Genomic DNA, 412683 nt, shown 5'->3' on the forward strand with positions numbered 1-412683 from the left:
CAGGTCCAGCCAGGCGAAGCGCTTGTTGACGGGAGCGGCGACAAGGTCCTGCGGATGCAAGGTGGCGAGCGTTGGAATGCCGGTGCCGCCAAAGGTGAGCTCCCGCCATTCGCCGCGCAGTTGATGGATCGTTTCGCCGCCGAAGAAGAAGCGGGCGGTGAAGTTGCCGAGCAGAAGCAACTGCTTGGGTTCGGCCAGCGCGATCTGACGCTCGATGAACGGCCGGCAGATATCCGCCTCGCGAGCGCTCGGAACGCGGTTTCCCGGTGGCCGCCAGGGCACGGCATTGGCAAGAAGCACGTCCTCGCGCGAGAGGCCGATGCCGGACAGCATCCGTTCGAGCATCTCGCCGTGCCGCCCCGCAAAAGGGCGGCCGTCGCGGTCGTCATCCGCATAGGGCATCGGACCGATGATCATGACACCCGAAGCAGCACTGCCTTCGGCAAAGACGAGGTTGCGGGCGCTGTTCCTGAGGTTGCAGCCGGCAAAGGCCTCCATGGCCGTGCGTAGCTCTCCCAGCGATCGCGCGGCATCGGCAACGAACTGCGCCTCCTTGATGGCCTGCTCGTCCGGTATCGCAACCACCGGAGGGGATGCCGGAGGCGCGGGGCGACGCTCGCGCGAGGGGGCGGCAAGGGGAGCAGGCTGCTGCGGTTCGACTGCGGTCGCGCTGGTTTGCGGCACGGCGCGGCTTTGCGCGCGCCTGATTCTCATCGCCTCGAATTCAGCGAGCCGATCGACCGGTTCGTCTTCGAGGAGCCACTCGACACCCGCCTCCGCATGGAAGGCGAGAAGGGCAGCGAGTTCGGAGCGGGAGAGGTCGTTGGCCGAGATCATGGGGCGAATGTAACAGATCGGTGGGCGTGGTCCACTGCACGTTCCTCAAATCTGTGGTGGCAGGGACTGCCTTCAGGCCGCTGCTGTCCAGGCCGCGATGTCGTCGCGCTCGCCGATAAGCGCCAGGCCATGGGCGATCGACAGGAGCTCGCCGCCGCTCTCGATGCGCTCTTTGCCGAAGCGGTTCTCGAAGAGACGGCGAATCGCCGGCACGAAGGATGTCCCGCCGGTCAGAAACACCTTGTCGATCCCGTCCGGTGTTGTCGCAGAGGTTGAAAGGACCTCGTCAAGCGCTTCCTCGATGCGGGCAAGGTCAGGCGCAATCCAGGCTTCGAACTCTTCCCGGTGAACGGTACGGCGTGCGCGCTCGCCCAGCGGCGCAAAGGCGAATTCGGTCTCCTCAGCCTGCGAGAGCCGCATCTTGGTGGCCGAGACCGCCTGATAGAGTGGATAGCCTTCGTCATGCTCGATGAGCTCCACGAAGGACTCGAGCTTTTCCGGCTCCAGGCTTGCGCGCACCAGTTTTTTCAATTCGGTGAAATCTCTCAAGGTCTTGAAGATAGAAAGCTGATTCCAGCGGCCGAAATTCGCGTAGTAGCTCGACGGCACCTCAAGCAGCTTGTCGAAGCTCTTGAACAGACTCCCCTTTCCGATGAGCGGCGAGACGATGTTGTCGATAATCCGGAAGTCGAAATGGTCTCCCGCGATGCCGACGCCGGAATGTCCGATCGGCGTTGCCGTCAGTCGACCGGCCTGGCTCTCGAATCGGATGATCGAGTAGTCGGTGGTGCCGCCGCCGAAGTCGGCGACGAGCACCGTCGCGTCGCGATCGAGGTTGCGCGCGAAATAGAAGGCGGCCGCGACCGGTTCGTACACGTAATGGACTTCGGGAAAACCCATGCGGGTAAGCGCGCGATTATAGCGTTCGAGGGCCAGTTTCTCGTTCGGATTGGCGCCCGCAAACTGCACGGGACGGCCGATCACGACACGCCTGAAGGTGGACTCCCAGTTACTGCCGGCATAGTCTTTGAGCCGCGTCAGGAAACGCTGCATCAGGTCCTCGAACTCGTAGCGCTTGCCGAAGATAAGCGTGCCCTGGAAGAGCGCGCTCGCGGCAAAGGTTTTGATCGACTGAAGGAAGCGGCATTCGCCCGGATTGTCGATGAATTCGCGGATTGCCACCTGTCCTGCTTCGACTTTCAAGGGCGAGGGACCGGCATCCTTCAGGAAAGAGAGCGCCGTGCGCGTCGTGTCCGATCTCCCGATCGGGCTTTCCACGACGATGGAGCGCGTCGAGGCGCCGTCGGCCTGCGCCAGTACCGAATTGGTCGTGCCGAAGTCGAGGCCTAGGGCGAATGCCATGATCGTCTCCGTCTTGTCGGTGATGCGGCTTGCGGGGTGGGGCGGGCCTCCTCGCATGCGAGCGCTGCAAAAGCAAGCTGCCCATCGGCCGGATCCGCCCAGATGCATTTACGTTTACGTTCAAGTAACATAGTAATCTCATGAACTCATGCGCAAATGCAGAGACAGTCTGTCGCATCCCGGCTCGACAAGGTTTACGGCATTTGTCATGACGGGATGATTTGGCCGGGAACGGAGCCGGCAGAAGACCGGCAGAACTGGAGAGTGTAATGACCGAGCAACAAGAACTCCCCGAACGCGAGAGCATGGAATTCGACGTCGTGATCGTCGGGGCGGGACCGGCGGGGCTTGCGGCGGCGATCCGGCTGAAGCAGGTCAATCCGGAACTCTCGGTCGTGGTTCTGGAGAAGGGCGCCGAAGTGGGCGCGCATATCCTCTCCGGCGCCGTGGTCGACCCGATCGGCATCGACCGGCTCTTGCCCGGCTGGCGCGACGAACCGGACCACCCGTTCAAAACGGAAGTCACCGACGACCAGTTCCTCTTTCTCGGCCCCGCCGGTTCGGTCCGCCTTCCCAATTTCCTGATGCCGCCGCTGATGAACAATCACGGCAACTATGTCGTTTCCCTCGGCAATGTCTGTCGCTGGCTCGCCACCCAGGCGGAAGCGCTCGGCGTCGAAATCTATCCGGGCTTTGCCGCGACCGAGGTCCTCTACAATGACGAGGGCGCGGTGATCGGCGTTGCCACCGGCGACATGGGCATCGAGCGCAACGGCGAGCCGGGGCCGAACTTCGCCCGCGGCATGGAGCTGCTCGGAAAGTACACCCTCATCGGCGAGGGCGTGCGCGGCTCGCTCGCCAAGCAGCTGATCGCCAGATACAAGCTCGACGAGGGGCGCGACGTGCCGAAATTCGGCATCGGCCTGAAGGAACTCTGGGAGGTGAAGCCGGAAAATCATAGGCCCGGCCTCGTGCAGCATTCCTTCGGCTGGCCGCTCGGCATGAAGACCGGCGGCGGATCCTTCCTCTATCACCTCGAGGACAATCTGGTCGCCGTCGGTTTCGTCGTCCATCTCAACTACAAGAACCCATATCTCTATCCGTTCGAGGAGTTCCAGCGCTTCAAGACGCATCCGGCGATCCGCGGCACCTTCGAGGGTGGCAAGCGGCTCTCCTACGGCGCACGCGCCATTACCGAGGGCGGCTACCAGTCGGTGCCGAAGCTTTCCTTCCCCGGCGGGGCTCTGATCGGCTGCTCGGCCGGTTTCGTCAACGTGCCGCGCATCAAGGGCAGCCACAATGCGGTGCTGTCGGGCATTCTCGCGGCGGAGAAACTCGCCGAGGCGATCGCCCACGGCCGCGCCAATGACGAGCCGATCGAGATCGAGCGCGGCTGGCGCGAGAGCGCCATCGGCCAGGACCTGAAACGGGTCCGCAACGTCAAGCCGCTCTGGTCGAAGTTCGGCACCGCTGTCGGCGTGGCGCTCGGCGGTCTGGACATGTGGACCAACCAGCTCTTCGGCTTCTCCTTCTTCGGCACGCTGAAGCACGGCAAGACCGATGCGCAATCGCTCGAGCCGGCCGCCAAACACGAGAAGATCGACTATCCGAAGCCGGATGGCGTGCTGACCTTCGACCGGCTCTCCTCGGTGTTCCTGTCGAACACCAATCACGAGGAGGACCAGCCGGTGCATCTTCAGGTGAAGGATTGGGATCTGCAGAAACGCTCGGAATACGAGGTCTATGCCGGCCCGTCGTCGCGCTACTGTCCGGCCGGCGTCTATGAATGGGTGGAGAAGGACGGCGAGCCCACCTTCGTCATCAACGCCCAGAACTGCGTCCACTGCAAGACCTGCGACATCAAGGACCCGAACCAGAACATCAACTGGGTGCCGCCACAAGGGGGCGAAGGGCCGGTCTATCCGAACATGTGAATGTTCGGAGAGGCGGGCCCGCACGGACTCCCGTGATGAGAAGGGTGGCGAAGGGCCGGTCTATCCGAACATGTGAACGTTCGGAGAGGCAGGTCGAACGCGCCCTGTCCGAATACGCAATTGCACTTCCCGAAAGGCCGGCGATCGTTCGCCGGCCTTTTCGCATATCCTTATAAGTCGTCCAGCTTCCGACGTGGATGATGGGGGTCGCCGGCAAATGAATTTAAAAAAGGGGGTTAAACCCATCAATTATTTGTGTAGTTTGACAAACGGCAGGAATGTCAGCCGCTGACGCAAATGGGAAAGTGTTCGCCGGAAAGACACGATAGCAATGTGGGCGGTACCGGTCCGAACAGGTATCGGTTGACCCGCGAGCTGTCGCGCCCCGGCATCGGATCGGGGCGGGTGCTTGTTCCGTTCACTGTCAGCAGCTGCGGTGAGGCTGGCAGTCCGCCATAGAGACACCGCCAAAACAGAGGGAGCCGAAATGAAAAAACTTCTTGCAACGACATGCCTGGCCGCCGGTCTTTTGGGACTCGGCAGCGCGGCATCGGCGGCGGAATGCGGCGATGTGACGATTGCCAACATGAACTGGCAGAGCGCCGAAGTCCTGGCGAGTGTGGACAAGTTCATTCTGACCGAAGGCTACGGCTGCAGTGCGGAGCTCGTCGTCGGCGACACGGTGCCGACCATCACGTCGATGATCGAGAAGGGCGAGCCGGATATCGCGCCGGAGGGCTGGGTCGACCTGCTGCCGGACGTGGTGAACCGCGGCCTCGAAGAAGGCAAGCTCGTAGGCGCCGCAGTCGCGCTTTCGGATGGCGCCGTACAGGGCTGGTGGGTTCCGAAGTACATCGTCGATGCCAACCCGGACATCAAGACGATCGACGACGTCCTGAAGCATAAGGAACTCTTCCCCGATCCCGAGGATCCGAACAAGGGCGCGATTTTCAACGGTCCTCAAGGGTGGGGCGGCACGGTCGTGACGACGCAGCTTTACAAGGCCTATGGCGCCGAGGCGGCGGGCTTCACGCTGGTCGATACCGGCTCGGCGGCCGGCCTCGACGGCTCGATTGCCAAGGCCTATGAGCGCAAGCAGGGTTGGGTCGGCTACTACTGGGCCCCGACAGCGCTGCTCGGCAAGTACGAGATGGTCAAGCTCGAGCATGGCGTCCCCAACGACATGGCCGAATGGAAGCGCTGCAATACGGTTGCGGATTGCCCGGATCCGAAGAAGAACGATTGGCCGAAGGACAAGGTCCAGACACTGGTAACCAAGGAATTCGCCGACCGCGCCGGCCCGGCCATGGAGTATCTCAACACCCGCGCCTGGACGAACGACACGGTCAACAAGCTCATGGCCTGGATGACCGACAATCAGGCGAGCGGCGAGGAAGGCGCGAAGCACTTCCTCGAGGAAAACCCGGACCTCTGGACCAAGTGGGTCTCGTCCGAAGTCGCCGAAAAGATCAAGGCTGCCCTCTGATCAACTCGCCTCGAATGAACGGCGCGCGTAAAAGCGCGCCGTTTTTTGTTTTCTGCTGCGTAGTTTTCGAAGGAAGGCGCAAGATTTCGTTCACCGCATGTCGGTTTGAGAATAAGATTGCGCGGCTTCATCGTTTACACCGCGCGTTAGCGTTAAGAGGCAGGCGGCAAAGCAATAACAACCATAAGCCGCCCAAAAGAGTGCGAAGGGGAATCGACACATGGAATGGCTGACCAAATTTCCGCACATGGACGACGATCGGCTTCGGCAGTTGAAGAAGATAATCGACGAAGGGTTCCGTAGCTTCACACGCGCCTATGGCGACGCGATCGAATCGTTCTTCGATCCGCTCCAGTTCTTCCTGATCCACGCCGAACGTTTCATGACACGAACGCCCTGGCCGATCATTCTCATCCTGATTGCCGTGATCGCCTGGTTTGCCAGCCGCAACTGGAAGATCGTTGCCGGCGCCGTCGGTACCCTGCTCCTCATCGGCTATCTCGACATGTGGGACGACACGATGAAGACGATCTCGATGATCTTCGTCTGTACGGTCCTGTCGATAGCGATCGGCATACCGATGGGCATCATCATGTCGCGTTCCGATCGTTTCCAGAACATCGTCAATCCGGTGCTCGACGTGATGCAGACGATGCCAAGCTTCGTCTATCTCATTCCCGTCGTGATGCTTCTCGGCATCGGCAAGGTTCCGGGGCTTATAGCCGTCGTCATCTACGCGATCCCGCCGATGATCCGCCTCACCAATCTCGGAATCCGGCTGGTCGACAAGGATGTGCTGGAGGCGGCGGACGCCTTCGGCTCGTCGAACTGGCAGAAGCTGAAGAACGTGCAGATGCCGCTGGCGCTGCCGACGATCATGGCGGGGATCAACCAGACCATCATGATGGCGCTCGCGATGGTCGTCATCGCCTCGATGATCGGCGTTCAGGGCCTGGGTCAGCCGGTCTTGAAGGCGATCGCCAACCAGTATTTCACGCTCGGCATCTTCAACGGCCTCGCCATCGTCGGAATCGCCATCATCTTCGACCGGGTGAGCCAGGCCTACGGGCGCCGGCTCCAGCGCCACCGCGAAATCATTCACGGATAGAGGCACCAAAGAACTTCCCCTCCCCAATCCCTCCCACTTGTGGCACTTGTGGGGAGGGGTTGGGGAGGGGCCTTGCAGACGGCCCACATCGCCACCGGATCAGAATCCGGCGAGCACCAGCTTGCCGCGCGTGCGGCCGGTTTCAATCATCTGATGCGCCTTCCTGAGCGTTGCCGCGTCGATGGGGCCGAGCGTCTCCGTTAAGGTCGTGCGGATCTTGCCGCCATCCACCAGTTCCGCGACCCTGTTCAAGAGGTTGTGCTGCTCGATCATGTCCGGGGTCCCGAACAGCGGACGCGCAAACATCATTTCCCAGTGGATCGAGACGGATTTGCGCTTGAACGGCATGACATCGAGGACCGCCAGGTCGTCGATCAGCGCAAAGCGCCCCTGCGGCGCGATCAGCTTGACGATCTCGTCGACATGCTTGTCGGTGTTGGTCGTTGAAAACACGAAGGCCGGCGCGCCGAGGGCGAGCTGCTCTACCTCGGCCGCAAGCGGGCGGCTGTGGTCGAGCACATGATGGGCACCGAGCTTGAAGGCCCACTCGCGGGTTTCGGCGCGTGAAGCGGTGGCGATGACGGTGACATTGGTCAGAGCGCGCAGCAACTGAATGGCGATCGAGCCGACGCCGCCGGCGCCCCCGATGATCAGCACCGCGTTCGCTGCTCCCGGTACGGGATCATTGACCCTGAGCCGATCGAAAATCGACTCCCAGGCGGTGATCGCCGTAAGCGGCAAGGCGCTGGCGGCCGCGAAATCGAGCGAATGCGGTTTCCGCCCGACGATCCGCTCGTCGACGAGGTGAAACTCCGCATTCGTCCCGGGCCGGCTGATGGCGCCTGCGTAGAACACTTCGTCGCCGGGTTTGAAGAGCGTAACCTTCGGGCCGACCGCCTTGACGACGCCGGCGGCATCCCATCCGAGAACCTTCAGCTGCTCCGGCTCCGGCTGAACGCCGGCGCGCACCTTGGTGTCGACCGGATTGACGGAAACCGCCTTGACTTCCACCAGGAGATCGCGCTCCCCCGGCGTCGGCACAGGCAGGTCCACGTCCATCAGCGCGGTCTCGTTGGCGATGGGTTGCGGTGTCTTGTAGGCGACGGCACGCATGGAATGCTCCTTTTTAAATTGAACAGGAGCTACATGGCCCCTATGCTCAATGCACACAAGAATGCACAAATTTGGCCTATAGTGTCGAAAAGGATACCGTATGTCCCGGCCGCGCGCGAAGCTGACGAACACATTTCCGGGCTGCCCGGTCGAGTCGACCTTGAGTTTCATCGACGGCAAATGGAAGGGCGTCATTCTCTATCACCTGATGAGCGAAGGCGTCCTGCGCTTCAACGAACTGCGCAGGAGGCTGCCGAGCGTGACGCCGCGTATGCTGACCAGGCAGTTGCGTGAGCTGGAGGAGGCGGCGCTTCTGTCGCGTACGGTCTTTCCGGTCGTTCCGCCGCGTGTCGACTACGCCTTGACGCCGAGGGGAGAAAGCCTGAAGCCGGTGATCATGGCCCTGAAAGCCTGGGGCGACGAGAATGTCCTCTGCGACGGCGATCGCATGACACTGAAGCCGCTCGAATCCCGCTCGGGGCCTGAACTCAAGCGCGCGTGATCGCTTCGTTGAAACTTCCGTACGCCGAAGCGACCGGCGATAAGGCCGCCCGCACTTTTCGTCCGCATAGCTCTGGAAACCCCCGCTGCCGCTCTTATCTGAGAAGCTGAACGCACTCGCATGACGGAGGCAGCAGCCCTTGAAAGTCAAAGCCATCTTCAATCGAGATGGGGGAACTTTCCGCACGACGGACATGGATGCCTACAGCAGGAAGGTCGAGGAGGACTTTCGGGCGGCCGGCCACGAGATCGAGATCGCCGTGGTCGCAGCGGATGAGATGCGGGACGCGTTGGAGACCGCTTGCGGACGGGACGATCTCGACGCGATCGTCGCCGGCGGCGGCGACGGCACGATTTCTGCGGCAGCAGGCGTGGCCTGGAAAACCGGCATGCCGCTGGGCATCGTCCCCGCCGGGACGATGAATCTCGTCGCGCGCTCCCTGAAGCTGCCGCTCGATATCTGGAAGGTCCCGGAGGTGCTGGCCAATGGCCGAATCATCGATGCCGATATAGGCAGCGCTGACGGCCGCGCATTCGTGCATCAGTTCTCGATGGGGCTCCACGCCCGCATGGTGCGTTATCGTCAGTCCTATCGTTTCGCGTCGCGAGTCGGAAAGATCAGCGCCAGCGTACGCGCCGCCATCGGCGTAATCTTCAACCCGCCGGATTTCGAGATCGAATTCGACGCGGACGGGCACCGCGAGCGCCGGCATGTTTCGGCGATTTCCGTTTCAAACAACCATTTCGGCCACGACACGCTGATGTATGCGGAAGACCTGACGAGCGGCCACCTTGGCTTCTACACGGCGCCGCCGCTAAGCCCTGCGGGCGTGGCGAAGCTCTCCTTCGACATCCTGCGCGGAAAATTCAGGAGCAGCACGCTGATCACCGAGATGAGCGCTCTGACGGTCGACCTGCACTTTCCGAAGGTGGATCGGAAGATCAACTGCGTCATCGACGGCGAGCTTATCCCGATCAGAAGCGGCAAGGTCGCATTGCGCGTTCACCCCGGTGAATTGAAGCTGCTGGTCGGCTCGCAGGAGAGCAATTTCGGGAACCCCGTGTAGCGGCTTCCCGCGCGTCTATTCCGCGACCCAGATATAGCTGAAGCTGTAGCGGTCCTCGCCGGTCCCGTAGAGATAGGGCAGCGCGAGGTGGCGCGGTGCCGCGGCCGCGTCCGGAATGCCAAGTGCGGAGAGAGCGTTCCGCAACAGGTCGGGAACGGGTGCTTCCGGCTGTGCGTCGTCATGCCAGACCGCGAGAAGGGGCCTTTTCGACATATCGACCGGAAGCGCATTCGAGGGGCTTGGCATCGTGACCTGTGCTCCGCTGAACTGCATTCGGAGATTTCCCGCGATCTGCTTGTCATTGGCGAGGATAAGCGCCGGCTGGCCTTCTGCCTGTGCCACCGCTTCGGCCAATGCGGCGTAGGGTATGTTCAGCCTCGAATAGTCACCAAACCACGGCCGCACGACCGCTCGCGCCGACACGAGCACGAGTGCGCCCAGCACGATGACTAAGACCAGCAGAAAGAAGCGCCTGAGGCTGTCTGTAAGGTCGATATTCGCCGCCTCGAACTTCAGGCAGAGATAAAGCGGAATGAGAACGAGGAAGAGGACCAGCCATTTTTCGCGCACATGCGTGGCGGCCACGCCGAGTACGACCAGCAGGACCGCGATCAGACAAAGGGCGAGCATCCGCCCGATGATCCTGCTCCACTGGCTTTCCGCCTGCCAGATCGCGCGGAACTTGCCGCGGAAGACCAGGCCGAATACGAGCAGCGGCACCAGGCTGCCGCCGATGACGGCGGAGCCGAGCGAGTAGACGCCGTAAAAGGCCTGAAGCAGAAATCCCTCCGCCTCGCGCTCTCTCATCTCGTTCAAGGTCCCACCCGAGGCGAAACCGAAATTCTGCAGCATCCAGTAGGCGTGGGGCAGAACGATGAGCGTTGCTACCGCAATCGCCGGCAGAATGCGCCAGTCGAGTATCCGCGCCCGCAGCTCCCGTTCCGGCAAAACGGCGACGATCGCCGCGACCGGCACGAGGACGAAGTTGTACTTCGCCATCAGGCCGATACCCACCGCAACGCCGGTGAGAATATAGGAGAAAAGGCTGGGCCGCTTCAGCGTCTTCAGGAAGCTGTAGAGAAACAGCGAGACGGCGAAGAGTGCTGCGACCGTGTGGGAAAGATCGCGCTGTGCGAGTAGGAAGATCGGGGGCAGCGTAAGAACGCCGAGCATTGCGATCGGGGGCAGACGGCGGTCGGTCAGTACCAGCCGTGCCGCAAGGCCGTAGAACAGACAGCAGAGAAATAGGAGCCCGTTCTTGAGGATGGTCATCGTCGCCAGCGAGGTCCCGATCACCTCTGCCAGTCCATATTGCAGCCAATTGTAGAAGGGCGGCTGCGGTCCGTATCCGAGGGCGAGGAACTGAGACAGAAATGCCTGTTCCGCCTCGTCGATTTCCAGCGAGCTCGAGACGGAGACCCGCAGGATGATGCACAGCAGGAAATAGCCGGCAACCGCCAGGACGACCGCTCCAGGGCGTCGATTGACCGCTTCAAGCACGCGGCTGCTCCCGCTCGAAAGTCTGGCGCACGATGTAACTCGTCATTTCATCGTCGCGGAAATAGGCGCGCGCCATCATCTCCGAGAGAATGCCGGTGGTGATCAGCTGGACCGAAGAGAGGAACAGCATCACGCCGACGATCAGCATCGGACGGGTGCCGATGTCGTTGCCGAAGATGAACTTGTCTATCGCTAGATAGAGAAGGATCAGCACACTGAGACCGCCGGCAGCCAGGCCGATGGAGCCGAAAAAGTGCCCGGGCCGCGCCTTGTAGCGCATGAAGAACAAGACCGCGAGCAGATCGAGAATAACGCGGAACGTGCGCGAGATCCCGTACTTCGAGCTGCCGTAATGCCGCGCGTGATGGGTCACCGGCATCTCGCCGATCCGACTGCTCGGCACGACACCCGCCACCCAGGCCGGAATGAAGCGGTGCATTTCCCCCATCAGCTTCACCTGCTTGATGATGGAACCGCGGTAGATCTTCAGGCTGCAGCCATAGTCGTGCAATCTCACGCCCGTGATCTTGCCGATCAGAACGTTGGCGCACCAGGACGGGATCTTCCTCAGAATCAGTGCATCGCGTCGGTTTTGCCGCCAGCCGACAAGGAGGTCGAGCCCGCGCTCTTCTATCGCCGCGACCATGTTGGGAATGTCCGCCGGATCGTTCTGAAGGTCGCCGTCGAGCGTGGCGATCAGCCGGCCGGACGCCGCGTCGATCCCCGCCTGCATTGCGGCCGTCTGGCCGAAATTCTTCTGGAGTTCGATGATCTTCAGTTGCAGGTCGGGGTGTGAAAGCTCCTTGCGCGCGTTCGGCAGGGTTCGGTCCGTGCTGCCGTCGTCGACGAGGATGAGTTCCCATGACTTCAGGAACCCGGCCATTGCCGCCCGGATGCGCGTGACGAGCGGTCCGACGCTCTCCTCCTCGTTGAACACCGGCACGACTATGGAGAGCTCGACACCCTCCAGGACTTCGGTCATCGGCTTCACGGGTTCTTCGATGCGATTCAAGAGGGCAGTCTCCGGTGGGCTGGCAGGTTTTCTTGCATACTTCTGAGGTTATAACCAATGTCGAATCGCATTGCTGATACAGGAAAACGGTCTCGATGAATACGAACTGGGAGCGCAGCCGGCGGTCGTGGCTCGCGCGCAACCGTCTGGCACTGATTTCCGCTGCGGCAATCGCGGCTTATGCCGTCTTCGTGGAGTGGGTCTGGGGCTGGCCGGTATTGCTGCGGCAATGGGCCGAAATCGGCGTCGTGCCGGTGCTCTCGGCGCTAGCGCTTCTCGTCGCCACCTATCTCATCCGTTGCTATCGGATCCACGACTACTTCCCGGGCGAAACCAGGGGCCGGTTTCTGTCTCTCTTCCGTGTGACCCAGGTTCACAATCTGCTCAACATCATGCTGCCGTTCAGAGCGGGCGAAACGAGCTTTCCCTTGCTCATGCGCAGCGAATTCGGTGTGCCGCTGGTGCGTGGTACCGCGGCGCTCTTCGTCATGCGGCTTCTGGACCTGCACGCCCTGCTGACCGTCGCTGCGGTGGGTCTGGTGGTGGGGCGGGGCCCAGGGGCGATCGGCTGGGTTCTCTGGCTTATCGCTTTTCTGTCGCCTCTTGCCTTCTTTCTCATGAAGGAGAAAGCTCTCACCACGGTGCGCCGTTTCGCGCCGGCGAAGGTCGGTCCGCATCTGGACGAGGTGGAGGCGGGCCTGCCAATCGGCATTCCCGCTTTCCTGCGGGCCTGGGCGATGACGATGCTGAACTGGGCGGTAAAGGTCGTCGTTCTCGCCTGGGTGCTCGCGATCATGGGGGTCGCTCCGCTCGCCGCCTCCTTCGGCGGGGCGCTCGGCGGCGAATTGTCTTCCGTCCTGCCGGTGCACGCGCCGGCGGGTGTGGGAACCTACGCAGCGGCGATCGTCGCCGGTGCGGTTTCCTTCGGAGCGTCGGCGGATCACGCGACGCTCGAGACGCTCGGCCGCGCCAGTGTCAATGCCCACCTCATGGTAATCGTGTCGGCGGTGGTCGGCACGCTGCTGTCGCTCCTCCTGCGGCCGAAAGCGTGAAACGCTTCTGAGCGACAGGATGCGGGCTCTACTGGAACGAAGTCTCGTAGAAGCTTCTGAGCTTGCGTGAATGGAGCTTCTCGGAAGGCATCGCCGCCAGCTTCTGCAGGGCCAGGATACCGATTTTCAGGTGCTGGCTCACCTGGGTTCGGTAAAAGGCGCTCGCCATGCCGGGCAGCTTCAGTTCGCCGTGCAACGGCTTGTCGGACACGCAGAGCAGCGTCCCGTAGGGGACGCGGAAGCGGAACCCGTTGGCGGCGATGGTAGCCGATTCCATGTCGAGCGCGATGGCCCGGGCCTGCGAGAGTCGTTTGACCGGTCCGCGCTGGTCGCGCAGTTCCCAGTTGCGGTTGTCGATCGTCGCGACCGTGCCCGTGCGCATGATCTGTTTGAGGTCGTAGCCCTTGTAGCCCGTCACTTCGGCGACGGCGTCCTGCAGGGCAACCTGCACCTCGGCCAGTGCCGGTAAGGGAATCCAGACCGGCAGATCGTCATCGAGCACGTGATCCTCGCGCATGTAGGCATGCGCCAGCACGTAATCACCGAGCCGCTGGCTGTTGCGCAGGCCCGCGCAATGGCCGAGCATCAGCCAGACATGCGGCCTCAACACGGCGATATGGTCGGTGATCGTCTTGGCATTGGATGGGCCGACGCCGATATTGACGAGAGTGATGCCGCCGTGCCCCTTCTTCTTCAGATGATAGGCGGGCATCTGCGGCAGGCGGGCGAGCGAATAATCGGCATCCGGCCGGTCGGCACCCGCGGGGGTGGTGATGTTGCCGGGTTCGATGAAGGCGGTGTAACCGTTGCCGCCCTCCGCCATCTGCTGGCGCGCCCAGGCGCAGAACTCGTCGACATAGAATTGATAGTTCGTGAAAAGCACGAAGTTCTGGAAGTGCCTGGCGCTGGTCGCGGTATAGTGGCTGAGGCGCGCGAGCGAATAGTCGATGCGCTGCGCCGTGAAGGGCGCGAGCGGCGACGGCTCTCCCGGACCCGGCTCGTAGGAGCCGTTGGCGATCTCGTCGTCGGTGGTCGTAAGATCCGGCGCGTCGAAAAGGTCGCGCAGCGGAATGTCGATGCCGTCGGCCGCAGACGCTTCGACATGCGCCCCTTCGCCAAAGGCGAAATGGAGGGGGATCGGTGTCGAGGATTCCGACACCGTGACGGCGACGCCGTGGTTGCGCATGAGATGGCCGAGCTGTTCTTTCAAATAGTGCCGGAACAGTTTGGGCCGGGTGATGGTCGTCGTGTAGACGCCGGGCGCGCTGACATAGCCGAAGGAAAGCCTCGAATCGACATGTCCGAAGCTGCTCGTCTCGATGCTGACCTGCGGATAGCAGGCGCGGAAACGAGTGAGGGGCCTGCCGCTTTTCCCGAGACCTTCGAAGGCTTCGCAGAGGAAGCGGGTGTTGCGTTCGTAGAGCGCTTCCAGACAATCGACGGCCTGGGTCGCATCGTCGAAGAGCTGCGGCTCGAAGGGTTCAGGGGTGGCGACGGAGAGGACGGAGTGTGAAGAGATTCGCTTGTTCATGTCGCATTATATGCAGCCCCTTTCGACAAGCAAACGACAAGAGTGCTGTTTTTTGTTCTACAGCGCCGCACGTTGTACGTCAGCGAGGCCCTACGAGAATGATCGCGCTGCCGGCGAGCGCCACGGCGGCGCCCGTCATGTCCCAGTGATCCGGCCGGACGCCTTCGGCAAGCCAGAGCCAAGAGAGCGACGCGACGATGTAGACGCCGCCATAGGCGGCATAGGTGCGGCCCGCCGCTGCCGCGTCCACCATCGTCAGCAGCCAGGCGAAAAGCGCAAGCGAAGCCATGCCGGGAATGAGCCACAGGGTGGATTTGCCAAGTCTCAGCCAGGACCAGAAGGCAAAGCATCCGGCGATTTCGGCAAGAGCTGCGGCAAAGTAGATCGCGTATGCGGGCATGGCTTACAGGTCCTCCCGATCAGGAGAGGAGCGCACTTTCAACCGATATGCAAGGACCGAAGGCGGCGTCTCGAAATCAGCTCATCGCCTGGCGCTGGAGGGTGACGAAAAGAACGAAGCCGGCACCGTTCTTGCCGATGCCGTAGCCGGCGGCTTTGCTGTAAGCGACCGCTCCGATGGGAGCGATCAGCAGGCCCGCGAGTATCAGGAGCCTGAGCGAGAGAATGGCAGAGGAGACGAGCGCGGCCATTCCACAGCTTCCTTCAGAGTTTGGCTTGGCAGTATTGCGCCGTGTGAGCGGTGCAATCCGTGAGCGAACCGATATAGGTGTTCTGGCGGCGGCGTTCCGTGTCGGCGCCGACTGCGGCGGCAAGCGTCATCGCGAAGACGACCATGAGCAGGCTGATAATGGTGAGGCGGCGAGCGAGAATGTCCATGGTTCCGTCCGTTGAAGCGAGACACGTTCAAATCGATTGATTGTCTTTTCGCACAACCAAACTGAACTCTGGCTGAGACGTCCGTTCATCTGGCGTTCATCTAAGCAGCGCCGGAGATGTGCAGCGGTTTAGGGAGAACGATCATGCACTTAAACGAATGCGCGTCGGACTGCGGCCTTGCCGTTGAGCCGTCGTGTTCCTAAGTCTGTCCTTCCGACAAATCAGGAGAGACGCGATGACCGCTCCGATCGAGCTTTATTACTGGCCCACGCCGAACGGCTGGAAGATCACCATAATGCTGGAGGAGCTCGGCGTTCCCTACGTCGTCAAGTACATAAATATCGGCCGGGGCGATCAGTTCCAGCCGGACTTCCTGAAGATCTCGCCGAACAACCGGATGCCGGCGATCGTCGATCCGGACGGTCCGGGCGGCGAGCCCATCTGCGTATTCGAATCAGGAGCGATTCTGCAATATCTCGGTCGCAAATACGGCAAGTTCTATCCGTCCGACGAGCGCGCCCGCGTCGAGGTAGAGGAGTGGCTCTTCTGGCAGGTGGGCGGCCTCGGCCCGATGGCGGGGCAGGCACATCATTTCCGCCAATATGCCCCGGAAAGAATCGCCTACGGCATCGACCGCTATACCAATGAAGTGAACCGCCTCTACGGCGTGATGAACAAGAGGCTCGCCGACCGGCCGTTCCTCGCCGGCGACTACTCGATCGCAGACATGGCCGCGATCGGTTGGGTGATTCCGCACGAGAACCAGGGCCAGGACCTCAACGAATTCCCTAACCTGAAGCGCTGGTTCAACGCCGTACTTGCGCGCCCCGCGGTGAAGAAGGCCATCGAAGTGGGCAAGGAAGAGCGGGCCCGCCAGAAAAGCCTCGCCGAGGACGAAGAGGCGCAGAAGGTCCTATTCGGCCAGCGCGCCCGCTAATGCGGGGGCGCGGGAGGGGCGAACAATGCCCCTCCATAGGCGTATCTGGTGCAGCGCCGCCCGTGTTCTTGCTGCGGAGGCTTAAAGACGCGTCCAGGTTTGCGATTTGCAAAGCACCTTCAGCACGCAGCCCCGCATCTTCAGCAGATTGCCGTCCACCGATCCCGTGCCGCTATAGGTCTTGTCGCTTTCGGGATCGGTGACCACGCCGCTATAGCTGCCGCCGGTTCCGGACAGCGAACCGACGCGCTTGCCCGCGTGCTTGCCCGTCTTCAGCGTGACGCAGAAGGCTGTGCCGCAAGCCGCGATTTCCGCGGTGGAGCCGCTCGCCGTCTTCCACTTGCCGAGGATCGGTTCGGCAGCGTGGACCGGGGCGGCTGCGGTAAAGCCAAGCGCTGCTGCGACGAGCAATGTGCGAATCATGCAATTTCCTCCGAAGTCGGCAGGCTCTTCGGTCCTGCCGCGTGCTTGTTCCCTGTGGAGCGCGAACTCTTGCTTCCGCACGGGCTATCGGGCGGATGAAGATCACTCCGGCACAGACAGTATATTACGCGTACGTAAAGGTAAATATCCGGGCGTTACCATGCCTTCCAAGGGGCTTCTTGCGCGCGCGGCGGCACCGTCCTTGAAAGAGCAGTTGTTCTCATGGTTAGCGTTCGGTTGAAATCCGAACGTGAAATTTTCGTAAAATTCGAGGCGAATGCGTGCCTTTGCAGGGCCTGCGATGCTTAACGAAAACCCAAGTTTACCAAGCATTTGCACTTTGTTTGCGTCAAATTAAGCATGGATTTTAAGCGGCCATTGAAGGCCGTCAGGCATATTCACATCCATAAGACGAGCGGCGAAACAAGCCGCCGACCAACCGGAAAGCGACGCTGCAGAAGACGGCGCGATTTCCCGGAAAGCCCGCCAAGAGGCTCGATGAAACAGGGACCAGGAATACCAGCTGAAGCCGGGCTCGCCCCTACGGGCGGGCCGCTTCGCTCAAACGAAGAAAAGACAGGGACAAGAAAAATGGCACTCTTTAACATTGAGATCGTTTCGGATGACGCCATCGGCGGCGGCAACCGCGCCGACGTTCTGTGCGAGATGGGCCTCGCCTATGCGACGGGCCGCGGCAGGCCCGTGGATCTGGTAGCCGCGCACAAGTGGCTGAACATCGCCGCGATCAGGGGCTCGGACCGTGCGGCCGACCTGCGAGCCGACCTCGCGGCCACGATGAGCAAGGCGGATCTCGCCGCCGCGCTGCGCGCAGCACGCGAATGGATGACGATGCACTGATGCGTGGCGGTTGCCGCCGGTTCAGGTGGCAGCCAAACTCCTGATCACCTCCGGAAGCGCGGCCGCAAGAAGATCGAGTTCGGTTTCGGGCGCAGTGCTGATGCGGATACAGCGGTTGAGCGGCGCGACCCCGGGCATGCGGATGAAAATGCCATGATCGCTCATCAGCCGATCGACGATCGCCCGCGCATAGGCCGCATCCTTTCCACAGTCGACAGCCACGAAATTCGTGGCTGAGGGAAGAGGGACGAGGCCGTTGTCGGCAGCGATCCGGCCGATCCTCTCCCGTGAATTCGCGATCTTGCGCGTGACTTCCTTCAAGTATTCCTTGTCGGCCAGTGCGGCAATCGCTGCCGACACGCTGATTCGGCTCATTCCGAAATGATTGCGGATCTTGTCGAAGGCCTGAGCCGTCCCGGGCGTCGACAGTGCGTAACCGACGCGGGCCCCGGCCAGTCCATAGGCCTTCGAAAAGGTGCGCGTGCGTATGACGTTCGGCCTGTCGATCAGGCTCTCGATCGAAGGAATTGCCTCCCGCGGCGCCGTTTCACAATAGGCTTCGTCCAGCACGAGGAGTGTCGTTTCCGGCAGAGCGTCCGCAAAGGCGATCACGCGTTCGGCGGGCCACCAGCTGCCCATCGGATTATCGGGATTGGCGAGATAGACGAGCGCCGCATTCTCGCGCTTCGCGGCGGCGAGCAATCCATCGATATCCTCCCGATCGCCGGCATAGGGGACCGTGACCAGCCGTCCGCCATGTCCTGCGACATGATAGTTGAAGGTCGGATAGCCTCCGAGTGAGGTCACGACCGGCATGCCCGGTTCCACGACGAGGCGCACGATCTGCCCGAGCAGGCCGTCGACTCCCTCTCCGATCGCGATATTGGCGGCTGGGACACGAAGATGGCCGGCGAGCGCCTGCTTCAGATCGTGATTCTCGGGATCGGAATATTTCCAGGTCTCATCGGCCGCCTGACGAATGGCCAGCAACACGGATGGTGCCGGGCCGAACCCGCTCTCATTGGCGCCGATGCGCGCCGCGACCTCGCGGCCGTGCTGACGCTCGAGCGCCTCAGGGCCAACGAAGGGGACGGTGGCCGGCAGGGATTGGACGAGTGGCGTGAAGCGTGAGAATGCGGACATGTTGGTAAAACGTACTCCGTTCGGAAATGCCGGCGGAACTTATCGCATAAGAAGGCGAAGCGGAATCGATGCGATGAAGAATCGGCAGAAGAACAGCCGCCTCGAAGGGACTTCTCCCAACTCTTACTCCCAGGCAACACGATTTCACCATATCCCGATCGGGTGGTGACCGCGCCGAAGCGGATGAAAATGGGATGATTTCCCGAAATTCGACAAAAAAATCTTGCATTGGAAACGCGGTGACACTAGTCAGGCGCTAACGGAGAGGTGGCCGAGTGGTCGAAGGCGCTCCCCTGCTAAGGGAGTATACCGGAAACGGTATCGAGGGTTCGAATCCCTTCTTCTCCGCCATTCAGTCCTTGAGTGGGCACTAAGTCTACGTCACTTCCCGCCGTAAGCGTATGTAGCAGCCGGGACTTCGGTCCCATGATGCGAGCCTCGCCTTCGCCAACCTCGAAGCGTGTTCTGTCTCCTTCAAACAGGCCAACCGTTTAGTTCGGCCCGATGCGCGCTCCTACGCGCAGCATTGCCGTTATCCAGCGGCCTCCCTGATGGTCCCGACGATCCATTCATTCAGGCTCTTGCCCGCGGCTGCGGCAGCAATGACTGCTGCGGCATGTTCGTCAGGGGTGAGGCGGACATTGAACTTGCCAGAGAACTTCCGGCGAGGCTCAATACCCTTTTCCCGGCACATTTCGAGATAGACGGCCAGCGACTTGCGGCCTTCCTCAATCAGATCGTGGACGCTCTCGGCATAGAAGTCGGCCCCGCCATTCAGGGCGACAAACTCGCCGCGCAGCATCTGAATCTCGGGATCGAAAGCGATGACCGCCTTCTCGCCATTGATTTCAACGACATTGTTCATGGCTTTACTCCGTGTTCGTCCAGCCATTTACGGATGCTGGCAACCGCACCTTTATCCGTATCCGGTGAAGGATGCGGGCGATGAAAGACGCGCACCTCGCCGAACAGGAACACGCCTGTCCGCGAACCTTGCCGCTCGCTGACCTCCGCCCCGAGGGCTACAAACAGCGCCTCTATGTCGGCCCAGCGGATCGAGCCGTTGACCGGGCGGGCGAAGATCAGTTCCAGCGTGGCTCTGTGACGCTTTTTCTGGAATGTCCAGTACCATTTTCTGGTACCGTTTTCAAGTTCGACTTCGACCCTGTCGTCGGGCGATCCGGTATCAGGGCGAGCAGTTCATCAAGCAGGTCGTCGAGGTCGTACCCGGCCGGCCTGCCGGGGAGAGGGCGGATTATAGGGCTATAGAGCGAACCTGGTGATCATCACCATCGGTCGCGGCCAGTTTCCCTTCGGGGCAAATCTCCGTTGTCGAAAGCGATCGACGATGGCCCCGGCGTCGGGGATGCGACATGCAGCGCGTAACCGCACTCACCGTCATGGCCAATCAGCTCATTTTTAAACACCGGGTAAAGAGTGGAGCCGGCGCAGCCATTCCGACTGCGCTCGTGAGTGCTTCTCGATTCGCGAATCCCTGTGCGCTGATTCTTCCGAGAATCGGCCGGGAAGCGGCCCGACTTCGATGCGCGGGCCCGGGATCGACGCGTCGATGGCTCTCGAAAAGATAGGACTTGGGCAGGGGCTTCGCCCGGTTTCGACCCCCTTTCCGGCCATTTTTTGCCCCTTTCCGACACAGATCACAGCCCGACATCGTGCGCTAACCCCTCGTCGCTAAAGGATTTTCTTAACGCTCTGTTAATTTCCTCGGGCCGTCTGGGGCGATTTTGTGTCGTTTCAGCAACAGGGATCAGGGAAGGGCAGGGCAAAGGAGTCGATCTGGTAAGTTGGTCGTTGCGCGCCCCACCCGGTTTTGTATTTTCAACTCCGGAAGCAAGGGCGGTTGATCGTCCGACTTCTTGAACATTGGGGATGGGGCAGGGAACGCTGTCCTTCAGCAAAAAACCCAGACCCGTTTTAAACTTTTGACTGGAGGTCAGAAATGAACATCAAGAGCCTTCTTCTCGGCTCCGCTGCTGCTCTCGCAGCAGTCTCCGGCGCCCAGGCTGCCGACGCGATCGTCGCTGCCGAGCCGGAGCCCATGGAATACGTTCGCGTCTGCGACGCTTTCGGCACGGGCTACTTCTACATTCCCGGCACGGAAACCTGCCTCAAGATCAGCGGCTTCATCCGCGTTCAGGGCGAATTCGGCCGCGACGAAGTTAACGATCGTCAGGGTTGGGGCGATGCAGGTACGTCGGACTGGGACATGTTCTCCCGCGCTTACATCGCGTTCGACGCGAAGAGCGACACCGAATACGGCACGCTCACCGGCTTCTTCGCCGCTGAATTCAACGCCGACAACGACACCGACGAAGGCGACAGCCTGATCGACGTCGACGAAGCCTACATCCAGCTCGGCGGCTTCAAGGCCGGCTTCTTCTACAGCTGGTGGGATAAGGGTCTGAACGGCGAAACCGACTCGCTCGGCAACTTCACTGAGTTCAACTCGCTCGCCTACATCTATGATGGCGGCACCTTCCAGGCCGGTATCTCGGTCGACGAACTCGAAGGTGCGAGCACCAAGCCGAACGGCGTTGGTATCACCGGTATCGTCTCCGCTACGCTCGGCGGCGTTGCTTTCGACTTGCTCGGCAGCTACGACACCGAATGGGAAGAAGGCGCTGTCCGCGGCTTGCTCTCCGCAGACCTCGGTCCGGGCACCTTCCAGATCGCCGGCATCTGGGCGTCCAACCCGAACGCTTACTGGGAAGACTCCGAATGGACCGTTGCTGCGTCTTACCGCTTCAACGCTACCGACAAGTTCCACATCACTCCGGCTGCTCAGTACTGGGGTAGCCTGCAAGACTCGAACACCAGCTTCGGCAACGACGATCAGTGGCGCGTTGGTATCACGACCGACTACGACATCACGGAAGGTCTCGCTACCCGCTTCACGATCAACTACACCGATGCGGACAACGACGAGGACTACGTCAGCGGCTTCCTCCGCCTGCAGCGTGACTTCTAATCTGACCTGACCTCGGTCAGTGGAAGGAAAGCCCGGCTCACAGCCGGGCTTTCTCTTTTAGGGAATAGCCTTGTGAGTGCCGCGCTACTGCGGCGCGTTCCGCGAGTTACTTGAGGTGCCGTTCCAGGACGGGCACGCACATATCGAGGTCGTGGGAGGCGAGATGGGCGTAGCGCATCGTCATCTCGAGCGTCTGGTGGCCAAGCCACATCTGAACCCGTCTAAGGTCGATCCCGCCTCTGACCAGGCGTGAGGCGCAGGTATGCCGCAGGATGTGCGGAACGACGTCTTCTTCGTCACCGAGGCGCGCATCCACCTTTGCAGCGTTCCAGACGGCGCGATACTTCTGCTGATCAATTCTCGAAAAGGGCCCCGGGGCTCTGTCGGCACATTTCTTCAGGGCGTCCTTTGCCCTCAAGGTGAGCGGGACCGTACGGCTGCGGCCCGATTTGGTGACCCAGAATGTCGCCCGGCCCTCATGGATGTCGTTCCATTTGAGAGCGATGGCCTCGCCCAGGCGCGCACCCGTATCCACCAGGAATATCGAGAGATAAAGGTATAGTTCAGACCGGCTCGCGATCTCCCGGAAGAGCAGTTCCTCCTCGTCTGCCTCCAGAAAGCGCAGGCGCCCCGCCTTCTCCTTCTGGCGCTTGAACTCCGGTAGATTGTGTACATCCCCCATCTTGTACGCTTTCCGCAGCAGCTTTCGCAGCGCCGCCATCTTCCGGTTGATGGTCGCGTTGCTGTTGCCGCGCTTTCGCAGCGCACCGATGAGGCCGTCGAGCATCTCCTGCGAGAAGACGGAGAAACGCTTGCCGAGCAGAATCTCGTCCAGCTCTCCGACGAAGGCCTTCACATTGTATTTGTGCTTGCCTTCGTCCCACAGGATGTCGGCATAGCGCTGAAGCAATTCGGCGAGCGTGGCTTCCTTCACCACCCCCATGGGACCTTGCCGGCCGAAGCTATAATTGACCTCGTATCCGGACCCCATTCCAGGGAATCCAAGGTCACTCGCTCGTTTTTCAGCGTCCGACGTCACGTTTGCCGTTTCCTCCCCATTCTCCGTGAACGAGCCAAGAAACCACTGACCATCAAGTCAGTGCTTATAGTCAAACAATCTCAACGCCTTGGCGGCGCACATTCGTTGCAGAACAGCAACAGCCCGCAACTCAATGTTGGGTTGCGGGCTTTTTTTGAACCTGACTAGGTCAGATTAGAAGTCCCGCTGCAGGCGGAGGAAGCCGCTGACAGCGTCGGGCTTGTTGCTTGCATCCGTGTAGTTGATGGCAAAGCGCGAGGCGAGACCATCGGTGATCTTGTAGTCGGCAGTGACACCGACGCGCCACTGTTCTTCGCTCGAGTCGAAGCCACCGGCACCGTTGTTCAGAGCGTCCCAGTATTGTGCGCCGGGGGTGATTGCGAGTTTTTCGGAAGCGTTGAAGCGGTACGACGCAGCAACGGCCCACTCGGAATCTTCCCAATAGGCATTCGGGTCGGATGCCCATACGCCCGCAAGCTGGAAGGTGCCCGGACCGGCGTCTGCAGACAGCAGTGCGCGAACCGCGCCCTCTTCAGCCTCGGTGTCGAAGCCGCCGAGCAGATCGAAGCTTACACCGCCGAGCGAAGCCGAAACGATACCTTCAACACCGATGCCGTTGGCCTTGGTGGTCGTTGCCTCGAGTTCATCGACTGCGATGCCAGCCTGGAAGGTGCCGCCGTCATACAGATAGGCGAGTGAGTTGAACTCGGTGTTTTCACCGATCGAGTCGGTTTCGCCGTTCAGGCCCTTATCCCACCAGCTGTAGAAGAAGCCGGCCTTCAAGCCGCCGAGCTGGATGTAGGCTTCGTCGACGTCGATCAGGCTGTCGCCTTCGTCGGAATCGTTGTCGGCGTTGAATTCAGCGGCGAAGAAGCCGGTGAGCGTGCCGTATTCGGTGTCGCTCTTCGCGTCGAACGAGAGGTAGGCGCGGGAGAACATGTCCCAATCCGACGTGGACTGCTTCGGGTTCTTCCAGCGGTCGTTAGCTTCGTCACGGCCGAATTCACCCTGAACACGGACGAAGCCGCCGATCTTGAGGCAGGTTTCCGTGCCGGGGATGTAGAAGTAGCCCGTGCCGAAAGCGTCGCAGACGCGGACATATTCCATGGGCTCCGGCTCGGCAGCGACGATCGCGTCGGCAGCCTGGGCGCCGGAGACTGCTGCGAGAGCAGCAGCGGAGCCGAGAAGAAGGCTCTTGATGTTCATTTCTGACCTCCAGTCAGTCGTGGGAAATAAATCCTATGAGTGGGCGGTCAGGCGAGGACAGCACCGCCGCCGTTTTTCCTTCAATTTGGGAGAAAGGTGAGGGGAGGCGCGTCGCGTCTGCGGCGCGGGAAGAGTTCTTTCAGCCCAAGGACTTGGCCTGGCTGGATTCCTGTGACAAGCACAGGGATGAGGGACCGGGGAATCACAACTTTCGCTTGTGGATGTGCAAGGGAATGGTCAACCTGTGACGCAATGAAAGGTTACGTCTACATTCTCGCGTCGAAGCGAAGCGGGACGCTGTATACGGGCGTGGGCCCGCGACCCTCCGCGCCGCCTCGCTATCTTCACGGTTTATGAAGCGCGCCAAGGAACCGCACCCTCTCCGCCCTCATCTCTGTGCTTCACAGAGATCCAGCAGCGCCGCGTCTGCGGCGCGGAGGAGCCTTTCCAGCCCAAGGACTTGGTCTGGCTGGATTCCTGTGACAAGCACAGGAATGAGGGAAAGGGATGTGCGGCTCCTACAACTTCGCTTGCGAATATGCGAGAGAATGGTCAACCTGTCACGCAATGAAGGTTACGTCTGCATTCTCGCATCGAAGTGACGCGGGACGCTGTACACGGGCGTGACCCGCGAGCTTCCGCGCCGCCTCGCCATCTTCACGGTTTATGAAGCGCCGAGGGGCCGCACTCTCTCTACCTTTCATCCCTGTAACAGGCACAGCAATGAAGCGGTCAAACAAGCCGCAGCGGAGGGCCCCGAAACTCAACAGGCCTTGGTTTGTCTGCGCGCAGTGGCGTCAGCTATAGGGTGAATAGCACTGGCGCCGTGGACCGTTGTAGGGCTGGAATGTATTGTCCCAGGCTCTATACGAGCGATAGCGCGAGTAGCACCATTCCACATGTGCATTGCCGCCGCCGTAATACCTCGGCGCCGCATATCTCGGCTGGCTCAACACGCCACCGACGATCGCGCCGGCGGCCAGGCCGCCAAAGAAAGCTCCGAGATCATCATCGTCGTCGCGGTAGTAGCGGCGATGATGGTAGCGATTGCTGTAATGGCGGTTTCCGCGATAACCGCGCCAGTTGCCCATCCGCCGGCAGTCCCGGTCGCGGCAGCGGCCCTTGCGCGCTTCCCCGCGCTCGTACGGAAACTGCGCCAACTGCACGTCGGCAGCCTGCGTCTTCGGTGCCGGAACGATCGGAAATGCCTCTGCGGGCGGAACGCTGCTGATGGCCGTGGCCAGCGACAGGGCAACAATTGCTAAGGTCTTCATTGGCCTCACCATTTCCTCTCAGGAGAAAGTAATCCCTTCAAAGGGAAAATGGCCGAAATCGTATTTTGTGCCGGACGCCGCCGAAGGATCACGATGATGTGATCCTCTCTCGGCAGAGCTACCGAGGGGACCGGCAGTCGGGCGCGACCGTCCGGTTTGCCCCCCCGCAGCTCCGGCTCAAGGCAAACGGCGTCCCAACCTCAAATCCGCAACGATGTCCGTATCCTGTCCCAGCCGCGATTTATAAACCTGGTAGTTCTCCATCACCCGCTGGACATAGTTGCGCGTCTCCTCGAAGGGGATGCGCTCGATCCAGTCCACGACCTCGTCGATGGGCTTTCCGCGTGGATCGCCATAGCGGGCGAGCCACTCAGGAACACGACGCGGGCCGGCATTATAGGCGATGAAGGTGAGGATGTAGGAACCGCCGAAGCTGTCGATCTGTTCGCCGAGGTAATGGGCACCAAGCGTCGCATTATAGCCGGCGTCGCTCGTCAGGCGGTCCTTCGAATAGGCGAGGCCATAGCGGCTGGCGACGGCCTTGGCCGTGCCGGGAAGGAGTTGCAGGAGCCCCCGGGCATTCGCCACCGAAACAGCGGCCGGATTGAAAGCGCTTTCCTGCCGGGCGATGGCATAGGCGAGCGCCTTGCCTGCCCCGTCGATATCGGCGCTCGGCGGAATGACCCCGATCGGAAAGGCAAGGGCAGCCACCTCGATGCCGCGCCCGAAGGCGATCTTGCCGATCTGCAGCGAGAGTTGGTGATTGCCCGCCTTCTCGGCCCGCTCCGCCAGGATCGCAAGTTCGCCGGGGCTGGTCAGTTCCTCGGCAAGCGCCCGATAAAGACTGTCGGCGCGCCAGCCATGGCCGGCAGCTTCGAGGCGGCCGATCGCCGCAACGGCTTCGCGCCCTTCCAGCCGGATGCGGTCTTGCTCCGTCGGCGAGGGATAGCTCATATCGAGTTTCGCCTGGCCGAGGCGTGCGGCGGCGAGTTGCCCGTAGAAGGTGGCCGGGTAGCGCGCCGCATTGGTGAAATACGCGCGCGCGTCGCCGGGGCCGCCCGCTTCGGCGGCGCGCCCCAGCCAATACCAGGCGCGCGAGGCGGAGATCGGCCGGCTCGATGCCTCGAGGATCCTGCGAAAGTGACGCGCCGCCGTCTCGGGTTCCTCGAGGCCGCGAAGCGCATACCAGCCCGCGTGGAATTCCGCGTCGACGCGGTCCGTGGCGCGCCTTGCCGCATGGTTGGCGGCGATGCGATAGGCGCCGCGGAAGTCGCCGGCGTCGAGCAAGCCGCGGCTGACGATACGTTGCTCGACCCACCATTCTCCGGGATTGACGAGGGCGCCGTCGTCCTTCGGCATCTGGTCGAGAAGCCGGGCCGCCTCGGCGTATTTCTGCTGCTTGCGTAAATGCTCGATGCGGATGAAGAGGTAGGAAGGCCTGCTGCGCCAGGAAGCGTCCACCGCTTCGATGAGCGAGGCAGCGTTGCTGCCGCCGCGGGTCACTGCGGCCCAGGCGCGGAACAGCGATTGCGCCTTGCCGAGATCGCTGAACCGCTCGGCCTGGTCTATGCGGGCGCGGTAGAGAAGCATTTCCATCCGCTGCCTGTGATCTTCCGCCGTCAAAAGATCGGAAAACTCGGAAAGGATCTTCGTTTCAGTGTCCTTGTCCAGGGCTTCGCTCAGCCAGAATGCGCGCAGGTGCGTGGCGGCCGCCGAGCTCTGCCCCAGCGCTGCAAGTGCGCGTGCAAGGATGATCGCCCCTTCAGCCGTCTCGGGCCGGGTGGTGCCGAAGGCGGCGACCACATCGGCGGCGGGAGCGTTCTCGCGGTAAAGCGCCCGTTCCGAATGCGAGCGCAGCGACTTCAGGCCCGGCCAGCCCTGGAGTTCCCGCTGCGCCTCGGCAATATCATAGGAGGGGATGCCCCTCTGTCCGGACACCGCGATCGCCCAGGCCAGGATGTGGCGGTCGAGCGTTCCTGCCGGCATGCGGTCGCGAACGGCGATCGCCTTTTCCGGCTGCCGATCGGAGAGGGCATCGAGACCGCTTTTCAGATTGGCGCCGAGGATAGACGAGGGTTCGCCGGTTGCGATGCTGCCGATCTTGCCGGCAGCATCCGGCTTGCTCGTCGGTACAGGAATCCGGCCCTCGGCTGCGTCGGCCGAAAAAGCCAGCATCCCCGCACCGATCATGGCGGCGACCGGCAGGAAAATTGTTCGCCGCATCACGAGCCCCGTGGTCCCCCATCCCTCGACTTCATTGCCGCTCCATTACAGCCGATCGATCGGCGAAAACCCAGCCATATCTGTCGGACTGCTGACCGGCCGGCGCATGCGTGATCCCCGAAACCCGGCGGCCCATTGCGGTCCCGCCCACGGGCGGCGTTTGCGCGGAAACGAAAGCGAAATGCATCCTCTCAGCGCTTGCCGCAGACACGTCACATGATTATGGTGCGGCAGTTTTTTAACCGTCGATTGCGGCCAAAGCGTGAGCGTATTCTACGCCCTCGGTCGTCAGGAGTTGTGCATGTTCAAGGGTTCCATTCCCGCACTCGTAACGCCGTTCACCGCCGCCGGCTCGGTTGATGCGGATAGTTTCGTCGCGCATGTGGAGTGGCAGATAAAAGAGGGCAGCCACGGCCTCGTGCCGGTGGGCACCACGGGTGAATCTCCGACGCTTTCCCACGACGAGCATAAGAAGGTCGTGGAACTGTGCGTAGAGGCGTCGGCGCGGCGCGTACCGGTCATCGCCGGTGCCGGGTCCAATAACACGATCGAAGCGATCGAGCTTGCGCAGCATGCGGAAAAGGCCGGTGCGGACGCGATCCTCGTCGTCACGCCCTATTATAACAAGCCGACGCAGAAGGGCCTTTTCGCCCACTACGCGGCGATCGCCGAAAGCGTGAAGCTGCCGATCGTGATCTATAACATTCCCGGCCGTTCCGTCGTGGACATGAGCGTCGAGACCATGGCGGCGCTGGCGAAGGCCCATCCCACGATCATCGGCGTGAAGGATGCGACCGGAAAGATCGAGAGGGTCTCCGAGCAGCGCATGGGCTGCGGCAAGGCTTTCGTGCAGCTTTCGGGAGAGGATGCGACCGCCCTCGGCTTCAATGCGCATGGCGGCGTCGGCTGCATCTCCGTCACCGCCAATGTCGCTCCGCGCCTGTGCGCCGAATTCCAGGAGGCAACCCTTGCCGGCAACTATGCCAAGGCCTTGGAGTTTCAGGACAAATTGATGCCGCTGCACAAGGCCATCTTCCTTGAGCCGGGCGTCTGCGGCGCCAAATATGCGTTGAACCGTCTCGGGCGGATGAGCTTTACTGTCCGCTCGCCATTGCTGTCGGCGCTTGAGCCGGCCACGGCGTCGGCTATCGACGCGGCGCTCAAGCATGCAGGGCTGATGAACTGATGGCACCGAAAGGCAGCGAACGCACGGTCAAGAAGGTTGTCGCGGAAAATCGCAAGGCCCGCTTCAACTACGAGATCGTCGACACCTACGAGGCCGGTCTGGTCCTGACCGGCACGGAGGTCAAGTCGTTGCGCGAGGGAAAGGCCAATATCGCGGAATCATACGCTACCGACGAAGGCGGCGAGATCTGGCTCATCAACTCCTACCTGCCCGAATATCTGCAGGCCAACCGCTTCAATCACGAGACGCGCCGCCGCCGCAAATTGCTCCTGTCGAAGAGGGAAGTGAACCGTCTGCAGGGTGCGGTCAACCGCGAGGGAATGTCGCTGATACCACTCCGGATATACTTCAATGAGCGAGGCAGGGCGAAGCTGGAACTGGCGCTCGGCAAGGGCAAGAAGCTGCACGACAAGCGAGAGACCTCCAAGGAACGCGATTGGAACCGGCAGAAGAACAGGCTCCTCAAGGAGCGCGGCTGAGCCCCGTCGATCTCTGGGTATTTGCTCTTCATCCGGCAGACGAGATCACAATGATCTCAGGTCGGGTCGACCTGAACCATGAAGGTCATCGATTCCAATGAGTTGGAACGGGATGCGGGCGGAAACCGTGTCTGCGGCGCGGAAAAGCCATTTTCAGCCAAGGCTTGGTCCGGCCGGGTCCCTGTGACAAGCACAGGGACGAGGAAAAATCCCGACAGGCTTTAAAGCTCGACGTCGTCGGCGACCGGCTCGACAGGGCGCTGAACGCGTTCGGACGGTTCGCGGCCGATCTCTCCTCTGAGCGTCGCGAGATCGATGAAGTGGTCGGCCTGACGGCGCAGGTCGTCGGCAATCATCGGCGGCTGCGTCGACATGGTCGAGACCACGGAAACCTTTCGGCCCTTGCGCTGCAACGCTTCGACCAGGGTCGTGAAATCACCGTCTCCGGAGAAGATCACCAGATGGTCGACCGATTCGGACTGCTCCATGGCGTCGATCGCCAGCTCGATGTCCATATTCCCTTTGATCTTGCGGCGTCCGAGGGAATCGGTGAACTCCTTGGCGGGCTTTGTCACGACCTTATAGCCGTTATAGTCCAGCCAATCGATCAGCGGGCGGATCGACGAATATTCCTGGTCCTCGATGAGTGCGGTGTAGTAGTAGGCCCTGAGCAGGTAGCCGCGCTTCTGGAAGGCCTTGAGCAGCTTCCGGTAATCGATGTCGAAGCCGAGGCTCTTCGACGCCGCGTAGAGGTTGGCGCCATCGATGAAAAGAGCGATTTTCTCGCGAGGATCGAACATCGTTACTTCCTTTTTCCGTACCCTGCACAGTGACCGGACCAACCCCGCGGAGCGTCACGCTTACAATTGGCGGATTAAATTAAAGCTCACTTATCTGCAAATAATGTGGTCATGCCAACGCATTATTCCAACTAGGGCGCGGCGCCTATAGCTAGTTTTAGCAGTTGCTGCAGTTCGTCCACATTTTCAATCTATAATTGTTGCTGGATACGTATTCGAAATTATCACGAAATACAGGCGATGTCTGTGACCCTATGGGAGCGTTCCACAGACGCGGCATTTTATCATGCTCCGGGCAATGACGTGAGCCGGATGCAGGAAAAACTTGAACTTATGCCGTTTTGATTGTATCGGACGCCTAATTCCAGAAATCGGAGCTGATGGAGCCGCATGTCAGCGGACGTTCCGGTTTCGCGTCGTTAAACCTGCCGCGGCAATGCCGCCGCATCTCTTGAGTCGTAAAGGACAGGCCATGGCCCGCGTCACCGTCGAAGACTGCATCGACAAGGTCGAAAACCGTTTCGAACTCGTCCTTCTTGCCAGCCACCGCGCACGCCTGGTTTCCCAGGGTGCCCCGATTACGGTCGACCGCGACAACGACAAGAATCCGGTCGTTGCACTGCGCGAGATCGCCGATGAAACCCTGTCGCCCGGCGACCTGAAGGAGGACCTGATCCACTCGCTGCAGAAGCATGTGGAAGTGGACGAGCCGGAACCCGATCCGGCATCGCTCGCCCAGACGGAAGCAGCGCCTGCCTTCGCTGAGGCCGCCGAAGAGGAAGACCAGCCGGAAGCGCTGACCTTCGACCGCATGTCCGAAGAAGAACTGCTGGCCGGCATCGAAGGCCTCGTTCCTCCGGAAAAGAGCGACGACTACTGAGATTCGTTCCGGAACAACGTTCCGACGTGTTATCGAAGCAGTGCGCCACTCATATGATTGGCGCACTTTTTTATTTGCCTGATTTCACGGAGCCGCTAGCGGATGATGCGCCAATACGAGCTCGTTGAGCGCGTGCAAAAATACAAGCCCGACGTCAACGAGGCGCTGCTGAACAAGGCCTATGTCTACGCCATGCAGAAGCACGGGCAGCAGAAGCGGGCAAGCGGCGATCCTTACATCTCCCATCCCCTGGAAGTGGCGGCGATCCTGACCGAGATGCATCTGGACGAATCCACGATCGCCGTCGCGCTGCTGCACGACACGATCGAGGATACGACCGCGACGCGGCAGGAGATCGACGATCTCTTCGGCGAGGATATCGGCGCCTTGGTCGAAGGCCTCACCAAGATCAAGAAGCTCGACCTCGTGACCAAGAAGGCCAAGCAGGCGGAAAATCTTCGGAAGCTGCTGCTCGCCATTTCGGACGACGTTCGCGTGCTCCTGGTCAAACTTGCCGATCGCCTCCACAATATGCGCACCCTCGACCACATGTCGGCCGAAAAGCGCGCGCGCATCTCCGAGGAGACGATGGACATCTATGCGCCCCTGGCAGGGCGCATGGGCATGCAGGACATGCGCGAGGAGCTGGAGAACCTGTCCTTCAGACACATCAATCCGGAGGCTTACGAGACCGTTACCAGGCGCCTCCAGGAGCTCTCCGAGCGCAATGAGGGGCTGATCAAGAAGATCGAGGAGGAACTGAGCGAGCTCCTTCAGGCCGAGGGGCTTACGGAATCACAGGTGAGGGGGCGCCAGAAGAAGCCCTATTCGGTTTTCCGCAAGATGCAGTCGAAATCGCTCTCCTTCGAGCAGCTCTCGGATGTCTGGGGCTTCCGCATCATCGTCAACGACATTCCGTCCTGCTATCGCGCGCTCGGTATCGTGCACACCCGCTGGCGTGTCGTGCCGGGACGCTTCAAGGACTACATCTCGACCCCGAAACAGAACGACTATCAATCGATTCACACGACGATCATCGGCCCGTCGCGCCAGCGCATCGAACTGCAGATACGCACGAAGCGCATGCATGAGATCGCCGAATACGGTATCGCGGCCCACGCACTCTACAAGGATCGCGACACTGTTTCCGGCGACCTGACGCGCACTCCGACATCGAATGCCTATTCCTGGCTGCGCCGCACGATCGAATCGCTCGCCGAGGGCGACAATCCGGAGGAGTTTCTCGAGCACACCAAGCTCGAGCTCTTCCAGGATCAGGTCTTCTGCTTCACACCGAAGGGGCAACTGATAGCGCTGCCGCGCGGCGCCACCCCGATCGACTTTGCCTATGCCGTGCATACGAATATCGGCGACACCTGCGTCGGGGCCAAGATCAACGGTCGCATCATGCCGCTGGTGACGCGGCTCAACAACGGTGACGAGGTGGAGATCATCCGCTCGGGTATTCAGGTGCCGCCGCCGGCCTGGGAAGAGATCGTCGTCACGGGCAAGGCGCGGGCCGCCATCCGCCGCGCGACGCGCGCCGCCATCCGCAAGCAATATGCCGGCCTCGGCTATCGCATCCTCGAACGCACCTTCGAACGGGCGGGCAAGACCTTTTCGCGCGAGGCTTTGAAGCCGGTGCTGCACCGGCTCGGACAGAAGGACGTCGAGGACGCCATCGCCGCGGTCGGGCGCGGCGAACTCTCCTCGCTCGACGTTCTGCGCGCGGTGTTTCCCGATCATCAGGACGAGCGCGTGACCGTGAAGCCCAGCGCCGACGACGGCTGGTTCAACATGCGCAGCGCCGCGGGCATGATCTTCAAGCTGCCGGAGCGGTCGAAGGAAATGGCCGCCGCCGAGCAGGCGGAGGGGCCGGAAGCCCTGCCGATCCGTGGCCTCTCCGGCAATGCCGAGGTCCATTTCAGTCCTGCCGGCGCCGTTCCCGGCGATCGCATCGTCGGCATCATGGACAAGGATAAAGGCATCACCATCTATCCGATCCAGTCGCCGATCCTGCAGAAGTTCGATGAAGAGCCCGAGCGCTGGATCGACGTTCGTTGGGATCTCGACGAGGCGAACAACAGCCGTTTCATGGCGAGGATTGCGGTCAGCGCCCTGAACGAGCCCGGCACGCTGGCAGAGGTCGCACAGGCCATCGCGACCACCGACGTCAATATCCGTTCGCTTTCCATGGGGCGCGTCGCTGCGGACTTCAGCGAATTGCAGTTCGATCTCGAGGTCTGGGACCTGCGTCAGCTTAACCATCTGATGGCGCAGCTCAAGGAGCTGCCGAGCATATCCATGGTCAAGCGCCTCTTCGAGTAGCCGGTTTCCGTGCAATCTGCCTCAGAAATAAGCATCTCGTAACAATGATGAGCCGCGCCATGCATTCATTGCATGGCTGCCGACGCTTCGCGGGACTGGTGGTGGTTCGGCTGGTGAACTATCTTTCGCATCGGGAGGTGAACGAAAGGGGTTTGCCATGTTCAAGCAGTTGAAGAAAATCACCCGTGCCCTGCACATTCCGAGCATCGAAGAGCGCGAGACCGCCTATCTGAATGGCTCCGTCGACCGGATCGACCTGGAATACCGTCAGCGTCAGATCGACCGCGGCCTTTTCCGGAAGGGCTTCTGATCGCGAATGCGGCGCGCCCGAAAGGCGCGCCACGGCTGCTGCGCCCGGCGGTAGCCTAAGCTATGCGTTTTACGAATGGCTCTCTTGCCTTATCTCTCAGTCTGACGCCTTACGACGCTGCGTGTCCTGCGGCTGTAGCGCTTTGATCTGCCGCACGCCTCAGTCTTCAAGGATTGAAGGAAACATGCAGCAGCTTGCACACGGCGTGTGCGGCGCCTATCTTGCGCCCATCGTAAGGCGGGCGGTCCGTCTTGCGCCGGCGGCGGTTTCGAATGCGATCATGACGGCATAATGTTATTCAGGCGCAGAAAACCGGTCACACTATCCGAGAGGCTTCGCGCTTTCTTCTGGCCGCGCAAGGGGCTGACGCGCGCTCCGCGCTACATTGCCCTTCGAATTCTCCGGCTGAACTCGTCTCCGCACTCGATCGCCGTCGGGGTGGCGGCGGGTGCTGCGTCGTCATTGACGCCGTTCTTCGGCCTGCATATCGTTCTCGCCGTCCTTCTGGCGTCGGCGTTTTCCGGGAATCTCATCGCAGCCGCGATCACGACGCTGCTCGCCAATCCCATCACGATACCGGTCATCCTGACGGCTTCCTACGAGGTCGGCACGATGCTCACGCAGCCGCAAGCCGCTCAGGTGATCGGCGGCCAAGAGATCATGCGGATGATCGAACATCTCGATTTTGCAAGCCTGTGGGGCCCGGTCTTCAAGCCGATGCTCATTGGCTCGCTCCCTCTTTCAGTGGCGGGCGCCTTGATATTCTACCCGTTTGCCTTTCAGACGGCCCGCCTCTTCCAGAAGCGGCGCCGGCAGGCCCGCGCGCACAAATTTGGACATCCGACATGATCATCGGCATCGGCAGCGATCTGATCGATATCAGGCGCATCGAAAACTCGCTCCAACGCTTCGGCGAGCGTTTCGTCAATCGGTGCTTCACCGATATCGAGATCGCCAAATCCGAGGGCCGCAAAAATCGTGCGGCCTCCTATGCCAAGCGTTTCGCCGCAAAGGAGGCCTGTTCCAAGGCACTGGGCACCGGCCTGGCTCAAGGCGTGTTCTGGAAAGATATGGGCGTCGTGAACCTGCCTGGCGGGAAGCCGACGATGCAGCTGACCGGTGGCGCGGCCGCGCGCCTTCAGGAATTGCTGCCGGTCGGCCACCGCGCCGCAATCCATCTGACCATCACCGACGACTTCCCGCTTGCTCAAGCTTTCGTGATTATCGAGGCGCTCCCGGTTGCCCCCGCCGAGGGAACGGTTTAGAGCACTTGCCGAAGACCGGCCCGCGGTCGCTTGAAGCACGGCATTCCCGCGACATATAGCATCGAGTTGCGGGGCGACGTGCGCTTGAGTTCGGGCGCAGACGAACGTTGAAGCGTTAGGCCCGGTGCCCCCGGGCAGGATGACAAGGAAGACTGAGCGTGGCAGAAAAGACAGAAGCGAAGCAGAGCGGTCTCTGGGAGAACGTCAAGGTCATCATCCAGGCGCTGCTCCTCGCCGTGGTCATCCGCACCGTCTTCTTTCAGCCCTTTACGATCCCTTCCGGCTCGATGATGCCGACGCTCCTTGTCGGCGACTATATCTTCGTCAACAAGTTCGCCTACGGCTATTCGAAATACTCGCTGCCCTTTTCGCCGGATCTTTTCAGCGGAAGGATCTTTGCGAGCGAACCGGAGCGGGGCGACATCGTGGTCTTCCGGTTCCCGCCCAATCCCGATATCGACTATATCAAGCGCCTCGTAGGCCTGCCGGGCGACCGCATCCAGGTCAGGAACAGCATTCTCTACGTCAACGACAATCCGGTCGAACGGGTGCCGGACGGCACGTTCCGCGCTGACGATCAGTACGACACGGGCGGCGACGTTCCTGTCTATCGCGAGACGATGGACAACGGCATGACTTACGACACGCTCGACCAGTTCCCCGATTCGCGCGGCGACAACACCCGTGAATTCATCGTCCCCGCAGGTCATTATTTCATGATGGGCGACAACCGGGACAACTCCGCCGACAGCCGTTTCGACGTCGGCTTCGTGCCGGCTGAAAACCTTGTCGGCCGGGCCAGCCTGATCTTCTTCTCGCTCGGCAACGACACCTCGTTCCGGCAGATATGGAAATGGCCGGCGAACCTGCGTTACGATCGTTTATTCAAGGTCGTCCACTGATGAAGGGCCGCTCGTTGAACGGGGAGGACCGGGCGCGGCTCGAGGCCGCGATCGGTTACCGGTTCGCCGAGAAGGAACGTCTCGACCGGGCGCTGACGCATTCGAGCGCTCGCAGCGGCCGCGCGATCAACTATCAGCGGCTCGAATTCCTGGGTGACCGGGTGCTTGGGCTCTGCGTCGCGGAACTCCTGTTCCAGACCTTCACCGATGCCAACGAAGGCGAGCTCTCGGTGCGTCTGAACCAGCTCGTCAGCGCGGAGAGCTGCGCGAAGGTGGCGGATGAGCTCTCGCTGCACGAATTCATCCGCACCGGCTCGGATGTGAAGAAAATCACGGGCAAGCACATGATGAATGTGCGCGCCGATGTGGTAGAGTCGCTGATCGCCGCGATCTATCTTGATGGCGGCCTCGACGCGGCGCGACGTTTCGTGCTCGAGCATTGGACGCATCGAGCCGCAAGCGCAGACGGCGCCAGGCGGGACGCCAAGACGGAACTGCAGGAATGGGCGCATGCCAGATTTGGCGTCGCACCGAAATACAGGACGGACGATCGTTCCGGGCCTGATCACGATCCGCGCTTTACCGTGACGGTGGAGGTCGACGGGATCGCGCCGGAGACGGGGGTCGATCGTTCCAAGCGCGGGGCCGAGCAGGTCGCCGCGATGAAATTGCTGGAACGCGAAGGTGTGTGGCAGAAGCGCTCTGCCGGAAATTGACGGATATCATGACGGATACTCAAAAGGATACGGCCGCCGGCGCAGTGCCGACGCGCTCGGGCTTCGTGGCGCTGATCGGGGCGACGAATGCCGGCAAGTCGACATTGGTCAATCGCCTTGTCGGCGCGAAAGTGTCGATCGTCAGCCACAAGGTGCAGACGACGCGGGCCATCATCCGCGGCATTGCGATCCACGGCAGCGCGCAGATCGTCTTCATGGACACGCCCGGCATCTTCAAGCCGCGGCGTCGGCTCGACCGCGCCATGGTCACCACGGCCTGGGGCGGAGCCAAGGACGCCGATCTGATCATGCTGCTGATCGACAGCGAGCGCGGGATCAAGGGTGACGCGGAGGCGATCCTCGAGGGCCTGAAGGAGGTACATCAGCCGAAGGTTCTCGTCCTCAACAAGGTCGATCAGGTTCGCCGCGAGGATTTGCTGAAGCTTGCGGCCGCTGCGAACGAAGTGGTCGCATTCGAGCGCACCTTCATGATCTCCGCGCTGACGGGTTCCGGCTGCGAAGACGTTATGGATTATCTCGCCGAGACGCTGCCGGAAGGTCCATGGTACTATCCCGAGGATCAGATCTCCGATCTGCCGATGCGCCAGCTGGCGGCCGAGATCACCCGCGAGAAGCTCTTCCTTCGTCTGCATCAGGAGCTTCCCTATGCATCTCACGTGGAAACGGAGAAATGGGAGGAACGCAAGGACGGTTCCGTGCGCATCGAACAGGTGATCTACGTGGAACGGGACAGCCAGAAGAAGATCGCCTTGGGCAAAGGCGGCGCGGCGATCAAAGCGATCTCGACCGCCGCGCGCAAGGAAATCTCCGAAATTCTCGAGCAGCCGGTGCACCTCTTCCTGTTCGTCAAGGTGCGCGAGAACTGGGGCGACGATCCGGAACGCTTCCGCGAAATGGGGCTCGACTTTCCGAAATAGCGGGAAGGACGTCAGACGCTCTTCAACGTCATGCGGCGTTCGAGCTCCGCAGCCGATTTACCAGTCTTCCTGGAATGCCTTGGCGACGGATGACTGATGCGGAACCGTGATCATGCGCATCCAACGGCCGAGCATGCGGCGAGAGCAGCAAAGGCGGCGATAGTCCGCGAGAATCCATATGACGACATATGTTGTTGCGCGATTCGGCTACTGTCGATTGGCCTGGTCGGTCGCTGCGCCGGGGCGCTTTCCGAGAAGGGGAGCGATTGTTTCCGCCCTGTTGGTCCAGACGTAGCCGGAGAAGCGCTCGGGAACGAAAGCGAGATCATCGGTGCCGTCGATGCCGGAGGTGAAATCGCCTCCGCTGTAAGGGCCAAGCAGGATGATTTCGCTGCCGGCGGCCTGCATGCGGGCCGCGAACCGGTCGGGCCAGCCCCACAGAAAACTTGCATAATTACTCGGCACGATGATCAGCGTATCGCGACAGGCGTCCGGTACGATGCCGGTCCAGCCATAGGCGGCATAGCGGCCAAGGCAGGCGATCGTGGATTGTCGATCATAGCCTCTGAGCCCCGGAACCAGCCGGAGCGTTTCCTGCGTCGGAGCGGTGCCGCCATAGACGCCGAACACCTGTTTGCGCCACTCCGGGTGGAACCGGAGGAGAACCGCGAGGGTCGCTCCTTCCTCCCGCCGCTCGCTCTTGAAATTGATAAGGAAGCGGCCCTCGGGCAAGGCCTTGAAAACCTCCGTCAGCGTCGGCATCTGGCCAGCCCCCTGGCCGCGGAAGGGGAAGGACTTGCCGCCGTCGGCCGTATAGCCGTAGCCGATGTCCAGTGTCTTCAGCTCGGACATCGGAGTGTCCTGGGTGACGCCGCTCCCATTCGTCCGGCAGTCGAGCGTCCAGTCGTGAAACACGGCAAACTGGCGATCCGGTGTCAGGTGGACGTCGAGTTCGACGACGTCCGCGCCGCTCTCCATCGCCGCGCGCATCGAGGCAATCGTGTTTTCGAGATAGCTGTGGCGCGGCTTTTCGATGCGCTCGGCGGTACAGGTGTCGTTGTCGAGACCTTCCGAGGAAAAAACCTGGTGGATGCCGCGATGAGCGAGGATCTTTGCATTGCCGGAGGGAGGCGGCGCCAGAAGCGACGTGTTGAGAAGCCAGACGATGGCGACGACGATGAGCGCAACCACGGCGATCTTCTTCATCGTGTATCCTCCTCTCGCGACGGGCTTGCCGCGACAATGTGGCGTGACGATGTTACCGGTTGGTGTACGCGTGTTACAAGGACCGGCACCACTGTGTTACCGGGTCCGTGACCGGTCGGCCACCACTAAGCGCAGGTAGGCGCCCGGAAGCGGCCCCGTAACATCCGAGGAGAGCTCGTTTCCAGTGCTTTCGAATTTGCTAAGCAAACAAATCTTTGAGGGGCCACAAAAAAGCCCCATTGAATAACCGCCGAACACAGCTAAGTTAATGGAAGTTCTGATGGATAGGAGCCCGATGGGCTGGCCTGACGAATTCCCGCAGCTGGTCCTTGCCTTGTTTCGCGAGGACTCGCCGGAAACCGTGAGGTCGCGCTCGAGCCGGTTTCTCGCCGCTTCCGGATGTGGCCGCCCGCTTCCAAGCTGCCGCATGTCTGCCCTGAAGCCGACCAGCCGCTCACCCGCTCCCCCTGTGAAGGAACCGATGGTTCGTTTAGGTCTGAGCTGAGGTAGGATATGAATGCGGGTTTGTTGAATCTACTTCGCCGGCTTGTCGAGAAAGGCAAGCTGACGGTCGTTTTCTCGTCGGGTGAAAAGGTGGTTCTGGGCGATGGTACGGGCAAGCCGGCGGCCATCCGTTTCGCTGATGCCGGAGCGGAAAAAGCCGTTCTTCACGATCCAGGTCTGAAATTCGGCGAAATGTACATGGACGGTCGCGTTCTCGTGGAGGAGGGCGATATTTTCGACGTGCTGGCCATCGTCAAGAGCAATGATCTCGACAAGGCGGCAACCTTCACCAATTCGATCGTCGCGCTGGGACACATCTTTCGCCAGCAGATGAAGAGCCGGCTGCCGGTAAACCGCAATCGCTACAACGTCGCCCACCATTACGATCTGGACGGCAAGCTCTTCAATCTCTTCCTCGACGAGGACTGGCAATATTCCTGTGCCTATTTCCATCCGCCGGGCATCTCGCTCGACGAGGCGCAACGCGCCAAGAAGCGGCACATAGCGGCAAAGCTGCTGCTAGAGCCCGGCCAGAAGGTACTGGAAGTGGGTTCCGGCTGGGGCGGCATGGCGATGTACCTCGCCGAGTCGTCGGGGGTCGAAGTCACGGGCATCACGCTCAGCGAAGAGCAGTTGAAGGTCTCGCGCGAGCGCGCCGCAAGGCGCGGGCTTTCGGACCGGGTGCGTTTCGAGCTGCAGGACTATCGCACCATGCAGGGAAGGCAATTCGACCGCATCGTCTCCGTCGGCATGTTCGAACATGTCGGCATCGGCAATTACGGCAATTTCTTCCGCAAGATGAAAGAACTGCTGAAGCCGGACGGCGTGATGCTGCTGCATTCGATCGGTCAGATCTACAAACCCTGGGCGACCAACCCGTGGATCGAGAAGTATATCTTCCCCGGCGGCTACATTCCCGCCCTGTCGGAGGTATTGCCACGGGTCGAGAGCAACCGCCTGCTCGTCAAGGACATCGAGATTCTGCCGCTGCATTACGCCTGGACGCTCAGGGCCTGGCGCGAGCGTTTCCTGGCGCAGCGGGAGGAGGCGGTCAGGCTTTATGACGAGCGCTTTTTCCGTATGTGGGAGTTCTATCTCGCCGCCTCGGAAACGGCCTTCCTCTACGACAAGCATTTTGTCTTCCAGCTCCAGCTCTCGCCGTCACTCGCGACGGTGCCGGTGTCGCGCGACTACATCGCCATCAAGGAGCGCGAATTGCTGGAATTTGAAAAGACCCGCGAACGGCTGGAACTCGTCGCGGTCTGAGGGGGCGGGCGAAAGCCTCCTCATCCGCCCCCACGACGGCACCGTCTCCTGATCTTCTGTGGAGTTCGCCCGGGCGGCCATCGGCCTTCACTTGGCCTTGATGGTCTGCGCCAGTATGGTCCGGCCGAAACAGGAAACGGAACGAGAGAATGGTCACGACCGCAAAGCCCATCGCCGCCATCATTGCCAGCGAAATCAAGGCAACCGCCGCCCAGGTCACAGCGGCAGTCGAATTGCTGGACGGCGGAGCGACGGTGCCTTTCATCGCGCGCTATCGCAAGGAAGTCACCGGCGGTCTCGACGACACGCAACTGCGCGTCCTGTCGGAGCGGCTTACCTATCTGCGCGAGCTTGAAGCGCGGCGGGTGTCGATTGTCGATTCGATCCGCGGCCAGGGCAAGATGACCGACGAGCTCGAAGGCAAGATCGCCGGCGCGGTTACCAAGGCGGAACTCGAAGACATTTACCTGCCCTATAAGCCGAAGCGCCGCACCAAGGCGGAAATCGCACGCGAACGTGGGCTGGGTGCACTGGCCGAAGCAATTCTTTCCGATCGCTCGATCGCGCCGGCCGAACGCGCGGCCGCCTTCCTCACCGCCGATGTGCCGGACGTCAAGACCGCACTCGATGGCGCCCGCGATATCATCGCCGAGGCCATGACTGAGAACGCCGACCTTCTCGGGCGGTTGCGGAACTATATGCGGGAGGCAGCCTTCCTGCGCGCTCGGGTCGTGGACGGCAAGCAGGAGTCCGGCGCCAAATTCTCGGACTATTTCGACCACTCCGAGCGCTGGGCGACGGTGGCCGGGCACCGCGCATTGGCGATGCTGCGCGGTTGGAACGAAGAGGTCCTCTCGGTCGATATCGTGGTCGATCAGGAGGCCGCGTCTTCGCAAAGGCCGACCGAGCGGATGATCGCGGCGGCCTACAATGTCGGCGATCGGTTGCCCGGCGACAGATGGCTGCTGGAGGTCATCGGCTGGACATGGCGCGTCAAGCTTTCGCTGTCGCTGTCGCTGGACCTGATGCGCGAGCTGCGCGAGCGGGCCGAAGAAGAGGCAATCCGCGTCTTCGCACGCAATCTCAAGGACCTGCTGCTCGCCGCACCCGCGGGCTCGCGCGCGACCATGGGCCTCGATCCCGGGATCCGCACCGGCGTCAAGGTCGCGGTGGTCGACGGCACAGGCAAGCTGCTCGACACCGCCACGGTCTATCCCTTTCCGCCGAAGAACGACATTCGCGGGGCCCAGGCAGAGCTTGCGGCGCTCGTGCGCAAGCATAAGGTGGAACTGATTGCGATCGGCAACGGCACCGGTAGCCGTGAGACGGAGAAACTCGTCGCAGACATGCTCGCTGCCATGCCGGCGCCGAAGCCTACCAAGGTGATCGTGTCCGAAGCGGGTGCATCGGTCTATTCCGCTTCGGAGACGGCGGCTGCCGAGTTTCCGGGCCTCGACGTTTCCCTGCGGGGCGCCGTTTCGATCGCCCGCAGGCTGCAGGATCCGCTGGCTGAGCTCGTCAAGATCGAACCGAAATCGATCGGCGTCGGCCAGTACCAGCACGACGTCGATCAGTCGAAGCTCAGCCGCTCGCTCGACGCCGTTGTCGAGGATGCGGTAAACGCCGTCGGGGTCGATCTCAACACCGCCTCGGCGCCCCTCCTGGCGCGTGTCTCCGGACTGGGCAAGTCCTCGGCCGAGGCAATTGTCGCGCACCGCGATGCGATGGGGGCCTTCGCCAGCCGCCAGGAACTTTTGAAAGTGCCGCGTCTCGGCGCCCGCACCTTCGAGCAGTGCGCCGGCTTTCTGCGGATACCAAACGGTTCCGAGCCGCTCGACGCGTCTGCGGTGCATCCGGAGGCCTATGGCGTTGCCAAGAAGATCGTTGCAGCCTGCGGGCGGGACGTGCGCTCGCTGATGGCAGACAGCGCCGAGCTGAAAAAACTCGATCCGCGCGTTTTCGTCGACGAGCGCTTCGGCCTGCCGACGGTCAAGGACATCCTGGCCGAACTCGAGAAACCGGGTCGCGATCCGCGCCCGAGCTTCAAGACGGCCACCTTCGCGGAAGGCGTGGACGACATCAAGGATCTGAAAGTCGGGATGCGGCTCGAGGGCACGGTGACCAACGTCGCAGCGTTCGGCGCCTTCGTCGATATCGGCGTGCACCAGGACGGCCTCGTCCACGTTTCGCAATTGGCCGACCGCTTCGTCAAGGATCCGCATGAGGTCGTCAAGGCGGGTGACGTCGTGCAGGTCCGCGTCACGGAGGTCGACGTCGCGCGCAAGCGCATCGGGCTCTCCATGCGCAGGGAAGGTAGTAGCGCCGACACGCCTCGTGAGGCGAGGGGGGCGCCACCGAAGGGCGGGAACCGGGGCGGGACGGCTCGGTCGCAAACACCGCAGGAGCCGGCGCAGGGCGCGTTCGGTGCGGCGCTGATGGCGGCGATGAAGAAAAAATGAGAGCGTTCGATGGAACGGCCCGCATGGAAGGATCGTTACCCGAGCATCGATGCTCGTGTGATGGCTCAGGTTGCGTTCGATAATTTAGCCAACTGAGATGTAACCCGCCTCCGTCACACTTTTCAGATGGCGACATTGCTCCGTCTCGTGAAGGTGTCGACCATCGAATGCCGGTATACGGCGGAACAGGTCAGCGGAAATCCTCTTCCGCCGGGGCTTCCCGGCTAAAGGAGGTGCGTCATGGTACGCAATGTGGTCCGCGGCCTTTCTCTTGCCGTCCTTCTGACGGCCGCAGTGACAGCCTACCCCCATGCGGCAGACTCACAGGCCGTTGTGAATTGCGCTGAGCGTTCGCAGGTCATCGAGCTGCTGGCTCGACAATATCAAGAAAAGCAGGCCGCGTTCGGGCAGATCAATCCGCAAGCGGTCATGGAACTCTATGCGGCCGACGGCGGCAGTTGGACTTTGATCGTGACCGATGTTTCCGGCCGCAGCTGCGTCTTCCTTGCCGGAAAAAGCTGGGAACAGGTCATCCAGGTCGGCCCGAAGGCCTGACCGCCAGCCTCCTGCGCGAGACGCGCAGAGGGAAGCCCGTGCAGCTTCCCTCTGCTGACGATTGAATGCGACGGTGCGGTGCCGGTCAGTCCGGCCGGCCGATGCTCGCATAGCGGAAGCCGTGCCTTGCGACCTCGTCCTTGCGATAGATGTTGCGCAGATCGACGAGCAGGGGTGTCTTCATGGCGGATTTCAAACGGTCGAAATCCAGCGCCCGGAATTCGTTCCATTCCGTGATAATCACCAGAGCGTCCGCCTCGGCCGCCGCTTCATAGGGATCGCTCGCGCAGTCCAGGCCCTCTATCAGCTTGCGCGCGTTTTCCATTCCTTCCGGGTCGTAGCCGGTGACGCGGGCGCCTGCGTCCTGCAACGCCTGAACGACCGCGATCGCAGGGCTGTCGCGCATGTCGTCGGTATTCGGCTTGAAGGTCAGGCCGAGGACTGCAATCTTGGAGCCGCGGATATCGCCGCCGGCCGCCGCGATCACCTTGCGTCCCATCGCCCGCTTGCGGTTGTCGTTGACGGCGACCGTGGTTTCGACGAGCCGCACGGGGGTGTCGTGGTCCTGCGCGGTTTTAACCAGCGCCAATGTGTCCTTGGGGAAGCAGGAGCCGCCATATCCCGGCCCGGCATGCAGGAACTTCGACCCGATGCGGCCGTCCAGCCCGATGCCGCGGGCGACGTCCTGCACATTGGCACCGACTTTCTCGCAGAGATCGGCAATCTCGTTGATGAAGGTAATCTTCATCGCCAGGAAGGCGTTGCCGGCATATTTGATCAGTTCCGACGTGCGGCGTGTCGTGAATACGAGCGGCGACTGATTGAGATAGAGCGGCCGATAGACCTCCGTCATTACCTCTCGCGCGCGACCGTCACTGCCGTCGACCCCGATCACGATCCTGTCGGGCCGTTTGAAATCCTCGATCGCGGCGCCTTCCCGCAGGAATTCCGGGTTGGAGACGACGGTGACGTCAGCCGCAGGGTTGGTTTCGCGGATGATGCGCTCGACCTCGTCTCCGGTACCGACCGGAACCGTGGACTTGGTCACCACGACGGTAAAGCCCTGAAGGTTGGCAGCGATTTCGCGTGCAGCTGCGTAAACATAGGAAAGATCCGCATGTCCGTCACCGCGCCGCGACGGCGTTCCGACGGCAATGAAAACGACGTCGCTGGCGGCCACGGCGGTCTTGAGATCATCGGTGAAGTTCAGGCGCCCGGACGCGACGTTGCTGGCGACGAGATGGTCCAGCCCGGGTTCGAATATGGGAATCTGACCCTTCTTCAGCGCCGAGATCTTGCCTTCGTCCTTGTCGACGCAGACGACGTCATGGCCGAAATCCGCAAAGCAAACACCGGAAACAAGGCCGACATAGCCGGCACCGATCATCGTGATTTTCATCCGCTTTTCCTTTGATTGTTCTTGAGAACGCTGATCAATTAAGTTTTATCTAATAAAAGGATGTCATCGAGAAAAAAGTAAAGAAAAACCAATTTGCAATTGCGTGCGGAAGCATGCGCTTCGCACAAATGTCGTTTGTTTTACCATCAGACGGTCGTGGGTGCACGGCGATAATTCTGTTCATACCACTCGACGAAGCGCGCAACGCCTTCCTCGACCGAAACGGATGGCTTGAATCCGGTCAGGGCTTCGAGCAGGTCCGGCGAAGCGAAGGTGCGCGGTACGTCGCCCTGCTGCATCGGCAGCATGTTGCGGACCGCCGGACGCCCCACAGCCTTCTCGACCGTTTCGACGAAGGTCATCAATTCTACCGGCTGGCCACCGCCGGTATTGACGACGCGAAACGGCGCATGGCGCGAAAGCGTATCCGTGGCCTTTTCCGGTGCCACCCGGTTCTCCTCCGAAGGCGCAATATGCGACAGCCGGACGATGCTTTCGACGAGATCGTCGATATAGGTGAAGTCCCGGCTCATCCGGCCCTCGCCATAAATGTCGATCGGCCGGCCGTTGTCTATGGCGTCGACGAATTTGAAGAGCGCCATGTCCGGCCGCCCCCAGGGGCCGTAAACGGTGAAGAAGCGGAAGGCGGTGGTCGGCACCTTGTAGAGATGCGCATAGCTGTGCGCCATCAACTCCATCGACTTCTTCGTCGCGGCATAGAGCGTCATGGGTTCGTCGGCCCGGTCCGCTTCGGCAAACGGGATCTTCTCGTTGGCGCCGTAGATCGAAGAGGTGGAGGCGAGCATCAGGTGCTTCGGTGCGATCGCCTTGGCGAGCTCGAGCATGTTCCACGACCCGACGAGATTTGCGTCCACATAGGCTTTCGGGTTTTCGAGGCTGTAGCGGACGCCTGCCTGGGCGGCGAGGTGGATGATGACTTCCGGCTCGGCAAGCTCCGCCGCCCGGTCCAGTGCGGCCCTGTCCTCGAGCATGGCCGTCACCGCCTTGAAGCCGTTGGAGCGCTGAAGGATCGCGTGTCGGCGCTCTTTCAGCGTCACGTCGTAATAGGGCGTCATGCCGTCGAATCCGACGACGAAATGCCCCTCGTCGATCAGTCGTTTTGCAACATGAAAACCGATGAATCCTGCAGTGCCGGTGATGAGGTAACGCATGACGATTTCCCCCAGTTTGCCCCACTCCACAGTTCATACGCAGAAAGCCGGCCGATGAAAAGTCAATTCCGTCACTCGCGGGGCTCGTCGAGCTCACGTTGGAGGGCTGTCAGAACGGACATTGCGTGGCCGGCATACTGACTGATCCAACGATCGTGAATGGCACGAATGGGCAAGGCGTTCAGGTGGTTCCACCGCTCGCGGCCCTCGCGCCTGGCGAGAACGAGATCGGCCTCCTCCAGAACCTTCAGGTGCTGCATCACCGTGCAGCGATCCAGGTTCGGGAAGAGCTCGCAGAGCATGCCCGTCGTTTGCGGTTTCTCCTTCAGCGCGTCGAGCATCCGTCGCCGCAGGCCGTTCGCCAGCGCTTTGAAAACCGCATCGTCTTTCGAATCGTTTGACATGTTATGTTTTTATAACATATTATCCACCGATACAATCGTGAGGAGGACGTCATGGCATTCGAATTTCGTGTGAATGGACGTATTGCCCGTCCCGTTGAGCAGGTCTTCGACGCGGTGGTAAACCCGGATCAGCTCAGCCGCTATTTCGTAACGCTCGGCGGCATCAGCGGACCGCTGGTTGCCGGTACCACCGTGACGTGGTGGGGCGAGGTTCCCATCAGGGTCGAGGCTGTGGAGCCTAACGAGCGGATCGTCTTTTGCTGGGATGCCATGACCGGTGAGGGCGAGTCTCCCTACCAGACGCGGGTTGAAATGCGCTTTCAGTCGCTCGACGACGGCGCCACCATGGTGACGATCGCCGAGAGCGGCTGGCGGGAAAACGAACAGGGGCAGAAGAGCTCCTATCTCAATTGCGAGGGCTGGTCGCAGATGCTCGCCTGCATGAAGGCCTGGGTCGAATACGGCATCAATTTGCGGGAGGGCTATTATGTGAGCGAACTCTCCGGCAAGCCGGCACTCGAACCGCAACTGTAGGAGGGGGCGATGTCCACCGAAATCAAGGGCGGTATCAACATCGCCATGAAAGTTCCGAGCCATCAATACGAAGCGGTGATCGCCTTCTACCGCGACGTCGTCGGTCTCGCGCCTTTCGACGAAAAGGCACCGGCGAAAGGCTTCGTTCTCGGCCCCAATCGTTTGTGGATAGACGAAGCGCCGCATTACAGCCAGGCGGAAATATGGCTGGAACTCTTTACCGAAGATCACGAGGCAGCCCTCGATCATCTCGCAGCGCACAAGGTCGTGCGCTGCGACCAGGTCGAGGAACTGGGCGAGGGCTTCCGCGGCGGATGGATCATGAACCCCGCCAATATCGTGCACCTCGTGCGCGAGCCGGATGCCTGGTAAGCGAGTGAGAGCATTTCAACGTGTTTCATGGAAACACTGAAATGCTCTAAGCGTTTGATCCAACGCGCTTCCGGGCGGAGAACCGTTTACTCACTTTTCCTGGAAGTGCTCTAGAAGGAAAGCGACCCGCTGCCGTCGGCGGCGGTCGACATCGGTGCATCCATCCGCTGGCTCATCGGCGGTTCCGCCTGGAGCACGACGACGCGCGAGCCTTCCGGCACGCGGCTGTAAAGGTCGATGATATCCGGGTTGAACAGGCGGATGCAGCCGCTCGAGACCGCCTTGCCGATCGACCAGGCCTCCGTGGTGCCGTGGATGCGGAACAGCGTGTCGCGGTTTCCCTGGTAGAGATAGAGCGCGCGCGGTCCGAGCGGATTGCGCAGGCCAGGGTCCATGCCTCCCGCGAGCGGTCCGTAGCGCTCGGGTTCGCGCGCGACCATGTCGGATGTCGGCGTCCAGCGCGGCCATTCCGCCTTGCGGCCGACGCGCGCCTCGCCCTCGAATTCCAGCCCGGCCTTGCCGACGCCGATGCCGTAACGAAGCGCCATGCCTCCGCCCTGCACGAGATAGAGAAAGCGGTTTTCCGTGTCGATCACGACAGTACCCGGCGGCTCATGCGTGACGTAAGGCACCTGTTGCCGCAGAAAACGCGGTTCGACCTTGCTGATGTCGGTGGCCGGAAGCGGAAACGTCTCATCCGGCTTCGCCCCATACATTGCCACGAAATAGGGATCCGCCCCTTTCGGCCGGACCGGCTGGTTGCTGCTCACGCAACCCGCCAACGCGGCGGAGAGGGCCAAAGCGGCGCAAAGCTGCATCAGACGGCTGGCGCGATTCCCGGACACACACATAGTCGAATTGTTCCTGCTGACTGTCATTCTTGAGGAGGCACGTCTAAGGCCTCGCAACCCGCATTGAAAGGCGTCGCAATGCGGCAAAAACGGCAATAGATTTGCGGCGCACGGCAAGTGTAGCGGAAAGGCTACAGTTTGTTTCCGCCGCACCGGACAAGGGTCGAAACCGGGCGCGTTTCTTCGCTTGCTCCGGTTTCCGCGGCGGGTGTATGCCTTTTTCATGCAATGGAGCGATGAAGCCATAATTCTCGGCATCCGGCGGCATGGCGAGAGCTCTGTCATCGCGGAGGTGATGACGCCCGGGCACGGGCGGCATCTCGGGCTCGTGCGCTCGGGCCGCTCGCGTGCGATGCAGCCGGTGCTGCAGCCGGGCAATTCCGTGGAGGTGAGCTGGCGGGCGAGGCTGGACGAGCATCTCGGCGAATTCCGCGTCGAGCCGCTGCAATTGCGCGCGGCGAGGCTGATCGAGACGGCGACTTCCGTCTACGGAATTCAGGCGATCGGCGCACTCTTGCGGCTCCTGCCGGAGCGCGACCCGCATCCCCATCTCTACGAGGCGCTCGCCGTCATCGTCGATCACCTCCAGGACCCGGCAGATGCCGGCGAATTGTTCGTGCGCTTCGAACTCGCGGTGCTGAACGATCTCGGCTTCGGCCTGGATCTTTCTCAATGTGGGGCGACGGGTGCGCAAAGCGACCTTGTCTTCGTATCGCCGAAATCGGGCCGCGCGATCTGCCGCGAAGCGGGTGCCCCTTACGCCGACCGCATGCTCGCCCTCCCGGACTTCCTATCGGGAGGAAGCAGAGCTGCCGATCACGAAAGCCTTGCCGCCGCCTTCCGCCTTACCGCCTATTTCCTCAACCGCCATGTTTACGAGCCGCGGGGCGTCGACGCCGCGTCGGCGCGGGACGGGTTCGTCCATGCGACGCTGAAGGCGCTGAAGGCCGCATCGTCGGAGGCTTAAGCGTTTTTGACAAGCTGACCGCGGTGGCGACGGGTGGCGGATGCCTTTTTCTCCCATCCCAGTGACGGGCACAGGGATGGGAGGTCGCAGAGCGTGTGGCGCTCCGAACGCTTCAGCCGATCTTGCCGCCACCCTGCTTGGTGACGGCGACGACGGCCGGGCGCACCGGCATGTCGTCGCGGAAATCCGGCCAGCGCGTCGCCGGCTTCTCGTAGGTTGCGAGACCGGCATCGCCCGGATGCTGAACCGCGAGGAAGAAGGTGTCGCTCGTAGGGTTGAAGCTCGGGCCGCACATTTCCGCACCGACCGGCACCCGGAAGAACAGCTTCGAGGTACCGCGGCCTTCGCCTTCCGTCTCCACGGCCCAGACACCGTCCGTGCGCCCCGTGACCTTTTCGTTGTTGCCGTCGGTCGAGACCCAGAGACGGCCATCGGCATCGATGGCGCAATTGTCCGGCATGCCGAACCAGCCGTTCCTGGTTGTGGCGGTGGAGAAGGAGGCACCGACCTCGGCGACGCTCGGATCGCCGCACTTCAGGAGGACGTCCCAGCGGGATTTCGTCGAGGCGAAATCGCCGTCGGTTTCCGAAATTTCGACGATGTGGCCGAAGGCATTCTTGGCGCGCGGATTGGCGGCGTCGATCTCGTCCTCCTTGCGCTTGGTATTGTTGGTCAGCATCACATAGACCTTGCCGGTCTTCGGATTGGGCTGAACGTCCTCCGGCCGGTCCATTTTGGTCGCGCCGAGCGCATCGGCGGCAAAACGGGTGTCGATCAGCACGTCGGCCTGGGAGGCGAAGCCGTTCTCGGCCGTCAGCGGCCCTTCGCCGTGGACGAGAGGCATCCAGGTCACCGTGCCGTCCTCGTCGAACTTCGCCACGTAGAGCGTGCCTTCGTCGAAGAGATCCATGTTCGCGGCGCGGTCGTCAGGGTTGTAAGTGCCCTTCGTCACGAACTTGTAGACATAATCGTAGCGTTCGTCGTCGCCGCTGTAGAGGACGACGCGGCCATCCCTGTTGACGATCGACTCGCAGCCCTCGTGCTTGAAGCGTCCGATCGCGGTGCGCTTCTTCGGGACGGAGGTGGGGTCCAGCGGATCGACTTCGACCACCCAGCCGAAGCGGTTGGCCTCGTTCGGCTCCTTGGATACGTCGAAGCGGTCGTAGAATTTCGACCATTCATACTGCCCGCCCGGCGCGCCGACACGCTTCATCTGCTTGAATTCCGGATGATCCTCGGCGAACTCGCCGCCGAAATAGCCGTTGAAGTTTTCCTCGGCCATCATGTAGGTGCCCCAGGCGGTGACGCCGCCGGCGCAATTGTTGATGGTGCCGAAGACCTTCCTACCGGTCGGATCCGACGGGGTCTTGACCCGCTCGTGGCCGGCAACAGGGCCGGAAAGCTGCATCTCGGTCGTGGCCGTGATGCGGCGGTTGTACTTGCCGTCGAGGACCGGCTGCCATTTCCCGTCGACCTTGCGGATTTCGATGACGGTGCCGCCATGGGCGGCCATTTCGATATCGACGAGGTCCTTGGTGTACTCGCCGAGCACGACCTTGTCCTCCTCCTTGCCGTCCTCCGTCACCTTTTCGACGCGGGCGAAGTTCGGGAACATGATCTCGGCATTGGTGTATTCGTGGTTGACGACCAGCAGGCCGTGGTCCGGATTGCCTTCGAGCGGAATGAAGCCGACATAGTCGTTGTTGTAGCCGAACTGCCGGCTCTGGGCTTCGGCTGTCTGGTTCAGCGGGTCGAATTCCGGGCTGTCGGCAAAGACCTTGTCGCCCCAGCGCAGCAGGATGTCGGCGTCGTAACCCTCGGCTACATGATGGGTCTCGTCGACACCGGCTTCGATCTCCTTGAAGGCGAATCGCGACGCTTCGCCGTTTGCCCGTGCTTCGTCAGCCGTCAGCAGGGCGAGGGGGCTGACCGTCGTGGATATGGCAGCCACGGCCAGAGAGCCGCCGATGAACGACCGGCGCGAGAAGCGGCGATTGATGATGTCGCCCATGGTCGGGTTGGTGGAACAGTTATGACCGACGTCTTCCAGTTCTTCCCTGCGCTCCGTCAGCGTCTTGAATTCGGTTTCTTCGGCAAGGCCGAGATATTTGTCCATGGCAATTCTCCCCATTGAGACGGTAGACGCGCCCGATCTCCCGGGCGTCCCGGTCTCGCTTTACCAGCGAGTTCATGACAGCTCTGCGACAATTGGATGAAGAGATTGCTGCAGAGGGTCGCGATGCCGCGACGCCGGCTTCGGAAGAGCATGCTGGCCGGTCGCTGGGAAAGTTGGAGATACCTGTCGGTGCCGGCGTTTCCGCGCCTCGGGCGCAACTTCTTGTGATGCGCCTCGCGTGAGGGGTGGCCATCTCGGAGCCTTGATGCCGCAGCCGACATGGAGCACATGTCCGTTCGCCCTTCCAGGAGCAACGGTTGGGAAGCCGCGGCGAATGCGGCTCCCCGTCTGTCCGCCTTTCGTCTACCAGCGATACTTCAGAGAGGCCGTGATGTTGCGGCCCTGGCCGAGATAGCAATAGCCGCTGTTGCAAACCGTGTCGCGCCGGTCGGCGATGTTGCGGACGGCGACGTTGCCGGTCAGGCCGTCGAACTCTTTGTCGAGCGCCCCGAAATCGTAGGTAAGGGAGGCATCCACATAGACGTTCGCCTTGTTCTTGCTGGTGTTTTCGATTTCGGCATAGTTTTCGCCGGTGAAGCGAAGTCCGGCGCCGACCGTCAGGCCGCTGGCGAACGTATCCTCCTGAAAGGTGTAGTCCGCCCACAGGCTGGCGGTATGCCGCGGCGTGACGGCAGGTGCATTGCCGACATTCTCGCCGGCGGTGACTTCGGAATTGTTATAGGTATAGGCTGCGATCAGATCGAGACCATCGGCGACATGCGCCCGCGCCTCCAGCTCGAGACCCTTGTTCGTGACCTCGCCAAGCGATTCATAGATGCCATTCAGGGGATCGACGGCGATCGGCTTGTTTTTCTCGACGAGATGATAAAGCGCTGCGGAGAGAAGAATGTCCGTGCCCGGCGGCTGATATTTCACGCCAAGCTCGAACTGTTCGCCCTCGGTCGGCTGCAGGATGCTGCCGCTTCGCGATTTCTCGGTCACGGGATCGAAGGAGGTCGCGTAATTGGCGAAAGGCGCAAGACCATTGTCGAAGAGATAGACGGTGCCGAGCTGAACGGAGAAGCCGTGCTTGTCGAGGCTCTCGGATGCCGTCGTTGCCGAGGGAACGTCGGTCGAATCCCTGTCCTGCTGCACCCACGTCTGCCGCCCGCCCAGCGTGAAGCGCCATTTGTCCAGTTCGATCTGGTCGAGGACATAGACCCCCAATTGGCGCATCCGGCTGTCGCTGAGGCTGCTATAGGCAGGCGTCGGACCGGAAACACCCCAGGTCGGGTTTTCGATGTCGAAATCGTAGGCCGGATCGGAACTGCCCGCACCGAAGCCAAAGGCGGATTTTACATTGCTGTAGTCTAGGCCGAGCATCGCGGTATGCAAAGCCGGGCCCGTATCGAACTTGTATTCAAGTTGGTTGTCGACCTGGAAGACGTCGAGCTCGTCGCCGAGCGAGTAGGGCGTGCGATGGCCAACCGTGCCCGTCCAATCCGTGATGCCGAGATAGCGCCCCCACAATTTCAGGTGGGAATAGCGCAGCTTCTGGCGGAAGGTAAGACCATTGTCGAATTCGTGTTCGAACCGGTAGCCGATCTGCTGCTGGCGGACTTTCTGGAAGTCGTAATCGGGGTCGCTGCCGCGCAGGTCGTGAATCCTACCGTCGGGGCCGATGACCGCGCCGACATCGACATCGGTCTCATCGGCCTGCGCTAGGCCGTAGATCGTGAAGGAGGTTGCCTCATCCGGCTTCCAGGTAAGAGCCGGCTGGATGAGGTAGCGGTCGTCGGCAATGTCGAAATTGGTCTCGCCTCGGCGCGCCAGACCAACGACGCGGTAGAGCAGGCCATCGTCGTTCTCGCTCAGCGGTCCGCCGAAGTCAAACATGCCCTGGATGCGATTCTCAGTGCCGTAGAGGACGCCGACTTCCCGGATCGTCTCTTCCGTCGGCATTTTCGAGGTCTTGTTTACGATGCCGCCGGGCGAGCCCGCGCCGTAAAGCACGGAGATCGGGCCCTTGATGACCTCGACCTGCTCCAGTGAATAGGGCTCGTTACGAAGCATGGCATAGCTGAGATAGGGCTGGCGCAGTCCGTCGCGATAGTCACCCGTCGTGGTGATGTCGTTGCCGCGGATGGTGATCTGCTCGAAACGCGGATCGAAACCGTATGAGCCGGTCACGACGCCGGCGGAATAGCGCACCGCCTCGATGATATCCTGCACGGCGCGCTTGTCGAGTTCCTCGCGGCTGATGAGAGAGACGGAGCGCGGCGTCTCGACCAGGGTCGTCGGGATCTTGGTCGCGCCGTCGACGACGATCGCATCCAGCTGCGTCGCGCCGCTTTGGGCCGCGCCGGGGACGGCCTCCTGCGCCGCCGCATTTCCGTTCACGGCCAGCACTGCGGCCAATGCGGTGGCGGTGCGCCAGACATGAGGCTTGTATCTTTTCAAGGTATTGAAGGCATTATCTGAATTCGGCTTCATTCGGTGTTCCACCCCCGCAGCTTTCGACAGTGATGGCGTACCCTATACAGCAGGATTCGCCGGCGTCAAGAATACATGACTAATTTAGTCACCTTTTTAGATTCGCCTGGAGATTGTGCGCTCGGCCCGGGTTTTGGATGCAATGGCGGTAGAAATTTTGCGGCATCGGGGCGGGCAATCCGTCCGCGTCTCAGCGAGCTTCGCCGCTCTTGCCAGGCTTCGATTCACATAATATGTCAATTTCAGTCAACTTTATCGGCATCGCCCTGCCGTCGGCCGTCCGGAGAGATCATGCCCCATTCATCATCCGAACTTGCCGCATCGCCCGTGGCGATCGCCGGTGCCACATTCGCCGATCTGACCTTGGGCGATGTCGACCAGCCGTACCGGATTTTTCTCTATCGTCCGGCGAGGCCGGCGCCGCCGGAGGGCTGGCCGGTTCTCTATCTCACGGACGGCAACGCCTGCTTCGCGACGGCCGTCGACGCTCAGAAGGTGCAGATGTCCTATCCGAGCGGGACGAACATCTGTGACGGCGTGATCGTGGCGATCGGCTACCCCTCCGACGAGGCTTACGATCCTGTGCGGCGTTCCTGGGACCTGAGCCCGCCGCCCGGTCGGACCTATCCGCCCTTCTTCCCGGATACGCCGGATGTCCGGACCGGGGGAGGGGCCGATTTTCTCTCGGCGATCGAAGACGAGTTGAAGTCCTGGGTCGAAAAGCAGGTACCGATCGACCGGTCTCGCCAGTCGCTTTTCGGCCATTCCTTCGGCGGTCTGTTCGTGCTCCACGCACTGTTTACCAGACCCCGGGCCTTCCGGCGCTGGATCGCGGCGAGCCCGGCGATCTTCTGGGAGGATGCGGCCATTCTCGTGACGGAACGGGCATTTCTGGAACGCGCAGACGTGCCGCCGGGCCTGGAGCTTCATCTTTCGGCCGGGCAATATGAGAGCGAGCGGTGCATCGCCCCCTTTCACAAGGGCAGGCCCGACGAGGGGCAGCGCCTCGCCCGAGCCCTGGAAACGCGAATCGTGGAATATGCTCGCGCCATGGCGGAACGTTGGGAAGCGTTGCCGGCACTCGCAGGCGTCGGCCGTTTCGAGGAATACGCCGGCGAAAACCACATGTCCGTTCTTCCCGTTGCGGTGAACCGGGCCGTGCAGATCGCCTTCCGCCAGGAAATGTAGCCGGTTCCGGCTTTCGGCGGGATCGGCCTTCATGATGTCTGCTTCGGCCGATAGCGACGGCTTTGGCTCGCTTCGGCCGACAGCGCGGCAAGGCAGCGGGTATGCGCTTCGCGCAGCAGGCCACAGACGAGCGCGCACGAAACGCCCGCCTCCCGGGCTATGGTCTTTTGCGGGACGTCCGCGAAATAATGGTCCTCGTAGAATTTTCGCGTGCGCGTCGGCATTGCCTCGACCACACAGCAGAATGCCCTGTAGGCTTCGGCTTCCCGCAGGCGTTCTTCCGGACTGCCGTAGGCGGTTGCGTTGCCGCCGACGTCCTCTTCCAGAAACAGGCCTCTCTCATAGCGCAGCCGCCGCATATGGTCAGTCGCCAGATTGCGTACCATCCGTATCACGTAAGAGATCGGCGCCGCTATGTCATGGTTGAGCGGCTTGGAGACGAGCTGCAGCAGGACGTCCTGGACGACGTCCTCAGCGATGACGGGGCAGCCGGTGATCCTGCGGGCGATGGAGAGGAGCTTGGGATAGGCCTCAAGAGCCGATTGGAGCTGTTCGTTGCACGTCGACTGCGGGTTGCTGTCGGCAATCATGTCGGGTCCCCGTTGAAATCATGGCTGTATTTCAATCTCCCCTTGTTTTTTCACGATAATTATAAAACATGATTCTTTTAGTCAAGATATTGATGAAGATGCAGAGCCTCACCGCTGTCGGTCAACATCTTTCGACCGGCCGCCTCATCGACGTTCTCTTCTGAGACGGTCGCCCGCGTGGTGATGGTGCCAGAGGGGCCTCTCGACCGGATTTTCGGTTGCGACGGCCCACAGGTGACCATAGTCCCGACCCGCATGGAATCGACATCCGCCGCCAGCCTCATTGGGACGGTTGCATGAATTCGAGATCGAACCTCCGGATTCGATCGTCACACGTCTGGGATCGTCGAGAAGACCACGACCGCTGCACTTCAAGACCGCCTCCTTGGCCACCCACCGGGCGAGAAAGGCAGTCGGTTGCTCCCCCGGAGGCAGCTGCCGGAGATCTGCCTCTTCCTCCTCGGAAAGAATGAGGGGCATGAGATCCCGCATCGCCGCCTCGCCATGTCCTTCGGCGCGTTCGATATCGATACCCACGCGACCGTTGAGACACACCGCGAGTGCGACGGTCCCCGTCGTGTGGGAAAGATTGAAATCGATCCCGGGATGGCCGGGCAGATAGGGCCGGCCCTCGGGCGACAGTGCAATGGCGAGAGCTTCTGGCGCGCAACCGATGACTTCGGCGAGGATATTTCGGCAAAGGACGCGACCTGCAACGAACAAGCGGGCCGCTTCGCTCGAGCGAAAAGCGGCCGCACGCTGCCTCTCTGCGAGGCTGAGTACGTTGTCGGGAGCGGGGCACCCGGTGCGCAAATGCAGGCAATGCAGTTCCACCCGCCCCTTCGCGCCTTCCAAGAGGGCCGCGGACACCTATTCGGCGGCCTGGCCCAGATGCGCCGGCAGCCTCGCCGGCCCGCCCTCGCTTTCCCACCGCACGACGGGGTCGATCTGCGTGAGATCGAAATGCTGCCGTCCGACCAGCGCATTGGCGATGACGGCGCTGCGCCAGGCGGCGAGGCTGAGCTGCGGTTCGGCGATCCCGTGGCTGTGGCGCCCGGCATTGAGCACGAAGATGCGGTTTTCCCGCGGACCGTCCCATGCGAGCGAGAAATCGCTCTCCAGCACCGGCTCGCCGAGCGAGTTGAACGCAATGCGATCTTCCAGCGAATGCAGGAATTCGGGAAGCACGAAGCGATAACCAGTGGCGAGCACCACCATGTCGACGGCCAGCGTCTCGATGTTCCCGTCGAAGCCGTTGCGCATGGTCAGGGAAATTCCGGAACCCTCCTGCTCGGCCGCGACGACGTCGCGGAAGGGGCGCAGTGAAATGCCGTGATCGACGCCCTGACCGGCCTCGAACTGCCGTTCATAGAGCCGGCGATAGAGCTTTTTCAGCGTCGAGGCGGAAACACCGTCGCTGGCGAGCACCTGCCGGCGCGTGTGGATGAGCCGCAACTCCTCCCGAAGGACATGGAAACGTTCCATGTAGCTCGGCGTGAAAAGCTCGTTGGTGAAGGGTGTGGCATCGAGCGGCTCGAAGTTCGGGCGGCGGCTGATCCAGTGCACCGCCGAAACATCGTTGCGCTCCATGAGTGCATCGACGATCTCCGCGCCGCTCTGACCTCCGCCGACGACGGCGATCCGCCCGGCCTTCACCTCGGTGAGCCGCGAGACGGCCTCGCTGCTGTGGAAGGTCATCGACTTCGGCAAAGCCTCGGCCCATGCCGGCCGGGACGGCAGCTTGCCGACACCGACGGCAAGGTTTTTCGCATGCACGGTCTCGTTGTCGGTGGCGATGGCGAAGCGGTCGCCGTCGAGATGCACGTCGCGCAGGCTGGTGCCGAAGCGGAGAGAAGAGAGGCCGCGCGCCACCCAGCCGAGATAGTCGGCGAATTCCTTGCGCGGCACCGCTTCATATTCCGCATTGATGAACTGATAGAAGCGCTTGTGCGCCACAAGATAGGCGAGGAAGCTCCAGGGGCTCGTCGGATTGGTGGCGGTCACCAGGTCCTTCAGGATGGAGGTCTGCATTTCCGCTCCCGGCAGCATCATGCCGGGATGCCAGGCGAAGGCGGCGCGCCGCTCGAAGAAGCGCACCGAAAGCTCGGGTATCGAATCGAGCTGAGCGGCAAGGCTGAGGTTGAACGGTCCGATACCGGCCCCGGCGAGGTCGAGCACATGGGAAGTCATGATGGAACTCCAGAATGAGGCATTAGAGGACGGAAGCCGAGAACGCCTGGTCCAGCCGACGGGCGAAACGCTGGTGGAACGGCGTCTTGCCGATGATCGTGAGATGGTTTGTGCCGGTGACGATCTCCGACGCGGTGGCGTTCGGCGAATAGCGGCGCCAGTCGATGACGTTGAGCGCGCGTGTGAGGGAGTCTTCCGCGGCAAAGGCATGAATGCGGAAATCGGACGGGGCGAGGCGGTAGTTGCGGAAGATCATCGCATTGTCGATGAGGATCCAGAACGTGTGCTCCTCCGAGCCGATATCCGGCCCATCTGTCGGCAGGGTGACGTTGTTCTTGACGATATGGGAGAGGAACTGTTCGTAGACCTCCGCATCCATGGCGGCAAAGAGGCGCTTCCAGTCCTCGCGCATCGGTGTTGTCATGAGCCATTGCTTCACGGCGGCATTGGTCCGCTCGCGAACATTCTCGGCGAAGCGCGGCATGACGCCGAGGGTGAACTCCTCGTCCATGTCGCACACGTCGACCATGCCGATCATGCGGAGATCGATGTCGGTGCCGAGCTGGCGCGCCGCCTCATAGGCCAGCAGGCCGCCCCAGGACCAGCCGAGAAAGGCGCAGGGCCGGCCCTGCGCCTGCCGGCGCACCGCCTCCGCATACCGCGCCGTGATGTCCTCGACACGGGTGCTCAGCGTTTTCGTCTCGGTTAGCGAGTAGCAGATGAAGCCGGTCGCCGGCTGGTCCGGGCCGAGATAGTCCACCAGCCGCATATATTCGCGGGTACTGACGAGAAGGCCGGGGAAGCAATAGAGCACCGGCTTTTCGCCGTTGCGGCGGAGATAGACGACATCGACACCCGCCTCATCGCGTCCGCCTTCGACGGCGAGTGCAAGGTCGCGGATGGTCGGGTGGTTGAACATGTCGGCAATCGACAGCGGCCATTCGGGATGGCGCATCTTCAAGCGCGAGACGATGCGCACCGCCGCCAGGGATTGCCCGCCGATGTCGAAGAAGTTCTCGGTCACGCCGATCTCGCCGATATCGAGAACATCCTGCCAGACCTCGCGGATCGCCGTCTCCTTGTCGGTTGCCGGCGAAACAAGCGCCCGTTCGATGCGCGGAGCGGGGAGGGCGGCGCGGTCCAGCTTGCTGTTCGGGCCCATGGGAAGGGCGTCGATGAGCATAATGGTCTGCGGCACCATATAGTCGGGCAGGGCGGCGACGGCCACGCGCCGCAGGTCGGTGGCGCTGAGCGCCTCGCCCTCACACGGCACCACATAGGCCACGAGGAAGCTGCGCCCGCCTTCACTGTGCAGCAGCACCACGGCCTCGGCGACGCGCCGGTCGGAGCGCAGCACGGCTTCGATCTCGCCCGGCTCTATGCGGAAACCGCGCAGCTTGATCTGATGATCGACGCGGCCGGCGAATTCGACGATGCCGTCCTCCCGCCAGCGGCCGAGGTCGCCGGACTTGTAGAGCCGTCCCGTCCCGGAGAACGGATCGGGGATGAAGCGGTCCGCCGTAAGCTCCGGCTGGCCGAGATAGCCGCGCGCGATGCCGCTGCCGCCGATATAGATCTCGCCAATGACGCCGACCGGCACGGGCGCGAGATCGGGGTCGAGCACATAGATGCGTCGGTCGCCGACGCCGCGGCCGATCGGCGCAACGGCGCCCTCGAAGCGCGTGCCGGCGGGAATCTTCCAGATCATCGGCGTCATGATCGTCTCGGTCGGACCGTAGCCGTTGATCAGCAGTTTTGCCTGGAGGTTTTCCGTGATCATGTCGAACACGGCCTGCGACAGCGCCTCGCCGCCGAAGGAATAGAGCCGCAGGCGCGGAATGTCGTTCTCCCCGGCATATTCGGCAAGGCCGCGCACATAGCTGGTCGGCAGGCTGGCATTATTGACGCCATGCCTGACCATCATGGCGAAGGCGTCTTCCGGCGTTGCCAGCCTATCGGGGGCGAGCACCACGCCGCCCCCGGCCATCAGGGGGACCATCCAGCGTTCATGGCCGCCATCGGAGGTGAAGGGCAGCACGGGATACTCGCAAGACTCCTCGCTCATTTCGTATATTCGGAGCGTGGCCTTGCAATGATGCGCCAGCGGCCCGTGTTCGACGGCAACGCCCTTCGGCACGCCGGTCGAGCCCGAGGTGTAGATCACATAGGCAAGCTGGTCCGGCGCAATGACCGTGGCCGGCGCGGTCTCGGCCTCGCCGGAAAGGTCGGTCGCGTCGAGATTGAGCATCGGCGTGCCGATGTCGCCCGGCAGGTTGGCGATATGCCGCGTGCGGGAAATGACGAGCGACAGGCCGGGCGCGGTGAGGATATGCCGGTTGCGCGCTTCGGGGTGATCCGGCTCGACCGGGGTGAAGGCGCCGCCCGATTTCAGCACGGCGAGAATGGCGACGATCGCATCGATCGACTTTTCGAGCGCCACGGCGACCCGCCTTTCCGGACCGATGCCTAGGGCGATCAGGCGATGGGCCAGCCGGTTGGCGGCGGTCTCGAGCTCGCCATGGGTGACCGAACGCTCGCCCTGAGCTACGGCGAAGGCATGCGGCCGGCGCCGGGCTTCGGCCGAAATGACCTCGTGGATGGGCGTGCCGTCATCGGGCGCGGGCGTATCCGGATAGGGTGCGGAAAGCCGGTCCAGCTCTTCGCGTGAAACGAAGGGGATGCATTTGATCGGCTCGTCCGGATGGCTGGCGAGCCGCGCCAGGGCAATCGCCAGATCATCGGCAAAACGGGCGACCGGCTTGCGATCGAGTTTCTGCGGATCGAAGCCGAAGCTGACGCCCAGCGTCTCGTCGGAAAGACGGCGGACGGTCACCACCAGCTCCGCATCCCGGCGGGCCGGCGGTTCGGCAATGGTGCGCACGCCGTCCATCCCGGCGAAGCGGAAGGGCGGGCGCACGTCGAGAAGCGTCCTGGCGAGGCTGGTCGTGTCGAAGGCTTCGTCACGGCGCAGCAGCGCGTCGGCCAGCGCTTCGAAGGGCACGGACCGTGCGGCGGCGGTCAAGATCTCCGTTTCGAAGGCGGCACGGGCATCCGCGAGCGTCATGTCGCCGCCAAGCGCGGCCGTCAGGATCAGCACATCCTCGCTGCGGGCGGCGACGGCGGGTGCGGAAGGCCGGGTGACGAGGCCGATGCGCTGCGCGCCGTAACCGGAATGCCGGCGGAGGGCGATCCCGAGGGCGCCGAGAACGCGGCGTGTCGTTTCGTCGATCGACTGTTCTCGGGAGACGGGCAGTACCAGTAGGTGTTCGGCCCAGGTCTCCTCAAGGCGATCCTGCCCCGTCGCGGCCTGCGGAGCCAATACGGCAACGCTGTCCTGCGCCGTCAGCCGTTGGAACCAGAAATCGACCAGAGCCTGCGCCGGAACGCGCGACGCACCGTTTCTGGCCATCCAGCCCGCAACGGCTCCGCCGTCCGTAGCCGCGGGGGCCTCCCCACCGAGAAAGCGAAGGAAATCTGTCGCGAGAAGGTCGAGCGTCGCCGTATCGGCCAGCACGGCATGCAGCGAAAACACCGCGCCGACGGCCAGACCGTTCTCCGTGGCAAGGATGAAGCGTGCCGGATTGCCGCCCGCAAGATCGACCGGGCGGTTCCTTTCCGCCGCGGCGGCCTCGGACAGCACCCTGTCGGGATCGCCCGCGCCAGCCACTTCCAGCACGGCGACGGCCTCGCCGCTCGTCCGCACCTGCTGCACCGCGCCGCCGGCGCGCGCTTCGAAACGCGTGGTGACCAGGGGGTGGCGTCGCGACAGGAGGGCCAGTGCCTCGCGCGCCGTCGCAAGGGCGACCGGCGGGAAGGTAACGCCGAGAATTTGCCGCCCGTAGACGGCTTCGTTGCCCGTCTCCGACAAGAGCCAGATTCGCGATTGCGCCGGCGAAAGCGAACATTTCGCTACGGGAGCGAAGTCGTTTGCCGCCTTGGCGTTCCGATCATGAATTGTCATTTCTTCGCCGTTCTCTCGATGGAATCGAAATGTATTATGTGGCGCGAATATAGGTATAGTATCGGCTTCGTGATTTTCGCGATCGTGAAGCTCTTTTGCCCTATATGCGCGCTTTTAGCGCGCCGATCGACTGTCGTCCGGCCAGCCGTTACATCGACGCCAACCAATGACGAATGAGCCGCGCGCGAATTCAGAAAAAAAGCTGAAAATAATCTGAATTCGACGTGGCCTCATTCGTCATTGTCGAACCATCGGCCGCGCGTGGACCGCTGGCCGGCCCCGCGTTTCGAAAGTGGAGAAGACCATGAATGCCTATGTCGCCGTCAGCGAAACGATGGGGGAGAAGCCCGATGGCCTTGAGTTGCCGGCGACGGGAGCGCTCAGTCACACGCTTGCTTACGGACAGCCGCTTCGTGTCCTGCCGAGCGAGGCTCCTGGCGGCTTTCGCGTCGAGCACGAGGGAGAAGAGGTGGCGTCGGGCTCGCTCTCCAGCCCGTCCGCCCGCCTGCTGGCCTTCCAGGCTTTGCCGGTCTCGCAGGTTGCTGCCGCCGATATCGTCGGCGCCGTTCTGGAATCGGTCCTCGCCTGCAATCCGGCGTTGAGCGCCGTTGAGGTGGAGTTTGCCGATGGCAGTTTCGTGCAGGACCTCCTTCGCACCGGCGCGCTCGAACGCCATGGCGAGCGGCTGCTCGCGCGGCCGGAAACCTTCTTCCAACTGGCAAGGCCGTGGCTCGGAGGCGTTCCCGCCGCCTATCCCGAAGCTGTGACGCTGACGAACGGCGCGCTTCATCCGCAGCGCCCGCCGAAACCCGCGGGCCGCGTCTATAGCCGCTTCATTCCCTGGTTGAACACTGACCTCGCCTTCCATGTCGCCGATGTCGAGGCGGATCTGCCGCATTTCCATCGCTGGATGAACGATTCCCGCGTGGCGGCGATTTGGGAGGACAATGGCGAACTCTCTTACCATCGAGATTTCATCGCCGGCCGCCTTGCCGATCCGCGCACGCTGCCCTTGGTCGGAACCTTCGGCGGCGTGCCCTTCGGCTACTTCGAACTCTACTGGGCCAAGGAGGACCGGATTGGCCCGCATTACGAGGCCGATGGTTATGATCGCGGCTGGCATGTGGCGATCGGCGAGGACGATTTCCGTGGCAAGGCGTTCGTCAGCGCCTGGCTGCCCTCGCTGATGCATTACATGTTCCTCGCCGATGCGCGCACCCGCCGCATCGTCGGCGAGCCGATCCACCACCACCGCCAGCAGATCCGCAATCTGGACCGTTCCGGCTTCGCCAAAGTCAAGCACGTCCAGTTCCCTCATAAGAAGGCGCTTCTCGTCATGCTGCTGCGCGAGCGCTTTTTCATGGATCGGCTGCTTTTTCCCGATCTCACTGGCCTCGGCGGGCCGGACGGCCTGCCCGCCCTCGGATCGCTCGCCCGAGACGCCGCGTGATGAAAACCGCCGTGGACTTGAACGATCCGCGCCTCGTGCGGCTCGTTCTGGCGGTCGCGCTGCCGGCGGTGGCAGGCCTTGCCGCCAATGCCGGGCATCATGCGGTGAACGCGCTCTTCCTCGGCGCCCTCGGGCCGGAAGTGCTTGGAGGCGTCGGCCTCGTCATGCCGCTTTTTCTCCTGGTGGGCGCCACCGGCCAAGGGCTCGGCATCGGCCTCGCGACGCTTTTGGCGCGCCGACTCGGCGCCGGCGACCGCACGGGGGCAGCGGCCGTCGCGGTGACGGCGCTTGCGGCGACGATGCCCCTCGGCATCACCCTCTCCGTACCGATTTATCTCGGCTTACCGGCGTTTGCCGGCGCGCTCGGGCCAAGCGAGGCTCTGCTCGCGCCAGCCCTCGCTTACGGCCGTATGCTCGCACTCGGACTGACGCTCGGGCTGTTGCAGGTGGTCTGCGACTTCATCGCGATTGCCGAAGGCAATTCGCGCTTTTCCATGATCGTGCTGATCGCAAGCTTCGCACTCAACGTCGTGCTCGACCCGATCTTCATCTTCGCCTTCGATCTTGGCGCCGCCGGCGCGGCTCTCGCCACGCTGCTTTCCGCAACGGCGGCGCTGGCCTGCTATGCCGTCTATTTCCTGCGCAGATGGGGCAAAGTCGATCTTCTCGGCGGTAAAATCCGCTGGTCCCTGCTGGGGCCGATCGGGAAAATCGGCGTGCCCGCCGCCGCGACGACGCTCGCCACCGGCGTCGCCCTCCTCGTCCTGATGCGAGAGTCGGCGGTCCATGGCGGCGATACCGGCGTTGCGGCGACCGCCATCGCCGTGCGGATGATGACGCTCGGGCAGCTTCCCGTGCTCGGCTTCTGCCTTGGCGCGCAGAGCGTCGTGAGCCATGCCTTCGGCGCGGGCGATGCCGCGCGGCTGAAGAGCGTCATACGCTTCATGCTGGCCCTGACGATCCCGGCGACATTTCTCTATGCGGCGCTGCTGTTCTTTGCGGCTGAACCGGTCGCGCGGCTCTTTACCGGCGACCCCGCGGTTGTCGCCGAGGCCGCAACTTGGTTGCGCGCGCTCTTCCCGGTCTTTCCGCTGGCCGCGTTCCAGTCCGTGCTGCTCGTGCTGCTGCAATCGCGGGGGAGAGCCGGGCTTTCGGCCCTCGTCGGGCTCGCGCCGCAAGGCTACCTGCTCATTCCGCTCCTTATTATCCTGCCGCTATGGGCCGGCTTCGCCGGCGTTGCTGTCGCGCCTGCGGCGGCAGCCGTCCTGGCCGCCGTGCTCGGCCTTTTTGTCGCCCGGCACGAATGGTCCGCCATACCCCGAGCGATGGCCCCGCGTCTCGCCGATCCATCTATCGGCCCTTCCTGACATAAGAGGAAACACCATGAACGAGCCCCTGAAAGTCGACGCCTATCGCAATGCCGAGGCGCTGCTGCCGCAACGCGACGATCCGTTCGATGCCGCCGTGCCGCCGATCTACCAGACATCGCTCTTCCTCTTCGACAGCTACGAGGAACTGGAGGACGTCTTTGCCGGCCGCTCGAAGAAGCCGATCTATTCGCGCGGCGACAATCCGACCGTGCGCCTGCTGGAGCGCCGCATCGCGGATATGGAGGGCGCGGAGGATGCCCGCGCCTTTTCCAGCGGCATGGCGGCGATCGCCGCCGCGGTGCTCGCCTTCGTCGGCCCGGGCGACCGCATCGTTACTGTGCGGCACGTCTATAGCGATGCCTTCCGCTTCTTCGAGAAGGTGCTGAAGCGCTTCGGAATCCTCGTCGACTATGTCGACGGCACCGATACGGAGGCGATGGTCGCCGCGCTGGCCGGCGCCCGCCTCGCATATCTGGAAAACCCGACCTCCATGGTCTTCGAACTGCAGGATCTGAAGGCGATCGGCGAGGCCGCCCGCCGTCACGGCGTCGTGACCATCGTCGACAATTCCTGGGCGACGCCGCTCTACCAGAACCCGCTCGATTTCGGAATTGATCTCGTCATTCACGCGGCGTCAAAGTATCTCGGCGGGCAAAGCGATACGGTTGCCGGCCTCGTCGCCGGCTCGAAGGCGCATATCGACCGGATCAATGGCGAGATCTATCCCTATACCGGCGCGAAACTCGCACCCTTCGAAGCCTGGCTGGTACTGCGCAATCTCGAAACCCTGCCGTTCCGCATGCGCCATCACCACGAGGCTGGCCTTGCCGTGGCTTCCTGGCTCCAGGCGCATGAGGATCTGACCGGCGTCTTGCATCCGGCTTTCTACGACCATCCCGGAAAGGCCGCCTTCCGCGGCTTCGGCGGCCTGTTCTCCTTCACGGTCTCGGACGGCATAGACGTGGCGGCCTTCGTCAATGCGCTGCGCCTGGTGCGCATCGGGGTGAGCTGGGGCGGGCCGGAAAGCCTCGTCGTGCCGGCCAAGGCTGCGCTCAGCATCTCGCCGGAAACCAATGTGTTCGCCCGCTTCGGCGTTAGCGATCGCACGATCCGCCTGAATGTCGGGTTGCATTCTGCGGAAAGAGTCATCGCCGATCTGGATCAAGCCTTGCGGGCGGCGAAACGCTAGACCGGGCGATATGCTTCCGCACCATGCCCGGAGCGGTGCAGCCCCGCCACTCCGCTCCCCGACATTACTCCAATTTCCAGAGACACCATGCCCCTCTCGAACGAAACGCTGATCTCGCTTGCCGGCGAATACGGTACGCCGCTCTGGGTCTACGACGCCTCGGCCCTCCGCCGCCGCATCGCGCAGCTCTCCGCCTTCGATGTCGTGCGCTATGCGCAAAAAGCCTGTTCGAACATTCATGTCCTTGACGAGATGCGCAAGGCCGGTGTGCGGGTCGACGCCGTCTCGCTCGGGGAAATCGAGCGGGCGAAGCGGGCCGGCTTTGCCGTCGGCAATATCTCGGGCACGGCGGACGTCGTTTTCACTGCCGATCTGCTCGACCGCGCTACCCTCGAGCGCGTCGTCGCCGATGGGATAGAGGTCAATGCCGGCTCCATCGACATGCTGCGGCAACTCGGTGAACGCTCGCCGGGCCATCGCGTCTGGCTGCGCCTCAATCCGGGTTTCGGGCACGGCCACAGCAACAAGACCAATACCGGTGGAGAAAGCAGCAAGCACGGGATCTGGTTCGAGCAGTTGCAGGATGCCATGGCGCTTGTGCGCCGCCATGCGCTGACGCTCGTCGGCCTTCACATGCACATCGGCTCGGGTGTCGATTACGGTCACCTGCAACGGGTTTGCGGGGCAATGGTGGACCTCTGCCGCAATCTGGGCGCCGATATCGAAGCCGTCTCCGCCGGCGGCGGCCTCTCCGTACCTTACCGGGAGGAGGAAGAGGAGATCGAGCCCGCCCACTATTTTTCGCTCTGGAATACGGCGCGGCTGGAGATCGAGGCGCAAGTCGGACACGCCGTCAGGCTCGAAATCGAGCCCGGCCGCTACCTTGTTGCCGACTCCGGCGTGCTCGTCTCGGAGGTCCGCGCCGTCAAGACCATGGGGCGGAACCGCTTCGTGCTCGTCGATGCCGGTTTCAGCGAACTAGCCCGGCCCGCCATGTATGGCAGCTACCACCGCATTTCCGCCATTCCGGAGCGGACTCAAATGCTGCCGTCGATCATCGCCGGCCCCCTTTGCGAATCCGGCGACGTCTTCACCCAGACCGAAACCGGGACGGTGCTGCCCCGCGACCTCCCCGAAGTCGAGGTCGGCGATCATCTGGTTTTCCATGGCGCCGGCGCCTATGGCGCGACGATGTCGTCGAACTACAACAGCCGGCTTTATGCACCGGAGGTGCTCGTCGAAGAGTCCAGGCACACCTTGATCCGCCGCCGCCAGACGTTGGACGAACTGCTGACGCTCGAAACCGGTTTGCCGTGACGCGCACTTCAACGAGCGTCATCCCGCCATGTCGGGAAATCCCTTGAGGGGGGAACGGAGCTCGTCGGCATAAATCCGCGGATATCTGCCGCAGGATATTTTCGGCGCCCGTTTCGCGCTAACGTTGTCCGAATCGATCCTGATCGTGGTGATGCCGGGGGAACTGATGCTCGAGGCCATAGCTCTTCTAGCCTTCGTGATGGCGCTCGCTGCTTTCCTCGGCGGCCGCCGGACGGCCGAGCGCCTTGACCGTGAAATCGAGAGCCTGAAGGCGGAACTCGCGCGGCTCGGGAGAGAGTCGACGGAACAGGGCTCCCCGGATATCGAATCCGTGAGGACTGAGGCTGACGTTGCGAAGGCTGCCGAGCCCGAGGCGATGGCCGACGGTCCATGGGCGCGGGCGCGGCAGGACGCTCACACCGTTGCTGACGAAACCAGGGGTGCTGCCGAAAGCCTCGACGAGGAGGCCGCGCCACCGGCGGTACCCTCGGCTGCGGCAGCGCGGACCGAGAGCCTGGAGAGCCGGATCGGCGGGAGGTGGCCGGTCTGGGTCGGGGGGCTCGCCTTGGCGCTCGGCGGCTATTTCCTCGTGCAGTATTCGATCGATGCCGGCTTGCTGAGCCCCACGGTCCGCTTGACCCTCGCCGCTCTCTTCGGGGTCGCGCTCGGAGCAACAGGCGAGGTGATCCGCCGGCGCGCCGTGCCTGCTGTCGCGGACCGCTTCCGCAACGCGATGATACCGGGCGTTCTGACCGCTGCCGGCGCCGTCACCCTGTTTGGCGTCGTCTATGCCGCCTATGGCATCTACGGCTTCATCGGCACTGCAGCCGCTTTCATTCTGCTGGCGGTGATTTCGCTTGCGACGGTGGGGCTGTCGCTGCTGCACGGTCAGGCATTTGCCGGCCTCGGTCTTCTCGCATCGCTTCTGACGCCCCTGTTCGTCTCCAGCGGAGAGCCGCGCCCCTGGGTGTTGTTCGGCTTCCTCGCGGCCGCATGGCTCGCCACGCTTGCCGCGTCGCGTCTGCGCCGCTGGTCGGTCGTTCCGACGCTTGCCAATGCCGGCCTCGGCCTCTGGGGCCTTGCCTATGTAGCGCTCGCGACGCCTTTCGAGGCGCCTCCGGTTACCTTCGCGCTCCTGGTGATGATCGCCGGTGTCGCACTGATCTGGCCGGGCCTCGGCGACCGGGACGCGGAGCCGAGCGGAGCGCCGGCGGCGGGCGCCTGGGAGCGGCTCTTCAAGCCGCCCCGACTTGCCATCTCCATCTCGGCGGCGATCGTCGCAGCCGTTCTCGCGCTGCTGTTCATCAGCCCGACCGTCGACGCCCAGCGTTTCCCGGTGACCGAATTCGTGGTCGTCGTCGCGGCGCTTGCCGCTGCAGGCTCCTTGCGTCCAAACGCGGTCTATGGGGCACTGCTCGCCGCCTTCGGTGCCATCGCAGGCACCTGGAGCTTGACTGCGCTCAGTGGTGTTCTGTCCTATCTCGATCCGTCTTTGGCCGATTTGCCGCCCGAGATCGTCGTCCCTGGCCGCACGGCCATGCTGAGCGCCATGATACTTTCGGCGCTCTTCGTCCTCTTCGGCGCCCTCGTGCTTGCCCGGCGCCCGGCGGGGAATCGGCCATTCGTCGTTCTTTGGGCAGGTCTCGCCGCGGCAGTGCCAAATGCGCTTCTGGCCATGTCGTTCCTGATGACGGGCAATTTCACCTTCGACCTGCCGCATGGCCTCGCCGCCTTCGCCGGCGGGCTGTTCCTTCTCGCGCTGGTCGAATGGCTCGATCGCCGCGGCACAGAGGCGGGGGAAGCCGACGTTCCCGGCGGTCTGCTGGCGCTCGGCTCCTTCGGTCTTCTCGTCATCGGGCTTCACGCCTGGACCGACGGCCTGGTGACGACACTGGCGATCGCCTTCCTCGGGGCCGCATACAGCTTCGCGACGCGTCTTCGCTCCTGGCCGGTTCTTCCCTGGGTGACGGTCGCCGGCGCGGTCGTCGTTCTCGCGCGGATCGCCTGGGAGCCGACGATCGTCGGGCCGGGCAGCCTCGGAACGGTGCCGGTCTTCAATGCGCTGCTCCCGGGCTACGGCATCCCGGCGCTGTTGCTCGTCGCCTCCGCCTATTTCCTGAGGACCTTGCCGGATGTGCGGGTGCGCAACCTGCTGCAGGCGCTGGCGAGCCTTTTCGTGCTTCTGACGGTCGCGATCCTCGTTCGCCACGCGATGAACCGCGGCGTGCTCGACAGTTCCGTCCCGACACTCGGTGAGCAGGCGATCTACACGCTTCTCGCGATCGGCGCCTCCGGGATATTCATGACCCTCGACGGGAGGTCGCCGAGTCCGGTGTTCCGCTATGGCGGCATGGCGCTCGGGGTCCTGTCGATGCTTTCCGTGCTTGCCGCCCACCTCGTCGGCCTGAACCCGTATTTCAGCGGCGAACTGCTTGGAAGCGTTCCCTTCTTCGATCTGCTCCTCATCGGGTATCTGCTCCCCGCCATCGGCTATGCGGGGCTTGCCCGGTATGCGCGGGGCCGTCGCCCGCTGCCCTATGTGGCGGCGCTCGCCGTCAGTGGCGCCGTTCTCGCCTTCGCCTGGGCGAGCCTCAGTGTGCGCCGTTTCTGGCAAGGGCAGAACGTCGCCGATTGGAAGGGCTTCCTGCAGGGTGAGACCTACACCTATTCGGTGGTCTGGCTGGTTCTCGGCGTGCTGCTTCTCGTGGTCGGCTCGCGCATGAATGCCAAGAGCATCCGTATCGCCTCGGCGGTGCTGGTCTTCATCGCCGTGCTCAAGGTATTCCTGGTCGACATGTCCAATCTCGAAGGCTTTCTGCGGGCGCTGTCCTTCATCGGCCTGGGGGCGGTACTGATCGGTATCGGGCTCTTCTACCAGAAGATATTGTCGAGCAGCGCTGGCAACGGAGCTCACCGCGCATGAGCCGACTTCCTGCACTCGCGGCCGCCTTCGCACCCCATGACCGGCTCGCCGGCGAACTCCTCCCGCATGCCTTCGCCGCGGACGATGGTTCCCATGACGCCTCGCATCTCATCCGAGTCTGGAAAAACGCTCTCCGCATCCAGTCGGAGGAGGGTGGCAACACCCGCCTGCTGGCCGCCGCCGTGCTGCTGCACGACTGCGTGTCGGTCGAGAAAAATTCCCCACAGCGTGCAGCGGCTTCTCGGCTGGCGGCCGAAAAGGCGTCCGAAATCCTCGAGAGGCTCGGCTGGAGTGCGGCCGATATCACATCCGTCGCCCACGCCGTTCTGACACACAGCTTTTCGGCCAATCTGCCGCCGGAAACGCTGGAGGCGCAGATTCTGCAGGATGCCGATCGGCTCGATGCCATCGGCATGGTCGGCGCTGCCCGCTGCTTTTACATCGCCGGGCGCATGAACAGCGCGCTTTATGATCCCCTCGATCCCCTGGCCGAAGCCCGCCCGCTCGACGACAAGGCTTTCGCGATCGACCATTTCGAGGCGAAGCTCTTCCGCCTGGCGAAGAATTTTCAGACCGCAGCGGGGCGGCGGCTGGCTGTCGAGCGGCAGGAGCGGCTTCGGCGTGCTTGCCATGATGCTGGATGAAATCTAAAAGCTTCAATGGGTTGGCACGTCCCGGTGAATCAGATTGGCAACGGCCTGACTCGATATCTGAATTCGGAAAATTGACATGCAAGTAACCGGCCTGAACATCCATCCCCTGAAGAGCGGTCGCGCAGTGCCGCAAACGGCCGTTACCGTCAATCTCGATGGGCTCGCCGGCGACCGGCGCTTCATGCTGGTCGCGCCCGACGGACATTTCATCACGCAGCGCGAGCTGCAGGCGCTTGCGCAGGTCGAGGCGGAGCATGTCGCCGGCGGTGTGCGCCTGCGGATGAACGGCAAGGAGCTTTCCGTTCGCTTCGACCCGAATGACCGCCTCGATGTCCGGGTCTGGTCGAGCGACGTCAATGCGGCGGTCGCCGGGGGTGCTGCAAACGACATGCTGTCCGGCTGGTTCGGGCGCCCCGTTAAGCTCGTCCGCATGGACGATGAGGCCGAGCGCTTCGTCGGCGCCGAATGGGCGGGAGCGGCGGCCCCCGTCGCATTTGCCGACGGCTTCCCGGTTCTGGTTACGACAACGGGCTCGCTCGCCGACCTCAACCGCACCCTGATGGAAAAGGGGCAGGAGCCGGTCGGCATGGAGCGCTTCCGCACCAATATCGTCATCGATTGCGACGAGGCCTGGGCCGAGGACTTCTGGGAGAGCCTGGAGATTGCCGGGATTACCTTCGATCTCGTAAAGCCCTGCGCCCGGTGCATCATGACGACGCAGGATCAGACGACCGGCGAACGCGTCGGCGGCAACCCGATCCAGGGTCTTTCGATAAAGCGCATGTCTGCGGACCGGCGCGTGCCCGGCGTGCTCTTCGGCTGGAACGCCGTGCCGCGGGGGGAGGGCCTTATCAGGCTCGGCGACGCGGTCGAGGTCCTCCGCCGTCGCGAGGAGCGCTGGCCGATGAAGGTGCGCTGAGCCGGCTTAAAACGCGGCCGTGCGAAAACGTGCGAGCGGCCGGCGGATCAATTCCTGTGATGCCACCCTCAATATAATTGGTTTCCCCCGGGCTCGTCGCCGCCATAGCATGGCCCCTCATCATCAGGAGCTTGCCCATGTCTGCCATTTCTCCCGCAGTCACCCGTCCGGCGGAGCGCAGCGGCCTGCCGTGGCTCATCATCGTCGCCGGCTCCATCATCGCGATGCTGACCTTCGGTCCGCGCTCCGCCATGGGGTTCTTCCAGCTGCCGATGCTTGCCGAGAAGGGTTGGGACCGGACGACCTTCGGCCTGGCAATGGCGTTTCAAAATCTCTGTTGGGGCCTTGGCCAACCGTTCTTCGGCGCGATCGCCGACAAGTTCGGCACCTGGCGCGTGCTCGCGCTCTCCGGCCTCGTCTATGCAGCGGGACTGATCCTGATGGCCTTCGCGGATGCGCCGATCTGGCTGCATATCGGCGGCGGCGTCCTGGTCGGTCTGGGCGTTGCGTCGGGTTCCTTCGGCATCGTGCTTTCCGCCTTTGCCCGCAACGTCGCGCCCGAGCAGCGCTCGCTCGCCTTCGGCATAGGCACCGCAGCCGGCTCGGCCGGCATGTTCCTCTTCGCGCCGCTGAGCCAAGGTCTCATCTCCGCCTATGGCTGGTCCGACAGCCTCGTCTATCTCGGCCTCATGATGCTGCTCGTTCCGCTCTTTGCGATTCCGCTGCGCGGCAATGCCTCTTCCGGGCGCCAGCCGGAGGCATTGTTCAAGCAGACAGTCGTGGAAGCGCTCAAGGAAGCGCTCGGGCACAAGAGCTATCTTCTGCTCGTCTCGGGTTTCTTCGTCTGCGGTTATCAGGTCGCTTTCATCACCGCACATTTTCCGGCCTATATCGGCGATATCGGAATCGACGCCCGCTATGCGGTAATCGCGCTGGCATTGATCGGCTTCTTCAACATCATCGGCTCTTTCTCGGCCGGCATCATCGGCCAGCGTTATTCGAAACCTTATTTCCTGGCGCTGATCTATCTGGCCCGTTCAGTCGTCGTCTCGGCCTTCCTGCTGCTGCCGCAAACGCCGACATCGGTCATCGTCTTCGCGGTCGCCATGGGCCTCCTGTGGCTCTCGACGGTGCCGCCGACCAACGGGCTGGTGGCGATCATGTTCGGCACGCGGCATCTCGGCCTGCTCGGCGGCATCGTGTTCCTGTCGCACCAGATCGGTTCATTCCTCGGCGTATGGATGGGCGGCTATCTCTACGACCAGTTCGGATCCTACGATCCGGTCTGGTGGGTGGGCGTTGCGCTCGGAGTGTTCGCGGCCATCGTGCACTGGCCGATCGAGGAGCGTGCCGTCGCCCGCCCGGCAATGGCCTGATCGCCAAAATGTTGCGATGCGCCCGTGCGATATGCGGGCGTATCGTTTCCACCCTGCGCGCTTGAAATCTGTCACAAAACTTTCTAAATCAGTTCCGGCGGCTCAGCCGCTTTTGTTTTGATCTAATTATGCTCATTTTGAGCATAATTAGAGATTGCCGGAAACGGCGAGAGAGGAGAGCCCGATGACCACTCTTGACCTTCGCAAGGAAGCGGCGCCCGCTCCGGCCTTTGCAAGCGCTGCGGCACGCTTCGGCGTCATCGAAAAGCCGGATCTCGCCTTCACCCCGGCTATCGCGCGCGAGACCGAGCACCTTTACGAAAAGGTCAAGGACTTCATTCCTGCGTTCGAGTGGGCGGCATATGCGCCTTACGTTCATGCGATCAACCGGCTGAAGAAGGAACGCAACGCGGTCATCCTGGCCCACAATTACCAGACGCCGGACATCTTTCACTGCGTGGCGGACATCGTCGGCGATTCGCTCCAGCTTGCGCGCGACGCTACCAAGGTCGACGCGGAGATCATTATCCAGTGCGGCGTGCACTTCATGGCCGAGACGTCGAAGCTGCTCAATCCGGAAAAAACCGTGCTCATTCCGGATGCGAGAGCAGGTTGCTCGCTTTCGGACTCGATCACCGGAGCGGATGTGCGGCTCCTCAGGGAACGCTATCCGGGCGTGCCGGTCGTCACCTATGTCAACACCTCGGCCGACGTAAAGGCGGAAACCGACATCTGCTGCACCTCCTCCAACGTGCTGGCAGTAGTCGAAAGCCTCGAGTCCGACACCGTGCTCTGCATCCCGGACGAGTATCTGGCGATGAACGTGGCGCGCCAGACGAATAAGAAGATCCTGACCTGGAAAGGTCATTGCGAGGTGCACGAGCGCTTCACGGCAGCCGAACTGCTGGCTTACAAGGAAGCCAATCCCGGCATCGAGATCGTCGGCCATCCGGAATGCCACCCCGATGTCATCGCCGTCTGCGATTTCTCCGGTTCCACCTCGGGCATGATCAATTACGTCAAGGACAAGCGGCCGCAACGGGTGCTGCTGGTGACGGAATGCTCGATGGCCTCGAATATCCAGGCGGAGGTCAGGGGCGTCGATTTCGTCAAGCCGTGCAACCTGTGTCCGCACATGAAGCGCATCACGCTGCCGAAGATCCTCGACAGCTTGCTCGACATGACGGAAGAGGTTCTGGTCGATCCGGCGATCGCCGACCGCGCGCGGCTGGCGGTCGAGCGCATGGTGAACCTCAAGCAGTGATCAATGCCGGGGCAAACCCGGCGCAGGCCCGTGGAGGAGTTATCGAGCCATGCTGACCGACCATTTCCGCCCGCAGTCCTTCAACGGAATCGATGACATCGTCATCGTCGGCGGCGGCCTTGCCGGGCTTTTCTGCGCGCTGAAACTGGCGCCGCGTCCCGTTACGATCCTTGCCGCCGCACCGATCGGCTACGGCGCCTCCTCGGCCTGGGCGCAAGGCGGCATCGCCGCCGCGATGAGCAGGGGCGATACATTCGAGAAGCATGTCGCCGACACGGTTGCGGCCGGTGCCGGTATCGTCGACGAGAAGATGACGCGCATGATGGTCGCAGAGGGCCCGGCCCGCATCCACGATCTGCTCGAATTCGGGGTGCCCTTCGACCGCGACCTCGAGGGAAAGCTCCTGCTTTCGCGGGAAGCCGCGCATTCCGAGCGGCGCATCGTCCGCGTCAAGGGCGACATGGCCGGCAAGTCGATCATGGAGGCGCTCATTGCCGCGGTGCGCAATACCCCGTCGATCCGGGTGATCGAGGGCTATGTGGTCGAGGAACTGGTGCGCGAGGGCCGGTTCATCTCCGGTGTGATCGCGCGGCCGGATGCCGGCCAGTCGAAGAGCCGCGTTTCCTTCCCGGCGCGCGCCGTCGTTCTTTGCTCGGGCGGTGTCGGCCATCTCTATGCGGTCACCACCAATCCATGGGAAGCATGCGGCCAGGGCGTCGGCATGGCGGCGCGGGCGGGCGCCATCATTGCCGATCCCGAGTTCGTCCAGTTTCATCCGACCGCGATAGACATCGGCAAGGACCCGGCGCCGCTTGCGACCGAGGCGTTGCGCGGAGATGGCGCCAGCCTTGTGAACTCGCAAGGCCGCCGTTTCATGCTCGACATCCATCCCGATGGAGAGCTCGCGCCGCGCGATATCGTTTCGCGCGGGGTCTTTGCGGAAGTCCAGGCCGGACGCCGCGCCTTCCTCGATTGCACAAAGGCCGTCGGCAGGCATTTTCCTGAGATGTTCCCGACCGTCTACGCCTCATGCATGGCAGCGGGCATCGATCCGGTCAGACAGCCGATCCCCGTCACGCCTGCCGTGCACTACCACATGGGCGGCGTGCTCACGGACGGGGAGGGGCGTACCTCCATCGACGGCCTCTGGGCGGCGGGCGAAGTGACATCGACCGGCGTTCACGGCGCGAACCGTCTTGCCTCGAATTCGCTGCTGGAGGCGGTCGTCTTCGCGGCGCGGATCGCGGAAAATATCAAGGGCAGCTTGCCGGCCCCGAAGCTGACTGCCTGGGGCGACAATGCCGGCGAGAACGACGATCCCGTGACGGTCGAGGACAGCCCGCCTTTCAAGGTGCTGCGGCAATTGATGAGCGATTGCGTCGGGGTCGTGCGTACGCGCGAAAGCCTGACCCGGGCGATCCGGGGGATTGCGGAACTCGAGAGGGCGAACAAGCGCCTGCGCTTCGCCAATATCGTCACCACGGCCAAGCTCATCGCGATCGCCGCCCTGCAACGGACGGAAAGCCGCGGCGGTCATTTTCGGGCCGATTGCCCGGACGAGCGGCCGGAATGGCGGCGCCGGACCTATCTGACGCTTGCCCAGGCGGAGCGTCTGGCCGCGGACGTGGCCGAGAGCGAGCCGGCATGAGGGCGGCAAACGCAAACTTAGAAGCTACTCCAACCGCAGGAACGACATAATGACCGCCCTTCGCCCGGAACTGCCCGCTCTCATGGTCGAGGAGCAGGTGAAAGCGGCCCTTCTGGAAGATCTCGGCCGGGCCGGTGACATCACCACCCTCTCGACGATCGGGCCGGAGCGGACAGCCGCCGCGAATATGAGCGTGCGCGAAGCGGGCGTGGTTGCCGGGCTGGAACTGGCGCGAACCGCCTTCCGCCTGGTCGACCCGTCGATCTGCTTCGAGGCGCTCGCTGCGGACGGCGACCGGGTGGCGCCAGGTACGACGATTGCGCGAATTTCCGGCAGTGCCCGAGGCCTCCTTTCGGCCGAGCGGGTGGCGCTCAACTTTCTCATGCATCTCTCGGGGGTCGCGACCTACACGGCGACGTTCGCCGACGAGATCGCCCATACGGGCGCCAAGGTCTGCTGCACGCGCAAGACGATCCCCGGCCTTCGCGCTCTCGAAAAATATGCCGTTCGCCTCGGCGGCGGCTCCAATCATCGCTACGGCCTCGACGACGCGGTGCTGATCAAGGATAACCACATCGCCGTTTCCGGCGGTGTTGCCGGCGCCGTCCGCGCCGCGCGGGCCTATTGCGGCCATCTCGTCAAGGTCGAGGTCGAAGTCGACGGCCTCGCCCAGTTGCGCGAGGCGCTGACCGCCTCGCCGGACGTGGTCCTGCTCGACAATATGGGGCCGGAACTGCTCCGCGAGGCCGTCGCGATCAACGCGGCACATTGGGAACTGTCCGCCGCTTCCTATGCCGGTGACCTGCGCCGCACCAGGCTGGAGGCGTCGGGAAACGTTAAGATCGAAACCATTCGGGCAATCGCCGAAACGGGCGTCGACTACATCTCGACATCGAAGATCACGATGGCCGCACCGACGCTCGACATCGGTCTGGACGTGTCGATTTAGCTCAATTCGCCGGATCACTGCAACTCAGCCGCGTTTTTGCGGAACGACCCCGGCAGCCGCGCGTTGTCTTCTATCGACCCGCGAGTGAGAGGGAGAACTCCGATGATGAGAACGATGATCGCGATCGCCTGTGCGGCAGGCATGGCGGGTGCCGCTTCGGCACAACAATCCTCGCAAACGGCGACGGCCGAGTTCGTGGGCAAGGACGGCACCGACATCGGGCGGGCCACTTTGACGGCAGGTGGCAAGGGCGTGCTGATCGAGATGGAGATAAGCGGCCTGCCGAAGGATACCTGGGTCGCTTTTCACGCTCACGAAATGGGACGCTGCGACCCCAAGGACGGGTTCGAGTCGGCGGGAAAGCATTTTGCCGGCGAGGATGAAAATTCCGAGCACGGCTTCCTCGCTTCCAATGGCCCGCATGCCGGCGACATGCCCAACCAGTATGTCGGCGCCGATGGCATCCTGCGCGCCCAGGTCTTCAACAGCTTCGTGTCTCTCGACGACAAGGCCACCGCCCTTCGCGGCCGGGCCCTGGTGATCCACATGCATTCGGACGACAACCGCAGCCAGCCCTCCGGCGATGCCGGCGACCGGCTGGCCTGCGCGGTGGTAAAATAGTGCATCTCGCCCGGTGCGCCGCGGGTTTGGCAAAACACAAACGCGGTGTAAGGATCAGCGGCCGCCGACCTTGAGGCCGGGCGCGGGCCGCTCGTCGAGGATTTGGCGGCGGAAGCGGAAGAGTGCGGCCGGACGGCCACCGGTGGATGCCAGGGTCTCCCCCGTCGGCTCGACGAGCTCCGCTCCTTCGACCAGCCGGCGGAAGTTCTGCTTGTGGAGATGGCGGCCTGAAATCGCCTCGACGGTTGCCTGCAGATCGGTAAGGGTGAATGCCGGCGGCATCAGCTCGAAGACCACCGGCCGGTATTTGAGCTTGCCGCGCAGTCTCGCGACAGCGGTCGCGACGATCCGGCGATGGTCGTGGCGCATAGCCAGCCCTGCCGCCGGATTTTCCGGATCGCGGCAATGGCCGTCGATCACGGCCTCGCGCACCAGACCCGCCTCATAGAGCAATTCGTAGCGCTCCAGCACGCGCTCTTCGTCCCAGGGAAAATCGTCAAGGCCGAAGGCGAGGCGTACTCGTGAACGACGCTGCGCCGAGGCCGGCTTTTCGTCGCCGGACTCCCAGCGAACAAGCGCCGGCAGGATGGTCTGGTCGAGTATCGCGGGACGTCCGAGACGCCAGTCTTCCCAGGGCAGATAGCCGTACCAGTCGCGCCAATGAGCGCCCGCTTCGGCCAGCCTCTCGTTGTTCTCCGCGTCCGTGCGCGTCAGCGCCAGGTAGCCGACGGACACCATGTGCTTGCCTTCCTCGCCGGGCAGACGCTGGCGCCCGCGGTCGCCGAAGGTGTAGAGCTGCTCGATATAGCCGAGCCTGAGCGCCGTACGCTTCTCGACGCGCGCCCGCAGGCTTGCCTCGAAAGTGCGGTGGCGGGCCGGATCGAAGGGGCCGAAGGGCAGGCTGTCGCGAGCGTCCCCGTCCGCCTCGCTGACGGCGAGGATGCGCGGGCTGCGGCTGACGACCGCGACGATCACGGCATTGAGCCCGATCTCGACCGTGACCGGCTGCGCTTCACCCGGCATGTTGCACGTCTTGCAGGGGCAGGATGAACGGAGCATTGCCGTCCGCATCCGCGCCGCGGCCGATGGCTTGCACAGCGGCGACGAGCGCGCCTTTGCGGGACAACGCCCGGTCGCCGATTTCCACGAGGCGCGCATTCGGCGTCGCATAGGGCGAGGCAAGCCGGAGGCGCTTCGCGAGCGCGTGGTCGTCCTGGTCCGGTTCGACGGCGAGTGCGGCGATCAGCGCGGCCGCAGGCGAGCGGGAGACGCCCATCCAGCAATGTATGAGCATCGGCCGCGTCCGGTCCCATTTGCGGGCGAAATCGATGATTCGATGAACGTGTTCTTCCTGCGGCGCAATCAGGTCGCCCGTTCCGGCGAAGCTGATGTCGTTGACGCCGATCGTCAGATGCTTCGCATGGTCGATGACGGCTGGGCGATGAAAATTCTGACCCTTCGCAAGGAGGCTCAGCATTTCGCGGCAGCCGTGCCGGACGGCCATTTCCGCGATACGCTGAAGCGGCGAGACGACGATTGCCGTCATGGTCACGCCTCCTGTCTCGCCTTGGCGCGTTCGGACTCCAGCGCATTGAAGCGCGTGGCGAAGAGCCGCTGCGCCTCGACCGCGGGCAGAGGGTCGATCAGCAACGTCTCGCGGGTGATGCCGCGCGGCTGACCGAAGAACTTTCGGGCCTCCTCTGCGGAAAAGCCGGCAAGTTCCGTCGCTTCGAAATAGGCCGCGATACGGTCGGCCTTCTTGATCCGCTCCTTGAGTTCCCGGGGCGTATGTGCCGGAAGCCCGAAGCGCAGGTGGACCGCATTCTCCAGGCGCTTCTCCACGGTCTTGTAGCCGCCGCCGACGACGGCCTTGAACGGCGAGATCATGTCGCCGATGACGTATTCCGGCGCGTCGTGAAGCAGGGCCATCAGGCAATCCTGGGCATCGCAGCGATTGGTGCGGCGGAAAATCTCCTCGACAACGAGACTGTGCTGGGCAACGGAGAAGGCGTGGTCGCCGGAAGTCTGCCCGTTCCAACGCGCCACGCGGGCGAGTCCGTGGGCGATGTCGGAAAGCTCGACGTCGAGCGGTGAGGGGTCGAGAAGATCGAGCCGCCGCCCGGAAAGCATACGCTGCCACGCACGCACACTCATCATGCGCTCGCCTCGCCTGCCTCGCTCGGAAAGACGAGCCCCGTCCAGGCGGGGAGCGTGAGGGTAAGGCGCACATCGCCTGCAAGAATGGCCTCACCCTTGGCGATCGCTTCGCCTGCCTTGTCGACCCTGACGATCGCCAGGCCGTCCCGATCCAGTACGGTGCCGAGTGAACCGATCGGCCGTCCGTTGACGGAAATGTTGGTTCCGCTCGGCGGCAGCGTCGCCTCGCCGGCGACGATGACGAGGCGGCGTCGCGCAGTGCCTCGGTGCTGCATGCGCGAAACGACTTCCTGCCCGACATAGCAGCCCTTGCGGAAGGAAAGGCCGCCGTTCATGTCCATGAGAACATCATGCGGAAAGGCATCTTGCAGGTCGTAGTCGCGGCCGGCAACGGCGACGCCCACCGTGATTCTGAGCCGGTCCAGATCGGCGACGCCCGCTTCCGCTGCAGGCATGTCGCGATAGAGGCGGAAAGCGGAAATGCCCGCCTTCTCGAACCGATGATCGCGATAGCTCTCGGCCGGCGCATCTTCTCCGAACACGACCGTGACCGGTGCCGGCGAATTGAGCGACAGCTCCACTGCCGATCGCAACTTGTACATCGTCAGGCGCTTGACGAGCGCTTCGGCTTGATCCTCCGTCGTCTCCAGACGCAACGCTTCGCCGTCGCGGGAGATCAGGAAATCGAAAAGGATCTTGCCCTGCGGCGTCAGCAGCGCGCCAGGCCTGACCTCGTCCGGGGTCAATGAGGCGATATCCGTCGTGATCAGCGTCTGAAGAAGGGTCTCCGCGTCCTTTCCGGAGACACGAATGATTGCGCGGCCGTCGAGGCAAACCATGGGCATATGTCGAGTCCTATTCTCTATTCCGAAGAGGTAGGATGTCTGCCGGGGAAGGGCAAGCATGCCGAGCGGGAACCGCCAGCATTTCCGTCTCTCCGGCACGAGACGCGCTCAATCGCCCGCGACGAAGAACTTCCACTTTCCATCCGGCGTGATGCCGACGCGGTAGAAATTGTAGGTGCCGAACTCTTCCATCCCGGCGAAATCGCCGGCGGTCACCAGTCGGAAGAGGTCGACCTTTTCCGGGGCGGTCAGCGACGAGAGCGGCTTCTCGGCGAAATAGGGCCAGACATAGGCCTCCTCGGGAGTACCCTTGTCCGCAAGCACGAAGCCCGTCGACATGACGTCGAGGAGGATGGCCAGAATTTCGATGCCGTCCTGGTCGCCGGAAAGACTTTTGAGTGCGGCAATCGGGTCGTCTTCCCCGGCGATGGCGGTAACCTGGGTCTGGGTGGGGCCCTTGCCGAGCAGCGGGCGCAACCGCTCGATGTCACCCGAAGCCGCGGCCTCGACGATCAGTTCACGCATGCGTGCGACCGGCACCGGGATCTTCGAAACATCCGTCAGGACCTCTACAGGCTCCACAACGTCAGGCGCGGCGATCTCATCGTCCTTCGACTCGACGGCCGTCCTGTCGACGAGAGGGTCTGGCATCGGAATTTCGAGGGGGGCCCGTTCTTCCGGCGCGGACTCTTCGGCCTCGTCGCCTGGGGCTGCGTTCTGTTCGCCGGCAATGGGGGCAGGGGCGCCCTGAAACTCGCTGAGCGCGAACGCGGGCGCAGGGGGCATCGTCGCACTCGCCAGCAGCAACACGACAAGACCAACCGGGAGGGCCCGGTTTGCAGGGTTCCGGTTCATCGGGCAGTCCTGATGTTACTGAATCGTCCGCTCTGGCGAGAATTCTCCGGCGAGCATGCGCTCGCGAAGCGAGTTAAGCATTGCCTCGGCACCTTCTTCGCCATGAAGCCGAACGGTTTCGCGCATGGCCAGCGCAATCGCCGCATCGGCGATGATTTCGGGCTCGATGCCGTCGGCCATGCCATCCGCCCAAGCCTCGTTCTGGTGCTCGAGCGCCGCCTGCATCTTCTCGTGGACGATCATGTCGTCGATGTCTGTCAGGCTTGGTTCCATCATTCGTTCCATGCGGCTTCCATTACGTGCACTGGCTAACCTAACGCCTATCCGCTGAACCGCAACTGAACGGGCAGACAGGCCGGCTACTTCTTATCACTCTCTTAACAAACTTAGCAGCCTTTTCCCGAAACGACACGGGGTCAGGGAAAAAGAGGTTAATATCTTCCTAATTTCCAAAGCGGGCGACGATTTCCGAAACGAGTGTTGCACCTTCGGCACGGTAGCGTTCTTCCGCGAGCGTCGCGGGCTCCGTACACCTGGTATAGACCGAGGCGAAGGTCCGATAGCCCCGGTTGAAAGCGGCGGTTATGCGCTCGCGCCGTTTCGGCTCTCCGGCCGCCTCCTTGTCGATCAGTTCCTGCGTGGAGCGGCGCCAGCCGTCCTCGGGCTGGTCGAGACAGAGATTGCGCAGATAATGCACCGAGCCGAGAATTTCGGCGAGGCGGATCAGCCGCCGGTCGTAAGGGGTCGGCTTTTCCTCCTGCGCCGGGGAGGGAGCGGCCGTCTGCTGGGCAGGCTGCTTTTCCTGAGCCGCCACGCCGGCGGCGGTGGCGAGGAGAATGCCTGTAAGCAACAGTCTGAACGGGAGCCGTTTATCGGTCATGCGCCCCTCAAATCCGAACCGACGCCGGTCGCCGACTCAGGAATACGCCTTGGCCCGCCGGCAGCCAGCTTTTTCACGCAGTCGCGCACGCTTTCCGGAATGGGCAAGGTGAAAATCTCCTCCGGTGTGAACCAGCCAACGCCGGCGGCATCATCGCAGGCGATCGCGACCAAATCAGGATCGGCTTGGACGGTGAAGACCGAGAGCAGGAAGTGACGCTCCTGCCGGCCTATACCGGGCAGGTCATAGATTTCGAAGAGCACGGGATCGCGGGCGCTGATGCCCGTTTCCTCGGCGAGTTCGCGCAATGCCGTCTGCGCAGGCGTCTCCCCGGGCTCCGCCCTGCCGCCGGGAAACGCGTACATGTCGGCTGACGGCGGATTGGCCCGCCGGACAAGAAGATAGCGGCCGTTCCGTTCGAGAATGGCGGAGGAGGCGCGCTCGGGTTGCTTCGTTATCATGGAATCGAAAATCACCTTGGTCGTTGACCCATACTACGTGAAGTGCCACATCGATGTCATGTGCGGACGTTTTGCGCTTACGGCCACGCCGGAGGAATTGCTGGAACTGTTTGGCCTGCTTGAAGCGGAGGGCTTTCCTGCGCGCTTCAACATCGCGCCGACGCAGCCGATAGTCGTTATCGTGGCCTCCGATCGGCCGGAACCGGGCAGCAACCTGCCGGAACGCAAGGCTGTGCTCGTCCGTTGGGGTTTCACGCCAGGCTGGGTCAAGGACCCGCGCAAGTTTCCTCTGCTCATCAACGCTCGGGCCGAAACCGCGACCGGCAAGGCCGCCTTCCGCGCCGCAATGCGCCATCGCCGCGTGCTGGTGCCGGCGTCCGGTTTCTACGAATGGCGCCGCCCCGTCAAGGGCAGCCGGGAGGCCTCGCAAGCCTTTTGGGTCCGGCCGAAAAAGGGCGGGATCGTGGCCTTTGCCGGGCTCATGGAGACGTGGTCTTCCGCCGACGGTTCGGAGGTCGACACCGCGGCGATCCTCACGACCGATGCGAACGGCGCCGTCAGTCACATCCATGACCGCATGCCGGTCGTGATCCAGCCCGAAGACTTTTCCCGTTGGCTCGATTGCAAGAGCCAGGAACCTCGCGAGGTGGCCGACCTCATGGTGCCGGCGGCGGAGGATTATTTCGAAGCAATCCCCGTGTCGGACAAGGTCAACAAGGTCGCCAACACCGGCCCTGAGCTTCAGGACGAGGTCACGCCCATAGCGCAGATCCCGAAGAGGGGGCGCTCTGACGATCGGGATGATGGCGGGCAGATGTCGTTGTTTTGAGCCAAGGACCGCCCCTCATCCGGCCTGCCGGCCACCTTCTCCCCGGCAAGCGGGGCGAAGGGGACGCGCGGCGCTGCTCCCAGATCGGAACTAAGCCGAACGCTTCGCGATCTTCTTGTCAGCCGGTTTAGCCCTGACTTGCAGCGCGGCTGCGAGGACGGCCTTCAGGCCAAGTGGGCGGTATTTCGTCAGCAGATCGGATGGCGGCGGGTTGCGTTCGGCAATTTTGGCGGCCTTCATTGCATGTCTTCCTTGGTGTTTTCCCTATCGGGAGCATTAGCCCTCGTGAATTTTCAACGAAAACCATGTCCCTGTTGTTCCTCGGGAAACAGGACCTGAAGCAGTGCCGGGCTGCATTGGCGAATCTCCTCCCCCTCTGACGATTTCCAGATAAGCCAAATCGTGACAAATCCATGGCTGTCATTTGCGGAATGACGACTTTCGCTTGCACGTGGCTCGCCTCTTGACCGGCGCCGGGTGACGCGCGATAAGGGTCGCCATGAAAACGGTTATCTGCATTATTTGCCGGAAGATTATTCGCTAGCGAACCGCTGGCCTGGCCGTTTTCGTCTCCAAAAATCCAAGATGACAAACGCGCGGGGCCACCCGGCGATTATATTGCGACGGCAGCATGCAGACTTGGAGATCTGGGATGGGCGGAATGCCGATTTTGAAACTGTACAACACGCTGACGCGGGAAAAGGCCGAATTCCGGCCGATCGATCCTCAGAACGTCCGCATGTATGTCTGCGGCCCGACGGTCTACGACTATGCCCATATCGGCAATGCACGGCCGATCATCGTATTCGACGTCCTGTTCCGGCTGCTTCGTCACGTCTACGGCGCGGATCACGTCATTTATGCTCGCAACATCACCGATGTGGACGACAAGATCAACGCGCGGGCATTGCGCGACTATCCCGGGCTGCCGCTGAACGAGGCGATCCGGCACGTGACCGAGAAGACCGAGACACAGTTCCTGGAAGATGCCGCGGTGCTCGGCTGCATCGAGCCCACCGTGCAACCGCGCGCGACCGAAAACATCGCCGGGATGATCGAAATCATCGAAAAGCTGATCGCCAAGGGCCATGCCTACGAGGCCGAGGGAGAGGTGCTCTTCGATACACGGTCGATGGACGATTACGGCCAGCTTTCCAAGCGCAATCTCGACGAGCAGCAGGCCGGTGCCCGCGTCGCCGTCGAGGCGCACAAGAAAAACCCGGGCGATTTCGTGCTTTGGAAGCTCTCCGCCGAGCACGAGCCCGGCTGGGACAGCCCCTGGGGCCGCGGGCGGCCCGGCTGGCACATCGAATGCTCGGCTATGAGCGGGCGCTATCTCGGCGACGTGTTCGACATCCACGGCGGCGGCATCGACCTGATCTTCCCGCATCACGAAAACGAGCTCGCCCAGTCCCGTTGTGCCCACGGCACCGAGATGATGGCGAATGTCTGGATGCACAACGGCTTCCTGCAGGTCGAAGGCCGCAAGATGTCGAAATCCGAGGGCAATTTCATCACTATCTACGAGCTTCTTCACACGGAAAAATTCGGCGGCCGCAAATGGCCCGGCGAGGTCCTTCGGCTGGCAATGCTGATGACCCATTACCGCGAACCGATCGACTTCTCGATCAAGCGGCTGGAGGAGGCCGAGCATCTGCTGTCGAAATGGCCGGTCTACGGCGACGCTGCAGGCGAGGCGGACCCGGCCGTCGTCACCGCCCTGGCCGACGACCTCAACACCGTGGCGGCCGTTCAGGCGCTGCATGCATTGGCGCAAAAGGCTTCCGCCGATTCGCGCCATCTCGGGGCCTTCGCCGCGAGCGCGGCGCTTCTCGGGGTGGTGCCGAAGGAGGTCGAACTCGACGAGGCCGTCGTTCACGAGATCGATGGCCGTGTACGTGAGCGTCTGGAGCTTCTGAAGGCCAAGAACTACGCGCAGGCCGACGGCATCCGCGCCGATCTCCTGGCGAGGGGCATCCAGCTCAAGGACGGCAAGGATCCCGAAACCGGCGAAAGAGTGACCACCTGGGAGGTGAAGCGGTCTCAGGTCTAGTTTCAGGATGATGGCGCTGCCGGCACGCCGGAGGAAAGAGGAGGGCGAGATGGCTGACGAGATCCATATGGGCGGATGCCAGTGTGGCGCGGTCCGCTTCCGCGTCGAGGGAAAACTCGGCGATGCTTCCGTCTGCCATTGCCGCATGTGCCAGAAGGCGAGCGGCAATTTCTACCTGCCGCTCGTTTCCGTACGCGGCGCGAAGCTCGTATGGACCCGCGGCGAGCGCAAGCGCTTCCGGTCTTCGAATGTGGTTTGGCGCGGCTTCTGCGGCGACTGCGGAACACCGCTGACCTACGAGGCGCCGGACGGCATGGCGCTCGCGATCGCTGCATTCGACAGGCCGGAAGGCATCGTGCCGACCATCCAATGGGGCGTCGAAGGAAAACTGCCCTATGTCGATCATGTATCCGAGCTGCCCGGCGAAGAGACCATGGCCGACGCCGAGGCTGTCTCCTTTCTTGCCGACCTCGTTTCCTATCAGCACCCCGACCACGACACCGAAACCTGGCCACCGGAGGAAAAAGGATGAGCAATACCGTCAGGACTGGAGGCTGCCAGTGCGGGGCCGTTCGCTTCCGCATCCACGGAGAGCTCGGGCGCCCCTCGATCTGCCATTGCCGCATGTGCCAGAAACAGTTCGGCTCTTTCTTCTCCGCCTTGGTGACGGCGCCGAAGGACGGGGTCGAGTGGATCCGCGACGAGCCGAGCTATTTCCAGTCATCGGTCAATATCGATCGTGGCTTCTGCCCGAAATGCGGTACGCCGATGACCTATCGGCATCCTGGCGGCCTCGAAATCGCCATAGGCGCCTTCGACGACCGCTCCGATCTCGCGCCGAAAATTCAGGTCAATTACCAGTCCCGGCTTCCCTGGGTCGAATCGATCTTCGAGCAGCCGGTTCACGACGATGCCGACTATTATGGGCGGCAGGAGCAGATCATCTCGTTTCAGCATCCGGACCATGAGACGGAGCAGTGGCCTCCGGGCGGAGTCTGGGCACGATGATCGGACGCATCTTCACCGGCGGCTGCCAGTGCGGCGCGGTGCGCTACCGCGCCGAGGGCACGCTGGACGATCCGCATATCTGTCATTGCCGCATGTGCCAGAAGGCGGCGGGCAACTACTTTCTGCCGCTCGCCAATATCGCGCGCGAAGATTTCCGCATCGTGCGCGGCCAGCCCGCCTGGTATCGTTCGTCCGATCTCGTGCGCCGCGGCTTTTGCCGCGATTGCGGGACGCCGCTCTTCTATGACATGCCGCATGCGAGCTTCCTGAACATCGCGCTCGGTTCGCTCGACGATCCGGATGACGTCCAGCCGGTCTACCAGTCCGGCGTCGAGTCGCGGATGTTCTGGTTTTCGCATCTGCCGCAGCTTCCCGAAACAGAGACCGACGACGGCAGCGAAGCGGCCGCCGAGCGCCATCTCATAGTCCTGGAATCCAACCGCCAGCACCCCGATTACGACACGGTGCACTGGCCGCCCGAGGAAGATCTATCGTGAGTTCGCCATTGCGTACCCTCTATCCCGAAATCGAACCCTATGCATCCGGGCACCTCGATGTGGGCGACGGCCATTCGATCTATTGGGAACGGGCGGGCACGCCCGGCGGCAAGCCGGCGGTCTTCCTCCACGGCGGCCCGGGCGGTACGATTTCGCCGAACCACCGCCGGCTCTTCGATCCGTCGCTCTACGATGTGATGCTGTTCGACCAGCGCGGCTGCGGCAGGTCGACGCCGCATGCAGAGATCGAGGCCAACACGACCTGGCACCTCGTGGCCGATATCGAACGGCTGCGGGAATTTTGCGGGGTTGGCAAGTGGCTCGTCTTTGGCGGCTCCTGGGGCTCGACGCTGGCCTTGGCCTATGCCGAGACCTATCCTGAGCGGGTAAGCGAGCTCGTCGTCAGGGGCATTTACACCCTGACCAAGGCCGAGCTCGACTGGTACTATCAGTTCGGCGTCTCGGAAATGTTCCCCGACAAGTGGGAACGCTTCATCGCGCCGATCCCGCCGGAAGAACGCCACGAGATGATGCGGGCCTATCACCGCCGCCTGACAAGCGAGGACCGCGCGACGCGGCTTGCCGCGGCCAAGGCCTGGAGCATCTGGGAGGGGGAGACCATCACGCTTCTGCCGGAGCCGGACACCAGCACGCCCTTCGAGGAGGACGAATACGCTCACGCGTTCGCCCGCATCGAAAACCATTTCTTCGTCAATGCCGGCTGGCTGGAAGACGGGCAATTGCTGCGCGATGCCCATAAGCTCCACGGAATTCCGGGCGTGATCGTGCATGGTCGCTACGACATGCCATGCCCGGCAAAATATGCCTGGCAGCTGCACAAGGCCTGGCCGCATGCCGAATTCCACCTCATCGAGGGGGCGGGACATGCCTATTCGGAGCCGGGCATTCTCGACCGGCTCATCCGGGCGACCGATAAATTTGCCGGCAAGGCCGAATAGAGCGGGTGCGAAGAACCCGCAATCGATCAGTGATTTGTACGTTGGAACCGAGACATGACCAGGGAACGCATCTATCTCTTCGACACGACGCTTCGGGACGGGCAGCAGACGCCGGGCATCGACTTTTCCGTCGAGGATAAGATCGCGATTGCGACGCTGCTCGATCAATTCGGCATGGACTATGTCGAGGGCGGATATCCCGGCGCCAACCCCACGGACACGGAGTTTTTCAAGTGCCGGCGTACCGACAAGGCCTCCTTCGTCGCCTTCGGCATGACCAAGCGCGCCGGCGTCTCCGCTTCCAACGACCCGGGACTGAGCGCGCTGCTGAGCGCCAAGAGCGATGCGATCTGTCTTGTCGCCAAGAGCTGGGATTATCATGTCGAGGTGGCGCTCGGCTGCACGAACGAGGAAAATCTCGACAATATCCGCGCATCCGTGAAGGCGGTCGTCGAGTCCGGGCGCGAGGCGATGGTCGATTGCGAGCATTTCTTCGACGGCTACAAAGCGAATCCCGCCTATGCGCTCGCCTGCACGAAAACGGCTTTCGAGGCGGGCGCGCGCTGGGTCGTCCTGTGCGACACCAATGGCGGCACGCAGCCGGGCGAGATCCGCGAGATCGTCTCGGCCGTGATTGCGGCGGGAGTGCCCGGTGCAAATCTCGGCATCCATGCGCATAACGATACGGGGCAGGCGGTGGCCAACTCGCTGGCTGCGGTCGAAGCCGGCGTTCGTCAGATCCAGGGCACGCTCAACGGCATCGGGGAACGCTGCGGCAACGCCAATCTCGTGACGCTGATTGCGACGCTTGCCCTGAAGGAAACCTATTCGAACCGCTTCGAGACGGCAGTCGATGCCGAGAGGCTCCAGGAGCTGACCAAGCTCGCCCATGCCTTCGACGAGTTGCTCAACCGCTCTCCCGATCCCCAGGCCCCCTATGTCGGCGCTTCGGCTTTTGCCACCAAGGCCGGCATTCACGCCTCCGCCTTGCTCAAGGACCCGAGGACCTACGAGCATGTCGCACCGGAAAGCGTCGGCAACCTGCGCAAGGTCATGGTCTCCGATCAGGGAGGCAAGGCCAATTTCATCAACGCCCTCAAGCGGCGCGGCATCACGGTCTCCAAGGACGATCCGCGGCTCGACAAGCTGATCTCGATCGTCAAGGAACGCGAGGCGACGGGCTATGCCTATGAAGGTGCGGATGCGAGCTTCACGCTGCTCGCGAGCCGTATTCTCGGCACCGTGCCCGACTTCTTCCGGGTGGAGAGCTTCCGCGTCATGGTCGAGCGCCGCTTCGACGCGAACGGCAAGCTGAAGACGGTATCGGAGGCCGTGGTCAGGGTGATCGTCGACGGCGAAACGATGATGTCGGTCGCCGAGGGGCATGGTCCGGTCAACGCGCTCGACCTCGCGCTTCGCAAGGATCTCGGCAAGTACCAGTCCGAGATCGCCGATCTGGAACTTGCCGATTACAAGGTGCGCATCCTCAACGGCGGCACCGAGGCCGTCACCCGCGTTCTGATCGAATCGACGGATCGCTCAGGGGCGCGCTGGTGGACGGTCGGCGTGTCCGACAACATCATCGACGCCTCATTTCAGGCATTGATGGACAGTATCGTCTACAAGCTGCTCAAAAACCGCGATCAGGTCGGATCGATCGCGGCCGAGTAGTTGGATCACGATGATTTCGGGTTGCGCGGGATATCCGCTTCCGTCGCATCAACGCCGTTCATCCATCGGTTCACGGAAATGAATTGGTGCATCACCGTCGGTTGGAGTAGGACGCAGGAGGACTGACGGCAATTGCTCCCGAGAGGGTTGGCCGTCGATTGCGACCGGAGCGCTTCCCGCTCGGCTCCGGTGGAATTTCAGGATCAAAATCATGGCCGAGCCGAACGCGAATTTGCCCGCAGAGAATGTCGATTCCCCGAAAGGTTTCGCCTTCGCGCTGGCAGCCTACCTGTTGTGGGGTTTCCTGCCTTTCTTCATGAAGGCGGTGTCGCATATCCCTGCGGCGGAAGTGGTGGCGCATCGTATCGTCTGGTCGGTACCGCTCGCAGGCCTCGTGCTCGTGTGGCTCGGCCGCACGCAGGACGTGAAGGTAGCGCTGCGCTCTCCACGCGTGCTGATGATGGCCACGATCACGGCCGCTCTCATCACGGTCAACTGGGGCATCTATGTCTGGGCGATCGGGGCGGGGCGGGCCATCGAGACGGCGCTCGGCTACTATATCAACCCTCTGTTCTCCATCTTCCTCGGTGCGCTGCTGCTGAAGGAGAGGCCGAATCCGGCGCAGATGGTGGCGATCGGCCTCGCCGCGCTCGCCGTTGGCGTGCTTGCCTTCGACGCGGGCGGTCTTCCCTGGGTTTCGATCGGGCTGTGCTTTTCCTGGGGTTTCTATGCGTTCTTCCGGAAGACGCTGCCGGTCGGGCCGAACCAGGGCTTCTTCCTCGAGGTCTTGCTGCTCAGCATCCCGGCCGCAGGCTACGTCATCTGGCTCGAGGCGACGGGGCAGGGCCACTTCCTCGGCGACGCCAACATGACGGATGTCCTGCTGCTCCTCGCCTGCGGGATCGTCACCGCCGTGCCGCTGATGATCTATGCCAATGGCGCGAAGCTGCTCCGGCTTTCGACGATCGGGATCATGCAATATATCGCTCCGACGATGATCTTCCTGATCGCGGTCTTCGTTTTCCACGAACCCTTTGGAACGGCAAAACTCGTCGCTTTCGTCCTGATCTGGGCCGCGCTCTTCATCTATTCGGGAGCGATGCTTGCGGAGAGCAGGGCGCGGCGGGCGGCTCAACCGACGCCGGCCGAATAATCGGCAGAGTCAGATCACGATGACTTCAGGTCGGATCGACCTGAAGTCATGAACGTGATCGATTCTAAGAAGAGCGGGGATGCGGGCGGAAAACCGCACACACTTCTCCTCGTCCCGATCTGGATCAGAGCCTGGCGATGATCTCGGCTTCGCCTTCGCGCCCGTTGGCGCGGACCGAGGCAAGGATGCCGGGGATGATGTCTTCCGCACGGTCGATCACCAGCGGCTGCACGAGATGCGCGGTGTGAACGAATCCCTGGCCGCGCATGTGGTCGATCAGCTGCAGCATCGGATCCCAGAAGCCGTTGACATTGCCGAAGACCATCGGCTTCCTGTGGCGGCCGAGCTGCGCCCAGGTCATGATTTCGACGATCTCCTCGAGCGTGCCGATCCCGCCCGGAAGGGCGACGAAGGCGTCGGCGCGCTCGAACATCTTGTGCTTGCGCTCATGCATGTCGGTGGTAACGATCAATTCGTTCAGCTGGCCTAGCGAGTGACGCGTCGCTTCCTTGTCCATCAGGAATTCGGGAATGATGCCGGTCACGTGTCCGCCGGATGAGAGCACGCCGCTCGCCACGGCGCCCATGATCCCGCGCGTGCCGCCGCCATAGACGAGGCGCAGGCCATGATCGGCGATCGATCTGCCGAGGGTGCGGCCGGCCTGCATGTGGGCTTCGTCACGCCCGGGCTGAGAACCGCAATAAACGCAAACGGATAGAATCGGCGTGGTTTCCTCGTTCATGGTCCCACCAGAAATTGCAGTGCAGCACGGGTCAAGGAAAATGGACGAAAAATCTCCGGCTGTCGAGCGCCGGAATCATAGTGAGCGCTTGTATAGAACTATAAGAAACGTTAGCAATTTCAGTAATACATTGAAGAATTCGGACAGTGTGCTGCGGTTGCGCTATAATGCACCGGGCGTCGCAGCGCCGGCCGATGGGGCATGCGGGGAGCATCAAGGCGCTCCGCCCTGTGGAGAGTGGCATGATTAAGAATAAGGCCAGCTGGGTGGCGCTTGGCGTCCTGGCAATCGCGACCGCATTGATGATCTTTGTGGTTCAGCCGAATCTGCGTGAAAGCGACAAGGGGGCGGTGGCCCAATCGGGCGCAGGCGAGCAGCCCGGCCAAACGGCGGCGGCGACGAAGACCGATCCGTCCGCCCCGCAAGGCAACGCAGCACAACAAGCGACAGCGGCCTCCGGCAGCAATGCGGCCGCATCCGACCCGGTGGCGAACTGGACGGTTCCGGGATTTGACGTTCTGCGCGTCGAACCGGACGGCTCGACGGTCGTCGCGGGCAGAGCCCAGCCCGGCACGAAGCTCGAGATCCTGAGCGGCGACACGGTCGTCGGTACCGCCAATGTCGGCGCGGGCGGCGATTTTGCCGCCGTCTTCGACAAGCCGCTCTCGGCAGGCGACCACCAGCTGACGCTCAGAAGCGTCGGCTCAGGCGGACACAGCAAGACGTCGGAGGAGGTTGCAACTGTTTCGGTACCGAAGGATTCGAGTGGGCAGCTGCTGGCGATGGTATCCAAGGCGGGCAAGGCGAGCCGGCTGATCACGACGCCGGAAGCCGGGCCGAAGCCGATGCAGGCAGCCGCCGATCCGGGCACGGTACCGGCCGGCGAGCCCGGCGGCGCTTCCGCTTCTCCCGCCGCACCGGCAACCATTCCCGGGCTGCAGGTGACTGCGGTCGAGATCGAAGGCGGCATGATGTATGTCGCAGGCAACGCCAAGCCCGCTGCCCTTGTCCGCATTTACGCTGACGACGAGCTGCTGGGTGAGGTGAAAGCCGATGACAAGGGACATTTCGTCGTCGACGGTTCGATCGAGCTCTCGGTCGGCAGCCATATCATCCGCGCCGATATGATGAACGAAGATGCAAGCAAGGTGGCGATGCGCGCCTCCGTTCCCTTCGACAGGCCGGCGGGCGCGCAGGTTGCCGCCATCGCCGGTTCGACGCTTGCAGCACCCACGACGGGTCTCGACCGTTTGAAGGCGGAAGCGGGCAAGGCGCTTACCCTTTTGAAAGCGCTTTTTGCCGACGGGAAGCAGCCCTCCGTGGAGCAGCTCGCCGCAGCCCGCTCGGCAACCGAATTCGCCCTCCAGTCGCTGGCCGAATTCAAGCCGGCCGACGGCTCCGATGCCGATCTGGCGGCAGCCGCCGCTGAAGCGTCCAAGGCGGCGACAACGGCGCTGGACGCGCTCAAGGCTGCGCCGCAGGACCCGTCAAGCGTCGCAGCGGCGGTGGAGAAGGTCGATGGCGCTCTTGGGAACGCATTGACGCGCCAGAATGTCGGCACCTCGGTGGCATCCGCCGAACCCTTGGCGGTGCAGGCGAGCGATGCCTCGAAGCAGCCGGAGCCTTCGGCAGCGGGCGAGACAAATGCAACCGTGGTCGAACAGGCGGCGGCGCCGGCTTCAGATGCGGCGAAGGAACAGCCGGCCACCATCGAGCAGGCACCGCTCAAGGAAAGCAAGACGTCGGTGATCATCCGCCGCGGCGATACGCTGTGGCAGATCTCGCGCCGCGTCTACGGTGCCGGTCTGCGCTACACCACGATCTATCTCGCCAACCGCGAACAGATCGAGAATCCGGATCTGATCCGACCGGGCCAGGTTTTCGGGGTTCCGGACGAGATGCTGTCGGAGGAAGAATCGCGGGAAATCCACCGCAAGCATATGCGACACTAGATCACGATGCTTTTGAGGTCGGTTCGACCTGAAAGCACTAACGTGATCGTTCCCAAGAGCGGGATGCGGGCGGAAAACCGCACATAGTTTTCCTCATCCCGCTCTAAGTTTGTCTTTTGCCGGCACTTCCATTGCGTTGGCGGGGAGGTGGACCTATCTGTCAGGAAAAGCGGCGTCCTCCAAAAAGGCGCCGCTTTTCATTGAAGCTGGTGCGGGATGAAGGCGCGCGACGTAGCGGTTCGCCCGCATGTCTTCGTCAATCAAATCATGAAGCGGACTGAGACGTGCCCCAGAAGAAGACGGTTTCCGCCGACAGTGCCAATCCCATCGAAACCATAGCGAATCTGTGGCCATACATGTGGCCGGCGGACCGGATCGATCTGAAGCTGAGGGTCGTCTGGGCGACGGTGATCCTGGTGATCGCCAAGATGGTGCTCATCCTTGTCCCCTATTTCTTCAAATGGGCGACCGATGCGCTCAACAACAAGCCCGACGCGCTCGGTTTCCTGCCTCAGTTCCTGACCGGCGCCGTCATGCTGGTACTCGCCTATAATCTCGCGCGTTTGCTGCAGGCGGGCCTGAACCAGCTGCGCGACGCGCTTTTCGCCAGTGTCGGCCAGCATGCCGTCAGGCAGCTTGCCTACAAGACCTTCGTTCACATGCACCAGCTCTCGCTGCGCTTCCATCTCGAGCGGCGCACGGGCGGGCTTTCGCGCATCATCGAGCGGGGCACCAAGGGCATCGAGACGATCGTCCGCTTCACGATCCTCAACAGCGTGCCGACACTCATCGAGTTTCTGCTGACGGCGGTGATCTTCTGGTGGGGCTACGGCTTCACCTATCTCCTGGTGACCGCTGTCACGGTATGGCTCTACATCTGGTTCACGGTGCGTGCGAGCGACTGGCGCATCGCCATTCGACGCTCGATGAACGACAGCGACACCGATGCGAACACCAAGGCGATCGATTCGCTCCTGAATTTCGAGACCGTGAAATATTTCGGCAACGAGGAGATGGAGGCGAAGCGGTTCGACAAGTCTATGGAGCGTTACGAGCGGGCCGCGACGCAGGTCTGGACGTCGCTCGGCTGGCTGAACTTCGGCCAGGCGCTGATTTTCGGTGCCGGCACGGCGGTGATGATGACGATATCGGCGCTCGCCGTACAGCGCGGCGAACAGACCATCGGCGACTTCGTCTTCATCAACGCGATGCTGATCCAGCTCGCGATCCCGCTGAACTTCATCGGTTTCGTCTATCGCGAAATCCGCCAGGGCCTGACCGATATCGAGCACATGTTCGATCTGCTCGACGTTCGGGCGGAGGTCGTCGACCGGCCGAACGCGAAGGAGCTCGAGATCGAAAGAGGCGCAATCGCCTTCAGGAACGTCCAATTCGCCTATGATCCGGCACGGCCGATCCTGAAAGGGATCAGCTTCGATGTGCCCGCCGGAAAGACGGTCGCAGTCGTCGGCCCCTCAGGAGCCGGCAAGTCGACATTGTCGCGGCTGCTCTACCGCTTTTACGATGTCCAAGAAGGCTCGATCACCATCGACGGTCAGGACGTGCGTGACGTCACCCAGAAGAGCCTGCGCTCCGTGATCGGAATGGTGCCGCAGGACACTGTGCTTTTCAACGATACGATCGCCTACAATATTCGTTACGGCCGGGTGACTGCGAGCGATGCGGAGGTCGAGGCAGCCGCCGAGGCGGCGCAGATCGCCGATTTCATCCGTGACCTGCCGGAAGGCTTCCGCGCCATGGTGGGCGAGCGCGGCCTGAAGCTTTCGGGCGGCGAGAAGCAGCGCGTCGCGATTGCGCGAACCATCCTGAAGGCGCCGCCGATTCTGATCCTCGACGAGGCGACGTCGGCGCTGGACACGAAGACGGAACAGGAAATCCAGGCTGCGCTCGATATCGTGTCGCGCAATCGCACCACGCTCGTCATCGCCCATCGCCTGTCGACGGTCATCAACGCCGACGAGATCATCGTCCTGAAGGACGGCGTCATTGCCGAACGCGGCACCCATGGCGAACTGATCGACCGCGGCGGTCTTTATGCTTCCATGTGGAGCCGCCAGCGCGAGGCAACGCAGGCCGAAGAACAGTTGAAACGCGTGCGTGAGAGCGACGATCTCGGCATCGTCGACCGCGGAATGCCGGCGCTCTGATCGCAATGATGTTACCGCGAGTCCTCTATCTCCCGGCCTCGACATTGCCGGGCTGTCTGATTCGCGCTAGTTCACGTCGCAAAGCAAATATGGAGAGTAGAGTTCATGAGTTTGATCGACACAGTGCGCAACACGCTCGTACCGGTCCACAGGGAAGGCTACCGCTTCATTGCGATTTTCTTTGTCGTGTCGCTGGCGCTCGGCTTCCTCTGGGAGCCGCTGATGTGGATCGGCTTCGTTCTGACCGCCTGGTGCGCCTATTTCTTCCGCGATCCGGAGCGCATGACGCCGATCGACGACGATCTCGTCATCAGCCCGGCGGACGGCACCGTATCGTCGGTCGCCACCGTGACGCCGCCTGAGGAACTGGGCCTCGGATCGGAGCCGATGCTGCGCATTTCGGTCTTCATGAACGTCTTCAATTGCCACGTGAACCGCGCGCCGATGAGCGGCACGGTACGACGGATCGCCTACCGTGCCGGCAAGTTCGTGAATGCCGAGCTGGACAAGGCAAGTCAGGAAAACGAGCGCAACGGCCTCGTCATCGAAACGAAACACGGCCAGATCGGCGTGGTCCAGATCGCCGGTCTCGTGGCCCGCCGCATCCTCTGCTGGACGCGGGAGAGCGCGTCGCTCGAGGCGGGCGAGCGTTTCGGCCTCATCCGCTTCGGCTCGCGTCTCGACGTGTTCCTGCCTGCCGGTGCGGAACCGCGCGTGACGGTCGGTCAGACGGCCACCGGCGGCGAGACGGTGCTCGCCGAATTCGGGTCGGCGAAGGGCCCGGTCATCAGCCGGCGCGCGTGAGGACAGGTCATGGAAGAGCCCCGCCACGAACAATCCGCAGGAAGCCCTGAACAGTCCGCCGCTGAGCACGTGGACGCCACCGGCACCCACGACAAGGCCCGCGGGCCCCGGTTGCGGGAGATTCCGCTACGGCTGATGGTCCCGAACATGATCACGGTCCTGGCGATCTGCGCCGGCCTCTCGGGCGTCCGGCTGGCATTCGAGAATCGGTTCGAACTCGCAGTTGCGATGGTTCTCCTTGCCGCTTTCCTCGACGGCATCGACGGGCGCATCGCGCGTCTTCTAAAGGCGACCTCGAGTTTCGGGGTCCAGATGGACTCGCTTGCCGACATCATCAATTTCGGGGTCGCGCCCGCGCTCGTCCTCTACGTGTTTCTCCTCGATCAGGCGCGTTCCCTCGGCTGGATTGCGGCGCTGATCTACGCCATTGCCGTCGGTCTGAGGCTGGCGCGCTTCAACGTGATGGCGGAGCGCCAGGTCAAGGCGTCCTGGCAGTCGGAATATTTCGTCGGCGTTCCGGCGCCGGCCGGTGCGATGCTGGTTTTGCTGCCCGTCTATCTTGGCCTGCTCGGTCTTGCGCCGGAAAGGACGTTTGCGCTGATCGCGTCGGTCTATACCGTCCTGATCGCCTTCCTTATGGTCAGCCGTCTTCCTGTCTGGTCCGGCAAGTCGGAGAACCGCGTCCGCCGGGATCTGGTCCTTCCCGTCATCCTGGTCGTCGTCTTCTACGTGGCGACGCTGATGACCTATACGTGGGAGACGATGGTGGTGACTGCGGTGGCCTATCTGGTGAGCCTGCCCTTCGGTGCCCGATCCTGGCAGCGCAAATATGGCGACTGGCCGGGTGGCCACGGGAACGACGGTTTGCCGGGGGACAGCGAATAGCTGACGGGTTACCGCGAGCGAGGATGCCCGCCGGGGGCGGAGCATCAGTCGCCAATCACCTTCGCGCCGCTTGCGGGGAGAAGGTGGCCGGCAGGCCGGATGCGGGGAAGCGCCGCCGGCCTATTCCGGCATGCGGTAGTCGACGATCTTCTTTTCCCGAACGATGAAGAGCTTTCCCGTCTCGGTCTGCTCGGGGCCGAGCAGCGGCAACAGCGCCTGAGCCACCTCGGAGGGATGCGGTAGGGTCTCGGGATCTTCGCCGGGCACGGCCTGCGCCCGCATGGCGGTGCGCGTGGCGCCCGGATCGACGCTGAGGATGCGCAGCGGCAGGCGCTGCGTCTCGTAGGCCCAGGTGCGTGCCAGCGCCTCGACCGCAGCCTTGGAGGCGGAGTAGGGCCCCCAGAAGGGCTTGCACTTGTGCGCCGCGCTCGAGGAGAGGATGAGGGCGCGGCCGGCATCCGAACGGACGAGCAACGGTTCGAGCGAACGGATCAGGCGCCAGGTCGCGGTGACATTGATGGCCATCACCTTTTCGAAGACCTTGGCTTCCACATGGCCGATCGGCGAGATCGTGCCGAGGACGCCCGCATTGGCAACCATGATGTCGAGCTTGCCCCAGCGCTCGTTTATGGCACCGCCGAGCTTGTCGATGGCGGCCATGTCCGACAGATCGAAGGGGACGAGCGTTGCCGAACCGCCGAAAGCCTTGATCGCGTCGTCCAGTTCTTCGAGGCCGCCGAGGGTGCGGGCGCAGGCGACGACGTGGGCGCCGGCCCTGGCGAGTTCAAGAGCAGTGAAATAGCCGATCCCGCGCGATGCGCCGGTGACGACGGCGATCCGGTCTTTCAGATTGGGCGTCATGTTGTTGTTCGTTATCCGTTGCTTGCGAGAACCGAGAGTTTGCGAACGTTGCTCGCTGCCCCCTGGTCGAGAAGGCGGGTCGGGTAGTCTCCGGTGAAATAGTGATCGGTGAACTGCGGCGCCTGTGGGTTGCGCGTCTCGCCGCCGACGGCACGATAAAGCCCGTCGATGGAGAGGAATTCGAGCGAATCGGCGCCGATGAAGCGACACATGGAGGCGAGGTCGGCATGCTGGTTGGCGAGCAGCTTGTCACGGTCCGGCGTATCGATGCCGTAGAAATCCGGGTGGAAGATCATCGGGCTTGCGACGCGCACATGCACCTCGCGCGCGCCTGCGTCACGCATCATCTGGACGATCTTGACCGAAGTGGTGCCACGGACGATGGAATCGTCGACGAGCACGACGCGCTTGCCGGCGATCATCGCCCGGTTCGCAGAATGCTTGAGCTTGACGCCGAAGGCGCGGATCTGCTGCGTCGGCTCGATGAAGGTCCGCCCGACATAGTGATTGCGGATGATGCCGAGTTCGAAGGGGATACCGCTTTCCTGCGCGTAGCCGATTGCAGCCGGAGTACCGCCATCCGGAACGGGCACCACGACATCCGCCTCGACGGGGGCTTCGATGGCGAGGTTCTTGCCCATGTTCTTGCGGGCGACATAAACGTTGCGGCCGCCGACGACTGAATCCGGCCGGGCGAAATAGACGTATTCGAAAAGGCAAAGGCGTTCCGGCAGCGGATTCTGCGGCTTGCGGGCATCGATGGTGATCGACCCGTCCGCCTGAATCTCGCAGATGACGATTTCGCCGTTCTCGATATCGCGAACGAACTTGGCGCCGATGATATCCAGCGCGCAGGTCTCCGAGCAGAAGATCGGCTTGCCGTCGAGTTCGCCCATGACGAGCGGGCGAATGCCGTTCGGGTCGCGGGCGGCGATGAGCTTGGTGCGCGTCAGAGCCAGCATCGAATAGCCGCCTTCGACCTGGGCGATCGCGTCGGCGAAGCGGTCGCTGGAGGAGACGTGTTTCGACCGCGCGATCAGGTGCAGCACCACTTCGGTGTCGGATGTCGACTGACAGATGGCACCGTCTGCAATGATCTGGCGCCGGAGCGTCAGCCCGTTCGTAAAGTTGCCGTTGTGCGCGATTGCGATTCCGCCTTCCTGCAGCTCGGCAAACAGCGGCTGGACGTTGCGCAGGACCGTCTCACCGGTGGTGGAGTAGCGTACATGGCCGATCGACATCGAACCGGGCAGCTTCGCGAGCGTCGTGGGATCGGTATAATGGTCGCCGACGAGACCCATGCGGCGCTCCGAATAGAACTGCCGCCCGTCGAAGGTGACGATGCCGGCGGCTTCCTGCCCGCGATGCTGGAGCGCATGCAGGCCGAGCGCCGTCAGCGCGGCGGCGTCCGGATGCCCGAGAATGCCGAAAACGCCGCACTCCTCATGAAGGGTGTCGCCGTCGAGTTCGTCATGAATTTCGCTGGATCTGAGATCGGTCATCGCAATTCGCCTTTGCTACGTGCCGGTGCGCATATCGTGATCGGGCCGCCAGTCTTCAAGCGATCTTACCCGAAAACACTGACAAGCGTCATTCCAAATGGATAAAGCCCGCACAGCGGGCTTTGTCGCAAACTTTCCTGTCGATCTCAGCCGTTCGTCGCCGGCGCTTCCTCGCCGGGCGCCTGTTCCGTCTGAGCCGGCGGCGTCTCGCTTTCGCCTTCGCCGGTCGTATCCTTTCCGCGCAAGCGGTCGAGAATGGTGGCGTCGGCCTCTTCCGGCAGCAGCGCTACCAACTGATTGCCGAGATTGTCGAGCAGCGGCTTCGACTTCGCGTGGGTCACCCAGACAGGCTGCTGCTGCGGCGCCACCAGCCAGTTGAAGAACAGCATGGCGACGACGACGAGCAGAATGCCGCGAGCGGCTCCGAACAGGAAGCCGAGCGTGCGGTCGAGCGCGCCGATGCGGCTGTCGATGATGAAATCGGCCACCCGCATCGTGATGAAGGAGATGATGATCAGTGCGATCAGGAAGATTACGGCCGCCGAGCCGATCATCGCGACCGTTCCGCTGGTCGTGTACTGGCTGGCGTAGGGCAGAAGATGCGGATAGAGGAAATAGGCCGCGGCGGCTGCGCCGACCCAGCTCGCCACCGACAGAACCTCGCGCGAGAAGCCGCGAACCATCGCGAGGATGGCCGAAAACAGCGCGACGCCGAGAACGATACCGTCGAGAATTGTGATGGGCATGTTGTCCTTACTCCGACTTCACCGCCAATCGCCAGGCGGCACATCCTGTTGATGCTCCAGGGCGCGGCTATTCCGTCAGTCCTCGTCATTCGTCTGCTGCAGGGCACGCCGCGATCCCGCGATACGCGCCACCAGATCCGGCAGGCTTTCCATCTCGCTCCAGCGGCCGTTGCCGTTCTTCGGCAACTCGGTCGATGCAGATGGCAGGACGGCCTGGGAGAAACCGAGCTTCTCGGCTTCCTTGAGACGTTGGGCGGTATGCGCAACCGGCCGGACTGCACCCGACAAGCTGACTTCGCCGAAATAGACGCAATCGGCCGGCAGGGCAAGCCCGGCAAGCGACGAAACCAGTGCGGAAGCCACAGCGAGATCGGCCGCCGGTTCGGAAATGCGATAGCCGCCCGCGACATTGAGGTAGACGTCGTGCTGGCCGAGGCGAATGGCGCAATGGGCTTCCAGCACGGCGAGGATCATCGAAAGGCGGGCCGAATCCCAGCCGACCACCGCGCGGCGCGGCGTTCCGAGCGATGTCGGCGCGACCAGCGCCTGTACCTCGACAAGCACGGGCCGCGTGCCCTCCATGCCGGCGAAGACCGCGGCACCCGGCGATTTCGCGTTGCGTTCGCCGAGAAACAGCTCCGACGGGTTGGCGACCTCGCGCAGGCCCTTGTCCGACATTTCGAAAACGCCGATCTCGTCGGTCGGTCCGAAGCGGTTCTTCACCGTCCTGAGGATGCGGTAATGATGGCCGCGGTCGCCCTCGAAATAAAGGACGGCATCGACCATGTGCTCGACGACGCGCGGGCCGGCGATCTGGCCCTCCTTCGTCACGTGGCCGACCAGCACGACCGCCGTGCCCGTCTGCTTGGCGAAGCGGATCATCGCCTGCACGCCGGTGCGGACCTGCGTCACCGTGCCCGGTGCGGAGTCGACGATATCGCTCCAAAGCGTCTGGATCGAATCGATGATGACGAGGTCCGGGCGCTTGCCCTCGGAAAGCGTCGCGAGGATATCTTCGACATTCGTCTCGGCCGCAAGAAGCACGTCGCTGTCGGCGGCGCCAAGCCGCTGAGCACGCAGGCGGACCTGGGCGATCGCTTCTTCGCCCGAGACATAGATCACCCGATGCTTCCGGCGGGCAAGTGCCGCGGCCGCCTGCATCAGTACGGTCGACTTGCCGATACCCGGATCTCCGCCGACGAGCAGTGCGGATCCGCGAACGAAGCCGCCGCCGGTCACGCGATCGAGTTCCGAAATGCCGGTGTGGATGCGCGGCGCGTCTTCGATCTCTCCGGACAGCGTGGTAAGTGCGACGGGACGCCCCTTCTTCGGCGTGCGCATGGGACCGCCGCCGATCCCCCCCGTCGGGTCATCCTCGATGATCGTGTTCCACTCGCCGCAACCGTCGCACTTGCCCACCCAACGGGAATGGACAGTGCCGCAATTCTGGCAGACGAACTGGGTGCGGGCTTTCGCCATGGATGTCGGCTTTCGGATGTTTGCGGGCGGATGGCGGAATTGCCGCCGCCCGAGAATCACTCTTGGCGGTCACATAATGCCGCGAATTCCTGATTGAAAGGACGATATTCCTTTGCGCCTTGTTCAAGCGCCTCCGACATAGGTCCGATGATACCGGCGGCCGAGACTCGTCAGCAGCTCGTAGCCGATGGTGCCGCCGGCGCGCGCGACGTCATCGATGGCGACATTGCGCCCGAAGACCTCGATGTAATCGCCGGCACGCACGGCCGTTTCCGGCAGGTCAGTGACGTCGAACAGGCTCAGATCCATAGTCACCCGCCCGACATGCGGCACCTTCATACCATGCAGGAAACCGAAGGCGCCCGAGGGCATCGCCTGTCTGAGGGTGACGCCGCCGCCCGAAACCGAACGGTGGTAGCCGTCGGCATAACCGATCGCGACCGTCGCAATGCGGCTGTCGCGGCCGAAGCGGACCGAGGCGCCGTAGCTTGCCGTTTCGCCGGATGGAACCGTCCTGACCTGCACGATGCGCGCTTCGGCGGTGACGACCGCTTTCATCGGATTGACGGCGCCGTCGATCGCTTCGCCGCCATAGACCGCGATACCGGGCCGGGTGAGATCGAAGTGGTAGTCCGCGCCGAGGAACACGCCGCCGGAATTTGCGAGGCTTGCCGGCACGCCCTTGAAGGCGGCCGTAACCTCGCGGAAACGCTGAAGCTGATAGCCGTTCATCGGGTGTCCAGGATCGTCTGCGCAGGCCAGATGGCTCATGACGAGGACCGGCGAGAAACTCGCAGGCCGCGCAGGGTCGTGGGCGAGGGCAACGGCCTCCTCAGGCGACAGGCCGAGCCGGTTCATGCCCGTGTCGACGTGGAGAACGCAGGGGTGGTCGCCCCGTTCGGAAAGCGCTGCCATGAAGACCGCCAGCTGCTCCTCCGAGTTGATGATCGGCACGAGATCGTTCTCGAAGAAGAGTTCCTCGTTGCCCGGCCACATTCCCGCGAGAATGTAGATTCGCCCATCCGGAACAAGCGGGCGAAGCTCGGCCCCTTCTTCGACACTGGCCACGAAGAAATCGCGCGCGCCGGCGGCATAGAGAGCCGGTGCGGCATGCACGACGCCGAGGCCGTAGGCATCGGCCTTCAGAACGGCGGCGGTGCGGGCTTTTCCGGACCGCTGGTTCATCGCCCGCCAATTGTCGGCAAGCGCGGTGAGGTCGACGGTGAGCCTGCTGGAGGCGGAAAGAAACTCGGGGCTTTGCATACTGGAACTCTGCGTGGGCGATACCCGCAGCAATACATCCAAGTGCCCCGTGCCGCAAACGGCCGACGCAATGCTCCGGCCGAAAGCACTTTTATGCAAGACGAGCCTTTTCTCGCCCGATAAGATCGGCCGATGGAAACGATCTCACAGGAAAAGGCCATCGAGGCCATGCCGCTCGAGGGAGCCGAGAGGACTCGTTTCTGGCGCGACCCGCGCTTCAAGGGCATGGAGTGCCTCAGCGCGACCTTCATCACACACGAATTTGCCCCCCACGCGCACGACACCTTCAGCATAGGTGCGATCGAAGCGGGTTCCCAGATCAGCACGATCAAGGGGGAACGATCGCAGACGGGCCCGGGAGATCTCTATCTCATCAATCCGGATGAAATCCACGACGGGCATCCGGGTCATGAAGGCTACCGCTATCGGATGATCTATCCATCCACGGACCTGCTGGTGGAGATTCTCGAGGATGTGACCGGCCGCTCCTTCAAGGGAACGCCGTCCTTCTCGCGGCTGCTTCTCACCGATAGAGAGCTTGCGATCGGCTTTCATCGTGCGCACCGCGCATTGGAAGGCAAGGTCGGTACGCTCGAAGCGGACGAAAGCATGTTCGGGTTCCTGGCCCGGCTCTTCGAGCGCCACGGCAACGCTATCATCGTCCCTCTGCAGACGCGCGAGAGTTCAGCCGTGCACCGGGCACGCGACTATCTTGTTGAAAATTACACGCACGATATCGGGCTGGAGGAACTTGCGAAGCTGGCGGGGCTCAGCCGCGCCCATCTGATCCGCGCCTTCCGAAAGGAATTTCACATCACCCCGCATGCTTTTCTCACCGACAAGCGGGTGCGGGAAGCCAAGGCCCTTCTGCGCAAGGGCTGGTCTGCGGCGGACACCGCCTATCACTGCGGCTTTGCCGATCAGGCGCATTTCAGCCGCCATTTCAAGGCTCGAACCGGCGTCACGCCGGGCACCTATCGCTCAGGCTGATCACTTTCGTTCAAGACGGGTGTCTTCTGCCGGGCTACCTGCTGGCGCTCTTCCAGGAAAAGCGCGTAACGGTTTTCCTCCGGGAGTGCGCAATTTCAGAAGATTGGTGTTGCAGGTACGGGAGATCCCTGGCGTGAAAAAGGTGCGGGCAGTCGAGGAATTCTGGGGAGGTTTCAGGGCGATGGCACCGCTTATCGTGGCGGTGATGCCGATCGGGCTCGTCTTCGGGGCCGTCGCCGCAACCAAGGGCCTGTCGACCCTCGAAGTCGTGATGATGAGCGCGCTGGTCTTCGCCGGCGGTTCACAATTCGTCGCGCTCGACATCTGGACTCATCCGGCCTCCTGGGCGGCCCTCGGATTTTCGGCTCTGCTCGTCAATATCCGCCATCTTCTGATGAGCGCATCGATCGGGACGAAGATGCCGGCCTTCTCGGGGCCGGCGAGATATGCCGCGATGCTTCTCCTTGCCGACGAGATATGGGCCATGGCCGAGGTCCGAGCCGGTGAGTCGCGCCTCACGCCCGCCTGGTATGCGGGCCTCGCGGTCCCGTTCTACCTGGTCTGGGTGCTTGCCGGCCTTGCCGGCTCGCTCGCCGGCGCGTTCCTCGGAGACCCGAAAGCGCTCGGTCTCGATTTTGCGTTTCCCGCGGTCTTCATCGTCCTGGTCATGGGTTTCTGGAAGGGACGAGAGACCGGCGCGGTTCTCGCTGCGAGCGCTGCGGCCGCGGTCCTCGCGCACCAACTTCTCCCCGGAGTCTGGTATATCGCAGCCGGCGCGGGGGCGGGCGTCATTGCGGCGCTCTTCACCGGGGAACGTCAGGAAGCCCGCGCATGACGCTCGATCCGCACACGCTTCTTGCGATCGTCGCGATGGCCGTGGCGACCGTGCTGACCCGGATCGGCGGTCTCGTCCTCATCCGTTTCGTCACGATAGGTCAGAAGCAGAAGCGGGCGCTGGAGGCGATTCCACCGGCCGTATTGATGGCCGTCATCGCGCCGACGGCGCTGGTCACCGGGCCGGCCGAAACGCTCGCAACCCTCGCGACAGCGCTTGTCGCCACGAGGCTTCCGCTGCTGGCCGCCGTGGCGGCCGGCGTGATCGCCGTGGCGGTTGCGAGGGTGTTCGTGGGGTAGAGAGCCCGTTTTCCGTCCGGAAGTGCGTTGGACCAGAGACTTAGAGCATTTCAGTGTTTCGATGAAACATTGTAATGCTCTCAGTCCGCCCCTCAGTGCTCGTACTGCGTAAACGACGGATCGGCGAGATCCGAGAAGCGCGTGAATTCCGACTGGAAGGCGAGCTTTACGGTGCCGGTCGGTCCGTGGCGCTGCTTGGCGATGATCACGTCGGCCGTGCCCTTCACCTTCTCCATCTGCATCTTCCACTCTTCGTATTTCGGATCGAACTCGTCGCGCGGTTCCATGTTCTTCACGTAATATTCCTCGCGGAACACGAAGAGAACCACGTCGGCGTCCTGTTCGATCGAGCCCGATTCACGCAGGTCGGAGAGCTGCGGCCGCTTGTCCTCGCGGCTTTCCACCGCGCGCGAAAGCTGCGACAACGCGATGATCGGCACGTTGAGTTCCTTGCCGAGCGCCTTGAGGCCGGTGGTTATCTCGGTGATTTCCTGTACGCGATTTTCGCCCGACTTCTTCGAACCGGTCATGAGCTGGATGTAGTCGACCACGAGTACGTCCAGGCCGCGCTGCCGCTTCAATCGGCGCGCACGCGCGGCAAGCTGGGCGATCGAGATACCGCCGGTCTGGTCGATATAAAGCGGCACTTTCTGCATCATCTGCGAGCAGGCGACCAGCTTCTCGAAATCCGCTTCCGAAATGTCACCGCGGCGGATCTTCGAGGAGGAGACTTCGGTCTGCTCGGAGATGATACGGGTAGCGAGCTGTTCGGACGACATTTCGAGCGAATAGAAGCCGACCACGCCGCCGTTCTTGGCCTTGAAGGAGCCGTCGGGCTGTACCTCCGGCTCGTAGGCGGCGGCGATGTTGTATGCGATGTTCGTCGCGAGGGAGGTCTTGCCCATGCCCGGACGGCCGGCGAGGATGATCAGGTCCGAACGCTGCAGTCCGCCCATCTTCCCGTCGAGGGAATGGATGCCGGTGGAAATGCCGGAGAGGTGACCGTCCCGCTCGAACGCCTGTCCGGCCATGTCGATCGCGAGCGCCACCGCGTCGTTGAACGATTGGAAGCCGCCGTCGTAGCGCCCGGTCTCGGCGAGTTCGAACAGGCGCCGTTCGGCATCCTCGATCTGGCTCTGCGGCGGCATGTCGAGCGGTGCGTCATAGGCGATGTTCACCATGTCTTCACCGATGGTGATCAGCGACCGGCGGAGCGCCAGGTCGTAGATCGCGCGGCCGTAGTCCTCCGCATTGATGATGGACACGGCTTCGGCGGCGAGGCGCGCGAGATATTGCGCAACCGTCAGGTCGCCGACCTTCTCGTCGGCCTTGAGAAAGGTCTTGACCGTCACCGGGTTGGCAGTCTTGCCCATGCGGATGATTTCGCCGGCGATCTCGAAGATCCTGCGATGCAACGGCTCATACAGGTGTACGGGTTTGAGGAAGTCCGACACCCGGTAGAAGGCGTCGTTATTGACGAGAATGGCGCCGAGCAGGGCCTGTTCCGCTTCCAGATTGTTCGGCGCCTCGCGATAATGCTGTTCCGCCTGATCCTTGGCCAAAGGGGCGAGCTTTCGCGCTGCGTCGTTCATCGTTTTCCGTTTCCGCTTATGATCCCGTGAGGCACCCGGTTTGCTGACTGTTGCCCGCCGCGTCTAGTGCAGGCACGCAACAGTGGCGTGCCATACAACCCCGCCTGTCGCCTTTGCCCGTTGTTCGACTGATCCACAGGGAGGCAAGGGAGAAGTTGTAAAAAACTACATTCTCACGCGACACTGGTTGACGCAGCGGCCATGGGTAAAAACTACCTGATTCGGGTCCCCGCGTCCTCGATGGGCATCTTGAAAAATGCCCATGGCCGGATTAAATAGTGTCCAGATAGTTAGCATGCTAGTAATATGGAAAAGATACTAAATGCCGAATCCAAGCGACAATCGTGAACTGTTCGACGCACTTGCGACCGTCAATCGCAAACTGCGGTCGGTGTTCGACGCGCGGGTGAAGGAGCGCGGCCTGACGCTGCCGCGTGCCCGGATGCTGTTCGCGCTCGCCAGGAAAGAAGGTCTCAACCAGCGCGAGTTGGCCGAAGAGCTCGATATCGAGACGCCGACGATCGTTCGCCTTCTCGACGGCATGGAAAAGCAGGGATTCATCGAGCGCCGGGTCGAGCTTTCCGATCGGCGTGCGAAGCAGATCCATATGACGGACATTGGCCGCTCCGTGGCGGATGAGATTCAGAAGCTCGCGAGCGACATCCGCGAGGAGGTCCTGGGCGGGCTGCAGCCACAGGAAATCGCCGTCGCGCTGAAGGTCGTTTGCAAGATCGCGACGAACATCCAGTCGATCGGGCGGAGTGGCGACCGATGAATGCCGTTGCCGCTCCCGACTCGATGCGCATCGGTAGATCGGCTCTCTATATCGCCGGCTCCGCTCTCCTCTTTCTGACGCAGGGCCTCGGCCTGAATCTCGCGTCGGCCAATCTTGCGCAGGTCCAGGGGTCGCTTTCGGCCACGTCGGTGGAGGCTGCCTGGCTTGCGGCTGCCTACATGGCGCCCAATGTCAGCCTTTCGGCCGCTCTCGTGAAGATCCGCGCCCAATATGGTCTTCGCCGCTTCGCTGAGATCGGCATAGTCGGCTTCGTCATCGCTTCACTGATGAACGTCTTCGTCTCGGACCTTCATTCGGCGGTCGTCGTCCGCTTCATCAGCGGCATTGCGGCCGCGCCGATGTCGAGCCTCGGCTTTCTCTATATGCTGGAAGCCTTTCCGCCGGCGCGCAAGCTGACGGTGGGCCTCGCACTCGCCCTGACATGCACGACCTTGGCCGCTCCGATCACGCGGCTGATCTCGCCGCGGCTCATCGAGATCGGACAATGGCACGGGCTGTACACGCTTGAGATGGCGCTCGCGCTGATCGCGCTGCCGGTCATCTATCTGCTGCCGCTGACGCCGGTGCCTCATGCCAAAGTCATCCAGCGTACCGACATCCTCAGCTACCTGCTGCTCGCCGTCGGCTTCGGCTGCGTTGCCGTCGTCCTCGCGATGGGGAGGCTCTATTGGTGGTTCGAGGCACCGTGGCTCGGCATGCTGCTCGCCTTGTCGGTCGTTACCCTCACGGCCGTCGTCCTGATCGAGCTCAATCGCGAGCAGCCCTTGATCGACATACGCTGGTTGGCCTCGCGCGAGATCGTGCATTTTGCTGCCGTATTGTTGATCTTCCGCCTCGTCGCCTCGGAGCAGTCGGCGATCGCCACCAACTTCTACCAATTGCTCGGCCTGCAGTATGACCAGCTCGCGACACTTTACTGGATCATTCTGGCCGCATCGCTCGGGGGCGGTCTGCTCTGTGCGGCGCTGATGAAGCCGGGGCACGCGGACGTCATCCACGTGTTCGCCCTCGGCATGCTCGCCGGCGGCGCCTATATGGACAGCCATGCGACGAGCCTTACGCGTCCGGAACAAATGTATGTGAGCCAGGCGCTGGTCGCCGCCGGCACGGCCCTTTTCCTGCCGCCGGCCATGGCCCGCGGTTTCACGGCGGCACTCGCGAAAGGCCCGAGCTACATCCTGAGCTTCATCGTCGTCTTTCTGTTCACGCAGAGCATCGGCGGCCTGATGGGCTCGGCCGCCTTCGGAACCTTCGTGACACTGCGGGAGAAGTTCCACGCCAACATTCTGGCCGAGCAGATCGTTCTGACCAATCCTCTGGTCGCGCAGCGCATCGGGCAGTTGTCGGGCGCCTACGCCAAGGCAATCGGCGACAGGGCGTTGCTGAACGGGGAGGGCGTTGCCCTGCTCGGGCAGACGATCACCCGCGAGGCCAACATCCTCGCCTACAACGATGCCTTCCTGCTGGCGGCGATCATAGCGCTTTTCGCGCTCGCGGTGCTGCTCATCCAAATCGCTGTCAAACGGCTTGCCGGGCGCGATCCCGACATCGTACCGGCGGCCATATCTTGAACAATGAAGTCGTTATCATGCTGAAAAACTTCCGCTCTCCTACCACGCTCATCGTGCTTCTTGCCGGCCTCGCCGGTCTTTCACTCGTCCTCTACGCCTGGCGTCTGCCGCCCTTCGCGAGCTCCGTCGAAACCACGGAGAACGCCTATGTCCGCGGCTATGTCACGACCATCAGCCCGCAACTTTCCGGCTACGTCGCGGAGGTGCCGGTGCGCGACTACGAGGAGGTGAGGGCTGGTCAGCTCCTCGTCAGGATCGATGACCGGATTTACGTCCAGAAGCTTGCGCAGGCAAAAGCGACGCTTGCGACACAACGGTCGGCACTGGCGAACTCGTTCGAACAGGAGCTATCGGCAAAGGCCGGAATCGCCGCCAGCGAGGCCCAGCTCGACGGGGCCAAAGCGGCTCTGGCAACGACGAGAGCAACCTGGGACCGCATTCGTCCGCTCGCCGATAAAGGTGTCGCGACGCGGAGCGACGCCGACCAGGCCCGGGCTGCGTTCGAGCAGGCGGACGCGGGCGTCAAACAGGCGATCGCAAATCTCGAGGTTTCGCGCCAGTCGCTTGCGACGACGCTCGGCGCACGCGCCGGCCTCGAGGGTTCGGTAGCCGGCGCCGAGGCGGCTGTGGAACTCGCCGAGATCGATCTCGACAACACCAGGATCGTTGCGCCGCGTGCCGGCAGGCTGGGCGAGATCGGTGCCCGTGTCGGGCAATATGTCACCGCCGGCACACAGCTGCTCTCGGTCGTGCCGCACGACGTCTGGATCGTCGCCAACTTCAAGGAGACGCAGCTTGACGGAATGCGGGTTGGTCAGCCCGTCACCATTTCGGTAGACGCCCTGAACCGGCAGGTGCTGAGAGGCCACATCGAGCGCTTCTCTCCCGCTGCCGGATCGGAATTCAGCATCATCCGGCCCGATAACGCCACCGGCAATTTTACCAAGGTGGCGCAACGTCTCGGCGTGCGCATCGCCGTCGATCCCGAACAGCCGATGGCCGACCGCCTTGCTCCCGGGCTTTCGGTGGTGGTGAGGGTCGACAAGGCGGCCGAACCTCAGGCGGCGATCGCGTCCGCCGGGTAGGGCAATTCCAGGTTCCGCAAGGAATCGCCCGCAAACAAAAAGCCCGGATCCGATCGGATCCGGGCTTCTTTCCTTGAGGTCCGCTCGGGACTTATTCTTCTTCGGACTCGATCTCGGCTTCCGGGTTGAAGAAATCTTCCGGCTTCAGGGCGTCTTCGTCCACGCCGTAGATGGCATCGGCCGAGGTCAGGCTTTCGCCCTTGGCCTGGCGCTCGGCTTCTTCGGCCGAACGGGCGACGTTGATTTCGATCGCCACGTCGACTTCCCCGTGCAGGTGCAGCGTGACCTTGTGCAGGCCGATAGCCTTGATTGGCTGGTTGAGGTCGACCTGGTTCCGGTTGATGTTGAAGCCTTCGGCAGCCAGCGTCTCGACGATGTCGCGGGCGGCAACCGAGCCGTAAAGCTGGCCGGTCTCGCCAGCGGAACGGACGATGATGAAGGACTTGCCGTCAAGCGAATCGGCAACCTTCTGGGCTTCCGACTTACGCTCGAGGTTACGGGCTTCGAGCGTCGAGCGCTCGGATTCGAAACGGGCCTTGTTGGCGGCATTGGCGCGGAGCGCCTTGCCGAGCGGCAGCAGGTAGTTGCGCGCGAAGCCGTCGCGAACCTTTACGGTTTCGCCCATCTGGCCGAGCTTGGCGATGCGTTCGAGGAGAATGACTTCCATTTTGATTTCCTTTCAGTTTGTTCGTTTCGTTGGTCAGTTTTTTCCCGTGGGCGTGAGTGCGATGGCGCGGCGCGTATCGATCAAGCCGGACAGGAGGAAGAAGAAAGCCGGAATCGTAAAGACGAACACCGACAGGTATGCGATCCACAGCACGGGAAGCCGCCAGGACTTGCCGCGCGTGCGAAAATGAAAAGAGGCGAAGCCCGACAGCAGGAAGCCGGCGCCGAAGGTACCGCAGACGAGCGCACCGATCACAGCCGGCGCCCCGCCGAAGAAGGTGAGGGCCAGGCCGCCGAGAAAAACGAAGATGGCGTTGCGGTGCATCCTGAGCGAAGAGGGAACGTCCTCCCGCGGCCGAAGCGCCTTGCCGGACAGCTGCACGATGCGGGTCGCGAGATAGTAGGCGGCGAACAGCATCAATACCCAGATGGCACCCTGCACCAGCGGCAGCGCCAGCGTGAATATCGACTTGAGCTGAGCGATCGCCGCGGCATCCGGATTGTAGAGCGGTTCCTGCGCCTTTATCGCCTCGACCACCATATCGACCATGATGTCGGAGACGCTCGCGTCGTATCCGACGATATAGCCGACGATGATCATGCCGACCGTCACCAGTCCGGCAAGATGCACGAGGATGTCGGAGAGCGGATACCAGGCGAGTGAACCCTCGGGACCGCCGAGTTCGGAAGCCGGGCGCGCAAGATTGGAGAGGTGGCTGAGCCAGCCGGCCGGGACGAGCGTCACGACGACGATCAGCAGTGCGAAATAGGGTGACACGAGTGCCACTGCTGCCCCGCCCGCGACCACGATGGCAGCGATGGCGGCGGCGTTTCCCCAACCGAGACCCGCAATCAGGATCGGCAGCGCGGAGGCGGCGTAGAGAACGATCGCAAGAGACGACTGCGTATTCGCGCCCATCGACAAGAGGGCGGCGGTAATGCCGGCGAGAACGCCGGTCAGCAGCGATGTCCTGTTCCAGTTCTTCACGTTCGCTGTCCTGCTTGAGATGCAGTTAGGGGCGGCCGTCCGGCCATTGCCCCAACATGGGATTTGCGCGCCGTTCCGGCGCGTTTCCGATCCGCGCCCACCGCGGAAGGGAGGGATCGAGGCACACTTGAAAGCGCGCCTCGATCGAAGCTGGTTTCCGTTGAGTCAACCGATCAACGGAGCGCCGGCCGCCTTACGATACGATGTAGGGCAGCAGGCCGAGGAAGCGGGCGCGCTTGATCGCCTGGGCGAGTTCGCGCTGCTTCTTCTGGGAAACGGCCGTGATGCGCGACGGCACGATCTTGCCGCGCTCGGAAATGTAGCGCTGCAGGAGACGGACGTCCTTGTAGTCGATCCGAGGAGCGTTTGCGCCCGAGAAGGGGCAGGTCTTGCGGCGACGGTGGAACGGACGGCGTACCGGAGCGGAAGAAACTTCAGCCATTGTCTTTATCTCCTAAAGCTTCTTGTTAAGCGCGGTCTTCGCGCGGGCGGCGCGGACGGTCATCGCGGTCGCCACGGTCCGGACGCGGACCACGGTCGCCAAACCCGCCACGGTCCGGGCGGTCGCCGTCGCGGCGCGGACGATCGTCGCGGTCGCGCTTCTGCATCATCGCGGACGGGCCTTCCTCGTGCTTGCTGACGGCGATCGTCATGTAGCGCAGGATGTCTTCGTTGATGCGCATCTGACGCTCGACTTCGTGCACGGCCGGTGCCGGGGCATCGATGTCCATGAGGACGTAGTGAGCCTTGCGGTTCTTCTTGATGCGGTAGGTGAGGGACTTCAGGCCCCAGTTCTCGACCCGACCGACCTTGCCGCCGTTCGATTCGATGACACCCTTGTACTGCTCGACCAGGGCGTCGACCTGCTGCGGCGTGATGTCCTGCCGAGCGAGGAATACGTGTTCATAAAGAGCCATTGTGGCTTGCCTTTCTTGCGTTAATCAGCCCGGACCTCGGCGGCTAAGCCTCAACGACTGTTCTTAGAGGCCACTAAGAGCCGGCAAGAAAGTGTTGTATCGAGACGGTCGAGAGCGGAGACACGGGAGGCCGGAATGCCTTACATTCCTCGCGGTTTCCGAATGGAAACCGGCCCTCCGTTCAGCCACCAGCCAGAAGACCGGGCGTTTCGAACAGCGCGCTTATACGGGTTTTCACCCGAAATGCAAGCGCTCTCGTCGGATTGGCCTCCCGGCTGCACTCATCCGGAACAAAAGCGCCCTTGCGCTGTTGAGTGGGCTCCCACCCATCCGGGAGAAGAAAATGGCCCCCTTCGATCCGAAGATGCAGGAATGCATCGAGAATTGTCTTGCCTGCTATCGCGTCTGCCTTTCGACGGCGATGACGCATTGCCTGGAGACCGGCGGCGAGCATACCGAGCCGCCGCACTTCCGGTTGATGATGGCCTGCGCGGAAATTTGCAGGGACGCGGCGCATTTCATGCTGCTGGGTACGCCGCACCACAAGCACTTGTGCGGCGAATGTGCCGAGATCTGTGCGGAGTGCGCGGACGACTGCGAGCGCATCGGCGACATGGGCGATTGCGTCGACGCCTGCAGGCGCTGTGCCGAGAGCTGCCGCCAGATGGCGGCATGAAGCCGCCGCTCCGGCGGGAGAGTGTTTCAGATCGGCGCCGGATAGAGCCGGTGCAGCCGCCGGATGCCGTTCATCACGTCCTGGGAGAGAGTGACGTCGGCGGCGCCGAGGTCATTCTTCAGTTGCTCCATGGACGTGGCGCCGATGATGGCCGAGGCCATGAAGGGGCGCGTGAGACAGAAGGCGATCGCCATTTGAGCGGGGTCAAGACCGTGTTCGCGGGCGAGTGCGGCATAGGCGGCGACGGCGGGCTCCTGATGCGGCGTGTAGCGGCCGCCGAGGTCGCCGTTGATCGACAGGCGCGATCCGGCCGGCCTGGCCCCGTCCAGATATTTTCCGCTCAACAGCCCGGCCGCCAGCGGCGAATAGGCGAGCAGGCCGATATCTTCGTGGTGCGACACTTCCGCCAGGTCGAGATCGTAGCTGCGGTAGAGCAGACTGTACTCGTTCTGGATCGTTGCGACGCGCGGGAAGCCGTATCTGTTGGCGAGGTCGATCATCTTCATCGCGCCCCAGGCCGTATCGTTCGAAAGGCCGACCGCGCGGATTTTGCCCGCTTTGACGAGTTCGCCGAGTTTGTCCAGAATGGCCTTGAGATCAGCTGCAACCTCCTCCTTGTTCTGGTGGGAAGGGTCATAGGACCAGGCGTTTCGGAAGTGGTAATGACCGCGGTTGGGCCAGTGCAATTGATAAAGGTCGATATAGTCGGTTCTGAGCCGCGCGAGGCTCGCATCGACCGCTTCGCCGATCCCTTGCGGGGTGACCGGGCCGCCATTGCGGATGTAGGCACGGCCGGAGCCGGCGACCTTGGTTGCAACCACCACGTCGTCACGGCGGCCGCGTGCGGCCAGCCAATCGCCGATGATGCGCTCGGTGTTGCCGTAGGTCTCCGCTGAAAGCGGTGTGGTCGGATAGAGTTCGGCCGTATCGATGAAGTTGACGCCATGATCGAAGGCATAGTCGAGCTGTTCATGGGCCTCGGCCGGCGTGTTCTGCGAGCCCCACGTCATCGTTCCGAGACAGATGGACGAAACCTTGATGCCGGTGCGGCCGAGTTTGTTGTAGCGCATGACGTTCCTTGTGGGGCGGGTTAGCGCCCATGGGAGGAAGGCGCTCCGCCTTGGAAATGACGGTTGGCCGCAGCCCGGGAAGTTCCGGAACGGCGCGGCGGCAAAGCGGGGCAAACTTAAGCCTTGATTGGCGAAGATCAAGGGCAAAAGACCGTAACCAGCCGGCGAAGCGCGGCTTCCGCGCTTGACTTGCGGTTCAGGAATGTGAATGGAGAGGAAAATGCGGGGCGGCGCCAAAGGTCCGGGCGGTTCATCTGCACCCGCCCGCGCAATTGAAACGGTCACGGTTACTGGCTTGCTCCGAACCAGCCGCGACCCATGGAAGGGGCACTCTTGATGAGCACCGCATTCACGTTCCCCGGTCAGGGTAGCCAGGCCGTCGGCATGGGCAAGGATCTGGCCGAGGCCTTTCCGGAGGCTGCCGCCGTCTTCGCCGAGATCGACGAGGCGCTCGGCGAAAAGCTTTCCGACATCATGTGGAACGGGCCTGAGGACACGCTGACGCTGACGTCGAATGCGCAACCGGCGCTGATGGCGGTGTCCATGGCGGTCATCCGCGTGCTCGAGGCCAAGGGCGTCGATCTCAAGCGCAAGGTTTCCTTCGTTGCGGGCCACTCGCTCGGGGAGTATTCGGCGCTCTGTGCCGCCGGTACTTTCTCGCTCGCCGACACGGCGCGTCTTCTGCGCATTCGCGGCGATGCCATGCAGGCGGCCGTGCCCGTCGGCAAGGGCGCGATGGCGGCGATCATCGGTCTGGAGCATGACGATGTCGAAGCGATCTGCCGCGACGCCGCATCGCTCGGCTCGTGCCAGATCGCCAACGACAACGGCGGCGGCCAGCTGGTGATCTCGGGCGAGAAGCCGGCTGTGGAGAAGGCCGCGGCTCTCGCATCGCAGAAGGATGCCAAGCGCGCGCTGATGCTGCCCGTGTCCGCCCCCTTCCATTCCGCGTTGATGACACCGGCCGCCGAAGCCATGCGCAAGGCGCTCGCAACGGTCGAGAAGCGCGATCCCGTGGTGCCGGTCGTCGCGAACGTGCTTGCCGCGCCGGTAAGCGACGCGGGCGACATCGCACGACTGCTTGTCGAGCAGGTGACCGGGCAGGTGCGCTGGCGCGAGACGGTCGAGTGGTTTGCGGCCCATGACGTGACGACGCTTTACGAGATCGGCTCGGGCAAGGTCCTGACGGGACTTGCCCGGAGGATCGACAAGACCGTCACCGGCATCGCCGTCAATTCCCCCGCCGATATCGAAGCGGCGCTTGCCGTCCTCTTGGCCTGAGCGCCCTACTATAAGGAGAAATCCATGTTCGATCTTTCAGGCCGCAAGGCTCTCGTTACCGGCGCTTCCGGTGGTATCGGCGAGGAAATCGCCCGCATGCTGCATGCTCAGGGCGCCGTCGTCGGACTGCATGGTACCCGCGTCGAGAAGCTCGAAGCTCTTGCCAACACCCTCGGCGAACGGGTTCAGATATTCCCGGCAAATCTCTCCGACCGCGCGGAAGTCAAGGCGCTCGGTGAAAAGGCGGAGGCCGATCTCGGCGGCGTGGACATCCTCGTCAACAATGCCGGCATTACCAAGGACGGGCTCTTCGTCCGCATGAGCGACGAAGACTGGGACAACGTCATCGAAGTCAATCTCACGGCCGTCTTCCGGCTGACGCGGGAGCTCACGCATCCGATGATGCGCCGTCGCTTCGGCCGCATCGTGAACATAACTTCGGTGGTCGGCGTCACCGGCAATCCGGGGCAGGCGAATTACTGTGCCTCGAAGGCCGGCATGATCGGCTTCTCCAAGTCGCTTGCACAGGAAATCGCCACCCGCAACGTCACGGTCAACTGCGTCGCGCCGGGCTTCATCGAAAGCGCGATGACCGGCAAGCTGAACGACAAGCAAAAGGAAGGGATCATGTCTGCGATCCCGATGCGGCGGATGGGAAGCGGAGCCGAGGTCGCCTCCGCCGTCGCCTATCTCGCTTCGAACGAAGCGGGATACGTCACCGGTCAGACGATCCACGTCAACGGCGGCATGGCGATGATCTGACGAGGCGATGGAGTGTGCGGTACCTTGGTCTTCGGCCTGTGCCGCGAGCTCCGATCAGCCTCTTCGTTTGTTTGTGCCAAATGCCTGAAAATCAATGTTGACCAAGGGAATATCGGGCATTTTCGCACTTTGCGGCAGGCATAAACCGTGTTAATCGGGCCATGACTGCGCGCAGTCGACCGTTCCGGCCAGGTGTCCGGCAGCTCTTGTTGCCCTAGGTTTCCGCGGTTTCGGTTGGATGGATTGCCCGTTGGACCAACTTGGTCTATCAGGCGTGATAGAGTGCCGGTGCCGGTAACAGCGCCGTAGAGAAACATAAGGTCGAGGAACTCCGACATGAGCGATATCGCAGAACGCGTGAAGAAAATTGTTATTGATCATCTTGGCGTCGACGCCGAAAAGGTCAGCGAAGGCGCAAGCTTTATCGATGACCTCGGCGCGGACTCGCTCGACACCGTCGAACTGGTCATGGCATTCGAAGAAGAATTCGGTGTCGAAATCCCGGACGACGCTGCAGATTCGATCCTCACCGTCGGCGACGCCGTCAAGTTCATCGAGAAAGCCCAGGCCTGACCTTCTGGCTTGAGTCATTGGCGGGCCGCACTCGCGGCCCGTTCAGCCCTGGGGCAGTGGGCTGGCCTGCATTCACTGCGGGTTGCGATCGGTAAAGCGTCCCGCCTTTCCCTCTGGTCGTCACTACTGCATGTCTCCTGATTGGAGTCCGTCCAGGGACAAGAACATGCAAGGAACCATAAGGTCAAAGCGACCTTTGCGCGTCTTCACGACGCTGTAACGAGATTTGCAATGCATGCGCGGGTCGCGATCGTCGCGTGGTCCGGTCCGGCGGTTGAATTGAACAGTCAGGGTGGGTCACGGGTATGAGACGTGTCGTTATCACCGGTACCGGCATGGTATCTCCTCTGGGTTGCGGAACCGAAGTCAGCTGGGCGCGTCTTCTGGCCGGCGACAATGCAGCCCGCAAGGTCACCGAGTTCGAGGTCGAGGACCTTCCCGCCAAGATTGCCTGCCGCATTCCCTTCGGCGATGGCAGCAACGGTACGTTCAATGCCGACGACTGGATGGAGCCCAAGGAACAGCGCAAGGTCGATCCTTTCATCGTCTATGCGATGGCCGCTGCCGATATGGCGCTGGCGGATGCCGGCTGGAAACCCGAAAGCGACGAAGACCAGATTTCGACCGGCGTCCTGATCGGCTCCGGCATCGGCGGGCTGGAAGGTATCGTCGATGCGGGTTACACCCTGCGCGACAAGGGTCCGCGGCGTATTTCCCCGTTCTTCATTCCCGGCCGGCTGATCAATCTCGCAGCCGGTCAGGTTTCCATCCGCCACAAGCTGCGCGGTCCCAACCATTCCGTCGTGACGGCCTGCTCGACCGGCGCGCATGCGATCGGCGACGCCAGCCGGCTGATCGCGCTTGGGGATGCGGACGTGATGGTTGCCGGTGGTACGGAATCTCCGATTTGTCGGATATCGCTCGCAGGCTTCGCCGCCTGCAAGGCGCTCTCGACCCAGCACAACGACAATCCTGAAAAGGCCTCGCGGCCCTATGACGCCGATCGTGACGGCTTCGTCATGGGCGAAGGTGCGGGCGTCGTCGTTCTGGAAGAACTGGAGCACGCAAAGGCGCGCGGTGCCAAGATCTACGCCGAAGTGATCGGATACGGTCTGTCCGGCGACGCCTTCCACATCACCGCTCCGTCCGAAGACGGCGAAGGCGCTTACCGCTGCATGCAGATGGCGTTGAAGCGCGCGGGCGTCACGGCTGCTGACATCGACTATATCAACGCCCACGGAACATCGACGATGGCCGACACGATCGAGCTCGGCGCGGTCGAGCGGCTGGTCGGAGAAAGCGCTTCGAGGATCTCCATGTCCTCGACGAAATCGGCCATCGGGCATCTGCTCGGAGCGGCCGGCGCGGTCGAGGCCATCTTCTCGGCGCTCGCAATTCGCGACAATATCGCCCCGCCGACGCTCAATCTCGACAACCCATCCGTCGAGACGAAGATCGATCTGGTGCCGCATGTCGCGCGCAAGCGCGAGATCAATGTGGCCCTGTCGAACTCGTTCGGTTTCGGCGGCACCAACGCGTCGCTGATTCTGCGCCGTTACACCGGCCATTGATCCCTCGAGCGGGCGTCTTGCGAAACGGGTTGCCAAGGTAAGCGGAATTCGGGCAGATCTTCCGATCTGCATCGACCCGCGATCCCGCTTTTTGCCGCAATGCTCGCTACAAGCTGTCGCTGGAGTGGCGACGACTCGGGGCCGCCGCCAAGGGCTATGTTCGCGCAAGCCACATCTGGTAAATGTAGGATATTCATCGCAGGGCAGGCCGCTCTTTCACCGGAGCCGCAGAGGCCGCCGTAACATTCACTGGTCGCCGGTCTAATCCGAAATTCGCACCGGCGGCGGTTTGAAAAGGTTGCGAATTTCGGAATCGGGATAATCGTGAGCGACTCAAACGATAACAGCGCGGTGCAATTCGGCCGCAATGAAACCGGGAGCAACGGGCCGATCATTCCGAAGTCGGCCAACGAAGCGCTGCGTCCCGAAAGAGTTCCCCATCCGCCGAAGCGTTCACGCAAGGCGCGCAGCCAAGTCGTCATCTTTCTCAACTTCGTCATGACTGTGGTCGTCTTCGTGGCACTCGCGGCCGCCGGGGCCGTCTATTATGCCATGCACGAATACGAGAAGCCGGGTCCCTTGGAGGCGAACAAGAACTTCATCGTTCGCAGCGGCGCGGGCATCAGCGAGATTGCCAGCAACCTGGAGCGCAACGAGATCATTACCGACAGCCGCGTATTCCGGTTCGTTTCGGAAGCCTATCTGAGCAATGACACGCTCAAGGCCGGCGAATACGAAATCAAGGCGCATGCATCGATGCAGGAGATCATGGAGCTTCTGAAATCCGGCAAGTCGATCCTCTACTCCGTCTCGCTGCCCGAGGGTTTGACCGTGAAGCAGATGTTCCACAGGCTTGCCGACGATCCGGTTCTTGTCGGCGATCTGCCGGCGGAGCTGCCGCCCGAAGGCTCCCTGAAGCCGGACACCTACAAGTTCACCCGCGGAACCGACCGTAACGAGATCATCAAGCAGATGACCGCTGCCCAGGAGGCGCTGGTGCAGCAGATCTGGGAGAAGCGGGATCCGGATCTTCCCGTGTCGACCATAGAGGAATTCGTAACTCTTGCGTCGATCGTGGAGAAGGAGACCGGCCGCGCGGACGAGCGACCGCGGGTCGCGTCCGTGTTCATCAATCGCCTGGAAAAGGGCATGAGGCTGCAGTCGGATCCAACCATCATCTACGGCATCTTCGGGGGCGAAGGCAAACCCGCCGACCGGGCGATCCTGAGGTCCGACCTCGACAAGCAGACGCCGTACAACACCTATCTCATCAAAGGTCTGCCGCCGACGCCGATCGCAAATCCGGGCCGGGCGGCGCTCGAAGCCGTCGCCAATCCGTCGCGCACACCCGAACTCTACTTCGTCGCCGACGGCACCGGTGGACACGTCTTTGCGGAGACGCTCGACGAGCACAATGCCAATGTGCGGCGCTGGCGGAAGATCGAGGCGGAGAGGGCAGCGGAGGCGGCGAAGGCCATCGAGGCGGCACAGGATGCCGTCACGCAGACCGGAACCCAGCAATAATACAGGTCGCCAAAACCGCGCAGCGGTTTGGGATAACGACAATGCACGAAAGCAAAACCTGAGGCGCGCCGCATGAATTAAATGCGGCGCGCCTCAGCCTCATGTGGACGGGCTCGCCGCCGCGCGGATATTCCTTGCGGAGTTCGGCGCTGTCGCCATAGTGCTTCCCTCAACGACAATGTCGTGCCTCCCTCGGAGGTACAGAAATCGTTGTCACTTTAACGAATCACTGCCAACGGAGGAAACGATGCCGCTCCAATCGATGACCGGCTTTGCCAGGAAAGAGGGGAGCACCGGACGGTATCGCTGGGCCTGGGAACTCCGTTCGGTCAACGGCAAAGGTCTCGACATGCGGCTTCGCCTGCCGCCGGGACTGGAACGTATCGAACCCGACTGCCGACGTCTCGCCTCGCAGTACTTCTCGCGAGGGAACCTGCAGGTCGGCCTTTCACTGAGCGGTACGGAAGTTTCGGCCGAGGCAGTTCTCAACGAGGAGGCGCTCGCCGCCGTCCTGAAGCTTCGCGAACGATTGGGCGATGTCGTCGATCCGGCGCCGCTCAAACTCGATACGCTGCTTTCCATTCGCGGCATTGTCGACTTCCGCGAGCCGGAGGAGAGCGAGAACGAGCGCGCGGAACGCGACGCGGAGATACTCGCCGGCCTGGAAGGCGCGCTCGCCGATCTGCGGACGATGCGGGAAGACGAGGGCAAGGCGCTCGGGCAGGTGCTGCTCGCCCAGGTGGAGCGCATCGAGAAGCTGACCGCGGTAGTCGAAAACGATCCGTCCCGCAGCCCGCAGGCGATCGCCGACAGGCTGGTGCAGCAGGTTTCGGTGATCATGGCCAACGCGTCCGGCATCGACCGCGAAAGGCTGCATGCGGAGGTCGCGCTGCTTGCGACGAAGGCCGATCTTCGGGAGGAACTCGATCGGCTGAGTTCCCATATCGGCGCTGCCCGCGACCTCCTGACAAAGGGCGGGCCGGTCGGACGCAAGCTCGATTTCCTTGCACAGGAATTTAACCGAGAATCGAATACCATCTGTTCGAAATCGAATGCCGCTGCCGTGTCTGCTGCCGGTATCGAATTGAAGGTCGTGATCGACCAGTTCCGCGAACAGGTTCAGAATCTGGAGTAGGATATGAAACCGGCGACCGTTTCGCCCATCAAGATCGCTCGTCGCGGGCTGATGCTCGTGATTTCCTCGCCCTCAGGTGCGGGGAAGTCTACGATCGCCCGCAACCTGCTCGAAGCCGATCCGGACTTGAGCATTTCAGTGAGCGTGACGACGCGTTCGCGGCGGCCGAGCGAGATCGAGGGGCGGCACTATTTTTTCAAGTCGATCCGAGAGTTCGAGGCACTGAGGGCAACGGACTCGCTGCTCGAATGGGCCGAAGTGCACGGCAATTACTACGGCACGCCGCGTGACGCCGTCGAGAAGGCGATGGGCGAAGGGCGGGACATGCTTTTCGACATCGACTGGCAGGGCGCCCAGCAGCTGCAGGAAAAAATGGCGGGCGACGTGGTATCGATCTTCATCCTGCCGCCGTCCATGGCGGAGCTGCAGTCGCGGCTCCATCGGCGCGCCGAGGATAGTGAAGAGGTCATCGCGACGCGGCTCGCTAATTCGCGCGCCGAAATCGAGCACTGGCGCGAATACGACTATATCGTGGTCAACGACGATCTCGACCGGGCCTTCTCCGCCGTCAGGGCGATCGTCGAAGCCGAGCGCCTTCGCCGCGACCGGCGCCCCGGCCTCTTCGAATTCGTCAACGGACTGCTGACGGAAAATCCACTCTGAACGCGCCGCTTATCCCTTCGCCCGCCTTGCGGGAAGAGGGGGCCGGCAGGCGTATGAGGGGGAAGACAACCGGCGGCTGCGGGCTCGTTCCTGCGCTGTCGCAAGCGTCCGACTCTACAGACAATTGGCCAGTCGGCAAAATTCTTCCACAGTCAGGGTTTCCGCGCGGCGTTGCGGATCGATGCCCGCCTTTGCAAGCAGCGCCTCGCCACCGAGGGGTTTCAGGCTCTGGCGGAGCATCTTGCGCCGTTGGCCGAAGGCTGCCTGGGTGACCTTCTCCAGGACCGCGGGCGAGCAGGGGATCGGAGCTTCGACAGGCTCGAGATGGACGACCGTCGACGTCACTTTGGGCGGCGGTGTGAAGGCCTGCGGCGGCACGTCGAATGCCAGACGCGGCTTTGTACGCCAGCCGCAGAGGACGCCGAGCCTGCCGTAGTGATCGTCATCGGCGCCGGCGACGATCCTGAGGCCGACCTCGCGCTGGAACATCAGCGTCAGGGATTGCCAGAAGGGCGGCCAGTGCCCTGGCAGCAGCCAATTGACGAGAAGCTGTGTGCCGACGTTGTAGGGTAGATTGGCGATGATGCGCACCGGGCCGTCGGCAAGCGATTCGAAGTCCACCTTCAATGCGTCGCCCTCGATGATGTCGAGCCGCCCCGGATAATGGGCGCCGATCTCGGCGAGTGCCGGCAGGCAGCGCGAATCGCGCTCGATCGCAACGACCTTCTTGGCCCCCAGAGCGAGGATCGCCCGTGTAAGGCCGCCGGGACCCGGACCGACTTCGATCACCGTCACGTCCTCCAGCGGACCGGCGGTGCGCGCGATCTTCTGGGTAAGGTTGAGATCGAGGAGGAAATTCTGGCCGAGCGCCTTCTTCGCGTCGAGACCGTGGCGCTGGATGACGTCGCGTAGCGGCGGCAGACCGTCGAGAGCCGCCATCAGCGCTTCGTCCTGCCGGCGTTGCGGGCAAGTTCTTCTGCAAGCCGCAGTGCCGCAAGAAGGCTTTCCTCGCGCGCGATCCCTTTCCCGGCCAGACTGAAAGCGGTTCCGTGATCCGGAGAGGTTCTGATGAAGGGCAGGCCCAGCGTGACATTGACGCTGTCGTCGAAACCGAGCGCCTTGGCCGGGATCAATGCCTGATCGTGATACATGCAGATGGCGACGTCGTAGCTTTCTCTCGCGCGATCGTGAAACATGGTGTCCGCCGGCAAGGGGCCGACGACGTCCAGCCCCTCGGCGCGCAGCCGATCGATAACGGGGCGGATGACGGCATCGTCCTCGCGGCCGAGCGCGCCGCCTTCGCCCGCATGCGGATTGAGACCGGCAATCGCCAGGCGCGGCGCCGGCAGGCCGAAACGGCTCCTGAGGTCGGCCGCGGTGATCGTGCAGGTCTCGTAAATCAACTCCGGCGTCAGCGCGGCTGGAACGTCCTTGAGCGGGATATGGATCGTGACCGGGACCGCGCGCAGCTTCGGCCCGGCGAGCATCATCACCGGCAGGGCGGCAACGCCCGTTGCGCGCGCGGCGAGATCCGCGAGATATTCGGTGTGGCCCGGGAAGCGGAACCCCGCCTCGTAGAGCACTGCCTTGGCAATCGGATTGGTGGCGATGGCGGACGCCTCTCCCGCCAGCACGAGCCGGACGGCGGTGTCGATCGCATCGGTTACGGCGGAAGCATTCGCCGCATCGGGATTACCGGGAACCACGGGGGCAGGGGAGCGGATCGGCCAAACGGGGAGCGCCTGCCGGAAAGCGGCGACGGCCCCGAGACAATCGGTCTCGCATATCGGCACGGTCAGACCCAGGAGCTTGGCACGGGCGGCGAGTACCGCCGGATCGCCCACATAGAGAAACGGCGGTGTCGTCCGATCGGCCCGCTTCGCCCATACGGAGAGGCTGATGTCCGGGCCGATGCCGGCCGGATCGCCCATGGTGAGGGCGACCGGCCCGATGCTCGTCTCGCTCATACCGGCTCGTTACTTGTTGACGATCTGCGCCTTCGAGCGCAGTTCTTCAAGATATTTGGCGCTGTTCGGGTCTTCCCCCTCGGCCTTCTTCTTGCCGAGATCCTCGGCGCGGAAGACGATCTCGGCGGCGGCGTCGTCGTTGACCTGCCGCTTCTTGCAGATTGCCAGATATTCGACGCCTTTCTCGGTAACGCGCGTACCCGTCGTCATGCCGTCGCCGGCCTTTTCGACGAGCGGCTTCCAATCCTCGGGCAGCTGCTGTGCCAGAATCCGGCCGAGGCTGCGGATCGAAACGTCGCGGTAGTTCGCCGCGAAGGCCTTTGAGGTGTCGCAACCTGGAAACTGCGAGCGCGAGGCATTGGCTTCAGCCTGCCGCTTTGCCGTGATGGCGCCGCGCTTCGATTCGGGAATGACGAAGATGACCTGCTGCAGGAAATATTCCGTCGTGACCGGCTTGTTGCCGCCGCCCTGCATCATGCGCTTGACGAGGTCGCCGCCGGAAAGGCGGCTGGCGCTGCCGTAGCGGAAGTTGACGACACGCGGCCAGCTCATCTGGACTGCGATATACTGCTTGAAATGATCGATGCCGACGCCGGCCTGGTCAAGGATCTTGCCGAGCTGCTCCGGCGAAAGCTTGTTGCCGGCGGCGAAACGCGCGAAGGCGGCATCGACCTCCTCCGTGCTGACGGACTGCTGAACGCGCGCGATCTCGGCGCGCTTCAGTACCTCGTCGACGAGCTGCTGCTTGGCTTCGGCCGCGCCGCCGCTTTGCCTCTGAAGCCGAAGGAAAGCGACCCGCTTGGCTACGTCGCCTGAGGTGATCACGGTGCCGTTGACGACCGCCTCCACGGTACTCGCCGCCATTGCCGTGGTAGCCGTACCCGCTGCGACACTCAGCGCACCCGCCAGTGCAACCGCCGAAAGCAACCTCACGATCGCGTTTTTCCCGCCCATCATCATTCCCCTGTTCGTTCTGCCTCCCGTTGCCGGCGGCTTCAGTTGCCACACTGCCTTGCTACGGCGAGCTCTACGCGCCCCGCAAGTCGCGCGGCGTCATAGGTGTCAATGCGAGGGAAATGCATAATACATGCGGCCAAACAATGACAAGACCGCATGATCGATTCACGCCGGAGCCGACGCCGGAAGGACGCTTCAACTTATGAAACCGTCCTTTCCGAAGGTCGATTCCGATCGGGCCGATGCGGCGAGGGCGGAACATGGCCACTTCAGAGCACTTCCCAGGAAAAACGTGGAACGGTTTCCGTCCGGAAGTGCGCCGTTTCAAACGCTCTAGAAGTAGTCCAGTTCGTCGAACTTGGTGTCGCCGACATAGACGTCACCGAGCGTGCGGAAGCTGATGCGGGCGCCGATCGACCAATCGTTCGCAAGCGAACTGTCGGTGTCCCGCTCCTGCTTGTAGACGATCGAGAACAGCGTGTCCTGGTCGTCATAGGTGATGCCGAGGCCGTTGCGGGAGACGACGCCCGCGTCGATGTCGTAGGTCACCGCGCCGAAAACCGACCAATATTCGTGGAACCGGTAGGCGGCAGCGGTCTGGATTTCGTCCTGATCGAACGGTGAGCCATAGGTCGGCTGGGCTTCGATCCGCGTATAGGTGAGAGCGGCCTGCCAGTTCAGTCCGAGATAGCCGACCGTTGCATCGGCCCGGCGCAGCGAGAAGTCGCTTTCGTCCAGCCGTCCGGAGAGGCTCGCCATCAGACCCGACGGGGCATCGATACCCAACATGGCGACATAGTCGGAACTGTCGGTTTCGAGGCCCGAATCCGCCCCGACCTTGACGAGATCGTCCGTCGCGAAGGAATTGAGGCCGCCAAGGTGAAACGACTGGCCGGCTATGGCGCGCAGGCCGAAGCCGCTGTCGAAGCTTCCAGTATAGCGCAGACCGATATTCGCGCGCGTACCGCCCTCGATGCGATCGTAACCGGAGAATTTGTCGCGATCGAAGAGGTTGGTCGCGTCGAAGACGAAACTCTGCGCGTCTTCGTTCGGCAGTCCGCCCGCATATTGCTCGTCCGGACGCGCATACAGCTGCCCGATTGGCTCGAGAACGTGGGTGCTCGTCTCTCCAGCGAAGAGGATCGGATAGCGTGCCTCGAGACCGGCGGTCAACATTCTACGGGTCTCGGCATCGCTGCTGCTGAAGTTGCCGGTGTAACCGACCGGGTCATCCACATTCATGCCGAGGGCATCGCCGCGTGCCGCGAGCAGCGGTGTCAGCACAAGTCCGCCGGGCGCAATGAAGGTTCGCTTCCATTCGAGTTCGCCGGTGAGCCTGTGCGAGGTACCCTCGAGGCCGCGGAAGCGCTCGACCCCCAGCACGTTTATCCTGTCGAGCCGGTTGCGCTTGATGTTGGTAAGGTTGAAATCGGCGTTGAGTTCGCCGCCCAGGATCGGCTCCGGTGCAGTGTAGGAATAGTCGAGGACCTGCGCGATCGGCTGCTTGTTTTCGTCGAGGCTGTTTGGGTCGGCATCCTGAATGTCGAAATAGAAGGCCCGCAGGTCGAAATAATTGCGTTTTCCAAGGCCCGTGAGATAGGCCTGGTTCACATAGGTCGTGCCGTCGAAGGTCGACAGATCGTAGGTCTTGGCGAAGTTGTTGTCCGACTGGACGAGGACGTTCCAGCCGAAGCTCCAGCGCGGATTGATCTCGAATTTGCCCCGCGAAGCGATCATGCCGCGATTGGTTTCCAGCGCGTCCACGGTTCCCGGTGTGAATTGCTCCCTGTCCAGCTGGCTGATGCCGGCGACGTTCAGCGTATGCAGGCCGTTGTGGAACTGCTGCCGGAACTCACCTTCAAGGAGAAAACCCTGGCGGGTCAGCCCGGTGCCGGTGATCGTCGCGTCCATGTAGGGCGAGATCGCCCAGTAGTACGGCACTCCTACGCCGGCGCCGAGCTTTTGCGTGTAGCGGAACTGCGGGAACAGGAAGCCACTCTTGCGCTTGACCGTATGGTCCGGGATTTCCATCACCGGAATGTAGGCGATCGGCTTGCCGAAGAGCTCGAAATAGGCGTGCTCGAGCCGAATGGTACGGGTGCGTCCGTTCTGAATGATTCGCTGGGCCTTGATGTGCCACAGAGAGCGATGTTCCGGCTTGGTGTTGCACGGCGTGCATGCGGTGTAGACAGCCTTGTTGAGGATGAATTCCTCGCCATTGCGTCTTTCGCCGGTTTCCGCCGCCAGGCGCGTCAGATCCGTCGTTTCGATCCTGAGGGCCTGGACGAAGCCGTTGCCGAAGTCGTCGGTGACGTCCATTCTGTCGGCATAAACGATGTTGCCGCCCGGCTCGATGAGCTGGATGTCGCCGGTCGCGAGGATGCGGCCGGATTTCTGGTCGTAATCGACCTGCCGGGCCACCATCTTGTAGCCGCCGTATTCGATCTGCACATTGCCGCGTACGGTCACCTTTTCCGTGTCGCGATTGTAGACGAGCTCATTGGCGGTCAGCAGCAGCTTGGCGTCGGCAGGAATATTCGGCTGCAGTTCGTCGATTCGCGTCCCTGCATCCTGCGCCTTGGCTGGCGCATTCATTCCGATGGCAAGCATATGCAGCGCCACGCCTGCAAGCAGGGCAGCGTTGGTAAGCTTCATGCGTTTGCGGTTGCCTGCCGCCACTAGCCATCCTCCTGATGCAGTAGAATCGTCGAGCCCAGCGCCATTGCTACAACAACCGGCAGCCAGGCTGCAACGAACGGAGGCACAATGCCGCTGCTCCCGAATGCTTTGACAAGCACGGTGACGACATAAAGCACGAAGCCCGACAGGATTCCACCGAGAATCACCGATCGAGATTGGTTGAACCGGCTAAATTTTAACGAGACGCAGGCGGCGATCAGCGTCATGGCGACGAGCAGCAGCGGCAGCGACATGAGAGAGTGAAATTGCGTTTCCAGGCCGTTGGTGGAAAAGCCGAAGGACCGTGCCACTTCGATTTTCCGCGGAAGGTCAAAAAACTGAATAGAATCAGCCTTCGCCAGACGTTCCTGGACGAAATCCGGCTTCAGGTTGGTGCGAAGCTGTGCCGTTTCCATACGACGCGGCAGGCGCCCGACCTCCGTCTCGACGACGCCGTTAAGAAGCCAGTAACCATCTTCGAGTTTCGCCGACTTCGCATCCTGCCGGAGCGTGATTGAGCCCTGTGGATCGAAGTGGATAACGGTCACGTTGATCAGCTCGGTGCCGCCGTTCTGGACGGAGCGTGCGCCGATGATCGTGTCGGTGCCGTCGTAGATCTGCCGGAGCCAGGGAATCGAGTTCGCGGCGGCTGAACGGGTGGAGCCCCACTCCGCCTCCAGCGCTTCCGCCTTCTTGGTTCCCCAGGCGGCAAGCGGGTTGATCACGACCACGGCAAGCACGCCGAAGAGCAGGGCGCCGACGACGAACGGACGCAGGAATTGCCAGACCGAAATGCCCGCCGCCCGGGTTACGACGAGTTCATAGCGCCGGTTAAGGGAGATCAACGCCGCCATCGCCGCAAAAAGCGCGACGAAGGGCACCGTTTGCTGCAGAATCGTCGGAATGCGGAACGCGGTCATCAGCAGCGCGCCCGACACCGTGTAATGTGGCAGGTTCGACATGCGGCTGGTCAGTTCGCTGAAGTCGATGATGAAGATCAGCGCGAAAATGCCGACGAGGAACCAAAACGTGGTGCGTGCATAACGTTTGAAGAAATAACGTCCGAGCGTGTTGAAAATCATGAGGGCTGCTCCCCGTCGGCGCCCGCCGGCCGCACGAGCCGTAGCCTGACCATGAGGTCCGTGAGCTTTTCCTGCCAGGTCATGGGGATGTCGAGGCGCCGGTTGCTGGCAAGCTGCTGTATGGCAAGCGCTCCCGTCACCAGCGGGATCAAATACATGAGCGGCACGAACCATACCGAATCTTCGGCGCTGTTGGCCGCGTAGAACGTCATCCACCGGATGACCAGAGCCGCTCCAAGAGCGCTGACCATCGGGTGCACGCGTGCTTCGCGATGCGACCGGGCATCGCTGCTGACGACCAGTGCAATGAGGCCGAAGAGCAGCGGAAAGGTCCATTCGGTGAAGCGCCGGTGCAGCTCCGCCGCAAAGGCGCGCGGAGCTCTCTTGTAGGCTTCGTCGTCGGGATCGGGGTCAAGCAGATAGAAGAGATCGCGGTCCTTGGCGCGGATATTGGCCTCTCCCGCCATCCTGGTCAGGTCGGTCAGATCGAAGGCGTAGGAGTCGAACTTGATGATGGAAACGTCGCCGTCCGGCAGTTTGCGGTGGACCTCTCCGTCCTTCATCACCAGCGCGGAGCGTTCCTCGTCGACGGCTCCTTCGCGCGCATAGTAGACGAGTTCGAAATTCGGATCGCGCGCATCGGCGACGAAGATGCCCTGCAGCACGCCGCCGCTGCGGCGGGCGCCGACCTGAACGTAAAGCCCGTCGGTAATCTTGCGGAATGCGTTCTCCTGGACGACGGAGGCAAGCAGATCCGCATGGGCCGTCGCGATCATCTTGCGTACCGCAACGCGCGAATAAGGCTCGACGAAATTGTCGATGGCGAAGGAGAGGACGCTCAGTCCTGCCGCGAGAAACATCACCGGCCGGATGATGGACATGCGCGAACTGCCGGCGGCACTGAGCACCGTAAGCTCTGAATCGGTGTTCATCGCGCTCAGCGTCTGCGTCACGCCGATCACCAGGGCAAAGGGCAGGATGATCGGCACGACCGAGGGCAGAATCAGCGTCGCGAGCTTCAGGAAGGCGATGATCGACTGACCGCTGTCGGTAACGAGGTTGACATTGGTGAGCGCCTGCGTGGTCCACACGATGCCCATCAACGGCAGGAGCGTCGCCAGGAACATGATCGTGGCGCGCCGGAATATGTAGCGTTCGATGAGCTTCATAGCCGTATCCGGTCCAAGGTCCTGCTCAAATTCGTATGCCGTTCGGTTGCGGACGAGCGCGCAATTTCTTGCCGGCCGAGATGGCCGTCTTCGTCCCCGTGCCGCGAATCGGAATCTGCGACAACAGGGAAAATATAAGCCGAAGAATTTCGGTTAACCGCATGTAAACATGTGCGAGCATCTTGCCAAGCGCCTGAAAAGCGAGAAGGGTGCGCCCCACAGCTTCGATCACCGCCGACGTCGCGAATGTCGGTCACTGTAGCCGTCCGGTAACAGGCCGGGCGCCACCGTCAGAAAGTGCCTGGAGTCCTGCATGCCGATGAAATTCGAGTTTTCTTTCAGCAAATCCCACCGCCCGGCCGGCGGCGTCGCGATACTCCTGCAGGTTGCGGGCGCCAAGGAAGCGGCCGGGGCGGCTGTCGCCGATCCGGAGGGCGTCCTGGCGAAGGCGGCGAAGGTCGGGAAGTTCACTGGCAAGGCGCTCTCGACTCTCGACGTCATTGCGCCGCACGGCTCGCCGGCCGATCGGATTGTCCTGCTCGGCCTCGGGGACGCGGGCGGCGTCGGCGATCACGACTGGCTGAAGGCCGGTGGCGCCGCGGCTGCGAAATCGCGGTCTGCCGAAAAGATCACGGTTTTCCTCGATGCGCCGGGGCTCGAAGTGACCGGCAAGGCAGCTGCGGATTTCGCCCTTGGCATGGAAATGAATGCCTACGGCTTCGAGAGCTACAAGACCCGGAAATCGGATGACGAGCCGAAGGCGGCGCAGAAACCGGTCAAGGTCACCATCGTCACCGGCACGGTGATCGCAGCGAAAAAGGCCTTCACGACGGCCCAGGCGGTCGGAGAAGGCGTGTTTCTGGCGCGCGATCTCGTCAACGAGCCCGCCAACGTGCTGGGCCCCGTCGAGTTCGCGGCGCGCGCGAAGGAACTGGAAAAACTCGGCGTGGATGTCGAGATACTGACCGAGCGGGAGATGAAGAAGCTCGGCATGGGCGCACTCCTCGGCGTGGCGCAAGGCTCGTCCCGTCCGCCGCGGCTGGTGGTCATGCAGTGGAAGGGCGGAAAGGCCAAGGAAAGGCCGGTCGCCTTCATCGGCAAGGGGGTCGTCTTCGACACCGGCGGCATTTCGATCAAGCCCGCTTCCGGCATGGAGGAAATGAAGGGCGATATGGGCGGAGCGGCGGCAGTGACCGGCCTCATGCATGTCCTTGCCGCGCGCAAGGCAGCCGTCAATGCCATAGGTATCATCGGGCTCGTGGAGAACATGCCGGACGGAAGTGCCCAGCGGCCGGGCGACATCGTGACGTCCATGTCCGGGCAGACGATCGAGGTGATCAACACCGACGCCGAAGGCAGGCTCGTCCTCGGCGATGCCCTCTGGTACTGCAATGATCGCTTCAAGCCGCAGCTGATGATCGATCTGGCAACGCTGACCGGCGCGATCATGGTAGCGCTCAGCAATCATTACGCGGGGCTGTTTTCGAACGACGACCGGCTGGCGGAGCAGTTGCTCGCCGCCGGTTTGGCGACGCAGGAGCGACTGTGGCGGATGCCGCTCGGCAAGGAATACGACAAGATGATCGACAGCAAGTTCGCCGATATGAAGAACACCGGCGGCCGGCACGGCGGCTCTGTCACCGCGGCGCAGTTCCTGAAACGCTTCGTCAAGGACACCCCCTGGGCGCATCTCGACATCGCCGGCACCGCCATGGGCTCGCCGACCGACGAGATCAATCAGTCATGGGGCTCGGGCTTCGGCGTTCGTCTCCTCGACCAGCTGGTGCGGGCGAACTACGAATCGTGACCGTTGGCCCGAGATCGGAATGACCGAGATCCTTTTTTACCACCTGACGGAATCGAAGCTCGAAGACGCCCTGCCGCCGCTGCTCGACAAGAGCATCGAGCGCGGCTGGCGGGTGGTCGTGCAGACGATCGACGCCGAAAGGCGTGATGCGCTGGATACGCATCTATGGGTCTATCGGGACGACAGCTTCCTGCCGCACGGGACGGACGCCGGCGATTTCGCGGCGGAGCAACCGATTCTCGTCGTCGCCGATGAAGGCAACCGGAATGCCGCGACTGTGCGCTTTGTCGTCGACGGCGCCGAGCCGCCGCCGGTTTCGGAATATGAGCGGGTTGTTTTCATGTTCGACGGCTACGACCAGCAGCAGCTCGAGGCGGCGCGCGATCAGTGGAAGCGGCTAAAGGGCGAGGGGCACAATCTCACCTACTGGCAGCAGAACCGTGACGGAAGATGGGAAAAGAAGGCGTGATCGACGCGAATCAGGCCGGAACCGGTTGCCCCGCATCCGGCCTGCCTTCCACCTTCTCCCCGCAGGCGGTGCGAAAGAGACTCGCGGCAGCGTCGTACTCGTCCCCTCGGGTTTAACCGGGGAGAGGGGCATCAGCGGCGGCGAGGGCGACAGCACCATTTCCGCACACGCGACACTTAGTCGTGGAATGCCTCGACGAATTTGCGGCGGCCGAGCATGAAGGCGTCGGCCACGTGCCGGAGCGGCGCCAGGTCGACATCCGATCTGCCGGCTTTGATGATCTCGGCGAAACGCCGATAGAGCATGGGGTACTCCTGCTCGGGCTCCTCGTGGACGATCTTGCCGTCGATCGCGAGTTTGGCGCCGCCCTCGGAGAGGACCATTTCGCCCGCATCGGTTTCAGCGACGATGTCCCAGCTCTGCTTGCCTGTCTGGCGCCAATCGAACTCGGCAGCGACATCGAGCTTTTCGGCATCGCTGAAGGCGATCGTGGCGGCGATCGGCGCGTCGCGGTTTTCGGGAAATTCGAGCGTCGCGGAGGTGATGAAGACCGGCCGGGGCAGGATGTGGGTCATGATCGAGAGCGCATTGATGCCGGGGTCGAAGACGCCCAGACCGCCGGCTGCCCAGATCCACTCCTGATTCGGATGCCAGTGGCGAACATCTTCCTTCCAGATGATCCGGACGTTACGTATCGCGGTCGACGCCAGAAACGTCTTTGCCGCCTCCACTGCCGGCGCATAGCGCGAGTGCCAGCTCGCGAAAAGCGAAACGCCTTTTTCGTCCGCCAGCGCCTCCAGGTCCGCGACCTCGCTCAAAGTCGCGCCCGGCGGCTTTTCGAGGAAGACATGCTTGCCGGCGGCAAGTGCGGTACGCGCCGCCTCGTAGCGGTATTGCGGCGGCATGCAGAGCGAAACCGCCTCGACCCCCGGCATGGCCTCGAGCATGGCCTCGATCGACTTGAAATTGTCGATGCCGTCCACCGTTCCATGGCGGCTCGCGGCTGCGATCAGGCGGTAGTCCGCGTTCTTCGCAAGCGCCGGCAGATGTTGATCGCGCACGATCTTGCCGACGCCAACGATGGCAATGTTGATTGGGGACATGGTGTTTTCCGCCCTGATTAGTATGATTTATTCCGCACCCTTTTAGCAGATTGGGAAATGCCGACAAGCCGGCATCCAGTTGCAAAAATTAGCCTAGCCGCTTGGGTGGACAAGATGGAACCCAAATCTATCTTGTCCGTCTTCTTGCCTCTCGAGGGGGTCTCCGAAGTCAGGATTTCAGATGCCACATATTCGTCTTGCGACACGGGCCGAGCTCGACACGATCATCGACTGGGCCGCCAGGGAGGGATGGAATCCCGGTACTGACGACGGCAATGCTTTCTGGGCCGCCGATCCAGAAGGCTACTGGGTCGCGGTCGAGGAAGAGCGGCTTGCCGCTGCCATTTCGCTCGTGCGCTATGGCAGCGGTTACGCGTTTCTCGGCTTTTTCATCGCCGACGAGGCGTATCGGGGCAGGGGCATCGGCCTCGATCTCTGGAAGTGGGCGATTGCAAGGGCCGAGGGGCGGACCATCGGCCTCGACGGGGTCGTGGGCCAGCAGGGAAACTATCGGAAATCGGGTTTCGGCTGGGCGCACGCGAACATACGCTACGGCGGCGTGGTGAACGTGACCGAGCCGCCCGGCACCGAGCTTGTCGACGTGGCGCCGGTGCATTCGGCGACGCTGATCGATTATGACATGAGGTTCAATCCAACGCGGCGCGAGGCGTTTCTGCGCGAATGGACCAAGCAGTTGCAGACGCGCAGAAGCGTGGTCCTGCTGCGAGACGGCGCCATCACGGGGTACGGAACGATCCGCAAGTGCCGCGAAGGCTACAAGATCGGTCCGCTGCTCGCCGACAGCGAGACCGGTGCGGATCTCCTGTTTCGCAAGCTCGCAACCGGCACCGGCGGGGAACGGATCTATTTGGACGTTCCCGAGCCGAATGCGTCCGCCCGAGCACTTTGCACGCGCTACAACATGAAGCCGGTTTTCGAGACCGCCCGTATGTATCGCGGACCGGCACCGGATCTGCCGCTTGCACGGATTTACGGGATCACGACCTTCGAGCTCGGCTAGAGCGGGATGAGGAAAACTGTGCCATTTCCGCCGATGTCTTTAGGTCGACCCGACCTAAAGACATCGTGATCGAGAGCAGCCGGGCTGATTATCCCGCCATCGCTTCCTCGTATTCCGCCGACAGCTCCAGCCATTGCTCTTCCGCAGCAGCAAGTTTCTCGACGGCATCGGCGCGCTCCTTGGCGCGCTGAGCCGCTTTTGCCGGGGCCTTCTCGTAAAGCGCGGGATCTGCAAGCTCGGCATCAAGGGCCTGAATCACTTTCTCCAGTTTGGCCGTCAAGGACTCGATCTCATTGATCTTTTTCCTGAGCGGTGCCAGTGAGGCTCGCCTGTCCGCATTGGCCTTTCGCTGGTCTGCCTTGGAGAGCGCCTCATCCGATCCGTTCACCCTGGGCTTGTCGTCCCTGGGCTTCGGCCCGCCGACGATCAGCCCGCGATAGTCCTCGAGGTCGCCGTCGTAGTTCGTGACGGTTCCTTCGCGCACCAGCCACAGCCGGTCGGCCGTCGCTTCGATCAGGTGGCGATCATGCGAAATGAGGATGACCGCGCCGGAGAAGTCGTTGAGGGCGGCGATCAGTGCATTGCGGCTGTCGATGTCGAGATGGTTGGTGGGCTCGTCAAGGATAAGCAGACTTGGCGCCTCGAAGGCGGCAAGACCCATAAGAAGCCGCGCCTTTTCGCCACCGGAGAGATCCTTGGCCGCGGTGTCCATCTTCTCGGTTGCAAGTCCCATCTGCGCCACGCGGGAGCGCACCTTCGCTTCCGGTGCTTCCGGCATGCGGCGGCGGACGTGCTCCACGGCACTCTGCGTCGGCACGAGGTCGTCGAGCTGGTGCTGGGCGAAGAAGCCCACCTTCAGCCCCGGGGCGATCCGCACCTCGCCGCTTTGCGCGGGGAGGCGCCCGGCGATGAACTTCGCAAAGGTGGACTTGCCGTTGCCGTTGGACCCGAGAAGCGCGATCCGGTCGTCCGCATCGATGCGCAGATTGAGCCTCTTCAGGATAGGCTTGCCCGGTTCGTAGCCGACCGCGCCGCCCTGGATGGCGACGATGGGCGAGGCCACCTGCTTCTCCGGGTCCGGAAAGGTGAAGCCCTGGACATGGTCTTCGATCACGGCTGCAACGGTGCCCATCCGCTCCAATGCCTTGATGCGGCTCTGGGCCTGACGGGCCTTGGAAGCCTTGGCCTTGAAGCGATCGATGAAGCTCTGCAGATGCTTGCGGGCCGCCTCGTTCTTGGCTTTCGCCTTCATCTGCAGTTCGTCCGCTTCCGCCTTCTGCCGCTCGAACTGATCGTAGGAGCCGCGGTAGAAGGTGAGCTTCTTCTGATCGAGGTGAACGATCGCGTTCACCGCGGTGTTCAGGAGGTCGCGATCGTGGCTGATGATGATCACGGTGTGCGGATAACGGCGAATATAGTCCTCGAGCCACAGCGTTCCTTCGAGGTCGAGATAGTTGGTCGGCTCGTCGAGGAGCAGCAGATCGGGCTCGGAAAAAAGGACCGCGGCAAGCGCCACGCGCATGCGCCAGCCACCGGAAAAGGAGGAGGCGGGGCGTTTCTGCGCCTCGTGGTCGAAGCCGAGGCCGGCGAGAATGCTTGCCGCGCGCGCTTCCGCCGAGTGGGCGCCGATGTCGGCGAGCCGCGTCTGGATCTCGGCGATCCTGTGCGGGTCGATCGCCGTCTCCGACTCCGCGATGAGCGCGGTGCGTTCCCTGTCGGCGTTGAGCACGATTTCGATCAGAGGCTCTTCCGTCCCCGGCGCTTCCTGTGCGACCTGCCCGATCCGCGCGTTCTTCGGCAAGAAAACACCGCCGGCTTCCGCCGCAAGCTCGCCGGTGATGACCCGAAACAGTGTGGACTTGCCGGCGCCGTTGCGCCCGACGAGCCCGGCCTTCGTGCCCGCCGGAAGCGTCACGGAAGCGTTGTCGATAAGCAGACGGCCCGCAATGCGGGCGGAGAGGCCGGATATCTGGATCATCCGGGCCTTTTGCCCGGACTTTTTCGGGAAGGCAAGAGGCTCGCGCCACTGCACTCGCGATCGCTCGGATAAGGATGCCGAAGGCATTTTCAAGTAAGGATTGTTATGGATTCATGGACAACGTGTTCCGATAATCAATACTTCCCATCCTCATCATGAGGCCCCACATCTTCGGACGGAGAGCACGAGAATGCTCTTCTGACCCTTTGATCGGACCGGGCGCCATCGGCGAGGCCACCGCGTCCGGAATGGTGCCGATCAAGGCGGTCGCGACGAAACCTTCGTTCAAGCGAACGACCGATCAGGAGTGATGATCATGAGGAACGCAATCCATACTGCCCTCGCCGCCACCCTTGTTGCCACAGCCGTTCTCGGCGGTGCATCCGCAGCCTTTGCCGGCGGCAGCTATTATCAGGGTGTCAGCGACAAGCCGCTCTACACCGAACGCGCAGCGCGAGCCGGTGACCAGACGGCCGTTCGCCGTGCCGACGGCTCCCTCGACCGTACGTCCACCGGTTCCGTCGGCTATGCTCCGCAGCCGAAGGTCGTTTCCGGCGGTGAAGGCGAATATTACCAGGGCCTCAGCCGCTAAGGTCACAGCCGACGAGTCACGGAGCGGGCGCGGCCTCCCACGCGCCTCTGGCTTCGCCCGAACGAAAGGCCCGGTTCCCCCGAACCGGGTCTTTCGTGCTCCGGGGTGGCCTTTTCAAACGGCGCACTCCGCGCGCAAAACCGTTTCGCACAACGTCCTCTCTCCGCTTCGCCCTTTATACTTGACGATGGGAGTCAGCAATAATATGCCGCCTTGCTAAAATGGAGGTGGTCTTGGGCGGCTCAGGCGAAGTTTCGGTGTCTCCGTTCGGTGTTGCAAGTCTGGCTGCGCGGGGCGATCGGCCGGCGCTGCTTTTGCGCGGCGGGCGGATCGTGAGTTACCGCGAACTTGCCGAGCGCATCGACCGGCTCGCTTCTCGGTGGCGCGGCGATCGCGGCCTGGTCACAATCGAGGCCGATCTTTCCGAACACGCTATCGTTGCTTATCTCGCAGCACTCGAGGCGGGCCACGCGGTCGCCCTGTGCGGCACCGCTTCCATGGTCAAGGATCGCGACGTCTTCAAGCCGGAATATTGCTACCGCCGCTTCGGCGGTCGCTGGCGCATGGAGCGGCTGGCGGGAGATGCGATCACACCGCATCCCGAACTTGCCGTCCTGCTCTCGACGTCCGGCAGCACCGGGCAGGGAAAATGGGTGCGGCTGTCGCACATGAATATCCAGTCCAATGCGCGATCAATCGCGGAATATCTCGGATTGACGGAAGCGGACCGAGGCTGCCTCATCCTGCCGCTCCACTATTCCTACGGGCTTTCCGTCCTTAACGCCCACCTCGCCGTGGGCGCGAGCGTCTATATGCCGGGCTGTTCCATCCTCGACGAGGGCTTCCTCGATGAACTTGCGCAGAGCGGCAGCTCCAATTTTGCCGGAGTCCCCTATTCCTACGACCTCCTGGAAATGGCGGGATTCCGGGAGCGGGACTTTCCGGCGCTGCGCTTCATGACTGTGGCCGGCGGACGTTTGGCGCCGGAACTCGTTCGCCGCTACAATGAGCATCTCTCCGCGCGCAACGCGTGCCTTTTCGTGATGTACGGCCAGACAGAGGCAACCGCTCGCATGGCCTATATGCCGCCGGACCGCCTCCGGGGCAGGGAAGACCGGATCGGCATCGCCATCTCGGGCGGCAGCCTGACGATAAAGGACGACGGTGGAAGGATAATCTCCAGCGCCGATCAGCCCGGCGAGCTTGTCTATCGCGGGCCGAACGTGATGATGGGCTACGCGTCGTCACGCGCCGATCTCGCGCGGGGGGCCGAGTTGTCGGAATTGCGGACCGGCGATCTGGCCGTAAGAGATGCGGACGGGCTCTTCCGGATCGTCGGACGAACAAAGCGGATATCGAAGATTGCGGGCCTCCGAATAGGTCACGACAGTCTGGAGGCGGCCCTGGAGCGGCACGGCGTCGCCGCGGCCGTGGTCGGCAGCGACACCGAAATCCATGCCTACTATGTGGGAAACCGCGATCCGGATGAAGTTCGCCGCCTGCTCGTCGAGGCGAGCGGCTTGACCTTGATGCATTTAGGGGCTTCCCGCCTGGACAAGTTGCCGAGATTGACATCCGGCAAGATCGATTACCCGGCCCTTCGCAAGCGGCCGGCCGCGGCGACGTGCGGCAGTTCGGAAGAGGGGGACGTCGAGGCGCTTTTTGCCCAGCTCTTCTATCCGAAGAAGCTTCGACGGGAGGACAGTTTTCTGTCGCTTGGTGGCGATTCACTCCGTTTCGTCCAGCTTTCGATCGGCCTCGAGAGGAGGCTCGGAGAACTGCCGGAGGCCTGGGAAAAGCTCTCGATCGGCGAACTCGCCGCCCTCGGCAGCCGCGAGCGCAAGAGCCGCCGGATCGACGCGGATCTCCTGATCCGGGCGCTGGCGATCCTGCTGGTCGTGGTCCACCACGAGACGCTTTGGCCGATTCCGGGAGGATCGGCTGCCATGGTCATTCTCGCCGGCTTCGGTCTAGCGCGCTTCCAGAGCGGCGCACTGCTCTCCGGCGCGATAGACAAGCTGCTGCGGCCGCTCGTCCAGATTCTCGTCCCCTATTATCTGATCGTGGCGGGCTACACGCTCGCCTGGGGCCAGGTACCCTGGGCGTCGGTCTTTCTCGTCGGGAATTTCGGCTTTGCCGACCCCGGGCGCCACGGCATGGTGCCCTATCTTTACTGGTTCATCGAAGCCTATTGTCAGATGCTGCTGGTGTTTGGCGCTCTGTTTGCCGTTCCGGTCGTCCGGCACGCCGCGGCCAGGAGACCTCTTGCCGTGGGCATGGCGCTGTTCGCCGCGGGTTTCGCTGCGCGGATGGCGTTTCCGCTTCTCGTCGATATCGGCAACCGCCAGATATTCACCCTTCCATGGATCTTCTACATGGCTGTGCTCGGCTGGTGTGCGGCAATGGCCGAAACGTGGAAAGAACGCTCGATGGTAATGCTGGCAGGAACAGGCGTTTTCCTGTTCCTCGGGCTCTACGAGGGCGTCTGGATCGGGACGAAGGTCAAATATCTGCTGCAGATCGCCGTCCTGGCGGCGCTGCTCTTCCTGCCGCGCATTCGCATGCCGCAATGGGGTACGCGGCTGGTCCTGCCGCTTTCCGCAGCGGGCTTTCATATCTACATCCTGCACCGTTTCGTGCCGGAGTTGCTGTTGCTGCCGATCCGGCCTTTGCTCTCGCCGTTGGCGTTTGCCTTCTGCTCTGTCCTGGGGGGCATCGCGCTCGGCATTGCCGCCTGGCTGGGGCAGGGGCGACTTATCGCGTGGCTCGCCGGTGCCCGAGACAGGCGCATCTCGCTTGCCGCGGAGGGCGGCTCCGGCCTCGCGTCACTCGGCCCACTTCTTGCCCTCGGTCCGCAGGAAGAAAACCAGGTCCAGCGTCAGTGAGGGCTGCCTAAGCGCGGTCAAGATCGCATGCGCCTGGCCGCGATGATGGGTCTGATGGTTGAAGAAGTGAGCGAGCGTCCGTGCGAGCCGTTCCGTGACCTCGACCGGATTGGTGAGCGGAGAGTAGGTGAAGTGCCCTGCAAGGCGCGCCTCGTCGAGGCTGTCGACCCAGGCAATGATGCGGTCGTCCTCGGCCGCCCGCGCCGCCGTCAGTCCGGTGAAATCTTCGTGCAGAATGGCGTCAAGCCGCGACGGCGCCTCGCCCTCTTTCGTAAACCGCTTCATCCAGATCCGGTCCGCCGCGAGGATATGGTTCAGCGTCCCGTGCAGCGAGCCGAAGAAGGCTCCCTTGTCCTCGCGGTATTCCGAATCCGGTAGTTCCGAGACGGCAGCGTAGACACGCCGGTTCGCCCAGCGATTGTAGTCGGCAAACATCCGGTAATGGTCGAGCATCGGCAATCTCCTCGTGTGGTCGGCTCCTCGTGTGGTCGGCAACCTTCGCGAATCCGTATCAGGGTGTCGAATGCTACTGATGAAATTAAGTGATTTGATCCGCAAGCGGTGCTCCCCTTATGTGCCTCGGTAGCGAAATACAGGAGCCTGAATGACACGCAAACTCTATGCACTCTCCGGAACCGACAGGAGCCGCCCCTTTTCGCCGCATGTGTGGAAGACGAAGCTATCGCTCGCGCACAAGGGCCTAGCCTTCGACATCGCGCCCGTCGGCTTCACCGAGATTCCGAGGCTGGAGCAGGGGGCGACGAAGATCGTTCCCCTGCTGCGCGACGGGGAGAAACTCGTCAGCGACAGCTTCGATATCGCTCTCTATCTCGAAGAGGCCTATCCCGATCGTCCCCCGCTGTTTTCCGGCGAAGGCGGAAAGGCCATGGCTCGCTTTGTCGAGGGCTGGTCGCAAACGGTTTTGCATCCGGCGATCGGACGTATCGCGATCATGGACATCCATGACAGCCTCGACCCGATCGACCGGGCATATTTCCGGGCGAGCCGCGAGGAGCGCTTCGGAAGGCCGCTGGAGGCGGTTGCCGAGGCCGGGCGCGGAGACCTCGAAACCTTCTCGGCGAAGCTCGAACCGCTCCGCCACATGCTGAAGTTTCAGCCGTTCCTCGGCGGCGACGGGCCGCTCTTTGCCGATTATATCGTCTTCGGCGCGCTGCAATGGGCGCGTATCGCTTCGCCACGCCGCCTGCTTGCCGCAGGCGACGTCGTCACCGACTGGTTCGAGCGCTGCCTCGACCTTCACGACGGCTTGGGCCGCAGCGTGACAGCGGCGTGAAACTGCAGCGCGAGGGGGCGAATCATCGCCGCGCCCCCTTGTTTTGCGCGGAATTGGCGGCTAATGAACCGCCACTTCTCAAGAGCAAGGGAAATTGAGCCAATGGCGATTGAACGTACCTTTTCGATGATCAAGCCGGATGCGACGAAGCGCAACCTGACCGGCGCCATCACCAAGATGCTGGAGGATGCCGGCCTTCGCGTCGTCGCTTCGAAGCGCGTCTGGATGAGCCGTCGCGAAGCCGAAGGCTTCTATGCCGTCCACAAGGAGCGCCCGTTCTTCGGCGAACTCGTCGAATTCATGTCCTCCGGCCCGACCGTGGTTCAGGTTCTCGAAGGCGAAAACGCCATTGCCAAGAACCGTGAAGTCATGGGCGCTACCAACCCGGCTAACGCCGCCGAGGGCACGATCCGCAAGGTCCACGCTCTTTCGATCGGCGAAAATTCGGTTCACGGTTCCGATGCCCCGGAAACGGCTGCCGAGGAAATCGCCTACTGGTTCTCCGGCACCGAGATCGTCGGCTGATCTTTAAAGCAGGGACGTAATTTTCGAGCCGGGGCGGCGACGCTCCGGCTTTTTACGTCGGGCAAGTGGCGGTCTCGAAGCGCGCCGGCGCCTTGCCGTCCTTGAAGACCTCCGGGTTCTTGTCGTAGGCCGGACCTTCGACAAGGGGCTTCGCCGGCATCACGTCCTGATCGATGTCCGAAATGACAGTGGTCTCCAATCTCTGAAGCGATGTCCCGTCCGGCCCTTTGACCTCGATGGTCACGGCATAGGGTCTCTGCTTCTTCACGCAGGCGATGTCCGGACTTTCCAGCACCACCTTGTTCAGCTTCGGGAAAAGCCGCCGTTCAAGGGTCAGCGGATTGCCGCCGGCAGGGTTTTCGAAGGTTGCGACGACAGTGCTCCCATCCGGAACCGGCTCCGTCTTGTTGAGGGTGACCATATAGGTCGCATAGGCCAGCCGATAGTTGAACACGAACATCTTGCCGGTCAGTTCGAGCGGATCCCTGCCGCTTTCGCGTTGACAGCCGGCAGCGACCGCTGCGGCGAGCAGAGCGGATATCATGGCTTTCTTCATGGCTTCGGTTCCTCCCTGCTGCGGCGATAATGACGCCTGGCCTTCGTGCGGTTGCCGCAAACCGCCATGTCGCACCACGTCCGGCTTCGGTTGCGGCTGCGGTCGAGAAACAGCCACGCGCAGTTGGGACAGATTTTGAGGCGTTCCCTCTCCGGTCCGGCAATGAGACCAAGTGCCGAATGCGCCGTGGCCACATCGAGCGGCGTGCCTTTGCCCGTGTCCGCGGGTTGACGCAGGACGGTGGCGATCGCCTCGAGCAGATCGGCCAGGAGGTCCGGCCGATCCTCAGTCCGCACCAGCGCGCGGAAGTGGCGGTCGGTCGCCTCGCGCAACCCGATGAACGCATTTCGGCGCTCTGATTTAGCCGGGACGAGCGTGCCGAAACGGCTCCGTTCGGCGCCGTAGAGATTTGCGGCCTCGGCGAAGCTGTCGATCGCCGCCGGATCGTCGAAGCGATCGATCCGGCGCTCCGCGTCGAAGCGCAGGACCACGGAATTGGCGACGTCCAGTGCGAGTGCGCCGCCGGAGAATCGATGTGCGGTCCAGGTGAAGCTCATGCGAAAAGTCCTAACTGGTAAAAGCTATTTTACCAGTTATAGTACGCTTGTCATCACGCGGATGTGCCATGGCCTATTTCCTGCAGCAGATCGCCAATGCCGTGCCCGTGGCCGCGCTTTATGCGGCGCTCGCCTTCGGATACGCCATCGCCTTTGCCGTCACACGCCGGGCGGATCTGACCTATGGCGCACTCTTCGCCTTTGCAGGGCAAATCTTCGTGCTCTTCGCCGATGTCGGCTGGAGCCGGCTGTGGCTGGTACTGCCGGCTGCGCTCGCGCTGGGGGCGGCAGCGGCGCTCGCATTCGGGCTCGGCGCCGGCCTTGTTGCCGGCCGCTACGTCATGCGGCCCCTGGCTTTTTCCTCCGCCAACGCGGTGGTCGTCGCCTCGCTCGGAAGCCTGCTGGTGCTGATGGAAACAGCCCGGCTCGCCTCCGACACCAGAAGCCTCTGGCTGCCGCCCTTCCTGAACGACGTGGTGGTGTTCTGGCCCAATCCTGCCTTTCCGGTCGCGCTGACGGTCGTACAACTCGTCAATACCGCGCTCATGGTGGCCCTTGTCGGCGGCGGCCATTGGCTGTTGACCCGTTCCTATGCCGGCCGCTACTGGCGTGCCGTTTCCGAGGATCGCAAGGCCGCCGCGCTTTGCGGTATCGATCCCGGCGTGGTCTATGTCGCCGCCTACGGCGTGGCGTCGCTGATCGCTTCGTTCTGCGGGATTCTCGCTGCTTCCTATTACGGCAACATGGATTTCGGCACCGGCCTGACCTTCGGGGTCAAGGTTCTGTTCATCGCGGCCATCGGCGGGCAGGCTTCGCCGCTATTCGCGGCACTGGGCGCAGCCGGCATCGGCCTCATGGAGACCTTGTGGAGTGCCTATGGACCCATCCTCTGGCGGGACTTCGCCATATTCGGCTTTCTGGTGATCGTGCTCGCGATCACGCGCCGGGAAAAGATCATTCCATGAACCGCTAGGCGGTGTGAGATCCGCGACGCGTCCAGCGATCGCGTGCCGCGTCGTCCGCATCCTTCGCGCTGATCCAATCGCCTGCGCTGCCGTCGGTGTGATGTTCCTTCTTCCAGAAGGGGGCCGAGGTCTTCAGGAAATCCATGATGAAATTCGCGCCATCGAATGCCGCCTGCCGGTGCGGCGAGGCGGTTACCACCAGGACGATGTTCGTTCCCGGCTCCATGCGGCCGAAGCGATGGATGGCGGTTGCGGCCTGCAGGCCGAAGCGCTCGACCGCTTCCTCGCATATCCGTTCGATCTCCGCCTCCGCCATGCCGGGATAGTGCTCGAGCTCGAGGGCGCCGAGGGCTCCGGCCTCGTCCCGGCACAGCCCCGAAAACGTGACCACCGCACCGATGTCAGTCCGCCCACGGCAAAGCGCCGAGACTTCGGCGGCGATGTCGAAGTCGTCGCGCTGGACGCGCACGGTGACCGCGGCAGCCATGGTCTCAGCCGCCCGTCATCGGCGGGAAGAGGGCGATCTCGCGGGCGCCGGCGATCGGCTCGCCGTGCTCCACATGTTCCTGGTTGATCGCCGCGCGGATGACGTTCTCGTGCTCGAACACCGCGGCATACTCCTCGCCACGGGTCTTCAGATGGCCAAGCAGATCGGCGATCGTGACGACATCCTCCGGCAGGTCCAGTGTTTCTTCCGGCCTGCCGATGCGTTCGCGAACCCAGGAGAAATAGACGAGGTTTACCGTGCTCATTCGTTGACCACATGTTTCAGGCCGGCGCGGAAATAGTCGTAGCCGGTATAGAGTGTGATGGCCGCGGCGATCCACAGAAGCAGGATACCGGCTTCCGTCACATAGGGCACGATCTTGTCACCGGCCGGACCGGCGAGCAGGAACGCGATCGCCACCATCTGGATCGTCGTCTTCCATTTGGCAACCCGCGTCACCGGAACGCTGACCTTGAGAGCTGCAAGATATTCGCGCAGACCGGAAACCAGTATCTCGCGGCAGAGGATGATGATGGCAGCCCAGATCGACCAGCCGGCGATCGTCCCGTCGGCGGCCACGAGCAGCAGGATCGAGGCGACCAGCAGCTTGTCCGCGATCGGGTCGAGCATGCGGCCGATATTGGAGGTCTGCTTCCATATGCGGGCGAGATAGCCGTCGAAAAAGTCTGTGATCGAAGCCGCGACAAAGAGAATAAGCGCGGTCCAGCGCGCGAAGTCCGAGCTGTGAAGCCGGCCCTCGATGAAGAAGCAGAAGACGATCAGCGGCACGATCAGGATGCGGAAATAGGTCAGCAGATTCGGGATGCTATAGGCTATGGGCGTTGGCATGGATTCGGTTTCTCTGGACACGACAGTCCTCATTTCCCGCCATCTGGGGTCTCGGCGCGATCGATTCTAGTGGTCGAAGCGGGATGCGGGCGGAAACGCCGAATGCCTTTCCTCATCCCCTCCGGGTTCAGCTGTACAGAATGACTTTGCGACCATAAGGTCAACAGATCATTGCGTGACGCCTGTCATAATTGGCGGATTTCGCCTGAATGCAGGCTGAACCGCGCCGCGCCGTCATTTGGCGGCGTCTTCGTGGAAATGCTCGTAGACGATACGGGCGACCGTTTCGGAAATGCCGTTTACCGACATCAGGTCGTTGATGCCGGCGCGGGAGACTGCCTTGGCGGTTCCGAAATGGGTGAGGAGCGCGCGTTTGCGTGTCGGGCCGATTCCGGCGATCTCGTCGAGCGGATTCTTGACCATTTCCTTTTTCCGGCGAGCCCGATGCGAGCCGATCGCGAAGCGGTGCGCTTCGTCGCGCAGGCGCTGGATGAAATAGAGGACCGGGTCGCGCGGCGGCAGCGTAAAGCTTTCCCGGCCTTCGGCGAAGAAACGCTCGCGGCCGGCGTCGCGGTCGACGCCCTTGGCGACGCCGATCGCCGTCACGCTATCCTCTATGCCGAGTTCCTTGAGAATCGCACGAACCGCCGTCATCTGCCCTTGGCCGCCATCGATCAGGATGACGTCGGGCCACGCGGGGAAACCGGCATCCTCACCCGGCTCTGCGGACCGATCCGGCTTGCCCTCCTCTTTCAGGAGGCGGGAGAAGCGCCGCGTCATGACCTCGCGCATCATGCCGAAATCGTCGCCCGGCGTGATGTCGGTCGATTTGATGTTGAACTTTCGGTACTGGCCTTTGACGAAGCCCTCCGGGCCGGCGACCACCATGCCGCCCACCGCGTTGGTGCCCATGATGTGCGAGTTGTCGTAGATCTCGATGCGGCGCGGCACGTAAGGGAGTTGGAAGGTTGCGGCAAAGCCTTCGAGCAGGCGCCCCTGCGAAGCGGTTTCCGCGAGCTTGCGGCCATGCGCCTCGCGGGCGTTTGCGAGCGCATGCTCGACGAGATCCTTCTTCTCTCCGCGCTGCGGCACGAGGATCGAGACCTTGTAGCCGGATTTCTCGCTGAGCGCCTGTGCAAGCAGTTCCTGTTCCTCCACGGGGGCGCAGAGCAGGACCTGCCGCGGACAGGGCTTGTCGTCATAGAACTGTGCAAGAAACGCGCTGAGCACCTCGGCCGGCGGGATCGAAGGGTCGGCTTTCGGAAAATAGGCGCGATTGCCCCAGTTCTGCCCCGTCCGGAAGAAGAACACCTGGATGCAGGAGATGCCGCCTTCGTGATGAATGGCGAAGACGTCCGCTTCCTCGACGCCGGCCGGATTGATGCCCTGGTGGCTCTGGACGTGGCTCAGCGCGGCCAGCCGGTCGCGGTAAAGCGCGGCACGCTCGAAATCGAGGTTTTCCGAAGCCTCGGCCATGGCGGAGGCAATGGTCGCCTTCACCGCCTGGCTCTTGCCGGAGAGAAAGTCCTTGGCTTCGCTGACCAGTTCCGCGTAGTCCGCATCGCTGATCTCGTTCGTGCACGGCGCGGAACAACGCTTGATCTGGTAGAGCAGACAGGGGCGCGTGCGTGTTTCGAAGACACTGTCCGTGCAGGTTCTGAGAAGAAAGGCGCGTTGCAGCGAATTGATCGTGCGTCCGACTGCTCCGGCCGAGGCGAAGGGGCCGAAATAGTCGCCTTTGCGGCTGCGCGCGCCGCGATGCTTGTAGAGCGCCGGCGCACGCGTATCGCCGGTGACGACGATATAGGGGAAGGACTTGTCGTCGCGCAGAAGCACGTTGAAGCGGGGGCGCAGGCGCTTAATGAGGTTCGCTTCGAGCAGCAGCGCCTCGATCTCCGTCCGCGTCGTCACGAATTCCATATGTGCGGTCTCGCGAACCATGCGCGCGATGCGGTTCGAGTGGCCGCGCCCCTGCGCATAGTTGCTCACCCGCTTCTTCAGGCTGCGGGCCTTGCCGACATAGAGCACGTCGCCGGCCTCGTTGAGCATCCGGTAGACGCCGGGCCCGTTCGGCAGGCGCTTGACGAAGGCCTGGATGAGTTCGGCTCCCTTGAGGCCCGCCGCTTCCGGCAGGCTCTCCGCCCATCCTATTGCCGGCGCCGGCCGTTCGGGCTCGGTCACTTCGACCAGATCGTCTTCGTCGTCCGTCTCCGTGGCGTCGTAAAGGATGCCGCCATCGGTGGGCGTCTGCCCGTTCATTCCACTATCTCCCGAATATCCGGCGTCTCCCAGGCAAGGTGCTGGCCGCCGTCGAGTGCAATCATCTGTCCGGTAACCGACGGCGTGTCGAAAAGGAAGCGGATCGCACGTCCGAATTCATCGAGCGCCGGACCGCGCCTGAGGATCAGCGCCTCGACCTGGGCCTCGAAATCACGCGGATCCTGTCGCTCGTTCGGCAGCGTCGGCCCGGGTCCGATGCCGTTGACGCGAATGTCGGGGGCGAGCGCCTGGGCCATCGTCTGAGTTGCCGTCCACAGCGCCGACTTCGACAACATATAGGAATAAAAGCGCGGATTTGGAGACCAGACGCGCTGATCGATCACATTGACGATGAGACCGGAGACGTCGGCCGGCCGCTGCAGGGCAAAATCGCGGGCGAGCAGGGAGGGGGCTTTGACATGCAGCGCGAAGTGCCGCTCCCATACCGCTTCGTCGAACTCGGCGAGGCTGTCCTTGTTGAACACCGAGGCATTGTTGACGAGGAGATCCAGCGGACCGAGCAGGGCCGTTGCCTCCGCGATGAGCCTGGAGGCGGCGCCGACTTCGGTAAGATCGGCTCTGAGTGCGACCGCCCTCGCGCCGGTCTTTCCCAGCTTCTCGGCGAGCGCCTCCGCTTCTGCGAACGATCCGTTCGCGTGAATAGCGAGCGCGAAACCGTGCGCCGCCAGATCCTCGACTATTGCCCTGCCGATGCGTCGGGCGCCGCCGGTAACGAGCGCCGCCTTGAGTGTCCTTTTCAACGTTTCGTCCCGTTCTTCGAATCCTGATGCCGAGTGGCAGAAGATATAGACTGGAAACGCTCGCCGAAACTCTCGCCGGAGGATTCATTTCTGAAAAATTAACGCGGAAGCCGTAATTTGCATTAGTTTGTATTGCTATAGTATATCTTTCGTTAATCTTGAATCATGGTTAATAAAACTCCTGTGTCTGCGCTGCAACATCGCTTTTCAGTCGCGTTGCCGCCACTAAAATTTCACATTTTGGCTCTTGAGATTCCTCATTTCCTGATCAATTTCGGGTCAACCGGGCGGGTTAATTACAGATGTCCGGTGTTCCGCCGGGAAACACCTAAAACGGAACGCCGGTTCGAAAGGAGAATAGTATGCGTACGCTCACCACCACCCTCATGGCCTCGGCCATGGCCCTCGTTGCTTTCCAGGCCGCCCACGCCGCTGACGTGGTCGACGAAGTTCCGGCTGCTCCGGCTGCCGAATATACCGAACCGGCGGTGCGCAACTGGTCCGGCGCCTATGTCGGCGGCACCATCGACTGGCACCATGGCGAGGCCGATGCGACCGGCAACAATAAGTCGGTCGGTTTCGGTGGCGGTCTCTATGGCGGCTACAACGTTCAGGACGGCCAGATGGTTTATGGCGGTGAGGCCGACGTAAACTACACCGGCAACGATGCCCGTTCCAGCGGCCGCCGCGTCAAGCAGGGTGTCAACGGCTCGGTCCGCGGTCGCGTTGGTGTCGACCTGAACCCGGTTCTCGTATACGGCACGGCCGGTGTCGCACTCGGCAATGCCAAGCTTTCGACTCCGGCAGGCTCCGACGACAAGACTCTTGTCGGCTGGACCGCAGGTGTCGGCGCCGAAACCTTCGTCACCGACAACATCACCGCGCGTGCCGAATACCGCTACACGGATTACGGCTCCAAGGACTTCCGCGCCGGCGGTTCGACGATCTCGTCCGGCTACGACGAGCACAGCGTCAAACTCGGTATGGGCGTCAAGTTCTGATCCGTCCAACGCGATCGAAAAAAGGCCGGGCTAACCCCGGCCTTTTTTTGTTTTGAGCCGCATCCTGCGGCGCGCGCCACGAGTCTCCTTCACCCCGTTGCGGGAGAAGGTGGCCGGCAGGCCGGATGAGGGGCGATGCAAGCAAGAGCAAGCTTCGCGATGCTCAAGCCTTGAACTTCGAATAATACGGGAAGTGCTTCTCGAATTTGGCAGGCCAGTTCTTGAGCTTGGGCCGGCCCTTCTGCCATTCGCCGGCGAAGCGCAGTTCGATGTAGCGCAGCGTGGCAGCGAGTGCGAAATGACCGGCATTGAGCTTCCCTCCGGTCTTGGGCAGGTTTGCTTCGAGGTAGTCGAGGCCCCGCTCCACCTTTTCCCATTGCCGGTCGATCCAGGGCTGGTGCACCTTTTCAGGCGGATGGAAGCGTTTCTCGTAGACGATCGCGAGCAGGCTGTCGCAAATGCCGTCGCAAAGTGCCTCGAAGATCTCGATCCGGGTACGCTTCTCGTGATTCTTCGGATAGAGCTTGCCCACGGTTTCGCGATCGATGAAATGCATGATCGCGCGGCTGTCGTAGATTGCCAGGCCGTCGTCAGTGATCAGCGTCGGAATCTTTCCGAGCGGATTGTTGTCGATCAGCTGCGGCGGATTGGCATTGGTTTCCGTGAGAACGCTTTCCGCCGCGATTCCGGCATGATGAGCCGCCATGCGGACCTTGTTCGAATAGGGGGAGGCGGGCGAGTAGAGTATCTTCATGCGATGTCTTTCCATCATGGTGCTGGAGGCAACGAGACGGTGTCTCGTCTGCAGGCCTGTCGGTCGACTTGAGGGCAAGCCCTGAATTTCAGTTCCTTGTCGAAGCAGATCCTGATTTCTTCGAGTAACCTTCCTTCGCAGGTAACAGCGATCGAGTCGCTCGTCATCCCGGAATTTTTCTTCTCGAAGGCCGCTTCGATCGCCTGGACGGAGAGGTTCTGCGCGCCGTCCGCAGCCGTCAATTCCGAAGGAATGGCGAGCCCCTCATGCGCGGCCCGCGTGACCGCGAAATAATCCCTCTGGCTGAGGCCGGAACAGGTGCCGTGCTTGCGCCACTGGTGGCCGATAAGGCCCATCGAGGGGATGAGATCGAAATATTGCCGTCCGAGTGATTCGGGCACGCGATCCGAGTGCCGCGTCCGGCAATATTCCGGATAGCTGCCTTCGTTCTGCGGCCAGAGCCCGTGTACGATCAGGCCATGCCCGCGGCCGGTTTCGCACTGGTCGGACTTGCCTTTCGGGTCGTTGGCGTCGCACCAGGTCGGCGACCAGGAGAGGGAAAGCACATAGAAGTCGAAACCCGTGCCGACGGGCACAGGCGCCATTGACGCACGTTTCGCCAAATCATCCGAGGCGTTCGGGGCAGTCTGGCTGCCTTCTTCACCGCTACAGCCGACAAGCGTGCCAAGGACGACGATTGTCGGCAGCAGCCTGAAACGCGTCGCATTCGATCGAGTTCGTGAGATGCGCTTCAGCTTTTCGTACCGATGCATGTCGTTGTCCCAAAACCGCTGCGCACTTTTGGGCGACATGCGTTAGGTGCTGCGATCACCGAAGCGAAGCGCAGTTGGCGCCGTAGACATACCATGGGTCGAGACCCCCGACGCAGAACTCGATATTGGACCCGACGCCGGCAAAGCCCCATGGCCGTTCGATCAGATACCACATCGGGCGCCGAACGCCGTCCGTGGTCACCGCGGTCGCGTAGCAATATTCGCGTTCCACCAGATGGGTGTAATCGCGCGGTTCGAAGCGGCTCTGACCCATTTCGCGGATCTCGGCGATGGCGATGTTGGCGCGCAGATAGTTCGCCGCCTTGTAGTCGAAGCGCCGGGTGATGAAGCCCAGGACGGAGGGGTTGCCGCAAACGCCGACGTCGTAGGTGTGCCGGGCGACGGGAACTTCCGCAAAGTCTGCGGCGACCGCGCTGCTGGTCACGCCGGCAACGAGGGAAAGCGAGGTGAGAAGCATTGCGGCAAGCTTGCAAGTCATGGCTACCTCCCTGAGTCGTCGTAAGAGATTGAAGCCACAGAACCTTATCCGTCAAGGCCCTCGATCGAGCGGCGCCTCGCCGCGCAGCCAGAAGCAACGCCCCGAAGCGAAACGATCCTGGGCGAATTGTGTCTTCAGATAGGGTAGGAGAATGTCGAGTTCACCTTTCAGCGTGAAGGGCGGGTTGACGATGACGAGGCCGGAACCCGCGAGTCCCGTGGTAACGCGATCGCTGCGCACCGACAGTTCGGCGCAAAGCATTTTCGGGATTTCCAAAGCCTTGAGCGACTCGTGAAAATCCCTGATCGGCGCGCCCTTCTTCAGCGGATACCAGAGACAGTAGATGCCGCCGGTGAAGCGGCGGTATGCCTTGGCCAGCCCCTCCACCAGCCGCTCATATTCGCCTTCGGCTTCGAAGGGAGGATCGACGAGAACGAGCGCGCGCTTTTCCTTCGGCGGCAGATGTGCGCCCAGCGCCAGCCAGCCGTCGAGCCGGGTGATGCGGCTCTGGAAATCACCTTCGAAGAGCCGGTGCAGCGCCTCGTGATCCTCCGGATGAAGTTCCATGGCCGACAGCCGGTCCTGCGGGCGAAACAACATGCGAGCGAGCTTCGGCGATCCCGGATAATGCATGAGGCCGCCCTCGGGATTGAGGTCGCGAACGGCGGAAAGATACGGTTCGAGAATGGCGGCGACCGGGGCGGGAAGCTCGGCCTCGATCAGCCTTCCGATGCCCTCGCGCCATTCGCCGGTCTTCTGCGCTTCCTCGCTCGAAAGGTCGTAAACGCCGATCCCCGCATGGGTGTCCAGCACGCGGAAGGCCTTGTCCTTCTGCTTCAGGTAGGTGACGAGCCGTGCCAGCACCGCGTGCTTCAGGACATCGGCGAAGTTGCCCGCATGGTAGATGTGCCGGTAGTTCATAAGCGTTGCCGATGGCCGCGATCAATTGTTTCGATGAATGGCGAATGGGGCTTTGAGCGTCCCTGGCCATGCCATATAGAAAAGCCATGAACGTTGCGACCCCTATCAGACAAGAAAAAACCATCGGCCATTCGGTCTGTCCGCACGACTGTCCCTCGGCTTGCGCTCTGGAGGTCGACCTCACCGCCGAGGGCCGGATCGGCCGCGTACGCGGCGCGGCGGAAAACACCTATACGGCGGGGGTGATCTGCGCCAAGGTCGCCCGCTATGCAGAGCGCATCTATCATCCTGGCCGGCTGATGGTGCCGCAACGCCGGCTCGGTGCGAAGGGCGAGGGGCGTTGGCAGGAGATTTCCTGGGAGACGGCCCTGGACGAGATCGCCAACCAGTTCGTCAAAGCCGAGCAGAGACACGGCTCGGAGGCGGTTTGGCCCTATTTCTATGCCGGCACGATGGGGCAGGTGCAGCGCGACTCCATCGAGCGGCTGCGCCACGCCAAGCGCTATTCCGGCTTCTTCGGGTCCATCTGCACCAACATGGCCTGGACCGGCTACACCATGGCGACCGGTACCCTGCGCGGACCGGACCCAAGAGAGATGGCCAAGTCCGATTGCGTCGTGATCTGGGGCACCAATGCGGTTGCGACGCAGGTCAACGTCATGACCCACGCGGTCAAGGCGCGAAAGGAGCGCGGCGCCAAGATCGTCGTCATCGACGTCTACGACAATCCGACGATCAAGCAGGCCGATATGGGACTGGTCCTGAAGCCGGGCACCGACGCGGCGCTCGCCTGCGCCGTCATGCACGTCGCCTTCCGCGACGGTCATGCGGACCGCGCCTATATGGCTGAATTCGCCGACGATCCCGCGGGGCTCGAAGCGCATCTGAAGACGCGCGGACCGGAATGGGCTTCCGCGATCACCGGGCTTTCGGTGGAGGAGATCGAAGCTTTCGCGAGACTCGTCGGGACGACGCCGCGGACCTATTTCCGTCTCGGCTACGGCTTCACCCGCCAGCGCAACGGTTCCGTCGCGATCCATGCCGCAGCCTCCGTTGCCACGGTGCTCGGCTCCTGGAAGCACGAGGGCGGCGGTGCCTTCCATTCGAACAACGACATTTTCCGGCTGGACAAGCGCGAGCTCGTCGGCAGCGCCCTTCACGATCCGGATGTGCGCATGCTCGACCAGTCGCAGATCGGCCGCGTGCTGACCGGAGACGCCGAGGCGCTTCGCCATCGCGGTCCTGTGACGGCATTGCTCATCCAGAACACCAATCCGGTCAATGTCGCGCCGGAGCAGCGGCTGGTGAAGCGCGGCTTTCTGCGCGACGACGTCTTCGTCGCCGTGCACGAGCAATTCATGACGGACACCGCGCAACTCGCGGACATCGTCCTGCCGGCCACCATGTTCCTCGAGCACGACGACCTTTATCGCGGTGGCGGCCACCAGCATGTTCTGCTCGGGCCGAAAGTCGTCGAGCCGCCCCCGACCGTGCGAACCAATCTTTTCGTCATCGAAGAGCTGGCAAAGCGTCTCGGCGTGACAGCCTGTCCCGGCTTCGGCCTGACGGAACGTCAGCATATCGATCGATTGCTCGCCAATTACGGCATCGGCTACGACGAGATGAAGGAGCGGAAATGGCTCGATTGCCAGCCGGCTTTCGAGGAGGCGCATTTCCTCAACGGTTTCGCGCATCCGGACGGCAGGTTCCGCTTCAAGGCGGATTGGACCGGTACGCCCGCGCCGAACCGGCCACCGGAGGCGATGGGGGCTCAGGGGCCGCACGGTGAACTGCCCGAGTTCCCAGATCACGTGGACCTCATCGAGGTGGCCGACGAGCGGCATCCGTTCCGGCTGGCGACGTCGCCGGCGCGGTCCTTCCTCAATTCCACCTTTGCCGAAACCCCGTCCTCGATCCAGAAGGAAGGCCGGCCGCAAGTCATGATCCATGCGGAGGATGCGGCCGAACTCGGTATCGCCGAGGGCGACGTCGTCAGGCTTGGCAACGGGCGTGGTGAAATTCGCCTGCACGCGAAGATCGGAGGGGGTGCCCGTCGCGGCGTCGTCATCGCCGAAGGGCTTTGGCCCAATGGCGCCCACTTGGACGGGGAGGGGATCAACGTCTTGACCGGTGCCGATGCCGTGGCGCCCTATGGCGGCGCTGCATTCCACGACAATCGGGTCTGGATGCGGCGGACCTGACCGCCGCTCTCCAGATCACGATAATTTTATGGACCCCCTCATCTGCGGGGCGGGAAGAGTTCTTTCAGCCCCAGGACTTGGTCCGGCTGGATCCCTGTGACGAGCACAGGCGATCGAACAAGCGGCGGCGGGTAGCCCGAATCTCAACAGGCCTTCAAGGATTTCTTATGATCAAAAACGCAGACCCGCGCTTCCGGATCATCGATCGCAAGACGGTCTGGGATGGTTTCATCAATCTCGAGCAGATCACGATCGAGCAGGAAATGTCCGACGGCAGCACCGCGCGCCTCGTGCGTGAAGTCCACGACCACGGTCGCGCCGCAACGATCCTCCTCTTCGATCCGGAGCGGCAGGTGGTGGTTCTCGTCCGCCAGCTGCGCCTGCCGGTTTTCCTGCAGGGGGAAAAGGGATATCTCCTCGAAGCGCCGGCGGGCCTCCTCGACGGCGAAACCCCGGAAGTCGCCATTTGCCGCGAGGCGATGGAGGAAACCGGCTACCGCATCGAGACGGCTATGCATCTCTTCGATGCCTATATGAGCCCCGGCTCCATTACGGAGCGCACGAGCTTCTTCCTCGGTCTCATCGATATATCGAAGAAGGTCGCGGCGGGCGGCGGGCTTGCGCATGAAGGCGAGGACATCGAGGTGTTGGAAATTTCCTTCGACGAAGCCGTCGCGGGGATTGGCACCGGCGAGATCTGCGACGCGAAAACCATCATGCTTCTGCAGTGGGCTATGCTCAACCGTGCCTCTCTGGCCAAGTAATCGCCTGATACTCTGCAATATTCTACATTACCGATATTTCACTGTTTGATCGCGCTGCGCTGCGGTAAGTCCTTGTCGTCTCCTTCAACGACACGGGCGATCCAATGGCGTCCTCCTCTGAAGAGTTTGAAGAGAAAGACCAGCGGCCGCGGGGCGCATGGATGCTCTTTCTGAAGCGCAACCAGCGCTATCTCTCCGCGCTAGGCACACTCCTCGTGATCGCGTTCTTCGGGGCCGCGATCTTTCACCTGACGGCCGAGGTGCAATATGACGATGTCGTGTCGGCGCTGTCGGAAACAAGCCGGCGATCGGTGGCAACGGCGATCCTGTTCACGGGCCTGAGCTTCCTCGCACTCACCTTCTATGACGTCAGCGCGCTCGACTACATCGAACGCAAGCTCCCCTATCCCGCCGTCGCGCTCACCGCCGCCTGCGCCTATGCGGTCGGCAACACGGCGGGCTTCGGTCCGCTGAGCGGCGGCGCAATCCGCTATCGGTCCTATTCGCGCCTTGGACTGGAACCGGAGGAGATCGCCCGTATCATCGCCTTCGTCACGCTCGCCTTCGGATTGGGGCTCGCGACGGTCACATGCCTGAGCCTGCTTGCCGTTGGCGAATACGTGGCGCCGTTGACCGGGATCGATGCGGCATGGCTGCGGGCAATCGCCGCCTTCGTCCTTGCCGGCTTGCTGGCGGTGCTGGTCGCCGCCCGCAGCGGTCGCGAGGTCCGCATCGGCCGCCTCGTCCTTCGTCTGCCGGACTCACGGACGTCGTCGCGCCAGTTCCTCGTGACGGCGCTCGATCTCGCTGCGTCGGCGAGCGTCCTCTATGTCCTTTTGCCCGCCGGAACGGTGGGCTGGCCCGCCTTCCTGGCGATCTACGCCGTGGCGGTCGGCCTCGGGGTGCTCAGTCACGTGCCGGCGGGGCTCGGCGTTTTTGAAGCGGTGATCGTTGCGAGCCTGGGCCGCGCAGCCGGCGTCGACGCGGTGCTCGGTGCACTCGTCCTCTACCGCGTCATCTACCACCTGTTGCCCTTGCTCATCGCCATCGTCGTGATGATCGGCATCGAACTCCGCCAGTTGGCGGGCCACCCGGCAGCCTCCAGCCTTCGCCGCGCCGGCGGCCGGATGACGCCGCTATTGCTTGCCACGCTGGCGCTCGTCCTCGCCTTGATGCTGGTGCTCTCGGGCGTGACGCCGACGCCGGACGAGAACCTGGACTTTCTTGCGAATTACGTGCCCCTTCCGATCATTGAAGGGGCGCATTTCCTGGCGAGCCTGTTGGGGCTGGCGCTGTTCATCGTCGCTCGGGGGCTGGCGCTGCGTCTCGACGGCGCCTGGTGGGCATCGATCGCGATCGCGCTGGCCGCAATCCTGCTTTCCCTGGTGAAGGCGGTGGCGCTCGGGGAAGCCGGCATGCTCGCCTTCCTCCTTGTCGGGCTGCTCGCGAGTCGTCGGCTCTTCAACCGTCCTGCCTCGCTTTTCGGACAGGCGCTGACGCTGCCGTGGCTTACCGCGCTCGGCGTCATCTGTTTCGGCGCATTCGTCGTCCTGCTCTTCGTCTATCGCGACGTCGCATATAGCCATGAGCTCTGGTGGCAGTTCGAATTCTCCGCCGAGGCGCCGCGCGGGCTCCGCGCCCTTCTGGGAGTGACGATCGGCGCAAGTGCTGTAGCGACCTGGAGCCTGATGCGCCCGGCCGCTGCGGCGGTTGCGCCCGCCTGCCGGCAGGAGATGGAACGGGCTATCGCCATCGTCGACGCGCAGGACATGTCCGATGCCAACCTCGTGCGCATGGGTGACAAGAGCATCATGTTCTCCGCCGACGGCCGGGCCTTCATCATGTATGGCCGCTGGGCGCGTTCCTGGATTGCGTTGTTCGATCCGGTCGGGCCCGTGGATGCCTGGCCGGACCTGATCTGGCAGTTCATCGAGGCGGCGCGCTCCAATGGTTGCCGGGCCGTCTTTTACCAGGTCTCGGCGCGCGGGCTTGCCCATTACGCGGATGCGGGCTTGCGAGCCTTCCGCCTCGGCGAACTTGCCGAGGTCGATCTCACGCGCTTCGAGATGAAGGGCGGCAAGTGGGCAAACCTGCGCCAGCAGGTGAGCCGTGGCCTTCGCGACGGGCTGGAGTTCTCGGTCGTCGCGCCTGCGGAGGTGTCGGCTCTCCTTCCGGAGCTCGAGGCCGTTTCCGATGCCTGGCTCGCCCACCACAATGCGCGGGAAAAGGGCTTTTCCCTCGGCGCCTTCGATCCGCGATATCTGACGGCGCAGCCTGTTGCGATCCTCAAATGGCAGGGTCGCATCGTGGCCTTCTCCAATATTCTGATCACCGGCACGAAGGAGGAGGGCTCGGTCGACCTCATGCGTTTCTCGCCCGAGGCGCCGAAAGGGGCGATGGATTTCCTGTTCGCGCAACTGATGGAATATCTGAAAAACGAAGGCTATCGGCGTTTCAATCTCGGAATGGCACCGCTGTCGGGAATGTCGGAGCGGCGGCTGGCGCCCGTATGGGACCGCGCCGGCCGGGCATTTTACGAGCACGGCGAGCGCTTCTACAACTTCAAGGGATTGCGTGCCTTCAAGTCCAAGTTTCACCCGCAGTGGCAACCGCGCTACCTGGTGGCGAGCGGCGGCTTCAACCCGATCCTGGCGCTGATGATGCGACATTCCTGATCGGTGGCGGTCTGAAGGGAGTGCTCGGGAAATGACCCCCATTAAGAGGATATTGAAGCGTGCAGCCCTGGCGGCCCTGATTGCCGGCACTGCATCCTTCCGTCTTTTGCCGAAGACTCGGCAAAGTTCGACACCGGCATGATCCCCGCACCGCACATCCTGTTCCCGAAAGAGGCGCCTTCCGGCGCCGTGGTGCTGCTTTCGGACGCCGGCGGCTGGACAGAGAGGGAGGATGCCGCGGCCCGAAAGCTTTCGAGCGAGAAAGCGCTCGTCATCGGCATCGACCTCAAGGCGTATCTGGCAGCCCTTGCCAGGGATGAGGGGGACTGCGTCTACACGGTTTCGGACATCGAATCCTTGAGTCAGCAGGTACAGCGCGCGGCCGACAGCGGCGCCTATCGGCCGCCGATCGTCGCTGGCGTCGGCGCCGGCGGGGCCATGGCGCTGGCAATCGCCGCACAGTCGCCCGCAGCGACCATCGGCCGGACGCTCGCGGTCGATCCCGAAGAGGGTATCGCCCTGACGAAGCAGCTCTGCACTCCTGCCGAAAAAACTCGAAAAGGCGACCGCATGGTCTACGGCCTGACCGATGGCGCCTTACCCGACCCGGTAACCGTAATCTCTTCGCCGTCTGCGTCGCCCGCCGGGCGCGAGCACGTTGCCGCTCTAGCAGCCAAGCATCCGGACGTCGAAGTCCAGGCGAGCGACGAAGACGTCTATGCCGCACTCTCCGGCACGCTCGCCGGGTACATCCAGCAGGAGGACGACGGGGACAACCCGTTCGGGCTCCCCCTGACCGTTCTCGATGCGAAGCCAACGCGCGATACCATGGCGGTGATCTATTCCGGCGACGGCGGTTGGCGCGACATCGACAAGGAGGTCGGCAATGCCCTGCAGCAGCAGGGCGTGCCCGTCGTCGGGGTGGATTCGCTGCGCTATTTCTGGTCGGAGCGCCAGCCGCAGGCGACGGCGGACGATCTCGCCCGTGTCATCACCTATTACGGCAAGCGGTGGAACGTCCGCAACGTAGTGCTGATCGGCTATTCCTTCGGCGCCGACATCCTGCCGCGCACATACAACCTGCTTGCGCCCGCGACCCGCGCACGCATACGGCAGGTCACGCTCATGGCACTGTCGCATCGCGCCGACTACAAGATCTCCGTCCTCGGCTGGCTCGGCGCCGATGGGGAGGGGAATGCCGGCGACCCGGTCGACGACATCAAGGCGATCGAGCCGCCACTCGTTCAGTGCATCTACGGCACCGACGAGGAGGACGACGCTTGCCCGGATCTGAAATCCTCCGGTATCGAGGTGGTTCCCATCCAGGGTGGCCATCATTTCGATGGCGATTATGCCGCTCTGACACGACGCGTCCTTGATGCGCTCGACCGGCGGCTGGCGATGGGAAGATGACCCGCTTACGTCAGGTGACGGGGGAAATGAGCGTACCCGTTGCCTCGCCCACGGCATGGCTGACCACCCGGCCGGCTTCCATCCGCACCTTGCCTTCAGCCACGAGCCGAAGCGCCATCGGATAGGTCTTGTGCTCGACGGTAAGGACGCGGGCGGCGAGGGTATCCGCCGTGTCGCCGGAAACGACCGGTACGGCCGCCTGGGCGACGATCGGCCCGTCATCAATACCCTCCGTCACGAAGTGCACGGTGCAGCCTGCGATCCTCATCCCGGCGTCGATCGCCCTGCGGTGCGTGTGGAGCCCTGGGAAGAGCGGAAGCAGTGACGGATGGATGTTGAGGATCCGGCCCTCGTAGCGCTGGATGAAGGCCGCAGAAAGAAGGCGCATATAGCCCGCGAGACAGATCACGTCCGGCTGGAGGCGGTCGAGCTCGGCCAGGATTGCTCCCTCGTGCGCTTCCTTGCTCGCAAAATCCTTGCGAACGAAGGCGAAGGTCGGAATGCCGAGCCCGGCCGCCTTGTCGAGGCCACCTGCATCCGCCTTGTCGGCGATCACCGCAATGATCTCGGCCGGAAAATCCGGCGCGGCGGCAGCCTTCGCCAGCGCGATCATGTTGGAGCCGCCGCCGGAAATGAACACGACGACCTTCTTCTTGCCGGTCATCAAGCTCATATGGCGAGATTGCCCTTGTAGATCGTGCCGGGTGTGCCCTCGGCGCGTGCGACCATGCGGCCGAGCGTGAAGACCGTTTCGCCTTCGCCGGCAAGCACGGCCGCAACTTTTTCCGCTTCGCTCGCCGGAACCACGGCGATCATGCCGACGCCGCAATTGAAGGTGCGCAGCATCTCGTTGGCGGCAACGCCGCCGGTCTTTGCGAGCCACGAGAAGACGGCTGGCAGCTTGATGGCGCCGAGGTCGATCTCGGCGGCAAGGTGTTTCGGCAGCACCCGCGGAATATTCTCGGGGAAGCCGCCGCCGGTGATGTGGGCCAGCGCCTTGATCGCACCCGTCCCGCGGATCGCCTTCAAGAGCGGTTTCACATAGATGCGCGTCGGAGTCATCAGGAGGTCGGCGAGGGTGCCTTCGCCGAAAGGTGCCGGAGCATCCCAGGCAAGGCCCGAGAGCGAAACGATCTTGCGCACCAGCGAATAGCCGTTCGAGTGCACGCCCGACGAGGCAAGCCCGAGGATGACGTCGCCTTCGGCGATGTCGCCGGCAGGCAGAAGCTGCCCGCGCTCGGCCGCGCCGACGGCAAAGCCGGCAAGATCGTAGTCGCCGCCGGAATACATGCCCGGCATCTCGGCCGTCTCGCCGCCGATCAACGCGCATCCGGCCTCGCGGCAGCCGGCGGCAATTCCCGCGACGATCGCGGCGCCCTGGTCGGGATCGAGCTTGCCGGTCGCGAAGTAGTCGAGGAAGAACAGCGGTTCGGCGCCCTGCACCACGAGATCGTTCACGCACATGGCGACGAGGTCGATGCCGACCGTGTCGTGCTTGTCGGCGTCGATCGCGATCTTGAGCTTCGTGCCGACGCCGTCATTGGCGGCGACGAGGACCGGATCGCTGAAACCGGCGGCCTTCAGGTCGAAAAGGCCGCCGAACCCGCCGATCTCGCCATCGGCGCCGGGGCGCCGGGTCGAGCGGACATGCGGCTTGATCTTCTCGACCAGCAGGTTGCCGGCATCGATATCGACACCTGCGTCGCTGTAGGTGAGGCCGTTCTTTCCCGACTGGCTCATGCTCGCTCTCCAAGGCTCGTCGCTGATTGCGGATGCGATTGGCACGGAGAAGCGAGGAGTGCAAGCGCGGAGGCGCGCCCGATCCTGCTTTTTTCGTGAATCTGCCTGTGGTCAGCGCCTTCTGCCGGTCACAGGCCGTTTGTTCCGTGACCGCCGCCGGACTTGACCTTGGCGCGCCCCAAGCCCTATCTCGTGCGAACGAACGACGCGGAAGGTGCGGTGTGCCGCGCGCAACGGGGGCCGTCATGGGCGATCGGGTCAGCAGTATGGGACTTCAGCGCCAGATCTTTTTCTGGCTGCTGGTGCTTGTCGGCTTCATTGCCTTCCTGCTGGTGTTCAGTTCCATCCTTCTGCCCTTTCTCGCCGGCATGGCGCTCGCCTATTTTCTCGATCCTGTAGCCGATCGCCTGGAGCGGCTCGGTCTGAGCCGGCTGATGGCGACGATCGCCATCCTGGTCGCCTTCGTCGTCGTGCTGGCGCTGTCGCTGATGATCATCGTTCCGCTGGTCGTCACGCAGGCTGCCGAATTCATTCAGAAAATGCCGGGTTACATCACCAGGCTCCAGGAGTTCCTGACCGACAGCCAGTCGACGCTGTTACCGGACTGGCTCGCCGGCCAGATGACGACCATCAAGCAGAACTCGGCCAAGCTCTTAGAGCAAGGCGCAAGCTTCCTCGGCACGCTGTTCCAGCAGATCTGGAATTCCGGCCTCGCACTTCTCAATATCCTGTCCCTATTCGTCATCACCCCTGTCGTCGCCTTCTATCTGCTGCTCGACTGGGACCGGATGGTCGACAGGGTCGACAGCTGGATACCGCGCGATTACGTCGAGGTCGTGCGGCAGATCGCTCGCGACATGAATACGACCATTGCCGGGTTCGTACGCGGCCAGGGCTCTCTCTGCGTGATCCTCGGCCTTTACTACGGGATCGGGCTGAGCATGGTCGGCCTCAATTTCGGCCTCCTGATCGGCCTCTTCGCCGGCATGATCAGTTTCATCCCCTATGTGGGATCGCTGGTCGGTCTCGTGCTTGCGCTCGGCGTCGCGCTCGTTCAGTTCTGGCCGGACTATGTCTGGATCCTTGTGGTTCTCGCCGTTTTCTTCAGCGGCCAGTTTCTCGAAGGCAATATTCTGCAGCCGAAACTGGTCGGCAAAAGCGTCGGGCTGCACCCGGTCTGGCTGATGTTCGCCCTGCTTGCGTTCGGCGCGCTCTTCGGTTTCGTCGGCCTGCTCGTGGCGGTGCCCGCAGCGGCCGCGATCGGTGTGCTTGTCCGCTTCGGCATCCAGCGGTACCTTGATAGCGATCTCTATCACGGGCATAGAACAGCCGTTCACAAGGAGCCGGAGAGCAACGGCTAGAGCACTTCCAGTGCATAGCGGTTTTCCGTGCGGACGTGCGTAGCTGCAAAAGGTGAATGCTCACGGGTAATGCATGAAGAGACATCTGTCCGAACAATTGCCTTTGGTCTTCGGCCATGCGCCCGCAACCGGTCGCGACGACCTGCTCGTCTCGGACCGGTTGAGCGCGGCCATTTCCATCGTCGATCACTGGCCCGTCTGGCCGTCGCCGGTGGTCATCATTTGCGGGCCGGTCGGTTCCGGCAAATCGCATCTTGCGGGCATCTGGCGCGAAAAGGCGAGGGCGGAGCCGATACATCCCTTTGCCGGCTCGAACGCTGCCGATATCGCCGCGGAAAAGCCGGTCCTCTTCGAGGATGCCGACCGCCAGGGCTTCGACGATACGGCACTCTTCCATGTCATCAACAGCGTGCGACAGAACGGTACGGCGCTTTTGATGACGTCTCGGCTATGGCCGATGTCATGGCCGGTGCGACTTCCTGACCTCAAGTCGCGCCTCAAGGCTGCCACCGTGGTCGAAATCGGCGAGCCCGACGACGAATTGCTCGCGCAGGTGCTCACCAAGCTTTTCGCCGACCGCCAGCTCCTCGTGGACGAGCGCCTGGTCGGCTACGTCGTCGCGCGCATGGAACGCTCGCTGGAGGCGGCGCAGACCATCGTCGAGCGGATAGATCACCTGGCGCTTGCGCGTGGAACGCGGCCGACCCGTGCGCTCGCCGCGGAAGTTCTGGAAGAGCTTGCAAATACAAGCCTCTCCGATTGACTGTCACAGTTCCGTCGTCAAACTGGGGTAGCTCGTCGTTCGGAGTAATGGGGCTTTACAGGCATGGACAGCGCAACGTCTGCAATCACGGAACACGAGGCATCTGCTGAGCAGAAGCGTGAGGCGCCGGCCGAGGCGCTGGACCTTCTCAAGAGCCCCGAGCGCTTCGTCAACCGCGAGTTCTCCTGGCTTCAGTTCAACCGCCGGGTCCTCGAGGAGACGCTGAACACGGCGCACCCCCTTCTGGAGCGCGTCCGTTTTCTGTCGATCTCCGCCGCCAATCTCGATGAATTCTTCATGGTTCGTGTCGCGGGTCTGGAGGGCCAGGTCCGTTCGGGGCTTTCGCTGCGTAGCCCGGACGGCCTGACGCCGGCGGAAACGCTCGAGAGCATTCTGACGGAAGTCGACAATCTGCAGATGGAGCAGCAGGCATCGCTTGCCGTCCTGCAGCAATATCTCGCCAAGGAAGATATCCTCATCGTCCGTCCGGCTTCGCTTTCCGCGCAGGATCGCAGCTGGCTCGCGAACGAATTCGACCAGGCGATCTTCCCCGTGTTGACGCCGCTCTCGATCGATCCGGCGCACCCGTTCCCGTTCATTCCGAATCTCGGCTTCTCCATCGGCCTGCAGCTCGTCAGCAAGACCGGGCGCGACCCGATGACGGCGCTGCTGCGCCTGCCGGTGGCGCTCGATCGCTTCATTCGCCTGCCGGATGTCAAGAACGTCATCCGCTACATCACCCTCGAAGATGTCGTCAGCCAGTTCATCGACCGGCTTTTTCCGGGCTACGAGGTGAAGGGGTCGGGCACGTTCCGCATCATTCGAGACAGCGATATCGAAGTCGAGGAGGAAGCCGAAGACCTCGTGCGTCTTTTCGAGACCGCCCTCAAGCGCCGCCGTCGCGGCTCGGTGATCCGCATCGAGACCGATTCGGAGATGCCGGCTTCGCTGCGCCAGTTCGTCGTGCAGGAGCTCGGCGTCCCGGAAAATCGCGTCGCGGTCCTGCCGGGCCTGCTGGCGCTGAACACGCTTTCGGAGATCACCAAGGCGCCGCGCGAGGACCTGCGATTCGAGCCCTACAATCCGCGCTTCCCGGAGCGTGTGCGCGAACATGCGGGCGACTGTCTTGCCGCCATCCGTGAAAAGGACATGGTGGTCCACCACCCCTACGAATCCTTCGATGTCGTCGTGCAGTTCCTGCTGCAGGCTGCGCGCGATCCGGACGTGCTCGCGATCAAGCAGACGCTTTACCGAACCTCGAACGACAGCCCGATCGTGCGCGCGCTGATCGATGCCGCCGAGGCCGGCAAGTCGGTGACGGCGCTTGTCGAGCTCAAGGCGCGGTTCGACGAGGAGGCGAATATCCGCTGGGCGCGCGACCTCGAGCGCGCCGGCGTCCAGGTGGTTTTCGGCTTCATCGAGTTGAAGACCCACGCCAAGATGTCGATGGTCGTGCGCCGTGAGGAGGGCAAGCTCAGGACCTATTGCCATCTCGGCACCGGAAACTACCACCCGGTCACGGCAAAAATCTACACCGACCTGTCGTTCTTCACCTGCAACCCGGTGATCGCCCACGACATGGCGAACATCTTCAACTTCATCACCGGCTACGGCGAGCCGGAAGGGGGAATGAAACTCGCAGTGTCACCGCATACGCTGCGTCCGCGCATCCTCAAGCACATCGAGGAGGAGATCGTCCACGCGCAAGCCGGGCGGCCGGCGTCGATCTGGATGAAGATGAACTCCCTGGTGGACCCGGAAATCATCGATGCGCTCTACAAGGCAAGCTGCGCAGGCGTCGAGATCGATCTCGTCGTGCGCGGCATCTGCTGCCTCAGGCCGCAGGTGCCCGGGCTCTCCGACAACATCCGCGTCAAGTCCATCGTCGGTCGCTTCCTGGAGCATTCAAGAATTTTCTGCTTCGGCAACGGACATGGACTTCCATCGGAGAATGCGCTTGTCTATATCGGCTCGGCGGATATGATGCCGCGCAATCTGGATAGGCGGGTGGAGACGCTCGTTCCTCTCATCAACCGCACTGTGCACGAACAGGTTCTTTCGCAGATCATGCTGGGCAATCTCATCGACAACCAGCAGAGCTACGAGATTCTTCCGGACGGCACCTCGCGCCGCATGGAAGTCGGCAAGGACGCCGAGCCGTTCAACGCTCAGCATTATTTCATGACCAATCCGAGCCTTTCGGGCCGGGGTGAGGCTCTGAAATCCAGTGCACCGAAGCTGATCGCCGGCTGGAAGAGCGGCTGGCACAAGTAAACTGGAATTGCATGGTCGAATCTGAAGCGCAGGGACGTCTGCCCGGTATCCGCCCGGTCTCCGTTGTGGATATCGGCTCCAACTCCATTCGTCTCGTCGTCTATGAAGGGCTGAGCCGTTCGCCGGCAATGCTTTTCAACGAGAAGGTGATGTGCGGCCTCGGCAAGGGCATCGATGCCACCGGCCGCATGGAGGAGGAAAGCGTGGCCAGGGCGCTGAGGGCGCTGCACCGCTTTCGTGCACTCTCCGACCAGGCGCGCGCGACCGAGATGTATGTGATCGCGACCGCTGCGGCGCGGGAGGCCACCAACGGAGCGGCCTTCATCGAAAGGGCGGAAGCCATCCTCGGGCAAAGGGTGAAGATCCTGAGCGGGGAGGAGGAGGCCCATTACTCGGCGATGGGCATCGTCAGCAGCTACTATGAGCCGGATGGCGTCGTCGGCGATCTCGGCGGCGGCTCGCTTGAGCTTGTCGATGTAGACGGCAAGCGGATCGGCAAGGGCATAACGCTGCCTCTGGGCGGCATCCGCCTCTTCGAACATTCGAGCGGCTCGCTCAGCAAGGCGCGGACCTGGGTACGCAAAGTCATGAAAGACGCCGAGGTCCTGAAGAAGGGGACCGGACGCACGTTCTACGCCGTGGGCGGAACCTGGCGAGCCATCGCCAAGCTGCACATGGAGATGCACAACTACCCGCTGCACATGATGCAGGGTTACGAGATCTCCTATGACGAGGCGTTGGCGATCCTTGCCGAAGTGATGGAGCCGAAGAATATCAAGCCCTCCGCCTATGCGACGATTTCCAAGAGCCGCCGGAGCCTGTTGCCCTTCGGTGCGGTGACGATGCACGAGGCAATCTCCATCATGAAGCCCGAGCGCATCTCGTTTTCCGCGCTCGGCGTCCGCGAAGGGTATCTCTTTTCGCTGCTTTCCAGTGAGGAACGCCAGCAGGACCCGCTGCTGACGGCTGCCAACGAACTCGCCATCCTTCGGGCCCGTTCGCCCGAGCATGCGCGAGAGCTCGCCGAATGGACCGGCCGCCTCGTGTCGTTCTTCGGCATCGAAGAAACGGAAGAGGAGAGGCGCTACCGCCAGGCCGCCTGTCTGCTGGCGGATATCAGCTGGCGGGCGCATCCGGACTATCGCGGTCTGCAGGCGCTGAACATCATTGCGCACTCGGCGTTCACCGGCATCACGCATGCGGGACGGGCCTATATCGCGCTCGCGAATTACTACCGCTTCGAGGGGCTTAACGACGACGGCGCCACGAGCCCGCTCGCAGGCATCACGACGCCGCGCCTGCTCGAGCTGGCGAAGCTCCTGGGCGGATTGTTGCGCGTCGCCTATCTCTTTTCGGCCTCCATGCCGGGTGTGGCGCGCCACCTCACGCTCCGGCGATCTTCGAAGCCCGACATCGATCTCGAATTCGTCGTCCCGGCAGCCTATGCCGACTTCGAGGGCGAACGCCTCGACGGCCGGCTCCAGCAACTCGGCAAGCTTACCGGCAAGAAGCTCGCCTTCTCCTTCGAGCGCTGAACCCTTTCCGGCTCGTTCCTGCCACAGCAGGGTGCCGCGCATCTGACGATGCGCGGCACTGCGCCACTTATTCGGCCTTCAGGAATTCGCCGACTTCGAGCAGCACGAATTCATTGTCGTCCGCCCTGTCGAGCGAACGCCCGGCGGAGAATGGCAGGTTGTTGTCGTTGCCGACAATGATATGCGTTTCGTCCACGCGATCGACATTCTCGATGGTGACGAAGGGCATGTCGTAATAGCCCTCGCCGCCGCCCTGGCGCTTGCGGTTGTTCGGATCGGCGATTTTCAGCAGGTCGACATAGCCGATCTTGTGCACGGCCTTGCCGACGTTTTCGTCGCTCATGGCGATCTTGTAGACACGCTTCAGCTTCGATCCGACGGCGAAGCAATCCGGCTGCGGGTTCTTGGGATCCGCGCAGGCCTTGTCGACGGTGCCGGCGCCGTTGTCGCGCTCGATCACCAGCGCGGTCTTCTCGTCGAGCATGTTGAAGTCGCCGATCGCTTCGCCGCCTTCGGCGAGTGGATACAGCCAGCTGCGCCCGGTCCAGGCCTTGCTGCCGGCGTCAAGCTCGACGATCCGCAGCGCCGGCCGGCCCTCCGCCTCTTCCACCGACTCGCTGTCCGCCCAGATCGGGCCTTCGAGCAGTCCGTAGAGCTTCGCGCCGTCCTTCGAAAGTGCCAGCCCTTCGTAACCGCCGGAGCGCTTCAGGTTGAAGTCCGGTGCCTTCTTGGAGGGATCTCCCTGCAGCGTCAGTGCCGGATTGTCCGGCGAGAGCACGGGCTTGCCGTCGACAACGGTCGCGATGACATCGGTGAGCTTGCCGTCAAGGTCGAACTTCAGGATGTAGGGTCCGAATTCCTCACCGACCCAGAAGCCGTCGGCCACCGGCTGGATCGATTCGACGTCGAAGTCGCCGCCCGTGAGGTAGCGGGTGGCCGAGCCTTCCATGACGATGGGGAAGGGCGCCTTGCGCTCTGGGTCGGACAGGAACAGGGTCTTCAACGCCTCGACCTTGCCGGCGTCCCAGTCGATCTTGAGGTGGTGGAGCATCAGCATTGCGTCGGTCGAGTTGAGCTTGTTGCCGAAGCCGTTGTCCGAAAGGCTCCAGAAAGTGCCGTCCTCCATCGCCTTGATGCCGGAGAAGCCCTGCATCGGCTGGCCGTTGAAGGGAAGCGACAGACCGGTCGGGCGAACGCCATCCTTGCCCGCGACGCTGCCCAGTTCGGCGGCGCGCTTGCGGTCGGCGGTCGAGAACTTGCCCGAGGTCTTGAGGTACTCCGCGGCATCCGCCGGCGCAGCGATAATGGTGTTTGCGGGAAGGATCGCGTGCGCCTCGAGCGCTGCAGGAAAGGCCTTTTCCTCGGCAAGCGCGGCGCTCGACGCCAGAAGGGTTAACGCCATGGCGGCAAGGATGGGTTTCGTCATAAGTTCACCTCGGGTTGGAGTGCAGGTGAACCCGATAGGCGGCTTCGATGACAGCTGTTTGAAGTTTGTCTTACAGCGAGGTGAATGCCCCGACGGACGGACTGCTAACGGGCTTCCCGTCTGGATCCATGGCGCCCTCGCCGCTGAGCGGACCGGCCGTGAGCGACAGAACCGCGAGCTTCTGGCCACGACCTTTGACCTCATGCTCGCCGAGATCCTCGGCGCGCACGAAGACGGGCGGGCGCAAGCGCCGCAGCAGATCGGCTGAGATCAAGACCTGACGGTCGAGCGTTCGGCACAGGCCCTCCAGGCGTGCCGTCGTGTTCACGGTGTCGCCGAAATAGGTGATCTTGTGTTTGTCGACGCCGATCTCCGCGGCAACGATCGTGCCGCCATGCAGAGCGGCACGCAGGCGCGGCACCTCGCCGTAGTCTTTTCGCCAGCGACGGGCGTCCGCTTCGATCTGCTCCAGAATGTCGAACACGCAGCGGATGCAGGCTGCATCCGCGACAGCGCGATCGTAAGGCCAGGTGATCACGGCAGCGTCGCCGACATAGTCGTCGATGGATCCGCCATAGCGCAGCACGGGATCAGCCATGGCTGCAAACAGCTTTCCCAAATATTCCTGCATGCGCAGGTCACCGAAGCGCTCGGCAAGCGATGTCGATCCGGCGAGATCGATGAAAAGAAACACGCGTTCCTCCTGCACCGGCTTGCGGTATCGCCCAGTCAGGAGGCTCAGGAAAATATCGCGGCCGAGCAATTCGCGCACCCTGAGCACGAATATGATCGGACCGGAGGTCGCAAGTGCGTACACCAGCACATTGAGCGATGGCAGCATCGCGTCCGTCCTGCTTTCACGCATGACGCCGGCGACGTGCAAAAGCAGCCCGGCGGCTGCATATCCGACGTTGACGAATATGAAGTAGACGGCGAGGGACGAGAGAAGAAACGCCGGCGTCGGCGATCCGTGGATCCTCCGGTAAAGGCGCCGGAAGATGATGTGCCGTTCAAAGGCGAGAATCGGCATGCACATGAAAAGCGCATAGGTTGCGCCGATCAGACCGCCGCCGCCGTAGACGACCCACGCATAGGCCATGCCGCTGCCGGCGACGACGAGCAGCAACAGGATGATCTCGAGCGTGGAAAATCTCCAGCGCATGTGACAGCCTCGAAAACGAGAATATACAGCGCCGCACGTGTTATCAGGCACGCAAAGGTCGCTGGAGAAAGTGGAATTGCTACATGTTTTGTCCTCAAAGGACACATGCAGTTGGAGCATGCGGGGCCGGCGGTCCCGCTCGGCATGTAGAAACGGCTGATCGGCGCCGTTTTGCGGCGAGCAGCCGTCGAAACGACTCGGCTAAGCTCAGATTCGGGCGGAAAATTGTCGTCGAGCGGCGGTTTTCAACCGCCGATTTCCACCGCCTCGACCTTTTTGTCGACAAAGCGCAATGCCACCTCGCCATTGATGAGTTTCAGCGCCGTCATGCCGAAGAGCTCACGCCGCCAGCCTTTGAGGGCGGCGACGTCGGCGCCTTCGCCCTCTGCTGCGATCCTGTCGAGATCGTCGCTGTTGGCGATGATCTTGGCCGCGACTCCCTCCTTTTCGGAGATGAGTTTCAGCAGCACCTTGAGCAGCTCGCTCGCTGCCGCAGCGCCTTCGGGTGCGTGGTTCTGGCGCGGCAGACGAGGCAGCTCGCCCCTCGGGATTGCTAAGGCTTCGCCGACGGCCTCGATGAGGGCCGTCCCCGCGCTCGAGCGCTCCCAGCCCTTGGGAATGGTCCTGAGGCGTCCGAGCGCCTCGGCATCCTTAGGCTGCTGCTGCGCGATCTCATAGATCGCATCATCCTTGATAATTCGCCCGCGCGGTACGTTGCGAGCCCGCGCCTCGCGTTCGCGCCACGCCGCCACCTTCTGCAGGACGGCGAGCTCGATGGGCTTCTTCACCCGCATCTTCAGCCGCTGCCAGGCATTGTCGGGGTGGAGGTCGTAGGTTTCCCGGCTTTCGAGGATCGCCATTTCCTCCGCAAGCCAGGAGGAGCGTCCCTCGCGATCCAGTTCCTTGGTGAGGTACTGGTAGATATCCCTCAGATGCGTCACGTCCGCCAGCGCATAGTCGAGCTGCTTGTCGGTGAGCGGTCTGCGGCTCCAATCGGTGAAACGAGACGACTTGTCGATCTGCTCGTTCTTGATGCGGTTGACAAGTTGATCATAGGAAACGCTGTCACCGAAGCCGCAAACCATCGCGGCCACCTGCGTATCGAAGATCGGATGAGGAATGAGGTTTCCGAGATGATGGATGATCTCGATGTCCTGCCTGGCGGCGTGGAACACCTTCACGACATCCGGGTTGCTCATGAGCGCGAAGAACGGGGCGAGGTCGATTCCGGGTGCCATCGGATCGACGATCACTGCCATATCCGGGCTTGCCATCTGGATGAGGCACAGCACCGGCCAGAACGTGGTTTCGCGCAGGAACTCCGTATCGATCGTAATATAGCTTGAACGGGCCAGCTCTTGGCAGGCGGCCTCAAGATCTGCTGTCGTTTGAATCATCGGGCTTTAATCACTGTGGCAAAAATGCGGCTTTGAGTTTCCCCGTGTACCGTTTCACGGCACCTGTCACAATGGAAATTGTCAGGCGACCCGGAAATAAGCCGACATCCCGGTCTTTTGATGTTCGATGATATGGCAATGGAACACCCAGTCCCCGGGATTGTCCGCGACCAGTGCGAGCTGCGCCTGCTCGTCCGGCAAGAGCAGGATCGTGTCGGTCGGCGGCGGCAACAGGCTCCGCTTGTTCGAGGCGAGAACGCGGAAGCTCAGCCCATGCAGATGGATCGGATGGGCATGCGGCGTGCGGTTGGCGATCTCCAGGACATAGCTTTTCCCGAATTTGAGTTCATCGATCGGGGCGACCGGATCGGGCGTGTCACCGGGCCACGGTACCTTGTTGATCGCCCAGAAAGTATAGCCGAGCGAGCCGCAGATCGAGGGGGCCGGCTCGTGCTCGGCCGTTGCAGTGAGTTCGATCGGGATGCGCCTGGCGGTGGAAATGTCGGCTTCGGCAATGGGGTTCAGGGGCAGGGGTGCGACATCCCGGAGGTCCCGCTTCAGCGAAGTGCCGACTGCCCGGAAGGCTGCGATCGTCCAGGGGCTGGAGCCGCGAAAATTGCCAAGCCTTGCCCGTTGGCCCTCGCTTTGCGGCATGCGAAGCGCAAGGTCGGCGCGCTGGCCGGGGCCGAGGTCGAGCCGGTCGAGCGCGAAGGGGATTTCGACCGGGTTGCCGTCGAGCGCGATCACCCGGGCCTCAGCGCCTTCGAGCCCGATCGTGTAGATGCGCGTGACGTCGGTTGCGGCGATCCTCACGCGGACGAGCCCGCCGGCGGGAACGTCGTAGACCGGCTCGCGCTGCCAGTTCGCGGTTCTCACCGTTCCATAGGTTCCGCCGCGCGCCGCATCCCGCGGTTTGAAAGGGGCGATGAACTCGCCGCCGGCGCCGAGCCGCCAGTCCCTGAGGTTGAGAACGATCTCGGAATCGAAGGTCGGATCCTCCGGGTTCTCGACGACGATCACGCCGGTCAGGCCGCTCCCCATCTGCATCAGCGTATTGCAGTGCGGGTGGTACCAGAAGGTGCCGGCGTCCGGCGGTGTGAAGAGATAGTCGAACCCGTCGCCGGGATAGACATAGGGCTGCGTCATCTCCGGCACGCCGTCCATCGCATTGGCGATCCTCAGGCCATGCCAATGAACGGTCGTCGGTTCGTCGAGACGGTTGACCAGTCTCGCCGCGAAGGGTTCGCCCTTGCGCATCCTCAAGACGGGCGGCATGGCGGCGCTTGCCGGGTTGCCGGGATCATGCAGGATGACTCGGGGATCATGCGCGATACCCCGGGGATCATGCGCCGTGACCCGGGGATCATAGGTCATGACCCGGGGGGTGATGCCGCCGGCCGCTATCTGTGCCTCCGTGAACCGCGCCGTCAGGATCTGCGGATCGGGCGCTGCGCCCGCCCTCGCGGCAAGACCGGCGCCGAGCGCGAAGGCGCCGCCAAGTGCGGCTGAACCCTGGAGAAACATTCGGCGATCGAGCATCTGTATCTTGCTTGTCTGTTCCGGAAGAAGGGGCAAAGCCGATCGGCCCCCGAAAAATGATCCGGCCCGTTATTAAACCTGATTTTCACTTTCAGCAATTCGGCAGCCCACGCCTTGTTGCCACCCTGTTGGATCAAGGCTCTTTCCGCGTCTGGCCGCCCGCAAGCTTGTTGAAGAAGGACGATGTGCGCAGAAGGCTGCGAAACCGCATCGACCTTTCCTCGGCTGGAACGGGTTTGCGCGCAGTCATGCGCCGGATCGTATAGGCCATGAAGAGCGCCAGGATTGCTGCCGTATACATGAAGAGCACCGGCGGTTCGCAGATCTCGAGCAGGAAGGATGCGAGGAGCGGCCCGATGATGGCTCCGAGCGACCAGAAGAACAGCATCCCGGCGGAAACCAGCGCATGCTGGCCTTCGGCCGCATGGTCGTTGGCATGCGCGGAGCAGAGCGAGAAGAGCGGCATCGCGAATGCGCCGAAGGCGAAGATGCCGGCGAAGTTCAACCACTCGTCGTTCCCGGCGACGAAGGCGAGGAAGAGCCCCGCGAGAAGGGAGCCGAAGGTGGCGATCAGGATGATCAGCCTGCGGTCGATCCGGTCGGAGTAATACCCCAGCGGATATTGGAGCACGACGCCGCCGATGATGCCGGCGCTCATGAAGGTCGCGATCGCCGTCACCGAAAGGCCGATCTCCTGCGCATAGATAGGGCCGAGCGAGCGGAACGCGGCATTGGTGAGGCCGACGACGATGCAGCCGATGGTGGCCAGCGGCGAGATGTTCCAGAGCGCCTTCACGTCGAAGCGTATCGCTTCCGGTGCAACCGGGCTCGACCGGTCGGCAAAGGAGATCGGCACGAGCGAAAGCGTCAGCGCCATCGAGATGATGGCGAAAAGCTCGAAGCCGCCGATTCCGATGCCGGGAATTGCATATTGTGCAGCCGTCACCGAGCCGAGATCGACGAGGCGATAGATCGATAGGGTGCGCGCGCGGTTGCCGTTGGTGACGCTGGCATTCAACCAGCTCTCGACCGTAGCGAAGAGGCTCGCGAAGCAGATGCCGGCGACGAGCCGCATCAGGAACCAGAACCACGGATCGATGACCAGCACCATGGCGATCGCAGCGGCGGAAGCGATGGCTGCCATCGCCGAAAAGGTGCGGATATGGCCGATCGCCCTCAGAATGCGGGTGACGTAGACGCAGCCGATTGCAAAGCCGACATTGTAGCCGGCGCCGATTACGCCGATCAGCGAGGTCGAGAAGCCTTCTTCGAGCGCTCTCAAGGAGATGAACGTGCCCTGCAACCCGTTGCCGCCGATCAGAATGCCTGCGGTGACGAGCAACGGGATGAGCGGGCGAATCTGGGACATGGAACAGAAGGCATCCGATTGCGGCCGCGACTCGCGCGATACGCGACCCTTGCCCCTGTTTAACCGTGGCTGACGCGCGGGAACAGTAGCAATTTGTGACCACTCGTGTCCAAATTTGCGCGCTACCCCTCGCGGCCGTGGTGGACCCGGGCAACTTGCAAGACCGGGCCGGCGCTCCTGCCGCCGGCGCGCCGCGGCCTTGACAAAACCGGCGCATCATGCGCTTTTCCGCCCGACTTTGACCTGCCGCCCTGCGCCGTTCTGCGAGCTGCGCGGCCTTTAAGCAATTCCGGGACTATACGATGCACCGTTACCGCAGCCACACCTGTGCCGCCCTCCGCAAGTCGGATGTCGGCTCCACCGTTCGCCTTTCCGGCTGGGTTCACCGCGTCCGCGATCACGGCGGTGTGCTCTTCATCGACCTGCGCGACCATTATGGCATGACCCAGGTCGTCGCCGATCCGGATTCGCCGGCCTTCAAGACCGCCGAGACCGTGCGCGGCGAATGGGTCATTCGCGTCGACGGTGCCGTCAAGGCGCGCACCGACGATACGGTCAACAAGAACATGCCCACCGGCGAGGTCGAACTCTATGCCCGCGAGATCGAGGTCCTCTCGGCCGCCAAGGAACTGCCGCTGCCGGTGTTCGGCGAGCCGGACTATCCGGAAGACGTGCGCCTGAAATACCGCTTCCTGGATCTCCGCCGCGAGACGCTGCACAAGAACATCGTCAGGCGCACCGAGATCATCGCCGCCATGCGCCGGCGGATGGGCGACATCGGCTTCACCGAATATACGACGCCGATCCTGACGGCCTCTTCGCCGGAAGGTGCGCGTGACTTCCTGGTGCCGAGCCGCATTCACCCCGGCAACTTCTATGCACTGCCGCAGGCGCCGCAGCAGTACAAGCAGCTTCTGATGGTCGCCGGCTTCGACCGTTACTTTCAGATCGCGCCCTGTTTCCGCGACGAGGATCCGCGCGCCGACCGGCTGCCCGGGGAGTTCTACCAGCTCGACCTCGAAATGAGCTTCGTCGAGCAGGAAGACGTCTGGGACGCCATGGAGCCGATGATCCGGGCGATCTTCTCGGACTTTGCCGGCGGCAAGCCGGTGACCGACAAGTTCCCGCGCATTCCCTACGACACGGCGATCCGCAAATACGGTTCCGACAAGCCGGATCTGCGCAACCCCATCGAGATGCAGGAAGTCACGCAGCATTTCGCCGGATCCGGCTTCAAGGTCTTCGCCAACATGATCGCCTCCAATCCGAAGGTGGAGATCTGGGCCATTCCCGCCAAGACCGGCGGCTCCCGCGCATTCTGCGATCGTATGAACGCCTGGGCCCAGAGCCAGGGTCAGCCGGGTCTCGGCTACATCTTCTGGCGCAAGGAGGGCGAGAAGCTCGAAGGCGCCGGTCCGCTGGCCAAGAATATCGGCGAGGAACGAACCGACGCGATCCGCACGCAGCTCGGCCTCGAAGATGGCGACGCCTGCTTCTTCGTGGCTGGCGAGCCGGCGAAGTTCTACAAATTCGCCGGCGAGGCTCGCACCAGGGCCGGCGAGGAACTGAACCTCGTCGACCGCGATCGCTACGAGCTGTGCTGGATCGTGGACTTCCCGTTCTATGAATGGAACGAGGAGGAAAAGCGTGTCGACTTCGCCCACAACCCCTTCTCGATGCCGCAGGGCGGTCTGACCGCGCTTTCGAGCGACGATCTCCTGTCGATCAAGGCGTTCCAATACGACATGGTCTGCAACGGCTTCGAGATCGCCTCGGGCTCGATCCGTAACCAGTCGCCGGAACTGATGGTCAAGGCTTTCGAGAATGTGGGGCTGAGCCAGGCCGACGTCGAAGAGCGGTTCGGCGGTCTCTACCGTGCGTTCCAGTACGGTGCCCCGCCGCATGGCGGCATGGCCTTCGGCATCGATCGCATCGTCATGCTGCTCGTCGGCGCCAAGAACCTGCGCGAGATTTCGCTGTTCCCCATGAACCAGCAGGCCCAGGATCTGCTGATGGGCGCGCCTTCTCAGGCGACGCCTGCACAACTCAGGGAACTCTCGATCCGACCGATCCCGCAGAAGAAGGATTGATCTTCTTCGACACCGAAGGAACCCGGCGATGATCTCGCCGGGTTTTTTTTGATCCGGTTCTTGTTGCGAAGCGCGGGAGGAGTGTGTCCCCGAACGCGCTCCGTGACGCTCGCCTTGACAGCGGATGTTTCGAGGCGTTTCCTTTCCGTGCAAACCATCGGTTGGAGGGGAACAATGATCAAGACCGTCAAGGATCTGCTCGCGGAAGCAAACGGTGCAGTCCCGAAATTGTCTCCCGCCGAGGCGGCCGAGAAGATGCGCGCCGGTGATGTGTTGATCGTGGACGTCCGTGATCCGACAGAAGTCCAGCAAACCGGCAGGATCAAGGGGGCGGTAAACGTCTCGCGGGGCATGCTGGAGTTTCGGGCAGATCCGGAAAGCCAGTACCACAATCAGCTCTTTCAGAAGGACAAGACCATCCTTCTGCATTGTGCCTCCGGCGGCCGTTCCGCTCTTGCGGGCAAGACCCTGCAGGACATGGGATATTCGGCCGTCTACAACATCGGCGGCTTCAAGGATCTGGCCGAGGCGGGCATCGATACAGAACCGGCGTGAGCGCGCATATCAAACGGAACTTCGCCCCTCGTCGGCCTCGCAAGTAGGCGAAGGCGCCTCGCGGGGCGCTCCGCCTCCGGCATACGTTGCTGGCGCTCGCCGCCTGCGCCGCCCGCGGACGCTTCTTAAAAGTCCATTCCGCCGCCAGGCGGCATCTGCGGCTGCCCGTCCTTCTGCGGTTTCTCGGCGATCATCGCTTCCGTCGTCACGAGGAGACCGGCGATGGAGGCAGCGTCCTGAAGCGCGGCGCGCACGACCTTCGCGGGATCGATCACGCCCATTTGGAAGAGATCGCCGAATTCTCCGGTCTGTGCGTTCCAGCCAAAGGCGAAATCCTGTTTCTCGCGCAGCTTCCCGACGATAATCGATCCCTCGGCGCCGGCGTTCTCGGCGATCTGACGCACGGGTGCCTCGATCGCGCGGCGGACGATCTCGATGCCCACGCGCTGGTCGTCATTGGCGGTCGCAAGACCGTTGAGCGCACTCACGACCCGCAACAGCGCCACGCCGCCGCCGGGCAGAATGCCTTCCTCGACCGCCGCGCGCGTTGCATGCAGCGCATCGTCGACCCGGTCCTTCTTCTCCTTGACCTCCACTTCGGTCGAGCCGCCAACGCGGATGACGGCGACGCCGCCCGCGAGCTTGGCAAGCCGCTCCTGCAGCTTCTCCCGATCATAGTCCGAGGTCGTGTCCTCGATCTGCGCCTTGATCTGTGCGACGCGGCCGCCGATGTCCTCCTTCGATCCGGCGCCGTCGACGATCGTCGTCGTCTCCTTCTCCACCATGATGCGTTTCGCACGGCCGAGGGTATCCATCGTGGCGTTTTCGAGCTTGATCCCGAGTTCCTCGGAAATCACGGTGCCGCCGGTCAGGATCGCGATATCTTCCAGCATGGACTTGCGACGGTCGCCGAAGCCCGGGGCCTTGACCGCAGCGATCTTCAGGCCGCCGCGAAGCTTGTTGACGACCAGGGTGGCGAGCGCCTCTCCCTCGACATCTTCGGCAATGATCAGGAGCGGCTTGCCGGATTGGACGACCGATTCGAGGATCGGGATCATCGCCTGCAGGTTGGAGAGCTTCTTCTCGTGAAGCAGGATATAGGCGTCTTCCAGCTCCACCCTCATCTTTTCCTGATTGGTGATGAAATAGGGGGACAGATATCCCCGATCGAATTCCATTCCCTCGACGACTTCGAGTTCGATCTCGGCGGTCTTGGCCTCCTCGACGGTGATCACGCCCTCATTGCCGACCTTTTCCATGGCTTCGGCCAGGTAGCGGCCGATCTCGGCATCGCCATTGGCCGAAATCGTCGCCACCTGGGCGATTTCGGCATTTTTGGAGACCTTCCGGGCATTGTTCCTGAGTTCCTTGACGATCGCCTCGACGGCAAGATCGATGCCGCGCTTCAGATCCATCGGGTTCATTCCCGATGCGACGGCCTTGGCGCCCTCCCTGACGATAGCCTGCGCGAGTACGGTGGCCGTGGTGGTGCCGTCACCGGCGATGTCGCTGGTGCGCGACGCCACTTCGCGCAGCATCTGCGCGCCCATGTTCTCGAACTTGTCCTCGAGCTCGATTTCCTTGGCGACCGAAACCCCGTCCTTGGTGATCCGCGGTGCACCGAAGGACCTGTCGATGACGACGTTCCGTCCCTTCGGTCCCAGAGTCACGCGCACCGCGTTGGCCATGATGTCGACCCCGCGCAGCATCCGATCGCGGGCATCGCTGGTGAATTTGACTTCCTTGGCAGCCATTTATGCCTCCCTCCACACGGAATTCCCGAATGTCTTCGTGCTTCTTTCGCGTCCCGCCGGCGCGCTCCTCCTGGAGCGCCGCGTGTCGGCGGGGAGCAGGGCATGCCGTGCTCCCCGCCGCTGCCGATTGCATTCACTCCTCGTCGTCGGCGGGCGTCAGGATATCGATCAGCGCCGCAACGCGGCCGGCCGGAAGGTGGCGGCCTTCGCCGATCAGCGCCTCGTCGTTGTTGACCCATGCTATTGCTTCGGCAAGTTCACTCGCGGTCGCGCCCGTCGCGAGAAGTTCAGCCATCAGCGTTTCGTCGACAGGGCCGAGGATGGCGGTGATATCCGAATGCTTCAGTCCCATGGCGTCCTCCTTCCGCTTGGTCGGTCGGGAATGCGCAAACTGTCGGCACGCAAAAAATAGATAGGCGATCGTGTGCGAGCATCAAGCATGCATCATATCATCGATCGGGCGGATGAAAAAAACCCCGGCGACAAGGCCGCCGGGGGTCAGCATGTGGCCGCGCCATAAGCGCCATCAGTCGTTCGCCGTCACCTTGACGCCGAGCACGGACGGGACGGTGTTGGGAGCCCCCATTGCAGCCCCCATGATCATCGGGAACGGCACGGGCTTTTCCGGCTCAGCGCTGATCGTCAGGCTTTTCGGATTGTCGAGAAAGGCGCTGACGGCGCTGGAGACCTGGTTCTGCAGCTCCGGGATATTGAGCTGCGCCATCATGATCGGCACGAGCCCCTTCAGCGATTGCGCCAGCTGTTCGCCGGTGACGCCCTGCTGGCTGCCGGCGTAGTCGAGCGCCTTTTTCGTGATCGATGCATCGTCGAAGCGGATCGAGGCGCTATTGAAGGTAAGCTGCTGCATCAGGCCGAGCATCGCCAGTGCCATCGCCTGATCGGCTTCCTTCTTGTTCGGGTTGGCCTCAGCCGCTTGGGCTGCCTCCTGCAACGACTTCATGAATTGCAGCGTATAGCCGGACAAGTCCATGGCGATATTCAGCCGGCCGACATTCTTGAAGTCCAGCGCGTATTCGTCGAGGGCAAGGTTGCCGGTTTCCAATTCCCAACTGCCCTTCATCGTGACTCCGCCATCGAGCGTCGTCAGCCCAAGCTTCTCGACCGCTTCCTTGGTCTTGGCATCCTCGATTTGCGACAGATCCGCCTTGATTCCGGCAAGCGTCGCGTCGAAGTCGAAGCCCGCATCGTTTTCCTGCCGCGTCAGATTGGTTTCCGTGCTTTCGGCGGTGAAGACGTTCTTGCCTTTGACGTTTACGGTCATAGGGCCGGTGCCGGCTGTTTCGTAAAGCAGGATGTCATCGATCGTGGTACCGGCCGCGTTGCCCGGAATGGACAGGCCGCCGATAGAGATGTCCTTGACCGAGAAGCTTGAATCCTTGTCACTGACGGCGATATCCGGGAAGGAGACGGTTTCGGCATAGTAGCCGCCGTCCTTTTCCTCGACGCCTTCGAACGTCACCTCGCCTATGTCGATGGACGTGCCGGGCTTTGCCACCACCTGCAGCTTCATGCCGGTGACCGTCACCACGTCGCCGTCGGCCTCCGCCTTGTCGTAGGTCACCGAAGTGCCGTTGGGCGACGTCGCCGCATTGAGCTTTTGCATCATGTCCGCGCCGTCCAGGGCCATGGCCGGTCCGGCGAGGGTAAGGAGGGCGGCGCTGGCCAGCATCAGGCGGACTTTGCGCGTATGTATCATTGGAGTTCCTTGTGAAATTGTTCTGATTGCGTCGATCATGCCGGGACGATACGCAAGCGCCGTTCTGCCGCCAAGTGCAAACTCGTGCGGGGGCAGGCCAGGGATCACCCGCCGGTGACGTTCTCCACAGTGGCATAGCCCGGAATTCTTGCCGTCCCGCGCCTGTTGAGGTAGCAAGGACATATGGGACAAAGCCTTTTGCCGCCGTCTGGCGGGGACGACAACATTCAGCCGGTTGACCTGAAGGCGGCGCTGGAAGAGCGTTATCTCGCCTATGCGCTGTCGACCATCATGCACCGCGCGCTGCCGGACGTTCGTGACGGCCTGAAGCCGGTCCATCGCCGGATCATTCATGCCATGAGCGAGATGGGCCTGCGGCCCAATTCCTCGTTCAAGAAATGCGCCCGCATCGTCGGCGACGTCATCGGTAAGTTCCACCCGCATGGCGACCAGTCGGTCTACGATGCGCTGGTGCGCCTGGCGCAGGACTTCTCCCAGCGCTATCCGGTCGTCGACGGCCAGGGCAACTTCGGCAATATCGACGGCGATAACGCTGCCGCCTACCGTTACACCGAAGCGAAAATGACCGAGGTCGCAGCCCTCCTTCTGGAGGGAATCGACCAGGACGCGGTCGATTTCCGCCCGACCTACAACGAGGAGGACCAGGAGCCGACCGTGCTTCCCGGTGCCTTCCCGAATCTGCTCGCCAACGGCGCGTCCGGCATCGCCGTCGGCATGGCGACCTCCATCCCGCCGCACAATGCGCATGAACTCTGCGACGCGGCGCTCCATCTCATCAAACATCCGGATGCGACGGTGGAGGATCTGCTGTTCGATCCGGCCAATCCGCAGCGCGGCGGCATCGAAGGGCCGGATTTCCCGACCGGGGGCGTGATCGTCGAGAGCCGCGCCAGCATGGCCGAGTCCTATCGGACCGGCCGCGGCGGTTTTCGGGTCCGGGCACGCTGGGCGGTAGAGGATCTTGGGCGCGGCGGCTTCCAGATCGTCGTCACCGAAATTCCCTATCAGGTCCAGAAGTCCCGCCTGATCGAAAAGATCGCCGAACTGCTCATCGCACGCAAACTGCCGCTTCTCGAGGACATCAGAGACGAATCGGCCGAGGACGTCCGCGTCGTGCTGGTGCCGAAGAGCCGCTCGGTCGATGCCAATATCCTGATGGAATCGCTCTTCAAGCTGACCGAACTCGAGAGCCGCATTCCGCTGAACATGAATGTGCTGTCGATGGGCCGCGTACCGCGCGTCATGGCGCTCAACGAGGTGCTCAGCGAATGGCTGGCGCACCGCCGGGAGGTCCTGCAGCGGCGCTCGCGCCACCGGCTCGCCGCAATCGATCGCCGGCTCGAGATCCTCGGCGGCTATCTCATCGCTTATCTCAACATCGACGAGGTCATCCGCATCATCCGCGAGGAGGATGAGCCGAAGGCCGTGATGATCGAGCGCTTCGGGCTCACCGATGTCCAGGCCGAAGCGATCCTCAATATGCGGCTGCGCTCGTTGCGCAAGCTCGAAGAATTCGAGATCCGCACCGAGTTCGACGCGCTGTCGAAAGAGAAGGCGGAAATCGAGGCGTTGCTCGCCTCTGGTGACAAGCAGTGGCAGGCGGTCGCCTGGGAGATCGGCGAGGTCAAGAAGAAATTCGCCAAGGCGACCGAACTCGGCAAGCGCCGCAGCACCTTCGCTGACGCGCCTGACGCGGATGTCGAAGCCATTCAGCAGGCGATGATCGAAAAAGAGCCGATCACCGTCGTCATCTCGGAGAAAGGCTGGATCCGGGCCTTGAAGGGGCACATCGGCGATACGTCTTCGCTCCAGTTCAAGGATGGCGATGGCCTGAAGGTTTCGTTCCCCGCGCAGACGACGGACAAGATCCTCATCTTCACGACGGGCGGGAAGGCCTACACGCTTGGCGGCGACAAGCTGCCCGGCGGGCGGGGCCACGGAGAACCCTTGCGCATCATGGTCGATATGGAGAACGACCAGGACGTGCTGACAGCCTTCGTGCACGATCCGGCACGCAAGCTCATCGTCTCTTCCACGGCCGGCAATGGCTTCGTCGTCACCGAGAGCGATATCGTGGCCAACACGCGCAAGGGCAAGCAGGTGATGAACGTCACCATGCCCGACGAGGCCAAGCTCGTCGTTCCGGTCAAGGGCGATCATCTCGCCGTCGTCGGCGAGAACCGCAAGATGCTCGTCTTCCCGCTGGTCCAGGTTCCCGAGATGGCACGCGGCAAGGGCGTGCGTCTCCAGCGCTACAAGGATGGCGGCGTTTCCGATATCCGTTCTTTCGCAATCGCCGAAGGGCTTAGCTGGGAAGACAGCGCCGGCCGTGTCTTCACCAAGACCAGGGACGAATTGATCGAGTGGATGGGTGATCGCGCCGGCGCTGGGAGGGTCGTCCCGAAGGGCTTCCCACGGAGCGGCAAATTCAGCGGCTAGATCGGTAACACCGGGCTTGCAAGGGCGGAGCGTTCGTGGATCAATGTTGGTGGATAGCCCCGGGCAGGTGTCCTCGCTATCCCGAATGTCGCTGCAATTCCTTGATCTCCTGCATGTCCCCTAGATCGGCTCCGATTCGAGCAACCATGCGGCGGCGAGATGAACGCGATGACCTCGGCTCTTGACGATACATTGCTGGCGCTGGCCGATCCGATGCGCCGACGCATATTCGAAGTCCTGTTTGCCGGCGAGACGCCTGCGGCGAGTATCGCTGCGGCCATCGGCATCGGGGAGGACGTCCTTTCGGGGCATCTTGCCGTTCTGGAGACAGCCGGGTTGGTTGCCCGGCGGTGGAATGGCGGGAAAGAACTCGTCAAGGCCGATCCTGCGCCGCTCGAGATTGCCGCGGAGTGGATCGACACCAATCGCGAGCTCTGGGCGATGCAGTCGCAGATGCAGGAATCCTCCAGGGATGAAGGGTCGCCCGAACAGCGATAGGAGCCCGAACAGCGACGTGGAGTGGTCGCTTGGCATCCATCCTCGGTGCAAGCGCGCCTCCTCCGGCAGGCGGATGAGACGCTATCCTATCCCGCAATTTCCACGCAGGCGATGCGCGCCCTGGCCGCCTTGATCCGCATCTGCCAAAACGAATGGCCGAGCAAAGCGAGAATGAGGATCGTGCCGCCGAGGAGCGTTCGGTTCGTCGGCGTCTCCGCAAAGACGATCCATACCCAGATCGGCGCCAGAATGGTCTCCAGCAGGTAGAACATGCCGACTTCCGGCGCGGAAAGGTAGCGCGGCCCCGTCGCCAGACAGAAGAAGGCAAGCGGGATCATCACCAGTCCGTTGAAGAGGATGTATGCGGGTTCGGCGATCGCGAGGCCGCCGGACGGCAAAAGCATGAAGCCGGCGATCGCCGGGAAGACCGCCGTCGTCAGCGGCACGAGCGACATGTCGCGGCCGCTGGCGCGGCTGATCGTGATCGCGCTTGCGAGCAGGAAGGCCGAGGATGCCGCCATCGCGTCGCCGAAGAGATGCCCGCTTTCGAGTCCGTCGCTGACGATCACACCGACGCCGACGAGCATGACCGCCATCGTCAGGAAGGTGGCGTTGGAGGGGCGCTCCCCAAGAAATATCCAGGAGAGGATTGCCGCGAACATCGAAGTGAACGCCAGGATGAAAACGACGTTGGCGGTCGACGTATTGAATACGGCTAGCAGGAAAGTGAAGGAGTTGATGCCGTAGAAGAGACCGGCGATCAGGCCGGCCTTTCCCGGGATCAGGGCGACACGGCGGCCGAGCAGGCGGTTGATCACCACCCATGTGGCGAGCGCGGCGAGGAAGGTCGAAAGGCTGCGCACGGCAAGGATCGACCAGACCTCGCCATCTGCCGACCGGATCAGCGGAATGTCGAAGGAGAGCGCAAGGCCGCCGAGGCCGGTGATGGCAAGGCCGCGCCGGTGCCGGGCGGCGTCAGTGGATGGGGTCAATTTTCAATCCGTGGCGGGTTTGGTGGAATCGTGCTCGCCAGAATAGCGCTCCCAGCCGCGGGCCATAAGGTGCTCTTGCGGCAAAAACTTTGTTTTGTACCCCATTTTACGCGATCCCTTGACCCAATAGCCGAGATAGACATGCGGCAGACCGCGTTCCTTCGCCCTGCGGATATGATCCAGAATCATATAGGTGCCGAGGGAACGCTCGGAGAGAGCCGGATCGAAGAAGGAATAGACCATGGAGAGACCGTCGCTCATCCGGTCTGTGAGCGCCGTGGCGATCAGGGGGCCTCGCGCCTTGTCGTTGATGCCGTCGCCTTCGACCCGCAACCGGTACTCGATGATCTTCGTGTGCACATGGGTATCCTCGACCATCATCGCATAGTCGAGCACCGACATGTCGGACATGCCGCCTTTCTGATGGCGACAGTCGAGATAGCGCCGGAAGAGATTGTACTGCTCGCTCGATGGCTCGGCCGGATATTCCGCGGAGACGATGTCGCCATTGGCCGCAAGCACGCGGCGCATGGATCGCGTCGGCGCGAATTCGTTGGCGAGTATGCGCACGGAAATGCACGCCCGGCAGGTCTCGCAGGCGGGGCGGTAAGCGATGTTCTGCGAGCGGCGGAAACCGCCCTGCGTCAGCAGGTCGTTGAGCTCCGGCGCCCGCTCTCCCACCATATGCGTGAATACCTTCCGTTCCATCTGGTTCGGCAGATAGGGACAGGCTGCCGGTGCGGTCAGGTAGAACTGAGGAGACGGTGCGGTCTGCGTGTTCATCGAGCGGGCGGATCACTCTTCGTGCGGTTGCTCATCGTAATAGCATGGCCGAAGAATGGAAAACGTCAACACACTCGTTCGGCGTAACGGACCCGTCAGTACATGTCGCGCCGAACGGCCACGGTGCCGATCAGCAGGTCGTGCAACAGCCGGCCACGGTCGGTGAAGAGGCCGATCAGCAGGATGAGCGGCGTCAACAGCGCATTGGCGATCCAGAATATCGCCAGATGGACGATTGCCGTCAGGAAATCCATTGGCCGACCATCCGTCCGGGCGATCGCCACGCCCATGATCCTCATACCGGGTGATGCCTGCTCGCGGCCGCCGACGGTCAGTCCGAAATAGAGCATCGCCACCAAAGCGAAGAGGACCGGGTAGAGGAGAAAGCCGAGGCCGAGCGTCAGTATGCCGAGGAAGAAGACCACGACGGCCGCCGGTATCCACAGCAGCGCGACGATCAGGTAATCGATGATGAAGGCGAATATCCTGCGTGACAATACGCCCTGGTAGGCGCGCCAGTCCTCGCTCGGAAGCCTCAGTTCTTCATTATGCATGCTCATGCGCGTGCCCCAAAATTGCTATCCACCCAAGATATGGGGAGCGAATGCGGTAAAACAATGCACTGGCCGGTCTGCTGCCAGCGTCAGCGTTTCGCAAGAATGCGAGCTACGTCGACGGCAAAGTAGCTGAGGATACCGTCGCAACCGGCACGCTTGAAGGCGAGCAGCGTCTCAAGCATCACCCGCTCCCCGTCGATCCAGCCATTGGCGGCGGCAGCCTTGATCTGCGCGTATTCGCCGGAAACCTGATAGGCGAAGACGGGCAGGCCGAAGGCTTCCTTCATCCGCCAACAGATATCGAGATAGGGCAGGCCGGGCTTCACCATCAGCATGTCCGCGCCTTCCTCCACATCGAGTGCCGCATCGCGGATCGCCTCCGTGCCGTTCGACGGATCGATGTAATAGGTCTTCTTGTCGCCCTGGAGCAGACCGCCCGTGCCGATCGCCTCTCGATAAGGGCCATAGAAGGCGGAGGCGAATTTCGTCGCATAGGACATGATCCCGACATTCTGGTGGCCGGCAGCGTCGAGCGCCTCGCGGATCGCGCCGATCCGCCCGTCCATCATGTCGGAGGGCGCGATGATGTCGGAGCCGGCGTCGGCCTGAATGACCGCCGCCCTGGCGATCGCCTCCACCGTCTCGTCGTTGACGATCTCGCCGCCCCGCAGGATGCCGTCGTGCCCGTGGCTGGTGAACGGATCGAGCGCGACATCGGTGATGATCCCGATGTCGGGTACGGCCTTTTTGATCGCTCGCGTCGCCTGATTGATCAGATTGTCGGCGTTGAGGCTGTCGGACCCGGTCTCGTCGCGAAGCGCCATTTCGATATTGGGGAAGGTGGCGATAGCCGGGATGCCGAGGCCGGCCGCCTCCTTCGCCGCTTCGACTGCCTTGTCGACGCTCATGCGGTTGACGCCCGGCATCGCAGCGATCGGCTCGGCGATGCCGCTGCCGGGCACGACGAAGATCGGCCAGATCAGGTCGTCCACCGTCAGTCGGTTCTCCCGGACCAGCCGGCGCGTCCAATCCGCCTTGCGGTTGCGGCGCATGCGGCGGTGTCCGGTGATCCTGTCCACAAGATTTGTCCTGTCGTTCATCGCGCCGCGTCCCTCTTTCCTGATCGTGCGTGAAGGCGGTTTATCACGCGCTTTCAGGGGTTGAAAACCCGCATAGCCAGCCATTGGCCTGCGGCATTTCTTCCGCCCGTCGAGTACATCGCGGCGCATTCCCGTCCTTCGCGCTGGTGGTTCGCAGACGCCCGGCCTATCTTGCCGGCCATGCTTCATGATTCTGTTCACGTGCCGAAACCGTCGCTCACCGAGGTGCTCTTCGCCTGGTTCCTGCGCCTGGTCGGTGCGTCCTGCTTCTGGTTCGCATTGAGCTATTGGGCCATGCTGATCGGCTTTTCCCATAGCGGCGCCGGCCGTTTCGATCTTCTGTCGCCGGAGTGGCGCGCGGCCGCCACGGCCCTTGCAGTCGTCTACCCGGTTGCCGCCATTGGGCTCTGGCTTCTGGTCTCCTGGGGGCCGGTCGTCTGGGTGGTTGCCGCCGCGACGGAGATCGCCATGGACAAGTTCTATCCCGGCATCCTCGGCCACCGTCCGTTGCTGATCGTGCTCCACGGATCCGTCGCCGTCACTTTCGTGCTTTTCCGCGCCGCGCTGCTCTATCAGCGGCTGCGCCAGGTGCGGAAGGTAAGGGTTGATTCACCCTGAGACAGGCTCGGTCGGCGGTAAGTTCATGTTAAGGCTGCGGTTTAAGTAGAATTTTATACGTATTCGATAGGGTCTCACTCAAGGCGGGAAGACAAAGAGACACCGCCAAACGAAACAGTGAGGCACGAAAATGAACACCAAGATGAAGCCGCAGGTTGTTGCGCCCAGAGACCCGCAGGAAGAAACCATCCGTGGTCTCTACATGGAATCCCTCCACCTCGTCGAGCGCCTGCATCGCCGCCTGCTCGACGTCATCAAGGACGAGTTCGACCGTCAGGGACGCAGCGACGTCAATGCCGTCCAGGCTCTGCTCCTGTTCAACATCGGCAACTCCGAACTGACCGCCGGCGAACTTCGCTCCCGCGGTTACTATCTGGGCTCGAACGTTTCCTACAACGTCAAGAAACTCGTCGATCTCGGCCTGATCAACCACCAACGCTCGCGTGTCGACCGCCGTTCGGTTCGCATCAGCCTCACGGAAGACGGGCAGGAGATCGCCGAAACCGTCGCCAAGCTTTATGAGCGCCACATCGGTTCGATCCAGAAGGTCGGCGGGATCGGCAGCGACGAGTTCACCCAGATGAATAAGCTCCTGCAGCGTCTCGACCGCTTCTGGAACGATCAAATCCTCTATCGCCTTTAATCGGGCATACCCCTCCATTCTCAAGGGTCGGGCGCAATCCCTGCGTGTCCGACCTTTGCTGCCTTTTGCGCCATGGAGTTGCAGCGCCACGCCCCGCCGACGGCGCGGAGACACGAATTGGCCATATTGCTGTGACAGCGACGCTGGGTGCGGCAGATGCGCAATCGCGTCCATGTGACGGAAGTCGGTTGCGCGGCTCGCCTGCCGGGGCGGCTCTTGTTCGCGGGAACGTGAAGCGATTTGAGGGCCGGGTGGCACGCGGGTTTACCTTTGTTAACCATAGCCGTGCTAATGCATGTCGCCCAGAAGCGCAGATCGGTTTTGGGACGCGACTTGCATGAATGCAAAGACGTAAAGCGCATCGCGTAATGCGCTTTAGGGCTCGGGCAGCGCGCTTCTGGCGCATTGAGACGGTGGGACTATGTCGAAAAAGAACGGAATTGATGCTTTCTCGCGCCGCGCATTTCTGCGCTCGGCCGCAACCTTCGGTGCCGCCGCATGGGCAGGCGCCGCCGGCGCCCAGGATGCGCTGAACGAAATCATCAATTCGCCGCGCCGCGGCTCCTGGGACGACCAGTTCGATGCGAAGGCTTCGCGCACGGCCACTGCGGTCCTCTCCAACACGCCGGTCTTCGGCCCTGAAACGATCGCACATTTGCAGCAGGCGATCTTCGATTATCAGCAGATCGCATCCGCCGGAGGCTGGCCGATGGTCACGCCTGCGAGCACCCAAAGGCTCGAAATCGGCGTTACCGATCCTTCCGTCCAGCAGTTGCGTCAGCGCCTGATGATCTCCGGCGATCTGCCGCAGTCTGCCGGCATTTCCTCTTCCTTCGACTCCTACGTCGACGGCGCGGTCAAGCGCTTCCAGGCGCGCCACGGCCTTCCGGCCGACGGCGTGATCGGCGAATATTCCCTGAAGGCCATGAACGTCGACGCCTCGACCCGGCTCGCCCAGCTCGAAACAAACCTCGTACGGCTCCAGTCGATGTCCGGCGACCTCGGACGGCGCTACGTCATGGTCAACATCCCTGCTGCCTATATCGAAGCAGTGGAGAACGGCCGAGTCGCGTTGCGCCATACGGCCATCGTCGGCAAGATCGACCGCCAGTCGCCGATCCTCAATTCAAAGATCTACGAGGTCATCCTCAACCCCTACTGGACGGCGCCGCGCTCGATCATCCAGAAGGATATCATGCCGCTGATGCGCAAGGATCCGACCTATCTCGAGCGCAACGCGATCCGCCTTCTCGACGGCAACGGCAACGAAGTGTCGCCGGAAACCATCGACTGGCAGGCCGAGAAGGCGCCGAACCTGATGTTCCGCCAGGACCCCGGCAAGATCAACGCGATGTCCTCGACGAAGATCAACTTCCACAACGAGCACGCCGTCTACATGCACGACACGCCACAGCAGGGCCTGTTCAACAAGCTAATGCGCTTCGAATCGTCCGGCTGCGTGCGCGTCCAGAACGTGCGCGACCTCTCCACCTGGCTGCTCAAGGAAACGCCCGGCTGGGCGCGTCAGCAGATCGAGGCGACGATCAAATCCGGCGTCAACACGCCGATCAAGCTTGCCGAAGAGGTCCCGGTCTACTTCACCTATATAACCGCCTGGTCGGCAAAAGACCGTGTCGTCCAGTTCCGCGACGATATCTACCAGCGCGACGGTGCGGCCGAACTCGCGCTGCAAACGACGACGGGGATCGAGCAATCTGCCGGTCCCATCGACGCAGACGCCCTGCCGCAATAAGCAGAGAAGCCGCATTCCTCATCACAGGCCGCGCGTTCCACGAACGCGCGGCTTTTTCAATTGGAGACGGCTGTGCGAACCCGGCGCGGCGGATGGCGGAAATGACGCAATCCGCATAGCGGATATTGCTCTCCGCGTGCGAGGAAGCTAAAGAACAGCCACCCTTCAGAGGAGCCTCGAGCCGATGCTTTCACAGACCAACGACGCTTTCTTCACCCGCTCTCTCGCCGACAGCGATCCGGAGATCTTCGGTGCGATCGAGAAGGAGCTGGGTCGCCAGCGCCATGAGATCGAGCTGATCGCCTCCGAGAACATCGTTTCACGGGCCGTGCTCGAGGCGCAGGGCTCGATAATGACCAACAAATATGCCGAGGGTTACCCGGGCAAGCGCTATTACGGCGGCTGCCAGTATGTCGATATCGCCGAGGAACTCGCGATCGAGCGTGCCAAGAAGCTCTTCGGCGTCAACTTCGCCAACGTTCAGCCGAATTCGGGCTCGCAGATGAACCAGGCGGTCTTCCTGGCGCTGCTGCAGCCGGGCGACACCTTCATGGGCCTCGACCTCAATTCCGGCGGCCACCTGACGCATGGGTCCCCGGTGAACATGTCGGGCAAATGGTTCAACGTCGTTTCCTACGGCGTGCGTCAAGACGATCACCTTCTCGACATGGACGAGGTGGCCAAGAAGGCGCGCGAGCAAAAGCCGAAGCTGATCATCGCCGGCGGAACGGCCTATTCCCGCATATGGGACTGGAAGCGCTTCCGCGAGATCGCCGACGAGGTGGGCGCGTGGCTGATGGTCGACATGGCGCACATTGCCGGCCTCGTGGCCGGTGGCCAGCATCCGTCGCCGTTCCCGCATTGCCATGTTGCGACGACCACCACGCACAAGTCCCTGCGCGGACCTCGCGGCGGCATGATCCTTACCAATGACGAGGAAATCGCCAAGAAGATCAATTCCGCGGTCTTCCCCGGTCTCCAAGGTGGTCCGCTGATGCACGTGATTGCCGCCAAGGCAGTCGCGCTTGGCGAGGCGCTGCAGCCCTCCTTCAAGGATTATGCGGCCCAGGTCGTCAAGAACGCCCGCACCCTTGCCGAAACCTTGAAGGCCAACGGACTCGACATCGTCTCGGGCGGTACCGACAACCACCTGATGCTGGTCGACCTGCGCAAGAAGAACGCGACCGGCAAGCGTGCCGAAGCTGCTCTCGGCCGTGCCTACGTCACCTGCAACAAGAACGGCATTCCCTTCGACCCCGAAAAGCCCTTCGTCACCTCCGGCGTGCGCCTCGGTGCACCGGCCGGTACGACGCGCGGCTTCAAGGAGGCGGAGTTCAAGGAGATCGGCGAACTGATCGTCGAGGTGCTCGACGGTCTCAAGGTCGTCAATTCCGACGAGGGCAATGCCGCAGTCGAGGCTGGCGTGCGCGAGAAGGTGATCAAGCTCACCGACCGCTTCCCGATGTACGGCTATATGTGATCGGACGGCTGCATGCGCTGCCCCTATTGCGGTTCCGAAGACAGTCAGGTGAAGGATTCCCGTCCGGCAGAGGACGGGAACGCCATTCGCCGCCGCCGCATCTGCCCGGATTGCGGCGGCCGCTTCACGACCTTCGAGCGGGTGCAGCTGCGTGAGCTGATGATCATCAAGAAGACCGGTCGGAAGGTTCCTTTCGACCGGGATAAGCTGCTGCGCTCCTTCGAGATCGCGCTTCGCAAGCGCCCGGTGGATCGCGACCGGATCGAACGGGCGGTGTCGGGCATCGTCCGCCGGCTCGAAAGCTCGGGCGAAACCGAAATTCCCTCGGAGGAAATCGGCCTTCAGGTGCTCGAGGCGTTGAAGAGCCTCGACGACGTTGCCTTCGTGCGCTACGCGTCTGTCTATCGCGATTTCTCCCATGCGGAAGATTTCGAAAAGGTGATTGCCGAGATAAGCGCCAAGATTGCCCGCGATCCGGGCGAATAGGCCGGAGACCACGGGGTATGGGCGAGCCGACACGTGAAGACGAACGTTTCATGGCGGCGGCGCTGCGGCTTGCAAGACGCAATCTCGGCCTGACTTCCACCAATCCCTCGGTCGGCTGCATCATTGTCAACGAAGGGACGATCGTCGGCCGAGCCGTGACCGCTTCGGGCGGGCGGCCGCATGCGGAAACACAGGCGCTTGCGGAGGCCGGCGAACAGGCGAGGGGAGCGACCGCCTATGTCACCCTCGAACCCTGTTCGCATCATGGCAAGACCCCGCCCTGCGCGGAGGCGCTGATCGCTTCGGGGATCGCCCGCGTCGTCGTTTCCATCCTCGATCCCGACGAACGCGTCGCCGGCCGCGGGGTGGTGATGCTGCGCGACGCGGGGATTGCCGTCGACATCGGCACGCTCCACGAAGAGGGCGGGCGCGTGCTCGAGGCCTACCTCATGCGTCAGCAGAAGAAACGTCCGCATGTGACTCTGAAACTTGCGGTTTCCGCCGATGGCATGATCGGCCGGAAAGGCGAGGGGCAGGTGAGGATTTCCGGTGCCGTCGCTCGCGCTCAGGTGCAGATATTGCGAGCCGAGACGGACGCGATTCTTGTGGGTATCGGTACGGCCGTTGCCGACGATCCGCAACTCACGGTGCGGATCCCGGGACTGGAGGAGCGCTCTCCGATCCGTATCGTGCTCGACCGCCGGCTCGATCTGCCGCTCGACTCGAAATTGGTCCGCACGGCGCGCGACGTTCCGCTGATTGTGGTTGCGGGTGATGCAGGATTCCCTTCTCCCCGCATATGGGGAGAAGGTGCCCGAAGGGTGGATGAGGGGCAGCCAGGCAGCGCGCTGATGCCTCTCTCTGCGCTCGCGGAGAGAGAGGTCGATTACGACGCCAGGCGAGCTGGCCTCGAAGCGGCAGGAGCCGAGCTGCTGAACGCCGATACCATCCCCGACCTACTGGCCGCACTTGCGTCCCGGGGCATCTCCTCCCTGCTCGTGGAGGGTGGGGCCCGGGCGGCGCGTTCGTTTCTCGATGCGGATCTGGTGGACCGAATCCTGCTCTTCACCTGCCCGCCGGCGATTGGCGAAGGCGGCATTCCATCCCCATTTCAGAGGACGTCGGTGCCGGAGGGCTTCTCGCTTCGCCGCACGGCGCGTTACGGCGACGATCTGTTCGAGGACTATGAGAGAGAAAGCTGAATGTTCACAGGCATCATCACCGATATCGGCACGGTCGAGAAAGCTTCACCCCTCAAGGAAGGCATCAAGCTTCGTGTCGCCACCAATTACGACCCTCAGACCATCGATCTGGGCGCCTCCATCGCGCATGCCGGCATCTGCCTGACCGTCACGTCACTGCCGGAAGCGGGCAGCAACGAGCGCTGGTTCGAGGTCGAGGCATGGGAGGAAGCGCTGAGGCTGACGACGATCGCCGACTGGCGGGAGGGGACGCGCATCAATCTCGAGCGCTCGCTGAAGATCGGCGACGAACTGGGCGGCCACATCGTGTCCGGCCATGTCGACGGCAAGGCGGAGATCCTCGCGGTCGAAGCGGAGGGGGAGGCGGTGCGCTTCCGCCTCAGGGCACCCGAACATCTCGCGAAATTCGTCGCCCCCAAGGGCTCGGTGGCGCTCGACGGAACGTCGCTCACCGTGAACAAGGTGGATGGTGTCGAGTTCGACGTATTGCTGATCCGTCATTCGCTCGAAGTGACGACCTGGGGCGAACGCAAGTCCGGTGATCTCGTCAATTTCGAGGTGGACACGATGGCGCGCTACGCGGCGCGATTGGCGGAATTCCCGGCTCCCAAGGACGAGTAACGTCCGGCCGAAAGAAATCGCTCGTCAAAAAAGTCCGCCCCCGAAATGGGGGCGGACGAGTTTGTCGGGCAGCCGGCCGAAAACATCAGCGCAGATAGATCGTCAGTCCGCCATCGGCCGCCTGCGTCGCCGCGGCGACGTTGTCGATTTCGACATTGCGTGCCCTGAGCGAAGCGAGCAGCGGTCTGTTGGCTTCGACGGCGGCTCGCAATGCGGCGCGCTGCCCCGGTGTCGCCTCGTCGACCCGCATACGGGTCTGATTCAGACGGCTCAACGTGTCGACATCGACGACGCGGAAATTGTCGCCCTTGAAGGTGCGCACGGTCTGGTCGATCCGGTCAGGCCAGTTCATTTCGACGCTCGCCGCCTGGGAGATGCCGGCGAAGGTAAGGGCGGAGAGGGTGGCGATGACGGAGATTTTCGCAATGCTGTTCATTGTCATGCTCCTTTGGTTTTGCGGCTGCCCCCGGTGACGATCGGTCCGTAGATCTGCCACGGCCGTTTTGCTTCTCTGAGGCGCAGCCTGCAGGCCAGCACGGGTCGTTTACGGGTGATGTCACCCGCAGCGAAGAAAGCTGGACCGTTTCGACTGGTTGGTACTGCGCCTTGTTCGCGTCCGACTGGGATCTCGCGCCGTGCCAACGGTCATGAAAGTGGACCGGAATGTGGCCGTTTCGGTGGCGTAAACGGCTGAAAATAATTAAGAATTGTTCATCTTCCGCTTCTGCGATCCGCGCGGCGCCGTAGGAAGCTTTCCTGGAAGTGCTTTAACGCCTGTTGAGAATGGGCCACCGCGGCCGCTTGTTTGATTTCCTCATTCCTGTGCTTGTCACAGGAATCCAGCCAGACCAAGTCCTTGGGCTGAAAGAACGCTTCCCGCGCCGCGGACGCGGCGCTGCTCTCATCCCTGTGACGAGCACAGGGATGAGGAAGAGGAGAGGTTGCAGTCCTTCGAAAAGCTTCCTTCAGCGGGCGGAAAACCCCACATACTCTTTCCCGGTCTAAGCTTCCGATCCCTTCGGCCGCCTTTCGAACATGACCATCGGCCGGCCGTTATAGGTCGTGCGCCAGAATTCCTTGAAACCGTGTTTCAGGGCGACATTGATCGAAGCCTGGTTGCCCGGTTCGATGATGCAGGTCTTCCTCAGCACGGGAAACTGACGGTCGGCCCAGGCGAGGGCGGCGGTCACGGCTTCCGTCGCCAGTCCGCGGCCGTGGTTTTTCGGTGAAATCGCCCAGCCCGTCTCCATCGTTCCCTCCAGCGTGGGCGTGATCTGGCGATGCGCTTCGTGGAAGCCGGCCTCTCCGATAAAGGCGCCGCTTTGCTTGTCCTGGATCGCGAAGAAGCCGAAGCCGAAGTAGTGCCACATGCCGACCTGGCGCAGGAATCGCGTCCAGGACTGTTCGCGCGTGTACGGCACGCCGCCGGTATAGCGGGTCACTTCCTCGTCGCCGAAGAGTGCGCAATAGGAAGGAAAGTCGTCGCGCCGGTAGGGGCGCAGGAATAGCCGCTCGGTCTCGATCGTGGGGACGCTGTGCATTGTCGCTCCGCTTGTTCTGACAGGGGAAGGAGTAGAGTTCTCAGAAGCCCGGTTCACCGTCCCAATAGTCGGCCGCCGAGGGCGCGCGGCCGATGAAGTCGAACGACGCCTGGCTTTCGCCGGGACGCCGGGTCCGGGCAAGGAACTTGCCGGAGTCCGGATATTCGCAGATTTCGGTCGCTGCGATGGTGGAAATGGACAGGTATTTGAGCGGCACGGTGCCGGTATTGATGAGGTGATGCGCGGTCTCCTGACCGCCAGCGGGGGCTCCGAGTATGTCACCTGGTCCGACCGCATGGCGTTCGCTGCCGAAACGGTAGGTACCTTGCCCCTCGAGGATAATGAACAGCTCTTCTTCGACGTGGTGGTTATGGAATGGACACCCGGATTTGCCGGGCGGAACCTCGCCGTAGCCTATACCGATATCCTTGAGGCCGAGAAGCGACCCGAAAGAGACATCGCTGGATTCGAAGAACGAGCCACGGCGCCAGTGGTCGAGCTTCAGGTTCTTCGGATTGACGATGGGCTTTTGCGCGTCCGTCATCGCAGTCGTCCTCCTGGTCGCGTCGCATGCCCGGCTCGACCTCGCGGAATCGGTCTGGGCGCGCTTAAGGATTAGAGACAGTTGGCGCCGTTACAAGCGGGTTTGCTGTTCGGCTCCACCAATATCGAAGATCGCGGTACGGCAAATGCCCTTCGGTTAACGGAATTTACTTGCCATTCCGTGCCGGGCATGGTTTGACCGCCGCCTGCACCGGCCAAGTCCGGTCCGAATTTTTCAAGACAGGTGATCCATGGCGAAGATCAAGCCCGTCCACATCCTGATTGTGGAAGCGCGTTTCTATGACGATATGGCCGACGCGCTCCTCGATGGAGCGAAACATGCGCTGGATGCGGCCGGCGCCACTTATGATATTGTGACGGTTCCGGGGGCGCTGGAAATTCCCGCGGCGATCGCCATGGCGCTCGACGGCGCCGACGAAGGCGGGGCGGAATATGACGGCTTCGTTGCGCTCGGCATGGTGATCCGCGGCGAAACCTACCATTTCGACATCGTCGCCAACGAGTCCGCGCGCGCGCTGATGGATCTCGCCGTCAGCGAGAGCCTGGCGCTCGGCAACGGCATTCTGACGGTCGAAAACGACGATCAGGCCTGGGCACGGGCCCGCCGTACGGAAGGCGACAAGGGCGGATTCGCCGCGCGCGCCGCCCTGACCATGATTGAACTGAAGCAAAGATTGGGCGCAGAGAAGTGACGAACACCCCTTCGGATCAGCCGCTGAAACAGGTCAACCAGCGTGGCGCCGCGCGCCTTGCAGCCGTTCAGGCGCTTTATCAGATGGATGTCGGCGGGACCGGCGTCCTGGAGATCGTCGCCGAATACGAGGAACATCGCCTCGGCAAGGAACTGGACGGTGACACCTATCTCAGGGCAGACGCGTCCTGGTTTCGCTCGATCGTTGCGGGCGTCGTGCGCGACCAGCGCAAGCTCGATCCGTTGATCGGCTCGGCGCTTCAGGATGATTGGGCGCTTTCCCGGCTCGATTCCACCGTTCGCGCAATCCTGCGCGCCGGCACCTTCGAGATACTGGAGCGAAAGGACGTGCCGGTTCCGGTGATCGTGACCGAATATGTCGAGATCGCCAAGGCCTTCTTCCAGGACGAAGAGCCGAAGCTCGTCAACGCCGTCCTCGACCGGATCGCCAAACAAGTTCGCGGCGACCAGAGAAAGTAAGCGGATGGCCACCGAGCCGGCAGAAATCCGAACGGTCCTCCGCGAGGCTCGTCGCAACGTGCAGTTGCTTACCGTGGCGCAGGCACTCCTCGGCGTTGTCGGGCCGATCAGTTTTGCCGTCGGCGGGGTTGCCGGCCACCAGTTGCTCGGCGAAGACAAGTCGCTCGCGACGGCGCCGCTCACCGCCTACAATCTCGGCATGGCGCTCGGCGTCGTGCTCGTTGCGGTGTTGTCGCGACTCGTTGGCCGGCGCTTCGCCTTCATCGCCGGTGCGTCGATCGCTGCGCTCGGCGGCGTGCTCGCCACGGCTGCACTTTTCCGGGAGAGTTTCTGGTTCTTCGCCTGCGGCCTCGCCGTGCTCGGCGCTTCCAACGGCTTTACGCAGAAGCTCCGCTTTGCCGCAGCCGACGCTTCGCCCTCCTTCTACAAGGCCAAGGCGATTTCCTGGATTCTGGGAGGCGGCATCGTCTCGGCGATCCTCGGACCGCAGATCGTCATCTTCGCGGGCGATTACTTTGCGCCCGTGTGGTTCGCGGGCGCCTTCGTCGCTCTCGTACCGGTCTGCCTCGCCGCGCTCTTCTTCTTCGTGCCGCTACGGCTGCCGGACCACACATCGGCATCGACCCATCATGAGCAGCCTCCCGCGCGTCCGCTGCGCGAGATTGCGGGCAGCCAGCGTTTCATGACGGGAATGATCTGCGGGATTTCCAGCTATGTCCTGATGACCTTCATGATGACGGGCGCGCCCGTCGCCATGGTTGTCGGCTGCGGCTTTTCGAGCGATCTCGCGACGCTCGGAATCCAATGGCACGTGCTTGCGATGTTCGCTCCGAGTTTCGTCACGGGTTGGCTGATCAGCCGCTTCGGCGCCGAACGCATCGTCGCATGCGGTCTCCTCCTGCTGATGGCCTGCGCTGCCGTGGCTCACCTCGGCGTCGCACTCTGGAATTTCTGGGGCGCGTTGTCGCTGCTCGGCCTCGGCTGGAATTTCGGTTTCATCGGCTCCACGGCGATCGTCGCGCAGAGTTACCGGCCGCATGAGGCAGACAAGGTCCAGGGCTTTCACGACATCGTTCTCTTCTCAGCCGTCGCTTGTTCTTCCTTCGCTTCCGGCAAGGTGCTTTCCGCCTATGGTTGGGACATGCTGAGCGCGGTTGTCTGGCCAGTGGCCGGTTTTTGCCTTCTTCTCCTTCTCCCGCTCCTGCGCGCCGGCAAGCAAGCCACCGCCTGAAAGCCGGTTTATCCGAATGCTTCCCGGACCCCGAAAAAGGCCGGCATGCGGGCAATTTCAGGGGCTTGACGATCCACATCGGCAACAGCACTCTGGCCGCGCCGCGAAAACGCGTCGCTTGAGGAGGCGGCGTGTGATTCGCGGAGAGGGGCCTGCGGCAGGGATGAGCCCGCAGGTTGTAACGGAGGAAAGTGCGAAATGACCATATTGTTGGGCGTTATCGCATGCGGGTTGCTTTCGGTGGTCTACGCCATCTGGGCGACAAGGTCGGTGCTTGCCGCCGACCAGGGGAATGCCCGCATGCAAGAAATCGCAGGTTTTATCAGAGAGGGGGCGCAGGCCTACCTCACGCGTCAGTACACAACCATCGCCATCGTCGGTGTCGTCGTTTTCATCGCCGCATGGGTCCTGTTGTCGGGTGCAGCCGCCATCGGCTTCCTTATCGGTGCGGTGCTCTCGGGTGCCGCAGGCTTCATCGGCATGCATGTTTCGGTCAGGGCCAACGTCCGTACGGCCCAGGCCGCCTCGGTCAGCCTCGCCTCCGGTCTCGACATCGCATTCAAATCCGGTGCAATCACCGGCATGCTGGTGGCCGGCCTCGCCCTCCTGGGCGTCTCGGTCTACTATCTCATACTCACCGCAGGCCTGGGGCATGAGCCGGCCGCGCGCGAGGTCATCGATGCGCTTGTCGCGCTCGGCTTCGGGGCGTCGCTGATTTCGATCTTCGCCCGTCTCGGCGGCGGCATCTTCACGAAAGGCGCCGATGTCGGCGGCGACCTCGTCGGCAAGGTAGAAGCGGGTATCCCCGAGGACGATCCGCGCAATCCGGCGACGATCGCCGACAACGTCGGCGACAATGTCGGAGACTGCGCCGGCATGGCCGCCGACCTGTTCGAGACCTATGCGGTTTCCGTCGTGGCGACGATGGTGCTTGCATCGATCTTCTTCGCCGGGACCCCGATGCTCGCAACCGTCATGACTTATCCGCTGGCGATCTGCGCGGCCTGCATCATCACCTCGATCATCGGCACCTTCTTCGTCAAGCTCGGCGCAAACGCCTCGATCATGGGAGCGCTTTATCGCGGGCTGATCGTTACGGGCGCTCTGTCGATCCTCGGCCTTGGCGCGGCGACATCGCTGACGATCGGATGGGGTTCGATCGGAACGGTCGCGGGCATGGACATCACCGGCTGGAATCTGTTTCTCTGCGGCATCATCGGCCTTATCGTCACCGCGCTGATCGTCGTGATCACCGAATATTATACGGGGACGAACAAGCGGCCTGTGAACTCGATCGCGCAGGCCTCGGTCACGGGCCACGGCACCAACGTGATCCAGGGTCTCGCCGTGTCCCTCGAATCGACGGCCTTGCCGGCAATCGTCATCGTCGGCGGCATCATCGCGACCTACCAGTTCGCCGGCCTCTTCGGGACGGCCATCGCCGTGACCGCCATGCTCGGTCTTGCCGGCATGATCGTAGCGCTCGACGCCTTCGGCCCCGTGACCGACAATGCAGGCGGGATTGCCGAGATGTCGCATCTGCCGCCCGAGGTGCGCAAGTCGACCGACGCGTTGGACGCCGTCGGCAACACCACCAAGGCCGTGACGAAAGGTTATGCGATCGGTTCGGCGGGGCTTGGTGCCCTGGTACTCTTCGCGGCCTATTCCAACGACCTCGCCTATTTCGCCGCCAATGGCGACAAGCATCCCTATTTCGCCGACGTCGGGACGATCTCCTTCGATCTGTCCAATCCTTACGTCGTCGCCGGGCTGATCTTCGGCGGTCTCATCCCCTATCTCTTCGGCGGCATCGCAATGACCGCCGTCGGCCGTGCCGGGAGCGCCGTCGTCGAGGAGGTTCGTCGTCAGTTCAAGGAAAAGCCCGGCATCATGGAAGGCAAGGATCGGCCGGACTATGGCCGGGCCGTCGACATGCTGACGAAGGCGGCGATCCGCGAAATGATCATCCCGTCGCTGCTGCCGGTGCTGGCGCCCATCGTCGTTTATTTCGGCGTGCTGCTGATCTCCGGCTCGAAGGCGTCTGCCTTCGCGGCGCTCGGTGCCTCGCTCCTCGGCGTGATCGTCAACGGCCTTTTCGTGGCCATCTCGATGACGTCCGGCGGCGGTGCCTGGGACAATGCCAAGAAGAGCTTCGAAGACGGCTTCGTCGACCGCAACGGCACCCGCCACATGAAGGGATCCGAAGCGCACAAGGCCTCGGTGACGGGTGACACCGTCGGCGATCCCTACAAGGATACAGCCGGTCCGGCGGTCAACCCCGCGATCAAGATCACCAACATCGTGGCCCTTCTCCTGCTCGCCGTCCTGGCCTGACGCAGGCGTCTTGAAAAACAGAAGGCCCGCGGGACCTGGTCTCGCGGGCCTTTTTTGATCCGTTGCGGCTCGGTTACTTGCCGAAGTCCTTGAACAGGTTTCGCGCGGCGGCCTGTCCGGCGCCGGGGCCGCTCAGGAGCTGGCCGAGGAAGCTCGATTCCTTGCCGCCGGTCGGCGTCGTTCGCGACAGCATGTCGAAGACCTTCCCGTCCTTCAACGTGTAGTGCGCGAGCTGGCTGACGGTGCCTTCCTTGTCGAAATAGACGGCGAGGATGGACTGATCGATGATCTTCGGCTTCATGAAGGCGACCGGCCGTTTGCGGGTCTGGGAGATGTAGTAGAACACCTCATTGTCGAATGTCGCGGTGGTCGAAGGCGTGCCGAGCGAAAGCAGCACCTGCTCGCGGCTCGATCCGACCGGCACCAGTGCCAGCGTTTCCTGGTCGACGACATAGCCCTGATGCAGGACTTCACCCACATTCGCGGACATGCAGGCGGAAAGGGCGGTAGTACACAGGGAAGCCACGAGCACGGCACGGCCCAGGACTTTGAGGTTTGTCGTCAAATACCGCTTCGTCAAGGACTGCTCCCCTGGAGTAACGATTGGCAGATCGGCCATTGCAATTCGTGCCCGCTTCGGTAAACCAGCTTCGGCTATCATGCAACATGATCATGGGCGCTTGCCCCTGATTTCGAGAAAGCCAGCCGGCCTCTGTGATGATTTTTGGACTGTTCAAGAAAAAAAGCGGCAATATTGCGATTGTGAAGCGCCAATATGCGGCACTGACCGCGGCGGCGCGCCAACCGTTTCTCTATACCGACCTCGATGTGCCCGACACGGTCATGGGGCGCTTCGAGATGTTGTCGGCGATTCTGATCCTTTATTTCCGCCGCACGCGCAGCTCGGCGCGAGCCGGCCAGGAGATCGCGCAGGAGATTGTCGACGCCTTCTTCGAGGATGTCGACCATTCCATCCGCGAGCTCGGCGTCGGCGACATGAGCGTGCCGAAGAAGATGAAGAAACTTGCCGGCATGTTCTACGGCCGCCTCGAATCCTACGCGGCGGCCCTTGAAGGACGCGACGCCGGCGCACTGGCGGCCGCATTGCGGCGCAATTTTCACGCCGACGTAGAGGACGCGCCGTCCATGCAGGGCCTCGCCTCCTACCTCCTTGCGGTCGAGTCCGTACTCTCGGATACCACGGAAGAGGCCGTCGAGACGGGTCAGTTGCGCATCCCCCCGGCCGGAACGTAAAAGCGCCGCGATCGTTCGTCGATCAAATGGCAGCGCGCCGACCGCCGCCCTGCAGCGGTGCCGGCGCGAGGAAGGACCTGAACATGAAGCAAGAGAGCAAACCGGCATTCTCCTACCCGGTGAAGGTGGGGCATATTTCGGCAAATCCTGTGACCGTGCATATGTCGGCGAACGATGCCGAACTGCGGGCTCTTGCCGAGCTTTGGCGCGTGGAAGGCGTCTCTTCCCTTGCCGCCGACCTGCAGATTGCGCGCTGGAAAAAGGACGGTGTGAAGATCAAGGGCGAGGTTCGTGCGCATATCGTCCAGTCCTGCGTCGTGACGCTCGAGCCGGTCGAATCTGATATCCGCGAACCGGTGGAGGCGATCCTCGTACCCGAGGGATCACGTCTCGCGCGGCAGGCCGACGCCGACGGCGGCGAGATGATCGTCGATCCGGACGGACCCGACCTGCCAGATACCTTCACAGGCGATACGGTCGATGCCGGCGTGGTCGTCAGCGAGCACGTCGCGCTCGCCATCGATCCCTATCCGCGCAAGCCGGGCGCCGCTTTCGGCGAACGCATCGAAAGCTCCGCCGCGGACGACGAACGGCCGCACCCGTTCGCGGTGCTGAAGGACTGGAAAAAGGATTGAAACGGCTGAGCCCCGGCTTACAATTCGGTTGTCACGCCGACGAAAAGCAGTATTTTGGCCCGACTCCAGCCAAGGGGGCCGCTACGCCGAGACATTGCATGCCGGCCCCACTTCAGAAGGAACATGGATCGCCGCCGCTTGATGCTTGAGGGGCGAAACATGTTGCGTGGCGGGAAAAAAGGATAAGACACGCGTGGTCAGAATTTCACTTGACGTGATGGGAGGCGACTATGGTCCTGAAGTCGTCATCCCGGGCGCAGCGAGAGCGCTCGAACGTCACCCGGACATAAAGTTCGTTCTTTTTGGCCAGGAAGCGCGGTGCGTGGAACTGCTCGCCAAGCACCCGAAGCTCAAGGCGAGCAGCACGTTCCATGATTGCGAGATTGCCGTCGGCATGGACGAAAAGCCGAGCCAGGCGCTTCGGCGCGGACGCGGCAAATCGAGCATGTGGAAGGCTATCGACGCGATCAACGCCGGCGAAGCGGATGTGGTCGTCTCGGCCGGGAACACCGGCGCCCTGATGGCGATGTCGGTTTTCTGTCTGAGGACGATGCAGGGCATTCAGCGGCCGGCGATCGCCGCCATCTGGCCGACGCTGAAGGGCGAAAGCATCGTTCTCGACGTCGGCGCTACGATCGGCGCCGACGCGCAGCAACTCATGGATTTCGCCCTGATGGGCGGCGCAATGGCCCGGGCGCTCTTCGAAGTTGAGCGTCCTTCCGTCGGCCTTCTAAATGTCGGCGTGGAGGAGATCAAGGGCCAGGAAGAGGTAAAGGAGGCCGGGCGCCTGATCCGTGAGGCCGACGTCGAGGGGATCGAATATTACGGCTTCGTCGAAGGCGACGATATCGGCCGCGGCACCGTCGATGTCGTGGTGACCGAGGGCTTTTCCGGTAATATCGCGCTGAAGGCAGCAGAGGGGACGGCGCGTCAGATCGCCGAATATCTGCGCGCCGCGATGTCGCGCACGCTTCTTGCAAGGGTCGGCTATGTCTTCGCCAAGGGAGCCTTCGACCGGCTCCGCGAGAAGATGGATCCGCGAAAGGTCAATGGCGGGGTTTTCCTCGGTCTCAACGGCATCGTTATCAAGAGCCATGGTGGCGCGGATGCCGAGGGCTTCGCCGCGGCCATCGACGTCGGATACGATATGGTGAAGAACGGCCTGAAGGCGAAGATCGAGACCGATCTGGCACGGTATCATGGCGCCCAGCCGTCCGAAGCCCTTCCGCGGGCATGAATGATGAGGTTTGAGTAGATGATCCGTTCTGTCGTGCGCGGCTTCGGGGCAGCACTGCCGAAGCGAGTGATGACCAATAAGGAAATCGAATCCAAGGTCGACACGTCCGACGAATGGATCGTGCAGCGGACCGGCATCCGCCAGCGCTATATCGCAGGCGAGGAGGAGACGAGCGCCTCTCTCGGCGAGGCGGCGGCGCGTGCGGCGCTCGCGAGAGCCGAGCTGACGCCCGACGACATCGACCTGATCATCGTCGCGACCTCCACTCCGGACAATACCTTCCCTGCAACCGCGGTGAACATCCAGAACCGCCTCGGCATGCGGCACGGTGCGGCTTTCGATATGCAGGCGGTCTGTTCCGGCTTCGTCTACGCGGTCGCGACGGCTGACGCCTATATTCGCGGCGGTCTCTCCAAACGCGCGCTGGTCATTGGCGCCGAGACCTTCTCGCGACTTCTGGACTGGACCGACCGGACGACCTGTGTGCTCTTCGGCGACGGCGCCGGTGCGATCGTCCTGGAGGCGCAGGAGGGGGCCGGCACGAAGGCTGATCGAGGCGTTCTGACGGCGCAATTGCGCTCTGACGGCGCCCACCGTGACAAGCTCTATGTCGACGGCGGGCCGTCCACGACGGGCACCGTCGGCCATCTCCGGATGGAAGGGCGCGAGGTCTTCAAGCATGCGGTCGGCATGATCACCGACGTGATCGAGGCGGCTTTCGAGGCAACCGGGACGACCGCCGACGACATCGATTGGCTGGTTCCGCACCAGGCCAACCGCCGCATTATCGACGGCTCGGCCAAGAAGCTCGGCATCCCTCTCGAAAAGGTTGTGGTTACCGTCGATCTGCATGGCAACACCTCCGCGGCGTCGATTCCGCTTGCCCTTGATGCCGCCGCCTCCGACGGCCGGATCAAGAAGGGTGATCTCGTAATGCTCGAAGCGATGGGCGGGGGCTTCACCTGGGGCTCCGTTCTTCTACGCTGGTAAGAAAATAATGAATTACGGCAGGTGCTTGACCGGAAAAGACAAGGGCAATAGTCTTCAATCGCTGATCGGCATGCCAGACATCGGTGGGGGAAGATGAGCGGAAAAACAGTAACGCGGGCAGACTTGGCTGAATCGGTTTTTCGCAAGGTGGGTCTGTCTCGCACGGAGTCCGCCGAACTCGTGGAAACTGTCATCGACGAGATCTGCAACGCAATCGTGCGTGGCGAGAGCGTGAAGCTGTCTTCTTTCGCAACGTTCCAGGTGCGCGACAAGAACGAGCGCATTGGCCGGAACCCGAAAACCGGCGAGGAAGTGCCGATTTCTCCGCGCCGGGTGATGACCTTCAAGGCTTCGAATGTCCTGAAGCAGCGGGTCCTGAAGGCGCATCTGAGCCGCAAGTCCAAGTTGAAACCGTCCAACCCGGCCGGCTGAAGCGCCGTCGACCACCACAAATGTGGTTGAAAACCCATCCATAAGCCATTGAAATAGGCATGATTCGTGTAATCATCGCCTGACGATCCGTGCGTCGCGTAGCCGTTCTTGCGCGGCGAGCAAGCGCCGCCCGAAGCATTGCCGGGAAAGTGCTTAGCGCTTTTCCGTACGGAAGTGCGGAGCTTCAAGGACTTAGAGGGTTTCAGTCTTTCCATGAAACACTGAAAGCGCTGGTCCTAGCGGCGATTTGGATGGCGGATACGCAGACAGAGGACGTAAACACGTCGCAGGAATCGGTTCAGATCCCGACGCGCCTTATGGAGATGGGGACCACATGGAGAAAAGCCCGGATGCTTTCCGCACCATCAGCGAGGTTGCGGACGAACTCGATCTCCCCCAACACGTGCTTCGTTTCTGGGAAACCCGGTTCCAGCAGATCAAGCCGATGAAGCGCGGTGGCGGGCGCCGCTATTATCGCCCCGAGGATGTCGACCTGCTCAAGGGCATCCGCCACCTCCTCTACGATCACGGCTATACGATCAAGGGTGTGCAGAAGCTTTTGAAAGCCAACGGCAACAAATTCGTCGCCGCCATCGCGAGCGGGGATCTTGCGACCGTCGAGGCGCTTGCCGCTTCCAGCAACGAAGAGCCGGCGCCGCCCAAGGCGGGCGTGGCGGAGGAGGACCAGATCGTCGGCCGTCCGAAGGCACCGGCGAGCCGGCGTTTCTTCTCTTTCGGCACCGGAGGCGACGATGCAGAGATAACCGTCGGCAAGACGTCGGTCGGCAAGGAAGACAGGGCGCTGCTGCAGGAAGCGCTCTACGACCTCCTCGAATGCAAGCGTCTGCTCGATCAGGTTCGGTAGTAGGGAAGACACGGGAAGGGGGCCTCGAAAGCAGTGCCGAGGCCCAACTCGGTCGTGATCAACTTATTCGGCCGCTTCTTCCGTCGACTGCTGTGCATTCTTCTGTTTCAGGAGGAGATCGTCAGACGTTGACTGCTCGGCCTTCGCCACGCTCGCGGTCGTGATCTCCTTGTCGACTTTGTCGATCGATGCCGTGGTATTGGAATGGCCCAGGCAATCGGCTGACGCTGCCGTCGCCGATAAAGCGAAGGCGGCTGCAAGTACGAGGATGCTCTTCATAGGGCTTCTCCTGTGGTTTGCAGGCGCAGTTTATCCAGCACGGGACATCGATCCAAATCACAAAACTGTTGTCGTGCCGCTTCCGATACAGTCGGCGGCCTCCTGTGATGGGCGAGCTCCATTTTCCCCCTTGCGCCGGGCGTGTGTTCCGACTAATGAGAGCGGGCTTGTAACCAAGCGGGTCGGAGCGTAGCGCAGCCCGGTAGCGCACTTGACTGGGGGTCAAGGGGTCGTGGGTTCGAATCCCGCCGCTCCGACCATTTCCGCTTTGGTTTCAACGCGATACGATAGGCGCCCTCGCGCAATCCTGGATCTTGGCTTTCGCGCTGATTCGTTTCCACTGCATCTTGAGCCTGCTATAGGTGATCGGATACCGGTCGCCCTTCTTCCTCCCCATCTCCTTCGAGACGGCGCTCGGTTGCGGCGTTGATCGAGCTGCGCCAGCGTGTGCTCAAGTTGCCCGGAAGTGGCAGCATCCTCGGGGCGAGGGAGGAGATAAGGACGCTGCCGCTCCGTCCGGAGACGGGCTTTAACGGTCAGCTGCAAAGATGGTTCCGAATGGCGCTTTGTGTTTTTGCTTCGGGGGGAGTAAGCCCGCTTGTTCTCACTCTGTCATCGATGTGACAACCACCTTCTGCCGAGATACTCCAAGGCCTTCAGGCGACTGTGATCGGCTCCGCGGGTCACTCCAACTGACTTCCGCCGCTGTGCCATCGTTTTCTTTGGAGTGTCAGAATCCTTGTTCTCGTCGCGTGAGGCACTTTGCTCCGGCAACGCGTAGTCGTCTCTGTCTTGCATCAATCAATTCCTAATGCGCTGGGGAGTGGGAGCCTCAGAGCTGCGGAGAAGGGACAATCTTTACAGCTCTGAGGTCATCACTCACCCAAGCGGCTGGGGGCCGCTCGACGGTGACAACTCCAATTGGTCTGAAAGGTTTCGCTCGACGGCGTGGCTAAGACCTTTGCCATCGATAAACCCGACCAAGGTCCGATATGCCGTCGGCGGGGAGCGGTGGCACGGCTATAGGAACATCGCCCTCGGGCCATGGGGCGAGTGCCATTCCCAGCCTTGAAAAGCGTGAGCCCCGGCGCTGGCAAAACAGGCGCTTTCCCTTGATTCCTGTTCCGCTGAGAGTACAATATGTCCAAGCGACGTTCGAAGCGGTTCCCTTGAATGGAACAGGGCAAATGCGCCCCAGCTAGAAGATGACACGTCGCGACCGGAGCTGCAGCAAGTCCCCCGCTGCAGCTCTATTTGTGTCGGGCCATTTTTCGGTTTGTAGGAGCGGGCTGCCGCCGTCGCCTCGATTCGTCCGGCCACCAACCCTGCCGGTCGTCACCGAGTCCCTCTTGCGCCTGCCCGGTGCGTCGTAGGACGCCTAGATGCTCCTGTTCGCCACTGAAAGCTCGCATCGCCATTTTTTGACACTAAGAGCTGGGTGCTGTCCCGACCAGTTGCTGACATACATTGCGGAGCGGAACGTGCACTGCATCAACGTTTCCTGGATCTCCAGGTGCAGGCGCTCCTCACGGCATTTTTCGGGCGCCGAAATAAGGCACACCGTTAGTACCAGTGTTACCGGTCCCATGATTGCCCCCATCCAATATAAATAGAATTATAAATGCCTAATAAAGTGTAATGGAATGTACTGAACGTCTGTGGCCAAATCTGGGCTGATTCGATCCTATGGCTGCTGTCGGCGCCGCTGCGCTGCCATTCGCCGATAAACCTCTTCCGTCTCGTCGAGCATGCGTTTCAGTGTAAAACGGTCCCGGCGTGCCGAAGCCGCGCTGGCAAGGCGTCGAAACATATCCGGGTCGGCCGCCGCTATCATCGCTTTTGCAAGCGGTGAGGCGTCCTCGCTGTTCGGAACGACGTAGCCGTTCTCTCCGTGATCGACGGCCGTTCTGGCTCCGCCGACGTCGGAAATGATGATCGGCCGGCCGGCGGCGGCGGCTTCGAGCATCACATAGGACATTGCCTCGTAGCGGCTCGGCATGACGAGGAGATCGAATGCGGGCACCGCCTGAGGGCCCGTAAAGGCCGAGGTCAGATGGATGCGGTTCTGCAAACCGCTTGCGGCGATCGCGGCGCGGACCTCTTCCTCCAATTCTCCCGATCCGACCAGCACAAGGTGACCGTTCCTGATCGCCGTCGCGGCCTTGCCGAAGGCGTTGATGAGACGCTCGGGGGCCTTTTGCGCCGAGAGCCGGCCGATGAAGCCGTAAACGAAGGCGTCAGGTGGAATGCCGAAGCTGGCGCGCACCGTCTGCGCCATGCCGGTCGAGGGGGTCTCGACGCCGTTGACGATGACGGACATGCCCTGTCTCGAAATGCCGATCGACAGCGCATGGGCGAGTTCGTCACCGGAGACAGTGACGAGGTGATCGGTGTAGAAACGGGCGAGAAGCGCCTCGATGGCTCCGTATATCACCCGGCCGCTGCGGCCGAGCGTCGGATCCATCGTCCTGAAGGCATGCGGCGTGTAGACGCGCGGCACGTGCCTTCCCGGCAGGCGCAGGCGCGTCAGGGCCCCGGCCTTGGAACTGTGCCCGTGAACGACGTCGAAGGGCCCGGCAGTGCGGATGATGCGATTTATGGCGCGAAAGCAGGACCAGTCGGAGGGGGCGGGCGCCCGGCACATGCCGACGGCGTGAATGGCGGGAAGGCCGAGTGCTTGGAGTTCGCGCACGAAACCGTCTTCGGCCCGAACAGGAGAATAGATCGCTTCGACATGATGACCGCGCGCATGCATGCCGCGGCAGAGATCGAGAAAGTGGCGTCCGGACCCGCCGCCGCTGGGTTCCAGTACCTCGAGCAGGCGCAGAGGGGCGTCGAGCGGCTCGCTACCCGTAGTCATGCGGTCGTTCCGGAACGGATCTGCCTTCTATGGCGATATTCCAGCGCGGCGCACCCCCAGAGAATGCCGAGAAGCAGGTAGAAATGGCGCCAGTGGTCGGTGTCGATCACGTTGCCGATGCCGACATGGCCGATAAGCGTGATCCAGGCGATCATCAGATATGGTTGCCACGGCCTCTCGAGCAGCAGAAACCGGAAGCCGAGCGACAGCGTCCAGAGGATGAGCGTGACATAGGCGACGAAGCCGAGCCATCCATAGGATGTCAGGCTCTTCAGAAGCACGTTGTGCTCGTCTTCAGGGAACATGGTGCTGAACACCATGGGGCCGATGCCGAGCGGCTTTTCCATGGCCATCAAAAAGCCGATCCGGTGCCGGTCGAAACGCCCGAGATGTCCGCCGTCATAATCCTGAACGAGCTGCGTGCGGCTCGAGAAGAGAGAGGCAACCTGGTCAGATTGCAGGGCGACCACGAGTGCTGCCACCACGAACAGGGCGCCGGAGAGGGTCAGCACGAGAATCCGGAGGCGGAAGAGACCGCTGCGCTGCTTAAGCAGCATGACGAAGACGAAAGCGACGACGCAGAAGAGGTCGAGAGCCCAGGCCGCCCGCGAGAAGGAGAGGAACACGCCGAGCGTGAGCACCAGCAGCCCGGCGATCTTCAAGGGCGCCCGGCTGATCGGCTGCGTCAGCAGGCCGTGAAGGAGGTAGAGGGTGGGGGCTACGAGGAACGGTCCGAAGACATTCGGGTCCTGAAACGCTCCCTTTGCCCGATCATACAGCGTGAAGTTCGCCGCACCCGGTATCGCGCCGAAATAGCCGAGGATGCCGAGGAGGGCGGTGATGACTGCGGCTGCCACCCAGGCGTTGAGGATGAGCGGCAGGCGCTGAGAGCTCTCTTCGATGATGGCCGCAAAAAACACCGCCGTAAGGCAGAGGAAGCCGGTAACGGCCATATACATCGGACCGGTCCCAAGGTCGGCCATCACCGTCAGCGACAGGATGCCGCCGATCATGAACAGGGCGAGAAGGACCGTGAGCGGAGCCGTGGCACGGGAGATCCTGAGGCCGAAAAGCGCCCAGAGGCCGATGAGCCCCGCCATGAAGATCTCGTAGGGCGCGGGCTCGGCGATGACGAACCCGGACAGGAAGACGCCGATCGTCACCAGGCAGGAGCCGACGAGCGAAATCGCGGCAAGCTGCGGGCGAAGGATAGCCGGCCGCGATGCGGTGACGGCGGTCAATAGGCGTTTTCCGTGTTCAGCAGCCGAAACGGCGTGAGGATGAGAATCTTCAGGTCGAGCAGCAGCGACCAGTTCTCGATATAGTAGAGGTCGAATGCCGTTCGGAACCGTATCTTTTCGTCGTTGTCGATCTCACCGCGCCAGCCGTTGATCTGTGCCCAGCCCGTCACTCCCGGCTTGACGCGATGGCGGGCAAAATACCCTTCGACGACATCGGAATAGGTTCGGTCCTTCGTCTGCGCGAGCACGGCGTGGGGACGTGGCCCGACGAGCGAGAGCTCGCCTTTCAGCACGTTGAAGAACTGGGGCAATTCGTCGATCGAAGATTTGCGCAGGAAGCGTCCGACGGGGGTTACGCGAGGATCGTTCTTGGTTACGGCGTTGCGCGCGGTCGGGTCGCTCATATGCGTGTACATCGAGCGGAACTTGTAGACCTCTATGGTCTCGTTGTTGAAGCCGTGGCGGTGCTGCTTGAAGATGATCGGACCGGGCGAGGTGACCTTCACCGCGACGGCGGCAGCGAGCATGACGGGCCAGAGCAAAGCGAGCGCCACGAGACTGAAAAAGATATCGAAGCAGCGCTTGGCGACGGAATCCCAGTCGGCGATCGGCTTGTCGAAGATGTCGAGCATCGGGACCTGCCCGACATGCGAATAGCTGCGTGGGCGGAAACGGAGATTGTTGGCGTGCGCCGCGAGCCGGATGTCGACCGGAAGCACCCACAGTTTTCTGAGGAGTGCGAGGATGCGCTTTTCCGCAGTCAGCGGCAGCGAGATGATCAGCATGTCGATGCGGGCGAGACGGGCGAATTCGACCAGTTCGTCCACCGTCCCGAGTTTCGGATAGCCGGCAATCACATTCGGGGACCGGCGCTCGTCTCGATCGTCGAAGATCCCGCAGATGCGGATGTCGTTGTCCGGTTGATGCTCGATCTCCCGGATCAGGTCCTTCGCGGGCTGCCCGCCACCGACGATGACGGCTCGCCGTTCCATGGTGCCGTTTCTCGACCAGTGACGGATCGAATAGGCGATGAATGCGCGCTCCGCGACGAGGAAAAACCCGCCGGCGAGGAACCATGCGCCGATCCAGAACCGCGAATAGAGGTGGCCCGATTTGAGAAAGAAAAGGCCAAGCGCAATCACGCCGAACGCAGCCGTCCAGGCACCGAGGACGCGCGGCGTCATCCTCAGCCAGGCGCGCAGTGCCGGCACCTGGTAGGCGTCGGCGACCTGCATGGCGGCAACGGCGAGCGCCGGCCCCCCGGCGAGGATGAGGAGATAGACCGGCAGTTGTTCCAGCGCCGGCGCGACATATTGTGCATTGATGCCGTAGCCGATGGCAAAAAGTGCGCAGAAGTCGAGAAGCCGGATAAGTCCGGTGATCATCGCCGGTGTGTAGGTGTCTGCACGGAACTGAAGGGCGATCTGCCTCGCCAGCGGGTTGAGCCCCGCATTTCCCCCTGTCCCGTCTTTTTGTTCGGTGGTGGTCTTGCGGATCTCCGCGACCTTCTTGCGAAGCGCTTCGGGGTCGAAGGTCTCTGGCCTGTCAAACTGGTTCATGGTCGCTTTCCGGCGCTGAAGTCCTCCGCCCGGATAGCAGAAAGCCACTAAGAAACGCTTACGTTGTACGCAGCCGCCCCTGCGGTACAAGCGATTCCTCGGTGAGGTCTCGATAAAGCTGCATCACGTGTCTGGTCATCACCGATGCGGCGAAGCGGGATTTGAACCGGTCCGCGTCGGGCATCGTCCGGGCAGCCCAGCCGGCGTCCAGGATGGCGTCTGCCATGAGGCGGGCAAGCGCCCCCGCATCGCCGGGCTGGACGAGCGCCTCGCTGTCGGACCCGAGAACCTCCGGGATGCCGCCGACGCGGGTCGCGATTACGGGCTTTCCGGCGGCGAGCGCTTCCAGCAGGATATAGGGCATGGATTCCGCGCGGGAGGGAATGACGATCTTGCGGGCCAGAGCGAAAGCCTCGCGCGCCCTCATTGCCGGCAGCAGCCGGACGCGATCGGCGAGACCCATGCGCAGGGTCATTTCTTCGTATTGCCTCTGCTGCGGGCCATCTCCGACCATCAAGGCGGAAAGCCTGCGGCCGGCGATCTCTTCGGCTGCGGCAAATCCTTCGATAAAAAGATCGGGACCCTTCAGGTCCCGCATCATGCCGATATAGAGGAAATCGACAGCGCCCGGTCCCGTCGCGACCGGTTCGAATTCCGCATCGTCGATGCCGTTATAGATCAGCTCGTTGCGCGCCAGTGGAGGGCCGACCCTGGCGCCGTAGGTGCGGCGTTCGTATTCACAGACGAAGACGAGGGCGTCGGTCAGGCGTTCCTGCAGGCGCTCGACGCGCAGAATGAGCGAACCAGCGAGGGACCGGCGCTCGAAGTGAAGGCTGCCCCCATGGGGCGAATAGAGGCGGGCTACGCGATACTTGTTGACCCGCAGGGCTGAACCGACGATGCGCGCCAGCACGCCGCCCTTGGCGCCGTGGCCGTGCAATACATCCGGTTGCAAACTTCTGATTTCCTTGTAGCCGCGCCAGAGCGCCGCGGCGTCCGATGCCCCGATCGAACGATGGATCGGAACACGGATGATGCCGAGCGCCAGATGCGGGCGAACTTCTTCGAAGAGCGCGTCCTCGTGGGCCCCGCCGGTGGTGCTGTCGCAAAGGATTCCGACCTGATGTCCGGCATTCGCATGCGCTTCGGCAAGATCGCGCACGTGCCGGAATATGCCGCCGACCGGGGATCTAAAGCAATGAAGAATGCGCAAGGGGCGTTCGCTCATGGCGATCAGAACAGTCGTTCGCGTATATAGACGGTGTCGCCGGCGAGAACCGGGTCGGTCACCGGAACGCGTCCGGTGATGATGCGGCCGTTGATCTTGCGGGTTATGTCGGCGGTCGCCTGGTTGGCGCGTGGCGTGAAGCCGCCCGCGACGGCGATCGCATTCTGTACCGTCATCCCCGGAACGTAGGCGTATTGGCCGGCCTGTCCCACTTCGCCCATGATGAACACGGAGCGGTAGCGGTCGACCTCGATGGTGACGTCCGGATCCTTGAGGAAGCCCTGGCGCAGCTTCGCCGCGATCATCCCCTCCAGTTCCGGAAGCGTATGCCCGCGCGACGGGACGGCCCCGATCAGCGGGAAGGCGACATAGCCGGCCTGATCGACCGTGTAGCTGCCGCTGAGGCTTGCCTGTTCGAAGACGTTGATGCGCAGGCGATCGCCGCTGTCCAGCCGATAGGGCTGCACCGTGGCCTGGCTGAAGCCCTTGGGGGCGGGCTGGTAGTTCGTGCAACCGCCGACGAGCGCCGACAGGATCGCCACGGCGAAGACGCTTGTTCTCTTGTTGGCTGCGGTCGACATGCGGTCAGGGGCTCCGGAAACGATCACCGTTGGCCGATGTTATCGATCCGTTAGGGTTAATGGCCGGTAAATCCGCCACGAGAATTTCCCGCATCGAATGCCCTTCCCGTCATGGCGCATGCCACCCTCTGGTTGCAGCGGAAATTAACCCTTGGGTTACCATGTTCGTTTACCTTCCCGCCAAACGAGAAAGCTTTGGAGTGCAGGCATGTCGGGCATCGGCGGACAGCAGGATGTGGATATCGATCTCGGCGGGCTTTTTCGCGCCATCTGGCAACGCCGCGTGCGGGTGCTGCTCGCCACGGTCGGGGCCGCTGCCGTCGCCTTCGCGGCTGCCAAGATGGTCGATCCCGATTACGAGGGCGAAACGCGCGTTCTGATAGAGTCGCGTGAGCCGGAGTTCAGCGGCACCAATCAAGTTTCGCAGAATGGCTCCGACCGGATGTTCGACGAGTCGGGCATCCTCAGCCAGGTGCAGGTCCTGCGTTCGGCGGACCTTATCAAGCAGGTCGCGCGCAACATGAAGCTTCACGAACTCGACGAGTTCGATCCCTCGGCACGGCCTTCTGCCGCGTCCGATCTCCTGGTGATGCTGGGTCTGAAGAAGAATCCTCTCGATTTGCCGCCGGAAGAACGGGTGCTGAAGGAGTTCGAAGAGAAGCTGCAGGTCTATCAGGTCGAAAAATCGCGTGTGATCGCCATCGCCTTCACCTCGAAGGACGCGAAGCTCGCAGCCGCCATTCCGAACGAAATGGCCAATGTCTATCTTTCGTTGCAGAGCGGAGCCAAGCTCGACTCGAACTCCGAGGCGAGCCGCTGGCTTGAGCCGGAGATCGCCAACCTGCGCGAGAAGGTGCGCGAGGCGGAGGCGAAGGTCGCAGGTTACCGCGCCGAGTCTGGCCTGCTTCCGACCGGCGAGACGCAGAATTTTGCCACGCGCCAGCTTACCGACATTTCGACGGAGCTTGCACGGGTGCGGTCGGAGCGGGCGAACACGGCTGCACGCGCCGAGGGTATGCGGACGGCGCTCGCCGACGGCCGTCCGGCGGACACGCTTGCCGACATCGTCGGTTCGCCGATGATTCAGCGTCTCAAGGAGAACCGCGCCAACGTCCAGGCGCAGATCGCCGACCTGTCGACGACACTGCTCGACGGCCATCCGCGGTTGAAGGGGCTCAAATCCCAGCTCGAAGGGATCGAGGGGCAGATCCGGTCGGAGACGCGGAAGATTCTTGCGAGCCTCGAAAATGAGGCGAAGGTCGGCCAACTGCGCGAGCAGCAGCTCGTTCAGCAAATGAACACGCTCAAGGCGCAATCGGCGCAGGCGGGCGAGGAGGAGGTCGGGCTCCGCGCGCTCGAGCGCGAGGCGACGGCGCAGCGCCAACTGCTCGAAACCTATCTTGCCCGATACCGCGAGGCGACGTCGCGTACCGTTGCGAACGCAACTCCGGCCGATGCACGCGTGATTTCGCGCGCCGTGGTCCCGACCGCCCAGAGCTTTCCGAAGGTGCTGCCGATCACGATCGTCGCTGCCTTTGCAAGCCTCCTGGTCAGTTGCGTCGTCGTCATGCTTGGCGAACTTTTCAGCGGCCGGGCGCTAAGGCCGGTCTCGCTCCCCGAAGCACCGGCCCCTGGTCAGCCCGCAGAAATGCCTTCAGTCGCTGGCGTGGTCGAAGAAATTCCCGCACCTGTCCTCGTCCCGGCGGAACCTGCGCCTGAGGAAAACGACGCCGATGGAAATGCGGCATCGAAGCACGATTTTTCGATCGAGTCGGTGGCCGAACATCTTCGTTCCAATGGCGTGCGGATTGCGGTCTCGGTATCCCCGGGCGGCGACGAGGGATCGACGGCCACCGTGATGCTGGCGCGCGTTCTGGCCGAGGACGAGCAGAAGGTCGTGCTGATCGACCTTTCCGGTTCGGCCTGTCCGACGCGGCTCATGGCACAATCGCAGGACCTTGCCGGGGTTACGAATCTGCTCATGGGCGAAGTCGCCTTCTCCGAGTCGATTCACTCGGACAGGTTGTCCCAAGCACATATCATACCCCATGGCGACGCCGATCCTCATGCGGCGATGCGCGGCATCGACCGGCTGCAGATCATCATCGACGCGCTCGCCAACGCCTACGATCTCGTCCTGATCGAATGCGGGTCGGCCGATGCGGAGGCCGTCGCCAAGGTGGCACGGCACGAGGGCACCGAGATCATTCTGTCGGCACCGTCGATCAGCGACGACCAGATCGTCGAGATGCTGTTGAGTTTCGGGGAAGCCGGATATCGCGACGTCGTGCTGATGACCGGGAAGGGGCAGGACGGCCCCGATTTTCCCGACCGCCGCGCTGCATAACGTCACGGTTCATCCGCGCTTGAAGCCGATGCCTGCCGCCGCTGCCGCTGCCGTTGAATGAAGGCATAAAGCGTTTCGTTGGCCTTGACCAACCGTTTCGCCCCGGCGATCGCCCGGAAACCGCCGGCGGCCAGCCGACCGCGGAACGTGAGGGGCAGAACGATGTCGCGCAACGGGGTTTCCACCGTGCACCACGACCGCTTGTAAGGCTGGTCGCCGATGCCGAAGTCGAAGACGGCGACGCCTTCCGCGCAGAGGCGCTCGATCATTCTGTAGAACAGCAACTCGCCCGGGCTGGCGTCCGCGGCGATTTCCTCGTCGATCGAACCGAACTGGCAGATGACGTGGTCGCCCTTACGCGAGAGACCGGCGACCGCGAGAATTCGGCCGGCATATTCGCCCCTCAGTCTTATCGCATTGAGTTCGAGGAGGGGCTCGGGCGCCCCGGCATCGATCAGCGCATGGAAAAAGGCGCGCGTCTCGGCATCACGAAAGGCATCCGGCAGGCCGAGTGTCTCGAAGCGGGCGGCTTTCTGGCGGAAGAAAGTCTCGAGCAGGGCGTGGGCCTCCTGCGTTTCGCGAGCGATAACATAATCATAGCCGCCAATCTCGGCGAGGCGCCTTTCGGATATGCGCATCTTCTTGCGCCGCCGCTTGGCATTGATCTGGGCGAGTGTGTGCTCGATCGTGCCGAGAAGCGGCAACTGGAAGGAGGCGTTCGGGTTCTCGATGCCGGCCAGAGCGGCGAGGGGGTGCGGCGCGCCGCGCCAGATCTGCGGCGTCCGGTCGAACACGATCACGTCCGCGAAACGGCGGAGCTGGCGACCGATGCCGCCGGTGAGCGCTGCCGTGAGCTCCGCAGCGGGCGCATTGTCGATGCCGGGGCCGAACAGGCCGGTGTTGAGATTGCTGTGCTCCGAGCCGACCAGGCGCGCCGCGCGGAAAAGCCGGCCGCGTTCGATCTCGAACGGGAGGAGAAAAAGCGGCTCCCTGCCAGCCGCACCACGAACGATCAGCAGTTCGCTGCCATGCGTCTTTGTCCACGCCGCACACCAGTCGAAGCTCTGGTGCAGCGAATTGCCGCTGCTTCCGTCAAGAACGCGCCATTCCGCTTCGATCTCGTCCATGTCCGCGTGGACGGAGATGGTGATCCGGCCGGCAGCGCTGCCTTCACGGGCTACGCTCCCGGCCGAAAGATACCGTCCGGCGCTGGCTTCCGGCGAAAGGGTGAAATCGGAACTTGCCATCATTGTCGATCCGCATGCGTGATGCAGCCATTGAAACGGGAATTCGGATAGATCTGATTAATCCGGCAGGCACGCGCGTGCCCGGCAGACAACAGGGTTAGGAGAATATGAAGCCGGAACAGGCGGCCGCTGGAAATGCTCGCAAAGCGGCCGGTAGAATTCAGTCGAGGAATCCGGTCGCGAGCGCCGTTGCCCATTCGGCGCGGCCGCGTTCGGCCGCGAGGAGCGACGCCGCCATGTGATCGTAGCCGACACAGCGGAAGGTGACGTGCCAGTCGCCTGATGCCATCTCGACGATGGCGTAGCGGGCATCCGGCGAACCGGTTTCGACCTTGTGCGCGACTGGCCGGTCGTCGCCATAGGCCGGGCATCCGACACTGCCCGGATTGACCAGGAGCCGCCCGCCCGAAAGCCGCAGGGCACGTTGAACATGCGTGTGGCCGCAGAGGATTACGGGGTGCTCGATGTCGTCGGCAAAGCGCTCGATCTCCGCGCGCCGCGCCATGTGAACGATGCCGTCGCCCGTCAGCGTTTCCATCCAGTAGGCCTCGTCGCTAGCCGGCGTGCCATGGCAGAGAAAGAGAGCGTCCCGGTAGACGAGGGTCGCCGGCAGAGCGGCCAGCCAGTCGAGGTGGCGCTCATCGAGTTCGTCATGGGCGGAGCGGTCGGACAATCCCATGCGGGCAGGGTCGAGCGTGAGAAGATAGCGGTCATGATTGCCGCGTATCGCAGCGGTACGGCGGCGGATCAGGATCTCCGCTGTCCGCGCGGCATTCAGCGGGCCGCTCAGATGATCGCCAAGATTGACGATCTCGTCGATGCCCTGTGCATCGATGTCGGCAAGCACGGCCTCGAGCGCGAGATCGTTGCCGTGAACATCGGAAATCACCGCGATTCTCATGCTCGGAAACCTCAGTGATCGGCGGCGGGTTTTTCCATCCATTTGATGATCAGCATGGCGGGAAGGACCCACAGCAGGCCGGTGAAGAAGAAATAAAGCAGATGCACCCACCAGGGAGACGCGCCGAGCAGCAGGGAAGCAAAGGTAACGGCCGCAAGTGCGTAGACGACGACGAGGATGATGAGCAGGACGGTACCGATCAGTTTTCGGAGGCGTACGGGCATTTTTCGATCTTTCGGTGGCGGCAGCGTTGGCACTCGGGCGCGCCCGCGACGGCATGCCGCAAAGGGTTCGGCCTTGTTTTGCACGGCACTCTGGTGCAAATCAACGGCTTTGAGACCGTCCTGACCGGCAATGCCGGCACAGCGGTACCGTTTCCGGCGACAGATGAGGAAGTGCCATGGCCCACGCCGAATTGGCAACAGAACAGATGCTGCTCAAAGAGATCGGCAGAACCGAGCGCAACCGCCGGCAAATCCGCGGCTGGCTCGCCGCCGTTCTCTTCGCTCTGTTTGCACTGGTGCTCGTCGGAGGGGCGACGCGACTGACCGAATCCGGCTTGTCGATCACCGAGTGGAAACCCGTCCACGGCGTCATACCGCCGCTCTCCGCGGAGGAATGGGAGGAGGAATTCCGCCTCTACCAGCGCATTCCGCAATATGAGCAGATCAACAAAGGCATGACGGTCGACGAGTTCAAGACCATCTTCTGGTGGGAATGGGCGCACCGGCTGCTCGCGCGCGGCATCGGCGTGATCTTCGCTCTGCCGCTCTTCTTCTTCTGGATCACGGGGCGGATAGAGCGGCGTCTGCGGCTGCCGCTTCTCGGAATCCTGGCGCTCGGCGGTTTTCAGGGCTTCATCGGCTGGTGGATGGTATCCTCCGGTCTGGCGGAACGGACTGCAGTCAGCCAGTACCGGCTTGCCACGCATCTGACCATCGCCTGTCTGATCTTTGCCGCCTGCATGTGGATTTACCGGGGGCTGTGTCCGCATTCCGACGACGCGCATCCGACGAAAAGGTCGCAAGGCATGGCGGCGGCCATCGCGATCATGAGCCTCTTCCAGATCTATCTGGGCGCGATCGTCGCGGGTCTCGATGCGGGTCTGAGCTACAACACCTGGCCGCTGATGGACGGGGCGATCGTGCCGGGCGGTCTGTTCGTGCAGCAGCCCGCCTGGATCAATCTCTTCGAAAATCCGAAGACGGTGCAGTTCGTCCACCGTCTCGGCGCCTATCTGCTGTTCGCATTGGCGCTTGGGCACATGATCGCGTCCCTCCGCGCCGCGCCGGAGACGACACATGCCCGCCGCTCGGTGCTCCTGTTCGCGCTGGTGACGGTGCAGGCGGCAATCGGCATCACGACCTTGCTACTGCAGGTACCGATCGGCTGGGGCGTATTGCATCAGGGCGGCGCCCTCGTCGTGCTCGGCTTCGCGATCGCCCATTGGCGCGGTTTCGTCGGCACCTATCCGACAGACACGGCGATAGAAATGCGCGACTGATTTGCCTGCGATCGAACGAACGAAAACCCCGGCAGGAACGCTGCCGGGGTTTTCGTCTCGACTCGCCGTGTCAGGCGGACAGCATCAGGTCCATGTTCTGGACGGCGGCGCCCGAGGCGCCCTTGCCGAGATTGTCGAGCAGCGCGACCAGATTGACATGCGCTCCACCCTGGGTACCGAAAACGAAAAGCTTCATGGCGTCGCTGCCGGCGAGCTCCGTCGCATCGATCCGGGCGAGCTTGGCGCTCTCCTCAAGCGGCACGACGTCAACGATCGACTGTCCCGCATAATGGTCGACGAGGGCCCGATGGATCGTTTCCAGCGTTGCACCGGCTGCCAGGTCCTCGAGATAAAGCGGCACCTGCACGATCATCCCCTGCGCGAACTTGCCGACGGAAGGGCTGAAGACCGGCGCGCGCTCGAGAAGCCCGTGCATCTTCATTTCCGGCACGTGCTTGTGCTTCAGCGTAAGCCCGTAGAGGAAATGCGGCGCGTCGATGTGGTCCGGATTCTTGTCGTCCTCCATCTGCGCGATCATCTGCTTGCCGCCGCCGGTATAGCCGGAAACCGCATTGACGGTGACGGGATAGCCGTCCGGCAGGATACCCGCCTGGCGCAGAGGGCGAATCAGGGCGATCGCTCCGGTCGGGTAGCAGCCGGGATTGGCGACATGGCGTGCGTCGCGGATCCGCTGGGGCTGCGCCTTGTCCATCTCGGCAAAGCCATAGGCCCAGTCGGGCGCGACGCGATGCGCGGTCGACGTATCAATGACGCGGACGCGATTGTTTCCGGCAACCATGGCAACGGCCTCCCGCGAGGCGTCGTCCGGCAGGCATAGGATGGCGATATCGGCGCTGTTCAGGAGATCCTCGCGCATCGCTGCATTGCGTCGCTCCGCTTCCGGAATGGACAGGAGTTCGAGATCCGTACGGCCGGCCATGCGCACACGGATCTGCAGGCCCGTCGTGCCGTGTTCGCCATCGATAAAGATCTTCGGTTTCATGATTTTCCTGCTCCTGCAGTCCGTTAGCGGCGTTTCCGGAATCAGTCTGGCATAGAATTGAATCAATTTCTTGGGTGCGCGCCGCCGCTTCGATCAGCCGCGCCTCTCCGCCAGCCACTCGGCACGCAGGCCCAGCATATACATGGCGATGGTCGAGCCAGCAATGGCGGTGAGGTCCGCGTGGTCGTAGGCAGGCGCCACCTCGACCACGTCGCTTCCGGCGATATGAAGCGCGCCGAGTTTGCGCAGGACCGATAGTATCTTGGCGCTTGACGGGCCGCCGGCCACGGGGGTGCCGGTGCCGGGCGCAAAGGCCGGGTCAAGGCAATCTATATCGAAGGTCAGATAGGCGGGGCGGCTGTCGACATGGCGGATGATGGTATCGGCGATCTCCTCGGCGCGCATCTCCTCGAGCTCGTCGCCGTAGACCATCCGAAGGCCGCAATCCTCCGGAGCATGCGTCCGGATGCCGATCTGGATCGAGCGTTCCACGTCGATCAGTCCCTCGCGTGCCGCGCGGCCGACGAAAGAGCCATGATCGATGCGGCCTTTCTCGTCCGGCCAGGTGTCCTGATGGGCGTCGAACTGGACGAGGGCGAGGGGTCCGTGCAGGGCTGCATGGGCCCTGAGGATCGGATAGGTGACGAAGTGGTCGCCGCCGAGGGTCAGCAGGTAGGCGCCGGACTTCAGGATTTTCGACGCCTCGCGCTCGATCGTCTGAGGAGTCTTCGCATGGTTGCCGTAGTCGAGCAGGCAATCGCCGTAATCGATCGTCGCCATGTCGGCAAACAGGTCCCGCTGGAACGGATATTGCGGATCGTTGTCGAAGATCGCCGATGCGCGTCGGATCGCCTGTGGCCCGAAGCGCGCGCCGGGGCGATTCGACGTCGCCGCATCGAACGGGATTCCCCAGACGACCGCCTCCACACCCTTGAGCTCTTTGGTGTATTTCCGCCGCATGAAGGAAAGGATGCCGGCATGCGTCGGATCGGAGGCCGCCGCCGTCAGTGATTTTGCAGTGATCGCGTGGTCGATCGACTTGTTGGCCATGCTGTTCTCCCGACAGGTGTGCGGGACGTTGGCCAATCGGTCGGGGCAAGGCAAGAGCCCGGCGTCAAAATCATGTGCACGGGGACGCTATGGATGCACATGAAAAAAGGCCGGGACGAGCCCGGCCTTCGAAAGTGCAGTCTGCAAGCGATTAGCGCTTGGAGAACTGGAACGAACGACGTGCCTTGGCACGACCGTACTTCTTGCGCTCGACCACGCGGCTGTCGCGGGTGAGGAAGCCGCCGCGCTTCAGAACGGGACGCAGGCCCGGTTCGAAGTAGGTGAGGGCCTTGGAAATGCCGTGACGAACGGCACCGGCCTGGCCGGAAAGGCCGCCGCCGGCAACGGTCGCGTCGATGTCGAACTGGCCGTCACGGGCTGCCGCGACGACCGGCTGCTGCAGGATCATCTGCAGAACTGGACGGGCGAAGTAGTCCGAGAAAGGCTTGCCGTTGATGGTGATCTTGCCGGAACCGGCCTTGATCCAAACGCGGGCGACGGCGTCCTTGCGCTTGCCGGTCGCATAGGAGCGGCCCTGGGCGTCGACTTTCTTGACGTGAACCGGAGCAGCCGGTTCCGCGGTCGTGGCGATTTCCTTGAGAGCGGAAAGGTCAGCCATTATCAGGCGCTCCTTGTGTTCTTGCTGTTCAGCTTGGCAACGTCGAGGACGGCCGGCTGCTGTGCTTCATGCGGGTGGTTCGAACCGGCGTAGACACGCAGGTTCTTCATCTGGCGACGGCCGAGCGGGCCGCGCGGAACCATGCGCTCGACGGCCTTCTCGATGACGCGCTCCGGGAAGCGACCTTCGATGATCTGGCGCGCGGTGCGCTCCTTGATGCCGCCGGGGTAACCGGTGTGCCAGTAGTACTTCTTGTCGGTGTACTTCTTGCCGGTGAGGACGGCCTTCTCTGCATTGATGACGATGACGTTGTCGCCGTCGTCGACATGCGGCGTGTAGGTGGCTTTATGCTTGCCGCGCAGGCGGTTTGCGATAAGGGAAGCGAGGCGACCGACAACGAGGCCTTCGGCGTCGATGATGATCCACTTCTTCTCCACCTCTGCAGGCTTCTGAACGAAGGTTGCCATATCTAAACTCTTTCGTTTGGACCCGGAACGAAGCCGGGCGTTTCTTGTTGCTTGCTTTGACCTCGATGAGGGCAAAAAAGAAGGCGGCCCAATCGGACCGCGATCTGGGGCAGCTTATAAGTAAGCTCGCCATCAAGGTCAAGGCCGACTTTCCGTGCGTCGTGAAAGAAGATGAAGCGAATTCAGATAGTTACCAGTGTGGTATTATTATACCACACTTCAACGGGGCGGAATCGAATAGGTCGCCGTCGCATGCGCGATCAAATCGGGACTTGCTACCGTCTTTATCGAGGCGTCGAGAACGGCCAGCCGTTTGCCGAGTTTGAGAATCCGGCAGGTACATTCGAGTGGTTCCGGTTCCGGCTTGCGCAGGAAGTTGATGTTGAGGCTGGTGGTGACGGCAAGCGCGACCGGACCGATATGCGCGATGAGCGCGATATAGGCCGACACGTCCGCCAGCGCGAAGAGCGTCGGGCCCGAGACCGTACCGCCCGGACGGATGTGGCGCTCGTTGGGGTCGAGCCGCATCGTGGCGAAGCCCGGTCCGGTCTCGGTCACCGCGAAGACCTTTCCGTCGGTGTGGACCTGCGGAAAATCGGTGTCGAGAAAGCGGTTGAGCTCCTCGACGGTCATGACCGGCTGCAGGGTCATCGCGTTCTCTCCCGTGTTACTTGCCTCGGTTGCACCCGTTACAAAACGTCCTGGAGCGCGCCGTGCAAGCGGGAAATTGGTCTAAGGCAGTCATAGGTCAGTCGGGAGCGCGGGGTTGAAAGAGCGGCGACGGCGGCGTACCACGACACGAACTTCGATATGGGAGAGAGCCATGGCGGACGTCGTTTCATTCAGGAAAGAAGAGTCGAACGGACCCTTGCTGCGCGAGTTCGATGGCCCGGTCCTGCGGCTTACCCTCAACAATCCCCCGGCAAATGTGCTTTCGATCGCCCTGATGGAAGCACTGCTGGCGGCACTCGAAGAAGCGGCCGTCTCGAAGGAGATCAAGGTCGTCGTCATCGCGGCGACCGGGAAGCTCTTCTCCGCCGGCCACGATCTCAAGGAAATGACCGCCCACAGGGCCGACGCCGACGGTGGCCGGGCGTTCTTCGAGCGAACGATTCGCCTCGCAGCCGAAGTCATGCTGACGATCACCAGGCTGCCGCAGGCGGTCATCGCCGAAATCGACGGCCTTGCGACCGCCGCCGGGTGCCAGCTGGTCGCCAGTTGCGATCTCGCGATCTGCACCGACACGTCGACCTTCTGCACCCCCGGCGTGAATATCGGTCTTTTCTGTTCTACGCCGATGGTCGCCCTGACGCGCGCTGCCCATCGCAAACAGGCGATGGAGATGCTTTTGACCGGTGAGACGATCGATGCCGGGACAGCGAAGGAGTTCGGTCTCGTCAACCGCATCGTCCCACAGCAATATCTGCGCCAGGTCATCGACAAATATGCATCGATCATTGCCTCGAAGTCGCCGCAGGCGCTGAAGATCGGCAAGGAGGCTTTCTACCGTCAGACGGAAATGCCGCTTGCCGACGCCTACGACTTCGCTGTCGGCGTGATGGTCGAGAACATGCTCGCCCGCGATGCCGAGGAAGGTATCGGTGCCTTTCTCGGCAAGCGCATGCCGGAATGGAAAGAGGAATAGTGCATGTCGCCCAAAAGTGTGCAGCGGTTTTGGGATAACGACATGCAGTAACGAGCGCGACGCGCTTTAGGTCCTGGGCCTCAGGCGAGCCTGAGGAGCAAGGCACCGAGTGCGATGATGCAGGCGGCGATGATGCGCCAGGCGCTGACGCGCTCTCCGAGGAACACGACGGAGATGACGACGGCGAACAGGATCGCCGTTTCGCGGAGGGCGGCGACGGTGGCGACCGGGGCTTTCGTCATCGCCCAGAGCGCAAGGCCATAGGAGCCGATCGATCCGGCGCCGCCGACAAGCCCGCGCCACCAGTGACGGCTCACATGCCGCGCGACCGGCTTGACGCCGCGCCGGGCGAAGGCCCAGCCGAAGAGCAGGACCGGCGGCAGCAATGCCATCCAGAGCGTGTAGGATATGGCATTGCCGGAAATGCGGGCGCCTATCCCGTCGACATAGGTATAGCTCGCGATCACGCAGGCATTGAGCAGTGCCAGAACGATGGCGTGCCTGCCGCCCTTGCGGGATTCGAAGGCGAGCGTGAGCACGCCCGCGGAGATCGTCATGATGCCGGCCATCGCGCCGCCGCTCAGTTTCTCGCCGATGACGAGGCTGCTCGTCGCCGCGACGAGAAGAGGAGCGACGCCGCGCATCAAGGGATAGACCAGCCCGATGTCGCCTGCGCGGTAAGCGGCTGCGACCAGCTGGAAATAGGCGAACTGGAAAAGTGCCGAAACCAGAATGTAGGGCACGGCCTCGGAACCGGGCATCGGGAGGAAGGGCAGGAAGGGGAGCGCCACGACCGCGCCGCCAAGCGACACCATGGCGGCGTCGAGCGATTTTTCCGTGCCGGCCTTGACGAGCGCGTTCCAGGTCGCGTGCAGCAGCGCTCCGAGAAGTACGAGCGCAATGACGTCCGGCGGCAAGATGAACCTCGGCGGGGTGATTGGGCGGGAAAGCCGGTTGTGGGCTCGCATTTGCCGAAATGCAACCGGAATTACAGACCGATCGCAACGAAACGGTGCAAATGCATGGCCGGGGAAGGTGCCTTGGTTGACTCGCGGCCGCTCCACGCCAACTATCGCTCCGCATGATAAACATGCGCGGACAACAAGCATGCACCACGATGCCTACCCGGATTATTATCTTGCCGACATCCTGCGCGAGACGAAGACCATCGCGCTCGTCGGCGCTTCGCCGAAGCCGGAGCGGCCGAGCTATCGCGTCATGGCCTTTCTTCTGCGCAAGGGATACCGCGTCATTCCGGTCAATCCCGGCCATGCGGGCGGTGCGATTCTCGACCAGCCGGTTGTAGCGCGCCTCGCGGATATAGGGGAGGCGATCGACATGGTCGACGTCTTCCGTGCGGCTTCGGCCTTGCCTGCGCTCGTCGACGAGATCCTGTCGCTGCCGGCCCTGCCCAAGGTTATCTGGGGACAACTGTCCGTCCGCGACGATGCAGCTGCGGCCAAGGCCGAGGCCGCAGGCATCAAGGTCGTCATGGACCGCTGCCCGGCAATCGAATATCCGCGACTGATCGGTTGATCGTTAATAAATGAGGGAGGAACGACGATGAAATCCGGACCCGGGTTCAGCACGCTTGCAATCCACGCCGGGGCCCAGCCGGACCCGACGACCGGCGCGCGGGCGACGCCGATCTACCAGACGACCAGCTTCGTCTTCAACGACACCGATCATGCGGCGGCACTTTTCGGCCTTCAGCAATTCGGCAATATCTATACCCGCATCATGAACCCGACCCAGGCGGTACTGGAGGAGCGGATCGCGGCGCTCGAAGGCGGGACCGCCGGCCTGGCCGTTTCCTCGGGGCATGCGGCCCAGCTGCTGGTTTTCCATACGATCATGAGGCCGGGTGACAATTTCGTTTCCGCCAGACAGCTTTACGGCGGGTCGGCAAATCAGTTCGGCCATGCCTTCAAGGCCTTCGACTGGCAGGTCCGTTGGGCCGATTCGGCGGAGCCCGAAAGCTTCGATGCGCAGATCGACGAACGCACCAAGGCGATCTTCATCGAAAGCCTCGCCAATCCGGGCGGCACCTTCGTCGATATAGCCGCGATCGCAGACGTCGCGCGGCGGCATGGACTGCCGCTCATCGTCGACAATACGATGGCGACGCCCTATCTGATGCGGCCGCTCGAACACGGCGCCGACATCGTCGTCCATTCGCTCACCAAGTTCATCGGCGGTCATGGCAATTCGATGGGCGGGATCATCGTCGACGGCGGTACGTTCGACTGGTCGAAATCCGGCAAGTATCCGCTGCTGTCGGAGCCCAGGCCGGAATATGGCGGCATCGTCCTGCACCAGGTCTTCGGCAACTTCGCCTTCGCCATCGCCGCGCGGGTACTGGGTCTGAGGGATTTCGGTCCGGCGATTTCGCCCTTCAACGCCTTCCTTATTCAGACTGGCGTCGAGACGCTGCCGCTGAGGATGCAGCGCCATTGCGACAACGCGCTGGAGGTCGCCAAATGGCTGAAGGGGCATGAGAAGGTGTCCTGGGTCCGCTATTCCGGGCTCGAAGGCGATCCGAACCACGCGCTGCAGAAGCGCTACTCGCCGAAGGGGGCGGGAGCCGTTTTCACGTTCGGGCTCGCGGGCGGATACGAGGCGGGAAAGCGCTTTGTCGAGGCACTGGAAATGTTCTCCCATCTTGCCAATATCGGCGACACGCGTTCGCTCGTGATCCACCCCGCCTCGACCACGCACCGGCAGCTCACGCCGGAGCAGCAGGTCGCCGCAGGCGCCGGACCCGACGTCATCCGGTTGTCGGTCGGCATCGAGGACGTGGCCGACATCATTGCCGATCTGGAACAGGCGCTGGGGAAGGCCTGAGAGGCACGGCAGGACGTGGAGGCTTCTTATGGGCCATATGCTGAAATTCGATCCGTCTTGCGTCGAGGCTGAGATCGGGGCGCCGGCGCCCGACAGGCTGATTTCTGGAAATCCGGAATTTCGCACCTGGAATATCGAGGAGGCCGGCGGGCTCTATGCGGGCATATGGGAAGCCACGCCCGGCAAGTGGCGGATCGTCTATGACGAGTGGGAATATTTCCACATCCTTTCCGGTCATTCCATCGTGACCGAAGAGGGCGGGGAGCCCCTTCATCTCGAAGTCGGCGACAGCCTGGTGTTGAGACCCGGCTTCAAGGGAACCTGGGAAGTCGTTGAAACGACTCGCAAGGACTACGTGATCCGCGTCTGACGCCGCTCACCAGACCAGATCGAGCCGCTCCAGACCATGAAAGTGGAACGCGTCCTTGACCGGCGGCTCGTTCTTGAGCCGCATTCCGGGAAGCCGCCGGAACAGGATCGGCAGGGAAATCTGCAGCTCCAGCCGTGCCAGCGGTGCGCCGATGCAGAAATGCAGGCCGGCGCCGAACGAGACGTTGGCGCCTTCGTTGCGATCCGGCCTGAACGTATCGGGAGAGGAGAATTTGCGCGGATCGACGTTCGCCGCCCCCAGCATCAGGCCGATCTTGTCCCCCTTCCTGAGGGCGATGCCGTCCTCCAGCTCGATATCCATGAGCGCGTAGCGCTGAAAGATATGCAAGGGCGCGGCGAAGCGCAGACACTCTTCCACCGTGCGCTCCGTTGCCTTCTCGTCCGAAAAAAGCTCGGTGGGGGAGAGGCCGGACTGCAGGATCGTGTGCACGGCATTGCCGATCTGATGAACCGTCGCCTCGTGGCCCGCATTCAGAAGGAGGACCGTGGTCGAAATCAGCTCCGCATCCGACAGGCGCTCGCCGTCTTTTTCCGAGGTGATCATATGCGTGAGCAGGTCGTCGGCGGGGTTTGCCCGCTTCTCCGCTATGATTCCCTTCAGGTAGTCGGCGAACTCCGCCGATGCTTGGTTGGCGTCGAACTCCGTTTCCAGGCTGGGATTGAACACGTACATCTTCACCATGCGGTGCGACCAGTCGAGCAGACGCGGCGCCGCTTCGACCGGGATGCCGAGCATCCGCGCGATGATGGTGACCGGGATCGTCTCGGCATAGGTCTTCAACAGCTCGGTCTGACCATCCTTCTCGAAGCCGTCGATCACCGCATGCGAGAGCGCCTCGATTTCCGGCCTGAGCTGTTCGATCTGACGGGAGACGAAGGCGCGATTGACGAGCGTGCGCAGCCGCGTATGGGCCGGCGGCTCCAGTTCGAGCAGCGAGTGTTCCTCCAGCGCATCGAAAGCCTTCAGATGCGGTTTCGGCTCCGGCATGCCGAGTTCTTCCCGGGTGGCGACATGCAGGATCTGCCGGCCGAAGCGGCGGTCGCGCAATAGACTGTTCACCTGCTCGTAGCCCGCAAAGAACCACTGCTGTGGTTCCTCCCAGAAAAAGGCCGGACATTGCGCATGGAGTGCCGCGTAGGCCGGCAGCGGATTGCGGAAGAAGCGGGGGTTGCGGACGTCCAGGGAGACGCGCCGGGCGGGGCCGTCGATGGTGATACCGGGGGCGATGGACATGATATCGACTCTTCGAATGCTGCAATCGGATGGCGATCCGCATCTCTATTGCGCGATGCGTGCTGACTGCAAGTGCCTTTGGCACTGGAAGGAACAACATCGCCGCTAGCTACTTTTCCGGTAGCACCGCCCGACCTATTTGAGCATGATGCGGCAGCAAGCAGGGAGCGGCATGGCAAAGACGCAAGGCAATCTATCCGCGGGCATCATGGCAGCGATACGAAAGCGGCGGCCGACGGTCGTCAACCGTGATGCCGCCGTGAACCGCGGCGACATCGTGATCGCTTCCTATAATATCCACAAATGCGTCGGCACCGACGGGCGCTTCGACCCGCCGCGAATTGCGCAGGTCATCGCCGAGATCGGTGCGGATATCGTCGCGCTTCAGGAGGCCGACCAGAGATTCGGCGAGCGCGCGGGGCTCCTCGATCTCGAGCACCTGCGCCGTGAGGCGCATCTTGTCTCCGTTCCGATTTCGCCTTTCAGCGAGAAGGGCCACGGATGGCATGGCAACGTCCTGCTTATCCGTGAGGGTGCGGTTTCCGACGTGCGGCAGCTGAAATTGCCGGGCGTCGAGCCGCGCGGCGCCCTCGTCGTCGATCTCGACCTGAAGGCGGGTCCCTTGCGGGTGATCGCCGCTCACCTGGGTCTGCTGCGTCATTCCCGGGCGCGCCAGGCGGAATCGCTTTTGAAGGCGACGGCGGACGGCGCCGGCCGTCCGACGCTGCTGATCGGCGACCTCAACGAATGGCGCATGGGCAAGCGCTCCTCGCTCAGCTTCCTCAGTCCGATATTCGACCCGTCGCATTCAGCCGTTGCCAGCTTTCCCTCGCGCTTTCCGCTGCTGCCGCTCGACCGGGTGCTCGGCAATCCGCATCATCTTGTCACCTCGGTGGCCGTGCACGACACGCCCCTGGCGCGAGTGGCTTCGGACCATCTGCCCGTCAAGGCCTCGATCGATCTCAAGGTTGTCCAGAAGGACGGCCCCGAAGGTGAGGAAGCCCGATTGGCCGATGCGGGGCAGGGATAGCGGTGTCGCACGCGCCATGGAGGGCGCAGTGGTCGCCGTCGTAGTTTGGTTTCCGCATGTTTCATCCTTGATCGGCTCCGGTGAAACATGCGGCAGGGCAGCGTCTGATGTTGTCGTGGATTGCACTTTTTCTCGTAGCGCTCTGCGGGCTCTTCCTGGTCGCGGTCCTCTACGTTTACGGCTGGTTTGGTCGCAGGCCGCGGATCGAACCATCATTCGCGCTCCCCATCGGCGGAGACGAGACGGGCATCGATCGGCACCTTGGCCCGCTGCTGGGTGCCGCCCAACCCGGCGAGAGCGTGGTCGCGCTCATTTCCGATAACATCGAAGCCTTCGTTGCGCGGGCGCTTTCGGCCCGCCGGGCGGGGCGCAGCCTGGACCTGCAATACTACTACTGGAAGGACGACCTGACGGGGTTTCTGCTGACGCGCGAGATCATCCGGGCGGCCGACCGCGGCGTTCGCGTCCGCCTGCTGCTCGATGATATCAATGCAGGCATCCATGATCGTCTCTGCATTTCGCTCGACGCACATCCGAATGTCGACGTGCGGCTCTTCAATCCAAGCCGGGCACGAACGGACCGCTTCCGCCGCGGGTTCGAAATGGCGATACGGGCCTTCAGTGCGACGCGCCGGATGCACAACAAGCTGTGGGTTGCCGATGGCCGGCTGGCGATATCCGGTGGGCGCAATATCGGCGATGCCTATTTCGATGCGGCCGAACTGTCGAACTTCCGTGACCTCGACGTCTGGATGGCGGGGCCGGTCGTCGACCAGGCGACGGCCATGTTCGATCTCTACTGGAACAGCACGTCGGTGCTGCCGATCGCCGCGCTCAGGACGCCGCGCAAGCAGTACCTTCCGGCGCTGAGAGAGGCGCTGGACGCGCTGGCGTGCACGGCGGCCGCGCGCTTCTACCTCGAAAGGGTCGCAGACGCGGGTCCCGGCCCCTATTGGGGGAGCCGGACCCTCCATCGCAGCGCGGATATGCGCATGGCGTTCGACCCGCCGGAAAAGGCGCTGATGCAGAAGCGGCAGAACTGGCTGTTGCGCGAACTGTTCCCGCTGATCAAGGGCGCCAGGCGTGATCTGCGGATCATCTCGCCTTACTTCGTCCCCGGCGCAGCGGGGACGCGCGTGCTGGCGCTGCTCGCGGGAAAGGGCGCGAGGGTGGCGGTGCTGACGAATTCGCTCGCCGCAACCGACGTCGCGGCGGTGCATGGCGGCTACGTGAAGTATCGCAAAGGCCTGCTTGACGGCGGTGTCGAGCTTTACGAGCTCAAGGAGCGCGGCGATTTCTTCGATCGTCACCGTATGTCGCTGTTCGGAGCGCGAAACGCGAGCCTCCACACCAAGGCCTTCGTCGTCGACGGCCTGTGCGGTTATGTTGGCTCCATGAATTTCGATCCGCGTTCCGCGTCGCTCAACACCGAGATGGGCATCGTCTTCTCCGACGAGGCGCTCGCCGCCGAGCTTCAGTCGATCTTCGACGAGGAAACGGCGCCGGAGCGAAGCTATCGCCTGATGCTTAAGGACGGCAGGCCCGCGTGGCGGGACCGGACGAACGGCTCCCTGCGGCTGCTGCGGCGCGAGCCGGACGCAAGCATCCTCCGCCGGCTGATCGCCGGCGTGATCCGCTTTCTGCCGTTGGAGTCCCAGCTTTGAAAGGCGTCGGAATTTACCAGTCGTTTACCGCGCTCCTGCGAATGCCTGTGAGGAAGGCGCCCGGGGGCATGCGCGACGGCACCAAGAATTGGAAAATTGTTCTACCGCCAATCCGCCACGCCGATAAAAAGCTCTGGACCCCGGGCCCGCGACTATTCAGTTTATCGAATGTTCGCGTCTTGAAGTGAAGGGCATTGACACTCTATGTAAGGTCTGAGGCTTATCCGATGATTCCGGTCCGCGAAGGGATGCGGTCCCGATTGATGAAGGTTCGATATGAGAAATCCAGTTGATACGGCCATGGCGCTGGTGCCGATGGTTGTTGAGCAGACCAATCGCGGCGAGCGATCCTACGATATCTATTCGCGACTGCTCAAGGAGCGCATCATCTTCCTGACGGGGCCTGTCGAAGACCACATGGCGACGCTGGTCTGCGCACAGTTGCTGTTCCTCGAGGCGGAAAACCCGAAGAAGGAAGTCGCTCTCTACATCAACTCTCCGGGCGGTGTCGTGACAGCGGGCATGGCGATCTACGACACCATGCAGTTCATCAAGCCGGCGGTCTCGACGCTCTGCATCGGTCAGGCGGCGTCGATGGGCTCGCTGCTGCTTGCCGCCGGTCACAAGGACATGCGCTTCGCAACGCCCAATTCGCGCATCATGGTCCACCAGCCCTCCGGTGGGTTCCAGGGTCAGGCGTCCGACATCGAACGGCATGCACGCGACATTCTCAAGATGAAGCGCCGGTTGAACGAGGTTTACGTCAAGCATTGCGGCCGCACCTACGAAGAAGTCGAGCAGACGCTCGACCGCGACCATTTCATGAGCGCGGACGAGGCGCTCGACTGGGGTTTGATCGACAAGGTGATCACGTCGCGCGATGCGGTCGAGGGCATGGAATAGGTTCGAACACGGGCTTTGTGTCGCCACAGATGTAATTGTGACACATTTGTAATGGCGAAGGGGCTTTATCCAAGGGGCAAAGCCGTTAATATGAATCCTTAATGCTATGTTGGAACAAGGAGCATAGCATTCGGATTTGATGGGGAGAGTCGTTGCAACCGGTGATCGGGCCTCCGCCCGGGACGGTGAGTACTCCCAAGAGCCTTGGGCGGCGCCTGGAGCCGACGTGCAAGGCGAACTGAGTGTCCGTGATATCTTTCCGAAGGTGTCCGGCGTGCTGGAAGGAAGTGGAAATGAGCAAGGTCAGCGGTAGCAACGGCGGTGACTCGAAGAATACTCTCTATTGTTCGTTTTGCGGCAAGAGCCAGCATGAAGTCCGCAAGTTGATTGCCGGACCGACCGTGTTCATCTGCGATGAATGCGTCGAACTCTGCATGGACATCATCCGCGAAGAGAACAAGACCTCGATGGTCAAGTCCCGCGACGGCGTTCCGACGCCGCAGGAGATCATCAAGGTCCTCGACGAATACGTCATCGGCCAGCAGCAGGCCAAGCGTATCCTGTCGGTCGCCGTGCATAACCACTACAAGCGCCTTGCCCATGCGGCAAAGAGCAGCGACGTGGAGCTGGCGAAGTCGAACATCATGCTGGTCGGGCCGACCGGCTGCGGCAAGACCTATCTGGCGCAGACGCTCGCTCGCATCATCGACGTTCCCTTCACGATGGCGGACGCGACGACGCTGACCGAGGCCGGCTATGTCGGTGAGGACGTCGAGAACATCATCCTCAAGCTCCTGCAGGCGGCCGATTACAACGTCGAGCGCGCCCAGCGCGGCATCGTCTACATCGATGAGGTCGACAAGATTTCCCGTAAGTCCGACAACCCGTCGATCACGCGCGACGTTTCGGGCGAGGGCGTGCAGCAGGCGCTTCTCAAGATCATGGAAGGTACCGTCGCATCGGTCCCGCCCCAGGGCGGCCGCAAGCATCCGCAGCAGGAGTTCCTGCAGGTGGATACGACGAATATCCTCTTCATCTGCGGCGGCGCTTTTGCGGGCCTCGACAAGATCATCTCCGCCCGCGGAGAGAAGACGTCGATCGGCTTCGGCGCGACGGTGCGCGCTCCGGAAGACCGGCGCGTCGGCGAGGTGCTGCGCGAGCTCGAACCGGAAGATCTGGTGAAGTTCGGCCTGATCCCGGAATTCATCGGGCGCTTGCCGGTTCTGGCGACGCTCGAGGATCTCGACGAGGATGCGCTGATCCAGATCCTGTCGGAGCCGAAGAACGCTCTGGTCAAGCAGTATCAGCGGCTTTTCGAAATGGAAGACGTCGAACTGAACTTCCACGAGGACGCGCTGCGTGAGATCGCCCGCCGTGCCATCGTCCGCAAGACCGGCGCACGCGGCCTGCGTTCGATCATGGAGAAGATCCTGCTCGACACCATGTTCGAACTGCCGACGCTGGAAGGCGTTCGCGAAGTCGTCATTTCGGACGAGGTCGTCAAGGGAACGGCGCGGCCGCTCTATATCTACTCGGAGCGTTCCGAGGAGAAGACCAACGTTTCGGCTTGAGCCTCAAGCGCAGCGCGTTCTATCGGGCGCGCTCGCCGCTCACGATTGTTTGAAGAGCCCCCCGCGTGGGGGCTTTTTCATGTGACGCCGTTGCGATCGTGCCGGCGAAGCGGTCCGGAACCGGCATTTTCTAGGACGGCTCTGCAGCCGCCGTTCGGGCCCGTTCCCTCGAATGTTTCAGTTCAAAATCATGGTGATCGCACTAATCGATTGTTGCTAAAGTGCCGCAACAACGCGATGATGCGCAGATTCAATGGATGCGCATTTGCAGGCCGCGATATCCGGGCAGCTCGCAAGGTCTGCAACAGCATCCGAGCTTAAAGGTCGGGGATTATCCATGAAGGCGGGGATTGCGCCGTACCTTGAAAAGGCCTCTCTTGCACTCCACTTTCATGTACGAAATGTGATAGCCGGGAGTGCCGCAGAGGCTCCCGGAAACGGGCCCGAACATCGGGACGGAAAGGAAATGATATGACGAACAAAACGTCTCCGGCGACTGAAAGCGCGACCTATCCGGTTCTGCCGCTGCGTGACATCGTGGTCTTCCCCCACATGATCGTGCCGCTCTTCGTCGGCCGGGAGAAGTCGATCCGTGCACTCGAAGAGGTCATGGGTACCGACAAGCAGATCATGCTCGTGACCCAGATCAACGCTACGGATGACGATCCGGAACCCGCCGCCATTTACAAAGTCGGCACGATTGCAAACGTGCTGCAGCTTCTGAAGCTCCCCGACGGAACCGTGAAGGTTCTGGTCGAAGGACGGTCGCGTGCCGAGATCGATCGCTATACGCCGCGTGACGATTTCTACGAGGCCGTGGCCCATGCGCTGCCCGAACCGGACGAGGATCCGGTCGAGATCGAGGCGCTGAGCCGTTCGGTCGTTTCCGAATTCGAAAGCTATGTGAAGCTCAACAAGAAGATTTCGCCGGAAGTCGTCGGCGTCGCGAGCCAGATCGAAGACTACTCGAAGCTCGCCGATACCGTCGCATCCCATCTGTCGATCAAGATCGTCGAAAAGCAGGAAATGCTGGAGACGACGAGCGTGAAGATGCGCCTCGAAAAGGCGCTCGGCTTCATGGAAGGCGAGATCTCGGTTCTTCAGGTCGAAAAGCGCATCCGTTCGCGCGTCAAGCGCCAGATGGAGAAGACGCAGCGCGAGTACTACCTGAATGAGCAGATGAAGGCGATTCAGAAGGAGCTCGGCGACAGCGAGGACGGCCGTGACGAGATGGCCGAACTCGAAGAGCGCATCTCCAAGACGAAGCTCTCCAAGGAAGCCCGTGAAAAGGCCGATGCGGAGCTGAAGAAGCTGCGCCAGATGAGCCCGATGTCGGCGGAAGCGACGGTCGTGCGCAACTATCTCGACTGGCTGCTGGGCCTGCCCTGGGGCAAGAAGTCGAAGATCAAGACCGATCTCAACCATGCCGAAAAGGTGCTGGATACCGATCACTTCGGTCTGGACAAGGTAAAGGAACGCATCGTCGAATATCTGGCGGTGCAGGCCCGTTCGTCCAAGATCAAGGGGCCGATCCTGTGCCTCGTCGGCCCTCCCGGCGTCGGCAAGACGTCGCTCGCCAAGTCGATCGCAAAGGCGACCGGCCGCGAATATATCCGCATGGCGCTGGGCGGCGTTCGGGACGAGGCCGAAATTCGCGGCCATCGGCGGACCTATATCGGCTCCATGCCGGGTAAGGTCGTCCAGTCGATGAAGAAGGCGAAGAAGTCCAACCCGCTCTTCCTGCTCGACGAGATCGACAAGATGGGCCAGGACTTCCGTGGCGATCCGTCTTCGGCGCTTCTGGAGGTGCTCGATCCGGAACAGAACTCGACGTTCATGGATCACTACCTGGAGGTGGAATACGACCTCTCCAACGTGATGTTCATCACCACGGCGAACACGCTCAACATTCCGCCGCCGCTGATGGACCGCATGGAAGTCATCCGCATTGCCGGCTATACCGAAGACGAAAAGCGGGAAATTGCCAAGCGGCACCTGCTGCCGAAGGCGATCCGCGACCATGCGCTCCAGACGAACGAGTTCTCCGTCACGGATGGCGCTCTTATGGCGGTCATCCAGAACTACACGCGAGAAGCGGGCGTCCGCAACTTCGAGCGCGAGCTGATGAAGCTGGCGCGCAAGGCGGTGACGGAGATCCTCAAGGGCAAGACCAAGAAGGTCGAAGTGACGGCCGAGAACATCCACGACTATCTCGGTGTGCCGCGCTTCCGCCACGGCGAAGCCGAGCGTGACGATCAGGTCGGGGTGGTCACCGGTCTTGCCTGGACTGAGGTCGGCGGCGAACTGCTGACGATCGAAGGCGTGATGATGCCCGGCAAGGGCCGCATGACGGTTACCGGCAACCTGCGTGACGTGATGAAGGAATCCATTTCGGCGGCGGCATCCTATGTCCGCTCGCGCGCGATCGATTTCGGCATCGAGCCGCCGCTGTTCGACAAGCGCGACATTCACGTCCACGTGCCGGAGGGCGCGACCCCGAAGGACGGCCCGTCCGCCGGTGTCGCAATGGCGACGGCGATCGTGTCGGTGATGACCGGTATCCCCATCTCCAAGGACGTGGCGATGACCGGTGAAATCACCCTGCGTGGACGCGTGCTGCCGATCGGCGGTTTGAAGGAGAAGTTGCTGGCAGCTCTGCGCGGCGGCATCAAGAAGGTGCTGATCCCCGAGGAGAACGCCAAGGACCTCGCCGACATCCCCGACAACGTCAAGAACAGCCTCGAGATCATCCCCGTTTCGCGGATGGGCGAGGTGATCGAGCACGCGTTGCTGCGGCTTCCGGAGCCCATCGAATGGGACCCGGCAAGCCAGCCGGCCGCCCTGCCGTCCGTTGATTCGCAGGACGAAGCGGGCACTTCGATTGCCCACTGAGGCAGTGCAGATAGGGTGACAAGTGTGTCCCGCTTGCGCCCTTCGGCCAGAAAAACAAGGAAGACCGGCGTTCTGCCGGTCTTTTTTGTTGTAAAAGCACGCTGCAACCCTTGCATTCCAAGGGATTAGGCGCAATTGGGAATGGCAAGACGTGGGCATTGCTTTCGCAGCCCCGCCTTAAGAAGACAGTCGTTTCGAACCAGCATGAAAGGGGTGGAAACATGAACAAAAATGAGCTCGTGGCTGCCGTAGCCGACAAGGCCGGACTCTCGAAGGCAGATGCGTCTTCTGCCGTTGATGCAGTTTTTGAGACCATTCAGGGCGAACTGAAGAACGGCGGCGACATCCGCCTCGTCGGATTCGGCAATTTCTCCGTATCGCGCCGCGAAGCCAGCAAGGGCCGCAACCCGTCGACGGGTGCGGAAGTTGACATCCCGGCACGCAACGTGCCGAAGTTCACGGCCGGCAAGGGCCTCAAGGACGCCGTCAACTAATTTACCGATGGAGCGGCGGGTGCCTCCGTCCGCTACTGGTTCATGTTCCATCTGTCGCGATACCGCCCAGGCGGCATTCGGCAGGTTGATTGGGGCCCGGTCATCCGGGCCTCTTTTCATTCCGGCTTTCCCTGTCATCCGGCTGTTACAGGACAGTTGCAAAAGCCTCCCGTCCGACGTTTTCGGACGCACGCGGTAGCGCAACGGCGTGCCGCGACAAGGAGGGACAGATGAAAGCAATTTCCATCACCACGGCATTGGCCGCGGCACTTGCCGCATCGACGGCATCGGTCGTTCAGGCCGAACAGGTATTCAATCGCATCGCATCCTTTGCGGTGGCCACGAATTTGCCCGAGGGAGCCGAGCGGAACGCCCCGACATCGGCCGAAATCATCACCGCAAGCGAAGACGGCAATACGCTGATCTATTCCGACAGTCCCGGCAAACGCATCGGTTTCATCGACATCACCGACGCCAGGGCGCCTGAGGCAGGCGGTATCGTCTCTTTCGGCGGGGAGCCGACTTCGGTTGCGGTGGCCGGTGCCAAAGCGCTCGTTGCCGTCAACACGAGCGAAAGCTTTACCAAGCCTTCCGGCGTGCTCGCCGTGGTCGACATTGCCGGCAGGGAGGTGGATGCCACCTGCGATCTCGGTGGCCAGCCGGACTCGGTGGCCGTGAACAAGGATCGGACGCTTGCCGCAATCGCGATCGAGAACGAGCGCGACGAGGACGTCAATGACGGGCAGATCCCTCAGATGCCTGCAGGCGACCTCGTGATCCTGTCGCTGGAGGACGGGGCGGCCGATTGCGCGACCATCAAACATGTGACGCTGACCGGTCTCGCCGAGGTCGCCGGCGACGATCCCGAGCCGGAATTCGTAGCCTTCAACGGCAGGGACGAGATTGCGCTCACCCTCCAGGAGAACAACCACATCGTCATCATCGACGGTAAGTCCGCAACCGTGAAGACGCATTTCCCTGCGGGCACGGTCGATCTCGAAGGTATCGATACAAAGCGTGACGGCTCCATCGCCTTCACCGGCGAGCAGGCGGGCCGCAAGCGCGAGCCCGATGCGATCAAGTGGCTCGACGACGATCGCCTGGTCGTCGCCAATGAGGGCGATTATGAGGGCGGGAGCCGCGGCTTCACGATCTTCGACACGACCGGGAAGGTCCTCTACGAGTCGGGAGCAGCCTTCGAACACGCTGTCGCGTCGATCGGCCACTATCCGGAAAAGCGTTCTTCGGCGAAGGGCGTCGAGCCGGAAGGGCTGGAAATGGCGCAATTCGGCGAAGACAAGCTTTTCTTCGTTCTTTCCGAACGGGCCTCGATCGTCGGCGTCTATAAGGATACGGGCGGCGAACCGGAGCTCGTGCAGCTTCTGCCCTCCGGCGTTTCCCCCGAGGGCGCTGTCGCCATCCCGGGGCGCAACCTGTTTGCAACCGCCAACGAGGTCGATCTCGTCGAAGACGGCGGGGCGCGGGCGCATGTCATGATCTACGAGCGCGGGGAAGGGGAGGCTGCCTATCCGCAGATCCGTTCCGTGGAGAAGGACGGGCTACCCATCGGCTTCGGGGCGCTTTCCGGCCTTGCCGCTGCCGACAAGCCCGGCTTCCTGCATGCGGTCAATGATTCAGTCTACTCGTCGCAGCCGACCATCTTCACGATCGACGCTACGCAGAAGCCCGCTTTGATCACGGAAGCCCTGCCGGTCACCCGTGACGGCGCTCCCGCCCAGAAGCTCGACGTCGAAGGCATCGCCACTGACGGCGAAGGCGGCTTCTGGCTCGCTTCGGAAGGCAACTCCGACAAGCTCTACAGCCATGCGCTGCTGCATGTGAACAGGAAGGGCGAGATCAAGCAGGAGATCGCACTACCGGAGGAGTTGCGCGCCAGCGAGATCCGCTACGGCTTCGAAGGCATCGCCGTCGTGGGCGAAGGGGACGACCAGGTTCTCTGGATGGCTGTGCAGCGCGAATGGAAGGATGACGAGAAGGGCTTCGTCAAGCTCGTCTCCTACAAGCCGTCGAGCAAGGAATGGGGCGCCGTGCGCTATCCGCTTGAAAAGGCGGAGGAAGGCTGGGTCGGCCTGTCGGAAATTTCCGTTCATGGAGCCTACGCCTATATCCTCGAGCGTGACAATCTGGTCGGCGAAGCCGCCAAGCTCAAGAAGCTCTACCGCGTCGCGCTCGCGGATATGAAACCCGCGGCACTCGGCGGGGCACTGCCTGTCGTGAACAAGGAAGAGGTGCGCGACCTCATTCCGGACCTGCAGTCGCTGAACGGCTATGTCGTCGACAAGGTCGAAGGCTTTGCAATCGACGCGGCCGGCAACGGCTATGTCGTCACCGACAATGACGGCGTCGACGACTCCTCCGGCGAAACGCTGTTCTTCTCCATAGGCGCGATGGACGCCATGTAAGCGTCCGATACGGAGAAAACGAAAGAGGCCGGGACATGATGTCCCGGCCTCCTGATTCTTGACACGGCGTTCAGCGCGCGACGGCTATCTCCGTCGCTTCCGCTTCTTCCTTGCGCTTGCGGATATCGTCGGTTTTCTCGACGAGTTTGCTGACGATATCGTACAACTGGTCCAGTTGCTCGTCATCGAGCGCCGAAAAGATCTCTTCGATGAGCTGCTTGCGCGGATGTTCTGCAGCCTGAAGAACGGCCCGGCCGGTCTCTGTTATGGAGACGATCTTTGCGCGGCGATCCTCGGGGTCGGGTTTTCTCATCACCAGACGGTCGCGTTCCAGTCCGTCGATCGCCTCGGTCACTGTTCGCGGAGCGAAATTCAGCGCACAGGCTATGTCGGTAGACCGACAGGGTCCGAGCTTGCTCAGGAAGAACAGGAACTTGCTCCTGGCAAGCGATACGCCTTCCTCCGTCATGGACTCGTTCACCAGACGATGAACGCGATGGTAGAGCTCGAACAGCTTATCGGAAACCTCGAATGTCTTCTTCATGACCTTATGAGTTATTATGAGGGGCCATGTGAAATGGCAGTGACATTATTGATAGTCACAATTGCCGCATTTGTCGACCAAAACCACCTAAAACTTGGGAATGACCGGCGGCGACAAGAAACGCGCCCTGGTCGCGATGCCGTTGTTTGCGAAGCGAAGAGTTGTGTAACGCTGCCCGCGTTCAAGCATTCCGTGGATACCCGGTCCTGCTGCCATTGACGAAAGCGGCGGCGCCGGGTCATGGTCCGCCCGGCCATGCCCTTCAGATTTGTTCACACCGCAGACCTCCATCTCGATTCGCCCTTGCGCAGCCTGGCACTCCGAAATGCGGAGCTTGCCGGCCTCGTTCGAAGCGCGACGCGCGATGCGCTCGTCCGCATCGTCGATCTCTGCATTGCCGAAAGGGTCGATGCGCTTTTGATCGCCGGCGATCTCTATGACGGCAGCCAGACCTCCATGAACACGGCGCTCTTCCTGGCGGCCGAGCTTCGTCGGCTGGACGAGGCCGGCATCCGGACGTTCATCATTCGCGGCAATCATGATGCCCAGTCGCAGGTGACGCGCGAACTCACCCTGCCGTCATCGGTGCATGTATTTGCCGGCCGGAGCAGGGCGGTACATGTCAAGACGCTTGCGAACGGCCGCACGGTGCACATCCACGGCGTGAGCTTTGCCGATCCGCACGCGCCGGAAAGCCTGCTGCCCCAGTTCCATCCGCCGGTCGCCGGCGGCATCAATATCGGCATGCTGCATACCAGCCTCTCCGGATCCGCGGCCCACGACCCTTACGCGCCCTGCAGCGTGGCCGAGCTTCAGCGGCACGGTTTCGATTATTGGGCGCTCGGTCATGTCCATCAGCGGCAGGTGCACTGCGAAAAGCCCTGCATCGTCATGCCCGGCATGCCGCAGGGCCGAGACATCAACGAAGCGGGGACGAAGGGCGTCACGATCGTGACGATCGACGATGAGGGGCTGGTTGCACTGGATGACCGGCCGACCGGCACCGCCGCGTTCGAGCGACATGAGATCGACGTGAGCGCGATTGCGGACTGGCGCGACATGCTGGATGCGGTGGGCCGTGAATTGATCCGCCTTCGAAAGAACATGGCGGCGGACAATCTGATCCTGCGCTTGATGCTGACCGGCGCGACGCCGCTTGCCTGGCGCCTCAGGCGCGACGCGGATCTCCTGGAAGCGGAGATCGTCAACATCGCGGCCGGGATCGGCGGATGCTGGATCGAGAAGACGGAACTGGGCTGCCAGGCAATCGGCAATGCGGAGCAAAGTGCGGCCGACCCGGTCGGCGAACTGGCGGCACTGGTCGAAAACGACGTTCTGCCCTCCTTCGGCTTTCGCGGCGAGCTGAGCGGAGTTGCCAAGGAGCTCCTGCAGCAATTGCCGCCTGAACTCAGGCAGGTGCTGGCGAGCAACGAGGAGGCGCTGGAGCGGCTGGCGCTGGAGGCAGCACTTGCGGGGAGTGCGGATGTGCTGGCGCATCTTCACGGCCGTGCCGGTGCCGGAGACATCGACTGATGCGGCTTCAGCGACTGGAGCTCGTCCGCTACGGAAAATTCACGGAGCGGCATCTCGATTTCGGCGAGGCGAGGCTGGGCGAGCCGGATTTTCACCTCATCTACGGCCCGAACGAAGCCGGCAAGTCGACCCTCTTTTCCGGCTTCCTCGACCTCGTCTTCGGCATCGAACGTTCGAGCCCCTACGGCTTCCTGCATCCCTATCAGACGATGCGGATCGGCGGCATCGTCGCGGCCGGTAACCGCCTGCATCACGCCTACCGCATCAAGCGCAACGCCAACAGCCTGATCGGCCCCGACGAGCAGCCGCTGCCCGATGGCCTGTTTTCCACAGCCCTCGGTTCGATCGACCGGGCAACCTACAGCACGATGTTCTCGCTCGACGACGACAGCATCGAAGAGGGCGGGGAAGCCATACTGAAGAGCGAGGGCGAGCTGGGGTCTCTCCTGTTTTCCGCGAGTTCCGGTTTGCCGGACAGCACCGCCGTGCTTGCCGGGCTTCGAGCCGAAGCGGATTCTTTCTTCCGCCCGCAGGCGCGCAAGCACCAGCTCGCCGAACTGAAGGCGGAGCTCGACGCGCTGAAGGCGGAGCGGAACGCGGTCGACGTGAATGCACGCGAATATGCAGCACTGCGCAAGGCCCTGGCGAGCATGCGCGAACGCCACGAGGCAGCGGCGAGACAGCGCAACGAGTTGCGTGCCGACCGGGACCGGATGCGGGCTCAGCGCGACGCCCTGCCGCTTCTCGCGCGGCTTCGCGGCGTGCGGCAGGAGCTTGCCGGGCGGGACCCATTGCCGGTGCCGCCGGCCGAGTGGCAGGAGGAATTGCCGGTTCTTCGCCGCAGCGATGCGGAAATCGCGGCGCGGCTCCGGCAATTGCACGAGGAACTCACCCGGCGGCGCGAAGAGCTTGCCGGGCTGCCTCGCGACGAGCAGGCGCTGGCGATCGCGGAACGGTTCGGGGCTCTGCGCGAAGGCGCACTGGAAGCCCGCTATCTCACGGCGGACCGCGACATGCCGGCTCGTCTGGAGGAACTGGCGAAGACGGCCGCCGAGATCGATGCCTGTCTGATCCGCCTCGGCGAGGCGGGCAATCCCGACCTGGCCTCGCTCCTGCTGCCGGCGGCGCGCGCCGTCCGTCTGCAGGATCTGGTGCGCCGGCACGCAAGCCTTTCGGAAAGGCTGGCAGCGGCGCGCGAGGAGATGGAAACCGCGGAAGGGAACCACGGCGACGCCGAGCGCGAAGTTGCCCGGCTGAAGGAGGGGGCGGCCGACCCGGCGTTCCTCGCCGAACGCGTGCATCTCCTCCGGCAGAGCGACTGCCTGTTGCGCCAGCAGTCATCGGCACGAGAGATCGACCGGCTCGATGCAGCCATTTGCGACCGACTGGATGAATTGCGGCCTTTCGCCGGCACGATCGACGATCTGGCCGCGCTTCCTGCACCGGCACCGCCAATCGTGGAAGCGTGGCGGGCCGAGGACCACGCCGAGGCGGAGCGGGACTTGCGCCTCGGCGACAGGATCGCCGACGAAAGCGAGCGCCAGGCCGGAGACGAGGCGCGCCTTGCCGCCATTGCGGCCAATGGCGGCGTCGTGGACGATGCGACCGTTTGCGAACTGAGACGGCACCGCGATACCGCCTGGCAGCGGCATCGTGCCGGTCTGGACGAGCAGACGGCGATCGCATTCGAGACGGCACTGCACGAGCATGATGCAACCACGGCGCTTCGGCTTGCCCAGGCGGAGCGCGTGGCCGAGATACGCAGCCTGACGCTTGCCGTGACCGAGCGGCGCGCCCGCCTGCAGTCGCTGGACATGCAAAGGAAAGCCGCGGAGGAGCGGCGGCAGAGGCTGAACGCCGAGATCGGCGCCGCCGCACGCGCCTGTGGCTTGCCTTGCATAACGGGGCTGCCCCAGTTGGAGGCGTGGCTTGCCGCCCGCGCATCCGCGCTCGAATTGCGCATGGAACTTCGCACTGCGCTGAAGGAGCGCGACCGGGCGGTCGCCGAAGAGAAGGCGGCGGTCTGCAGTCTTCGGGCGGAGCTGGCGCGGCTCGGGATGAGCGATGCGCTGCCGGAGCGCCTCGACGCCTTGCTCGCGGTAGCGGAACTTGTCTCCTCCCGAGCCGAGGCCGCATCCACTGCTTGCCGGAATGCCGTGGCGCAGCTCCAACGCGCCTCGGAGGCGCTCGAAAAGCGGCGGACCGCTTTTGCGGCCGCGGAGGCTGCGATGGCATCCTGGTGCGGGGAATGGGACGAGGCGCTCGCCGGCACGTGGCTTTCCCGGCAGGTGGAGCGCCCGCTGCCACAGGAAATCGGTCCCGTGCTCGCCGTGCTTCAGAACCTCGACAAGCTGATGCAGAAGAAAGCGGAGCTCGATCATCGCGTGGCGGGGATGCGCAGGGATCAGGCGGCCTTCACGGAAAACGTCGTCGGCGTGGCCGCCGCACTGGGCGAAGAACGGGCCGGCGATGTCCTCACGCTCTTTTCCGCGGTGCGCGACCGCGTTGCCGCCGCACTTCAGAAGGAGGAGCGCCGTCTGGCGCTTCAGGGCAATATCGAGCGCATGGAGGAGAGCCTCGACGCGCTGCGCGCCGAGGAGCGACTTCACGGCGCCAACAGGCAGAGGGTCCTCGACTTCTTCGGCTGCGGGACGCTCGACGAAGCGGCCGCCTGCCTGGAAGCCACCCGCGAAGAGCAGCGGCTGCGACAGCGATGCTCGGAAATGGAAAGCGATCTGGCCGCGCGGCTCGGCGTCGCGAGCGCCGCCGAGGCCGAAGCGCTGCTCGCCGAACTCGACGACCGGGAGCTCGGGCTGGAATTGGCGCGGCTGGAGGAGGCGATCGAGGCGGCCGACCGCGATGTCAGCGAGCTGCACGCCGACGTCAGGACCCGGGAGAGGGCGCTTGCCGCCGTCGAGGGCGGCGACCGGGTGGCGGAGCTCGAACAGCGGCGCCGCACGCTGCTTCTCGACATCGAGAGCAAGGCGATCGGCTATCTCCGGCTGCGCGCGGGCGTGATCGCCGCCGAACAGGCGCTCAGGCTGTTTCGCGAGCGCCACCGCAGCGCCATGATGCAACGCGCCTCGCGAACCTTCATGCATATCAGCGGCGGCGAATATTCCGGTCTCTCGACGCAAGCCGACAAGGGCCAGGAATTCCTCATAGCAAATACCGCCGCCGGCGGATCGAAGCTCGCCCGCGATCTTTCCAAGGGCACGCGCTTCCAGCTCTATCTCGCGCTCAGGATCGCCGGGTACCACGAGGTCGCGGCGACGCGGGAAACGCTGCCCTTCATCGCCGACGATATCATGGAAACCTTCGACGACGGCCGCGCCGGCCGCGCCTTCGAGCTGATGGCGGAAATGGCCGATGTCGGACAGGTGATCTATCTGACCCACCACGAGCACCTTTGCGACATTGCGCGGAGCGCCTGCCCGGGCGTGACGATCCACCGGTTGTAGCCGCTTGCCGGAAGGAGGTAAGCTGCATGCGCCTTGCCCCTGCATCGCCCGTCGGCTGGCCCGGCGAAGTCCCTCAAAGGAGGCTCCAATGGATATCTTCGAATGCGGATCGAGACCCTCGGCGCATGGCCCGGCCGAATATTTCACCGGCTCCGTTCGCGTGGACCCGGCCTTCGAGGCGCCGTCACCCGCACGGGTACGCGGCGCGACCGTGACTTTCGAGCCCGGCGCGCGCACCGCCTGGCACACGCACCCGCTCGGCCAGACCCTGATCGTCACCGCAGGCCGCGGCCTCGCCCAGAGCTGGGGCGGGGAGCCGCGCGAGATCCGCGCCGGCGACGTCGTCTGGTTCCCGCCGGGAGAAAAGCACTGGCATGGCGCCGCGCCGGAAACGGGAATGACGCATATCGCAATTCAGGAGGCGCTCGACGGCAAGGCGGTGGACTGGCTCGAGCATGTGACGGATGAGCAGTATCGGGGCGGGTAGGGTGCGCGGCTCCGAATGACTGGAGCGTTCAGTGCTGCATTGATGACTGACGGCCCTGTCGGCTCCTCATGCCTGTGGTCGTTACAGCAATCCGGAAGCGCCGCGCCTTGGCGCGGAAGAGTTTTTCAGCCCAGGGAGTTGGGCTGGGGATTCTTGTGACAGGCACAGGAAGGACGGTCGGAGGCGACTCGCAAGAGACACCTGCGCAAAACCTGCCTGTCATATGGAAGAAATGGTGGGCGATGAGAGACTCGAACTCCCGACATCCTCGGTGTAAACGAGGCGCTCTACCAACTGAGCTAATCGCCCTATCGCGTTGCCGGACAAGTGTCCGCCGCGTCGGTGGGCGTGATCTATGCGTAACCGGCGAAAACCGCAAGAGCGTTCGAGCGATTTTTTCGAATTTTTTATCGCGAACCGGGCCGCCCGTCAGGAAGTCTGTGGACAAATTGGGCGGCGAAGGGAGGCGGCTGGCGAGGCAGGCGGCGCATTTTTGGTCGCTCCGCTGCGCCCGCATATAAAGGAAGGGCGAGCCCCCGAGGGGGTGAGGGCGTGCTCACCCTTTGGTGCGCGCTTTCGCAGACGGCAAAATCCTTGCCTGAAGCCATGCTGTGGACCAAAAAACGTTCCGTCACCGATTTGTTTTCAATCGCGCTTGACACCCCAAAGCGAACCGCTTAGTTAGCCGCTCATCGAACGGCAAGGCCGCTTCGGGCAGGGGCGCGCGAGCGCGTCTGGAAGGTCAAGAGATGCGGGTGTAGCTCAGTCGGTTAGAGTGCCGGCCTGTCACGCCGGAGGTCGCGGGTTCGAGCCCCGTCACTCGCGCCACTCTTGAAGGAATGCGGCATTCAAAAAGTGCCGATGATGAGATAATGGTCAGCGATGGCCATAATGCGCGGGTGTAGCTCAGTCGGTTAGAGTGCCGGCCTGTCACGCCGGAGGTCGCGGGTTCGAGCCCCGTCACTCGCGCCATTCTCTTCTCAAGTGGCCGTTCCCCCTTATCTGTGCTTCCTTTTTTGCATTGCGGCAAAGTGTCTCGCCGCGGAATTCCTGGCGCCGGGAGGCCCGGCTTCCCGCGATTGCGCGCCTTGCCGCGCATCCTGCGGTGGGCGCATCCCCGCTATGTGCTGCGAACCGGTTTAAATGCCCCTTCGAGGCTTGCGCCCGGGCGCCGGCTGCGCTAACCACTCTGGCGTTGCAACATGCTTTTCGGCCTGCGGCATTCTTCGTTGAAGCGCTTTCATGGCGCCCTCCGCAGGCAGGGACGGATAAAATGACAGAACTTCTCGGTTCCTACGTACCGATCGCGATTTTCATTGGGATCGCGCTGGTGATCGGCCTCGCACTTCTGGTCGCTCCTTTCGCCGTCGCCTTCAAGGCGCCTGATTCGGAAAAACTGTCGGCTTACGAGTGCGGCTTCAATGCGTTCGACGATGCCCGCATGAAGTTCGACGTCCGCTTCTATCTCGTGTCGATCCTTTTCATCATCTTCGATCTCGAGGTCGCCTTCCTCTTCCCCTGGGCGGTTTCGTTCAAGGAGTTGGGCTGGTTCGGCTTCTGGTCGATGATGGTCTTCCTTCTGGTCCTGACGGTCGGCTTTATCTATGAATGGAAGAAGGGAGCGCTGGAATGGAATTAGCATCCGGCACCACGCTCGTTGCGCCGCAGCCCAAGGGTATCCTCGATCCCGCGACCGGCAAGCCGATCGGCAGCAATGACGCGTTCTTCGGCGAGATCAACAACGAGCTCGCCGACAAGGGCTTTCTCGTCACCTCGACCGACGAGCTGATCAACTGGGCCCGCACCGGTTCGCTGATGTGGATGACTTTCGGTCTCGCCTGCTGCGCGGTCGAAATGATGCAGATGTCGATGCCGCGTTACGATGCCGAACGCTTCGGTTTTGCGCCGCGCGCCTCGCCGCGTCAGTCCGACGTCATGATCGTCGCCGGCACGCTGACCAACAAGATGGCGCCGGCCTTGCGCAAGGTCTATGACCAGATGCCCGAGCCGCGTTACGTGATCTCGATGGGATCCTGCGCCAATGGCGGCGGCTACTATCACTATTCCTATTCGGTTGTGCGCGGCTGCGACCGCGTCGTGCCCGTCGACATCTATGTGCCAGGCTGTCCTCCCACGGCAGAAGCGCTGCTTTACGGCGTGCTTCTGCTGCAGAAGAAGATCCGCCGGACCGGCACGATCGAGCGCTAAGGGCAGGGGAACTTAAGATGAGTGAAGCCCTGAACGAGCTTGCCTCCTATCTTCGCGAGGCGCGTGGCGCGCTGATCGCCGATGCGGAGGTCAAATACGGCGAACTGACGCTGACGGCGAAAGCCGAGAACCTCGTCGCGCTCCTGACTTTCCTGCGCGACGACGTCCAGTGTGGTTTCGTCAGCTTCATCGATGTCTGCGGGGTCGATTATCCGCAGCGCCCGGACCGCTTCGATGTCGTCTATCATCTTCTCTCGCCGCGCCAGAACCAGCGCGTCCGCGTGAAGGTTGCGACCGGCGAGGACGAGCCCGTCCCCTCGGCAACGTCGGTCTATCCCGGCGCCGACTGGTTCGAGCGCGAAGCCTACGACATGTACGGCATCCTCTTCACCGGTCACCCGGATCTGAGGCGCATTCTGACGGACTACGGCTTCGAAGGCTATCCGCTGCGCAAGGACTTCCCGCTGACCGGTTTCGTCGAGGTGCGTTACGACAACGAGGCCAAGCGCGTCGTCTACGAACCCGTCGAGCTGAAGCAGGAATTCCGCAATTTCGACTTTCTTTCGCCCTGGGAAGGCACGGAATACGTGCTGCCCGGCGACGAAAAGGCGAGACCACGCTGAATTAAGTCGGCCCGCGGCGATCCGCGAAGGACGCCATCCGGCCTGGAGCAATCGGTATGACCGAACATAACGTCCGCAACTTCAACATCAACTTCGGCCCGCAGCATCCGGCGGCGCACGGCGTTCTGCGTCTGGTGCTGGAGCTTGACGGCGAAATCGTCGAGCGCGTCGATCCGCATATCGGCCTCCTGCATCGCGGCACGGAAAAGCTGATCGAGGCCAAGACATATCTGCAGGCGATACCCTATTTCGACCGGCTCGACTATGTCGCGCCGATGAACCAGGAGCACGCCTTCGCGCTTGCGGTCGAAAGATTGACCGGTACGCAGGTGCCGGTCCGCGGCCAGCTGATCCGCGTTCTCTATTCGGAGATCGGCCGGATCCTGTCGCATCTCCTCAACGTGACGACTCAAGCCATGGACGTCGGCGCGCTCACGCCGCCGCTCTGGGGCTTCGAGGAGCGCGAGAAGCTGATGGTCTTTTACGAGCGGGCCTGCGGCGCGCGCATGCACGCGGCCTATTTCCGTCCGGGCGGCGTGCATCAGGACCTGCCGCACCAGCTGGTCGAAGATATCGGCAACTGGATCGACCCGTTCCTGAAGACCGTCGACGATATCGACGAGCTTCTGACCGGCAACCGCATCTTCAAGCAGCGCAACGTCGATATCGGCGTCGTCAGCCTCGAGGACGCCTGGGCCTGGGGTTTCTCGGGCGTGATGGTGCGCGGCTCGGGGGCGGCCTGGGACCTGCGCCGTTCGCAGCCCTATGAATGCTATTCCGATTTGGAGTTCGACATTCCGATCGGCAAGAACGGCGACTGCTTCGACCGCTATCTCATCCGCATGATCGAGATGCGCCAGTCGGCGCGTATCATGCGCCAGTGCGTCGACCGTCTGCTCGGCGATGCCAAGATCGGTCCGGTCTCCTCGCTCGACGGCAAGATCGTGCCGCCGAAGCGCGGCGAGATGAAGCGGTCGATGGAGGCGCTGATCCATCACTTCAAGCTCTATACCGAGGGCTATCACGTGCCGGCCGGGGAGGTCTACGCCGCGGTCGAGGCGCCCAAGGGCGAGTTCGGCGTCTATCTGGTCTCCGACGGCACGAACAAGCCGTATCGCTGCAAGATCCGCGCTCCGGGTTACGCGCATCTTCAGGCGATGGACTTCCTCTGTCGCGGACACCAGCTTGCCGACGTTTCGGCCGTGCTGGGCTCCCTCGATATCGTTTTCGGCGAGGTGGATCGCTGATGCGTCTGGTGCCGCTCGTCGCCGTCGGACTTCTTGCGCTCGCCTCCGGGGCCTCGGCCCAGGAGGACGTCGGCAGCGAGTCATCCGCAGCGCTCAGGGGCGGCACCATGCCGGCACTCCTTTCGAGGGGTTACGAGATCAAGGCAGCCGTCAACAACGGCGCGCGCTACATCGTGTTTTTGCAGAAAGACCAGTCAGCCTATGCCTTCGAATTTGTCTCGCTGACGAAATCGCGGTGCGGTTCGATTAACTGATAAGGTGTCCACTAGAATGTCCGTTCGTCGACTAGCCGAAGACACAGTCCAGCCAGCGGCCTTCGCGTTCAGCAAGGAAAACGCTGCCTGGGCCGAGGCAACGATCAAGAAATATCCCGAGGGCCGCGAGCAGTCGGCGGTCATCCCCCTGCTGATGCGTGCTCAGGAGCAGGATGGCTGGGTGACGAGGGCGGCGATCGAGTCGGTCGCCGACATGCTCGGCATGGCCTATATCCGTGTTCTCGAAGTCGCCACCTTCTATACGCAATTCCAGCTGCAGCCGGTCGGAACGCGTGCCCACGTCCAGGTCTGCGGCACCACGCCCTGCATGCTGCGCGGCGCCGAAGACCTGATCAGGATCTGCAAGAAGAAGATCGCCAGTGAACCGTTCACCCTCAACGAGGGCGGCACCCTTTCCTGGGAAGAGGTCGAATGTCAGGGCGCCTGCGTCAACGCGCCGATGGTCATGATCTTCAAGGACACGTTCGAGGATCTGACGCCGGAGCGGCTCGAGGAGATCATCGACCGCTTCGAGGCCGGGAAGGGGGCGGAAGTCGTGCCGGGCCCGCAGATCGACCGCATCTATTCCGCGCCGATCGGCGGCCTGACGACGCTGCAGGGGCCCGAGCCGGTCGAAGAGAAGAAGAAATCGGTCCGCAAGTCGAAGGACGAACAGGCGGTGAGCGTGCCTCCGTCGAATGCGGCAAAGCCTTCGACCGCGACGGACGTTACCAATCCGACCTTGAAGACGCCGGCCACCGCCAGGAAGGCGGCGGCGAAGAACGTCAAGATCGAAGGTGAAACGGTCGATAAGTCGAAGCCCGCGAAGAAGCCGCGGTGAAGAGGTGATACCCCATGCTTAGAGATGAAGATCGCATCTTTACCAACATCTACGGCCTCAAGGACAAGTCGCTGAGGGGCGCGATGGCGCGCGGCCATTGGGACGGCACGAAGCAGTTCCTCGAGAAGGGCCGCGACTGGATCATCAACGAGGTGAAGGCCTCCGGCCTGCGCGGCCGCGGCGGCGCCGGCTTCCCGACCGGTCTCAAATGGTCCTTCATGCCGAAGGAAAGCGACGGGCGCCCGCATTACCTCGTCGTCAATGCCGACGAGTCCGAGCCCGGTACCTGCAAGGACCGCGACATCATGCGCCACGATCCGCACACGCTGATCGAAGGCTGCGTGATTGCGAGCTTCGCCATGGGTGCGCATGCCGCCTATATCTACGTGCGCGGCGAGTTCATCCGCGAGCGCGAAGCGCTGCAGGCGGCGATCGACGAATGCTACGAATACGGCCTGCTCGGCCGGAACAACAAGCTCGGCTACGACATCGACATTTACGTGCATCACGGTGCCGGCGCCTATATCTGCGGCGAAGAGACGGCGCTGCTCGAAAGCCTCGAAGGCAAGAAGGGCCAGCCGCGCCTGAAGCCGCCTTTCCCGGCGAATATGGGCCTTTATGGCTGCCCGACGACGGTCAACAATGTCGAGTCGATCGCGGTGACGCCGACCATCCTGCGCCGCGGCGCCGGCTGGTATACGAGCTTCGGCCGCCCCAACAACCACGGCACCAAGCTCTATTCGGTTTCCGGCCACGTCAATCGCCCGTGCACGGTCGAGGACGCGATGTCGATCCCGTTCCACGAGCTGATCGAGAAGCACTGCGGCGGCATTCGCGGCGGCTGGGACAACCTGCTGGCGGTCATCCCCGGCGGCTCGTCGGTTCCCTGCGTGCCCGGCGCGCAGATGAAGGACGCGATCATGGATTATGACGGCCTGCGCGAGCTCGGCTCGGGCCTAGGCACGGCTGCCGTCATCGTCATGGACAAGTCGACCGACATCATCAAGGCGATCTGGCGGCTGTCGGCCTTCTACAAGCACGAGAGCTGCGGCCAGTGCACGCCCTGCCGCGAGGGCACGGGCTGGATGATGCGCGTCATGGAGCGCATGGTGCAGGGCCGCGCCCAGAAGCGCGAGATCGACATGCTCTTCGACGTGACGAAGCAGGTCGAGGGCCACACGATCTGCGCGCTCGGCGATGCGGCGGCATGGCCGATCCAGGGCCTTATCAAGCATTTCCGTCCGGAAATGGAGAAGCGGATCGACGAATACACGCGCAATGCGACCTCGCATGGCGCCGTGTTGGAGGCGGCGGAGTAAGAAACCATGGCTGGGGCACGCAAGGACGGACAGGAGAGGACAGCCGCGAGCGCGGCCGGTTCATTCGCATGGCCTCAGGGCGCCGACCCGGCCGATCCGTTCGGCATGGGCGAATGGATGAAGAACCTGTCGAACGCCGGCTTGCCGAGCGTCGGATTGCATCCGTTGATGGCGCATCCGGCGGCGGCCGTCGCGGCAGCGACGGCTCTTGGCTTTGGTCTGTCCAGTCACATCGCCGGCATGATGTTCGGCGCGATGCAGGGGGCGGCCAGCACGCTCAAGAAGAGCGTCGCCGCGCCCGATCAGGCGGAGATCTCCAAGCCTGCTCCGATCGCAAGGCCGCAAAAGGCAGCGTTGCGGAAAGCTCCGGTCTCCGCGGACGAGACGCGCAAACCGCGCAGACCCGTCAAGCGGGCTGCGGCACCGGCGGCAGGCCTCGCAAACGACGATCTGAAGCAAATCTCCGGCATAGGCCCCAAGCTCGAGCAGGTGCTGAACGGCAGGGGCATATTCCGCTTCGCCGACATCGCCGCCCTGAGCAGGGCCGACATGGAGCGACTGGATAGCGAACTCGGCCTTGCCGGCCGCGGCGTCCGCGACGATTGGATCGGGCAGGCAAAGGCGCTCACGGGAGCGCGAGAGAAATAACGTGACGACCGTGCGGTGGTCACGGCAAGCGGCGAGACCGTGAAGGAATTGTCCGTTGCCTACTGCATGTTTCCTTTAATCGTAGCCGATTAAAGGAAACGCGCAGCAAAACCAAAGTGCTGCAGCGGCCCTTGCGCGCCAGATCAAGACGCGCGGCGCTGTAGAAGAGCAGACGGACTGAAGACAGGATTGAGTACGAAGATGGCAAAGCTGAAAGTCGACGGAAAAGAGATCGAGGTCCCGGATCATTTCACGCTGCTTCAGGCATGCGAGGAGGCCGGCGCCGAGGTTCCGCGCTTCTGTTTCCATGAGCGGCTTTCGGTTGCCGGCAACTGCCGCATGTGTCTGATCGAGGTCAAGGGCGGCCCCCCCAAGCCGGCGGCCTCCTGCGCCATGGGCGTGCGCGACCTTCGTCCCGGTCCGAACGGCGAGGTGCCGGAAGTCTTTACGACCACGCCGATGGTCAAGAAGGCGCGCGAAGGCGTCATGGAGTTCCTGCTCATCAATCACCCGCTCGACTGCCCGATCTGCGACCAGGGCGGCGAGTGCGACCTGCAGGACCAGGCGATGGCCTTCGGCATCGACAGCTCGCGCTATCAGGAAAACAAGCGCGCGGTCGAGGACAAGTATATCGGTCCGCTCGTCAAGACGGTGATGAACCGCTGCATCCACTGCACGCGCTGCGTCCGGTTCACGACGGAAGTCGCCGGCATCGCCGAACTCGGCCTGATCGGCCGCGGCGAGGATGCCGAGATCACCACTTATCTCGAACAGGCGATGACCTCGGAACTGCAGGGCAACGTCGTCGACCTGTGCCCGGTCGGCGCGCTGACGTCCAAGCCCTTCTCCTTCACCGCGCGCCCGTGGGAGCTCGGCAAGACCGAATCGATCGATGTCATGGACGCGGTCGGCTCCGCCATCCGCGTCGATACGCGCGGCCGCGAAGTCATGCGGATCATGCCGCGCGTCAACGAGGAGATCAACGAAGAGTGGATCTCCGACAAGACGCGCTTCATCTGGGACGGGCTGAAGACGCAGCGCCTGGACCGCCCCTATGTCAAGAAGGATGGACGCCTGCAGCCGGCAAGCTGGGGCGAAGCCTTCCAGGCGATCAAGACCGCCGTTGCCGGCACGTCGGGCGACAGGATCGGCGCGATCGCCGGCGATCTCGCTTCGGTCGAGGAAATGTACGCGCTGAAGGAGCTCGTCTCCTCGCTCGGCTCGGCGAACCTCGACTGCCGGCAGGACGGCGCAGCGCTCGATCCGTCGTTCGGCCGTTCGAGCTACATCTTCAACCCGACGATCCAGGGCATCGAAAGCGCCGATGCACTGCTCATCATCGGCTCGAATCCGCGCTTCGAGGCGTCGGTCCTCAATGCCCGCATCCGCAAGCGCTACCGCATGGCCAACTTCCCGATCGGTGTGATCGGCGAGGCGGGTGAGCTGCGTTACGAATACGAATATCTGGGTGCGGGTACCGACACGCTCGCCGAACTCGTTTCCGGCAAGGGGACGTTCTTCGCAACGCTGGAAAAGGCCGCGCGTCCGCTGATCATCGTCGGCCAGGGCGCCTTGGCAGGGGAGGGCGGTGCGGCCGTTCTCGCCAATGCGGCGAAGCTCGCCGCTGCCGTTGGTGCGGTGAACGCCGAGTGGAACGGCTTTGCCGTGCTTCACAGCGCGGCCGCCCGCGTCGGCGGTCTCGATCTCGGCTTCGTGCCTGGTCAGGGCGGCAAGTCGGCGGGCGAAATGGTCGACGCCATGGATGTCCTTTTCCTGCTGGGGGCCGACGAAATCGATCTTTCGGCCAGGAAAGCCGGCTTCACCGTTTACATCGGCTCGCACGGCGACAACGGCGCGCATGCGGCGGATGTCATTCTTCCCGGCGCGACCTACACGGAAAAATCCGGCACCTGGGTCAATACCGAAGGGCGCGTCCAGATGGGCAACCGCGCCGCTTTCGCACCGGGTGAAGCCCGCGAGGACTGGGCGATCATCCGCGCGCTTTCCGACGTGCTCGGCAGGAAGCTGCCTTTCGACTCGCTCGGCGAATTGCGCGCGAAGCTCTATGCGGCCTATCCGCATTTCGCCGCAGTCGACGAGATCGCCGCCGGCGGCAGCGACGAAATTGCCGCACTTGCACAAAAAGCCGGTGCGATGGCGAAATCCGTGTTTGCGTCTCCGGTCAAAGACTTCTATTTGACGAACCCGATAGCGCGCGCATCCGCCGTCATGGCCGAATGCTCGGCCCTGGCGCGCAACAATTTCAAAGCTGCCGCGGAATGAGCGCGAGGGAATAGAGCATCATGGACGCTTTCTTTTCGACCTATGTCTGGCCCACGGCCATCATGATCGGCCAGTCGCTCCTGCTTCTGGTCGCGCTGCTGCTTTTCATCGCCTATATCCTGCTCGCCGACCGCAAGATCTGGGCGGCCGTGCAGCTTCGCCGCGGCCCTAACGTCGTCGGCCCATGGGGGCTGTTCCAGTCCTTCGCCGACCTTTTGAAATTCGTCTTCAAGGAGCCGGTCATTCCGGCCGGCGCCAACAAGACGATCTTTCTGCTCGCCCCGCTCGTTTCCGTGACGCTGGCGCTCGCCGCCTGGGCGGTCATTCCGCTCAATGCGAACTGGGTGATCGCGAACATCAATGTCGGCATCCTCTTCGTCTTCGCCATATCTTCTCTCGAGGTTTATGGCATCATCATGGGCGGTTGGGCGTCGAACTCGAAATATCCCTTCCTCGGCGCATTGCGCTCCGCGGCGCAGATGGTGTCCTACGAGGTCTCGATCGGCTTCGTCATCGTCACCGTGCTGCTCTGCGTCGGCTCGCTCAACCTGACGGACATCGTAAACGCGCAGAACGACGGCGTCGGCACCATGCTTGGCCTGCCTGCCTCGTTCCTCGACTGGCACTGGCTGTCGCTCTTCCCGATGTTCATCATCTTCTTCATCTCGGCGCTCGCCGAGACGAACCGTCCGCCCTTCGACCTTCCGGAAGCCGAATCGGAACTCGTCGCCGGCTTCATGGTCGAATACGGCTCGACCCCGTACATGATGTTCATGCTCGGCGAGTACGCGGCGATCTGCCTGATGTGCGCGCTGACGACGATTCTGTTCCTCGGCGGCTGGCTGCCTCCGGTCGACATCTGGCTCCTGAACTGGGTCCCGGGCATCATCTGGTTCGTGCTGAAGGCGTCGCTGGTGTTCTTCATGTTCGCCATGGTGAAAGCCTTCGTCCCGCGCTATCGCTACGACCAGCTGATGCGCCTCGGCTGGAAGGTCTTCCTGCCGCTTTCGCTGGCGATGGTCGTCATCGTCGCATTCGTTCTGAAGCTGACGGGCTGGGCATGATGGCCGCTCACGCTTCGCTGCATACCGCCGGTCTCTCCGCAACCGGCAAGTTTGGAGGTTAATGATGGCCGGTCTTTCGAACGCCGTCAGCTCGCTGTTCCTCAAGGAATTCGTCGGCGCATTCCTTCTGTCGATGCGCTATTTCTTCCGTCCGAAGGCGACCTTGAACTATCCCTTCGAGAAGGGGCCCATCAGCCCGCGCTTCCGCGGCGAGCACGCGCTGCGCCGTTATCCCAACGGCGAAGAGCGGTGCATCGCCTGCAAGCTGTGCGAGGCGATCTGTCCTGCGCAGGCCATCACCATCGAGGCCGGGCCGCGGCGCAACGACGGCACGCGCCGCACGGTGCGTTACGACATCGACATGGTGAAGTGCATCTATTGCGGCTTCTGCCAGGAAGCCTGCCCTGTCGATGCGATCGTCGAGGGGCCGAACTTCGAGTTCTCCACCGAGACGCGCGAAGAGCTCTACTACGACAAGGAGAAGCTGCTCGCCAACGGTGACCGGTGGGAGCGGGAAATCGCGCGCAACATTGCGATGGACTCGCCCTACCGCTGAGGCCATTCGCGCAACGCAGCATCGCGCCGCTTGATCGAAGACGGTGCATGCAAAACGGGTTTGGGCATCGGCCGGACAGGTGGTCCGGCTTTGCCTCATGGAGTGCGGGCCTGCGTGCCTTCACGCCAGCAAGACGAAAAAGGCACCGATCATGGGTCTGCAGGCTCTTTTTTTCTATCTTTTTGCCTTCATCGCCGTGGCGTCGGCATTCATGGTCATCGCGGCCAGGAATCCGGTCTATTCGGTTCTGTTCCTGATCCTGACCTTCTTCAATGCGGCCGGGCTCTTCCTGCTGACCGGTGCCGAGTTCCTGGCGATGATCCTGCTGGTGGTCTATGTCGGGGCCGTCGCGGTTCTCTTCCTCTTCGTGGTCATGATGCTCGATATCGACTTTGCCGAGCTTCGCGCCGGCGTGCTCGAATATGCGCCGATCGGCGCGCTGATCGGGCTGATCCTTGCCGCCGAACTGATCGTTGTTGTCGGCGGCTCCGCTTTCTCACCTGAAATCGCCAAGGGCATCGCAATGCCGATACCGGCGCCGAGCGACCGCACCAACACCGCCGCGCTCGGCGATGTCCTCTATACCCATTACGTCTACTTCTTCCAGATCGCGGGGCTCGTGCTGCTCGTCGCCATGATCGGCGCCATCGTGCTGACCCTGCGTCACCGTCAGAACATCAAGCGTCAGAGCATTCCGCAACAGGTTGCCCGCACCCCCGAAACCGCCGTCGAGGTGGTTACGGTCAAGCCGGGGCAGGGCATCTAATCGGGACGCGAGGTCGAGGGACTACACTTATGGAAATCGGAATTTCCCACTATCTGACCGTCAGCGCCATTCTGTTCACGCTCGGCGTCTTCGGCATCTTCCTCAACAGGAAGAACGTCATCATCATCCTCATGTCGGTGGAGCTCATCCTGCTGGCCGTCAACATCAACATGGTGGCGTTCTCGGCCTTCCTGAACGACATCACCGGCCAGGTGTTCGCGCTGTTCATCCTGACCGTTGCGGCGGCCGAAGCCGCCATCGGACTTGCAATTCTCGTCGTCTTCTACCGCAACCGCGGCTCGATCGCCGTCGAAGACGTCAACATGATGAAGGGCTGACAGGGCTATGGATACCATCGTCAAGGCTATCGTCTTCCTGCCTCTGATCGGCTTCCTGATCGCCGGCCTTCTCGGCACGCAGATCGGCGCCAAAGCATCCGAATATGTGACCAGCGGCCTGATGATCGTCACCGCAGCGCTCTCCTGGTTCGTCTTCTTCCACGTCGCCCTCGGCGAAGAGGAGATGATCAAGGTTTCGGTGCTGCGCTGGATCCAGTCCGGAAGCTTCGATGTCGAATGGGCTTTCCGCGTCGACACGCTGACGGCCGTCATGTTCGTCGTCGTCAACACCGTCTCGACCCTGGTGCACATCTATTCGATCGGATACATGCACCACGATCCGAACCGGCCGCGTTTCTTCGCCTATCTGTCGCTCTTCACCTTCGCGATGCTGATGCTCATCACGTCGGACAATCTGCTGCAGATGTTCTTCGGCTGGGAAGGCGTGGGTCTCGCATCATACCTGCTGATCGGCTTCTGGTATAAGAAGCCGTCCGCCAATGCGGCGGCGATGAAGGCCTTCATCGTCAACCGCGTCGGCGACTTCGGCTTCTCGCTCGGCATCTTCTGCGTCTTCGTCCTCTTCGGCTCGATCAATTTCGAGACCATCTTCGCCGCCGCCCAGAACTATTTGCCGGCCGAGGGTGCTGCGGCAGGGGACGCGGTCATCAATCTCTTCGGAATGCAGCTCGACAAGGGGCATGCCCTGACGGCCACCTGCCTGCTGCTCTTCATGGGCGCGATGGGCAAGTCGGCGCAGTTCCTGCTGCACACCTGGCTGCCGGACGCCATGGAAGGCCCGACCCCGGTTTCGGCCCTTATCCATGCCGCAACCATGGTGACCGCGGGGGTCTTCCTCGTCGCCCGCATGTCGCCGCTCTTCGAGCTGTCGCCGGACGCCCTGACGGTCGTCACCCTGATCGGCGCGATCACCGCATTCTTTGCGGCGACCGTCGGTCTCGTCCAGAACGACATCAAGCGCGTCATCGCCTATTCGACCTGCTCGCAGCTCGGCTACATGTTCGTCGCGCTCGGCGTCGGCGCCTATGGCGCGGCGATCTTCCACCTCTTCACGCACGCCTTCTTCAAGGCGCTCCTGTTCCTGGGCGCGGGCTCGGTCATCCACGCCGTCGACGGCGAGCAGGACATGCGTTACATGGGCGGACTGCGCACGCATATTCCGGTCACCTACTGGATGATGTTCATCGGTACGATCGCGCTCACCGGCGTCGGCATTCCCGGTACGGTCATCGGCACGGCGGGCTTCTTCTCGAAGGACGCGATCATCGAATCCACCTTCGCGTCGCATAGCGTCGTTTCCGGTCTGGCCTTCGTGCTGCTGGTCATCGCAGCGCTCTTCACCAGCTTCTATTCCTGGCGCCTGACCTTCATGACGTTCCACGGCAAGCCACGCGCTTCCTCCGACGTCATGCATCACGTCCACGAGTCGCCGCAGGTCATGCTGGTGCCGCTCTACATCCTGGCCGCCGGCGCCCTCGTTGCGGGCTTCCTGTTCCACGATTACTTCTTCGGTCACCACTACGCCGAGTTCTGGCAGGGCGCTCTGTTCACGTCCGCCGAAAACGAGCTTCTCGAGGAGTACCACCACGTTCCTCTATGGGTGAAATGGAGCCCGTTCGCGGCCATGGCGCTCGGTCTCTTCACGGCCTGGTACATGTACATCCGTTCGCCGGAGACGCCGAAATATCTCGCCGAGCAGCATCGCGGGCTTTACCAGTTCCTGCTCAACAAGTGGTATTTCGACGAACTCTACGATTTCCTGTTCGTCCGTAGCGCCAAGCGCCTGGGCACCTTCCTCTGGAAGGAGGGTGACGGCCGGGTGATCGACGGGTACGGCCCGAACGGGATCGCTGCGCGCGTTCTCGACGTGACCGACCGGGTGGTCCGCCTGCAGACCGGATACCTCTACCACTACGCGTTCGCCATGCTGATCGGTATTGCAGCGCTCGTTACCTGGATGATGCTCGGGAGTTCCTTCTGATGACCGATTGGCCCGTACTTTCCGCGGTCACCTTCATGCCGCTCGTCGGCGTTCTGCTTCTCCTGCTCACAAGGGAAGACAGCGCCTACGGCCGCCGCAACATCCTGAACGTCTCGCTGCTGACGACGGTCTTCACCTTCCTCGTGTCGCTCTACATCTGGTACCAGTTCGACCCGTCGAATCCGGGCTTCCAGATGGTCGAGAAGCGGGAGTGGCTCGGCACCGGCATTTCCTATCATCTGGGCGTCGACGGCATTTCCATACTCTTCGTCCCGCTGACGGCGTTCCTGATGCCGTTCTGCGTGCTGGCAAGCTGGGTGACGATCGAGAAGCGCCTGAAGGAATACATGATCGCGTTTCTGATCCTGGAAACGCTGATGCTTGGCGTCTTCGTGTCTCTCGACATCATCCTTTTCTACGTCTTCTTCGAGGCGGGGCTCATCCCGATGTTCATCATCATCGGCGTGTGGGGCGGCAAGGAGCGCGTCTACGCAAGCTACAAGTTCTTCCTCTATACGCTGCTCGGTTCCGTTCTGATGCTGCTTGCCATGATGGCGATGTATTGGCAGGCGGGCACCACCGACATCACGCAGTTGCTCGCCTATCAGTTCCCGCGCGAAATGCAGACATGGCTCTGGCTTGCCTTCTTCGCTTCCTTCGCGGTGAAGATGCCCATGTGGCCGGTGCACACCTGGCTTCCCGATGCGCACGTGCAGGCGCCGACGGCAGGCTCGGTCATCCTGGCCGGCATCCTCCTGAAGCTCGGCGGCTACGGCTTCCTGCGATTCTCCCTGCCGATGTTCCCGCTGGCGTCGGACTTCTTCGCGCCGTTCGTCTTCACCCTGTCGATCATTGCGATCATCTACACCTCGCTGGTCGCGATGATGCAGACCGACATCAAGAAGCTCATCGCCTATTCATCGGTGGCGCATATGGGCTACGTCACGATGGGAACCTTCGCGGCGAATGTTCAGGGTGTCCAGGGAGCGATTTTCCAGATGCTGTCGCACGGCATCGTCTCGGGCGCGCTCTTCCTTTGCGTCGGCGTCGTCTATGACCGGCTGCATACGCGCGAGATCGCGGCCTATGGCGGCCTCGTCAACAACATGCCGAAATATGCCGTCGCCTTCATGGTCTTCACCATGGCCAATGTGGGCCTTCCGGGAACGTCGGGCTTCGTCGGCGAAGTGCTGACGCTGGTGGGCGCCTTCCGCGCCAACACCTGGGTCGCCCTGTTCGCGACGACCGGCGTCATTCTGTCGGCGGCTTACGCGCTCTGGCTCTACCGCCGGGTGATTTTCGGTGCGCTGGAAAAGGAAAGCTTGAAGGCGCTGCTCGATCTGTCGGGGCGCGAGAAACTCATTCTCTATCCGCTGGTGATCCTGACCATTTTCTTCGGTGTCTATCCGGCACCGGTCTTCGACGCGACCGCGGCCTCCGTGGACTTGCTCGTCAACAACTACGCCGCCGCCCTGCAGGCAGCGCAAGACGTTGCGCTTTCGGTGCAATGATCAAGGGACGTGATGTGACATGACTGCTGAAACCCTTATCGCCAGCCTGCAACTTTCGATGCCCGAGCTGATCCTTGCGGTCGGCGCGATGGCACTCCTGATGATCGGCGTCTTTTCGGGCGAAAGAGCCACACCGACCGTGACCGGACTTGCGGTCGCTGTGCTCATCATCGCCGGGCTGTGGCTCGTCCTGAAGACGGGCGAGGGGGAGGCCTATGGCGGCGCCTTCCTGTCGGATCCCTTTGCCAAATTCATGAAGGTGCTCGCCCTGATCGGCTCGATCACCGTGATGGTGATGACCGTCGGCCACGCGCGTTCGGCTCAGATCGACCGGTTCGAGTTCCCCGTGCTTCTGGTTCTGGCCACCCTCGGCATGCTGCTGATGATTTCGGCCAACGATCTCATCTCGCTCTACCTGTCGTTGGAGCTGCAGTCACTCGCTCTTTACGTCGTGGCGGCAATCAACCGCGACAGCGTCCGATCGACGGAAGCGGGCCTGAAGTACTTCGTTCTCGGCGCGCTGTCTTCGGGCATGATGCTTTACGGCATGTCGCTCGTCTACGGCTTCACCGGGCATACCGGCTTCGACGAGATCGCGGCGGCGCTCACGGCCGAGGGCCGGTCGCTGGGCCTCGTCTTCGGGCTGGTGTTCATTCTTGCGGGCCTCGCCTTCAAGATCTCCGCCGTCCCCTTCCATATGTGGACGCCGGACGTCTACGAAGGCGCCCCGACGCCGGTGACGGCATTCTTCGCCGCCGGACCGAAGGTCGCGGCCATTTCGATCCTCGTGCGTATCGTCATCAACGCCTTCGAGCCGGTGGTCGCCGATTGGCAGCAGATCGTCGTCTTCATCTCGATCGCATCGATGCTGCTCGGCTCCTTCGCTGCGATCGGCCAGCGCAACATCAAGCGGCTGATGGCCTATTCCTCGATCGGCCACATGGGCTATGCGCTCGTCGGTCTGGCGGCCGGCTCGATGGCCGGCGTACGCGGCGTGATCCTCTACATGCTGATCTACATGGTCATGACGCTGGGCACTTTCGCCTGCATCCTCGCCATGCGCCGGCGGGAAGGCGAGCATGTCGAAGGTATCGACGATCTTGCCGGTCTTTCGCAGACCAACCCGTTCATGGCGACGGTGCTGACGATCCTCATGTTCTCGCTCGCCGGCATCCCTCCGCTGGCAGGTTTCTTCGCCAAGTACTTCGTCTTCGTTGCGGCGATCGAGGCGCAGCTCTATGGCCTGGCAATCATCGGCGTGCTCGCTTCCGTCGTCGGCGCCTACTACTATCTGCGGGTCATCAAGGTGATGTGGTTCGAGGAGCCGAGGGGCGAGTTTGCCCGAACGGCGGGCGAGCTTAGGCTGGTGTTCGGTCTGTCCGGCCTCTTCGTGCTCGGCTACGTGCTCATCGGCGGTCCGCTCGGAACCGCTGCCGAAGCCGCGGCGCGGACATTCTTTTGACCGGCGGACGAAGCGGCGGCCGGAGTTCGCCTGAAGATTTCCGGCACGTCGCGCTCGCCGAAACGGTCTCGACCAACAACGAGTGCCTTCTGCGGGCGCGCGAGGGTGATCCCGGCAATCTCTGGATCACCGCGGTGCGCCAGACCGGAGGCAGGGGCAGGCGTGGCCGCGCCTGGTTCTCGGAGCCGGGGAACCTCTACGCATCCCTGCTGCTCATCGATCCGGCGCCGCCGGACAGGCTGCATGCGGTGCCCCTCGCCGCAGCGGTCGCGGTCCATCGGGCGATCCGCCGGGTGATGCCACCGGGCGGGGCCGAGGCCGCGATCAAATGGCCGAACGACATTCTTATCGACGGGCGGAAAACCTGCGGCATTCTTCTCGAAGGCGAGGTTCTGGCCGACGGGCGGCGGGCCCTGGTGATTGGCTGCGGCATCAACGTCGCCGTCATGCCTGAAGACGCGCTTTACCCCGTCACATCGCTTCGGCGGGAGGGCGCGACGACCTCTCCCGAGGAGCTGTTCGCGCATCTTTTCGTAACCATGGCCGAAACGCTCGCCGTATGGGACCGAGGCGCGGGCGTCGCCGCAATCATCGATCAGTGGCGCGCCGCGGCCAAGGGGATCGGCGAGGCGATCACGGTCAACCTCCCGGACCGCTCGCTTTCCGGCCGCTTTGCAGGTATCGATCGGGACGGCCGGCTTCTACTCGACACGGGTTCCGGCCCGCCGCAAACCATTGCGGCGGGCGACGTATTTTTTGGATGATTGAAAAAGCAAAGGCGCATCACGACATGGCGCAGGATGAAGAACTGGTGTTCTTGCCGCTCGGCGGCGTCGGCGAAATAGGCATGAATCTCGGCCTTTACGGTTATGGAAGGCCAAGTCACCGCCAATGGATCATGGTCGATTGCGGAGTGACCTTCCCCGGCCCGGAATTGCCCGGCGTAGATCTGGTTCTGCCCGATATCGCCTTTCTGGCCGAACAGCGCCGCAATCTGAAGGCGATCATCATCACGCATGCCCATGAGGACCATTACGGGGCCCTGAACGATCTGTGGCCCGGCCTGAACGTTCCCGTCTACGCCTCGCCTTTCACCGCGGGCATGCTGGAGGCCAAGCGCGCATTCGAAAAATCCCGCAACGAGATCCCGATCACGATCTTCAAGCAGGGCGACCGCATCAATGTCGGACCTTTCAGCGTCGAAGCCGTGGGGGTCAATCATTCGATCCCCGAGCCGATGGCGCTCGTCATTCGCACGCAACTCGGCACGGTCGTGCACACGGGCGACTGGAAGATCGACCTCGAGCCTTCGCTCGGACCGCTGACCGACGAGTCGCGGTTTCGCCAGATCGGTGAGGAAGGCGTCCTCGCTCTCGTCTGCGATTCGACCAATGCCCTGCGCGAAGGGGTGTCGCCGTCCGAACAGCAAGTCTCCGAAAGTCTCGCCAAGATCATTGCCGATGCCGAGGGCCGGGTCGGGATCACCACCTTCTCCTCCAATGTCGGGCGCATCCGCTCTGTTGCCGAAGCGGCGGAGGCTGCCGGGCGGGAGGTGCTTCTACTCGGCAGTTCGATGAAGCGCGTCGTCGACGTTGCGCGCGATGTCGGGCTCATGGAAGGCGTGAAGCCGTTCCTCGCAGAGGACGAGTTCGGCTATGTCCCGCGCGACAAGGTCGTGGTCATTTTGACGGGCAGCCAGGGCGAGCCGCGCGCCGCCCTTGCCAAGATCGCTCGCGACGAGATGCGCAACGTGGCTTTTTCGGCCGGCGACACGATCGTCTTTTCGTCGCGCACCATCCCCGGCAACGAAAAGGCGATCAACGACATCAAGAACGGGCTTATCGAGCAAGGCATCCACATCGTCACGGACAGCGAGGCGCTGGTGCATGTTTCCGGCCACCCGCGGCGCACCGAGCTCCAGCAGATGTACCAGTGGGTGAAGCCGCAGATCCTCGTGCCGGTGCATGGCGAGGCGGCGCATCTGACGGCGCATGCGGAGCTTGGACTGCAATCGGGTATCCCGAGCGTGCCGCGGCTGCGCAATGGCGAAATGCTGCGGCTTGCGCCCGGACCCGCGGAAGTCATTGACGAGGCGCCGCACGGCCGCATCTACAAGGACGGCACCCTCATCGGCGATTTCGAGGAGATGGGGATCGGCGAACGCCGGAAGCTTTCCTTTGCCGGTCACGTCTCCGTCAGTGTCGTCCTCGACAGCCGTTACGACTTTCTGGGCGACCCGGACGTCGTGCCGATCGGCCTTCCGGAATACGACGACGAAGGCGAGGCGATGGAGGACACGCTCTATGATGCGGTGCTCGGCGCCGTAGAGAGCATTCCCCGGGCAAAGCGGAAGGACCTCGCGATGCTGCAGGAAGCCGTTCGCCGCGCCGTGCGCAGCACTACGAACCAGGTCTGGGGCAAGAAGCCGGTCGTCACGGTGTTCATCACCAAGGTCTGATCCGGCGGCACCCTCCGAAATCGTGAACTGCAGGGCAGGGAGAGAAGCATCGGATGTTGGGAAAAGTGAATCACGTGGCAATCGCCGTGCCCGACCTTGCAGTCGCCATCGAAAGCTATCGCGCCACGCTGGGGGCGCCGGTCTCTGAGCCGCAGGCCCTGCCTGAACACGGCGTGACCGTCGTTTTCGTGACGCTGCCCAATACCAAGGTCGAATTGCTCGAGCCGCTCGGCGACACATCGCCGATCTCCGCCTTCCTCGAGAAAAACCCGGCCGGCGGCATGCACCATATCTGCTACGAGGTGGAAGACATCATCGCCGCGCGCGACCGGCTGAGGCAGGCGGGAGCGCGTGTCCTCGGCGACGGCAACCCGAAAATCGGCGCGCACGGCAAGCCTGTCCTGTTTCTACACCCCAAGGACTTTCAGGGCACCTTGATCGAGCTCGAAGAGGTGTGACAGTCGGGCGCGGGGAAGAGGTTTGCCGGTTGAGCCGTGCGGGGTTATAACGCGGCCGAACGCTCCACCGCAGAGATTTTTGATGCCTCTCTTCTCTACCTTTGCAATCTACTTCATTATCTGGTGGATCACGCTTTTCGTCGTGCTGCCGCTCGGTGTGCGTACGCAAGCCGAAGAGAATGACGTCGTCCCCGGCTCCGTCGAGAGTGCTCCAGCCCGTTTCCGCGCCCTCAGGGTCGTACTGCTGACCACGGTCATTGCCGCCGTCATCCATCTCGGCTGGTACATTGTTTCGGTGAAGCTCGGCTACGACATCGATGCAATCCCACGCTTCGCGCCGGAATTCTACTGACGCCGGGAACGCAGCGACACGGTTTCGTGAATCGACAGCCACTCGCCCGCCGGCTAATAAAGGGCATGCTGTATTTTGCCCGCCTCCTCCTGTGCCTTTGGCTCGCCGCCTTTGCCGCGAGTACCGTTGCGCAGGCGGCAGGTAGCACGGCGATGATGATCGCCATGGCAGCCGATGCCGGCTCGCATATGGCAGGCTGCCCGGATTGCGACGATGAGCCTGCCGACGCTGACGGCTTCGCCTGCAACGTCGACTGCGCCTCCCTCGGGTCGGGCCTGCCCGTCGATTATCCCGGATACCGACCGATCGTCCCGTCGAAAGCCTTCGGCCCCGCTGCGGCTGAAGATCGGCCTGGCCGTATCGGACCGCCGGACCCTCTTCCCCCAAAACATTTCGCCTGATCTGACGCGCAATGCCTGAGAGGCGCGTGGAACGGTCAGTTTCCGTGCCACGGCGACCGTCGCCGAAGCAAGATTTCAGCCGTCCCCCGTCGCTTTGATAGGCGCTGGCGGCCCGGGCACGCGGCCAGGCCAGACATGCGCCATCTCAGCCACGTCGTTCCGATGCCGGCCTTCAGGCAGGACGATAGCTGCAATCGAAATCGTTTATGAGGAAGACAATGATCTTTTCCACGGCCGCATGCGCCGGCCTATCCCGGCGAAGTGTTGTCGGCTTGCTTGCCACCGGCGCCGGCTTCGTCCTGTTGCCATACAGGATCGGGGCAGCGACCTCTGTCCCGCGCGCGATCGCTTTCGATGGCGATGCGCTCGTAACTGCGATCGAAGGAGAGATCCGACGGTTCGCTCCCGTTATCGGCTGGCAGGTCCTGAAGTCACCCGGTTTCGTGACGGCGCTCGCCAGCCTCCCCGCGCGGCCGGGCGAGATCGTCGCCGGTCTGGCGGGGGGCGGCATCGCACGTTCTTCGGATGGCGGCAGCAGCTGGCAATTCCCGGGAAAGGGACTGCCGGGGGCGCCCGTAACTGCATTGGCCGCATCCGCCGCAGCGCCCGACACGCTCTACGCCGCCGTTGCAGGTGACGGGCTCTGGCACAGCACCGACAACGGGGCGGTCTGGAGCCTCGCAATGGACCGGCCCTGGATCGGGGAGGGGGAACGCGAGATCGTCGGGCTCGCCTCGGTGAATACCGCCTCGGGCATGGGGGGCATCTGGATCTATGCCGCAACCGAGGCCGGCTTGATCCGGGTGCCCGACTGCTTCTGCCGCTGGCAGGCGATCGTAGCGGGCGACGCGATGGACGCTCTGATTGCCGGCAGCCCGCAAAAACCGGAAGCACCCTTGCCCAAGGGGGAGGCGGTCCGCGCGCTCGTCTCCTGCCTCGCGGACTCCGAGAGGCTGTTCGCCGCGATGCCTTCCGGTCTTTGGACTTCCGCAGATGCGGGCGTGAACTGGTCCCGCAGCTCGGAGCTGAATGCGCTCGCCCTGGCATCGCATCCACAAAACCCCGAACAGCTTGCCGCCGTCACGAAAGATGCGGTCGTAGTCAGCCGCGATGGCGGCAGAAACTGGACGAAGCTCTGAAGGAGAACTCTCTTGCGAAATAAACTTTCCCTGGCCGTTTTTCTCGCCTTGGCGACCCCGGCCCTTGCCGAAAAACCGATGACGGTCTGGCGCGATCCGGATTGCGGCTGCTGCGACGCCTACGTCGATTACCTGCGCTCCGAGAACTTCGAGGTTCACGTGATCGATGACCGCGACTTCGTCAACCGTTCGGTGGCGGCGGGGGTGCCTGAGCGTGGCATGGGTTGCCACCTGGCGGAAATCGACGGCTATACCCTGAGCGGTCTGATACCGGCCGATATCATCCGGCGTTTGCTCCATGAACGCCCCGCCGTCACGGGTATCACGCTGCCGGGCATGCCGGCGAATGCGCCGGGTATGGCTTCCAAAAAGACGGGGTCGTTGCGCATCTTTTCTTTCGGTCCCGACGGCCCGGCGGTCTATTCCGATGAGTGAGCAGCGGAGGCGGGGCCGATGCGTGTGCGCAAACTCATGACGGCCTTTGTCGCGGCGGGCATCGGCGCTGCGGGCTGGTTTGCCGCCGCTGCGCAGCGGCCGGTGGCCAACGGCCTGACCTTTCTGGGGGAGGCCGTCACGTCCGAATAGATCGACGTTGGACAGGCGATCTACCAGGACCATTGCGCCTCTTGCCACGGAGTGCGGCTGGAAGGAGAGCCTGACTGGCGACGGAGAAAAGCGAGCGGCCGCATGCCCGCGCCGCCGCATGATGCAACCGGACATACCTGGCATCATTCGGATCAGGAGCTGTTCACCTTCACCAAATCGGGTCTCGGCGCGGTTCTACCGGACTACGAAAGCGATATGCCCGCTTTTGGGGGGCTGCTGACCGATGCCGAGATCACCGCGGTTCTGGGGTTCATCAAGAGCAGGTGGCCGGAGCGCCAGCGCAAAATACAGACCCGGATCACCGCGGGCGGCGGGCAGAGCCATGAGAACAACGGGAGACTCGAAAATGAGTGAAATCGTAAAAGCCGCCAGCACGAGGCAAGTAGCTGGCCTGCGGATGCCGTTCGGCCGCCGCGGCTGGATCCTTGTCGGACTGGGCGTTGCCGGAACCGGCCTGGCCGCAAATTGGGACTGGCTCGCAGCGGCGGGTGTGGCCCCCATTCTCTTGAGCCTCGCGCCCTGCGCGGTGATGTGTGCCACCGGATATTGCGTCATGTGCCGAAGCAAGAAGCCGGCCGATGCATCGGCCACCGATGAACGAACCAAGTGACCAGAGAAAGGAGAGACCAGGATGAATACCATTACGAAGCTAACGCTTTCAGCAGCACTGCTCATTGCAACCGCCGCCTATGCGAACCATAGCGCGCCCCCCGTCGCGAAAGACGAGGCGGTTAAGGGCGGCATGGATATGATGGGTGGCGACATGTCCGGAATGAAGGGCATGATGGACATGATGCGCGCCATGGGGCCGATGATGGAGGCATGCGCGGGGATGATGAAGCAGATGGCTCATCATCATCCGCTGCACGGCGACGAGGCGGCTCCGGCCACCGAACGGGAAGCAAAGCCTTTGCCGCAGGACCGCTGACGCAACTCCGTAGGATATTAGACGAGGGCGGCCTCTCGAAGGACCAACGGGGGGCCGCCTTCAACGCTCTTTCACCCCTAAAATATGACGTAGCAGAACCGGGGGGCGGGAAGCTTGCAGGCCGGCCGGCGCGTGTGTGCACTTGACAGACAGATTATTGACGTTTTCTCGCGCCTGCTTCGCCAGGAGGGGGCGATGAAAAAGCAAAAAAAAACAAGGCCAAAGCCTTGTTTTTTAAGTGTCGCGTGATCTTTAATCCGTTTCCGGCGGCAGCGAACGAGCGCGCCTAAGATCTTATCCTCCCAAGACTTGACCGCGAATTTCGGCAAGAATTTGGTCTTCCTGCCTGTTTTGTGAGCCGAAATTAGCTCAAACCTTGGGCGCTGTCATCTGCTTTTTTTGCATTTTTGCTACAGTCGGGTAAAATTTTTCCGTTGACACCAACTGTCTTCGTCCTGTTACTAGCGTGCTCTTTTGCCGCAGGGTCGCGACCCGTATTTCTCATCCGGGTTATGTGTCGACGCAGCGATAGCCGGCCTTAAGGCAGGGTTCCCTTCCGCGCGCGAAGCGGCTATGAACGCTGAACTCGAAAGGCTCCCGTCGATGCGTCGCCGGGAAAATCAAGAGCCCTGTTAGAATGGCAACAGCTGCCTACCCTGATCTCAGGCGAAGGAGCGGCCGAAGCACAACGTCATTTTGCCTGAATCCGTCGATAGTGCGAATTCACCAGTTCTGGAACCCGTCATGCGCCTGTCCCGCTTTTTCATGCCCATCTTAAAGGAAAATCCGAAGGAAGCGGAAATCGTTTCCCATCGACTGATGCTGAGGACAGGCATGGTCCGCCAGCAGTCCGCGGGCATCTATACGTGGCTGCCGCTCGGCAAGCGCGTGCTGGACAAGGTGAATGCGATCATTCGCGAAGAGCAGAACCGTTCCGGCGCCATCGAACTGCTGATGCCGACGCTGCAGTCGGCGGAGCTCTGGCAGGAGAGCGGGCGCTATGACGCCTACGGCAAGGAGATGCTGCGCATCAAGGACCGGCAGGACCGGCCGATGCTCTACGGACCGACGAACGAGGAGATGATCACCGACATCTTCCGCTCCTACGTCAAGTCCTACCGCCATCTGCCGCTGAACCTCTACCATATCCAGCTGAAGTTCCGTGACGAGATCCGTCCGCGTTTCGGCACCATGCGTTCGCGCGAGTTTCTGATGAAGGACGCCTATTCCTTCGATCTCGACCGGGCAGGGGCGGAGCACGCCTATAACAAGATGTTTGCCGCCTATCTCCGCACCTTCGACCGGATGGGCCTGCGCGCCATACCGATGCGTGCCGACACGGGCCCGATCGGCGGGAATCTCAGCCACGAGTTCATCATCCTTGCCGACACGGGCGAGTCCGAGGTGTTCTGCCACAAGGACTTCCTCGGCTTCGACATTCCGGGCGAGGATACGAATTTCGACGACGTCGCGGGCCTGAAGACGATCTTCGACAAGTGGACGTCGCGCTATGCGGCGACCTCGGAAATGCATGACGAGGCCGCCTTCGGCGCCATCCCCGAAGGCGAGCGCCTGTCCGCGCGCGGCATCGAGGTGGGCCACATCTTCTATTTCGGCACTAAATATTCCGAGGCCATGGGTGCGAAAGTGCTCGGGCCGGACGGCAAGGAACACACGGTGCACATGGGCTCCTATGGTATCGGTCCGACCCGCCTGGTGCCGGCGATCATCGAAGCTTCGCATGACGACAACGGCATCATCTGGCCGAAAGCGATCGCTCCCTTCGACGTCGTCGTCATCAACATGAAAACGGGCGATGACGCTTGCGATGCGGCTTGCGGCAGGGTCTACTCCGATCTCGGCAAGGCTGGATTCGACGTTCTTCTTGACGACACCGACGAGCGCGCCGGCGGGAAGTTCGCGACCGCCGACCTTATCGGCGTGCCGGTGCAGGTGATCGTCGGACCGCGTTCGATCGCGAACGGCGAAGTCGAAGTGAAGGACCGCAGGACCGGCGCGCGGGAGACGATGACCGTCGAAGCGGCGATCAACAAACTGGTCGCGGCGAGATAACAGACGAAGGGATCGATGATGACCGCGGCGACGGATGAGCAAGTGCAGGCTGCCGCTCCATCCAGCATATCTTCCAGCCGTCCCTTCTCCGCCTTCGAGCGTATGGTCGCCTGGCGCTACCTGCGTTCGCGGCGCAAGGAAGCGTTCATCTCGGTCATTGCCGGCTTTTCCTTCATAGGGATCATGCTTGGGGTGGGAACGCTGATCATCGTCATGGCGGTGATGAACGGCTTCCGAACCGAGCTCATTTCGCGCATTCTCGGCATGAACGGCCATATGATCGTCCAGCCTCTGGACGGCCCGCTCACCAATTATGCCGATCTTGCCACCAATTTCTCCGCCGTTCCGGGCGTGACCATGGCCATTCCGATCGTCGAGGGCCAGGTTCTCGCGCAAGGCCTGGGCGATGCGTCGACGGGTGCGCTCGTTCGCGGGATACGCGCCGACGACCTCACAAAGCTGAAGTCGATCTCGGGAAATATTCAGTCCGGCGACCTCGTCGGCTTCGCCTCGGGCAGCGGCGTCGCCATCGGCTCGCGCATGGCCGAGCAGCTGGGCATCCGGGTGGGTGGGACGATCACGCTCACCTCGCCGAACGGCGACGTCACGCCGATGGGCATGAATCCGAGGGTCAAGGCCTATACCGTCTCGGCCATCTTCGAGATGGGCATGTCGGAATACGACGCCACCATCATCTTCATGCCGCTCGAGGAAGCGCAGCTCTATTTCAATGCCGAAGGCCTCGTCCAGTCGATCGAGATATTCGCCGAGCATCCGGACGCGGTCGATGAGCTTCGCAAGCCGGTGGAGGATGCCGCCGGCCGGCAGATATTCATTACGGACTGGCGCGAGCGCAACAGAACATTCTTTTCCGCGCTCGAGGTGGAACGGAACGTGATGTTCATGATCCTGACGCTGATCGTGCTGGTCGCGGCGCTGAACATCATCTCCGGCCTGATCATGCTGGTGAAGGACAAGGGCAGCGATATCGCGATCCTTAGGACGATGGGCGCGACCTCCGGCTCGGTGATGCGCATCTTCTTCATGACGGGCGCCGCAATCGGGGTCACGGGAACCATCGCGGGCGTCGTCCTCGGGGTCGTCGTCTGCCTCAACATCGAGTCGATCCGCCAGTTCTTCTCCTGGGTGTCCGGCGCCACGCTCTTCGATCCGGAGCTCTATTTCCTCAGCCAGCTTCCGGCCGATATGAACGCCGACGAGACCGTCACCGTCGTCGTCATGGCGCTTGCGCTTTCCTTCCTTGCCACGATCTTCCCGGCCTGGCGCGCCTCGCGCCTCGATCCGGTGCAGGCCCTGCGGTACGAATAACAAGGACAACAGCTTAAATGAATGCGCGCGTGGCACTGCAGCTCTCCGGCATCGAGCGGCACTATGGCGAGGGCGACACGTTTCTGCCGATCCTCAAGGGAGCCGACCTGACGTTGCGAAGCGGCGAGACGGTCGCCCTCGTGGCCCCGTCCGGTACCGGAAAGTCGACATTGCTTCATATCGCCGGGCTGCTCGAACACCCGGACGAGGGCGAGGTGCTCGTGAACGGCACCTCCTGCAACGGGCTCAGCGACGACCGGCGAACCGCGATCCGCCGCAACGAGATCGGCTTCGTCTACCAGTTCCATCATCTCCTGCCGGAATTCTCGGCGCTGGAGAACATCATGATGCCGCAACTGATCGCCGGATTGCCCAAGGCCGAGGCGGCGGAGCGGGCATCGGCCCTCCTGGACTATATGCGCATCGGCCATCGCGGCAGCCACCGCCCGACCGAGCTTTCCGGCGGCGAGCAGCAGCGCGTCGCCATCGCCAGGGCGGTCGCCAATGCGCCGCTCATCCTTCTGGCGGACGAGCCGACCGGCAACCTCGACCCCGAGACGGCCGGCTATGTGTTCGAGGCGCTGGAAGCCTTGGCGCGCCAGTCCGGGCTCGCGGCGCTGATCGCCACCCACAATCACGAACTCGCTTCGCTCATGGATCGCCGCGTGACCATCGAGGACGGCAAGGTCGTCGAACTGAATTAGTTCGGCCGCGGCTGCCCCTACTTGGCTCCGACCTCACTCGCGGCGCGGTCACCCGCCTCGGGCTGCGCTCCTTGCATGTTCCATTCGAGGCGTATCGACCCTCGGAGGGGCATGCACGAATGCGGGCCGCCGGTGCACGTTAACCATAGCCACTGAATAGCGGGTCTTCTATGCAGACTTCCTTGACTATCGAACAAAATTAGAACAAAAAGGGAACAGTAGCGGAAAGGAGACAAGTTATGGCTGATTTCGTACGTGATCTTGCTGCCTTCGCCTCGATGAGCCTTTTCATCGTGAGCATCTCGGTAATCGCTCTCGGCCTGTGACCGGGATTTTCGAGCGTGCTCCGCGTTCCTGTCGAACGCGCACCAAACACCACACGCCGGGCAAAAACCCCGGCGGCCCGTCCTTGAGACTGGACAGTTGGGACGGGAAACAGGATATCCTCGACGCCGGACAAGAATCGGAGTGCGGCGATGACAGGCAACCAGAGTATCGGGCAGAGTATCGGGCACGGCACTGGGGCTGCGGCGGATCCGCAGTTCGTTCACCTGCGGGTGCATTCCGCCTATTCGTTGCTGGAAGGCGCCCTGCCTTTGAAGAAGATCATCGGCAAGGCGGTCGCCGACGATCAGCCGGCGATCGGCATCGCCGACACCAATAATCTGTTCGCGGCGCTCGAATTCTCGCAGAAGGCCGCGGACGACGGATTGCAACCGATCATCGGCTGCCAACTCTCCATCGATATGGAGGACGAAGCGGAGGGCGAGCGGCGTGGAAACGCCCATCAGTTCGTCAAGCTTCCCGCGATCGTGCTGATCGCGGCGACCGATGACGGTTACGCTCGCCTGGTAGAGCTCGTCAGCCGCGCCTATCTCGAAGGCGAGGGACACCAGCAGGCGCGAATAAGCCGCTCCTGGCTCGCCGCAGGCGGTACGTCCGGGCTGATCGCGCTCACCGGGGCGGGAGCCGGACCGGTCGACATGGCGCTGAAGTCGGGTTCGCCGGCCCTGGCCGAGGCACGCCTGAAAGTCTTGATCGAGCTTTTCGGCGATCGCCTCTATGTCGAACTGCAGCGGCACGGGAATTACGACCGGCGTCACGAAAACCGCATGATCGATCTCGCCTATCGGTTCGACGTTCCGCTCGTTGCCACCAACGAGGCGTTTTTCCCGTCGCCGTCCGACTATGATGCCCACGATGCGCTGATGGCCGTCGCTCACAATGCGATGGTGTCCGACGACAGCCGTTTCCGTCTGACCCCGGATCATTATTTGAAGAGCCGCAAGGAGATGGCGGCGCTCTTCGCGGATCTGCCCGAGGCATTGGAGAATACGATCGAGGTCGCGCGGCGCTGCTCCTTCATGTTGAAGACCCGCGGACCGATCCTGCCGCGCTTTACCGGCGCTTCGGATGATCCGGAGGAGGCCGAACGCGCGGAGGTGGCGGAGCTGCGCCGGCAGGCGGAGGAGGGGCTGGAGGGCCGCCTCGCCAAACTCGGCATGGCGCCCGGCTACAAGGAAGAGGACTATCGGGAACGGCTGGCCTTCGAACTCGGCGTCATCGAGCGGATGAAGTTTCCGGGCTACTTCCTCATCGTTGCGGACTTCATCAAATGGGCCAAGCAACATGACATTCCGGTCGGGCCGGGCCGCGGCTCGGGTGCCGGCTCGCTGGTCGCCTATGCCCTGACGATCACCGACGTCGACCCGATGCGCTTCTCTCTGCTTTTCGAGCGCTTCCTCAATCCCGAACGCGTGTCGATGCCCGATTTCGACATCGATTTCTGCCAGGACCGGCGCGAGGAGGTCATCCGCTACGTGCAGCAGAAATACGGCCGCGAGCAGGTGGCGCAGATCATTACCTTCGGTTCGCTGCAGGCGCGCGCAGCACTGCGCGACGTCGGCCGCGTGCTGGAAATGCCCTACGGCCAAGTCGACAAGATCTGCAAGCTGGTGCCGAACAATCCCGCCAACCCGACGCCGCTTTCCAAGGCGATCGAGGAGGAACCGCGCCTGCAGGAAGAGGCGGAGAAGGAGCCGGTCGTTGCCCGCCTCCTCGACATCGCCCAGAAGATCGAGGGGCTTTACCGCCACGCCTCGACGCACGCGGCCGGCATCGTCATCGGCGACAGGCCGCTCTCGCAGCTCGTGCCGATGTACCGCGATCCGCGCTCCGACATGCCGGTCACTCAGTTCAATATGAAATGGGTCGAGCAGGCGGGTCTCGTAAAGTTCGACTTCCTTGGCCTGAAGACGCTGACCGTTCTGAAGACGGCCGTCGACTTCGTCGGCAAGCGCGGCACCCATATCGACCTCGCAAGCATTCCGCTCGACGATCTGAAGACCTACGAGACCCTTTCGCGCGGCGAGACGGTCGGCGTGTTCCAGGTGGAAAGCGCCGGCATGCGAAAGGCGCTGATCGGCATGCGCCCGGACTGCATCGAGGACATCATCGCGCTTGTGGCGCTCTATCGCCCGGGACCGATGGAGAACATCCCGGTCTACAACGCCCGCAAGCACGGCGAGGAAGAGATCGAATCGATCCATCCGAAGATCGATTACCTCCTCAAGGAGACACAGGGCGTCATCGTCTACCAGGAGCAGGTGATGCAGATCGCCCAGGTGCTCTCGGGCTATTCGCTCGGCGAGGCCGACCTTCTGCGCCGCGCCATGGGCAAGAAGATCAAGGCGGAGATGGACAAGCAACGCGCCCGCTTCGTTGACGGTGCCGTCAAGAATGGCGTCTCGAAGCCGCAGGCCGACCTGATCTTCGACCTTCTCGCCAAGTTCGCCAATTACGGCTTCAACAAGTCGCACGCAGCCGCCTACGCCATCGTCTCCTACCAGACCGCCTACATGAAGGCGCATTATCCGGTCGAGTTTCTCGCAGCGTCGATGACGCTCGACATGTCGAACACGGACAAGATCAACGATTTCCGCCAGGACGCGATGCGCCTCGGCATCCAGGTGGTCGCGCCGTCCGTGCAGACCTCCCACCGCCACTTCGAAACCGGCGACAACCGCATCTATTATTCGCTCGCCGCCCTCAAAGGCGTCGGCGAGTCTGCCGTCGACCACATCGTCGCCGTGCGTGGCGATCGGCCTTTCGCAAGTCTCGAAGATTTTTGCCTGAGGATCGATCCGAAGCTCTTGAACCGGCGTGTTTTCGAAAGTCTGATCGCCGCCGGTGCTTTCGACTGCTTCGGCTACGACCGGGCGGAGCTCGTCGGCGGCCTCGATCGTATCCTCGGTTTCGCCCAGCGCGCCCAGGAAAACAAGGTGAGCGGCCAGAGCGACATGTTCGGCGCGGGTGCCGCAACCGGGCCCGAGAAGATCGCGCTCCCGCCCTATACGCCGTGGCTCGCCTCGGAGAAGCTGCATCGCGAGTTCCAGGTTTTGGGCTTCTATCTCTCCGCCCATCCGCTCGACACCTATAACAATCTGCTCGCCAAGATGCGCGTGCAGACATTTGCGGATTTCTCGGCAGCCGTAAAACAGGGTGCGGCGGCGGGCCGCCTCGCCGGGACGGTGACGTCGAAGCAGGAACGCAAGACGCGCACCGGCAACAAGATGGGCATCGTCGCTTTCTCGGACGCTTCGGGCCAATTCGAGGCCGTACTCTTCTCCGAAATGCTGAACCAGTATCGCGACCTTCTGGAGCCCGGCAAATCGCTGGTGATGACGGTCGACGCCGAAGAGCGGCCGGAAGGGATCGGCCTTCGTATCCGAACCCTGCGTTCGCTCGAGGAAGAATCGCTGCAGATGCAGAAGGCCTTGCGCGTCTATGTGCGCGACTGCGGACCGCTGCGCTCCATCGCCTCGCATCTGAACGCCAAGGGGGACGGCCTGGTTTCCTTCATCGTCATCAAGGACAACGGGCAGCGGGAGATCGAAGTCGAGCTCAACGAGAAATACCGGATCTCACCCGAGATCGCCGCCGCCCTTCGCTCCGCTCCCGGGGTGGTGGACGTCGAGCTGGTTTAGGGCATGTCGAGATTCATTTTGAGTTTATGACGGCTGCGAGATGGATAATGGCGTTGAAGCTCGGGTCGGTTTTGTCGCTTGAAGACCTCGAGTACCGACCGTGCGCCACTCCATTTGTCCTTTGATCGTAGCCGATCAAAGGACAAAAACATGCAGCAGCTCAAAGTGCTACAGCGACCTTTGCGCGTAAGGCGCGCGGCGCTGTAGGAAACGTATCGGAGGACTGCAATCTCTCCTCACCTCATCCTGTGCTCGTCACAGGGATCCAGCAGCGCCGCGTCTGCGGCGCGGGAAGAGCCTTTCCAGCCCAAGGACTTGGTCTGGCTGGATTCCTGTGACGAGCACAGGAATAAGGAACTGGGATGTGCGGCTACTACATCGAAGCGAAGCGGGACGCTGCATACGGGCGTGACCCGGGACCCGTCGTGTCGCCTCGCTATCTTCACGGTTTATGAAGCGCGCCGAGGGACCGCACCCTCTCCACCTCATCTCTGTGACAAGCACAGAGCTCTCCGAAAAGTTTCCTACAGCCCCGCCGCGTCTTATCAGACACGCAAAGGTCGCTGCAGCATTTTGAGCTGCTCTATGTCTTGTCCATTGACAGGCTACTATATCGCCCCCTCGAAGAGCGGGCCTTTGCTGCTTTTCTCTTCGCCCCGCTTGCGGGGAGAAGGTCCCGGCAGGGCGATAAGGGCAAACCAGGGTGCGGAAATCACCCCATGCCTTTCACCCGCGCCGCTCCCTCGTCACGGTGATGAAATCCGTTCCCTTGCCCGTCTCCAGCCCCGATTCGGTATCGGTGATCGAGAGTGACGAGCCGTTTGCAAGGAGGCCGGCGAGGCGTTCGCGGACGTCTTCGGGCACGGTGATGCGGCTCAGCGTCCTCTTCAGCGTGTCGGGCTCGCCTTCCTCTGTAATGCCAAGTCGCTTCTTCGTCGTTTTCGGCAGCTTGTTCTCGAGCGACATGCCGAACCATTTGCCCTGTCCGGTTTTCGTGTCGAGATCCTGGAACTGCAGCAGATGTGTCCCGAGCGCCATTTCCGGCTCTGCGATGGCAATCTCGGCTTCGAAAAGCGGCTGGAATTGCCGGCGCACGCGCAACACGCCGTTCAACGGTGCACTGCGGTTCGCCTTGCGGAAGACGGCTTCGATCAGCTCCGGCGTTATCTTGCCATCGACGGGCAGAGCTTCGGCCCTTTGGAACGCTTCGATTGCGGCGGCCGTTGCCGGACCGTTGAATCCATCCGGCAGACCTGCATCGTAGCCGAGCGTATTGAGGAGCGTCTGGAGGTTGCGCACGCTCTCTTGCGTACCGCGCCGGGTAATCAGAATACGTATCGGGGCCTTCGCCTCGTCGGATGTGACGGGCGAGGGGCGTTTGTCGGTCATGGCGACTTCAACTGCGCTCCGGTTGAACTCCCCGATCGCCGGCCGCAGGGGGACGTCCGACAGGGCAGGTCCCTGCGGTCGCGACTGGCTCGGCTGGAAAAGCATTTCGTGCGCGACCTCGACCGGGGCGATCTGCCGATCCGATATGACCACATGCATGCCGTAGCCCGTCATCTTGAACAGGCTCGCCGCGAATTTGCTCGGCAGCCGCACGCAACCGTGCGAAGCCGGATAATCCGGTACATGGTTTGAGCCATGCAGCGCAATGCCGGACCAGGTAAGCCGCTGCATGAACGGCATCGGCGCATTCGAATAGATGTTCGACTCGTGACGTCGGCGCTTCTCCAGGATCGAGAAGATGCCCGTCGGCGTCGTGTGCCCGGCCTTGCCGGTGGACACTTTCGACGTGGCGACCACCGTGTCGCCGTCATAGACGACGAGGGACTGCTGCTCCCTCGAGACGACGATCTGCAACGGCGCCTTGGCGCCGGCCGCAAGCGCGGACGGCGACGCCATGACGAAAACCGCGAATCCCATCCGGAGAGCGAAACGCAACACCTACCCTCATTCAGACAGTGGCGGCACCGCAAAACGGACGACGGAGCCGTGGAAGCAGGCTAGCGTTCAATATTTAAGGAATTGCCCCATACGATGCGTCAGCCGTCCGGTCGGGCTATTGCCGGCGCCGCCCCTTGCCGAACGTATAGCCGGTCTCGACGCTCGTCCTGCCGAACTTGTCGCGCAGCTTGTTGATCGCGTCCTCGGCGGCGGCACGCCGGGATGCCTGCGGATCGACAAGATCCGGCGGATCGGCGAGGTCGGGATCGGCCAGATCGCTGACGCCGATCCCGATCAGCCGGTATTTCGTCCCGTCGACCTCCTTCTCGAGCAGCTGCAGGCCGGTGCGGAAGATGCGGTCGGCAAGGCGGGTGGGGCTGTCCAGCCTGCGGTTGCGCGTGCGGGTCTTGAAGTCCGCGGTCTTCAGCTTCAGCACCACCGTCTGTCCGGCGAGGGCGGATTTTCGCAAGCGGAATGCCACTTGTTCGCTGAGGCCCCTCAGATGCGTTACGAGGTCTTCCTGGCGCGCCAGGTCGTCGTTGAAGGTCGTCTCGGAGGAGACGCTCTTCGCTTCGCCTTCGATTTCCACGGATCTTTCGTCCAGGCCGCGCGAGAGCCTGTAGAGCCGCCGGCCCATCGTGCCGTAGCGGCGCATGAGGTCCGCCTCTTCCATCGTCTGGAGCTGCCCGATCGCGCGGATTCCGTCCCTTTCGAGCGTGGCGGCGAAGGCCTTGCCGACGCCCCAGATGAGTGTAACGGGTTTGGCTTTCAGGAAATCGATGGCTTCGGCCTGGCCGATGACCGAAAAGCCGCGCGGCTTCTGAAGGTCCGAGGCGACCTTGGCCAGGAATTTGCAGTAGGAGAGCCCGACGGAGACGGTGATGCCGATTTCCCGCTCCACACGCCTGGCGAAGCGGGCAAGCGTTCGGGCGGGCGGATCGTGATGAAGCCGCTCGGTGCCGCTCAGATCGAGAAAGGCCTCATCTATCGACAGCGGCTGCACGAGAGGCGTCAGCTCCTGCATCATCGCTCTGACTTCCCGCCCGACGCGCACGTATTTCTCCATGTCGGGCCTGATCACCACGGCCTGCGGACAGGCTTCGAGGGCTTTGAACATAGGCATGGCGGAGCGCACGCCGTGGATGCGGGCAATGTAACAGGCCGTGGAGACGACGCCACGCTTACCGCCGCCGATGATCACGGGCTTGTCGGCGAGCTCCGGATTGTCGCGCTTCTCGACCGAGGCATAGAAGGCATCGCAGTCGATATGCGCCAGGGTCAGCCGGTAGAGTTCGGGGTGCCGGAGGAGCCGCGGGCTTCCGCAGGCGAGGCACCGCCGCGCCTGGGCGGCTTGCTCCTTGAGGCAATCACGGCAGAAGCCGGAGGGTGGGGCGGCGCTGTCGATCATATCCGGAACAAATGTTGAACGCGGCGACTTTACGCTCTACGCTGCTGAGTCTCAAGGCGGCGGCTGGAGGCTGTTTTGGATATCGCAGTTAAATTTGAGACGGTGCCGGCCGATCGCCGGCCGGACTTCGGGATGCTCCTTAGTCGGCACGGCGCACTCGGCACCGGGCGGTGCACCGCGCTGCGCACGCCGCGTGCCGGCAGCACTCAGCCTTCCTCGAAATCGCGCGGGCCGGAGAGGGCATGGTGCGCCCGGACGACCTCGTCCGGCGAGGTTTGCGTTTCGTTGCAGAAGGCCATCAGCGTCGGCTCGTGCTCCATCAGGAACGCAACGATGCCCCCCATGAAGCCCGGCTCGCCGACGGCGCCGCGCAGGGAGGCGGGATCGGTGCCGGTGAGCGCCAGAAAGCGCGACATCAGCTCAGGCTCGTTCGCGAGCCAGGTCAGGATGGCGATCGCCGTATCCTCAGCGTTCTTCATGATATCCGCTCTCTTCTCGTTTGCCGGCCGCAATTACCTATTTTTCAACCAAATCGCGCTAGCCTGGCGATCGACGAAAAGGGTCGAGTCGCCGTTGTTGCAACTTAAATCTCTCCCGGAGACTTGCAAGGCGGCGGCAGACAGCAAGGGATCGACATGCCCAAACAGGTGATGATTGTTGAGGATAACGAGCTGAATATGAAGCTCTTCCGCGACCTGATTGAGGCTTCGGGCTACGCGACGATCCAGACGCGCAACGGCATGGAAGCCCTCGAACTCGCGCGCAAGCACCGTCCCGACCTGATTCTGATGGACATCCAGTTGCCGGAGGTTTCCGGCCTCGAGGTCACGAAATGGCTCAAGGAAGACGATGAGCTTCACGTGATTCCGGTTATTGCCGTAACCGCTTTTGCCATGAAGGGCGACGAGGAGCGCATCCGCCAAGGGGGATGCGAGGCCTATGTTTCCAAGCCGATTTCCGTTCCAAAATTCATTGAGACCATCAAAACATATCTGGGCGATGCCTGACTGCCAGAAAGATCGATATGACTGCGCGCATCCTCGTCGTTGATGACGTACCAGCCAATGTGAAGCTCCTGGAAGCGCGGCTGGTGGCCGAATATTTCGACGTGCTGACGGCTCCGGACGGGAATGCCGCCTTGGCGACATGCGAAAAGACGCCGGTGGATCTGGTCCTGCTCGATGTCATGATGCCGGGGATGGACGGTTTCGAGGTCTGTGAAAGATTGAAGGCGAACAGCCGGACCGCGCATATTCCGGTCGTGATGATAACGGCACTCGACCAGCCGTCCGATCGCGTGCGCGGGCTGAAGGCCGGCGCGGACGACTTCCTGACCAAGCCCGTGAACGATCTGCAGCTGATGTCGCGCGTGAAAAGTCTCGTCCGCCTGAAGAACGTCAGCGACGAGCTGCGTCTCAGAGCTCAGACGGCACAAACGATCGGGCTGCAGGAGACGGCCCGCGTCGATCGGCCGGACGAGCCCGGCAGCGTTCTGCTCGTCGATGGCCGTGCTTCCTCACAGGAGCGGCTGACGCGTGCCCTGAAGCCGATCGCCGATGTCGCCGTCATATCGGACCCGCAGGCCGCTCTGTTCGAGGCTGCCGAAAGCAGTTTCGACCTGATCATCGTCAACGCGAATTTCGACGATTACGACCCCTTGCGTCTGTGTTCGCAATTGCGGTCGCTCGAGCGGACCCGCTTCATTCCGATCCTGCTGGTAACCGAGCAGGGAAACGATGAGAGAATCGTCCGCGCACTCGAACTGGGCGTGACGGACTACATCATGCGCCCCGTCGATCCGAACGAACTTGTCGCCCGTTGCCTAACGCAGATCCGGCGCAAGCATTGCAACGATCGCCTGCGCGCCAGTGTACAACAGACGATCGAATTGGCCGTGACGGATGATCTCACCGGCCTCCACAACAGGCGCTATCTGGAAAACCACCTGAAGCTGCTGATCGATCGCGCAACCACAAGGGGGCGTCCGCTGTCGATCTGCATCACGGATATCGATCGCTTCAAGCGTGTGAACGATACCTACGGTCATGATGCCGGTGACGATGTACTGCGCGAATTTGCCAACCGCGTTCGCGCCACGGTGCGCGGCGCGGATCTCGCCTGCCGTTTCGGCGGGGAGGAGTTCGTGGTCGTCATGCCGGATACGACGCCCGAAATGGCAGCGATCGTTGCGGAGAGACTCCGATTGGCGGTCGAGAGCCGTGGCTTCGACATTCCGCAGGCCGCGACGGTCCTGAACGTCACGGCGTCGCTCGGCATTGCAACCCTGAGGCCGGATGGCGATACGGCCGAGGCTTTGCTGAAGCGCGCCGACATGGCGCTCTATCAGGCGAAGAACGGCGGACGGAACCGGGTTGTCGCTGCCGCGGCCTGATCCGCCGCACATGCTGTGCTATTCAGGGCCTCGCGGGTTCTTCCAGTTGCGCTCTTCTTCGCGCGGCCGTGCCGGAGTAAGCACATCCGCAGGCGACACTGTCCGATTTTGGAACAGAATTAACCAAACGCCGAGCAACCCCTGCTCGGCGATTAAGAATGCGTTGATTTTTTTTTAGTTTCAGGCAATGCTGATAAGCGAGGAAGGAAACTTCCACAGAATTCGGTTACCCCATGATGCTCAGGTCCGCCGCATCTCCTGGGTCGTGGGGTCGGTCGGCTGGCCTCGGATTTGCGGATTCCTCGTGCTGCAACCGGACCAGTCGACCCCCATTCGAAAACGCCGCTTCGAAAGAGGCGGCGTTTTCGTTTTATCCCTTCGTTCCGTCCCCCGGAGAAAGCAAAGAAAAAGCGCCGGCCCCGCGGGCGGCGCTTCTGGATCGAAGAAAGCGGCGACCTTACTTGATCTTGGCTTCCTTGAATTCGACGTGCTTCTTCGCGACCGGATCGTATTTCGTCTTCGTCATCTTGTCGGTCATCGTGCGGCTGTTCTTGGTGGTGACGTAGAAGTAACCGGTGTCGGCCGTCGACAGCAGCTTGATCTTGATGGTGGTAGCTTTCGCCATGGTCGTCCTGCCTTTATGAAAAATTGAAAGCCGTGGACAACCTATTGCGGGCCACGGTCAAGTTGCCGCGAAACTACAAATCACGATCGAAAAGTCAAGACCGTTTTGGTTTCAAAACGATGCGGACCAGGGAAAGTACGACATAAAGCCCGAAGAAGCCGGCGATTGCCCAGGCAAATCCGTCATTGCCCGTCACATCCATGGCCGCCCCGATCACCTGCGGACCCGCTACCGTACCGACCGCGTAGGAGAACACGAAGGCGGCGTTGGCGGCCGCAAGGTCTGATCCCTGGAGACGGGAGCCGAGGTGGCTGAGGCCGACCGTATAGAGACCGGAGACGCATCCGCCCCAGAACAGAAGAACAAGCGCCATCAGAAACCAGTTTTCGACCAGCATAGGCAGGAACAGGGCGCCTACGAGCCCGATCAGGGTCAGCGCCGACAGGATCGTACGGCGGTCCTTCACGCGGTCGGAAAGCATGCCGAGGGGGATCTGAAAGATGAAATTGCCGACGCCCATGACCGTCAGCAGCAGCGCTGCCTGCGATTCGCTGAAGCCCGCGCGCGTCCCGAAGATTGGAAACAGGGAAAGGCCGCCATATTCCACCGCCCCGAAGATGAAGACGGCGGCCGTCGCGGTCGGCACCAGCAAGACATAACGCATGAAATGGCGTTTCGGCTTTTCGTCCAGCACCGGGCTTTCATTGCGCGCGAGAAAGATCGGAATCGCGGAAAGCAGGATGACGCCCGCGCCGACCGCGAAGGGCAGGAAGCCTTCGCTGCCCAGGATCGAAAAGAGCAGGGGACCGCTCGCGAAGCCGAGCGAGAGTACCGTGCCGTAGATCCCGAGCACGAAGCCGCGCCTGTTGGGGGGCGCGGTGGCGTTGATCCAGAACTCCGAAAGGATGAAGAGGACAGTGATCGCGCCGTGAAAGACGATGCGCAGGGGAAACCAGAGCCAGAAATTCGTGAGGTAGTAGAAACCGAGCGAGCTCGCCGCCGCAAACACTATTGCCAGCAGCATGGTCGGAGCGACGCCGTGACGATGGGCGAATTTCATGGTGAACGGGGCGGCGGCCATCGATGCGAGGCCGGCCATTGCTGCATTCAACCCGTTCAGCGTGGGCGCGATGCCCCGCTTTTCCATGATGACGCTGAGCAGCGGGAGCCCCAGACCGATCGCGATGCCGACGGCAGTGATCGACGCGAGCGCGGCGATCAATGAAGGCCAGTGGATTTCGTCAACCGGTCTTGACGTACCGGGCGGCGGCTTCGACATGCGATAGGGCCCTCAGAGAAGCGTACGGTGAAAGCGCCCATGGCGCGTAAAATAAAATGGAACGGTTCTTTCAGGCGGAAGCGAAGGATCCGATTCGAGATCGTTTCTCAGATCCGAGAGGATGATCGCGGTGATCTCCGGCACGCGAAGCGCGGAAAAGTCGTTGACATCGATCCATTGCAAATCCTGAAGCTCCCGGCTTTCCGCCACCAGTGAGGGATCGATCTCAGCCTCGTCCGCGAAAACGGCAAAGAACCGCGTGTCAAATCGCCTCGGCAGTCCCGGAGGAGTAATGGCCCGCGCCATATAGCGCAAATTCGAAAGATCGGGAAGAAACGGAAGCGCCGAGCCTTGGCGCTCGTGCGTCCGGCCGAGGCTTATTCCGGCTTCTTCGTAGAGCTCTCTCGCGGCCGCAAGTGCTAGCGCGCGTGCGCGAGCCACCGTGATAGCCCGCCCTTCGCCTGCCCTGAGAGATCGCAGAACCGCCGGATGAAGATCGCCGTCAAATCTCAGGCGATGGTCGCCGGGATCGCGGCGGCCACCCGGGAAGACGTAAAGGTCCGGCATGAAGACGTGGGCGCTGTGGCGTTTGCCCATCAGCACGCGAATGTCCTTGCCCGATCTGTCGAGAAGCATGATGGAGGCCGCATCGCGCGTCCTGACCGTCGGACAACTCTCCGCTTCGGCGTCGAGTGCGAAAGCGCGGCCGCCAAGCCGCTCCGGGGTCATGCCGAAGGATCTCGCGGCGGAAGGACGTCTTCCGGCAGATCGTCGTGACCGCCGAAACCGTGCATTCTCAACGCCCACTGCAGGCCGATGACCGCGCCCTTGACCGGCTGCATCAGGGCGAGCGAACTGGCAAGCGTGACCGGCGCCCATATAGCGAGATGCTGCCATGTCGTAAGCGGCAGCACGAGATCGGTCATCATATAACCGCCGAGCACGGCATGGCCGACGATCGTGACGACGATGTAGGGCGGGAGGTCGTCGGCGCGGTGGTGATCCATGCGTTCGCCGCAAGCTTCGCAGGCGTCCACCGATTTAAGGAAGGCGCGGAACAGCCGACCGCGGCCGCAGGCCGGACAGGATCCGAAAAGGCCACGCTTGATCGAGCGGCCGACAGGCCTTTTGTCGCCCTCCGCTCCGCCGAGCTGAAGCATGTCTGTCGCCGTTGCCTTCATGTCCAATCCTCGTGCCGGACGTCGCGCGTCCGGCTGTCAGTGCCTGCCGCGGGGCGGTCGCGTCCCCGGCCGTTTGCGTGCACCCGTCCGGTCGCGGCGGCCGGCCTTGTGGAAGGAACGCATTGCCGTCGGCATCTTTCGTCCCTCGCTCAGCATTTCGAAACGGAGTGCACCGGCCAACGGCACCGCTTCTACAAGCTTGACCTGCACCGGGTCCCCGAGACGGTAGCCCAGCCCGGACTTCTCGCCGGAAAGGGCCTGATGCGCTTCATCATAGATGAAATAGTCGCGCCCGAGCGTAGATATAGGGATGAATCCGTCGGCGCCATAGGCGGGGAGAGTGACAAATAGTCCCGCCTTTGTGACGCCGGAAACCCGTCCGTCGAACTCCTCGCCGACGCGGCCGTTCAGATGATGGGCGATCAGCCGATCGATGGTATCGCGTTCAGCCGCCATGGCGCGCCGCTCGAAGGTCGAGATTTCGGCGGCGATATCGTCGAGCGTTGCTTCTTCCTCGGGCATGATGCCGCCTTCGCCGAGCCCGAGCGCGGAAACGAGCGCGCGGTGCACGATCAGATCCGCGTAGCGCCGGATCGGCGAGGTGAAGTGGGCGTAGCGCAGCAGGTTCAGGCCGAAATGACCGATATTTTCCGGGCTGTAGATCGCCTGGCTTTGCGAGCGCAGTACCATCTGGTTCACGATCGTCTCGTAAGGTTTTCCGTCGGCCTTCGCGAGAATCCCGTTGAAATGGTTCGCCCGCATGTTGCCACCTTTGGCGAGCGCGATCTCGAGTGTCGCAAGGAATTCGCGAAGGCTCTCCTGCTTGGCGAGCGACGGCTGGTCGTGGACACGATAGATCAGAACCTGACGCTTCTGTTCCAGCGTCTCGGCGGCGGCGACATTCGCCTGTATCATCATCTCTTCGATGAGCTTGTGCGCATCGAGGCGTTCCGGCACGAACACCCGATCGACCGTTCCGTCCGGTTTCAGGATGATCTTGCGCTCCGGCACGTCGAGTTCGAGCGGCTGACGGCGCTCCCTTCCGCGTGTGAGGATACGATAGGCTTCCCAGAGCGGTTTGAGGATCGTATCCAGTATGGGGCCGGTCTTGTCGTCGGGAGCACCGTCGATCGCGGTCTGCGCCTGTTGGTACGAGAGCTTGGCCGCGCTCCGCATCATGATGCGGTGAAACGTATGGCCGGCCTTGCGGCCTTCCTTGGAAAAGCGCATCCGGACCGCAAGCGCCGGGCGGTCGACGCCTTCCTTCAGGGAGCAGAGGTCGTTGGATATACGCTCGGGCAGCATCGGTACGACCCGGTCCGGAAAATAGACCGAGTTGCCTCGTTTCAACGCCTCGAGATCGAGTGCCGAGCGTGCCCGGACGTACCAGGAGACGTCGGCGATCGCGACGGTGACGATGACGCCGCCGGGATTGTCCGGCGACGGATCCGGCTCCGCGTAGACCGCGTCGTCGTGATCCTTGGCGTCTGCCGGGTCTATGGTGATGAGCGGCAGGGTGCGCCAATCCTCGCGATGGGCCATTGTTGCAGGACGCGCGGCTTCCGCCTCCTGCAACACCTTCTCCGGAAAGACGTGCGGGATACCATGCGCATGGATGGCGATCATCGAGATCGCCTTTTCAGATGCGACCGAGCCGATGACGTTCTGCACCTGCGCGCGCGGCAGACCGTAGCGGCCGATCCGCGAGAGATGCGCTTCGACGAGATCGCCTTCCTTGGCGTCGCCGGTGAAGTCCGGATCGATGAGGAGTTCCTCGCCCCGCTTGTCGATCGGCATCAGTCGGCCGCCACCACCCGGCGTGGCGCGGAAGACGCCGAGCACCGCGTCCTTGCGCTTGTCGAGCACCTTGATGATACGCGCGGTATAGGCGGGGCCGCCGCGTTCCTTGGCCGGGAAAATCTTTGCGAGCACCCGGTCGCCGAGACCGCCTACGGGCGTCTTGCCCTTGGCCCTGGCGACGCTTGATTGCTTGATCAGGACTGCGGGCGCGACGCCGTCGTCGTCGAGCCACTCGGCCGGGCGGCCGATCAGGTCGCCATCGACATCGCGAATGGTAATGTCAAGAACGGTGACGGGCGGGAGCCCGCCGGGACGAACGAGCGACTTGCGCTTCTTCTCGACGAGTCCGTCCTCCTCGAGCGAGCGCAGCAATCCCTTGAGTTCTACCCGTGCTTCGCCCTTCAGGCCGAACGCCTTGGCGATATCGCGCTTCGAGGCGTGTTGCGGGTTCTCGGCGATGAAGCGCATCAGCACCTCGCGGGAAGGAACGACGCCGTGAACGATCGTCTCCTTTTCTCCGGCCGGTGCCGTCCTGGCCGCGCGGCCGGACTTCTTGCCTGCGCCCTTTGCGGGCGTTTCGGTCGGGTCGCGCGGAATCCTGGTCAAAGTCAGTCCTTCTTGGCCTTCGCGGCCGCTTTCGTTTTCGTCTTCGCTGCTGATTTCGGCTTCTCCGCTTTCGCGGTTCCGGCCGATGCAGCCTTGGCAGACTTCGCTCCGGCCGATTTTGCCGCGGCCGATTTTCCCTTTGCCGCCTTGCCCTTGGTCACGCCGCCCTTCGCTTCGCGCTCGGCGATGAGCGCAAGCGCTTCCTCGACCGTCACCGATTGCGGGTCCTTGCCCCGCGGCAGCGTGGCATTCACCTTGCCCCAGTTGACATAGGGTCCGAAGCGTCCGTCGCGAACAGTAATCGCGCCGCCGTCCGGATGTTCCCCAAGCTCCTTGAGGGCCGCCGCGGCGGTGCGACCGCCGCCGGCGCCCTTGGACTGCTTGTCGGCAAGGACGGAAATCGCGCGGTTCAGACCGATCGAGAAGACGTCTTCGACCGACTCCAGATTGGCATAGGTGCCGTTGTGAAGCACGAAGGGGCCATAACGGCCGATGCCGGTGGAGATCATCTTTCCGCTTTCCGGATGCGGCCCGATGTCGCGCGGCAAGGAGAGAAGAGCCAGGGCCTTCTCATGATCGATCGCTGCAGGCGTCCAGCCTTTCGGCAGGCTGGCGCGTTTCGCCTCCTTGCCGTCGCCGCGCTGAACATAGGGGCCGAAGCGGCCGTTGCGTAGCGTGATCTCCTCGCCGGTATGCGGATCCTTGCCGAGGCTTTGCGGCTCGTTCGCTGCGGCTGCTTCGGCGTCACCGCTGCTGTCGGAGGAGAGTTGGCGCGTGTAGTTGCATTCCGGGTAGTTGGAGCATCCGACGAAAGCGCCGTACTTTCCGAGTTTCAGGGACAGTTTGCCGGTGCCGCAGACCTGACAAAGGCGCGGGTCGCCGCCATCTTCCCGCTTCGGGAACACGAGCGGTGCCAATTCCTCGTTGAGCGCATCGAGCACGTTGGTGACGCGCAGTTCCTTGGTGTCCTCGATCTGGGAGAAGAAGTCCTTCCAGAAGTCGCGCAGCACGTCCTTCCAATTGAGCTCGCCCGCCGAAATCTGGTCCAGTTTCTCCTCGAGCGACGCGGTGAAGTCATATTCGACATAGCGGGTGAAGAAGCTTTCGAGGAACGCCGTGACCAGACGGCCCTTCGCCTGCGGCACCAGCTTGCGCTTGTCGATTTCCACATAGTCGCGGTCGATGAGGGTCGTGACGGTCGCCGCATAGGTGGACGGACGGCCGATGCCGAGCTCTTCCATCTTCTTGATGAGCGTCGCTTCCGAATAGCGCGGCGGCGGCTCGGTGAAGTGCTGGCTGGCGTTGATCTTCTGCTTGGCAAGATTTTCGCGCGCGTTGATTTCCGGAAGGCGGCCGCCCTCGTCGCCGTCATCCGACTGCTCGCCGTCTTCCTTCATGTCGGTATAGGCTGCGATGAAGCCGTCGAAGCGGATGACCGAACCGGTTGCCCTGAGGCCCGCCTTCTTGCCGGCATTGTCGGCAACGATCTCGGCGGTGGTGCGCTCGATCTCCGCAGATGCCATCTGGCTCGCGATGCCGCGCTTCCAGACGAGATCGTAGAGTCTGAGCATGTCGCCGTCGAGGAAGCGGCGAACCTGGTCCGGCGTGCGGTCGAAATCCGTCGGGCGAATGGCCTCGTGCGCTTCCTGGGCGTTCTTTGCCTTGGTGGAATAGAAGCGCGGCTTTTCCGGAAGATAGCGCTCTCCGAACTGGCTGCCGATCGCCTGGCGCGCGGCGGCGATCGCTTCCGGCGCCATCTGCACGCCGTCCGTACGCATATAGGTGATGAGACCTACGGTTTCTCCGCCGATATCGACGCCTTCATAGAGCTTCTGCGCAACCTGCATGGTGCGCGATGCCGAGAAGCCGAGTTTCGAGGAGGCGGCCTGCTGCAGCGTCGAAGTGGTGAAGGGCGGGGAGGGGTTGCGCTTGACCGGCTTTGCCTCGACGCTCTCCACGACGTAGCTCGCGCCGTCGAGCAGGGACTTCAACCGGTTGGCTTCCTCGCCATTGCCGATCGCCTTCGGCGGCAGCCGCTTGCCGTCGGCCGAAACGAGGCGCGCTTCGAATTCGTCGCCGCGCGGTGTCTTCAGAAGCGCCGAGATGTTCCAGTATTCTTCGGTGACGAAGCGCTCGATTTCCGCCTCGCGGTCACAGACGAGGCGCAGCGCCACCGATTGCACCCGGCCCGCGGAGCGTGCGCCCGGCAGCTTGCGCCAGAGCACGGGCGAAAGATTGAAGCCGACGAGGTAGTCGAGAGCGCGGCGTGCGAGATATGCGTCGACCAGCGAGGCATCGATGTCGCGGGGTTCGGCCATCGCATCGAGCACGGCCTTCTTGGTGATCGCATTGAAGACGACGCGCTTGACCGGTTTGTCGCCGATGACCTTCTTCTTCCTGAGAAGGTCGAGCACATGCCAGGAGATCGCCTCGCCCTCGCGGTCGGGGTCGGTTGCGAGAATGAGACCGTCGGACGATTTCACCGCATCGGCGATGTCCTTCATCCGCTTGGCGGAGGCGCCGTCGACCTCCCAGGACATCTCGAAGTCTTCGTCGGGGCGAACCGATCCGTCCTTGGCAGGCAGGTCACGCACATGGCCGAACGAGGCAAGCACCTTGTAGCCTGGGCCCAGGTACTTGTTGATCGTCTTGGCCTTGGAAGGCGATTCCACCACTACAACATTCATCGACATTCTCTGAGACAACTTGTTTGGCGACCCTGCGCGCCAATACCGACGCCACGACATGGACAGGGATTCGGGCGCGGTCAAGGGGTTTGATCGAAAATAGCTATATCGCGCTCGACCGCAACCAAGCGGCAACATTCGAATCGGCTCAACCGGTGGTCGTCATTCTTGCCGTTGTCTTTGGCGCGGCGGAGCGAAGGATCCGAGCCGTCATTCGGCGGTCGCGAGCGATACGAGATTGCCTCCGTGCCGGCAGAGCTGACCGGCAAGATCCAGTTCGACGAGCACCATATGGATCTGCGGTGCGGCAAGCCCGTATACCGAATGAGATCGTCGATCTCGACCGGCGTCGGCCCGAGAGCCTCGACGACGCGCGCGCGATCGGTGTCGTCCGGGGCCGGCGGCACCGATCGCGGTTCCTCGATACCCGGTTCCTTCACGTCCAGCCGCGAGAAAAGATCGTCGCGGCTGAGAGGCGCCAGTGCCTCGATCACGTCCGCCGAAGAGGTCGTGACGGTCGCGCCCTGTTTCAAGAGATCGTTCGTGCCGTGACAGCGCGGATCGAGAGGCGACCCGGGCACGGCAAAGACCAGCCGGCCGAAATCGGCCGCGTAACGCGCAGTGATCAGTGACCCTGAGCGGCTCGCGGCTTCGACGATCGCAACACCGAGGCTGATGCCCGCGACGAGCCGGTTCCGCCTCGGGAAGTCCCGGGCGCGCGGTTCCCAGCCGAAGGGCATCTCGCTGACCGCCAGCCCCTCGCCGGAGACGATTTCCTGCAGCAGGTCGCGATTCTCCGGCGGGTAGGGGCGGTCGAGGCCACCCGCGAGCACGGCGATCGTGCCTGTCCGCAGACTGGCGCGGTGGGCGGCGGTGTCGATGCCGCGGGCGAGCCCTGATGTAATGACATAGCCGGCAGCTCCGGCGTCGCGGGCGATCATCGCCGCGAACTTCGCGCCGCTGACCGAGGCATTGCGTGAGCCGACGATCCCGAGCGAAGGGCGGGCCGCCGCCTTCAAATTGCCCTTCGTCGCGAGAAGAGGCGGGGCGCCGTCGATCTGTCTGAGCGCATCCGGATAATCGGGCTCGCCGATGCCCACGAACACGGCGCCGAACCGGTGTGCGGCCTCGAGTTCTCGCTCGGCTTCTTCCACCGTGGCGACGCGGAAGGACCGGTCCGCCCCGCCACGACGCGAAAGTTCCGGCAGCGCCTCGAGCGCCTTCTCTGCGTTGCCGAAATGGCTGATCAGATCGCGGAAGGTTGCGGGGCCGACATTGTCGCTTCGGATCAGCCGCAACCATGCGATTTTCTGCCGTTCGCTCAGCGCCATCCCGGCACGTCGAGCGCCCGGCGGCATCAGCCCTTTTCTCCGATCCGGCTTTCGGTGCCGCTCAGAAGGCGCTGGATGTTGGCGCGGTGCTTGATCCAGGCGATGGCCGTCATGACCGCAAAGAGCACGGCCACCTTGCCGTGGCCGGCTGCATAGAGCGCGATTGGGACGACAGCGGTAGCGACGAGCGCCGACAGGGATGAGTAGCGGGTGATCTTTGCCATTGCCAGCCAGATGACTGCGAAGAGGAGCACCATCACCGGCACGAGGCCGAGCAGCACGCCGATATAGGTGGCAACGCCCTTGCCGCCCCGGAACGAAAGCCAGACCGGAAACAAGTGCCCGATAAAGGCGGCGAAACCGGCGGCGATGCCCGCTTCGACACCCCAGTAGGATGCGATCGCCGCGGCAGCCGTGCCCTTCAGCGCATCCAGCAGCAGCGTCGTGGCGGCAAGCTTCTTGTTGCCGGTTCTGAGCACGTTCGTCGCGCCGATATTGCCGGAGCCGATCTTGCGTACGTCACCGAGGCCGGCCATCCGCGTCAGGATGAGGCCGAACGGGATCGAGCCCAGCAGATAACCGAAAACAAGGCATGCGAGCGTCGAAGGCAGCCCCAACTGCCAGGAAAACATGTCCACCGGTCCCCCCTTCCGCTGACTCGCGCCGGTTATGCCGAATGCACGAGTTCGCCCGCAACATAGGTTTGGACGACCCGTCCGGTAAAGCGTGCATTTTCGAAAGGCGTGTTCTTGGAGCGTGAGACGAGTGTCTCCTTGTGGAGAACCCAAGGCTCGTCAAGGTCGATGACGGCGATGTCGGCCCGGGCGCCGGGCTTCAGCGTGCCGGCATCCAGGCCGAAGATCGCGGCCGGACGGGTGGACAGAGCATCGATCAGCCGCATCAGCGGCACTTCGCCGCTGTGGTAGAGCCGCAGCGCCGCTGCCGCCAGTGTTTCGAGACCGATCGCCCCGTCCGCGGCATCCGCGAAGGGCAGGCGCTTGGTGTCGACATCCTGGGGATCATGGGACGAGACGATGATATCGATCGTTCCGTTGGCCAGCGCCTCGACCATTGCGACGCGATCGTCCTCGGTGCGCAAGGGCGGCGAGAGTTTGAAGAAAGTCCTGTACTCGCCGATGTCGTTCTCGTTCAGGGTCAGATGATTGATCGAGATCCCGCAGGTGACGTTGGTGCCGTTCTCGCGGGCGATGCGAATGGTCTCGGCCGATTCGGGAACGGAAATTTCGGCTGCGTGATAGGCCGCACGCGTCAGGCCGGCGATGCGCAGGTCGCGTTCGAGCGGAATGATCTCGGCTTCGCGCGGAACGCCGGGAAGGCCGAGCCAACTCGCCAGCAGCCCTTCATTCATGACGCCGTTGGCGCCGAGATACTTGTCTCGGGTCTCGAGCGCGACGACGGCACCGAACTCGCGCGCGTAGGTCATCGCGCGGCGAAGCACGAGCGTATCGTGTACCGGCTGTCGCCCATTGGTGAAGCAGACGGCGCCCGCATCGCGAAGCAGCCCGATCTCGGTCATCTCCTGGCCAAGCAGTCCCTTGGTCAGGGCCGCCGCCGGATGCACGTTGACGAGCGCCTTGTCGCGCGCGGTCTTCCGCACGAATTCGACCAGCGCCACATCGTCGATCACCGGATCGGTGTCCGGCATGGCGATGAAAGAAGTGACGCCGCCGGTCGCCGCGGCACGCGAGGCCGACTCGATCGTCTCGCGATGTTCGCTGCCCGGTTCGCCGACGAAGACGCGCGCATCGACCAAGCCCGGAACGGCGGTGAGACCGGCGCAGTCCTTGACGAAGGCGTCCGCAGGTACGCCCTGGTTCTGCGCATCCTTCCCCGCCGCGAGGATACGGCCGTCGTCCCCGACGATGACGGTGCCGGTTTCGTCCAGGTTCCGCGAAGGATCGACGATGCGGAGGTTCTGCAGAACGAGTGGTCTGGTCATAGGCGCGGCCCCTGGTTCTGGGAGAGAAGCAATGTTTCCATCACGGCCATGCGCACGGCGACGCCCATCTCGACCTGCTGTTCGATCACGCTTTGCGGCCCGTCGGCGATCTCCGAGGCGATCTCGACACCGCGGTTCATCGGCCCCGGATGCATGACGAGCGCGTCGTCCTTCGCGACCTTGAGCTTCTCGGCGTCCAGCCCGTAGTAATGAAAGTATTCGCGCACCGAAGGCACGAATGAGCCGGCCATGCGCTCGCGCTGGAGCCTCAGCATCATCACCACGTCCGCATCCTTGAGGCCCTCGGCCATGGAGTGGTAGACCTCCGCGCCCATCTCGGCGATGCCGGCGGGAAGCAGCGTCGCCGGCGCGACGACCCGCACGCGGGCGCCCATCTGGTTCAAAAGCAGGATGTTGGAGCGGGCGACGCGCGAGTGGAGAACGTCGCCGCAGATCGCCACGATGATCCGCGAGAGCTTGCCTTTGGCGCGCCGGATCGTCAGCGCGTCGAGCAGCGCCTGCGTCGGGTGCTCGTGCTGGCCGTCGCCGGCGTTGACGACCGAGCAGGAGACCTTCTGGGCAAGCAGCGAGGCAGCCCCGGCCGACGAGTGGCGAACGACCAGCACGTCCGGGTGCATGGCGTTCAGCGTCATCGCCGTATCGATCAGCGTCTCGCCTTTCTTCACCGAGGAATTGCCGACGGACATGTTCATGACGTCGGCGCCGAGCCGCTTTCCGGCGAGCTCGAATGAAGACTGGGTCCGGGTCGAGGCTTCGAAGAACAGATTGATCTGCGTGAGCCCGCGCAGCGAGGAGGTCTTTTTCTCCCTCTGTCGAGAGATCTTGACGGCCTCGTCGGCGCGATCGAGCAGGAGCGTGATATCCTGTTCCGTCAGCCCCTTGATGCCGAGCAGGTGGCGATGCGGGAAGGTGATCATGGGCCGCCCTTGCATTTCTGGAATTCGGTCGCTCTATAGAACGTGGACCCCGGCGCGGCAAGCGGCGCGCCGCCCGTTCCGAAGAAAACTTGGGCCGACAGAATTGTTTCCATTTGGACAGGAAAGGCTCTAAAACCGGCCCATGAATCAGATGAACCGGACAGAACAAAAACTTGCAGAACTGAACCAGCCCAAGCCCTGGTCCGGTGTCAACGCCTTTCGCTCCGACCCGCTGGTGGTCGACATCACGTCCAGCATGCCGAAGACGCTGCGCGACGAGTTCGATGGGCTTGGGCGCTATGTGACTTCGCCCGAGGCGCAGGAACTGGCCCGGATGGCCAATGAAGGCGTGCCGAAGCTGAAGACGCACGGGCCGCGCGGGGAGCGCCTCGACGTCGTCGAGTTCCATCCCGCCTGGCATGCGCTGATGCGCCGATCCATGACGACCGGCCTGCATTCTTCCGCCTGGGAGAACCTGCCCGATGAGCGCGGCCGCTCGCACAAGGTAAGGGCGATCCGTTTCTATCTGACCGCGCAGCTCGAATGCGGCCATCTCTGCCCGCTGACGATGACCAGTGCCTCGGTCGCGGCGATTACCGCTTCCCCCGCCGTCCAGAAGGAATGGGCGCCGAAGATCCTCTCGCGCAAATATGATTCGTCCAATCGGCCGTGGATGCAGAAATCCGCGGTCACGATCGGCATGGGCATGACCGAGAAGCAGGGCGGCACGGATGTGCGCGCCAACACTTCCACGGCCGAACGGGTGGGGGAGGGCATTTATCGCCTCACCGGACACAAATGGTTCATGTCCGCGCCGATGAGCGACGCTTTCGTGATGCTGGCACAGACCCGGGAGGGGCTCGGCTGTTTCCTGGTCCCACGGCTGCTGGAGGACGGTGGGGCCAACGGTCTGCGTTTCCAGCGCCTGAAGGACAAGCTGGGCAACCGTTCCAATGCTTCCTCCGAGGTCGAGTTTTCCGACACTTTCGGTTTCCTGCTCGGTACGCCGGATGCCGGTGTCCGTACGATTCTGGACATGGTGACGCTGACCCGGCTCGACTGCGCGCTGGCCTCGGCCGGCATGATGCGCGCATCGCTCGCCGAAGCCGTCCATCATACCCGCGGCCGCAAGGTTTTCGGCAAAGCGCTTGTCAGCCAGCCGATGATGACCAGAGTGCTCGCCGACATGGCCCTGGATGTCGCGGCCGCAAGCGCGCTGTCGTTCCGCCTGGCCGAAGCCTTCGATAATGCCCATGGCAGCGCCGAGGATGCCGCTTATGCCCGCATCATGACGCCGGTCGCGAAATACTGGTGCTGCAAGATCGCCCCCGCGCTGATCTACGAGGCCATGGAGTGCATGGGCGGCAACGGCTATGTGGAGGAGCGGGCGCTTGCGCGCCACTACCGCGAAGCGCCGGTCAATGCGATCTGGGAAGGCTCCGGCAACGTTATGGCGCTCGACGTCCTGCGGGTGCTCGGGCGCCGCAAGGAACTGTTCGAGCAGCTCTTCGCAACGATCGGCCGCGATCTGGGTCCCGCCGGGCGCAAGACGATCGAGGTTCTGCGTGCCGCCATGTCGCTCTGCGAGCGGGACGAGGGCGCGGCACGCATGCTGGTCGAGCAACTGGCGCTGGCGGCGGCGGCTGCCGAACTCTACAGGCTCGGGGCCGGGCGCATCGCCGATGCGTTTCTGGAATCGCGCCTGGCCGCCGGCTGGCGCTCGACTTACGGCATGCTCGATTCGCGCTTCGATTCGGCCTATGTCCTCGATTTGCTCTATCCGGCCGCGACATAGCCCGTAACGAAGAGCACGAGCGGTATCGTCAGGAAGGAGGCCGCCGTCTGGATCGTGGCGACGGAGGCGTAAAGCTCCGCGTCACCCCCCATCTGTTTGGCCAGAAGATAGCCGTTCATGGCGGTGGGGACGGCCGCACCCACGGCGATGACCAGCAGGGCATCCCCCCGGATGCCGAGAAGCGCGCTGCCGCCCACCATGAACACCGGCATGACGATCAGCTTGAGCACGACCGCGAACAGGGCTGGGATGCTCGGGCTCAGGGCGTCGGCGACCTTGAGGCCGGCCCCGACCAGGATCAGCCCAAGCCCGAGCGAAGCGCTCGCCAGCATGTCGACCGCCGTCATCACCGGCTCATAGAGTTCGATGCCCGTCAAGTTGAACAATATCCCGAGCGCCGACGAGATGATCAGGGGATTGGTGATGATCTTCAAAAAGAAAAAACCGATGCCACGGCTGCCGCCGCCGAACCAGGTCAGAACGGCGATATTGTAGAAATTGATCGGGATGATGAGCAGTGCCATGACGAGGGCCGTCAGGCTGAGTCCAACCGCGCCGAAGAGTTTTTCAGCGACCGCCAGTGCAATGAAGGCATTCCATCGCGTGGCCGTCTGGAAGACCGACGTGAAGGTGGGCCCCGAAATGCCGCTTCGACGCAGCAGAGGCCAGGCCGAGAGGAGGGCGGCCGACATCAATGTCACGCTGCCGACCGTAGCGACGGCCGTCGCATCAGCCTCGAGTCCGGCCAGGTCCGCCTTCGCCAGCGTCGAGAAGAGCAGCGCGGGAAAGAGAAAATAATAGCCGAACTGCTCGAGCCCGATCCATAGCCCCTGGTCTACAAGCGTAGAGCGCCGGAGCGCGACACCAAGGATCACCAGCAGGAAGACGGGCAGAATGCTTTCGAAGACGATGGTCATCAGGGCTCCAGGCAGGTTCACGCACGTAGCGCCGCGCGTTCTTATGAGGTGCGCAGAACTCGCTGTAGGCCGCTGGACCGGCGGCCGCAAGCCGCCTTTCACCGTGAATATTAACCTTAACAAATGGTTTACATTGCGCTTCTGCCTCCGAGGCGGAGATACTGGCGGTGCGATTTTTTCAAGGATGGAACGGAGCGGCCGGTGAGAGCTGCCTTGCTGATCATCATGGTGATGTTTTTTGCCGGCCTGGCGCTCGATATAGCGAGCCTCGCGGCCGTCCTGACCACGTTCGTCCTGCTTGATCGTGGGATCAGCTCGCTTCTGCGCGGCCATCAGCCGGAGAGGGGCGCTTCATGAAGTGGTTGCTCATCTTCTGGGGCGGTCCCGTGATGCTGCTTACGGGCTGGTACGGGCTCTCCTATTACGACATGAGCTTCGGCGTCTTCATGCTTACGCGGGAGGCGCATGAGCTCGTCTTCCGGGTTTACGGGAAAATCCTGGGAATGCCGCCGGAAACCATTCCGCCGCTCGTCGCCCGGGCCATGATCGTCGACAGCCTGATCGTGTTCGGCCTTGTCGCGCTCAGGAAGCGGCGGCAGATCGCGGCCTGGTATCGGCGCCGTTACGGTGCGTCCCGATCGCCGGAAGCGCCTCTCGCCAGCGATGCCAATCTATCCAGCGCTCCCTGAAGAATGAAGGAAGCGGCTGCCGAGTCGATACGTTCGGCCCGCTTTTTACGCGATACGTCCATTTCGATCAGTACCCGCTCGGCTGCCACCGTCGACAGGCGTTCGTCCCATAGGACGAAGGGGATATCCGTCTTTTCCCCCATATTGCGCACGAAGGCACGCGTCGCCTGGCAGCGCGGCCCCTCGGATCCGTCCATGTTCACCGGCAAGCCGATGATGAAGGCCGCGATCCCTTCCTTCTCCGCAAAGGCCAGGAGCGCCTGCGCGTCGGCGCCGAACTTGACGCGGCGGATCACATCGCGCGGCGTCGCAAAGCGCCGCCCCAGATCGGAAACCGAAAGGCCGATCGTTTTCGTCCCGAGATCCAGGCCCGCCACCGACCGATAGGGCGGCAGCCGCTCCGCGAGTTCCTCCATCGTGAGAATTGCCATGGGATTTACCGATTCGATCTTTCCAGTGCGCTGGTCTGATCCATATGCTTGTCCTAGACATAAATCGAACGATTTTATCGCCCGACTCGTCCGGGGTGCCGCGCGCGATCTGAGGAGAACATCATGAACATCAAATGGCTGGGACATTCCGCCTTCCACATCGAAACGGCGAAAGCCAAAATCCTGATAGATCCGTTTTTCACCGGCAATCCCGCCTTTCGGGACGAGGAGCGCAAGGCCGCAACGGCGGGACTGACCCACATTCTGCTCACCCACGGCCACGGCGACCACGTCGGCGACACCGTTGCCATAGCCAAGGAAACGGGGGCGACGGTCCTTGCCAATTTCGACCTCTGCATGTGGCTCGGCCGGCAGGGTATTTCGAAGCTGGAGCCGGGCAATACGGGCGGAACCATCCAGCTCGGGGGCTTCACCGCCACATTCGTCAACGCGCTGCACTCGTCGGCGCAGATCACCGACGACGGCGTTTCGCATTCGCTCGGCAACGCCAATGGCCTTGTTCTCCATTTCGACGACGAGCCGACGCTCTATCACATGGGCGACACGGACATCTTCTCGGACATGGCGCTCGTGCAGGAACTGCACGAGCCGGAAATCGGCATCGTGCCGATCGGCGACCGTTTCACCATGGGCGGTGCCGTGGCCGCGCTCGCATGCCAGCGCTACTTCAAGTTCAACACGGCGATCCCTTGCCACTATGGCTCCTTCCCGATCATCGACCAGACGCCGGAGACCTTCGTTGCGGGCATGGACGGTGCCTCGACATTGGTCGCCCTCCCCGAGGTCGGTGGCGCAGTAACCCTCTGAAGAGGAGCGCAGCCGAACCGGAAACCGGTCAGCGCTATTCGCGAGTTGCACGTTGTGCAACTCGCCTTTATAGCGGGGGAAACTTTGCGATACCGGAGACGATCATGTCCGTAGACCTTGCCACCGTGAAGCGCGTCGCGCGCCTTGCCCGCATCGCCGTCAGCGATGAGGAAGCCGAGCGGATGACCGGCGAACTCAACGGTATCCTGGGCTTCGTCGAGCAGCTCTCCGAAGTGGATATCGACGGAGTCGAGCCGATGACGTCGGTGATGCCGATGAAGATGAAAAAGCGCGACGACATCGTCGCGGATGGTGACAAGGCGGACGACATTGTCGCCAACGCGCCGAACTCGGATCGCAACTTCTTCCTCGTTCCGAAGGTGGTCGAATAACCACCCGCCGTCCGCCCCGCCGTTTTGAATGCGAAAGTCCGATTGCACCATGACCGACCTTACGAGCCTCACGATCGCCGAAGCCCGCGCGAAGCTTTCCGCCAAGGAGATCACCGCGGTCGAGTTGACCGACGCCTATCTTGCCGCGATCGAGGCAGCCAACCAGACGATCAACGCCTATGTCGCCGTCACGCCGGAAAAGGCGCGCGAGATGGCGAAGGCATCGGACGCCCGCATCGCGGCCGGTAAGGCCGGCGCGCTCGAGGGCATTCCGCTTGGTATCAAGGATCTCTTCGGCACGGAGGGCATCCACACGCAGGCATGCAGCCACATACTCGACGGCTTCGAGCCGCGCTACGAGTCGACCGTGACCCAGAACCTGTGGAACGACGGCGCCGTCATGCTCGGCAAGCTTAACATGGACGAGTTCGCCATGGGCTCGTCTAACGAGACCTCCTATTACGGACCGGTCAAGAACCCGTGGCGCGCTAAAGGCTCGAATCTGGACCTGGTTCCCGGCGGCTCTTCCGGCGGGTCTGCGGCCGCGGTCGCGGCGCGTCTTTGCGCCGGCGCCACCGCGACCGATACCGGCGGCTCGATTCGCCAGCCGGCGGCGTTCACCGGCACCGTCGGCATCAAGCCGACCTATGGACGCTGCTCGCGCTGGGGCGTCGTCGCCTTCGCCTCGTCGCTCGACCAGGCGGGCCCGATCGCCCGCGACGTGCGCGATGCGGCGGTCCTGTTGAAGTCGATGGCGAGCATCGATCCGAAGGACACGACATCCGTCGATCTGCCGGTGCCGGACTACGAAGCCTCGATCGGCCAGTCGATCAAGGGCATGCGGATCGGCATTCCGAAGGAATACCGCGTCGACGGCATGCCGGAGGATATCGAGGCGCTCTGGCAGCAGGGCATCGCCTGGCTCAGGGATGCCGGCGCCGAAATCGTCGATATCTCGCTGCCGCATACGAAATACGCGCTGCCCGCTTACTACATCGTCGCTCCGGCCGAAGCGTCGTCCAACCTCGCGCGTTACGACGGCGTTCGCTACGGCCTGCGCGTCGACGGCAAGGACATCATCGACATGTATGAAAAGACGCGCGCCGCCGGCTTCGGCCAGGAGGTCAAGCGTCGTATCATGATCGGCACCTATGTACTCTCCGCCGGCTATTACGATGCCTATTACCTGCGCGCGCAGAAGGTCCGGACTTTGATCAAGCGCGACTTCGAGCTCGCCTTCCAGGCGGGTGTCGATGCGATCCTGACGCCGGCCACGCCGTCCTCCGCCTTCGGCATTGCCGACGAGGACCTCGCATCCGATCCGGTGAAGATGTACCTGAACGACATCTTCACCGTGACGGTGAACATGGCCGGCCTTCCGGGTATTGCGGTGCCGGGCGGGCTCGACCGCAAGGGGCTGCCGCTCGGTCTGCAGCTCATCGGCAAGCCCTTCGAAGAAGAAACGCTGTTCAAGACGGCCCATGTCATCGAACAGGCAGCCGGCCGCTTCACGCCCTCCAAATGGTGGTGACGGCGTAAAGAGGCGTAATCCGTCGAAATCGCGGCAAACCGAACGCATCGGATGCCGGAGACGATATCTCCGGCATCCGGTGCAATTCGGATCGCCGGCGCTCAGCGGTTGTTGAGCTCCGATCTGACCAGATGCAGTCCGCGTTCGGTGATGCGATAGGGCTTACCGGCCGACGACTTGATCGCTCTCTTTCGTTTCAGCTTACGGAAAAGCTCGAGATCGACACCGGGATAGACCCAGCCGTCTCTCGTAAAGCAGCGAACGTCCGCGATCGCCTTGCCTTCGCGGGTGATTTCAATGCGGCCGCCCTGGGCCAAATGGTGAAGAATGCGCTGTTCGGCGCGTGAAATGTCCATCGTTGGAGTGTTCCGGAATGGCGTTCGTCAGAACGCAGGAAAACGTTCCGTTCTTCGCGAGAAGAGCGGGGTTTACGTTTCCGGCCCATGCACGCTTTTCAGTGGAAGCGGGCAGGGCCCTTACCGGGACTCAGACTGATGGAACATAAAGACTCCTGTCGGATCTCGCGCTTTCTAGGAGATCGCCGCGCAATCGTCAAGGTTGCAATCACCGGCTGCGAGAGCCTGCATTGTCCAGTGCCGATGTGCGGCCGCGCCTTACAAGCTTGCACCGTGGGATCAATTGCTCTACCGAGAAACCACGAATTCAGGCTTCAAAGAAGAGCATGACATGAGCATCGTCGACGTCCGCACTCCTGATCCGAAACGCTTCATTCCAGGCGCCACCGGCGACTGGGAGGTCATCATCGGCATGGAAGTCCATGCGCAGGTGCTGAGCAATTCGAAGCTGTTCTCCAGTGCGTCGACCGAGTTCGGGTCGGAGCCGAACGCCAATGTGTCGCTGGTCGATGCCGCAATGCCGGGCATGCTTCCGGTCATCAACGAGGAATGCGTCAAGCAGGCCGTGCGCACCGGCCTCGGCTTGAAGGCAAAGATCAACAATCGCTCGATCTTCGACCGGAAGAACTATTTCTATCCGGACCTGCCGCAGGGCTATCAGATCTCGCAATACAAGGATCCGATCGTCGGCGAAGGCAAGATCATCATTTCCGTCGGTCCGGATCGCCAGGGGCAGTTCGAAGACGTCGAGATCGGCATCGAGCGCCTGCATCTGGAGCAGGATGCCGGCAAGTCTATGCACGACCAGCATCCCGCCATGTCCTATGTCGACCTCAACCGGTCGGGCGTCGCGCTGATGGAGATCGTCTCGAAGCCGGACCTGCGGTCGTCGGACGAGGCGAAAGCCTATCTCACCAAGCTCCGCTCGATCCTGCGTTATCTCGGCACCTGCGACGGCAATATGGACGAGGGCTCGATGCGCGCGGACGTCAACGTCTCGGTTCGCCGCCCGGGCGAAGCTTTCGGCACGCGCTGCGAAATCAAGAACGTCAACTCGATCCGCTTCGTCGGCCAGTCGATCGAATACGAGGCCCGTCGCCAGATCGCCATCCTCGAAGACGGCGGCGCGATCGACCAGGAGACCCGTCTCTTCGATGCCAACAAGGGCGAGACCCGCTCCATGCGTTCGAAAGAAGAGGCGCACGACTACCGCTACTTCCCCGATCCGGATCTCCTGCCGCTCGAGTTCGACGATGCCTTCGTGGAAGCTCTCAAGGCCGATCTTCCCGAATTGCCGGACGACAAGAAGGAACGCTTCGTTCGCGATCTCGGTCTGTCCGTTTACGATGCGTCCGTTCTCGTCTCGGAAAAGGCGATTGCCGATTACTTCGAAGCCGTGGCCGAAGGCCGTGACGGCAAGGCGGCGGCGAACTGGGTGATCAACGATCTTCTCGGCGCGCTGAACAAGGCCGGAAAGACCATCGAGGAAACGCCGGTCTCGCCGGCGCAGCTCGGCGGTATCATCGATCTCATCAAGGACGGCACCATTTCCGGCAAGCTCGCAAAGGATCTCTTCGAAATCCTCTGGAGCGAGGGAGGCGATCCGGCCGAGATCGTCGAGAGCCGCGGTATGAAGCAGGTCACCGACACCGGTGCGATCGAGAAGGCGGTCGACGAGATCATCGCCGCCAATCCCGACCAGGTTGAAAAAGCCAAGGCGAAGCCGTCGCTCGCCGGCTGGTTCGTCGGGCAGGTGATGAAGGCAACCGGCGGCAAGGCCAATCCGCAGGCGGTGCAGGCCCTCGTAAAATCCAAGCTCGGCATCGAGGAGTGACGATGTTCTTCGTCCGTACCGCGAGCGAGCGCGACCTCGAAAAGGTTCGCGCTCTGCTTGCCGAGACGTGGCACGCGACCTACGATACGTTCTACGGTGTCGAAAAGGTCAATGAACTGACGGCGAAGTGGCATTCCGTCGAGGCCCTTCGCGCGCGCTTGCAGCGCAAGCACTCCGAGTTTGTCGTCGCCGACAACGGCAGCGAGCTTGCCGGGATGGGCTATGCCGCCATGTCCGAGTCGCTGGAAAAGACAGCCGTGTTGCACCAGCTCTATGTGCTGCCGAAGTATCAACGCCATGGCGTCGGTCGCGACATGTTCGCGGAGCTCGAGACCTGCTTCCCGGACGCGGAACGCATGCGGGTGGAGGTGGAGCCGCAGAACCTGCACGCGCTCGCCTTTTATCGCGCGCACGGATTTGTGGAAGTCGCAAAAACATCCAGTTGCGGCGACGAGCAGTCCGGCATACCGGCGCTCATCCTCGAAAAGCGTCTTTCCTGACCTTTGACGCCGCTCGCATCGATGCGACACAGCCGCTTCGGCCGCCAGATGCAGGTGAAATGCCCCGCAGCCAAGAGCGGAATCACTGGACAAGCCGGAAGCGGCACGGCATAAGCGGGGGCGAGATTTTGACATCCGGCTGGCTCCCATCGGCCGGTAAAGGACGATGCCTATGAAGCTCCTGCTGCAGATTTTCACCTGGTGGAACGGACAGACGATCGGTACCCGGTTTCACACCTGGCGCCATGGCCAGCGCGTCGGGGAAGACGAGTTCGGCAACGTCTACTATCAGGGCGGCACGGACTCCGAGGGCCGGACGCGGCGTTGGGTGATCTACAACGGCCCTGCCGAGGCGTCTGCGATCCCGCCGGGCTGGCATGGCTGGATGCACCACCGCACCGACGTCTCCCCCGCCGACGAGAAATATGTCGTACGCGAGTGGCAGAAGCCCCACCGCGCCAACCCGACCGGCACGCCCGGTGCCTATCGGCCGAAGGGGTCGATTGCCGGCGCCGGCAAGCGCCCGCGTGTGACCGGCGACTACGACGCCTGGACGCCGCGCTCCTGAGCCTGGGCTCTTCGGGTATCATCCCGCGACATGCGGGACGATCACGGCGCAGCCACATTTCGGGTTTAGCGCCTGAGTCCATCCGGGACTAACAGCAATGTGCGGGGGATTGGCGGTAATGGCGGGTTTCTGTCTGCGGGATTTGATTGGCCGGGGAGGGCGGTTTTCTGCCATTGCCCTTCTCCTTGCCGCTCCGGTGACGTCTGCCGTCGAAACTGCGCAGGCGGCGCGCCTTTCCAACGCCGTCGCGGTCTTCTCCGGCATCGACAAGATCACCGGCCGCATCACCAGTTTTGACGTCTATATCGGCGAAACGGTGCAATTCGGTGCGCTGCAGGTAACGCCGCGCGTCTGCCACAGCCGCGACGAAACGGAAGCGCCGAAGACGACCACTTTTGTAGAGGTGGACGAAATCACGCTCGACCGGAAGATCCGCCGTATCTTCACCGGCTGGATGTTTGCCGACAGCCCGGGGCTCAATGCGGTCGAGCACCCCGTCTATGACGTTTGGCTGCAGTCCTGCAAGACCTCGTCGGACGTCCCCCCGCCGGATACGGCGGCAAAGCAATAGAGCACTTGGCAAGGCGCCTCCTGCGATCCTTCTCTCTTTGCCTGCCACTCACTGCTGCCACTCACTGGAGCGACGCAAAGCGTAAGCCTTTCCTTGAGGAGGCATGATCCTCAGAATTCGAGATTTGGCGAAGCTATGGCTTTCGCGAGCAGAACTTCGTACTGAGCCTTGGGCACGTCGACTGCACCGAAGGACTTCAGGTGTTCGGTTGTGAATTGCGTGTCGAGGAGCCGAAATCCCTTGGACCTCAATCGCTCGACCAGATGGACGAGGCAGATCTTCGATGCGTCGGTGCGCCGCGAGAACATGCTCTCGCCGAAAAAGGCTGCGCCGAGTGAAACGCCGTAGAGCCCGCCGACGAGTACGTCTCCCTCCCATGCCTCGACGCTGTGCGCATGGCCCATTTGGTGCAGGGCCGCATAGAGGGAGCGGATCGTGTCGTTGATCCAGGTCGTCGGCCTGTCCCGTGCGGGCTGAGCGCACCCCTCCATGACTTCAGCGAAGGCCGTATCGAAGCGAATGTCGAAGGGACGTCTGCGGATCGCCTTGGCGAGGCTGCGCGAGACGTGAAACCGGTCCAGCGGGATGATGCCGCGGATCTCGGGCTCGACCCAGAAAAGTTCAGGATCGTCGGCCGAGTCGGCCATGGGGAAGAGGCCGATCGAGTAGGCGCGCAACAACATGTCCGGCGTGATATCCGGTTGTTTGCTGCGCGTCTCCTTCAATGTCGTATCCTATGCGGATGTTGTGGCCAGATGGTGCTCCAGCCAATGGATATCATAATCGCCGTTTGCGATATCCTGATTGTTGATCAGGTCCTGAAAAAGGGGAAGAGTCGTCTTGATGCCGTCGATGACAAATTCATCGAGTACGCGGCGCAGCCGCATCATGCATTCGACGCGCGTCCGGCCGTGGACGATCAGTTTACCGATCAGGCTGTCATAGTAGGGGGGGATACGGTAACCCTGATAGGCGCCGCTGTCGACGCGCACACCGAGGCCACCCGGGGCGTGGAAATGCGTGATCGTGCCCGGAGAAGGAACGAAGGTGCGCGGATCTTCGGCATTGATGCGGCATTCGATGGCGTGACCGGAGAAGACGATATCTTCCTGCTTGGCAGAGAGGCCGGCTCCGGACGCCACGCGAATCTGCTCGTGCACGAGGTCGATTCCGGTGATCGCTTCGGTAATCGGGTGTTCGACCTGCAGGCGCGTGTTCATCTCGATGAAGTAGAACTCGCCGTTCTCGTAGAGGAACTCGATCGTGCCGGCGCCGCGATATTTCAACTTCTTCATCGCCTCGGCGCAGATTTGACCGATCTTCATGCGCTGTTCGACGTTCAGGGCCGGGGAATTGGCTTCTTCCCAGACCTTCTGATGGCGGCGCTGCAGCGAGCAGTCGCGTTCACCGAGATGGATCGCATTGCCCTCGCCATCCCCGACGACCTGGATTTCGATATGGCGCGGCTTGCCGAGAAACTTCTCCATGTAGACCGCGTCGTTGCCGAATGCGGCTGCCGCTTCGGAACGTGCCGTCGCAACCGCGTTTTCGAGTTCCTCCTCGGTGCGGGCGACCTTCATGCCGCGGCCACCGCCACCCGCCGTCGCCTTGATCAGCACGGGGAATCCGATCTGGCGGGCGATCTCCAGGGCGTTCTCCGGCTTCACTTCGCCATCGGAGCCCGGAACCACCGGAATGCCGAGTTCTTCCGCCGTCTTCTTGGCGGTGATCTTGTCGCCCATGAGGCGGATGTGCTCGGCAGTCGGTCCGATGAAAGTGATGCCGTGCGCATCGAGGATATCGGCGAACTTGGCGTTCTCCGAGAGGAAGCCGTAACCCGGATGCACCGCATCCGCACCGGTGATCTCACAGGCGGCAACGATCTGATGGATGTTCAGATAGCTCTCGCGCGAAGGCGGCGGGCCGATGCAGACGCTCTCGTCGGCGAGCCGGACATGCATGGCGTCGCTGTCCGCCGTCGAGTGCACGGCCACGGTCGCGATGCCGAGCTCCTTGCAGGCGCGCAGGACGCGCAGAGCAATTTCGCCGCGATTGGCAATGAGGATTTTCGAGATCATCGCCACCGTGCCCTATTCGATCACGATCAGGGGTTCGCCATATTCGACCGGAGCGGCGTCCTGCACGAGAATTTCCGTCACCTTGCCGGAGCGGGGGGCCGGAATCTGGTTCATCGTCTTCATTGCCTCGATGATCAGGATCGTCTGACCTTCCTTTACCACCGCACCGACTTCGATGAAGGGGCGGGAGCCCGGAGCCGGGGCGAGATAGGCGGTGCCGACCATGGGGGCCGTCACTGCGTTCTTGGCATTGTGACCGCCTTCGGCGGCACCCTGGGGCGCACCAGCCGGCTGGCCGGCGGCGATGGCGGGCGGCACCTGGTAGGCGGGCATCGCCGGCATGGACATGGCAACAGGCGTGCCGTTCCGCGAAACGCGGATGCGCAGATCGTCCTGCTCCACTTCGATCTCGGTGAGGTCGGTATCGTTAAGGATATTGGCGAGATCACGGATCAGCGCCTGATCGATACCCGGTTTCTTTTCAGCCATGGGATATGAGCCTCGTGTTCTTCTTATTTGGATTTTTCCGTCAGGTTCTTTAGCGCATGCAGCGCCAGAATGTAACTCTGTGCGCCGAAACCGCAGATAACGCCTTTGACGGCTGGCGCGATCATCGACTTGTGCCGGAATTCTTCGCGCGCATGAATATTGGAAAGATGCAGCTCCACCACGGGGACGGTGATCGCCCGAATGGCATCGTGCATGGCGATGGAGGTGTGTCCGTAGGCGGCGGGATTGATGGCGATGCCGACTGCCTTTTCGCCAGCCTCGTGTAACCAGTCGACCAACGTGCCTTCATGGTTCGACTGCCGGAAGTCGACGTCGAAGCCGAGGTGTCTGGCCTCCTCCTTGCACATCGCTTCGATGTCGGCAAGCGTCTTGCCGCCATAGATACCCGGTTCGCGTTTGCCGAGCGCGTTCAGGTTTGGGCCGTTCAGCACAAAGATAGTCGAAGGCATAAGGGAATCCGGTCCGGTGATGGAGGGTTACCTATAGACTGATGGTTCCCCGAGGAAAAGCCCCCTGGGTACCCGCGGGCTTTGTCCACAAGTCGTGCTGTTCCGATAGGGGCGGTGGCCGGCCGGCCGTCAGCAGGCGGTCTTGCCGCACGCACGCATGTTGGCGACCTTCTGTTCGATCTCTGGCGCCCCGACAGCGCCGAAGACCGCCTCGTTGCCGACGACGTAGGAAGGCGTTCCCGTGATGCCGAGCTCGTTGGCGAGCGTATAGGCTTCGCGCATCGAGGCATCATACGGCCCGTCATCCATCTTTTCGCGCAACTGCGCTTCCGTCACGCCGAGCTTGGCCGCAACGGCGATCGCGGTTTCCTCCGTCGCGCGCTCCTCTCCCCCGAGCAGGGCGCGATGGAAATCGCCGTATTTCTCTGGTGCGATCACGCGGAAGGCGGCGCTGACCTTGTGGGCCGCGAGCGAGTCCGGCCCGAGAATTGGGAGCTCCTTGAGAACGAAGCGGACATTCTTGTCCTTGGCGAGGATGTCGTCCATGTCGGAGAGAGCCCGTTTGCAATAGCCGCAGTTGTAATCGAAGAACTCGACGATCGTCACATCGCCGTCCGGATTGCCGAGGGCAATGTCGTAGGCAGAGTTGAAGATCGCCTTCTTGTTGTCGGCGATTGCCGCCTGAGCGGTTTCCTGCTGCTTGGCCCGCTGCTTGGAGGTGAGGGCTTCCTGCACTTCCAGCATGATCTCCGGATTGGCGAGCAGGTACTCCTTGATGAAGGCGCCGAATTCCTCCTTCTGCTTGGCATCGAGCGCCGCCGCGGGTCCGGGCAGGGCGACGCCGGCAGCAAGCGCGATCAGGGATGCTGCGGCAATCATCTTCATCTTGAGCGTCATTCTTTCCTCGTGGTCTGCTGTTCTATGTCGGTCGTAGGCTCCGCACGCTTGCGTCAATGCGCCAGTTTGAAGACGACGACAAGTCCCGGCTTGCGCCGACTGGTTGAAGCATAGGGCGTGGCGGAGGGAAACGAAACGGCAAAATCGGCCGAATTGCGGCGTTCGCGGACTTGTGAAGCCGCGAGCGATGGGGCAAAGGGCATCAAGAAACTCGCGAGGACCTTCCTTTGGCACAGATGTCGAAACGCAGCGCAGTCGAGCCGTTCCACGCCATGGATGTGCTGGCCGAGGCCACGCGGCGGCGCGATTCCGGCCACCCGGTCATATCCATGGCGGTCGGTCAGCCCGCGCATCCGGCGCCGAAAGCGGCACTCGATGCAGCAAGGAGGGCACTCGATCACGGTCGGCTCGGCTATACGGACGCTCTTGGCACACTCTCCCTGAAGAGGGCGATTGCCGCTCACTATCACAGCCGACACGGCATCACGCTCGATCCGCAGCGGATTGCGGTGACGACCGGATCGTCGGCCGGGTTCAATCTCGCTTTTCTCGCCCTGTTCGATCCGGGCGATCGCGTGGCTATCGCCCGCCCGGGCTATCCCGCCTATCGCAACATCATGGCCGCGCTCGGGCTCGAAGTGGTCGAGATCGAAGCCAATGCCGATGCCGGCTTCACTTTGACCCCGGACAGCCTGGAGCGCGCCGCCGCACGGGGCGGAAAACCGTTGAAGGGCGTGCTTCTCGCAAGCCCGGCGAACCCGACGGGAACGGTGACCGGCAAGGCGCAGCTGAAGGCGCTCGCCGATTATTGCCGGGACCACTCGATCGCCTTCATTTCCGATGAGATCTATCACGGCCTTACTTTCGCCGGGGAGGAGACGACGGCGCTTGAAGTCGCCGACGACGCCGTCGTGATCAACTCCTTCTCCAAATATTGCTGTATGACCGGTTGGCGCATCGGCTGGATGGTTCTGCCCGAGGCGCGGGTGCGTGCCTTCGAGCGCATCGCGCAGAGCCTCTATATTTCGCCTCCGGAGCTGTCACAGATTGCCGCGGAGGCGGCTCTCGGCGCACATGAGGAGCTCGACGGCTACAAGCGTGCCTATGCCGCGAACCGGGCATTGCTGCTCGAACGGCTGCCGCAGATCGGCTTTTCGATCGCCTCGCCGATGGACGGCGCATTTTACGCCTATGCGGATGTCAGCCGCTTCACCAATGACAGCATGGCCTTCGCCCGTCGGATGCTGGCCGAGATCGACGTCGCGGCAACGCCCGGCTTCGACTTCGATCCCGTCGAAGGGCATCGCACCATGCGCTTTTCCTATGCGGGGGCGGCTATCGAGATGGAGGAGGCGATGAACCGCATCGCGCGCTGGCTGGCCTAAGGCTTATCGAGATTCGGGCCGCCCGCGGCGCTTGTTTGATTTCCTCATTCCTGTGCTTGTCACAGGAATGAGGGTAGCGCCGCGTCTGCGGCGCGGGAAGCGTTCTTTCAGCCCAAGGACTTGGTCTGGCTGGATTCCTGTGACGAGCACAGGAATGAGGGACCGGGGATGTGCGGCTACTACATCGAAGCGAAGCGGGACGCTGTATACGGGCGTGACCCGGGACCTCCGCGCCGCCTCGCTATCTTCACGGCACCCTCTCTACCCTCATCCCTGTGCTCGTCACAGGGATCCAGCAGCGCCGCGTCTGCGGCGCGGGCGTTCTTTCAGCCCAAGGACTTGGGCTGGCTGGATTCCTGTGACAAGCACAGAAATGAGGAAATCAAACAAGCCGTCGCGGGTAGTTGCGCCGGGTTTTACCAGTTGCCGGGGTCTGCGGTGTGATCGACACTGGCAAACTCATCTGCCTCTTTCCGGTCCAGTGTCAGGTTGGTTGCGAGCTTCGTTTCATCCGTGACCGAATAATGCAAAGGGGCCGGCCCGTTGGTCAGTTGCTGATACATGAGCAAGGCAGCTTCCTCGGCAGTGTCGGCTTCGAACTCTTCCGTAACAATGACTGTGAACTTGTGCATGGCCTCGTCCTCCCTCTGGAAAGTATAGAGCGGGATAAGGAAAACTATGTGCGGCTTTCCGTCCGGAAAGGGCGGAGTTTTTCAATGGGGCAGCTCACACCTGAGCCGCCACGCGTCCCGGCCATGAAAAAGCCCGGATCGCTCCGGGCTATTTCTTTGCTTCTTAGAAGAAACCGCGGCGCTGCCACCAGCCGCCCTTTTTGGGTTTTGCCGGCTCCTCTTCGCCCTCGCTTTTGCTGGACGTCACGACCGGCTCGGTAGCGATCGCCGACAGATCCCGGTTTGCGCGCGCAGGCTTTGCGCCTTCCAGATCGGCAACAGCTTCCTCCACCGCCTCAGGGGCGGCTTCGGGTGTTTCGGGTTGGGACTCGACGGCCTTCTCGGCTCCTTCGTCGACACTCTCGGCCGGCTCCTCGGCCTTGACTGCTTTCTTGCGGCTGCGCCGGGGTTTTGCCGGTTTCGGCTCCTCCGCTGCTGCCTCGACGGCAGCGGCTGCCGCGATATCCGGCGACGTCTCCTCGGCTGCCGCGGCTGGGAGGACTTCCGCCTCTGCGTCGTCACCGGCCGCTTCGCCGGCTTCTGCAGCCACGCCGGCCTCGCCCTCGGCTTCAGCCAGTTCATCCTGACGACTGCGGCGGCCGCCACGCTTGCCGCGGCGGCGACGCTTGCGCTTCTGCTCGCTATCGCCATTCAGGGCATCCGTGGCGTGGCCTTCATCCTCGGCATCGTCCACGGCGCCTTCATCGCCGGTCTCGTCCTCAGCCGCGTCGGCGGCCTCAGCGAAGGCTTCGTCCGCCCCCTGACCCGTACCCTTGCCGCGCCGGCGGCGACGACGCTTGCGCTTGCGGCCGCCTTGCTCGTCGGTCTGACCCTTTTTCTGGTCCTGACGCTCGGCAGCAATCTCTTCCGCTTCCTCTTCGTCGGTCTCCTCCTCGATGAGGACCTCTTCTTCGTCTTCCGGCTCCGGCTCGAACTGCAGGATCTGGTCGATCCTCACCGGATTTTCGACCGGTTCACCGCGATCGATCGCGAAGTGCTGCGCACCGACATGGGCGTCCGCTTCGATGAAGATGGAGACACCGAAGCGCTGTTCGTAGTCCGTGATCGAGCTGCGCTTCTGATTGAGCAGGTAGAGCGCGATATCGGGTGTCGTGCGCACGCTGATGTCGTGCGTGGTGTTCTTGAGCAGATGTTCCTCGATGCCGCGCAGAACATGCAGGGCAACGGAGGATTGCGAACGGATATGGCCCGTGCCGTTGCAGTGCGGGCAGGTCTGCATCGTGCTTTCCAGCACCGAGGCGCGAATGCGCTGGCGAGACATTTCGAGCAGGCCGAAATGCGAGATGCGGCCGACCTGGATACGGGCCCGATCGTTCTTCAGGCAATCCTTGAGCTTTTTCTCGACGGAGCGGTTGTTCCGCTTCTCTTCCATGTCGATGAAGTCGATCACGATCAGGCCGGCAAGGTCGCGAAGGCGCAATTGCCGCGCTACTTCCTCGGCTGCCTCGAGATTCGTCTGGAGAGCCGTATCCTCGATCGAGTGTTCGCGCGTCGAACGACCGGAGTTCACATCGATGGAAACCAGAGCTTCGGTCTGGTTGATGATGATGTAGCCGCCAGACTTCAGCGTCACCTGCGGCTGCAGCATGCGATCGAGCTGCGCTTCGATGCCAGAGCGGGAGAAGATCGGATGCACGTCGCGATAGGGCTGCACGACCTTTGCGTGGCTCGGCATCAGCATCTTCATGAAGCCCTTGGCTTCCTTGTAGCCTTCCTCGCCCGAAACGACGATCTCGCTGATGTCCTTGTTGTAGAGATCGCGGATCGATCGCTTGATAAGGCTGCCCTCCTCGTAGACGAGGCAGGGGGCAGTAGAGTTCAGCGTCAGCGTGCGGACGTTCTCCCACAGCCGCATGAGGTATTCGAAGTCGCGCTTGATCTCGACTTTCGTGCGATTGGCCCCGGCGGTGCGCAGGATCACACCCATTCCCTGCGGCACGTCGAGACCGCGGGCGATTTCCTTCAGACGCTTGCGGTCCTGCAGGTTGGTGATCTTGCGCGAAATACCGCCGCCGCGCGCCGTGTTCGGCATGAGAACGGAGTAGCGGCCTGCGAGCGAAAGATAGGTCGTGAGTGCCGCACCCTTGTTGCCGCGCTCTTCCTTTGCGACCTGAACCAGCAGGATCTGCCGGCGCTTGATCACTTCCTGAATGCGGTATTGCTTGCGCGGCTTGCGGATATGACGATCCGCCACCTCTTCCATGGCATCTTCGGCGCCGACGGATTCGATGATTTCCTTTTCGCCGTCGTGATTGTCGTCGTCATCGTCGTCGTCACGCTGACGACGCGCGTCGATATCCTCGGAGATCGAATCGGTATCGACCACCGCGGCCATTTCGTTCTTGTCGCCTTCACCGTCTTCCGACGGGCCGCCTTCAGGCGCCACGGGCTCTTCGCCGGCCTTCGGCTTTGCGCGGCGGGTACGCTTCGGCTTGGCCTTGGCCTTCGGCTTCTCCGCAGCGGCCTCGGCGGCCTCGGCGGCTTCTCCGGCTGCCTCGGCGGCTTCGGCCTGTGCCACGACTTCGGCAACCGTATCGCCGGCCGGCGCGGATTTCTGTTCCGCCACGGTGTCGTTCGGCTCGTCATCGTCGCGGCGGGCCTCTTCGGCTTCCGCCTTCAACAGGGCCTGACGATCGGCGAGGGGGATCTGGTAGTAGTCGGGATGGATTTCGGCGAAGGCCAGAAACCCGTGGCGATTGCCGCCGTAATCGACGAAGGCCGCCTGGAGCGACGGCTCCACTCTGGTTACCTTCGCCAGGTAGATATTGCCGCGGATCTGCTTCTTATGTTCCGATTCGAAATCGAATTCTTCTATGCGGTTCCCGCGTACGACAACGACGCGCGTCTCCTCTGAGTGAGACGCATCGATAAGCATTTTCTCTGCCATCTAAGCTGTGCTCCTCGGCGCGGCGGGACGACAGACAGAGTGCCTTTTTCAAGAAGGCTGTCGAAGACGTCGGAGGCTGCGCCGGATATGAAAGGTCCTGTTTGGCGCAGGCGATGGTGCAGCAGCCAGACGGCAGCCGGAACGCTGGGGTCCCGGGGCCGCTCTACTTCTGACCGATACTGCTGAGTCACATCAAAGACCAAACAAGAATGCCAATGTCCTGGACCTCTGGAAGAGGCCCGATGAATGCGCCCGCTTGCGGGCATCCGGTGAAATTCACCATCAAGAACTCCGGCCACCGCCGGAAATTTGCGAACCAGTATACGGAGGAGGAAATGCGGCGACGGCGGATGAATTCCTGCGGCCGCGGAAGCTTGATACGGTTGCAACCGGTTGTTCCGGCTCGATCACTCCCTGGCGCCAAGCTCGTCTAAAAGCTCCGGCTGCCCGGCCGACGATTCTATCCCGTCAACACTTTCTCCTTGTGACGCTTTTATGTTTTCCATGTCACATTGGCAAGGGAAAAGCCTTTGCCGCCACAATATTGATCGATTCGCTTGCGCGGGTGTAACCGGACCTTCAGGAGAAGACAGCGCCGGCTGACGGGCGGTGCGACGGCCTCCGCGTCAAGCTTTGGTTAACCCTGAGGGTTCATTGGTTGAGGGGCGGATAGGGGGTGCCGGGGAGACCTTCGCCGGTACATTGATTGGATGAATGCGGGGTTTCAGGTGAGGCGTTCGGCGACTAGGCTGTGTTCCATGGAGGCGATCGGGCGTCGTCGCGGTATGCGCGCGCTCGTCGCTGCCTTTGGTGCCGTTTTGCTTCTCTTGTCGCCCGTAGCGGGCGTGCGCGCCGGCGAGCCGGTGCCTCTCCTCGCCTATGCCGCGCGGATTGCCGGCGACGATGCCCGCACGCGCTTGGTCATCGAGTTCGATCGCGAGCCGGCCTTCTCCATCCACTACGTCGCCAATCCTTTTCGCGTCATCGTCGATCTGCCGGAAACGTCGTTCGGACTGAAACCGGAGAGCCTGCAGCCTCGCGGGTTGTTCGACGCCATCCGCTACGGCGGAATGGGGGCAGGGGCCTCGCGGCTTGTGCTCTCCGCCAAGGGGCCGACGGAGGTGACCCATGCGGAAGTGAAGCCGGTGGAGGACGGGAAGGGCTTTCGCCTCGTGCTCGATGCGGAGAGGATCGGCCAGGACCGCTTCGACAAGCTCCTGGCCGAGCAGCAGTGGACAGGCACGGTGCCCTCCGCCAAGACCGGCCGGCCGGCCGCCGCGCCACCCCCGAAGGCCGGCGTCTTCGTGGTTGCGATAGATGCCGGCCATGGCGGAATCGATACCGGTGCAATCGGTGGCGTCACGAAAACCGAAGAGAAACACGTGACCCTGGCCTTCGCGAAGGAGCTGGTGGAACGGCTCAATCACGAACCCGGCATCGAGGCGTTTCTGACGCGGGAACGCGACGAATTTCTCTCTCTCCCTCAACGCGTGCAGATTGCACGCCAGCGAGGCTCCAACCTGTTCATTTCGGTTCACGCCGACACATTACGGCAGAAGGATATTCGGGGCGCCACGGTCTACACGATCTCCGACAAGGCGTCCGACCACCTCGCAGCCGATCTTGCCGCACGCGAGAATCTCTCCGACGAGATTGCCGGGATTCCGCTCGAAAGCGAGCCGGCCGAAGTCGCGGATATCCTCATCGATCTCACCCGCCGCGAAACGCAGGCTTTCTCGGTCAACCTCGCCCGAAGCGTCATTTCCTCGTTCGAAGGGCAGATCAAGCTGATCAACAATCCGCACCGCCATGCGGGGTTCCGGGTCCTGCAGGCGCCGGACGTGCCCTCGGTGCTGCTCGAGCTCGGTTTCCTGTCGAACAAGGAAGATGAGAAGCAACTGCTCGATGCGGAATGGAGGAAGAAGGTATCCGCGCTGCTTGCCGACGCCGTTCAGCGCTACCGGAACACCGCGGTTGCAAACGGCGGTTGAATGCGCAGGGCATTCCGGGATCGCTGATCTCGTCCCAGCCCGGCGCCACGGAATGGGGATGTGATTTGTGTCGAGCCGGTAACAGCGATATGCTTTTCAGCGGATGCGCACTGTATAATCCGGTAACAGCCCTATTTTACTCACAATCCGGGCCCCTTAGGGGGAGGGCGTCCCGATTTGTGGGAAACGGTGTTGATGCTTCAGGTTCCTGGCCATATGAGGGAGCCCAAACGCGTGTAACTGAAAATGCCGGACGATTTCTTTGGAAGAGTTTGGCGAAGTCGGCTTCCTTTCGCGGAAAACGAGCGTTCGGGCACTCGGCGACCTCGCAATGGGACGATAATTAGATACCGGTACCTGACTGATGATCAGACTGATTGGATATTTTTTTGGCATTGGTGCGTTTCTGCTGCTTGGCACAGCAGCGGCCGTCGCGATCTATCTCGGCGGCATCACCAAGGACTTGCCCGACTATGAGGTGCTGGCCAATTATGCACCGCCGGTGACGACGCGCTTCCATGCGGGTAACGGCGCGCTGATGGCCGAATATGCGCGCGAGCGCCGGCTGTATCTGCCCATTCAGGCGATACCCGATCGCGTCAAGGCCGCATTCATCTCGGCGGAAGACAAGAATTTCTACCGGCATCCGGGTGTCGACGTGACGGGCCTTGCGCGCGCCATCGTCGTCAATGTGCAGAATTTCGGCTCCGGTCGGCGCCCGGTCGGAGCGTCGACGATCACCCAGCAGGTCGCCAAGAATTTCCTTCTGAGCTCCGACCAGACGCTCGATCGCAAGATCAAGGAAGCGATCCTCTCCTTCCGCATCGAACAGGCCTACAGCAAGGACCGCATTCTCGAGCTCTATCTCAACGAGATTTTCTTCGGGCTGAATTCCTACGGCATCGCCGGGGCGGCACTGACCTATTTCGACAAGTCGGTGACGGAACTGACGATTGCCGAGACCGCCTATCTTGCGGCCCTGCCCAAGGGGCCGGCCAATTATCACCCGTTCCGCGAGGTCGAGGCTGCGATCGAGCGCCGCAACTGGGTGATCGATCGGATGGTCGAAAATGGATACGTCACCAAGGCTGACGGCGAGGAGGCAAAGCAACAACCGCTCGGCGTCAAGCCGCGGCGCGGCGGCGCGCACCTCTTCGCGTCCGATTTCTTCGCCGAAGAAGTGCGTCGTCAGATCATCCAGAAATACGGTGACAAGGCCCTTTACGAGGGCGGGCTTTCCGTGCGTACGTCGCTGGATCCGCGGCTGCAGATTGCGGCGCGCAAGGCGCTTCAGGACGGGCTTTTGAACTACGACGAGCGGCGAGGCTTTCACGGTCCGGTGAAGACAATCGAGATCGGCGGCGACTGGGGCGAGCCGCTGAGCAAGATCCCCATGCTCAGCGACGTGCCGGAATGGAAACTGGCGGTCGTGCTCTCTGTAGACAGCCAAGGCGCCGAAATCGGCGTCCAGCCGGAAAAGGAAGTCTCGGGCAAGATCGTGCCTGAACGGGTGACCGGGCGGATTGCCGCCAAGAACATGCAGTGGGCCTATCGCTCCGCGGGCGGAAAGCGCAAGAACGCCAAGTCGCCGGAGGGGGTCTTCGGGCCGGGCGACGTCGTCTATGTCGAGCCGTTGCAAGAGGCCGGCGAATATCGGCTGCGCCAGCCGCCGAAGGTTCAGGGCGGATTGGTCGCGATGGACCCGCATACCGGCCGCGTGCTGGCGATGGTCGGCGGGTTTTCCTACGGACAGTCCGAGTTCAACCGCGCGACTCAGGCGATGCGCCAGCCCGGTTCCGCCTTCAAGCCCTTCGTCTACGCGGCCGCCCTCGACAACGGCTATACGCCGGCATCGGTCATTCTGGATGCGCCTATCGAGATCGTCGCGGGCGGTCAGGTCTGGCGGCCCGAAAACTACGGCGGCGGCTCTGCCGGACCGTCGACGCTTCGCCTCGGCATCGAAAAATCGCGCAACCTGATGACGGTCCGGCTTGCCAACGACCTGGGCATGAACATCGTCGCCGAATATGCCGAACGTTTCGGGATCTACGACAAGATGGCGCCGCTTCTTGCGATGTCCCTCGGTTCCGGCGAAACGACGGTGCTGCGTCTCGTGTCCGCCTATGCCGTCATCGCCAATGGCGGCAAGCAGATCAAGCCGTCGCTGATCGACCGGATCCAGGACCGTTACGGCAAGACCATCTTCCGCCACGAGGACCGGGCCTGCGAGAATTGCAATGCCGACCATTGGGAAGCTCAGGAAGAGCCGGTGCTGATCGACAATCGCGAGCAGGTCCTCGACCCGATGACCTCCTATCAGATCACCTCCATGATGGAAGGCGTAGTCGCGCGGGGGACCGCGGCAGGCAAGATCAAGCTCGATCGCCCTGTCGCAGGCAAGACCGGCACGACCAATGACGAGAAGGACGCCTGGTTCGTGGGTTACACTCCCGACCTCGTCGCGGGGCTCTATCTCGGCTTCGACGACCCGGCACCGCTCGGGCGCGGGTCGACCGGCGGCGGCCTGTCGGCGCCGATCTTCAACGCCTTCATGCAGAAGGCGGTGGAGGGTACCCGTCCCGGCAAGTTCGTGGTGCCGGAAGGCATGAGCCTTATTCCCGTCAACCGCAAGACCGGCATGGCGGCCGTCGAGGGCGAGCCGGACACGATCATCGAAGCCTTCAAGCCGGGCACCGGCCCTGCGGACACCTTCTCGGTCATCGGCGACCTCGACGAATATGCGCCGCCGGAAGAAATATTGAGAACCTCTCCGCAGGCCAACCAGGCGGTAACCTCCGGCTCCAACGGACTGTTCTGATCCTTTCCATCGCACGCGGTGCCCGTCGCCTTTACATCGGCGGCGGGCACCGCTATTTGACCGTCACGTTGGAAAAGTCACCTGAAGAAGCAGGATCATGCGCAGCGAAATCGAGAACATCGTCGACGAAATCAAGCAGGCCATAAGCCTGCTGAGGAGGCATCTTTGACTGGGATCAGGCGGTAAGACGACTGGACTGGTTGAACAACAAGGCGGAAGATCCGTCGCTCTGGAACGATGCGGCCGAGGCGCAGAAACTGATGCGCGAGCGCCAGCAGCTCGACGATGGCATCAATGGCCTGCGCCGCTTCGAGCAGCAGCTCAACGACAACATCGAGCTCATCGAACTCGGTGAAGAGGAGGGCGATTCGGCGATCGTATCCGAGGCCGAGGAAGCGCTTCGCCAATTGCGTGGCGAGGCGGCGAAGAAGCAGGTCGAGGCCATGCTTTCGGGCGAGGCCGACCAGAACGACACTTATCTCGAAGTCCATTCGGGCGCCGGCGGCACGGAAAGCCAGGACTGGGCGAACATGCTGCTTCGCATGTATACGCGATGGGCCGAACGCCAGGGCTACAAGGTCGAGCTCATGGAAATCCAGGACGGGGAAGAAGCAGGCATCAAATCCGCTACGCTTCTCGTCAAGGGGCATAATGCCTATGGCTGGCTGAAGACGGAATCGGGCGTGCATCGCCTCGTCCGGATTTCTCCCTATGACAGCAACGCTCGCCGCCATACGTCCTTTTCGTCCATCTGGGTCTATCCCGTCGTGGACGAATCGATCCAGATCGACATCAACGAAAGCGATTGCCGGATCGATACGTACCGCTCCTCGGGCGCCGGCGGTCAGCACGTCAATACGACCGATTCGGCCGTGCGCATCACCCATATACCGAGCGGCATCGTGGTGCAGTGCCAGCAGGAACGCTCGCAGCACAAGAACCGCGCCAAGGCATGGGACATGCTTCGCGCGCGGCTCTACGAGGCTGAACTGAAGAAGCGCGAGGAGGCCGCCAACGTCGAGGCGGCGTCGAAGACCGATATAGGCTGGGGTCACCAGATCCGCTCCTACGTCCTTCAGCCCTATCAGTTGGTCAAGGATTTGAGGACGGGTGTCGAAAGCACCAGCCCGGGCGACGTGCTCGACGGTGAACTGAACGAGTTCATGGAGGCAGCCCTTGCACATCGCGTCAGCGGTGGCGCGGATGCGGCCGTCGACGACCTGAGCTGATTGCCGTTGCCCCGGTATTGAGGGGGCGAGGGGAAATTCCTTTCGGGATGGGCGGTGTGCGGTCTGCGCTGAAAGCCGCCCCTCATCCGGCCTGCCGGCCACCTTCTCCCCCGCAAGCGGGGCGAAGGGGGCTCGCGGCAGGCCCTAGTCCCCTTCGCCACCGCATCCACAAGCATGGCGGATTTGGCTAATGACAAGTTATAAAGGTGCCGGCAGGCGGATGAGGGGCGAAGTTCGGTGACCCTCAATTCGTCGCGCGCTCGATCTTGATGTCGCCGAGCTCGTCTATGAGGACCGTCCAGGACTCGGGCTCGGTCGCGCCCGCTTCGGTCTTCAGATAAACCGTCGCGAACATTCCCGGCTGAGGCGTGATCCCTGTCGAGGTTTCGGGGCGAATATCGGTGACATAGGGTTTCAGCGCCGTGAATTCCTCCAGTTCCGCGGAGGAAACCACCTCGGGACCGGTCGGAGTGGAGGCGATCTGCTGCAGATGGACCTGCGCGGTGCCGTCCTCCTGTCGAACGGCAATCAGTTTATAATAGCCGCGCCGCCCACCGGGCGCCGCAGTCTTCGCACTCTTGTCGCCATCCCTGCTTTCCTCCGGCTGCGGCGCGCCGCCGCTCTCCTCCCAAAAGCCCGTGCTCGTCACGAAGATGATGTTCGGGGGCAGGAGGCCATTGTCCTGAGCGAAAAGCGCGCTTGAGGGCAGGGTCAGGCAGAGCGCTATCAGCAGGGCCTTGTGCATTGTGGATATCCTTCGCAACCGAACGCCGGGACCGCGAGGCACGCTACCGCCCGTGATCATACCATATCGGCCTTGCAACGTGTGATTTCAATTGGAAAACTGCTCGGCGAGAATGCGATCGGACCAGGAATGATCCGGATCCGAAAGGATCCGCGCCGTGAGCTTCTCCGATTCGGCGATGCGGACATGCACGACGGACTTGACTTCCTGGTGGTCTGCCACGGCGTTGACCGGGCGCTTGTCGGCCTCGAGGATTTCGATGTCCACCGTCACGTGATTCGGCAACAGCGCCCCGCGCCAGCGCCGCGGCCGGAAAGGGCTGACGGGCGTCAACGCCAGGAGCGGCGCTTCCAACGGCAGGATCGGCCCGTGCGCAGAAAGATTATAGGCGGTGGAGCCCGCAGGTGTCGCCAGAAGCAGCCCGTCGCAGGTCAGTTCGTCGAGCCGCGTCTTTCCGTCTACGATGACCTTCAACTTTGCGGCCTGATAGGACTGGCGGAAAAGGTAGACCTCGTTGATGGCAAGCGCGGTGAACTTGTCGCCGTTGACGTCCGTGGTGCGCATCTCGAGCGGATGAAATGCATTTTCGTCCGCATTGGCGATGCGCTGATGCAGGTTCTCGGTGCTGTAGCGGTTCATCAGGAACCCGACCGAGCCGCGGTTCATCCCGTAGACGAGCTTGCCGGTATTCATCGTCCTGTGGAGCGTGTGCAGCATGAAGCCGTCGCCGCCGAGCGCGACGATCACTTCGGCCTTGTCCGCATCATGATCTCCGTAGAGGGCCCGGAGATCCTTGGCCGCCTTCTGTGCTTCCTCTGCCGGCGATGCGATGAAGGCGAGGGAGTTGAACTTGCGGGCCATGAACTCAGTCCGTCTGTCATTGCGGGGGCAGGGGCGCTTCCGCTTGTTTTCGCGTCAATTTAGGCGTGCGGCGCTATAGACGCCACGGTCGCTTTTTCTGGCACGGCCTCGGCACGAACGCATCCGAAAAATTGGGAGAAGCCGCATTTTTGCTTTACACCGGGAGAGAATATGGTAACTCCCAGCCCTAATATGCCCTTATAGCTCAGTTGGTAGAGCGGCTGATTTGTAATCAGTAGGTCCCGGGTTCGAGTCCTGGTGGGGGCACCATTTTTCAAGCGCTTACACATGTGAATGTCGGAAGCCATCAGACATTTTCAGACATCCGACCTCGAAAATGTCTGACAGGTCGGATGCCCGGATTTAGGGGATATTGGCGGTTCCTTGCTCGATCATATCCATCAGGATGCGATTGAGTTCCTTCGTAGCGCGAAACCACTCTCCGTGACTGCGCTGCTTGTGAAAGCGATTATGCAGACGTCGCTCCGCTGCGAGCGTGCCAGGCACAATTGCAATGCGGGCGATCGGCGCAGACACGCCAGTTTCGAGGCCGGTGAGCCGTCGCAGGGGATTGACGGAAAAACCGATCTTCACTGCGTCTCCGGCCCATAGGAAGTAGATGTACCCGGCTTTGTGAAGCGATGGCGCATCCGATGATGCTATGCGTTTCCAGCGGCGTGCCTCTCGGGTGCGGACGATCTCGTCTATTCGCTTTGGCAGTGCTTCGAGTGTTGGGTCCTCGGGCGGCGCTGTGATGCGCCGCCGCACTTCCGCGCGGAGTTCGTCGACCTTGCGGTTGACCTCCTCGGCCGCCGCTGTCGCCTCCGCCAAAGGGAGCCAGTTTCCCTCCTCGTCCTTCAGGTCGCGGCCTTTGAAGCCCAATGATCGCGCGGTTGGGCTTGGTTCCCAGCGAGGGCGCCCGTCTCTCCATACGAGATGCCTCGTTAACTTAGTGGTCATTGCAGTGTCTCCGCCTGGCGGTTTACAGCAGTCTCGATTGTCCACATGGCGGAGTGCTGGCCGTCGATCTTGTCGAGCTTTTCCAGCATTAGGTAGAACGTGGTGTTGAGAGTTTCCCGCAGCTTGCCGAATTCTTCCGGCTCGGCGTGCTCGCTGGTGAAAAGCGCCAGCTTCATCAGGGCGCGAAGATCGAGGATAGTGTCTTCTAATTGTTCAAGTGGGCGGTTGAATGCGCTCATAATAGGGTTCCCTAGCTTCGAGGAACCCGAACACCAGCTTCCAATCTGGTGGCCGGGCAGTAACGGGTTGGAAGACCGCGCTAGGGGCACGGCAGGGCAAAGCCCTCCCATCACGCCCGACCATAGAAAAACGCGCCTGTGAAGGCACGGCGCGTCGGGACGCCCTAGACAGAACCGGCTTCCAACCCGGGCTTCGCCGTTTGCGCGAAGCATATATAGGGTGTGCTTGGCAGCCGTTTCTGTCAAGGGGCATCAATTCTTCGCTTTGTCCTCCTTTTCCGACGCTCTTTCGTCGGACATGTCGGACGGCGGTTCGGTCGGCAGGTGCAGGTGCTTCCGCACGGTGCGCCAGGCTTCGATGTATTCGACCTGGCTGACGCCGTTTCCCCACGCCTCGGCAGTGGCGCCTGCGACCACGACAAAACCGATCTGATCGTCGTCCCGGGTGTGCACGCGTGCCAGGAGATGCAGCGCCCGGTCCAAGCTCATTTGGGCTTTCCGTTCTTCCGAAATAGCGTCCCACCTTTCCGACGTGGCTTTGTAGGACGCGTAGCGCACGTTTTCGAGCAGCCAATCGACCGCAGCCTTTCTCGTCCGGAAGCCGCGCCGGCGCGCCGGGTAAGTCCCGACGTCTCCTGCCTCGCGCGGACGGTATGCCATCCAGCGCTCTGCCGGCGGGTTTCCTGGGAACTTCTCGACATGGCCGGCCAGCTCGTCTTCTATCGTGACGTTGATCATTGCTTGCCCTCCTCCTGCCAGCGTATCAGGCGTCCCTCGAAAGCGCCGCGCCGGTCGTGCGTTAGATCCCAGAACATCGCCATGTTCGTCATGGCTTGGTGGCTGTCGAGGTGAGGGGCGAGCGGCGTGATGTGCTCGGGCGCGAAGCCGTCGTCGCGGGCGAATTGCTCGACCTCGTCGCCCTTCAAGGTGCAGCCGTTGATCTCGATCCAGAGGATCGCGCCGGGCGTCCTCTCGATGACGATGTGTTCGCAGGCGGTGCAGGTCGGGTCGTCGGCCAGGATCTTCTGACAATGCTTCGTGCGCATGCCCTGATAGAGCTGGACCGGTTCGCCTGGCTGCGCGTGTCGTTGCCGATCGGCGCGGACGGTTTGCCGTTTGATGCAGGCGACGATCTGCGGGACGAAGAACTTCTTGAAAGAATAGGCGACCATCACCGGACCTCTTGGATATCCTCGGCGGCAAGAAAGCCGCGCTCTTCGGCCATCTGCACCAGCCGATCGACCAGGGCGGTGGTGACGAAGTCCCGAACCTTCTCGGCCATCATGTGAAGTTCTTCGCGATCGAAGAGCATCATTTCCGGCGCATCTGCCGGTGACGTGCGGTCGGGAAGCTCGCAACACCATGTCTCAAGCTCGCCAAGGAACTGCTGCCATTCCCTCCCCCGGCCTCTCTCATCCACCGCTGAACGGGAGGTGAGAAGGGCTCGAAGATCGGCAACGGTCATGTCGATGCCCGTCACATCGCCGTGCTCTGGATCGTGCAGCACAACGACTTCCGTTTCGTCGGCAAAGTTGCCCAGGCATAAAAGTGCCGGCGTGTTCTTCTCACGCTGCATCAGGGTGCTCACTTCGTTTCCTCCTTGTCGTACCAGATGATGAGCTTGGCGATCGCGCTGTCGGCGAGCTCCGGGTTCAGCGCGAGGTAGTGTTTCAGGATGTCGTTCGCTGTCTTGAAGCTGTGGCCGGTGATCGAGCAGATCTGCGGGATGGTGCAGTCGGCCATCGCCAACCAGGTGACCGCGGTGTCGCGGAAGTCCTGGTCGCGGAGCGTCTTCAGGCTCGGCAGCTGCTTGGCGGCCGCCCGGCGAATGTCTTCGTAGCGGCGGCGATAGCGGTCGGCCTTGAAAGGCTTCCAGTCCTCTTCGTTGAGGATGACATAGGGAGAGATTACTTCGGCCGTCTGGCGGCGTTTCTGGGCCGCTGTGAAGCGTTTCTTGAGTTCCGGGGCCTCCGGTATCGACACGATCACCTTCGTCTTTCCCTGGCGGAATATGAGGCGCCCTGCTTCGCGGCCGGCGTGCTGGAATTCGAGCCGGTCGCCCTGGCGCTGGCCCGACCAGACGGCGAGGGTGAACATGTCGCCCATCTCGTGGGCGCCCATAGCGTCGGCGGTCTCCACCAGGACCGTCATTTCCTGCTTGGTGGCGAAGCGGATCCGCGGCGGCGGCGTCTTCATCTTGAGCTTGTGCGCCGGGTTGATGTGCATTTCCGGAAATTTGCCGAGATCCATCGCCCATTGCAGGGCGATGCCGAGAATGCGCATGGCGCCGACGGCCGTTGCGATGCCCGCCTTCTGGCGGAGCGTGTTGTAAAGACCCTTGCAGATAGGCTTCGTCAGCGCTTCGGCCTCGGCCGTCCAGACGTCGGGCAGGTGGTTCTCGAAAACCTTCGACTTCTGCCGGTAGTCGTCGACCGTCCTCGGCGCGCGATCGGCGATCTCCGGGTTGATCTTGACGTTCAGCCAGTCCTCGAAAAGCTGGCTGACGGGATAGGTGTGCTTCAGCGCCGGCGCAGCCGGGACCGGCGTCGGCTCGTGCCGGCCGGTTGTCTTCATGCGGGCCTTGCGCTTCTCTCCGGCGAGCTGCTTTGCGAAAGCGTTCGACCAGTCCAGCGCCTCTCCGGCCGTCATCCAGCGGCCGTCGACCTTCAGGTCCTCGCCCTTGTAGCCGAGCTTCCTGAGCGTCGGCGACGGCTCGAAGCGCGGGCGGCCGTCGCGCCAGGCGACGTGCTTGATCTTGTGACTGCTACTCATGTGCGCGTGCTCCATACGCGTTTGACAAAAGAAGAACCCGGCGGCCACGCGAAACAAAGACCGCCGGGTTCAGATCTGACCGCTGGGCGAACTGGGGCGCGGTCAGGGCAGGGAAGGGTGGTAGCCCCACTAGGCGGCTGGCGGGGCGACCCTCGACGGGCCGCGTGCACGCGACGCCGTGTCGAGCTGGACGGCGAGGTAAACGAAGGCAAAGCCAAGAGCCTGGCCGCCGAGAACGGCGAAGGGCATGACGAGGATCAGCATCGCGTCCGTCATTGCACGAGCCTCAGTTGCGGCCGTCGGTGGCTGCAGAGCGACAGGATATCGGCCCCTGTCTCTTGCTCGATCAGCAGTACGGCAGCCTCGACGATGAAGGCGGTGCGCGCGGCATGCATGACCGCGTGACGGCGGGTGAGGCTTTCCAGCGCTTCGCGCGCCTCGACCAAGTCGCGCAGATGGTCGACCAGGCGGCGCATGATCTCGTCCTGGCTCTCCGCCTGTTCCTCGAGTGTGCGCAGGAGGGCGCGCGGATCTTCGACGGCAGTCATCGCCCGCCATCCTTCAGCCGCTCGGCTGCGACCATGCCCGCCTGCGTAAGCGCGATGCGAGACGGCCCGCCGTTGCTGACCTTCACCAGTTCATGGCGCTGCAGTGCGGCGATGGTGCGCACGTGAACACGCTTGTTGCCGATGCGCCAGCCGCCGGCCTCGGGCGCCTGGTGCTTGAAGAAGTTGATCGCGCCGAGCGCGTTCTGCTCCGCCTGGGACAGCGTCTTGCGCGGGTTCAACACTGCCGGGTTTTCGGAGAGGGGCGTGCTCATACGCGCGCCTCCGCTGGCTGTACCTTACGATCGTTGTCGCAGCCACGGCAGGTCTCGATTTCGGTCCGGAAGGCGTTTCGTGCGACCGCGGACATCAGCAAGTAGGCGGCGAAGTCCATGCGGTGCTGGCCGCAGCGGCAGGCAATATTGATGCTCATGCCGCGTTGCTCCCGACATACTTGGCGATGAGCGCCTGGCGATCGTCATGCACACGGATGGACGCGATACTTTTACCCAGTGCAGACGCGGTCGCGGCGGCCTTCTTGTCGCCGTAGGTTTCGAGCCAACGCATGACCGATGCTCGCCAGTAAAGGCCGGAGGGCAGCGGCGCCGGAAAACCTTCGAAAGCGATCAGCCGCTTTTTGTGCCGGGAGAAGGTCTCCGGCGTCCAGCCGATGATGGCGGCGACTTCGCGCTGCGCCATCGTCGGGTCTAGTTCCTTCATTGCTGAAATCATGCTTCGCGTCTCCATCAGCCCAAATCACTGCGCTGATGAAAATGTCACTGAAAAAGTGATTTCGCAATCTTTAATTCATGAAAAGAGTGAAATCGGTGACTGTGTATTAGTGAAGCTGCGGGCAACCAGTGGCTTCAAAGCTGGGGATAACAGCAAAAAAGAAACGTTTCCTAGTTCAGTGTTAGCAACAGGTTAAGGAACGTTCCCGAGTTCAGTGCTGCCGAACCGCCGGGAACGTTCCTCAATTCAATGTGGTGAAGTAGCCCGGAAACGTTCCTGAATTCAGTGCACCCTGTCGCAAATTGATCAGGCGGCGCGGCGCTCGCGGAATGAAGCGACGACGACGCCGCTGACGATCACGCGGTCGTTGTCGATCAGGAGGGGCTTCATCAGGTTCGGGTCCATGGTCGCGGCGACCAGGAAAGGATCCTCGAAGATCCGAAAGACGGTTTCGGCGCGTCCCGTGCGGTCATAAACCTGCGCGCAGACGACGTCCCCTACGTCAGGCCGGGCATTTAGGTCAACCATCATGACATCGCCCGGCAAATAGCCGACGTGCTCAAGGCACCGTGATCGCAGGACCCATGGTTCAACGCCGTTCCGCCCGGCCTTCAGCGCCTGGACTGCGCCGTCGATCGTTTGCATTGGCTCGGCGTCGTAGCGGGAGCTTTCCTGCTCGGCCAGGCCCCGAGGCTTTCCCGATACGGAATGCTCATAGGCCTTGATCCCCGTCGCCTCCTCGATGCGCGCGATCGTCGCGTCTTCGAGCATCGCCTTGTTGTCGGGGTCATTGCGAAATTTCGCGAAGGTCGAGGGATTGGTCTTCGTGCGACGCGCAAGCTCCGCCACTCTCCATCCCTTGGCTTCAAGGACGAAGTTGAACCACTGCAGCTGCTGTCTACGACCGTTTTCCACAACGCAAAACTAAGGTGAGGCCGTTCACTAAAAAATCGCGCAACCTTCACTTGACGAAATCACGCAAATCACTCTTTTCATGAATTAAGTGAAAAGGGAATCGCCCATGCCTCTTACCTGGAAAGTTATCGACAACTGGCGTGAAGAGCGGGGGATGCAGCGCTCTGAGCTTGCCCGCATTGCCGGCATTCCGGAACGGACGATTTACGCCGGTCTTCATAAGAATTCGCGCCTGCAGGCAGCGACGAAAAAAATCATGCAGTCGATCTTCCCGGAGAAGTTCGACGATCACGGGGAGGTGCGGAAGTGAGCGCCCTCGTCGAGGCTTTGGAGGTCGCCGCCGGTTCGGAACTGTCATGCGGCAGCTTCGAGCGGCGGACCGCCAGCGATGCACAGGTGGCGCGTGTTCGCCGCCTCATCGTCCGGTTCCTGGAGAACGTCGACGATGATCTGACCGTCCTCGATCTCCGTGAGGGGCTGGATGCAGCGCGCGGCGCGGAAGACGAGGAAGATCATGGCTGAAAACTCCGCCATCTCTTGGACCCGTCACACCTGGAACCCCTGGATGGGCTGCACGAAAGTCTCTCCCGCCTGCGACGGCTGCTATGCTGAGGCGCTTATGGACAAGCGCTATGCCAAGGTGCAGTGGGGACCGCACGGGGAGCGCGTCCGGACAAGCCCCCACAACTGGAATGAGCCGTTGCGCTGGCAGCGGCGCGCCGAAGTCGACGGCGATCGTCCGTTCGTCTTCTGCGCAAGCCTCGCCGACATCTTCGACAACCAGGTGCCAGCACAGTGGCGCGCGGATGCCTTCGACGTCATGCGCCGAACTTCAAATCTGGTCTATCTCCTGCTCACTAAGCGCCCGCAAAACATCGTCAAACTGGCTGATGCCGCCGGCGGTCTGCCGGAAAATGCGGCGATCGGCACTTCGGTCGAGGATCAGAAGCGGGCGGATATCAATCTGCTGGCTCTGGAAGTCGCGAAAATCGAACTGCGGCCGCTCTTCACGTTCGGTTCGTTTGAGCCACTTCTCGGCCTTGTCGTGATCCCTCCGACCGTCATGCCCGACTGGGTCATTGCCGGCGGCGAGACCGACCAGCCAGGCCATAGGGCGCGAGAGCCGCATCCGGACTGGTTCCGGAGCTTGCGCGACCAGGCCGCCGCTGCCGGCGTTCCTTTCCATTTCAAGCAATGGGGCTCGCATCGGCTGACGTCCGATGCAAACGGCCCATACATGATCCGCGCCGGGGTGAAGGAGGCCGGTCGCTTGCTCGATGGCAACGAGCACAACGCATTTCCAATCGTCTCTCTCCGCGCAAGCGGCACGCCTGGGCACGCGCTGCCGTAGCAATGTTTTCTCTTCTGCCGATTTGTACCGCGTTCGGCCACTCAAGTGGGCTGATAATGAATTGTATTGCCGATATTGACGCGGCCATCAAAGCCGCCGGGTTATCCGAAGATGAAGTTTTGCGGGCTGCGCAGATGGCCCCCCGATATCTCTATCTGATCCGCACCGGCCGAAAGCCGCTGACCAGCAAGACGACGGCGCGCATCAAGCTCGCGGTTTCCGAGCTGAAGCGTCAGCGGCGGATGGTGGAAAAGGAAAAGGCGACCGACGGCAAGCGCCCGTGGGAGAGCCGGTCGGCGGCACAATATCGGATCGCCGTATCGTTCGTGGCTCTGGCGGCCGGCGTCAAGCCGTCCTTCATTCTTGACGCCGAGCCCTCCCGGAGAGCGACAGCGGATCCGCAGTGGCTTCGCGCTGCCCGTCTGCGACGGATCGCGCTCTACATCGCCAATCAATATCTGCATGTCGACCAGGCCGATCTCGCCCGGGCCGCCAGCATGAGCAAGGCGAACGTCTCCATCACGATGAAACAGGTCGAGGACGATCGGCAGAACGATCCCGAGATCGAAGCGATCATTACTGCCGTCGAGGGGGCTTTCGAGGGATGAATTCGGCACGCGACAACGACACAGCCCTGATTAAGGAAGAGTTGAAGCGCCGGATAGAGAGCCTTTGCGCCAAGCTGTTGCCTGATGGCCGCAGACAGGGGCGGCTATGGGTAGCGCACAATCCGGTAACCGGCGACTATTCCCAAAGTCCGGAATTCAAGGTGCCGCTCAATCGCGACGTCGGCGCCTGGGTCGATTGGCGCACGGGCGAAAAGGGCGATGTCATCGGCCTGATCGAATACGTCAACCGTTGCGACTTCAAGGAAGCGCTCGACTGGGCCCGCGATTTCCTCGGCATGCGCAACATGTCGCCGGCGCAGCGGCGCGAGCTTGCCGAGCGCGCCAAGGCAGAGCGCAAGCGAGCCGATGAAAGCGCAGAGCAGCGTCGGCTTAAACGCATGCAGGACGCCGAGAAGATCTGGCTCACCGGCTATCAGGACGGCTCGGCCTCGACGGCGGAAACCCATGCCCGCCGCTATTTCGCGGCACGTCACTGCCCGCTCGAAGGCATCGAGAACCGGGACCTTGCGACATTTCGTTTCTCCGCCGGGCAGGAATTCTGGCCGCGGGCGCAGTTCCGCCACGAGAACGGCCGGCGGATCAAAATGCAGGCGGGGCCTAAGTTTCCGGCCGTGCTTTCGGCCATGCGGTTGCCGACAGGCCAGGTGGCGGCGGTGCACATGACGTTTCTTTCGCCGCTCGGGCCTCAGAAACTGCCCGTGAGCCAAGGCGAGAACGCCAAGATCATGTTCGGCGAGGCGCGCGGCGCCATGATCCGGGTCTCCCACGGCCCGGAAGGCGAGCCGCCGGAGACCGCGACCAGGCCGTACCCATTGATCCTCTGCGAGGGCATCGAGGACGGGCTTTCGCTGGCGCAAGCCTGCCCGGAAGCCCGCGTCTGGGCGGCCGGCAGCCTTTCCGCCATGGGCTCGGCGCCGGTCGACCTTCCCTGCATTTCGGCCGTGCTGATCTCCCGCGACAACGATTGGGAGAAGGCGACCGCGATCAAGCAATTCGACCAGGTGTGGGAAGCACTGTCGAAGGCCGGCAAGCCGATGACGATCATCGAGAGCCATGTCGGCAAGGATTTCAACGATTTGATACAGGAGGTTTGAAGTGACCACCAACGGTCCAATGGTCTTTCGGCGCCGCCCGGAGGAAATCACCGCTCTGCAATGGACGGGCGGCGAAGGGCGCGCCTCGGCGATCGCCGAATTTACGAGGCGCCAGGTGACAGTCGGCGAGGGCAATTATCCGCACCTCGTCGTCGCCGGCACGGACGTTCTTTGCAACGTCGAACTCGCGATGGGTGACTGGATCACGACGCGCCAGGACGGCGACTTTTGCCGTGTGCCCGCCGGCATCTTCGACCGCCTATTCGAAGCCGTAGAGCTGGATCCACGCCCATGACCTATCCCAGCAACAGCGGATCCGACGCGCACGGCGTTGCCCGTGACCAGCTGCGCGCCTTCGTCGAACGCATCGAGCGCCTGGACGAAGAGGCCAAGGCGCTGAACGACGATCGCAAGGACGTCTACGGCGAGGCCAAATCCATGGGGTTCGACACCAAGATCCTGAAAAAGGTGATCGCGATCCGTCGCCAGGACCATGACCAGCGCATGGAAGAGGAGGCGCTTCTCGACACGTACCTGCAGGCCCTCGGCATGGTGCCGGCGGCAGAAGAGGAGGCATGAGCATGTCAAAGAAAGGCAAGGGAAATGCGGAAAATCCAGCAGACAACCAGCCGCAGACTGTCAGCACGGCGGTTCCGCCGGCAGCAATGGCACCGGAAACTGAAACGGCATTGGCACTCGGTAGTGGTGATACCGCTGCAGCGGCAGGGGATGAACACGCGTCAGCACCGGATGCTGCGGCGGCTGACAATTCCGCTGGGCATTCTGGAGGCGTAGGCGATGGGGAAAGCTCCGACACGGATCCGGCGACCGAAAGCGCCGATGGGCTATCCGATGCAGCTGGCGCAACGGGTACGACGGATGTTCCTGCAGATGCGCCTGGCGAACGGCTATCCGCCGCCGACACCGCTCACTTCGAACTCGGCGCCAGCGATGCGGCTGGGTCCGACGGGGATGTTGCGATCGAGGCCGGCGCCGCTTCCGAAATTGGCGGCGCGACGCTCGATCCTGCAGCGCTGGCGGGAGCTGGCGGTGAAACGAACCACGTAGACGATCCGATGCTGTCGCCGATCGACGGCATTGTCGTGGCGGCCGAGGAGGCCTGCGCCTCCGTCATCTATTATCTGACCGAGTTCTGGGAGTTCGACCAGGAAAAGCTGGCCCGGCTGGCGATCCTTGCGGGCGCCGAGAACTCGAAGGCCACAAACGCGGTCGCCGAGCTGGTGCGCCGCATCGGCAAGGAACGCGCCACGCCGGCGGTGTGCGGCCAGCAGCTGAAGATCCTCAAGCTGATCGACGATCCCGAGCTTTCCGACGTCGAAACGCTGATCGTCGTGACCTTCATTGACGTGCTGACTGGGATCGAGGCCTTCGAGAGGGCCGAAGTTGCGCGCCTGGCTGCGGAAGCGGCGGTGCCGGTCGAGCGCACGCCGATCCCGATCGACGAAACCACGATGGGGCTGGTCGACGACACGCTCGACACGTTTGGAGGGCAGGGCTGATGGTGGGTTGGAAACCAAACCTCTGCATCTACCACGGCAACTGCGACGATGGTTTCGGCGCCGCATGGGCGATCTGGAAGCGCTGGCCCGATTGCCGGTTCGTTCCGGCGTTTCACGGCAAGCCTCTTCCCGACGTCGCCGGCGCCGACGTGTTGTTCGTTGACTTCGCGCCTCCCATAGAGTGGATCTGGCGCCACTCCTCCAAGTCGCGCAGCATGGTGATCATCGACCACCATAAAACAGCCCAAGCGGATCTTGAGAGGCTGCCGCCGTTCGATGGCACCATGCAGAGCCTCGACATGGCCTTCAAGATCAACTGGACCCAGAACACGCCGGAAATAGCGGCGTGGTTCGACATGGATCAGTCCGGCGCCGTCATGGCCTGGCGGTTTGAGAACGGCATGGATCGCGACTGCCTGCCGCCAGCGATGCTCTCTTATATTCAGGACCGGGATCTCTGGCGCTTCAATCATGGGGAAGATACCAGGTGGTTCTCAGCTGCCCTTCGGACTTATCCGATGCAGTTCGAGGTATGGGATGGCTTCGCGAAGGATCCGCAGCAGCTGATCGCCGAAGGAAAGATTGTCCTGCGCGCGCACCAGGCGAACATTCGGAAGCTGCTCAGGGAAGCATACATGCAGGAGATCGCCGGGCATTTGGTGCCGGTGGTCAACGCTCCCTACCACTATGCCAGCGACACCGCGCACGAGCTTCTTGCAGAGCATCCTGATGCACCATTCGCCGCCTGCTGGTTTCGTCGCGGTGACGGGCAACTGCAGTGGTCGCTCCGTTCCGAAGATAATCGTCTCGACGTCTCCACCATAGCCAAGCAATTCGGCGGGGGCGGACATCGCAACGCCGCCGGTTTCCAATCGACGGCATTTCTCGACCCCGACGACGATCTGCCGTTCTGACCAACCAGGTCGGCAATCCCGCCGGCCCCAACACGAGGAGAAGAGCATGAAAGATGAAGACGCGATAGAGCGGGAAATTCAGGACAAGGGGCTCAACGCGCCGCGGCTGACGCCGGCGCTGATCGACAGCACGATCATGGCCGAAAACTACCACGTGTTTCCCGGCACCACTCTTACAGTCTGCTGCCTGGTGCTCGCTAACGGCTACTGCGTCACCGGCGAGAGTGCCGCGGCCAGCCCGGCAAACTTCGACCAGGAGATCGGCCGCAAGATCGCCCGCGAGAACGCGCGGCAGAAGATCTGGGGCCTCGAAGGCTATCTGTTGCGCCAACGTCTCTTCGAGACGCAGCGGCCGGCAGCTTGACCATGCCCGCCGCGCTGGCGAGGCGGCGCGGCGGTTCACATTCCTAGATGCGGGCGGACAATGACCAGGAAACTGAAAGAACAACGCGGCCTCGCGGCCGTCCGTGCCAAGGTGCTCGATGGCCTCACGGATCTCGAAGAGGCAAGAGACCTTTCCGATCCCGATGCCAATCTGCTCCGCAACGGCATCAAGGCCGGCCAGTGGGAGGGCTTTCCCCATGATAAGATGCCGCCCGGCTGCCCGATCACCGTGCTCGGCATGAAGGGCGAGACGGTCTATGTCATTTCGGCGACCGGCTTTCTCTATGAGGTTTCGCGCTGGGATCACCCGACGCTGGTCAAGCTCTTCTCGCCCTATGTCAACTATCTGAAATGGGCCTGGCCGGCCTTCACCAAGGCGAAGGAAGACGAGGAAGGCAACATTATTCCACCGAAGGTCGATCGCGTTGCGCGCGACAAGGCCGTTGAGGCGATCATTGCCGAGGCGGGCAGGCGTGGCACCTTCGATCCCTCGGAAAACGTGCGCGGTCGAGGCGGCTGGAAGAGCGGCGACAATTTCGTCTGGCACTCCGGCAAATATCTGTTCTCGACCGACATCAAGCCGGGGCTGCCGGTGAAGCCGGATATCCTCCGGATGCGGCCCGGCGAGCACGACGGCTATTTCTATGCCCAGGATAGCGACACGATGCGCCCCTGGCAGACGCCGATCGACGCCGGCGAGAGCCCGGCCCACCAGATCCTGCAGGACCTGAAAACGTGGAACTGGGAGCGCGGCTACATCGATCCGATTTTTACGCTCGGCTGGATTATTGCTGCTTTCCTCTCCGGCGCGCTCGAACAGCGGCCGATCATCTTCGTCACGGGCGGACCTGGTACCGGTAAATCGGCACTGCAGCGATATGTGCGATCGCTCTTTGAGAACACGATCTTCGCGACCTCGAACACGACGGCCGCCGGCATCTACCAGACGATGGGCCATGACAGCCGGCCGATCGCGGTCGACGAGTTCGAGCGCAAGGCAAATGCGACGAAGGAAACGGCCATCATCGAAATCGCCCGCCAGGCATATTCGGGCGACAAGGGCTATCGCGGCGGCTCCGACGGCGCGTCGAGCCAGTTCGAGCTGCACAACGCCTTCATGTTCACGGCGATCCTCAAGCCGCATATGGAACAGCAGGACAAGACGCGCATGGCGATCATGCAGCTGAACCCGCTGAAGGCGCACGGCGAGCGGCCGGTGGTGCAGGATTATTGGGGCCGGCAGCTGCTTCGCCAGGTGATGGACGGCTATCATGATTTCGTCGCGCGGATCCTGCCGAAATGGCGCCAGATCCTCTCGGACGATCGGCTGCACTTTGATAGCCGCGCGATCGACACCTATGGCACGCTGCTCGCCTGCGCGGAGCTGGCGGTTGGTGAGCAGGGCATGATCGACGGCGGCCTGATGGCGAAATCCGCCGGAAGCAGCGAGCTGGATATCGAGGTGCTGAAAGACACGCTCGAGTTTGCGACGGCCGCCGAGCGCGCCAACCAGACGCCGAAATGGCAGGACGTCATCGAGCGGCTGCTCGGCTGCAAGCTCGACGCCTACAAGAGCGGCGAGCGCCTGACCGTCGGCGGCGTGATCGAGGCGCTGGAGAATAAAGACAGGAGCGACATGGACATCGTCGAGGCCCGCGCCCGCCTGGCGCTCCTCGGCCTCGGCGTGCGCGATCGGCCGAAGGATGATCCCAACAATCCCTGCACGGGATATGCGCTGGCCGTGCCCATGAGCGACGACAATCTGAACAGGCTGTTCGGCGATAGTGAATTCGCCAGGGGCGGCTGGACCGACGCGCTTCAGCTCGGCCCGGAGGAGATCGTTCCGCGCGGCCTGGCGAAGGCGATGAAGACGGTGAAGATCAACCGGGCGGCCAAGACATGCACGCTCGTCGACCTGCAGGCCTATGACGAATGGGTGGATCGGGCATGACCGACATCTTCTGGATCGCGGTGCAGGAACCCGGCAAGGTGCTTGCCCGCAAAGGACCGTTCCGAACCAAATACATGGCGAGAACGCTGCGGGAGTTCATGGGCGCGCTACCAGGCGCAATTCTGACGGTGGTGACGATTGACGATGGGGAGCCGTGGTTCGAGGACGTGCCGACCGCCCTTTTGCTACTTGACGGCCGATCGCGGCCGCGATGCCGGCGGCATTGGGCGAGCAGCCGAAAGGCTTTCGCGGACGCTGGGAGCAAGTGATGCCCAAGGGGTGCCCGCACAAAGACGTTAGGTTCTGCCCGCTCTACGTCGCGGCGCATGGCGGCACCACGAGCCGTCTCGGGTGCATCGACGGCCACATAGAAGAAGGGACATGCGCGGCCGCGCGGAAGCTGGACTATGCCGCGGCCGTGGCGAAGCTTGAGGCCCATCGGCCCGGCCTGGTCGCCGAATGCCGCTTCCAGGAGGAGGCAGCCGAGATCCGGGCGCAGCGACTGCGTAACATGAGGGCGGCCGGGCTGCACTGATGCTGGCGATCGAGCGCACCACCCGGCAATTCGTCGCTTCGCTTAGAGAAGCTATCCCTACATTATATATATGTGTCGAGCGGTCGAAGAATGCGTATGGCCGCTCGAACTATGTCCATATCCGCGATCAGGCGCAGAGGCGCTATTGGAAGGTGCGGATCTCCGATCATGCGGTCGGCATGCGACGCGCCTTGAGCGGCAGCGAGGATCTGTACATCACGGCCGGCACCAGGCCGCCCAGCTGGGCCGTGTGGCTCGGCGAGTTCAAGCGGCGCGTTCAAGCTCCATAGCCACGCCAGCAATCATGTTGGCTTGTCGTACAGCGGCTTCCTGCGGTTCCTTGGCCTTGGTTCGAGGCCGCGCAGATGCACCGTTACCTGCCCGTTATCCCAGCGCCTGGCGACCTTGCCCGAAAGCTTGACGGCGTCGCCCTTCTTGATTTGCCTCGGCATTAAAACCACCACGATCGAACGCGCATCATTCTAACACAGCAGCCCGCCAGAGCGTTCCGGCGGGCTTTTCATTGCACATCAAATGCAGCAAATGCGGCGGCAAGAACATCGAGCTGCGTCTCCAGGCTCCCGGGCCCAAACCGTAAAGCTTAGCGCCCACGCCCTGTTCTGATTGCGGCGCTGTTTCCGCCAAAATCCTCACCGCACTTAACCCTCTTCCCCCGCCCCGGAGGGGAGAAAAGCGGAGCCCGCGCCAGCGTCGGAGCCAGCGAGCGGCTTTCGGCGACCGCTAGGCGCGTCCGCCTTGCGGGCTCGCCACGAGATGTCAGCGGATTTGAGGCGCGGGCACTTAACCCGGGCGGAGCCGTGTGCAGCATGGGGCGTGGCGGTTCGTCTGCCGTGACGGGTGCGGGTGGTTACCGCCAGTTACCCATCGGTTACCAGAGCGGCAACCGGGATACATCAAGGAAATCAGGGGTTTATTGTGGCGGTTACCGGGTTGGCGATTGATATAGGCTTTTTCACGCGCGCGTGTGTGCGATACGCGTGAAAGGGGAAACTGGTAACCCGGTAACCGATAGATATAAATACCTGATTTCCTTGGAGATATGCGGTTGACGCATGGGTTGTCGGTAGCTGGCGGGATCAATCGCCGGTAACCCGAATAAACAAATAGGGAAATACCGGTGAGCGACGAAAACGAGCAAAATCAGGGGCTTCGAGAGGCACACCCACGGCGCGATTTTTCCGGCGAGATGTCGATCGAGACCGATCCGGAGCGCGCGGCGAAGGTCGGATCGACCAGGGCAACGGCCGAAGCGGCCATGTCTAGCCTCGCCGCCGAGCTGGTGACGGCCGAGGCCGAGCCCGAGCAGCCATCGCTCATGCTCGATGAGATCGATGAGCAGCAGTCGCTCTTCGCCGGCCCCGTGCGGCACGTGGCCGATACCATATCCGCAGCCCGAGCCGGGCGCGGGAGGCCAAAGGGCAGCCAGAACAGGGCAAGCCGCCAATTCGCCGAGACCCTGATGCGCATGGGATACCGGCATCCAGGCCTCAACCTCGCCGCCCTGGCGAACGCCAACCCGCTGGACCTTGCGGCGGAACTATCGGAGCCCTATCGTCCGACGAGGGGGCCGCACGCGGGCCAGCTGGTCGAGGCCAGTTGCACTCCGGCGGATGCCATGGCGCTGATCCTCAAGGCCAACGCCGAGCTGATGCCATACTTCGAGAGCAAGCGGCCGCAGCAGATCGAGGTCAACGAGACCCGCCTCGGCGTCATGGTGATCGGCGAGGTCCGGGCGGAGAAGCCGGAAGACGGCCGGTTCATGAGCCTGACGAAGGTCGAGCGGCCTGACTGAAAAAGCGCAATGAAATCAATGGCGATCCGTCCGACATTTGGCCGTCCGACATTTCAGCCGATAACCCGTTGAATTTCCAAGGCCGCGAATGATGCTAAATCATTGGCTGCCTTCCGGCTGGGCCCGTTTCCTGGCGGAAAATCGCCTGGCCTATCGGCATCAGGAGGGGGCTGCCCTCGCGGGCTGGCGCGCGAGCGCGGCCGAGCGGTTTGAAAACTCGCAGCCGAGCCCCCTGTACCAGGGTCGGTTGTCACACACACCGGCCTTTCAGACCTGCCTGACTGAACCCATTGGCGGGCGAACCTAAACTTCCTTGGACCGGAGGGGCGCGGGCGCGGGGCTCCGGAGATCGCAAGGGTAACGGGTTTATGGGAAATATCGACATTCAGCGGTACATGCCGCCGGGGCCGATCGGCGCCGCCTTCATCAAATCGCGGGGACCGATCGACACGATCATGGGGCCCGGCGGATCCGGGAAGACGGTCTGCTCGGTGATCAAGGGGCCCATGCACGCGGCCGAATACATGCCGGTCTGCAAGGATGGGTGGGTGCGCGTCAAAACGCTCTGCGTTCGCGATACCTATCGCAGCTTCGCGCGCACGGCGCTCGCCAGCTGGTACAACACGTTTCCGGAAAAGCACCCCTGGACGGTTAGCCATGAGGGAGGCCAGGATCGGCCGGTGGTTCATACCCTGTGCTGGGAAGCCTGGCGCGGCGCGGACAAGGTCAAGATCGAATACACGATGGAGACGGGTGCCATCGGCGACAACGATCTCGAAGCGTTTGCGAAGGGCTACGAAATCTCGCTGGCTTGGGGGAACGAATACGATCTGATGCCGGAAAACACACTGCCGGTGTTCTTTCAGCGCTGCGGCCGCTTTCCGCCTGTCGAGATGATCGCGCCTTCGGAGCTGGAGCGCGTTTCGCGCGACGGCCGGCAGGCAATGCGACTGATGGGGCTCACGGTGGATGATAGCGAGCCGGTGTTGCCTCGCATCGTTTGGGGGGACATGAACCCTCCCGACATCGATCATCCAGCCTATACCACTCCTTACGGCGAGGTCTCGAAGCCTGGCGGCGTCTACAGCAACGTCACCCCCGGCTGGAATGGGTTCTGGCAGCCGGGCGGCCTATCGCCGCACGCCGAAAACCGGGTCGGCAAGCCGCGCAGCTCCTATGAGCTTGAGGCGGCCACCACAAAGGACAAGCGCCTGGTGCGGCGCATGGTCCACTCTTTGCCGGCCTATGCCAAGGACGGCACACCGGTCTACGAGGATTATTTCAATCCGGACGTCCACAAGGCCGATCAGGCGATCACGCCCATTCCCCAGCTCGGCCTGACGATCGGCATCGATGCCGGCGGCTCGCCCGCCGCAACCTTCGGGCAGATCTCGCCGAGCGGGCAAAACCGTTGCCTGGCTGAGCTGGTCGCGGATCCCGGTACCGGGCCTACGCGCTTCGGTCAGATGATGATTTCCCTGTTGATGAACCGCTTCCCGAACATTCCCATCATCGGCGCCTGGGCCGATCCCTCCGCCTGGTACGGTGCGGATACCCAGACGGGCGAATTCCACTGGATCAACACCTTGGCAGCGATTGTCCGCTTTCCGATCATGCCGGCGCCCTCGAATGAGCCGTCGATCCGCCAGGAGGCCGTAAAACACTACTTGTCGCTGACGATCGACAATGTGACGCCTGGCTACATCGTGGATCCCAGCTGCAAATGGATCATTGGCGGCTACGAGGCGCACTACAAGTTTTCCAAGAAAACCTCGTCTTCCGAGACCGACAAGGGCGAGGCCGTCAAGAACGGCCATTCGCATCCTCACGATGCCGAGCAATATCGGTGCCTCGGGCAGCTGGGGCTGGCGGCGCTGGTTTCCAAGGCGGTCGAGACGACAGCTCCGCAGAACGTGATCGGCGATACGGCCGGGCATCGTCGCGGCCGCCAGGTCGAGGCACGGCAGCGGCCGGGTGATTTCAACGTATGGGACGTCTGACAGTTCATTCGCCGGCGGATTATTCGGACTGCCTCACGTGCGCGGGCGGGCGCGCGCTCGCGCGTAAGGCGGCGATCTGGATGCGCAACAACGGCGACAGCGTTGCGATCTTTCACGAGGGCGAGCTGCTGGCCGTCGTCTACCTGGTGCCCGATCGGGACGGGCGGCGGGAATTCTGCCTGGTCGTTCGGCCGGCTGCCCGCGCGCATATCGGCAAGCTCTGCAAGCTGGCGCACTCAACGCTCAAGGCCATCGCCGATCATGGTGTCGTGGTGTTCTGCCGCGTGATGCCGGGCAACCGGACGGGAACGCGAATGGCGCACCTGACGGGCTTCACGCCCGCGAGCGAGGAATGGATTTTCGAAGGGGAAGGCGATGAGCGGTGTCGTGAAAAACCTGTTCGGCGGCGGCGACAACGGCGCGAAGCAGGAGGCGGAGAAGAGCCGGCAGCTGCAGCAGGTGGCGAATGATCGCCAGCTCGCCGAGCTGAACCGCAATGACAAGGCCGTTGCGGCGACCCGTCGTGCGCCCCGCGGCCGTCGGCTCTTCGAGGATGGTTCCGAGGCGCTTGCCGGAAAGCTCGCCTGATGCAGGGCGATTATCGCGTCGACATCAAGCAACACCGGACGCGGGTCGAGAACACCTGGGGCGGCCGGTCGGGTTGGACCAAGATCTACCAGGACGCGTACGATTACGCGATCCCGATGCGCCGCCCCTCGGGTGGGCTCAACGGCCGCCCGCAGCAGCCCGATCGGCTATTCGACATGACCGCGCCCATGTCGGCGATGTACTTCGCCGGCAACCTGCAGCGCGATCTCTTTCCGGCTGGCCAGCCGGCCTTCGAGCTCGAAACCGGCCCGCTTGCTGCCATGGTGCTTTCGTCATCCGACAAAAAGGCCTTCGATCGCGAGCTCGCGCGCACTTCGACGCTGATCCATCCGTTCTTTCTGGCGGGCGACTGGGACACAGCCATTCACGAAATGTGCGTCGATCTCGCCGTCGGTACCGGCGCGTTGCTGCCGGTCAAGGGAAAATCGGCAAATGAGCCGATCCGCTTTGCCTGCCTTCCGTTCGATGAACTGGCGATATCGGCTGACGGGTTTGGCGCGGTCGACCTGGTCGACTGGCGAACGCAAATGCGCGCCGACCAGATCGTCGAGGCATGGCCGAAGGGTCGTTTTCCTGCCGACTTCAAGGAAAAGGCGGTCACCAAGCCATCGGAGCCGTACACGGTTCATCAGACCTGGTGGAAGGATCGGCAGGGCGCTGGCTGGCATTTCGGCGTGCTTCTCGAAACCTCGACAGAGCTTCTGTGGCACGAGCGGTACCGGACACAGCCGATCGCCATTCCGCGCTACTATCGCGTGCCGGGCGAGGCTTATGGCCGTGGTGTGGTTCTGACCGCCTTGCCATCGATCAAGACGGTCAACAAGGCGCAGGAACTAGCGCTGAAGAGCGCCGCCATCTCGATGCTCGGCATCTGGGGCTATCGTGCCGGCGGCACCTTCAATCCGAATACGGTGCGGCTGGGCCCCGGGGAATTCTGGGCGATGCAGTCGACCGGCGGCATGTTGGGCCCGGACGTTTCGCGCCTCGATACGGCGAGCGGCAATCTCAACGTTGCGCAGCTCCTGATCGGCGACCTTCAAAATCAGATCAAGGCGGCGATGTTCGACACGCGCCTGCCGGATTACGAAGGCACGCCGCGCTCGGCCTCGGAGATGGCCGCGCGGCTGCAGCAGCGAGCGAATATCCACATCGGCGCCTTCGGTCGCCTGGTCAATGAGATCATGCCGGTGGTCGTGCCTCGTGTCGCCGAGATCCTTTACGAGTTCAACATGCTGCCGATGGTGCGCGAGGTCGACGATCTCCTCGTGTCGGTGAAGGTCAAATCCCCGATGCAGGCCGCATTGAACGCCGACCGCATCGCTGCGATCGCCAATTATCATGACTTCATTCTGGCCTTTGCCGGGCCGGAAGCAAAAGAACTCTACATCAAGCAGGACGCGGTGCTCGATCGTGTCGCCGAAGGCTTCCAGATCGATAAGGATCTGGTGCCCGATGATCAGGAGCGCGCGGCGATCGTCGTCCAGATCGAAGAACGCCGCAAGCAGCAGATGGCAATGATGATGGCGGCCGAGGCGGCCAAGCAGGCGCCGGGCGCGATCAAGGATGTTGCAGTCGCCGAAATGCGGAGGGCCGCGTAAATGTCCGGCCCCTTCATCCCGTCTCGAGCCGGGCAACCTTTCGATCTGCTCGAGCAGGGGGCGGCCGGAAGCGGCTGGGACGGCGTCGAGGATCTGTTCAAGCCGTTCCTTCAGACGTCCGAGCTGCAGCCCGGCGACAACCTGGCGAGGTTCATGGCGGCGCTTCGGCACACGCCGGAGGGGCGGGCAATGTTCGAATGGATGATGGACATCTCCATTCGCCAGCCGCTTCGTGTCACCGGCGCCAGCCTTGAACAAACCGCCCTGCAGGCGGCGACCCGGCAGGGCATCAACGGATTTGCCGAGGCGATCCTGAATGCGATCGCCCACGGCGAAAAACTGCTCATGCAAGCGAAAACCCAGAATGGAGCTGGAGAATGAAGACTTTCCTTGATCGCCTGACTTTCAGCGCGCCCGATGGCGGTGGCGGCGGTGCGCCGCCGGCCCCCGCTGCGAGCGCGCCTCCTTCCGATGCCAGTCCTCCTCCTCCCGCTGGCACGGAAAACCCGCCGGCTCCATCGGCGGGTGATGCTCCTCCGGCGGGCGCCGGCGATCCGCCCGCCGGAGGAGAATTTTATCGTCCGCAGGGCCTCGCCGAGCATTTGCTCGGCACGGATCAGAACGAGACGATGGATAAGATGGCGAAGGCGCTCGAAGGCTATCGCGCCCGCGATGCCCAGAACGGCGTGCCTGACAAGCCGGATGCCTATGGCGAGTTCGCCGGCGAGATCCCGGAGACGATCAAGCCGCATCTCGACACGCTGAAGGGTGATCCGCTCTTCGGCCGGGTCGCCTCCAAGGCGCTCGAAATGAAGGTGCCGGTTGCCGCCTACCAGGCGCTGACGCAGGAGTTCCTGTCGGTGGCCCATGAAATGGGCATCATGGAACCGATCGTGGACGAGAAGGCCGAGCGGGAAGCGCTGACGCCGGATGCTGCCAGGCACCTGCCGGAGCCGGAACAGCAGCGGGCGCGCGAACAGCGGATGAGCGACAATTATGCCTTCGTTGACGGTATGATCGCGAAGGGCCTCGCCAAGGAGGATGCCGAGTTCGCAAAGGCGATGCTCGGCGACAGCGCAAAGGGTCACCGCTTCTTCGAGGCCATGCGCCAGCTCGCGGGCGGCGGCGCCGGCGGCGGTCCCGCCCTCGGCCATCATCAGCCGGCCGGCGTCGACCCGAAGGCGGAACTCGTCGCCCGTGGCGCGCTGCCGCAGAATACCGTCGGTCACAAGGATTTCGATCGCAAGTCCTATGATCAGCTGCAGGCCGATTACAAGCGCGTCTACGGCAGCTGAACCTTCCGCACTGAACGGCTCCCGGCCGGTGGCAGCATTCGAAGCGCTACCGGACGGGAGCGACCTGGACCAACCGACGGCTATCCTTCACCGGACCCGTCGGCTCCGGCTAATCGGCCCTCTCGGTGATTTCGTCCATCACACTTACACGAGGGTCACTCCCAATGCCTGTTGAAGCCTGGTTCAAAGAGAAAATCCGTGACGACGTCGCTACCCGCCTTCAGTCCAAGGGCGGCTTGCTCGACGGCACCATGAAGACCGGCGAGAACGTCGCCGGCACTGTCAAGTTCCCGATCGCTGGCGGTCGGATCACCATGTACAAGCTCTCCGGTGCAATCGAGGAAGTCCGTCCGCAGGGCCTCGACATCGATGTCGTGTCGCTGCAGGCGACCGATTACACTGCTGAAGCAACGATCCGCAACCAGGACAGCATGCGCCAGACGCCGTCCTATCAGGCGGAAGTGGCCGGCGCGATGGCGAAATCCGTGCGGATGAAGCGTGACGGTCTCAAGTTCGACGCCCTCAACGCCTTCTGCAATACGGGCAACGCCAATATTCCCGGCGGAGGCCCGACCACCCCGAAGACGATCGGCGATGGCACCGCCCGCATCGACCTGACGGATGTGAACAAGGCGTCTGCGCAGGTCCGTGGCGTCGGCAGCGACGAGGAAATCTACTGGCCGATCCCGTACATGTGGTTCGAGCAGCTTTGCTGGTACAAGGAATTCGCTTCCAAGGACTACCAGGGCGACAAGGATCTGCCGTTCGCGCAGTCCGGCGTGGTCGACAAGAAGACCTGGAAGGGCGTGCACATCATGGCGCTGCCCGACGAACACTTCACCTATGGCACCGCTGCCTGGGTCGCTGGCCAGGATGAATGGGCGGCCGGCTACCTCGACACCTACATGTGGACGAAGTCCGCCGTGGGCTGTGAGACCTTCTGGTCGAAAGAGCAGATGGACATCAACGAGTGGATTGGCAAGGCCGGCAAGCCGTTGCTCTGCGACACGGCGCTCTCTGGCGCTGCGGTCGGTCTACTGCCGGAGGGCGTGAAGCGGCTGCGCTTCCTCGCCATCAACGACACCGTTCGCCCGAGCTGATGCGTGTCAACCCTCCCGCCTCGGCGGGAGGGTTCTCCTCTTGATCTTCAATCCTTCGAAAGGGAACGACTATGGCCCATCGCGTTCGCGATCTCCGCCGCCGCACCACGATCAGCATTCCCGGTCAGCGGCAAATCACCTTCTCCGACTATGCGACCACGCACACCAAGGCCGAAGTGTTGGCGGCCGGCTTCTTCAACGACAGCCGCGACAACGTCACGGTCGGCAGCATCATCGACGCGGTGGTCGATATCGACGGCACGCCGGAATACGTCCGCATCCGGTTCGCCACCGTTCCGGCGACCGGCAACGTCACCGTGACGGACGTCACCGGCGACACCACGCCCGACTGATCGGGTTTAGTTCGCACTCAACGCTGGGCCGCGGCCGGTAATCTGGCCGCGGTCTCTCTATTTCTGGCGGGCGGCGATGACGGAAGACGAAGCAACGATCATCAATTATGCGCTGACCGATATCGGCGCCGGGCCGATGTTTTCGATCGACGACGACAGCGAGCTTGCCGAACAGATCCAGTATGTCTGGCAGCCCGTCGTCGATCGCACTTTCGGCATGCACTATTGGAGTTTTGCGCGGAAGACTTTCCGCAACGAGCGCCTGGCTGCCACGCCGGAGAACGGCTTTTCATACGGTTTTACTTTGCCGCCCGGCCGCATCGGGAACCCGCTGAAATACTCGGCGGATCCGCGTTGCCGTTCGCCAATCCGTGATTTCACGCTCGAAGCGGGGCAGCTCTATTGCGATCATCCGGACACCTGGTCGCTTTGCCGGGTCTATGTGTCGCCGACGGTCTGGCCCCCGGAATGGCGCGCCGCTTTCATCACTGCACTCGGCGCCTATCTCGCCGTGCCGGTCTGGCAGGACCGGCAGATGCGTGACGACATGCTGGTCGAGGCCTTCGGCACCACGTCGCGCGACGGCACGGGCGGCGTGTTCGGCCGGCTGATGGCGCAGGACGCCGCAAGCCAGCCGGTCGGCGATCCGCAGACGTGGGACGATCCGCTTTCGAACGCTCGGTTCAACAGTGCCCGCGATCACTGGGCCGGGAGGTACGCCGAATGACCAGGATCTCCGGACCGCTGAAGAGCAGTGCCAACGCCGGCCAGCTCTCGAAAAGCCTGCTCGGCAAGGTCAATCTGAAGCAATATTATTCGGGTGCAAAGCGCATGCTCGGCGTCGAGCCTATCCCGCAATCTGGCTTCAACCTGCTGCCCGGCTCGCGCTATGCCGGCGCTGGGGTCTCGGCGATCTGTAATAAGACGGTGCTCCGGATCTCCGGTACTCTCTCCTACACCCTGATTGTTACGCCTGGTCGGGTCGATATTTGGCGCAATGACGTGGTAAAGGTCGCAACCGTGACCACGGGTGCGGTTGCCGCGATCACGGCCGCCATGCTGCCCGACCTGCGTTTTTACGGCGAGGCGAACACGGTCGGCATCTGGCATGTTGATCTGTGGGAAGCGGTTCGCCTGGTGCGCGACCCGGCCAATGACGCGAACTGGACCGTCTCCGCGTGGCCCTATGGGGAGTTGCCGGAAGTCGACCTCGGCGGCACCTACACCAAGACGGACGATATTTGGACGCTTTACCTCAGATGGTCCGACGGGCTCGGCACGCTCATCGGCGCCTTCACTGTCGAGGGGAACACGACCGATGCGATTTCGCTGTTCGACAGTGTCGGCGGCTTCACTGCCGTCGCGGCGGCGATACAGGCGGAAATCTCGACCTTGCCTGGTCTGTCATCCGACGTGAGCGTAGCTTTCATCCGCGACGCCAGCGACTATGCGGAATTCACGATCACGTTTGGTGGCGTGCTCTCGGGTGCGGAATATCAGTTCGACGCGCAGATCACCAACACCTCCAGCGCATCGGCTCTGACGAGCCATACGCAGGTAGGCAAGACGGCGGGAGAGGCTTTGATATCTGCTGCCCGCGGAGGTTTCGCCGGCATGTCGTTGTTTCAGGACAGGGCCTGCTACTTCGGCCCGACGGCAAAGACTGCCGCCATCGCCATGTCGCGGATCGGTGAGTATTTTGATCTGAATATCGAGGCTCAACAGGAGAATGCGGCTCGGCTCGAAGCGCTGCGATCGCAAACCAGTGAGCGGATCCTCTATCTGATAGATGCGACTTACCTGATCGCCTTCACCAACCAGGGTGTCTATTTCGCCTCGAACCGGACGATCGAGCGCAACAAACCGCTCAACTGGGTCAACGCGTTCGAATACGGCATCAAGCAGAACTGCCAGCCGGTCAAGCTGGAAGGCAAGGTCTATTTCGTCGCCAATGACGGCGGGCGGCTCTACTCCATCACCTATGACGCGGTGAGCGAGATGTTTGCCCCGAACCCCGAAAATGATCTCAATGGTGTCGACCCGGATGACCTGGTGCGCGACATCAAGACGATGTGGGTGCAGCATAAGACCGGCAGCATGGTGAGCGACCGGCTGTGGCTTCTGCGCGAAGACGGCCGCGTCGTCGTCTGCGTCATCAACAAAACGCAGGAGATCATGGCCGCCTGCGAGTGGCCGATCGCCGGAGGCGGCGTGGCGCACGGTCTCTCTGTCGACGGGCAGGAGCAGGTGTGGCTGACGATCGAGCGCAACGGAACGATCGTCGAGGAAGTCCTCGAAGAAGAAAGCGTCAACCTCTTCCAAATGGCCTTCAGCGTGACGACGGATCTAACCGGGCAGGCGAGCGGACTGTCCGCCCTCAACGGACGAACGGTTTGGGCCTTGATCGACAACGACGTCTACGGCCCATTTACGGTTTCTGGCGGCTCTGTGCAGACGGGCGTCTCGTCGCGGCCGGCGAAGATCGGCATCTGGGTCGCCCCGCTCTACGAAAGCATGCCCTATGTGCAGGTTCTCCAGAACGATGACGTTGTGCGCCGCCCGGGCAAGGTCGGGTCCGTCCGGCTTTATCTCGAAAATACGGCCTCGATCGCGATCGGGGCCAATGGGCGGGCGCCGCGCGACGTCTCGTTGGCGCTGGCGAGCGACGATCTCGACCAGCCAAAGAAGAATTTCACGGGGCACAAGCCAGTTGCCGGCCTGGTGGGCGCCTGCATGGATCCAACATTGACGATCAGCCAGGTGCGGCCGGGGCGGCTGCGGGTGCGTGATTACATTCCGGGGGTGAAACTGTGACAGAATTCGCGGCAGCTCTGACGAGCCTTTTTGCATCTTCAGCTCCTGCGGCAACGTCAGCGGCGACCGCGGGGGCGACGGCCGCTGGCGGCGCGGCTGCTGGTGGGTTTTCGCTGTCTTCGCTGTTGCAGGGAACAGCGACAGTCTTCTCGGCTTTCAGCGCGCTCGGTGCGGGAGAGGCCGACGCCGAGCAGTTCGAGTTGGCAGCCGACGATGCGGCTCGCGAGAAGCCGCTCGAAACTCTACAGGGCATCAACCGGCGAAGCGGCATCAAGGCCGAGATGATGAACCGCATCGCCGAGCAGGACGTCGCAAACGCTGCTTCCGGCGTCGATCTGTCATTCGGAACGCCGATGCAGGCTCGGCAGGACGCGTTCCGCCAGGGCGATCTGGCGCTCTCGACAGACGTCGGCACAGAGCAGACGCGCATCGCGCGCCTGACCGAACGCGAGGCCAACTATCGCAAGCGAGCCAAGCGAGCCCGATCGGCTGGCATGCTCGATGCGCTCACCATCGGCCTGACGGGCGCAACCTCGATCGCAGACAGGTACTGACATGGCAAACCGTCGACTTGATCCCGTTTCCTACCGCCGGTTCGAAGCGCAGCCGCTGCTTGCCGAAGGCCTGCTTTCCGTTGCCCGCGACAATGGAGACCTAGAACGCAAGGTCGCCATGGGCCTTGCCCGTGCCGCCGACCAGTTCGGCCGTCGCGCCGATCGGCAAGCACAACGCGCCGGCGAGCTGGCTGGCGCGCGTGATGCGCTGGCGGGTGCGCCGACAGGCGCCACGGTGAGCAGGACCGCGTCCGATCCCGCGGCGACGGGAAGCGTCACGCCGAGCGGTGTCGTCACGACGGCGTCCGGTTCGGCCGCAGATCTGGCAAAATCGGTGCTGCGGAAGGAAGAGGGCTTCCGGGAAACACCCTACTATGATGTCAACGCGCACCGCGTCGGATACGGCTCCGACACGACGGTTCTTGCCGACGGCCGTGTCGTGCCAGTGAAACCCGGCATGCGGATCACGCGCGAGGATGCCGAGCGCGACCTTGACCACCGCCTTTCGAACGTCGAGGGCGCTCGAGCGCGCCAGCAGCTCGGCGATCTCTGGAACACGCTTCCAGCAAACGTGCAGGCCGGCCTCCTCTCGGTAGCTTATAATTACGGTTCCCTGCCGGAGGCCGTCGTTTCGGCGGCGAGCAGCGGCATCGATGCGATCGCCTCGGCAGTGTCGGGCCTGTCGTCGAACCCGGAGCGCCGGCAGCGCGAGGCGGCGCTGATTCGTGCCGGAGGCGGCGCGCCAGGGGAGACCTATTCGCGCTTGCCGTCTCCCGCCTCTGTCGCTCCGATCTCGGTGACGCCCATCAGCGACCCGGTAACCGTGACGCCGGGCACGCCAGGCACTTTCCGGCCGACGGGGCGAGACACAGTCTATGGCCGCGCCTATGATGTCGCTGGCACCCGCACCTATCTCGAAATGGCCGATGCGGCGATGATGGAGAACCAGCGCGCCATTTTCGAGCAGTACCAGAACGACCCGGCGAAACTGCGCCAGGCGCTGGACGAGGGGCTGGAAGCGGATCTTCGCGACAACGTGTTCGAGGAGATCGCGCCGGAATACACCGTTGCCTATCGCAAGCGGGCGACCAGCCTACTCGACAAGGCGGAAAGCGCGCGGCGCGAACGCGAGCTGATGCAGAACAAGGTGGACTTCCTCGGCCGTGTCGAGGATCTGGAAAACCAGAAGAGCCAGCGGCTTGCCGGCATCGATTTCAGCAATCCTTCCGCCGGCGCCGATCTGGCCGACCTGCAAACCTCTATCGACGCCCATTGGGACAGCGCCGTCGCGCGCGGCATTGTCGATCTCGACGATGCGGAAAAGTTCAAGCGGCAAAGCCGCTCCGATGCGACGGTCGGCTTCTACGTCAGGCAGGCGCTGACCATGCCGGCCGACGACATCAAGACGCTTCGCGCCAAGATGACCGAGGACTATGCCGCGGGCGATCTCGCCGGCGTGACGGCCGACGACTGGGACAAGATCGAAAAGGGGCTCGCCGGCGCGGAAAGCGCGCGTCGAACGCAGGACGAAAAGGCCAATTCCGATTTCGCAAGGCGCGGCGAGGATCTGGCGAAGCGGGTCGCCCGTGGTCTTCCGGTGACCGCCGAGGAGCTGGCCCGTTTCCAGCTCGACGCCGGTACCGCGCCGAAGGGCAAAGAGATTGCCTCCTCGACCCTTGCTCGCATGCGTGTCTCCGAAGCAATCCGAACCCAGCCGATCGGCGCGGTGGAGCGCAACGTGAAAACGCTCCTCGGAGAGGGGGCAACCAGTGAGGACGTCGATTTCGCCCGGCGCACGATCGCCGAGCATCGCAAGGATCTGCAGACGGATCCGCTGGGCGTTGCCGAGCGGTTCGGTGTCCTGCCGATTTCTCCGGGCCTGCCGCTCGACGGCGACATCGACCCGGCAAGTGTTGCCGGCGCCTTTGCCGAGCGGATAAATGCCGCCAACGCGGCCGCGCAGCATTTCGGTGTACAGCCGAAGTTCTTCCGGCCGGGAGAGGCGGAAGCGATCGAGGCGGCGGTGAAGGCGGATCCGCAGCGCGGGCTCGACATCGCGGCCGGCCTGGTGAGCGCTGCCGGTGGCAACACGGATAAGGTGTTCCGCGAGCTGGGCGGCACGGCGCCGGCCGTCGCGCTCTCCGGCGGGTTGATCGCGTCCGGCGGCAACCGGCAGGCGGCGCTGGATCTGATCTCCGGCTTCGGCAAGACGCCGGATGGCAAAGATTATCCCGACATGCCGAACACGAAGCGGCTGCCGGCGGCGCAGGCGGTGACGGGGACAGCACTCGTGTTCACGCCCGACCAGGTCAATCGTCTCGACCAGGCGGCGGCCGCGATCGCGCGCAAGCGGCTCTATGATGCCGGCATCGACCCGAAGAAAGATGACGCCAAGCCTCTCTATGAGCGGGCCTATCAGGAGGCCGCCGGCGCTTCATTCTCGAACGGCGTGCAGTTCGGCGGCATTGCCGACTATGATCGCGGTGCCTGGTACAGCCCGCAGAAGGTCTTGTTACCCCCATCGGTCCGCGCCGATCGCTTCCCCCAGCTGATGCAGGCGCTGACCGACCAGGACGTCGGCCAGGTGAAGGCGAAAAACGGCCGCGTCTGGGCGGCCAAGGATTTCCAGAAAGCAATGCCGGTCGCCGTCAAAGGCGGCTTTGCCTTCGCTCTCGGCGATCTCGACGGCGCCGCTCCGATGTTCATCGCCGATGAAAACGGCAATCCGGTCGTGCTGGATCTCGAAGGCTTGCGGCCGGTGCTGGAGCCGCGCGTTCCGGGGGGCTACCGATGATCGACCTGATCGAACCTTCAGCGCTGCCAAAAGATAGCCTGTCGGAAGGGCCGGAAAGCTGGGGTGAAGCGTGGACCCGCCTTGTCGCCGAAGATGCCGACGCGGGCCGTATCATCGAGAACTTGAATTCGGATCAAGTTCTTATGAGCGAAATCTATGCCGATCGTATCGACCGCATCGAGAGCCTGACGGGCACACGGCTGCCAAACCCCGTAGAGATCGCGCCGCTCGCAAGGCGACCGAGGTTCAATCTCGGTCGAAGCATGGCGGCCACCGTGCCGGAGATCGACCCGACAAGCACGATCGAGGAGTTTGACCGGCGGACGGCCGAGCTGGCCGGCAGGTTCCCGCAGATCGAAAGCATCGTAGGGGAGACGATCGAGGCCGAAATGGGACGGCGGCGCCGGGAGAGCCAGGCCGAGGCGGCACGCGCCGCGGAAGCTCCGGAGCTGGGAGCGCTCGGCCGTTTCACCGCGCATCTGGCCGGCGGCCTGGCAGGCGCCGCCCGTGACCCCAATCAGTGGCAGATGGCCGCCTATGGCGGGATATCCACGGCCGGCAAGACGGTCGCCGGCCGCATCGGGCAGACGATGATGACGGAATTCCTGCTCAATGGCGGGCAGGAAGCCGTGCTGCAGATCGCTAGCCAGGAGCGCAAGCGCGCGGCCGGCCTTGATCACGGGCTGCAGGACATTCTTGCGAATGTCGGTATCGCCGGCACCTTCGGCGCGCTCTTCGGTGGCGCGGTGCAGGGCGGCGCAGAGCTGGCAAGGATCCTCAATCTTGGCGAGGGTGGCGCCGAGCGCGCTGCGCGTGTCATCGAGGGCCGTCCGGAGCCGGGCGACGTCGAGGCGGTCGCCAAGGCAATGAATATCGAGCTGACGCCCGAAAGGCTCGACCTCCTGAACCGTTCTTTCGAAGAGCGGGTGCTCGACGACGTGATGATGCCGGCGGATGCGGATCCCGGGCAGATGCGCGTGTTCGAGGCCGCGCAACGCTATGCCGACGATCCGGACAACAATCCGCCGCCGGAGTTGGTCGAGCGCCTGGTGGCGGACGAAGAGGCGGTGCGCACGCGCTTTTCCCCGGATGCCTATGAGCGGATGTTCGCCGGCGACCAGAACGCGATCGACGACATCGCCGATACGTTCATGGTTGACACGATCGACGATGCCGCAACGCGCATCGACGCCGTTGCCGATAGGGTGGATGCGATCGCCGAGGAAGTCGAACAGCTGACTATGTCTGGTGGCCGCAGGGCCGAAGGCGGCGGAGATATCGCGATCGAGGAGCGATGGCCGGTCGAGGATCGGCAATCCGTTCGTGCTGAGCAGCAAGAATTTCTCCGCAGCGCCACGCTTGAAGAGGGAAGCTCGGCCGCCAATGGCAAGAACGTCATGGGCATCGCCGTAAACTCTCCCGAGCTGGAAGCGGCCTTCATGGCGGGTGTCGACGATGCTTTGACGGGCGCGAAGCCGCGGACGTTGCCCAATCGGCAGCAGCAGATCCTTTACGAGACCGGGACGGCTCGGGCGACGGCTGCCATGGCGGATGGCGGGCTGTCTCCGGGGCCATTGCAAGTCGCAAAGCCTGCTCGGCTCGATCCTCTTCAGGGGCAAACAATTCGCCCGAGCGAAACGCCCGAACCACTCGACGATGCTGCGGAGCGCATTGCCGACGTACAGGCCGGCGATATCGTCGAGCCTGCCCGTGACGCCAACGGCAACCCGGAAAATTTCCTCGACTTCGTCGGCGTCGAGGACGGCGACGGCAATGTGAAAATCATGTCGACGGCCGAGGCCCTGGCTATGGCCGATGAACCCGAATTCTTCGCCGACCTTCTGGAGGCCTGCAAACTATGAGCCTACGCGATTGCCTGAATTCCGCCGTCGAGCAGGGCGCCATCAACTCCCGTCAGGCGGAAGAGCTGCATCGCTATTATGATGCGCGGTTCCGTCGCAAGCGTGCCGGCATGACCGAGCGGGAAGCCGCCGCGGCTGCGCGCGAGGAAGTCGTCGAGGCACTGCGCGCCGAGGCGAAAGAGCTGCGCCGCCAGGTGAAGCTGAACGAAGCGCGACGGAAGGAAATCGCCGAATTCATCGAGAATTATCGCGATCGCAACGGCGATCCCAACCAGCTCGACGCTGTCATGTCGCTGATGATCCATAACGGCTTCAAGGGTACCCAATCCATGGCCGGCAAGGCCAATGCGATCATCGCGATGGCGCATCGGGATCTGTCGGAGGTTATGTATCATTTCCGGCGATCGAAGGGGCTCGGCTTGCGGCAGAACAAGGCGGACCTTCCCGATCTCATCAAGGCGATGCACGGGGAGCCGACCAGCAATCAAACGGCGAAGGCGCTGGCGGGGGCACTTTCCGGAGTGCTCGAAGATCTGCGGCTGCGCTTCAACGCTGCCGGCGGCAACATTCCGAAGCGGCAGGACTGGGGCATCGTGCACAGCCATAACCGCCGCGAGATCCGCAACCTCGGCCGCACGCCGGAAGAGGCGCGGGCTCGCTGGAAAGACTTCATCCGCCCGTTGCTCGATCCCGAACAGATGACCAATCCGAACACGGGGGAAGTGATCGGCGCTGACGGCCTCGACGCTTCCCTAGATTATGTGTTTGAGACCATCACGTCGGACGGGTGGGCGCATCGCCGGCCGGAGGCGCGGCGCTTTGGTCAGGGCAAGACGGCGAGCCGGTACCAGGACAGCCGGTTCCTGATCTTTAAGGATGCGCAGAGCTGGCTGACCTATAACGAGCGCTTCGGCAACCAGGATGCCATCGGCTCGATCTTCAACCACATCAACGGCATTGCCCGCGATATCGCCTCCATGGAGCGTTTCGGGCCAAATCCAGACGCGACGATGGAGTGGCTGAAACAGGCGGTGCAGGTCGATATCGGCAAGCGCCAGGCGGGCGCCATAGACACGCAAGGAAAGCCGCCGGGCATGTCGGCCGTCAAGTGGGCCGGATATCGCGTCGACAGCCTCTGGCGGGCTCTGCGCGGCCGGGAAACGGTGCTCGATGCTCCGGCGAAGATTGCCGGTGATGTCCGCAATCTCGCGACCTCGGCCATGCTGGGATCCACGGGCATTCTCGCTGCCTCGACGGATCCGTTCGTCTCGGCGGCTGCGCGGCGCCTGGCCGGCCTTCCGGTGACGTCGACCCTCGGTCCGATGCTGAAGCGTTTCGCCCGCGACGGCGATCGGCGCGCCATGGCTCGCCGTGCTGTGATTTGGGAAGATTACCTGCACACCATGAACGAAAGCGCCCGCTTCGTTGACCAGATGTTCGGTCATGAATGGAGCCGGTACCTGGTCGACCGATCGCTGACATGGAACGCGCTGTCGCCGCTCACCGATGCCCGCAAGCGCGTCGAGGCCGGCGCCTGGCATGAGACGCTGGGCGGCTATGCCGAGGAAAACACCGATTGGATCGACCTTCACCCGCTGCTGAAGAACGCGATGGAAGGGTTCGGCATTACTGCCGACGACTGGCACAAGATGCGCGCCGGCGTCGACGACATGGGTTTCCTCGACCCGGGCGGCGTCTTCGCGAAGACCGGCGATCGGGCGCTCGCCGAGAAATATGCCGAGATGATCCTGCAATGGTCGGAACGTTCGGTGCCGGCCGGCGACCCGCGCATCAAGAGCGTGCTCACGGGTGGCGTGCCGCGCGGCACCATCCTCGGCGAGATCGGCGAATTCGGCTCGCAGTTCCTGTCCTTCGGCATGAGCTTCACGGCCCGACAGCTCGAGGCGATCTACCGCTATTCCATGCTCGCCCGATCGAGCCGCGGCAAGGTCGCCCGCGGCGCCTGGTACTTCGCCGCGATGGCGATCCCGCTGACGATTGGCGCAGCCTTCTACCAGCAGGTGCTGAACGTCCTCAATGGCAAGGATCCGGAGGATATGACCACTTTCGATTTCTGGGGGCGCGCATTCGTCAAAGGCGGCGGCGGTGGCCTTTTTGCCGATTTCGTCAACCGCGCGGAAAACCGCTTCGGCCAGAGCTTCGCCGAGACCTTGCCCGGACCTGGTGCGGCTTTCATCGGCGACACGCTGGACCTGACGCTGCGCACTATCCGCGCGGTCATTCCCGGCGGGGAGGATCAGAAGCTCGGCCGCAATGCCTCGAAATATGTCGGTCGCTATACACCGATCCTGGCATCCCATCCGGCGACCCGGATGTGGTACCGCCGAGCCTTCGTCGACCAGCTGCAGTGGCTGACGGATCCGGACGCCGACAAGAGCTTTCAGGCGCAGAAGCGGCAGTCCGCAATGTGGTGGCAACCCGGCGAATTGCAGTTCCGCCGTCTGCCGGCGCCCGAAGCTGTCTTGGGGACAGAATAGCTCTGGCTCTTCCACCGATCACCGGGGCGTGCTTTAGGTTGCATCTGGGGATTGCAAAACCGCTGGGGGAAATATGCGCCTTATCACGATCGCCGCCGTCGGCCTCGTGCTCGCCGGATGTACGAGCACACCTGACCGATACGCGGCACAGCTGCCGCAAGACGATCCGAAATACAACACGGCTGAGTGCAAGGAAATCCGGCTCAAAGCCTTGGAATTTGACAACAAGGTCGGATCGCGCGTGGCGATTGTCTTGGCTTCCGGCCTGCTGCTCGGGCCGTTCGGCATCCCGATCGCGGCCGCGGCCGACGCGGAGCGAGAGGAAGCGCGTCGGGTTTTCGCGCGCGAGGTGCATCTGCGCTGCTCTTCGAAACCGCTGCCGAAGAACCTTGAGATTAAGCCGCCGGCGAAGCCTAAGCCCGGCCGCACTGAACGGGCCTGACCGGCCGGTAGGCTCTGCTCTGATCCGACAATCAGGGCAGGGCGGCCATGACCAATCCATATCCCATTCCACGCGGTGTGCGGCAGACCGACGTCCTCGTCGGCAATGGCGGTAGGGTCTATGGTCCATTCGACGGATTGAAGGTATTCGACACTGAGGATGTCGAGGTCTTGGTGCGGCCGGTTGATGCGGAGTTCTTTTCGACGGCTAGCGTGACCGTTGCGAAAGTCTCCAGCGAGCCCTTCGACTATTTCACGGTTGAATTTCCCTATGACGTCCCGACGACGACACGCTACCAGGTGCGTTCGGTGCGCCTCGCCGAGCGTTCGGCCGGCGTCGAAAAGGGAACCCGGATCGATATGACCGGGCTCGAAAAGGAGCTGTCAAAGATCGCCACCACGCAGCAGGAATTGCGGCGTGATGTGTTCCCCGCCGATCCTGAATTGGCTGACGGCGATATCCTGATGGTTAAGGACGGGCGGATGGTGCCCGGTCCCGACTTGCCGGCGCTTGCCGCCGAGGCGCAGGCCGCACGCGACATAGCGGTCGCCGCTGCTGCTGATCTTATAGCACAGGGCAACGTGCCGATTTATTCGACTGTAGACGCGCTCGCCGTTCTTGAGATCCCCCAGGGCACAACCGCCTTTCAGACGCGCGGGTTTCATGAACTCGGCATTGGCCCTGGCATGTTCATCGATCCTGTCGATGCGGATCCTGCCAGGAGCGACTACGTCGAGGTCACCGTGAAGCCAGTCAGTGGTCCTCCGGTCCAGAGGTGGTATCGCGAGGCGCAGGAAACGGGGAGGATCGACCTTGCGCGCCACGGCCTCTTCGGCGATGCGGCGACCAACAATCTCCGCGACGAAACCACGACCTTTCTCGACGCCGTCGAGGTTATGGCAGATCGTGGCCTCAAGGGCCTCACTTCGCCAGGCGGCCGCGGCTACAAGCTCATCCATGGCGCCGTCCCGGCCGACTTCGATTTCGACGGCGGTGGCTCGACACTGTTCGCTGACTTTAGCGAACACGAGCCGGGCAATAACTACGCCTTCACCATGCTCTCGACCCAGTCTGCGGACAACCGGAAGATTGCGCTCCGCAATGTCATTCTGAATGGCCAGAACAACCCTGGCGTCGTGATGCAAGGCGGCGAGCCGCTTCTCTACTTCCGAGGCGGCGAGACCGATCTCGATCGGGTGACGATGACGCGCGGTGCGAACCGGCGATATACCGGCGGTGTCAACACGCCGCCTGCCAACAAGAACGACTACGAGAACGCCGAAATCCTGATCCGCAATCCCACCAGGGTCACGGTCGACCGCTGCATCTTCCGTTCGTCGCCAGGCGAAAACCTGCAAATCGCCGACGACAACCGCACGGCGATCGTGCAAGTCATGCGCAGCTACTTCACCAAGAAGCGGGATTTCAACTCCGGCCTTTGGTCCTCCTCCGGCCTCAACATCTTCAATGCACTCCATGTACTGCTTTGGGGGAATATCTTCGAGGACTTCATCAAAGGGCCGGCCAACATCGAGGCCGAGCGAGCGTTCGCCTTCTTCAACGTCGTTCGCAGGGTTTCCGACAGCAGCGGGCTGGACTTCTGCGAAGCTAGAACCATGCGCAACAACCAAATTGTCTGCGTCGGCAATCACCTGGAAGATATCGTCAGTGTCGGCCTGCGCTTCAGCAGCTCGAACGTTCTGCTCGACGGCAACAGTTATAACCGCGTCAATATCGGTGCCAGCAACGAAGGCGGCGTCGTACCTGGCACGGGCGCCGGCAGCTGGATCAAGAATAACCCGGCGCCGCTCTATAACTGGATCATCCGCAACCAGCTCTACATGGATTGGAACGCGGCTCACGCTAACCTGATTGGCGTCCGCGCGTTGGGCGCGTCGTCGACGATGCCTGTGCACGTGGAGCTGAACGGCAACGATATCTATGACCGGCCGGACGCAACGAACAAAAAGGCGCTCTATGGCTTCTGGGGGCAGCACAGTGAGCTGGTCGCCAAAGGGCGCCATTCGCTTGGCCGCACGGCGGTGATCTACCAGACGGGCGCCTCTCGGCTGCATGCTATTGACGCCCAGTTCGCCCCGGAGGCTGGTGAAAGCGTTCACACCGTTCATCTTGACAGCGCGATCGCAGCCGAGCGCTCGATCGTCTTCGACACCGTAAAGCGCGAAACGGTGCTCGATGCCGGCAACTTCGACATTCGCACTGACGGTGGCACGATCGACCGCAAGGCGATCCATGTGAATAACTCGCCGGCCTTCGCCGCGACGAGCAACAATGCCGTGGCTTGGCGGGACGGAAAGCTGACAGGCACGGCGAACTACACCGCCGGCGGTACGCTCGCCGATGGCTCCGGCTTCTCGCTCGATGTCACCGTGACCGGCGCCAGGCTTGGTGACGAACCCTCGGCTTTGGTCAACTCCGGTTCTGTCGCAGGCATGAACATCGGTGCAACCGTTAAGCAGGCGGACATATTGACCGTGCGAGTTCAGAATGAAACTGGCGCGGTGTCGGCAACTCTCCCCAACCCGCTTCCGATCACTGCGATCGTGCGGCCTGGCCCATAAGAGGGACAATCATGGATAGCTTCTATTTCACGTTCAAGGAAACCAGCTTCCACCATGGCTTTTATGCCGAGGTGATAGCAACCAATCTGGTCGAGGCCAAAGAAGGTATCGAAACCGCCTATCCGGGCCAGTGGCAGGGGGGCGAAACGGCCGAAGAGGCATCGGATTGGCTGCCGAAACAGGAGCTCCAGAAGCTCGTCGCGCTGCACAAGCCGGAGGGTGAGTGGAAGATCAAGCGGGCGGGCTGGTAAGCGAGACGACCGTGGCCTCGATGTCCTGGACGATCCGGGAAGTGAGCGCGATGAAATCGCAAAAAATAGCCAGGGCCGCCTTGTCGTGCAATTCAGGTATCCCTGCCAGCATGTAGTGTGACCGCGCTTCTACTTTGAGCTTTTCAAGTCCATGGCGAGGAAGGTAGGCGATCACAAATTCGTTTTTCCCTTCAACCTTCTCCGGCGGCAAACGGAACTCGACGGGATGCTCAGTTGAGAATTCAACTTTCGACGGATACGCCTGCACCATCGTTGACACAGGGACTTGATGCTTGTTCGGGCCCGAGATTTTCCCGAGCGTGCGTAGCAGGAAGTTTCCGCCGATATGATTTGGTGACGGCCACCATGGTTCGAAGCCGCGTAAGACGGCTTTGAGTTCGGGGGCAACGTCGGCGCAGTTCCTCTTCTTCGTAAACAGATCTTCGAACTCCGCGGGATCGCTCGCAAACGGAAAATACGTTTTCTTGCCTCCGGTTGGAGAAATGAGGGTAGTGCCTGCGAACACCGCCTGATCAAGGGCGTGCCGGCAGTCGTTAACGACCCGATAAGCTTGGCGCCGGATCTTGGAAGACGGTGGTTCAAACGCGAGTTTCAGAAGGATCTTGTTGGTGGAGGGGTCTTCCTCTCGCAGCCATTGCGCAGGGCGCTCTCGTTCGAACTCTACCAGGGCGGATAGGAAATCATCCACGCCCTCCTGCGCTTCATCGATCAAAGCGTATGCGCTTTCAAACTGTTCCAGTTGCGCTGGCATCTACAATCCTCGATCCACGGCACCATAGCGTTCCCTACAACACCTGCTTGATTCGGGTAATTGGCAGCAACCGCCCCGCATTTGACGGTAGCGCCGACGTCGTAGGCTTCAGCATCGAGATGCTGGAGCCTGTTCTCATGCGCAAGTCACTTCCTGCCTTCGTGCCCGCGCCCGCGATGTTGCTGCTCGACGCGATCGGCGGCATCGAGGCGCCGAGGGGCTACGACACGATCTATGGCAATAACCAGGACAAACTGGCGAAGCTGCTTACGTCGATGACCTATGGCGATATCGTCGAAGCGCAGGCGAGCTGGACGAAGCGCTTCAAGTCGAGCGCGGCCGGCCGGTACCAGTTCATGCGCGCGACCTTGATCGGGATTGCGCAAGAGATCCCGTCGCTCCGCGGCGATCTCATCTTTGATAAGGATCTGCAGGACAGGCTCGGCTATTATCTGCTGCTGCGCCGCGGCTATGAGAAGTTCATTGCCGGCGACATGTCGATCTTGGCCTTCGGCAAAGCAATAGCGCAGGAATGGGCGAGCTTCCCGGTGCTCGCGCCATGTCAGGGAGCGCACCGTGCGGTGAGGCGCGGCCAGAGCTACTATGCCGGCGATGGCCTCAACAAGGCGCTTGTCAAGCCGGAGCGCGTCGAGGCGATCCTCCGGCAGGTTCTTGCGGCGGCAGACGCCGAGCCTCTGGTGCCGCTGCCAAAGCCGTCCCCTGCGGGCCCGCAGCCGCAGTCTGTCCCAGCGGCCAAGCCCTCTCTTTGGGCCGTGCTCGCGCAGCTGCTCGCAAAGCTCCTCGGAGCACGGGCATGAAGAGGCTTGTCGAGCGCATCATTCGTTTCCGCACCTGGATCCTCAACCTGATCCTGACGCTGGCGATCGTGGCGCCGGATCTCCTGAATTCGCCCGAGCTGCTGGCGCTTGTCCCCGCCGAATATCAGCGCTGGGTGATCGCCGCCGCCTTCCTCGTCAATATCTGGATGCGTCCGCGGCCGGCCGTTCTGCCGAGCGACCCAGAAGTCAGAGGCGGGCGCCAATGAAGTGGATAACCGCAGGCATTGGGTCGATCGTCGGAGCGGCCCTTATGGTCATACCGGCCTGCTCCTACGGCCAGCGCATCGAGCGTCAGGCGCTGGCCGTCGAGGCCAGCAAGAACGCGCTGGAGCGGATCCAGAATCTGGAGAAGAGCAATGCGAACTTCAAGAAGCTTTCGGACCGCGATCGTTGCCTTGTGTTCATGCGTGACAGCGGCCTGCCAGACAGTGCCTGCGGCTGAGGGCTCCGGCTACCAGTTCGTGCGGTTCTCCGATCCCGGCGCGGCCAGGGCAGCATCGCAGGATGCGACGGCCGGGCCGGCGATCTCGTCCAACAACAGGCAGTGCCGGCAGGATCCCGGCTGCCGCAAATAGGAGGCTGCCATGCCGACGAAGACTTTCACCGCCGACACAGCTACGCCGGTCAGCTTCGGGATCGACGCCCGAAGCGATGCCGGGTATCGCGTATTGAGCTACAGCGGCAGCCTCGGCGGCGGCACGCTTCGTGTCCACACGCAGGTAGACGGCGGCGAGATCGTGCCCGTGCCGGACAGCAAGCTGGCGGCGGCCGACGTCGACGGAGACAGTGATCCCAAGCAGCAGCTGGCGTTCACATCCGCGGGCAATGTCTTCGTGTCTCTGACCGGCGCAACGGCCCCGAACTGCAAGGTCTCTGTTGCATGAATGAGAATGCGGGCTGGTTCGATCGCCGGCTTTCGATCGGCAATATCATCACCATCGTTGTGGTGATGGCGGGCCTCTTTGGCTCCTGGTACCAGTTTAAGACAGACTTGGCCCTGCAGGCGGCGGCACTCGTGACCGAAGCCTCCGAGCGGGCACGCCTTGAGGCGCGTCTGGTCAAGATGGAGAATGAACGCGACGACACGCGCGATCGGCTCACCCGCATCGAAGTGACCATCAAGCAGCTTGGCGATACCAGCGACCGCATACTGCGTGCCGTTGAAAAGTAGGGATTATCTTAGCCTCAACAGCACTGAGTATCGTGGCAAAGTCGGACAAGGCATTGCAGCTAAGTGACTGTAATGTCTCGGATTTGATATAATTTGTAATCAGTAGGTCGGGAGTTCGAGTCTCTCTGGGGGCACCATATCGCTTTCCGCCGTTATTTTTCCTTCGCTTTGGTGTTGATCCGTACTCGGAATGGAGACGCGGAAATCCTCTCGCCGATTTGTCCGGAGGGCGGCCGCACAACGTCCAACAGGCCCTCATATGGCCCTGCTGCACTCCGCTTCGGCGGGCCAACATGAGAAGCGAAGCAGCCTCATGAAGCTCCGGGGCGCAGCCCCAAAGGCTCATAGAACCGCAGCAGGTATCCGTCGGGATCTGCGACCACGAACTGGCGATTGCCGACCTCTTCCTCACCCCGTCGATACCAGCGTTCCTCGAGGGGGAGGTAGAGCGCGATTCCCTTGTCGGTCAAGGCTCGAACAAGGGCATCGGCTGAGGCAACGCGAATTTGGACGTTCAGCCCCTTTCCAAAGGGATAACTCTGCGGAAGGTGGCCGTCATCGAAGGTGCGCCCCGCGCCGATCTGATCGAGCATGAGTTCCGCGCCGTCCCGACTGAGATAACAAAAGCCCTCTTCCGGCCGTTCGTAGTCGCACGAGAAACCGAGGATATTACAGTAGAATTCTTTGGAAGCCTGCCAATCGGAGACAGCAAACTCTGGTACCAGCGCGTTACTCATCTTCAAGTCCTCCGGACATCTTAAAGTCCTCCGGGTTCCCGCATGCCTCGCCGTACCGCATCCTCGTCCTCGGCGCTCGATAACGCTTCGCTTCGAGGCGAATACGGGCGGGACGCACGAAACACCATCATCAAATCTCGAACGACGCGGCCGGCCTCGGGTCGACCTCGCGGCAGCGCTCCAGCGCCTTGATCAGATTTTCCGCCAGAAAGTCGATGAGAGCGCGGGTCGCGGGCAGCAGGCCGTGGCGCGAGGGGAAGACGAGGTGAACCATGACGTTGCCGGAGGTCCACTCCGGCAGGACCGGAACGAGGGCGCCGGTTCGGAAGGCGCGCTCGCAGATGTGGTCGGGCAGCAGCGCTATGCCCATGCCTTCGATGGCTGCGCGTTCGAGGATGAGAAAATCGCTGCAGCCGACGATGGGCCGGTGAGCGATCTCGATCGCTCCCCCGGTTGCGTGGACGAGCCGCCAGACATCATTGGGGTGCTGCTCATTCATCGACAGCGTCGGCATTTGCGAAAGATTGTCGGTCGTGATCTCACCAAGGCGCGCGAGAAGCGTCGGGCTGGCGGCGAGGCGTTGGCGCACTTCGCCGAATTTGCGGACGATCAGCTGGCTGTCGGTGTCGAGCTGGTCGCGTGCGCGCAAGGCCACGTCGATCCGTTCCTCGATGAGATCGATCCGCCGGTTGGAGGCGGTGATCAACAGGCGGACACCCGGATATCGGCGGTGAAAGGCGGGCAGGATGTCGGCGAGCATCGGTGTGAAGCCGATAGGACAGGCGAGCCGGACGACGCCCGTCGGCTCGGCGCGCACTGCGGCGATCTCGGCTTCGGCGGCGGCCACGCCGTCGAGCAGCCCCTGGGCGTGCTCGTAAAAGACGCGGCCGATTTCGGTCATTCGAAGCTTGCGCGTCGAGCGCTCGAGCAGACGCACGCCCAATTGCTCCTCCAGGCGTGCGACATGTTTGCTGAGCTTGGATTTCGGCACGTTCAGGTCGCGCGCGGCGGCGCTGAAGCCATTGTGTTTGACGACTGCGGCGAAGAGCGCGATATCGTTGAGATCCTGCATGAGTGCCTCCCATCAAAGGCGGTATCGACGTTCGGTGCGGCTCCCCGTCGATTGGAGGGTGACGATTGGAGCTCAGGGGGCCATCTGCCGCGATATATGCCGAATTGTTTCCCTGGGGAAACGGAATGTCAAATATTCGCTGACTTATCGAATGATTGTTTGCAGATCATATGTGATGCACCGCAACGTAAGCAAAGGTGCTTCCCATGAAAATCCTCCATATCGACTCCGGCATTCTCGGCGAACACTCCGTCTCCCGCCGCCTGACATCGGCAATCGTGTCGCAGCTCAAGGCCGACCAGCCCGATGCGGAGATCACCTATCGGGATCTCGCATCCGAACGCGTTCCGCACCTGACCGGCGCACAGATCATGGCGCCTGCAGACCTCGAGGGTGTCGATGCCGCTCTGGCCGCCGATGTGCGTATCGGCCGCCAGATGCTCGAGGAATTCCTGGCTGCCGACACGGTCGTCGTCGGTGCGCCGATGTATAACTTCTCGATCCCGAGCCAGCTCAAGGCCTGGATCGACCGTCTGGCCGTTGCCGGCAAAACCTTCCGCTATACCGAAGCAGGACCGGAGGGCCTCGCCAAGGGCAAGAAGGTGATCGTCGCCTCCACCCGTGGCGGTCATTATTCGGTCGCCCCGGCTTCCGCCATGGACCACCAGGAAACCTATCTGCGGTCGGTCTTCGGTTTCTTCGGCATAACGGACATCGAGTTCATCCGCGCAGAGGGCCTGAATCTCGGCCCCGACCAGAAGCAGTTCGCCATAGCCGAAGCCGAAAAGACGATTGCTCAGGGCAACGTTCTGAAGCTCGCAAGCTAATCATTCGGCCGGCGCCGTGGCGCCGGTTCGTTGCGGAGGATGCCGGCCGAGCAATCAGCCGGCATTCTCCGTTTCTGATCGGGTCGAAACTGCGCTATTCTGTCGGGCATGAAATGCGTGCGCGCCCTGCGGTTTCTGGCGTTGTCGCTCGCGGCCGTCGCCCTGGTGGCCGGAAGTGTTTCCGCGTCTGCGCCGGGCGGGCGGTGCACCTGTCGTCACCGCGATGGGGGCAAATACGAACTCGGCCAGACTGCGTGCATCCGCATCGGCGACGTCTCCTATCTCGCGCGCTGCGAAATGAACCTCAACGTCACGACATGGAAGAGATTGCAGGACGGCTGCCCGACGGCGGGTCTCGCCGTGACGATCGTCCCGCCGGCACCTATCCCCTAAGATGATGTCTTGCCGCGTACATTGCGATGGCGGCGGCATTCGACACGTTCAGCGACTTGATAGCGCCGGGCATGTCGAGCCGTGCGAGCGCCTTGACCATCTGCCGGGTCTTCTGGCGCAGGCCCTTACCCTCCGAACCGAGCACCAGCGCGATCTTGTCGCCGACGAATGTGCCTTCGAGCGGCTGCGGCCCCTCCGAATCGAGGCCTATCGTCATGAAGCCGAGTTCGTGGAGCTCCTCGAGGGTGTCGGCGAGATTGGTGATCTGGATATAAGGAATGAGCTCCAGCGCACCCGAGGCCGATTTCGCCAGCACACCTGATTCGGTTGGACTGTGGCGCATCGTCGTAATGAGCGCGCCTGCGTCGAAGGCGACCGCCGAGCGCATGATCGCTCCGACATTGTGGGGATCGGTCACCTGATCGAGAACGAGAATCAAGGGGCAGTCGCGAAGAGCCTCGAGCTTGCGGTGCGGCAGAGGCTGCGTCTCCAGCATCACGCCCTGGTGAATGGCATCGGGCCCGAGCATGCGGTCGAGCTCCTGCGGCGTTACAGTCTCGGCCGGGAAGGGGAGCGCCGCCAGATCGCCGAGCTCCAGGCGCGCGGCGGCGTTCTGCGTTACCGAGAGGCGGATGATGCGGCGTTCCGGATTGTCGAGGGCGGCGCGGACCGTGTGCAGGCCGTAGAGGAGCACCTGGTCCGGGGCAAGCGCCGGCGGCTTCCAGTCGGCGGGCAGCTTTCCGCGCTTGTCCTGGCGCGGAGTCGGAATCTCCCCGCGTTCGCGCCGGGCGTCCCGGTGCGCACGGCGCAGATTTGCATAATGGGTGTCTTTGGCGCTCTTGTCGCCGGTCTTGTCCTTGCTCATGCCGGTCTTATAGTGAGCTTCGCCTCCGGTTGAAACTGATTTCGGAAATCGCCGCTGCGGTCGGCAGTGGAGAAATTCTGAGAATTTGCATTTCGCCGTGTTGACAGGACGAATGCAGGCGGTCATATACCCGGCGCAGATCGCGGGGCGGCGACAAACGACGCCGGTTCTTACGCGATCTCAAATGCTTGGTCGATTGATCCCGACAGAAAAATGGAGGGATGCCCGAGTGGTTAAAGGGGACGGACTGTAAATCCGTTGGCTCAGCCTACGTTGGTTCAAATCCAACTCCCTCCACCATTCTGCTTCAGGATCGAAGGCCCGCGGGTATAGCTCAATGGTAGAGCAGCAGCCTTCCAAGCTGAATACGCGGGTTCGATTCCCGCTACCCGCTCCAGCTTCTTTTTCAAAGCACCAAAAAAATCCGCTGCACTTCAGGATTGTGCCGCACGCGCTTGTTTACGTTCTATTTTCCGGCCCGAGGCGTAGCGCTTTGGGTACTTCTGCCGCCGCTTGCCGCTGCCTTTCTGAAGAGGCGAGACCTTGCCGTTCCGGCGCACGCAATTAAGTCTTGCGCAAATGCGACGAAACCCTTAAACGGCTCGACAAACCGGCCCCGCCGGCTGATCCATCCGATTTGACCACAGGAAGCGTACCCATGGCAAAGAGCAAATTTGAGCGCAATAAGCCGCACGTCAACATTGGCACGATTGGCCACGTTGACCATGGCAAGACGTCGCTGACGGCAGCGATCACGAAGTATTTCGGCGAGTTCAAGGCGTATGACCAGATCGACGCTGCGCCGGAAGAAAAGGCGCGCGGCATCACCATTTCGACGGCGCACGTCGAATACGAGACGCCGAACCGTCACTATGCGCACGTCGACTGCCCCGGCCACGCCGACTACGTCAAGAACATGATCACCGGTGCGGCGCAGATGGACGGCGCGATCCTGGTTGTTTCGGCCGCTGACGGCCCGATGCCGCAGACGCGCGAGCACATCCTGCTCGCCCGCCAGGTCGGCGTTCCGGCGATCGTGGTGTTCCTGAACAAGGTCGACCAGGTCGACGACGCTGAACTGCTCGAGCTGGTCGAGCTGGAAGTGCGCGAGCTGCTGTCGTCCTACGAATTCCCGGGCGACGACATTCCGATCATCAAGGGTTCGGCTTTGGCTGCGCTTGAAGATTCCGACAAGAAGATCGGCGAAGACGCGATCCGCGAGCTGATGGCTGCGGTCGACGCCTACATCCCGACGCCTGAGCGTCCGATCGACCAGCCGTTCCTGATGCCGATCGAAGACGTGTTCTCGATCTCGGGCCGCGGTACGGTCGTGACCGGTCGCGTCGAGCGCGGCATCGTCAAGGTCGGTGAGGAAATCGAGATCGTCGGCATCCGTCCGACGACGAAGACGACCTGCACCGGCGTTGAAATGTTCCGCAAGCTGCTCGACCAGGGCCAGGCCGGCGACAACATCGGCGCGCTGCTTCGCGGTGTCGACCGCAACGGCGTCGAGCGCGGCCAGATTCTGTGCAAGCCGGGTTCGGTCAAGCCGCACCGCAAGTTCAAGGCCGAAGCCTACATCCTGACGAAGGAGGAGGGTGGCCGTCACACGCCGTTCTTCACCAACTACCGTCCGCAGTTCTACTTCCGCACGACGGACGTGACCGGCATCGTGACGCTTCCGGAAGGCACGGAAATGGTCATGCCGGGCGACAACGTCACGGTTGACGTCGAGCTGATCGTGCCGATCGCGATGGAAGAAAAGCTGCGCTTCGCTATCCGCGAAGGCGGCCGCACCGTCGGCGCAGGCATCGTCGCCTCCATCGTCGAGTAATTCCGGTCGGACCGGACTTCGAACCCCGCGGGCAACCGCGGGGTTTTTCTTTTTGGCCGTTTACCAATCAACGCTTTTGAAGCGGCGGGCGATCTCTTTCGCGTGTGATGTTTGCAACAGTGCTTGCATAGTCCCGCACGCATCGCCCGAATATCCCGGGACCTTGCCGCCGGTCCGTGTTACCTTCCGGTCCTGACGATTTGCCGAATGCGACCTACAGCGCCGCGCGTTTTAGGCGCGCAAAGGTCGCTTGAGCGCTTGAATTGCAGCATGTTTGTCCTCAATCGGCTCCGATTGGCGGAAATATGCAGCAGGATCGGAAGCCAATGAAAAGACGTATTCCCACGCGGCTTGCCGCGGCTGGCATCGTTTTGATCTGCGTCGGGAAGTCCCCGCAATTTGCCTCGGCCGCCGATGACCGCCGGCTTATCTGGTCGCCTTCCAAGACCGGAGCCAACTCCTACAAGTTCCGGTTCGGCGTTCGCCGCACGGGCCGGTGGAACACGTCCGCCGGTGCCGAAGTCTCGATGGACGCCACACGCTCTGGCAAGATCAATCCACCCGGCGCGCCGGTCCGCCTCTGGGGAACGGCTTCGCGCGGAAGCGGGCGAGGGGCGGTCACGCGTTCCTCTCAGGTCAGCGTGGACTACAATGCTTTGCGAGGGGCCGGCAACTTCGGCGCCGGTACCGCGCGCAGCTGGATCGTCACGCCCACGCTCGATGCGGAGGTCCACCGGAGCATCGCTATCCAATGCAACGCCTATGAGAGCCGGTGCAGCGAACCGAAGCTCACTCAATCCGCCAAGCTCGTGTCTCCCGCAAGCCGAACGTCGCTCACCGTGCAGAGCCAGGTTTCGCGTGACGGCGTCAGCGGTGTGAGCCGGATTGGGGTGGAACAGAATTTCGGAAATCTGCGCCTCGGCGCGGCCGTCGCCGATCCGTTGCTGGCGCCGCGCAGTGTGGTCGATGTCCGCTATAGTCTGAAGTGGTGAATCGGAAGGAACACTCGGCGCCACGCACGATCGATCTTGCGCAAGGGCGCAAAGTACCTAACCTACAGAGCGGCGCATACAGCAAAGTCGCTGCAGCACGTCTTCTTCTGCGTGGGGATATATCATGAAAAAGCGAATTCTGTTTACCGGCGGCTCGGGGAAGGCCGGGCGGCACGCCGTGCCCTACCTCATCGAGGCCGGCTATGAGGTGCACAATGTCGATCTCGTGCCGCTCGACAGCCCCGGCGTCACCAATCTGATCGCCGACATCACCGACAGCGGCCAGATGTTCAATGCGCTGTCGATGCACCGGGACTTCCCCGATCTCGACCAGGGCATGCAGCCCTTCGACGCCGTCGTGCATTTCGCGGCCATTCCGCGCATTCTCATCAAACCCGACAACGAAACCTTCCGGGTCAACGTAATGGGTACCTACAACGTCATCGAGTCGGCGGTGAAGCTCGGCATTCGAAAGATCATCGTCGCTTCCAGCGAGACGACCTATGGCGTCTGCTTTGCGGAGGGGCACCGGGACTTCCATCACTTTCCTCTCGAAGAGGATTACGACGTCGATCCGATGGATTCCTACGGGCTTTCCAAGGTGGTGAACGAGAAGACGGCGAGGGCCTTCGCCGAGCGCTCCGGCTTCGATATTTACGCTTTGCGCATCGGCAACGTGATCGAGCCGCATGAATATGCGGACTTCCCGCATTATTTCGCCCATCCGGAGATCCGCAAAAGGATCGCCTGGAGCTATATCGATGCCCGTGACCTCGGCCAGATCGTGAAGCTTTGCGTTGAGAAGGATGGTCTCGGCTTCGCGATATTCAACGCCGCGAATGACACGGTATCGGCCAACACGCCTTCGCGCGAACTGGCCAGGCAGTTCTATCCGAATGTTCCCTTCACGCGCGAGATCGGCGAATTCGAAGGGCTGCTTTCCAATCGCAAGATCCGCGAGGTACTCGGTTTCAAGGAAGAGCACGATTGGCGGAAATATGTACGGCTGGACGACTAGATCACGATGAGTTGAGGCGCGTGTAGCGGGCGGAATGCCGCCCACTACTTTCCTCGTCCTTCCAGCCGCGTCGCAGCCGCCGTTCGGGCACCCGCGGAGAGGGCGGCTGAAATTTTGTTGATTCTTTTTTCTCTTTTGCTGCGAATGCGCTTGAAAGCGTCCGGCAAACTGAATATTAAGCCGCTGACTTGGGATGCAGCCGGTTCGGTTGCGTCGCGGCACCGTAGGGGTATAGCTCAGTTGGTAGAGCGGCGGTCTCCAAAACCGCAGGTCGGGGGTTCGAGCCCCTCTGCCCCTGCCATTCTCCCGATCCTGCCGTGTTGGGATGCGTGGGGAAGGCGGCATTGCCGTCTTTGTATATTCACAAAAAAGACTGGTTGGCTCTTGTGGTTTTCGCAATCGGTCTTTATGTAGGGTCCAAACAGACACGCGGTGCGTGGGGCTGACATGTCGGCTTTACGCGCCGTAATGGCGTGAGCATTATATGGCATCCAAAACAAATCCATTTGCGTTTCTGCAGCAGGTGCGCGCTGAAACGTCGAAAGTGACTTGGCCTTCGCGGCGCGAGACGACGATCTCGACGCTGATGGTTTTCGTCATGGTCTCTTTTGCCGCCGCCTTTTTCTTTGGTGCGGACCAGTTGCTGGGTTGGGTAATGAGCCTGATCCTCAACGTTGGCGCTTGATTGGGTGGAGAGTAGCATGGCTGCGCGCTGGTATATTGTTCACGCCTATTCGAATTTCGAAAAGAAGGTCGCCGAATCGATCGAGGAGAAGGCCAAGCAGAAGGGCCTCACCCATCTCTTCGAAAAGATTCTCGTCCCGACCGAGAAGGTGGTCGAGGTACGTCGCGGGCGCAAAGTCGATGCGGAGCGGAAGTTCTTTCCGGGTTATGTCCTCGTTCGCGCCGATCTGACCGACGAGGCCTATCACCTTATCAAGAACACGCCGAAAGTGACCGGTTTCCTTGGTACGGACAGCAAGCCGGTGCCGATTCCTGATCACGAGGCCGACCGTATTCTCGGTCAGGTGCAGGACGGAGTCGAGCGCCCGAAGCCTTCGGTCTCCTTCGAGATTGGCGAGCAGGTCCGCGTTTCCGACGGCCCGTTCGCATCGTTCAACGGCACCGTTCAGGATGTCGATGAAGAGCGGTCGCGCTTGAAGGTCGAGGTATCGATCTTTGGCCGCGCGACGCCTGTCGAGCTGGAATACGGGCAGGTCGAAAAGGTCTGATAGAGCGTAAGCGAATACGAATGGGCAGGCCGATTTATCGGCTTGTTCGGCGGAGCGATCCGCATCGCGTGGGAGGTTTCCGACCTTAAGCCGGGTCGGTTCATCCGCACCACGCAACCGCAGCCGCCGGTCGATCGATCGGCAAATGGCCGGGCAACCGGCTGATGAGCTCCCTTTTCGGCCTCGCCGCAAAGGAGCAGTGAAAGGCAGAGAGAAATGGCTAAGAAAGTTGCAGGCCAGCTCAAGCTGCAGGTAAAGGCCGGCTCGGCGAACCCGTCGCCGCCGATCGGTCCTGCGCTTGGTCAGCGTGGCATTAACATCATGGAATTCTGCAAGGCGTTCAACGCCGCCACGCAGGAAATGGAAAAGGGTATGCCGATCCCGGTCGTCATCACCTATTACCAGGACAAGTCCTTCACATTCGTCATGAAGCAGCCGCCTGTCAGCTACTTCCTGAAGCGCGAAGCGAAGGTCCAGGCGGGCTCCAAGACCCCGGGCAAGGCCAAGGCCGGCTCGATCTCCAAGGCTCAGATCCGCACGATCGCAGAGGCCAAGATGAAGGACCTCAACGCGGCCGATATCGAAGGCGCAATGGCGATGGTTGAGGGCTCGGCCCGCTCCATGGGCCTGGAAGTGACGGGCTAAGACCATGGCGAAGATTGCAAAGCGTGTACAGAAGTCCCGCGAGGGCATCGATCCGGCGAAGCTCTATGGCCTTACCGAGGCCGTAACGCTGGTCAAGGAGCGTGCGACGGCCAAGTTCGACGAAACGATCGAAGTCGCTATGAACCTCGGCGTCGATCCGCGCCATGCCGACCAGATGGTCCGCGGCGTGGTCAATCTGCCGAACGGCACCGGCCGGTCGGTTCGCGTCGCCGTTTTCGCCCGTGGCGCGAAGGCTGACGAAGCCAAGGCTGCCGGCGCCGACGTCGTCGGTGCGGAAGAGCTCGTCGAAATCGTACAGGGCGGCAAGATCGACTTCGATCGCTGCATCGCGACCCCCGACATGATGCCGCTCGTCGGCCGTCTCGGTAAGGTTCTCGGCCCGCGTGGCATGATGCCGAACCCGAAGGTCGGCACCGTCACCATGGACGTCGCCGGAGCAGTCAAGGCTTCGAAGGGCGGCGCGGTCGAGTTCCGCGTTGAGAAGGCGGGTATCGTTCACGCCGGCATCGGCAAGGCTTCCTTCGATGCCAAGGCGCTCGAAGAAAACATCCGCGCCTTCGCAGATGCCGTGATCAAGGCAAAGCCGACCGGCGCCAAGGGCAACTACGTCAAGCGCGTGGCTGTTTCTTCGACCATGGGCCCCGGCCTCAAGGTCGACCCGGCAACGATCAGCGCTGCCTGATTGACGATTTGACGGGCTTCGGCCCGTAACCAGATTTCCGGCCTTTCGGGGCCGGAAATTCCGGGCCTACCGCCCGGAACTCCTGTCCGAGATTGCGGGTGGTTTTACCTTAATCACCTGGCCCGCATGAGACGGGTAAGATCTGAATTTCATGAAGACGCGGACGCGTCGGAATTCGGTTCGAACCTCGCTTGCCTTGTGTCAGACCCGGCTTTCCGGGAACGCCAAGGGACAGGATCCTCAAGCGTTGCTTGGGATCGAGAATGATCCCGGGTGACAAAGGCAAACCCGGCAGGGCTGCGATGAGCAACCCTGCCAACTGGAGACAGACAGTGGAAAGAGCGGAAAAACGCGAATTCGTCACGGAGCTGAACGAAGTCTTCAAGGCTTCCGGTTCGGTTGTCGTGGCCCACTATGCTGGTGTCACAGTCGCGCAGATGAACGACTTCCGTTCGAAGATGCGCGCTGCTGGCGGCACCGTCAGAGTCGCGAAAAACCGCCTGGCCAAGATCGCTCTTCAGGGCACGGAGTCTGAAGGGATGATCGATCTCTTCAAGGGTCAGACGCTGATCGCTTTCAGCGAAGACCCCGTAACGGCTCCGAAGGTCGTCGTGGATTTCGCCAAGACCAACGACAAGCTCGTTGTTCTGGGCGGCGCCATGGGGGCAACCACGCTCAACGCCGAAGGTGTCAAGTCGCTTGCGACCCTGCCTTCTCTCGACGAGCTGCGCGCGAAGCTGCTGGGCCTTCTCAACGCCCCGGCAACCCGCGTCGCGACGGTTGTCGCAGCACCGGCAAGCCAGCTTGCCCGCGTGTTCTCGGCCTATGCCAAGAAGGACGAAGCCGCCTGAGGCGGAATTTCGCTGTTGTATTTAAAACCAGTTCGAACCGAACAAAAGGAAAAGTAAAATGGCTGATCTCGCAAAGATCGTTGAAGACCTCTCCTCGCTGACCGTCCTGGAAGCTGCTGAGCTTTCCAAGCTTCTCGAAGAAAAGTGGGGCGTTTCCGCCGCTGCTCCGGTAGCCGTTGCTGCTGCCGGTGGCGCTGCTGGCGCTGCTGCTCCGGCTGAAGAAGAAAAGACCGAGTTCGACGTCATCCTGACGGATGCCGGCGCGAACAAGATCAACGTCATCAAGGAAGTCCGCGCCATCACCGGCCTCGGCCTCAAGGAAGCCAAGGACCTGGTCGAAGGCGCTCCGAAGGCTGTCAAGGAAGCCGTTTCCAAGGCGGAAGCTGCTGACCTCAAGAAGAAGCTCGAAGACGCTGGCGCGAAGGTCGACGTCAAGTAATTCGACGAAATGCGAAAGGGAGGTGGCCTTCGTGGCCGCCTCTCTTTGACCGTTTTTAGAACATATTACCCAAAAGCCTGTCGAAAACGGCTTTTGGGTAATGGGTTCTTCAAGAGGATGGTCTCCATCGAAGGACAGCACAGCATTCCGCGCTGGCGTCTTTCGAATGCTGGACGAGATTGAACTACCCATTGATTGACGGGGTCGACTGGCCATCGGTTCCCGTCCGTTGCAGGCCCGGATGCAAGATTGACAAGGAGCGACGATGGCTCAGACCCTTTCGTTTAACGGTCGTAGGCGCGTACGCAAGTTTTTTGGTAAAATTCCCGAAGTCGCGGAGATGCCGAACCTCATCGAGGTTCAGAAGGCGTCTTACGACCAGTTCCTCATGGTCGATGAGCCCCAAGGCGGGCGGCCGGATGAGGGGCTTCAAGCCGTTTTCAAATCGGTATTTCCAATCAAGGATTTTTCCGGCGCTTCGATGCTTGAATTCGTTTCCTACGAATTCGAGGCACCGAAGTTCGACGTCGAGGAGTGCCGTCAGCGCGACCTGACCTATGCGGCGCCGCTCAAGGTGACGCTGCGGCTGATCGTGTTCGATATCGACGAGGACACCGGCGCCAAGTCGATCAAGGATATCAAGGAACAGAACGTCTATATGGGCGACATGCCACTCATGACGGACAACGGTACCTTCATCGTCAACGGCACGGAGCGCGTCATCGTCTCGCAGATGCACCGTTCGCCGGGTGTCTTCTTTGACCATGACAAGGGCAAGAGCCACTCGTCCGGCAAGCTGCTCTTCGCCGCGCGCGTGATCCCCTATCGCGGCTCGTGGCTCGACATCGAGTTCGACGCGAAGGACATCGTCCATGCGCGCATCGACCGCCGCCGCAAGATTCCGGTGACCTCGCTGCTGATGGCGCTCGGAATGGACGGCGAGGAAATCCTCGACACCTTCTACACGAAGTCGCTCTACCAGCGCGACGGCGAGGGCTGGCGCGTGCCGTTCCAGCCGGATGCGCTCAAGGGCCAGAAGACACTGTCAGACATGATCGACGCCGATACCGGCGAGGTCGTCGTCGAGAGCGGCAAGAAGCTGACCCCGCGCCTGCTCCGGCAGTTGCAGGAAAAGGGCCTGAAGGCACTCAAGGCGACCGACGACGATCTCTACGGCAACTATCTCGCCGAGGACGTCGTCAACTTCGAGACCGGCGAGATCTATCTCGAGGCCGGTGACGAGATCGACGAGAAGACGCTTCCGGTCATCCTTTCCGCCGGCTTCGATGAGATCCCGGTGCTCGACATCGACCACATCAATATCGGCGCCTATATCCGCAACACGCTTTCGGCCGACAAGAACGAGAACCGTCAGGACGCGCTGTTCGACATCTACCGCGTCATGCGTCCGGGCGAGCCGCCGACCATGGATTCGGCCGAAGCCATGTTCAATGCGCTCTTCTTCGATGCGGAGCGCTACGACCTCTCGGCCGTCGGCCGCGTGAAGATGAACATGCGTCTCGATCTGGACGTTCCGGACACGGTTCGCACGCTGCGCAAGGAAGACATCCTGGCCGTGGTCAAGATGCTCGTGGAGCTGCGTGACGGCAAGGGCGAGATCGACGACATCGACAATCTCGGCAACCGTCGCGTCCGCTCGGTCGGCGAGTTGATGGAGAACCAGTATCGCCTGGGTCTCCTGCGCATGGAACGTGCGATCAAGGAACGCATGTCCTCGATCGAGATCGACACCGTGATGCCGCAGGACCTGATCAACGCGAAGCCGGCTGCCGCGGCCGTTCGCGAATTCTTCGGCTCCTCGCAGCTGTCGCAGTTCATGGACCAGGTGAACCCGCTTTCGGAAATCACCCATAAGCGCCGTCTTTCGGCACTGGGTCCGGGCGGTCTGACCCGCGAGCGCGCCGGCTTCGAAGTGCGCGACGTGCATCCGACGCATTACGGCCGTATCTGCCCGATCGAGACGCCGGAAGGCCCGAACATCGGTCTGATCAACTCGCTTGCGACCTTCGCCCGCGTCAACAAGTACGGCTTCATCGAGAGCCCGTACCGCAAGATCGTGGACGGCAAGGTGACGAACGACGTCGTCTATCTGTCGGCGATGGAAGAAGCCAAGTATCACGTTGCACAGGCAAACTCGGTTCTGGACGACGACGGCTCCTTCTCCGAAGAATTCGTCGTTTGCCGCCACGCCGGCGAAGTCATGCTGGCACCGCGCGACAATATCAACCTGATGGACGTTTCGCCGAAGCAGCTCGTCTCGGTCGCGGCCGCGCTCATTCCGTTCCTCGAGAACGATGACGCCAACCGCGCGCTGATGGGCTCGAACATGCAGCGTCAGGCCGTGCCGCTGCTGCGTGCGGAAGCTCCCTTCGTCGGTACCGGCATGGAGCCGGTCGTCGCGCGTGACTCCGGTGCTGCGATCGCTGCCCGCCGCGGCGGTATCGTCGACCAGGTGGACGCGACTCGTATCGTTATCCGCGCCACCGAAGACCTGGATCCGTCCAAGTCGGGCGTCGATATCTACCGCCTGCAGAAGTTCCAGCGCTCCAACCAGAACACCTGCGTCAACCAGCGCCCGCTCGTCACTGTCGGTGACGTGATCAACAAGGGCGATATCATCGCGGACGGTCCGTCGACGGACCTCGGCGATCTGGCGCTCGGCCGCAACGCGCTCGTCGCGTTCATGCCCTGGAACGGCTACAACTACGAAGACTCGATCCTGCTCTCCGAGCGGATCGTGCGTGACGACGTCTTCACCTCGATCCACATCGAGGAATTCGAAGTGATGGCGCGCGACACCAAGCTTGGTCCGGAAGAAATCACCCGCGACATTCCGAACGTTTCGGAAGAAGCGCTGAAGAACCTGGACGAAGCCGGTATCGTGTACATCGGCGCCGAAGTTCAGCCGGGCGACATCCTCGTCGGCAAGATCACGCCGAAGGGCGAGAGCCCGATGACGCCGGAAGAAAAGCTTCTGCGCGCCATCTTCGGCGAGAAGGCGTCGGACGTTCGCGACACGTCGATGCGCATGCCGCCGGGCACCTTCGGCACGGTCGTAGAAGTGCGCGTCTTCAACCGCCATGGCGTCGAGAAGGACGAGCGCGCGATGGCGATCGAGCGCGAGGAAATCGAGCGTCTTGCGAAGGACCGCGACGACGAACAGGCGATCCTCGACCGCAACGTCTATGCGCGTCTGGTCGACATGCTTCGCGGCCACGTCGCCGTTGCCGGTCCGAAGGGCTTCAAGAAGGGCACCGAGCTCTCCAACGTCGTCATCAGTGAATATCCCCGCTCGCAGTGGTGGATGTTCGCTATCGAGGACGAGAAGGCTCAGGGCGAGATCGAAGCACTTCGCGCACAGTACGACGAATCCAAGTCGCGCCTTGAACAGCGCTTCATGGACAAGGTCGAGAAGGTTCAGCGCGGCGATGAGATGCCTCCGGGCGTCATGAAGATGGTCAAGGTCTTCGTCGCCGTTAAGCGCAAGATCCAGCCGGGCGACAAGATGGCCGGCCGCCACGGCAACAAGGGTGTCGTGTCGCGGATCGTCCCGATCGAAGACATGCCGTTCCTCGAAGACGGTACGCATGTCGACGTGGTTCTGAACCCGCTGGGCGTGCCGTCGCGCATGAATGTCGGTCAGATCCTCGAGACCCATCTCGGTTGGGCTTGCGCCGGCATGGGCAAGAAGATCGGAGCGATGCTCGATGCATATAAGGCGGGCGCTGACATTCAGCCGCTGCGCGATACCATCGACAGCGTCATCGGATCTGGCCCGAAGGGCGAGCCGATCAAGCAGTACGACGATGAATCGATCGTTCGGCTTGCCGAGCAGACCCGCCGCGGCGTTTCGATCGCGACACCGGTCTTCGACGGTGCTGTCGAAGCGGACGTCAACGAGATGCTGGAGCAGGCTGGCCTGAAGGTAACCGGTCAGTCGACGCTCTACGACGGCCGGACCGGCGAGACTTTCGATCGCCAGGTGACCGTGGGCTACATCTACATGCTGAAGCTCAACCACCTGGTCGACGACAAGATCCACGCCCGTTCGATCGGTCCTTACTCGCTCGTTACCCAGCAGCCGCTGGGCGGCAAGGCGCAGTTCGGCGGTCAGCGCTTCGGCGAAATGGAGGTCTGGGCTCTGGAAGCCTATGGTGCCGCCTACACGCTGCAGGAAATGCTGACGGTCAAGTCGGACGACGTGGCCGGCCGCACCAAGGTCTACGAGGCGATCGTCCGCGGCGACGATACCTTCGAAGCGGGTATTCCGGAGAGCTTCAACGTTCTCGTCAAGGAAATGCGCTCGCTGGGCCTTTCGGTCGAGCTGGAGAATTCCAAGGTCGATGACGTCGGTAGCACGGCGCAACTGCCGGACGCGGCGGAGTAAGAGTCATCAGGTGCGTGCCGCTAAGCGGCGCGCACCGTTTCCGCCGTCGGGCACCTGATTGTCCGCGGCAGGAAAAGGGCCGCACCCGATGCGGTTTTAGCTGTTTATGGGGCAGGGGTCGGCGCCCGGGATTGCCGGCACCCTCGCCAAGCTCAGGGCTTAAATGCCCGCAAAGGAGACAGGCATGAACCAAGAGGTCATGAATCTTTTCAATCCGCAGGTGCCTGCACAGACCTTCGATTCCATCCGGATTTCGATAGCGTCCCCGGAGAAGATTCTTTCCTGGTCTTACGGTGAGATCAAGAAGCCGGAGACGATTAACTACCGTACCTTCAAGCCGGAACGCGACGGTCTTTTCTGCGCCCGCATCTTTGGTCCGATCAAGGACTACGAGTGCCTGTGCGGCAAGTACAAGCGCATGAAGTACAAAGGCATCATCTGCGAAAAGTGCGGCGTCGAAGTCACGCTGTCGCGCGTTCGCCGCGAGCGCATGGGCCATATCGAGCTCGCCGCGCCGGTTGCTCACATCTGGTTCCTGAAGTCGCTGCCGAGCCGCATCGCAACGCTGCTCGACATGACGCTCAAGGATATCGAACGCGTTCTCTATTTCGAGAACTACATCGTCACCGAGCCGGGTCTGACGTCGCTCAAGGAAAATCAGCTCCTGAGCGAAGAAGAATACATGATCGCGGTCGACGAGTTCGGTGAGGACCAGTTCACCGCGATGATCGGCGCCGAAGCGATCTACGAGATGCTCGCATCGATGAATCTCGAGAAGATCGCGGGTGATCTGCGTTCGGAGATGGCCGAGACGACGTCCGATCTGAAGCAGAAGAAGCTGATGAAGCGGCTGAAGATCGTCGAGAACTTCATGGAATCCGGCAATCGTCCGGAATGGATGATCATGAAGGTCGTTCCGGTGATCCCGCCGGACCTGCGTCCGCTCGTGCCGCTTGACGGCGGCCGGTTCGCGACGTCGGATCTCAACGATCTCTATCGCCGCGTCATCAACCGCAACAACCGCCTGAAGCGGCTGATCGAGCTGCGTGCGCCGGGCATCATCATCCGCAACGAAAAGCGGATGCTGCAGGAATCCGTGGACGCGCTGTTCGACAACGGCCGCCGCGGCCGCGTCATCACGGGTGCGAACAAGCGTCCGCTGAAGTCGCTCTCCGACATGCTCAAGGGCAAGCAGGGCCGCTTCCGTCAGAACCTGCTCGGCAAGCGCGTCGACTATTCCGGCCGTTCGGTCATCGTGACCGGTCCGGAACTCAAGCTGCACCAGTGCGGCCTGCCGAAGAAGATGGCGCTCGAGCTCTTCAAGCCGTTCATCTACGCCCGCCTCGACGCCAAGGGTTACTCCTCGACCGTCAAGCAGGCGAAGAAGCTGGTCGAGAAGGAAAAGCCGGAAGTCTGGGATATCCTCGACGAGGTCATCCGCGAGCACCCGGTCCTTCTGAACCGCGCGCCGACGCTGCACCGCCTGGGCATCCAGGCCTTCGAGCCGATCCTGGTCGAAGGCAAGGCGATCCAGCTGCACCCGCTCGTCTGCACGGCCTTCAACGCCGACTTCGACGGCGACCAGATGGCCGTTCACGTGCCGCTGTCGCTCGAAGCACAGCTCGAAGCACGCGTGCTGATGATGTCGACGAACAACATCCTGCATCCGGCAAACGGTGCCCCGATCATCGTGCCGTCGCAGGACATGGTTCTCGGCCTCTATTATCTGTCGATCATGAACCAGAACGAGCCGGGCGAAGGCATGGCCTTCTCCGACATGGGCGAATTGCACCATGCGCTGGAGACCAAGGCCGTCACCCTGCACGCCAAGATCCGTGGCCGTTACAAGACCGTCGATGCCGAGGGCAACCCGGTTTCGAAGATCTATGAAACGACGCCTGGCCGCATGATCATCGGCGAACTCCTGCCGAAGAACCCGAACGTCCCCTTCGAAATCTGCAACCAGGAAATGACCAAGAAGAACATCTCCAAGATGATCGACACGGTCTATCGCCATTGCGGTCAGAAGGACACGGTCATCTTCTGCGACCGGATCATGCAGCTCGGCTTCTCGCATGCCTGCCGCGCCGGCATTTCGTTCGGCAAGGACGACATGGTCATTCCGGACACGAAGGTGAAGATCGTCGGCGACACCGAAGCGCTCGTGAAGGAATACGAGCAGCAGTACAATGACGGCCTCATCACCCAGGGCGAAAAGTACAACAAGGTCGTCGACGCCTGGGGCAAGGCGACCGAGAAGGTCGCCGAAGAGATGATGGCGCGCATCAAGGCCGTCGAGTTCGACGACAGCGGCCGCCAGAAGCCGATGAACTCGATCTACATGATGTCGCACTCGGGCGCCCGCGGTTCGCCGAACCAGATGCGTCAGCTTGGCGGCATGCGCGGCCTCATGGCAAAGCCCTCGGGCGAGATCATCGAAACGCCGATCATCTCGAACTTCAAGGAAGGCCTGACCGTGAACGAGTACTTCAACTCGACGCACGGTGCCCGTAAGGGTCTCGCCGACACCGCCTTGAAGACTGCGAACTCCGGTTACCTGACCCGTCGTCTCGTCGACGTGGCACAGGACTGCATCGTCACGCATACGGATTGCGGCACCGACAAGGGCCTCACCATGACTGCGATCGTCGATGCCGGTCAGGTCGTGGCCTCGATCGGCCAGCGTATCCTCGGCCGTACGGCGCTCGACAACATCGACAACCCGGTCACCGGTGAACGCATCGTCGATGCCGGCAAGATGATTCTCGAGCCGGACGTCGTCGCGATCGAAAAGGCCGGTATACAGTCCGTCCGCATTCGTTCGGCACTGACCTGCGAGATCCAAACCGGCGTCTGCGGCGTTTGCTACGGCCGGGACCTCGCTCGCGGTACGCCTGTCAACATGGGCGAAGCCGTCGGCGTCATCGCGGCTCAGTCGATCGGCGAGCCGGGCACGCAGTTGACCATGCGTACGTTCCACCTTGGTGGTACGGCAACGGTGGTCGACCAGTCGTTCCTGGAAGCCTCTTATGAGGGCACGGTTCAAATCAAGAACCGCAACATGCTGCGCAACTCCGATGGCGTACTCGTCGCCATGGGCCGCAACATGGCGATCCAGATCCTCGACGAACGCGGTGTCGAGCGCTCCTCGCAGCGCGTTGCCTACGGTTCGAAGATCTTCGTCGACGATGGCGACAAGGTGAAGCGCGGACAGCGTTTCGCCGAGTGGGATCCCTACACCCGTCCGATGATGACGGAAGTGGAAGGTACCGTTCACTTCGAAGACGTGGTCGACGGCATCTCGGTTCTGGAATCGACCGACGAGTCGACCGGCATCACCAAGCGCCAGGTTATCGACTGGCGTTCGACGCCACGCGGTACCGACCTGAAGCCGGCGATCGTCATCAAGGACAAGAATGGCAACATCGCCAAGCTTGCCCGCGGCGGCGAAGCCCGCTTCATGCTCTCGGTCGACGCGATCCTTTCGGTCGAGCCGGGACAAAAGGTCAGCCAGGGCGACGTTCTTGCCCGTTCGCCGCTCGAAAGCGCCAAGACCAAGGACATCACCGGTGGTCTGCCGCGTGTTGCCGAACTGTTCGAGGCACGTCGTCCGAAGGATCACGCCATCATCGCGGAGATCGATGGAACGATCCGTTTCGGCCGCGATTACAAGAACAAGCGTCGCGTGATGATCGAGCCGGCGGAAGACGGTGTCGAACCGGTCGAATACCTGATCCCGAAGGGCAAGCCCTTCCATCTTCAGGATGGCGACTACATCGAGAAGGGCGACTACATCCTCGACGGCAATCCGGCGCCGCACGACATCCTGGCGATCAAGGGCGTGGAAGCACTTGCTTCCTATCTCGTGAACGAGATCCAGGAAGTCTACCGACTGCAGGGCGTTGTCATCAACGACAAGCACATCGAGGTGATCGTCCGGCAGATGCTTCAGAAGGTCGAAATCACCGACGCCGGTGACTCGACCTATATCGTCGGCGACAACGTCGACCGCATCGAGCTCGAGGACGTCAACGACTCTCTGCTTGCCGAAGGCAAGAAGCCCGCCTTTGGCGAGCCGGTGCTGCTGGGTATCACCAAGGCATCGCTGCAGACGCCGTCCTTCATCTCGGCCGCTTCGTTCCAGGAGACCACCAAGGTCCTCACCGAAGCTGCGGTCGCAGGCAAGACGGACAATCTGCAGGGTCTGAAGGAGAACGTCATTGTCGGCCGTCTCATCCCGGCCGGTACGGGCGGCACGATGACGCAGATCCGCCGCATCGCTACGGCCCGCGACGAGTTGATCCTCGAAGAGCGCCGCAAGGGCACCGGTGCGGAAAGCGCCACGCCGATGCTCGCCGACATGGCAAACGATCCCGCCGCGGCAGAATAAGCAAAAAAGGGGAGGGTATCTGCCCTCCCTGGCGAAACGATAAAGCCGCCCGGAGCGATCCGGGCGGCTTTTTCAGGTCGATGTGTTTGGCGTCGATGCGGCTCCAGATGCCGCCGGATCTCTCAACCGAAGCGAATGATGGCGACTTCGCCCTCGAGGGCGCCCTGATAGGCGGAAGCGTGCGGCTCCTCGTCCGGTATGCCGTCCAAGGTGCCGATCTGGTCGAGATCGGCTTCAAGGAAGCCTTCCTCGGCGAGTGCGTTCAGCGCCTCGCGCACGGCCGTATCGTCATCCGGCGCCCGCAGCATCACATGGATGTCGACGCCCTCGGCATCGCCGTCGGTCTCGTAGGCCTTGCCGATAACGATGAAGATCAGCGGTTCGTCGGGTGCGTTGTCGTTATCCGGTGTGACAGACATGGAAACATCCTCTTTAAAGAATAGTAACGGGCGATCGCGTTTCTTTAAGTCGAAAGAGGCCGAAACCGTCGCGATCGATTCTCAAGCGTTGAGACGCGGGATGCGGGGAAACCGGATACACTTTGCCTCATCCTGCTCTACTGCATATTGCGCCAGACCGAAACCCGTTCCACGAATCGTACGATGGCCCGAAACATTTTTGGTCAGGGATGACGTCGAGGCAGGATATCGGGCAGGGCGCGACTCGCGGTCGTGGAAAACGACAGAAAGAGGTTGCTGATTCCTTAAGTGGGAACGACTATGCGACGACACGGGCCGGCATTCGGCCGGACCTAGGGCACGGCAAGCGCGCAAAGCCTTGTTTCTCGGGCATATCAGGGCTGCAACGCCCAGATATTTCTTAATTGCCCTTGACGGATCGCCCCGAAATCAGTACACCCCGCCGCATCAGAGCCCATGTGAGGCTGGCTGGTTCGGAACGACGCGTTCTGGAGTTCGCCTCAAACAAGGTTCAAAACGCACGCTGACGACATAATGCTGCACGCAAGACGCGCGAGATAGTGCGTCCTCTGCTTTTTGTGGGGCCATCTGCGAAAAAGCGGATCGGCCCTCGTTTTGCGCATTTCATAGGCGTTCGTTGTTGCCGGCGACGGCAAGCGATCCGCCCGAAAGGGTAACGAGACAAGTTTTTGTAAGGGATGGTTAGATGCCTACCGTAAACCAGCTGATCCGCAAGCCGCGTCAGGCACAGGTAAAGCGCAACAAGGTTCCTGCACTGCAGGAGAACCCGCAGAAGCGCGGCGTTTGCACCCGCGTCTACACGACGACCCCGAAGAAGCCGAACTCGGCTCTCCGTAAGGTCGCCAAGATCCGCCTGACGAATGGCTTCGAAGTGATCGGCTACATTCCGGGTGAAGGCCACAACCTTCAGGAGCACTCCGTGGTCATGATCCGCGGCGGCCGCGTGAAGGACCTTCCGGGTGTTCGTTACCACATCATCCGCGGCGTTCTCGATACGCAGGGTGTGAAGAACCGTAAGCAGCGCCGCTCGAAGTACGGCGCGAAGCGTCCGAAATAACATCGCAACCGGCGCCATTTCGCTGGTCATAAGATTTAAAGTTGAGAGACGAGAAGTATGTCCCGACGTCACAGAGCAGAAAAGCGTGAGATCAACCCGGATCCGAAGTTCGGTGATCTGGTCGTCACGAAGTTCATGAACGCAATCATGCTGCACGGCAAGAAGTCCGTTGCGGAAAGCATCGTCTACGGTGCGTTCGATGCGGTCCAGTCGAAGCTGAAGCAGGAGCCGGTCGCCGTGTTCCATTCCGCGCTCGACAACATCGCTCCGCATGTCGAAGTGCGTTCGCGCCGCGTCGGTGGTGCTACCTACCAGGTGCCGGTCGACGTTCGTCCGGAGCGCCGTCAGGCTCTCGCTATCCGCTGGCTGATCGCAGCTGCCCGTAAGCGCAATGAAACGACCATGGTCGATCGCCTGTGCGGCGAACTCATGGACGCGGCGAACAATCGCGGCAGCGCAGTGAAGAAGCGCGAAGACACCCACAAGATGGCTGATGCCAACCGTGCGTTCTCGCACTACCGCTGGTAATCAGAACAGGTTCCGAAAGGCAGTCTCTCATGGCTCGCGAATATAAAATCGAAGACTACCGAAATTTCGGTATCATGGCGCACATCGACGCCGGCAAGACGACGACGACCGAGCGTATCCTCTACTACACCGGCAAGTCCCACAAGATCGGCGAAGTCCATGACGGCGCCGCGACGATGGACTGGATGGAGCAGGAGCAGGAGCGCGGCATCACGATCACGTCTGCTGCGACGACAACCTTCTGGAAGGGTCGCGACGGCAAGACGCGGCGCTTCAACATCATCGACACTCCCGGCCACGTCGACTTCACCATCGAAGTCGAACGCTCGCTGCGCGTTCTCGACGGTGCGATCGCGCTTCTCGACGCCAACGCCGGTGTCGAGCCGCAGACGGAAACCGTCTGGCGCCAGGCCGAGAAGTATCATGTTCCGCGCATGATCTTCTGCAACAAGATGGACAAGACCGGTGCGGACTTCTACCGCTCGGTCGAGATGATCAAGACGCGCCTCGGCGCGACGGCCGTCGTTATGCAGCTGCCGATCGGCGCTGAAAGCGACTTCAAGGGTGTTGTTGACCTGATCGAGATGAATGCTCTCGTATGGCGCGACGAATCGCTCGGCGCCCAGTGGGACGTCGTCGAAATCCCGGCCGACATGAAGGAAAAGGCGGAAGAATACCGCGAAAAGCTGATCGAGACGGTTGTCGAGATCGACGAAGCGGCAATGGAAGCCTACCTGGAAGGTACCTATCCGGATAACGACAAGATCCGTGAACTGGTCCGTCGCGGTACGATCGACGTCAAGTTCCACCCCATGTTCTGCGGCACCGCCTTCAAGAACAAGGGCGTTCAGCCTCTGCTCGACGCCGTTGTCGATTATCTGCCGTCGCCGATCGACATTCCGGCGATCAAGGGTATCGACGTCAAGACCGAGGGTGAGATCACCCGTAAGGCCGACGACAACGAGCCGCTTTCGATGCTCGCGTTCAAGATCATGAACGACCCCTTCGTCGGTTCGCTGACCTTCGCGCGCATCTATTCCGGCAAGCTCGAAAAGGGCACGTCGGTGATGAACACGGTCAAGGAAAAGCGCGAGCGCGTCGGCCGCATGCTGCAGATGCACTCCAACTCGCGTGAAGACATCGAAGAAGCCTTCGCCGGCGACATCGTTGCTCTGGCCGGCCTCAAGGAAACCACCACGGGCGATACGCTTTGCGATCCGCTGAAGCCGGTTATCCTCGAGCGCATGGAATTCCCGGAGCCGGTCATCCAGATCGCCATCGAGCCGAAGACCAAGGGCGACCAGGAAAAGATGGGCCTCGCGCTCAACCGCTTGGCTGCCGAGGATCCGTCCTTCCGCGTCAAGACGGACGAGGAGTCCGGCCAGACGATCATCGCCGGCATGGGCGAACTTCACCTGGACATCATCGTCGACCGCATGCGTCGCGAGTTCAAGGTCGAAGCTTCGGTCGGTGCTCCGCAGGTTGCCTACCGCGAGACCATTACGCGCAAGCACGAGGAAGATTACACGCACAAGAAGCAGTCCGGTGGTACCGGCCAGTTCGCGCGCGTCAAGATCGTCTTCGAACCGAACCCGGAAGGCGAAGACTTCGCATTCGAATCGAAGATTGTCGGTGGTGCTGTTCCGAAGGAATATATCCCCGGCGTTCAGAAGGGCATCGAAAGCGTCCTGTCCTCGGGTCCGCTCGCGGGCTTCCCGATGCTCGGCGTCAAGGCGACGCTGATCGACGGTGCGTTCCACGACGTCGACTCGTCGGTCCTGGCCTTCGAAATCGCTTCCCGTGCATGCTTCCGTGAAGCCGCGAAGAAGGCTGGAGCTCAGCTCCTCGAGCCGATCATGAAGGTCGAGGTCGTGACGCCGGAAGATTACGTCGGTGACGTTATCGGTGACCTGAACTCTCGCCGTGGCCAGATCCAGGGTCAGGAAGCACGCGGCGTCGCCGTGGTGATCAATGCCCACGTGCCGCTCGCGAACATGTTCAAGTACGTGGACAACCTGCGCTCGATGTCGCAGGGCCGCGCTCAGTACACGATGCTGTTCGATCACTACGCGCCGGTTCCGTCGAACGTCGCGCAGGAAATCCAGGCGAAATATTCCGGTCAGAAGTGACCGGAATAGCCTCGCGCTGAAACAGAATGAAAAGATTTCCCCTCTAGGGGACAGGAAACGGAGAGCCGGAAATGGCAAAGAGCAAATTTGAGCGCAATAAGCCGCACGTCAACATTGGCACGATTGGCCACGTTGACCATGGCAAGACGTCGCTGACGGCAGCGATCACGAAGTATTTCGGCGAGTTCAAGGCGTATGACCAGATCGACGCTGCGCCGGAAGAAAAGGCGCGCGGCATCACCATTTCGACGGCGCACGTCGAATACGAGACGCCGAACCGTCACTATGCGCACGTCGACTGCCCCGGCCACGCCGACTACGTCAAGAACATGATCACCGGTGCGGCGCAGATGGACGGCGCGATCCTGGTTGTTTCGGCCGCTGACGGCCCGATGCCGCAGACGCGCGAGCACATCCTGCTCGCTCGCCAGGTCGGCGTTCCGGCGATCGTGGTGTTCCTGAACAAGGTCGACCAGGTCGACGACGCTGAACTGCTCGAGCTGGTCGAGCTGGAAGTGCGCGAGCTGCTGTCGTCCTACGAATTCCCGGGCGACGACATTCCGATCATCAAGGGTTCGGCTTTGGCTGCGCTTGAAGATTCGGACAAGAAGATCGGCGAAGACGCGATCCGCGAGCTGATGGCTGCGGTCGACGCCTACATCCCGACGCCTGAGCGTCCGATCGACCAGCCGTTCCTGATGCCGATCGAAGACGTGTTCTCGATCTCGGGCCGCGGTACGGTCGTGACCGGTCGCGTCGAGCGCGGCATCGTCAAGGTCGGTGAGGAAATCGAGATCGTCGGCATCCGTCCGACGACGAAGACGACCTGCACCGGCGTTGAAATGTTCCGCAAGCTGCTCGACCAGGGCCAGGCCGGCGACAACATCGGCGCGCTGCTTCGCGGTGTCGACCGCAACGGCGTCGAGCGCGGTCAGATTCTGTGCAAGCCGGGTTCGGTCAAGCCGCACCGCAAGTTCAAGGCCGAAGCCTACATCCTGACGAAGGAAGAGGGTGGCCGTCACACGCCGTTCTTCACCAACTACCGTCCGCAGTTCTACTTCCGCACGACGGACGTGACCGGCATCGTGACGCTTCCGGAAGGCACGGAAATGGTCATGCCGGGCGACAACGTCACGGTTGACGTCGAGCTGATCGTGCCGATCGCGATGGAAGAAAAGCTGCGCTTCGCTATCCGCGAAGGCGGCCGCACCGTCGGCGCAGGCATCGTCGCCTCCATCGTCGAATAACAAGAAAACGGCTTGAGCCGTTTCGGCAGGGACATGGTCGGCCATGTCCCTGCGATTTTTGAAAAGAAGCGGCTAAGCGAAACGAATACTTCAAGTGTGTGCTTCGTGAGCACACCGGAAAACACGAGCAAGGACAAGTCGAATGAACGGCCAGAATATCCGCATCCGCCTCAAGGCGTTTGATCACCGGATCCTCGATGCCTCCACGCGCGAAATCGTGTCGACGGCCAAGCGCACCGGTGCGAGTGTGCGCGGGCCCGTGCCGCTTCCGACCCGGATTGAGAAATTCACGGTCAACCGGTCGCCCCACGTCGACAAGAAGAGCCGCGAACAGTTCGAGATGCGCACGCACAAGCGTCTTCTCGATATCGTTGATCCGACCCCGCAGACGGTGGACGCGCTGATGAAGCTCGATCTGGCCGCCGGCGTAGACGTCGAGATCAAGCTGTAAGACCCGGCGCAAGCCGAAATAACAAGGAAGGTACGTGGAGTTTCTCCAACGGCTTCCAGGAACAGGAAACCGGAAGGTGTGTGAAGCGCCGGACGGGAACCCTAAACAAGAGGCGTGAACCGATGCGTTCAGGTGTGATTGCACAGAAGGTGGGAATGACCCGCGTCTACAACGACGCCGGCGAGCATATCCCGGTAACAGTATTGCGGCTGGAGAACTGCCAGGTAGTGTCCCACCGCACGGAAGAGAAGAACGGTTATACCGCAGTTCAGCTGGGTGCCGGCCGTTCGAAGGTCAAGAATACGCCGAAGGCCATGCGCGGCCATTTTGCCGCTGCCAGCGTTGAGCCGAAGGCAAAGCTCGTCGAGTTCCGCGTGAGCGCCGACAACCTGATCGACATTGGCGCCGAGCTTACGGCGGGCCATTTCGTCGCCGGGCAGCTCGTGGACGTTACCGGCACCACCATCGGTAAGGGTTTTGCCGGCGCGATCAAGCGCCACAACTTCGGCGGCCTGCGTGCAACGCACGGCGTGTCCGTATCGCACCGTTCGCATGGTTCGACCGGTTCCAACCAGGACCCGGGCCGCGTCTGGAAGGGCAAGCGCATGGCTGGTCACATGGGCCAGACGCGCGTCACCACGCAGAACCTCGAAGTCGTATCGACCGATGAAGACCGCGGTCTGATCCTGGTCAAGGGTGCAGTTCCCGGCTCCAAGGGTTCCTGGATCGTCGTCCGTGACGCCATCAAGTCGGGCACTCCGGAAGGCGCACCGCGCCCTGCCGCAGTGCGCGCCGCAGAATCGAAGTAAGGGAGCCGAATAATGGATCTCACCGTCAAAACCCTCGAGGGCAAGGACGCGGGAAAGGTTTCCCTTTCCGACGCCATTTTCGGTCTCGAGCCTCGTGAAGACATCATTGCCCGCGTCGTTCGCTGGCAGCTCGCAAAGCGCCAGCAGGGCACGCACAAGTCCAAGGGCCGTGCGGAAGTTTCCCGCACCGGCGCCAAGATGTACAAGCAGAAGGGTACGGGCCGCGCCCGCCACCATTCGGCTCGTGCTCCGCAGTTCCGCGGCGGCGGCAAGGCTCACGGGCCGGTCGTCCGCAGCCATGCGCACGATCTTCCGAAGAAGATCCGCGCACTGGGCCTGCGCCATGCGCTGTCTGCCAAGCTGAAGGCCGAAGACATCATCGTCATCGACGATCTCGTCGCCAACGAAGCAAAGACGAAGGCGCTCGCCGGGGCATTCGCCTCGCTCGGCCTCACCAACGCCCTGATTATCGGCGGAGCCGAGATCGAAGGCAACTTCAAGCTCGCCGCCCAGAACATCCCGAATGTGGACGTTCTGCCGGTTCAGGGCATCAACGTTTACGACATTCTGCGCCGTGGCAAGCTCGTGCTTTCCAAGGCTGCTGTGGAAGCTCTGGAGGAGCGGTTCAAATGACGGATCTTCGCCACTACGACGTGATCGTGTCTCCCTCGATCACTGAAAAGTCGACGCTGGTCTCCGAACAGAACCAGGTCGTCTTCAATGTCGCCAAGGGTGCTTCGAAGCCTGAGATCAAGGCTGCCGTCGAAGCGCTGTTCGGCGTGAAGGTCACGGCCGTGAACACGCTCGTCCGCAAGGGCAAGTTGAAGCGCTTCCGCGGCTTCGCCGGAAAGCAGAAGGACGTGAAGAAGGCGATCGTAACGCTCGCCGACGGTCAGTCCATCGACGTTTCCACCGGTCTCTAACGGATAGGCCCATTAGGGTAAAAACCCAAAAGGGAACAAGAAAATGGCATTGAAAAGTTTCAATCCGACGACGCCGAGCCAGCGTCAACTGGTCATCGTCAGCCGGGCCGGCCTCTACAAGGGCAAGCCGGTCAAGGCGCTGACCGAGGGTCTGTCCTCCAAGGGCGGTCGCAACAACCTGGGCCGCATCACCGTTCGTTTCCAGGGCGGTGGTCACAAGCGGACCTACCGTCTGGTCGACTTCAAGCGTCGCAAGTTCGACGTCGAAGGCACGGTCGAGCGTCTGGAATACGACCCGAACCGCACGGCGTTCATCGCGCTGGTCAACTACGCGGACGGTGAGCAGGCCTATATCCTTGCGCCGCAGCGCCTGGCTGTCGGCGACAAGGTGATTGCCTCGGAAAAGGCCGTCGACGTCAAGCCCGGCAATGCGATGCCGCTGCAGTACATTCCGGTCGGCTCCATCATCCACAATGTGGAGATGAAGCCGGGCAAGGGCGGTCAGATCGCTCGCTCCGCCGGAACCTACGCTCAGCTCGTCGGCCGTGACCAGGGCATGGCGATCCTGCGCCTGAACTCGGGCGAGCAGCGTCTGGTGCACGGCTCTTGCCTCGCATCGATCGGTGCTGTATCGAACCCCGATCACGGCAACATCAATGATGGTAAGGCCGGCCGTTCGCGTTGGCGCGGCAAGCGTCCGCACGTACGCGGCGTCGTCATGAACCCGGTTGACCATCCGCACGGCGGCGGTGAAGGCCGCACCTCCGGTGGTCGCCATCCGGTCACGCCATGGGGCAAGCCCACAAAGGGCAAGCGCACGCGCTCCAATAAGTCGACCGACAAGTTCATTATGCGCTCGCGTCACCAGCGCAAGAAGTAAGAGAGGAAGTCTCAAGTGGCTCGTTCAGTATGGAAAGGTCCGTTTGTTGACGGTTATCTTCTCAAGAAGGCTGAGAAGGTCCGCGAAGGCGGCCGCAACGAAGTGATCAAGATGTGGAGCCGTCGCTCCACGATCCTTCCGCAGTTCGTCGGTCTGACCTTCGGCGTCTACAACGGCAACAAGCACGTTCCCGTCTCGGTGTCCGAAGAAATGGTCGGTCACAAGTTCGGTGAATTCGCTCCGACCCGGACCTATTATGGTCATGGCGCGGACAAGAAAGCGAAGAGGAAGTAACGATGGGCAAGGCAAAAGCCGAACGCCGGCTGAAGGATAATGAGGCGCAGGCAGTTGCGCGCACGATCCGCGTCAGCCCCCAGAAGCTCAACCTCGTTGCCGCGCTGATCCGCGGCAAGAAGGTCGACCGGGCTCTGGCCGAACTCGAGTTCTCGCGCAAGCGCATCGCAGGCACCGTCAAGAAGACGCTTGAATCTGCGATCGCCAACGCAGAGAACAACCATGATCTCGACGTTGATTCGCTCATCGTCGCAGAAGCTTTTGTTGGCAAGTCGATCGTGATGAAGCGCTTCCACGCCCGTGGTCGCGGCCGTGCATCGCGGGTCGAAAAGCCGTTCGCGCACTTGACGATCGTCGTTCGTGAAGTGGAAGCCAAAGGGGAGGCCGCATAATGGGCCAGAAGATTAATCCGATCGGTTTCCGTCTCGGCATCAACCGGACCTGGGATAGCCGTTGGTTCGCGGACAACGCGGAATACGGCCAGCTTCTTCACGAAGACCTGAAGATCCGCGCCTATCTGATGGAAGAGCTGAAGTCGGCCGGTATCGCCAAGGTCGTGATCGAGCGTCCGCACAAGAAGTGCCGCGTGACGATCCACTCGGCACGCCCGGGCCTGATCATCGGCAAGAAGGGCGCCGACATCGAAAAGCTTCGCAGGAAGCTTTCCGAGATGACCAATTCGGAAACGCACCTCAACATCGTCGAAGTGCGCAAGCCGGAAGTCGACGCAACGCTCGTTGCGCAGTCGATCGCTCAGCAGCTCGAGCGCCGCGTAGCGTTCCGTCGTGCGATGAAGCGTGCCGTTCAGTCGGCGATGCGCCTCGGCGCCGAAGGCATCAAGATCACCTGCGCCGGCCGTCTCGGCGGTGCGGAAATCGCCCGTACCGAATGGTATCGTGAAGGCCGCGTTCCGCTGCATACGCTGCGCGCCGACATCGACTACGGCACGGCCGAAGCGGAAACCGCTTTCGGTATCTGCGGTGTCAAGGTCTGGATCTTCAAGGGCGAAATCCTTGAGCACGATCCGATGGCTTCCGAGCGCCGCGCGACCGAGAGTGACAACCAGGGCGGTAGCGGCAGAGAGCGTCGCCGCGAGAACGCGTAACATTCGCGCGTGGCAGCCAATATCGGAGAAGTAAAAAAATGTTGCAGCCAAAGCGTACGAAGTATCGCAAGCAGTTCAAGGGGCGCATCAAGGGCGTCGCGAAGGGCGGCTCTGACCTCGCCTTCGGCGAGTTCGGTCTGAAGGCCCAGGAGCCCAACCGCGTCAATGCTCGCGAGATCGAAGCGGCCCGCCGTGCGATCACCCGTCATATGAAGCGCGCCGGCCGCGTCTGGATCCGGGTATTCCCCGACGTTCCGGTCACGGCAAAGCCGACCGAAGTCCGCATGGGTAAGGGCAAGGGTTCGGTCGAATACTGGGCATGCAAGGTCAAGCCCGGCCGCATGATGTTCGAGATCGACGGTGTCAACGAGGAGCTCGCCCGCGAAGCACTTCGCCTCGGCGCTGCCAAGCTCTCTGTCAAGACGCGCTTCGTGCAGCGTATCGCAGAGTAAGGAGTGAAGCTCATGAAAGCCGCAGATGTTCGCGCTCTGAGCGCCGACCAACTCAAGGAAGAGCTTGCCAAGCTGAAGAAGGAGCAGTTCAACCTGCGCTTCCAGAAGGCGACTGGCCAGCTCGAGAAATCTTCGCGTATCAACGAGGTCCGCAAGGACATCGCACGCATCAAAACCATTGCCCGCCAGAAGGCGGCAGAAGCCAAGGCCTAAGGACCAGAACACTATGCCGAAACGCATTCTGCAGGGCACCGTCGTCAGCGACAAGAACGACAAGACCGTCGTCGTCCGGGTCGAGCGCCGCTTTGCGCACCCGATCCTTCAGAAGACCGTTCGTCGTTCCAAGAAGTACAAGGCTCACGACGAGAACAACCAGTTCAAGGTCGGCGACCTCGTTTCCATCGAGGAATGCGCGCCGATTTCCAAGGACAAGCGCTGGACGGTCGTTTCCGCCCAGTCTTGATTTCTGCAGGTTTTGACCGCCGGACCCTTGCGTCTCGGGCAAATATCTGTATGAAGCACGCAATTAAAGCCGAGGAACGCTCGAGTTCGAGCGTTCTTTTGCTTTGAGATGAGCACAATAAGCCGGGCGAGGGGGTTTCGACCCAACCGGCCTGGTAACAACAAGAAGGCGACCTGACATGATTCAGATGCAAACAAACCTCGACGTGGCGGATAATTCCGGCGCACGTCGTGTCATGTGCATCAAGGTGCTGGGCGGCTCCAAGCGTAAATACGCGTCGATCGGCGACATCATTGTCGTTTCGATCAAGGAAGCCATTCCGCGCGGCCGCGTGAAGAAGGGTGATGTCATGAAGGCTGTTGTCGTTCGCACCGCGAAAGACATCCGCCGTGCGGATGGCAGCGTCATCCGTTTCGACACCAACGCAGCCGTTCTCATCGACAACAAGAAAGAGCCGATCGGCACCCGTATCTTCGGACCGGTTCCGCGCGAACTCCGCGCCAAGAACCACATGAAGATCATCTCGCTGGCTCCGGAAGTACTCTAAGGGAGCGATCAGAGATGCAAAAGATTCGCAAAGGCGACAAGGTCGTCGTTCTGACCGGTAAGGACAAGGGCCGTACCGGCGAAGTCATTCAGGTCATGCCGAAGGAAGACAGGGCTCTCGTGCGCGGCGTCAACGTGGTGAAGCGTCACCAGCGCCAGACTCAGAACCAGGAAGCCGGCATTATCACCAAGGAAGCCTCGATCCACCTTTCGAACATCGCGATCGCCGATCCGAAGGACGGCAAGCCGACCCGCGTCGGTTTCAAGATCGATGGTGACAAGAAGGTCCGCGTGGCCAAGCGTTCGGGAGATGTGATCGATGGCTAAGTCCGCTTATGAGTCCCGGCTCAAGAAGGAATATGTAGAGCGCATCCGCAAGGCGATGCAGGAGCAGTTCTCCTACGCCAACGAAATGCAGATCCCGCGCCTCGACAAGATCGTCATCAACATGGGTGTTGGCGAAGCGACCGGCGATTCCAAGAAGCCGACCGTTGCTGCTGCCGACCTCGCTGCGATTGCCGGCCAGAAGCCGGTCATCACCCGCGCTCGCAACTCCATCGCCGGCTTCAAGCTTCGCGAAGGCATGCCGATTGGTGCCAAGGTTACCCTGCGCGGCGTTCGGATGTATGAGTTCCTGGATCGTCTCATCAACATCGCTCTTCCGCGTGTTCGAGACTTCCGCGGCCTCAATCCGAAGTCCTTCGATGGTCGTGGCAACTTTGCCATGGGCATCAAGGAGCACATTGTGTTCCCTGAGATCAACTACGACAAGGTTGATCAGATGTGGGGCATGGACATCATCGTTTGCACGACGGCAACTAACGACGACGAAGCACGCGCTCTTCTCAAAGAGTTCAACTTCCCGTTCCGTCAGTAATCCGTAACGGCAAGCGTAAAGAAGGATAACTGTTATGGCGAAAACGAGCGCAGTTGAAAAGAACAAGCGCCGCCGCAAACTGGTTGCCAATCACGCCGCCAAGCGCGCGGTCCTGAAGGCGATCATCATGAACCAGTCTTTGCCGATCGAAGAGCGGTTCAAGGCCACCCTCAAGCTGGCCGAACTGCCCCGCGATGGGTCCAAGACCCGCATCCGCAATCGTTGCGAAGTGACCGGCCGTCCGCGTGCCTATTATCGCAAGCTGCGCATGTCGCGTATTGCACTTCGCGAACTGGGCAATCTCGGCAAGGTGCCGGGCGTGGTCAAGTCGAGCTGGTAAGGAGACGGGTACATGGCAATGACTGATCCTTTGGGCGATATGCTCACCCGTATCCGCAACGGCGCTGCTCGCCGCAAGTCGAGCGTTTCGACGCCGGCTTCCAAGCTTCGCGCACGCGTTCTGGATGTCCTTCAGGCTGAAGGCTACATCCGCGGATACTCAGAGGTCGAATTCGGCAACGGCAAGGCCGAGCTGAACATCGAGTTGAAGTACTACGAAGGCGCATCCGTGATCCGTGAGATCGCGCGCGTCTCCAAGCCGGGCCGCCGGGTCTATGTCTCGGTCAAGTCCATTCCGCAGGTCGCGAACGGCCTCGGCATCACCATCCTTTCGACTCCGAAGGGCGTGATGGCCGATCACCAGGCACGCGAACAGAATGTTGGTGGCGAGGTTCTTTGCTCGATCTTCTAAGATCGAGCAGGATCTCCATAGCGAACAGACAGGTATAAAAATGTCTCGTATCGGTAAGAAGCCCGTTCAAGTTCCGGCAGGCGTCACGGCTAACGTGGATGGCCAGAAGGTAACGGCAAAGGGCCCGAAGGGCGAACTGTTCTTCGTCGCAAATGACGAAGTTTCGGTGAAGCTCGAAAACAACACGGTTGTCGTTCAGCCGCTCAACGAGAGCAAGGATGCTCGCGCAAAGTGGGGCATGTCCCGCACGATGATCGAGAACATCCTCAAGGGCGTGAAGGACGGTTACGAGCGCAAGCTCGAAATCAACGGCGTCGGTTACCGCGCTTCCATGCAGGGCAAGAACCTGCAGCTCGCGCTCGGTTTCAGCCACGACGTCGTCTACCAGACGCCGGAAGGCATCACGATCGCTGTGCCGAAGCCGACGGAAATCGTCGTCTCCGGAATCAACAAGCAGCAGGTCGGCCAGGTTGCCGCGGAAATCCGCGAATACCGTGGCCCCGAGCCCTACAAGGGCAAGGGCGTCAAGTATGCCGAAGAGCGGATCGTCCGCAAAGAAGGCAAGAAGAAGTAAGGATCACGCGAAATGGCTAGCAGGAAAGATACTCTTGTGCGTCGCGCCAGCCGCGTGCGCCGTCAAATCAAGGCGGTTGCCAATGGCCGCCCGCGCCTGTCGGTTCATCGCTCGTCGAAGAACATCTATGCGCAGATCATTGACGATGTTGCCGGCAAGACGATTGCCTCGGCATCGACCCTCGACACGGATCTGCGGTCTTCGCTGAAGACCGGCGCCGATACCGAAGCCGCTACGGCTGTCGGCAAGCTCCTGGCAGAACGTGCTTCCAAGGCGGGCATCAAGGACGTTGTCTTTGATCGTGGCGCCTTCATCTACCACGGCCGCATCAAGGCGCTGGCCGAGGCAGCTCGCGAAGGCGGCCTGAACTTCTAAAGTTCGTCGCCCGGGCCGCAATGCCCGGGCGTAACCCGGCTTCGCAAATCCCCGGCCGCTTCGATTTCCAAGGAAGCGAGGCGGCTTTCGTCAATCTGCCGATTGCACCCGGAAAAGAAAAAGGAAGAGGACAATGGCACAAGAAAGAAGAGGTTCTCGCGAAGATCGCCAGAACCGCGAAGAGCGCGACAGCGAATTTGTCGATAAGCTCGTCGCTATCAACCGCGTCGCCAAGGTGGTGAAGGGCGGTCGTCGTTTCGGTTTCGCCGCTCTCGTCGTCGTGGGCGACCAGAAGGGCCGTGTCGGCTTCGGCCATGGCAAGGCACGCGAAGTGCCGGAAGCCATCCGTAAGGCAACGGAAGCCGCCAAGCGCGACCTGATCTTCGTACCGCTGCGCGGTGGCCGCACTCTGCACCACGACGTGCACGGCCGTCATGGCGCCGGCAAGGTGCTCCTGCGCTCGGCCAAGCCCGGTACCGGTATCATCGCCGGTGGCCCGATGCGCGCCGTCTTCGAGACGCTCGGCGTTCACGACGTCGTAGCCAAGTCGACCGGCTCGTCGAACCCCTACAACATGGTTCGCGCTACCTTCGACGCGCTCAAGAACCAGATGCACCCGAAGGATATCGCGGCACAGCGCGGCATGAAGTACGCCACGCTCCAGTCCCGTCGCGTTTCCGCCGGCGTTGCTTCCGAAGAATAAGGGAGCTGACAGATGGCTAAGAAGGAAGTTGCCAAGAAGACGGTTACCGTCGAGCAGATCGGTAGCCCCATTCGCCGTCCGGCCGTGCAGCGTCAGACGCTCGTCGGTCTGGGCCTCAACAAGATGCACCGGGTACGCACGCTGGAAGACACTCCGGCCGTTCGCGGGATGATCCGGGCCGTCCAGCACCTCGTTCGCGTCGTCGACGAGAAGTGAGGGGGATCGAGATATGAAACTGAATGAAATCAAGGACAACGAAGGCGCGACCAAGAACCGCAAGCGTCTGGGCCGCGGTATCGGCTCCGGTTCCGGCAAGACGGCCGGTCGCGGTGTAAAGGGTCAGAAGGCGCGTTCGGGCGTCGCGATCAACGGCTTCGAAGGCGGTCAGATGCCCATCTACCGCCGCCTGCCGAAGCGCGGCTTCAACAACATCTTCGCTTCGGAGTTCGTTGTCGTGTCGCTCGGCCGGATTCAGGCCGCAGTCGATGCCAAGAAGCTGGACGCCTCCAAGACCGTCGATGCCGCCGCTCTCAAGGCCGCCGGCGTTATCCGCCGCGTCAAGGATGGTGTGCGCGTTCTCGCCGACGGCGAACTGAAGGCGAAGGTTTCGCTCGAAGTTGCCGGCGCCTCCAAGCCTGCGATCGAGAAGATCGAAAAGGCTGGCGGTTCCGTCAAGCTGCTCTCCGCAGCCGCTGAATAAATATGACTGATGAACCGCCCGGGGTGCTTCACGCCGGGCGGTTTTGCTCCCATATGTGAGCCTCACGTCCAAGCGCAGCGAATCGGCTGCCGCGACGGGACATAACGGAAACCACGGTGAGGCATCCGATTGCAGCGACAATCGCCTCGCGCCTGGTTTTCCACGACGAAAACTGATTCCATCCGGAACGACCGGGTTTTCCCGTGTTTCCGAGACTTGGTACGCGGAGAATTGCATGGCTTCTGCAGCGGAACAGCTCGCCTCGAACCTGAATTTTTCGACTTTCGCCAAGGCGGAAGATCTGAAAAAGCGCCTTTGGTTCACTCTCGGTGCGCTTCTGGTCTATCGACTTGGCACCTACATTCCGTTGCCGGGCCTTAACCCGGACGCATTCGCGCAGGCATTTCAGGGGCAGTCGGGGGGCATTCTCGGCCTCTTCAACATGTTCTCGGGCGGCGCGGTCGAGCGCATGGCGATCTTCGCCCTCGGCATCATGCCCTACATTTCCGCATCGATCATCGTGCAGCTCATGACGTCGGTCGTTCCGGCGCTCGAGCAGCTGAAGAAAGAGGGCGAGCAGGGCCGCAAGGTCATCAACCAGTACACCCGCTACGGCACGGTGCTGCTGGGCGCGATGCAGGCCTACGGTATTGCCGTCGGTCTCGAAAGCGGCAGCGGTCTCGTCAACGATCCGGGCTGGTTCTTCCGGATTTCCACCGTTATTTCGCTGCTCGGCGGCACGATGTTCCTGATGTGGCTCGGTGAGCAGATCACCTCCCGCGGCATCGGCAACGGTATTTCGCTGATCATCTTCGCCGGCATCGTCGCCGCTCTGCCCTCGGCGCTTGCCGGAACCCTTGAGCTCGGCCGTACCGGTGCTCTGTCGACGCCTCTCATCCTTGCGATTATCGTCATGGTCGTCGGCGTGATCGCGTTGATCGTCTTCGTCGAGCGCGCGCAGCGCCGCCTGCTGATCCAGTATCCGAAGCGCCAGGTCGGCAACCGCATGTTCCAGGGCGACACGTCGCACCTGCCGCTGAAGCTCAACACCTCGGGTGTGATCCCGGCGATCTTCGCGTCGTCGCTTCTCCTGCTGCCCGCCACGCTCGCCGGCTTTGCCAACACCGCGACCATGCCCGACTGGGCAACGGCGATCGTCGGTGCGCTCGCTCACGGTCAGCCGCTCTATATGATCCTTTACGGTGCGATGATCGCCTTTTTCGCCTTCTTCTATACGGCCATCGTCTTCAATCCGAAGGATACGGCCGACAATCTGAAGAAGCATGGCGGGTTCGTTCCGGGCATCCGCCCGGGTGAGCGCACGGCCGAATACATCGATTACGTGTTGACGCGCATCACCGTCATCGGCGCGATCTACCTGGTCTTTGTCTGCATCCTGCCTGAGATACTCATCTCGCAGACAGGGGTGCCGTTCTACCTTGGTGGTACGTCGCTTTTGATTGTTGTCAGTGTGACCCTCGATACGGTAGCACAGATCCAGGGTCACCTCATTGCCCAGCAATATGAGGGGCTGATCAAGAAGTCGAAGCTGCGCGGAGGAAAGAGGGGACGATGAGGTTAATTTTTTTGGGACCGCCGGGCGCTGGCAAGGGTACTCAGGCCAAGCTTCTGACGGAGAGATACGGCATTCCGCAGCTTTCCACGGGGGATATGCTTCGGGCGGCCGTAGCTCAGGCGACCGAGGTCGGCAAGCGGGCGAAAGCCGTGATGGATGCCGGCCAGCTCGTCTCCGACGAAATCGTCAATGAGATCGTCTCCGACCGCATCGATTCGCCGGATTGCGCAAGGGGCTTCATTCTCGACGGCTATCCGCGCACGGTCCCGCAGGCCGTAGCGCTCGACGGGATGCTTGAGGGAAAAGGCCTGAAGCTCGATGCGGTCATCGAGTTGAAAGTCGATGAGGCAGCTCTTGTGCGGCGCATGGAGAATCGCGTAGCCGAAACCGTCGCGGCCGGCGGCACCGTACGCTCGGACGACAATCCGGAAGCATTCCGGCGGCGTCTGCAGGAATATCGGGAAAAGACCGCTCCGCTTTCGGAACACTACGCCCGAACCGGTCGGTTGAAGACCGTGGACGGCATGGCGGATGTGGATACGGTTACGGCCGAGATCGAGAAGATTCTGGTATAGGCATTGCCTTTGCCAAAATGGAAGCGCCGGGGAGTTGACTTTTTCGGCCGATTCCTCCAAAGACTGCGTCAACTCGCGACAAGAGAAGCGATCGGCGCGGTCTTCAACGAAATGAAGTCCGGGTACGGTCGTTTTTGACGTGTCTCGAACCTCAATCAACGAGCGGCTCTTAAGGTCGCGTAACGAAGCACCTATTGCCTGTAGGCAACTGGAACGCAAGGAGAATAGACGTGGCACGTATCGCTGGCGTCAACATCCCGACCGCAAAGCGCGTCGTCATCGCGCTGACGTATATTCACGGGATCGGCACGAAATTCGCACAGGAAATCATCGAGAAGGTCGGCATTCCGGCCGAGCGTCGCGTTCACCAGCTGACGGACGCTGAGGTCCTTCAGATCCGTGAAACGATCGACCGTGACTATCAGGTCGAGGGTGACCTGCGTCGCGAGACCTCGATGAACATCAAGCGTCTGATGGATCTCGGCTGCTATCGCGGTCTGCGCCATCGTCGCGGCCTGCCGGTGCGCGGTCAGCGCACGCATACCAATGCCCGCACCCGCAAGGGTCCGGCAAAGGCGATCGCCGGCAAGAAGAAGTAATTTCCCGAAAAGGGAAAACGGGAGGCTGGCGCACGCGCCGGCCTCCTTTTGCAGTTTGGGAAGGGCAAGTGTCCGACCAATGCGAGTGCCGTTACCGGTTTCTCGGAATGCTCGCGAAGCCGGTGTCCCGGCTGTCGCGAATTGTAAGATGCAGGGCAGGGGACGACCAATCCTTTTCCCGGTGGAGCCGCTGGAATTACGGCGGTGCAGAGATCTAAGAAAGGGATCCTATGGCCAAGGAAGCCACCCGCGTTCGCCGTCGCGAGCGCAAGAACATCACGTCTGGCGTCGCACACGTCAATTCGTCGTTCAACAACACGATGATCACCATTACCGACGCGCAGGGCAATGCTATTGCCTGGTCGTCCGCCGGTGCGAAGGGTTTCAAGGGTTCGCGCAAGTCGACCCCGTTCGCCGCGCAGATCGCCGCTGAAGATTGCGCCAAGAAGGCTCAGGAACACGGCATGAAGTCGCTGGAAGTGGAAGTTTGCGGTCCTGGTTCCGGCCGCGAATCCGCTCTTCGCGCGCTCCAGGCTGCAGGTTTCATGATCACGTCGATCCGTGACGTGACCCCGATCCCGCACAATGGCTGCCGTCCGCGCAAGAAGCGCCGCGTCTGATCATCTGTATTCAACATTCCGGTGAGGACGTTCCGGTGTCCTCCCGGTCTTCGGGGCTCGGTTGTCACGATTGGATGGTGGCAACGAACGGAAGGCAGAAAACATGATCCAGAAAAATTGGCAGGAATTGATCAAGCCGAACAAGGTGGAGTTCGCCTCCTCCGGCCGCACCAAGGCAACGTTGGTCGCGGAGCCGCTTGAGCGCGGCTTTGGCCTGACGCTCGGCAACGCGCTTCGTCGCGTCCTATTGTCGTCGCTGCGCGGTGCTGCCGTAACCGCGGTTCAGATCGACGGCGTATTGCATGAGTTCTCTTCTATCCCGGGCGTCCGGGAAGACGTGACCGACATCGTGCTCAACATCAAGGAAATCGCCATCAAGATGGATGGCGACGACGCAAAGCGCATGGTCGTGCGCAAGCAGGGTCCGGGCGTCGTGACCGCCGGTGACATTCAGACGGTTGGCGACATCGAGATCCTCAACCCGAACCACGTGATCTGCACCCTCGACGAGGGCGCGGAAATCCGCATGGAGTTCACCGTCAACAACGGCAAGGGCTACGTACCGGCTGACCGCAACCGCTCGGAAGATGCGCCGATCGGCCTCATTCCGGTCGACAGCCTGTACTCTCCGGTCAAGAAGGTCTCCTACAAGGTGGAAAACACCCGTGAAGGCCAGGTTCTCGACTACGACAAGCTGACGATGTCCATCGAAACCGATGGCTCCGTCACCGGCGAAGATGCGATCGCTTTCGCGGCCCGCATCCTTCAGGACCAGCTGTCGGTCTTCGTCAACTTCGACGAGCCGCAGAAGGAAACCGAGGAAGAGGCAGTCACCGAACTCGCCTTCAACCCCGCGCTTCTCAAGAAGGTCGACGAACTGGAGCTTTCCGTCCGTTCGGCCAACTGCCTGAAGAACGACAACATCGTCTATATCGGCGACCTCATTCAGAAGACCGAAGCAGAAATGCTCCGTACGCCGAATTTTGGTCGCAAGTCGCTCAACGAGATCAAGGAAGTTCTCGCTTCCATGGGCCTGCATCTCGGCATGGAAGTGCCGTCCTGGCCGCCGGAGAACATCGAAGACCTCGCCAAGCGTTACGAAGACCAGTACTAACCTATTAGACTGCGGGCGGATGCCTGCAAGTAAAGGAGAATAGCCATGCGCCACGGTAAAGCCGGCCGCAAGCTGAATAGAACCGCCAGCCACCGCAAGGCGATGTTTGCCAACATGGCAGCTTCGCTGATCGAGCACGAGCAGATCGTCACGACCCTGCCGAAGGCCAAGGAAATCCGTCCGATCGTGGAAAAGCTCGTCACGCTCGGCAAGCGCGGCGATCTGCATGCCCGCCGCCAGGCGATCTCGCAGATCCGCGACGTTGCCGTCGTCTCGAAGCTGTTCGACGCGATTGCCTCGCGCTACGCCACCCGCAACGGCGGCTACCTGCGCATCATGAAGGCAGGCTTCCGCCAGGGCGACAATGCCCCGCTCGCCGTCATCGAATTCGTTGACCGCGACGTCGACGCCAAGGGTTCGAAGGACCGCGCCCGCGTTTCTGCCGAAGCCGAAGCAGCCGAAGCGGCCTGATCCGATCGGTTGACGAAACCATTCAAGCGGCCGGGGGCTGATCGCCCCCGGCCGCTTTTTTGTTGGTTTTATTGAAAGTAGAAGTAGATCCTCATTCCTGTGCCTCTCAAATCCTGTGACAGGCAAAGGAAAAAATGAGGGTCGGGAGAGGGTGTCGCGGGACCTTGGCCGGTGCGGCTCTCCCGGCTTGCGCCTTTATCCCGCTCGGGCTTGCGACCGTACGGGTGCGGTGCCCTGGCGCCGCCACCGCAGAAACCGCTTTCTGACGGCGCGCCAGGCGACGAGCACCGCCACAAGGAACAGATACAGCATTTGCTCAGGGCCTACGACCTTGACCGACATGGCGAAATGCAGCGCGCCGGCCGCGGCAATCACGTAGACGAGCCTGTGAAGCTTGTTCCATCGTTGCCCGAGGCGTCTTATCGACCAGTTGTTCGATGTAACGGCCAGCGGGATGAGCAGCACGAGGGCTGCCATGCCGATGGTGATGAAGGGACGGCGGGCGATGTCGGCGAGAATGGCCGGGAGAAGGAGCGTCTGGTCCAGCACCATATATGTGAGGAAATGCATCATCACATAGTAAAAGGCGAGGAGGCCCAGGGCGCGGCGGTATCTGAGCCAGTTGATGCCGAACAGGTCGCGAATCGGCGTGATCGTCAGCGTGGCAATCAGGAAGCGCAGGGCCCAGATGCCGAGCAGGTGCTCGAATTCCTTGACCGCATTGCCGGGCAGCCGACCGGTGGCTCCAAGATAGAACCCCCAGGCGGCCGGTATGAGGCTGAGCGTATAGAGCGCCCAGATCGAAGGGCCGTGCAATCGTTTCGGCAGGGCAGGAAAGCTCGGCATCCTCAGAAATTCACCCTGAGGTCCATGCCGGCATAGAGGTTCGCAACCTCTTCTGCGTAGCCGTTGAAGGGGAGCGTATCGCGGCGATTGGCGCCGAAGAAGCCGCCTTCGCCGATACGGTTTTCGGTCGCCTGGCTCCAGCGGGGATGATCGACGGCTGGATTCACATTGGCATAGAAGCCGTATTCAGTCGGCCCGGCGAGGTTCCAGGTGCACGGCGGAGGCGTCTCGGTCAGAGAGATGCGCACGATCGATTTGATTCCCTTGAAGCCGTATTTCCACGGTACCACCAGGCGGATCGGTGCGCCGTTCTGGTTCGGCAGCGTCTTGCCATAGAGCCCGACGGAGAGGATCGTCAGCGGGTGGCGCGCTTCGTCGAGCCTCAAGCCTTCCCGGTAGGGCCATTCCAGGGGCTGGAAATAACCGGACTGGCCCGGCATTTCCTCCGGCCGGACCACGGTTTCGAAGGCGACATATTTCGCGCTTCCGAGCGGCTCGACCCTGTCGAGGAGCGCGGCCAATGGAAAGCCGACCCAGGGAATGACCATCGACCACGCTTCGACGCAGCGCATCCGGTAAATTCTCTCTTCGAGAGGGAAGGCCAGGAGCTCCTCCAGGCCGAATTCCCGCGGCTTGCCGACTAATCCGTCGACCTTCACCGTCCAGGGCGCCGGCTTGAAGTTTGCGGAGTTGGCAGCCGGATCGCCTTTGCCGGTCCCGAATTCATAGAAGTTGTTGTAGGTGGTGGCGTCCTTTTCCGGCGTGACGGGCTCATCGACCCTGTATTTGCTCTTGGACGCGTCGAGTGCGGCCGCGCGGCTCGGCTTGGGCACGGCGAGGGCCAGGCTTCCGGCCGCGGCGGCGATGAAGGTCCGCCGATCCAGGAAGAAGCGCTCCGGGGTGATTTCGGCAGCGGCAATCTTCGGCTTGCGATAGCTGGGCATGGGGTCTCCTCGGTGTCATTCGACTTTTTCTAATACGCAAATGAGCAGAGTTTCGATCACCGGAAAAGGCTGGCGAGACCACGTTTTTGTGCATGACTCGTGAACGTCGCCTGCGTCTTTGGGGTGGCAAGGCCGAGCAATCGGCGCGCAGCACGTACTCCTATGAATTCCCTGATGAAACGACCCGTCCTTGCGGCTGCATTGCGTTGGATTGTCGGGCGACAGGTTTGCCTTTTTCAGTGCGAAATCCTATCTGAACGTAGCAGCAACGAAAGGGAGAATGCTTCATGATCTTCGGCCATCGCGCTCTCGCGGCTCTCGTGCTTGCTGTTGCCATATCGACACCTGCGATGGCCCAGGATGCCAGGACCGTGCCGCAGTCGCGGTCGGAGATGCAGCTCTCTTTCGCGCCGCTCGTCAAACAGACGGCGAATGCGGTCGTCAACGTGTATGCCGAGCGCGTGGTTGAGCGTCGCTCGATTTTTGCCGGAGACCCTTTCTTCGAGGAATTCTTCGGGCAGCGGATGCCGAATCGCACCGAGAAGCAGTCGTCTCTGGGGTCGGGCGTGATCGTCGGCCGCAATGGCCTGGTCGTGACCAACAACCATGTCATCGAGGGCGGCGACGATATCAAGGTGGCGCTGGCCGACGGGCGTGAGTTCCCCTGCAAGGTCATATTGAAGGATGATCGCCTCGATCTGGCTGTCATGAAAATTCAGTCGGACGGTCCGTTCGACATCGTCCCGATCGGTGATTCCGACGCGGTGGAGGTCGGCGACCTGGTTCTGGCGATGGGCAATCCCTTCGGCGTCGGGCAGACGGTGACGAGCGGCATCGTGTCGGCGCTCGCCCGCAACCAGATTTCCAACGGCGATTTCGGCTTTTTCATCCAGACGGATGCGGCGATCAATCCGGGCAATTCCGGCGGCGGCCTGATCAACATGAAGGGCGAGTTGATCGGAATCAACACCGCGATTTTTTCGAGAGGCGGCGGTTCCAACGGCGTGGGCTTTGCGATCCCCGCCAACCTGGTCAAGGTTTTCGTTGCCTCCGCTGAAGGAGGCAACGGCTCGTTCATCCGTCCCTTCGTCGGGGCGACTTTCGAGCCGGTGACTTCCGATGTGGCCGAGGCGCTCGGGCTTGAGCGGGCCCGCGGGGCGCTGGTGACGGCGGTCGTCGCAGGCGGTCCGGCGGAGAGCGCCGGCATGCGCCCCGGACAGGTGGTCACCGCCGTCAACGGCGTACCGGTCGAACACCCCGATGCGCTTGGTTATCGTCTGACCACCGTGGGGATCGGCCACGAGGCGCGGGTTACGATCTCGGAGAACGGCAGTTCGCGCGAAATCGCCCTCAAGCTTGAGCGGGCGCCGGAAACACAGCCACGAGACGAACGGCTGATCGAGGGGCGCAACCCCTTCGCCGGCGCTGTCGTGGCAAATCTCTCGCCGCGGCTTGCGGACGAGTTGCGCATGCCCACGTCGCTGCAGGGTGTGGTCATCACCGAGATCAATCGCGGCTCGCCGGCTGCACGTATCGGCCTGGAACCGAAAGATATCGTTCGTTCAGTCAACGGGACGGCAATCGATAGTTCGAAGACGCTGGAAGGCGTCGTCGCCGAGGATGCCTCCTTCTGGCGTGTCGAGATCGAGCGCAACGGCCAGATCATACGTCAGTTCTTCCGATGAGCGATCTCTTCGCCCCCCATGAACCTCCTGAAATGGCCTCGGCAAGGCCGCTGGCCGATCGCCTGCGCCCGCGCACGCTGGCGGAGGTGACCGGCCAGGAGCATCTGACCGGCCCCGACGGCGTGCTCACACGGATGATCGCTTCCGGATCCCTCGGCTCGATGATCTTCTGGGGCCCGCCGGGAACCGGCAAGACAACGGTTGCCCGTCTGCTTTCAGGCGAGGCAGGTCTCGCATTCGAGCAGATTTCGGCAATCTTCTCCGGCGTTGCGGATCTTAAGAAGGTATTCGAATCTGCGCGCGCCCGGCGCATGTCGGGGCGCCAGACGCTGCTTTTCGTCGACGAGATCCATCGGTTCAACCGGGCGCAGCAGGACAGCTTTCTGCCGGTCATGGAGGACGGGACCGTCATCCTGGTCGGCGCCACCACCGAGAACCCGTCTTTCGAGCTTAACGCCGCGCTTCTGTCGCGGGCCCGCGTCTTGACGTTCAAGCCGCATGACGAGGCCAGCCTCGAGGAACTTCTGAAGCGGGCGGAGGCAACCGAAGGCAAACCGCTGCCGCTCGATGACGATGCGCGGGCCAGCCTGATCCGCATGGCGGACGGGGACGGCCGGGCGGTGCTGACGCTCGCGGAAGAGGTATGGCGGGCGGCGCGCCGGGACGAGATATTCGATTCCGCCGGGCTTCAGGAGATCGTCCAGCGCCGCGCGCCGGTATACGACAAGGGCCAGGACGGCCATTACAACCTGATCTCGGCGCTCCATAAATCGGTTCGGGGGTCCGACCCGGACGCGGCGCTCTATTATCTCTGCCGCATGTTCGATGCCGGGGAGGATCCGCTCTATATCGGCAGGCGGCTGGTGCGGATGGCGGTCGAGGATATCGGCCTTGCCGATCCGCAGGCACTGGCGATCTGCAATGCCGCCAAGGATGCCTATGATTATCTCGGGTCCCCCGAAGGGGAACTGGCTCTTGCCGAGGCCTGCGTCTATCTTGCAACGGCGCCGAAGTCGAACGCGGTCTATACCGCCTACAAGGCGGCGATGCGCGCGGCCAAGGAGAACGGATCTCTGCTGCCGCCGAAGCACATCCTCAACGCTCCGACGAAGCTCATGAAGGGGGAAGGCTACGGCGACGGCTATCGTTACGATCATGACGAGCCCGACGCATTCTCCGGCCAGGATTATTTCCCCGAGAAGATGGGCAGAAAGACCTTCTACGATCCCCCGGAGCGCGGCTTCGAACGTGAGATCCGCAAGCGGCTGGAGTGGTGGAACAAGCTTCGGCGCGACCGGAATTCGTGAGGGCTCGCCCCAGCTCCGTCACTCCCGCAGGGCTGCCTTGCCACAGGATGCCTTGCTGTCCCGATGAGCCCGTGGCATAGAAGAACCACATCGCAGACGGCTGCACGGATCGAATGGATCCGAACTTCCGCGGGGACGGCCTCGCTCCACATGAAGGAGTTCGATATGGCCTGGTTCACGCTGTTGCTCGCCGGAATTCTCGAAATCGGCTGGGCGATCGGTCTCAAATACACGGATGGATTTACGCGGTTCACGCCGACTGTGCTGACGGTCGGGTCGATGATCCTGAGCGTCGTTCTGCTCGGAATAGCGGTGCGTTCGCTGCCGCTTGGCACGGCCTATGCCGTGTGGACCGGCATCGGCACCATCGGTACCGTCATTCTCGGCATCATTCTGTTCGCAGAGCCCGCAACGGCGATGCGCCTCGGCTGCATCGGCCTTATCGTCGCGGGCATCGCCGGTCTGAAGCTCGTCGGCTGACGTGTTGGACCACTGAAATTCTGCCCCTCATCCGGCCTGCCGGCCACCCTCTTCGCGCCAGCGGGGCGAAGAGACTCGCGGCGCCCCGGCAGGGGGATGAGGAGCAAGTGACCCTTCACGTCACTTCAGCGCGTCGAGTACGACCGCGGCAGCCAGCATTTCCCGCCAGCGGTTTTCGCGCCGTCTGAATGCCTCTTCGTCTGTTCCCCACTGTTCGATCTGCCAATCCTCGTCGACATGAGCGGCAGCCCATGCCTGTTCGGCGGAGAGCCTGCCCATGGCGAGGGCAAGAGCGAGCAGGGCGGATCCGGTCAGGCTGGTGACGGTGTGCAGGCAGGCGAGGCCGAGCGGTGTCGCAAAGCCGCGCAGGCCCTCGGCAAAGGCCGAGACCGCCTCCGCCGGTTGTTCCTGATGGATCACGCCTTCCACGAGAATGAACCGGGCGCCGAGCGTCCGGGCGGCCCAGTCGATTATCGGATTCCAGTGCTCGTTCTGCCGAGCGACGAGTTCTTTCGGGCTGTCGGCTCGATAGCAGAGGAGATCGCTGCCGACAAAACGGACGATATCGTCGAAGACCGCACGATCGTCGAGCGCAACTCCGTCGATCGCGGTGTTGACGATCCGCGTGAGCGGCATCGCCGAGGGATCGATGATTTCGGTCTGGGCGTCCCACTCGGCTGCCAGCAGCCCTGCGAGCTTTTCGGTAGGTACGGTGAGCGCCCGTTTGGCCGGTGTGCGTACTGACCTTCCGTCGAGGAGCACGGCGTATCCGCCGTCATCCGCCGGTGCGGCGCTCGCCTGCTTGTAGAAGCGTTTCGGCAGCGGTTTCTGCATCTGGATCTGGGCCCGGCGCACAGGATCGTCGTGGCTCAGCGCACCACTCAGTTCGTCGCGAATATCAGGCATGGCTATGGTCCATCCATTCGATTATGTCTGCCGGAACGCGGGCGATGTGATCCGCACCGGATGCCATCAGCTCCGGGACACTGGCGTAACCCCAGGCGACGCCCAGGGCATCGGCGCCGGCGGCCTTCGCCATCTGCATGTCATAGATCGCGTCTCCGATCACGATCGTGTCGCGGGGATCGACTCCGGCCTCCGCGCAGCACTCCGTCACCATGGCGGGATGCGGCTTCGAGGGGCAGTCGTCCGCCGTGCGGGAGACGAAGAAAATCTTGTCGAATCCATGCATCGCCGCGATATGCGTCAGACCTCGCCTCGATTTGCCGGTGACGGCGCCGATCAGCAGTTCGTCGCGTCCGGCCAGGGTCTGCATCATCTCCGCAATGCCCGGAAACAGCGCTTCGCTGCAGCCGGGTTCGCCTCGTACCGAGGCGAATATAGATTTGTAATGCGCCGTCATTGCGGTCGCCCGGTCGTCAACGTGTTCCTGCCCCATGAGCCGGGCAATGGCGATATCGAGAGTGAGGCCGATGATCGCCTTGGTCGCGTCCGCTGTCGGGCGATCCAGATCGAAGGCCTCGAAGGTGCGGGCCATCACCTCATGGATCAGTCCCGCGCTGTCGACGAGCGTTCCGTCGCAATCGAAAAGGACGAGCTTCATCACTCTTCCTCGCCGGCGGCGTTTTCGTCGAAGCCGAGCAGATTCCAGCTCTGCACCATGTGCTGGGGCAGGGGAGCGGTGATCTTCAGCCGCCCGCCGTTCGGATGCGGAATATCTATGTGCCGCGCATGAAGGTGCAGCCGGTTCTGCATGCCGCCGGGGAAGGTCCAGTTGACGTCCGCTTCGAAGTATTTCGGATCGCCGATGATCGGATGGCCGATATGGGCGGCGTGGACGCGCAGCTGGTGCGTGCGGCCGGTATAGGGTTCCATTTCCAGCCAGGCGAGGTTCTGCCCGGCTTGTTCGACGATCCGGTAATAGGAGATGGCGTGGTCGGCGCCATTCTCGCCGTGCTTGGCAATCCGGACACGGTCGCCATCGGGCGTGGGCTCCTTTACGAGCCAGGTGGAAATCTTGTCTTCCCGCTTGCGCGGCACGCCCCTGACCAGGGCCCAGTATGTCTTCTTGGTGTCGCGCTCGCGAAATGCCGCGGTCAGCTGTTGCGCAGCCCCACGCGTGCGGGCGACGACAAGTACGCCCGAAGTATCACGGTCGAGACGATGGACGAGGCGCGGCTTTTCGCCCTTCTGGCTGGTCCAGGCCTCGAGCATCTTGTCTATATGCCGGTTGACGCCCGAGCCGCCCTGAACGGCAAGACCGGCCGGTTTGTTGAGCACGATGACCTTGGCATCCTCATGCAGCACCATGCGCGACAGAAGCTCCCCGTCCGGCGATTGACGCAGGTCCCGGCCGCCGATCGGGCCGGATTTCGCTTCCTTGGGATCGACGCCGAGCGGCGGAATGCGGATCGTCTGGCCGGGTTGTATGCGCGTGTCGGATTTTGCCCGCGCCCCGTCCACGCGGATCTGTCCGGAACGCAGCAGCTTCTGCAGCGGACCGAAGCCCAGTCCGGGGAAATGCACCTTGAACCAGCGGTCGAGACGCATTCCCGCTTCGTCGCTGTCAACCTGCCTGTGTTCTATGCCCGCCATTTTGCAGAAATCCGCCTTCTTTTCTTTAAAGGCTGGCTTTAGACCATTGCGCGCATCAGGGCCAGCCCGGCGAACACGGCAAGTATCGAAAGACCGACGCTCGCCACGATATAGGCGAGGCCGCTCATCGTCTGCCCGTGTTCCAGAAGGGTGATCGCGTCGAGCGAAAAGGCCGAGAACGTCGTGTAGCCCCCCAGCACGCCGGTGATCAGGAACACGCGTATTTCCGGCGAGGCTCCCATCTTGTGCATGATGAATTGCGCCAGAAAACCGATCAGAAAGGAACCCGTAACGTTCACGAACAGCGTCCCCCAGGGAAAGACGGGTCCGGCGCGCTGCAGCATCCAGAGGCCGACGAGGTAGCGCAGGACGGAGCCAAGAGCGCCGCCGGCACCGACGAGGAGGATATGGTTCATCAAATCGTTCCGATCCGAGAAGGCTGCATCCTGTCAGCCGAGCCTCTCGGCGTGCCACCTGAGATGGTCGTCCATGAAGGTCGAGATGAAATAATAGGAATGGTCGTAACGCTCATGCATCCGGAGCGTAAGCCCGATACCCGTTCCTTTGACGGCTTCTTCGAACAGCCAGGGGCGCAGACCGTTTTCGAGGAAGCTATCCGCCTTGCCCTGGTCGATCAGGAATTCCGGGAAGCGGGCTCCGTCCTCGACGAGGGCGCAGGCATCGTATTTCCGCCAGGAGGTCTTGTCGGGACCGAGGTACTTCTCGAAGGCACCGACCGACCAATCGGCGGAAGACGGCGCGACGATCGGCGCGAAAGCGGAGCAACTCTTGAAACGCTCGGGGTCCTTGAGAGCGACGGTCATTGCGCCATGCCCGCCCATCGAGTGGCCGAAGATACCCTGGCGGCTCATATCCACGCGGAAATGCTGGCCGACGAGGGCCGGGAGTTCTTCTGTGATGTAGCTGTACATCCGATAGTGCTCGTCCCAGGGCTTCTCCGTCGCATCGAGATAGAAGCCGGCGCCCTTGCCCATCTGCCAATTGGTGAGCTCATCGGGAACATCCGCCCCTCTTGGGCTCGTATCCGGGCAGACGATGATGAGTCCCAGCTCCGAGGCCATGCGGCGGTACTCGCCTTTCTCCATGACATTGGCGTGGGTGCAGGTGAGGCCGGAGAGATACCAGAGAACGGGGCGAGGCTCCGTGATCGCCTGCGGTGGTACAAAGACGGCGAAGGTCATTTCGCCTTTGCAGGCCGTGGAATCATGAGCGTAGACGCCCTGCATGCCGCCGAAGGCCGTGTTCTGCGAGATTACTTTCATTCTTTGCTCCTGAATTTCATGGGGCGGCGCCCGCAAGCTGAACCGCGGCATTGACGGCGGCGGCGACGAGCACCGTGTTGAAGAAGAACGAGACGATAGCGTGCATCAGGTTCACGCGGCGCATCGCCGTTGTCGTGATGGCGACATCCGACGTCTGCGCCGTCATCCCGATGACGAAGGCGAAATAGAGGAAATCGTATCCGCCGGGACTGTCGGTCTCCGGGAATGCAAGACCGCGCGCTGCGGGATTGCTGGCGGGATCATTGCGGTCGGCAAGCCAATAAAGATGAGCATAATGCAGCGCCGCCATGGTGTGGATCGTCGCCCAGCCGAGCGCAACCGCTGCGAAGGCGATGGACAGCCCCACCGCGCCGCCGCCCCCGGCGCGGTTCAGCGCGAGGAACAGAGCCACCAGCGACGTCGCCGCGGCAACGAGCGTCACCAGGAAGATGATTGGCTCCGGCTCACCCGTGTCGCGCGCATTGGCCTGGAGATAACTGCCGGTAAGTTTGGGAAGCCGCAAAGCCGTGATCGACAGATAGATAAGGAAAAAGAGGATGGCCGCGACCTCGATTGCTTCTGCGCGGAATAATGCAAAACCGATGGGCAGGCTGACCAACCCGCCCGTCAGGGCGAGATAGAACGGCCAGTGCCGCAGGCCTGCCTTCCGATCCATTCGCCGCCTCCGTTCGCCGGTTCTACCTTTTTACCCGTCGGCAGAGTCGGTCAAGCGTTTCGAGAAAAGCGGAGCGGTCGCGGGAGGTGAGGGCGGCGTTATAGCCTTTGCTTTCCCCGGTCTCCCTGAGATGGGCCGAGAGATCGCGCATCGCGGATGCCATGCCGATGTTGGTCTCGTCGAAGACGCGCCCGGTCGGCCCGGTGACGAGCGCTCCGGCGCCGACACAGCGCACGGCAAGCGGCACGTCGGCAGTGACGACGATGTCGCCGTCCCTGGCGCGTTCGGCGATCCAATCATCCGCTGCGTCGAAACCGGCCGATACGATGACGTTGCGAACCATCGGATCGCGCGAGGGGCGCAGGCCGGAATTGGCGACGAAAGTCACCTCCAGGCCATGGCGCTCGGCCACCTTCAGGATTTCCGGCTTTACCGGGCACGCATCGGCATCGACATAGATCATCGGGGATAGCTTCCGGCAGGCAAAAAAGCGCCGGATTCAGTGGCCTCCGGCGCTTTCCTGAATGAGATTGCGAACTCAGTAGACAACGACAGAGCGAATGCTCTCGCCGGAATGCATGAGCTCGAACCCCTTGTTGATGTCCTCGAGCGGCATGGTGTGGGTGATCATCGGATCGATCTCGATCTTGCCCTCCATGTACCAGTCGACGATCTTCGGCACGTCGGTGC

405 protein-coding genes, 9 tRNA genes and 6 pseudogenes (1 of these 420 only partly in view) are annotated in these 412683 nt (G+C 62.4%); 257 read left to right on the top strand and 163 right to left on the bottom strand.

Annotated elements, in window-relative coordinates:
• Both BHD07_RS07040 and BHD07_RS07045 read right to left on the bottom strand, forming a co-directional pair.
• A protein-coding gene (locus tag BHD07_RS07040) for a uracil-DNA glycosylase (protein ID WP_100672031.1) crosses the window boundary here: on the bottom strand, positions 1-837 show its 5' portion. It extends 27 nt beyond the left edge of the window; 837 of the gene's 864 nt are visible here — the first part of the coding sequence; the start codon lies at positions 835-837; the stop codon falls past the left edge of the window.
• Positions 838-909: 72 nt separating this feature from the next.
• Entirely contained in the window at positions 910-2199 is a 1290-nt protein-coding gene (locus BHD07_RS07045) for an Hsp70 family protein (RefSeq protein ID WP_100672032.1), read from the bottom strand.
• Positions 2200-2468: 269 nt separating this feature from the next.
• On the opposite strand from BHD07_RS07045, the gene BHD07_RS07050 reads away from it, so the two are divergent.
• The 3 genes from BHD07_RS07050 to BHD07_RS07060 all read left to right on the top strand — a co-directional run bounded on the left by BHD07_RS07050 (position 2469) and on the right by BHD07_RS07060 (position 6727).
• On the top strand, positions 2469-4133 hold the full coding sequence (locus BHD07_RS07050; RefSeq protein ID WP_018094572.1) for an electron transfer flavoprotein-ubiquinone oxidoreductase: 1665 nt from the start codon (positions 2469-2471) through the stop codon (positions 4131-4133).
• A 487-nt stretch (positions 4134-4620) separates the two neighbouring features.
• Positions 4621-5619, top strand: coding sequence for an ABC transporter substrate-binding protein (locus tag BHD07_RS07055; RefSeq protein WP_100672033.1), 999 nt, complete (start codon positions 4621-4623; stop codon positions 5617-5619).
• Between the two features lie 220 nt (positions 5620-5839).
• Positions 5840-6727: an ABC transporter permease gene (locus BHD07_RS07060; RefSeq protein WP_018094574.1), complete on the top strand. Its 888-nt coding sequence runs from the start codon at positions 5840-5842 to the stop codon at positions 6725-6727.
• 99 nt (positions 6728-6826) lie between these two features.
• Here BHD07_RS07060 and BHD07_RS07065 read toward each other — a convergent pair whose 3' ends face one another.
• Entirely contained in the window at positions 6827-7840 is a 1014-nt protein-coding gene (locus BHD07_RS07065) for a zinc-binding alcohol dehydrogenase family protein (RefSeq protein WP_338278645.1), read from the bottom strand.
• Between the two features lie 100 nt (positions 7841-7940).
• Here BHD07_RS07065 and BHD07_RS07070 point away from each other — a divergent pair, with 100 nt between their 5' ends.
• Both BHD07_RS07070 and BHD07_RS07075 read left to right on the top strand, forming a co-directional pair.
• The gene (locus BHD07_RS07070; protein ID WP_100672035.1) at positions 7941-8342 is read left to right on the top strand and encodes a winged helix-turn-helix transcriptional regulator; all 402 of its coding nucleotides are present in this window, start codon (positions 7941-7943) and stop codon (positions 8340-8342) included.
• Positions 8343-8481: 139 nt separating this feature from the next.
• A complete protein-coding gene (locus BHD07_RS07075; RefSeq protein ID WP_100672036.1) occupies positions 8482-9408 on the top strand; it encodes a diacylglycerol/lipid kinase family protein in 927 nt (308 codons plus the stop codon).
• Positions 9409-9423: 15 nt separating this feature from the next.
• Here the strand turns inward: BHD07_RS07075 and BHD07_RS07080 are convergent, their stop codons facing one another.
• On the bottom strand, positions 9424-10908 hold the full coding sequence (locus tag BHD07_RS07080) for an ArnT family glycosyltransferase (protein WP_338278648.1): 1485 nt from the start codon (positions 10906-10908) through the stop codon (positions 9424-9426).
• Positions 10901-11920: a glycosyltransferase family 2 protein gene (locus BHD07_RS07085; RefSeq protein ID WP_100672038.1), complete on the bottom strand. Its 1020-nt coding sequence runs from the start codon at positions 11918-11920 to the stop codon at positions 10901-10903. The genes BHD07_RS07080 and BHD07_RS07085 overlap by 8 nt, the downstream gene beginning before the upstream one ends.
• Before the next feature lie 95 nt (positions 11921-12015).
• Here BHD07_RS07085 and BHD07_RS07090 point away from each other — a divergent pair, with 95 nt between their 5' ends.
• Positions 12016-12972 (top strand): lysylphosphatidylglycerol synthase domain-containing protein, encoded by a 957-nt coding sequence (locus tag BHD07_RS07090; RefSeq protein WP_338278650.1) that lies wholly within the window; start codon positions 12016-12018, stop codon positions 12970-12972.
• Positions 12973-13000: 28 nt separating this feature from the next.
• Here the strand turns inward: BHD07_RS07090 and BHD07_RS07095 are convergent, their stop codons facing one another.
• From BHD07_RS07095 to BHD07_RS07110, 4 genes are all read right to left on the bottom strand, one after another.
• Positions 13001-14503, bottom strand: coding sequence for an AMP nucleosidase (locus BHD07_RS07095; protein WP_100672040.1), 1503 nt, complete (start codon positions 14501-14503; stop codon positions 13001-13003).
• Between the two features lie 79 nt (positions 14504-14582).
• Positions 14583-14903: a YnfA family protein gene (locus BHD07_RS07100; protein ID WP_100672041.1), complete on the bottom strand. Its 321-nt coding sequence runs from the start codon at positions 14901-14903 to the stop codon at positions 14583-14585.
• 76 nt (positions 14904-14979) lie between these two features.
• Positions 14980-15153 (bottom strand): hypothetical protein, encoded by a 174-nt coding sequence (locus BHD07_RS07105; protein ID WP_003527319.1) that lies wholly within the window; start codon positions 15151-15153, stop codon positions 14980-14982.
• A 13-nt stretch (positions 15154-15166) separates the two neighbouring features.
• A complete protein-coding gene (locus tag BHD07_RS07110) occupies positions 15167-15340 on the bottom strand; it encodes a hypothetical protein (protein ID WP_003527318.1) in 174 nt (57 codons plus the stop codon).
• A gap of 235 nt (positions 15341-15575) precedes the next feature.
• Between BHD07_RS07110 and BHD07_RS07115 the strand changes: the two genes are divergently transcribed.
• On the top strand, positions 15576-16277 hold the full coding sequence (locus tag BHD07_RS07115) for a glutathione S-transferase family protein (RefSeq protein WP_338278655.1): 702 nt from the start codon (positions 15576-15578) through the stop codon (positions 16275-16277).
• Positions 16278-16358: 81 nt separating this feature from the next.
• Here the strand turns inward: BHD07_RS07115 and BHD07_RS07120 are convergent, their stop codons facing one another.
• Positions 16359-16700 (bottom strand): DUF2147 domain-containing protein, encoded by a 342-nt coding sequence (locus BHD07_RS07120; protein ID WP_100672043.1) that lies wholly within the window; start codon positions 16698-16700, stop codon positions 16359-16361.
• 591 nt (positions 16701-17291) lie between these two features.
• Here BHD07_RS07120 and BHD07_RS07125 point away from each other — a divergent pair.
• The gene (locus tag BHD07_RS07125) at positions 17292-17558 is read left to right on the top strand and encodes a sel1 repeat family protein (protein ID WP_100672044.1); all 267 of its coding nucleotides are present in this window, start codon (positions 17292-17294) and stop codon (positions 17556-17558) included.
• 21 nt (positions 17559-17579) lie between these two features.
• On the opposite strand, the gene BHD07_RS07130 is transcribed toward BHD07_RS07125, so the two are convergent.
• Positions 17580-18701: a pyridoxal phosphate-dependent aminotransferase gene (locus BHD07_RS07130; RefSeq protein WP_100672045.1), complete on the bottom strand. Its 1122-nt coding sequence runs from the start codon at positions 18699-18701 to the stop codon at positions 17580-17582.
• A gap of 261 nt (positions 18702-18962) precedes the next feature.
• Here BHD07_RS07130 and BHD07_RS07135 point away from each other — a divergent pair.
• Positions 18963-19052 (top strand) — tRNA-Ser (locus tag BHD07_RS07135).
• A 181-nt stretch (positions 19053-19233) separates the two neighbouring features.
• On the opposite strand, the gene BHD07_RS07140 is transcribed toward BHD07_RS07135, so the two are convergent.
• Both BHD07_RS07140 and BHD07_RS07145 read right to left on the bottom strand, forming a co-directional pair.
• The gene (locus BHD07_RS07140; RefSeq protein WP_234819225.1) at positions 19234-19566 is read right to left on the bottom strand and encodes a type II toxin-antitoxin system HicB family antitoxin; all 333 of its coding nucleotides are present in this window, start codon (positions 19564-19566) and stop codon (positions 19234-19236) included.
• Complete coding sequence (locus tag BHD07_RS07145; protein WP_100672046.1) at positions 19563-19793, bottom strand: type II toxin-antitoxin system HicA family toxin; 231 nt, start codon at positions 19791-19793, stop codon at positions 19563-19565. Before BHD07_RS07145 ends, BHD07_RS07140 begins: the two co-directional genes overlap by 4 nt.
• Positions 19794-20661: 868 nt before the next feature.
• On the opposite strand from BHD07_RS07145, the gene BHD07_RS07150 reads away from it, so the two are divergent.
• Positions 20662-21690 (top strand): porin, encoded by a 1029-nt coding sequence (locus BHD07_RS07150; RefSeq protein WP_100672047.1) that lies wholly within the window; start codon positions 20662-20664, stop codon positions 21688-21690.
• Positions 21691-21796: 106 nt separating this feature from the next.
• On the opposite strand, the gene BHD07_RS07155 is transcribed toward BHD07_RS07150, so the two are convergent.
• From BHD07_RS07155 to BHD07_RS07170, 4 genes are all read right to left on the bottom strand, one after another.
• A complete protein-coding gene (locus tag BHD07_RS07155) occupies positions 21797-22729 on the bottom strand; it encodes a tyrosine-type recombinase/integrase (RefSeq protein ID WP_026168567.1) in 933 nt (310 codons plus the stop codon).
• Positions 22730-22903: 174 nt separating this feature from the next.
• On the bottom strand, positions 22904-23935 hold the full coding sequence (locus tag BHD07_RS07160) for a porin (protein ID WP_100672048.1): 1032 nt from the start codon (positions 23933-23935) through the stop codon (positions 22904-22906).
• 797 nt (positions 23936-24732) lie between these two features.
• Entirely contained in the window at positions 24733-25221 is a 489-nt protein-coding gene (locus BHD07_RS07165) for a BA14K family protein (RefSeq protein WP_198516715.1), read from the bottom strand.
• Between the two features lie 165 nt (positions 25222-25386).
• Positions 25387-27432, bottom strand: a complete 2046-nt coding sequence (locus tag BHD07_RS07170) for a lytic transglycosylase domain-containing protein (RefSeq protein WP_338278668.1) — start codon at positions 27430-27432, stop codon at positions 25387-25389.
• Positions 27433-27733: 301 nt separating this feature from the next.
• Between BHD07_RS07170 and dapA the strand changes: the two genes are divergently transcribed.
• Positions 27734-28618 carry a 4-hydroxy-tetrahydrodipicolinate synthase gene (gene dapA / locus BHD07_RS07175; protein ID WP_100672051.1) on the top strand — a complete coding sequence of 295 codons (885 nt, stop codon included), beginning with the start codon at positions 27734-27736 and terminating at the stop codon, positions 28616-28618.
• Complete coding sequence (gene smpB / locus BHD07_RS07180) at positions 28618-29097, top strand: SsrA-binding protein SmpB (RefSeq protein ID WP_003527297.1); 480 nt, start codon at positions 28618-28620, stop codon at positions 29095-29097. Before dapA ends, smpB begins: the two co-directional genes overlap by 1 nt.
• Positions 29098-29318: 221 nt before the next feature.
• Here smpB and BHD07_RS07185 read toward each other — a convergent pair whose 3' ends face one another.
• Positions 29319-29897 (bottom strand): LabA-like NYN domain-containing protein, encoded by a 579-nt coding sequence (locus BHD07_RS07185; protein WP_003527296.1) that lies wholly within the window; start codon positions 29895-29897, stop codon positions 29319-29321.
• A 472-nt stretch (positions 29898-30369) separates the two neighbouring features.
• On the opposite strand from BHD07_RS07185, the gene rpoZ reads away from it, so the two are divergent.
• The 8 genes from rpoZ (at position 30370) to era (ending at position 37236) form a co-directional block, all read left to right on the top strand.
• Positions 30370-30777, top strand: coding sequence for a DNA-directed RNA polymerase subunit omega (rpoZ, locus tag BHD07_RS07190; protein ID WP_018094594.1), 408 nt, complete (start codon positions 30370-30372; stop codon positions 30775-30777).
• Positions 30778-30879: 102 nt separating this feature from the next.
• Positions 30880-33105: a RelA/SpoT family protein gene (locus BHD07_RS07195; RefSeq protein ID WP_018094595.1), complete on the top strand. Its 2226-nt coding sequence runs from the start codon at positions 30880-30882 to the stop codon at positions 33103-33105.
• A gap of 157 nt (positions 33106-33262) precedes the next feature.
• Complete coding sequence (locus BHD07_RS07200) at positions 33263-33415, top strand: DUF3563 family protein (RefSeq protein WP_018094596.1); 153 nt, start codon at positions 33263-33265, stop codon at positions 33413-33415.
• A gap of 291 nt (positions 33416-33706) precedes the next feature.
• On the top strand, positions 33707-34264 hold the full coding sequence (locus BHD07_RS07205) for a DUF2062 domain-containing protein (protein WP_234819226.1): 558 nt from the start codon (positions 33707-33709) through the stop codon (positions 34262-34264).
• The gene (gene acpS, locus BHD07_RS07210) at positions 34261-34680 is read left to right on the top strand and encodes a holo-ACP synthase (protein ID WP_018094597.1); all 420 of its coding nucleotides are present in this window, start codon (positions 34261-34263) and stop codon (positions 34678-34680) included. Before BHD07_RS07205 ends, acpS begins: the two co-directional genes overlap by 4 nt.
• 158 nt (positions 34681-34838) lie before the next feature.
• Positions 34839-35582: a signal peptidase I gene (gene lepB, locus BHD07_RS07215; RefSeq protein ID WP_100672053.1), complete on the top strand. Its 744-nt coding sequence runs from the start codon at positions 34839-34841 to the stop codon at positions 35580-35582.
• Positions 35582-36298, top strand: coding sequence for a ribonuclease III (gene rnc, locus BHD07_RS07220; protein WP_018094599.1), 717 nt, complete (start codon positions 35582-35584; stop codon positions 36296-36298). Before lepB ends, rnc begins: the two co-directional genes overlap by 1 nt.
• An 8-nt stretch (positions 36299-36306) precedes the next feature.
• On the top strand, positions 36307-37236 hold the full coding sequence (gene era / locus BHD07_RS07225; protein WP_338278719.1) for a GTPase Era: 930 nt from the start codon (positions 36307-36309) through the stop codon (positions 37234-37236).
• Between the two features lie 66 nt (positions 37237-37302).
• Here era and BHD07_RS07230 read toward each other — a convergent pair.
• Both BHD07_RS07230 and BHD07_RS07235 read right to left on the bottom strand, forming a co-directional pair.
• A pseudogene (locus tag BHD07_RS07230) lies at positions 37303-37374 on the bottom strand (arsenical resistance protein ArsH); the annotation flags it as partial.
• 69 nt (positions 37375-37443) lie between these two features.
• On the bottom strand, positions 37444-38442 hold the full coding sequence (locus BHD07_RS07235) for a glycerophosphodiester phosphodiesterase family protein (RefSeq protein ID WP_338278721.1): 999 nt from the start codon (positions 38440-38442) through the stop codon (positions 37444-37446).
• Positions 38443-38955: 513 nt separating this feature from the next.
• Here BHD07_RS07235 and cfa2 point away from each other — a divergent pair.
• The 3 genes from cfa2 to BHD07_RS07250 all read left to right on the top strand — a co-directional run bounded on the left by cfa2 (position 38956) and on the right by BHD07_RS07250 (position 43226).
• A complete protein-coding gene (gene cfa2 / locus BHD07_RS07240; protein WP_018094603.1) occupies positions 38956-40212 on the top strand; it encodes a cyclopropane-fatty-acyl-phospholipid synthase in 1257 nt (418 codons plus the stop codon).
• Positions 40213-40361: 149 nt separating this feature from the next.
• Positions 40362-42671, top strand: coding sequence for a Tex family protein (locus BHD07_RS07245; protein ID WP_100672056.1), 2310 nt, complete (start codon positions 40362-40364; stop codon positions 42669-42671).
• Positions 42672-42911: 240 nt separating this feature from the next.
• A complete protein-coding gene (locus tag BHD07_RS07250; RefSeq protein ID WP_100672057.1) occupies positions 42912-43226 on the top strand; it encodes a hypothetical protein in 315 nt (104 codons plus the stop codon).
• 85 nt (positions 43227-43311) lie between these two features.
• Here BHD07_RS07250 and rkpK read toward each other — a convergent pair whose 3' ends face one another.
• From rkpK to BHD07_RS07265, 3 genes are all read right to left on the bottom strand, one after another.
• On the bottom strand, positions 43312-44625 hold the full coding sequence (rkpK, locus tag BHD07_RS07255) for a UDP-glucose 6-dehydrogenase (protein ID WP_018094607.1): 1314 nt from the start codon (positions 44623-44625) through the stop codon (positions 43312-43314).
• Positions 44626-44771: 146 nt separating this feature from the next.
• Positions 44772-45797 (bottom strand): NAD-dependent epimerase, encoded by a 1026-nt coding sequence (locus BHD07_RS07260; RefSeq protein ID WP_100672058.1) that lies wholly within the window; start codon positions 45795-45797, stop codon positions 44772-44774.
• Positions 45798-45868: 71 nt separating this feature from the next.
• A complete protein-coding gene (locus BHD07_RS07265; RefSeq protein WP_018094609.1) occupies positions 45869-46201 on the bottom strand; it encodes an ArsR/SmtB family transcription factor in 333 nt (110 codons plus the stop codon).
• A 51-nt stretch (positions 46202-46252) separates the two neighbouring features.
• Here BHD07_RS07265 and BHD07_RS07270 point away from each other — a divergent pair, with 51 nt between their 5' ends.
• Both BHD07_RS07270 and BHD07_RS07275 read left to right on the top strand, forming a co-directional pair.
• Entirely contained in the window at positions 46253-46735 is a 483-nt protein-coding gene (locus BHD07_RS07270) for an SRPBCC domain-containing protein (RefSeq protein ID WP_324763130.1), read from the top strand.
• Positions 46736-46744: 9 nt separating this feature from the next.
• Entirely contained in the window at positions 46745-47107 is a 363-nt protein-coding gene (locus tag BHD07_RS07275; protein ID WP_100672060.1) for a hypothetical protein, read from the top strand.
• Between the two features lie 110 nt (positions 47108-47217).
• On the opposite strand, the gene BHD07_RS07280 is transcribed toward BHD07_RS07275, so the two are convergent.
• Positions 47218-47958, bottom strand: coding sequence for a L,D-transpeptidase (locus BHD07_RS07280; protein ID WP_338278729.1), 741 nt, complete (start codon positions 47956-47958; stop codon positions 47218-47220).
• 223 nt (positions 47959-48181) lie between these two features.
• Between BHD07_RS07280 and recO the strand changes: the two genes are divergently transcribed.
• The gene (gene recO / locus BHD07_RS07285) at positions 48182-48925 is read left to right on the top strand and encodes a DNA repair protein RecO (RefSeq protein ID WP_100672265.1); all 744 of its coding nucleotides are present in this window, start codon (positions 48182-48184) and stop codon (positions 48923-48925) included.
• 112 nt (positions 48926-49037) lie between these two features.
• On the opposite strand, the gene BHD07_RS07290 is transcribed toward recO, so the two are convergent.
• Together BHD07_RS07290 and BHD07_RS07295 are read right to left on the bottom strand one after the other, a co-directional pair.
• Positions 49038-51041, bottom strand: coding sequence for a PhoX family protein (locus BHD07_RS07290; RefSeq protein WP_100672061.1), 2004 nt, complete (start codon positions 51039-51041; stop codon positions 49038-49040).
• A gap of 363 nt (positions 51042-51404) precedes the next feature.
• Entirely contained in the window at positions 51405-53534 is a 2130-nt protein-coding gene (locus BHD07_RS07295; RefSeq protein WP_100672062.1) for a TonB-dependent siderophore receptor, read from the bottom strand.
• Positions 53535-53825: 291 nt separating this feature from the next.
• Here BHD07_RS07295 and BHD07_RS07300 point away from each other — a divergent pair, with 291 nt between their 5' ends.
• Entirely contained in the window at positions 53826-54722 is an 897-nt protein-coding gene (locus BHD07_RS07300) for an alpha/beta hydrolase (protein ID WP_338278734.1), read from the top strand.
• Between the two features lie 29 nt (positions 54723-54751).
• Here BHD07_RS07300 and BHD07_RS07305 read toward each other — a convergent pair whose 3' ends face one another.
• The 4 genes from BHD07_RS07305 to BHD07_RS07320 form a co-directional block, all read right to left on the bottom strand.
• Positions 54752-55312: a sigma-70 family RNA polymerase sigma factor gene (locus tag BHD07_RS07305; RefSeq protein ID WP_338278736.1), complete on the bottom strand. Its 561-nt coding sequence runs from the start codon at positions 55310-55312 to the stop codon at positions 54752-54754.
• Between the two features lie 144 nt (positions 55313-55456).
• Complete coding sequence (locus BHD07_RS07310; RefSeq protein WP_100672065.1) at positions 55457-56182, bottom strand: 4'-phosphopantetheinyl transferase family protein; 726 nt, start codon at positions 56180-56182, stop codon at positions 55457-55459.
• Entirely contained in the window at positions 56183-57502 is a 1320-nt protein-coding gene (locus BHD07_RS07315; RefSeq protein ID WP_100672066.1) for a lysine N(6)-hydroxylase/L-ornithine N(5)-oxygenase family protein, read from the bottom strand.
• A 22-nt stretch (positions 57503-57524) separates the two neighbouring features.
• Positions 57525-61463, bottom strand: a complete 3939-nt coding sequence (locus BHD07_RS07320; protein WP_338278741.1) for an amino acid adenylation domain-containing protein — start codon at positions 61461-61463, stop codon at positions 57525-57527.
• Positions 61464-61767: 304 nt separating this feature from the next.
• On the opposite strand from BHD07_RS07320, the gene BHD07_RS07325 reads away from it, so the two are divergent.
• From BHD07_RS07325 to BHD07_RS07380, 12 genes and pseudogenes are all read left to right on the top strand, one after another.
• Positions 61768-62913 carry a GNAT family N-acetyltransferase gene (locus BHD07_RS07325; protein ID WP_100672068.1) on the top strand — a complete coding sequence of 382 codons (1146 nt, stop codon included), beginning with the start codon at positions 61768-61770 and terminating at the stop codon, positions 62911-62913.
• Complete coding sequence (locus BHD07_RS07330) at positions 62913-64280, top strand: MATE family efflux transporter (protein WP_100672069.1); 1368 nt, start codon at positions 62913-62915, stop codon at positions 64278-64280. Before BHD07_RS07325 ends, BHD07_RS07330 begins: the two co-directional genes overlap by 1 nt.
• A gap of 16 nt (positions 64281-64296) precedes the next feature.
• Positions 64297-65472 (top strand): PLP-dependent transferase, encoded by a 1176-nt coding sequence (locus BHD07_RS07335; RefSeq protein ID WP_100672070.1) that lies wholly within the window; start codon positions 64297-64299, stop codon positions 65470-65472.
• 87 nt (positions 65473-65559) lie between these two features.
• Positions 65560-66789, top strand: coding sequence for a diaminopimelate decarboxylase (lysA, locus tag BHD07_RS07340; protein WP_100672071.1), 1230 nt, complete (start codon positions 65560-65562; stop codon positions 66787-66789).
• A 166-nt stretch (positions 66790-66955) separates the two neighbouring features.
• Complete coding sequence (locus tag BHD07_RS07345) at positions 66956-69712, top strand: DUF2339 domain-containing protein (RefSeq protein ID WP_338279340.1); 2757 nt, start codon at positions 66956-66958, stop codon at positions 69710-69712.
• Positions 69709-70363: pseudogene (locus tag BHD07_RS07350) on the top strand (HD domain-containing protein). The gene BHD07_RS07345 and the pseudogene BHD07_RS07350 overlap by 4 nt, the downstream one beginning before the upstream one ends.
• Positions 70364-70441: 78 nt before the next feature.
• The gene (locus BHD07_RS07355) at positions 70442-71284 is read left to right on the top strand and encodes an MOSC domain-containing protein (protein ID WP_100672073.1); all 843 of its coding nucleotides are present in this window, start codon (positions 70442-70444) and stop codon (positions 71282-71284) included.
• A gap of 137 nt (positions 71285-71421) precedes the next feature.
• Positions 71422-72660 carry an MFS transporter gene (locus BHD07_RS07360; protein WP_100672074.1) on the top strand — a complete coding sequence of 413 codons (1239 nt, stop codon included), beginning with the start codon at positions 71422-71424 and terminating at the stop codon, positions 72658-72660.
• Positions 72661-72844: 184 nt separating this feature from the next.
• A complete protein-coding gene (gene nadA, locus BHD07_RS07365; RefSeq protein ID WP_100672075.1) occupies positions 72845-73924 on the top strand; it encodes a quinolinate synthase NadA in 1080 nt (359 codons plus the stop codon).
• Positions 73925-73973: 49 nt separating this feature from the next.
• On the top strand, positions 73974-75572 hold the full coding sequence (locus BHD07_RS07370) for an L-aspartate oxidase (protein ID WP_100672076.1): 1599 nt from the start codon (positions 73974-73976) through the stop codon (positions 75570-75572).
• Positions 75573-75621: 49 nt separating this feature from the next.
• Positions 75622-76521, top strand: coding sequence for a carboxylating nicotinate-nucleotide diphosphorylase (gene nadC / locus BHD07_RS07375; RefSeq protein ID WP_100672077.1), 900 nt, complete (start codon positions 75622-75624; stop codon positions 76519-76521).
• A gap of 102 nt (positions 76522-76623) precedes the next feature.
• The gene (locus BHD07_RS07380; protein ID WP_100672078.1) at positions 76624-77142 is read left to right on the top strand and encodes a superoxide dismutase family protein; all 519 of its coding nucleotides are present in this window, start codon (positions 76624-76626) and stop codon (positions 77140-77142) included.
• 54 nt (positions 77143-77196) lie between these two features.
• Here BHD07_RS07380 and BHD07_RS07385 read toward each other — a convergent pair whose 3' ends face one another.
• The 8 genes from BHD07_RS07385 to BHD07_RS07420 all read right to left on the bottom strand — a co-directional run bounded on the left by BHD07_RS07385 (position 77197) and on the right by BHD07_RS07420 (position 82340).
• A complete protein-coding gene (locus tag BHD07_RS07385; protein WP_100672079.1) occupies positions 77197-78201 on the bottom strand; it encodes an NUDIX hydrolase in 1005 nt (334 codons plus the stop codon).
• Positions 78155-78688 (bottom strand): tyrosine phosphatase family protein, encoded by a 534-nt coding sequence (locus tag BHD07_RS07390; RefSeq protein WP_100672080.1) that lies wholly within the window; start codon positions 78686-78688, stop codon positions 78155-78157. The genes BHD07_RS07385 and BHD07_RS07390 overlap by 47 nt, the downstream gene beginning before the upstream one ends.
• Before the next feature lie 2 nt (positions 78689-78690).
• Positions 78691-79299 carry a YfbR-like 5'-deoxynucleotidase gene (locus BHD07_RS07395; protein WP_100672081.1) on the bottom strand — a complete coding sequence of 203 codons (609 nt, stop codon included), beginning with the start codon at positions 79297-79299 and terminating at the stop codon, positions 78691-78693.
• A complete protein-coding gene (gene ygfZ, locus BHD07_RS07400) occupies positions 79296-80144 on the bottom strand; it encodes a CAF17-like 4Fe-4S cluster assembly/insertion protein YgfZ (RefSeq protein ID WP_100672082.1) in 849 nt (282 codons plus the stop codon). Before ygfZ ends, BHD07_RS07395 begins: the two co-directional genes overlap by 4 nt.
• 108 nt (positions 80145-80252) lie before the next feature.
• Positions 80253-80999 carry a hypothetical protein gene (locus BHD07_RS07405; RefSeq protein ID WP_338278760.1) on the bottom strand — a complete coding sequence of 249 codons (747 nt, stop codon included), beginning with the start codon at positions 80997-80999 and terminating at the stop codon, positions 80253-80255.
• A gap of 15 nt (positions 81000-81014) precedes the next feature.
• On the bottom strand, positions 81015-81284 hold the full coding sequence (locus BHD07_RS07410; RefSeq protein ID WP_010969047.1) for a hypothetical protein: 270 nt from the start codon (positions 81282-81284) through the stop codon (positions 81015-81017).
• Positions 81285-81441: 157 nt separating this feature from the next.
• Positions 81442-81879, bottom strand: a complete 438-nt coding sequence (locus BHD07_RS07415) for a TIGR02301 family protein (protein WP_100672084.1) — start codon at positions 81877-81879, stop codon at positions 81442-81444.
• Positions 81876-82340 (bottom strand): NUDIX hydrolase, encoded by a 465-nt coding sequence (locus BHD07_RS07420; protein ID WP_338278779.1) that lies wholly within the window; start codon positions 82338-82340, stop codon positions 81876-81878. The genes BHD07_RS07415 and BHD07_RS07420 overlap by 4 nt, the downstream gene beginning before the upstream one ends.
• Between BHD07_RS07420 and BHD07_RS07425 the strand changes: the two genes are divergently transcribed.
• Positions 82339-83169, top strand: coding sequence for an SOS response-associated peptidase (locus BHD07_RS07425; RefSeq protein ID WP_198516718.1), 831 nt, complete (start codon positions 82339-82341; stop codon positions 83167-83169). The genes BHD07_RS07420 and BHD07_RS07425 overlap by 2 nt on opposite strands.
• Before the next feature lie 90 nt (positions 83170-83259).
• Here BHD07_RS07425 and BHD07_RS07430 read toward each other — a convergent pair whose 3' ends face one another.
• A complete protein-coding gene (locus BHD07_RS07430; protein WP_080662060.1) occupies positions 83260-83409 on the bottom strand; it encodes a hypothetical protein in 150 nt (49 codons plus the stop codon).
• Between the two features lie 412 nt (positions 83410-83821).
• On the opposite strand from BHD07_RS07430, the gene cysS reads away from it, so the two are divergent.
• The 7 genes from cysS (at position 83822) to rarD (ending at position 90510) form a co-directional block, all read left to right on the top strand.
• On the top strand, positions 83822-85222 hold the full coding sequence (cysS, locus tag BHD07_RS07435) for a cysteine--tRNA ligase (protein ID WP_100672086.1): 1401 nt from the start codon (positions 83822-83824) through the stop codon (positions 85220-85222).
• 49 nt (positions 85223-85271) lie between these two features.
• Positions 85272-85754 carry a GFA family protein gene (locus BHD07_RS07440; protein ID WP_100672268.1) on the top strand — a complete coding sequence of 161 codons (483 nt, stop codon included), beginning with the start codon at positions 85272-85274 and terminating at the stop codon, positions 85752-85754.
• The gene (locus tag BHD07_RS07445) at positions 85751-86230 is read left to right on the top strand and encodes a GFA family protein (RefSeq protein ID WP_018094633.1); all 480 of its coding nucleotides are present in this window, start codon (positions 85751-85753) and stop codon (positions 86228-86230) included. The genes BHD07_RS07440 and BHD07_RS07445 overlap by 4 nt, the downstream gene beginning before the upstream one ends.
• Positions 86227-86727 carry a GFA family protein gene (locus BHD07_RS07450; protein WP_100672087.1) on the top strand — a complete coding sequence of 167 codons (501 nt, stop codon included), beginning with the start codon at positions 86227-86229 and terminating at the stop codon, positions 86725-86727. The genes BHD07_RS07445 and BHD07_RS07450 overlap by 4 nt, the downstream gene beginning before the upstream one ends.
• Complete coding sequence (pip, locus tag BHD07_RS07455; RefSeq protein ID WP_100672088.1) at positions 86724-87686, top strand: prolyl aminopeptidase; 963 nt, start codon at positions 86724-86726, stop codon at positions 87684-87686. The genes BHD07_RS07450 and pip overlap by 4 nt, the downstream gene beginning before the upstream one ends.
• A 54-nt stretch (positions 87687-87740) precedes the next feature.
• Positions 87741-89357, top strand: coding sequence for a citramalate synthase (gene cimA, locus BHD07_RS07460; RefSeq protein WP_100672089.1), 1617 nt, complete (start codon positions 87741-87743; stop codon positions 89355-89357).
• Positions 89358-89568: 211 nt separating this feature from the next.
• Complete coding sequence (rarD, locus tag BHD07_RS07465; protein ID WP_100672090.1) at positions 89569-90510, top strand: EamA family transporter RarD; 942 nt, start codon at positions 89569-89571, stop codon at positions 90508-90510.
• Positions 90511-90634: 124 nt separating this feature from the next.
• Here rarD and BHD07_RS07470 read toward each other — a convergent pair whose 3' ends face one another.
• Positions 90635-91252, bottom strand: coding sequence for an LOG family protein (locus BHD07_RS07470; RefSeq protein WP_100672091.1), 618 nt, complete (start codon positions 91250-91252; stop codon positions 90635-90637).
• Between the two features lie 242 nt (positions 91253-91494).
• On the opposite strand from BHD07_RS07470, the gene BHD07_RS07475 reads away from it, so the two are divergent.
• The 4 genes from BHD07_RS07475 (at position 91495) to pssA (ending at position 97061) form a co-directional block, all read left to right on the top strand.
• Positions 91495-93204: a LysM peptidoglycan-binding domain-containing protein gene (locus BHD07_RS07475; protein ID WP_100672092.1), complete on the top strand. Its 1710-nt coding sequence runs from the start codon at positions 91495-91497 to the stop codon at positions 93202-93204.
• Positions 93205-93488: 284 nt separating this feature from the next.
• A complete protein-coding gene (locus tag BHD07_RS07480) occupies positions 93489-95372 on the top strand; it encodes an ABCB family ABC transporter ATP-binding protein/permease (protein ID WP_100672093.1) in 1884 nt (627 codons plus the stop codon).
• Positions 95373-95477: 105 nt separating this feature from the next.
• Positions 95478-96176, top strand: coding sequence for a phosphatidylserine decarboxylase (locus BHD07_RS07485; protein ID WP_018094641.1), 699 nt, complete (start codon positions 95478-95480; stop codon positions 96174-96176).
• A 9-nt stretch (positions 96177-96185) separates the two neighbouring features.
• On the top strand, positions 96186-97061 hold the full coding sequence (gene pssA, locus BHD07_RS07490; protein WP_100672094.1) for a CDP-diacylglycerol--serine O-phosphatidyltransferase: 876 nt from the start codon (positions 96186-96188) through the stop codon (positions 97059-97061).
• A 120-nt stretch (positions 97062-97181) separates the two neighbouring features.
• On the opposite strand, the gene BHD07_RS07495 is transcribed toward pssA, so the two are convergent.
• From BHD07_RS07495 to alr, 5 genes are all read right to left on the bottom strand, one after another.
• Complete coding sequence (locus tag BHD07_RS07495) at positions 97182-97922, bottom strand: SDR family NAD(P)-dependent oxidoreductase (RefSeq protein ID WP_100672095.1); 741 nt, start codon at positions 97920-97922, stop codon at positions 97182-97184.
• An 11-nt stretch (positions 97923-97933) separates the two neighbouring features.
• Positions 97934-99424, bottom strand: coding sequence for an amidophosphoribosyltransferase (gene purF / locus BHD07_RS07500; protein WP_018094644.1), 1491 nt, complete (start codon positions 99422-99424; stop codon positions 97934-97936).
• Positions 99425-99570: 146 nt separating this feature from the next.
• Positions 99571-100170: a CvpA family protein gene (locus BHD07_RS07505; protein ID WP_100672096.1), complete on the bottom strand. Its 600-nt coding sequence runs from the start codon at positions 100168-100170 to the stop codon at positions 99571-99573.
• A gap of 75 nt (positions 100171-100245) precedes the next feature.
• Complete coding sequence (gene radA, locus BHD07_RS07510) at positions 100246-101649, bottom strand: DNA repair protein RadA (protein ID WP_100672097.1); 1404 nt, start codon at positions 101647-101649, stop codon at positions 100246-100248.
• Positions 101650-101772: 123 nt separating this feature from the next.
• The gene (alr, locus tag BHD07_RS07515) at positions 101773-102912 is read right to left on the bottom strand and encodes an alanine racemase (protein ID WP_100672098.1); all 1140 of its coding nucleotides are present in this window, start codon (positions 102910-102912) and stop codon (positions 101773-101775) included.
• A gap of 132 nt (positions 102913-103044) precedes the next feature.
• Here alr and BHD07_RS07520 point away from each other — a divergent pair, with 132 nt between their 5' ends.
• From BHD07_RS07520 to BHD07_RS07530, 3 genes are all read left to right on the top strand, one after another.
• Complete coding sequence (locus BHD07_RS07520) at positions 103045-103902, top strand: AraC family transcriptional regulator (RefSeq protein WP_100672099.1); 858 nt, start codon at positions 103045-103047, stop codon at positions 103900-103902.
• Positions 103903-104083: 181 nt separating this feature from the next.
• Positions 104084-104737, top strand: a complete 654-nt coding sequence (locus BHD07_RS07525) for an AzlC family ABC transporter permease (protein ID WP_100672269.1) — start codon at positions 104084-104086, stop codon at positions 104735-104737.
• Positions 104734-105036, top strand: coding sequence for an AzlD family protein (locus BHD07_RS07530; protein ID WP_100672100.1), 303 nt, complete (start codon positions 104734-104736; stop codon positions 105034-105036). The genes BHD07_RS07525 and BHD07_RS07530 overlap by 4 nt, the downstream gene beginning before the upstream one ends.
• A 92-nt stretch (positions 105037-105128) precedes the next feature.
• Here BHD07_RS07530 and BHD07_RS07535 read toward each other — a convergent pair whose 3' ends face one another.
• On the bottom strand, positions 105129-106628 hold the full coding sequence (locus BHD07_RS07535) for a replicative DNA helicase (protein WP_003531702.1): 1500 nt from the start codon (positions 106626-106628) through the stop codon (positions 105129-105131).
• Between the two features lie 322 nt (positions 106629-106950).
• Between BHD07_RS07535 and BHD07_RS07540 the strand changes: the two genes are divergently transcribed.
• Genes BHD07_RS07540 through BHD07_RS07550 form a run of 3 tightly spaced genes read left to right on the top strand, consistent with a single transcriptional unit; the run spans position 106951 to position 110080 of the window.
• Positions 106951-107403, top strand: a complete 453-nt coding sequence (locus BHD07_RS07540) for a MarR family winged helix-turn-helix transcriptional regulator (RefSeq protein ID WP_100672101.1) — start codon at positions 106951-106953, stop codon at positions 107401-107403.
• Positions 107400-108995, top strand: a complete 1596-nt coding sequence (locus BHD07_RS07545) for an MFS transporter (protein WP_100672102.1) — start codon at positions 107400-107402, stop codon at positions 108993-108995. The genes BHD07_RS07540 and BHD07_RS07545 overlap by 4 nt, the downstream gene beginning before the upstream one ends.
• Before the next feature lie 17 nt (positions 108996-109012).
• Positions 109013-110080 carry an HlyD family secretion protein gene (locus BHD07_RS07550; RefSeq protein ID WP_100672103.1) on the top strand — a complete coding sequence of 356 codons (1068 nt, stop codon included), beginning with the start codon at positions 109013-109015 and terminating at the stop codon, positions 110078-110080.
• A 91-nt stretch (positions 110081-110171) separates the two neighbouring features.
• Here the strand turns inward: BHD07_RS07550 and rplI are convergent, their stop codons facing one another.
• The 4 genes from rplI to rpsF all read right to left on the bottom strand — a co-directional run bounded on the left by rplI (position 110172) and on the right by rpsF (position 112651).
• The gene (gene rplI / locus BHD07_RS07555; protein ID WP_018094655.1) at positions 110172-110747 is read right to left on the bottom strand and encodes a 50S ribosomal protein L9; all 576 of its coding nucleotides are present in this window, start codon (positions 110745-110747) and stop codon (positions 110172-110174) included.
• A 33-nt stretch (positions 110748-110780) separates the two neighbouring features.
• Entirely contained in the window at positions 110781-111734 is a 954-nt protein-coding gene (locus tag BHD07_RS07560) for a DUF2232 domain-containing protein (RefSeq protein ID WP_100672104.1), read from the bottom strand.
• Between the two features lie 193 nt (positions 111735-111927).
• On the bottom strand, positions 111928-112176 hold the full coding sequence (rpsR, locus tag BHD07_RS07565; RefSeq protein WP_003531693.1) for a 30S ribosomal protein S18: 249 nt from the start codon (positions 112174-112176) through the stop codon (positions 111928-111930).
• 25 nt (positions 112177-112201) lie between these two features.
• Positions 112202-112651: a 30S ribosomal protein S6 gene (rpsF, locus tag BHD07_RS07570; protein WP_018094657.1), complete on the bottom strand. Its 450-nt coding sequence runs from the start codon at positions 112649-112651 to the stop codon at positions 112202-112204.
• A gap of 343 nt (positions 112652-112994) precedes the next feature.
• On the opposite strand from rpsF, the gene BHD07_RS07575 reads away from it, so the two are divergent.
• Positions 112995-113327 carry a four-helix bundle copper-binding protein gene (locus BHD07_RS07575; RefSeq protein ID WP_100672105.1) on the top strand — a complete coding sequence of 111 codons (333 nt, stop codon included), beginning with the start codon at positions 112995-112997 and terminating at the stop codon, positions 113325-113327.
• 26 nt (positions 113328-113353) lie between these two features.
• Here the strand turns inward: BHD07_RS07575 and BHD07_RS07580 are convergent, their stop codons facing one another.
• Complete coding sequence (locus BHD07_RS07580) at positions 113354-114397, bottom strand: aldo/keto reductase (protein WP_338278815.1); 1044 nt, start codon at positions 114395-114397, stop codon at positions 113354-113356.
• 336 nt (positions 114398-114733) lie between these two features.
• On the opposite strand from BHD07_RS07580, the gene fabD reads away from it, so the two are divergent.
• The 7 genes from fabD (at position 114734) to gmk (ending at position 121906) form a co-directional block, all read left to right on the top strand.
• Positions 114734-115678 (top strand): ACP S-malonyltransferase, encoded by a 945-nt coding sequence (gene fabD / locus BHD07_RS07585; protein ID WP_338278817.1) that lies wholly within the window; start codon positions 114734-114736, stop codon positions 115676-115678.
• A gap of 24 nt (positions 115679-115702) precedes the next feature.
• Positions 115703-116440, top strand: a complete 738-nt coding sequence (gene fabG / locus BHD07_RS07590) for a 3-oxoacyl-[acyl-carrier-protein] reductase (RefSeq protein ID WP_018094661.1) — start codon at positions 115703-115705, stop codon at positions 116438-116440.
• 336 nt (positions 116441-116776) lie between these two features.
• Entirely contained in the window at positions 116777-117013 is a 237-nt protein-coding gene (locus BHD07_RS07595; protein WP_003531676.1) for an acyl carrier protein, read from the top strand.
• A gap of 305 nt (positions 117014-117318) precedes the next feature.
• Entirely contained in the window at positions 117319-118584 is a 1266-nt protein-coding gene (gene fabF, locus BHD07_RS07600) for a beta-ketoacyl-ACP synthase II (RefSeq protein ID WP_338278841.1), read from the top strand.
• Positions 118585-118908: 324 nt separating this feature from the next.
• Positions 118909-120108, top strand: coding sequence for an endolytic transglycosylase MltG (gene mltG, locus BHD07_RS07605; RefSeq protein ID WP_100672109.1), 1200 nt, complete (start codon positions 118909-118911; stop codon positions 120106-120108).
• Positions 120109-120355: 247 nt separating this feature from the next.
• Positions 120356-121243, top strand: coding sequence for a YicC/YloC family endoribonuclease (locus tag BHD07_RS07610; RefSeq protein ID WP_338278843.1), 888 nt, complete (start codon positions 120356-120358; stop codon positions 121241-121243).
• 3 nt (positions 121244-121246) lie between these two features.
• On the top strand, positions 121247-121906 hold the full coding sequence (gene gmk, locus BHD07_RS07615; RefSeq protein ID WP_018094665.1) for a guanylate kinase: 660 nt from the start codon (positions 121247-121249) through the stop codon (positions 121904-121906).
• A gap of 114 nt (positions 121907-122020) precedes the next feature.
• On the opposite strand, the gene rsmA is transcribed toward gmk, so the two are convergent.
• The 7 genes from rsmA to BHD07_RS07650 form a co-directional block, all read right to left on the bottom strand.
• A complete protein-coding gene (gene rsmA, locus BHD07_RS07620) occupies positions 122021-122845 on the bottom strand; it encodes a 16S rRNA (adenine(1518)-N(6)/adenine(1519)-N(6))-dimethyltransferase RsmA (RefSeq protein WP_338278845.1) in 825 nt (274 codons plus the stop codon).
• The gene (pdxA, locus tag BHD07_RS07625; protein WP_338278847.1) at positions 122845-123873 is read right to left on the bottom strand and encodes a 4-hydroxythreonine-4-phosphate dehydrogenase PdxA; all 1029 of its coding nucleotides are present in this window, start codon (positions 123871-123873) and stop codon (positions 122845-122847) included. The genes rsmA and pdxA overlap by 1 nt, the downstream gene beginning before the upstream one ends.
• Before the next feature lie 9 nt (positions 123874-123882).
• A complete protein-coding gene (locus BHD07_RS07630; protein WP_198516721.1) occupies positions 123883-124833 on the bottom strand; it encodes a peptidylprolyl isomerase in 951 nt (316 codons plus the stop codon).
• Positions 124834-125163: 330 nt separating this feature from the next.
• The gene (locus tag BHD07_RS07635; RefSeq protein WP_100672113.1) at positions 125164-127509 is read right to left on the bottom strand and encodes an LPS-assembly protein LptD; all 2346 of its coding nucleotides are present in this window, start codon (positions 127507-127509) and stop codon (positions 125164-125166) included.
• Positions 127509-128591, bottom strand: coding sequence for an LPS export ABC transporter permease LptG (lptG, locus tag BHD07_RS07640; RefSeq protein WP_100672114.1), 1083 nt, complete (start codon positions 128589-128591; stop codon positions 127509-127511). The genes BHD07_RS07635 and lptG overlap by 1 nt, the downstream gene beginning before the upstream one ends.
• Entirely contained in the window at positions 128588-129760 is a 1173-nt protein-coding gene (lptF, locus tag BHD07_RS07645) for an LPS export ABC transporter permease LptF (protein WP_100672115.1), read from the bottom strand. Before lptF ends, lptG begins: the two co-directional genes overlap by 4 nt.
• Before the next feature lie 25 nt (positions 129761-129785).
• Positions 129786-129992, bottom strand: a complete 207-nt coding sequence (locus tag BHD07_RS07650; RefSeq protein WP_338278850.1) for a hypothetical protein — start codon at positions 129990-129992, stop codon at positions 129786-129788.
• A gap of 81 nt (positions 129993-130073) precedes the next feature.
• Between BHD07_RS07650 and BHD07_RS07655 the strand changes: the two genes are divergently transcribed.
• Positions 130074-131567 (top strand): leucyl aminopeptidase, encoded by a 1494-nt coding sequence (locus BHD07_RS07655; protein ID WP_338278852.1) that lies wholly within the window; start codon positions 130074-130076, stop codon positions 131565-131567.
• A 19-nt stretch (positions 131568-131586) separates the two neighbouring features.
• Positions 131587-132036, top strand: coding sequence for a DNA polymerase III subunit chi (locus BHD07_RS07660; RefSeq protein ID WP_100672117.1), 450 nt, complete (start codon positions 131587-131589; stop codon positions 132034-132036).
• 176 nt (positions 132037-132212) lie between these two features.
• On the opposite strand, the gene BHD07_RS07665 is transcribed toward BHD07_RS07660, so the two are convergent.
• Complete coding sequence (locus BHD07_RS07665) at positions 132213-133139, bottom strand: Gfo/Idh/MocA family protein (RefSeq protein WP_338278854.1); 927 nt, start codon at positions 133137-133139, stop codon at positions 132213-132215.
• A 181-nt stretch (positions 133140-133320) separates the two neighbouring features.
• Between BHD07_RS07665 and BHD07_RS07670 the strand changes: the two genes are divergently transcribed.
• Positions 133321-134160 (top strand): GNAT family N-acetyltransferase, encoded by an 840-nt coding sequence (locus tag BHD07_RS07670; RefSeq protein ID WP_018094676.1) that lies wholly within the window; start codon positions 133321-133323, stop codon positions 134158-134160.
• 88 nt (positions 134161-134248) lie between these two features.
• Here BHD07_RS07670 and BHD07_RS07675 read toward each other — a convergent pair whose 3' ends face one another.
• Entirely contained in the window at positions 134249-136138 is a 1890-nt protein-coding gene (locus tag BHD07_RS07675) for an ABC-F family ATP-binding cassette domain-containing protein (RefSeq protein WP_338278857.1), read from the bottom strand.
• Between the two features lie 310 nt (positions 136139-136448).
• Between BHD07_RS07675 and BHD07_RS07680 the strand changes: the two genes are divergently transcribed.
• On the top strand, positions 136449-136730 hold the full coding sequence (locus tag BHD07_RS07680; protein WP_003531620.1) for a hypothetical protein: 282 nt from the start codon (positions 136449-136451) through the stop codon (positions 136728-136730).
• Between the two features lie 233 nt (positions 136731-136963).
• Positions 136964-139615 carry an AMP-binding protein gene (locus BHD07_RS07685; RefSeq protein ID WP_338278860.1) on the top strand — a complete coding sequence of 884 codons (2652 nt, stop codon included), beginning with the start codon at positions 136964-136966 and terminating at the stop codon, positions 139613-139615.
• Here BHD07_RS07685 and BHD07_RS07690 read toward each other — a convergent pair.
• Positions 139556-140068 carry a DinB family protein gene (locus BHD07_RS07690; protein WP_338278861.1) on the bottom strand — a complete coding sequence of 171 codons (513 nt, stop codon included), beginning with the start codon at positions 140066-140068 and terminating at the stop codon, positions 139556-139558. The two genes, BHD07_RS07685 and BHD07_RS07690, sit on opposite strands and share 60 nt — an antisense overlap.
• A gap of 151 nt (positions 140069-140219) precedes the next feature.
• On the opposite strand from BHD07_RS07690, the gene BHD07_RS07695 reads away from it, so the two are divergent.
• Entirely contained in the window at positions 140220-140909 is a 690-nt protein-coding gene (locus BHD07_RS07695; protein WP_338278863.1) for a glutathione S-transferase family protein, read from the top strand.
• 102 nt (positions 140910-141011) lie between these two features.
• Positions 141012-141434 (top strand): nucleoside-diphosphate kinase, encoded by a 423-nt coding sequence (ndk, locus tag BHD07_RS07700; protein WP_003531616.1) that lies wholly within the window; start codon positions 141012-141014, stop codon positions 141432-141434.
• Positions 141435-141486: 52 nt separating this feature from the next.
• Here the strand turns inward: ndk and BHD07_RS07705 are convergent, their stop codons facing one another.
• On the bottom strand, positions 141487-141990 hold the full coding sequence (locus tag BHD07_RS07705) for a hypothetical protein (protein ID WP_338278866.1): 504 nt from the start codon (positions 141988-141990) through the stop codon (positions 141487-141489).
• Positions 141987-142547 (bottom strand): CGNR zinc finger domain-containing protein, encoded by a 561-nt coding sequence (locus BHD07_RS07710; protein WP_275596506.1) that lies wholly within the window; start codon positions 142545-142547, stop codon positions 141987-141989. The genes BHD07_RS07705 and BHD07_RS07710 overlap by 4 nt, the downstream gene beginning before the upstream one ends.
• Before the next feature lie 68 nt (positions 142548-142615).
• Between BHD07_RS07710 and BHD07_RS07715 the strand changes: the two genes are divergently transcribed.
• The gene (locus BHD07_RS07715) at positions 142616-143512 is read left to right on the top strand and encodes a branched-chain amino acid ABC transporter permease (RefSeq protein ID WP_338278869.1); all 897 of its coding nucleotides are present in this window, start codon (positions 142616-142618) and stop codon (positions 143510-143512) included.
• A 4-nt stretch (positions 143513-143516) separates the two neighbouring features.
• Here the strand turns inward: BHD07_RS07715 and BHD07_RS07720 are convergent, their stop codons facing one another.
• The 5 genes from BHD07_RS07720 to BHD07_RS07740 all read right to left on the bottom strand — a co-directional run bounded on the left by BHD07_RS07720 (position 143517) and on the right by BHD07_RS07740 (position 147868).
• Positions 143517-143999, bottom strand: coding sequence for a molybdenum cofactor biosynthesis protein MoaE (locus tag BHD07_RS07720; protein ID WP_338278870.1), 483 nt, complete (start codon positions 143997-143999; stop codon positions 143517-143519).
• Positions 144000-144003: 4 nt separating this feature from the next.
• Entirely contained in the window at positions 144004-144264 is a 261-nt protein-coding gene (gene moaD / locus BHD07_RS07725) for a molybdopterin converting factor subunit 1 (RefSeq protein ID WP_338278872.1), read from the bottom strand.
• On the bottom strand, positions 144261-144848 hold the full coding sequence (gene pgsA / locus BHD07_RS07730; RefSeq protein WP_003531610.1) for a CDP-diacylglycerol--glycerol-3-phosphate 3-phosphatidyltransferase: 588 nt from the start codon (positions 144846-144848) through the stop codon (positions 144261-144263). The genes moaD and pgsA overlap by 4 nt, the downstream gene beginning before the upstream one ends.
• Before the next feature lie 234 nt (positions 144849-145082).
• On the bottom strand, positions 145083-147107 hold the full coding sequence (gene uvrC / locus BHD07_RS07735; protein ID WP_100672128.1) for an excinuclease ABC subunit UvrC: 2025 nt from the start codon (positions 147105-147107) through the stop codon (positions 145083-145085).
• Positions 147104-147868 (bottom strand): SDR family oxidoreductase, encoded by a 765-nt coding sequence (locus BHD07_RS07740; RefSeq protein WP_338278874.1) that lies wholly within the window; start codon positions 147866-147868, stop codon positions 147104-147106. Before BHD07_RS07740 ends, uvrC begins: the two co-directional genes overlap by 4 nt.
• Positions 147869-148230: 362 nt before the next feature.
• On the opposite strand from BHD07_RS07740, the gene BHD07_RS07745 reads away from it, so the two are divergent.
• Complete coding sequence (locus BHD07_RS07745; protein WP_018094689.1) at positions 148231-148869, top strand: outer membrane protein; 639 nt, start codon at positions 148231-148233, stop codon at positions 148867-148869.
• Between the two features lie 163 nt (positions 148870-149032).
• On the opposite strand, the gene BHD07_RS07750 is transcribed toward BHD07_RS07745, so the two are convergent.
• The 4 genes from BHD07_RS07750 to BHD07_RS07765 are packed head-to-tail and all read right to left on the bottom strand — an operon-like array spanning position 149033 to position 151816.
• A complete protein-coding gene (locus tag BHD07_RS07750; RefSeq protein ID WP_338278877.1) occupies positions 149033-149623 on the bottom strand; it encodes a glutathione S-transferase in 591 nt (196 codons plus the stop codon).
• Positions 149624-149637: 14 nt separating this feature from the next.
• On the bottom strand, positions 149638-150396 hold the full coding sequence (locus BHD07_RS07755; RefSeq protein ID WP_445190475.1) for a ribonuclease T2 family protein: 759 nt from the start codon (positions 150394-150396) through the stop codon (positions 149638-149640).
• Between the two features lie 55 nt (positions 150397-150451).
• Positions 150452-150895: a hypothetical protein gene (locus BHD07_RS07760; protein WP_100672131.1), complete on the bottom strand. Its 444-nt coding sequence runs from the start codon at positions 150893-150895 to the stop codon at positions 150452-150454.
• A 51-nt stretch (positions 150896-150946) separates the two neighbouring features.
• Positions 150947-151816 carry a 23S rRNA (adenine(2030)-N(6))-methyltransferase RlmJ gene (locus BHD07_RS07765; RefSeq protein ID WP_100672132.1) on the bottom strand — a complete coding sequence of 290 codons (870 nt, stop codon included), beginning with the start codon at positions 151814-151816 and terminating at the stop codon, positions 150947-150949.
• A 68-nt stretch (positions 151817-151884) separates the two neighbouring features.
• Here BHD07_RS07765 and BHD07_RS07770 point away from each other — a divergent pair, with 68 nt between their 5' ends.
• The 4 genes and pseudogenes from BHD07_RS07770 (at position 151885) to BHD07_RS07785 (ending at position 158869) form a co-directional block, all read left to right on the top strand.
• Positions 151885-154017 (top strand): molybdopterin-containing oxidoreductase family protein, encoded by a 2133-nt coding sequence (locus BHD07_RS07770; protein WP_100672133.1) that lies wholly within the window; start codon positions 151885-151887, stop codon positions 154015-154017.
• A gap of 167 nt (positions 154018-154184) precedes the next feature.
• A complete protein-coding gene (locus BHD07_RS07775; protein ID WP_100672134.1) occupies positions 154185-154781 on the top strand; it encodes an NUDIX domain-containing protein in 597 nt (198 codons plus the stop codon).
• A 104-nt stretch (positions 154782-154885) separates the two neighbouring features.
• A pseudogene (gene mprF, locus BHD07_RS07780) lies at positions 154886-157491 on the top strand (bifunctional lysylphosphatidylglycerol flippase/synthetase MprF).
• Positions 157488-158869 (top strand): annotated as a pseudogene (locus BHD07_RS07785) (virulence factor). The pseudogenes mprF and BHD07_RS07785 overlap by 4 nt, the downstream one beginning before the upstream one ends.
• A 10-nt stretch (positions 158870-158879) precedes the next feature.
• Here the strand turns inward: BHD07_RS07785 and purN are convergent.
• On the bottom strand, positions 158880-159542 hold the full coding sequence (gene purN, locus BHD07_RS07790) for a phosphoribosylglycinamide formyltransferase (protein ID WP_100672137.1): 663 nt from the start codon (positions 159540-159542) through the stop codon (positions 158880-158882).
• Positions 159539-160609: a phosphoribosylformylglycinamidine cyclo-ligase gene (gene purM / locus BHD07_RS07795; protein ID WP_100672138.1), complete on the bottom strand. Its 1071-nt coding sequence runs from the start codon at positions 160607-160609 to the stop codon at positions 159539-159541. Before purM ends, purN begins: the two co-directional genes overlap by 4 nt.
• Positions 160610-160830: 221 nt before the next feature.
• On the opposite strand from purM, the gene BHD07_RS07800 reads away from it, so the two are divergent.
• From BHD07_RS07800 to ppx, 4 genes are all read left to right on the top strand, one after another.
• A complete protein-coding gene (locus BHD07_RS07800) occupies positions 160831-161970 on the top strand; it encodes an AI-2E family transporter (protein WP_018094700.1) in 1140 nt (379 codons plus the stop codon).
• Positions 161971-162043: 73 nt separating this feature from the next.
• Complete coding sequence (gene hdaA, locus BHD07_RS07805; protein WP_018094701.1) at positions 162044-162733, top strand: DnaA regulatory inactivator HdaA; 690 nt, start codon at positions 162044-162046, stop codon at positions 162731-162733.
• Between the two features lie 63 nt (positions 162734-162796).
• Positions 162797-165007, top strand: a complete 2211-nt coding sequence (locus tag BHD07_RS07810; protein WP_018094702.1) for an RNA degradosome polyphosphate kinase — start codon at positions 162797-162799, stop codon at positions 165005-165007.
• 11 nt (positions 165008-165018) lie between these two features.
• Positions 165019-166542: an exopolyphosphatase gene (gene ppx / locus BHD07_RS07815; RefSeq protein ID WP_100672139.1), complete on the top strand. Its 1524-nt coding sequence runs from the start codon at positions 165019-165021 to the stop codon at positions 166540-166542.
• A 67-nt stretch (positions 166543-166609) separates the two neighbouring features.
• Here the strand turns inward: ppx and BHD07_RS07820 are convergent, their stop codons facing one another.
• From BHD07_RS07820 to BHD07_RS07840, 5 genes are all read right to left on the bottom strand, one after another.
• Positions 166610-167968 (bottom strand): esterase-like activity of phytase family protein, encoded by a 1359-nt coding sequence (locus BHD07_RS07820; protein WP_100672140.1) that lies wholly within the window; start codon positions 167966-167968, stop codon positions 166610-166612.
• Positions 167969-168038: 70 nt separating this feature from the next.
• On the bottom strand, positions 168039-169130 hold the full coding sequence (cya2, locus tag BHD07_RS07825) for an adenylate cyclase Cya2 (RefSeq protein ID WP_100672141.1): 1092 nt from the start codon (positions 169128-169130) through the stop codon (positions 168039-168041).
• A 245-nt stretch (positions 169131-169375) separates the two neighbouring features.
• Positions 169376-170527: a ribonuclease D gene (rnd, locus tag BHD07_RS07830; protein WP_275596491.1), complete on the bottom strand. Its 1152-nt coding sequence runs from the start codon at positions 170525-170527 to the stop codon at positions 169376-169378.
• Between the two features lie 81 nt (positions 170528-170608).
• A complete protein-coding gene (locus BHD07_RS07835; protein ID WP_338278890.1) occupies positions 170609-172066 on the bottom strand; it encodes a multicopper oxidase family protein in 1458 nt (485 codons plus the stop codon).
• 133 nt (positions 172067-172199) lie between these two features.
• Positions 172200-173435 (bottom strand): MFS transporter, encoded by a 1236-nt coding sequence (locus BHD07_RS07840; RefSeq protein WP_445190476.1) that lies wholly within the window; start codon positions 173433-173435, stop codon positions 172200-172202.
• A 302-nt stretch (positions 173436-173737) separates the two neighbouring features.
• On the opposite strand from BHD07_RS07840, the gene aspS reads away from it, so the two are divergent.
• Together aspS and BHD07_RS07850 are read left to right on the top strand one after the other, a co-directional pair.
• Complete coding sequence (gene aspS / locus BHD07_RS07845; protein WP_018094709.1) at positions 173738-175525, top strand: aspartate--tRNA ligase; 1788 nt, start codon at positions 173738-173740, stop codon at positions 175523-175525.
• Between the two features lie 174 nt (positions 175526-175699).
• Positions 175700-176080, top strand: a complete 381-nt coding sequence (locus tag BHD07_RS07850) for a rhodanese-like domain-containing protein (protein WP_100672145.1) — start codon at positions 175700-175702, stop codon at positions 176078-176080.
• Between the two features lie 125 nt (positions 176081-176205).
• Here the strand turns inward: BHD07_RS07850 and groL are convergent, their stop codons facing one another.
• The 3 genes from groL to BHD07_RS07865 all read right to left on the bottom strand — a co-directional run bounded on the left by groL (position 176206) and on the right by BHD07_RS07865 (position 179551).
• Positions 176206-177834, bottom strand: coding sequence for a chaperonin GroEL (gene groL / locus BHD07_RS07855; protein WP_100672146.1), 1629 nt, complete (start codon positions 177832-177834; stop codon positions 176206-176208).
• A gap of 133 nt (positions 177835-177967) precedes the next feature.
• Positions 177968-178186, bottom strand: coding sequence for a hypothetical protein (locus BHD07_RS07860; RefSeq protein WP_100672147.1), 219 nt, complete (start codon positions 178184-178186; stop codon positions 177968-177970).
• Positions 178187-178360: 174 nt separating this feature from the next.
• A complete protein-coding gene (locus BHD07_RS07865) occupies positions 178361-179551 on the bottom strand; it encodes a hypothetical protein (RefSeq protein ID WP_100672148.1) in 1191 nt (396 codons plus the stop codon).
• A gap of 183 nt (positions 179552-179734) precedes the next feature.
• Between BHD07_RS07865 and parC the strand changes: the two genes are divergently transcribed.
• Complete coding sequence (parC, locus tag BHD07_RS07870; protein WP_338278895.1) at positions 179735-182011, top strand: DNA topoisomerase IV subunit A; 2277 nt, start codon at positions 179735-179737, stop codon at positions 182009-182011.
• 159 nt (positions 182012-182170) lie between these two features.
• A complete protein-coding gene (locus BHD07_RS07875) occupies positions 182171-182509 on the top strand; it encodes an ArsR/SmtB family transcription factor (RefSeq protein ID WP_100672150.1) in 339 nt (112 codons plus the stop codon).
• An 86-nt stretch (positions 182510-182595) separates the two neighbouring features.
• Here BHD07_RS07875 and BHD07_RS07880 read toward each other — a convergent pair whose 3' ends face one another.
• The 4 genes from BHD07_RS07880 to hemB all read right to left on the bottom strand — a co-directional run bounded on the left by BHD07_RS07880 (position 182596) and on the right by hemB (position 185941).
• The gene (locus BHD07_RS07880; protein WP_324763201.1) at positions 182596-183501 is read right to left on the bottom strand and encodes a DMT family transporter; all 906 of its coding nucleotides are present in this window, start codon (positions 183499-183501) and stop codon (positions 182596-182598) included.
• Positions 183502-183504: 3 nt separating this feature from the next.
• Positions 183505-184284, bottom strand: a complete 780-nt coding sequence (locus tag BHD07_RS07885; protein WP_100672152.1) for an arginyltransferase — start codon at positions 184282-184284, stop codon at positions 183505-183507.
• Positions 184285-184379: 95 nt separating this feature from the next.
• On the bottom strand, positions 184380-184844 hold the full coding sequence (locus BHD07_RS07890) for an RDD family protein (protein ID WP_003529322.1): 465 nt from the start codon (positions 184842-184844) through the stop codon (positions 184380-184382).
• An 83-nt stretch (positions 184845-184927) separates the two neighbouring features.
• Positions 184928-185941: a porphobilinogen synthase gene (gene hemB / locus BHD07_RS07895; protein WP_338278901.1), complete on the bottom strand. Its 1014-nt coding sequence runs from the start codon at positions 185939-185941 to the stop codon at positions 184928-184930.
• 180 nt (positions 185942-186121) lie between these two features.
• Here hemB and BHD07_RS07900 point away from each other — a divergent pair, with 180 nt between their 5' ends.
• The 7 genes from BHD07_RS07900 to BHD07_RS07930 all read left to right on the top strand — a co-directional run bounded on the left by BHD07_RS07900 (position 186122) and on the right by BHD07_RS07930 (position 192744).
• A complete protein-coding gene (locus tag BHD07_RS07900) occupies positions 186122-186559 on the top strand; it encodes a DUF6163 family protein (protein ID WP_033047253.1) in 438 nt (145 codons plus the stop codon).
• 130 nt (positions 186560-186689) lie between these two features.
• Complete coding sequence (ldtR, locus tag BHD07_RS07905) at positions 186690-187202, top strand: transcriptional regulator LdtR (protein WP_018094721.1); 513 nt, start codon at positions 186690-186692, stop codon at positions 187200-187202.
• A gap of 421 nt (positions 187203-187623) precedes the next feature.
• Positions 187624-188955: a L,D-transpeptidase family protein gene (locus BHD07_RS07910; protein WP_100672155.1), complete on the top strand. Its 1332-nt coding sequence runs from the start codon at positions 187624-187626 to the stop codon at positions 188953-188955.
• Between the two features lie 184 nt (positions 188956-189139).
• Positions 189140-190435: a serine hydroxymethyltransferase gene (glyA, locus tag BHD07_RS07915; protein WP_338278905.1), complete on the top strand. Its 1296-nt coding sequence runs from the start codon at positions 189140-189142 to the stop codon at positions 190433-190435.
• Positions 190436-190447: 12 nt separating this feature from the next.
• Positions 190448-190921: a transcriptional regulator NrdR gene (gene nrdR / locus BHD07_RS07920; protein WP_003529310.1), complete on the top strand. Its 474-nt coding sequence runs from the start codon at positions 190448-190450 to the stop codon at positions 190919-190921.
• A 17-nt stretch (positions 190922-190938) separates the two neighbouring features.
• On the top strand, positions 190939-192123 hold the full coding sequence (gene ribD / locus BHD07_RS07925) for a bifunctional diaminohydroxyphosphoribosylaminopyrimidine deaminase/5-amino-6-(5-phosphoribosylamino)uracil reductase RibD (protein ID WP_338278914.1): 1185 nt from the start codon (positions 190939-190941) through the stop codon (positions 192121-192123).
• Positions 192124-192744, top strand: coding sequence for a riboflavin synthase (locus tag BHD07_RS07930; RefSeq protein WP_275596482.1), 621 nt, complete (start codon positions 192124-192126; stop codon positions 192742-192744).
• An 85-nt stretch (positions 192745-192829) separates the two neighbouring features.
• Here the strand turns inward: BHD07_RS07930 and BHD07_RS07935 are convergent, their stop codons facing one another.
• The 3 genes from BHD07_RS07935 to BHD07_RS07945 all read right to left on the bottom strand — a co-directional run bounded on the left by BHD07_RS07935 (position 192830) and on the right by BHD07_RS07945 (position 194829).
• A complete protein-coding gene (locus tag BHD07_RS07935; protein WP_018094726.1) occupies positions 192830-193180 on the bottom strand; it encodes a hypothetical protein in 351 nt (116 codons plus the stop codon).
• Positions 193181-193745: 565 nt separating this feature from the next.
• On the bottom strand, positions 193746-194285 hold the full coding sequence (locus BHD07_RS07940) for a GNAT family N-acetyltransferase (protein WP_338278916.1): 540 nt from the start codon (positions 194283-194285) through the stop codon (positions 193746-193748).
• Positions 194286-194325: 40 nt separating this feature from the next.
• Complete coding sequence (locus tag BHD07_RS07945; protein WP_100672161.1) at positions 194326-194829, bottom strand: cupin domain-containing protein; 504 nt, start codon at positions 194827-194829, stop codon at positions 194326-194328.
• A 250-nt stretch (positions 194830-195079) separates the two neighbouring features.
• On the opposite strand from BHD07_RS07945, the gene ribH reads away from it, so the two are divergent.
• From ribH to BHD07_RS07965, 4 genes are all read left to right on the top strand, one after another.
• Positions 195080-195541, top strand: a complete 462-nt coding sequence (gene ribH, locus BHD07_RS07950) for a 6,7-dimethyl-8-ribityllumazine synthase (protein ID WP_018094729.1) — start codon at positions 195080-195082, stop codon at positions 195539-195541.
• Positions 195538-196020 (top strand): transcription antitermination factor NusB, encoded by a 483-nt coding sequence (nusB, locus tag BHD07_RS07955; protein WP_003529296.1) that lies wholly within the window; start codon positions 195538-195540, stop codon positions 196018-196020. The genes ribH and nusB overlap by 4 nt, the downstream gene beginning before the upstream one ends.
• 4 nt (positions 196021-196024) lie before the next feature.
• A complete protein-coding gene (locus BHD07_RS07960) occupies positions 196025-197251 on the top strand; it encodes an MFS transporter (protein WP_324763210.1) in 1227 nt (408 codons plus the stop codon).
• A gap of 198 nt (positions 197252-197449) precedes the next feature.
• Positions 197450-199585 carry a sodium-translocating pyrophosphatase gene (locus tag BHD07_RS07965; RefSeq protein WP_018094731.1) on the top strand — a complete coding sequence of 712 codons (2136 nt, stop codon included), beginning with the start codon at positions 197450-197452 and terminating at the stop codon, positions 199583-199585.
• Between the two features lie 73 nt (positions 199586-199658).
• Here BHD07_RS07965 and BHD07_RS07970 read toward each other — a convergent pair whose 3' ends face one another.
• Positions 199659-200165 (bottom strand): outer membrane protein assembly factor BamE, encoded by a 507-nt coding sequence (locus tag BHD07_RS07970; protein ID WP_018094732.1) that lies wholly within the window; start codon positions 200163-200165, stop codon positions 199659-199661.
• 137 nt (positions 200166-200302) lie between these two features.
• On the opposite strand from BHD07_RS07970, the gene BHD07_RS07975 reads away from it, so the two are divergent.
• The 6 genes from BHD07_RS07975 (at position 200303) to BHD07_RS08000 (ending at position 204998) form a co-directional block, all read left to right on the top strand.
• On the top strand, positions 200303-200839 hold the full coding sequence (locus tag BHD07_RS07975) for a ubiquinol-cytochrome C chaperone family protein (RefSeq protein ID WP_100672164.1): 537 nt from the start codon (positions 200303-200305) through the stop codon (positions 200837-200839).
• Positions 200840-200922: 83 nt separating this feature from the next.
• Positions 200923-201474, top strand: a complete 552-nt coding sequence (locus BHD07_RS07980) for a YceD family protein (protein ID WP_338278922.1) — start codon at positions 200923-200925, stop codon at positions 201472-201474.
• A gap of 193 nt (positions 201475-201667) precedes the next feature.
• Positions 201668-202711: a phosphate acyltransferase PlsX gene (gene plsX, locus BHD07_RS07985; protein WP_275596481.1), complete on the top strand. Its 1044-nt coding sequence runs from the start codon at positions 201668-201670 to the stop codon at positions 202709-202711.
• A gap of 18 nt (positions 202712-202729) precedes the next feature.
• Positions 202730-203701 (top strand): beta-ketoacyl-ACP synthase III, encoded by a 972-nt coding sequence (locus tag BHD07_RS07990; protein WP_100672166.1) that lies wholly within the window; start codon positions 202730-202732, stop codon positions 203699-203701.
• A gap of 93 nt (positions 203702-203794) precedes the next feature.
• Positions 203795-204133 carry an integration host factor subunit alpha gene (locus BHD07_RS07995; RefSeq protein WP_003529278.1) on the top strand — a complete coding sequence of 113 codons (339 nt, stop codon included), beginning with the start codon at positions 203795-203797 and terminating at the stop codon, positions 204131-204133.
• A 334-nt stretch (positions 204134-204467) separates the two neighbouring features.
• Positions 204468-204998 (top strand): MerR family transcriptional regulator, encoded by a 531-nt coding sequence (locus tag BHD07_RS08000; protein WP_324763211.1) that lies wholly within the window; start codon positions 204468-204470, stop codon positions 204996-204998.
• Positions 204999-205061: 63 nt separating this feature from the next.
• Here the strand turns inward: BHD07_RS08000 and BHD07_RS08005 are convergent, their stop codons facing one another.
• Entirely contained in the window at positions 205062-205277 is a 216-nt protein-coding gene (locus BHD07_RS08005; protein ID WP_100672168.1) for a hypothetical protein, read from the bottom strand.
• Between the two features lie 183 nt (positions 205278-205460).
• On the opposite strand from BHD07_RS08005, the gene BHD07_RS08010 reads away from it, so the two are divergent.
• A tRNA-Pro gene (locus tag BHD07_RS08010) sits at positions 205461-205537 on the top strand.
• 352 nt (positions 205538-205889) lie between these two features.
• Here BHD07_RS08010 and BHD07_RS08015 read toward each other — a convergent pair.
• From BHD07_RS08015 to BHD07_RS08045, 7 genes are all read right to left on the bottom strand, one after another.
• Positions 205890-206075, bottom strand: a complete 186-nt coding sequence (locus tag BHD07_RS08015) for a hypothetical protein (protein ID WP_100672169.1) — start codon at positions 206073-206075, stop codon at positions 205890-205892.
• A 580-nt stretch (positions 206076-206655) separates the two neighbouring features.
• The gene (locus BHD07_RS08020; RefSeq protein ID WP_018094813.1) at positions 206656-206865 is read right to left on the bottom strand and encodes a hypothetical protein; all 210 of its coding nucleotides are present in this window, start codon (positions 206863-206865) and stop codon (positions 206656-206658) included.
• A 96-nt stretch (positions 206866-206961) separates the two neighbouring features.
• Positions 206962-208137: a glycosyltransferase family 4 protein gene (locus tag BHD07_RS08025; protein ID WP_338278931.1), complete on the bottom strand. Its 1176-nt coding sequence runs from the start codon at positions 208135-208137 to the stop codon at positions 206962-206964.
• Positions 208134-209378: an O-antigen ligase family protein gene (locus BHD07_RS08030; protein ID WP_100672171.1), complete on the bottom strand. Its 1245-nt coding sequence runs from the start codon at positions 209376-209378 to the stop codon at positions 208134-208136. The genes BHD07_RS08025 and BHD07_RS08030 overlap by 4 nt, the downstream gene beginning before the upstream one ends.
• Entirely contained in the window at positions 209375-210937 is a 1563-nt protein-coding gene (locus tag BHD07_RS08035) for an undecaprenyl-phosphate glucose phosphotransferase (protein WP_338278934.1), read from the bottom strand. The genes BHD07_RS08030 and BHD07_RS08035 overlap by 4 nt, the downstream gene beginning before the upstream one ends.
• Positions 210938-210995: 58 nt before the next feature.
• The gene (locus BHD07_RS08040; protein WP_100672173.1) at positions 210996-212165 is read right to left on the bottom strand and encodes a glycosyltransferase family 4 protein; all 1170 of its coding nucleotides are present in this window, start codon (positions 212163-212165) and stop codon (positions 210996-210998) included.
• A 5-nt stretch (positions 212166-212170) separates the two neighbouring features.
• Positions 212171-212746 (bottom strand): polysaccharide biosynthesis/export family protein, encoded by a 576-nt coding sequence (locus BHD07_RS08045; RefSeq protein ID WP_018094818.1) that lies wholly within the window; start codon positions 212744-212746, stop codon positions 212171-212173.
• A 208-nt stretch (positions 212747-212954) separates the two neighbouring features.
• Between BHD07_RS08045 and BHD07_RS08050 the strand changes: the two genes are divergently transcribed.
• Complete coding sequence (locus tag BHD07_RS08050) at positions 212955-215093, top strand: GumC family protein (protein ID WP_338278937.1); 2139 nt, start codon at positions 212955-212957, stop codon at positions 215091-215093.
• Between the two features lie 2 nt (positions 215094-215095).
• Here BHD07_RS08050 and BHD07_RS08055 read toward each other — a convergent pair whose 3' ends face one another.
• The 3 genes from BHD07_RS08055 to BHD07_RS08065 form a co-directional block, all read right to left on the bottom strand.
• Complete coding sequence (locus BHD07_RS08055; RefSeq protein WP_100672175.1) at positions 215096-216343, bottom strand: GNAT family N-acetyltransferase; 1248 nt, start codon at positions 216341-216343, stop codon at positions 215096-215098.
• A gap of 157 nt (positions 216344-216500) precedes the next feature.
• The gene (locus BHD07_RS08060; protein WP_100672176.1) at positions 216501-217241 is read right to left on the bottom strand and encodes a metallophosphoesterase family protein; all 741 of its coding nucleotides are present in this window, start codon (positions 217239-217241) and stop codon (positions 216501-216503) included.
• Positions 217242-217252: 11 nt separating this feature from the next.
• Positions 217253-217465, bottom strand: a complete 213-nt coding sequence (locus BHD07_RS08065) for a DUF2842 domain-containing protein (protein WP_003529239.1) — start codon at positions 217463-217465, stop codon at positions 217253-217255.
• Positions 217466-217641: 176 nt separating this feature from the next.
• Between BHD07_RS08065 and BHD07_RS08070 the strand changes: the two genes are divergently transcribed.
• Entirely contained in the window at positions 217642-218745 is a 1104-nt protein-coding gene (locus BHD07_RS08070) for a COX15/CtaA family protein (protein WP_100672177.1), read from the top strand.
• A 70-nt stretch (positions 218746-218815) separates the two neighbouring features.
• Here the strand turns inward: BHD07_RS08070 and argC are convergent, their stop codons facing one another.
• From argC to BHD07_RS08095, 5 genes are all read right to left on the bottom strand, one after another.
• Positions 218816-219748: an N-acetyl-gamma-glutamyl-phosphate reductase gene (argC, locus tag BHD07_RS08075; RefSeq protein WP_338278941.1), complete on the bottom strand. Its 933-nt coding sequence runs from the start codon at positions 219746-219748 to the stop codon at positions 218816-218818.
• A gap of 93 nt (positions 219749-219841) precedes the next feature.
• A complete protein-coding gene (gene speB, locus BHD07_RS08080) occupies positions 219842-220798 on the bottom strand; it encodes an agmatinase (RefSeq protein WP_100672179.1) in 957 nt (318 codons plus the stop codon).
• Between the two features lie 151 nt (positions 220799-220949).
• Positions 220950-221417, bottom strand: coding sequence for a 30S ribosomal protein S9 (gene rpsI, locus BHD07_RS08085; protein ID WP_003529231.1), 468 nt, complete (start codon positions 221415-221417; stop codon positions 220950-220952).
• A 2-nt stretch (positions 221418-221419) separates the two neighbouring features.
• A complete protein-coding gene (gene rplM / locus BHD07_RS08090) occupies positions 221420-221884 on the bottom strand; it encodes a 50S ribosomal protein L13 (RefSeq protein ID WP_018094825.1) in 465 nt (154 codons plus the stop codon).
• Positions 221885-222103: 219 nt separating this feature from the next.
• The gene (locus BHD07_RS08095; RefSeq protein WP_018094826.1) at positions 222104-222535 is read right to left on the bottom strand and encodes a PaaI family thioesterase; all 432 of its coding nucleotides are present in this window, start codon (positions 222533-222535) and stop codon (positions 222104-222106) included.
• A gap of 172 nt (positions 222536-222707) precedes the next feature.
• Between BHD07_RS08095 and BHD07_RS08100 the strand changes: the two genes are divergently transcribed.
• Complete coding sequence (locus BHD07_RS08100; RefSeq protein WP_100672181.1) at positions 222708-223529, top strand: enoyl-CoA hydratase; 822 nt, start codon at positions 222708-222710, stop codon at positions 223527-223529.
• 80 nt (positions 223530-223609) lie between these two features.
• Here the strand turns inward: BHD07_RS08100 and BHD07_RS08105 are convergent, their stop codons facing one another.
• A complete protein-coding gene (locus BHD07_RS08105) occupies positions 223610-224446 on the bottom strand; it encodes a DMT family transporter (RefSeq protein WP_018094828.1) in 837 nt (278 codons plus the stop codon).
• A 190-nt stretch (positions 224447-224636) separates the two neighbouring features.
• On the opposite strand from BHD07_RS08105, the gene BHD07_RS08110 reads away from it, so the two are divergent.
• From BHD07_RS08110 to BHD07_RS08120, 3 genes are read left to right on the top strand one after another with little or no spacing between them, the layout of a single operon-like run.
• Entirely contained in the window at positions 224637-225065 is a 429-nt protein-coding gene (locus BHD07_RS08110; RefSeq protein ID WP_100672182.1) for a CoA-binding protein, read from the top strand.
• 27 nt (positions 225066-225092) lie between these two features.
• Positions 225093-226373 carry an O-acetylhomoserine aminocarboxypropyltransferase gene (locus tag BHD07_RS08115; protein WP_100672183.1) on the top strand — a complete coding sequence of 427 codons (1281 nt, stop codon included), beginning with the start codon at positions 225093-225095 and terminating at the stop codon, positions 226371-226373.
• A gap of 28 nt (positions 226374-226401) precedes the next feature.
• Positions 226402-226743 (top strand): cupin domain-containing protein, encoded by a 342-nt coding sequence (locus BHD07_RS08120; RefSeq protein WP_100672184.1) that lies wholly within the window; start codon positions 226402-226404, stop codon positions 226741-226743.
• 6 nt (positions 226744-226749) lie between these two features.
• Here BHD07_RS08120 and BHD07_RS08125 read toward each other — a convergent pair whose 3' ends face one another.
• Positions 226750-227997, bottom strand: coding sequence for a cytochrome P450 (locus BHD07_RS08125; protein ID WP_100672185.1), 1248 nt, complete (start codon positions 227995-227997; stop codon positions 226750-226752).
• A 172-nt stretch (positions 227998-228169) separates the two neighbouring features.
• On the opposite strand from BHD07_RS08125, the gene BHD07_RS08130 reads away from it, so the two are divergent.
• The 7 genes from BHD07_RS08130 to BHD07_RS08160 all read left to right on the top strand — a co-directional run bounded on the left by BHD07_RS08130 (position 228170) and on the right by BHD07_RS08160 (position 238974).
• Positions 228170-229027: an endonuclease/exonuclease/phosphatase family protein gene (locus BHD07_RS08130; RefSeq protein WP_018094833.1), complete on the top strand. Its 858-nt coding sequence runs from the start codon at positions 228170-228172 to the stop codon at positions 229025-229027.
• Positions 229028-229134: 107 nt separating this feature from the next.
• Positions 229135-230691 carry a phospholipase D family protein gene (locus tag BHD07_RS08135; RefSeq protein ID WP_100672186.1) on the top strand — a complete coding sequence of 519 codons (1557 nt, stop codon included), beginning with the start codon at positions 229135-229137 and terminating at the stop codon, positions 230689-230691.
• A 276-nt stretch (positions 230692-230967) separates the two neighbouring features.
• Positions 230968-231594: an ATP-dependent Clp endopeptidase proteolytic subunit ClpP gene (clpP, locus tag BHD07_RS08140; protein WP_003531805.1), complete on the top strand. Its 627-nt coding sequence runs from the start codon at positions 230968-230970 to the stop codon at positions 231592-231594.
• Between the two features lie 293 nt (positions 231595-231887).
• Positions 231888-233165 carry an ATP-dependent Clp protease ATP-binding subunit ClpX gene (gene clpX / locus BHD07_RS08145; RefSeq protein ID WP_003531807.1) on the top strand — a complete coding sequence of 426 codons (1278 nt, stop codon included), beginning with the start codon at positions 231888-231890 and terminating at the stop codon, positions 233163-233165.
• A 471-nt stretch (positions 233166-233636) separates the two neighbouring features.
• A complete protein-coding gene (gene lon, locus BHD07_RS08150; RefSeq protein WP_100672188.1) occupies positions 233637-236057 on the top strand; it encodes an endopeptidase La in 2421 nt (806 codons plus the stop codon).
• A gap of 221 nt (positions 236058-236278) precedes the next feature.
• Positions 236279-236551 (top strand): DNA-binding protein HupB, encoded by a 273-nt coding sequence (hupB, locus tag BHD07_RS08155; RefSeq protein ID WP_003531811.1) that lies wholly within the window; start codon positions 236279-236281, stop codon positions 236549-236551.
• A gap of 230 nt (positions 236552-236781) precedes the next feature.
• On the top strand, positions 236782-238974 hold the full coding sequence (locus tag BHD07_RS08160) for an esterase-like activity of phytase family protein (protein WP_100672189.1): 2193 nt from the start codon (positions 236782-236784) through the stop codon (positions 238972-238974).
• Between the two features lie 70 nt (positions 238975-239044).
• Here the strand turns inward: BHD07_RS08160 and BHD07_RS08165 are convergent, their stop codons facing one another.
• Positions 239045-239518, bottom strand: a complete 474-nt coding sequence (locus tag BHD07_RS08165) for a MarR family winged helix-turn-helix transcriptional regulator (RefSeq protein ID WP_018094837.1) — start codon at positions 239516-239518, stop codon at positions 239045-239047.
• A gap of 240 nt (positions 239519-239758) precedes the next feature.
• Here BHD07_RS08165 and BHD07_RS08170 point away from each other — a divergent pair, with 240 nt between their 5' ends.
• From BHD07_RS08170 to BHD07_RS08180, 3 genes are all read left to right on the top strand, one after another.
• On the top strand, positions 239759-241051 hold the full coding sequence (locus BHD07_RS08170; protein WP_100672190.1) for a metallophosphoesterase family protein: 1293 nt from the start codon (positions 239759-239761) through the stop codon (positions 241049-241051).
• Positions 241051-244512, top strand: a complete 3462-nt coding sequence (locus BHD07_RS08175) for an ATP-binding protein (RefSeq protein WP_100672191.1) — start codon at positions 241051-241053, stop codon at positions 244510-244512. Before BHD07_RS08170 ends, BHD07_RS08175 begins: the two co-directional genes overlap by 1 nt.
• 88 nt (positions 244513-244600) lie before the next feature.
• Positions 244601-244999 (top strand): (R)-mandelonitrile lyase, encoded by a 399-nt coding sequence (locus BHD07_RS08180; RefSeq protein ID WP_100672192.1) that lies wholly within the window; start codon positions 244601-244603, stop codon positions 244997-244999.
• A gap of 233 nt (positions 245000-245232) precedes the next feature.
• Here the strand turns inward: BHD07_RS08180 and BHD07_RS08185 are convergent.
• Positions 245233-245308: transfer RNA gene (locus BHD07_RS08185), tRNA-Val, on the bottom strand.
• Between the two features lie 442 nt (positions 245309-245750).
• Here BHD07_RS08185 and BHD07_RS08190 point away from each other — a divergent pair.
• The 33 genes from BHD07_RS08190 to dnaE all read left to right on the top strand — a co-directional run bounded on the left by BHD07_RS08190 (position 245751) and on the right by dnaE (position 276555).
• Positions 245751-245827, top strand: a tRNA-Asp gene (locus BHD07_RS08190).
• A gap of 67 nt (positions 245828-245894) precedes the next feature.
• Positions 245895-245971: transfer RNA gene (locus tag BHD07_RS08195), tRNA-Asp, on the top strand.
• A 301-nt stretch (positions 245972-246272) separates the two neighbouring features.
• A complete protein-coding gene (locus BHD07_RS08200) occupies positions 246273-246638 on the top strand; it encodes an NADH-quinone oxidoreductase subunit A (protein ID WP_018094842.1) in 366 nt (121 codons plus the stop codon).
• Complete coding sequence (locus tag BHD07_RS08205; protein WP_003531828.1) at positions 246629-247207, top strand: NuoB/complex I 20 kDa subunit family protein; 579 nt, start codon at positions 246629-246631, stop codon at positions 247205-247207. The genes BHD07_RS08200 and BHD07_RS08205 overlap by 10 nt, the downstream gene beginning before the upstream one ends.
• A 17-nt stretch (positions 247208-247224) precedes the next feature.
• The gene (locus tag BHD07_RS08210) at positions 247225-247830 is read left to right on the top strand and encodes an NADH-quinone oxidoreductase subunit C (RefSeq protein ID WP_100672193.1); all 606 of its coding nucleotides are present in this window, start codon (positions 247225-247227) and stop codon (positions 247828-247830) included.
• 56 nt (positions 247831-247886) lie between these two features.
• Positions 247887-249077 (top strand): NADH-quinone oxidoreductase subunit D, encoded by a 1191-nt coding sequence (locus BHD07_RS08215; protein WP_018094844.1) that lies wholly within the window; start codon positions 247887-247889, stop codon positions 249075-249077.
• Complete coding sequence (locus tag BHD07_RS08220; RefSeq protein ID WP_338278964.1) at positions 249077-249331, top strand: hypothetical protein; 255 nt, start codon at positions 249077-249079, stop codon at positions 249329-249331. Before BHD07_RS08215 ends, BHD07_RS08220 begins: the two co-directional genes overlap by 1 nt.
• Before the next feature lie 16 nt (positions 249332-249347).
• Positions 249348-250172 carry an NADH-quinone oxidoreductase subunit NuoE gene (gene nuoE, locus BHD07_RS08225; protein WP_100672194.1) on the top strand — a complete coding sequence of 275 codons (825 nt, stop codon included), beginning with the start codon at positions 249348-249350 and terminating at the stop codon, positions 250170-250172.
• Positions 250173-250186: 14 nt separating this feature from the next.
• The gene (gene nuoF, locus BHD07_RS08230; RefSeq protein WP_018094847.1) at positions 250187-251491 is read left to right on the top strand and encodes an NADH-quinone oxidoreductase subunit NuoF; all 1305 of its coding nucleotides are present in this window, start codon (positions 250187-250189) and stop codon (positions 251489-251491) included.
• 6 nt (positions 251492-251497) lie between these two features.
• Positions 251498-252139 (top strand): NADH:ubiquinone oxidoreductase, encoded by a 642-nt coding sequence (locus BHD07_RS08235; RefSeq protein WP_100672195.1) that lies wholly within the window; start codon positions 251498-251500, stop codon positions 252137-252139.
• 201 nt (positions 252140-252340) lie between these two features.
• The gene (gene nuoG, locus BHD07_RS08240) at positions 252341-254422 is read left to right on the top strand and encodes an NADH-quinone oxidoreductase subunit NuoG (protein WP_100672196.1); all 2082 of its coding nucleotides are present in this window, start codon (positions 252341-252343) and stop codon (positions 254420-254422) included.
• Between the two features lie 20 nt (positions 254423-254442).
• Positions 254443-255486: an NADH-quinone oxidoreductase subunit NuoH gene (gene nuoH / locus BHD07_RS08245; RefSeq protein ID WP_018094850.1), complete on the top strand. Its 1044-nt coding sequence runs from the start codon at positions 254443-254445 to the stop codon at positions 255484-255486.
• Between the two features lie 64 nt (positions 255487-255550).
• Positions 255551-256042: an NADH-quinone oxidoreductase subunit NuoI gene (gene nuoI / locus BHD07_RS08250; RefSeq protein ID WP_100672197.1), complete on the top strand. Its 492-nt coding sequence runs from the start codon at positions 255551-255553 to the stop codon at positions 256040-256042.
• A gap of 151 nt (positions 256043-256193) precedes the next feature.
• Positions 256194-256808, top strand: coding sequence for an NADH-quinone oxidoreductase subunit J (locus tag BHD07_RS08255; protein ID WP_100672198.1), 615 nt, complete (start codon positions 256194-256196; stop codon positions 256806-256808).
• Between the two features lie 29 nt (positions 256809-256837).
• A complete protein-coding gene (gene nuoK, locus BHD07_RS08260; protein WP_003531854.1) occupies positions 256838-257146 on the top strand; it encodes an NADH-quinone oxidoreductase subunit NuoK in 309 nt (102 codons plus the stop codon).
• Between the two features lie 7 nt (positions 257147-257153).
• Positions 257154-259148, top strand: a complete 1995-nt coding sequence (gene nuoL / locus BHD07_RS08265) for an NADH-quinone oxidoreductase subunit L (protein ID WP_100672199.1) — start codon at positions 257154-257156, stop codon at positions 259146-259148.
• On the top strand, positions 259148-260659 hold the full coding sequence (locus tag BHD07_RS08270; RefSeq protein ID WP_018094853.1) for an NADH-quinone oxidoreductase subunit M: 1512 nt from the start codon (positions 259148-259150) through the stop codon (positions 260657-260659). Before nuoL ends, BHD07_RS08270 begins: the two co-directional genes overlap by 1 nt.
• Before the next feature lie 19 nt (positions 260660-260678).
• Positions 260679-262121 (top strand): NADH-quinone oxidoreductase subunit NuoN, encoded by a 1443-nt coding sequence (gene nuoN, locus BHD07_RS08275; protein WP_003531859.1) that lies wholly within the window; start codon positions 260679-260681, stop codon positions 262119-262121.
• A complete protein-coding gene (locus tag BHD07_RS08280; protein WP_100672200.1) occupies positions 262118-262885 on the top strand; it encodes a biotin--[acetyl-CoA-carboxylase] ligase in 768 nt (255 codons plus the stop codon). The genes nuoN and BHD07_RS08280 overlap by 4 nt, the downstream gene beginning before the upstream one ends.
• Before the next feature lie 26 nt (positions 262886-262911).
• Positions 262912-264579, top strand: a complete 1668-nt coding sequence (locus BHD07_RS08285) for a ribonuclease J (protein ID WP_100672275.1) — start codon at positions 262912-262914, stop codon at positions 264577-264579.
• 53 nt (positions 264580-264632) lie between these two features.
• Positions 264633-265037 carry a methylmalonyl-CoA epimerase gene (gene mce / locus BHD07_RS08290; RefSeq protein ID WP_018094856.1) on the top strand — a complete coding sequence of 135 codons (405 nt, stop codon included), beginning with the start codon at positions 264633-264635 and terminating at the stop codon, positions 265035-265037.
• Positions 265038-265119: 82 nt separating this feature from the next.
• Positions 265120-265389 carry a DUF1467 family protein gene (locus tag BHD07_RS08295; protein ID WP_018094857.1) on the top strand — a complete coding sequence of 90 codons (270 nt, stop codon included), beginning with the start codon at positions 265120-265122 and terminating at the stop codon, positions 265387-265389.
• Positions 265390-265415: 26 nt separating this feature from the next.
• Positions 265416-265790, top strand: coding sequence for a hypothetical protein (locus tag BHD07_RS08300; RefSeq protein ID WP_338278973.1), 375 nt, complete (start codon positions 265416-265418; stop codon positions 265788-265790).
• A gap of 218 nt (positions 265791-266008) precedes the next feature.
• Positions 266009-266929 (top strand): WD40/YVTN/BNR-like repeat-containing protein, encoded by a 921-nt coding sequence (locus tag BHD07_RS08305; protein ID WP_338278975.1) that lies wholly within the window; start codon positions 266009-266011, stop codon positions 266927-266929.
• Positions 266930-266941: 12 nt separating this feature from the next.
• Positions 266942-267364, top strand: a complete 423-nt coding sequence (locus BHD07_RS08310) for a DUF411 domain-containing protein (RefSeq protein ID WP_018094860.1) — start codon at positions 266942-266944, stop codon at positions 267362-267364.
• An 18-nt stretch (positions 267365-267382) separates the two neighbouring features.
• Positions 267383-267514 carry a hypothetical protein gene (locus tag BHD07_RS08315; protein ID WP_338278978.1) on the top strand — a complete coding sequence of 44 codons (132 nt, stop codon included), beginning with the start codon at positions 267383-267385 and terminating at the stop codon, positions 267512-267514.
• A complete protein-coding gene (locus tag BHD07_RS08320) occupies positions 267515-267889 on the top strand; it encodes a c-type cytochrome (protein ID WP_338279344.1) in 375 nt (124 codons plus the stop codon).
• Positions 267882-268145, top strand: coding sequence for a hypothetical protein (locus tag BHD07_RS08325; protein ID WP_275596422.1), 264 nt, complete (start codon positions 267882-267884; stop codon positions 268143-268145). The genes BHD07_RS08320 and BHD07_RS08325 overlap by 8 nt, the downstream gene beginning before the upstream one ends.
• Positions 268146-268166: 21 nt before the next feature.
• Positions 268167-268463 (top strand): hypothetical protein, encoded by a 297-nt coding sequence (locus BHD07_RS08330; RefSeq protein ID WP_198516726.1) that lies wholly within the window; start codon positions 268167-268169, stop codon positions 268461-268463.
• 744 nt (positions 268464-269207) lie between these two features.
• Positions 269208-270536, top strand: coding sequence for a proline--tRNA ligase (gene proS, locus BHD07_RS08335; protein ID WP_100672204.1), 1329 nt, complete (start codon positions 269208-269210; stop codon positions 270534-270536).
• Positions 270537-270551: 15 nt separating this feature from the next.
• A complete protein-coding gene (locus BHD07_RS08340) occupies positions 270552-271865 on the top strand; it encodes a lipoprotein-releasing ABC transporter permease subunit (protein WP_198516727.1) in 1314 nt (437 codons plus the stop codon).
• A gap of 17 nt (positions 271866-271882) precedes the next feature.
• Positions 271883-272569 carry an ABC transporter ATP-binding protein gene (locus tag BHD07_RS08345; RefSeq protein ID WP_275596420.1) on the top strand — a complete coding sequence of 229 codons (687 nt, stop codon included), beginning with the start codon at positions 271883-271885 and terminating at the stop codon, positions 272567-272569.
• Between the two features lie 476 nt (positions 272570-273045).
• Positions 273046-276555 (top strand): DNA polymerase III subunit alpha, encoded by a 3510-nt coding sequence (gene dnaE / locus BHD07_RS08350; RefSeq protein ID WP_275596419.1) that lies wholly within the window; start codon positions 273046-273048, stop codon positions 276553-276555.
• A gap of 726 nt (positions 276556-277281) precedes the next feature.
• On the opposite strand, the gene BHD07_RS08355 is transcribed toward dnaE, so the two are convergent.
• From BHD07_RS08355 to BHD07_RS08365, 3 genes are all read right to left on the bottom strand, one after another.
• On the bottom strand, positions 277282-278499 hold the full coding sequence (locus BHD07_RS08355; protein WP_275598121.1) for a L,D-transpeptidase family protein: 1218 nt from the start codon (positions 278497-278499) through the stop codon (positions 277282-277284).
• Positions 278500-278617: 118 nt separating this feature from the next.
• Positions 278618-279910 (bottom strand): DNA polymerase IV, encoded by a 1293-nt coding sequence (locus tag BHD07_RS08360; protein ID WP_275596418.1) that lies wholly within the window; start codon positions 279908-279910, stop codon positions 278618-278620.
• Positions 279911-280116: 206 nt separating this feature from the next.
• Positions 280117-280389 (bottom strand): DUF3572 domain-containing protein, encoded by a 273-nt coding sequence (locus BHD07_RS08365; protein WP_026168581.1) that lies wholly within the window; start codon positions 280387-280389, stop codon positions 280117-280119.
• A gap of 156 nt (positions 280390-280545) precedes the next feature.
• Here BHD07_RS08365 and BHD07_RS08370 point away from each other — a divergent pair, with 156 nt between their 5' ends.
• Positions 280546-280917, top strand: a complete 372-nt coding sequence (locus tag BHD07_RS08370; protein ID WP_003537642.1) for a response regulator — start codon at positions 280546-280548, stop codon at positions 280915-280917.
• Positions 280918-280934: 17 nt separating this feature from the next.
• The gene (locus BHD07_RS08375) at positions 280935-282302 is read left to right on the top strand and encodes a PleD family two-component system response regulator (protein ID WP_100672208.1); all 1368 of its coding nucleotides are present in this window, start codon (positions 280935-280937) and stop codon (positions 282300-282302) included.
• 457 nt (positions 282303-282759) lie between these two features.
• Here the strand turns inward: BHD07_RS08375 and rpmG are convergent, their stop codons facing one another.
• The 10 genes and pseudogenes from rpmG to BHD07_RS08425 all read right to left on the bottom strand — a co-directional run bounded on the left by rpmG (position 282760) and on the right by BHD07_RS08425 (position 294709).
• Positions 282760-282927 carry a 50S ribosomal protein L33 gene (gene rpmG, locus BHD07_RS08380; RefSeq protein ID WP_003537640.1) on the bottom strand — a complete coding sequence of 56 codons (168 nt, stop codon included), beginning with the start codon at positions 282925-282927 and terminating at the stop codon, positions 282760-282762.
• A gap of 94 nt (positions 282928-283021) precedes the next feature.
• Positions 283022-284206, bottom strand: a complete 1185-nt coding sequence (locus tag BHD07_RS08385; protein WP_100672209.1) for an MFS transporter — start codon at positions 284204-284206, stop codon at positions 283022-283024.
• A 12-nt stretch (positions 284207-284218) separates the two neighbouring features.
• A complete protein-coding gene (locus BHD07_RS08390) occupies positions 284219-284935 on the bottom strand; it encodes an NUDIX hydrolase (protein ID WP_275596417.1) in 717 nt (238 codons plus the stop codon).
• A complete protein-coding gene (locus BHD07_RS08395) occupies positions 284932-285387 on the bottom strand; it encodes a DUF983 domain-containing protein (RefSeq protein WP_338278996.1) in 456 nt (151 codons plus the stop codon). Before BHD07_RS08395 ends, BHD07_RS08390 begins: the two co-directional genes overlap by 4 nt.
• A 36-nt stretch (positions 285388-285423) precedes the next feature.
• Positions 285424-287793 carry a ribonuclease R gene (rnr, locus tag BHD07_RS08400; RefSeq protein WP_338278998.1) on the bottom strand — a complete coding sequence of 790 codons (2370 nt, stop codon included), beginning with the start codon at positions 287791-287793 and terminating at the stop codon, positions 285424-285426.
• Between the two features lie 2 nt (positions 287794-287795).
• Positions 287796-290480: a type I DNA topoisomerase gene (gene topA / locus BHD07_RS08405; protein ID WP_275596414.1), complete on the bottom strand. Its 2685-nt coding sequence runs from the start codon at positions 290478-290480 to the stop codon at positions 287796-287798.
• Between the two features lie 210 nt (positions 290481-290690).
• Positions 290691-291838, bottom strand: a pseudogene (gene dprA, locus BHD07_RS08410) (DNA-processing protein DprA).
• Positions 291838-292449, bottom strand: coding sequence for a glycerol-3-phosphate 1-O-acyltransferase PlsY (plsY, locus tag BHD07_RS08415; protein WP_100672215.1), 612 nt, complete (start codon positions 292447-292449; stop codon positions 291838-291840). The pseudogene dprA and the gene plsY overlap by 1 nt, the downstream one beginning before the upstream one ends.
• A 29-nt stretch (positions 292450-292478) precedes the next feature.
• Positions 292479-293771: a dihydroorotase gene (locus BHD07_RS08420; RefSeq protein ID WP_275596412.1), complete on the bottom strand. Its 1293-nt coding sequence runs from the start codon at positions 293769-293771 to the stop codon at positions 292479-292481.
• Positions 293768-294709 (bottom strand): aspartate carbamoyltransferase catalytic subunit, encoded by a 942-nt coding sequence (locus tag BHD07_RS08425; RefSeq protein WP_003533035.1) that lies wholly within the window; start codon positions 294707-294709, stop codon positions 293768-293770. The genes BHD07_RS08420 and BHD07_RS08425 overlap by 4 nt, the downstream gene beginning before the upstream one ends.
• 142 nt (positions 294710-294851) lie before the next feature.
• Here BHD07_RS08425 and BHD07_RS08430 point away from each other — a divergent pair, with 142 nt between their 5' ends.
• Positions 294852-296504 (top strand): acyl-CoA dehydrogenase family protein, encoded by a 1653-nt coding sequence (locus tag BHD07_RS08430; RefSeq protein ID WP_275596411.1) that lies wholly within the window; start codon positions 294852-294854, stop codon positions 296502-296504.
• Here the strand turns inward: BHD07_RS08430 and BHD07_RS08435 are convergent.
• Positions 296486-297421: an AEC family transporter gene (locus BHD07_RS08435; RefSeq protein ID WP_100672217.1), complete on the bottom strand. Its 936-nt coding sequence runs from the start codon at positions 297419-297421 to the stop codon at positions 296486-296488. The two genes, BHD07_RS08430 and BHD07_RS08435, sit on opposite strands and share 19 nt — an antisense overlap.
• A gap of 201 nt (positions 297422-297622) precedes the next feature.
• Here BHD07_RS08435 and BHD07_RS08440 point away from each other — a divergent pair, with 201 nt between their 5' ends.
• Together BHD07_RS08440 and BHD07_RS08445 are read left to right on the top strand one after the other, a co-directional pair.
• Positions 297623-297778 (top strand): hypothetical protein, encoded by a 156-nt coding sequence (locus BHD07_RS08440; RefSeq protein WP_275596410.1) that lies wholly within the window; start codon positions 297623-297625, stop codon positions 297776-297778.
• Positions 297775-298110: a DUF6105 family protein gene (locus BHD07_RS08445; protein ID WP_275596409.1), complete on the top strand. Its 336-nt coding sequence runs from the start codon at positions 297775-297777 to the stop codon at positions 298108-298110. Before BHD07_RS08440 ends, BHD07_RS08445 begins: the two co-directional genes overlap by 4 nt.
• On the opposite strand, the gene ruvX is transcribed toward BHD07_RS08445, so the two are convergent.
• Positions 298044-298541: a Holliday junction resolvase RuvX gene (gene ruvX, locus BHD07_RS08450; RefSeq protein ID WP_018094881.1), complete on the bottom strand. Its 498-nt coding sequence runs from the start codon at positions 298539-298541 to the stop codon at positions 298044-298046. The two genes, BHD07_RS08445 and ruvX, sit on opposite strands and share 67 nt — an antisense overlap.
• Positions 298542-298664: 123 nt before the next feature.
• On the opposite strand from ruvX, the gene BHD07_RS08455 reads away from it, so the two are divergent.
• The 3 genes from BHD07_RS08455 to gatA all read left to right on the top strand — a co-directional run bounded on the left by BHD07_RS08455 (position 298665) and on the right by gatA (position 301292).
• Positions 298665-299369, top strand: coding sequence for a metal-dependent hydrolase (locus BHD07_RS08455; protein WP_275600014.1), 705 nt, complete (start codon positions 298665-298667; stop codon positions 299367-299369).
• A gap of 104 nt (positions 299370-299473) precedes the next feature.
• Positions 299474-299761, top strand: a complete 288-nt coding sequence (gene gatC / locus BHD07_RS08460; RefSeq protein ID WP_275596408.1) for an Asp-tRNA(Asn)/Glu-tRNA(Gln) amidotransferase subunit GatC — start codon at positions 299474-299476, stop codon at positions 299759-299761.
• Positions 299762-299810: 49 nt separating this feature from the next.
• Complete coding sequence (gene gatA / locus BHD07_RS08465; protein ID WP_100672220.1) at positions 299811-301292, top strand: Asp-tRNA(Asn)/Glu-tRNA(Gln) amidotransferase subunit GatA; 1482 nt, start codon at positions 299811-299813, stop codon at positions 301290-301292.
• A 101-nt stretch (positions 301293-301393) separates the two neighbouring features.
• Here the strand turns inward: gatA and BHD07_RS08470 are convergent, their stop codons facing one another.
• The gene (locus BHD07_RS08470; RefSeq protein WP_018094884.1) at positions 301394-301648 is read right to left on the bottom strand and encodes a YjhX family toxin; all 255 of its coding nucleotides are present in this window, start codon (positions 301646-301648) and stop codon (positions 301394-301396) included.
• Between the two features lie 331 nt (positions 301649-301979).
• On the opposite strand from BHD07_RS08470, the gene gatB reads away from it, so the two are divergent.
• The 4 genes from gatB (at position 301980) to BHD07_RS08490 (ending at position 305121) form a co-directional block, all read left to right on the top strand.
• Positions 301980-303482 carry an Asp-tRNA(Asn)/Glu-tRNA(Gln) amidotransferase subunit GatB gene (gatB, locus tag BHD07_RS08475; RefSeq protein ID WP_018094885.1) on the top strand — a complete coding sequence of 501 codons (1503 nt, stop codon included), beginning with the start codon at positions 301980-301982 and terminating at the stop codon, positions 303480-303482.
• 2 nt (positions 303483-303484) lie between these two features.
• On the top strand, positions 303485-303982 hold the full coding sequence (locus tag BHD07_RS08480) for a GNAT family N-acetyltransferase (protein WP_275596406.1): 498 nt from the start codon (positions 303485-303487) through the stop codon (positions 303980-303982).
• A gap of 172 nt (positions 303983-304154) precedes the next feature.
• On the top strand, positions 304155-304550 hold the full coding sequence (locus BHD07_RS08485) for an NADH:ubiquinone oxidoreductase subunit NDUFA12 (protein WP_018094887.1): 396 nt from the start codon (positions 304155-304157) through the stop codon (positions 304548-304550).
• Between the two features lie 118 nt (positions 304551-304668).
• Positions 304669-305121 (top strand): DUF2155 domain-containing protein, encoded by a 453-nt coding sequence (locus BHD07_RS08490; RefSeq protein WP_100672222.1) that lies wholly within the window; start codon positions 304669-304671, stop codon positions 305119-305121.
• 110 nt (positions 305122-305231) lie between these two features.
• Here the strand turns inward: BHD07_RS08490 and aat are convergent, their stop codons facing one another.
• The 5 genes from aat to BHD07_RS08515 all read right to left on the bottom strand — a co-directional run bounded on the left by aat (position 305232) and on the right by BHD07_RS08515 (position 309055).
• The gene (gene aat / locus BHD07_RS08495) at positions 305232-305846 is read right to left on the bottom strand and encodes a leucyl/phenylalanyl-tRNA--protein transferase (protein WP_018094889.1); all 615 of its coding nucleotides are present in this window, start codon (positions 305844-305846) and stop codon (positions 305232-305234) included.
• A gap of 9 nt (positions 305847-305855) precedes the next feature.
• Positions 305856-307199 (bottom strand): acetyl-CoA carboxylase biotin carboxylase subunit, encoded by a 1344-nt coding sequence (accC, locus tag BHD07_RS08500; RefSeq protein ID WP_100672224.1) that lies wholly within the window; start codon positions 307197-307199, stop codon positions 305856-305858.
• Between the two features lie 12 nt (positions 307200-307211).
• Complete coding sequence (accB, locus tag BHD07_RS08505) at positions 307212-307688, bottom strand: acetyl-CoA carboxylase biotin carboxyl carrier protein (protein ID WP_003533074.1); 477 nt, start codon at positions 307686-307688, stop codon at positions 307212-307214.
• Between the two features lie 23 nt (positions 307689-307711).
• Positions 307712-308158, bottom strand: a complete 447-nt coding sequence (gene aroQ, locus BHD07_RS08510) for a type II 3-dehydroquinate dehydratase (RefSeq protein ID WP_018094891.1) — start codon at positions 308156-308158, stop codon at positions 307712-307714.
• Positions 308159-308287: 129 nt separating this feature from the next.
• Positions 308288-309055, bottom strand: a complete 768-nt coding sequence (locus tag BHD07_RS08515) for a DsbA family protein (protein WP_100672226.1) — start codon at positions 309053-309055, stop codon at positions 308288-308290.
• A 227-nt stretch (positions 309056-309282) separates the two neighbouring features.
• Between BHD07_RS08515 and BHD07_RS08520 the strand changes: the two genes are divergently transcribed.
• Positions 309283-310440 (top strand): pyridoxal phosphate-dependent aminotransferase, encoded by a 1158-nt coding sequence (locus tag BHD07_RS08520; RefSeq protein ID WP_338279015.1) that lies wholly within the window; start codon positions 309283-309285, stop codon positions 310438-310440.
• Between the two features lie 416 nt (positions 310441-310856).
• Here BHD07_RS08520 and BHD07_RS08525 read toward each other — a convergent pair whose 3' ends face one another.
• Entirely contained in the window at positions 310857-311072 is a 216-nt protein-coding gene (locus tag BHD07_RS08525) for a hypothetical protein (protein ID WP_100672230.1), read from the bottom strand.
• Positions 311073-311235: 163 nt separating this feature from the next.
• Entirely contained in the window at positions 311236-314019 is a 2784-nt protein-coding gene (locus BHD07_RS08530; RefSeq protein ID WP_338279016.1) for an Rne/Rng family ribonuclease, read from the bottom strand.
• Positions 314020-314777: 758 nt separating this feature from the next.
• Here BHD07_RS08530 and BHD07_RS08535 point away from each other — a divergent pair.
• From BHD07_RS08535 to prfB, 3 genes are all read left to right on the top strand, one after another.
• Entirely contained in the window at positions 314778-316010 is a 1233-nt protein-coding gene (locus BHD07_RS08535) for an N-acetylmuramoyl-L-alanine amidase (protein ID WP_198516729.1), read from the top strand.
• Between the two features lie 364 nt (positions 316011-316374).
• The gene (locus BHD07_RS08540; protein ID WP_100672233.1) at positions 316375-318828 is read left to right on the top strand and encodes a penicillin-binding protein 1A; all 2454 of its coding nucleotides are present in this window, start codon (positions 316375-316377) and stop codon (positions 318826-318828) included.
• A gap of 97 nt (positions 318829-318925) precedes the next feature.
• Positions 318926-320057 (top strand): peptide chain release factor 2 gene (gene prfB / locus BHD07_RS08545; protein ID WP_338279019.1). Its coding sequence is split into 2 segments (ribosomal slippage): positions 318926-318994 and positions 318996-320057, totalling 1131 coding nucleotides; the frame shifts between segments, so codons are not numbered across the junction.
• Between the two features lie 244 nt (positions 320058-320301).
• Here the strand turns inward: prfB and BHD07_RS08550 are convergent.
• Together BHD07_RS08550 and BHD07_RS08555 are read right to left on the bottom strand one after the other, a co-directional pair.
• Entirely contained in the window at positions 320302-320802 is a 501-nt protein-coding gene (locus BHD07_RS08550; protein WP_100672235.1) for a hypothetical protein, read from the bottom strand.
• A gap of 87 nt (positions 320803-320889) precedes the next feature.
• On the bottom strand, positions 320890-321663 hold the full coding sequence (locus tag BHD07_RS08555) for an NAD kinase (protein ID WP_100672236.1): 774 nt from the start codon (positions 321661-321663) through the stop codon (positions 320890-320892).
• 194 nt (positions 321664-321857) lie between these two features.
• On the opposite strand from BHD07_RS08555, the gene BHD07_RS08560 reads away from it, so the two are divergent.
• A tRNA-Thr gene (locus BHD07_RS08560) sits at positions 321858-321933 on the top strand.
• A gap of 93 nt (positions 321934-322026) precedes the next feature.
• Here BHD07_RS08560 and BHD07_RS08565 read toward each other — a convergent pair.
• From BHD07_RS08565 to BHD07_RS08620, 12 genes are all read right to left on the bottom strand, one after another.
• Complete coding sequence (locus tag BHD07_RS08565) at positions 322027-322623, bottom strand: GIY-YIG nuclease family protein (protein ID WP_338279023.1); 597 nt, start codon at positions 322621-322623, stop codon at positions 322027-322029.
• Positions 322620-322862, bottom strand: a complete 243-nt coding sequence (locus BHD07_RS08570) for a hypothetical protein (protein ID WP_338279025.1) — start codon at positions 322860-322862, stop codon at positions 322620-322622. The genes BHD07_RS08565 and BHD07_RS08570 overlap by 4 nt, the downstream gene beginning before the upstream one ends.
• A gap of 252 nt (positions 322863-323114) precedes the next feature.
• On the bottom strand, positions 323115-323600 hold the full coding sequence (locus BHD07_RS08575) for a hypothetical protein (RefSeq protein WP_338279027.1): 486 nt from the start codon (positions 323598-323600) through the stop codon (positions 323115-323117).
• Positions 323597-324034, bottom strand: coding sequence for an ASCH domain-containing protein (locus BHD07_RS08580; RefSeq protein WP_338279029.1), 438 nt, complete (start codon positions 324032-324034; stop codon positions 323597-323599). The genes BHD07_RS08575 and BHD07_RS08580 overlap by 4 nt, the downstream gene beginning before the upstream one ends.
• Positions 324034-324450: a hypothetical protein gene (locus BHD07_RS08585; RefSeq protein WP_338279031.1), complete on the bottom strand. Its 417-nt coding sequence runs from the start codon at positions 324448-324450 to the stop codon at positions 324034-324036. The genes BHD07_RS08580 and BHD07_RS08585 overlap by 1 nt, the downstream gene beginning before the upstream one ends.
• Positions 324447-325634 (bottom strand): tyrosine-type recombinase/integrase, encoded by a 1188-nt coding sequence (locus BHD07_RS08590; RefSeq protein ID WP_338279033.1) that lies wholly within the window; start codon positions 325632-325634, stop codon positions 324447-324449. The genes BHD07_RS08585 and BHD07_RS08590 overlap by 4 nt, the downstream gene beginning before the upstream one ends.
• A 129-nt stretch (positions 325635-325763) precedes the next feature.
• The gene (locus BHD07_RS08595; RefSeq protein ID WP_338279035.1) at positions 325764-325910 is read right to left on the bottom strand and encodes a hypothetical protein; all 147 of its coding nucleotides are present in this window, start codon (positions 325908-325910) and stop codon (positions 325764-325766) included.
• Complete coding sequence (locus BHD07_RS08600; protein ID WP_338279037.1) at positions 325907-326182, bottom strand: hypothetical protein; 276 nt, start codon at positions 326180-326182, stop codon at positions 325907-325909. The genes BHD07_RS08595 and BHD07_RS08600 overlap by 4 nt, the downstream gene beginning before the upstream one ends.
• The gene (locus tag BHD07_RS08605; RefSeq protein WP_338279040.1) at positions 326179-326454 is read right to left on the bottom strand and encodes a hypothetical protein; all 276 of its coding nucleotides are present in this window, start codon (positions 326452-326454) and stop codon (positions 326179-326181) included. Before BHD07_RS08605 ends, BHD07_RS08600 begins: the two co-directional genes overlap by 4 nt.
• Positions 326451-326612 carry a hypothetical protein gene (locus BHD07_RS08610; protein WP_338279041.1) on the bottom strand — a complete coding sequence of 54 codons (162 nt, stop codon included), beginning with the start codon at positions 326610-326612 and terminating at the stop codon, positions 326451-326453. Before BHD07_RS08610 ends, BHD07_RS08605 begins: the two co-directional genes overlap by 4 nt.
• On the bottom strand, positions 326609-326911 hold the full coding sequence (locus BHD07_RS08615) for a hypothetical protein (protein WP_338279043.1): 303 nt from the start codon (positions 326909-326911) through the stop codon (positions 326609-326611). Before BHD07_RS08615 ends, BHD07_RS08610 begins: the two co-directional genes overlap by 4 nt.
• Positions 326912-327217: 306 nt before the next feature.
• Positions 327218-327682, bottom strand: a complete 465-nt coding sequence (locus BHD07_RS08620) for a hypothetical protein (protein ID WP_338279044.1) — start codon at positions 327680-327682, stop codon at positions 327218-327220.
• A 250-nt stretch (positions 327683-327932) separates the two neighbouring features.
• On the opposite strand from BHD07_RS08620, the gene BHD07_RS08625 reads away from it, so the two are divergent.
• The 14 genes from BHD07_RS08625 to BHD07_RS08690 all read left to right on the top strand — a co-directional run bounded on the left by BHD07_RS08625 (position 327933) and on the right by BHD07_RS08690 (position 336494).
• Positions 327933-328136 carry a hypothetical protein gene (locus tag BHD07_RS08625; protein WP_338279045.1) on the top strand — a complete coding sequence of 68 codons (204 nt, stop codon included), beginning with the start codon at positions 327933-327935 and terminating at the stop codon, positions 328134-328136.
• Positions 328133-328348: a hypothetical protein gene (locus BHD07_RS08630; protein WP_338279047.1), complete on the top strand. Its 216-nt coding sequence runs from the start codon at positions 328133-328135 to the stop codon at positions 328346-328348. Before BHD07_RS08625 ends, BHD07_RS08630 begins: the two co-directional genes overlap by 4 nt.
• Positions 328341-329177: a phage Gp37/Gp68 family protein gene (locus tag BHD07_RS08635; protein ID WP_338279049.1), complete on the top strand. Its 837-nt coding sequence runs from the start codon at positions 328341-328343 to the stop codon at positions 329175-329177. Before BHD07_RS08630 ends, BHD07_RS08635 begins: the two co-directional genes overlap by 8 nt.
• Positions 329178-329311: 134 nt before the next feature.
• Positions 329312-329785, top strand: a complete 474-nt coding sequence (locus tag BHD07_RS08640) for a hypothetical protein (protein WP_338279051.1) — start codon at positions 329312-329314, stop codon at positions 329783-329785.
• Positions 329782-330900, top strand: coding sequence for a toprim domain-containing protein (locus BHD07_RS08645; RefSeq protein WP_338279053.1), 1119 nt, complete (start codon positions 329782-329784; stop codon positions 330898-330900). Before BHD07_RS08640 ends, BHD07_RS08645 begins: the two co-directional genes overlap by 4 nt.
• A gap of 1 nt (position 330901) precedes the next feature.
• Positions 330902-331195, top strand: a complete 294-nt coding sequence (locus BHD07_RS08650) for a hypothetical protein (protein ID WP_338279056.1) — start codon at positions 330902-330904, stop codon at positions 331193-331195.
• A complete protein-coding gene (locus BHD07_RS08655) occupies positions 331192-331479 on the top strand; it encodes a DUF2312 domain-containing protein (RefSeq protein ID WP_338279057.1) in 288 nt (95 codons plus the stop codon). The genes BHD07_RS08650 and BHD07_RS08655 overlap by 4 nt, the downstream gene beginning before the upstream one ends.
• A 2-nt stretch (positions 331480-331481) precedes the next feature.
• Positions 331482-332420, top strand: a complete 939-nt coding sequence (locus tag BHD07_RS08660) for a hypothetical protein (RefSeq protein WP_338279060.1) — start codon at positions 331482-331484, stop codon at positions 332418-332420.
• On the top strand, positions 332420-333334 hold the full coding sequence (locus BHD07_RS08665; RefSeq protein WP_338279062.1) for a DHHA1 domain-containing protein: 915 nt from the start codon (positions 332420-332422) through the stop codon (positions 333332-333334). The genes BHD07_RS08660 and BHD07_RS08665 overlap by 1 nt, the downstream gene beginning before the upstream one ends.
• A gap of 46 nt (positions 333335-333380) precedes the next feature.
• The gene (locus tag BHD07_RS08670; RefSeq protein WP_338279064.1) at positions 333381-333698 is read left to right on the top strand and encodes a Gp49 family protein; all 318 of its coding nucleotides are present in this window, start codon (positions 333381-333383) and stop codon (positions 333696-333698) included.
• A 60-nt stretch (positions 333699-333758) separates the two neighbouring features.
• The gene (locus BHD07_RS08675) at positions 333759-335669 is read left to right on the top strand and encodes a hypothetical protein (protein ID WP_338279066.1); all 1911 of its coding nucleotides are present in this window, start codon (positions 333759-333761) and stop codon (positions 335667-335669) included.
• On the top strand, positions 335666-335938 hold the full coding sequence (locus BHD07_RS08680) for a hypothetical protein (protein ID WP_338279068.1): 273 nt from the start codon (positions 335666-335668) through the stop codon (positions 335936-335938). Before BHD07_RS08675 ends, BHD07_RS08680 begins: the two co-directional genes overlap by 4 nt.
• Positions 335938-336204: a hypothetical protein gene (locus BHD07_RS08685; RefSeq protein ID WP_338279070.1), complete on the top strand. Its 267-nt coding sequence runs from the start codon at positions 335938-335940 to the stop codon at positions 336202-336204. The genes BHD07_RS08680 and BHD07_RS08685 overlap by 1 nt, the downstream gene beginning before the upstream one ends.
• Complete coding sequence (locus BHD07_RS08690) at positions 336204-336494, top strand: hypothetical protein (protein ID WP_338279071.1); 291 nt, start codon at positions 336204-336206, stop codon at positions 336492-336494. The genes BHD07_RS08685 and BHD07_RS08690 overlap by 1 nt, the downstream gene beginning before the upstream one ends.
• Before the next feature lie 12 nt (positions 336495-336506).
• Here the strand turns inward: BHD07_RS08690 and BHD07_RS08695 are convergent, their stop codons facing one another.
• Positions 336507-336656, bottom strand: coding sequence for a hypothetical protein (locus BHD07_RS08695; protein WP_338279073.1), 150 nt, complete (start codon positions 336654-336656; stop codon positions 336507-336509).
• A 686-nt stretch (positions 336657-337342) separates the two neighbouring features.
• On the opposite strand from BHD07_RS08695, the gene BHD07_RS08700 reads away from it, so the two are divergent.
• From BHD07_RS08700 to BHD07_RS08785, 18 genes are all read left to right on the top strand, one after another.
• Entirely contained in the window at positions 337343-338017 is a 675-nt protein-coding gene (locus tag BHD07_RS08700) for a hypothetical protein (RefSeq protein ID WP_338279075.1), read from the top strand.
• A gap of 368 nt (positions 338018-338385) precedes the next feature.
• Positions 338386-340017: a hypothetical protein gene (locus tag BHD07_RS08705; RefSeq protein WP_338279077.1), complete on the top strand. Its 1632-nt coding sequence runs from the start codon at positions 338386-338388 to the stop codon at positions 340015-340017.
• Positions 340018-340097: 80 nt separating this feature from the next.
• Complete coding sequence (locus BHD07_RS08710; protein ID WP_338279079.1) at positions 340098-340487, top strand: hypothetical protein; 390 nt, start codon at positions 340098-340100, stop codon at positions 340485-340487.
• Positions 340477-340605, top strand: a complete 129-nt coding sequence (locus BHD07_RS08715) for a hypothetical protein (RefSeq protein WP_268812398.1) — start codon at positions 340477-340479, stop codon at positions 340603-340605. Before BHD07_RS08710 ends, BHD07_RS08715 begins: the two co-directional genes overlap by 11 nt.
• Positions 340605-342224 (top strand): portal protein, encoded by a 1620-nt coding sequence (locus tag BHD07_RS08720; protein ID WP_338279082.1) that lies wholly within the window; start codon positions 340605-340607, stop codon positions 342222-342224. Before BHD07_RS08715 ends, BHD07_RS08720 begins: the two co-directional genes overlap by 1 nt.
• On the top strand, positions 342225-342605 hold the full coding sequence (locus tag BHD07_RS08725; RefSeq protein WP_338279083.1) for a hypothetical protein: 381 nt from the start codon (positions 342225-342227) through the stop codon (positions 342603-342605).
• On the top strand, positions 342602-343519 hold the full coding sequence (locus BHD07_RS08730; RefSeq protein WP_338279085.1) for a hypothetical protein: 918 nt from the start codon (positions 342602-342604) through the stop codon (positions 343517-343519). The genes BHD07_RS08725 and BHD07_RS08730 overlap by 4 nt, the downstream gene beginning before the upstream one ends.
• Before the next feature lie 164 nt (positions 343520-343683).
• Positions 343684-344619, top strand: a complete 936-nt coding sequence (locus tag BHD07_RS08735; protein ID WP_338279087.1) for a phage capsid protein — start codon at positions 343684-343686, stop codon at positions 344617-344619.
• Between the two features lie 71 nt (positions 344620-344690).
• On the top strand, positions 344691-344972 hold the full coding sequence (locus BHD07_RS08740; protein WP_127630027.1) for a hypothetical protein: 282 nt from the start codon (positions 344691-344693) through the stop codon (positions 344970-344972).
• A gap of 76 nt (positions 344973-345048) precedes the next feature.
• The gene (locus tag BHD07_RS08745; protein ID WP_338279090.1) at positions 345049-345699 is read left to right on the top strand and encodes a hypothetical protein; all 651 of its coding nucleotides are present in this window, start codon (positions 345049-345051) and stop codon (positions 345697-345699) included.
• Positions 345696-347786, top strand: a complete 2091-nt coding sequence (locus BHD07_RS08750) for a hypothetical protein (RefSeq protein WP_338279092.1) — start codon at positions 345696-345698, stop codon at positions 347784-347786. Before BHD07_RS08745 ends, BHD07_RS08750 begins: the two co-directional genes overlap by 4 nt.
• On the top strand, positions 347783-348340 hold the full coding sequence (locus tag BHD07_RS08755; protein WP_338279094.1) for a hypothetical protein: 558 nt from the start codon (positions 347783-347785) through the stop codon (positions 348338-348340). Before BHD07_RS08750 ends, BHD07_RS08755 begins: the two co-directional genes overlap by 4 nt.
• A gap of 1 nt (position 348341) precedes the next feature.
• Positions 348342-351134, top strand: a complete 2793-nt coding sequence (locus BHD07_RS08760) for a lysozyme (RefSeq protein ID WP_338279096.1) — start codon at positions 348342-348344, stop codon at positions 351132-351134.
• Positions 351131-352996: a hypothetical protein gene (locus BHD07_RS08765; RefSeq protein WP_338279097.1), complete on the top strand. Its 1866-nt coding sequence runs from the start codon at positions 351131-351133 to the stop codon at positions 352994-352996. The genes BHD07_RS08760 and BHD07_RS08765 overlap by 4 nt, the downstream gene beginning before the upstream one ends.
• The gene (locus BHD07_RS08770) at positions 352993-355494 is read left to right on the top strand and encodes a hypothetical protein (RefSeq protein ID WP_338279098.1); all 2502 of its coding nucleotides are present in this window, start codon (positions 352993-352995) and stop codon (positions 355492-355494) included. The genes BHD07_RS08765 and BHD07_RS08770 overlap by 4 nt, the downstream gene beginning before the upstream one ends.
• Before the next feature lie 73 nt (positions 355495-355567).
• Positions 355568-355936, top strand: coding sequence for a hypothetical protein (locus tag BHD07_RS08775; RefSeq protein ID WP_338279101.1), 369 nt, complete (start codon positions 355568-355570; stop codon positions 355934-355936).
• Between the two features lie 47 nt (positions 355937-355983).
• Positions 355984-358518 (top strand): hypothetical protein, encoded by a 2535-nt coding sequence (locus tag BHD07_RS08780; RefSeq protein ID WP_338279102.1) that lies wholly within the window; start codon positions 355984-355986, stop codon positions 358516-358518.
• Between the two features lie 11 nt (positions 358519-358529).
• A complete protein-coding gene (locus tag BHD07_RS08785; RefSeq protein ID WP_338279104.1) occupies positions 358530-358769 on the top strand; it encodes a hypothetical protein in 240 nt (79 codons plus the stop codon).
• Here the strand turns inward: BHD07_RS08785 and BHD07_RS08790 are convergent.
• Entirely contained in the window at positions 358750-359541 is a 792-nt protein-coding gene (locus BHD07_RS08790; protein WP_338279106.1) for a hypothetical protein, read from the bottom strand. The two genes, BHD07_RS08785 and BHD07_RS08790, sit on opposite strands and share 20 nt — an antisense overlap.
• A 137-nt stretch (positions 359542-359678) precedes the next feature.
• On the opposite strand from BHD07_RS08790, the gene BHD07_RS08795 reads away from it, so the two are divergent.
• The 5 genes from BHD07_RS08795 to BHD07_RS08815 all read left to right on the top strand — a co-directional run bounded on the left by BHD07_RS08795 (position 359679) and on the right by BHD07_RS08815 (position 361551).
• Positions 359679-360359 carry a hypothetical protein gene (locus tag BHD07_RS08795; protein ID WP_445190477.1) on the top strand — a complete coding sequence of 227 codons (681 nt, stop codon included), beginning with the start codon at positions 359679-359681 and terminating at the stop codon, positions 360357-360359.
• A complete protein-coding gene (locus BHD07_RS08800) occupies positions 360356-360586 on the top strand; it encodes a hypothetical protein (protein WP_338279108.1) in 231 nt (76 codons plus the stop codon). The genes BHD07_RS08795 and BHD07_RS08800 overlap by 4 nt, the downstream gene beginning before the upstream one ends.
• Positions 360583-360822 (top strand): hypothetical protein, encoded by a 240-nt coding sequence (locus tag BHD07_RS08805; RefSeq protein WP_338279110.1) that lies wholly within the window; start codon positions 360583-360585, stop codon positions 360820-360822. The genes BHD07_RS08800 and BHD07_RS08805 overlap by 4 nt, the downstream gene beginning before the upstream one ends.
• A gap of 142 nt (positions 360823-360964) precedes the next feature.
• Entirely contained in the window at positions 360965-361264 is a 300-nt protein-coding gene (locus BHD07_RS08810) for a hypothetical protein (protein WP_338279112.1), read from the top strand.
• Positions 361261-361551, top strand: coding sequence for a hypothetical protein (locus BHD07_RS08815; RefSeq protein WP_338279114.1), 291 nt, complete (start codon positions 361261-361263; stop codon positions 361549-361551). The genes BHD07_RS08810 and BHD07_RS08815 overlap by 4 nt, the downstream gene beginning before the upstream one ends.
• 311 nt (positions 361552-361862) lie before the next feature.
• On the opposite strand, the gene BHD07_RS08820 is transcribed toward BHD07_RS08815, so the two are convergent.
• Both BHD07_RS08820 and BHD07_RS08825 read right to left on the bottom strand, forming a co-directional pair.
• Positions 361863-362288, bottom strand: coding sequence for a bleomycin resistance protein (locus BHD07_RS08820; RefSeq protein ID WP_100672237.1), 426 nt, complete (start codon positions 362286-362288; stop codon positions 361863-361865).
• A gap of 130 nt (positions 362289-362418) precedes the next feature.
• On the bottom strand, positions 362419-363360 hold the full coding sequence (locus BHD07_RS08825) for a LysR family transcriptional regulator (RefSeq protein ID WP_100672238.1): 942 nt from the start codon (positions 363358-363360) through the stop codon (positions 362419-362421).
• A gap of 206 nt (positions 363361-363566) precedes the next feature.
• Here BHD07_RS08825 and BHD07_RS08830 point away from each other — a divergent pair, with 206 nt between their 5' ends.
• A complete protein-coding gene (locus BHD07_RS08830; protein WP_100672239.1) occupies positions 363567-364187 on the top strand; it encodes an FMN-dependent NADH-azoreductase in 621 nt (206 codons plus the stop codon).
• A 108-nt stretch (positions 364188-364295) separates the two neighbouring features.
• On the top strand, positions 364296-364580 hold the full coding sequence (locus BHD07_RS08835) for a hypothetical protein (protein WP_100672240.1): 285 nt from the start codon (positions 364296-364298) through the stop codon (positions 364578-364580).
• Here BHD07_RS08835 and BHD07_RS08840 read toward each other — a convergent pair.
• Positions 364570-365445 carry a TrmH family RNA methyltransferase gene (locus tag BHD07_RS08840; RefSeq protein ID WP_100672241.1) on the bottom strand — a complete coding sequence of 292 codons (876 nt, stop codon included), beginning with the start codon at positions 365443-365445 and terminating at the stop codon, positions 364570-364572. The two genes, BHD07_RS08835 and BHD07_RS08840, sit on opposite strands and share 11 nt — an antisense overlap.
• A gap of 215 nt (positions 365446-365660) precedes the next feature.
• Between BHD07_RS08840 and BHD07_RS08845 the strand changes: the two genes are divergently transcribed.
• The 14 genes from BHD07_RS08845 (at position 365661) to rpoC (ending at position 381957) form a co-directional block, all read left to right on the top strand.
• Positions 365661-365745: transfer RNA gene (locus BHD07_RS08845), tRNA-Tyr, on the top strand.
• Between the two features lie 23 nt (positions 365746-365768).
• Positions 365769-365842 (top strand) — tRNA-Gly (locus tag BHD07_RS08850).
• Positions 365843-366103: 261 nt separating this feature from the next.
• Positions 366104-367279 (top strand): elongation factor Tu, encoded by a 1176-nt coding sequence (tuf, locus tag BHD07_RS08855; protein WP_100672242.1) that lies wholly within the window; start codon positions 366104-366106, stop codon positions 367277-367279.
• A gap of 326 nt (positions 367280-367605) precedes the next feature.
• Positions 367606-368271 carry a hypothetical protein gene (locus BHD07_RS08860; protein WP_100672243.1) on the top strand — a complete coding sequence of 222 codons (666 nt, stop codon included), beginning with the start codon at positions 367606-367608 and terminating at the stop codon, positions 368269-368271.
• 124 nt (positions 368272-368395) lie between these two features.
• Positions 368396-369289, top strand: coding sequence for an NAD-dependent epimerase/dehydratase family protein (locus BHD07_RS08865; protein WP_100672244.1), 894 nt, complete (start codon positions 368396-368398; stop codon positions 369287-369289).
• 225 nt (positions 369290-369514) lie between these two features.
• Positions 369515-369590, top strand: a tRNA-Trp gene (locus BHD07_RS08870).
• Positions 369591-369773: 183 nt separating this feature from the next.
• Positions 369774-369974, top strand: a complete 201-nt coding sequence (gene secE / locus BHD07_RS08875) for a preprotein translocase subunit SecE (RefSeq protein ID WP_003536180.1) — start codon at positions 369774-369776, stop codon at positions 369972-369974.
• Between the two features lie 16 nt (positions 369975-369990).
• Complete coding sequence (nusG, locus tag BHD07_RS08880; RefSeq protein WP_003536182.1) at positions 369991-370521, top strand: transcription termination/antitermination protein NusG; 531 nt, start codon at positions 369991-369993, stop codon at positions 370519-370521.
• Between the two features lie 216 nt (positions 370522-370737).
• Complete coding sequence (gene rplK, locus BHD07_RS08885) at positions 370738-371166, top strand: 50S ribosomal protein L11 (RefSeq protein ID WP_018099703.1); 429 nt, start codon at positions 370738-370740, stop codon at positions 371164-371166.
• A gap of 4 nt (positions 371167-371170) precedes the next feature.
• Positions 371171-371869, top strand: a complete 699-nt coding sequence (gene rplA, locus BHD07_RS08890; RefSeq protein WP_018099704.1) for a 50S ribosomal protein L1 — start codon at positions 371171-371173, stop codon at positions 371867-371869.
• A gap of 332 nt (positions 371870-372201) precedes the next feature.
• Positions 372202-372720 (top strand): 50S ribosomal protein L10, encoded by a 519-nt coding sequence (gene rplJ, locus BHD07_RS08895; RefSeq protein WP_026169172.1) that lies wholly within the window; start codon positions 372202-372204, stop codon positions 372718-372720.
• 58 nt (positions 372721-372778) lie between these two features.
• Complete coding sequence (gene rplL / locus BHD07_RS08900) at positions 372779-373159, top strand: 50S ribosomal protein L7/L12 (RefSeq protein WP_014328058.1); 381 nt, start codon at positions 372779-372781, stop codon at positions 373157-373159.
• A gap of 265 nt (positions 373160-373424) precedes the next feature.
• Positions 373425-377567 (top strand): DNA-directed RNA polymerase subunit beta, encoded by a 4143-nt coding sequence (gene rpoB, locus BHD07_RS08905; RefSeq protein WP_018099706.1) that lies wholly within the window; start codon positions 373425-373427, stop codon positions 377565-377567.
• A gap of 184 nt (positions 377568-377751) precedes the next feature.
• Positions 377752-381957 (top strand): DNA-directed RNA polymerase subunit beta', encoded by a 4206-nt coding sequence (gene rpoC, locus BHD07_RS08910; protein ID WP_018099707.1) that lies wholly within the window; start codon positions 377752-377754, stop codon positions 381955-381957.
• A gap of 122 nt (positions 381958-382079) precedes the next feature.
• Here the strand turns inward: rpoC and BHD07_RS08915 are convergent, their stop codons facing one another.
• Positions 382080-382376, bottom strand: coding sequence for a hypothetical protein (locus tag BHD07_RS08915; RefSeq protein WP_010969192.1), 297 nt, complete (start codon positions 382374-382376; stop codon positions 382080-382082).
• Between the two features lie 706 nt (positions 382377-383082).
• On the opposite strand from BHD07_RS08915, the gene rpsL reads away from it, so the two are divergent.
• From rpsL to rplQ, 31 genes are all read left to right on the top strand, one after another.
• On the top strand, positions 383083-383454 hold the full coding sequence (gene rpsL / locus BHD07_RS08920) for a 30S ribosomal protein S12 (protein ID WP_003507760.1): 372 nt from the start codon (positions 383083-383085) through the stop codon (positions 383452-383454).
• A gap of 57 nt (positions 383455-383511) precedes the next feature.
• Positions 383512-383982, top strand: a complete 471-nt coding sequence (gene rpsG, locus BHD07_RS08925; RefSeq protein ID WP_003536198.1) for a 30S ribosomal protein S7 — start codon at positions 383512-383514, stop codon at positions 383980-383982.
• A 29-nt stretch (positions 383983-384011) separates the two neighbouring features.
• The gene (gene fusA, locus BHD07_RS08930; RefSeq protein ID WP_018099708.1) at positions 384012-386111 is read left to right on the top strand and encodes an elongation factor G; all 2100 of its coding nucleotides are present in this window, start codon (positions 384012-384014) and stop codon (positions 386109-386111) included.
• Positions 386112-386182: 71 nt separating this feature from the next.
• The gene (tuf, locus tag BHD07_RS08935) at positions 386183-387358 is read left to right on the top strand and encodes an elongation factor Tu (RefSeq protein WP_100672242.1); all 1176 of its coding nucleotides are present in this window, start codon (positions 386183-386185) and stop codon (positions 387356-387358) included.
• Positions 387359-387500: 142 nt separating this feature from the next.
• The gene (gene rpsJ, locus BHD07_RS08940; protein ID WP_003507767.1) at positions 387501-387809 is read left to right on the top strand and encodes a 30S ribosomal protein S10; all 309 of its coding nucleotides are present in this window, start codon (positions 387501-387503) and stop codon (positions 387807-387809) included.
• Positions 387810-387931: 122 nt separating this feature from the next.
• Positions 387932-388618, top strand: a complete 687-nt coding sequence (gene rplC, locus BHD07_RS08945) for a 50S ribosomal protein L3 (protein ID WP_010969195.1) — start codon at positions 387932-387934, stop codon at positions 388616-388618.
• 12 nt (positions 388619-388630) lie between these two features.
• Positions 388631-389251, top strand: a complete 621-nt coding sequence (gene rplD / locus BHD07_RS08950; protein WP_003536623.1) for a 50S ribosomal protein L4 — start codon at positions 388631-388633, stop codon at positions 389249-389251.
• On the top strand, positions 389248-389541 hold the full coding sequence (locus BHD07_RS08955) for a 50S ribosomal protein L23 (protein WP_003536621.1): 294 nt from the start codon (positions 389248-389250) through the stop codon (positions 389539-389541). The genes rplD and BHD07_RS08955 overlap by 4 nt, the downstream gene beginning before the upstream one ends.
• 43 nt (positions 389542-389584) lie before the next feature.
• The gene (gene rplB, locus BHD07_RS08960) at positions 389585-390421 is read left to right on the top strand and encodes a 50S ribosomal protein L2 (RefSeq protein ID WP_018099552.1); all 837 of its coding nucleotides are present in this window, start codon (positions 389585-389587) and stop codon (positions 390419-390421) included.
• 15 nt (positions 390422-390436) lie between these two features.
• Positions 390437-390715, top strand: coding sequence for a 30S ribosomal protein S19 (gene rpsS, locus BHD07_RS08965; RefSeq protein ID WP_002964358.1), 279 nt, complete (start codon positions 390437-390439; stop codon positions 390713-390715).
• Positions 390716-390717: 2 nt separating this feature from the next.
• Entirely contained in the window at positions 390718-391107 is a 390-nt protein-coding gene (rplV, locus tag BHD07_RS08970) for a 50S ribosomal protein L22 (RefSeq protein WP_003536535.1), read from the top strand.
• On the top strand, positions 391107-391820 hold the full coding sequence (gene rpsC, locus BHD07_RS08975; RefSeq protein ID WP_018099553.1) for a 30S ribosomal protein S3: 714 nt from the start codon (positions 391107-391109) through the stop codon (positions 391818-391820). Before rplV ends, rpsC begins: the two co-directional genes overlap by 1 nt.
• A 38-nt stretch (positions 391821-391858) precedes the next feature.
• Complete coding sequence (gene rplP / locus BHD07_RS08980) at positions 391859-392272, top strand: 50S ribosomal protein L16 (RefSeq protein ID WP_003536531.1); 414 nt, start codon at positions 391859-391861, stop codon at positions 392270-392272.
• A 12-nt stretch (positions 392273-392284) separates the two neighbouring features.
• Positions 392285-392485 (top strand): 50S ribosomal protein L29, encoded by a 201-nt coding sequence (rpmC, locus tag BHD07_RS08985; RefSeq protein ID WP_003536529.1) that lies wholly within the window; start codon positions 392285-392287, stop codon positions 392483-392485.
• A 13-nt stretch (positions 392486-392498) separates the two neighbouring features.
• Complete coding sequence (gene rpsQ, locus BHD07_RS08990; protein ID WP_003536527.1) at positions 392499-392735, top strand: 30S ribosomal protein S17; 237 nt, start codon at positions 392499-392501, stop codon at positions 392733-392735.
• A 178-nt stretch (positions 392736-392913) separates the two neighbouring features.
• Positions 392914-393282 (top strand): 50S ribosomal protein L14, encoded by a 369-nt coding sequence (gene rplN, locus BHD07_RS08995; protein WP_003536525.1) that lies wholly within the window; start codon positions 392914-392916, stop codon positions 393280-393282.
• A gap of 14 nt (positions 393283-393296) precedes the next feature.
• Positions 393297-393608, top strand: a complete 312-nt coding sequence (rplX, locus tag BHD07_RS09000; protein WP_003536524.1) for a 50S ribosomal protein L24 — start codon at positions 393297-393299, stop codon at positions 393606-393608.
• A complete protein-coding gene (rplE, locus tag BHD07_RS09005; protein ID WP_003536522.1) occupies positions 393601-394158 on the top strand; it encodes a 50S ribosomal protein L5 in 558 nt (185 codons plus the stop codon). The genes rplX and rplE overlap by 8 nt, the downstream gene beginning before the upstream one ends.
• A gap of 34 nt (positions 394159-394192) precedes the next feature.
• A complete protein-coding gene (gene rpsN / locus BHD07_RS09010; protein ID WP_003536519.1) occupies positions 394193-394498 on the top strand; it encodes a 30S ribosomal protein S14 in 306 nt (101 codons plus the stop codon).
• A 12-nt stretch (positions 394499-394510) separates the two neighbouring features.
• Positions 394511-394909 carry a 30S ribosomal protein S8 gene (rpsH, locus tag BHD07_RS09015; RefSeq protein WP_003536517.1) on the top strand — a complete coding sequence of 133 codons (399 nt, stop codon included), beginning with the start codon at positions 394511-394513 and terminating at the stop codon, positions 394907-394909.
• A gap of 40 nt (positions 394910-394949) precedes the next feature.
• The gene (rplF, locus tag BHD07_RS09020; RefSeq protein ID WP_003536514.1) at positions 394950-395483 is read left to right on the top strand and encodes a 50S ribosomal protein L6; all 534 of its coding nucleotides are present in this window, start codon (positions 394950-394952) and stop codon (positions 395481-395483) included.
• 12 nt (positions 395484-395495) lie between these two features.
• Positions 395496-395858, top strand: coding sequence for a 50S ribosomal protein L18 (gene rplR / locus BHD07_RS09025; RefSeq protein ID WP_003536512.1), 363 nt, complete (start codon positions 395496-395498; stop codon positions 395856-395858).
• 133 nt (positions 395859-395991) lie between these two features.
• Entirely contained in the window at positions 395992-396561 is a 570-nt protein-coding gene (gene rpsE, locus BHD07_RS09030) for a 30S ribosomal protein S5 (RefSeq protein WP_003536510.1), read from the top strand.
• Positions 396562-396573: 12 nt separating this feature from the next.
• Positions 396574-396777, top strand: coding sequence for a 50S ribosomal protein L30 (gene rpmD, locus BHD07_RS09035; RefSeq protein ID WP_003536508.1), 204 nt, complete (start codon positions 396574-396576; stop codon positions 396775-396777).
• A gap of 13 nt (positions 396778-396790) precedes the next feature.
• Positions 396791-397261: a 50S ribosomal protein L15 gene (gene rplO / locus BHD07_RS09040; RefSeq protein ID WP_018099555.1), complete on the top strand. Its 471-nt coding sequence runs from the start codon at positions 396791-396793 to the stop codon at positions 397259-397261.
• Positions 397262-397496: 235 nt separating this feature from the next.
• Positions 397497-398837: a preprotein translocase subunit SecY gene (gene secY, locus BHD07_RS09045; RefSeq protein WP_018099556.1), complete on the top strand. Its 1341-nt coding sequence runs from the start codon at positions 397497-397499 to the stop codon at positions 398835-398837.
• Positions 398834-399412, top strand: coding sequence for an adenylate kinase (locus BHD07_RS09050; RefSeq protein ID WP_127712653.1), 579 nt, complete (start codon positions 398834-398836; stop codon positions 399410-399412). Before secY ends, BHD07_RS09050 begins: the two co-directional genes overlap by 4 nt.
• Before the next feature lie 230 nt (positions 399413-399642).
• On the top strand, positions 399643-400011 hold the full coding sequence (gene rpsM, locus BHD07_RS09055; protein ID WP_003536498.1) for a 30S ribosomal protein S13: 369 nt from the start codon (positions 399643-399645) through the stop codon (positions 400009-400011).
• Positions 400012-400241: 230 nt separating this feature from the next.
• The gene (gene rpsK / locus BHD07_RS09060; protein WP_003536496.1) at positions 400242-400631 is read left to right on the top strand and encodes a 30S ribosomal protein S11; all 390 of its coding nucleotides are present in this window, start codon (positions 400242-400244) and stop codon (positions 400629-400631) included.
• Positions 400632-400734: 103 nt separating this feature from the next.
• Entirely contained in the window at positions 400735-401745 is a 1011-nt protein-coding gene (locus BHD07_RS09065) for a DNA-directed RNA polymerase subunit alpha (RefSeq protein WP_003536494.1), read from the top strand.
• A 45-nt stretch (positions 401746-401790) separates the two neighbouring features.
• Positions 401791-402216, top strand: a complete 426-nt coding sequence (gene rplQ / locus BHD07_RS09070) for a 50S ribosomal protein L17 (protein WP_003536492.1) — start codon at positions 401791-401793, stop codon at positions 402214-402216.
• A 195-nt stretch (positions 402217-402411) separates the two neighbouring features.
• Here the strand turns inward: rplQ and msrQ are convergent, their stop codons facing one another.
• On the bottom strand, positions 402412-403062 hold the full coding sequence (gene msrQ / locus BHD07_RS09075; protein ID WP_338279251.1) for a protein-methionine-sulfoxide reductase heme-binding subunit MsrQ: 651 nt from the start codon (positions 403060-403062) through the stop codon (positions 402412-402414).
• A 2-nt stretch (positions 403063-403064) separates the two neighbouring features.
• Positions 403065-404006, bottom strand: a complete 942-nt coding sequence (msrP, locus tag BHD07_RS09080) for a protein-methionine-sulfoxide reductase catalytic subunit MsrP (RefSeq protein WP_338279253.1) — start codon at positions 404004-404006, stop codon at positions 403065-403067.
• 287 nt (positions 404007-404293) lie between these two features.
• On the opposite strand from msrP, the gene BHD07_RS09085 reads away from it, so the two are divergent.
• The 3 genes from BHD07_RS09085 (at position 404294) to sugE (ending at position 407478) form a co-directional block, all read left to right on the top strand.
• Positions 404294-405691, top strand: a complete 1398-nt coding sequence (locus BHD07_RS09085; RefSeq protein WP_338279255.1) for a DegQ family serine endoprotease — start codon at positions 404294-404296, stop codon at positions 405689-405691.
• Positions 405688-406998 carry a replication-associated recombination protein A gene (locus BHD07_RS09090; protein ID WP_338279257.1) on the top strand — a complete coding sequence of 437 codons (1311 nt, stop codon included), beginning with the start codon at positions 405688-405690 and terminating at the stop codon, positions 406996-406998. Before BHD07_RS09085 ends, BHD07_RS09090 begins: the two co-directional genes overlap by 4 nt.
• A 165-nt stretch (positions 406999-407163) precedes the next feature.
• Positions 407164-407478, top strand: a complete 315-nt coding sequence (sugE, locus tag BHD07_RS09095; RefSeq protein ID WP_338279259.1) for a quaternary ammonium compound efflux SMR transporter SugE — start codon at positions 407164-407166, stop codon at positions 407476-407478.
• A 120-nt stretch (positions 407479-407598) separates the two neighbouring features.
• On the opposite strand, the gene BHD07_RS09100 is transcribed toward sugE, so the two are convergent.
• The 8 genes and pseudogenes from BHD07_RS09100 to BHD07_RS09135 form a co-directional block, all read right to left on the bottom strand.
• On the bottom strand, positions 407599-408384 hold the full coding sequence (locus tag BHD07_RS09100; RefSeq protein ID WP_338279261.1) for an ATP12 family chaperone protein: 786 nt from the start codon (positions 408382-408384) through the stop codon (positions 407599-407601).
• Positions 408377-409042, bottom strand: coding sequence for an HAD-IA family hydrolase (locus BHD07_RS09105; protein ID WP_127712649.1), 666 nt, complete (start codon positions 409040-409042; stop codon positions 408377-408379). The genes BHD07_RS09100 and BHD07_RS09105 overlap by 8 nt, the downstream gene beginning before the upstream one ends.
• Positions 409042-410034, bottom strand: a complete 993-nt coding sequence (locus BHD07_RS09110; RefSeq protein ID WP_018099565.1) for an RluA family pseudouridine synthase — start codon at positions 410032-410034, stop codon at positions 409042-409044. The genes BHD07_RS09105 and BHD07_RS09110 overlap by 1 nt, the downstream gene beginning before the upstream one ends.
• Before the next feature lie 38 nt (positions 410035-410072).
• Positions 410073-410450, bottom strand: coding sequence for a fluoride efflux transporter CrcB (gene crcB, locus BHD07_RS09115; protein ID WP_018099566.1), 378 nt, complete (start codon positions 410448-410450; stop codon positions 410073-410075).
• Positions 410451-410483: 33 nt separating this feature from the next.
• Positions 410484-411317 carry an S-formylglutathione hydrolase gene (gene fghA, locus BHD07_RS09120; protein ID WP_338279265.1) on the bottom strand — a complete coding sequence of 278 codons (834 nt, stop codon included), beginning with the start codon at positions 411315-411317 and terminating at the stop codon, positions 410484-410486.
• Between the two features lie 16 nt (positions 411318-411333).
• Positions 411334-411993, bottom strand: a complete 660-nt coding sequence (locus BHD07_RS09125) for a DUF1345 domain-containing protein (protein WP_100672255.1) — start codon at positions 411991-411993, stop codon at positions 411334-411336.
• A 22-nt stretch (positions 411994-412015) separates the two neighbouring features.
• Positions 412016-412456, bottom strand: a complete 441-nt coding sequence (locus BHD07_RS09130) for a YaiI/YqxD family protein (protein ID WP_018099569.1) — start codon at positions 412454-412456, stop codon at positions 412016-412018.
• 75 nt (positions 412457-412531) lie between these two features.
• Positions 412532-412683 (bottom strand): annotated as a pseudogene (locus tag BHD07_RS09135) (S-(hydroxymethyl)glutathione dehydrogenase); the annotation flags it as partial.

The organism is Sinorhizobium sp. KGO-5 (assembly GCF_036245905.1).
Classification (GTDB): Bacteria; Pseudomonadota; Alphaproteobacteria; order Rhizobiales; family Rhizobiaceae; genus Sinorhizobium; species Sinorhizobium meliloti_A.

Coding starts and splice junctions, on each gene's coding strand:
- BHD07_RS07045 (WP_100672032.1), bottom strand. CDS start 2,199: ATGGCATTCGCCCTAGGCCTCGACTTCGGCACGACCAATTCGGTACTG.
- BHD07_RS07050 (WP_018094572.1), top strand. CDS start 2,469: ATGACCGAGCAACAAGAACTCCCCGAACGCGAGAGCATGGAATTCGAC.
- BHD07_RS07055 (WP_100672033.1), top strand. CDS start 4,621: ATGAAAAAACTTCTTGCAACGACATGCCTGGCCGCCGGTCTTTTGGGA.
- BHD07_RS07060 (WP_018094574.1), top strand. CDS start 5,840: ATGGAATGGCTGACCAAATTTCCGCACATGGACGACGATCGGCTTCGG.
- BHD07_RS07065 (WP_338278645.1), bottom strand. CDS start 7,840: ATGCGTGCCGTCGCCTACAAGACACCGCAACCCATCGCCAACGAGACC.
- BHD07_RS07070 (WP_100672035.1), top strand. CDS start 7,941: ATGTCCCGGCCGCGCGCGAAGCTGACGAACACATTTCCGGGCTGCCCG.
- BHD07_RS07090 (WP_338278650.1), top strand. CDS start 12,016: ATGAATACGAACTGGGAGCGCAGCCGGCGGTCGTGGCTCGCGCGCAAC.
- BHD07_RS07095 (WP_100672040.1), bottom strand. CDS start 14,503: ATGAACAAGCGAATCTCTTCACACTCCGTCCTCTCCGTCGCCACCCCT.
- BHD07_RS07100 (WP_100672041.1), bottom strand. CDS start 14,903: ATGCCCGCATACGCGATCTACTTTGCCGCAGCTCTTGCCGAAATCGCC.
- BHD07_RS07105 (WP_003527319.1), bottom strand. CDS start 15,153: ATGGCCGCGCTCGTCTCCTCTGCCATTCTCTCGCTCAGGCTCCTGATA.
- BHD07_RS07110 (WP_003527318.1), bottom strand. CDS start 15,340: ATGGACATTCTCGCTCGCCGCCTCACCATTATCAGCCTGCTCATGGTC.
- BHD07_RS07115 (WP_338278655.1), top strand. CDS start 15,576: ATGACCGCTCCGATCGAGCTTTATTACTGGCCCACGCCGAACGGCTGG.
- BHD07_RS07120 (WP_100672043.1), bottom strand. CDS start 16,700: ATGATTCGCACATTGCTCGTCGCAGCAGCGCTTGGCTTTACCGCAGCC.
- BHD07_RS07125 (WP_100672044.1), top strand. CDS start 17,292: ATGGCACTCTTTAACATTGAGATCGTTTCGGATGACGCCATCGGCGGC.
- BHD07_RS07130 (WP_100672045.1), bottom strand. CDS start 18,701: ATGTCCGCATTCTCACGCTTCACGCCACTCGTCCAATCCCTGCCGGCC.
- BHD07_RS07140 (WP_234819225.1), bottom strand. CDS start 19,566: ATGAACAATGTCGTTGAAATCAATGGCGAGAAGGCGGTCATCGCTTTC.
- BHD07_RS07150 (WP_100672047.1), top strand. CDS start 20,662: ATGAACATCAAGAGCCTTCTTCTCGGCTCCGCTGCTGCTCTCGCAGCA.
- BHD07_RS07160 (WP_100672048.1), bottom strand. CDS start 23,935: ATGAACATCAAGAGCCTTCTTCTCGGCTCCGCTGCTGCTCTCGCAGCA.
- BHD07_RS07165 (WP_198516715.1), bottom strand. CDS start 25,221: ATGGTGAGGCCAATGAAGACCTTAGCAATTGTTGCCCTGTCGCTGGCC.
- BHD07_RS07170 (WP_338278668.1), bottom strand. CDS start 27,432: ATGCGGCGAACAATTTTCCTGCCGGTCGCCGCCATGATCGGTGCGGGG.
- dapA (WP_100672051.1), top strand. CDS start 27,734: ATGTTCAAGGGTTCCATTCCCGCACTCGTAACGCCGTTCACCGCCGCC.
- smpB (WP_003527297.1), top strand. CDS start 28,618: ATGGCACCGAAAGGCAGCGAACGCACGGTCAAGAAGGTTGTCGCGGAA.
- BHD07_RS07185 (WP_003527296.1), bottom strand. CDS start 29,897: ATGTTCGATCCTCGCGAGAAAATCGCTCTTTTCATCGATGGCGCCAAC.
- rpoZ (WP_018094594.1), top strand. CDS start 30,370: ATGGCCCGCGTCACCGTCGAAGACTGCATCGACAAGGTCGAAAACCGT.
- BHD07_RS07195 (WP_018094595.1), top strand. CDS start 30,880: ATGATGCGCCAATACGAGCTCGTTGAGCGCGTGCAAAAATACAAGCCC.
- BHD07_RS07200 (WP_018094596.1), top strand. CDS start 33,263: ATGTTCAAGCAGTTGAAGAAAATCACCCGTGCCCTGCACATTCCGAGC.
- BHD07_RS07205 (WP_234819226.1), top strand. CDS start 33,707: ATGTTATTCAGGCGCAGAAAACCGGTCACACTATCCGAGAGGCTTCGC.
- acpS (WP_018094597.1), top strand. CDS start 34,261: ATGATCATCGGCATCGGCAGCGATCTGATCGATATCAGGCGCATCGAA.
- rnc (WP_018094599.1), top strand. CDS start 35,582: ATGAAGGGCCGCTCGTTGAACGGGGAGGACCGGGCGCGGCTCGAGGCC.
- era (WP_338278719.1), top strand. CDS start 36,307: ATGACGGATACTCAAAAGGATACGGCCGCCGGCGCAGTGCCGACGCGC.
- BHD07_RS07235 (WP_338278721.1), bottom strand. CDS start 38,442: ATGAAGAAGATCGCCGTGGTTGCGCTCATCGTCGTCGCCATCGTCTGG.
- cfa2 (WP_018094603.1), top strand. CDS start 38,956: ATGAATGCGGGTTTGTTGAATCTACTTCGCCGGCTTGTCGAGAAAGGC.
- BHD07_RS07245 (WP_100672056.1), top strand. CDS start 40,362: ATGGTCACGACCGCAAAGCCCATCGCCGCCATCATTGCCAGCGAAATC.
- BHD07_RS07250 (WP_100672057.1), top strand. CDS start 42,912: ATGGTACGCAATGTGGTCCGCGGCCTTTCTCTTGCCGTCCTTCTGACG.
- rkpK (WP_018094607.1), bottom strand. CDS start 44,625: ATGAAAATCACGATGATCGGTGCCGGCTATGTCGGCCTTGTTTCCGGT.
- BHD07_RS07260 (WP_100672058.1), bottom strand. CDS start 45,797: ATGCGTTACCTCATCACCGGCACTGCAGGATTCATCGGTTTTCATGTT.
- BHD07_RS07265 (WP_018094609.1), bottom strand. CDS start 46,201: ATGTCAAACGATTCGAAAGACGATGCGGTTTTCAAAGCGCTGGCGAAC.
- BHD07_RS07270 (WP_324763130.1), top strand. CDS start 46,253: ATGGCATTCGAATTTCGTGTGAATGGACGTATTGCCCGTCCCGTTGAG.
- BHD07_RS07275 (WP_100672060.1), top strand. CDS start 46,745: ATGTCCACCGAAATCAAGGGCGGTATCAACATCGCCATGAAAGTTCCG.
- BHD07_RS07280 (WP_338278729.1), bottom strand. CDS start 47,958: ATGTGTGTGTCCGGGAATCGCGCCAGCCGTCTGATGCAGCTTTGCGCC.
- recO (WP_100672265.1), top strand. CDS start 48,182: ATGCAATGGAGCGATGAAGCCATAATTCTCGGCATCCGGCGGCATGGC.
- BHD07_RS07290 (WP_100672061.1), bottom strand. CDS start 51,041: ATGGACAAATATCTCGGCCTTGCCGAAGAAACCGAATTCAAGACGCTG.
- BHD07_RS07295 (WP_100672062.1), bottom strand. CDS start 53,534: ATGAAGCCGAATTCAGATAATGCCTTCAATACCTTGAAAAGATACAAG.
- BHD07_RS07300 (WP_338278734.1), top strand. CDS start 53,826: ATGCCCCATTCATCATCCGAACTTGCCGCATCGCCCGTGGCGATCGCC.
- BHD07_RS07305 (WP_338278736.1), bottom strand. CDS start 55,312: ATGATTGCCGACAGCAACCCGCAGTCGACGTGCAACGAACAGCTCCAA.
- BHD07_RS07315 (WP_100672066.1), bottom strand. CDS start 57,502: ATGACTTCCCATGTGCTCGACCTCGCCGGGGCCGGTATCGGACCGTTC.
- BHD07_RS07320 (WP_338278741.1), bottom strand. CDS start 61,463: ATGACAATTCATGATCGGAACGCCAAGGCGGCAAACGACTTCGCTCCC.
- BHD07_RS07325 (WP_100672068.1), top strand. CDS start 61,768: ATGAATGCCTATGTCGCCGTCAGCGAAACGATGGGGGAGAAGCCCGAT.
- BHD07_RS07330 (WP_100672069.1), top strand. CDS start 62,913: ATGAAAACCGCCGTGGACTTGAACGATCCGCGCCTCGTGCGGCTCGTT.
- BHD07_RS07335 (WP_100672070.1), top strand. CDS start 64,297: ATGAACGAGCCCCTGAAAGTCGACGCCTATCGCAATGCCGAGGCGCTG.
- lysA (WP_100672071.1), top strand. CDS start 65,560: ATGCCCCTCTCGAACGAAACGCTGATCTCGCTTGCCGGCGAATACGGT.
- BHD07_RS07345 (WP_338279340.1), top strand. CDS start 66,956: ATGCTCGAGGCCATAGCTCTTCTAGCCTTCGTGATGGCGCTCGCTGCT.
- BHD07_RS07355 (WP_100672073.1), top strand. CDS start 70,442: ATGCAAGTAACCGGCCTGAACATCCATCCCCTGAAGAGCGGTCGCGCA.
- BHD07_RS07360 (WP_100672074.1), top strand. CDS start 71,422: ATGTCTGCCATTTCTCCCGCAGTCACCCGTCCGGCGGAGCGCAGCGGC.
- nadA (WP_100672075.1), top strand. CDS start 72,845: ATGACCACTCTTGACCTTCGCAAGGAAGCGGCGCCCGCTCCGGCCTTT.
- BHD07_RS07370 (WP_100672076.1), top strand. CDS start 73,974: ATGCTGACCGACCATTTCCGCCCGCAGTCCTTCAACGGAATCGATGAC.
- nadC (WP_100672077.1), top strand. CDS start 75,622: ATGACCGCCCTTCGCCCGGAACTGCCCGCTCTCATGGTCGAGGAGCAG.
- BHD07_RS07380 (WP_100672078.1), top strand. CDS start 76,624: ATGATGAGAACGATGATCGCGATCGCCTGTGCGGCAGGCATGGCGGGT.
- BHD07_RS07385 (WP_100672079.1), bottom strand. CDS start 78,201: ATGCTCCGTTCATCCTGCCCCTGCAAGACGTGCAACATGCCGGGTGAA.
- BHD07_RS07390 (WP_100672080.1), bottom strand. CDS start 78,688: ATGACGGCAATCGTCGTCTCGCCGCTTCAGCGTATCGCGGAAATGGCC.
- BHD07_RS07395 (WP_100672081.1), bottom strand. CDS start 79,299: ATGATGAGTGTGCGTGCGTGGCAGCGTATGCTTTCCGGGCGGCGGCTC.
- ygfZ (WP_100672082.1), bottom strand. CDS start 80,144: ATGCCCATGGTTTGCCTCGACGGCCGCGCAATCATTCGTGTCTCCGGA.
- BHD07_RS07405 (WP_338278760.1), bottom strand. CDS start 80,999: ATGAACCGGAACCCTGCAAACCGGGCCCTCCCGGTTGGTCTTGTCGTG.
- BHD07_RS07410 (WP_010969047.1), bottom strand. CDS start 81,284: ATGGAACGAATGATGGAACCAAGCCTGACAGACATCGACGACATGATC.
- BHD07_RS07415 (WP_100672084.1), bottom strand. CDS start 81,879: ATGACCGATAAACGGCTCCCGTTCAGACTGTTGCTTACAGGCATTCTC.
- BHD07_RS07425 (WP_198516718.1), top strand. CDS start 82,339: ATGGAATCGAAAATCACCTTGGTCGTTGACCCATACTACGTGAAGTGC.
- BHD07_RS07420 (WP_338278779.1), bottom strand. CDS start 82,340: ATGATAACGAAGCAACCCGAGCGCGCCTCCTCCGCCATTCTCGAACGG.
- BHD07_RS07430 (WP_080662060.1), bottom strand. CDS start 83,409: ATGAAGGCCGCCAAAATTGCCGAACGCAACCCGCCGCCATCCGATCTG.
- cysS (WP_100672086.1), top strand. CDS start 83,822: ATGGGCGGAATGCCGATTTTGAAACTGTACAACACGCTGACGCGGGAA.
- BHD07_RS07440 (WP_100672268.1), top strand. CDS start 85,272: ATGGCTGACGAGATCCATATGGGCGGATGCCAGTGTGGCGCGGTCCGC.
- BHD07_RS07445 (WP_018094633.1), top strand. CDS start 85,751: ATGAGCAATACCGTCAGGACTGGAGGCTGCCAGTGCGGGGCCGTTCGC.
- BHD07_RS07450 (WP_100672087.1), top strand. CDS start 86,227: ATGATCGGACGCATCTTCACCGGCGGCTGCCAGTGCGGCGCGGTGCGC.
- cimA (WP_100672089.1), top strand. CDS start 87,741: ATGACCAGGGAACGCATCTATCTCTTCGACACGACGCTTCGGGACGGG.
- rarD (WP_100672090.1), top strand. CDS start 89,569: ATGGCCGAGCCGAACGCGAATTTGCCCGCAGAGAATGTCGATTCCCCG.
- BHD07_RS07470 (WP_100672091.1), bottom strand. CDS start 91,252: ATGAACGAGGAAACCACGCCGATTCTATCCGTTTGCGTTTATTGCGGT.
- BHD07_RS07475 (WP_100672092.1), top strand. CDS start 91,495: ATGATTAAGAATAAGGCCAGCTGGGTGGCGCTTGGCGTCCTGGCAATC.
- BHD07_RS07485 (WP_018094641.1), top strand. CDS start 95,478: ATGAGTTTGATCGACACAGTGCGCAACACGCTCGTACCGGTCCACAGG.
- pssA (WP_100672094.1), top strand. CDS start 96,186: ATGGAAGAGCCCCGCCACGAACAATCCGCAGGAAGCCCTGAACAGTCC.
- BHD07_RS07495 (WP_100672095.1), bottom strand. CDS start 97,922: ATGACGCCCAATCTGAAAGACCGGATCGCCGTCGTCACCGGCGCATCG.
- purF (WP_018094644.1), bottom strand. CDS start 99,424: ATGACCGATCTCAGATCCAGCGAAATTCATGACGAACTCGACGGCGAC.
- BHD07_RS07505 (WP_100672096.1), bottom strand. CDS start 100,170: ATGCCCATCACAATTCTCGACGGTATCGTTCTCGGCGTCGCGCTGTTT.
- radA (WP_100672097.1), bottom strand. CDS start 101,649: ATGGCGAAAGCCCGCACCCAGTTCGTCTGCCAGAATTGCGGCACTGTC.
- alr (WP_100672098.1), bottom strand. CDS start 102,912: ATGCAAAGCCCCGAGTTTCTTTCCGCCTCCAGCAGGCTCACCGTCGAC.
- BHD07_RS07520 (WP_100672099.1), top strand. CDS start 103,045: ATGGAAACGATCTCACAGGAAAAGGCCATCGAGGCCATGCCGCTCGAG.
- BHD07_RS07525 (WP_100672269.1), top strand. CDS start 104,084: ATGGCACCGCTTATCGTGGCGGTGATGCCGATCGGGCTCGTCTTCGGG.
- BHD07_RS07530 (WP_100672100.1), top strand. CDS start 104,734: ATGACGCTCGATCCGCACACGCTTCTTGCGATCGTCGCGATGGCCGTG.
- BHD07_RS07535 (WP_003531702.1), bottom strand. CDS start 106,628: ATGAACGACGCAGCGCGAAAGCTCGCCCCTTTGGCCAAGGATCAGGCG.
- BHD07_RS07540 (WP_100672101.1), top strand. CDS start 106,951: ATGCCGAATCCAAGCGACAATCGTGAACTGTTCGACGCACTTGCGACC.
- BHD07_RS07545 (WP_100672102.1), top strand. CDS start 107,400: ATGAATGCCGTTGCCGCTCCCGACTCGATGCGCATCGGTAGATCGGCT.
- BHD07_RS07550 (WP_100672103.1), top strand. CDS start 109,013: ATGCTGAAAAACTTCCGCTCTCCTACCACGCTCATCGTGCTTCTTGCC.
- rplI (WP_018094655.1), bottom strand. CDS start 110,747: ATGGAAGTCATTCTCCTCGAACGCATCGCCAAGCTCGGCCAGATGGGC.
- rpsR (WP_003531693.1), bottom strand. CDS start 112,176: ATGGCTGAAGTTTCTTCCGCTCCGGTACGCCGTCCGTTCCACCGTCGC.
- rpsF (WP_018094657.1), bottom strand. CDS start 112,651: ATGGCTCTTTATGAACACGTATTCCTCGCTCGGCAGGACATCACGCCG.
- BHD07_RS07575 (WP_100672105.1), top strand. CDS start 112,995: ATGGCCCCCTTCGATCCGAAGATGCAGGAATGCATCGAGAATTGTCTT.
- BHD07_RS07580 (WP_338278815.1), bottom strand. CDS start 114,397: ATGCGCTACAACAAACTCGGCCGCACCGGCATCAAGGTTTCGTCCATC.
- fabD (WP_338278817.1), top strand. CDS start 114,734: ATGAGCACCGCATTCACGTTCCCCGGTCAGGGTAGCCAGGCCGTCGGC.
- fabG (WP_018094661.1), top strand. CDS start 115,703: ATGTTCGATCTTTCAGGCCGCAAGGCTCTCGTTACCGGCGCTTCCGGT.
- BHD07_RS07595 (WP_003531676.1), top strand. CDS start 116,777: ATGAGCGATATCGCAGAACGCGTGAAGAAAATTGTTATTGATCATCTT.
- fabF (WP_338278841.1), top strand. CDS start 117,319: ATGAGACGTGTCGTTATCACCGGTACCGGCATGGTATCTCCTCTGGGT.
- BHD07_RS07610 (WP_338278843.1), top strand. CDS start 120,356: ATGCCGCTCCAATCGATGACCGGCTTTGCCAGGAAAGAGGGGAGCACC.
- gmk (WP_018094665.1), top strand. CDS start 121,247: ATGAAACCGGCGACCGTTTCGCCCATCAAGATCGCTCGTCGCGGGCTG.
- rsmA (WP_338278845.1), bottom strand. CDS start 122,845: ATGGCGGCTCTCGACGGTCTGCCGCCGCTACGCGACGTCATCCAGCGC.
- pdxA (WP_338278847.1), bottom strand. CDS start 123,873: ATGAGCGAGACGAGCATCGGGCCGGTCGCCCTCACCATGGGCGATCCG.
- BHD07_RS07630 (WP_198516721.1), bottom strand. CDS start 124,833: ATGATGATGGGCGGGAAAAACGCGATCGTGAGGTTGCTTTCGGCGGTT.
- lptG (WP_100672114.1), bottom strand. CDS start 128,591: ATGATTTTCAACACGCTCGGACGTTATTTCTTCAAACGTTATGCACGC.
- lptF (WP_100672115.1), bottom strand. CDS start 129,760: ATGAAGCTCATCGAACGCTACATATTCCGGCGCGCCACGATCATGTTC.
- BHD07_RS07655 (WP_338278852.1), top strand. CDS start 130,074: ATGCCGATGAAATTCGAGTTTTCTTTCAGCAAATCCCACCGCCCGGCC.
- BHD07_RS07660 (WP_100672117.1), top strand. CDS start 131,587: ATGACCGAGATCCTTTTTTACCACCTGACGGAATCGAAGCTCGAAGAC.
- BHD07_RS07665 (WP_338278854.1), bottom strand. CDS start 133,139: ATGTCCCCAATCAACATTGCCATCGTTGGCGTCGGCAAGATCGTGCGC.
- BHD07_RS07670 (WP_018094676.1), top strand. CDS start 133,321: ATGCCACATATTCGTCTTGCGACACGGGCCGAGCTCGACACGATCATC.
- BHD07_RS07675 (WP_338278857.1), bottom strand. CDS start 136,138: ATGATCCAGATATCCGGCCTCTCCGCCCGCATTGCGGGCCGTCTGCTT.
- BHD07_RS07680 (WP_003531620.1), top strand. CDS start 136,449: ATGATCATGAGGAACGCAATCCATACTGCCCTCGCCGCCACCCTTGTT.
- BHD07_RS07690 (WP_338278861.1), bottom strand. CDS start 140,068: ATGCTCGACCATTACCGGATGTTTGCCGACTACAATCGCTGGGCGAAC.
- BHD07_RS07695 (WP_338278863.1), top strand. CDS start 140,220: ATGACACGCAAACTCTATGCACTCTCCGGAACCGACAGGAGCCGCCCC.
- ndk (WP_003531616.1), top strand. CDS start 141,012: ATGGCGATTGAACGTACCTTTTCGATGATCAAGCCGGATGCGACGAAG.
- BHD07_RS07705 (WP_338278866.1), bottom strand. CDS start 141,990: ATGAAGAAAGCCATGATATCCGCTCTGCTCGCCGCAGCGGTCGCTGCC.
- BHD07_RS07710 (WP_275596506.1), bottom strand. CDS start 142,547: ATGAGCTTCACCTGGACCGCACATCGATTCTCCGGCGGCGCACTCGCA.
- BHD07_RS07715 (WP_338278869.1), top strand. CDS start 142,616: ATGGCCTATTTCCTGCAGCAGATCGCCAATGCCGTGCCCGTGGCCGCG.
- BHD07_RS07720 (WP_338278870.1), bottom strand. CDS start 143,999: ATGGCTGCCGCGGTCACCGTGCGCGTCCAGCGCGACGACTTCGACATC.
- moaD (WP_338278872.1), bottom strand. CDS start 144,264: ATGAGCACGGTAAACCTCGTCTATTTCTCCTGGGTTCGCGAACGCATC.
- pgsA (WP_003531610.1), bottom strand. CDS start 144,848: ATGCCAACGCCCATAGCCTATAGCATCCCGAATCTGCTGACCTATTTC.
- uvrC (WP_100672128.1), bottom strand. CDS start 147,107: ATGAACGGGCAGACGCCCACCGATGGCGGCATCCTTTACGACGCCACG.
- BHD07_RS07745 (WP_018094689.1), top strand. CDS start 148,231: ATGCGTACGCTCACCACCACCCTCATGGCCTCGGCCATGGCCCTCGTT.
- BHD07_RS07750 (WP_338278877.1), bottom strand. CDS start 149,623: ATGAAGATACTCTACTCGCCCGCCTCCCCCTATTCGAACAAGGTCCGC.
- BHD07_RS07755 (WP_445190475.1), bottom strand. CDS start 150,396: ATGCATCGGTACGAAAAGCTGAAGCGCATCTCACGAACTCGATCGAAT.
- BHD07_RS07760 (WP_100672131.1), bottom strand. CDS start 150,895: ATGACTTGCAAGCTTGCCGCAATGCTTCTCACCTCGCTTTCCCTCGTT.
- BHD07_RS07765 (WP_100672132.1), bottom strand. CDS start 151,816: ATGAACTACCGGCACATCTACCATGCGGGCAACTTCGCCGATGTCCTG.
- BHD07_RS07770 (WP_100672133.1), top strand. CDS start 151,885: ATGCCATATAGAAAAGCCATGAACGTTGCGACCCCTATCAGACAAGAA.
- BHD07_RS07775 (WP_100672134.1), top strand. CDS start 154,185: ATGATCAAAAACGCAGACCCGCGCTTCCGGATCATCGATCGCAAGACG.
- purN (WP_100672137.1), bottom strand. CDS start 159,542: ATGAGCTTGATGACCGGCAAGAAGAAGGTCGTCGTGTTCATTTCCGGC.
- purM (WP_100672138.1), bottom strand. CDS start 160,609: ATGAGCCAGTCGGGAAAGAACGGCCTCACCTACAGCGACGCAGGTGTC.
- hdaA (WP_018094701.1), top strand. CDS start 162,044: ATGAAGAGACATCTGTCCGAACAATTGCCTTTGGTCTTCGGCCATGCG.
- BHD07_RS07810 (WP_018094702.1), top strand. CDS start 162,797: ATGGACAGCGCAACGTCTGCAATCACGGAACACGAGGCATCTGCTGAG.
- ppx (WP_100672139.1), top strand. CDS start 165,019: ATGGTCGAATCTGAAGCGCAGGGACGTCTGCCCGGTATCCGCCCGGTC.
- BHD07_RS07820 (WP_100672140.1), bottom strand. CDS start 167,968: ATGACGAAACCCATCCTTGCCGCCATGGCGTTAACCCTTCTGGCGTCG.
- cya2 (WP_100672141.1), bottom strand. CDS start 169,130: ATGCGCTGGAGATTTTCCACGCTCGAGATCATCCTGTTGCTGCTCGTC.
- rnd (WP_275596491.1), bottom strand. CDS start 170,527: ATGATTCAAACGACAGCAGATCTTGAGGCCGCCTGCCAAGAGCTGGCC.
- BHD07_RS07835 (WP_338278890.1), bottom strand. CDS start 172,066: ATGCTCGATCGCCGAATGTTTCTCCAGGGTTCAGCCGCACTTGGCGGC.
- BHD07_RS07840 (WP_445190476.1), bottom strand. CDS start 173,435: ATGTCCCAGATTCGCCCGCTCATCCCGTTGCTCGTCACCGCAGGCATT.
- aspS (WP_018094709.1), top strand. CDS start 173,738: ATGCACCGTTACCGCAGCCACACCTGTGCCGCCCTCCGCAAGTCGGAT.
- BHD07_RS07850 (WP_100672145.1), top strand. CDS start 175,700: ATGATCAAGACCGTCAAGGATCTGCTCGCGGAAGCAAACGGTGCAGTC.
- groL (WP_100672146.1), bottom strand. CDS start 177,834: ATGGCTGCCAAGGAAGTCAAATTCACCAGCGATGCCCGCGATCGGATG.
- BHD07_RS07860 (WP_100672147.1), bottom strand. CDS start 178,186: ATGGGACTGAAGCATTCGGATATCACCGCCATCCTCGGCCCTGTCGAC.
- BHD07_RS07865 (WP_100672148.1), bottom strand. CDS start 179,551: ATGATACATACGCGCAAAGTCCGCCTGATGCTGGCCAGCGCCGCCCTC.
- parC (WP_338278895.1), top strand. CDS start 179,735: ATGGGACAAAGCCTTTTGCCGCCGTCTGGCGGGGACGACAACATTCAG.
- BHD07_RS07875 (WP_100672150.1), top strand. CDS start 182,171: ATGAACGCGATGACCTCGGCTCTTGACGATACATTGCTGGCGCTGGCC.
- BHD07_RS07885 (WP_100672152.1), bottom strand. CDS start 184,284: ATGAACACGCAGACCGCACCGTCTCCTCAGTTCTACCTGACCGCACCG.
- BHD07_RS07890 (WP_003529322.1), bottom strand. CDS start 184,844: ATGAGCATGCATAATGAAGAACTGAGGCTTCCGAGCGAGGACTGGCGC.
- hemB (WP_338278901.1), bottom strand. CDS start 185,941: ATGAACGACAGGACAAATCTTGTGGACAGGATCACCGGACACCGCCGC.
- BHD07_RS07900 (WP_033047253.1), top strand. CDS start 186,122: ATGCTTCATGATTCTGTTCACGTGCCGAAACCGTCGCTCACCGAGGTG.
- ldtR (WP_018094721.1), top strand. CDS start 186,690: ATGAACACCAAGATGAAGCCGCAGGTTGTTGCGCCCAGAGACCCGCAG.
- BHD07_RS07910 (WP_100672155.1), top strand. CDS start 187,624: ATGTCGAAAAAGAACGGAATTGATGCTTTCTCGCGCCGCGCATTTCTG.
- glyA (WP_338278905.1), top strand. CDS start 189,140: ATGCTTTCACAGACCAACGACGCTTTCTTCACCCGCTCTCTCGCCGAC.
- nrdR (WP_003529310.1), top strand. CDS start 190,448: ATGCGCTGCCCCTATTGCGGTTCCGAAGACAGTCAGGTGAAGGATTCC.
- ribD (WP_338278914.1), top strand. CDS start 190,939: ATGGGCGAGCCGACACGTGAAGACGAACGTTTCATGGCGGCGGCGCTG.
- BHD07_RS07930 (WP_275596482.1), top strand. CDS start 192,124: ATGTTCACAGGCATCATCACCGATATCGGCACGGTCGAGAAAGCTTCA.
- BHD07_RS07935 (WP_018094726.1), bottom strand. CDS start 193,180: ATGAACAGCATTGCGAAAATCTCCGTCATCGCCACCCTCTCCGCCCTT.
- BHD07_RS07940 (WP_338278916.1), bottom strand. CDS start 194,285: ATGCACAGCGTCCCCACGATCGAGACCGAGCGGCTATTCCTGCGCCCC.
- BHD07_RS07945 (WP_100672161.1), bottom strand. CDS start 194,829: ATGACGGACGCGCAAAAGCCCATCGTCAATCCGAAGAACCTGAAGCTC.
- ribH (WP_018094729.1), top strand. CDS start 195,080: ATGGCGAAGATCAAGCCCGTCCACATCCTGATTGTGGAAGCGCGTTTC.
- BHD07_RS07960 (WP_324763210.1), top strand. CDS start 196,025: ATGGCCACCGAGCCGGCAGAAATCCGAACGGTCCTCCGCGAGGCTCGT.
- BHD07_RS07965 (WP_018094731.1), top strand. CDS start 197,450: ATGACCATATTGTTGGGCGTTATCGCATGCGGGTTGCTTTCGGTGGTC.
- BHD07_RS07975 (WP_100672164.1), top strand. CDS start 200,303: ATGATTTTTGGACTGTTCAAGAAAAAAAGCGGCAATATTGCGATTGTG.
- BHD07_RS07980 (WP_338278922.1), top strand. CDS start 200,923: ATGAAGCAAGAGAGCAAACCGGCATTCTCCTACCCGGTGAAGGTGGGG.
- BHD07_RS07990 (WP_100672166.1), top strand. CDS start 202,730: ATGATCCGTTCTGTCGTGCGCGGCTTCGGGGCAGCACTGCCGAAGCGA.
- BHD07_RS07995 (WP_003529278.1), top strand. CDS start 203,795: ATGAGCGGAAAAACAGTAACGCGGGCAGACTTGGCTGAATCGGTTTTT.
- BHD07_RS08000 (WP_324763211.1), top strand. CDS start 204,468: ATGGAGAAAAGCCCGGATGCTTTCCGCACCATCAGCGAGGTTGCGGAC.
- BHD07_RS08005 (WP_100672168.1), bottom strand. CDS start 205,277: ATGAAGAGCATCCTCGTACTTGCAGCCGCCTTCGCTTTATCGGCGACG.
- BHD07_RS08015 (WP_100672169.1), bottom strand. CDS start 206,075: ATGCAAGACAGAGACGACTACGCGTTGCCGGAGCAAAGTGCCTCACGC.
- BHD07_RS08020 (WP_018094813.1), bottom strand. CDS start 206,865: ATGGGACCGGTAACACTGGTACTAACGGTGTGCCTTATTTCGGCGCCC.
- BHD07_RS08025 (WP_338278931.1), bottom strand. CDS start 208,137: ATGACTACGGGTAGCGAGCCGCTCGACGCCCCTCTGCGCCTGCTCGAG.
- BHD07_RS08035 (WP_338278934.1), bottom strand. CDS start 210,937: ATGAACCAGTTTGACAGGCCAGAGACCTTCGACCCCGAAGCGCTTCGC.
- BHD07_RS08040 (WP_100672173.1), bottom strand. CDS start 212,165: ATGAGCGAACGCCCCTTGCGCATTCTTCATTGCTTTAGATCCCCGGTC.
- BHD07_RS08045 (WP_018094818.1), bottom strand. CDS start 212,746: ATGTCGACCGCAGCCAACAAGAGAACAAGCGTCTTCGCCGTGGCGATC.
- BHD07_RS08050 (WP_338278937.1), top strand. CDS start 212,955: ATGTCGGGCATCGGCGGACAGCAGGATGTGGATATCGATCTCGGCGGG.
- BHD07_RS08055 (WP_100672175.1), bottom strand. CDS start 216,343: ATGATGGCAAGTTCCGATTTCACCCTTTCGCCGGAAGCCAGCGCCGGA.
- BHD07_RS08060 (WP_100672176.1), bottom strand. CDS start 217,241: ATGAGAATCGCGGTGATTTCCGATGTTCACGGCAACGATCTCGCGCTC.
- BHD07_RS08065 (WP_003529239.1), bottom strand. CDS start 217,465: ATGCCCGTACGCCTCCGAAAACTGATCGGTACCGTCCTGCTCATCATC.
- BHD07_RS08070 (WP_100672177.1), top strand. CDS start 217,642: ATGGCCCACGCCGAATTGGCAACAGAACAGATGCTGCTCAAAGAGATC.
- argC (WP_338278941.1), bottom strand. CDS start 219,748: ATGAAACCGAAGATCTTTATCGATGGCGAACACGGCACGACGGGCCTG.
- speB (WP_100672179.1), bottom strand. CDS start 220,798: ATGGCCAACAAGTCGATCGACCACGCGATCACTGCAAAATCACTGACG.
- rpsI (WP_003529231.1), bottom strand. CDS start 221,417: ATGGCTGACCTTTCCGCTCTCAAGGAAATCGCCACGACCGCGGAACCG.
- rplM (WP_018094825.1), bottom strand. CDS start 221,884: ATGGCAACCTTCGTTCAGAAGCCTGCAGAGGTGGAGAAGAAGTGGATC.
- BHD07_RS08095 (WP_018094826.1), bottom strand. CDS start 222,535: ATGACCCTGCAGCCGGTCATGACCGTCGAGGAGCTCAACCGCTTTCTC.
- BHD07_RS08100 (WP_100672181.1), top strand. CDS start 222,708: ATGGCGGACGTCGTTTCATTCAGGAAAGAAGAGTCGAACGGACCCTTG.
- BHD07_RS08110 (WP_100672182.1), top strand. CDS start 224,637: ATGCACCACGATGCCTACCCGGATTATTATCTTGCCGACATCCTGCGC.
- BHD07_RS08115 (WP_100672183.1), top strand. CDS start 225,093: ATGAAATCCGGACCCGGGTTCAGCACGCTTGCAATCCACGCCGGGGCC.
- BHD07_RS08120 (WP_100672184.1), top strand. CDS start 226,402: ATGGGCCATATGCTGAAATTCGATCCGTCTTGCGTCGAGGCTGAGATC.
- BHD07_RS08125 (WP_100672185.1), bottom strand. CDS start 227,997: ATGTCCATCGCCCCCGGTATCACCATCGACGGCCCCGCCCGGCGCGTC.
- BHD07_RS08130 (WP_018094833.1), top strand. CDS start 228,170: ATGGCAAAGACGCAAGGCAATCTATCCGCGGGCATCATGGCAGCGATA.
- BHD07_RS08135 (WP_100672186.1), top strand. CDS start 229,135: ATGTTGTCGTGGATTGCACTTTTTCTCGTAGCGCTCTGCGGGCTCTTC.
- clpP (WP_003531805.1), top strand. CDS start 230,968: ATGAGAAATCCAGTTGATACGGCCATGGCGCTGGTGCCGATGGTTGTT.
- clpX (WP_003531807.1), top strand. CDS start 231,888: ATGAGCAAGGTCAGCGGTAGCAACGGCGGTGACTCGAAGAATACTCTC.
- lon (WP_100672188.1), top strand. CDS start 233,637: ATGACGAACAAAACGTCTCCGGCGACTGAAAGCGCGACCTATCCGGTT.
- hupB (WP_003531811.1), top strand. CDS start 236,279: ATGAACAAAAATGAGCTCGTGGCTGCCGTAGCCGACAAGGCCGGACTC.
- BHD07_RS08160 (WP_100672189.1), top strand. CDS start 236,782: ATGAAAGCAATTTCCATCACCACGGCATTGGCCGCGGCACTTGCCGCA.
- BHD07_RS08165 (WP_018094837.1), bottom strand. CDS start 239,518: ATGAAGAAGACATTCGAGGTTTCCGATAAGCTGTTCGAGCTCTACCAT.
- BHD07_RS08170 (WP_100672190.1), top strand. CDS start 239,759: ATGGTCCGCCCGGCCATGCCCTTCAGATTTGTTCACACCGCAGACCTC.
- BHD07_RS08175 (WP_100672191.1), top strand. CDS start 241,051: ATGCGGCTTCAGCGACTGGAGCTCGTCCGCTACGGAAAATTCACGGAG.
- BHD07_RS08180 (WP_100672192.1), top strand. CDS start 244,601: ATGGATATCTTCGAATGCGGATCGAGACCCTCGGCGCATGGCCCGGCC.
- BHD07_RS08200 (WP_018094842.1), top strand. CDS start 246,273: ATGACAGAACTTCTCGGTTCCTACGTACCGATCGCGATTTTCATTGGG.
- BHD07_RS08205 (WP_003531828.1), top strand. CDS start 246,629: ATGGAATTAGCATCCGGCACCACGCTCGTTGCGCCGCAGCCCAAGGGT.
- BHD07_RS08210 (WP_100672193.1), top strand. CDS start 247,225: ATGAGTGAAGCCCTGAACGAGCTTGCCTCCTATCTTCGCGAGGCGCGT.
- BHD07_RS08215 (WP_018094844.1), top strand. CDS start 247,887: ATGACCGAACATAACGTCCGCAACTTCAACATCAACTTCGGCCCGCAG.
- BHD07_RS08220 (WP_338278964.1), top strand. CDS start 249,077: ATGCGTCTGGTGCCGCTCGTCGCCGTCGGACTTCTTGCGCTCGCCTCC.
- nuoE (WP_100672194.1), top strand. CDS start 249,348: ATGTCCGTTCGTCGACTAGCCGAAGACACAGTCCAGCCAGCGGCCTTC.
- nuoF (WP_018094847.1), top strand. CDS start 250,187: ATGCTTAGAGATGAAGATCGCATCTTTACCAACATCTACGGCCTCAAG.
- BHD07_RS08235 (WP_100672195.1), top strand. CDS start 251,498: ATGGCTGGGGCACGCAAGGACGGACAGGAGAGGACAGCCGCGAGCGCG.
- nuoG (WP_100672196.1), top strand. CDS start 252,341: ATGGCAAAGCTGAAAGTCGACGGAAAAGAGATCGAGGTCCCGGATCAT.
- nuoH (WP_018094850.1), top strand. CDS start 254,443: ATGGACGCTTTCTTTTCGACCTATGTCTGGCCCACGGCCATCATGATC.
- nuoI (WP_100672197.1), top strand. CDS start 255,551: ATGGCCGGTCTTTCGAACGCCGTCAGCTCGCTGTTCCTCAAGGAATTC.
- BHD07_RS08255 (WP_100672198.1), top strand. CDS start 256,194: ATGGGTCTGCAGGCTCTTTTTTTCTATCTTTTTGCCTTCATCGCCGTG.
- nuoK (WP_003531854.1), top strand. CDS start 256,838: ATGGAAATCGGAATTTCCCACTATCTGACCGTCAGCGCCATTCTGTTC.
- nuoL (WP_100672199.1), top strand. CDS start 257,154: ATGGATACCATCGTCAAGGCTATCGTCTTCCTGCCTCTGATCGGCTTC.
- BHD07_RS08270 (WP_018094853.1), top strand. CDS start 259,148: ATGACCGATTGGCCCGTACTTTCCGCGGTCACCTTCATGCCGCTCGTC.
- nuoN (WP_003531859.1), top strand. CDS start 260,679: ATGACTGCTGAAACCCTTATCGCCAGCCTGCAACTTTCGATGCCCGAG.
- BHD07_RS08285 (WP_100672275.1), top strand. CDS start 262,912: ATGGCGCAGGATGAAGAACTGGTGTTCTTGCCGCTCGGCGGCGTCGGC.
- mce (WP_018094856.1), top strand. CDS start 264,633: ATGTTGGGAAAAGTGAATCACGTGGCAATCGCCGTGCCCGACCTTGCA.
- BHD07_RS08295 (WP_018094857.1), top strand. CDS start 265,120: ATGCCTCTCTTCTCTACCTTTGCAATCTACTTCATTATCTGGTGGATC.
- BHD07_RS08305 (WP_338278975.1), top strand. CDS start 266,009: ATGATCTTTTCCACGGCCGCATGCGCCGGCCTATCCCGGCGAAGTGTT.
- BHD07_RS08315 (WP_338278978.1), top strand. CDS start 267,383: ATGCGTGTGCGCAAACTCATGACGGCCTTTGTCGCGGCGGGCATCGGC.
- BHD07_RS08325 (WP_275596422.1), top strand. CDS start 267,882: ATGAGTGAAATCGTAAAAGCCGCCAGCACGAGGCAAGTAGCTGGCCTG.
- BHD07_RS08330 (WP_198516726.1), top strand. CDS start 268,167: ATGAATACCATTACGAAGCTAACGCTTTCAGCAGCACTGCTCATTGCA.
- proS (WP_100672204.1), top strand. CDS start 269,208: ATGCGCCTGTCCCGCTTTTTCATGCCCATCTTAAAGGAAAATCCGAAG.
- BHD07_RS08340 (WP_198516727.1), top strand. CDS start 270,552: ATGATGACCGCGGCGACGGATGAGCAAGTGCAGGCTGCCGCTCCATCC.
- BHD07_RS08345 (WP_275596420.1), top strand. CDS start 271,883: ATGAATGCGCGCGTGGCACTGCAGCTCTCCGGCATCGAGCGGCACTAT.
- dnaE (WP_275596419.1), top strand. CDS start 273,046: ATGACAGGCAACCAGAGTATCGGGCAGAGTATCGGGCACGGCACTGGG.
- BHD07_RS08360 (WP_275596418.1), bottom strand. CDS start 279,910: ATGATCGACAGCGCCGCCCCACCCTCCGGCTTCTGCCGTGATTGCCTC.
- BHD07_RS08365 (WP_026168581.1), bottom strand. CDS start 280,389: ATGAAGAACGCTGAGGATACGGCGATCGCCATCCTGACCTGGCTCGCG.
- BHD07_RS08370 (WP_003537642.1), top strand. CDS start 280,546: ATGCCCAAACAGGTGATGATTGTTGAGGATAACGAGCTGAATATGAAG.
- BHD07_RS08375 (WP_100672208.1), top strand. CDS start 280,935: ATGACTGCGCGCATCCTCGTCGTTGATGACGTACCAGCCAATGTGAAG.
- rpmG (WP_003537640.1), bottom strand. CDS start 282,927: ATGGCGAAAGCTACCACCATCAAGATCAAGCTGCTGTCGACGGCCGAC.
- BHD07_RS08385 (WP_100672209.1), bottom strand. CDS start 284,206: ATGTCGAAGCCGCCGCCCGGTACGTCAAGACCGGTTGACGAAATCCAC.
- BHD07_RS08390 (WP_275596417.1), bottom strand. CDS start 284,935: ATGACCCCGGAGCGGCTTGGCGGCCGCGCTTTCGCACTCGACGCCGAA.
- BHD07_RS08395 (WP_338278996.1), bottom strand. CDS start 285,387: ATGAAGGCAACGGCGACAGACATGCTTCAGCTCGGCGGAGCGGAGGGC.
- topA (WP_275596414.1), bottom strand. CDS start 290,480: ATGAATGTTGTAGTGGTGGAATCGCCTTCCAAGGCCAAGACGATCAAC.
- BHD07_RS08420 (WP_275596412.1), bottom strand. CDS start 293,771: ATGACCAGACCACTCGTTCTGCAGAACCTCCGCATCGTCGATCCTTCG.
- BHD07_RS08425 (WP_003533035.1), bottom strand. CDS start 294,709: ATGATCACCTTCCCGCATCGCCACCTGCTCGGCATCAAGGGGCTGACG.
- BHD07_RS08430 (WP_275596411.1), top strand. CDS start 294,852: ATGAATCAGATGAACCGGACAGAACAAAAACTTGCAGAACTGAACCAG.
- BHD07_RS08435 (WP_100672217.1), bottom strand. CDS start 297,421: ATGACCATCGTCTTCGAAAGCATTCTGCCCGTCTTCCTGCTGGTGATC.
- BHD07_RS08445 (WP_275596409.1), top strand. CDS start 297,775: ATGAAGTGGTTGCTCATCTTCTGGGGCGGTCCCGTGATGCTGCTTACG.
- ruvX (WP_018094881.1), bottom strand. CDS start 298,541: ATGGCAATTCTCACGATGGAGGAACTCGCGGAGCGGCTGCCGCCCTAT.
- BHD07_RS08455 (WP_275600014.1), top strand. CDS start 298,665: ATGAACATCAAATGGCTGGGACATTCCGCCTTCCACATCGAAACGGCG.
- gatC (WP_275596408.1), top strand. CDS start 299,474: ATGTCCGTAGACCTTGCCACCGTGAAGCGCGTCGCGCGCCTTGCCCGC.
- gatA (WP_100672220.1), top strand. CDS start 299,811: ATGACCGACCTTACGAGCCTCACGATCGCCGAAGCCCGCGCGAAGCTT.
- BHD07_RS08470 (WP_018094884.1), bottom strand. CDS start 301,648: ATGGACATTTCACGCGCCGAACAGCGCATTCTTCACCATTTGGCCCAG.
- gatB (WP_018094885.1), top strand. CDS start 301,980: ATGAGCATCGTCGACGTCCGCACTCCTGATCCGAAACGCTTCATTCCA.
- BHD07_RS08480 (WP_275596406.1), top strand. CDS start 303,485: ATGTTCTTCGTCCGTACCGCGAGCGAGCGCGACCTCGAAAAGGTTCGC.
- BHD07_RS08485 (WP_018094887.1), top strand. CDS start 304,155: ATGAAGCTCCTGCTGCAGATTTTCACCTGGTGGAACGGACAGACGATC.
- BHD07_RS08490 (WP_100672222.1), top strand. CDS start 304,669: ATGGCGGGTTTCTGTCTGCGGGATTTGATTGGCCGGGGAGGGCGGTTT.
- accC (WP_100672224.1), bottom strand. CDS start 307,199: ATGATCTCGAAAATCCTCATTGCCAATCGCGGCGAAATTGCTCTGCGC.
- accB (WP_003533074.1), bottom strand. CDS start 307,688: ATGGCTGAAAAGAAACCGGGTATCGATCAGGCGCTGATCCGTGATCTC.
- aroQ (WP_018094891.1), bottom strand. CDS start 308,158: ATGCCTTCGACTATCTTTGTGCTGAACGGCCCAAACCTGAACGCGCTC.
- BHD07_RS08515 (WP_100672226.1), bottom strand. CDS start 309,055: ATGACGCTCAAGATGAAGATGATTGCCGCAGCATCCCTGATCGCGCTT.
- BHD07_RS08525 (WP_100672230.1), bottom strand. CDS start 311,072: ATGCACAAGTTCACAGTCATTGTTACGGAAGAGTTCGAAGCCGACACT.
- BHD07_RS08530 (WP_338279016.1), bottom strand. CDS start 314,019: ATGGCAGAGAAAATGCTTATCGATGCGTCTCACTCAGAGGAGACGCGC.
- BHD07_RS08535 (WP_198516729.1), top strand. CDS start 314,778: ATGGAGGCGATCGGGCGTCGTCGCGGTATGCGCGCGCTCGTCGCTGCC.
- BHD07_RS08540 (WP_100672233.1), top strand. CDS start 316,375: ATGATCAGACTGATTGGATATTTTTTTGGCATTGGTGCGTTTCTGCTG.
- BHD07_RS08550 (WP_100672235.1), bottom strand. CDS start 320,802: ATGCACAAGGCCCTGCTGATAGCGCTCTGCCTGACCCTGCCCTCAAGC.
- BHD07_RS08555 (WP_100672236.1), bottom strand. CDS start 321,663: ATGGCCCGCAAGTTCAACTCCCTCGCCTTCATCGCATCGCCGGCAGAG.
- BHD07_RS08565 (WP_338279023.1), bottom strand. CDS start 322,623: ATGACCACTAAGTTAACGAGGCATCTCGTATGGAGAGACGGGCGCCCT.
- BHD07_RS08570 (WP_338279025.1), bottom strand. CDS start 322,862: ATGAGCGCATTCAACCGCCCACTTGAACAATTAGAAGACACTATCCTC.
- BHD07_RS08575 (WP_338279027.1), bottom strand. CDS start 323,600: ATGATCAACGTCACGATAGAAGACGAGCTGGCCGGCCATGTCGAGAAG.
- BHD07_RS08580 (WP_338279029.1), bottom strand. CDS start 324,034: ATGGTCGCCTATTCTTTCAAGAAGTTCTTCGTCCCGCAGATCGTCGCC.
- BHD07_RS08590 (WP_338279033.1), bottom strand. CDS start 325,634: ATGAGTAGCAGTCACAAGATCAAGCACGTCGCCTGGCGCGACGGCCGC.
- BHD07_RS08595 (WP_338279035.1), bottom strand. CDS start 325,910: ATGACGGACGCGATGCTGATCCTCGTCATGCCCTTCGCCGTTCTCGGC.
- BHD07_RS08600 (WP_338279037.1), bottom strand. CDS start 326,182: ATGACTGCCGTCGAAGATCCGCGCGCCCTCCTGCGCACACTCGAGGAA.
- BHD07_RS08605 (WP_338279040.1), bottom strand. CDS start 326,454: ATGAGCACGCCCCTCTCCGAAAACCCGGCAGTGTTGAACCCGCGCAAG.
- BHD07_RS08610 (WP_338279041.1), bottom strand. CDS start 326,612: ATGAGCATCAATATTGCCTGCCGCTGCGGCCAGCACCGCATGGACTTC.
- BHD07_RS08615 (WP_338279043.1), bottom strand. CDS start 326,911: ATGATTTCAGCAATGAAGGAACTAGACCCGACGATGGCGCAGCGCGAA.
- BHD07_RS08620 (WP_338279044.1), bottom strand. CDS start 327,682: ATGCTCGAAGACGCGACGATCGCGCGCATCGAGGAGGCGACGGGGATC.
- BHD07_RS08625 (WP_338279045.1), top strand. CDS start 327,933: ATGCCTCTTACCTGGAAAGTTATCGACAACTGGCGTGAAGAGCGGGGG.
- BHD07_RS08635 (WP_338279049.1), top strand. CDS start 328,341: ATGGCTGAAAACTCCGCCATCTCTTGGACCCGTCACACCTGGAACCCC.
- BHD07_RS08640 (WP_338279051.1), top strand. CDS start 329,312: ATGGCCCCCCGATATCTCTATCTGATCCGCACCGGCCGAAAGCCGCTG.
- BHD07_RS08645 (WP_338279053.1), top strand. CDS start 329,782: ATGAATTCGGCACGCGACAACGACACAGCCCTGATTAAGGAAGAGTTG.
- BHD07_RS08655 (WP_338279057.1), top strand. CDS start 331,192: ATGACCTATCCCAGCAACAGCGGATCCGACGCGCACGGCGTTGCCCGT.
- BHD07_RS08660 (WP_338279060.1), top strand. CDS start 331,482: ATGTCAAAGAAAGGCAAGGGAAATGCGGAAAATCCAGCAGACAACCAG.
- BHD07_RS08665 (WP_338279062.1), top strand. CDS start 332,420: ATGGTGGGTTGGAAACCAAACCTCTGCATCTACCACGGCAACTGCGAC.
- BHD07_RS08670 (WP_338279064.1), top strand. CDS start 333,381: ATGAAAGATGAAGACGCGATAGAGCGGGAAATTCAGGACAAGGGGCTC.
- BHD07_RS08675 (WP_338279066.1), top strand. CDS start 333,759: ATGACCAGGAAACTGAAAGAACAACGCGGCCTCGCGGCCGTCCGTGCC.
- BHD07_RS08680 (WP_338279068.1), top strand. CDS start 335,666: ATGACCGACATCTTCTGGATCGCGGTGCAGGAACCCGGCAAGGTGCTT.
- BHD07_RS08685 (WP_338279070.1), top strand. CDS start 335,938: ATGCCCAAGGGGTGCCCGCACAAAGACGTTAGGTTCTGCCCGCTCTAC.
- BHD07_RS08690 (WP_338279071.1), top strand. CDS start 336,204: ATGCTGGCGATCGAGCGCACCACCCGGCAATTCGTCGCTTCGCTTAGA.
- BHD07_RS08695 (WP_338279073.1), bottom strand. CDS start 336,656: ATGCCGAGGCAAATCAAGAAGGGCGACGCCGTCAAGCTTTCGGGCAAG.
- BHD07_RS08705 (WP_338279077.1), top strand. CDS start 338,386: ATGGGAAATATCGACATTCAGCGGTACATGCCGCCGGGGCCGATCGGC.
- BHD07_RS08710 (WP_338279079.1), top strand. CDS start 340,098: ATGCGCAACAACGGCGACAGCGTTGCGATCTTTCACGAGGGCGAGCTG.
- BHD07_RS08720 (WP_338279082.1), top strand. CDS start 340,605: ATGCAGGGCGATTATCGCGTCGACATCAAGCAACACCGGACGCGGGTC.
- BHD07_RS08725 (WP_338279083.1), top strand. CDS start 342,225: ATGTCCGGCCCCTTCATCCCGTCTCGAGCCGGGCAACCTTTCGATCTG.
- BHD07_RS08730 (WP_338279085.1), top strand. CDS start 342,602: ATGAAGACTTTCCTTGATCGCCTGACTTTCAGCGCGCCCGATGGCGGT.
- BHD07_RS08735 (WP_338279087.1), top strand. CDS start 343,684: ATGCCTGTTGAAGCCTGGTTCAAAGAGAAAATCCGTGACGACGTCGCT.
- BHD07_RS08740 (WP_127630027.1), top strand. CDS start 344,691: ATGGCCCATCGCGTTCGCGATCTCCGCCGCCGCACCACGATCAGCATT.
- BHD07_RS08745 (WP_338279090.1), top strand. CDS start 345,049: ATGACGGAAGACGAAGCAACGATCATCAATTATGCGCTGACCGATATC.
- BHD07_RS08750 (WP_338279092.1), top strand. CDS start 345,696: ATGACCAGGATCTCCGGACCGCTGAAGAGCAGTGCCAACGCCGGCCAG.
- BHD07_RS08760 (WP_338279096.1), top strand. CDS start 348,342: ATGGCAAACCGTCGACTTGATCCCGTTTCCTACCGCCGGTTCGAAGCG.
- BHD07_RS08765 (WP_338279097.1), top strand. CDS start 351,131: ATGATCGACCTGATCGAACCTTCAGCGCTGCCAAAAGATAGCCTGTCG.
- BHD07_RS08770 (WP_338279098.1), top strand. CDS start 352,993: ATGAGCCTACGCGATTGCCTGAATTCCGCCGTCGAGCAGGGCGCCATC.
- BHD07_RS08775 (WP_338279101.1), top strand. CDS start 355,568: ATGCGCCTTATCACGATCGCCGCCGTCGGCCTCGTGCTCGCCGGATGT.
- BHD07_RS08780 (WP_338279102.1), top strand. CDS start 355,984: ATGACCAATCCATATCCCATTCCACGCGGTGTGCGGCAGACCGACGTC.
- BHD07_RS08785 (WP_338279104.1), top strand. CDS start 358,530: ATGGATAGCTTCTATTTCACGTTCAAGGAAACCAGCTTCCACCATGGC.
- BHD07_RS08790 (WP_338279106.1), bottom strand. CDS start 359,541: ATGCCAGCGCAACTGGAACAGTTTGAAAGCGCATACGCTTTGATCGAT.
- BHD07_RS08795 (WP_445190477.1), top strand. CDS start 359,679: ATGCGCAAGTCACTTCCTGCCTTCGTGCCCGCGCCCGCGATGTTGCTG.
- BHD07_RS08800 (WP_338279108.1), top strand. CDS start 360,356: ATGAAGAGGCTTGTCGAGCGCATCATTCGTTTCCGCACCTGGATCCTC.
- BHD07_RS08805 (WP_338279110.1), top strand. CDS start 360,583: ATGAAGTGGATAACCGCAGGCATTGGGTCGATCGTCGGAGCGGCCCTT.
- BHD07_RS08810 (WP_338279112.1), top strand. CDS start 360,965: ATGCCGACGAAGACTTTCACCGCCGACACAGCTACGCCGGTCAGCTTC.
- BHD07_RS08815 (WP_338279114.1), top strand. CDS start 361,261: ATGAATGAGAATGCGGGCTGGTTCGATCGCCGGCTTTCGATCGGCAAT.
- BHD07_RS08820 (WP_100672237.1), bottom strand. CDS start 362,288: ATGAGTAACGCGCTGGTACCAGAGTTTGCTGTCTCCGATTGGCAGGCT.
- BHD07_RS08825 (WP_100672238.1), bottom strand. CDS start 363,360: ATGCAGGATCTCAACGATATCGCGCTCTTCGCCGCAGTCGTCAAACAC.
- BHD07_RS08830 (WP_100672239.1), top strand. CDS start 363,567: ATGAAAATCCTCCATATCGACTCCGGCATTCTCGGCGAACACTCCGTC.
- BHD07_RS08835 (WP_100672240.1), top strand. CDS start 364,296: ATGAAATGCGTGCGCGCCCTGCGGTTTCTGGCGTTGTCGCTCGCGGCC.
- BHD07_RS08840 (WP_100672241.1), bottom strand. CDS start 365,445: ATGAGCAAGGACAAGACCGGCGACAAGAGCGCCAAAGACACCCATTAT.
- tuf (WP_100672242.1), top strand. CDS start 366,104: ATGGCAAAGAGCAAATTTGAGCGCAATAAGCCGCACGTCAACATTGGC.
- BHD07_RS08860 (WP_100672243.1), top strand. CDS start 367,606: ATGAAAAGACGTATTCCCACGCGGCTTGCCGCGGCTGGCATCGTTTTG.
- BHD07_RS08865 (WP_100672244.1), top strand. CDS start 368,396: ATGAAAAAGCGAATTCTGTTTACCGGCGGCTCGGGGAAGGCCGGGCGG.
- secE (WP_003536180.1), top strand. CDS start 369,774: ATGGCATCCAAAACAAATCCATTTGCGTTTCTGCAGCAGGTGCGCGCT.
- nusG (WP_003536182.1), top strand. CDS start 369,991: ATGGCTGCGCGCTGGTATATTGTTCACGCCTATTCGAATTTCGAAAAG.
- rplK (WP_018099703.1), top strand. CDS start 370,738: ATGGCTAAGAAAGTTGCAGGCCAGCTCAAGCTGCAGGTAAAGGCCGGC.
- rplA (WP_018099704.1), top strand. CDS start 371,171: ATGGCGAAGATTGCAAAGCGTGTACAGAAGTCCCGCGAGGGCATCGAT.
- rplL (WP_014328058.1), top strand. CDS start 372,779: ATGGCTGATCTCGCAAAGATCGTTGAAGACCTCTCCTCGCTGACCGTC.
- rpoB (WP_018099706.1), top strand. CDS start 373,425: ATGGCTCAGACCCTTTCGTTTAACGGTCGTAGGCGCGTACGCAAGTTT.
- rpoC (WP_018099707.1), top strand. CDS start 377,752: ATGAACCAAGAGGTCATGAATCTTTTCAATCCGCAGGTGCCTGCACAG.
- BHD07_RS08915 (WP_010969192.1), bottom strand. CDS start 382,376: ATGTCTGTCACACCGGATAACGACAACGCACCCGACGAACCGCTGATC.
- rpsL (WP_003507760.1), top strand. CDS start 383,083: ATGCCTACCGTAAACCAGCTGATCCGCAAGCCGCGTCAGGCACAGGTA.
- rpsG (WP_003536198.1), top strand. CDS start 383,512: ATGTCCCGACGTCACAGAGCAGAAAAGCGTGAGATCAACCCGGATCCG.
- fusA (WP_018099708.1), top strand. CDS start 384,012: ATGGCTCGCGAATATAAAATCGAAGACTACCGAAATTTCGGTATCATG.
- tuf (WP_100672242.1), top strand. CDS start 386,183: ATGGCAAAGAGCAAATTTGAGCGCAATAAGCCGCACGTCAACATTGGC.
- rpsJ (WP_003507767.1), top strand. CDS start 387,501: ATGAACGGCCAGAATATCCGCATCCGCCTCAAGGCGTTTGATCACCGG.
- rplC (WP_010969195.1), top strand. CDS start 387,932: ATGCGTTCAGGTGTGATTGCACAGAAGGTGGGAATGACCCGCGTCTAC.
- rplD (WP_003536623.1), top strand. CDS start 388,631: ATGGATCTCACCGTCAAAACCCTCGAGGGCAAGGACGCGGGAAAGGTT.
- BHD07_RS08955 (WP_003536621.1), top strand. CDS start 389,248: ATGACGGATCTTCGCCACTACGACGTGATCGTGTCTCCCTCGATCACT.
- rplB (WP_018099552.1), top strand. CDS start 389,585: ATGGCATTGAAAAGTTTCAATCCGACGACGCCGAGCCAGCGTCAACTG.
- rplV (WP_003536535.1), top strand. CDS start 390,718: ATGGGCAAGGCAAAAGCCGAACGCCGGCTGAAGGATAATGAGGCGCAG.
- rpsC (WP_018099553.1), top strand. CDS start 391,107: ATGGGCCAGAAGATTAATCCGATCGGTTTCCGTCTCGGCATCAACCGG.
- rplP (WP_003536531.1), top strand. CDS start 391,859: ATGTTGCAGCCAAAGCGTACGAAGTATCGCAAGCAGTTCAAGGGGCGC.
- rpmC (WP_003536529.1), top strand. CDS start 392,285: ATGAAAGCCGCAGATGTTCGCGCTCTGAGCGCCGACCAACTCAAGGAA.
- rpsQ (WP_003536527.1), top strand. CDS start 392,499: ATGCCGAAACGCATTCTGCAGGGCACCGTCGTCAGCGACAAGAACGAC.
- rplN (WP_003536525.1), top strand. CDS start 392,914: ATGATTCAGATGCAAACAAACCTCGACGTGGCGGATAATTCCGGCGCA.
- rplX (WP_003536524.1), top strand. CDS start 393,297: ATGCAAAAGATTCGCAAAGGCGACAAGGTCGTCGTTCTGACCGGTAAG.
- rplE (WP_003536522.1), top strand. CDS start 393,601: ATGGCTAAGTCCGCTTATGAGTCCCGGCTCAAGAAGGAATATGTAGAG.
- rpsN (WP_003536519.1), top strand. CDS start 394,193: ATGGCGAAAACGAGCGCAGTTGAAAAGAACAAGCGCCGCCGCAAACTG.
- rpsH (WP_003536517.1), top strand. CDS start 394,511: ATGGCAATGACTGATCCTTTGGGCGATATGCTCACCCGTATCCGCAAC.
- rplF (WP_003536514.1), top strand. CDS start 394,950: ATGTCTCGTATCGGTAAGAAGCCCGTTCAAGTTCCGGCAGGCGTCACG.
- rplR (WP_003536512.1), top strand. CDS start 395,496: ATGGCTAGCAGGAAAGATACTCTTGTGCGTCGCGCCAGCCGCGTGCGC.
- rpsE (WP_003536510.1), top strand. CDS start 395,992: ATGGCACAAGAAAGAAGAGGTTCTCGCGAAGATCGCCAGAACCGCGAA.
- rpmD (WP_003536508.1), top strand. CDS start 396,574: ATGGCTAAGAAGGAAGTTGCCAAGAAGACGGTTACCGTCGAGCAGATC.
- rplO (WP_018099555.1), top strand. CDS start 396,791: ATGAAACTGAATGAAATCAAGGACAACGAAGGCGCGACCAAGAACCGC.
- secY (WP_018099556.1), top strand. CDS start 397,497: ATGGCTTCTGCAGCGGAACAGCTCGCCTCGAACCTGAATTTTTCGACT.
- BHD07_RS09050 (WP_127712653.1), top strand. CDS start 398,834: ATGAGGTTAATTTTTTTGGGACCGCCGGGCGCTGGCAAGGGTACTCAG.
- rpsK (WP_003536496.1), top strand. CDS start 400,242: ATGGCCAAGGAAGCCACCCGCGTTCGCCGTCGCGAGCGCAAGAACATC.
- BHD07_RS09065 (WP_003536494.1), top strand. CDS start 400,735: ATGATCCAGAAAAATTGGCAGGAATTGATCAAGCCGAACAAGGTGGAG.
- rplQ (WP_003536492.1), top strand. CDS start 401,791: ATGCGCCACGGTAAAGCCGGCCGCAAGCTGAATAGAACCGCCAGCCAC.
- msrQ (WP_338279251.1), bottom strand. CDS start 403,062: ATGCCGAGCTTTCCTGCCCTGCCGAAACGATTGCACGGCCCTTCGATC.
- msrP (WP_338279253.1), bottom strand. CDS start 404,006: ATGCCCAGCTATCGCAAGCCGAAGATTGCCGCTGCCGAAATCACCCCG.
- BHD07_RS09085 (WP_338279255.1), top strand. CDS start 404,294: ATGATCTTCGGCCATCGCGCTCTCGCGGCTCTCGTGCTTGCTGTTGCC.
- BHD07_RS09090 (WP_338279257.1), top strand. CDS start 405,688: ATGAGCGATCTCTTCGCCCCCCATGAACCTCCTGAAATGGCCTCGGCA.
- sugE (WP_338279259.1), top strand. CDS start 407,164: ATGGCCTGGTTCACGCTGTTGCTCGCCGGAATTCTCGAAATCGGCTGG.
- BHD07_RS09100 (WP_338279261.1), bottom strand. CDS start 408,384: ATGCCTGATATTCGCGACGAACTGAGTGGTGCGCTGAGCCACGACGAT.
- BHD07_RS09105 (WP_127712649.1), bottom strand. CDS start 409,042: ATGAAGCTCGTCCTTTTCGATTGCGACGGAACGCTCGTCGACAGCGCG.
- BHD07_RS09110 (WP_018099565.1), bottom strand. CDS start 410,034: ATGGCGGGCATAGAACACAGGCAGGTTGACAGCGACGAAGCGGGAATG.
- crcB (WP_018099566.1), bottom strand. CDS start 410,450: ATGAACCATATCCTCCTCGTCGGTGCCGGCGGCGCTCTTGGCTCCGTC.
- fghA (WP_338279265.1), bottom strand. CDS start 411,317: ATGAAAGTAATCTCGCAGAACACGGCCTTCGGCGGCATGCAGGGCGTC.
- BHD07_RS09125 (WP_100672255.1), bottom strand. CDS start 411,993: ATGGATCGGAAGGCAGGCCTGCGGCACTGGCCGTTCTATCTCGCCCTG.
- BHD07_RS09130 (WP_018099569.1), bottom strand. CDS start 412,456: ATGATCTATGTCGATGCCGATGCGTGCCCGGTAAAGCCGGAAATCCTG.